Origin of the sequence: Flavivirga spongiicola, from assembly GCF_030540825.1 — a bacterium.
In the GTDB taxonomy this organism is placed as follows: domain Bacteria; phylum Bacteroidota; class Bacteroidia; order Flavobacteriales; family Flavobacteriaceae; genus Flavivirga; species Flavivirga spongiicola.
The window spans coordinates 3,348,015-3,809,387 of record NZ_JAUOEO010000001.1 but is presented as its reverse complement, the minus strand read 5'-3'; the positions used below and the strand labels follow the sequence as shown (position 1 = coordinate 3,809,387).

334 protein-coding genes, 12 tRNA genes, 1 other RNA gene and 1 pseudogene (2 of these 348 running past the window's edge) are annotated in these 461,373 nt (G+C 33.0%); 150 read left to right on the top strand and 198 right to left on the bottom strand.

All coding sequences use genetic code 11. The annotated features are described in order from the left end of the window. Window positions 1-427 carry the start of a nucleotidyltransferase family protein gene (locus tag Q4Q47_RS15155; RefSeq protein WP_303307479.1) on the bottom strand. It extends 476 nt beyond the left edge of the window, so 427 of the gene's 903 nt are visible here — the first part of the coding sequence; the start codon lies at window positions 425-427; the stop codon falls past the left edge of the window. 181 nt (window positions 428-608) lie between these two features. Here Q4Q47_RS15155 and Q4Q47_RS15150 point away from each other — a divergent pair, with 181 nt between their 5' ends. After that, window positions 609-1,652 carry a LacI family DNA-binding transcriptional regulator gene (locus Q4Q47_RS15150; protein WP_303307478.1) on the top strand — a complete coding sequence of 348 codons (1,044 nt, stop codon included), beginning with the start codon at window positions 609-611 and terminating at the stop codon, window positions 1,650-1,652. Between the two features lie 381 nt (window positions 1,653-2,033). On the opposite strand, the gene Q4Q47_RS15145 is transcribed toward Q4Q47_RS15150, so the two are convergent. The 13 genes from Q4Q47_RS15145 to Q4Q47_RS15085 form a co-directional block, all read right to left on the bottom strand. Next, window positions 2,034-2,675, bottom strand: coding sequence for a carbohydrate-binding family 9-like protein (locus Q4Q47_RS15145; RefSeq protein WP_303307477.1), 642 nt, complete (start codon window positions 2,673-2,675; stop codon window positions 2,034-2,036). Window positions 2,676-3,093: 418 nt separating this feature from the next. Further along, window positions 3,094-5,706, bottom strand: a complete 2,613-nt coding sequence (locus tag Q4Q47_RS15140) for an alkaline phosphatase D family protein (RefSeq protein WP_303307476.1) — start codon at window positions 5,704-5,706, stop codon at window positions 3,094-3,096. A gap of 139 nt (window positions 5,707-5,845) precedes the next feature. Further along, window positions 5,846-7,270: a sulfatase gene (locus tag Q4Q47_RS15135; protein WP_303307475.1), complete on the bottom strand. Its 1,425-nt coding sequence runs from the start codon at window positions 7,268-7,270 to the stop codon at window positions 5,846-5,848. A 21-nt stretch (window positions 7,271-7,291) separates the two neighbouring features. Further along, window positions 7,292-8,923: a discoidin domain-containing protein gene (locus Q4Q47_RS15130; protein ID WP_303307474.1), complete on the bottom strand. Its 1,632-nt coding sequence runs from the start codon at window positions 8,921-8,923 to the stop codon at window positions 7,292-7,294. 126 nt (window positions 8,924-9,049) lie between these two features. Beyond that, complete coding sequence (locus Q4Q47_RS15125; protein ID WP_303307473.1) at window positions 9,050-10,042, bottom strand: LamG-like jellyroll fold domain-containing protein; 993 nt, start codon at window positions 10,040-10,042, stop codon at window positions 9,050-9,052. Between the two features lie 97 nt (window positions 10,043-10,139). Next, window positions 10,140-10,838, bottom strand: a complete 699-nt coding sequence (locus Q4Q47_RS15120; protein ID WP_303307472.1) for a hypothetical protein — start codon at window positions 10,836-10,838, stop codon at window positions 10,140-10,142. Then, on the bottom strand, window positions 10,835-15,529 hold the full coding sequence (locus Q4Q47_RS15115) for a PKD domain-containing protein (protein WP_303307471.1): 4,695 nt from the start codon (window positions 15,527-15,529) through the stop codon (window positions 10,835-10,837). The genes Q4Q47_RS15120 and Q4Q47_RS15115 overlap by 4 nt, the downstream gene beginning before the upstream one ends. A 215-nt stretch (window positions 15,530-15,744) precedes the next feature. After that, a complete protein-coding gene (locus Q4Q47_RS15110) occupies window positions 15,745-18,390 on the bottom strand; it encodes a DUF3472 domain-containing protein (RefSeq protein ID WP_303307470.1) in 2,646 nt (881 codons plus the stop codon). A gap of 8 nt (window positions 18,391-18,398) precedes the next feature. After that, window positions 18,399-20,000 (bottom strand): arylsulfatase, encoded by a 1,602-nt coding sequence (locus Q4Q47_RS15105; RefSeq protein ID WP_303307469.1) that lies wholly within the window; start codon window positions 19,998-20,000, stop codon window positions 18,399-18,401. A 139-nt stretch (window positions 20,001-20,139) separates the two neighbouring features. Next, the gene (locus Q4Q47_RS15100; RefSeq protein ID WP_303307468.1) at window positions 20,140-21,141 is read right to left on the bottom strand and encodes a LamG-like jellyroll fold domain-containing protein; all 1,002 of its coding nucleotides are present in this window, start codon (window positions 21,139-21,141) and stop codon (window positions 20,140-20,142) included. Between the two features lie 28 nt (window positions 21,142-21,169). Next, window positions 21,170-22,999 (bottom strand): RagB/SusD family nutrient uptake outer membrane protein, encoded by a 1,830-nt coding sequence (locus tag Q4Q47_RS15095; RefSeq protein WP_303307467.1) that lies wholly within the window; start codon window positions 22,997-22,999, stop codon window positions 21,170-21,172. Between the two features lie 16 nt (window positions 23,000-23,015). Next, entirely contained in the window at window positions 23,016-26,168 is a 3,153-nt protein-coding gene (locus tag Q4Q47_RS15090; protein ID WP_303307466.1) for a SusC/RagA family TonB-linked outer membrane protein, read from the bottom strand. A 145-nt stretch (window positions 26,169-26,313) separates the two neighbouring features. Beyond that, window positions 26,314-27,678 (bottom strand): Gfo/Idh/MocA family protein, encoded by a 1,365-nt coding sequence (locus Q4Q47_RS15085; protein ID WP_303307465.1) that lies wholly within the window; start codon window positions 27,676-27,678, stop codon window positions 26,314-26,316. A 433-nt stretch (window positions 27,679-28,111) separates the two neighbouring features. Here Q4Q47_RS15085 and Q4Q47_RS15080 point away from each other — a divergent pair, with 433 nt between their 5' ends. Then, window positions 28,112-32,218 (top strand): two-component regulator propeller domain-containing protein, encoded by a 4,107-nt coding sequence (locus Q4Q47_RS15080; RefSeq protein ID WP_303307464.1) that lies wholly within the window; start codon window positions 28,112-28,114, stop codon window positions 32,216-32,218. Here the strand turns inward: Q4Q47_RS15080 and Q4Q47_RS15075 are convergent. The 3 genes from Q4Q47_RS15075 to Q4Q47_RS15065 form a co-directional block, all read right to left on the bottom strand. Further along, on the bottom strand, window positions 32,213-32,803 hold the full coding sequence (locus Q4Q47_RS15075) for a gluconate 2-dehydrogenase subunit 3 family protein (protein WP_303307463.1): 591 nt from the start codon (window positions 32,801-32,803) through the stop codon (window positions 32,213-32,215). The two genes, Q4Q47_RS15080 and Q4Q47_RS15075, sit on opposite strands and share 6 nt — an antisense overlap. Window positions 32,804-32,805: 2 nt before the next feature. Further along, window positions 32,806-34,512 (bottom strand): GMC oxidoreductase, encoded by a 1,707-nt coding sequence (locus Q4Q47_RS15070; RefSeq protein ID WP_303307462.1) that lies wholly within the window; start codon window positions 34,510-34,512, stop codon window positions 32,806-32,808. Window positions 34,513-34,671: 159 nt separating this feature from the next. Continuing rightward, window positions 34,672-35,010 carry a hypothetical protein gene (locus Q4Q47_RS15065; protein ID WP_303307461.1) on the bottom strand — a complete coding sequence of 113 codons (339 nt, stop codon included), beginning with the start codon at window positions 35,008-35,010 and terminating at the stop codon, window positions 34,672-34,674. A gap of 900 nt (window positions 35,011-35,910) precedes the next feature. Between Q4Q47_RS15065 and Q4Q47_RS15060 the strand changes: the two genes are divergently transcribed. The 15 genes from Q4Q47_RS15060 to Q4Q47_RS14990 all read left to right on the top strand — a co-directional run bounded on the left by Q4Q47_RS15060 (window position 35,911) and on the right by Q4Q47_RS14990 (window position 66,663). After that, window positions 35,911-36,462: a DUF4347 domain-containing protein gene (locus tag Q4Q47_RS15060; protein ID WP_303307460.1), complete on the top strand. Its 552-nt coding sequence runs from the start codon at window positions 35,911-35,913 to the stop codon at window positions 36,460-36,462. Window positions 36,463-36,474: 12 nt separating this feature from the next. Next, on the top strand, window positions 36,475-42,126 hold the full coding sequence (locus tag Q4Q47_RS15055) for a T9SS type B sorting domain-containing protein (protein WP_303307459.1): 5,652 nt from the start codon (window positions 36,475-36,477) through the stop codon (window positions 42,124-42,126). A 20-nt stretch (window positions 42,127-42,146) separates the two neighbouring features. Then, window positions 42,147-43,031 carry a PorP/SprF family type IX secretion system membrane protein gene (locus tag Q4Q47_RS15050; RefSeq protein ID WP_303307458.1) on the top strand — a complete coding sequence of 295 codons (885 nt, stop codon included), beginning with the start codon at window positions 42,147-42,149 and terminating at the stop codon, window positions 43,029-43,031. A 489-nt stretch (window positions 43,032-43,520) separates the two neighbouring features. Further along, window positions 43,521-44,081, top strand: coding sequence for an RNA polymerase sigma factor (locus Q4Q47_RS15045; protein ID WP_303307457.1), 561 nt, complete (start codon window positions 43,521-43,523; stop codon window positions 44,079-44,081). A 125-nt stretch (window positions 44,082-44,206) separates the two neighbouring features. After that, window positions 44,207-45,412 (top strand): FecR family protein, encoded by a 1,206-nt coding sequence (locus tag Q4Q47_RS15040; RefSeq protein ID WP_303307456.1) that lies wholly within the window; start codon window positions 44,207-44,209, stop codon window positions 45,410-45,412. Between the two features lie 230 nt (window positions 45,413-45,642). Next, a complete protein-coding gene (locus Q4Q47_RS15035) occupies window positions 45,643-49,083 on the top strand; it encodes a TonB-dependent receptor (protein ID WP_303307455.1) in 3,441 nt (1,146 codons plus the stop codon). A gap of 10 nt (window positions 49,084-49,093) precedes the next feature. Beyond that, entirely contained in the window at window positions 49,094-50,989 is a 1,896-nt protein-coding gene (locus tag Q4Q47_RS15030) for a RagB/SusD family nutrient uptake outer membrane protein (protein WP_303307454.1), read from the top strand. Between the two features lie 24 nt (window positions 50,990-51,013). Next, window positions 51,014-52,210 carry a DUF5000 domain-containing lipoprotein gene (locus Q4Q47_RS15025; RefSeq protein WP_303307453.1) on the top strand — a complete coding sequence of 399 codons (1,197 nt, stop codon included), beginning with the start codon at window positions 51,014-51,016 and terminating at the stop codon, window positions 52,208-52,210. A gap of 10 nt (window positions 52,211-52,220) precedes the next feature. Beyond that, window positions 52,221-53,720 (top strand): DUF4998 domain-containing protein, encoded by a 1,500-nt coding sequence (locus Q4Q47_RS15020; protein ID WP_303307452.1) that lies wholly within the window; start codon window positions 52,221-52,223, stop codon window positions 53,718-53,720. A 213-nt stretch (window positions 53,721-53,933) separates the two neighbouring features. Continuing rightward, a complete protein-coding gene (locus Q4Q47_RS15015; RefSeq protein ID WP_303307451.1) occupies window positions 53,934-57,218 on the top strand; it encodes a VCBS repeat-containing protein in 3,285 nt (1,094 codons plus the stop codon). Window positions 57,219-57,323: 105 nt separating this feature from the next. Then, the gene (locus Q4Q47_RS15010) at window positions 57,324-61,313 is read left to right on the top strand and encodes a DUF1592 domain-containing protein (RefSeq protein ID WP_303307450.1); all 3,990 of its coding nucleotides are present in this window, start codon (window positions 57,324-57,326) and stop codon (window positions 61,311-61,313) included. 2 nt (window positions 61,314-61,315) lie between these two features. Continuing rightward, a complete protein-coding gene (locus tag Q4Q47_RS15005; RefSeq protein ID WP_303307449.1) occupies window positions 61,316-62,659 on the top strand; it encodes a DUF1552 domain-containing protein in 1,344 nt (447 codons plus the stop codon). A 35-nt stretch (window positions 62,660-62,694) separates the two neighbouring features. After that, window positions 62,695-64,020: an L-fucose:H+ symporter permease gene (fucP, locus tag Q4Q47_RS15000; protein WP_303307448.1), complete on the top strand. Its 1,326-nt coding sequence runs from the start codon at window positions 62,695-62,697 to the stop codon at window positions 64,018-64,020. Between the two features lie 84 nt (window positions 64,021-64,104). Further along, window positions 64,105-65,049 carry a cytochrome-c peroxidase gene (locus Q4Q47_RS14995; protein ID WP_303307447.1) on the top strand — a complete coding sequence of 315 codons (945 nt, stop codon included), beginning with the start codon at window positions 64,105-64,107 and terminating at the stop codon, window positions 65,047-65,049. 12 nt (window positions 65,050-65,061) lie between these two features. Further along, on the top strand, window positions 65,062-66,663 hold the full coding sequence (locus tag Q4Q47_RS14990) for an outer membrane protein assembly factor BamB family protein (protein ID WP_303307446.1): 1,602 nt from the start codon (window positions 65,062-65,064) through the stop codon (window positions 66,661-66,663). A gap of 118 nt (window positions 66,664-66,781) precedes the next feature. On the opposite strand, the gene Q4Q47_RS14985 is transcribed toward Q4Q47_RS14990, so the two are convergent. The 49 genes from Q4Q47_RS14985 to Q4Q47_RS14745 all read right to left on the bottom strand — a co-directional run bounded on the left by Q4Q47_RS14985 (window position 66,782) and on the right by Q4Q47_RS14745 (window position 154,512). Beyond that, window positions 66,782-68,335 carry a xylulokinase gene (locus Q4Q47_RS14985; RefSeq protein ID WP_303307445.1) on the bottom strand — a complete coding sequence of 518 codons (1,554 nt, stop codon included), beginning with the start codon at window positions 68,333-68,335 and terminating at the stop codon, window positions 66,782-66,784. A gap of 6 nt (window positions 68,336-68,341) precedes the next feature. Continuing rightward, window positions 68,342-69,679 (bottom strand): xylose isomerase, encoded by a 1,338-nt coding sequence (gene xylA, locus Q4Q47_RS14980; protein ID WP_303307444.1) that lies wholly within the window; start codon window positions 69,677-69,679, stop codon window positions 68,342-68,344. 123 nt (window positions 69,680-69,802) lie between these two features. After that, a complete protein-coding gene (locus tag Q4Q47_RS14975; protein WP_303307443.1) occupies window positions 69,803-72,382 on the bottom strand; it encodes a sialate O-acetylesterase in 2,580 nt (859 codons plus the stop codon). A gap of 44 nt (window positions 72,383-72,426) precedes the next feature. Continuing rightward, on the bottom strand, window positions 72,427-73,767 hold the full coding sequence (locus Q4Q47_RS14970) for an amidohydrolase (protein ID WP_303307442.1): 1,341 nt from the start codon (window positions 73,765-73,767) through the stop codon (window positions 72,427-72,429). 9 nt (window positions 73,768-73,776) lie between these two features. Then, window positions 73,777-75,096, bottom strand: coding sequence for an APC family permease (locus Q4Q47_RS14965; protein WP_303307441.1), 1,320 nt, complete (start codon window positions 75,094-75,096; stop codon window positions 73,777-73,779). Then, on the bottom strand, window positions 75,093-77,348 hold the full coding sequence (locus Q4Q47_RS14960) for a glycoside hydrolase family 3 N-terminal domain-containing protein (protein WP_303307440.1): 2,256 nt from the start codon (window positions 77,346-77,348) through the stop codon (window positions 75,093-75,095). Before Q4Q47_RS14960 ends, Q4Q47_RS14965 begins: the two co-directional genes overlap by 4 nt. A gap of 57 nt (window positions 77,349-77,405) precedes the next feature. After that, window positions 77,406-80,561: a glycoside hydrolase family 2 TIM barrel-domain containing protein gene (locus Q4Q47_RS14955; protein WP_303307439.1), complete on the bottom strand. Its 3,156-nt coding sequence runs from the start codon at window positions 80,559-80,561 to the stop codon at window positions 77,406-77,408. A gap of 12 nt (window positions 80,562-80,573) precedes the next feature. Further along, on the bottom strand, window positions 80,574-83,189 hold the full coding sequence (locus Q4Q47_RS14950) for a glycoside hydrolase family 2 TIM barrel-domain containing protein (protein WP_303307438.1): 2,616 nt from the start codon (window positions 83,187-83,189) through the stop codon (window positions 80,574-80,576). Window positions 83,190-83,195: 6 nt separating this feature from the next. Continuing rightward, window positions 83,196-84,779: an arylsulfatase gene (locus Q4Q47_RS14945; protein ID WP_303307437.1), complete on the bottom strand. Its 1,584-nt coding sequence runs from the start codon at window positions 84,777-84,779 to the stop codon at window positions 83,196-83,198. Window positions 84,780-84,974: 195 nt separating this feature from the next. Beyond that, complete coding sequence (locus Q4Q47_RS14940) at window positions 84,975-86,615, bottom strand: RagB/SusD family nutrient uptake outer membrane protein (RefSeq protein ID WP_303307436.1); 1,641 nt, start codon at window positions 86,613-86,615, stop codon at window positions 84,975-84,977. A 21-nt stretch (window positions 86,616-86,636) separates the two neighbouring features. After that, a complete protein-coding gene (locus Q4Q47_RS14935) occupies window positions 86,637-89,549 on the bottom strand; it encodes a SusC/RagA family TonB-linked outer membrane protein (RefSeq protein ID WP_303307435.1) in 2,913 nt (970 codons plus the stop codon). A gap of 193 nt (window positions 89,550-89,742) precedes the next feature. Continuing rightward, window positions 89,743-93,921, bottom strand: coding sequence for a hybrid sensor histidine kinase/response regulator (locus Q4Q47_RS14930; protein ID WP_303307434.1), 4,179 nt, complete (start codon window positions 93,919-93,921; stop codon window positions 89,743-89,745). Window positions 93,922-94,025: 104 nt separating this feature from the next. Next, a complete protein-coding gene (locus Q4Q47_RS14925) occupies window positions 94,026-94,892 on the bottom strand; it encodes an alpha/beta hydrolase (RefSeq protein ID WP_303307433.1) in 867 nt (288 codons plus the stop codon). 622 nt (window positions 94,893-95,514) lie between these two features. After that, window positions 95,515-97,140 (bottom strand): beta-N-acetylhexosaminidase, encoded by a 1,626-nt coding sequence (locus tag Q4Q47_RS14920; RefSeq protein WP_303307432.1) that lies wholly within the window; start codon window positions 97,138-97,140, stop codon window positions 95,515-95,517. A gap of 93 nt (window positions 97,141-97,233) precedes the next feature. After that, a complete protein-coding gene (locus Q4Q47_RS14915) occupies window positions 97,234-98,505 on the bottom strand; it encodes a glycoside hydrolase family 172 protein (RefSeq protein ID WP_303307431.1) in 1,272 nt (423 codons plus the stop codon). 163 nt (window positions 98,506-98,668) lie between these two features. Continuing rightward, window positions 98,669-100,759: a glycoside hydrolase family 172 protein gene (locus Q4Q47_RS14910; protein ID WP_303307430.1), complete on the bottom strand. Its 2,091-nt coding sequence runs from the start codon at window positions 100,757-100,759 to the stop codon at window positions 98,669-98,671. Between the two features lie 34 nt (window positions 100,760-100,793). Then, entirely contained in the window at window positions 100,794-103,805 is a 3,012-nt protein-coding gene (locus Q4Q47_RS14905; protein ID WP_303307429.1) for a hypothetical protein, read from the bottom strand. Between the two features lie 218 nt (window positions 103,806-104,023). After that, window positions 104,024-105,376 carry an alpha-L-fucosidase gene (locus tag Q4Q47_RS14900; protein WP_303307428.1) on the bottom strand — a complete coding sequence of 451 codons (1,353 nt, stop codon included), beginning with the start codon at window positions 105,374-105,376 and terminating at the stop codon, window positions 104,024-104,026. 134 nt (window positions 105,377-105,510) lie between these two features. After that, window positions 105,511-106,830: an alpha-L-fucosidase gene (locus Q4Q47_RS14895; protein ID WP_303307427.1), complete on the bottom strand. Its 1,320-nt coding sequence runs from the start codon at window positions 106,828-106,830 to the stop codon at window positions 105,511-105,513. Window positions 106,831-107,182: 352 nt separating this feature from the next. After that, on the bottom strand, window positions 107,183-107,545 hold the full coding sequence (locus Q4Q47_RS14890; protein WP_303307426.1) for a hypothetical protein: 363 nt from the start codon (window positions 107,543-107,545) through the stop codon (window positions 107,183-107,185). Between the two features lie 23 nt (window positions 107,546-107,568). After that, complete coding sequence (locus Q4Q47_RS14885) at window positions 107,569-109,182, bottom strand: RagB/SusD family nutrient uptake outer membrane protein (protein ID WP_303307425.1); 1,614 nt, start codon at window positions 109,180-109,182, stop codon at window positions 107,569-107,571. Between the two features lie 12 nt (window positions 109,183-109,194). Then, complete coding sequence (locus tag Q4Q47_RS14880; RefSeq protein ID WP_303307424.1) at window positions 109,195-112,518, bottom strand: SusC/RagA family TonB-linked outer membrane protein; 3,324 nt, start codon at window positions 112,516-112,518, stop codon at window positions 109,195-109,197. A gap of 287 nt (window positions 112,519-112,805) precedes the next feature. After that, window positions 112,806-113,966 carry a FecR family protein gene (locus Q4Q47_RS14875; RefSeq protein WP_303307423.1) on the bottom strand — a complete coding sequence of 387 codons (1,161 nt, stop codon included), beginning with the start codon at window positions 113,964-113,966 and terminating at the stop codon, window positions 112,806-112,808. 89 nt (window positions 113,967-114,055) lie between these two features. Continuing rightward, a complete protein-coding gene (locus Q4Q47_RS14870; RefSeq protein ID WP_303307422.1) occupies window positions 114,056-114,643 on the bottom strand; it encodes an RNA polymerase sigma factor in 588 nt (195 codons plus the stop codon). A 722-nt stretch (window positions 114,644-115,365) separates the two neighbouring features. Beyond that, entirely contained in the window at window positions 115,366-116,661 is a 1,296-nt protein-coding gene (locus tag Q4Q47_RS14865; protein WP_303307421.1) for a TRAP transporter large permease, read from the bottom strand. Continuing rightward, window positions 116,661-117,125, bottom strand: a complete 465-nt coding sequence (locus tag Q4Q47_RS14860; protein ID WP_303307420.1) for a TRAP transporter small permease — start codon at window positions 117,123-117,125, stop codon at window positions 116,661-116,663. Before Q4Q47_RS14860 ends, Q4Q47_RS14865 begins: the two co-directional genes overlap by 1 nt. A gap of 2 nt (window positions 117,126-117,127) precedes the next feature. Next, on the bottom strand, window positions 117,128-118,108 hold the full coding sequence (locus tag Q4Q47_RS14855; protein ID WP_303307419.1) for a TRAP transporter substrate-binding protein: 981 nt from the start codon (window positions 118,106-118,108) through the stop codon (window positions 117,128-117,130). 252 nt (window positions 118,109-118,360) lie between these two features. After that, the gene (locus Q4Q47_RS14850) at window positions 118,361-119,956 is read right to left on the bottom strand and encodes a sulfatase family protein (RefSeq protein ID WP_303307418.1); all 1,596 of its coding nucleotides are present in this window, start codon (window positions 119,954-119,956) and stop codon (window positions 118,361-118,363) included. A gap of 26 nt (window positions 119,957-119,982) precedes the next feature. Further along, on the bottom strand, window positions 119,983-121,611 hold the full coding sequence (locus Q4Q47_RS14845; RefSeq protein ID WP_303307417.1) for a DUF4955 domain-containing protein: 1,629 nt from the start codon (window positions 121,609-121,611) through the stop codon (window positions 119,983-119,985). Between the two features lie 69 nt (window positions 121,612-121,680). Continuing rightward, window positions 121,681-121,851: a hypothetical protein gene (locus Q4Q47_RS14840; RefSeq protein ID WP_303307416.1), complete on the bottom strand. Its 171-nt coding sequence runs from the start codon at window positions 121,849-121,851 to the stop codon at window positions 121,681-121,683. A gap of 55 nt (window positions 121,852-121,906) precedes the next feature. After that, window positions 121,907-124,984 (bottom strand): chondroitinase family polysaccharide lyase, encoded by a 3,078-nt coding sequence (locus Q4Q47_RS14835; protein WP_303307415.1) that lies wholly within the window; start codon window positions 124,982-124,984, stop codon window positions 121,907-121,909. Between the two features lie 76 nt (window positions 124,985-125,060). Beyond that, window positions 125,061-125,780 carry a hypothetical protein gene (locus Q4Q47_RS14830; protein ID WP_303307414.1) on the bottom strand — a complete coding sequence of 240 codons (720 nt, stop codon included), beginning with the start codon at window positions 125,778-125,780 and terminating at the stop codon, window positions 125,061-125,063. An 82-nt stretch (window positions 125,781-125,862) separates the two neighbouring features. Then, complete coding sequence (locus Q4Q47_RS14825; protein WP_303307413.1) at window positions 125,863-127,374, bottom strand: sulfatase family protein; 1,512 nt, start codon at window positions 127,372-127,374, stop codon at window positions 125,863-125,865. Window positions 127,375-127,388: 14 nt separating this feature from the next. After that, entirely contained in the window at window positions 127,389-128,615 is a 1,227-nt protein-coding gene (locus Q4Q47_RS14820; RefSeq protein ID WP_303307412.1) for a glycoside hydrolase family 88 protein, read from the bottom strand. Window positions 128,616-128,863: 248 nt separating this feature from the next. Continuing rightward, a complete protein-coding gene (locus Q4Q47_RS14815; RefSeq protein ID WP_303307411.1) occupies window positions 128,864-130,111 on the bottom strand; it encodes a T9SS type A sorting domain-containing protein in 1,248 nt (415 codons plus the stop codon). Between the two features lie 218 nt (window positions 130,112-130,329). Then, window positions 130,330-133,473, bottom strand: a complete 3,144-nt coding sequence (locus Q4Q47_RS14810; RefSeq protein WP_303307410.1) for a polysaccharide lyase family 8 super-sandwich domain-containing protein — start codon at window positions 133,471-133,473, stop codon at window positions 130,330-130,332. A 102-nt stretch (window positions 133,474-133,575) separates the two neighbouring features. Next, window positions 133,576-134,514 carry a DUF5017 domain-containing protein gene (locus Q4Q47_RS14805; protein WP_303307409.1) on the bottom strand — a complete coding sequence of 313 codons (939 nt, stop codon included), beginning with the start codon at window positions 134,512-134,514 and terminating at the stop codon, window positions 133,576-133,578. A gap of 36 nt (window positions 134,515-134,550) precedes the next feature. After that, window positions 134,551-136,206 carry a RagB/SusD family nutrient uptake outer membrane protein gene (locus Q4Q47_RS14800; RefSeq protein ID WP_303307408.1) on the bottom strand — a complete coding sequence of 552 codons (1,656 nt, stop codon included), beginning with the start codon at window positions 136,204-136,206 and terminating at the stop codon, window positions 134,551-134,553. A 12-nt stretch (window positions 136,207-136,218) separates the two neighbouring features. Then, the gene (locus tag Q4Q47_RS14795) at window positions 136,219-139,398 is read right to left on the bottom strand and encodes a SusC/RagA family TonB-linked outer membrane protein (protein ID WP_303307407.1); all 3,180 of its coding nucleotides are present in this window, start codon (window positions 139,396-139,398) and stop codon (window positions 136,219-136,221) included. A gap of 185 nt (window positions 139,399-139,583) precedes the next feature. Beyond that, window positions 139,584-143,705 carry a hybrid sensor histidine kinase/response regulator transcription factor gene (locus Q4Q47_RS14790; protein ID WP_303307406.1) on the bottom strand — a complete coding sequence of 1,374 codons (4,122 nt, stop codon included), beginning with the start codon at window positions 143,703-143,705 and terminating at the stop codon, window positions 139,584-139,586. Between the two features lie 18 nt (window positions 143,706-143,723). Continuing rightward, on the bottom strand, window positions 143,724-143,963 hold the full coding sequence (locus tag Q4Q47_RS14785) for a LacI family DNA-binding transcriptional regulator (protein WP_303307405.1): 240 nt from the start codon (window positions 143,961-143,963) through the stop codon (window positions 143,724-143,726). A gap of 28 nt (window positions 143,964-143,991) precedes the next feature. Further along, window positions 143,992-145,197: a DUF2264 domain-containing protein gene (locus Q4Q47_RS14780; protein ID WP_303307404.1), complete on the bottom strand. Its 1,206-nt coding sequence runs from the start codon at window positions 145,195-145,197 to the stop codon at window positions 143,992-143,994. Between the two features lie 9 nt (window positions 145,198-145,206). Continuing rightward, complete coding sequence (locus Q4Q47_RS14775) at window positions 145,207-146,391, bottom strand: glycoside hydrolase family 88 protein (RefSeq protein ID WP_303307403.1); 1,185 nt, start codon at window positions 146,389-146,391, stop codon at window positions 145,207-145,209. 198 nt (window positions 146,392-146,589) lie between these two features. Further along, window positions 146,590-147,816 (bottom strand): right-handed parallel beta-helix repeat-containing protein, encoded by a 1,227-nt coding sequence (locus tag Q4Q47_RS14770; RefSeq protein ID WP_303307402.1) that lies wholly within the window; start codon window positions 147,814-147,816, stop codon window positions 146,590-146,592. Between the two features lie 147 nt (window positions 147,817-147,963). Continuing rightward, window positions 147,964-148,263 carry an alkaline phosphatase family protein gene (locus Q4Q47_RS14765; RefSeq protein ID WP_303308482.1) on the bottom strand — a complete coding sequence of 100 codons (300 nt, stop codon included), beginning with the start codon at window positions 148,261-148,263 and terminating at the stop codon, window positions 147,964-147,966. Continuing rightward, window positions 148,214-148,345: a hypothetical protein gene (locus Q4Q47_RS23855; RefSeq protein WP_303307401.1), complete on the bottom strand. Its 132-nt coding sequence runs from the start codon at window positions 148,343-148,345 to the stop codon at window positions 148,214-148,216. Before Q4Q47_RS23855 ends, Q4Q47_RS14765 begins: the two co-directional genes overlap by 50 nt. Window positions 148,346-148,617: 272 nt before the next feature. After that, entirely contained in the window at window positions 148,618-150,165 is a 1,548-nt protein-coding gene (locus Q4Q47_RS14755; protein ID WP_303307400.1) for a SusD/RagB family nutrient-binding outer membrane lipoprotein, read from the bottom strand. A gap of 10 nt (window positions 150,166-150,175) precedes the next feature. Continuing rightward, window positions 150,176-154,036: a hypothetical protein gene (locus Q4Q47_RS14750; protein WP_303307399.1), complete on the bottom strand. Its 3,861-nt coding sequence runs from the start codon at window positions 154,034-154,036 to the stop codon at window positions 150,176-150,178. Window positions 154,037-154,377: 341 nt separating this feature from the next. Beyond that, window positions 154,378-154,512, bottom strand: a complete 135-nt coding sequence (locus tag Q4Q47_RS14745; RefSeq protein ID WP_303307398.1) for a hypothetical protein — start codon at window positions 154,510-154,512, stop codon at window positions 154,378-154,380. 945 nt (window positions 154,513-155,457) lie between these two features. On the opposite strand from Q4Q47_RS14745, the gene Q4Q47_RS14740 reads away from it, so the two are divergent. Together Q4Q47_RS14740 and Q4Q47_RS14735 are read left to right on the top strand one after the other, a co-directional pair. Beyond that, complete coding sequence (locus tag Q4Q47_RS14740; protein ID WP_303307397.1) at window positions 155,458-157,047, top strand: peptide chain release factor 3; 1,590 nt, start codon at window positions 155,458-155,460, stop codon at window positions 157,045-157,047. 130 nt (window positions 157,048-157,177) lie between these two features. Continuing rightward, the gene (locus Q4Q47_RS14735) at window positions 157,178-157,414 is read left to right on the top strand and encodes a (4Fe-4S)-binding protein (RefSeq protein WP_303307396.1); all 237 of its coding nucleotides are present in this window, start codon (window positions 157,178-157,180) and stop codon (window positions 157,412-157,414) included. A 345-nt stretch (window positions 157,415-157,759) separates the two neighbouring features. Here the strand turns inward: Q4Q47_RS14735 and Q4Q47_RS14730 are convergent, their stop codons facing one another. From Q4Q47_RS14730 to Q4Q47_RS14585, 30 genes are all read right to left on the bottom strand, one after another. Then, complete coding sequence (locus Q4Q47_RS14730; protein WP_135877069.1) at window positions 157,760-158,077, bottom strand: DUF3467 domain-containing protein; 318 nt, start codon at window positions 158,075-158,077, stop codon at window positions 157,760-157,762. Between the two features lie 132 nt (window positions 158,078-158,209). Continuing rightward, window positions 158,210-162,511 (bottom strand): DNA-directed RNA polymerase subunit beta', encoded by a 4,302-nt coding sequence (rpoC, locus tag Q4Q47_RS14725; RefSeq protein ID WP_303307395.1) that lies wholly within the window; start codon window positions 162,509-162,511, stop codon window positions 158,210-158,212. Window positions 162,512-162,585: 74 nt separating this feature from the next. Then, on the bottom strand, window positions 162,586-166,398 hold the full coding sequence (rpoB, locus tag Q4Q47_RS14720) for a DNA-directed RNA polymerase subunit beta (RefSeq protein ID WP_303307394.1): 3,813 nt from the start codon (window positions 166,396-166,398) through the stop codon (window positions 162,586-162,588). A gap of 129 nt (window positions 166,399-166,527) precedes the next feature. Beyond that, on the bottom strand, window positions 166,528-166,905 hold the full coding sequence (gene rplL / locus Q4Q47_RS14715) for a 50S ribosomal protein L7/L12 (protein ID WP_303307393.1): 378 nt from the start codon (window positions 166,903-166,905) through the stop codon (window positions 166,528-166,530). Between the two features lie 64 nt (window positions 166,906-166,969). Further along, window positions 166,970-167,491: a 50S ribosomal protein L10 gene (gene rplJ, locus Q4Q47_RS14710; protein ID WP_303307392.1), complete on the bottom strand. Its 522-nt coding sequence runs from the start codon at window positions 167,489-167,491 to the stop codon at window positions 166,970-166,972. Window positions 167,492-167,510: 19 nt separating this feature from the next. Beyond that, window positions 167,511-168,200 (bottom strand): 50S ribosomal protein L1, encoded by a 690-nt coding sequence (gene rplA / locus Q4Q47_RS14705; protein ID WP_303307391.1) that lies wholly within the window; start codon window positions 168,198-168,200, stop codon window positions 167,511-167,513. A 19-nt stretch (window positions 168,201-168,219) separates the two neighbouring features. Then, window positions 168,220-168,657: a 50S ribosomal protein L11 gene (gene rplK / locus Q4Q47_RS14700; protein WP_274183683.1), complete on the bottom strand. Its 438-nt coding sequence runs from the start codon at window positions 168,655-168,657 to the stop codon at window positions 168,220-168,222. A 73-nt stretch (window positions 168,658-168,730) separates the two neighbouring features. After that, window positions 168,731-169,285 carry a transcription termination/antitermination protein NusG gene (gene nusG / locus Q4Q47_RS14695; RefSeq protein ID WP_102754918.1) on the bottom strand — a complete coding sequence of 185 codons (555 nt, stop codon included), beginning with the start codon at window positions 169,283-169,285 and terminating at the stop codon, window positions 168,731-168,733. 17 nt (window positions 169,286-169,302) lie between these two features. Then, entirely contained in the window at window positions 169,303-169,497 is a 195-nt protein-coding gene (gene secE / locus Q4Q47_RS14690) for a preprotein translocase subunit SecE (protein WP_274183685.1), read from the bottom strand. A 168-nt stretch (window positions 169,498-169,665) separates the two neighbouring features. Continuing rightward, window positions 169,666-169,738 (bottom strand) — tRNA-Trp (locus tag Q4Q47_RS14685). A 64-nt stretch (window positions 169,739-169,802) separates the two neighbouring features. Further along, a complete protein-coding gene (tuf, locus tag Q4Q47_RS14680; RefSeq protein ID WP_303307390.1) occupies window positions 169,803-170,990 on the bottom strand; it encodes an elongation factor Tu in 1,188 nt (395 codons plus the stop codon). A gap of 77 nt (window positions 170,991-171,067) precedes the next feature. Further along, window positions 171,068-171,139: transfer RNA gene (locus Q4Q47_RS14675), tRNA-Thr, on the bottom strand. A 133-nt stretch (window positions 171,140-171,272) separates the two neighbouring features. Next, window positions 171,273-171,345: transfer RNA gene (locus Q4Q47_RS14670), tRNA-Gly, on the bottom strand. A gap of 55 nt (window positions 171,346-171,400) precedes the next feature. Then, window positions 171,401-171,475 (bottom strand) — tRNA-Gly (locus tag Q4Q47_RS14665). Window positions 171,476-171,532: 57 nt separating this feature from the next. Then, window positions 171,533-171,607: transfer RNA gene (locus tag Q4Q47_RS14660), tRNA-Gly, on the bottom strand. Window positions 171,608-171,662: 55 nt separating this feature from the next. Beyond that, a tRNA-Gly gene (locus tag Q4Q47_RS14655) sits at window positions 171,663-171,737 on the bottom strand. 56 nt (window positions 171,738-171,793) lie between these two features. After that, a tRNA-Gly gene (locus tag Q4Q47_RS14650) sits at window positions 171,794-171,868 on the bottom strand. Window positions 171,869-171,924: 56 nt separating this feature from the next. After that, window positions 171,925-171,999 (bottom strand) — tRNA-Gly (locus Q4Q47_RS14645). A gap of 225 nt (window positions 172,000-172,224) precedes the next feature. Further along, a tRNA-Tyr gene (locus Q4Q47_RS14640) sits at window positions 172,225-172,306 on the bottom strand. 203 nt (window positions 172,307-172,509) lie between these two features. Beyond that, window positions 172,510-172,583: transfer RNA gene (locus Q4Q47_RS14635), tRNA-Thr, on the bottom strand. Between the two features lie 101 nt (window positions 172,584-172,684). Beyond that, on the bottom strand, window positions 172,685-172,987 hold the full coding sequence (hpf, locus tag Q4Q47_RS14630) for a ribosome hibernation-promoting factor, HPF/YfiA family (protein ID WP_135877079.1): 303 nt from the start codon (window positions 172,985-172,987) through the stop codon (window positions 172,685-172,687). A gap of 34 nt (window positions 172,988-173,021) precedes the next feature. Further along, the gene (locus tag Q4Q47_RS14625) at window positions 173,022-173,912 is read right to left on the bottom strand and encodes a tyrosine-type recombinase/integrase (RefSeq protein ID WP_303307389.1); all 891 of its coding nucleotides are present in this window, start codon (window positions 173,910-173,912) and stop codon (window positions 173,022-173,024) included. Between the two features lie 130 nt (window positions 173,913-174,042). Continuing rightward, window positions 174,043-174,237 carry a 30S ribosomal protein S21 gene (gene rpsU, locus Q4Q47_RS14620; RefSeq protein WP_303307388.1) on the bottom strand — a complete coding sequence of 65 codons (195 nt, stop codon included), beginning with the start codon at window positions 174,235-174,237 and terminating at the stop codon, window positions 174,043-174,045. Between the two features lie 84 nt (window positions 174,238-174,321). Next, window positions 174,322-175,728 carry an alpha-amylase gene (locus tag Q4Q47_RS14615; RefSeq protein ID WP_303307387.1) on the bottom strand — a complete coding sequence of 469 codons (1,407 nt, stop codon included), beginning with the start codon at window positions 175,726-175,728 and terminating at the stop codon, window positions 174,322-174,324. 384 nt (window positions 175,729-176,112) lie between these two features. Continuing rightward, the gene (locus Q4Q47_RS14610; protein WP_303307386.1) at window positions 176,113-177,282 is read right to left on the bottom strand and encodes an acyl-CoA dehydrogenase family protein; all 1,170 of its coding nucleotides are present in this window, start codon (window positions 177,280-177,282) and stop codon (window positions 176,113-176,115) included. A gap of 108 nt (window positions 177,283-177,390) precedes the next feature. Next, window positions 177,391-178,275 (bottom strand): ComEA family DNA-binding protein, encoded by an 885-nt coding sequence (locus tag Q4Q47_RS14605; RefSeq protein ID WP_303307385.1) that lies wholly within the window; start codon window positions 178,273-178,275, stop codon window positions 177,391-177,393. Between the two features lie 9 nt (window positions 178,276-178,284). After that, on the bottom strand, window positions 178,285-179,895 hold the full coding sequence (locus Q4Q47_RS14600; protein ID WP_303307384.1) for an alanine/glycine:cation symporter family protein: 1,611 nt from the start codon (window positions 179,893-179,895) through the stop codon (window positions 178,285-178,287). A gap of 108 nt (window positions 179,896-180,003) precedes the next feature. Then, window positions 180,004-181,038: a potassium channel family protein gene (locus Q4Q47_RS14595; protein WP_303307383.1), complete on the bottom strand. Its 1,035-nt coding sequence runs from the start codon at window positions 181,036-181,038 to the stop codon at window positions 180,004-180,006. Window positions 181,039-181,050: 12 nt separating this feature from the next. Then, window positions 181,051-181,278 (bottom strand): PspC domain-containing protein, encoded by a 228-nt coding sequence (locus Q4Q47_RS14590; protein ID WP_303307382.1) that lies wholly within the window; start codon window positions 181,276-181,278, stop codon window positions 181,051-181,053. A 136-nt stretch (window positions 181,279-181,414) separates the two neighbouring features. Beyond that, window positions 181,415-182,686: a DUF2851 family protein gene (locus Q4Q47_RS14585; RefSeq protein WP_303307381.1), complete on the bottom strand. Its 1,272-nt coding sequence runs from the start codon at window positions 182,684-182,686 to the stop codon at window positions 181,415-181,417. A gap of 153 nt (window positions 182,687-182,839) precedes the next feature. On the opposite strand from Q4Q47_RS14585, the gene Q4Q47_RS14580 reads away from it, so the two are divergent. Both Q4Q47_RS14580 and Q4Q47_RS14575 read left to right on the top strand, forming a co-directional pair. Continuing rightward, the gene (locus Q4Q47_RS14580; RefSeq protein WP_303307380.1) at window positions 182,840-183,406 is read left to right on the top strand and encodes a Crp/Fnr family transcriptional regulator; all 567 of its coding nucleotides are present in this window, start codon (window positions 182,840-182,842) and stop codon (window positions 183,404-183,406) included. A 15-nt stretch (window positions 183,407-183,421) separates the two neighbouring features. Then, complete coding sequence (locus Q4Q47_RS14575) at window positions 183,422-183,913, top strand: DoxX family protein (RefSeq protein ID WP_331497735.1); 492 nt, start codon at window positions 183,422-183,424, stop codon at window positions 183,911-183,913. Between the two features lie 86 nt (window positions 183,914-183,999). Here Q4Q47_RS14575 and Q4Q47_RS14570 read toward each other — a convergent pair whose 3' ends face one another. The 4 genes from Q4Q47_RS14570 to Q4Q47_RS14555 form a co-directional block, all read right to left on the bottom strand. Continuing rightward, the gene (locus Q4Q47_RS14570) at window positions 184,000-185,739 is read right to left on the bottom strand and encodes a PAS domain-containing sensor histidine kinase (RefSeq protein ID WP_303307379.1); all 1,740 of its coding nucleotides are present in this window, start codon (window positions 185,737-185,739) and stop codon (window positions 184,000-184,002) included. Continuing rightward, window positions 185,733-186,860: an FIST signal transduction protein gene (locus Q4Q47_RS14565; RefSeq protein ID WP_303307378.1), complete on the bottom strand. Its 1,128-nt coding sequence runs from the start codon at window positions 186,858-186,860 to the stop codon at window positions 185,733-185,735. The genes Q4Q47_RS14570 and Q4Q47_RS14565 overlap by 7 nt, the downstream gene beginning before the upstream one ends. 376 nt (window positions 186,861-187,236) lie before the next feature. Continuing rightward, window positions 187,237-188,595, bottom strand: coding sequence for a pyridoxal-phosphate dependent enzyme (locus Q4Q47_RS14560; protein ID WP_303307377.1), 1,359 nt, complete (start codon window positions 188,593-188,595; stop codon window positions 187,237-187,239). A 123-nt stretch (window positions 188,596-188,718) separates the two neighbouring features. Further along, window positions 188,719-189,954, bottom strand: coding sequence for an ABC transporter permease (locus Q4Q47_RS14555; protein WP_303308480.1), 1,236 nt, complete (start codon window positions 189,952-189,954; stop codon window positions 188,719-188,721). An 8-nt stretch (window positions 189,955-189,962) separates the two neighbouring features. Here Q4Q47_RS14555 and Q4Q47_RS14550 point away from each other — a divergent pair, with 8 nt between their 5' ends. Further along, window positions 189,963-191,261: an exo-beta-N-acetylmuramidase NamZ family protein gene (locus tag Q4Q47_RS14550; RefSeq protein ID WP_303307376.1), complete on the top strand. Its 1,299-nt coding sequence runs from the start codon at window positions 189,963-189,965 to the stop codon at window positions 191,259-191,261. 47 nt (window positions 191,262-191,308) lie between these two features. Here Q4Q47_RS14550 and Q4Q47_RS14545 read toward each other — a convergent pair whose 3' ends face one another. The 4 genes from Q4Q47_RS14545 to Q4Q47_RS14530 form a co-directional block, all read right to left on the bottom strand. Next, window positions 191,309-192,145, bottom strand: a complete 837-nt coding sequence (locus Q4Q47_RS14545) for a sterol desaturase family protein (RefSeq protein WP_303308479.1) — start codon at window positions 192,143-192,145, stop codon at window positions 191,309-191,311. A 233-nt stretch (window positions 192,146-192,378) separates the two neighbouring features. Continuing rightward, on the bottom strand, window positions 192,379-192,870 hold the full coding sequence (locus Q4Q47_RS14540) for a YkgJ family cysteine cluster protein (protein WP_303307375.1): 492 nt from the start codon (window positions 192,868-192,870) through the stop codon (window positions 192,379-192,381). Window positions 192,871-192,897: 27 nt separating this feature from the next. Beyond that, a complete protein-coding gene (locus Q4Q47_RS14535) occupies window positions 192,898-194,370 on the bottom strand; it encodes a DUF6770 family protein (protein ID WP_303307374.1) in 1,473 nt (490 codons plus the stop codon). An 11-nt stretch (window positions 194,371-194,381) separates the two neighbouring features. Next, window positions 194,382-195,731, bottom strand: a complete 1,350-nt coding sequence (locus tag Q4Q47_RS14530) for a M48 family metallopeptidase (protein ID WP_303307373.1) — start codon at window positions 195,729-195,731, stop codon at window positions 194,382-194,384. A 53-nt stretch (window positions 195,732-195,784) separates the two neighbouring features. Between Q4Q47_RS14530 and Q4Q47_RS14525 the strand changes: the two genes are divergently transcribed. Further along, window positions 195,785-196,480 (top strand): class I SAM-dependent methyltransferase, encoded by a 696-nt coding sequence (locus Q4Q47_RS14525; protein ID WP_303307372.1) that lies wholly within the window; start codon window positions 195,785-195,787, stop codon window positions 196,478-196,480. Here Q4Q47_RS14525 and Q4Q47_RS14520 read toward each other — a convergent pair. From Q4Q47_RS14520 to Q4Q47_RS14500, 5 genes are all read right to left on the bottom strand, one after another. Continuing rightward, window positions 196,459-196,908 (bottom strand): hypothetical protein, encoded by a 450-nt coding sequence (locus Q4Q47_RS14520; protein ID WP_303307371.1) that lies wholly within the window; start codon window positions 196,906-196,908, stop codon window positions 196,459-196,461. The two genes, Q4Q47_RS14525 and Q4Q47_RS14520, sit on opposite strands and share 22 nt — an antisense overlap. After that, window positions 196,892-198,505, bottom strand: coding sequence for an amidohydrolase (locus Q4Q47_RS14515; RefSeq protein ID WP_303307370.1), 1,614 nt, complete (start codon window positions 198,503-198,505; stop codon window positions 196,892-196,894). The genes Q4Q47_RS14520 and Q4Q47_RS14515 overlap by 17 nt, the downstream gene beginning before the upstream one ends. 103 nt (window positions 198,506-198,608) lie before the next feature. Beyond that, window positions 198,609-199,451: a hypothetical protein gene (locus tag Q4Q47_RS14510; protein WP_303307369.1), complete on the bottom strand. Its 843-nt coding sequence runs from the start codon at window positions 199,449-199,451 to the stop codon at window positions 198,609-198,611. 94 nt (window positions 199,452-199,545) lie between these two features. Next, window positions 199,546-201,282, bottom strand: coding sequence for a TonB-dependent receptor (locus Q4Q47_RS14505; protein ID WP_303307368.1), 1,737 nt, complete (start codon window positions 201,280-201,282; stop codon window positions 199,546-199,548). Between the two features lie 134 nt (window positions 201,283-201,416). Beyond that, window positions 201,417-204,440: a tetratricopeptide repeat protein gene (locus tag Q4Q47_RS14500; protein ID WP_303307367.1), complete on the bottom strand. Its 3,024-nt coding sequence runs from the start codon at window positions 204,438-204,440 to the stop codon at window positions 201,417-201,419. A 363-nt stretch (window positions 204,441-204,803) separates the two neighbouring features. Between Q4Q47_RS14500 and Q4Q47_RS14495 the strand changes: the two genes are divergently transcribed. From Q4Q47_RS14495 to Q4Q47_RS14485, 3 genes are read left to right on the top strand one after another with little or no spacing between them, the layout of a single operon-like run. Beyond that, window positions 204,804-206,135, top strand: coding sequence for a hypothetical protein (locus Q4Q47_RS14495; protein WP_303307366.1), 1,332 nt, complete (start codon window positions 204,804-204,806; stop codon window positions 206,133-206,135). Window positions 206,136-206,138: 3 nt separating this feature from the next. Beyond that, entirely contained in the window at window positions 206,139-206,822 is a 684-nt protein-coding gene (locus Q4Q47_RS14490) for a cell division ATP-binding protein FtsE (RefSeq protein WP_303307365.1), read from the top strand. 2 nt (window positions 206,823-206,824) lie between these two features. Continuing rightward, window positions 206,825-207,724 (top strand): glycosyltransferase family 2 protein, encoded by a 900-nt coding sequence (locus Q4Q47_RS14485; RefSeq protein WP_303307364.1) that lies wholly within the window; start codon window positions 206,825-206,827, stop codon window positions 207,722-207,724. Here Q4Q47_RS14485 and Q4Q47_RS14480 read toward each other — a convergent pair. Together Q4Q47_RS14480 and Q4Q47_RS14475 are read right to left on the bottom strand one after the other, a co-directional pair. After that, complete coding sequence (locus tag Q4Q47_RS14480; protein WP_303307363.1) at window positions 207,685-208,791, bottom strand: glycosyltransferase; 1,107 nt, start codon at window positions 208,789-208,791, stop codon at window positions 207,685-207,687. The two genes, Q4Q47_RS14485 and Q4Q47_RS14480, sit on opposite strands and share 40 nt — an antisense overlap. Then, a complete protein-coding gene (locus Q4Q47_RS14475) occupies window positions 208,785-209,882 on the bottom strand; it encodes a glycosyltransferase (RefSeq protein ID WP_303307362.1) in 1,098 nt (365 codons plus the stop codon). The genes Q4Q47_RS14480 and Q4Q47_RS14475 overlap by 7 nt, the downstream gene beginning before the upstream one ends. Window positions 209,883-209,993: 111 nt before the next feature. On the opposite strand from Q4Q47_RS14475, the gene Q4Q47_RS14470 reads away from it, so the two are divergent. Continuing rightward, on the top strand, window positions 209,994-210,923 hold the full coding sequence (locus tag Q4Q47_RS14470) for a glycosyltransferase family 2 protein (RefSeq protein ID WP_303307361.1): 930 nt from the start codon (window positions 209,994-209,996) through the stop codon (window positions 210,921-210,923). 5 nt (window positions 210,924-210,928) lie between these two features. Here Q4Q47_RS14470 and Q4Q47_RS14465 read toward each other — a convergent pair whose 3' ends face one another. After that, a complete protein-coding gene (locus Q4Q47_RS14465; protein WP_303307360.1) occupies window positions 210,929-211,339 on the bottom strand; it encodes a sugar 3,4-ketoisomerase in 411 nt (136 codons plus the stop codon). Window positions 211,340-211,540: 201 nt separating this feature from the next. Here Q4Q47_RS14465 and Q4Q47_RS14460 point away from each other — a divergent pair, with 201 nt between their 5' ends. Together Q4Q47_RS14460 and Q4Q47_RS14455 are read left to right on the top strand one after the other, a co-directional pair. Further along, window positions 211,541-212,431 carry a sulfotransferase domain-containing protein gene (locus Q4Q47_RS14460; protein ID WP_303307359.1) on the top strand — a complete coding sequence of 297 codons (891 nt, stop codon included), beginning with the start codon at window positions 211,541-211,543 and terminating at the stop codon, window positions 212,429-212,431. Between the two features lie 4 nt (window positions 212,432-212,435). Beyond that, the gene (locus Q4Q47_RS14455) at window positions 212,436-213,701 is read left to right on the top strand and encodes an O-antigen translocase (protein WP_303307358.1); all 1,266 of its coding nucleotides are present in this window, start codon (window positions 212,436-212,438) and stop codon (window positions 213,699-213,701) included. On the opposite strand, the gene Q4Q47_RS14450 is transcribed toward Q4Q47_RS14455, so the two are convergent. The 5 genes from Q4Q47_RS14450 to typA all read right to left on the bottom strand — a co-directional run bounded on the left by Q4Q47_RS14450 (window position 213,698) and on the right by typA (window position 219,359). After that, window positions 213,698-214,804 carry a DegT/DnrJ/EryC1/StrS family aminotransferase gene (locus Q4Q47_RS14450; protein WP_303307357.1) on the bottom strand — a complete coding sequence of 369 codons (1,107 nt, stop codon included), beginning with the start codon at window positions 214,802-214,804 and terminating at the stop codon, window positions 213,698-213,700. The two genes, Q4Q47_RS14455 and Q4Q47_RS14450, sit on opposite strands and share 4 nt — an antisense overlap. Further along, window positions 214,801-215,772, bottom strand: coding sequence for a GNAT family N-acetyltransferase (locus Q4Q47_RS14445; RefSeq protein WP_303307356.1), 972 nt, complete (start codon window positions 215,770-215,772; stop codon window positions 214,801-214,803). The genes Q4Q47_RS14450 and Q4Q47_RS14445 overlap by 4 nt, the downstream gene beginning before the upstream one ends. A 60-nt stretch (window positions 215,773-215,832) precedes the next feature. Beyond that, window positions 215,833-217,137, bottom strand: coding sequence for an O-antigen translocase (locus tag Q4Q47_RS14440; RefSeq protein WP_303307355.1), 1,305 nt, complete (start codon window positions 217,135-217,137; stop codon window positions 215,833-215,835). Between the two features lie 184 nt (window positions 217,138-217,321). Continuing rightward, entirely contained in the window at window positions 217,322-217,558 is a 237-nt protein-coding gene (locus Q4Q47_RS14435; protein ID WP_303307354.1) for a uroporphyrinogen decarboxylase, read from the bottom strand. Window position 217,559: 1 nt separating this feature from the next. Further along, window positions 217,560-219,359 (bottom strand): translational GTPase TypA, encoded by a 1,800-nt coding sequence (typA, locus tag Q4Q47_RS14430; RefSeq protein WP_303307353.1) that lies wholly within the window; start codon window positions 219,357-219,359, stop codon window positions 217,560-217,562. A 274-nt stretch (window positions 219,360-219,633) separates the two neighbouring features. Between typA and kdsA the strand changes: the two genes are divergently transcribed. Further along, the gene (gene kdsA, locus Q4Q47_RS14425) at window positions 219,634-220,452 is read left to right on the top strand and encodes a 3-deoxy-8-phosphooctulonate synthase (protein WP_303307352.1); all 819 of its coding nucleotides are present in this window, start codon (window positions 219,634-219,636) and stop codon (window positions 220,450-220,452) included. A gap of 11 nt (window positions 220,453-220,463) precedes the next feature. Here the strand turns inward: kdsA and Q4Q47_RS14420 are convergent, their stop codons facing one another. After that, window positions 220,464-220,844, bottom strand: coding sequence for a DUF1801 domain-containing protein (locus tag Q4Q47_RS14420; protein ID WP_303307351.1), 381 nt, complete (start codon window positions 220,842-220,844; stop codon window positions 220,464-220,466). Window positions 220,845-220,943: 99 nt separating this feature from the next. Here Q4Q47_RS14420 and Q4Q47_RS14415 point away from each other — a divergent pair, with 99 nt between their 5' ends. The 9 genes from Q4Q47_RS14415 to Q4Q47_RS14375 all read left to right on the top strand — a co-directional run bounded on the left by Q4Q47_RS14415 (window position 220,944) and on the right by Q4Q47_RS14375 (window position 226,247). Then, on the top strand, window positions 220,944-221,555 hold the full coding sequence (locus Q4Q47_RS14415) for a hypothetical protein (protein ID WP_303307350.1): 612 nt from the start codon (window positions 220,944-220,946) through the stop codon (window positions 221,553-221,555). Window positions 221,556-221,657: 102 nt separating this feature from the next. Beyond that, on the top strand, window positions 221,658-221,951 hold the full coding sequence (locus Q4Q47_RS14410; protein ID WP_303307349.1) for a winged helix-turn-helix domain-containing protein: 294 nt from the start codon (window positions 221,658-221,660) through the stop codon (window positions 221,949-221,951). A gap of 72 nt (window positions 221,952-222,023) precedes the next feature. After that, window positions 222,024-222,512: a Coq4 family protein gene (locus Q4Q47_RS14405; protein ID WP_303307348.1), complete on the top strand. Its 489-nt coding sequence runs from the start codon at window positions 222,024-222,026 to the stop codon at window positions 222,510-222,512. A gap of 1 nt (window position 222,513) precedes the next feature. Beyond that, a complete protein-coding gene (locus Q4Q47_RS14400) occupies window positions 222,514-222,801 on the top strand; it encodes a hypothetical protein (RefSeq protein ID WP_303307347.1) in 288 nt (95 codons plus the stop codon). Window position 222,802: 1 nt separating this feature from the next. Then, window positions 222,803-224,188 carry a DUF4153 domain-containing protein gene (locus tag Q4Q47_RS14395; RefSeq protein WP_303307346.1) on the top strand — a complete coding sequence of 462 codons (1,386 nt, stop codon included), beginning with the start codon at window positions 222,803-222,805 and terminating at the stop codon, window positions 224,186-224,188. Then, window positions 224,188-224,559, top strand: coding sequence for a hypothetical protein (locus Q4Q47_RS14390; RefSeq protein ID WP_303307345.1), 372 nt, complete (start codon window positions 224,188-224,190; stop codon window positions 224,557-224,559). Before Q4Q47_RS14395 ends, Q4Q47_RS14390 begins: the two co-directional genes overlap by 1 nt. Window position 224,560: 1 nt before the next feature. Continuing rightward, complete coding sequence (locus tag Q4Q47_RS14385; RefSeq protein ID WP_303307344.1) at window positions 224,561-225,190, top strand: SanA/YdcF family protein; 630 nt, start codon at window positions 224,561-224,563, stop codon at window positions 225,188-225,190. After that, window positions 225,187-225,585 carry a ribosomal maturation YjgA family protein gene (locus tag Q4Q47_RS14380; RefSeq protein ID WP_303307343.1) on the top strand — a complete coding sequence of 133 codons (399 nt, stop codon included), beginning with the start codon at window positions 225,187-225,189 and terminating at the stop codon, window positions 225,583-225,585. The genes Q4Q47_RS14385 and Q4Q47_RS14380 overlap by 4 nt, the downstream gene beginning before the upstream one ends. 5 nt (window positions 225,586-225,590) lie before the next feature. After that, on the top strand, window positions 225,591-226,247 hold the full coding sequence (locus Q4Q47_RS14375; RefSeq protein WP_303307342.1) for a DUF1361 domain-containing protein: 657 nt from the start codon (window positions 225,591-225,593) through the stop codon (window positions 226,245-226,247). An 8-nt stretch (window positions 226,248-226,255) separates the two neighbouring features. Here the strand turns inward: Q4Q47_RS14375 and Q4Q47_RS14370 are convergent, their stop codons facing one another. Further along, window positions 226,256-227,041 carry an SDR family NAD(P)-dependent oxidoreductase gene (locus Q4Q47_RS14370; RefSeq protein WP_303307341.1) on the bottom strand — a complete coding sequence of 262 codons (786 nt, stop codon included), beginning with the start codon at window positions 227,039-227,041 and terminating at the stop codon, window positions 226,256-226,258. Between the two features lie 43 nt (window positions 227,042-227,084). Beyond that, window positions 227,085-228,290: an NAD(P)-dependent oxidoreductase gene (locus tag Q4Q47_RS14365; RefSeq protein WP_303308478.1), complete on the bottom strand. Its 1,206-nt coding sequence runs from the start codon at window positions 228,288-228,290 to the stop codon at window positions 227,085-227,087. Window positions 228,291-228,572: 282 nt separating this feature from the next. Here Q4Q47_RS14365 and ssrA point away from each other — a divergent pair. The 4 genes from ssrA to Q4Q47_RS23850 all read left to right on the top strand — a co-directional run bounded on the left by ssrA (window position 228,573) and on the right by Q4Q47_RS23850 (window position 231,014). Further along, window positions 228,573-228,967: a transfer-messenger RNA gene (gene ssrA, locus Q4Q47_RS14360) on the top strand. Between the two features lie 650 nt (window positions 228,968-229,617). Next, window positions 229,618-230,544 carry a hypothetical protein gene (locus Q4Q47_RS14355; RefSeq protein WP_303307340.1) on the top strand — a complete coding sequence of 309 codons (927 nt, stop codon included), beginning with the start codon at window positions 229,618-229,620 and terminating at the stop codon, window positions 230,542-230,544. A gap of 177 nt (window positions 230,545-230,721) precedes the next feature. Continuing rightward, entirely contained in the window at window positions 230,722-230,910 is a 189-nt protein-coding gene (locus Q4Q47_RS14350) for a hypothetical protein (protein ID WP_303307339.1), read from the top strand. Then, entirely contained in the window at window positions 230,886-231,014 is a 129-nt protein-coding gene (locus Q4Q47_RS23850) for a DDE-type integrase/transposase/recombinase (RefSeq protein ID WP_408612141.1), read from the top strand. The genes Q4Q47_RS14350 and Q4Q47_RS23850 overlap by 25 nt, the downstream gene beginning before the upstream one ends. 366 nt (window positions 231,015-231,380) lie before the next feature. Here Q4Q47_RS23850 and Q4Q47_RS14345 read toward each other — a convergent pair whose 3' ends face one another. From Q4Q47_RS14345 to Q4Q47_RS14305, 9 genes are all read right to left on the bottom strand, one after another. Further along, window positions 231,381-232,154 carry a T9SS type A sorting domain-containing protein gene (locus tag Q4Q47_RS14345; RefSeq protein WP_303307338.1) on the bottom strand — a complete coding sequence of 258 codons (774 nt, stop codon included), beginning with the start codon at window positions 232,152-232,154 and terminating at the stop codon, window positions 231,381-231,383. Window positions 232,155-232,628: 474 nt separating this feature from the next. Beyond that, the gene (locus tag Q4Q47_RS14340) at window positions 232,629-234,272 is read right to left on the bottom strand and encodes a sodium:solute symporter (RefSeq protein WP_303307337.1); all 1,644 of its coding nucleotides are present in this window, start codon (window positions 234,270-234,272) and stop codon (window positions 232,629-232,631) included. Between the two features lie 48 nt (window positions 234,273-234,320). Next, a complete protein-coding gene (locus tag Q4Q47_RS14335) occupies window positions 234,321-235,856 on the bottom strand; it encodes a cellulase family glycosylhydrolase (RefSeq protein WP_303307336.1) in 1,536 nt (511 codons plus the stop codon). Window position 235,857: 1 nt separating this feature from the next. Continuing rightward, window positions 235,858-236,874, bottom strand: coding sequence for a glycoside hydrolase family 130 protein (locus tag Q4Q47_RS14330; RefSeq protein ID WP_303307335.1), 1,017 nt, complete (start codon window positions 236,872-236,874; stop codon window positions 235,858-235,860). Between the two features lie 16 nt (window positions 236,875-236,890). Next, window positions 236,891-239,494: a beta-mannosidase gene (locus Q4Q47_RS14325; RefSeq protein WP_303307334.1), complete on the bottom strand. Its 2,604-nt coding sequence runs from the start codon at window positions 239,492-239,494 to the stop codon at window positions 236,891-236,893. Window positions 239,495-239,548: 54 nt separating this feature from the next. Next, a complete protein-coding gene (locus Q4Q47_RS14320; RefSeq protein WP_303307333.1) occupies window positions 239,549-241,063 on the bottom strand; it encodes a hypothetical protein in 1,515 nt (504 codons plus the stop codon). Window positions 241,064-241,136: 73 nt separating this feature from the next. Continuing rightward, window positions 241,137-242,009 (bottom strand): hypothetical protein, encoded by an 873-nt coding sequence (locus Q4Q47_RS14315; RefSeq protein ID WP_303307332.1) that lies wholly within the window; start codon window positions 242,007-242,009, stop codon window positions 241,137-241,139. 16 nt (window positions 242,010-242,025) lie between these two features. After that, window positions 242,026-243,513, bottom strand: coding sequence for a RagB/SusD family nutrient uptake outer membrane protein (locus tag Q4Q47_RS14310; protein WP_303307331.1), 1,488 nt, complete (start codon window positions 243,511-243,513; stop codon window positions 242,026-242,028). Between the two features lie 19 nt (window positions 243,514-243,532). After that, window positions 243,533-246,550, bottom strand: coding sequence for a SusC/RagA family TonB-linked outer membrane protein (locus tag Q4Q47_RS14305; RefSeq protein WP_303307330.1), 3,018 nt, complete (start codon window positions 246,548-246,550; stop codon window positions 243,533-243,535). 274 nt (window positions 246,551-246,824) lie between these two features. On the opposite strand from Q4Q47_RS14305, the gene Q4Q47_RS14300 reads away from it, so the two are divergent. After that, on the top strand, window positions 246,825-247,694 hold the full coding sequence (locus tag Q4Q47_RS14300) for an AraC family transcriptional regulator (RefSeq protein WP_303307329.1): 870 nt from the start codon (window positions 246,825-246,827) through the stop codon (window positions 247,692-247,694). A 278-nt stretch (window positions 247,695-247,972) separates the two neighbouring features. Here the strand turns inward: Q4Q47_RS14300 and Q4Q47_RS14295 are convergent, their stop codons facing one another. The 6 genes from Q4Q47_RS14295 to Q4Q47_RS23845 form a co-directional block, all read right to left on the bottom strand. After that, a complete protein-coding gene (locus Q4Q47_RS14295) occupies window positions 247,973-249,334 on the bottom strand; it encodes an exonuclease domain-containing protein (RefSeq protein ID WP_303307328.1) in 1,362 nt (453 codons plus the stop codon). After that, entirely contained in the window at window positions 249,334-250,110 is a 777-nt protein-coding gene (locus tag Q4Q47_RS14290) for an XRE family transcriptional regulator (protein ID WP_303307327.1), read from the bottom strand. The genes Q4Q47_RS14295 and Q4Q47_RS14290 overlap by 1 nt, the downstream gene beginning before the upstream one ends. 76 nt (window positions 250,111-250,186) lie before the next feature. After that, window positions 250,187-251,089: a universal stress protein gene (locus Q4Q47_RS14285; protein ID WP_303307326.1), complete on the bottom strand. Its 903-nt coding sequence runs from the start codon at window positions 251,087-251,089 to the stop codon at window positions 250,187-250,189. 94 nt (window positions 251,090-251,183) lie between these two features. After that, window positions 251,184-252,107, bottom strand: a complete 924-nt coding sequence (locus Q4Q47_RS14280; protein ID WP_303307325.1) for a hypothetical protein — start codon at window positions 252,105-252,107, stop codon at window positions 251,184-251,186. A 19-nt stretch (window positions 252,108-252,126) separates the two neighbouring features. Then, complete coding sequence (locus tag Q4Q47_RS14275; RefSeq protein ID WP_303307324.1) at window positions 252,127-252,882, bottom strand: GNAT family N-acetyltransferase; 756 nt, start codon at window positions 252,880-252,882, stop codon at window positions 252,127-252,129. 82 nt (window positions 252,883-252,964) lie between these two features. Next, window positions 252,965-253,111, bottom strand: a complete 147-nt coding sequence (locus tag Q4Q47_RS23845) for a zinc ribbon domain-containing protein (RefSeq protein ID WP_408612154.1) — start codon at window positions 253,109-253,111, stop codon at window positions 252,965-252,967. Window positions 253,112-253,720: 609 nt separating this feature from the next. On the opposite strand from Q4Q47_RS23845, the gene Q4Q47_RS14270 reads away from it, so the two are divergent. The 16 genes from Q4Q47_RS14270 to Q4Q47_RS14195 all read left to right on the top strand — a co-directional run bounded on the left by Q4Q47_RS14270 (window position 253,721) and on the right by Q4Q47_RS14195 (window position 281,032). Then, window positions 253,721-254,659, top strand: coding sequence for a hypothetical protein (locus tag Q4Q47_RS14270; RefSeq protein ID WP_303307323.1), 939 nt, complete (start codon window positions 253,721-253,723; stop codon window positions 254,657-254,659). 175 nt (window positions 254,660-254,834) lie between these two features. Then, window positions 254,835-257,618 carry a helix-turn-helix and ligand-binding sensor domain-containing protein gene (locus Q4Q47_RS14265; RefSeq protein WP_303307322.1) on the top strand — a complete coding sequence of 928 codons (2,784 nt, stop codon included), beginning with the start codon at window positions 254,835-254,837 and terminating at the stop codon, window positions 257,616-257,618. 224 nt (window positions 257,619-257,842) lie between these two features. After that, window positions 257,843-260,872, top strand: a complete 3,030-nt coding sequence (locus Q4Q47_RS14260; protein WP_303307321.1) for a SusC/RagA family TonB-linked outer membrane protein — start codon at window positions 257,843-257,845, stop codon at window positions 260,870-260,872. Window positions 260,873-260,882: 10 nt separating this feature from the next. Then, window positions 260,883-262,370 carry a RagB/SusD family nutrient uptake outer membrane protein gene (locus Q4Q47_RS14255; RefSeq protein WP_303307320.1) on the top strand — a complete coding sequence of 496 codons (1,488 nt, stop codon included), beginning with the start codon at window positions 260,883-260,885 and terminating at the stop codon, window positions 262,368-262,370. A 34-nt stretch (window positions 262,371-262,404) separates the two neighbouring features. After that, window positions 262,405-264,162, top strand: a complete 1,758-nt coding sequence (locus Q4Q47_RS14250; RefSeq protein ID WP_303307319.1) for a LamG-like jellyroll fold domain-containing protein — start codon at window positions 262,405-262,407, stop codon at window positions 264,160-264,162. A 90-nt stretch (window positions 264,163-264,252) separates the two neighbouring features. Beyond that, entirely contained in the window at window positions 264,253-265,626 is a 1,374-nt protein-coding gene (locus Q4Q47_RS14245; protein ID WP_303307318.1) for a glucoamylase family protein, read from the top strand. A gap of 4 nt (window positions 265,627-265,630) precedes the next feature. Next, a complete protein-coding gene (locus tag Q4Q47_RS14240) occupies window positions 265,631-267,004 on the top strand; it encodes a glucoamylase family protein (protein WP_303307317.1) in 1,374 nt (457 codons plus the stop codon). A gap of 3 nt (window positions 267,005-267,007) precedes the next feature. After that, the gene (locus Q4Q47_RS14235) at window positions 267,008-268,000 is read left to right on the top strand and encodes a metallophosphoesterase (RefSeq protein WP_303307316.1); all 993 of its coding nucleotides are present in this window, start codon (window positions 267,008-267,010) and stop codon (window positions 267,998-268,000) included. Window positions 268,001-268,009: 9 nt separating this feature from the next. Continuing rightward, window positions 268,010-268,807, top strand: coding sequence for a carboxylesterase family protein (locus Q4Q47_RS14230; protein WP_303307315.1), 798 nt, complete (start codon window positions 268,010-268,012; stop codon window positions 268,805-268,807). 6 nt (window positions 268,808-268,813) lie between these two features. Beyond that, the gene (locus Q4Q47_RS14225; RefSeq protein WP_303307314.1) at window positions 268,814-271,069 is read left to right on the top strand and encodes a glycoside hydrolase family 3 N-terminal domain-containing protein; all 2,256 of its coding nucleotides are present in this window, start codon (window positions 268,814-268,816) and stop codon (window positions 271,067-271,069) included. Between the two features lie 451 nt (window positions 271,070-271,520). Continuing rightward, window positions 271,521-274,145: a glycoside hydrolase family 2 TIM barrel-domain containing protein gene (locus Q4Q47_RS14220; RefSeq protein WP_303307313.1), complete on the top strand. Its 2,625-nt coding sequence runs from the start codon at window positions 271,521-271,523 to the stop codon at window positions 274,143-274,145. A gap of 2 nt (window positions 274,146-274,147) precedes the next feature. Beyond that, window positions 274,148-275,032 carry an alpha/beta hydrolase gene (locus tag Q4Q47_RS14215; protein ID WP_303307312.1) on the top strand — a complete coding sequence of 295 codons (885 nt, stop codon included), beginning with the start codon at window positions 274,148-274,150 and terminating at the stop codon, window positions 275,030-275,032. After that, entirely contained in the window at window positions 275,032-276,699 is a 1,668-nt protein-coding gene (locus tag Q4Q47_RS14210) for a sulfatase family protein (RefSeq protein ID WP_303307311.1), read from the top strand. The genes Q4Q47_RS14215 and Q4Q47_RS14210 overlap by 1 nt, the downstream gene beginning before the upstream one ends. A gap of 11 nt (window positions 276,700-276,710) precedes the next feature. Beyond that, window positions 276,711-278,783 (top strand): glycoside hydrolase family 97 protein, encoded by a 2,073-nt coding sequence (locus Q4Q47_RS14205; protein ID WP_303307310.1) that lies wholly within the window; start codon window positions 276,711-276,713, stop codon window positions 278,781-278,783. 10 nt (window positions 278,784-278,793) lie between these two features. After that, a complete protein-coding gene (locus Q4Q47_RS14200; RefSeq protein ID WP_303307309.1) occupies window positions 278,794-279,642 on the top strand; it encodes an endonuclease/exonuclease/phosphatase family protein in 849 nt (282 codons plus the stop codon). A 10-nt stretch (window positions 279,643-279,652) separates the two neighbouring features. Continuing rightward, entirely contained in the window at window positions 279,653-281,032 is a 1,380-nt protein-coding gene (locus tag Q4Q47_RS14195; protein ID WP_303307308.1) for a sugar porter family MFS transporter, read from the top strand. Window positions 281,033-281,309: 277 nt separating this feature from the next. On the opposite strand, the gene Q4Q47_RS14190 is transcribed toward Q4Q47_RS14195, so the two are convergent. Continuing rightward, window positions 281,310-283,562 (bottom strand): tetratricopeptide repeat protein, encoded by a 2,253-nt coding sequence (locus tag Q4Q47_RS14190; protein WP_303307307.1) that lies wholly within the window; start codon window positions 283,560-283,562, stop codon window positions 281,310-281,312. A gap of 360 nt (window positions 283,563-283,922) precedes the next feature. Between Q4Q47_RS14190 and Q4Q47_RS14185 the strand changes: the two genes are divergently transcribed. After that, on the top strand, window positions 283,923-285,641 hold the full coding sequence (locus Q4Q47_RS14185) for a sulfatase family protein (protein ID WP_303307306.1): 1,719 nt from the start codon (window positions 283,923-283,925) through the stop codon (window positions 285,639-285,641). 44 nt (window positions 285,642-285,685) lie between these two features. On the opposite strand, the gene Q4Q47_RS14180 is transcribed toward Q4Q47_RS14185, so the two are convergent. The 6 genes from Q4Q47_RS14180 to Q4Q47_RS14155 all read right to left on the bottom strand — a co-directional run bounded on the left by Q4Q47_RS14180 (window position 285,686) and on the right by Q4Q47_RS14155 (window position 296,183). Then, a complete protein-coding gene (locus Q4Q47_RS14180; RefSeq protein WP_303307305.1) occupies window positions 285,686-286,681 on the bottom strand; it encodes a metallophosphoesterase family protein in 996 nt (331 codons plus the stop codon). Between the two features lie 246 nt (window positions 286,682-286,927). Then, window positions 286,928-288,850, bottom strand: coding sequence for a glucosamine-6-phosphate deaminase (gene nagB, locus Q4Q47_RS14175; RefSeq protein ID WP_303307304.1), 1,923 nt, complete (start codon window positions 288,848-288,850; stop codon window positions 286,928-286,930). 94 nt (window positions 288,851-288,944) lie between these two features. Continuing rightward, on the bottom strand, window positions 288,945-290,240 hold the full coding sequence (locus Q4Q47_RS14170; protein ID WP_303307303.1) for a TRAP transporter large permease: 1,296 nt from the start codon (window positions 290,238-290,240) through the stop codon (window positions 288,945-288,947). Window positions 290,241-290,243: 3 nt separating this feature from the next. After that, window positions 290,244-290,675, bottom strand: a complete 432-nt coding sequence (locus Q4Q47_RS14165; protein WP_331497731.1) for a TRAP transporter small permease — start codon at window positions 290,673-290,675, stop codon at window positions 290,244-290,246. A 32-nt stretch (window positions 290,676-290,707) separates the two neighbouring features. Further along, window positions 290,708-291,688: a TRAP transporter substrate-binding protein gene (locus Q4Q47_RS14160; RefSeq protein ID WP_303307301.1), complete on the bottom strand. Its 981-nt coding sequence runs from the start codon at window positions 291,686-291,688 to the stop codon at window positions 290,708-290,710. Between the two features lie 379 nt (window positions 291,689-292,067). After that, window positions 292,068-296,183 (bottom strand): hybrid sensor histidine kinase/response regulator transcription factor, encoded by a 4,116-nt coding sequence (locus Q4Q47_RS14155; RefSeq protein WP_303307300.1) that lies wholly within the window; start codon window positions 296,181-296,183, stop codon window positions 292,068-292,070. A 211-nt stretch (window positions 296,184-296,394) separates the two neighbouring features. On the opposite strand from Q4Q47_RS14155, the gene Q4Q47_RS14150 reads away from it, so the two are divergent. The 7 genes from Q4Q47_RS14150 (at window position 296,395) to Q4Q47_RS14120 (ending at window position 307,941) form a co-directional block, all read left to right on the top strand. Further along, window positions 296,395-297,747 (top strand): sulfatase family protein, encoded by a 1,353-nt coding sequence (locus tag Q4Q47_RS14150; protein ID WP_303307299.1) that lies wholly within the window; start codon window positions 296,395-296,397, stop codon window positions 297,745-297,747. Window positions 297,748-297,750: 3 nt separating this feature from the next. After that, window positions 297,751-298,677, top strand: a complete 927-nt coding sequence (locus tag Q4Q47_RS14145; protein WP_303307298.1) for an ROK family protein — start codon at window positions 297,751-297,753, stop codon at window positions 298,675-298,677. 11 nt (window positions 298,678-298,688) lie between these two features. Continuing rightward, window positions 298,689-299,981 (top strand): MFS transporter, encoded by a 1,293-nt coding sequence (locus tag Q4Q47_RS14140; RefSeq protein WP_303307297.1) that lies wholly within the window; start codon window positions 298,689-298,691, stop codon window positions 299,979-299,981. A gap of 32 nt (window positions 299,982-300,013) precedes the next feature. After that, window positions 300,014-301,540, top strand: a complete 1,527-nt coding sequence (locus tag Q4Q47_RS14135; protein WP_303307296.1) for a sulfatase family protein — start codon at window positions 300,014-300,016, stop codon at window positions 301,538-301,540. Window positions 301,541-301,861: 321 nt separating this feature from the next. Continuing rightward, a complete protein-coding gene (locus tag Q4Q47_RS14130; protein WP_303307295.1) occupies window positions 301,862-302,587 on the top strand; it encodes a carbohydrate-binding family 9-like protein in 726 nt (241 codons plus the stop codon). A 6-nt stretch (window positions 302,588-302,593) separates the two neighbouring features. Further along, window positions 302,594-305,356 carry an MGH1-like glycoside hydrolase domain-containing protein gene (locus tag Q4Q47_RS14125; protein ID WP_303307294.1) on the top strand — a complete coding sequence of 921 codons (2,763 nt, stop codon included), beginning with the start codon at window positions 302,594-302,596 and terminating at the stop codon, window positions 305,354-305,356. 80 nt (window positions 305,357-305,436) lie between these two features. After that, window positions 305,437-307,941, top strand: coding sequence for a chondroitinase family polysaccharide lyase (locus Q4Q47_RS14120; RefSeq protein WP_303307293.1), 2,505 nt, complete (start codon window positions 305,437-305,439; stop codon window positions 307,939-307,941). Window positions 307,942-308,299: 358 nt separating this feature from the next. Here the strand turns inward: Q4Q47_RS14120 and Q4Q47_RS14115 are convergent, their stop codons facing one another. The 8 genes from Q4Q47_RS14115 to Q4Q47_RS14080 all read right to left on the bottom strand — a co-directional run bounded on the left by Q4Q47_RS14115 (window position 308,300) and on the right by Q4Q47_RS14080 (window position 325,798). Continuing rightward, on the bottom strand, window positions 308,300-311,554 hold the full coding sequence (locus Q4Q47_RS14115) for a polysaccharide lyase family 8 super-sandwich domain-containing protein (protein ID WP_303307292.1): 3,255 nt from the start codon (window positions 311,552-311,554) through the stop codon (window positions 308,300-308,302). A gap of 269 nt (window positions 311,555-311,823) precedes the next feature. Next, a complete protein-coding gene (locus Q4Q47_RS14110; protein ID WP_303307291.1) occupies window positions 311,824-313,413 on the bottom strand; it encodes a sulfatase family protein in 1,590 nt (529 codons plus the stop codon). 228 nt (window positions 313,414-313,641) lie between these two features. Beyond that, window positions 313,642-315,036: a sulfatase family protein gene (locus tag Q4Q47_RS14105; protein WP_303307290.1), complete on the bottom strand. Its 1,395-nt coding sequence runs from the start codon at window positions 315,034-315,036 to the stop codon at window positions 313,642-313,644. Between the two features lie 161 nt (window positions 315,037-315,197). Then, window positions 315,198-316,442 (bottom strand): glycoside hydrolase family 88 protein, encoded by a 1,245-nt coding sequence (locus Q4Q47_RS14100; RefSeq protein WP_303307289.1) that lies wholly within the window; start codon window positions 316,440-316,442, stop codon window positions 315,198-315,200. Between the two features lie 72 nt (window positions 316,443-316,514). Beyond that, window positions 316,515-317,957: a DNRLRE domain-containing protein gene (locus tag Q4Q47_RS14095; RefSeq protein WP_303307288.1), complete on the bottom strand. Its 1,443-nt coding sequence runs from the start codon at window positions 317,955-317,957 to the stop codon at window positions 316,515-316,517. Between the two features lie 32 nt (window positions 317,958-317,989). Next, window positions 317,990-319,708 (bottom strand): RagB/SusD family nutrient uptake outer membrane protein, encoded by a 1,719-nt coding sequence (locus Q4Q47_RS14090; RefSeq protein ID WP_303307287.1) that lies wholly within the window; start codon window positions 319,706-319,708, stop codon window positions 317,990-317,992. A gap of 33 nt (window positions 319,709-319,741) precedes the next feature. Then, window positions 319,742-322,912 (bottom strand): SusC/RagA family TonB-linked outer membrane protein, encoded by a 3,171-nt coding sequence (locus Q4Q47_RS14085; protein WP_303307286.1) that lies wholly within the window; start codon window positions 322,910-322,912, stop codon window positions 319,742-319,744. A gap of 198 nt (window positions 322,913-323,110) precedes the next feature. Then, on the bottom strand, window positions 323,111-325,798 hold the full coding sequence (locus tag Q4Q47_RS14080; protein WP_303307285.1) for a DUF4962 domain-containing protein: 2,688 nt from the start codon (window positions 325,796-325,798) through the stop codon (window positions 323,111-323,113). A 199-nt stretch (window positions 325,799-325,997) separates the two neighbouring features. Here Q4Q47_RS14080 and Q4Q47_RS14075 point away from each other — a divergent pair, with 199 nt between their 5' ends. From Q4Q47_RS14075 to Q4Q47_RS14065, 3 genes are all read left to right on the top strand, one after another. Continuing rightward, window positions 325,998-326,822, top strand: a complete 825-nt coding sequence (locus tag Q4Q47_RS14075) for a DUF1961 family protein (RefSeq protein WP_303307284.1) — start codon at window positions 325,998-326,000, stop codon at window positions 326,820-326,822. 430 nt (window positions 326,823-327,252) lie between these two features. Then, window positions 327,253-329,565 carry a heparin/heparin-sulfate lyase HepB gene (gene hepB / locus Q4Q47_RS14070; RefSeq protein ID WP_303307283.1) on the top strand — a complete coding sequence of 771 codons (2,313 nt, stop codon included), beginning with the start codon at window positions 327,253-327,255 and terminating at the stop codon, window positions 329,563-329,565. A gap of 16 nt (window positions 329,566-329,581) precedes the next feature. Continuing rightward, the gene (locus tag Q4Q47_RS14065; protein ID WP_303307282.1) at window positions 329,582-330,787 is read left to right on the top strand and encodes a glycoside hydrolase family 88 protein; all 1,206 of its coding nucleotides are present in this window, start codon (window positions 329,582-329,584) and stop codon (window positions 330,785-330,787) included. 476 nt (window positions 330,788-331,263) lie between these two features. On the opposite strand, the gene Q4Q47_RS14060 is transcribed toward Q4Q47_RS14065, so the two are convergent. From Q4Q47_RS14060 to Q4Q47_RS14020, 9 genes are all read right to left on the bottom strand, one after another. Continuing rightward, window positions 331,264-331,605 carry a hypothetical protein gene (locus Q4Q47_RS14060; RefSeq protein WP_303307281.1) on the bottom strand — a complete coding sequence of 114 codons (342 nt, stop codon included), beginning with the start codon at window positions 331,603-331,605 and terminating at the stop codon, window positions 331,264-331,266. Between the two features lie 295 nt (window positions 331,606-331,900). Beyond that, a complete protein-coding gene (locus Q4Q47_RS14055) occupies window positions 331,901-334,864 on the bottom strand; it encodes a polysaccharide lyase family 8 super-sandwich domain-containing protein (RefSeq protein ID WP_303307280.1) in 2,964 nt (987 codons plus the stop codon). A gap of 74 nt (window positions 334,865-334,938) precedes the next feature. Then, the gene (locus Q4Q47_RS14050) at window positions 334,939-335,994 is read right to left on the bottom strand and encodes a heparin lyase I family protein (RefSeq protein ID WP_303307279.1); all 1,056 of its coding nucleotides are present in this window, start codon (window positions 335,992-335,994) and stop codon (window positions 334,939-334,941) included. A gap of 272 nt (window positions 335,995-336,266) precedes the next feature. Continuing rightward, entirely contained in the window at window positions 336,267-337,031 is a 765-nt protein-coding gene (locus Q4Q47_RS14045) for a T9SS type A sorting domain-containing protein (RefSeq protein WP_303307278.1), read from the bottom strand. Between the two features lie 132 nt (window positions 337,032-337,163). After that, window positions 337,164-339,320: an alginate lyase family protein gene (locus Q4Q47_RS14040; RefSeq protein WP_303307277.1), complete on the bottom strand. Its 2,157-nt coding sequence runs from the start codon at window positions 339,318-339,320 to the stop codon at window positions 337,164-337,166. Between the two features lie 63 nt (window positions 339,321-339,383). Next, complete coding sequence (locus Q4Q47_RS14035; protein ID WP_303307276.1) at window positions 339,384-340,955, bottom strand: sulfatase; 1,572 nt, start codon at window positions 340,953-340,955, stop codon at window positions 339,384-339,386. A gap of 18 nt (window positions 340,956-340,973) precedes the next feature. Further along, window positions 340,974-342,968: a sulfatase family protein gene (locus Q4Q47_RS14030; RefSeq protein ID WP_303307275.1), complete on the bottom strand. Its 1,995-nt coding sequence runs from the start codon at window positions 342,966-342,968 to the stop codon at window positions 340,974-340,976. Window positions 342,969-343,043: 75 nt separating this feature from the next. Beyond that, window positions 343,044-344,957, bottom strand: coding sequence for a prenyltransferase/squalene oxidase repeat-containing protein (locus Q4Q47_RS14025; protein ID WP_303307274.1), 1,914 nt, complete (start codon window positions 344,955-344,957; stop codon window positions 343,044-343,046). Between the two features lie 341 nt (window positions 344,958-345,298). Beyond that, the gene (locus tag Q4Q47_RS14020; protein WP_303307273.1) at window positions 345,299-346,318 is read right to left on the bottom strand and encodes a LacI family DNA-binding transcriptional regulator; all 1,020 of its coding nucleotides are present in this window, start codon (window positions 346,316-346,318) and stop codon (window positions 345,299-345,301) included. Window positions 346,319-346,446: 128 nt separating this feature from the next. Between Q4Q47_RS14020 and kduI the strand changes: the two genes are divergently transcribed. From kduI to Q4Q47_RS14005, 3 genes are read left to right on the top strand one after another with little or no spacing between them, the layout of a single operon-like run. After that, window positions 346,447-347,289 carry a 5-dehydro-4-deoxy-D-glucuronate isomerase gene (kduI, locus tag Q4Q47_RS14015; RefSeq protein WP_303307272.1) on the top strand — a complete coding sequence of 281 codons (843 nt, stop codon included), beginning with the start codon at window positions 346,447-346,449 and terminating at the stop codon, window positions 347,287-347,289. 17 nt (window positions 347,290-347,306) lie between these two features. Further along, window positions 347,307-348,098, top strand: coding sequence for a gluconate 5-dehydrogenase (locus Q4Q47_RS14010; protein ID WP_303307271.1), 792 nt, complete (start codon window positions 347,307-347,309; stop codon window positions 348,096-348,098). A 21-nt stretch (window positions 348,099-348,119) separates the two neighbouring features. Then, window positions 348,120-349,295, top strand: a complete 1,176-nt coding sequence (locus tag Q4Q47_RS14005; protein ID WP_303307270.1) for a DUF4861 family protein — start codon at window positions 348,120-348,122, stop codon at window positions 349,293-349,295. Between the two features lie 109 nt (window positions 349,296-349,404). Here the strand turns inward: Q4Q47_RS14005 and Q4Q47_RS14000 are convergent, their stop codons facing one another. The 5 genes from Q4Q47_RS14000 to Q4Q47_RS13980 form a co-directional block, all read right to left on the bottom strand. Beyond that, window positions 349,405-349,674 (bottom strand): hypothetical protein, encoded by a 270-nt coding sequence (locus Q4Q47_RS14000; RefSeq protein ID WP_303307269.1) that lies wholly within the window; start codon window positions 349,672-349,674, stop codon window positions 349,405-349,407. Between the two features lie 209 nt (window positions 349,675-349,883). Beyond that, the gene (locus Q4Q47_RS13995) at window positions 349,884-350,279 is read right to left on the bottom strand and encodes a rhodanese-like domain-containing protein (protein WP_303307268.1); all 396 of its coding nucleotides are present in this window, start codon (window positions 350,277-350,279) and stop codon (window positions 349,884-349,886) included. A gap of 10 nt (window positions 350,280-350,289) precedes the next feature. Next, window positions 350,290-350,607: a rhodanese-like domain-containing protein gene (locus Q4Q47_RS13990; RefSeq protein ID WP_303307267.1), complete on the bottom strand. Its 318-nt coding sequence runs from the start codon at window positions 350,605-350,607 to the stop codon at window positions 350,290-350,292. Between the two features lie 225 nt (window positions 350,608-350,832). Next, entirely contained in the window at window positions 350,833-351,456 is a 624-nt protein-coding gene (locus tag Q4Q47_RS13985; protein ID WP_303307266.1) for a thioredoxin family protein, read from the bottom strand. Window positions 351,457-351,553: 97 nt separating this feature from the next. After that, window positions 351,554-352,099, bottom strand: a complete 546-nt coding sequence (locus Q4Q47_RS13980) for a TlpA disulfide reductase family protein (RefSeq protein ID WP_303307265.1) — start codon at window positions 352,097-352,099, stop codon at window positions 351,554-351,556. Between the two features lie 282 nt (window positions 352,100-352,381). Here Q4Q47_RS13980 and Q4Q47_RS13975 point away from each other — a divergent pair, with 282 nt between their 5' ends. From Q4Q47_RS13975 to Q4Q47_RS13910, 14 genes are all read left to right on the top strand, one after another. Then, a complete protein-coding gene (locus Q4Q47_RS13975; protein ID WP_303307264.1) occupies window positions 352,382-353,785 on the top strand; it encodes an anthranilate synthase component I family protein in 1,404 nt (467 codons plus the stop codon). 284 nt (window positions 353,786-354,069) lie between these two features. Beyond that, window positions 354,070-354,636 (top strand): anthranilate synthase component II, encoded by a 567-nt coding sequence (locus tag Q4Q47_RS13970; RefSeq protein WP_303307263.1) that lies wholly within the window; start codon window positions 354,070-354,072, stop codon window positions 354,634-354,636. Window positions 354,637-354,757: 121 nt separating this feature from the next. Then, window positions 354,758-355,750 carry an anthranilate phosphoribosyltransferase gene (trpD, locus tag Q4Q47_RS13965; protein ID WP_303307262.1) on the top strand — a complete coding sequence of 331 codons (993 nt, stop codon included), beginning with the start codon at window positions 354,758-354,760 and terminating at the stop codon, window positions 355,748-355,750. A gap of 67 nt (window positions 355,751-355,817) precedes the next feature. After that, the gene (trpC, locus tag Q4Q47_RS13960) at window positions 355,818-356,600 is read left to right on the top strand and encodes an indole-3-glycerol phosphate synthase TrpC (RefSeq protein WP_303307261.1); all 783 of its coding nucleotides are present in this window, start codon (window positions 355,818-355,820) and stop codon (window positions 356,598-356,600) included. A gap of 96 nt (window positions 356,601-356,696) precedes the next feature. Then, entirely contained in the window at window positions 356,697-357,419 is a 723-nt protein-coding gene (locus Q4Q47_RS13955) for a phosphoribosylanthranilate isomerase (RefSeq protein ID WP_303308477.1), read from the top strand. Between the two features lie 69 nt (window positions 357,420-357,488). Then, on the top strand, window positions 357,489-358,670 hold the full coding sequence (trpB, locus tag Q4Q47_RS13950) for a tryptophan synthase subunit beta (protein ID WP_303307260.1): 1,182 nt from the start codon (window positions 357,489-357,491) through the stop codon (window positions 358,668-358,670). A gap of 42 nt (window positions 358,671-358,712) precedes the next feature. Then, complete coding sequence (locus tag Q4Q47_RS13945; protein ID WP_303307259.1) at window positions 358,713-358,997, top strand: GIY-YIG nuclease family protein; 285 nt, start codon at window positions 358,713-358,715, stop codon at window positions 358,995-358,997. Window positions 358,998-359,054: 57 nt separating this feature from the next. Continuing rightward, window positions 359,055-359,819 carry a tryptophan synthase subunit alpha gene (gene trpA, locus Q4Q47_RS13940; protein WP_303307258.1) on the top strand — a complete coding sequence of 255 codons (765 nt, stop codon included), beginning with the start codon at window positions 359,055-359,057 and terminating at the stop codon, window positions 359,817-359,819. 115 nt (window positions 359,820-359,934) lie between these two features. Beyond that, window positions 359,935-362,001, top strand: coding sequence for a beta-N-acetylhexosaminidase (locus Q4Q47_RS13935; protein ID WP_303307257.1), 2,067 nt, complete (start codon window positions 359,935-359,937; stop codon window positions 361,999-362,001). 54 nt (window positions 362,002-362,055) lie between these two features. Next, window positions 362,056-362,724, top strand: a complete 669-nt coding sequence (locus tag Q4Q47_RS13930) for a leucine-rich repeat domain-containing protein (protein WP_303307256.1) — start codon at window positions 362,056-362,058, stop codon at window positions 362,722-362,724. Between the two features lie 347 nt (window positions 362,725-363,071). After that, window positions 363,072-363,530, top strand: a complete 459-nt coding sequence (locus Q4Q47_RS13925) for a tRNA (cytidine(34)-2'-O)-methyltransferase (RefSeq protein ID WP_303307255.1) — start codon at window positions 363,072-363,074, stop codon at window positions 363,528-363,530. An 11-nt stretch (window positions 363,531-363,541) separates the two neighbouring features. After that, window positions 363,542-363,865 carry a hypothetical protein gene (locus tag Q4Q47_RS13920; RefSeq protein WP_303307254.1) on the top strand — a complete coding sequence of 108 codons (324 nt, stop codon included), beginning with the start codon at window positions 363,542-363,544 and terminating at the stop codon, window positions 363,863-363,865. Further along, window positions 363,862-364,020: a hypothetical protein gene (locus Q4Q47_RS13915; RefSeq protein ID WP_303307253.1), complete on the top strand. Its 159-nt coding sequence runs from the start codon at window positions 363,862-363,864 to the stop codon at window positions 364,018-364,020. Before Q4Q47_RS13920 ends, Q4Q47_RS13915 begins: the two co-directional genes overlap by 4 nt. Window positions 364,021-364,102: 82 nt before the next feature. Continuing rightward, window positions 364,103-365,614: an MGH1-like glycoside hydrolase domain-containing protein gene (locus Q4Q47_RS13910; RefSeq protein ID WP_303307252.1), complete on the top strand. Its 1,512-nt coding sequence runs from the start codon at window positions 364,103-364,105 to the stop codon at window positions 365,612-365,614. A 66-nt stretch (window positions 365,615-365,680) separates the two neighbouring features. Here Q4Q47_RS13910 and Q4Q47_RS13905 read toward each other — a convergent pair whose 3' ends face one another. From Q4Q47_RS13905 to Q4Q47_RS13895, 3 genes are read right to left on the bottom strand one after another with little or no spacing between them, the layout of a single operon-like run. Continuing rightward, window positions 365,681-365,905 (bottom strand): VF530 family protein, encoded by a 225-nt coding sequence (locus Q4Q47_RS13905; protein WP_303307251.1) that lies wholly within the window; start codon window positions 365,903-365,905, stop codon window positions 365,681-365,683. Between the two features lie 5 nt (window positions 365,906-365,910). After that, the gene (locus Q4Q47_RS13900; RefSeq protein ID WP_303307250.1) at window positions 365,911-366,120 is read right to left on the bottom strand and encodes a DUF6500 family protein; all 210 of its coding nucleotides are present in this window, start codon (window positions 366,118-366,120) and stop codon (window positions 365,911-365,913) included. A 5-nt stretch (window positions 366,121-366,125) separates the two neighbouring features. Beyond that, window positions 366,126-367,421: a DEAD/DEAH box helicase gene (locus Q4Q47_RS13895; protein ID WP_303307249.1), complete on the bottom strand. Its 1,296-nt coding sequence runs from the start codon at window positions 367,419-367,421 to the stop codon at window positions 366,126-366,128. A 179-nt stretch (window positions 367,422-367,600) separates the two neighbouring features. Between Q4Q47_RS13895 and Q4Q47_RS13890 the strand changes: the two genes are divergently transcribed. Then, on the top strand, window positions 367,601-369,457 hold the full coding sequence (locus Q4Q47_RS13890; RefSeq protein ID WP_303307248.1) for a hydrolase/aminopeptidase: 1,857 nt from the start codon (window positions 367,601-367,603) through the stop codon (window positions 369,455-369,457). 146 nt (window positions 369,458-369,603) lie between these two features. On the opposite strand, the gene Q4Q47_RS13885 is transcribed toward Q4Q47_RS13890, so the two are convergent. Then, on the bottom strand, window positions 369,604-370,305 hold the full coding sequence (locus tag Q4Q47_RS13885) for a uracil-DNA glycosylase family protein (protein WP_303307247.1): 702 nt from the start codon (window positions 370,303-370,305) through the stop codon (window positions 369,604-369,606). A 281-nt stretch (window positions 370,306-370,586) separates the two neighbouring features. Between Q4Q47_RS13885 and Q4Q47_RS13880 the strand changes: the two genes are divergently transcribed. Beyond that, entirely contained in the window at window positions 370,587-371,360 is a 774-nt protein-coding gene (locus tag Q4Q47_RS13880) for an FRG domain-containing protein (RefSeq protein WP_303307246.1), read from the top strand. A gap of 359 nt (window positions 371,361-371,719) precedes the next feature. Here Q4Q47_RS13880 and Q4Q47_RS13875 read toward each other — a convergent pair whose 3' ends face one another. Then, window positions 371,720-372,076, bottom strand: coding sequence for a nuclear transport factor 2 family protein (locus Q4Q47_RS13875; protein ID WP_303307245.1), 357 nt, complete (start codon window positions 372,074-372,076; stop codon window positions 371,720-371,722). A gap of 87 nt (window positions 372,077-372,163) precedes the next feature. Here Q4Q47_RS13875 and Q4Q47_RS13870 point away from each other — a divergent pair, with 87 nt between their 5' ends. From Q4Q47_RS13870 to Q4Q47_RS13860, 3 genes are all read left to right on the top strand, one after another. After that, window positions 372,164-372,604, top strand: coding sequence for a winged helix-turn-helix transcriptional regulator (locus tag Q4Q47_RS13870; protein ID WP_303307244.1), 441 nt, complete (start codon window positions 372,164-372,166; stop codon window positions 372,602-372,604). A 721-nt stretch (window positions 372,605-373,325) separates the two neighbouring features. Beyond that, on the top strand, window positions 373,326-374,582 hold the full coding sequence (locus Q4Q47_RS13865; protein ID WP_303307243.1) for a S8 family peptidase: 1,257 nt from the start codon (window positions 373,326-373,328) through the stop codon (window positions 374,580-374,582). Window positions 374,583-374,597: 15 nt separating this feature from the next. Beyond that, on the top strand, window positions 374,598-374,831 hold the full coding sequence (locus tag Q4Q47_RS13860) for a hypothetical protein (protein ID WP_303307242.1): 234 nt from the start codon (window positions 374,598-374,600) through the stop codon (window positions 374,829-374,831). A gap of 553 nt (window positions 374,832-375,384) precedes the next feature. Here the strand turns inward: Q4Q47_RS13860 and Q4Q47_RS13855 are convergent. Both Q4Q47_RS13855 and Q4Q47_RS13850 read right to left on the bottom strand, forming a co-directional pair. Next, window positions 375,385-375,459, bottom strand: a tRNA-Pro gene (locus tag Q4Q47_RS13855). Beyond that, window positions 375,450-375,689 carry a GIY-YIG nuclease family protein gene (locus Q4Q47_RS13850; RefSeq protein WP_303307241.1) on the bottom strand — a complete coding sequence of 80 codons (240 nt, stop codon included), beginning with the start codon at window positions 375,687-375,689 and terminating at the stop codon, window positions 375,450-375,452. The genes Q4Q47_RS13855 and Q4Q47_RS13850 overlap by 10 nt, the downstream gene beginning before the upstream one ends. A gap of 232 nt (window positions 375,690-375,921) precedes the next feature. On the opposite strand from Q4Q47_RS13850, the gene Q4Q47_RS13845 reads away from it, so the two are divergent. The 16 genes and pseudogenes from Q4Q47_RS13845 to Q4Q47_RS13770 all read left to right on the top strand — a co-directional run bounded on the left by Q4Q47_RS13845 (window position 375,922) and on the right by Q4Q47_RS13770 (window position 392,612). Continuing rightward, window positions 375,922-378,222, top strand: coding sequence for a TonB-dependent receptor domain-containing protein (locus Q4Q47_RS13845; RefSeq protein ID WP_303307240.1), 2,301 nt, complete (start codon window positions 375,922-375,924; stop codon window positions 378,220-378,222). A gap of 23 nt (window positions 378,223-378,245) precedes the next feature. Continuing rightward, complete coding sequence (locus Q4Q47_RS13840) at window positions 378,246-379,370, top strand: PQQ-dependent sugar dehydrogenase (RefSeq protein WP_303307239.1); 1,125 nt, start codon at window positions 378,246-378,248, stop codon at window positions 379,368-379,370. A gap of 126 nt (window positions 379,371-379,496) precedes the next feature. After that, entirely contained in the window at window positions 379,497-379,913 is a 417-nt protein-coding gene (locus Q4Q47_RS13835) for a c-type cytochrome (protein ID WP_303307238.1), read from the top strand. Between the two features lie 65 nt (window positions 379,914-379,978). Further along, window positions 379,979-380,584 carry a uridine kinase gene (udk, locus tag Q4Q47_RS13830; RefSeq protein WP_303307237.1) on the top strand — a complete coding sequence of 202 codons (606 nt, stop codon included), beginning with the start codon at window positions 379,979-379,981 and terminating at the stop codon, window positions 380,582-380,584. Beyond that, window positions 380,585-380,908, top strand: coding sequence for an FtsB family cell division protein (locus Q4Q47_RS13825; protein ID WP_303307236.1), 324 nt, complete (start codon window positions 380,585-380,587; stop codon window positions 380,906-380,908). Continuing rightward, window positions 380,901-382,268 (top strand): methylmalonyl-CoA mutase subunit beta, encoded by a 1,368-nt coding sequence (locus tag Q4Q47_RS13820; RefSeq protein WP_303307235.1) that lies wholly within the window; start codon window positions 380,901-380,903, stop codon window positions 382,266-382,268. The genes Q4Q47_RS13825 and Q4Q47_RS13820 overlap by 8 nt, the downstream gene beginning before the upstream one ends. After that, window positions 382,258-382,911: a hypothetical protein gene (locus Q4Q47_RS13815; protein ID WP_303307234.1), complete on the top strand. Its 654-nt coding sequence runs from the start codon at window positions 382,258-382,260 to the stop codon at window positions 382,909-382,911. Before Q4Q47_RS13820 ends, Q4Q47_RS13815 begins: the two co-directional genes overlap by 11 nt. Next, the gene (scpA, locus tag Q4Q47_RS13810; RefSeq protein WP_303308476.1) at window positions 382,911-385,103 is read left to right on the top strand and encodes a methylmalonyl-CoA mutase; all 2,193 of its coding nucleotides are present in this window, start codon (window positions 382,911-382,913) and stop codon (window positions 385,101-385,103) included. The genes Q4Q47_RS13815 and scpA overlap by 1 nt, the downstream gene beginning before the upstream one ends. 579 nt (window positions 385,104-385,682) lie before the next feature. Further along, window positions 385,683-386,441, top strand: a pseudogene (locus Q4Q47_RS13805) (ParA family protein); the annotation flags it as partial. A gap of 508 nt (window positions 386,442-386,949) precedes the next feature. After that, the gene (locus Q4Q47_RS13800; protein ID WP_303307233.1) at window positions 386,950-387,714 is read left to right on the top strand and encodes a ParA family protein; all 765 of its coding nucleotides are present in this window, start codon (window positions 386,950-386,952) and stop codon (window positions 387,712-387,714) included. Window positions 387,715-387,719: 5 nt separating this feature from the next. Further along, window positions 387,720-388,631 (top strand): ParB/RepB/Spo0J family partition protein, encoded by a 912-nt coding sequence (locus Q4Q47_RS13795; protein WP_303307232.1) that lies wholly within the window; start codon window positions 387,720-387,722, stop codon window positions 388,629-388,631. Beyond that, window positions 388,621-389,235, top strand: coding sequence for a DUF5683 domain-containing protein (locus tag Q4Q47_RS13790; RefSeq protein ID WP_303307231.1), 615 nt, complete (start codon window positions 388,621-388,623; stop codon window positions 389,233-389,235). The genes Q4Q47_RS13795 and Q4Q47_RS13790 overlap by 11 nt, the downstream gene beginning before the upstream one ends. Further along, window positions 389,236-389,940: a 4-hydroxy-tetrahydrodipicolinate reductase gene (gene dapB / locus Q4Q47_RS13785; RefSeq protein ID WP_303307230.1), complete on the top strand. Its 705-nt coding sequence runs from the start codon at window positions 389,236-389,238 to the stop codon at window positions 389,938-389,940. Window positions 389,941-390,006: 66 nt separating this feature from the next. Beyond that, window positions 390,007-391,587, top strand: coding sequence for a signal peptidase I (lepB, locus tag Q4Q47_RS23840; protein WP_303307229.1), 1,581 nt, complete (start codon window positions 390,007-390,009; stop codon window positions 391,585-391,587). 93 nt (window positions 391,588-391,680) lie between these two features. After that, window positions 391,681-392,304 (top strand): WbqC family protein, encoded by a 624-nt coding sequence (locus Q4Q47_RS13775; RefSeq protein WP_303307228.1) that lies wholly within the window; start codon window positions 391,681-391,683, stop codon window positions 392,302-392,304. After that, window positions 392,304-392,612, top strand: a complete 309-nt coding sequence (locus Q4Q47_RS13770) for a DUF6122 family protein (RefSeq protein WP_303307227.1) — start codon at window positions 392,304-392,306, stop codon at window positions 392,610-392,612. The genes Q4Q47_RS13775 and Q4Q47_RS13770 overlap by 1 nt, the downstream gene beginning before the upstream one ends. 190 nt (window positions 392,613-392,802) lie before the next feature. On the opposite strand, the gene Q4Q47_RS13765 is transcribed toward Q4Q47_RS13770, so the two are convergent. Beyond that, a complete protein-coding gene (locus Q4Q47_RS13765; protein ID WP_331497727.1) occupies window positions 392,803-393,522 on the bottom strand; it encodes an endonuclease/exonuclease/phosphatase family protein in 720 nt (239 codons plus the stop codon). A 13-nt stretch (window positions 393,523-393,535) separates the two neighbouring features. Between Q4Q47_RS13765 and Q4Q47_RS13760 the strand changes: the two genes are divergently transcribed. Next, a complete protein-coding gene (locus tag Q4Q47_RS13760) occupies window positions 393,536-393,796 on the top strand; it encodes a hypothetical protein (protein WP_303308502.1) in 261 nt (86 codons plus the stop codon). Between the two features lie 502 nt (window positions 393,797-394,298). Here the strand turns inward: Q4Q47_RS13760 and Q4Q47_RS13755 are convergent. The 6 genes from Q4Q47_RS13755 to Q4Q47_RS13730 all read right to left on the bottom strand — a co-directional run bounded on the left by Q4Q47_RS13755 (window position 394,299) and on the right by Q4Q47_RS13730 (window position 399,919). After that, entirely contained in the window at window positions 394,299-395,168 is an 870-nt protein-coding gene (locus Q4Q47_RS13755) for a rhomboid family protein (RefSeq protein WP_303307226.1), read from the bottom strand. Further along, a complete protein-coding gene (locus tag Q4Q47_RS13750) occupies window positions 395,168-396,004 on the bottom strand; it encodes a rhomboid family intramembrane serine protease (protein ID WP_303307225.1) in 837 nt (278 codons plus the stop codon). Before Q4Q47_RS13750 ends, Q4Q47_RS13755 begins: the two co-directional genes overlap by 1 nt. 3 nt (window positions 396,005-396,007) lie before the next feature. Continuing rightward, on the bottom strand, window positions 396,008-397,852 hold the full coding sequence (gene mutL, locus Q4Q47_RS13745; RefSeq protein WP_303307224.1) for a DNA mismatch repair endonuclease MutL: 1,845 nt from the start codon (window positions 397,850-397,852) through the stop codon (window positions 396,008-396,010). A 3-nt stretch (window positions 397,853-397,855) separates the two neighbouring features. Beyond that, complete coding sequence (locus tag Q4Q47_RS13740; protein WP_303307223.1) at window positions 397,856-398,143, bottom strand: riboflavin synthase subunit beta; 288 nt, start codon at window positions 398,141-398,143, stop codon at window positions 397,856-397,858. A 518-nt stretch (window positions 398,144-398,661) separates the two neighbouring features. Continuing rightward, window positions 398,662-399,147, bottom strand: coding sequence for a 6,7-dimethyl-8-ribityllumazine synthase (ribH, locus tag Q4Q47_RS13735; RefSeq protein ID WP_303307222.1), 486 nt, complete (start codon window positions 399,145-399,147; stop codon window positions 398,662-398,664). A gap of 1 nt (window position 399,148) precedes the next feature. Continuing rightward, entirely contained in the window at window positions 399,149-399,919 is a 771-nt protein-coding gene (locus Q4Q47_RS13730; RefSeq protein ID WP_303307221.1) for a tetratricopeptide repeat protein, read from the bottom strand. A 301-nt stretch (window positions 399,920-400,220) separates the two neighbouring features. Between Q4Q47_RS13730 and recF the strand changes: the two genes are divergently transcribed. The 4 genes from recF (at window position 400,221) to Q4Q47_RS13710 (ending at window position 402,236) form a co-directional block, all read left to right on the top strand. Further along, entirely contained in the window at window positions 400,221-401,300 is a 1,080-nt protein-coding gene (gene recF / locus Q4Q47_RS13725; protein ID WP_303307220.1) for a DNA replication/repair protein RecF, read from the top strand. Between the two features lie 32 nt (window positions 401,301-401,332). Continuing rightward, window positions 401,333-401,629 (top strand): DUF721 domain-containing protein, encoded by a 297-nt coding sequence (locus Q4Q47_RS13720; protein ID WP_303307219.1) that lies wholly within the window; start codon window positions 401,333-401,335, stop codon window positions 401,627-401,629. Between the two features lie 96 nt (window positions 401,630-401,725). Beyond that, the gene (locus tag Q4Q47_RS13715) at window positions 401,726-401,917 is read left to right on the top strand and encodes a cold-shock protein (protein ID WP_042242688.1); all 192 of its coding nucleotides are present in this window, start codon (window positions 401,726-401,728) and stop codon (window positions 401,915-401,917) included. A gap of 127 nt (window positions 401,918-402,044) precedes the next feature. Beyond that, the gene (locus Q4Q47_RS13710; RefSeq protein WP_303307218.1) at window positions 402,045-402,236 is read left to right on the top strand and encodes a cold-shock protein; all 192 of its coding nucleotides are present in this window, start codon (window positions 402,045-402,047) and stop codon (window positions 402,234-402,236) included. Window positions 402,237-402,418: 182 nt separating this feature from the next. Here Q4Q47_RS13710 and Q4Q47_RS13705 read toward each other — a convergent pair whose 3' ends face one another. Next, window positions 402,419-402,838 (bottom strand): nucleoside-diphosphate kinase, encoded by a 420-nt coding sequence (locus tag Q4Q47_RS13705; protein WP_034044445.1) that lies wholly within the window; start codon window positions 402,836-402,838, stop codon window positions 402,419-402,421. A 283-nt stretch (window positions 402,839-403,121) separates the two neighbouring features. On the opposite strand from Q4Q47_RS13705, the gene Q4Q47_RS13700 reads away from it, so the two are divergent. The 5 genes from Q4Q47_RS13700 to Q4Q47_RS13680 are packed head-to-tail and all read left to right on the top strand — an operon-like array spanning window position 403,122 to window position 407,244. Further along, window positions 403,122-404,141 (top strand): DHH family phosphoesterase, encoded by a 1,020-nt coding sequence (locus Q4Q47_RS13700; protein ID WP_303307217.1) that lies wholly within the window; start codon window positions 403,122-403,124, stop codon window positions 404,139-404,141. After that, complete coding sequence (gene gldI / locus Q4Q47_RS13695) at window positions 404,134-404,676, top strand: gliding motility-associated peptidyl-prolyl isomerase GldI (RefSeq protein ID WP_303307216.1); 543 nt, start codon at window positions 404,134-404,136, stop codon at window positions 404,674-404,676. Before Q4Q47_RS13700 ends, gldI begins: the two co-directional genes overlap by 8 nt. A 2-nt stretch (window positions 404,677-404,678) precedes the next feature. Next, entirely contained in the window at window positions 404,679-405,806 is a 1,128-nt protein-coding gene (locus tag Q4Q47_RS13690) for a peptidylprolyl isomerase (RefSeq protein ID WP_303307215.1), read from the top strand. 12 nt (window positions 405,807-405,818) lie between these two features. Beyond that, window positions 405,819-406,748, top strand: coding sequence for a prolipoprotein diacylglyceryl transferase (gene lgt / locus Q4Q47_RS13685; RefSeq protein WP_303307214.1), 930 nt, complete (start codon window positions 405,819-405,821; stop codon window positions 406,746-406,748). A 1-nt stretch (window position 406,749) separates the two neighbouring features. Beyond that, on the top strand, window positions 406,750-407,244 hold the full coding sequence (locus Q4Q47_RS13680; protein WP_303307213.1) for a DUF192 domain-containing protein: 495 nt from the start codon (window positions 406,750-406,752) through the stop codon (window positions 407,242-407,244). A gap of 28 nt (window positions 407,245-407,272) precedes the next feature. On the opposite strand, the gene Q4Q47_RS13675 is transcribed toward Q4Q47_RS13680, so the two are convergent. Then, window positions 407,273-409,909 (bottom strand): valine--tRNA ligase, encoded by a 2,637-nt coding sequence (locus Q4Q47_RS13675; protein WP_303307212.1) that lies wholly within the window; start codon window positions 409,907-409,909, stop codon window positions 407,273-407,275. Between the two features lie 426 nt (window positions 409,910-410,335). On the opposite strand from Q4Q47_RS13675, the gene Q4Q47_RS13670 reads away from it, so the two are divergent. Continuing rightward, a complete protein-coding gene (locus tag Q4Q47_RS13670) occupies window positions 410,336-410,761 on the top strand; it encodes a DUF1573 domain-containing protein (protein ID WP_303307211.1) in 426 nt (141 codons plus the stop codon). 426 nt (window positions 410,762-411,187) lie between these two features. Here the strand turns inward: Q4Q47_RS13670 and Q4Q47_RS13665 are convergent, their stop codons facing one another. Then, entirely contained in the window at window positions 411,188-412,543 is a 1,356-nt protein-coding gene (locus tag Q4Q47_RS13665; RefSeq protein ID WP_303307210.1) for a retropepsin-like aspartic protease, read from the bottom strand. A 103-nt stretch (window positions 412,544-412,646) separates the two neighbouring features. On the opposite strand from Q4Q47_RS13665, the gene Q4Q47_RS13660 reads away from it, so the two are divergent. The 4 genes from Q4Q47_RS13660 to Q4Q47_RS13645 all read left to right on the top strand — a co-directional run bounded on the left by Q4Q47_RS13660 (window position 412,647) and on the right by Q4Q47_RS13645 (window position 416,253). Beyond that, entirely contained in the window at window positions 412,647-413,837 is a 1,191-nt protein-coding gene (locus tag Q4Q47_RS13660; RefSeq protein ID WP_303307209.1) for a pyridoxal phosphate-dependent aminotransferase, read from the top strand. Next, window positions 413,837-414,850 (top strand): UDP-N-acetylmuramate dehydrogenase, encoded by a 1,014-nt coding sequence (murB, locus tag Q4Q47_RS13655; RefSeq protein WP_303307208.1) that lies wholly within the window; start codon window positions 413,837-413,839, stop codon window positions 414,848-414,850. The genes Q4Q47_RS13660 and murB overlap by 1 nt, the downstream gene beginning before the upstream one ends. A 68-nt stretch (window positions 414,851-414,918) precedes the next feature. Continuing rightward, a complete protein-coding gene (locus Q4Q47_RS13650) occupies window positions 414,919-415,449 on the top strand; it encodes an RNA polymerase sigma factor (RefSeq protein WP_303307207.1) in 531 nt (176 codons plus the stop codon). 12 nt (window positions 415,450-415,461) lie between these two features. Further along, complete coding sequence (locus Q4Q47_RS13645) at window positions 415,462-416,253, top strand: anti-sigma factor (RefSeq protein ID WP_303307206.1); 792 nt, start codon at window positions 415,462-415,464, stop codon at window positions 416,251-416,253. Between the two features lie 86 nt (window positions 416,254-416,339). Here Q4Q47_RS13645 and aqpZ read toward each other — a convergent pair whose 3' ends face one another. Then, window positions 416,340-417,026: an aquaporin Z gene (gene aqpZ, locus Q4Q47_RS13640; RefSeq protein ID WP_303307205.1), complete on the bottom strand. Its 687-nt coding sequence runs from the start codon at window positions 417,024-417,026 to the stop codon at window positions 416,340-416,342. Between the two features lie 131 nt (window positions 417,027-417,157). On the opposite strand from aqpZ, the gene Q4Q47_RS13635 reads away from it, so the two are divergent. From Q4Q47_RS13635 to Q4Q47_RS13605, 7 genes are all read left to right on the top strand, one after another. Next, window positions 417,158-417,361, top strand: a complete 204-nt coding sequence (locus tag Q4Q47_RS13635; protein WP_303307204.1) for a membrane or secreted protein — start codon at window positions 417,158-417,160, stop codon at window positions 417,359-417,361. A 6-nt stretch (window positions 417,362-417,367) separates the two neighbouring features. Continuing rightward, window positions 417,368-418,480 carry a glycosyltransferase gene (locus tag Q4Q47_RS13630; protein ID WP_303307203.1) on the top strand — a complete coding sequence of 371 codons (1,113 nt, stop codon included), beginning with the start codon at window positions 417,368-417,370 and terminating at the stop codon, window positions 418,478-418,480. Beyond that, complete coding sequence (locus Q4Q47_RS13625) at window positions 418,471-419,016, top strand: RNA polymerase sigma factor (RefSeq protein WP_303307202.1); 546 nt, start codon at window positions 418,471-418,473, stop codon at window positions 419,014-419,016. The genes Q4Q47_RS13630 and Q4Q47_RS13625 overlap by 10 nt, the downstream gene beginning before the upstream one ends. Further along, complete coding sequence (locus Q4Q47_RS13620) at window positions 419,017-420,261, top strand: Nramp family divalent metal transporter (protein WP_303307201.1); 1,245 nt, start codon at window positions 419,017-419,019, stop codon at window positions 420,259-420,261. Window positions 420,262-420,309: 48 nt separating this feature from the next. After that, window positions 420,310-421,188 carry a lipoyl synthase gene (gene lipA, locus Q4Q47_RS13615; protein ID WP_303307200.1) on the top strand — a complete coding sequence of 293 codons (879 nt, stop codon included), beginning with the start codon at window positions 420,310-420,312 and terminating at the stop codon, window positions 421,186-421,188. 2 nt (window positions 421,189-421,190) lie between these two features. Further along, entirely contained in the window at window positions 421,191-422,207 is a 1,017-nt protein-coding gene (gene gap, locus Q4Q47_RS13610; RefSeq protein WP_303307199.1) for a type I glyceraldehyde-3-phosphate dehydrogenase, read from the top strand. 63 nt (window positions 422,208-422,270) lie between these two features. Then, window positions 422,271-424,478: an ATP-binding protein gene (locus Q4Q47_RS13605; RefSeq protein WP_303307198.1), complete on the top strand. Its 2,208-nt coding sequence runs from the start codon at window positions 422,271-422,273 to the stop codon at window positions 424,476-424,478. Between the two features lie 102 nt (window positions 424,479-424,580). Here Q4Q47_RS13605 and lpxK read toward each other — a convergent pair whose 3' ends face one another. Beyond that, window positions 424,581-425,594 (bottom strand): tetraacyldisaccharide 4'-kinase, encoded by a 1,014-nt coding sequence (gene lpxK / locus Q4Q47_RS13600; protein WP_303307197.1) that lies wholly within the window; start codon window positions 425,592-425,594, stop codon window positions 424,581-424,583. 46 nt (window positions 425,595-425,640) lie between these two features. Here lpxK and Q4Q47_RS13595 point away from each other — a divergent pair, with 46 nt between their 5' ends. Continuing rightward, the gene (locus Q4Q47_RS13595) at window positions 425,641-426,735 is read left to right on the top strand and encodes a Nif3-like dinuclear metal center hexameric protein (protein WP_303307196.1); all 1,095 of its coding nucleotides are present in this window, start codon (window positions 425,641-425,643) and stop codon (window positions 426,733-426,735) included. A gap of 3 nt (window positions 426,736-426,738) precedes the next feature. Further along, window positions 426,739-427,518, top strand: coding sequence for a zinc ribbon domain-containing protein (locus Q4Q47_RS13590; protein ID WP_303307195.1), 780 nt, complete (start codon window positions 426,739-426,741; stop codon window positions 427,516-427,518). Window positions 427,519-427,581: 63 nt separating this feature from the next. Here the strand turns inward: Q4Q47_RS13590 and Q4Q47_RS13585 are convergent, their stop codons facing one another. Next, on the bottom strand, window positions 427,582-429,402 hold the full coding sequence (locus tag Q4Q47_RS13585; RefSeq protein WP_303307194.1) for a zinc-dependent metalloprotease: 1,821 nt from the start codon (window positions 429,400-429,402) through the stop codon (window positions 427,582-427,584). Between the two features lie 205 nt (window positions 429,403-429,607). On the opposite strand from Q4Q47_RS13585, the gene msrA reads away from it, so the two are divergent. Beyond that, entirely contained in the window at window positions 429,608-430,264 is a 657-nt protein-coding gene (gene msrA, locus Q4Q47_RS13580) for a peptide-methionine (S)-S-oxide reductase MsrA (protein ID WP_303307193.1), read from the top strand. Window positions 430,265-430,461: 197 nt separating this feature from the next. Here the strand turns inward: msrA and Q4Q47_RS13575 are convergent, their stop codons facing one another. Next, complete coding sequence (locus Q4Q47_RS13575; protein ID WP_303307192.1) at window positions 430,462-431,262, bottom strand: class I SAM-dependent methyltransferase; 801 nt, start codon at window positions 431,260-431,262, stop codon at window positions 430,462-430,464. 70 nt (window positions 431,263-431,332) lie between these two features. On the opposite strand from Q4Q47_RS13575, the gene Q4Q47_RS13570 reads away from it, so the two are divergent. Further along, window positions 431,333-432,007 (top strand): hypothetical protein, encoded by a 675-nt coding sequence (locus tag Q4Q47_RS13570; protein ID WP_303307191.1) that lies wholly within the window; start codon window positions 431,333-431,335, stop codon window positions 432,005-432,007. Window positions 432,008-432,185: 178 nt separating this feature from the next. Here Q4Q47_RS13570 and Q4Q47_RS13565 read toward each other — a convergent pair whose 3' ends face one another. Together Q4Q47_RS13565 and Q4Q47_RS13560 are read right to left on the bottom strand one after the other, a co-directional pair. Beyond that, window positions 432,186-432,605, bottom strand: a complete 420-nt coding sequence (locus tag Q4Q47_RS13565) for a (4Fe-4S)-binding protein (protein WP_303307190.1) — start codon at window positions 432,603-432,605, stop codon at window positions 432,186-432,188. Between the two features lie 98 nt (window positions 432,606-432,703). Next, complete coding sequence (locus tag Q4Q47_RS13560) at window positions 432,704-433,474, bottom strand: IclR family transcriptional regulator (protein ID WP_303307189.1); 771 nt, start codon at window positions 433,472-433,474, stop codon at window positions 432,704-432,706. 184 nt (window positions 433,475-433,658) lie between these two features. Here Q4Q47_RS13560 and kynU point away from each other — a divergent pair, with 184 nt between their 5' ends. The 12 genes from kynU to Q4Q47_RS13500 all read left to right on the top strand — a co-directional run bounded on the left by kynU (window position 433,659) and on the right by Q4Q47_RS13500 (window position 445,742). Next, window positions 433,659-434,930 carry a kynureninase gene (gene kynU, locus Q4Q47_RS13555; protein WP_303307188.1) on the top strand — a complete coding sequence of 424 codons (1,272 nt, stop codon included), beginning with the start codon at window positions 433,659-433,661 and terminating at the stop codon, window positions 434,928-434,930. Window positions 434,931-434,967: 37 nt separating this feature from the next. Continuing rightward, the gene (locus tag Q4Q47_RS13550) at window positions 434,968-435,282 is read left to right on the top strand and encodes a hypothetical protein (RefSeq protein WP_303307187.1); all 315 of its coding nucleotides are present in this window, start codon (window positions 434,968-434,970) and stop codon (window positions 435,280-435,282) included. Window positions 435,283-435,378: 96 nt separating this feature from the next. Continuing rightward, window positions 435,379-436,797 (top strand): FAD-dependent oxidoreductase, encoded by a 1,419-nt coding sequence (locus Q4Q47_RS13545; protein ID WP_303307186.1) that lies wholly within the window; start codon window positions 435,379-435,381, stop codon window positions 436,795-436,797. Between the two features lie 374 nt (window positions 436,798-437,171). Further along, window positions 437,172-437,579: a RidA family protein gene (locus Q4Q47_RS13540; RefSeq protein ID WP_303307185.1), complete on the top strand. Its 408-nt coding sequence runs from the start codon at window positions 437,172-437,174 to the stop codon at window positions 437,577-437,579. A 79-nt stretch (window positions 437,580-437,658) separates the two neighbouring features. Next, entirely contained in the window at window positions 437,659-439,101 is a 1,443-nt protein-coding gene (locus Q4Q47_RS13535; RefSeq protein ID WP_303307184.1) for an aldehyde dehydrogenase, read from the top strand. Continuing rightward, the gene (locus Q4Q47_RS13530) at window positions 439,086-439,595 is read left to right on the top strand and encodes a GNAT family N-acetyltransferase (protein WP_303307183.1); all 510 of its coding nucleotides are present in this window, start codon (window positions 439,086-439,088) and stop codon (window positions 439,593-439,595) included. The genes Q4Q47_RS13535 and Q4Q47_RS13530 overlap by 16 nt, the downstream gene beginning before the upstream one ends. A 1-nt stretch (window position 439,596) precedes the next feature. Beyond that, window positions 439,597-440,379: an SDR family oxidoreductase gene (locus tag Q4Q47_RS13525; protein ID WP_303307182.1), complete on the top strand. Its 783-nt coding sequence runs from the start codon at window positions 439,597-439,599 to the stop codon at window positions 440,377-440,379. 134 nt (window positions 440,380-440,513) lie between these two features. Further along, window positions 440,514-441,038 carry a 3-hydroxyanthranilate 3,4-dioxygenase gene (locus Q4Q47_RS13520; protein ID WP_303307181.1) on the top strand — a complete coding sequence of 175 codons (525 nt, stop codon included), beginning with the start codon at window positions 440,514-440,516 and terminating at the stop codon, window positions 441,036-441,038. Window positions 441,039-441,047: 9 nt separating this feature from the next. Continuing rightward, the gene (locus Q4Q47_RS13515) at window positions 441,048-442,133 is read left to right on the top strand and encodes an amidohydrolase family protein (protein WP_303307180.1); all 1,086 of its coding nucleotides are present in this window, start codon (window positions 441,048-441,050) and stop codon (window positions 442,131-442,133) included. Between the two features lies 1 nt (window position 442,134). Next, window positions 442,135-443,277, top strand: coding sequence for a hypothetical protein (locus Q4Q47_RS13510; protein ID WP_303307179.1), 1,143 nt, complete (start codon window positions 442,135-442,137; stop codon window positions 443,275-443,277). Window positions 443,278-443,544: 267 nt separating this feature from the next. Continuing rightward, window positions 443,545-445,089, top strand: coding sequence for a peptide MFS transporter (locus Q4Q47_RS13505; RefSeq protein ID WP_303307178.1), 1,545 nt, complete (start codon window positions 443,545-443,547; stop codon window positions 445,087-445,089). Window positions 445,090-445,097: 8 nt separating this feature from the next. Then, entirely contained in the window at window positions 445,098-445,742 is a 645-nt protein-coding gene (locus Q4Q47_RS13500) for an O-methyltransferase (protein ID WP_303307177.1), read from the top strand. Between the two features lie 349 nt (window positions 445,743-446,091). Here Q4Q47_RS13500 and Q4Q47_RS13495 read toward each other — a convergent pair whose 3' ends face one another. From Q4Q47_RS13495 to Q4Q47_RS13460, 8 genes are all read right to left on the bottom strand, one after another. Beyond that, window positions 446,092-448,368: a response regulator gene (locus Q4Q47_RS13495; RefSeq protein WP_303307176.1), complete on the bottom strand. Its 2,277-nt coding sequence runs from the start codon at window positions 448,366-448,368 to the stop codon at window positions 446,092-446,094. 128 nt (window positions 448,369-448,496) lie between these two features. After that, complete coding sequence (locus Q4Q47_RS13490; RefSeq protein ID WP_303307175.1) at window positions 448,497-448,784, bottom strand: Sec-independent protein translocase subunit TatA/TatB; 288 nt, start codon at window positions 448,782-448,784, stop codon at window positions 448,497-448,499. A 240-nt stretch (window positions 448,785-449,024) separates the two neighbouring features. Further along, entirely contained in the window at window positions 449,025-451,331 is a 2,307-nt protein-coding gene (locus Q4Q47_RS13485) for a M1 family metallopeptidase (RefSeq protein WP_303307174.1), read from the bottom strand. A gap of 42 nt (window positions 451,332-451,373) precedes the next feature. After that, window positions 451,374-453,635, bottom strand: a complete 2,262-nt coding sequence (locus Q4Q47_RS13480) for a M1 family metallopeptidase (RefSeq protein ID WP_303307173.1) — start codon at window positions 453,633-453,635, stop codon at window positions 451,374-451,376. Window positions 453,636-453,746: 111 nt separating this feature from the next. After that, entirely contained in the window at window positions 453,747-454,250 is a 504-nt protein-coding gene (locus Q4Q47_RS13475) for a DUF6702 family protein (protein ID WP_303307172.1), read from the bottom strand. An 83-nt stretch (window positions 454,251-454,333) separates the two neighbouring features. Further along, window positions 454,334-455,134, bottom strand: a complete 801-nt coding sequence (locus Q4Q47_RS13470; RefSeq protein ID WP_303307171.1) for a hypothetical protein — start codon at window positions 455,132-455,134, stop codon at window positions 454,334-454,336. Further along, window positions 455,121-455,927 carry a carboxypeptidase-like regulatory domain-containing protein gene (locus Q4Q47_RS13465; RefSeq protein WP_303307170.1) on the bottom strand — a complete coding sequence of 269 codons (807 nt, stop codon included), beginning with the start codon at window positions 455,925-455,927 and terminating at the stop codon, window positions 455,121-455,123. The genes Q4Q47_RS13470 and Q4Q47_RS13465 overlap by 14 nt, the downstream gene beginning before the upstream one ends. A gap of 122 nt (window positions 455,928-456,049) precedes the next feature. After that, window positions 456,050-456,847: a carboxypeptidase-like regulatory domain-containing protein gene (locus tag Q4Q47_RS13460; RefSeq protein WP_303307169.1), complete on the bottom strand. Its 798-nt coding sequence runs from the start codon at window positions 456,845-456,847 to the stop codon at window positions 456,050-456,052. Window positions 456,848-456,957: 110 nt separating this feature from the next. Between Q4Q47_RS13460 and pepE the strand changes: the two genes are divergently transcribed. Beyond that, window positions 456,958-457,665 carry a dipeptidase PepE gene (gene pepE / locus Q4Q47_RS13455; protein WP_303307168.1) on the top strand — a complete coding sequence of 236 codons (708 nt, stop codon included), beginning with the start codon at window positions 456,958-456,960 and terminating at the stop codon, window positions 457,663-457,665. Window positions 457,666-457,925: 260 nt separating this feature from the next. Here the strand turns inward: pepE and Q4Q47_RS13450 are convergent. After that, window positions 457,926-457,998, bottom strand: a tRNA-Gly gene (locus tag Q4Q47_RS13450). Window positions 457,999-458,049: 51 nt separating this feature from the next. Next, the gene (locus tag Q4Q47_RS13445) at window positions 458,050-458,475 is read right to left on the bottom strand and encodes a GNAT family N-acetyltransferase (RefSeq protein ID WP_303307167.1); all 426 of its coding nucleotides are present in this window, start codon (window positions 458,473-458,475) and stop codon (window positions 458,050-458,052) included. A 180-nt stretch (window positions 458,476-458,655) separates the two neighbouring features. On the opposite strand from Q4Q47_RS13445, the gene Q4Q47_RS13440 reads away from it, so the two are divergent. Continuing rightward, window positions 458,656-459,423: a M48 family metalloprotease gene (locus Q4Q47_RS13440; protein WP_303307166.1), complete on the top strand. Its 768-nt coding sequence runs from the start codon at window positions 458,656-458,658 to the stop codon at window positions 459,421-459,423. 68 nt (window positions 459,424-459,491) lie between these two features. Here the strand turns inward: Q4Q47_RS13440 and Q4Q47_RS13435 are convergent, their stop codons facing one another. Further along, window positions 459,492-459,902, bottom strand: a complete 411-nt coding sequence (locus Q4Q47_RS13435) for an ankyrin repeat domain-containing protein (protein ID WP_303307165.1) — start codon at window positions 459,900-459,902, stop codon at window positions 459,492-459,494. A gap of 248 nt (window positions 459,903-460,150) precedes the next feature. Here Q4Q47_RS13435 and gpmI point away from each other — a divergent pair, with 248 nt between their 5' ends. Next, on the top strand, window positions 460,151-461,373 hold the 5' portion of the coding sequence (gene gpmI / locus Q4Q47_RS13430; protein WP_303307164.1) for a 2,3-bisphosphoglycerate-independent phosphoglycerate mutase. It continues 295 nt past the right edge of the window; only the first 1,223 of its 1,518 coding nucleotides appear in the window; its start codon is at window positions 460,151-460,153; the stop codon falls past the right edge of the window.

Below are 461,373 nucleotides of genomic sequence, written 5' to 3'. Positions count from 1 at the left end.
ACTCTTTATTTTTTGTCGTTAAAGATTTTGCCATGACTTCAAAAGCTTCCTTACCATAAAAATCATCAGCATTTATAACTGCAAAATTTTCCTGAACCACATCTTTTGCCATTAAAAGGGCATGCCCTGTCCCCCAAGGCTTCTTCCTTTCTGGGTTTATATATTTTTTAGGAACATAATCTAATTCCTGATATACATAAACTACTTCTGCTTTTCCTTCTAATTTTTTATTGAAAATTTCTTTAAATTCTTTTTCAAAACTTTTTCGAATAATGAATACAAACTTTCCAAATCCTGCCTGAAGTGCATCATAAATTGAAAAGTCAATGATTGTATCTCCTTCTGGAGTAAATGCATCCATTTGCTTTAAACCGCCATATCTGCTACCCATTCCTGCTGCTAAAATGACAAGTGCTGGTTTCCCCATCTCTTTTTTTTCTTTTAAATGTTCTTAAACTAGGTTAATTTTTACGATTCTTTTTTAGTTAACATTTAGAATATTTTGTCAAAAATAAGTAAAAAAAATTAAAAATGTGCTCGAACACACAAAAATAATGTTATCGTGCACATTTTTAGATCTTAATTTAATGTTTTATATATTTGTATACATGAAGAAATATACTATTAAAGATATTGCTGATTTGGCCGGAGTATCGAAAGGGACTGTAGACAGAGTTATTCATAAACGAGGTAAGGTATCTAAAAAAGCTCTTGAAAGTGTAACAAAATTACTTGAAGAAATAAATTACCAACCTAATCTTATTGCAAGAAATTTAAAAAACAATAAGGTCTATCGTATTTGTATTTTGATTCCAGACCCAGAAGTTGATGACTATTGGAGCCCTTGCATCCATGGTATTAATAGTGTTATTAATGAATTAAATGCCTTTGGAATACATATAGAAACTGTACTATTCAATTCAAAAAGTACCAAATCGTTTTTAAATGCAAACGAAAATGTTCAAAAGTTATCTCCTGATGCTGTTTTAATGGTGCCATTTTTTTATAAAGAAACTCTAATCGCATTAGAAGATTATCATAAACTAGGTATTATTGTTTCTACTATTAATAACCGTATTGAATCGGAAGTTGTTAAAGGGTTTGTTGGTCAAGACTTACATCAAAGTGGACGAGTAGCAGCTAAATTAATGCAAAGTACCACACAGAAAAAAGGAGATATCGTCATTATTCATATTGATGAAAAGTATAAAAATGCGATACATATGCAAGAAAAGGAAAGAGGGTTTAGGGAGTATTATAAGCAGTTTAACCATTTTGAGAACACCATTATTACACTAAAGTTAAAACGTACTGATTTTGAAATTTCTCTCATTAATTTCTTAAACGAACATGAAAATCTTGCTGGCTTATGTGTAACAACATCAAAAGGCTATCAGGTTGCAGATGTTTTGAGTAAAATAAACGCTGCCAAAGTATCTCTTATTGGGTATGATCTTGTTAATGAAAATGTTACGCACTTAAAAAACGGTGTTATTGATTTTTTAATTCATCAGAACCCTAAGCAACAAGCATATCTTGGATTAAAATCCTTGGCAGAACATTTACTTTTTGAAAAAGAACTGCCTAATGAAATTCTTTTACCAATTGACATTATTAATTCTGAAAATGTTAAGCCTTTTATGAGGGACTAATAGCCTTCTAATTTTAACGTGAGTAAGTATAAATAACGTGAGTTTGATATAAAATCCAATAAATAACTGCATTTATATCACTGATAAACAGTATTTTATCATATAAAAACCTGTTTATCGGCCAACTAAGGTGTATCCCAAATTAACGACATTAAAAATTATATGATGTTCTTTTTGCCATTGCCGCAAAAAGGATCAAAAAGGTCTAGGCTTACCAGAGTTCTGCTGAAAATGCTACGGAGACCCCAGCGCTGGCAGAGAGCAAAACATGAATCTTTCGTTAAGCTTCGCTAGGTATCTTCAATATAAAAAGCATTTTATATTTCGATAATGCTCAAGATAAACTTATGCTAAATAAATTACTCGCTATTAAATCAAAACTCAGGTTAATTTAAATAGTCCAAAAGAAGATGCTATATGAAAATTGGGGGTTTCTGTATTTGGGTTTACCCAGGTTATCCATGTAGGTTCATAACTTCCGTCCTGTTGTTGGTGGTATTTTGCACGATATACTCCAGTTTCAATCTTCCCATCTTTTAATAAGCCATAATCAGTCAGTGATCTAAGACTAATGGCACCCTCAACAGTAAAACCTTTTTCATTTATAGATGATTTAATTTGAATGTCTTTAACCGGCCAATCCCAGTTAAAATCAAATTGTTTGTTTGGATGCGCTTTAAAATCCATAAGTCTTGGTGTAGGGTCTATCTCTAAACAATAATAAGGGGTTAATGACGCATCTGTTCTAAAAAAAAGCTCTACCCTATCAGAATTATTAATACTATTAATACTATCATCATTTTTATTGATATGAACTTGAGGGTCATAAACTTTAAATAAAAAAAACAAATTCACGTTATCATGAACTGCTTTAAATTCAATTTTGTCAATTGGTTTTGTTTCCCAAGGTGATACAAAGTCTGTTAATGTAACAGCTTTATCCCATGTAGCATTATTTCCTTGTCCATTTATAATAATACGATTTGTCTCAACACAATTTACATGGTATATCTTGGTATTCATTTTCATTTAACTATTTAATAAATTAGTAGTAATAATATTTACCTAAGTAGTGTCTGATTGAAACATAGCAAAATTAAAAAAGTTTCTTTTTATAAAATCAGTCTGTTTCCGACCTGCCAATAAGTAGAATACTCAAAATAACAAAAATGAAATCTAAATACAAAAGATAAAAAAACCTTTGCTCTAAAAAAGTAATAAAAGAATTTCGGTTTTTGACCATTAAGTCAAAAACCGAAATTCTTTTATTTAGATTACTCATGCATTTTATTTCATTAAACAGGAAATCGTGAATGCTTTGCATTTCCCATTTTATTCATAGATACTAATTTCAAATTTTTGTATTCATGAATCTTCGATTTCGCGAGAATGACAATTTCAATGGAAACCCCGAGGCAAGCCTACGGAGAATTCTTTGCGATTAAAAATTAAAAATTGCAGAATCACTTTCTGTTGTCATACTGTTTTTTTCTTGCCATATATTTAAATCTGGTTCTCCTACTTTAATTGTATATTTAAAAGAGGTGTTAAATATTTTAGGCTTGTAAACATTCTTATTTAATCTTAAAGAATAAAGAATTTCATTGTTCGATTCTTCAATAATTTGAATCACTGGATTTTTTAACCCTTTAATCTTTATTTCTGGTAAATATGCAATGGCTTTACGTCCATAATTAGCTTCTTGAGAAATAGTTTGTGGCCATCCAGGATATAGTGCTTTTTCTTCTTCAGGATCTTTAAATCTTTGAAAACATTCTGTTTTAATTGTTCTTTCCTTTTTATTAAAAGTCACTATGCCATAACCAACAGCTCTATTATGCAATATTTTTGGTTCTTTATGCATATTATGCGGATTAGCTACCGCTTTTACAGTCATTTTATTACCAAAACCATCCAAATGATTTCCGGTATATGCTGGGTTTTCATAAGTATGTTTAGAACTATCTACAGGCGGCCAAAACCTACGAGGCCATATATTATTTAAAGCTGGCCCTGCAAATGCATAACCACTATCGCCAAATTCGTCTAATCCATATTGAATAAATGACGCCAAATGTTGATCGCCAGCAATATGAAAAGCAAAAGCTTTACGAATAATTTCTACTGCTTTATCTCTTTTATTAGAGGGCCACCCATTTGAATCCATATCCACAGTAGCCTTATCGCCTTTTATATATTCGTTAATCTCTGGCACATATAATTTAGGTATCACAGCACCTGTTTTTGCTTCCTTAGGAAGTGTTGCTACTGTTGCAAAATTAGTTTGAGATAAAACAACTTTCATTTGTGCCTTATTAGACCAATCCTGTACCCAATTTTCTAAAAAGTCTTCTTGTCTTTTTCCTAATAATTCTGCATCTAAATCTCTATATTGCTTGATATCAAAATCATCAGCCATGATCCAACCATTATTCACTTTTGCTTCTTCTGGTAAAACATGAGCTGGGGCCGATTTAAATTTTCTGTCTTCTAAAATTGCAAAACTGATGCCTCCATAGTTCCAATGCGTATAATAAACACCTATACTATTTTTAACTGGCGTTGCATCATAAGGATCTGGTAAATGACTCGTTTGTGTAAACTGTACCATATTCACCCATTCTGGACTCATTTTATAACCTCCACTATCTTGTGAGGAAGCTCCAAAGCCTTTACTATTATCGGCTAATTTACCAGATTCCCCCCAAATATTTCCATGATATACATCATGATCATCTGGAATGATCGCGCAAGGCCTATGTCTAAATATCTCACGGTAAGACCAACCGAACATCATCCATTTTCTTAAATAATCTAGACAAATTTTATCGGAATCACCTGTAAACTGTGCACCAAACCCTCCAGATCCTTCATAAAACTGATCACCAAGAAACAAACAAATATCTGGGTTTAACTTTGAAATACTAGTATTTACATCTGCATCTGGAAAACCATAATCACAATTACAACTAAAAACTGCAGCCTTTACAATATCAACATGCGTTGGTTCTACTTGAATAGTTCCTTCAAAATCATAATGATGCCAACCTTCTTTTAAGGGAAGTTTTAAACGAATTCTGTATGTAACGTTATCATCTTCGTTCCAGTTAGTAATCGAAAAATTAACTGCTCGACCAGCATTTGTTATTTCTTTTTCTTCTTGAGTAACCCAGTCATTTCCTTTTTTAAATTGTAAAAGCACTTTATGTCCTTTAATTTCCTCTACAGGAGCTAATTGTGCTGTAATTTTCAATTTGTTTCTGTGCAGCGTATATTGTGCAAAACAAATAGGCCCGAAAATATTGTTTTCATTAAAATACAGTGATTCTGAATTTATGCTCCAATTTTCAAAACCAATAAATGGTTCATGCTTGTTTTTGTTGTTACTATCAATATGAGATAACAAGGCAAAATTTCCTTTGAGATTAACGTGAGGTACTTCTAAATTTTTAACTGTATAAAGTACTGCGTCAGAAATTGGATTTAATACATTTACTTTTATTTTTTGGTTTTTATTGTCTTTATTTTCAACGATAACTTGAAGTGTAAAATGTTTTGGCAATTCAACAAACCCAGTTTTAAAAACTTGATCACCAAATATTAAATCACCATTTAAATCAAGCCCTATGTCAAGTCCTTTTCCAAAAACAGCAGCAGATCGATAATCATCATAACGTCCTTTAGCGCCAAGCCTAATACCAAAGCACCCCTTTTTATGGTTGACTATTTTAGCATCAATTATTGATATGGTTACTTTGGTCTCAAATTGCGCCTCTCCGTTAAGGTTTTGTGTTGTTAGTAAATGTAAGTTTCTATTTTTTCCTTGAAGTGCGCATCTAACTTGTCCGTTTTTTAAAACCCAATCTTGCAACCTATTACCCCAATATTGTGGTCCAACCCATTTCATGTCATTCCATAAATGCCACTCACTCTTAAACTTTACAGGTTTAGAATTTGTAAAATAGTTGCCTGTAATTTTAGGAAATCCATAACCAGATGTTATGGGCAATACAGATCCAATTAAAAATGTTTTAATATAATTTCTACGATTCATGATTTACATCTCTTTTATTCAAACAAAGTTTCTGTTTTTTTTAAGTTACATCATTTAAATTTCAAAATGACGCATAAATAATTTGAATTACTTTTTAAAGAAACGAATTAGATGCGTCATTTTAGGTTAGAGTAATACCTTATTTAGGTTGATAAGCTGGATTTAATTCAGTTGGTATAGGTGCATTAGTTTTTATTCGCCATGCTTCTAATTCATCATATAGTGCTTTTGCCTTATCTGGATTTTCTTCAAACAGGTTTGTTCTTTCTCCTATATCTGTTTCCAAATTATAAAGTTCCATATCACCATCTTCAAAGTATTCATGAAGTTTCCATTTTCCTTTTCTAATAACACTACCAGGACGTGTTCTAAACAATGAATCTCTGGCTTCTTCTTCCTTTGGGTTAACACTTTCTAAATAGATTGGAAAATGCCAAAACAAAGAGCGTTCTTCTATACTTTTATTTTCAGCCAAAAGTGGTAATAATGACATCCCGTCCAAACTATTATCTGTTGAATCACCAACAATATCTCTTAATGTTGGAAAAATATCTAAACCCGTTATTGGGGTGTCTGTTTTTTTTGCTTCTTTAATTTTATTTGGCCATTTAATAATACAAGGCACCCGTATCCCGCCTTCATAATAAGAACCTTTACCACCTCTTAAAGGAAATTGGGAAGAAACCGAAGCCAGTCCCCCATTATCAGACATAAAAATAACCATGGTGTTTTCTTCTATTTTAAATTCTTTTAACGCATGCATTAATCTGCCAACGTTTTCATCCATACTCTCGACCATAGCACCATACCTAGCGCTAAACCTTTTGTCTCCATTAATTTTAGTTTTATATTTCTCAACTAAATTTTGCTTTCCTTGTAAAGGCGTATGTACCGTAAAATATGGTAAGTAAAGGAAAAATGGTTTTTTCTTGTTCTTTTTTATAAAACCAATAGCTTCATTAGTCAATCTATCTGTTAAATACTCCCCTTTTATGCCGTCCTCTAAATTCTTATTTCTATATGGACTAAAATAGGACTTTGGATGCCCTGCATGCGATCCGCCAATATTAATATCGAATCCTTGAGTTTTTGGGTCTTCACTTAAATGCCATTTTCCCATGGACGCATTTGTATATCCACTGTTTTTTAAGACTTCCGCAAGTGTTATAAAATTATCTCTTAACGTTTTTATATTTGGTGTCGGAACTATCTTTCTATCTTTTGACTTACCTCTTTTGGAAGAACCGACCGTATAAATACCGTGCCTTGGTGTGTTTTTTCCAGACATAATACAAGCTCTGCTAGGCGCACAATTTGCCGCAGGAGCATACGCATTTGTAAACATGACACCTTCATTCGATAATTTATCTAAATTAGGCGTTTCATAAACCGGGTTACCCATAAAGCTTAAATCGCTCCAACCTAAATCATCAACCAAAACAAATATGATGTTTGGCTTATTCTCTATTTTTGATTGACGGTTATGAAAAAGGTTACAAGAAACCAAACTAATGCCAATGCTTATAATAAATATATATTTTATCCTTAAATTTTTGTAAATCATATTCTGTATTTTATTTTAATATTAAAATATATCAACCTCACTAAATATTAAATTTTCTTCTGCATTACCAGCATGAACTTCGCTTACAATTAGTTTAATATACCGTGCATTAACTTGATTGTCAAAATTTATAAAGACTTCTCTTGCAGAACCGATTGTTGCTATATCCATTTCCTTTGTAACAACCCAGTTAATTTTATCGCTACTCGTTTCTACAATTATATGCTTTGGCCTATATTGGGTTCCGGGTCTATCTGAATGAAGATAAATTCCATTAATATCTTTTGGTGTATTTATGTCTATATTTACTTGATGATTGCCATTGGTACCTATGACGTACTGCCATGATGAGTGCCAATATGTTGAATATTGTCCATCAATCATATCTATAGCTGCTCTATTTGGTCCTGTTGAATTCGCCGATATTGTCCAACTAGATCTATTTGAAAAAACAAATGGTGTGTAATCCTTAAGAATATCATCATTAGGCTCTGGAGATAAAACATCTATAGTGTAATCATATTTTACAGGAATATTTTTATTACCATTTTCTGTAACGACAACCATAGATAATTCTAAAAGGTCTTTAGCTTGATATCCATTAAAAATATCGGAATAAGGCATTTCTAAATAAAAAGAGTATTCATTTGTGTTACTTGTTTCTGCTACTGTTGTTGTAAAAGTAATATTATCATAACCTCCTTCAAGAGGGTATCCATTGTGACCTACATATATGTGATTTGCTTTTACATCAGAAGTAAACAATCCCTGTACAATAGTGGCTTGTTTTGTAGCATCTTTTTTAACTGAATATTCTTCCATGGTTACGGTGGGTTCTGTATTATAATATTGCTTGTCTTTTGTGTTAAAAACTTCGCTAACATTTAAAATGGCACAATCTGATTTTGTTAAAAAAACCAAGTCTTCCTTACCTTCTTGATAAGTGTGGTTTCCAAATGACATTAATGACACTTTTGGCAAATCTGATGCTTTATGTGCACAATGTGGTAAATTAAGACCATGCCCCAACTCATGCATGATGCCTCCAAGGAGGTGGCAATTTTTTAATTCAAGATCGCCTACAGATTTTCCAGTAGTAGTAAGACTAAAATTTTCTGATGTTGCAAAAGCTGTTTTCCCTATACCATAAAAAGGAACACCACTATCTCTTTGTCCTAAAACAAAGATATGTTTACCTGACTTATAGCCTGGATTACTGACAAAATATTGGTCTATTTCATTTACAATTTCAGAATGTCCATCATAAAAACTACTTGGTTGTTTTCCTTCTACTAAGTGAACTCTTACTTTATCATGTTGGTTTGTTATTAATCCAAATGTTTTTTTACCAAAACCTTGTAGTTCCATCTGCTTTTCATACCATTTTTGAATAAAGAGCATCACATCACTTACTTGGTTTATTAGCGTTGCATCGGCATTAAAATCTGCTGGTTTAAAAAACACGACATTTAAAGCGTACTGATTTGTTTTATTTACTGTCCATACATCGACTTCTGGTGTAGGGTCAGGTTCTTCAACAACCGGATCTGTCACATCATTATCCTTTGAGCATGAAACCGTTAAAAGCGTACTAACCACTAGTAACCATGTCATTTTCTTTATCCCAACTATAATACTATGTTTTAAATTCATTTATGTATTAATTTGTTATTTATACCTCAGCAATATATTTAATTAATTTTGACATTTAAGCATTCTTTTAAAATCATACAAAAAGAATTCTTCTCTTTAACCCGGATTATTTGGTATTGAACCCATCTAATTTTTTACAATTTTTAAACCTGAACGATTCCCTTCAGCTTCAACAATAATATGATATAATCCAGACGATAAATGATTCATGTCTACCTTCGCTTGACCATTATTATTATCTGAAACCGTTACCTTAACTAAAGCTCCTAACATATTATAAACAGAAACATTCAATTTATTTGTTAAAGATGATTTAATAGTTAACACATCAGTGACAGCATTAGGGTATGCTTTAAATGTTTTTGTTACTCTATTATCTGATATATTCAGTGTACTTCCAGACATCACTGTAGCTACTTGAGCAATCGTGAGTTCACCAGAATAAACACGAACATCGTTTAGTTCTCCTCTAAAAAAATGTGTCGTACTATAAACCGCTTCTCCTATTCGAACATCATTCGTAGCAGCATCTGTATTTAAAACAGTTCCAGGGTTAAAAGATGAGTTAATTGTTTGTAACGCACCATCAATATACATTTTACAAGACGATAATTTAGCCCCATCTGTAGTTGGGTTAAAAGTTACGGCTACATGATGCCAACTTCCATTAGGAACAATTCCTTCACTTAAAATACTTGAACTTCCTCCTTCAACTCGAATTCTTCCGCTATGTATCATGACATTAAACATTTGTCCTCCTGAGTTTTGCCCCCAAGAAACAATGGTTCTTCTATTTCCTCCTGCTCTTAATTTAATCCAAGCCGTAACTGTTCTTTCTCCATTTCCAGAGATGCCTTTGTAACCCGTTGCTACTAAATATTCTCCGGTGGCATCATAAGCATCAAAAGCACTTATAGTATTTGCGTAGTTATCGGTAGTAAATGTTTTTAAAGCACTACCTGTCTTTGTTAAATTTCTACCATTTATTGAGGAATCATCTAAATTATTCGAAAAGTTGTAATGTGCTTCTAAAGTTTGGGAAAATACCCCAGTACTTATAAGAGCAAACATTATGGTCAATGTAAGTGTCTGTTTAAAAAAAGTAGTTTTTAAAATCATAGTTTTATATTTTTAATTGATTATTAATAGCCACTATTTATAAGTAAGGGTTTGTGTTTATACATATACTTTTCAAAGAGAAATGGGCGTGTTCTTTTTAATTTATTGTGAATTTAAAAGTTTCAGATTGCGAGTTATTTCCTTGTTCGTCTTTAGTAATTATATACCAATAATACGTAGTTGCCGACGTTACCGAGACATCTTCTAACAAACTCTCCAACTGATTTGTTTTAAAAGATGGCGGAGATGCTGTGGTTCCAAAATAAACATCATAAGCAGCAATATCATTATCAACATCGCTTCCGTTCCAATCTAAAGTCACTTTATCTGTAGTTGCGATATTGGCATCATTAACAGGAGCAATAACCTCTGCAGGAAAGGGAGCATAAGAAATAACGCCATCACCGGCATTATAAAATTTCCATGTTTGGCTTTGTGCAGTATTGGTTACACTGTTCGATTTAGAAATTATATACCAGGAATAAGGGGTCGCTTTTAATAATTCAAGACTTATTTTATTTGTAGAAGACGTATGTTTTGTTTCGTCTGTTGTTACTAAGTTTTTAAGTGTTAGCTCGTAAGTGTCTGTATTCGTACTTGTATCCCATTCAAACTCTACTGTGCTATTTGTAGCAGTAACGTTTGTTCCCGTTGTACATTCAGAATTTTGCTCAGGGTATACTAAACTTGCAGCTTCTGGGTTCTTTGGAGTTGGAGTTGGTTCTGGATCATCAGAACCACCACCGCAGTTAAATACTATGGCTCCTAAATATATATATAATAAATACTTTCTCATAACTTAATCATTTTATGAATTTTAGATAGACCCTTACTTGAAACATTAATAAAATAAGCGCCCTTAGACAGTTCATCTAATGGAATTTCTAATAATTTAGATTGTTCTTTAATTTCCTCTTTATAAACTATTTTACCTGTAATGGTAGAAATTGAAATATCTAATGATTTACTTTTTTGAAAAGCTTCACTTAAAATAATATTTACTTTATGCTTCGTAGGGTTTGGAAAAAAGTAAGTTTCTCCTCTAAAATCAAATATTTCTTCATGAATCCCTTGGCAAGTTTTGTCTGTGAATACCTTTAAAACATTGAATTTACCCACTTCTAAATCTAAGCTAATGTTACTTTGTTTAGTAGATGTTATTTTACCGTTTAAATAAATATTATATGATTTGGCCCCAGACAAATCTAATGATACAGAATCTTTTGTATCTGATACTTTAGAGTAGACACTCAAATTTTCTGGTTCGCTCACTTGTATAGTAAAACATTGTTCATAATTTGGAGCGTCAGCAATAGTTATACAAATAGTGTAAACTCCAGCAGCTAAATTGTCTATTGATAAAGGCAAGCTTATGCTGAATTCTTGAGAGCTATTTACACTATTCCCAGTTATGTTTGCAGTATATGGATAGTCGGCTATTGGTGTTATATTAATTTTTCCATTATTACTACTTCTACAGGTCTCACTTGTTACGGCTACAGTATAATTATCTTGGCTTACATTAACTTCTATTGGTTTTTTAACTAAGATATAATCTACAGTTTCCTTAGTGTTAGAGCCTTGTGCATTTATAGCTGTTAAAGTCACTTTATAAAGCCCTTCTGTACTGTACGTTATAACCGGGTTTTGTTCTGTACTTGTAGATGGTGTTCCTCCTTCAAAAGTCCAATCCCATTCTGTAGGGTTATCCGTAGACTGATCTGTAAAATTGACCTGAGCGCCTTCCCAGATCTCAGTGACATCTGCAGTAAAATTAGCTGTAGGTGGTGGTGGTATCGTTACGGTGATATAATCTGTTATCGTTTTAGTATCATTTCCAAAGGCATTAGTTACAGATAATGATACCTCATAAGTACCTTCAGTATCATATGTAACCGTTGGAGATTGCTCAATAGAAACAGCAGGAATGGCTCCTGTAAATACCCATGACCAGCTTGTTGGTGATCCTGATGATATATCATTAAATAAAACATCTTCACCTATAAAAACGGCCGTTTTATTTGTTGTAAAGTCAGCTATAGGAGGCGTATTAGGAGCTTCATTCATAACTGTGTTAATCTGTTCTTGCGAGAGTGCCGTTGAATAAATCCTGACATCGTCTAATTCTCCTAACCAATCATAATTTGCATTATATGCAGCACTACCAATTCTAATAGTTGTAGCTGTACTAGTGTTTATAGTTGTATTTTCTGAATTGAATGAATCTCCACTATCTGGTTGATTAGCATAAAATTGACCATCAATATATAATTTTATGGTGTTCATTATCGTGCCATCAGATGAATCGTATGTCACTGCTATGTGTCTCCAAGTATTATTATCAAGACGTTCTACTGTAGAATCATCATTTTGAACATTACAGCCTCCCCCTTCCATACGAATATTTCCATTTTCAACCATGACATTCCACATTTGCCCTGGTTGATTTTCTCCCCAAGACACTACTGTTTTTCTACTTCCTGCTGTTGTTGTTTTAATCCATGCTGTTATGGTACGTGCTCCGGTACCTCCAATACCTGTATATGAATTTTCAAGATATTGTCCACTTAGTATTTGATAAGCACTTTCTGGGTTTCCGAAATGATCATCAACGTAAGTGATCCCATTGGTCCCTTGAACAATTAAATCTCTCTTATAGGTTGAAGCATCTTTTAAATCACTTTGGAAATTAAAATGTGCTTGCAATGGTCCGGAACCTTGATTTTCTGTTACTGTAACATAGTCAACAACTTCTTTGGTATTAGAACCAAACTGATTGGTGGCTGTTAAACTAACTTTATAAGTTCCAATAGTACTATAGTTAACTATCGGGTTTTGTTCTGTACTAGTACTGGGAGTACCGCCCTCAAAAGTCCAACTCCAAGACGTAGGGATATTTTGAGATGTATCACTAAAGTTTATAAAATTGCCATCGAAAACGGTTTGTACATCAGAGGTAAAATCGGCCACAGGCGGAAGTTTTTCATTAACCGTTATATACCCCACTTCTTCTTTGGTATCTGTACCATAATCATTAGTAACCGTTAATGTTACTTTATATACTCCGGCAGTATTGTATACAATACTTGGATTTTGTTCTGTACTCGTATTTGGAGTACCACCTTCGAAGGTCCAGCTCCAAGAGGATGGAAACCCAATGGATTTATCTATAAAATTTAAAGTATCTCCCTCGTAAACGTCTTGAAAATCAACTCCAAAACGACTTGTTGGCGGTTCTTCTTCCCCTACAAGTTCTGCACTCCATACGCCACGTCCCCATGTAGCGGCATATAGACGCTGGCTACTATGCTGTATTTCAAGATCATTTACAACGACGTTTGGTAAACCTAACCCAAATGCTTTCCATTCGGATAAAGAATCATCGGTGTAATAAACCCCAATATCCGTAGCAATATAAAGGGCATTGTTTGAAGAATTCCCATAAACAATATCAGATGTTGTTAGGTTTGGAAGTCCTGTTGAATTGTTAGACCATGTTGTTCCTCCATCTGTCGTTTCATAAGATTTTGTATTAGCACCATACCCTGTAAAGCAAACCGATACATGGTTTGGATCATCATAATCAATGGCAATACCCTTAATGACAAAACTAGGCAATGTACCAGTTATTTCAGACCAATTAGTGCCACCATCGGTCGTTCTCCAAATTCTGTTTTTTACAGATGTGTAGATATAATTTGGGTCTGACGGCGAGATAGCCATTTCGTCAATAACATCAGACACTCCAAGATCTCCAATAACGTCCCATGTTCCGCCTTTATTTATAGATTTCCAGATTTGACCACTACCTTCTCCCAGAAAAATGGTTTCAGATTCGGTTGGATGCTGAATTAAAGGTGGTAATGTCCCTGGCTTTGTATCACCCAAGTCAACTCTTCCGCTTGTTAATCCTCCCGTATCAGTACGTTTAAAATCACCATTAAATAAAGAACCATAAATGATGTTTTTATCTGAATGGTCAATCATACTGGTACCACCATCTCCACCTTTCCAATGGTTCCATTTCCCATCATACCAAATGCTAGTTCCATTGTCTTGAACACCAATTACAAGGGTGTTATCATCAGATTGCGAAACCCCCATACCATGTTGATAAATTTCATGGTTGCCTACTCCATAGGTTAAAATTTCATAGTTAAGTCCGCCATCGGTGCTTTTTACCAACCAGCCATCGGTTCCCATATAAATGTTACCATTAACAACTTCTATTTCCCTGTTATCTGCATGTACAAAATTACCTCCCACTCCAGTTGATTGGTTATATATCCAATTGGTGACTTTTGTAAAACTTGTACCTCCATTGGTAGATCTATAGGTATCTAAACTTCCATTAATTATTAAGTTAGAATTCGTGTCAGACACAGCAAAACCACCATATTGGCCTTTTCCTTCGTCAGGTATACCGCCTTGTACAAAAGAAACGCCATTATCTGTAGATTTATAAGTTGTATTATCTCCAGCAAAGTATACATTATTAGGTGCATTAGCAGATACCGCTACCTGCGGATCAGACCCTACAGCCGTTGTCGTAGAAAATGTTTCTCCGCCATCTGTAGATCTATACAGTGTATTATTTGATTTGTTTGTAGCATAAACAATACTAGGGTCTCCCGGTTTAAATTCAATGTCTGTTATATTCCCTGTAAGTACGGTTGTATAAGTTTGAAATCCATCAGTAGATTTTAAAAGCCCTGTTGATGTTCCTGCAAACAGCACATCTGTATTATTTGGATTGATAATTAATTTGTGAACTCGGGTATAAGTAGATGTAATATCTAAAGCATACCCCGTTGGCAACCAGGTATTTCCTCCATCAGAAGTTTTAAAAATACCTATACTATAATTACCACTTCCTCCAACATTTGTAGATATATATATATTATTAAAATCATTAGGATTCACAGCCATACTCCATATACCTGTAATTCCCAGATCATCTGTTTTTGGCGTCCAGTTTTGACCACCGTTGGTAGTCACCCATAATCCACCTCCGCGACAACCTATATAAATACGATTTTCATTGCTAGGGTCAACCCAAATGGCATCAACTCTACCATTACCATTTCGTTTTTCACTAAATGGTTCTTTTAATTCAACAAAGGGACCTATTTCTACCCATTCACTTTCTTGAATAGGGTCTATTAGTATTTTGCTTTTAGATGATTTTAAACTGGCTTCTAAATCATGTTTAGATTTTCCTAAATAATAAATCAATCTGGGATCGGCTTGTGTTCTATCTCCTGATGGAAAGTAAACATCTTCATTGGCTATAATCCATCTTTGAAATTGTTTATACCCGGATCCTTTGCCTTTGTCTTTATCTTTAAAGTATGCATGACCCTTTTTTATAACATCGTAAACATTATACTGCGGGTCATCCATCATTTTTTTATACTCTTGAGCTTGGTATATTATTGGGCATAGAGTTAAAAAAAGAGTAGTTATTTTTAACAAGAATCTATTCATAATGTATTATTTAATTGCATTAATGATATTGAAGTGATTTAAACTTTTTCCATTTGCTAAAAAATTGCTCTTTTTCGCTCCTTTTTTGTCTTTTTTCACTTCCGTAGCTCTACTATGCAACTTAAAAAAGCCTTCAAATGAACAAAAAATGTCTAATTTTCACTGAAACACAAAAAGTTTAAATCACTTCATTCAATACTAGTTTTTAACTTTTACTAATTATTTTTAATATCTAAAATCTGTGATTCGGTAAGAGTTTCAGAGTAAATCCGAACATCATCAATAGCCCCCTGCCAGAAATAACTATCATTATATTCTGCCGATCCTATACGTATATTATTTGTTGAAATGTCTGTATTTATAACAACGATTTCTGAACGGTATGAATTTCCTGTTCCATCAGGAGTATTAGTATCTAAGGCTCCGTCTATATATACTTTAACATCTTTCAACTTGTCACCATCGGCTGAATTGTATGTAACTGCTACATGGTGCCATGCATCATCGTCTAACCCTGTAGTCGTAGATCTTAAAGAACAAGATCCTGCTTCAATTCTAACTCTACCCTCATGAATCATGACATTAAACATTTTACCTTCTGAATTTTGCCCCCATGAAACGATTGTTTTTCTTGAGCCTGCTGTTGTTGTTTTAAACCACGCCGTAACTGTACGTGCTTCATTAGTTCCAATACCTTTATAGTTGTTATTTGTTAAATACTTGGTGCCTTCTCCAGGCGCTTCATAAGCATTATTAGCATTCGAATCTTTATCAGCAGTATAGGATGCTGTATAGCCTCCTTCTTCAGATAAATCTCTATGATAAGACGTTTCATCTGTTAAATTTCCTGCGAAATTATAATGAGCTTGTAATGTGCCTGTACCTCCTTCTGAAACTGTAATGTACCCCATTTCTGTTTTAGTATCCGACCCTGCACTATTAGTAACCTCTAGTGTAACAGCATAATTTCCTGCTGTACTATAAGTAATTACGGGGTTCTCATCTGTACTTGTACCTGGTGTCCCACCTTCAAAAGTCCACAAGCGACTGTCTGGGTAATTTGATGACGTATCTGAAAAAGTAACTGACTGATTGGCTGTTATATTTGTGCTACTTGCACTAAAATTGGCTACAGGTATTACTGCAGGACCATCAACATTAGTTGTTTTAAATTTTTGTGTATCGTATGACCATGTTATGCCTTGATCATTTTTGATTTTGATTCTATAATAATAATCAGTGTTTCGCTCTAGATTATCTAATATAAACTCATTTACCCCGTTATTAACTGCTATAGGCATTTTGTTAGTCCATTTGTCTTCTTTGGTAAGACCTTCTTCTGTGTCCCAAAATATTTCGGCAGAAGCACCAGTTCCCATATCTAATACATTAAAGCTTAATTTTGCCGATCTGTTTAAAACTTCTACAGGAGCATTATCCGTAAAGGTAGCAGGCATTTTGTATAACTCATCGATGTATGCTCCTTTTAGGTAATCAGGCGTTGCATCTGGGTTGCTTAATGTGAGCGTTTTCTTTTCAATTCCAGGTTCACCCCAGCCTCCCATTTGCATAGAGAATTTATTATTTACAATATTCCAATCTCTAAAACTCAAATTATTTTGGGCTGTGCCACCAACCATGGTATTAATTGGATGCCAATTTCCCGAAGTATCCATTTGCCAGCCTCTATATTGAGTTTCACTTATTACATTTCCGTTTCTAACTTTATGAGCGCCTCCAGGTACTTCTACAAATGCTCCGGTTGTTAAATATTCTATTTCTCCATCGGCATTATATTTTTTACCACAACCATATAATTTCCAATGTCCATCATTGGGGTCTAAATAATAGCTCCAATAGGTGTCGTAGGTTTCTCCAGGAACTTTACGTACTGCTATGGTTTGAACATTGGTATCAACTCCAACATAAGGGTGATCCCCCCGTGGTTTTACTCCTGTACCTTCATGACCGTAAGAACCAAATTCAAGGCCAGGTCCCACTGCTATTAAGTGACTTTCCTGATAAAATGGAGGAACGGGATCATTTTGACCATAAGACCAAAGTGAAAAATTATAACCTCCAAATGTTTGGGTATCTTTATCCCATGTTGAACCTGTATATCCGAAAGGTGTTGTTATTGGTTGATAAAAATCTTGCGATTTACTAATAATAGTAAGTTCGTGTACACTAATTTCAATAGGTTTTGTACTTTCTGTTTCCCATTTGCAGTGTACTGCTTTGGCCCGATAACGGCGCATCACATTTTCTGAATTTTTTGCGGCAGGCCCCGTTAAATGCAAATTATTTAAGTTTCCTACACCTATACTAGTATCTTCAAGTGATTTTAACTGCAACTTAACGGTATGAAAACCTACAGAAACGTCTTCAAAAGTTACCTCATTTTGAATAACATAAGTATCTAACGCACCCGTTGCTGATAAAGTAATTTCTTTACTGTTATTATCTAAATAAATAAGTAGCTTCGATCCTTCCTGACTTGCCAGAATTCCCATTTCTGGTTTAATAATTAAGTCTCCTTCTGTTTTTATATCTATACCAAAAATGATCGTATCTGTAAGTACTTTCCAATCAGTTATATAATCATAATATTCATTTTTATTATACTCATTACCTGTTGTTTTGTCTCTTAAATGTGCCAACAAGTTACCTGTAGGGCTGAAAAAACTTTCATTTGGAGTAAACGTTAATGTTTCAAAGTCCGTATTATCTTTAGGATCTTCTTTAGGGTCTTCTACCTTAGGATCTACAGGGTCGTCATCTTTTTTAGAACATGCCGATAATGTTAAGCTTGTAAATACTAAGAATAAACTTAAGGTGAATATATATTGTTTTAGTTTCATAGCTTTCTTTATTTTGTATTATAGATTGCTTCTAATTCTTTTATTATAAAAGTTTCGTTTTCCGGGGTTTTGTGCTCTCTTTTTATAATTTCAAATAAATTTTCAACTATTTCCGGATGTTTATCTGCTATATTATTTGTTTCTGCCAAATCATTGTCTAAATCATAGAGTTCAATGGCTTTATTACCTTTCTTTATGTTTTTCCAAAGGATCTTCCATTTACCCATTCTCACCGCAACCTGACCGCTATATTCAGGATATTCCCAGTATAGATACTCATGTTCCCTTTGGCTGTTCTCTTCATTTCCTGTTATAAGTGTATTCTTAAAACTGATTCCATCTGTATCCTTAGGAGATTCTATTTTTGCAATGTCACATAAGGTTGGCATAACATCCCAAAAGGCTGAAATATGACTGGTAGTTGTACCAGCTTTTATTTTCCCAGGCCATGAAGCTATCATTGGAACTCTTATTCCTCCTTCATGTAAAAAGCCTTTTCCTCTACCATATTCACTATTAAACGGGCCTCCGCTATTAAACCAAGGGGAATCTGTACCTCCGTTGTATGTTGGTCCGTTATCTGATGTAAACATGATTATTGTATTATCATACTTACCTATCTTTTTTAAATGTGCTACTAGTTTTCCCACATTCTCATCTAAATAAGATATCATGGCCGCATAGGTGGCATGTGGATATCTGTTAGGAAAGTAGCCTCCATTTCTTGATCCTTTTTTATACTTTGCTGAGTATGGTTCTTCGCCTCCAAACTTTTCTACATAATGATCCACCCACTTTTTTGGTGCTTGAAGTGGTGCATGTGGTATAGGGCTTGCCCAGTACAAAAAGAATGGGGCTTCTTTCGTGCTGTCTACAAATGAAATTAATTTTTCAAATGAAATTTCCGGAGCATAAACAGGCTGGTTATATTTTTCATAACTTTCAAGAGCATAAGGGTCTTCATCTTTACCTAGTTTTGTAGAAGGTGCAATGGTATCATTGGCTGTTAAATGATATCTAAGGTCATTTTCATATAGATGTACAGGATTGTACGTATGTGCTTGTCTTTGACAATTGTATCCGAAAAAATAATCAAAACCCATCTTTGTTGGAATAGATTCAGTATGTGGAGCTCCTAAGCCCCATTTTCCAAACATACCTGTCTTATACCCTGAGTTCTTTAATAGGCTTGCAATAGTAATCGTTTCTTTTGGGAATGGTCTTTGGCCTTCAAGCGTAGAATCTTTAACTACTTTTTTATAATTCCATACATCTCCCTTTTCTCCACGTGTATTCCATTCATCATTACCTCTAATGTAAGAATGCCCCATATGTTTGCCTGTCATTAAAACAGATCTTGCCGGTGCGCAAACCGGAGCTCCAGAATAATGTTGGGTAAATAGCATACCCCTTGAGGCTAATTCGTCAATGTTTGGTGTTTCAATTTTTGTTTGTCCGTATGCTCCCAATTCACCATACCCTAAGTCGTCTGCCAAAATATAAATGATGTTAGGCTTTTCTGCATTTTTAGCAGGCTCTTTTTCTTTAGTAATGCATGAACAAAAGGCAGCACATATTATTACAAGACATATTTTGTATTTTAAATCCATTATGCGGTATTTTAAAAGGTTATGATAAGCTGACGAAACGAACTAAATCATTTAAATTTTAGATAAAAGAGGGTATTTAAAGTTTTAAATACCCTCAAAAATTATAATCAAACTAACTCAAAAAATTCGATTATGTCTATTAATCAATTTCGCTTAAAGTTAAAACTTCTGCAGGCGTTAATACGGTGTCAAATATCCTAACATCATCCATAGTTCCTTGCCATACAGAACCTCCCAATTGGGAACCTATATTTACATCGGTCTCTCCTGTATTACCAGTATTAATAACTGTTATACCAGAAACAGAAAAATCTTCAGTACCGTCTACATATATCTTTATAGTATCGCCATCATAGGTATAAGCTACGTGATGCCATGTTCCATCATTAACAACCGTTGAAGCATTGTGTCCGCCCCCTTGGTACTCATAACGTAAAACACCAGTATTTTGCATCTTAAATGAAGAACGACTAAATGTACCAGCATTACCCCAATGTACTAAACCTGATGTTCCTGCATGGGTTGTTTTTATCCATAACGCTACAGATCTTGACCCAGCACCATTTACTCCGGTATAGCCGGGAATGGTTAACGGATTAGATCCACTACATACATAAGCACCACCACCGCCAGGTCTAATGGCATATTGAGTTGCACCACCAGCGGTTGCCGTGATATCTTGTATACCTTTATCAAGATCACTATCTAAATTATCATCATCAAATGTGTATCTCACTTGTGCCTTAGTGTCAATATCTACAATTGGTGGTGCTGTTACTTCAATATAATCTACTAATACCGTTTCATCGGCACCATGTTCGTTACGCACGGTTAGAGTCACATCATATACTCCAGCACTTTGATAAAGAACAGTGGGGTTAGCTTCATTACTGTAACTTGGTGTTGCTCCCGGCATGTTCCAGGTCCATAAACTTGGTGTGCCCGTTGAAGTATCAGTAAATGTTACTGAACTTCCGAAAAATACAGAAGTCTCAGATGCGGTAAAAGATACTACCGGAGCAAGATCTGATTTTACAATGTCTCCTTTAAAATAGCCATCATCGTTCGTACAAGAAAAAAGGAGCATGACCATTGCCAAACTCAATGAGGCACTTTTTATATATTTTTTTATATGATTCATCTTCTTATAATTTTTGTTGTTAATTCTATTACCATCCTGGGTTTTGTTCTAACTGCGGGTTAATCACTAATTGATCGGTTGGTAATGGAAACAAATAGTAATGATCTGAAAAAGCTGGAGGAGTTCCAGGTACAGTCTGTACATACCCTTCGGATGCATCATTTTGGATAGGGACTCTATTGTTCTGACTAGCTGCTGTAATCCATCTGCCTAGTTTAACTTCTGAAGCATAGTCCATTTTTTTCCAACGTCTTAAATCTTCTCTTCTGAATCCTTCTGCCATGAGCTCTATAGCACGTTCACGTCTTATTTCAAATAATACAGGATCTACACCTGGGTCTCCTGTCGGATCAAAACTTGCATCTATATTTCCTATCACTATGGGTGCTACTTCTCCCCTAACTCTCAACTTGTTTATCGTTTGATCTGCTATAGATTGGTTAAATTGACCTAGTTCAAATGTAGCCTCCGCATAATTTACCAATATTTCACCCATTCTATATATAGGAGCATCGGCAAAATCAGCTGAAGAAGTTCCTGTATTGTGTTGGTTATAATGCCTCCAAACTCTATATCCAGAAAACGTTCTATTAAAACCAGCAACTCTATTTTGATTGAAGTTAGGTACTCTTGAAACTAAGTTTCCTCTCCAGTTTAAGTCCGGAAGGCTCTTGTGAAGATTATCACTAATGCTTTCGTAAACCGAAAAATATTCTTCGTCTGCTGGGTTCCCTGTTGATGTCCATGTGGTATTAGTAACTCTGGTTACAAAATATGGTGCTGGTGTCATATAAAGTAATCGGTTATCCCTGTTTCTAAATTCAGCAAACATATCCCTATCTGCCTGATATTCTGGCGTAGTAGGATTGGTTACACTTAGACCATCTTTAGTTAAAAATTTATCGATACCTTTTCTCGTAATATCCCAGGTTGAGTTTGATGCCCTAAATGTTGTAGACATATTAGACCAGTTTTCTTCTTCATTATATTCTTTATATAATATAATGCCATTTACTCCATTTAAAGATTCACTATTATGAAGTTCATCAAATTTTGGATGAAGGTTAGGAAATTCATTTATCAATTTTTCTGAGGCCGTAACACTTGCTTCCAAATATGTAGTAGCATTGCTTAAATTATGGTATTTTCTCCAAGTGCCCTCAAATAATCCGAATTGAGAGATTAGTGCGTTAACCACACTTTTATCTACTTCCTTTTTCTCTAAGGTCACATTATCTTTAATATGCGCTTCTGCCCATAACAAGTCTCTCAAAATATTTGCCGCTACCTCATCTCTGGGTGTTCTTGGTCCGAATAATTCCTCAGATTCATTGGTTGCTAATTCTTCCAACCATGGCACATCGCCATACGTTTTCATTAAATTGAAATAATTGAATGCCTTAAAAAATAGACCAACACTTAACCAATGATCTTTGTCAATTTGTTCTAAGTTAGAATCTGGCACATTTTTAAGTAACAGATTGGCTGCTCTTATTTGGCGGTAAGGTACATTCCATTGATCTGATGCCCCGGATAGCGTCACTCTACCCCAAATATAATCTCTACCTGTACCATTGGTGTTTATTTGAATTAAATCAGCATCTGCTTCTCTATTTAACCCAAAGCCTGTACCTGGCCTTCTAGTTAGATCACCATCGATTCTGATTTCTGTTCTTTCATTGTGTGCTTCAAACATTTCATAAAATTGCCATGCATAGGCTTGTATGGCACTGTTTGTACTAAACGTATTCGTTTCCGCAAGTGAATCCTGTGGTAATTTTTCTAAAAAATCATCATTACACGCCGTTATAAAAAGTAGGAGTAATGAAAATGTTATTAAGGTTTTTATATTTTTCATTGTTATAAGTTTTTAATTAAAATGATAATTGGGCTCCTATTGCTATATTTTTCATAACGGGATAAGCTCCATCTGCATTTACATCAGGATCTATACCTTTTGGTAGTTGATGAAACGTATGCAAATTTTCACCACTTACAAACAATCTGATTTTAGTAAATTTAATTTTTTCTAAAATATCTCTTGGTAAAGAATACCCCAACGTAATGTTGTTTATTCTTATATACGAAGCGTCTCTTAAATATTTAGTTTGAGTTCTTCTACTATGTCCATAATTTCCTCTATCTCCTGAGAAGTTAGCATTATTACCATATATTCTAGGATAAAAAGCATCTTGATTATCTGGTGTCCATATATCTAATTGATGCTTAAACATATCATCAAACTGTCCTATATAAGGCCAAGCTTTTGCTCCTGTTAGATTTCTGTCTCTTTTACCTACACCACTTAAAGCGAATGAAAAATCGAAACCTTTATAAGAAGCATTTCCATTTAAACCAAATATGTAACCTCTTCTACTATTACCAATTATTTTTCTATCACCTGGGTTTTCTAAAGTATTTTCGCCGTCAGTTACAATACCATCACCATCTAAATCCACATATTTAACATCTCCAGGATAAGGAATAGCTCCAGATTCAAAAGCTACCACACCATCTTTAAGTTGTCTGTTATCACCATTTAAATTGGCATCTAAAGTCCCATCTACAAAATCATCTATCGTATAGTAACCATCTGTAACATAACCCCAAATTTCTCCAATGGTTTGCCCCTCATAAAAGTTGGTCAATAATCCTGCAGGGTTATCGAACTTTGTGATTTTAGTTTCGTTATTAGACATGTTAAAATTTAGTCCATATTTAAAATCACCTTTACCTGCTCTCCAGGCTATATCTGCTTCCCAACCTTTCGTTTCTAAATCGCCGGCATTGGTTACCGGAGCATCGGTACCTAAAACTGCTGGGAGTTCTGCACCGGGAATAAGCATATCTAAGGTTCTATTCTGATAAACCTCAAAAGTTGTAGATAATCTATTACTTAAAAATGCTGCATCTAAAGCTAAATTAGTTTTTTGTGCTGTCTCCCAAGTTAGTGATGGACTTACTAATTGTCCTGGCTGTATAGTCGTGTAACGTACTCCAGATTCATTTAACAACCAAGTGTCTCTTGGACTCCACTGCGAAATGTAAGGATAAGGATTTCCTGGAATATCTTGATTGCCAATCTCCCCGTAAGACCCTCTAAACTTTAATAGAGAAACCCAATCTGCATCTGCCAAGAAAGATTCTTTTTTAACATTCCATGCTCCTGAAAACGATATAAATGTACCGTAACGATCACTTCTAGGAAATTTAGAGGAGCCATCATGTCTTATGTTTCCCTCTATAAAATACTTTTCCTTAAAATTATATTGAAGTCTTCCAAAATAGCCAACAACCGCTGTTTCTGTAAAAAAATCACCACCATCGATAGTTCCAATAGCTGCGTCAATAGCCGGTACATCTGTTGATAGTAAATTTAACCTATTAATATTAAATCCATTCGAGAAACTGGTTTCCTTATTATAACCAGCCATAGCATCAATATTATGTATCTCATTAAAGCTTAAACCATAGTTGATATAAAAATTAAAAGCGTTTTGCTCATACTCGCTAAAATTTTTGCTTACACTGGTTAAGTCTGGATTAGAATTGTTAGGTACATACTGTGCTCTATTCACTGTTCGTAATTGAATATTTGATCCTTTAGTGGTTGTGTTACCACGTTCGAAAGTAAATTCTCCAGAAAATTTCAATCTATCTATAGGCTCATAAGTTACCTTTTGAAACATACGTATGACATCTGTTTTAACTTTAGTATGTGGTAAAAGGCGCTCTAAATTATCTGGAGAATCGAAAGGTAATACAGAACCATCTTCTAAAGTATAATTTCCGGTAGGCAACCATACAGGCTCATTGATAGCTTGATTATATCTCCCGATAGGATTAGATCTTTCACTTTTTCTATAAAATATATTTGTAGTTGATTTTATCTTTTTTCCTAAATCCGTATCTAAAAAAGCATTAATATTATATTTATCGAAACTATCGTTATCGGTCACGATAATACCATCCTCTTCACTGTAACTAGTTGAAACTCTATAAGACGATTTTGCACTTCCTCCACTAAAAGAGAAATCATGTTTAATTACAGTACCTTGACTATCTAAAAGTTGCTCTATAGGATACGTTTCTTTTAATGGGTAGTTAAAACCATCAGCATCTAAAACGGTTCCTGTAGGGTAGTTACCTGGGTTTACTTTATAATCTTCTAAGTAACCTAGCCAAGTGTCTACACTTTGATTTGACCAATAGTTAGTAATTCCAGCTGTCTTTAATACGTTAATAAACTCGTAAATTGATGGCTTTTCTGGTAATTGTACCGGAGAAGAAAAACTTACTGTACTTCTATAATCAAATTTTATTTTTTGATCTCTCTCTGGTTTTTTAGTCGTGATTAAAATAACTCCCCAAGCACCTCTAGCACCATAAATAGAAGACGCTGCGGCATCTTTTAATATGGAAACATTTTCAATATCATTAGGGTTTATATCCTGTAACGACATTTCAACATTATCTACAAGAATTAATGGGGGTGTTGCATTATTAATTGATCCAAACCCTCTTAATTCAATAGAAGTATTATTTCTTCCTGGTTGTCCTGAAGAATTTACAACGAGTAAACCTGCTGCTACACCTTGTAGCGCCGTACTTACCGTTGTAACAGGTCTATCTCCCAATACTTCATCCATTTTCACCGTAGTTACTGCCCCACTAATGTTCGATTTTTTTTGGGTACCAAAACCTACAACGACAATTTCATCTAGTTTTGAAGCGTCTTCGGTTAGTGTTACATCGATAGTTGTTTTACCACTAACAACCTGTTCTTGGGTAATATAACCCAGAAAAGACATTACGAGGATGTCATTCTCACTAACAGTAATTGTATAACGTCCATCAAAATCTGCAGCTGTTCCTTTTGACGTTCCTTTTACAATAACCGAAGCTCCGGATAAGGGCAAACCGTCCCCATCTGTTATAGTTCCTTTAACGGTTTTCTGCTGTGCTTGCATCGAACTGGTAGTGACCAGAAAAAGCAGTAGTAATCCATTAGTTATTAATTTTTTCATAAGTGTAGTTTAAATTAGCATTAATTTGTTTTGTTAGTTTTTTTTTGATTTTTTTATTAGTAATTATTTTATCATACATATTGGTTTTTAGTTAATTATGTTACTTTATCATTCTCGTTTACTAAGAATTATTTCTTTAATATTTTTAATACGTGTCTTTTATCCAATTATATGGCTTACGATTTATCCACCTACCTCGAGTAAAATCTGGGAAATCTTGTGGTTCACCGTTATTTTCAATTGACAACTCTGATAGTGGTGTTACTGCGCTCCATGCAGCGGCATCATAAGCATCCATTGGTGGTGCTATATTCTGTTTAGCAGATTCTACAAAGGCATTCATAACAAAGAAATCGATGCCTCCATGACCGGCTTTTTTTGCTCCTTTTCCATATTTCTTCCATAAAGGGTGATCATATTTTTCAAACCACGCATCCATGGCTTCCCATCCATGTCCTTTTGTTACACCTTCAACATGAATACGTTGGGTATGGTAATCAAAATCTGTTAACCCCTGCACACCTTGTACTTTAAATCCTAAAGAATATGGATGTGGCGTGTTTACATTATGAGTTACTATAATGGTCTCACCATTAGATGTCTCTATAGTTGAGGTTATAATATCTCCCTGCTTCCATTTTAGTTTTGCATTCGGATGATCCTTACCTCCATTATCAACAATATATTTATTTAGACCTATTGCTTTGGTTGCATGCGAGGTTAACGACAAGAAGCGATTGCCTCTATTTATATCTGCCATAGTAGCTACTGGTCCTAAGCCATGAGTTGGATATACATCCGCATTTCTTAATAGTGAATGTTGGGTTCTCCAAGCGGATTCAGAAATACCTTTGCTACCAAACTCTACGCCTTTACCATAAGCTGTTTTACCATCATTTAATTTTACACCCCTTAAATCATGTTGGTATCCGCATGTAAAATGCAATAACTCTCCAAATACATTTTGCTTAACCATATTTAAAACTGCCAGTACATCTCGCCTGTAATTTACATTCTCAAGAATCATTAAATGTGCTCCCGTTTCTTCATGGGTATTCACCAAATCCCAACATTCTTCTAATGTGTTTGCTGCCGACACCTCTAATCCAGTGTACTTACCTGCTTTCATAGAGTCTACAGCCATTTTTGTATGCCACAACCACGGGGTAGCTATAATGACAGCATCCACCTCTTTTAATGCTAGCAGATTTTTGTAATCATAATCACTTTTGCCAAAAACCTGTGGTTTTTCTTTATCTGCTTTTGAAACTTTATCTAAGGCTATCTCTATTCGTCTTGGATCTATATCGCAAATAGCAGTCACCAAAACATCATCCCTACGTAGCATATTTGCAAGATGGTTTGTCCCTCGTAGCCCTACTCCTATCATCCCTACTTTTAGTTTATCAGTCTTTATACCACTATTTATTGCAAAGGATATATTTGGTGCCAAAGCCATTCCTGCTCCAACTATGGCCGAGTTCCTTATAAAGTTTCTTCTTTTATTCATTATATTTTATTTTGCGTTAATCTTATATGCTTTTAATAGACTTGTCAGCACATTACAAATATGTCGATATTTTAGACTAATTAGAGTAGGCTTATTTAGCTAAAACTTCTTGTATTTTGTTCAAATTACACTTTTGATTAATTTGCCTACCATTTTTGATTAATATGTCATTTACAGTCATTTAACCACTGTATTACTATAAAATATACGATATTTTGATCATTAAACCTTTCTTTAATAAATCTAAACATGTAAATTTGAATAACACCATTCATAATAATGAATATCCGTTTTGTGTTACATCGTAGGTTTACATGTTATATCGAACTTGATTAGATATGAAACGAGTGAAATACCCCAATGGCGCTGCCTCGAGGATAACTCGTTTCAAAAAATTCTTTATTAAAATTAATGGCTTATACTCTCAATTAAGATGAATTATTACTCAAAAATTATAATATCATTTAGATTCATGCTTTTTGTTAGCATGTTAAGTTTTGGACAAGAAAAGTCGAACTTTATAAAATTGAATCGAGGTTTTACTGCTACCTCGAATGTTGTAGAAGATAAATTTGGATTTATCAGGATATCCAGTAGTGATGGAATTTATAAATATGATGGATATGATTTTTCTTTAACTACCTATAAAACACTTTTTGGTACCAATTTCAAAAGAGACCGGGATTACTTAATGACTAGGGGCAATCATGATAATATTTGGATATCTACATTTAATGGAGAATTAACAAAGTTGGGGGCAAATGGCGTTAAGGTTTCTTATAAAGAGAAATTAACTCATAATAAAGAGCCATTGCAAATTACAGCCATTAAGCCAGATAATGATAATGTATGGTTTGGAGCAGTTAACGGGACCCTTTTTAAGCACCGTTCCAATACGACTAAAATAGATAGTATTGTTTCACTGCCTAAGATAAATGGATTGAATCAAACCGTAAAAAGTATTGCCATTACAAATCCGGATGATATATGGGTGAGTACTTTTATCGGGAAAATTTACAAATATTCTTTGTCGACCAAGGTTTTACAACGATTAGATACGCATCTAAATAATGTAACACAAAATGTAAGAATAACTAATGACGAACATGGGAAGCTATGGATAGCTACAGAGTTGCAGGGGTTATATAGTTATGACACAAAAAATGGAGGGGCTATTAAACAGTATGATAACCTTGATTCCTCAAGTGTTGATTCAAAACACCATATGTTTATTTCCATTTTTTGTGATAGTTCAGGTATTATTTGGGCGGGAACAGACGGTGATGGATTGTATAGTATTGACCCTCGAACAGATAAAATTAATGTTTTTAAGCAAGAAGAAACTAATAAATTTTCAATTAGCAATAATACAGTTACTCATATTAGTGAAGATGCAAAAGGAAATATATGGATCGTGGCAAAAAAAGGAAAAATTAATATTCTTCCTAAGAGCAATAACAAAATAAGTTACTATAGTGGTTTGGAAAGTAACGCTCCGGAATCTGTTCTTTCAATTTTAAAATCTTCAGACGGGTCACTCTGGTTTGGAACAGATGGAAAGGGATTAAACAGGGTATTTCCAAATAACACCAAAGTACAATATGATTTAAACAAACGAGGAAAGTACTTTTTTGAAGGCAGGTACATTCAAAGCCTTCTTGAGGATGCCAAAGGAAATATATGGATAGGGACTTATCAAAAAGGATTATGGGTTTTTAACCCAGATTCAAGCTTATTTACCAAAATAAATACTGTAAACTCATCGGGGAATTACTCATCAGACGTGAGGTCTTTATTCAAAGATTCAAAAAACAGGATATGGGTCACATCTGGAGCCGCAATTAATGTTTTTTCAGATCAACGAGAATTATTAGCGATTTTTGATTATGATGCAAATGGGTTATTTGGAAATATGTCCATGAGTATTTGTGAAGATGAAAATGGCGCGATTTGGCTTGGAATAAACCCGGGGAGTTTGTTTAAATTCAATGAAGATTTGAACGCTATTAGCAAGTCTTATTTTACAAAGCATAACTACTACGTGAAGCAGCCTGGAGATTCACGTAATTATAACATTCACTCATTAGTACCTGATTATAAAGGGTTTTTATGGATTTCTTGTGCTTCCGGGATGCTTATAAAATATAATTTGATCAATAATACTTTTGAGTCTTTTGCGGATAGAGATCATTTTGACGGTATTGTGATTAGTAGTGTTTTAATTGAAAACCCGAACAATTTATGGTTTAGTAGTATTAATGGCATTCACCATTATAATTTGAAATTTGATGTGTTTAAATCGTATTACCAAATGGATGGATTTCAAAGTAACAATTTTGTGAGGAGAAGTTCATTTAAAGATTCTGATGGGACTCTATATTTTGGAAACGAAAATGGTGTGAACTCTTTTTTACCTACAGAGATAGACAAAGAAGATACCACTGCAAAATTGTACATAAATAATATAGAAATATTAAATAAGCCTGCAAGTTTGATAGTTGCCGATCAGGTGAAAAAAGATGTAGAGTATGTGAGAGATTTGAAATTGGATTCAGATCAATCTTCTTTTTCATTTCAATTTTCTGCAGTTGATAATATACTAAATACTAATTATCATTATGCATATAAACTCCACGGATTTGATACCGAATGGATCGTACCAAAAAAAGAGCGTATAGCAAGTTATACAAATATCCCTTACGGGAATTATACTTTTGAAGTAAAAGCTGGTTCAAGAAAAGGTGCATGGAATATAGACCCAATAGCTATAGATCTCTATATTAAGCCACCTTGGTGGTACAGTACACCTGCATATATAGCTTATCTTATAGGTAGTCTGTTATTAATTTACGGCATTGTATTATGGATACGGTTAAAAAATAAATTAGTAAAAGAAACCTGGCATAATAATAAAGAAAAGGAACTGTATGCGCTTAAAATGAATTTCTTTGCTAAAATGTCTCACGAAATTCAAACTCCATTAACATTAATCCTTGGTCCCATAAGAGATATGTTAGAGCGTGCTGGAACGAATGGGAATCAATTATTAAAACAGCGCTTAATAATGATAAACAATAATGCCAATCGTTTGTCTAGAATTGCGATGGAATTAATGACCGTAAGAAATAAGGAGCTGGGTAAGTTACGTTTGTTCGCTTCTAAAAATAATTTAATTGATGATTTAAAAAGAATCGCCGTATCCTTTAGTGAACAGGCAAGATTTAAAAATATAGATTTTATTCAAAAATACCCTGAAGCCCCTATTAATATATGGTACGACAAAGATAAAATTGAACATGTTATTTACAATCTGTTATCCAATGCATTTAAATTTACTCCTAAAGAAGGTAAAGTAAGTCTTAAAGTTACTTTAAATAGAGAGGATCAATTTGTTAAAATTTCTGTAGTTGATTCTGGACCAGGTATTCCAAAAGAAGAACTTGAAAACATTTTTAAACTCTTTTATCAAACCGATTTAGGCAAACACAATAAAGGTATTGGTATTGGACTTGCTCTTACAAAAGAATTAATATCTCTGCACCATGGTGAAATTAATGTGGATTCTTCTCCCGAGGCTGGCACCTGTTTTTCTGTTAAACTGTCTACTCAAGAGACTATCTTTTCTGAAGATGAGAAAATTTATATTGAAAACTCCAACCACATATCTAACACTTTAGAAAAAGACTTTAATTTATTAGAAAAAAACCTCAACTTAAAAACTGTTGAAAACCCTGAAAAACAGTATACGCTGCTCATTGTTGAAGATAATATTGAAATGCAAATATTTTTAAAGGATGTTTTAGATAACACTTATAATTTACTTATAGCTAACAATGGCAAAGAAGGTATAGCTATGGCTGAAAATAACATTCCTGATTTAATAATAAGTGACATTATGATGCCTCTTATCGATGGTCTTGAAATGTGTAAGATTTTGCAAAAAAAGAAAGTAACATCGCATATCCCAATCATACTTCTAACTGCTAAAAATACGACTACAACAAAAATAAAAGGGTTGAAATATGGCGCTATTGAATACATAAAAAAACCTTTTAATTTTTATGAGCTATTATTAAAAATACATAATATCCTATCATCTAAGGAAAAAGCATTATCAAAATACAAAACAGATTTAATAAGTTCTCCCGAAGATATTTCTACGCCTTCTAAGGATGATACTTTTATGGTACGTCTCGTTGAAGAATTGAATGAGCAAATAGAAAACCCCGATTTTAAACTAGAAGAACTATCCAAATCGCTTAACATGAGTTATTCTGTTATTTATAGAAAATGTCAGGATATTACTGGAAAAACGCTGATTGAGTTTGTAAGATCTCTCAAATTAAAGAAAGCGGCCTTATTAATTATTCAACATGGTTATAACATTTCTGAAGCGGCATACATGGTTGGTTATAAAGATTCAAAATACTTTACAAAGTGTTTTAAAGAAGAATTTGGTATCCCTCCTGCTGCAATAAAAAGAGAAACAAAAAAAACAAATGTAGAAGATGTCATAAAAAAGTACAAAATACAATTATAAATCTACACAACTTTCATAATACCCCATATTAGCGTTATAATTTAACTGACCTTCCATTATTTCTTGGGACGTGTAAAACCCCAGCAAACTATAATACCTAATTGTAGTGAGGAATTTATATATAAAAAGCTTCGGTTTTTTTTCTAAATCTAGAACATTTGATTCCAATTGCTTAAAGATTAACTGTTGTTTTTCTTCAGATATATTAAAATACATCTCCAATAGGGTCTTATAGTCTTCCTTTGTCCCCTTTAAGGATACTTTTTTATAAATATTGTGAAACGTATTATCGAACTCCAAATAGCCTTGATTAAATAATTGCTGATCTTTTTTAGTCATCGTATGTGCGATCATTTTATCTATAAACTGAACAATATTTAACTCTACCCCTCCAGGGGTTTCTGATTTTGGCAGCATAATATCAACTAAATGTCTTATCATATATTCTTGTGTCCTATTCAAATAATCAGGAACCCATTCCTGTTCATTATTGCTACAAGCATTAAGAATACTTAACAAAGTTGGTGTCGCTATGGTAACTCCAAAAGTCAGTGAAAGGTTTTTAATAGCATCTCTTCTATTCATAACTATAAAGCGTTTTCTTTTAATTGCTTAACAGCGTGGTTTACAGCTCTAGCAGTTAATGCCATATAAGTGAGGGAAGGGTTTTGGTTTCCAGACGATGTCATACAAGCACCATCTGTAACATAAACATTAGAAACCGCATGTATTTGATTGTATTTATTTAGTACTGAAGTGCTAGAGTCATTCCCCATTCGGGCGGTGCCCATTTCATGAATGGCATGACCGGGGTAACAAGGTTCATCAAAACCTTTAACATTAGAAAACCCAGCAGCAGTTAACATATTAATAGCTTCTTGCTGCATGTCCTTTCTCATTTTTATTTCATTTTCCCTAAACGCTGCATCAAACGTTATGGTTGGCAAGCCCCACTCATCTAATTTATCATAATCTAATGTCATTTTATTTTCGTGATAAGGTAAACATTCCCCAAACCCGGACATCCCTATACGCCATGGACCGGGTTTTAATAAATCTTCTTTTAGGGTTTTCCCAAAGCTCAATTCTTTTATAGCCCTTCTCCAATTTGTTCTGCTTGCACTTCCTTGAAAAGAATAGCCTCTAAGAAAATTTTGTTTAGAGTCTTTATCATTCAAATTTCTAAACCTAGGTATGTGAAAACTTGCAGGGCGGCTTCCTATATAACTTTTATTTGAAAAATTAGTTGTCGTTCCAGAGGCTCCAACTCTAAAATGATGATCCATTAAATTATGTCCCAACTCACCACTGTCATTTCCTAAACCATTAGGGAATCGTTTAGACCTGGATTGTAATAAAATACTAGTTGTAGCTACAGTTGAAGCACAACAAAAAATAATTTTTGCAGAAAATTCGATCTTCTTTTTGGTAATAGCATCAATAATTTTAACGCCTTTGGCCTTTTGTGAGTCTTCATCGTAAACAATTTCATAGACAATAGCATTAGGCCTTAAAGTCATGTTTCCAGTTCTTTCAGCAGCAGGTAATGTTGAAGCATTACTACTAAAATAGCCTCCAAGGGGACATCCTCGCATACACCGATTCCTGTAAATACAATTTGACCTGCCTTGATGATGTGCTTCTCCTGTTAAATTAGCAAACCTCCCTATAGTTAAATACCTATTTTTATAGTGCTTTGAAATTTGATCTTTAAATAATTCTTCTACGCAATTCAGCGCCATTGGTGGAGAAAAATGGCCATCGGGCAACTGCGGTATGCCTAAGTTTTCGCCACAAACGCCTATAAATTTTTCAACTTTGGTGTACCAAGGTTCAATATCTTTATATCTTATTGGCCAATCTACAGCTATTCCTTCCTTTTTATTGGCTTTAAAATCAAGGTCACACATTCTTAAAGCTTGCCTCCCCCATGTTAATGAACGCCCTCCTACATGATAACCTCTTATCCAATCAAAACGCTTTGTTTCGTTATATGGATGTTTTAAATCATTAACAAACCAATGTTTTGTACTTTCTGCAGTTACAAACCCTGTCCTATCTTGCTTATATTGCTGCTTTACATCATTATTATCAGGCGTTCCTCTGTATTTAAAATCCCATACATCTGTATGGGCAGTATGGTAGTCTTTTATATGTTCTATGGCTCTTCCTCTTTCAAGCACCAAGGTCTTTAAACCACTTTCACACAATTCTTTAGCTGCCCATCCCCCAGATACTCCTGTTCCAATAACTATAGCATCATATGCTTCTATTTTGTTAACCTTTTCATCCATATTAATAATTCCTTATCTAATGAGAGTATTTTGTTAGCAAATAAAAGAAATTATTGATCATATATATGAGGAAATTTTTTGAAAAAAAGGTAGGTATATTAATAAATCTTATATAAACTAATAAACTCTTAAAGAACAATTCATTTGAAATTATTTCTCTCATTCTGAGCCATCACTTACTATTTTATTAGCCTTTATACACAATTGTATATTATCAATAATCATATTAACAGGAATCAATTCTCGATTGTTAAAATATATGCTAGGAAATAATTTAAAGAAAGGATCATATTCTTTTTTTGATAAGAGATTCGTTCCCGTGTCATAGCCTAAATCGGCATAAATAATTCCAATAATTTTCAGGGCTTTTTTACAGTGCTTTTTAACATCATCTGATAGATAGTTGGGTCTATCAAGCAAAAGATTCAATGTGTCCATAAAGGCATATTGTGGTCTTATCAAGGTGTAGGGCAGTTTACTGACTTCGGTTTTTATCATGACTAGGCTTTTAGGTTTTCCTTTATGTTGGCGATTATACTATTTCTACCATAATTGCTAGGCATTCTTCTGTATTTAAAATCCCATACACTTATATTTGTGGTAAGCAGTCTTTTATATGCTCTATTGCTCTACCTATTTTAAGTACTAAAATTTTAAACCACTTTCAAACACCTCTTTAACGCAGCCCCCTGATATTTCTGTGTCAATAACTATAGCATCATAGCATAGCTTCTATTTTTTTAATATTTTCATCCATATTAATAATTTCCTTACTAATAAAAATTTTATACTAACAAATAAAAGAAATTATTGCCTATATATATGAGGAATTTTTTTGAAAAAAGGGTAGGTATATTGATGAATTTTATAAAAGCTAGTAAATCTTCAAAGAATAAATAAAGAATTTCTTGAAACCAACTATCCTCAGGACAGAGTCACAGCGGTATTTTGCTGATTTCACACCCAATCAAATTGAGTACAGGCTTTGATCTCAAGGTAAAAATCGAAATCCTGTATTTTACCTCACCCAGGATTGCCAAAAAAGCTATAAAAAACATGTTTTCACCTGCTTATTATACAAAAAACACTTTATTAAAAAATAAATATTCACCTACATAAATCATTCTTAAAAACCATCTTCCTGTCAATAAATACAACATTTTCAGTAATTTATTGAAATTCCATGAAATGCATTTTTTTTCGATGAAATACACTTTTTTCATCATTTTTATTGTTTTTCATCGATTAAACAATATATTTGTACGACAAAACACATAAATAAAGTAATACAAAACGTATTACAACTATAAGATAAAACAATTATTAAACATAAGTTTTTTCATATTAAAAGAATAAGTAAACATCAAATAAATAAAGACAACCATTAAAATCAATTTCATGAAATCAAAACCTAACCAAATCACGTTTGCAATAATGCTTCTGTTCATGCTAACAGGAACAGCCATGTTTTCGCAACAGAAAAATCTGATAGTTATTGACAAAAACTATCCAAATAAGCAATCTCTAATAGCATCAGTTCCAAAATCTGATGTTATTTTACAAATTAGTTTAGCCGATAATTTATGGGGTGATATTTACGCTTCGTTAATAAAGGATACAAAAATAAATAACATACATCTCTTTCTAAAAACTGTTGAGAACAAATATCTAATTGGCAATACCGAAATTGGTGTTGAAGCACTTAAAAATAATCTGGATTTAGGAAAACTTGGAACTATAAAATCATCAGGCCAAGAAAAGAACCTTTATGTTTATAGCTGTTCATTAGCGAATAATACAGAAGGCATTAAACTATTGGAAACCCTTGGTATGAAAGCAAAATTCAATGTTATAAGTGCTAAAGGTTGTACATCAATTTTTGATGGCAATTTTAATTTTAACTACAGTTCCAAAGGTCGTATAACGCATACAGACCTTATTCTTGATTAAAAACTCTAAATTATGAAAAGCATATTTTTCCGTATCTCCCTAACTTTATTAGGGGTATTTACCATGTACAATGCAAAAGCACAAACTGTAGACATGGAAGTAAAGCAAGGTCCGAATATAGACGTTGTTTTAACAGTAGGTTTAACAAATCAAAATATAGATACATTTGAACCCGATTTAGATGCTGCTTTACAAAGCAAAGGTATTCCTGCTGGAAAACTAAAAGTTCAAGGATTTGAACGTACTACAATATCTTCTAATTCAGAAGAAGCAGCTGCCATTTTTAACAACTGGACAAGATGGGGATATAATCCTCAAACATGGGAGTTTGTAGATGCAGATAAAGTTATCAGAAGAATCAACAATGATCTTATGGCTGGCTTCTATGATCCTAATTTTGATTCATCTAATTATACCTTAGAAGTAGATGTCACGACTTCAGGTGGAGACAATGACGACATAGGTATAACATTTGGAATGGAGAATGGTCCTGTTGGCTCATATCTTTTTAATTTTTCAGGTGCAGTTAGAACTTTTAATACAACCGAATTTATCCCTAGTCATGGTTTTCCGACTGGTTTATATAAGATTACTCGTAATGATGGAACAGCGAACCCTAGGCATTACGTTCAAGGGGTACAAGGGGCAGAGTCAACTATATTTAACCCCAGTAGCAATACGACCTGGTACCACTTAAAACTTGAAGTGAAAGGTGCAAAAATAAAAATTTGGTTAGACGATAATTTGATCATTGATTATACAGCTCCAGAAGATTTAGGAGGAAGTTATGGATTCTTTTCCAACAGTCAGCCAAATGCAACGTTTAAAAATATTGAAGCAACAACGCTTAGTTTAAAAAAATTCAAGGATGTTCTAAGAGAACCACAATGGAGAAACAGCGCTATGCGTTTTAATGTAAACTTAGACGATATAGAAGTTGCCGATTTTGATATAGATTCGGATCTGTCTGAAATTTTAATGCGAACCATTAATGAAGATATACACTACCTCGGTTGGGGAACAAACGCAAACCAGGTACAATTTGAACGCTTTATAGCTCAGAATAATACTCAAGGAACCTTTATTAATAGAGATTCAAGTAATTATGCGGCATGGATTGATGACATAGCACAGTACATTTATGAACAATACCAATTTGGTACGGTAACTGCCGGAGACTTTTTTATTGCTGGTACTACTGTCGAAATAGTTGTAGATCCAGCTGAATTAAAAACGAATACAGCTAATGCTGGCTATCCTAATGGTCGTTGGAAAATAGAACATGACGAAACGTTTTATCCTAATAATACAGGTAAAGTATCTTGGAATAACTTATATCTAGAAGATGTGCCAGAGTTTTACGAGAAAACAGGAAAATATACATTTTCATTTGAAGATTTGCCAACAGCTCCTTCGACGCTTTACTTTCATAGAAAACCAATAGCAAGTTTTACATATAATCCCGGTACAGGGACCTTGAATAATACCTCTTATGATTTAGACGGAGGAGCTAACAACGGTTTAGCACAATCTGAATGGAAGTGGAAGTCTGTGGATGCCTCAAGTACCAACGATTGGACTATCGGTCAGTTTAACCCGGCAGGACAGCCTGATGGACAGTATTTAATTATGCTTAAAGTTCAGGATCATCAAGGAGTTTGGAGTAAACCAACGAGTATCTATGTTGAAAAAACAACAGACACTGGTGGTAATGATGATTTGCCTATAGCCCAATTTAATATTATGCCCGATGTTTTAACTACCTATTCTGGAGGTATGACTATAGCTATAGGAAATAATTCTGCAGATCCTTATGGTAGAACATTAACAGCAGAAGAGTGGATCGTAGTAAAGAGAGTTTATGATGTGGATGACAACCCAGTAGATACTGAAATATATAATGCTGGAACACCATTGACGGATTTCTCTGCTTATAATACAGAAAGTGCAGAATATATAATAAGTCTTAGAACACAAACAGATACAGGTGTATGGTCCTTACCATTTTACAGGACCTTAACAATTATCCATGATGCTACAAATCCAACCATGACAGCTTCACCTGCCAATGGTAATATTACCACTGATGATACCATTCAATTAGCCTTTCAAGATGAAAGTAATGGAAGTGGGTTTGATGTACAGCGCTATGTTTTAAGTCAGAGTACAACACCACCGGCAACAGATGATGCCAGTTGGAAGTCCTGGAGTAATAGCCAATCTAAAGATGTATCCTTTTCATCAGGAGGAACTTGGTATATTCATGCAGAGGCTAAAGATAAGGCAGGAAATGTAGGAACCGATACTTTTGGACCATATAATTTAACTTTGATTTTAAGTGCAGAAGATGATTTGGCTTTAACAGATGAAGACACAGATTCCTCTCCAATAAATGTTTTATATAATGATAGTTATAATGCAGGAGGCACGATAACTATAACAATAGATACTCAAGGAACAAAAGGAGTAGCTACAGTAGATGGAGATAATAATATTGTTTATGCCCCTAATGAAAATGAAAATGGTACAGATACCGTGGTTTATCAATTGGACAATGATGGGACACTAGCAACTGGAACTATAACAATTTCTATTCGAGCTGTAGATGATTTACCAGTGGCTAATGATGATAATTTTAATGTTGACGAAAACGCAACAATAAATGACGATGTATCTACTAATGATGAAGAAGTAGATGGAGACACACTTACTTATTATTTAGTGGATAGCCCATCACATGCAGCATCATTTACATTTAATACGGATGGTACATTTACCTATGAAAATAATGGAGATGAAGTTGATACTGATACTTTTACCTATAGATATGAAGATGCTAATAATTTTTCAGCGACAGTAACAGCAACATTAAATATTGCTTTGCAGAATGACTCGCCGGAAGGTGGAGATATCTCATTAGAAGTTATCGAAGATGTTGCTTATAGCTTTAAAGCAACAGATTTTACATTTACTGATGTCGATTCTGGAGATGGATTTAACGGAATTCAAATAACAGGAATACCAACGCCTGGAACATTAACATACAATGGAAACCCAGTTCAGATTAATGATTTTATAGATGATGTTACAAAATTAGTATATACAACAGCACAAGATGGATATGGAACGAATTATACCTCTTTTAGCTTTAAAGTAAAAGATCAATCGGATGCTTTAAGTGTCAATGGTTATACGATGACTTTGGATGCTTTACAGGATACAGATGGAGATGGTGAGCCAAATGATACAGATACGGATGACGATAATGATGGAACGCCCGATACAGATGATGACTTCCCATTGGATGATTCAGAAGATACCGATACAGACGGAGACGGAACGGGAGACAATACCGATACGGACGATGATAATGATGGAACGCCCGATACAGACGATGACTTCCCATTGGATGATTCAGAAGATACCGATACAGACGGAGACGGAACGGGAGACAATACCGATACGGACGATGATAATGATGGAACGCCCGATACAGACGATGACTTCCCATTGGATGATTCAGAAGATACCGATACAGACGGAGACGGAACGGGAGACAATGCGGATACGGATGATGATAATGATGGAACGCCTGATACAGATGATGACTTCCCATTGGATGATTCAGAAGATACCGATACAGATGGTGATGGCACAGGAGACAATGCGGATACGGATGACGATAATGATGGAACGCCTGATACAGATGATGACTTCCCTTTAGATGATTCAGAAGATACCGATACAGATGGTGATGGCACAGGAGACAATGCCGATACGGATGACGATAATGATGGAACGCCTGATACAGATGATGACTTCCCATTGGATGATTCAGAAGATACCGATACAGACGGAGACGGAACGGGAGACAATGCCGATACGGATGACGATAATGATGGAACGCCCGATACAGACGATGACTTCCCATTGGATGATTCCGAAGATACCGATACAGACGGAGACGGAACGGGAGACAATGCGGATACGGATGATGATAATGATGGAACGCCTGATACAGATGATGACTTCCCATTGGATGATTCAGAAGATACCGATACCGATGGTGATGGAACGGGAGATAACGCGGATACGGATGACGATAATGATGGAACGCCTGATACAGATGATGACTTCCCTTTAGATGATTCAGAAGATACCGATACAGACGGAGACGGAACGGGAGACAATGCCGATACGGATGATGATAATGATGGAACGCCCGATACAGACGATGACTTCCCATTGGATGATTCAGAAGATACCGATACAGACGGAGACGGAACGGGAGACAATGCGGATACGGATGACGATAATGATGGAACGCCCGATACAGATGATGACTTCCCATTGGATGATTCCGAAGATACCGATACCGATGGTGATGGAACGGGAGATAACGCGGATACGGATGACGATAATGATGGAACGCCTGATACAGATGATGCCTTTCCATTGGATGATTCAGAAGATACCGATACAGATGGTGATGGCACAGGAGACAATGCCGATACGGATGACGATAATGATGGAACGCCTGATACAGATGATGACTTCCCGTTAGATGATTCAGAAGATACCGATACCGATGGTGATGGAACGGGAGATAACGCGGATACGGATGACGATAATGATGGAACGCCTGATACAGATGATGACTTCCCATTGGATGATTCAGAAGATACCGATACAGACGGTGATGGCACAGGAGACAATGCGGATACGGATGACGATAATGATGGAACACCTGATACAGATGATGACTTCCCATTGGATGATTCTGAAGATACAGATACAGACGGTGATGGTACCGGAGACAATGCGGATACGGATGATGATAACGATGGAACACCTGATACAGACGATGAATTCCCATTGGATGATTCCGAAGATACAGATACTGACGGTGATGGAACGGGAGACAATGCGGATACGGATGATGATAATGATGGAACACCTGATACAGATGATGCCTTCCCATTGGATGATTCCGAAGATACAGACACAGACGGTGATGGTACCGGAGACAATGCAGATACGGATGATGATAATGATGGTGAAGAAGATATAGATACGGATGGTGATAATATTGGAGATAACGCAGATACGGATGATGATAATGACGGAACACCAGATACAGACGATGCCTTCCCATTGGATGCTTCTGAAGATACGGATACTGATGGTGATGGCATTGGAGATAATGCAGATACTGACGATGACGGAGATGGATATTCAGATGAAATAGAAAATGATGAAGAAACAGATAGTAAGGATAAAAATAGTGCGCCAGACGACAATGATGGAGATGGTATACCAGATAGTATGGATGACGATGACGACAATGATGGTGTTTTAGACTCCAATGATCATTTTCCTAACAGTAATGAACCTTCATTAATTCCTGCCGAAGCATTCACGCCAAATGGAGATGGTATAAACGATAATTGGATAATTCCAGGAATCGATAATTATGCTAATTCAGTTGTAAAAGTATATAATCGTTGGGGGCATGAGGTTTTTGTTACCAAAAGTTATAAAAACAATTGGAATGGAACTTATAAGTCTAATTCAGAAAAATTACCTCCTGGTTCTTACTTATATGTGATCGACTTAGGGAATGGTTCGGAGCTATTAAAAGGTTGGATATTTATCAATTATTAATAAAAACAAAGTCAAAGAAAATGAAATTATTATATAAAATCACTTTGCTGTTCGTGTTATTTACAACAACTCTAGTAAAGGCTCAACAAGACCCTAATTATACGATGTACATGTATAATATGAATTTAATAAACCCTGCATATGCTGGAGCAAATGAAACCACAGACTTAGGTATCAACATTCGTAGCCAATGGTCTAACGTTAAGGGAGCTCCACAAACGCAAAGCTTTATTTTTGGTACGCCTGTAGGGAAAAATGTGGGTTTAGGTTTATCGGTAATTAGCGACAAAACCTTTATAGAAAAGCAGACTTCAATAGCAATTGACTTTTCGTATCATTTAAAATTGAATGAAACTCATGATTTATATTTAGGAGTTAAAGCAGGTTTTAATTCTTATGATGCAAATACCGATGGATTGGTAACTTATGGGGTCATGCCAGACCCAAAATTGATGAATCTAAATGGTAGGTTCAATCCAAACTTTGGTACAGGTGTATATTTAAAACATGAAGATTATTTTGTATCGCTCTCCATTCCTAAAATTCTAAGCCCAGACAGGTTAGAGGAAGATAATGGAGTTGCCACTGTTGGTGCAGACAGAAAGCATTTATATTTAGCAGGTGGATATCATTTTATTTTAAGTGAAAATACAATCCTAAAACCTAGTGTTTTATTCCGTTATGTTAATGCTTCTCCCCTTTCTGTTGATTTAACTGCTATATTAGAGTTAAATAGTAATTTTAATTTAGGTGCAGCATACAGAGTTAATGAAAGTATAAGCGGTTTAGTAATATTCAAAGCATCAAAAACAATGCAAATAGGATATGCTTATGAAGTTTCTGAAAATGACGTAAGATATGTAGACAACGGAACTCATGAAATAATGTTCAATTTAAAACTCTAATTTAGTAATATCTCATAAATTGTATAAGTTTTAAAAACTCAGGATTGAATTGAATCCTGAGTTTTTTTATTTTATTAATTTTAGTATTGGGCTGAATTTGCAACAAAAAGCTGGCAATTGGTTAAGAGATTTATGCAGCTATATTTTGACTATATATTTCTAAATTAAATTCATTAAAAGTTTATAAGTATAAAAGCTTTATTTTATGTATAAGAATCTATTTGAAAAGGGTATTTAGCATACTTCTTTCATCTATTTCAGCCCTACTTTAATACTCAAAAAAGCTAACTTTCTTCCCTTTTTATCTTTTAAGCAAAAAAAATATTATAAAGAGGCAATTAATCATCATTATGCTTTATTTTTTATCAATACTTTTGAAATATTAACATTCCTAACAGGAATAAATAAGATCCATTTTTATTCTAGATATAATTTATTATTAAAAACTGGATAGACTAAAAGATCACAAAAAAATAACAAAAACAACTTTTGAGTATATTAAAATCATATGATGAATCAACACTTTTGTCTCTTAAAAATGGAGAGATAAGTGCTTTTGAAATAATTTTTAATATCTATAAAAAAAAATTAAATGTTTTTATATTTTCTATTACAAAATCAAAATATAGTACAGATGAAATTCTTCAAAATGTATTTATAATTGTATGGAATACAAAAAGCAATATCAATGTTTCAAAATCATTTGATTCTTTCATTTATACAATTGCTAGAAATTTAGCTTATAGTCATATAAGAGCCATCGCAACTAAAGATTCTTTAAAACAAGAATTATGGAAGCATATGTCACACCCTACTTGTTCTATTGAAGACGAAATTATTTATGAAGAATATCGTGATGTTTTAGATGATATTTTAGCTGGGCTACCAAAACAAAAAAGAGCTATTTTTATACTTTCTAGAGAAGAAGGTAAAAGTAATCAAGAAATAGCTGATTTATTAGGAATATCCAATAAGACTGTTAAAAACCATTTATGGAAAACATTACAGCTTATTAGAGAGCAACTTGAGCCTCATATAAAAAACTTATAGTCCCTTTATTCAATTTCTTTTTTTTTGTTTTTTTTAAAAATTTTAAAAAAAATCACTTTTTACTTGGGACTTTTACTCTTTTCGTTCGTAATATATATAGCGCACCCTAAACAGTGCCGAATGAAATGAATACATATTCTTATATAGAAAAACTCTTCCAAAAATATATTGAGGAATCTTTGACACAAGAAGAGTTTATAACTCTCATGGAGTTTATTAGAAACCCGGAATCTCAAAATGATGTAAAAGATTTATTTGGTGATTATTGGAAAAGCATAGAACTAGAAGGTCAAGAAGTTCTTGATGAAGCTGCGAATAAAGAATTCGGGATTCTTTTTAATCAAATAACTAGCCAAATTAAAACTGAAAGTTTATCAATTACAGAAAAAAAGCCGTCTTTTTTTGCAAAGCATGCCTCCCTTAGTACGTTTTCTAAAATTGCAGCATCAATAATTTTTATGCTTGGCATTGCTTATTTATATAATCATTACAATAGTATACAAAAACATCCTGACAATTCTAACGAAGTGACCCTTACCTTAGATAATGGAAAAGTAGAAATTGTCTCTGAAGAAGACGAAAAAAGCATCATTGATGAATCAGGTACAGTTATAGGAGAGCAAAGTGGAACAAAAATAAACTATACGGGTTCCCAAAAAAGTAAAATAGAAAAACTTGTTTATAACGAACTAACAATTCCTAACGGAAAACGTTTCTATTTAGTTTTATCTGATGGCACCAAGGTTACATTAAATGCAGGAACTTCTTTAAAGTACCCAGTAAAATTTTTAAAAGGTCAAAGCCGAAAAGTGTTTTTAAAAGGCGAAGCATATTTTGATGTTGCGGTAGACAAATCGCACCCTTTTATTGTAAATGCTAATGACATAAACGTAGAAGTGTTAGGAACAGAATTTAATCTATCTTATTATCCTGAAGATGCCAATATTAATACTGTTTTAATAGAAGGCTCAGTTAAATTATATACACATAGCAAAAAGAATGATGAAGAAACGTTACTAACTCCAGGTCACTTAGCATCTTGGGATAAGTCTACAAAAGAAATAACCATCAAAAAAGTTGACACGCAAATGTATACAGCTTGGAAAGATGGGTCCTTAGTATTTAATAAAACACCATATCCAAACATTTTAAAAAAATTAGAGCGCCATTTTGATGTTGTAATTGAAAACGAATATTCACTTTTAGATGAGCAAATTTACACAACCTCTTTTGACAAAGATGAAACTATTGAAAATGTTTTAAATGTTTTTAGACAAGACATCTATTTTAATTATAGGAAAACCAAAAAATTAATAAAAATAACTAACTAAAATTAATCCATTAAAACTAATAATGCCTATGTAACATAAAAACCATACCACAATTATTTTAGGACAAAAAAATCACTTTGAAAAAAAAATCGGAAAATGCTCGAACATTTCCCGATTAACTTCTTAGTGACTTAAAAACATGTTAAATCACAAACCAAAACAAAAGTATGAAAAAATTCAACTTGAGTAAGTTTTTACTATGTAAAAAGTTATTTAAATTCGATTTAAAGATGAAGCTAACTACACTTTTTCTCATCGTTTCTTTATTTCAAATACAAGCTAATAACTCATATTCTCAAAATACTAAAGTCTCATTAAAACTAGATAATGTAAGTTTAGAAGACGTTTTCAAAAAAATTGAGTCGTTATCAGAGTTTAAGTTTTTATATAATAATAAAAAAATAGATGTAACTAAAATTGTTTCTGTAAACGCAAAAAAAGAAAAGATTTCAGACATTCTAAAATCTTTACTGACTAATACAAATATTGCATTTACAGTAAATAATAAACATATTATTCTCAAACATCGTTTAAAAGAAATTGGCGTCCAGCCATTAACAGTTAAAATTGAAAAGTTCTCTTTACAAAAAATAACAGTTAAAGGAATAATTACAGACGAGTTAGGTGCTCCTCTTCCAGGAGCCAACATTCTTGAAAAAGGGACATCCAATGGAACACTGTCTGATTTTGACGGTAACTATACACTTAATGTTTCAAACAGTAATGCTGTATTAGTTATTTCTTATGTAGGTTTTAAAAAACAAGAAATTGTTGTTGGAAATAAGACAAACATAAATGTTAAATTAATAGAAGATGCAGCAGGCTTGGATGAAGTCGTTGTAGTCAGTTTTGGAAAACAAAAGAAGGCAAGTGTCGTAGCCTCAATTACAACTATAAAACCATCCGAATTAAACATTCCTTCCAGTAACTTAACAACCGCGCTTGCTGGTAGAGTATCTGGTTTAATTTCTTATCAACGTAGTGGTGAACCAGGCGCTGATAACGCAGAATTTTTTATTCGTGGTATTACATCTTTCGGGGCTGGTGGAAATAGTCCGCTTATTTTAATTGATGGTATTGAGTTAGATGTAGAAGATTTGGCTCGTTTAAACCCAGACGATATTGCTTCCTTTTCTATCTTAAAAGATGCTTCGGCGGCTGCTTTATATGGTGCTAGAGGTGCTAATGGTGTTGTATACGTTACAACTAAGGAAGGGGTCGAAGGTCCCGTTCAGGTTAACTTTAGAGCTGAAACAAAAATATCCAGTTCCACAAGTGACATTGAACTTGCAGACCCAATTACCTATATGAAACTATTTAATGAAGCCATTAGAACAAGAGATCCTTTAGAGGCCATTCCTTTCTCTCAAGGGAAAATAGAAAATACCATTGCAGGAACAAACCCTTTATTATACCCAACAGTAGATTGGCAGGAAGAATTATTCAAAGAAATAGCCGTAAACAAAAGCTATAATTTTAGTGTAAAAGGTGGTGGTAAAACAGCTCGCTATTTTGTTTCTGCAGCATATACTCAAGATACTGGAATTTTAAATGTACCCGAAGTAAGTAATTTTAATAGTAATATTGACCTTAAAAAGTTCCAGCTACGCTCAAATACTAACATTAACTTAACATCTACAAGTAAGCTAAAGTTAGCTTTTAATGCAGCTTTTGACGATTATAATGGACCAAGACAAGGAGGGTCGCAAATTTATGCCAGGTCATTAACAACCAGCCCAGTATTATTTCAACCGTTCTATCAACCAGATGAAGGCACCCAATATGCTAATCACATTTTGTTTGGTAATGCTTTAGCTCCAAGTGGTACTGGATTTTATTTTAATCCCTACGCAGATTTGGTAACGGGGTATAAAGAAGACACAAACTCAACCTTGATTGCTCAAATGGAGTTTAATCAAGATTTGAAATTCATTACTGAAGGTTTATCGCTTAAAGGCATTGTAAGTTCTACAAGAAAAGCCAATTACTCTATTTCAAGAGGCTATCGTCCTTTTTATTATACACCGTCTCAGAATAGAGAAACAAAAGAAGTTTCGCTATTTGCCTTAAATCCAGATTCTGGAACAACAACTTTAGATTTTGAAGCTTCACCATCAACTGTTGATGCAGCAACTTATGCAGAATTAAGATTTAGCTACGCCAGGGAATTCAATGAAAAACATGCGGTAAGTGGTTTATTGGTACACACTATAAACAATAGAGTGTTATCGGCCACTTCGGGTGATCTACAGGCATCCTTACCTTTCCGTAATCAAGGTATATCCGGCCGTTTTACTTATGGTTATAATGATAAATATTTTACAGAACTTAACTTTGGGTATAATGGGTCTGAACGTTTTGCTAGAAGCGAACGTTGGGGATTCTTCCCATCTGCTGCTGTTGGCTGGATAGTATCCAACGAAAAGTTTTTAAATAATGTAGACTTTCTGGACAATTTAAAATTTAAAGCCAGTTATGGATTGGTAGGAAATGATAAAATTGGTCGTAACGAAGACAGGTTCTTTTATATTTCTAATGTATTGCTTAATGATGAAGGAAAAGGGTTTCGTACTGGTTCTGATTACCAGGAATTTATTCCCGGAGTTAGTATTACAAGATATGGCAATGATGAAATTACTTGGGAAACCGGTCATAAATTAAATCTAGGTATGGAACTGGGATTATTTAACTCCTTAACCTTAGAGTTAGATGTATTCAGCGAAACACGAACTAACATTCTTTCAGACCGTTTAATACCTGCTAGTTTAGGATTACAAGCTCCTGTAAGAGCTAATATTGGTGAAGCCAAAAGTAATGGTGTGGATGCCACTTTGGTGTACAATAAGAGTTTTTCACAAGATTTGTGGTTAGAGGGTAGAGTTAACTTTACCTATGCTAAAAACAAAATTACTAAAACCGAAGAACCTGATTATTCAACTACCCCATGGAGATCCAGAATAGGACAGTCAATAACACAGCCCTTTGGTTATATTGCTGAAAGATTATTTATTGATCAAGAAGAAGTAAATAACTCACCTACACAATTTGGAGAATATTCTGGTGGAGATATTAAATATAAGGACATTGACGGCAATGGCGTCATAAACACTTTAGACCAAGTTCCAATTGGTAACCCTACTGATCCTGAAATCGTTTACGGATTTGGATTCTCTGTAGGCTATAAAGGCGTAGATTTTTCTTGCTTTTTCCAGGGATCTGCCAATTCATCATTCTTTATAGATACTCGAAGAGCAAATCCTTTTGTTTCATACAGAGATCCTGATGATGTAACTGGCGGCACAACAGGAGCCGTAAATAATCAATTATTAAAAGTTTGGGCAGATAGTCACTGGTCTGAAACTAATAGAGATATTTATGCGAAATGGCCTCGACTATCTGGAAATGACAATTTTATAGAGAACAATTTACAACCAAGTACCTGGTTTTTACAAGACGGATCTTTTTTAAGACTTAAAAGTATAGAGATGGGATATAATCTTCCAAAAGATATTACAACCAAACTAGGTCTTCAAAAATTAAGAATCTATACAAGCGCTACAAACTTATTGTACTTCAGTAAGTTTAAACTTTGGGATCCGGAATTAGCTGGAAATGGATTCAAATATCCATTACAAAGAGTTGTGAATTTAGGTCTAAACATTTCAATTTAAAGCTATGAAAATGAAAAAAATCAAATATTTAATAGTAATGTTGTTTGCGATTACCTATTCGTGCCAAGATTACTTAGACGTTATTCCAGACAATTTGGCAACTATAGATGATGTATTCGCTAATAGAGCTGCTGCAGAAAAACAATTATATACATGTTACTCTTACCTTCCTGTTCCAGGAAGCGATGTTACGGCAGAATCTGGAGACGAATTGGCACGTCCTCAAGTTTTTGATAATAATCCGGGGGTTCGTATAGCTAAAGGTTTTCAGAATACCAACAATCCATATTTTAATTTTTGGAATGGTAATAATGGTGGTACAAGAATGTATGAAGGCATACGAAACTGTAATCTTTTTATAAGCCGAATTGGAGAGGTTCAGGATATTCAGGAGTTTGAAAGAGAAAATTGGATTGCTGAAGCTAAATTCTTAAAAGCTTATTATCACTTCTATCTGTCAAGAATGTATGGTCCCATCATAATAAATGATGAAAACATACCTGTATCTGCAGCTACTGATGCTATTGCCCCTGAAAGAAGTACGGTAGAGGACGTGTTCAATTATGTATTAAACTTAATGGATGAGGCTATTCCCGATTTACCAGTTAGTTTAGAAGCTACTAAGTTTGGTAAAATAACAAAAGCTATTGGGACATCTGTTAAGGCTCGTGTAGCTATAACCTATGCAAGCCCATTATTTAACGGAAACCCAATCTATACAGGTTTTGTTAATTCTGAGGGCGCGCCTTTTTTCCCTTTAACGTATGATGAATCTAAATGGGCAGATGCAGTAACGGCGTGTGAAGAAGCTATAGAAGCTTGTGATGAAATAGGGTTAAGCTTATATTTACCATCCGAATATGTGTCTCCCAAACCACAATCGGATATTACCCTATTAAAAGCAGGCTTAAGGGGTCGTGTTACAGAACCTTGGAATTCAGAACTTATTTGGGGTTCTGCAGAAGCTGCGCAATCGAACGCCGTACAAACAGAGTCTATGCCCAAACTATTTCCGCATTTGCGTAACCCTGTAAGGTCCAATCGTGGTTTAACCATGCGTATTGCAGAACAGTTCTATACTAAAAATGGCGTCCCTATTGATGAAGACCCAACTTGGGATTTTAACAATCGATTTAAATTAAGAACGGCTACTACAGAAGATCAATATTTTGTACAACCGGGACAAGAAACTGCTAATTTACATTATGATAGAGAGCCGCGTTTCTATGCAGACATTTCTTTCGATAGAGGTACATGGTATGGAAATGGGCGTGAAGAAACTGATGATGCATGGTATGTAAATGGTAGATTTAATGAATATGGTAGCAGATCTGAAGCAGCTTTATGGTCTAGAACCGGATATTTCCCTAAAAAGTTTGTACATATTAAAAGTAAAGTAAATTCTGACGGATCAAGCTTTGCTCCTATTAGATATCCTTTTCCATATATGCGTTTAGCAGATTTGTATTTATTATATGCTGAAGCCTTAAATGAAAGTAATGCAACTCCAACGAGCCAAGTATATGAATATGTAGACAAAATACGATCTCGTGCCGGTTTAGATGGTGTCATTAATAGTTGGACAAATCATTCAATTAGACCTGATAAACCTACTACTAAAGAAGGCATGCGAGAAATTATACAACGAGAACGTTTAATTGAACTAACTGGAGAAGGGCCACGCTTTTGGGACTTAAGACGTTGGTTACTTGCCAAAGAGTTTTTAAATAAACCCATTAGAGGTTGGAACGTTTCTACTCAAGTAGCAGGCGCAGAAACGTATTATCAAGTAAAAGTTTTAAATAATGATAAGTTCGGAAACTTTGAGGAAAAAGATTATTTGTGGCCATTAGCTACAAATGAAATTATAAATACACCGACCTTGAATCAAAACCCTGGATGGTAATTGTCTAATAAAAAATTAAAGATTATGAAACATATTTCAAAAATTTTGATGTTTTTTTCTCTAGTTGCTTTTTTTAGTTGTGATGAGATAGAGCATGGACCAAATGTTACAAATAATACACCTCCTAATGATATAACAAATCTGGAATTTGTACCAACAAATGGAGGGTTCGATATATCTTACGATTTGCCAGCAGGTAAAAATGTATTATATGTAAAAGCCATATATACTAATAACAAAGGTGTAGAATCTGAAGTAAGAGCTTCAGCTTTTAATAATAGTCTTAAAATATTAGGCTATGGTGATGTTAATGAAAAACAAGTTAAAGTTGTCACTGTAAATGAATCTGAAATAAGCTCTGAAGGGGTTTCCTTTTCCGGTATTCCATTAACACCAGTGGTAGATGTAGTTGCAGAAAGTGTTGAGATGAGAGTCGCATTTGGTGGGATTAAAATTTCATGGGTAAACGAAACCGAAGTACCCATAGCTATAGATATCTATGCAGAAAATGAATTTGGAGAACTGGAAATTGTTGAAACTGTTTATACTGAAAGTCTGGAAGAAACTTATTCGCTTCGTGGTAGAGATCCTGTAGAACAAGCATTCAAATTAGTGATACGCGATCGTTATGAAAATATCTCTGGAACTGTATATCCAGACACACCCAATCAAAAGTTGACACCGCTTTTAGAAACACGTTTGGACAAGAGTTTGTTTCAGCAAGTTGCTTTAGATAATGATGATAATTGGGAGAATTGGGGTGCTGTATTTGAAAATTTATGGGACGAAAACCCAAGTCCTGAAAACTGGGTACATACCCAAGGAGATATTCCTAGGCCATCTATTTTAACAATAGATTTAGGTGTGAACGTAAAATTAAGCCGATTTATAATGCATCAAAGAGGAGGCACTTGGGGCTTTAGACATGCAAACCCAAGAACGTTTACGGCTTATGGCTCTTTAACTTTACCTGGCCAAGATGGTAATTTAGATGATTGGATAAATTTAGGAGATTTTGAATCTATCAAACCTTCTGGTTTACCAGTAGGAACTTTATCTAATGAAGACCGTCAGCGTGTACTTGATGGTGACGAGCATGAATTCGATGATCAAAATCTAGTTGAAATCAGGTATGTTCGTATTGCAGTTCATACAGCATGGGGAGGTAACAATGCAACCCATATTAGAGAGCTTACCTTTTATGGCCAATTAACCAATTAAAAACACCAATATGAAAAAATATAAATTTTGTTTTCAAGTCCTTGTATTAATTTTGGTTGCAAACCTTAATTCGTGTACAGAGATCGATGAAAATTATAAAGGCTACCTGGAAGAAGGTGCTACGCGTTACACAACTAAAGCCGATTCTATTGATGTTTTTGCTGGACATAACAGAATACAGTTATCGCCTTATGTTACCAATGCCTTTAGTGTAAATGAATTTGTTGTGTCTTGGAACGATGGAGCAGACAGCCAAACCTTTCCCTTTACCAAATCAGGAAATGGAAATATAGATAATCCAGCATTAATTATATCGGGACTAGATGAAAAAACCTATGCATTTGTCCTTTATTCTAGAGATGATGCTGGAAATGAATCCATTAAAAAGAATGTATTTGCAACGGCTTATGGCGATACTTTTATAGCAAACCTTGTAGCTAGATCTGCTGTGTCTTATAATTTTGATGGAATAGATGGTACTATTAATTGGTTAGCCAGTGATGATTTAGAAAGAGGCTCAGAAATCAAATACACAGATAATGGTGGAACTGAAGTCGTCGTCGTAGCACCCAAAGGAGAAGCGACAACCATACTCCCTAATCTTGATGTCAATGAAGCTGTTTCTATAAGATCATTTTATGTGCCTACAGCTTATAATGAAGAAAAGGGGTTTGAAACATCTATAGATGAATTTCCTAGTGCTTGGGTGTCTTTAAGTATTCCAGAAGAGTTAAAAACTATTTTGGGTACGATTACTACTACCCCCATAGTTGAAGGCATCCAAGTTAACTGGACAAATGCGACTAATTTGAGTATCAACATTGAAGTAGAATATACCGTTGGAGGCGAATTGACAAGTAAGACTATTAATCGTTCTGAAGATACCGATGGTATTTTCCTTGTAAGAGGACTTGAAAGCGGAGCGCAAGATGTTAAAATATCAGTATTTAACCAGGGAGGTAGTGGTATTGCTGGTACTTTTTCGGTAGACCCTAGCCCTATATTGCCTTTTGATACTAGTGCTATTAGTATTGTCTCATTACCAACAGATGCTTTAGGAGATGCCTATGGAGGATCTTTAACAAATCTATTTGATGGAGGTTCAGCCTGGTATCATACAACTGGAAGTGGTACTGACAAATTAAAACATCATTTCACCATGGATTTAGGGTCTGAAGTGGTTTTAAAGAAATTTAGACTTTGGCCAAGACAGGATTGTTGCCAAGACCGTAACCCAAGTAGGTTCCAATTATGGGGTAGAGTAGATTTAAGCGGAGACCATGAAACAACATTAGAATCTGGAGATGCCGGCTGGGATGCAGAAGCAGAAAGTAAAGGTTGGGTTTTAATTTTAGACGAAAGTCCGGACTCAAGCTTCCAGTCTTCGGATCCATGGGATTCATATATTCCAGATCATACAGCAATTAGATATTTAAGGTTTAGATTTATAAGTGCTTTTGGATCTAATCCTAATGAAACTGCATTAGCAGAATTTGAATTCTGGGAATAGTTTTGAAAATTTAGTTTATTAAATAGTGACTTAAAGAGCCACTACATTTATAAATATTAGTGGCTCTTTTTTATTAAAATTAATGCTCTGAATCAATTTAATAAAAGAAATGTTATTAAATAGTTTTTAATACTGTTAACTTTAATAAACGAATTTAAAGATATTATATATATCAAATTGATTATTTAAGAAAGTTTACAAAACAGAAATATAATGATGTATATGTATAAAAACATATCATATTTAATCTTGGCTTTTATATTATTAGCTTCTTGCAATAAAGGAAGAAGTTTACATCCAAATGAATTAATAGGTGGTTTTGATCAGCATTTCGAAGACAAAACAGGGATAGGTTTTAATAATGCCATTAAAGAAAATGATTCTTTAAATCATTTTTTTATGATGCAAGTTTATAATGGTGCAGGCGTGGCTATTGGTGATATAAATAATGATGGCCTATCTGATATTTATTTTTGTGGTAACCAAGTTAATGACAGGTTATATTTAAATAAAGGAAATTTTGAATTTAAAGATATCACAGAAACCTCTGGAATTGCTAAAGTTCCTGGCTGGTCTACTGGCGTCACTATGGCAGATATAAATGCAGACGGACTATTAGATATCTATATAAGTAGATCTGGACCTTCTATGCGTTTAAAAGATCGCCAAAACTTGTTATACATCAATAAGGGTAATAATACGTTTGTAGAATCCTCAAAAAAGTTTGGATTAGCAGATTATGGTTTTTCTTCACAAGCATTATTCTTTGACATGGATAATGATAATGATTTAGATATGTTTCAAGTTAATCAACCTCCAGACCCAAGATTAATTGAACGAAATGGTGTTTCTAAAAAACGAAAAAAATACTATACAGATAGACTTTATCGTAACGATAATGGGAGATTTAGAAATATTTCTGAAGAAGCAGGAATAAATAAATTAGCTTATGGATTAAGTGTTAGTGCTTCCGATTTTAATAACGATGGTTATATAGATTTATATGTAGCAAACGATTATGACACCCCAGATTATTTATATTTTAATAATGGAGATGGCACTTTTAAAAATGTTATAAATAAAAGTTTAAGGCATATTTCAAGATTTAGCATGGGGTCTGACGCTGGTGATATTAATAATGATGGGTGGATAGATATATCTACACTAGATATGGCTTCTGAAGATCATTACAGATCAAAAACGAATATGGGCTCTATGAGTACAGAAGCCTTTAATAAAATTGTAGCACAGGGAGAACACTATCAATATATGCACAATACACTTCAATTAAATCATGGTAATGGTCAATTTTCAGATGTTGGAGCATTAGCTGGCGTTGGAAAAACAGACTGGAGCTGGGCTACATTAATAGCCGATTTAGATAATGATGGTTGGAAAGATATTGTAGTTAGCAATGGTATTAAAAGAGATATACGAAATAACGATTTCACAGCGCAAGTCATTGCCAATTTAAAACAAGGAAATACAGATTACTTGAGTATGTCCAAAACGGCACCCTCTGTCCCCATGTCTAATTATATTTTTAAAAATGATAAAGCACTTGGTTTTAAAAATACTTCTAAAGATTGGGGCTTTGATAAACCAGGGTTTTCAAACGGAATGGCTTATGGTGATTTAGATAACGATGGTGATTTGGATATTGTAACCAATAACATGGGAAGTTCGGCATTTGTATATGAAAATAAAGCAACAGGGAATTATTTGAAATTTAAATTTGAAGGTCCTAAGAAAAACAAATTTGGGTATGGTACTAAAGTTGTTTTAAAGCAAGATGACATCACCCAAACCAATGAAAATATTGTAACTAAAGGCTACTTGTCTTCAGTAGAATCTGGAGTGTTTTTTGGGCTGGGAAAAGATACTGATGTTAAAGAAATTGAAATTATTTGGCCAGATGGAAAAACGCAACTACTGGAAAATGTTCCAGCAAATCAAACCATCACACTTAAGTATAACGATCCAGAAGTTGAATTAGCTCTGAATACAGATGTTAAGCCTATTTTTAAGTCTATAGCCGCATCTTATATTGGCATTAATTTTATTCATAAAGAGGCTATTTATAATGATTTTGAAAAACAAACATTACTCCCACATAAACTTTCTCAAAATGGTCCTTTTATTACTGTTGGAGATATTAATAATGATGGCATAGAAGATTTTTTCATAGGTGGTGCCTCAGGTCAGAGCGGAGTACTATATACCCAAAACAAAAACGGCACATTTATAGAAGGCAAATCTCAACCATGGCAAAAGGACAAAGACATGGAAGATTTGGGTGGCGTATTTATAGATATTGATAATGACAATGATTTAGATTTATATGTATGTAGTGGCAGTAATGAATTTGAAGTGAACTCAAAACTTTTAGAAGATAGATTATATGTCAATACAGGAAACGGGTCTTTTATTAAGAGTAACAACCACATACCTAAAATATATGAAAGTACAGAAACTGTAAAAGTTATGGATATTGATGGTGATGGAGATAAAGATCTATTTGTCGGCGGCAGATTAATTCCCGGAAGATATCCTTTTCCTGCTAAAAGTTATTTTTTAATTAATGAAAACGGATATTTTAAAGATAAAACCAATGATATAGCTCCTGCTTTAAATAATTGTGGATTAATTACTGATGCCACTTTTACCGATTTTGATAAAGATGGAGATCACGATTTAATTCTTGTTGGAGAGTGGATGCCAATTACTGTTTTAGAAAACACTAAAGGTAAATTTAATGATATAACAACAAAATTGGGCTTAGATAAATCGCAAGGCATGTGGTGGTCTATAACATCAGGCGATATAGATAATGATGGTGATGATGATTACATTATTGGGAATTTGGGTAAAAACACAAAGTATAAAGCGACTTTAGAAAAACCTTTTAAGATTTACGCAAATGATTTTGATGGAAATGGGACTAACGATGTTATTCTGGCAAAGCCCTATAAAAACGATTACGTACCATTAAGAGGGCGAGAATGTACAAGTCAGCAAATGCCTTACGTAGCAAATAAATTTAAAGATTACCATAGTTTTGCATCTTCAAAATTAATGGATATTCTACCAAAAGACAAGCTTGAAGGAGCTGCAAAATATATAATAAATAGTTTTGAAAGCATCTTATTACTAAATAATAATGACCATTTTATTCAAAAGACACTTCCAATCGAAGCTCAGGTTTCTCCAATTAAATCCTCAATTATTACGGATGCAAACAACGATGGATTTCAAGATGTATTCGTTTTTGGGAATCACTATCCTGTAGAAGTTGAAACAGTTAGATATGATGCAGCCATAGGATTATTAATGTTAGGAAATGGTACTGGGAATTTAAAATCTGTTTCCGCATTAAAAAGCGGGATTAATATTCCTTACGATAGTAGAGATGCACAAATGATACAAACTCAAAACAATAAAAGTTTATTACTTGTTACGAACAACAATTATAAACCTATTTTATTAATTAACAATTAGATAGCAATTTTCAAAGCTGCAAAAATAATATTACTTCTTGTATTATAAGTACTTGTGACGCATACGCTTTAGTACTAATTTTATAACATAAATTTTTAGATCTATATGAAAAAAACATTACTGTCTGTGGTTAGTTTAACTTTAGTTTTATTCGGACTTATTTTAGTTCCAATAAATACTGATGAGACTAATGAGGTATTTACATTTTTTGGAAACTTCCATCCTATAATTCTTCACTTACCAATTGGCGCCCTAATTGGTGTCTTTGTTTTAGAAATAGTTAACTTTATTAAACCACAGTTAAAATTGGATAATGCTAATAAAATATTGCTTTGGTTTAGTGCAATTAGCTTAATTCCGGCAGTAGTTTTTGGTTTTTTTCTAGCTTCCAGTGGTGGCTATAATGAAGATGTACTGTCTTTTCATAAATGGTTAGGTTGGGTTACTGCTTTACTATGCATTTGGCTATTGGTTTTTCGACTTTGGGCTTATACTAAATCTGATAAGCATATTAGAGCTTACCAAGGCATATTGTTTATAAATGTTATTCTACTCTCTTTTGCAGGACATTATGGGGGTACATTAACTCATGGATCCAATTACTTAACTAAAGACATGCCATCCAAACTAAAAGATTTTTTTGGCATAGAAAAAACAGAAGCTGAGTCTATACTTTCTTCAATTAAAGAATTAAAAGAAACAAATGGAGGTCATGAAATAAATGAAGCATTTGTATTTGCAGATACTATTCATCCTATAATGGATAAGAATTGTTTTGAATGTCACAATGCTAATAAACAGAAAGGCGATTTACGTCTTGACAATGTTGGTTGGGAAATGATAAGTGCAAAAAATGTAAAAAAATGGAAAAGCGTTTTTGAAGAAATAAAAGCAGGCAATATGCCTCCGGAGGAAGAGGAACCATTAACAGATAATGAACGACATAGTATTTTAAATTGGATTACGCGTTCATTAGATAGCGTGAAACCAGAATTAAAAAAGCAAATTGCCGAGATAGAAAAGCAGGAAGCCAAAGCTGAAGCGGAAAAGCAAGAATTAGCCCTAGCATTAAAAGAAAATATGCTGATGGCAGAACCAACAGAAGCATCTTTAAAATATGTTAATGAAATTCAACCCATACTAGATAAGTATTGTTATCAATGTCATGGACCAACAAAACAAAAAGGAAGTATGCGCCTTGATGTTTTAAATTGGGATATGGTACATGGTGGCGATGCCGAAAAATGGGATTCTGCACTAGATGAAATTAATGCGGGCAATATGCCTCCAAAGAAAAAAGCTCAGTTAACAGATGAGGAACGAAGAATGGTTGTCGATTGGATCACTAATTCTTTAGAGCATGCTGCAGATAAAAAAAGCGTAACGAACAAAAATGTTACAAGACGATTAACGAAATCTCAATATACTAACACACTAAATCAGTTATTAGAATTACCAATAAATTTCGGTAACGTATTACCAGATGATGGAAAATCTAAAATGGGATTTTCTAATAATGGGGATGTGCTTCAAATATCATCATTACATATTGATTATTACCAGAAAATTGCTCGTGAAGCTTTAGATAAAGCTATTGTTCATGGACCTAAACCAAAATCCAAAAAATATAAAATCACCTTTGGTAAAGGAATAGGTGAAGATAAGGTTGCTGCCGAATTTGGAGGCTATCAATCAGCTGCCATTAAACATGAAGATTTTAAGGTAGATCTTTATGATGACAAAGGCGTAAATTTTGATGTGACAGATACCATTAAAAAAAGGATCGGTGTAGATATGAGAGGTTCTGCAAGTGACCGATACGCTGTTGAAAATGATGGTATGATTTTATATTCTGCACTTCCTCACAAAGATGTACCACCTCGTTCCTGGCAAGGGCCATCACCTAATGTGAAAATGCTGATAAAGAATAATTATCCGAGATCAGGAAACTTTGTACTTAGAGTAGATGCTTCAAAGGGTTATGGGATATCTATGCGTGAAGGTTTAATAGATCTAAGAGAAAATAAACCAGCAAAAGTAACATCCGGTACTATTAATCTTTTGGCTATAAAGAGTGTAAATAAAACGAATTTAGTTCTTAAGGATAGTTTGCTAGTTCCCGTTAGAATTGACGCTATGACATCCTCGTACTCAGTAATTGAAATTCCAAACGATAGTTTTTATCAGGTAGATTTAGTTCACCCATATGTTTCCCAAGAAAATATGCCCTCTTTTCTTTTAAAAATAGGGGAATTTAATAAAATTGAAGAACGTTTACAATTACCAACAACATTAGAAAATGAAAAGGATATAGTAACACCGGTTACTCTGGCATATTTAAGAAAAGGTAAGTATAGAATTAAAGTTGGAGGCGATTTCTTTGTTGGCTATAAAAATATAAGGTTTACCCCATTACCTGAAGATAGTGAGATACCTAAAGCACTGAAATTAGAAATAGAAAAGAATCAAAGTCAATATAAAGATTTGATACCATCCATAAAGGCATTTGTTGCTACCAGAACAGATGATGGGATGGATTACAATACGTTTGATGTAAGCAAAGAGGTTGATTCTAAAGCTGGAGATTTTAAAACCTTCGAATTTATCGGGCAACTGGAAAACTTACCGGTTCCAGTTTACGATCCTATTGAGACCGAACCATTTTCAAATACCATGATAGTTGGTTTGTGGAACAACCATTTAGTTAAAAAGAGAGGTGAAAATGGACCAGCGCTATTGGTTAAGTCGATGGAGTTAGAAGCGCCTTATCATCCCATTTGGCCTCCAAAGAGCCACTCCACTATATTTTTCGATTCCCCTAACAAGAACAACTACCAGGTATATACTGCCGAAGTACTTAAGAAATTTATGGAAAAAGCTTTTAGGCGACCATTGGTAGAAGGAGAATTAGAACGTTATTTTAATTTTTGGAATAGTATCAAGGGTGATTTTAAAGTATATGAAGATAGTGTCAAAGAAGTACTAGTTGCCATTTTGTGTTCACCTAACTTTCTATATTTATTAGAATCTGAAAAATCCGCTCCTAAGATGTTTAACGAAGATTATTATCTGGCATCAAAAATGGCTTATTTTTTATGGAATTCACCACCAGACGAAAAATTGACCGAATTGGCTTCAATAGGTATGCTTAAGAATGAATTACCAGAACAAATCGGAAGGATGATCGAGAGTCCTAAAACTTTGAAAATGATTGAAGCTTTTGCATACGAGTGGCTGCGTGTAGACCGATTAAAAGGCATGAGTATCAATGTTAATTTATATCCGGATTTTACGCGTTTTGTTAAAGAAGACATGGCTCAAGAAACCTATAGCTTTATTCATTATATATTAAAGGAGAATAAGAGTATTTTAAATTTTATCGATTCGGATTTTGCTATGCTGAATCAAAATTTAGCAGAGTTTTATGGTATTGATGGCGTTATTGGAAATTATTTTCGTCCGGTCTCTATTCCAAAAGAAAAAAACAGAGGCGGTCTATTATCTCAAGGCGCATTTTTAACCGGACATTCAGATGGTGTGCATGCGCATCCCATAAAAAGAGCTGTATGGTTAAAAGAAAAAATTCTTGGTGACGCTCCTCCTCCACCGCCGCCTAATGTTCCTGAATTAGATCCTGAAACACCAGGTTTTGAAAACTTGACCTTAAAAGAACAATTAGAATTACACAGAAATAAAGTGTCTTGTATTGATTGCCATTTAAAAATAGACCCTTATGGTGTCGCTTTTGAAAATTATGACGCCGTTGGAAGGTTTCAAAAGAAGTACAAAGGAAATCCTATTGATTCAAAATCTAAATTACCAGATGGTACTGTAGTAGAAGGTATTAAAGGGATTAAAAACTATCTTTTAACTAAAAAGAAAGATGCTTTTACAAAATCGTTGGTAGAACACTTGTTCGCATATGCTTTGGGAAGAGATGTTAGTTTTTCAGACGATAAAGAATTAAACGCCATAGTTGAGAAAGTTAAAACTGATGGTTATAAGTTTAAAACTGTTTTAGAGGAAATTATTAAAAGTGATTCATTTTTAAAAAAAATAAATAACAAGGGTAATACTATAGCCAAAAACGAATAGATATGGGTAGAAAATCATGGCATTTAGATCGTAGAACATTTATAAAAGGTTTAGGAGCAGCTTGTATGCTACCTTATTTAGAATGTATGGGCATGGGAACTCTAACAAGTTTCTCTGCGCCTAAAGCTCCCAAAAGGCTTTGCTTTTTGTATTTTCCGAATGGCGTAAGTATGTCTCCAGGAGCAGACTCCAAACATCAAGAATGGAATTGGTTTCCACATAAAACAGGTGCAGATTATAAGTTTACAAATTCATTAGCTCCATTAGAATCACATCGAAAAAACATATCTGTTCTGGGGGGGTTAAGTCACCCAAATAGTCGAAACGTTTTAGGCCATATGGCTGGAGACACCTGGCTTACAGGAGGAGACTTAAGAGGAGATAAGTATTTAAATACTATTTCTATCGATCAAATTGCCGCACAAAAATTTGCTAAGTATACTAGAATTCCGTCGTTAACATTATCTACAGATGGTGGCGTTGGTTATAAATCAAGGGCTTCTACTTTATCATTTGACTCTACAGGAAAAGCCATTCCTTCAGAACACCGTCAAAGAGAAATTTTTGAACGCTATTTTTCCCCAACCGGTGGTGCTACATCTGCAGAAAGACGTAAAAGTTTACAACAAGATAAAAAAATTGTTGATTTAGTTTTAGAAGATAGTAAGCGACTTAAAAAACAATTGGGTTATAACGATAATATTAAGTTAGACGAATATATGTCTTCTTTAAACTCGATAGAAGAGCAGGTAAAAAGAAACGAAAAATGGTTAGATATTCCCATGAAAGATTTTGATGCTTCTTATATTAACCTAAATGTAGATGCTACCGTAAATCCTGAAGCTTATCTCCGCTCAACAATGGATTTAATGATTCTTGGTATGCAAACTGATTTATCGCGTGTCATGACATTCATGATGGGACGGGAAGACGGTATGGGACTTTTTGATGCTTTTCCTAAACTAACCCTAAACTTAACCGGGCACCATAGCATGACACATGATAGAGCAACTGGTTATCAAGAACGATTAGGAAAGTATGATCAATGGATGACTAAGCAATTTGCTTATTTCTTAGATCGCATGGAAAACACCCATGACGAACATGGTTCTTTATTGGAGAATACTTTAGTTTTATATGGTAGTGCTTGTTGCTCCACACACAATGCAAACAACTACCCACTAGTTCTTGCTGGTGGTTCAAAACTTGGAGTCAAACATGGTTCTTATGAAGTCTTTGATCCTAAAAAAGTCCATATGGCCGATTTGTTTGTAAGTATGTTAAACAAAATTGGTATTGAAACAGAAACCTTTGCTGATAGTACAGGAGAATTACCTTCAATTTAAATAAAATTAATCTATAATTTATCTTTAAAATTTTTATGACCAACCCAAAAAGTGCGCCACTAGTAAGTAAGAAACTGTTATTTCCTTTCATCATTATAACCTCCTTATTTGCTTTATGGGGAATCGCTAATGACTTAACCAACCCTATGGTTTCCGCATTTAAAAAAGTAATGCCCGAACTTTCCAATTTGCAAGCATCCTTAGTACAATCCGCCTTTTATTTTGGTTATTTTTTCATGGCATTGCCTGCAGCCTTATTCATTCGAAAGTTTAGTTACAAATCGGGAATCCTTTTAGGGTTGACACTTTATGCTATAGGAGCTTTTATGTTTTATCCTGCTGCTGCTTTCGAAAATTTCAATTTTTTCTTAATATCATTATGGGTTATTACTTGTGGGTTGTCATTTTTAGAAACAACAGCAAATCCATTAATATTAGCATTAGGAGATAAAAGAACAGCGACACAACGATTAAACCTTGCTCAGGCCTTTAACCCTGTGGGATCGTTAACAGGAATGGTTATTGCTCAGGTTTTTGTTTTAGGTGCCATTCGTTCTGACGATTATACTGCCGAAGCTTATGATGCATTATCGTCTGGCGAATTGGCTGTCATTAGAGAAAACGACTTAGGAGTTATTAGTGTCCCTTATATTAGTTTAGGCGTTCTGGTTTTGGTAATTATGGCCATTATTATTTTTACTAGAATACCAAAAACACCACAAGAAGATAAAATGGGGTTGTCTGCCTCTTTTTCCAGGTTATTTTCTAATAGAAATTATTTAGGAGGCGTCGTGGCACAAGCGGCCTGTGTGGGTTCTCAAATTATGTGCTGGACTTTTATCTTTCAATATGTAGATAATTTAAATGAAGTTCATGGATTGAATATTACTGCGACTAATTATAATATTGCAGCTATGATTTTATTCTTATCTGGAAGGTGGATTGGAACTGGACTAATGAGAAAAATAAATCCCTCCAAAGTCTTAGCCATTTTTGGTTTCTCAGGCGCTTTATGTGCTATTGGTGCTGTTTTATTGCCAGGTATTCCAGGGTTAATTTCGTTAGTAGCCATATCTGTTTTTATGTCTATTATGTTCCCAACTATTTATGGTATTGCACTTAAAGATATGGGAGATGAGGCTAAAATTGGTTCAGCAGGTTTGGTTATGGCTATTGTTGGAGGTGCTTTTATGCCGCCAATTCAAGCGGCCATTTTAGATTTGGGCGGAGATGGTTTTAACGATGTTACTTTTTTAGGGTATATCCCAGAAGTTAACTTTTCTTTTATATTGCCAATGATTTGTTTATCCGTAGTTGGTTATTACGGATATAGGACCATACATAAATTAAAGACTACATAAATATTTTAAATGTGTTTTTCTAAGCTTTTTGTTTTTTTACTTTTTGTGATTTGTTTTTCTTTTCAAACGTTTGGTCAATCTAATATGAATCAAGAGGCACAAAGTTTAAGAGACATATTAATGCCATATTTTGTTCCAGTTGAAAGAGACAATCAACGTTTAATTGATAATAAAAAAAAGATTGATTTGGGACGTCATTTATATTATGATCAAAGACTTTCTTCAAACGGAACCATCTCATGTAATAGTTGTCACGATTTAAAAAAGCAGGGAACGAATGGGGCTTTCTATTTAGAATCGAAAAATAAAGGAGCGACGTTTAGAGACGTCCCCACCATATATAACGTAGCAACGCTTTCTATGTATAATGCAGATGGAGGTATTACTAATTTTAAACAGAAGCTAAAACATGCATTCACAAACCCCTACGAAATGAATGTGACAGACGAAAGTTTAATTGTGCAACGACTTGGGAAAATAGCAAGTTATAAGACGCTGTTTAAATCTGCCTTTCCAAATAGCAGTGAAGCAGTTTCAATGGATCATATCATGGATGCTTTACAGGCTTTCATCGAAGGATTGTCTACACCAGCTCCTATTGACTCATTTATTCAGGGCAATGATAAAGCATTGTCTAAGGAGGAAATTGAAGGCGGCCATATTTTTAATTCTAAAAGCTGTTATTCTTGTCATACAGGTTCAAATTTTGGAGGGCAAATGATTCAAAAATTAGGAATAGCCGAAGCATGGCCAAATAAAAAAGATTTGGGTTATTATCATTTGAAAAAAGTATCCGCCTATAAAATGTTTTTTAGAGTGGCATCCTTGAGAAATGTTGAAAAAACGGGACCGTATTTTCATGATGCTTCCTCTAGTAAATTATGGAGAGCCATAAAGCTTATGGGGAGACATGAAAGAGGTTTGAATATTAGTGAAGAAGAGGCCTTGAAAATTGAAATATTCTTAAAGTCACTCTCAGGTGAAATTCCTATAGATTATATAAAAAAGCCAAAATACCTATTAAACTAAAAAATATATAAAATGAAGTTACCTTTTAGATTATTGTTTTGTTATTTGTTAATCAGCCTGGTCTTAATATCCTGTAGCAGTACAAAAAAGAATGTTGTTACTGTAACGGGTAGTGAAAACCAATGGCCAATGTCTGGTGGTCCGGACGGTAGCTGGAAAATCGAAACATCTTTAAAAGTTCCAACGAAATGGTCTGTTAGAACAGGAGAAAATATAAAATGGAAGAAAACTCTACCTGAAGGTGGTCAAAGTGGTATTGCGGTTTGGGGAGATAAAATATTTCTTACTATCAATCCGCCAAATGATGATCCCACATATTCTGAAGCTTCAGATGTTAAGGGAGGAGCCACTAACAAAGACATCGTTTTATTTTGTCTAAATTCAAATAATGGAGACATCGTATGGAATAAAACTATAAAAGGAACCATTGAAAGTGAGTACAATTATGGTTTTAGCGACGCCACTACCCCTACTCCTATGACTGATGGAAAACACGTATGGGCTATTAATGCCAGTGGTGGTATGGCTTGTTTTTCTATGGAAGGTCATCTTGTATGGGAACGTACATGGCAACCAATTCCAGTTACACCAAATCGTCCGTTTAACAAACAGTTTGATTCTATTATTTTTGAAGACTTCATTTTAAATGTAGAACCTGCTGTGGAAAATGATTCTATTAGAACAACTGCCTGGAATTATTTACATGCCTTTGATAAAAATACAGGAAACCGATTGTGGGTAACTAAAGCGGCGGTGACTAATTATAATACACCCGTTTTAGGTGAAACCAAAGACGGCAAACCTGCCATATTAATGGGAAGAGGTGGACCTCATAGCGTGCCTGAACGACCTGTCGGATTAAGTCTGATTAGTTTGCATGATAAAACTCAGGGAGAGGCCTTATGGCATTGGGAACCAAAAGAAAAAAATAATGTTTCTGGCTGGGGAGCATTAAGTACACAACATTGGAATGGCGAAAAAGCATCATGGTTTTATGAGGGTAAATCGCATTTAACAATAGATACTAAAACAGGAAAATTAGTAAGTCAAAAAGACATGCGTATCGTTGATCTAAATAAATATGATACCATATCAAAAAAATACAATCTTCAAAAAGATGTAGAGATTAAAGATTTTGGTGGTGCATACCACTACCATTACCATTGTAATATCCCTGTTGGTGAATATGTTTATTTTATGGGGCTTTACAAACCATTTATTAAAAGGCATCATACCACTACCGGAAAGACAGAATATCTTGAAGTTCCAGAAGAAATGAGTGAAGATGGAGGCTACATATGGAAAAAGCAATCAAATGATGGATTGAATTCTCAGGGTCAACTACATTCTTCAGATAATAGAACCAGAGGGGGTGGCTTTCAAAAGTGCTTTTTAGGATCTCCAACCGTAATTAATGATTATATCTATTTTACAAGTGCTATAGGTATTGTTTATGTTATTGATGCTAATGCGGAAAAACTTGATGAATCAGCCATTATTGCTATAAATGATTTAGGTGAAAGAGGAAAAACATGGACTGTAAATTCACTAAGTTTTGCTAGCGGCAATATTTACCATAGAACTATGAAAGAAATTGTTTGTATTGGGAAATAATAAGGATCTGTCGCATCTGTCAAAATTTACAATAATTTGGTCATGACAAGAAAAATTACAGATGCGACAGAACCCAATCGATTACTTTTAGAACGATTATCGGATAGTTCTTTTTCTTCTACAATAATTCTCCCCTAATTTTAAATATATCTCCATTATCGGCTTTTCTTAGATTTTCACTTAATGCGTTAAACAATTTTTTCTGATGCTTGTAAATAAGTACGTTTTCAGGAATTGGCTTTGCTCTTTCATCCTCATTTAATTGAATAAAAGGACTTGCAGTTTCTATAATACCTGTCGTTTTGCCTTTTTCCTTATTCCAAACCCAAGCGGCGTGTATTGCTGCTCCAAGAGCAGCACCTTCCCCTTCAACAGGTAGGACATCTAAATTAAAAATATCAGCTATTATTTGTCTCCAAACAGGTGATTTTGACAAGCCTCCTGTCAGTCTAATTTCTTTAGCCTTAATCGGCATACGCTTAAATCCCTGGTATAAGTTTAATACAGCTCCTTCAATAATGGCTCTGCTTAAATGTATTTTATTAAACTCATGTAACTTGAATCCAAAATATGTTGGAGTTGCCAAAGGAACATCTGGTGTTCTCTCTCCTTCAAACCAAGGGATTATTATCTTTCCATTATTTCCCGCTTTGGTTTTATAAACCAATTGATTAAACGCATCATGAGTTAAATTTTCTTGTTCTAAAAATTGATTATAGCCATTTGCTAAATTTGAAACACATAAAAGTGGCATAAAACTACCTAGGCTATTACAAAACAATGAGATTTCTCCTGTCTTATCTACATAAGGTTGATCCATAAATGTATAGACCGTTCCACTGGTTCCTAAACTCATAGTGATTACTCCTTCTTCAAGGTTTCCTGTTCCTATAGCGCCATACATATTATCTCCACAGCCTGCATCAATTTTACATTGAGGATCGAAATTATATTTTTGAACAAGATGCTTTGAGATAAACCCTATACTCTTATCTGAGGCTTGAATTGGAGGGAGCTTGCTTTTTAATTCTGGATCGATAGCTTGTATTATTTTTTCTGACCATGTATTTTTCTCAGGATGACTTAATGCCATACCAGATACATCGCCAGGCTCCATAGTCGCAACACCTCCTGTTAAATAAAAATTAATATAATTATGTACTAATAAAAATGTTGTTGTATTCTCATAGTGTTGTGGATAATTATTTTTTAAATGCAAGATTTTTGATGCGGTATACCCCGTACGTTGCGTATTCCCAATTTCCTTAATCATGTTTTCTTTACCTCCAATAGCTTGCGTAAGGTAATCGCATTCTTTTTGAGTAGAAAAATCATTCCAAAGTTTACTCACCGGATGTGAAAGTTCACCATTTTTTTGGAGGCTTACTAAGCCATGCTGTTGCCCAGAAACTGAAATGCATTTTATTTTATCTTGAGGTATATTAGATGTTACAAGTCTTACAAAAACCTTTTCTATCGCTTCAATCCACATTAAAGGGTTTGATTCTGACACACCTTCTTCAGTATTTTTTATAACGCCATTTAAAGTGTTATACTCAGGTAGTTCTGCATCGTAATTTACTTGTGTTATAAATACCACTTTATTTGATTGTGTATCGATAACAATCAATTTACAGCTTTGGGTTGATACATCAAGTCCAGCAAACAGCATATACTCTTATTTTATAAATCTATTGATTATTGATTGGTACAACTCTTGTTTTCCACTTATTTGTTCTGGTTCTCCTATCTTACTTGCTAATAACGATAATTCTTCTAAGCTAAGATCTCCTTTTTCAAATTTTAAGCCGTCTCCAGAATCGAAACTCTTATAGCGGTCTTTTTTTAGCTTTAAATATTCTGAGTTTTCCAAAATATCATCAGCAATAAGTAAGGCTCTCGCCATAATATCCATACCGTGAATATGTGCAATAAAAATATCTTCTAAATCGGTTGAACTTCTTCTCGTTTTAGCATCAAAATTTAACCCTCCTTTTCCTAAACCTCCTTCTGACAAAATAACGAGCATAATTTCTACAGCATCGTACAAATTAAATAAAAACTCATCAGTATCCCAGCCGTTATGTGGGTCTCCCTGATTAATATCGAGGCTTCCAAAAGCTCCTGAATCATACGCCGTTTGTACTTCGTGCGCATAAGTATGTTGAGCTAAGGTAGCATGATTGTTTTCTATGTTCACCTTAAAATCGTCTGCTAAATTGTATTTTTCTAAAAACCCTATGACGGTTGCTGTATCAAAATCGTATTGGTGTTTTGTAGGCTCCATAGGCTTAGGCTCAATTAAGAAAGTACCTTTAAACCCAATACTTCTTCCATAATCTCTAGCCTTAGATAAAAACATTGCTAAATGTTCAATCTCACGCTTCATATTGGTGTTTAACAGCGAAAAATAACCTTCTCTACCACCCCAAAACACGTAGTTTTCACCGCCTAATTCAACCGTAGCATCTAATGCGGATTTTACCTGAGCGGCTGCCTGTGCAACAACTTCAAAGTTTGGATTTGTTGCTGCCCCATTCATATACCGTGGATGTGAAAATACGTTGGTTGTTCCCCAGAGTAACTTAACTCCGGATTCTTCTTGTTTTTGTTTTGCTAACCTGACTAAAGTTTTAAGGTTTTCTTTTGATTCTTTAACTGTTTTTCCTTCTGGAGCCATATCTCTATCATGAAAACAGTAATATGGTACTCCCAGTTTAGTAAAAAATTCAAATGCAGCATCTAATTTATCTTTAGCACGTTGCATAGGGTCTTCATTTTCTAACCATGGAAAGTGTTGTGTTCCCGGTCCGAAAGGATCTTCCCCTGTTCCACAAAACGTATGCCAATAGGCTACTGAAAAGCGCAAATGCTCTTTCATTGTTTTTCCTGCAACAACTCTATTTTCATCATAATATTGAAAGGCCATAGGATTATTGCTCTGTATGCCTTCAAAAGAAATCTTTTTAATGTTTGGAAAATATTCTTTATCCCCCATTATAAGTTTTGTTTTCATTTTTTGTATTGTAATAATCCTTAAGAGCATAAACATTATTGTTTAGCTCGGACATATAATTAATTAACGGTTCATAAGGCTCATAGGCCGCTGTTACTATCCCTTTATTTGAATTAAGATTACTTATTTCAAACTAATCTTTTCAAAAGCCGATGAAATATGGAAATCTGGAAACTTTGAATCCGGTATCGTTTTGGTATACCAGTTGACTTTATCCTTATTTAGATAATCTGCCCTAAAAATGCCTAAATAGATTTCATTTACAAGTCCCAAAGATTTTAATTCTTTTAAACTTATTCTGCCTTCCACAATATATTCCTTATCTAAAATTAATGTCGAAACTTGAAGCGAATTAAAATTCCATTTATCATTAAATTTACGATAGTGTTTAGCATTATAATCTAACACTTCACCTTTTGGATTAATTTCGGCACAATAATAATTGGATATATCTTTTTTTGAGGAAAAAAATAACTCTACTCTGTCTCCTTCTGCCACTGACAACTCTTTCTTAAAGTCTGATATTGTAAGTGTACTATCCTTGGTTTTAAAATAAAAATAAAAATGTTTATCTGTTATTATATAATCAAAAATCGTACTGTCCTTATTTTTTAAACGCCATGGTTCATTTAGTCCTTTTACAAAATAACTATCATCCCAATCTTGCAAATTGGCATCAACCTTCAAATTGTATAGCGTTTGCTCATTATTAATTAAGGCTTGTTTTGCATCATCCCAATCATCTGTTCTAAAAGGTATAGCCGGAAGTCCTTCCTTATTATAAAGATTAGCCTCTAATGGATTATCAGACCAGGCATATCTTACTGCAACCGGATTTGAAACGTCTTCATTAAAAACAATAATTTTATTCCCTTCAACAAAGGCTTTTGCCCAAACAAACTTCTTATCGTTTCCGGCAATTGCAAACTCTTTGAGATAACCGAATTTATCCTTTGCAATAAGACCACTACCAGTATTTTCAAAATGGATTACTATTTTATTATCGATTATTTCCATCGATTTATAGGTAGGCCCCGAATGAACAACATTTTTATTATAGGCAACTTTCAAGGAAGATAACATTAAACGATGCCCTACATCTTGCTTATTCGTTGGATGAATATCCATTGTATTTCCTATATCTATAGTAACCGCCAGACCTGTATTTGGCGTTTTGAGTGTACTGAATTGTGCTTCTCTTTGATCTGCCCAATTACTTTCTACAGGACTATCAGCTAGAGGTCCATAATTAGCCAATTGCACTATTAAAAAAGGGAAATTGGCCTGATTCCATTTGCTTCTCCAACCATCTATCATGGCAGGTAACAGTTTTGAATATTCATTGGCATTGCCGGCATTACTTTCTCCCTGATACCATATAGCGCCTTTTATTCCATATTTAGTTAATGGAGAAATCATGGCATTATAAAGAAATGTTGGCGTACTTCTTTTAGTGGGTTGTTTATTCCAATTTAAACCATCTGTATTGAAATCTTTATTATCCAGTCCTAGTTTATAATCCCATAGACCTTGTAAATCAACATTTAAAAATGTTTTATCATCTTTTATTTTAAGATTAGATTTTCTCGGTCCCCAAAACCCTCCTTTCCAATCAAGGTCATAAACACAAACCAAAATCTCATTCTCTCCGGTCTTTACAATATCTTTCGAAATAGTGTATTTACGTCCAGAACCTTTGTAAGTTCTTGAGCCGATTCTTTTACCATTAAAAAAGGTAAAATCGTAATCGTCTATCCATCCCAAATCAAGTATAAGGTCATTGTCAGCATAGGTTTCTGGTAGTTCAAACCGTTTTCTATACCATATGGATCCATTAAAATCTTTGACTCCCAGATCTTCCCAGTAACCAGGAACTTGAATCTTGCTCCAATCTGTTCTGCTAAAAAAATCAAGATCCAATGTTTCTCCATCATCCTTAAAACCAGGATCTTTTTTAAATAACTTGTTTATAAGTAGACTTCCTCCATTTTTTTTGTAAGTGCTGAACAATTGATCAAAATAATCTGGCGTTTTTTCTATTTTATTAACTTCTTCCGTATAGTCAGAGAACTTTTTGATAGTGGCTCCGTCCATCCAAGCCTGAATACCGGAACCACCCCACGATGCATGTATCAAACCTATCGGAACTCCAATTTCCTTATGTAAATCTCTGCCAAAAAAGTATGCTACTGCAGAAAATGATTTTACTGTTTCCGGGTTACATTCCAGCCATTTTCCTGTTGTTATATCTTTTTTTGGTTGATAATGTGCATCCTTTTCAATTTGAAAAAGACGTATATTTTTATTCGTAGCATTATTAATATCTCTATAGGAATTTTTAGCTGCAGCAGTTCTGAAATACATATTTGACTGTCCGCTACAAATCCAAACATCTCCAATCAAAATATTTTGTAGTTTTATAGTATTCTTCCCGCTCACTTCTAATTTAAAAGGGCCACCTGCTTTTTGAGGAGGTAATACAACTTCCCATATTCCTTTTCTATTAGCACGCGTAGTATATTGTTCTCCTAGAAACGAAATGGTAATTTTCTCTTTAGAATCTGCCCATCCCCAAATTTTAATGTCTTGATTTCGCTGAAGTACCATATCGTTTCCAAATAATCTTGGCAATGTAATATCTGCATGAGCAAAAACGGTGTTAAATAAGATAAGTCCAATTATTAATTTTAAGTATGTATTCATAAAAAACATTTATAATGTTAAATAAATTCCGTTTAGCAATGTTGCTATTTTTTTAATTTATTGTTAAAATCTTCCATTAGCTTAATGATTGAAAATGACATTCCAACAATACCTGTTTTAATGGTTAGTTCTGGATCGGGAGCATAAAATGATGAGTGTAGAGAAGGCAAAGGCTCCTCCTTAGCCTTAAAATTAAGGATTTTATTTGCAGAAACACTTCCTAATCGTAACATTGTTAAGGGTATGTGCTCTGGAGTATTACCAAAACGATAGAAGTCTTCAGAACTCATTACTGGAGCTTCTTTAATAATATTATCGTCCATTTTACTTTTTAATAAATCTGCTACTCGTGCTGTTAATTCCGGATCATTAATCCCTGGGGGCAAACTTTCATCTACCTCAATAATAATAGGATATTTATCTTCTGGTAATCCTGCCGATTCGGCTACGCCATTACAAATTCGTTGTATTGAATTTATCATGTGTAAAGCGACATCTTCTGAACAAGAACGTAATGTTAGCATAAGGTGAACCTCTTCTGGAATTATATTATGTTTGCTTCCTCCATGAATGGCCCCAACGGTTATAACGGCCGGTTCAATTGCAGAAATCTCCCTACTTGTAATTGTTTGTATGGCTAATATGATTCTTGACGATAATACAATAGGGTCTATAGCTTTATGAGGTTTCGCTCCATGGCCACCTAAACCTCTAACCGTTATTTCTAAAGTGTTAACTTTTGCCCATGCAGGGCCAGAGGTGTAACCAATTTTACCTGCTTGTATTGTAGGACTTACATGATATGCTAAGGCATAATCTGGTGTTGAAAATTTTTCAAAGAGCCCGTCATTTAATACCAATTTTGCTCCTCCTCGTTCTTCAGCCGGCTGTGCAAGCATAAATAATGTACCACTCCAGTATGCCTTTAACTTAATTAAGGTTTTTGCTGTTCCTATAAACGAAACCATGTGTATATCATGTCCACAAGCATGCATTACAGAAACTTCTTTTTTCTCTAACATAGCCTTTTCTGTACTTGCATAAGAGAGCCCTGTTTTTTCTTTAAGTGGTAAGGCATCTAAATCTGTTCGCAGCATAATGGTAGGTCCGCTTCCATTTTTAAAAACGCCTACAACACCATAGCCTCCAATACCTTCTGTTACATCAAAACCAAGAGTTTTTAATTCTAATGCCATCCGTTTTGAAGTTTCTTTTTCTTGAAATGATAATTCTGGATTTTGATGTAAATGCTTATAAAGTTTTAAGTTTAATTGTTGCTCCTTTTCTACCACCTTTTCTATGAGTTTAAAAACATCTCTTTCTTGAGAAAACCCATTTTGGAGTACTAAAAAAATAATGATATAAAATAGTCCTTTTGTCTTCATAAAGAGTTTTCAGTTTAGCTTTTGTTTTTTAAAATAATAATAAACTGGCAAACCCAACCCAAGAAAAAGTAAACCTACCCCTGCATATAATGGGTTATTAATTAATGTGTTTCCAACAAAAATTGTAGCCGTAGCTATAAATATGATTGGGATTATTGGATATCCAATAGTTTTATATGGTCGAATAGCATCTTTTCTTGTGAATCTAAATAATATGACGATACATGCTACTAAAACAAAAAAGATCCAATCGATAAAAACAACATAGGTAATCACCGCTTCAAAGGTTCCCCATATAATTACAATGATTATAGACCATAAGGCTTGAGCTATAATGGCATTTGCCGGTGTCTTATATTTAGCATGTATTTTTGCCAAGCCTTTAAAAAATACACCATCTTCTGCCATGACATAATAAATTCGAGGTGCTGCCATCGTATTTATGAGTGCTGTACCAAATGTTGAGATAACAATAAGAACTGCAATAATGACACCTCCTGATGCCATGATACTACTAATGGCATCGGCAGCTACACTATCTGAGTTAGCAATCTCTGATATTGGTAATAATGCCATAAAGCTTAAATTGGTTAATAAATAGACCACAGAAACGATAAGCGTTCCAATAATCATAGCAAGTGGTATGTTTCTTTTCGCATTTTTTGCTTCTCCAGATAAATAAGAAACATGATGCCACCCACTAAATGACCATAATACGCCTATTAGTGCTAAGCCAAAAGAGCTCCATGTATTCGTTTCTAAAACACTTTTCTGTACTTCTGCTGTAGATCCGTCCATTATGGAATAAGTCCCCCAAATGAACCCTATGCTAATAATGGCAATAATTCCTAGTAATTTCAAACCTGTAAAAATATTGGTAAACATTTCTACCAACTTTACCCTAAAAATATTAATTACTGAAACCATAATAATTGCGGCTATAGTAACTATTAATTCCCCAGAGGCGCTCATAGGAAATAAAAAATCAAAATAGTTTGTAAAAGCAATAGCCAATGCAGCTATAGTTCCGGTATTAATAACTGTAAAATAGGCCCATCCAAATAAAAACCCTGCCATGGTACCATAGGCTTCTTTTAAATACACATATACCCCTCCGGCTTTGGGAAACATGCCTCCTAATTCGCCATAAGTCAATGCACCTGTTAAAGATAAAACACCTCCAACAATCCAGACTAAAATAATAAGTGATGGTAATGTAAGGTGGCCTGCTATTTGAGAAGGTGTCAAGAAAATTCCAGACCCTATACAGGCACCAATTACTATCATTGTTAATCCATAAAGCGAAAGTGATTTACTTAATTTTGTCATGATATTACGGTTAAGGTTATCGTTTTTAAATCATTAGCCTTTGAAGACGTCCCAACCATGATATTAAAAGTACCTGGATCTACTACAAAATTCATACCTGCATCCCAATAAGCCAATTCTTTTGGTGTAATATCTAAAGTAATGGTTTTTGTTTCTCCTGGTTTTAAATATACTTTTTCAAACCCTTTTAGTTCTTTTACAGGACGTGTTACGGATGATACGCAATCATGAATATACATTTGTACAACTTCATGCCCAGAAACGTTTCCTGTATTTTCTACATTAACCGAAAGTCTTGTAGATTCATTTTTATCAATATGAGTCTTTTCCAGATTTAAATTTGAATATTTAAAAGTGGTATAACTCAAGCCAAATCCAAAGGCATAAAGCGGGCTTACCTCATCAAACAAATAACCACGACGGTCATTCGGTTTATGGTTATAATAAGATGGTATATGCCCTACAGAGCGAGGAAATGATATGGGTAATTTTCCACTAGGGTTAAAATCTCCAAATAACACATCGGCAACGGCTTTACCTGTTTCTTGTCCTAGGTACCAACATTCCAATATTGCAGGGATGTTGTTATGTACGTAATTTATACTTAAAGGTTTCCCATTAAACAGTAATGAAACTATAGGTTTTCCTGTTTCAACCATGGCTTTAGCTAAATCATTTTGGCTGCCTACAAGTTCTAAACTAGGACGGTCTCCTAAATGATCTTCATTCCAGGCCTCACGTGAGGTCAATGCATTTCCTCCTATAGCAAGAATAACCACATCTGCTCTTTCGGCTATTTTAATGGCTTCGGCAATGCCTTTTTTATCGTTTTCGGAGTTACTTGCTATAACTTCATCCGTTTCCTCCCAATCACCAGGCTCTGTAATTTTACATCCTTCGGCATAAAGTATGTCTATAGTGTCCCCAACTTTTTCTTTGATCCCATCTAATACAGTAGTATAAAATTTTGGTTTGCCGCTATAACCTCCTAATAAAACTTCGTTAGCATTTGGTCCTATAACTGCAATGGTTTTTATTTTTGATGTGTTTAATGGCAATATCTCATTGTCATTTTTCAATAGGGTTATAGCTTCACAAGCCGCTTTAAGTGCTAAAGATCTTTGTTGTTCACTACCACAAATTGAATCTGCATATTCGGGATCTACGTAAGGATCATCAAACAACCCCATTCTAAATTTATATGCTAATAACCTGCTAACTACTTTATCTAAATAGGCTTCCGAGATGCGTCCTTCTTTAACTAAATCTGTTAGGTGGTGATAGCATTCATCAAAAGGCATTTCTACATCGATTCCTGCCGAAAATGCCTGAAATGCGGCTTCTTTTTCATCGATTGCTACATTATGACGCTGTTTCAGTTGATAAACTGCATAATAATCGGAAACCGTGAATCCTTCAAATCCCCATTCTTTTCTTAATACATCATCTAAAAGCCATTTGTTTTTATGTGATGGTAATCCGTCTACCTCATTATAAGATGCCATAACAGACATAGCTCCGGCTTCATTAATAGCATCTTGAAAGGGCGGAAAAAAGACTTCTCTTAAAACTCTTTCTGAGACATTTACCGGCGCACAGTTAGAACCTCCTTCTGGTTGTGCATGTGCAACAAAGTGTTTTAGTGTTGCTATAACATTCTTTTTTGTATTGAAATTTCCTTTTTCTCCTTGAAAGCCCTTGGTAGCAGCAACTGTCATTTTACTTACCAAATAAGTGTCTTCTCCAAAAGTTTCTTCTACACGGCCCCAGCGCGGTTCTCTTGCCACATCGGCAACTGGTGTTAATGCATGATGTCCACCGCGACTTCTGGTTTCTTCTGCAACCAACGCATAGACATCTTGTATTAATTGAGGGTTCCAACTTCCTGCTAGCGCAATTGGTTGTGGAAAACTAGTCGCTTCTTTTACCATCTGCCCATGTAAACACTCTTCATGGAATATAACAGGAATTCCTAATCGGGATTCTTCTAAATAAAATGCTTGAAGTTTATTGGTCAATTCTGCCATTTTCTTAGGAGTGTCTTCAACAAAACCAACCTCAGCAATTCTTCCTGCGCCACTTAAAAGAAGTTTTTTTACCTTATTTTCATCAAAATGGCCTTGCTCGTCTTGAAAATTCCCTTTTTTAGCATAAATACATAGTGTTTGGGCTACTTTTTCTTCAATAGTCATTCTTGAGAGTAAATCTTTTACTCTTACTTCTATTGGCTCAGACTTATCTTTATATGTCATTTTCCTCAATCCCTTTAAGAGCATATCGTGCTGCTTTTAATTTCAATCGTCAATCTTTTATTGTTTTCTTTTAGGTAAAATCTCCTTTGCTGATTGTTGCACCGAATCATTTTTATCATAAAGGTGTAACCTGAAGCTATAGCTATATGTTTTATCGTTCAGCATGTATTTTTCATGGGCTTTAGCTCCCCAGCTATTATCGCCTCCTACACCCATTTGTTTATAGTCTATATTTAAAGTTGTTGTATTTCGACTAGGTATTTCATAAGGATGATTGGCATTTTCTAGATCTATTTGTTTATACGGCCATGCACTAATATTCAATAATGGTTTACCAACAATCAATAAACCAAGACCTTCTCTATTTTGAAATGATGCCCAACGAACACCGGCTCTATTTCCATGTTCTTGTGGTCGCAAATAGTTATAATCTAACTCATTAACCATACTAGAAAACACATCTACATTAGCTGCTGTTTTTCTATCCCAGTAAGACTCATGGGGTCCTCGACCATACCATTGTACTTTATTAAAACTAGAATCTATTTCTGTTTGCATACCAAATCGCGGCATTTCTGAAAGCTTCTTATCTCCTACTGTAAATTTATTCGCTACCAATATATCTCCACTGCCATAAATAGTATAAGTAGTTTGATATGAGGCATCCAGATTATTAATTGTTGATGTCACATTAATTTGAACAGATTTTGAATTAAATTGCTGTATCTCAAAATCCTTTACATGCATATTAAATGAAGCCATTTTCCAATCCCACAAACGTTCAGGCATTTTATTACCACGATCATTATCTGTTGGTGCTCTCCAAAAATTAGGAACCAGCGGTTGTTTAAGCAATACGTCGTTCTTGTATTGTATGGCTACTATAGCTCCCGTTTTCCGACTCAGATCAATCTTAAAATCGGAGCCTGAAACAGATATCATATCGATATGCTCTTGAACCGCTAAATCTGAAATCTCATTGAAATCTAATGGAATCACTTTTGGAGTTTGATAAGGAACTAAAAATTGGTCTTGAGCCAAAATATGTCCTTTTTTTGCCCAAAGCATATTTTCATCCAGACTGAAAGTAACCTTCAACCAATATTCTGTCCCTGCTTTTAATTTTGGGGTCTTGATATTTAATTTGAAGGGTTTCTTTTCTTTAGCTTTCAGGTTTAATTTTTTTATGTCTCCTTCTTGTAATGTTTTACCGTCTGCTTTTAGTTCCCAACGTCCTTGAACAGCATTTAAATCTTGAAAATCAAATTTATTTTCAATGGTTATCCTTCCTTTTAATAAGTCTACAGGCGTTACTTTTATATTTTGATATACTTTTTTGACTTCGTACAATGATGGATTCGGAGTCCTATCTGGTCGCACCAATCCATTTAAACAAAAGTTATTGTCGTTAGGAGCATCGCCATAATCACCGCCATAAGCCCAAAATTGTTCTCCATATTCGTTCTTTTTTAGTAATCCTTGATCCATCCAATCCCAAATGCATCCACCTTGTAAAACATCGTATTTTTCAATAGCATCCCAGTAATCTTGTAGGTTACCAACACTATTTCCCATGGCATGTGCATATTCACACATAATTAAAGGACGGTTTTGTTCTTTTGAAGCATATTCAATTAACTGTGGTATACGTGTATACATGGGTGCCACAATATCTGTATGCGGATTTTCGAACGCTCGCTCATATTGAACTGTACGTGTATTATCTCTTTGTTTTATCCATTTATATCCTTCTTGAAAATTAATACCATCTCCAGATTCGTTTCCTAATGACCAGCTAATAATACATGGATGGTTTTTATCACGTTCTACCATACGTTTAATACGATCTAAATGTGACTCTAGCCAAAATGTATCTTTAGCTATCATATTTAGTTCTACTTCCCACCCCATACCATGAGTCTCAATATTAGCCTCATCTATAACGTATAGACCATAGATATTGCAGAGTTCATACCAACGCGGATCATTAGGGTAATGACTTGTTCGAACCGTATTTATATTATTCTGCTTCATTAATTTTATGTCTTCAATCATAGAAGCTTCAGATACGACATGCCCTGTTTTTTCATCGTGTTCATGCCTATTAACGCCTTTAACATAGATGGGTTTTCCATTAACCAATAGCTGTCCGGACTTTACTTCAACTTGTCTGAATCCTGTTTTTGAACTTAATATTTCAGCTGTTTGCCCTAATGAATTGGTTAAATATAATATAGCTGTGTACAGGTTTGGTGTTTCTGCTGTCCATGTCTTAATATTTGGGATTATTTTTTCAAAAGTCAACAACCCATTTTTATCTTCTGCCTCTATTTGTACATCTAGTAAGCTCTTATGTGATTCATCGATTAATTCTAACCGAACTTGATAATCTTTAAGGTTTACCTTTTCTACAGACTCTAATTTTACAGCAACATTTAATATACCATTTTGGTAATTCTTGGTAAGTCCAGATCGTATAAAATAATCTTTTATATAGGTTTTAGGTGTGGCATATAAGTATACATCTCTATCGATACCACTTAGTCTCCAAAAATCCTGATCTTCCAGATAACTACCATCCGACCAACGATAAACCTCTACAGCCAAGGTATTGTCACCCTTTTTTATAAATTCTGTAACATCAAACTCTGCTGGTGTTTTGCTACCTTGGCTATACCCCACTTTTTTTCCATTTATCCAACAATAAAAAGCAGAACGTACCGCTCCAAAATGTAAAATAACACGTCGTCCATCCCAAGATTCTGGAATTGTAAATGTTTTAAGGTAACTCCCAACAGGGTTGTAATTATGTGGGATTTTTGGAGGATCTGCCGGAAAAGGATAATTAATATTAGTGTAAATAGGTATTCCATAACCTTGCAATTCCCAATTGGAAGGTACTGGAATTTTATCCCAATTAGAATCATCAAAATCAGTTTTATAAAAGTCTTTGGGCCTTGATTCTGGTTTTCTTACCCAATTAAACTTCCATAATCCGTTAAGGCTTTGTCGCCATGGAGATTCAGAACGTATATTGTTAATTGCAGATGTTCTATTTGCAAATGGCATGAGTGTACAATGTGCATCCTGCTTGTTTCTACTTATTACTTTTGGGTTTTCCCAATCGTATAGAGATTGTGCATGCATACTCCCAACAATCAACGTACATACAACTAATAAACTTTTAGTTTTTAAAAGGAATTTATTTCGCATTAGGATCGTTATTTATAATGATTTTAGTTTTTTTATGTAAAGTCCATTGAGTATGGTTTTGCCTCTTTTTGCTTTTAAGCTTATTGTTATGCCTTCTCCTCCATCTACAGAAACTTTAAACTTTCTACTTACGGCTGTTTGTTTTCCATATGTTTTAGCAAGATCCAAATTCTTCCAAACTCTTTTATTATTAATACTAATATCCATTTTTCGCTTACCCGATTCTGAATATTCCAATTCGGCAAGACAAATATCGACCTCATAAAGGCCTGCTTCAACGTTTACAGTATATGATGAAATATCTTTTCTATAGTATTGGTATATGGGCTCATTTTTAGTTCCAATAATTCCTTTTGAAAATTTTAATGGCACTGAATTATTACTATTATAGCCCCAGATATTATTGTAGGGTTGATCTTTAAACCAAACTTTTTGGTTTTCATCTGTAAACTGAAACGTAGCTCCTACATTTATTGCTATTTCTTTAGATGATCCATTAGAAAGATTTTGATCGGTATAAGACACGATGATATCATCTGAATAATAATGCTCGTCTTGTTTTCCTTTAACTTCAATTTTATGTTGCTCTTTTGATGGCATAAAACTAAAATATGCCACGTTGGATTGGTCTACTTGTAGGGTTTGATGCTTAATGCCATCAACCGATATATCCAAAGTTTTTAAATTGGTGTATATTTTTATAGTATCTGCTATTTGACCTTCTCCAAAAGCGGAAGTTCTTTTAAGCCAGTCATGACTGGCGATATGTATAACTGGTTTTGAACCTAAAACAGATTGATAATAATAATAGATGTCTTTAGGCTTGCGATTAAAATATTGCAATCCTTTTTGATTAACTTGAGGTTTTGAGTCGCCTCTGGTATTAGACCCGAAATCACTCTGTGCCCAAACAGCTGTTACTCCAACAAAAGGACGTTCTTTAATCTGTTTTAAATAACTCTCATGAAAGGCCTGCTGATATTCGGTTGAAAAATCAAAACGCTTAGGTTTAGAAGCATGTATTCGCTCGTCACTTCCTGCTCCATATTCACTAATTACAATTTTTCGCTTAGGGTATTTAAGATGTGTTCTATCTAGGAAATTTCCGAAATCTGTAAAATAATTTGAATACCAACCTTGGTAAAGATTATAACCGAGAGCATCCGGAATTTTAGAGATCCCTACCTCATCATACTTATCGTTTTGATGGATAGCCATTACTGTAATTCTACTAGAGTCCTCTTTTTTTACTAAGGTGTTTAATTGTTTTGCTAAATCTTTTGTCCATTCTAAATATGTGTCAGGAAAGTTCATGTTTTTATTTCGATCTCCATTAGCATCATAAAGAAATACCTCATTCATATAACCCCAAAAGAATATGGATGGGTGATTATAACTCTGGCGAATCATTTCTGTTAGCATATACTTGCTATTATTAAGAAAAGCATCTGAGGTTGTAACATAATTAACTATGGGTATCTCTTCCCAAATAATAATACCCAACTTATCAGCGGCATGTAATACTTCCGGATCTTGGGGATAGTGTGCTAGTCTTAAAAAATTGAAGCCTGCATCTTTAATCATTTCTAAATCTTTTACATGGAGCTTATTTGATAAAGCATTGCCATAAGTTTCATGATCTTGATGTCTGTTTGTACCTATCAATTTTATAGGCTTTCCGTTTAGAAAAACACCTTTATCTGCGTGGAAATTAAAAAAACGAAACCCTAAAGGGCTTATAACCTCATCTTTAAGATGACCCTTTTCAAAAAGTTCTGTTCTTACCGTATATAAATTTGGTTGGTCTGGAGACCACAACTCTGGCTTATTAACTAAAATGCTATCTAAAGAGAAATCTACTTGGTGGTTTGCTGTTATTTTTAAGTTTTTTTCAATAGTGTGTAGAACACTATCCTTTTTATTAAATAGCTTACTTCTAATAAGAATTTCTTTTTCAACGTTTGATTGATTATGAATCTTTCCGTGTATTTTAACCGTAGCTTCATTTTTTGTTACTTTAGGTGTCGCGATATAAACCCCTTTAGACCCATAGTCATTTAAAGAAAAATGTACCGGGTTTGTTGCAATTAACCAAACATCACGATAAATACCACCATAAAAAGTAAAATCTGCTGATAACGGCGGTATATCCTTATTAAAACGATTATCTATCTTAACAGATATTTCATTGCTATTACTTTCATCATCAAAATGTATATAATTGGTAATATCAAATGAAAATGCAGTATATCCACCTAAATGTTTTCCAACATAAGTTCCGTTTACAAAAAGTTCAGCGATTTGATTCGCACCTTCAAAGTGCAAATACACTCTTTTATTTTTCAAGCTATTTGAAAGGCGAAGTGTTTTTTTGTACCAACCAATACCTCTTTTATAAGTGGTTGTATCATTAGGCGTATCATTTATATTCCATGTATGCGGAATATTAATATGCTTCCATTCTGTATCTAATACATTTGTAACTTTAATATCTTTTCCTGTATAGCAAAACTTCCAATCGTTATTTACAGTAATACTAGAACGAGAATTTACCTCTTGCGCAAAGACCGAAATATTAACAAATAAGTAGAATAGTGATATTATTATATATGTTCTATGAAAAATCATTCTTTTTTAATTTTGAGGATTAATGCCAATTTCATTGGCCCAATGATTATATTTTTCTACTAATACATCGAGCGTATCTTGATAAACTTCTGCTAGATTATTAATCTCTGACGGGTCATTATACATGTCATATAACTCCCATTCACTAGCACTATTGGTTACCCCTTTCCATTTTCCTTGCCGGACCGCTTTGCTTCCCTCATGCTCCCAGAACAATGCTTCTCGATTTGTAGATATATTAGATTTTAGCGCTGGCAATAAGCTAATACCGTTTGTCGGTTTAATATTATGTCCATTATATTTTAGTGGATATGTTGTATTAGCAATATCTAAAAAGGTAGGTAACAAATCTGTTACAGATCCCAGTTGATTAATAATACTGCCTTTATTTTTTATTTCGTTTGGCCAATGTGCTATAAAAGGGGATGCAATACCTCCTTCATAAGTACTTTTTTTAAAAAATCTAAATGGTGTATTAGACAGGTTTGCCCAAGGTGCACAATATGCTGCATAGGAACCCTGATCGCCAATAGAAATTTCAGGATCATTTAACCCTCTACTCTCAATATTTTCATCACTGCCGCCGTTGTCTGATAAAAATAGAATTAATGTGTTTTCTAACTGGCCTTGAGATTTTAAAGTTTCAATTATCTTTCCAACGCCCTGATCCATTCGGTCTACCATGGCTGCATAAACTTCCATTCTTCTTACCCAATCTTCTTTATTATCTACATCTTCCCAAGCGGGGATAGAATTTGGTCTTTTAGAAAGTTGTGCGTGGGCATCAATGAGGTGCAAATCTTTAAGCTTTTTGAACCTTCTAAGGCGTAGGCTATCCCAACCTATATTATACGTCCCTTTATATTTAGCAATATCTTCTGGTAATGCATGTAACGGCCAATGTGGTGCTGTGTAAGCCACATATAGAAAGAAAGGGGTTTCTTTGGTTTTATCTGCATCATGCATCCACTCTATGGCATAATCGGTTATAGCATCAGTCATATAAAACCCCTTTGCAGGAGGCTCCCAAGGGAGACTATCTAATACCATTTGCCTTTTGCGTTCCTGATTTTTAATAACTTCAAAATAACTACTAGCTCCACTTATTAATCCGAAATATCGTTTAAAACCACGCTTTAAAGGCCAATTTTCAATGCCTTCACCTACATGCCATTTTCCTGATAGGTAACTATTGTACCCTGATGCACTTAAAGCTTCTGCTATTGTTACACTTTTGCGGCTTAAATAGCCTTGGTATGGACCTTCAGGCCCTTCTTTTCCAGCTGCCACGGTCATACCTCCAATTCCTGCATTATGTGGGTACAATCCTGTAAGTAAAGAAGCTCTGGTAGGGCAACATCTTGAACTATTATAAATTTTATTAAAACGAATACCATTCTTAGCTAGAAGATCTAAATTTGGCGTTGCAATCTCGCCACCATAGCAACCAAGATCAGAATACCCAATGTCGTCTGCCATGATTACGATAATATTAGGTTTATCCTTCTCTATTTTTTCTTTTTTTTCACAGTTATTAAAAAAGAAAAATGTAAAACTAAAAATTAATAACAGCCTATGTTTAAGATGCATTCGTCTATGTTTTATTTTATAATTTAAAGGAGAAATAAACAAATCAATAATTAAAAGATGTACTACATTGTTAACTATTCTGATACATTCTATAAGGAACATAATTAACCTCCTCTTGATGTTCTTGATGTTCTTCAAGAGGAGGAAATAACTAACTCAAACTCTACTATGAATAAACTTATTTAAAATTAGTTTTTAGTATCCTGGATTTTGTTCGAATGCACCACCGATATTAGCATCTATAACCGTTTGAGGAATAGGAGACAGTTTATCTTTTTCTCCTGCTTTAGGTCCTCCAACTTTGTTATATAACTGCATTCTGTCTAACCATCTTCCTAAGCGGGTTAGAGTATATTTTCTATGTTCTTCGGAATAAAGCTCTCTTGACCTTTCATCTAATATAAAATCAATACTAACATCCCCTCCTGTTATCTCACTTGCATTTGCACGCCTTCTTAAATGATTAATGGTTTCTGCACTACCACTTGGATCTCCTAGTTTAAATTGTGCTTCAGCTAAAAGTAAATAGGTTTCAGCCAACCTCAAATACACTTGGTCGTTATAGTTTTCTTCGTCTGATAAATTATTTGGATTTGCATAATCCCATTTTCTAGTACTTGGCCAATCTGCAACAAATAATGCTTCATCTTTTCCCTGCCAGTTAAACCATATGGTATCTCCAATAGCACGACCAGGAGGCACTACGTTTGGATTATTTAATACTTCGTATGTTCTCCATGCAAAAATACCGCCTCTATCATCATTTGGTTCATACAATTCCATAGCATAACGTGTTGGTCCAATTCTTCCAATTCCACGTCCTCCATTTTCAACGGAAAAGATAATTGCTCCCGTTATACCATCAACTCTCACAGAATTTGACCTATTTCTATGCCAACGACGCATAATATTCTTTCCCCCTCCAGTTGTTTCCAACTCCTGTTGCATAACCCAAAGGGCTTCGGTATTACCTTCTGATTTATTGGAATTTCCATCTAGGAACATGTCTGAATAAGGCGTACCTGGCTGGTTCGCTTTTACACCATATCTTTCTGTAACTAAACTATAAATCCCACTATTTATTAAACTTTCTGCTTTAGCTTTGGCATTTTCATTATCTCCTATAGTTAAATACAATTCAGAAAGATAGTGAGTTGCTACTCCTTTTACTGCTTTCCCCGGGTTTGATGAGGTCTCAGGAAGGTTTGCTTCAGCAAAAAGTAAATCTTCTAACATTTGATTTCTAACCTCTGCCACAGGGTTTCTTGTCCAATCTGTACGAATAGTTGATCCTGAACTTTCTTCTAAAGACAGTGGAACATCTCCCCATAAATACGTGGCATGACGATACGCCCAAGCTCTAATAAGTCGAGCTTCTGCAACAACTCTACTTTTATCCTCTTGCGTCCAATCAACATCTGGGTTTTCTGCTCTAGTTATAATGGTATTGGCTGCATTTATCGTTGTATATATCCATTCGAAAAAACGACGATTGTGAACTTCTGATGGGTTATTACGTGTATCTAAATTATTACCTACAAATGCCCATCCCGCTCTAAAGTTTCCATAAGCATTATCGACAGCAGAAGTTGCCATGTCAATAAAAAGATTATTTCCAGATCCAAGCACACTACCAGCTCTTTCTCGAGCATATTGTGCATAAAGACCATTAAGCCCAGCTTCAAACCCTGCAAGATCTTTATATAAATTATCAGCTCCAATTATGTGTGGAGGATTTTCAGTTAATTCGCTGTCTGAACAGCCAGCAAAGACAACAAACAAAATAAGTACTGCTATAATTAACTTTAGACTTTTAAATTTTATAATTTTATTCATAATTAAAAATATTTTCATTGATTAAAGACCTATATTAATTCCTAACGTGTATGTTTTTTGTAAAGGAATATTGCGGTTATTGGTTAACTCTGGATCTAGCCCATTAAATTTGGTGATTGTAAATAAATTACGTCCAGTAAAATATAATCTAACACGATCTAGCCCTATTTTATCCATGATGTTTGTAGGAAGGTTATATGAAAGTGTTATATCTTTTAGCCTCCAATAATCTGCCTTTTCAAAAATCGTTACGCCATTAATATTAGCATCAATATGGTTAGCCCAATAACTATTTGTAGGGTTATCTGGTGTCCACCAATTTTTATTAGTGGTATTTCTACGAACTTCTCCCCAAACCAGATCTGAAAGTAATGTATTGGCCTTAGTAACCCCAAAAGCACCCTGTGAAACAATATTTAAAGTAATATTTTTATAAGAAAATGTCATGTTTAATCCCGCTATGTACTTAGGATCCAACTGTCCAATGACTACTCTATCTTTATCTGTATCTATAGCTCCATCACCGTTCTGATCTACAATTTTTGCGTATCCTGGTTGAGCACTTGGTTGAGCCGAATTTGCAATATCATCTCCAACTTGATACACGCCGTCAAATTGATAGCCATAATTTACGCGTATAGGTTTACCTATAAACCATTCATTCAAAACATCATCTTCTCCATTTCCATAAAGATCCACAATTTCATTTTTATTATAAGTAAGATTACTACCAATATTCCATCTAAAATTATCAGTCTTTACTACATCGGCAAATAAAGAAAAATCTATTCCAAAATTTTCGGTTTTACCTATATTCTGCGTTATCGTATTAATTCCATGAATTGGAGAGATTTGTCTTTCCAATAAAAGATCTTCTGTTTCAGATTTATATACATCTATACTACCGCGAAATCTATTATTAAATAAACCATAATCTACAGCTATGTTATATGATGTTGTCGATTCCCAACCTAAAGATGGGTTACCAAGCTTTGAAGGCGTATATCCAGGAGCCGTATTGCTACCATTAAGATATGATAATTCTGAAAGTCTTGATAACGTCTCATAAGGCCCTACTGCCTGGTTTCCATTCTTCCCATAAGACAGCCTAAGCTTTAAAGTATTAAATTTAGAATCTTCCATAAAGGCTTCATTATGGATATTCCATCCTATTGCCGCTGAATAAAAATTACCCCATTTGGTATCACTACCAAATCCGGAAAAACCGTCTCGCCTTCCTGTTAAGGTTAATAAATAACGGCTATCAAAACTATAGTTTAACCTTAACATAGAAGAAATAATACTAAACTCTTCTGCATCTCTTGTCGAAACTGCTAAACTTGCTATATTAGGCTGATACCAAGTAAGTACATCATTTGGAAACCCTTGTGACTCAACCTGATCTCTCTCTATTTCATTATTTTGATAACTGTATAATGCCGTTGCGAACAAGTTATGTTTTCCAATTTCGCGGTTGTAATTTATAATATTTTCTATAAGAACATTGGTTGTTAATATGTCTTGAGTTTCTGCAGACCCTTGACTTTCCAATCCAATTTTAGTGTTTCTACCATAATAAGTCGCTCTATTGCGATTGGTATATTCTACCCCAGAATTAAATTTATATGACAAGCCTGGAATAAAAGGAAAATCAATATTAATATAATTACTGGTAAATACTTTAGAAGTTACATCATTATTCGCTGCAAGTGTAGGTTGTAAAGGATTCCCAAAGAATACTTCTTCAGGCCATGGATATATGGTGAAATCGCCATTTTCGTCACGTAAAGATGTTAATGGGTTCATATAAAATGCTCCAGCATCACCTCCCCAGTTGCTAGGAAGACCACTTCTATCTCCATGTGAAAGTTGTGTATTTGTACCAAGTGTTAACCAATCTGTTATGTCTGATTCCAGATTGACACGAAGAGATGACCGTTTATAAGAGTCATTAACTGCAACACCTTCTACGTTCAAATAACTTCCTGACACATAATAGTTCATGTTTTCTCCACCACCAGAAACGGATAATGTATGCTGTTGCTTATACCCCGTTCCAAGAGCTTCATTTAACCAATTTGTACCACCTCCACTTTGAAAAAGCGCTTCTTCGGAATCTGATATTGTACCTGGCTCTCTAATGTTTTTAAAGGCATAGAATTCTGATGGTGTTAAAAGATCAGGTAGATTAGCTACCTCTTCAATACCATAAAAGCCATCATAACTAATCTTTGTTTTTCCTTTTTTTCCTTTCTTAGACGTAATTAATATGACCCCATTAGCACCTCGTGATCCATAAATTGCAGCAGATGAGGCATCTTTTAATATCTCAATAGACTGAATATCTGTTGGGTTTATATCAGATATACTTCCACTATATGGCACACCATCTAAAACCACTAAAGGAGAATTACTGGCAGAAATAGAATTCCTCCCCCGAATAATAATACTAACATCATTTCCTTCAGCATTTGCTGAATTATTTACTATGGAAACACCCGGAACAGATCCTTGTAAAGCTTGTGTAAAATTGGTATTGGGCACCTGCTCTAATCGATCTTTTGATACTGACGCCACAGAACCGGTAACATCACTTTTCTTTTGCGTTCCATATCCTACAACTACTATCTCATCTAAAGCAGCTGCATTTTGTTGTAGTTGAATTTCAATCCGTGTTTGAGTTCCAATAGCAATTTCTAACGTTGTATATCCAATATATGATACCACCAAAATAGCATCGGAATTAGCAACATTAAGAGAAAAATTTCCGTCAAAATCTGAACTTGCCCCATTACTAGTCCCCTTCTCTATGATACTTGCCCCCGGTAAAGGCTGTCCGTCTTCTGCCGATTTAACTACACCAGTAATATTTACTTGCGCAAACACTGTTACTGTAGTTAATAATAGCAAAATTAAAATTGTAAATTTTTTCATAAAATTGATTTTTGTTTGTATTAAAATTAGTTTTTAGAGTTAATTGTATTCCAAAGTTATTCTAATACTAAAAAAACAGTAAAGGCTTATGTTACGATAAAGAGGGTAAATGTTACATGCCTAGTATTTAAAGGGGTTAATAGCCCTTTTTAGTAACCTATAACACTTATTATTGAAAGAAAATTTCTCTAAACTATTTGTTACCTGATTTAGATTCTTTAATATATTGAGAAGGGTTTACGCCAAATAATTTTTTAAAAGACGTTCTAAAATATGTAGCATCATTAAATCCTGTAAGATATCTTACTTCCTTAATACTATAGCTATCAGATTCTAATAATTGTATTGCTTTTTTTAATCTTACGTTTTTAATAAAATCTACAGCTGTAACATTTGCAATGCTTTTTATTTTTCTGTAAAAATGTACTCTACTTAATCCTAAATGATTGCTCAGGTTCTCAACAGAAAGTTCAGGATTATCTAGATTCTCTTCTATATATTTTACAGCTTTCGTTAATAAAACCTCATCTGTTGAGTTTAAGCCTAGTTCTTTTGGCTGTATAACACTATTTCTAAATAAATGCTCTTGTACTAACTTACGCTGGTGTAATAAACTTTTAACCCGCATTGAAAGGTATTTTGTGCTAAAAGGTTTTTTAACATAATCATCGGCACCGGTTTCCATACCTTCGTACTTAAATGTAACCGATGTTCTGGCAGTTAACAATATAACTGGAATATGACAGGTTCTTTTATCTGTTTTTAGCATCCTACATAATTCCAGACCATCCATTTCCGGCATCATGATATCACTAATTACAATATCTGGAATATTTTCTAAAATTTTATTCCACCCTTCTTTTCCATTGTAAGCCGTTCTAACTTTAAAATCATCTTTAAATAAATCACATATTAAATTAGAAATAGACTTGTTATCCTCTACAACTAACAAAGCAGGTGTATCTTTTCCCAAGCTTAAGATCTCATCAAATTTTCTGCTTTCAGATTCAACTTGGTAGTCATATAATTCAGATTTTAGCAACTCCGTTTTATACAATGATTGTTCATTACCTTTAGCATGCTCTCTTTTTATTGGCTTACTTTCTAGATCTATATTGCCTTGTGGTATTTCTATAGTAAAAATCGTTTTTCCTGCTGTTGTGTCTGTAGGCATTTTACTAAACACCGTAATAGTTCCTTGATGTAGTTTTACCATTCTTTTAGTCAACTCAAGCCCTATACCGCTACTATTAACTCCTAATTGTGTATCGTTTTCCGATTGGTAAAATCGATCAAAAATACTTTTAGTATATTTTTCAGGAATACCTTTACCATTATCTTCTACTTCAATTTTAACAAAAGGCCTAACATCACCTAACTCATCTTTTTTGCTTAATTCTTCTAGTCTCACCTCCACGCTTCCATGGGATGAAATTGCTTTAAATGCATTAGATAATAAGTTATAAATAATTATTTCCATCTTTACCCTGTCAAAGCAAAAACTAATATGAGGTTTTGAAGGTTTATAACTAAAATCCATTCCTTTAATTTTCGCCATTTCTCTAAAAGGAAGTGTTGTTTCTTTTATGAATTTAGAAATATTGCCTTCGGCAATTTCTAATTTTACATGACCCGTTTCAAATTTTCGAAGATCTAAAAGCTGATTAATAAGCAATAACATCTTTCTACTATTATTTTGAATAATTCTAATTTTTTTATTAAACTTTAAATTATTCTTAGTCTCATCCATTAACTTTTCCAGAGGCGTCAGTATTAAAGTAAGTGGTGTACGCAATTCATGTGAAACATCTGTAAAAAACTTAACTTTTCTTTCATGAAGTTCGTGCTCCTTTTCTTTACTAAGTTTTTCTAATGCCAATATGTTTTTTAATTGAAACCACTTATTTGTATAATATATAGCAAAGATTAAAGCCAAAATACTTACAAATACATATAATAAATATGCCCACCAGGAGCGCCAAGGTGGAGGTAAAATAGTAATTGCAATTTTAGTATAATCATCTCCCCATTGATTTAGATTGTCTGAGGCCTTTATTCTAAGCTCATAACTCCCCTCGTGCAAACGTGTATAAGTTAACGTACGTTCTTTTCCAGCTATAACCCAATCATCATCAATACCTTCTAATTGATACGAATAGTATAAATTATTGGGATTAATAAATTGCAACCCAGCATAGGTAAACGAAAACGGTTGCTGATCATATTTTAGTGTGATATTTGATGCTTTAGTAATATCTGTTACTAGTGGTGATTTTTTATCACCAGGCTTAATGGTCTCATAGTTTATTTTAAAATCGGTAAAAATAACTGAAGGCCTCGAAGATGTATCAAGAATTTGACTGGGGTAAAACGTGTTATATCCCTTTACCCCTCCAAAATACATCATTCCAAAACGATCTTTAAATGAAGACCTGTATGAAAACAGATTTCCTTGTAATCCATCTTTTTTATTAAAATTATTTACTTTAACAAGCTCAATGGAATCTTTAAGATAATTTAAAGTGAGTTTAGACAACCCTTTATTTGTACTTATCCAAATATTAGATTTTTTATCTTGCTCTATAGCATAAACAATGTTTCCTGGTAATCCATCCGCTCGTGTATAAAATTGAATGCTGTGTTTATCTTTGTTAATACTTATCAATCCGTCTCCTTCTGTGCCTATCCATAAATAGTTATGATCGTCACTAAATAGCACATTATTAATACTAGGGTTTAGTTTTCTCTGTAATTGTTTAAAGGCATCAGAACGATTAAAATTTAATTTATCCGGAAGTAAAAAGTCTATTCCTGCTTCAGTACCGATCCATAGTCCTCCATTTTTTTCTTGTAACAAATGATTTATATTATCTGAAATAATACCAGATTCAGAATCATTAGATTTAAAAACTTGAAATGTATTTTTAGAAATATCAAACTTATTTAAACCACCTCCGTTGGTTCCAATCCATAAAATTCCAGAATCATGTAAAATAGAATGAATTTGATCATAAGAAAGAGAATTAGGATCTAAAGGGTTATTAGTAAAATTAGTAAATGTATGTGTTTCTTTATCAAACTTACTAAGCCCGCCATTGGTTCCTAGCCATAGGTATTGATTATTGGACTCTGCAATCGCTTTGATATTATCTAAAGCCTCATAATGATCTGGAAAATTGGAGTAAGACTTTATAACACCATTTCCTTCATTATACCTGTTAATACCACTACCTTCTGTACCAATCCATAAAACACCTCCTTTATCTTTATACAAAAAAGAAATCTTATCTGATGATAGGCTATTAGAATTTATAAAATCCCTTTTAATATGCTTAAATTTTGAATTTTCGGGATGATAATAATTAACTCCACCTGCATAGGTAGCCAACCAAATCCCTCCAGCATTATCTTCAAAAATATCTTTTATTGAATTATCACTAATCGAATTTTGATCTATTGATTTATGCAAAAAGTTTGTAACACGATTCTTTTCATGATTTAAGACACTTAAACCATCTCGAGTTCCAAGCCATATATCTCCCTTCTTTGATTCAAAAATCGATCTTACCCTATCATTAACCAAAGAGTTTTCATTATTGTTATCATTCCGTAAATAATTAATGATTCTTTGGCTTTTTATATTTAATACCTGCAAGCCTGCATTTTCGGTTGCAAGTGCTAGCTCTCCATTATCTAATTCATAAATTTTATTAATTGAGATTATTGTTTCTGTATGTTTTGTATTAATTAATTTATAAGGAGAGAGGCGTTTGTTTTTTATAATAAAAAGCCCTTCTTCCGCTCCTATCCAAATAGTGTTTTCTTTATCGACATATAAGCATTTAGGCTTAATAGTAGAAAGATCGTGGTAAGATTCTAATTTTGGATTCGCATTTTTGATATCAAAAGTTCTACACTTAACCAAAGATGCTAAGCTTAAAAGCCAAATACTCTTATTGGAATCTTCAATAATATCTATAAAATAGTCATTTGTAAAATCCAATGCATTGTTTTTAATTTCTAGCCTAGTGAAACTATCAAAATTTTTGTTATAGCGGTTTACACCACTTTTAGTAGCTACCCATAAATTATGATTACTATCTTTAAAAACTTTATTAATATGATTATTGCTTATAGAATTTTCATCTTCTGTGTTGCGATAATATGTTTTTACTTCGTAGCCATCATAACGATTTAGCCCATACCGAGTAGCAAACCACATAAAACCTAAAGAATCTTGGCTTATAGATAAAACAGAATTACTGGAAAGTCCATTATTATCATCAATATAATCAAACTTAATATCACTATTTTGAGAATATACCGATATGGATAGTAAATAAAATAATACGTATTTTAAGACTTTTAACATTTAATCTAATTAAAATATCTGCTATGTAAATATAAGGTTGTATATCCATATATAATAACACATAACAAGTTTTATATTAGATGCGCTATACCTTGATTTAGTATTTAATCTGTAATTATTTTTCTTAACCATTTTTCGGCCAAGACTGGCCAGGTTTCGGCTGCAATATTCCCAGAGCGCAGCCCATATCCATGTCCACCGGCAGGAAGTACGTGTAGTTCTACCGAAGCTTTAGCATCCCTTAATGCCCGTGCCATGACTAAGGCACTATTTCCATAGGGATCATCTATTGTTCCAAAAATAAACATTGGCGGTGTATTATTATCTACCAATAATTCTGAAGTGAGTGTTCTATCTTCTCCTTCATCTAAATATGCAGGGTAAATTAATAGCGAAAAATCTGGACGGGAAGATATGTTATCAAAGCTGTCGATATTGGGATACATGTTTTTAGAATATAATGTACTGGCTCTTGCCGTTAAACTTCCTCCCGCAGAAAATCCAATAACTCCAATTTTATTAGTGCTCAAATGCCATGTTTTGGCTTTGCCTCTTATTATTCTAATCGCTCTTTGAATATCGTATAAAGCGGCTTCTCGCTTATCTGGAACACTATATTGTAATACAAAAGCGGTAAACCCTAATGTATTTAGCCATTCTGCAACTTCATACCCTTCTTTATCTATTGCTAATATCTTATATCCGCCACCTGGGCACACAATGACTCCAATCCCATTACTAATAGAATCTTTTGGTTTAAATACAGTTAAAGTAGGATTTGTTACATCTGTTAACCTAACAACATGACCTGTTGTATCCGGAGTTTGAACCGCGTCATGTTTTATTTTATTTTTCCCTGATACTTTATCCGGCCATAAATAAACAATCTCATTGGTTTGCGAACTAGCTATTAAAGAAAACAAAAATATTAACATAAACGTGTTTACAAATTTTATAGTTCTATTATTCATCTTTTAATAATTAATTTAAAATACTTTCTAGATAGTTCTTTCTTTTTAAATATTTAATGCACACTCTTCGTAGAATTTGTAATACCGCTTCCCACAAAAAAATGATATCAAGCGAATTAAATCGAAATTATATGAAAACAAAAACCCCACAGTTCCTATCGAACTGTGGGGTAATGAATTGAATTGAAAATATTCAAGTGAGCCCTGAAGGATTCGAACTATTTTCTTTATCTCTCTTATCTATTGACCTATAATTCTTTTCAAAAGAATTGGTGACATAATAGTGAAATATCAATTTTTCATTACCAATATCTAATATAAATTATTTTTAAATATTATCTACAATTAGAAATCTCAAAAATAGAAAAGAGAAATAAGTCTCGTTTAGTAGAGCGTACAGAAAAAATGTCGAATCAATTATTAATTTCAGAGTTGGGTAAATTTGATTCATTAAGACAAAACCTAACAATTGGTTTAGATGTCAAAACTAAATAATTTTAAGAATTCAAGTCCGCATCGAGTAGAGCATAATAGTAGACAATAAAAAACCCACAACCTCAGAAGGTCATGAATTCGACTTGTGGTTCTGTCCTTTAATCTTAGTTCGTTACTATTTTGAAATCTAAAATTTAATCACTTGATAATTAATACCTAATGAACTCCAATATTTTTGCAATTTTTTCAAAGCTATTTTAAAACTTTCAAAATCCTTTTTTTCCAGCTTTGTCCACCCCACTTCTGCGTATGCGGCTATTCTTGGGAATGTTTGACGTTCAACATCAGGATTTGTAGGTGTCCATTCACTCCACATTTGGCAACCAGATCCGTATATGTTTTTATGATATTGCTCGTCCAATCCTTTAGGGATTGGATTAAATTTATAAGCTTTCTCTAAACTTATATCATTATAATTATAATCTAAATACGTATGGGTATGAATAGAATTAACGATACCGTATCCTTTTTCAGCAGCTTCAGTAGCGAGTTTCAAATTACCTTTCCAAAAGTGTACCACTACATTTTTAGCCAATTCGGTTTCGGCTGCTTTATCATGTTTCTTTTCTTTAAATCCTTCATGAATGTTAACCCCCATAATTTCATTCCACCCCATCATTCTACGTCCATTTCGTTCTATAAATTTAGAAATTTTATTAGTAAAATCTATCTGCAAATCTGCTGGTGTTTTTATACCATTTTCTTTCATGTATTTTTGAACAGGTTTTGATTCCTCCCAAACTTTATAACCCACTTCATCACCTCCAATATGAATCACTTCGGAAGGAAATATTTCAAAAATTTCTAATAATACATCCTTAATAAATTGGATAACTTCTGGTTTGGTCACATCATAATTATCATATAATCTTCCAAATTTCACGGGTACATCTATATCAACACCTGCGGTACCTAACCAGGTATAAGCGGCTATGGCAGCACTGGAGTGACCAGGCATTTCAAATTCTGGAACTACCGTAATATTTCTTTCAGATGCATAGGCAACAATATCTTTAATCTGCTGTTGAGTATAAAAACCTCCATGTGGTTCTCCAGAAGTTTTACCACTACCCCACCATTCAATTTCTGTATCCTTACGGAATGCTCCAATTTCTGTTAACAACGGATATTTTTTTATTTCTATTCGCCACCCAGCATCATCAACTAAATGCCAATGAAATACGTTCATCTTTAGCAATGCCATTTGATCCAACATTTGCTTTACAAATTCCTCGCCATGAAAATAACGTGACTCATCCAACATATATGCTCGCCATTTAAATCGTGGTGCATCCGTAATTGACAGCGATGGGACTAACCATTTTGTTTTTTTAGTTTCATCTGAAACTTCTTTTGACAATAACTGATGAATCGATTGTACTCCGTAAAAGTACCCTGCTGCATCACTTGCTTTAACAGTTATTTGTTTAGGTGTGACATCCAATTGATAGGCTTCTGGCTGTAGTCCATCCATTTTTTCGAAGACTATAGAAGCACCTTGATTTTCTTTTAATTCTAACTGGTAGCCCGCTGTTTTATTAATAAGACCTATAAGGTAATTAGCTGCTGTTTTTTGTTCTTCAGAGTTTATGTGAATCTGAAGACCTTCTTTAAAAGCAAAAGATTCCTCGGCTAAAACAAGTTTAACAGGCCTGGGAATTATTGAAATTTCCGATTCTACAAATGTTTTATTTTTTTCTGAGCAACTACTTAATAATAAGATTAGAATAAACGAATATAAATAATAACGCATAGTAAATTGATTTTGAAAGTATAATGCTTGTACTGGATGCAAATCAATAAGTGATCTTAAACTAAGATTACATAATTAGCATTTAATATCTTTTTATTTTAATTTATCAAATACTTTTTCCTTAATATGCTTAACTCTTAAATCTACAGAAGGTAAAGTAGGAAGATTAGATGATGGCTTGTCTAAATAAAAATAAGCGGTAGCTGATACATCATCACTTCTATAAAAATTTGTAGATGATGCACCAGGGAATTCCTCACTCTCTAATGCGGGAGGATTTTCCATATCTAAATACCGCTTAGCAGCATCATAACCATCCTTTTCGACATAAGACCACACAGGTGTTATGTCTGCACCATTTTTATTTAATCTTATAATTCCTCCTTTTCTTGAATTCCCAATTTGTTGAATAGTTACACGACAATCATTATGAAAGTAAACAGGGTCGTAGGTATGAAAACGATAAAAGGTATATATATCATGTTTTCTATTAGATACTGTACTTCCTTGAATTCTATTGGCATATTCTCCTTGTCCCCAACCAGTGCCAATATAATCTTCGGTTCCTGTGCCCACTAACGTAGGATACTTAGTATCGCCGTCTAGAAAGATTTTTGCTTCTCCTTCTCCAAACCAAGTTCCTTTATATTTTTCACTGCCAATAACACCAATATTAGTTCCTAAATATCGTCCTCTTCCCTCTATTTTAGGTAAGATTGCATAATCAACCCCCTTAACAGTGGCTGTATCTCTATTCCAATAGGCGTGAAAATATAAAGCGTTATCATCCAATTTTGGAATTTTAACCATATTGATCTTATAATAGAACATGATAAACTTGTCAGACTCATTTACAATTTCAACCTTAGCGGCTTTACGAAATGGCATAGGTATTGCACAGTTAAATGAACGTCCTTCTGGCATGGCAAAGAATTTATTTTCAAAAGTGCTTGTTAAGCCTAAGCCGACACCAAAAAAATCAGTAAATGGGACAGACACAGCTGGTTTTTCCTCACCATCCCAATACATATTAATGCTTAATTTTCGTCGATCTTCTTCTACCCATTGTATTGAGTTTGCCGACCATATTTTTGTAATAATACCAGCACCATTATAATCCAAAATTACCGTTTTATCACCTGGCCCAATCATTGTAAATGCATCTCCCTTAGCACCTTTATTGGTCATTCCTCCTTTGCCTTTTTCTCCCTTTTTGTTTTCTGAACTATACCAACGAGTTTCCACACCATCTGGTGCAGCTTTATAATATTCTTGAATGTCTGAAAGTAAAAAAGTATTGTCCTTCTTCGAGCTATTACAACTCATTATCAATACAGTTACTAATAATATTAAATTGTTTTTCATCTGTTTATATTTATTGTTTTTTTAATTGCCATGCATCGTTTACATAATTAACTTTCTGCATGATTAACGTTTTTAGTTATGAATGTTTCAAATGAAAACAGAACGATAAATGATAAAACACCTTTATAAAATCTCATCTATATTTAAATTTATTTTATTATGTCTAATTTCTATTCATAAAATTATTATCAATTAAAAAGAAATCAAGACCCAAGGCATGTTTGTTTTTAGTTGATCTAGATTTCAAATGGTTCCCTTTATATTCAAATCGAACTATAAAAGCATTGTTTAAAGGTTCACAATCTCCCAAATCTAAATACGGATTTGTAATGCCTTCATGATGGGTATAAAAATCTTGGGTGATTTTTTTGATTCCATTAACATAGACATCAAAACTACCACTGTTTGGTCCTACAGCTGCGCAGATACTAATTTTAGATTTTTCAAACTGTTCTGTAATTTTTAACTCTGCAAAATCTCCTGGCTGTTCAAACCATATGTTTTTCATGGATCCAGAGCTTATTTCCCCCCACATTGGAATTTCACTGAAATTCTCCTTGACCTTATCACTTTTTTCAATAATTGGAAGTAATTCTGCTTCCAAAGCCCCTTCAACAATATATTGTGACCCTTTGGCTTTTTCTATTTCCTTTTCTAAATCTTCAATAGATGGTAACTTTGCCGACGCAAATTCTGGCAAAGGTTCTCTATTGTGCTTTACTCCGGGTATACCATACCAAAATGTAGTTTGAGCATATTGTAAAAAATGAGATTTACTACGCTTACCGCACGATGATTCAATATCAAATTGTATTTGCTTATTAAAAGGAATTGCATCCAAAACACGTGTTCTTGTGCAAACATTATATCCTTTAGATTTTTGTTCTCCTACAATAATATTTCCCAAAAATGGTTTGGCAAACTCATCTGTCGGAGTAGGTACTACACCTCCTGCCCATCCATAATAATCTTCCGTGCCTGTTCCAAAATGAGATGGGAAGTTTTTTTCTATATCATTGTCAATATATATTTTTTCATCACCTTCTCCCCACCAACCTTCAATAGGGTTCAATACAGACCACTCATCACCGACAATCACCCCTTTACCTTGAGCTTCTAAAAAATTGTAATCAAATAATGGAAATGTAGGCACGGGATCATCCATTTGCCAGGTCGCGTAAAAATGCATGGAATTTTCTGTCCATTTATATTCGTCTGTGGTCACTGTTAACTTTGCTTTTACACTTAGGTCTCCCATATTTTCAAGATATAATTGGGCTTCTTTTTCAAAAGGCATCACCCAACGACAAACCATAGTGCCATTTGCTTTTACAGAACGTTCCCACATATCGTATGCCCTTACTTTACCTACATTGTTAAAAAAATCACCCACAGGAACCCATACTGTTTGCTCTCCATCAAAAGTAGCTTTCAATGCCACCGAACGAAGTGCTTGAGCCATATCTTCGGTTTTATCCAGTTTGATTTCCAGTTGCTTAATAGCAAGCCCCCTATCCAGGCTCATAGCTATTTGATCTCCTTTTTCTAGGGTTCTCACTATAGTGGTTTTCTCTCCTTTTGGTTCTGGTCTGGTATCTAAAACATGTGCTACTTTTTTTTGTAGTTCAGATGTTTGCTTAAACGCTTCCATTGAAAAAGTCTTAACCTTTGTTCCTGTTGGATATTTTCTGTAATTAATGATGTTATAAGAAGCCTTGTTATCCATCGTAATCTTACAACTCTTAGCATACGGTATAGGAAAATATAAGTTTCCTGCTCTGGCTGACTCATCTGCAAGTGGTGCTTTTACAAAATCCAGTCCCTTTATTAGTTTGAAAAAATTTGTAGAAATGGTTGGTGTAATTTCACCATCTAGGTAAATGTTAATGTTAGGTCCCGTCTTATTATTAAAACCATAGTAAAAACATACAGCCCAAATCTTAGTAATAACACCTGGTCCATCATCTTCCATGATAACCCATTCTTTTTTTCCATTGTTTTCCTCTGTTCGGATAAAACCTATGCCATCACTATCTGCAAACCAACCGGGTTTATCTGATGAAACTGATTCTCTATTGTAACTGCTAGCTTGCAAGGATTTATAGTTATTTGTAGGGAATTCTGCTATTTGCTCACGGTCTACAATTTCGTTAAGTAAGGTAGAAATGGTAATTTCTTTTTCTACTGAAATATTAGAACAGGAGGTTACAAAAAAAACTACTAACATTAAAAGCGATGAATTGATTTTTTTCATGATTGCTATAATTATCAAATTAAAAATTTTATAGTTATTCCATTACATACCACGTATAACTATTAGCTGGTACTTTTACTTCGATTTCTATTGAATAATCCCTATTTAAAGTATAAGTTTTTAACAAGCCTTCTTTTGATTTAATTACGGTCCTGTCTTTCAATCCTGTATAATAAAGAGGCACTTTTATTTTCTTTACAACAGCTTCTTTTAAAGGATTATAGACCATTAACATGCCTTTTTCTTTACTTTGTGGGTTTACGCTTAGCCAATAATCCAAATCTTGACCATCCGGTCTTCTAAGGTGAATGATATCGCCCTCTAAAACTTCGCGATGTTCCTTAAACCAATTAACCACATTAGTAACCATGGTTTTGGTTTTGTTAGTATCATAAAGTCTTGGGCCACGGTAAAATGCTTGTACACCAGCACCCAGAGTACTTACCATCATAGACTCGTAATGGTCTAAGTGTTCATTTAAAGGCTCGATAGTAGCCGCCGCACCACCACCATGATATTCTGTTAATGGTACAAACATCCAGCCCATACTAGGCATTTTTTGCCATGTGCCATCGTATATATTTTGACGAGCATGAATCAGTTGTTGATTTCTGGGGAGGCTCCAGTTAACCTCGCGATATCCCATACCACACTTATTCCCTCCTGCTAAATAATAGTAATCGGGTATGTTAAGAACTATACCTTGTTCTCTACACCATTGATAGAATTTTGAAATCTTTTCGTATTGTTTCCACCTAGAATCTTCCAAACCATTATGACCAGGATGTTCTGTAGAAGCACATATATCTCCTGGGTATGAACCATCGTGTTCTAGCAACTTAAAACCTGTTTGTTTATAAAAATTGTATAGTTTTCTAAAATAATCTTGTCCCCATGAGCTTTCTAAGCAAGGGGAGTTACCAAAATTAGGTCGCCTTCCGGGAGGCATGACCACATCATTACCGCCCCCAACTTTACGTGAAGCCAACAACGAATATCCCCCAATTTCGATCCCTTTACTTTTGGCATAGTCGGCATATTTTTTCATTTTAACCAAATATTCAGGGCTATCATCTTCCATATTAAAACTACTACCGAACGTAAGAATAACCATCTCAAAACCTACCTCTGAAGCTTGGTCTATTGCAAGCTTGACCCGATCCCAATCTGAAAAACGTGCGTGCATCATTAATGGATTTTCTGTCGTCCAAGGTGCTAACGTTCGATACATTTTTCTAATGGAGAGACCTTGGCGCTCCCTATCGAAACTATCATGTGGTAAAACAAATGTTCTAAATGTTTTAAATGTTTCATTAGGCTTAACCTTTCGATCTGGCCCTAATTCTGGACCGACATTAAGCAAACAAGGTGTTACCCTGAGGTAATTGACTTGTGTTGCATAATCTGGATCTGTTAACCATTTTACCACATGCCTATTAGCACCTTCTACATTCATACTAGCAAAGGCATAATCGGTTTCTACATGAATATTGGGATAAGCATCTGGCATACCATCAATATTAACTGTAGAAGTATATTCGATAGCTGCGATGATTTCACTTGTAAATTTATCTACAGTAATTTCCTTATCACTATTGTTTTTAAGTGTTAACCATTTGCCCATAACCGGAATACCATCATAAAGTTCGTAATGAACTGAAACAGTTAGATCACCTGATTTTAAAGCAGACTTATTATTAGATTTTAGTACACCGTAAAGTGAAAAATCCATTACTTGAAGGCGTGCTAATTCTCCCTGAGATTCTTTTAAATCCTCCCCAATACCTTTTGCATTGGTTTTTCCTATACGTACTTCTGAAGGCATGGTCTTAAAAGTGGGTAATTTTTGCAATGTTCGCCACTCTCCATCTTTAGATTTAGCTTCACAATATACACCATCATCTGCTATCCTTAAGCGTAACGTCCATGGCTGGTTTATATCGAAAGGTTTTTGTCCCCCAACAGCATAATTATGACGCTTACCATCCCAAAGTCCAAATGTTGGTATACCTTCTATGTTGGGTCCTGGGCGTAAATAAAATTTTAACGTTTTGTCTGGCCATACAAGCGCAATACCTGGTCCATAATCTTTGGTTTTATCTGTTCCGGCATTAAATGTTGCTTCAATAATTCTAGTATCAGCATTTAGCACTCGCTCTACATAAACTGTAGTATTTTGAGGTGTATAGATTTCTCCAATTTTTCCTTCATTCTCAAAAGAAGAACGCTCATGAGAGGAAGAGTAATGTGTTCTCCAACCATCATCTAAAGTATTAAAATTTGTTTTATAAAGCTGTTGCCTTCCGTAACTGCTTGGTAAAATACTAGTGCCTTTTATAAGATCTTCATCGCTTGGCAGAGCATAATCCATTTGCAAGTGAACCCCTTTAGGAGGCCACTCTGCATCTGTATTATGAGCCCCAAAACGTTTCCATCCAAATGGTTTTTTTGGCTTACTAATTTTAAAACCTACAAATTTCATGGCAGAAGCATCAGAAGTCATCCCATCTAACCATTCTTCCTTTAGAAAGGCGTAATTAGGTTGCCCTTTAAGACCTCCAATCTCATAGTTTATACCATTAATTTTCACAATAGCCTCAGGCTTCACGCCCCTAAGCAACGACTCTCCCGTTACAAGATTATCCAATCTTACGGTCGCGGCGTTGGGTTTTATTCTAAAAACTCTTCTTAGCAACCCGTTAGACATTATGATTTCGTCACTACGCTTCCCTTTATACACATTGGCTTTGTATGACGTACCATCTAACAACCAATCCGGTTTGTTACTTGGCTTAGGCTCATCATTCTTATTTAATGTTTTATAAGCTGTCGTATAACGCTTACCGAAAGTAATCAGAGAATTTCTATCAAAATGTGCGTTTTCGAGAATTATGGGGAGGATATTATCTGTAATTCTATTAGTGTCCAATTCTAATTGCTCTACCAAGATCCTTTCTTCTGAGGCAACCAATGAACTTTTCTCATTATTATACATCTCCTGTGCCTGTGCATTTATTATTAAAATTACAGTTAGAATTACTATCATATATTTTCTATACATTATGTCTGTTTTAATAAGTATTCTTAAGATAAAGTTTCATTTTTTTATTATTTCGTTTCTTGTAATTAACGGTTTGAATATGGGACGTTGGCATTTCAACACTCAAGTCCTTCAATTTACTACGATGTTTATTGAGTTATCTCTAACTTTTGTACTACCTGCCAAATGCATTATATTTTTTGTTAGCAAATGTTTACCAGTCTCTAATACAATGCGATTTTTTTCATTAGAGGTTTAGCTATAGATTTATTGATAGAAATTCTAATTTTTGAAACCGAAATGTTTTCGATACGCTCTAATCTCTTGTGTCCTATTAATTCTCCTTTACAAAGGGTAATCCATTGATCATTTTTAAACGCTTCTACAGTGTATTCTCTTACACGTTCTCCTTTATTTATATCCTCCATTAAGAGTACATTGTTTATGCTAGTTGGTTTTTTCAGATCAAGAATAAATTCGGTTCCTTCGCCTGATGTTTCTGCCAGTGTTTTTGAGAATATGCCGTTAATTGACTTTCCAAATTCTTTCAATAAAGAGGCATCTGCTTCTGGAACCAGACCTCTATCATCTACCACTATTCCTAATAGAACATTTGTATTTCTTCCAACACTTTTATAATAGATATCTATCATTTCTTCCAGGGGTCTTAGTGAAGATTCCTGCTCTTTTTCCCAAAACCATCCACCTTGTAAAGTAGAAGAATTTCTAATCGGTAGATCCGCCTCTCCAGGAATCCAACTTTTCCCATTAGGATTACCACTATATTCTGAAACATCAATAACTCCTGAAGGTCTCGTTTTAAAATTCACAGTAGACCAACACGGATATGGTGCTAAACCTTCTTCATTTCCGACCCATCTAATTAGATTATTAAAATCACTAGGACCTTGAAAAACAATAGCGTTAGGTTGATGTTTTTTTAAGATAGGAATAACATTAGGGCCTCCTTTATCAGGAGGTAGAAGTCCTCCATCGAACCATATTTCAAATAAATCACCGTAATTTGACCAAAGTTCTGTTAGTTGTAATTCAACAATTCTATTATATTCTTCCTGAGAAATTGAACTCTCTGGAACTGGCACCCCAGGGCCTTTGACTTTCAAATACCCATTTGCAGCCGCGCTATAATACAGCCCAGGTTTAACATCGTATTTTTTGCAAGAGTTTATAAAGTCTCTTACTAGATCGCCATTACCATTTTTCCAAGGTGTGCTTGCTACGCTATAATCATGTGCTTTGGTAGGCCACAAAGAAAATCCTACACAATGTTTTGCTACTAACAGAGCATATTTAGCACCAGCTGCTTTTGCTGCTAAAACCCATTGATCTGTATCTAGAGAAGTGGGATTAAAAATTGATGGATCTGGATCATAATCCCATTGTTTAAACCATACATAATCTTGATCATAAGTCACCAAGTCATAATGTATTATCACTCCTATTTCAGCATCTGCCCATTCCATCTGCTTTGCAGTTGGGGTAACAATTAATTCCTGTGCACCACTGAATGTATATTCAAATAGCAATAAGGTAAGTATGCAAAAAAATCGTTTCATTTTGTTTTATTATTTGTTAATGGTTTGAATATAGGGCGTTAGTATATCGAAGTACTTTCGTGGCAAATCCTTATAACTTGCTTAAATTTGACACTATCCGCTAATGATCTATATTCATTGTTGTGCACTGGTATTTATTCATTTATATCCAATTCTGTTAATTTTACTACGATTGGATTATTCCATTTATGATCGTTATAAATTCTTTGAGATCGTGTAACAGATATTTCAATGCCCTCAGATGTATGTTTAACAGAAGGAGCAGGGTTTACATTTTTCTGGTACTCGAGTACTTTTCCATTGTGACCCAAAACAGAAATTTGGCTTTTTTTAGTTGCACTAAATCCTTCAATGTTAAATACCTTTCGTTCGCCAAACCTCCATTGATCTTCATTAATAAATATGTATACCGTTTTTCTGTCTTTTGATGTTAAAAACCACATATTATCATCCTTTATCTTTTTTTGATTAGGAATTGTTTGATGAAACGCTTCTTGATTGATAAACTTCCATAAAGAAACTTCATTCAATACTTTCATTTGTTCAGTAGGAAAATCACCTAAGGCATCAGGGCCAAAATTTAAGAGAAAATTGCCTCCTTTTGCCTTTATATCGATTAACTTAAGGATAACGTCTTTAGCAGTTTTATAGGTTTCATTTGTTGGTCGATATTGCCACTGATGACCTAAGGTAATGCATGCTTCCCAAGGGGGTGGGATGGGATTATTAGGAGATCCTTGCTCGGGAGTATTAATTGCACCACGAGTGACCATTACATCCGGATCTATTTCCCAACATAATTTGGCTAACTCGGTTTTACTAAATTGATCTGTACCATCGAGAAATACAATATCAATTTTACCATACTGTGTCATTAACTCTTTTATTTGCTTTTTAGCATATTCATTTAATTCAGGATTACCACTTGCAAGAGCCTCCTTTCGTGTTCTTGAAATTGGCGTTCCTTGTGTATAAAGGAAATAAAAATCATCAGGAGAAAAGTATATCCCTACAGCTAAACCAGCCTCTCGACATGCATCGATAATCATTTTTGTGACGTCTTTACCATAGGGACTATTCATTATTCCAAAATCGGTTGTCTTGGTCTCAAACATGCAATAACCATTGTGATGTTTTGTAGTAAAAATAATGTACTTCATTCCAGCTAACTTAGCCGCATTAACCCATTGTTTAGCATCAAAATTTTCAGGATTAAAGGTTTTTGGAAGTTCATTTATATACCTGTTAAGGTAATCTTCCGATGCACCAACCATACTATGACTTATAACCATACCTAGCTGAACATCCATACTCCAGTGGATAAACATTCCAAATCCGAGGTCTGTAAACCATTGTTCTATTTCTGGTTTATTAAGATTTAATGGTTTTACTTCCTGTGCACTAATTTTGTTGTTAACTATATTAATTAACAACAAAATAAGTGCTGATTTCATACATAAAACTCTAAGTATAGATAAACTTTTATTCATCTTTCTATTTTTAAATTAAACAACACTGTATTTTCCTTGAATGACGCTTGTGCACTAAACTGTATATGGATTCATGGCTTACTCTCGGTCAATTGGTTGCGTCTGTTATTTTTAAAGTCACTTTCTTGTTGCAATCTCACCCTTTAGAATATTGGTGATTTTAAGGAATTCTCGTTTTTAAACTGATTGTATTTACCAACGAGATAAGCCTCGGAGTATTACCTCATAAAGAATAAAATAAGCAAGACCATCTGTTTTTAGATGGCCTCGCTTTGACATATTCAAAAAATCATTAACGAGTTTATTATACAAATCATTAATTGACCGTCACTTCTCTAGTTCCCACAACACCATTGGAAGCCGTAACAGTAACTGTTATCGTTTTTCCTGCTGCACTGGGTTTAAAGAAGAATGTTGCACCTGTAGAATCTTCAGGTATTTGAGTAATTGTAACATCTGTTGGAGAAGAAGACGTCCAAGTTAACGTAACCGAAGACCCTAAATAATAGGTATAATAATCTGTGGTAAATCCAGCTGCTCCAACTGTTATATTGTTACTTCCCGCAATTGTTAGTATTGTAGGGTATTCATATTCCAAGTCATGCTCTTCTGCTTTTGAACAGGATAATACCCCTAAAGAACAAACCAAAATAAAAGCTACTATTATATATTTTTTCATAATATTAAAATTTATAAATTTAATTATTTATACGCTTCGTTTTGAACCATATTTGGATTAGCATCCAATTCTCCTTGTGAAATAGGAAAAAGTTCATGTCCTGGAGCAATTGTCACACTACCTTGTTGTCTTCCGTTATTAATTCCTCTATTCTCAATAGCTTGCTTCCATAGTCCCCAACGTCTTAAATCTTCATGACGGTGATTTTCACCTGCTAGCTCCACTCTACGCTCATGACGAATAGCTTCGCGCATTTGATCTTGGTTTAAACCTGTAGCTAACTCTGGCATATTAACTCTTTGACGAACTTGGTTTATAGCACTATATACAGATGCATCTGGACCAGAAACTTCATTCTTGGATTCGGCAAAACCTAAAAGGACATATGCATAACGATAAATAATTGTATTATACTCAGGTCTACCATTTGGAAAATCTGCTGCTGGCGAAGCGTTTCCTTTTTTCCAGTGATAGCCACTATTTTGGGTAGCAAAGTCAGGATCATATGGTACTCCAAAATAGTCAGCTCCATTATACCAAATTGAAGCTGCCAAACGTGGATCTCTGTTTACATATTGATTTGTATCAAACAAACTACCTATACTCGATGAGTCAAATGGCGTCGCTATATCTATAACACCATCATTATCATTATCTATAGCTGTTTCAAACTCATTAACCAACTGTTGTTGAGGGGTGGAAAATCCTCCCCAGCCAGTAAAACCTCCACCTCCTCCAGCAGTTGAAGGAAAATCACTAACACCAAAAAACGCAAGATTTCCACCAGTATCTGAACCAAAATGAACTTCCCAAATAGATTCTACGGTCTCCTCATTACCATGTATCCATAAATCGGAGAAATCTGGCAATAATTGATATACACCCAGACTCATAACTTCTTCTGCGGCTGTCGTAGCTTCTGCCCAATTTTCTGTATACATATTGGCCTGCATTAAGGCTGTTAAAGCAGCTCCTTTTGTTATTCTACCTAAATCAGCATTGCCATAAGAAACTGGCAAATCTACACTAGCTTCAGTAAGGTCTTTTATTATTTGCGCTCTAACCTCGGTGTAAGGGTCCCTTGCTGGCACAGGGTTTTCTTCTTCAAAAGGCAAAAGTAACAAGGGTACATCTCCATAATAAATAGATAATCTATGGTAAGCATGGGCTCTAAAAAATTTAGCTTCTGCAATCAGTCTTTTCTTAAGGTCTGTATCCATATCAATGCCTTCAATTTTTGTTATGGCATTATTGGCCCTACTTATCATTTTATAAAATGAAGTCCATGTTCTATTAGAATAACTACCAAAATCTCCCGCCAGATCAATTCCGTTAGCCATATTACCCCAAGCTCCTGAAGCAGTAGCCGTGGCATTTGATGTCCACATAGCATCATCCGATAAAACATCTATCCATCTCAAAGTTCCTCCATATGTACCAAATAGCGGAAAAGAACCTTCTGCTAGTGTTAGGTAGATACTATTTACACCAAAAACAGCGTCATTGGAAGTTTTCCAAAATTCATCATTCGGTAAATTTGTGTTTGGCGGCACTTCTAAAAAATCGTCATGACAAGAAGTTACTGCCATGACAATTATTGCCATGAGAGTAAATAAAATATATTTATTATTTTTCATAATTATTCTTTTTTAAAAATTGAGATTAATACCAAAATTAATGGTTCTATATATAGGGGATTCTGCACCACGTTGATTAGAACGCCCCGATTCTGGATCCCACCCATACAATTTAGTAAATGTAAAAGGGTTGGTTGTGTTTCCATAAATCCTCAAAGATTTAACACCAAGTTTATCCAATACATAATCGGGTAAATTATATCCCAATTCGATTTGCCTAATTCTCATAAAATCTGAGTCTGAAACAAAATTTGAAGCTGGTGCTCTAGATCCACTAACGTTATAAAAATTACCTGCTTGTACTCTCGAAATGTTAGTACTTGTTCCTGGTCCACGCCATCTACCAACTATGTATCTTAAATTATTTCTATTTAAGAATGATAACTGAAATTTTCCTTCACCCCATTGTGATGTCTGTGCTCCATAGTCTACTGTAAGATGAACTCCCAAATCGAAATTCTTATATGCTATTTTATTAGTCCATGAAAAAGAACCTTTAGGAACAGCATCTCCCAAAACTTGATAATCTTTTTGAGTAATTGTACCATCACCATCTTTATCCTCATAAATAAAATCACCAGGTCCTGGATTACCAAAATGAGGAGAAGCGTCTACCTCTGCTTGACTTTCATAAATCCCCAGTACTTTTAATCCAAATATTGAAGTTACCGATTTGCCAACAACAATGGCAGTTTGACGCCCATCAATTCGCTCCCTTCCGTTAAATAATTCTTTAACTACATTTTTGTTTTTAGAAAATATTACTCGAGATGAGATATCTAAATCCTTATTGAATGTTTTATTAAAGCCTAATGATATTTCAATACCCTTATTTGAAAGTTTTCCAATATTTTGCCATTGTGACGAGAATGCTGTTGTTGAAGATACTGGGACTCTATACAATAAATCTTCTGTAGTTTTATCATACCAATCAAAACTTAAATTCCAGTTTTTCAAAAAAGAAACATCCATTCCAATATTAAGGGATTTTAATGTTTCCCATTTAACGCTTTCATTTGGAAGCACATCATCATCTTGATATGCACCAGCAGAAGCTGCCAAAGGAGGATTCCCAAATGGATAAGCATTACCGTTAATATTTATCTTTGAATAATATAAAAATTGACCAATTCTGTCATTCCCTACAACCCCGTAATTAGCACGAAATTTCATTTGCGATATGTTGTCGCCGACTAATTCTTTAAAAAAATCTTCTTCAGAAATACGCCAAGAAGCCCCTACGCCTCCAAATAATCCAAATTTATTTTTTGGACCAAACCTATCAGAACCATCTCTACTCAGTGATCCTTCAAATGAATATTTATTATCATAGCTATAAGCAATTTTTCCAAAATAAGAGAAACTGGTCGTTGGATTATAGTCAAATCCACCACCAGATTGTCCAACACCACTACCTTGTCCTACATTTTGCACAACATTGTTTGCGAAGTCTCTTCTAGATGCAGTAATTCTGGCTCCTTGGTTACTTTCAGAAGAACGAAAACCAACAATTGCAGATACATCGTGAACATCATTAAATATTTTATTAAATGAAAAAAAACTTTGTTGACCCCAATTATGTGCATAATCAAATCCAGCACTTGCTCTTCTATTTTCGGGTGTTCTCTCAAAAATCAAATTTCCACCTGCTTCTCCTCCAGCATCATATATTTTATAATCTGGGGAAAATGATTTTCTATATTGAAAATTATACCCATAATTAACAATTGTATTGAATTTTAAAAACTCGGTGAATTTTAATTCTGCGGTAAGTATGGTATTTAGGTTATATGATGGATCGAAATTAGATGTCCCTCTAAATTTATCATCAAGCGCTGCCTGTACTGGGTTTACTCCTCCAGATTGACCTCCAGATGTACCTCCTCCTATAGTTGGGTCTATAATTCCATATCTTCCATCTGGCAAAAATTCTGGTATAATAGAAGAATATTCCACCGCGCTCCAAAAATTAGCGCCTCCTCTTCCTCTTTGATGTTGCCCAAAAACATTAAGTCCTAATTTAAACCAACTTGTCAAGTCAAAATCTACTTTAAGTCGCGTATTAAATCGCTCTACCCAATTACCTATAAGTGCGCCTTCTTCTTTTACATAATTAGACGCTAACAAAAATCTAGAAGTATCATTTCCCCCGGATATTTGTAAATTAGCTTCATTCACCATTCCAGATCGTGTAACAGCTTTTATCCAATTAGTACCTGCTCCTAAACCTTCAATTTGTTGAGGAGTCCAAGCAGGAGAAAGACCAGCGTTAATTCTAGATTCATTTACTAACAGTCCTTGTTCTCTAGCTGTTAAAGGCTCTAAAAGGTTTACAAAATCATTAATTCCATGTCTAATTTTAACATCAACATTTATTTTCCCACTTTTTCCGCTCTTGGTTGTGATTAAAATGATTCCCCCTGCAGCCGAAGCTCCATAAATTGCTGTAGTGGCAGCATCTTTTAAGATTGAAATATTTTCAATTTGCTCAGGATTAATTGAATTAATATCACCAGGTACTCCATCAACTAATACCAATGGAGAACTATCAACACCTAAAGAGCCAATTCCCCTTAATTGGAAATATCTAGGGCCAGCTAATGGGCCAGGTCTACTAAGTATCTGTAAACCAGGCACACGACCTTGTAGGGCAATTGCAGCATTTGGAGCAGAAACAGTTTTTAATTCCTTAGCGTTAATTGTAGTAATAGCTCCAGTTACTGTAGTTCTTTTTTGAGTACCATACCCAACAACTACCACTTCTTCTAAATTGCTAACACTTTCCTGCATAGCAAAATCGTAAACTGCTTGAGGCCCAACAGTAATATCTACACTTTTATACCCAATAAATGTAAAACGTAATACGTCACCATCATTAGCACTGATCTTGTATTTTCCATCAAAATCTGTTTGAGTTCCTTTATTTGTTCCAACAAGCAGAATATTAACGCCAGGAATAGGGACACCATTTGAGTCTGTAATCATACCTGAGACTTGATTCTCCTGTTCTTTCTTTACAATTTTTAAAGATTTTTTCTTTATAACAATTCCTCTATTATCAGTAACAGTAATGTCTAAATTTCCTTTAGCCAAACTCCTGCTTAATAATCTATTTGTTCTTATTGTCCCCTTCTTTAAACTTAATTTTGGAAAATCTTTAAATAATCCTTCTTCGTAAAAGAATATATAATCCGTTTGGTTCATAATTAAATCAAAAACCTCGTCTACAGTTAACGTTTTATCCTCCTCAATTTTAATTTTAGAATTCTGGGATACAATATTATTAGGGGTTAGTGCAAAGAAAGTTGCACAACATAAGAAAATGAATGTCCTCATAATAAATAATAAGAGCCGCTTTCTGTATATAAGAAAGTCTGTGTTAGTTAATTTATTTTCCATAAATTTGCTTGTTATTTGTTAGTTAAATTTTTTTAATTAATAATAATCGTAGGGAGATAGAGTCTTTTACTTTGTCGAGTTGAGCTTTATCTTCCTTTTTTTGATCGTTTTTTTACTTCATAGGCTAATAAATATTTAAATGTTTATTTTTTTTCTGTATTTCTAGGTTATCAAGACAACTGTTCTTCAATAAATATTGCAATTCAGTAGGTATAGTTTAGGTTTTATTTAAGTATTATCGTTCTATTATTTATATCGTAACTATTTATCGAACTGGACTTCATAATAGTCAAAATCTCTTCTATGCTCACCTGTTTCTTTATAACTCCTCTAAATTTTACAGATTCCAAGTCTTTATTAACAAAAACAATATCAACATCATACCACCTTTCTATAACTCTCATAATTTCTTTTAGAGATTTGTTCCTGAAAATAAATAATCCGTTTTTCCAAGAAATCTCGGGAATTACATCAACATCTGCTATTGTCACATTTTTATTCTCAATATCCAGGTTTGATTGTTGATTAGGCAATAATTTTTGCTTACTCCCAATCGCATTAATTATCACCTCACCTTCCACTAAAGTGGTATAGATATTCATCTCATTTTTATTCGCTTTAATATTAAATTCAGTGCCCAAAACCTCAATCTTCTGAGATTGATTATTTACTATAAATTTGGTCCCGTTATGATCTATGTTGGAGGACACATCAAAATATGCCTCTCCATAAACAAGTTCAACCTGTCTAACTTCTCCTTCAATAAAACTAACTGGGTATTTTAATTGCGATTCAGAGTTAAGCCAGACTTGGGTTCCATCTGATAAGATTATGTGATACTCCCCCCCTCTTGGAATGGTTAAGTAATTGTATACTATCTCGTTCGTTGCTTCATCATTAGTTTCATAAACAATTTGACTCCCATTACTCCTTACATTTTTATTTTGGTACATCTGTGATTTATCCAATTCTATTACAGAACCATCTTCCAAAGTTAAGGTCGCTTTATCAGTACCAGGTTTAATGTTTTCCTCAACGATAGTCGGGCTAACTATAGATGGCGTACTATTATTTCTATTGAAAAAATACGTTAGTGAAATTAAAAAAACAACGGACGCCGCAACGGAATATTTAAAAATCGCTTTTTTATAAAGTGGGATTACCCGAATCTCTTTAGATGATTCTTTGTGTATATCAGATTGTAGCCTGCTGAAGATTCTTTCTTCTATTTCAGTTTTTGAGCCAAAATGTTCAGGCCAACTTTTAAGTTCCTGATTATTGTGAAAAAAATATGATAGCTTTTCAAGTTCTTTTTTAGTAATTGAACCATCATAAAGTTTATTCAATAATTCTATAAAGTATTGTTTAGGTTTTAATCTCATCATTTATTACGCCCCTTTATATACATGTCGTAAAAAGAATGATGCACACCTACTCTGTGCTTATTTTTTTTGAGTTTAAAAAATAATATCGTTCAGGGATTGGAAATTAAGGATAGAAATTCAATACTTATATGAACCCCAAGTGAGCTTCTTAAAAATATCAACGCCTTTGTTATGTGTCCTTCGACAGTTCGCTTCGAAATACCTAATCGTTTCGCTATCTCTTGATTAGATAACTGCTCTTCTCTACTTAATTTAAATACTTCCAGACGTTTTGGAGGCAATTGAGTTATTAACGAATCGATATAATCAACTAATTCTTTATGGATAAGTTTAGTTTCTGGAGTTAGAGCTTGAACTTTCTCATCAAAATGCTGAAAAAGCTCCTCTTTTATCATTTTTTTGTTTTTTCTAAAATAGTCGTAGACCTTATAAGTGACACTCGTATAAAGATAACTTCTAATAGATACTTTAATTTCTAATGTACTTCGTTTTTGCCAAAAAGAAAAAAATACTTCCTGAACAACATCTTCACTAACAGCCCTGTTTTTCAATAGATTATAAGCTGACAAATACATTATTTCCCAATATTCCTTGTAAATAATAGATAAAGCCTCTTCATCGTTATTACGAAGCCTTTCTACCAAATCTTCATCTATTCTTTTCCTGGTGAGAGTCATTAATTTCTATCAAATATTGCCCAAATGTAAAGATAATTAGTAAATAAATATATGAAATCTATCTACTTAGATTTAAACCTTCAAAAATTTAGAAAGTTCTTTCCCACAACATGCTAATACTCTTGAGAGTAATTTCTTAAACTATAAAAATTATATGTATTAACCCCAGCGAATTCTATAAGTCTTTAAATTATAACGATAAACGGGTGTTCCAAAATATTGTATTTCCTGAGGGTTTTAAATTTTCATTGAAAAATAAGGAATGTCGAACCAGTAAAGTCAACATGATTTTTGAATTAACTAACTCATTTAAAGATCATTACAAAAGGAAAAACCCAAATACAAAATGTATTTGAGTCTCGTTTAGTAGAGCGTACAGAAAAAATGTCGAACCCCTTAATTTTTATAGAACTAAAAAAGTTTAATATTCTAAAATAATGTGCTACATAAATCTTACAATTAATTGCTTGTTTTTTTGTTGCAGGTCCACAAAACAATTCCACTCTTTTTAGCTCAATCAATAGTTCATCATTTTCTTTGACTTTAATTATTGACTGGTACACACCAATAAGGTAAACATTTAATTTCTATCTACGTTTTAAATTTGGTCTTAGAACTATTTAAAACACCAATATAACGCTATAAAAATTAGGCAATATAAGATTAGTAAAGAAATTTCAAGCCTAGATTTTTTAAAAAAACTCATCATGCCAGTATTATTTTTAGAACCCAAATACTTTTGGCAACCATAGACTTAAGCCTGGAAAATAAGTCACTAAAAATAAAGATATAATCATTGCAACAAAAAGTGGTAAAAGCGGTTTAACAACTTTCTCTATAGTAGTATTAGCAACACCAACTCCAACAAATAGCACGGAGCCTACAGGTGGCGTACAGAGGCCAATACATAAATTTAGAATCATAACAATACCAAAATGCACTGGGTCCATTCCAAGTTTTTCAACAATTGGTAAAAAAATTGGGGTAAAAATTAATACTGCTGGTGTCATATCCATAAATACACCTACAAACAATAATATTAAATTAATGATTAGGAGTATAATTATTGGGCTTTCACTTGCGCCAAGAAGAGCTGTACTAATATCTTGCGGAATATTTTCATAAGACATGACCCAGGACATACTCATGGAAGCACCAATTAATAACATTACAATAGCTGTGGTACCACAAGAGTCTAAGGATATTTTAGGTAGATCCTTTAAGCTAATTTCCTTATACCAAAACCCTAATAACAATGTGTATAAAACAGCAATGGCTGAAGCCTCGGTAGCTGTAAAAATACCAGCGACAATACCTCCTATAACAACAACAAGTAACATTAAACTTGGAAAAGCGCTTACGAAGCTCCTTGCAACTTCCTTTAAAGAACTTCTTTTTCCTATTTTATAACCTTTCTTTTTAGCCCAAAATGAGGCTACTATCATAAGAAATAAACCTGTTAGTATCCCTGGAATATAACCTGCTAAAAATAATGCTGCTATAGAAACACCACCGCTTGCCAATGAATACACAATAAGCACATTACTTGGGGGAATGATCAAACCAGTTGTTGATGATGTTATGTTTACAGCCGCTCCAAATTCTTTTGAATAGCCTTCTTTTTCCATTTCTGGTCCTAAAATACTTCCCATTGCTGAAGCTGATGCCATTGCAGAACCAGCAATGGCCCCCATTAACATGGCTGCAATAACATTTATAAGTGCTAAGCCTCCTGGAAGCGAACCTACCAAGGTTTTAGCAAAATCGATAAGGCGATGTGCAATACCTCCCTTATTCATGAGCTGTCCAGAAAGCACAAAAAATGGAATAGCCAGTAGTGCAAAACTATCCAAGCCTGTTGCCATACGCTGAGATACCGTAGTAAGCGCTGGAAGCATCGAAATACTTGTCATCATTGTTAATAACGATGAAATAGCAATACTCCATGCCACTGGAACACCTATAAACAATAATCCTATAAAACTAATAACTAAAACGAGTATTGGTAAGTATTCCATTATAATTGCTTGTTTATAATATCAGAGAGTTTGTAATAAATAATTAACATACCACTTATAGGAATAACAGAATAAACTATAGCAAGAGGTATTTGTAAGGCGGGAGAATACTGTCCTAAAATAAATGTTATATATACTAAACGAAGTCCACCAATTACCAATGCAGTAAAGCAAAAAACAATTATAATCCAATTTACAAATGTTTTCAATTTTGTTTGACCTTCTTTATTTAACCTAGTAGGCAATAGATCTATAGCAACATGCATCCTTCTACCAGAAATATATGCAGCTCCAAGAACACCAACCCAAATCATGAGATATCTTGCAAACTCATCTGTAAACGAGCTTGGAGTACCAACTACAAATCTGGTAAATACTTGCCACAATACATTAACGACCATAACAGCCATAATTGTAGAGAGAATCATACCTAAAATTCGATCAACTTTTCTTCTTACTTCCATAATTATTGATTTTCTTGAATTCTTTTGATCAAATTGTACACGGGTATATCGTCTTTATATTCCTCATATATAGACTTTACTTTATTTTTAAAAGATGATTTATCTGGTCTTGCCACTTCAACACCAGCTTTCTTTACAGCCTCTAATGCTTCTAATTCTGAGGTTGCCCATAGTTCTCTTTGATATTGAACAGAGGTATCAACTGCCGACTGCAACCAACCTTGCTCTTCATCAGATAGATCCTCCCATAAATGAGTGCTAATAATCAAAACGTCCGGTATCGTTGTATGCTCATCTAATGTATAATATTTGCATACTTCATAATGCCTTGAAAGGTAGAAACTGGGAGGGTTATTTTCTGCCCCATCTACGACGCCTTGCTGCAAGGACGTGTATAGTTCGCCCCATGAAATAGGTGTTGGTGAACCCCCTAATTTGTTAACCATATTCATAGCTGTGACACTCTCCATGACCCTAATTTTAAGCCCTTCCAAATCTTTTGGTGTTTGTATTGGCTTTTCTTTAGTATAAAAGCTTCGACTTCCTGAATCATAATACCCTAAACCCTTCAGCCAGTATTTTTGCCCCCCATCCAACAGTTCTTTACCAATATCTCCATCTAGTACATTAAACGTATGGGCACGGTCTTTGAACAAAAATGGCAGCCCAAATACTTTCATATTTGGTGAGAAATTCTCCATGACTGCTGCAGATACTTTGGTCATCCCCAAACTACCAATCTGTAATAGTTCTAGGCATTGCCGTTCTGATCCAAGCTGTTGGTTTGGATAAATTTCTAATTTCAATGCTCCTTTAGAATTTTTATCCAATTCCTCGCCCATAAGCATCATAGCTTTATGGACAGGATGGCTCATGTCTAATCCGTGTGCTAATTTGATTGTCTTTTCTTTTTGCGAAATTTCACAAGAAGTAAAAGTAAAAATGAGTAAGAAGAGAATAAATACTGGAGTTAATTTTTTCATTTTAACTAGATTCGATAATTGTAATCAAAAGATATAACTGTTAATTTTGAATCAACTGAGATTATTTTATTCTATGCAAGTTCTATAATATATAGAATAATCCTAAGGGGTAAATTGTTCAAAAAGAAGGGGTATTTGAATATTTTGAAACCTTTTTAAGGCTTACCTCCTTACCTTTCTAAATTACTAAGTAAATTTCTTATGATATACACAAGATTATGTTTCTTAATCTTTGTTACTAGGAGTCGTAAACTAATTAAGATTTACTTCATGCTGATTTGCAAAACCACCCTTTTTCAAATTAATAAGCTTTTCTTTAAAATCCTTTACTCTTTCAGGAAATCTTGAAGCTAGATTTTCTTGCTCATTCGGATCGTTCTTGATGTTATATAATTGTGGTTCTTTTTGAAAACCAGTTTCAATTATTGGTCCCCAAGGCACTAGTTTTGGACCATCAATAGGTTCAATGTATTTCCAATCCCCTTCCAAATAAGACACTGGACCCATAAAACTTTCTTGGACAATTGCTGTTCTTCCTGTGGTGTTATCTCCTAAAAAAACATCTAAGCTGTTCTGGCTATCTATAACATCTTCTTTTACTTTCTTAACACCAGTTAAAGCTGCAAAAGAACTTAAAAAATCAACCTGGCTTACAAGCGCGTTAGAAATAGTTCCTTTTCCTTTTCCATCTGGCCAACGAATAATTAATGGTATTTTACTACCACCATTATAAGCACTATATTTTCCACCTCTCAAACCTCCTGTTGGATTATGATCTCCTAATAATTCTCTCGCTTGATCTTGGTAGCCATCATCTATAACTGGTCCATTATCACTAGAAAAAACAATAATGGTATTATTTAATAAATTTTGCATTTTGAGTGTTTTTACAATTTCATTTACTGTCCAATCTAATTGTAAAATAACATCTCCCCTTGCCCCCATACCACTTTTACCTTGAAACATTTTATTGGCAATTCTTGGCACATGTATATCATGTGTAGAAAGCAATAAAAAGAAAGGTTGATTTTTATTTGAATTGATGAATTTATTAGATTTATCGACCAATTCCATTGGGATAGTTTCATCATCCCATAAGGCAGCTTTTCCGCCTGTCATATATCCAATTCTGCTAATGCCGTTTACAATGGTGTTGTTATGCCCTTGTGAAGGTTTCATGGTTAATAAATCAGGGTTTTCTTTACCTGTTGGCCAATTCCCGACTTTTTCTTTGTAATTTACAGTCACAGGATCGTTAGGATCTAGGTTTACAATATGATGATTTTCTACAAACACACAAGGCACTCTATCACCAGTTGCAGGAATTAGATACGAATAGTCAAAACCAATTTCTAAAGGCCCTGGACTAATTTTTCCGTTCCAATCTGGGCCACTTTTATCACCTAAACCTAAATGCCATTTTCCAACAATTCCCGTTTTATATCCTGCTGTTTTTAAAATACTTGGTAAAGTTGTTCTTTTGGTATCAATTAAAAGTGCTTCATCTCCTTTTGCAACACCAGTTCCTTTTTTTCTCCATGCATAATTTCCTGTTAACAAAGAATACCTTGATGGTGTGCAGGTTGCTGCTGTAGCATAAGCGTTATGAAAAGCTATGCCTTCATCAGCCAAGGCATCAATAGCTGGCGTTTTAATTTCTGTTGCTCCATAGGCACTAATATCTCCATAACCTAAATCGTCCGTATAAATGAAAACAATATTTGGTTTTTGAGTTTCTTTGGTAGTTGTTTCTGAATCAGCTTTATGGTTTGAAGTTTTGTTTTTACAACTTACTAATACAAAAGTGAGTAAAACGTAAGCTAAAAATGAATGTTTTTTAAAAGTCATAATTTTGGATATTATAGTATAGTTTGTCATATTTTATTTTGAAGCCAATTCGTTTCTAGTGTTTGCCAAGTTTTTAAACTTTCGGTAATCCATTTTGGTGTTTTTTTTAATCGGAATTTTAATTGTGCTTCATATAAAGAATTTGGTAAAACTGTTTTTCCCAAACTTTCAATATATCCGATATTTGCTCGATTAAAAGTAGTAGATGTACCATGCAAGCCAACTATAATTGGATCTACAACTGAAAAACCCCAATACATCCCTTTGCCTGATAATTTCCAGAAATCATAATTGCTTACTGAATCTCCAACGCGTTTGTAATTCCAAAGTGTTAAACCTTTTAAATGATGTGGTTCGTTTTTATAAAACCCGCCATGATTGCTCATTTTAAAGCCTTCATATAAATCTACCAAATTGTTTTTTGGGATATCGGCATGCGAATCCCAACCTTGTTTTGGGGTTTTTACACGCCAAATTACAGAACCTGAAGTTTTATGAGACATTGATGCTCCATGAAATTGACCATAATTTGAAGCATCATTAATTAAACCTGTCAAAACCCTTGTTGATTGTGTCACATTAGTTAGTTTATGACCACTATTCCCTTCTACTAGCAACATCAAAATAGAAGAAGCGTAACTGTTACTCATTGAAACGGCGCCAGTAACATTACTAAACCTACATTTTCTAACCCAAGAATTTGCAACCCTTTGCATAGAAATTATAGACCAGGCATTATCATGCACAAAATCTTTATGATGTACAAATGTATCTTTAAAATTTGCTTTAAAAAAAATGCCTTCTACACCCACATTCTCTAAAGGGTAAAAAGGTTTAGCTCGCCAATTGTAATTGGTATTTATTGAATTTACTATCGGGTCTTTAAAAGTGATTTTATTGCCAGATATACTCTTTATCTCATGGTTTTCTATAAAAGTCACCCCTTTTCCTTTTACCTTTTCCCAATGTGGACGTGCTTCTTTTCCTCCTAAGGATTCTGAAACAGCATCTAGGCTAAAAGGCATTTCTAATTGAATGTATTTGGTATTTTTAAAAACATTAGCATTTTCCACTTCTATTGTAAAATCGCCTTCTTCTGCATTTTTAGTGATGTTTGCTTGTGCTTTACTTCCTTTTTCAGAGAAGAAATTGAACATGTAACTCACTTTCCATTCTGGTTCATTTGGAGTTCTTTGCAACATGTGGTTTTTCATGTTGATTACTGTCCCATCTTTACCCCAACCACTTCCTTTTAAAATAATATTAGAAGATTTTATAGTAATCGGATTCGTTTTTTTTGGCTTTACATTTACTAAAAATTCTCCTTTAGGGAAGAAAACAATGCCTCCTTTATTTTTTTCTGCGGCATTTATTGCAGCTTGAATTGCGTCTTGATCTGAAATAGCATCATTAGGAATAGCACCAAAATGGGTTATATTAAAAACTTTTAAATATTTGAATTTTTCAGGAATTCCTACTTCACCCAATTGATAGCCTGCATATGAATAATCAAAAAGCATTGGAATTTCAGAATTTGAAATTTCACCTGTAAATTTTTTCCAAATAAGTGATTCTTGAGCTTTTACATTATAAATGCTACTCATAGCTACCATCAAACAACTAATAAAAATAGATATGCTTTTATTTTTTATCATACTACTAATTATTTACAAACTGTTTTATTTCTTATTTAACTAAAAATTTACTATTTCTTTTGAAACATTTTAATCTGGGTTTAAAAGAATCACCATATTCCAAGAATTCTTAGCATTTGCAAATCCTCTAGGACCATCCCAAATGTATGGATCTCCAACGACACCAAAATTAGTTTTACAAAAAAGAGAAGTGTTAGTAATTACTTTATAGGTTCCACTATAGCGATTTGCTCTTGCCAAACCAATATTCGCAACAATATGATTTTTTAAAATCTATCTTTTTTCTATGCATCCGTTACAGCTTTATCAATTTTAATTCTACTGGAAACCCATCTTTACACTCTAAAGTAATGCGTGTTATGCCATTAGATGAATTATCAACAGAAAGTACTTGAGGTGTTATAGAAGTTGTCCATTCTCCATTTAAAGTTATGAAAAATTGTATATGTCTACTGTAGTTTCTATATCTTCCCTTTTTGTATTCAGGGAAATTTAGATCTGGTTGTACAACACTTAATGTTATATTATTAATACCATCCTCTCTTAACATTACCAAAGCTGGTTTAGAAACTTCTTTTAAAAGTCCTTTTTCTAAACTATTTTTAGCTTCAAAAACAACATAACCCGTTGTATTTGTTTTTAAATCTTTTACAATATGAGCGATACTGTCTGCTCTTAAAATAGTATAAGACTTAGCATTATTTACCTTTTTATCAAAATTATTTATTTCTGCTTCATTATTAAAAGGATAGATAACATATTGATAATTAGCCTTTTTAGGGGCTAAACCATGATTAATCCATGCCGAAGCGTAATTACCTTCGGTTTCTTTTGCTCCTTTACCTTTCGGATTCATTTTACCTGTATTTACAGAATATTTATTGTGATACGAGTGTTGCTTTTCCTTTTTAAAATTAATAGTATGATTTGATAAAATGTGATACGCATTACCATAAGGATCAATAATCCAGTTTTTTGCTTCAGTATTTTTAGGCAATTCACCTTCAAAAGGAAGCTTTGTTATTTTTTTTGATGATGTGTAAATGGGATCTTTATTATCTTGTAAAAATGTTTGAAATAAGTTGGTTTGCGTAGGATTTTTTTCGTCGATACTAGAAATATCTGTACCAATACAAATAAGTTTATCACCAAAAGAAAACACCGATTTTTTTGCTTTTAGCCTACCTGGAAAACCTACTTTGCTTTTAGCTCCATCAGCATTAGATCCTTTTCCTTCATTTAAAATCATACCAAAAACACCATTATTTTCTAATTCAACAGCCCCAGCAAAAGTTTCATCAGACCTAAACATCAATAGTGGCTTTTTAGTCTCTAATTCTTCTAATGGTAAATAAATAATGGTTGCCCCAGGATATCTATTCCAATCCCAACCTTCTTGCTTAAAACCGCTCCCCTTTTCTCCTTGATTATTTAATAGCTGAATGGTGCCATTGGCTGGATAACGCCCATATCTATTAGAAGCTACATAAATCTCTGATGCCCAAACATACTTGCTATAACCTTTAATAATTGCGGCCCAACCTTTATCTCTATGAATTGCTGTTGCAGCATATGGCAAAGTATGGTACCCTTTTAAAACTTCGCTTTTAATACCATGCATACCTGTAAATAAAGTGGTATTTATAATATCATCTTTACCCCAAAGTCTTAAATAAGCTGCGGCAACATCTCTATCGATTTTTTCTCTTCCACTCGGGTTTCCAGAATTTGCCATTAAGAGATATTGCTTTTTTAATGTTGATATATTGTTACCATCTAAAGGATGTCGTCCAGCATTACCAAAGCCAAAATCATATAATTGACTATATGCCCTCGTTGTTAAAAAGGCTTTTTTGAAATTTTCATGTCCTTGACGACGAATACGAAATCGAGTACCAGATAAGGTTCTAATTATTTTAGGAACCGATTTGAAAGCTCCCATACCATAAGCAGGATAATGTCCATTATGATGCCAAGAAGTACCATCAATTTTAAATCCCCATTCTTCTTTTTGTTGTGCCAAAATAATAGATATATATTTAGAGTAAGCTCCCAACAAAACAGCTTGCTTTTCTTGGCTTTCAACCAAAAAGATGAGTATTAAGTGATAATACGATTGTGTGTTTAAATAATCTATATTAACATGAAAGTTTTTTTCATCATCTAAAATCATTCCGAGATTAAATAACCAATGTAAACTGGCTCCAACATCATTTAAAAGACCTTCTTCCTTTAATAAACCTCTCATTATGTAGCAGGCCTCTGTAATTTCTCTTACATTATAACCTATGTGGTGACGCGTCCCTCCTGAACTTCCAGCTTGCCAACCTTGATCTAAGAAATACTTTATTCCAATTAAAAACATATTCTCAAGCGTTTCTTTATCGGAACCATCTACTCTATCGTGATAAATAGCCAATTTTTTTAATGCTTTACCTAAATCTTGAATTTTATTAAACTTATTATTTCCTTGTTGCTTCTTATCAAAATACTCTTGTTCTCTTTTAAAAGTAAGGGGGGGACCCGTTACTGTTTTACCATTATCTTTAAGGTTTAGGTTTTGAAAGCCCTCTTTTAGTGAATTAACATAAGCTTTGTATTTTTTTGGAATTACAAATTCATTATCAATTAGTTTTTCAAACTTTTCTAGATCTGCTATTACCGATGTTGAAATCGGTATTCCTTCTATATTTTGAATACGTTTATAATTCTCAATTAAAGGCATCCAATGGTCATCTCCTAAATTTAAATCTGACTTGACAAACGGTACAATTTCATCTGGATATTGATGTCTATCATCTTGATATTGAGAAAAAATAATATCATCAAAAAATAAAGTACCACTTTTAGAAGTCGTAGAGATTTTAAAATAATCGTAATTAACAACTGCTTCTTTTTTTGGTGCGTTTCCTTGCATTTCGTAAAAAGGCACCCAAATTGTTCGCCAACCTTTAAAATTTAATGGTATATCAAACCATACTTCTTTCTGCCCTCCTTTTTCATAAGCAATTGTAATTTTTTCATTTTGGGGCGTTTCATTGTATATTGACATTTGTAATGTAGGGCTTGCAGGGAAAAAATCACCGTAAGCTAGTGGGCTTTCTTCTTGGGTTAAAAATTTAAAATTTGAAGTACCAAAAGAAGCTTCGCCTGTCCATTCCCATTGTAAGGATTTTTTTCCGAATCTATAATGATCTTCGCTTAGCATTAATGTTCCGTTTGACTCGTCATATTTAGACAACACAAACTCTGACTCAAAAGATTCTACTGCTGGTTTTTCACTATTTTGGGTATAGCCAAAGGCTACTATTAAAAGTAAAAAACTAATACATAGATTATTTTTTTTATGTACTTTAGATAAATTTACAGTCATAATTCATTCTGTTTTGAAACTATTTGACATACTATTAAAAACAAATACCTTTCCTATTATTTTGTAATACTAAAATCTAATTGTTATTCACACTTTTTTTAGATCTTGTTATTATTTTAGAACCACTAATCCCCCAATTTTTGAACCATACACTTTTCGTATTGTTGTCTTTATCGTCTTTAAGGTTTTCAAAATTACTCACGAGAACCAAATCGCCAATTAACTGATCCGAAGTCACTTCTTTTTTAGATATTTTTGAGAGTAATATCCTTGTTTCAATATCATAAATTGAAACATATAAAGTATAAGTGTTTCCTATTGGTATCACTGTTAAAACTAAATCTACACCTTTTGATAGTTTCTCGATTACTTTTTCATTTTTGTGATTCGGACTTGGCGCTCCAATAAACAACGCTCCGTTTGTACAAACACCTATATTTAAGCTTTTAGCAAAAATGACATTATCTCTATGATCGTTAAACTGTTCTTTTAAGCCTATACTAAAACCAGCCCAGTTTTTATTTAGAGTTGAAATTTTATCGTTAAAAAAGCCCAAACGAACTCGCATTTCTAAATCGCCTTTTTGTTCTGAAAGTTGCCTTGTTAGCAAACGTATGTTTCGGTTTTCTTTACTAACCAAACACTCCATTCTATTATTAGAAATTTGCCATTCTTGTATAGAGTTTGCTTCATATTTCGAACCGATAACCGCATGTTTTTTGATGTTTGCGAAATCACTTTTAAAATTAGTATCTGCTTCACCTTTGCAACTAATAACGAGTAATAAGCACCCCATTAGAAGCAGTAATTTAACAGTCGTAAATTTTGTTTTTAATATGTAAGAAAGATTGAAAATGCATGATTTCATAGTCAATGTTCTATTCTAAATTTTGATATTTTTCTAACCAAGGATCTTTCTTTTCTCTTAAGTTTTTAAGTAATTCTGCATGTAATCTTTTTTCTGTATTATCAGCTTTTCCTATTAGGTTTGTTTTTTGATATGGATCTTTTTTATTATCATACAAAAACTTACGTTCTACATTTTTCTTATCAATAGTTATAACATAAGTATGCCTATGGGTTCTTATACCTCTGTGACCAGATTCTGGTTTACCTTCTAAAATAAAATAGTATAATGCCGATGTTGGTTTGTCGCCTTTATCTACTAAAATTATTGATGACAAATCTTTACCATCTATATTGGTTGGTATACCTTCTGTAGCTTCTACCATATTTAAAAGTGTTGGCATAATATCGGTAGCACTAACTATCAAATCACTTTTTTGATTGCCCTTTATTTTCTTTGGCCATTTGATTATAAAAGGTACATTTATGGCTTCTTCAAACCATACATTTTTAGACATTAAACCATGACTTCCCATCATTTCTCCATGATCTGAAGTAATTACGACTATAGTATTTTCTTCTAAACCTTCATCCTTTAACGCTTTTAAAACACGACCTATTTGCTCATCTACACCAGTAATCATTGCAAAATGATTTTTTACATGTTCTTTGGCTAAATATGTTCTTTTTCTTGTCGCTCCAGAATGAAACGTCAAATCTTTGGCATCAGTATTTAAATCTACATTTTGCCTTACTAGTAACTCATCTAATGATTTATCTTTATAATGCTTTAAATATTTTTCTGGTACATATTGGTAAGGCGGATGTGGTGGGTTTACAGACCAAAATAATGCAAACGGCTTATCTTTACTTCTAGTTTTTGTTGAAGGATGTTTAATATAGTCTATAATTACATCAGCTTCGTGTTTTGGAGACCATTCGTTTACATAAGTAATTTCTTCTTCATTGGCATCATTTATCCAATAATGAGGATTGTTATGTTGATCGAAAGTACCATAAGCATACCAAAAATTAAATCCGTGACGTAATTCTTTTGGTTGATATGCATCCCAAAGTACAGTATCTTTTCCTTTAATTGGTGGTGGAGACATTAAGTGTAATTTACCAACATAACCAGCATCATACCCATTGTTTACTAAAACATCAGAAATACTTATATCGTCTTTTTGCCAAGAATTATTGTATTTATAACGTTTGGAATTACTATTACTTAATATCGAATTATTGTATGGCAATTTCCCCGTCATTAACATCCCGCGATAAGGGCTACATAATGGATAATTACTTATAGCGTTAGAAATTACCATGCCTTCTTTTGCTAATTTATCTAAATTAGGAGTATAAACAGGGTCTTGATTATTTATACCAACAGCTGCATTTCTGAATTGATCTGGGAAAATAAATAATATATTAGGTTGTGTTTGTTCGTTTTTATTTACGGTTTCTTTTTGTATGAAATTTACACAATAAATTAATACTATTAAACTAAGGGTAATTAATATGTATTTAAAAATAATTTTCATAAAGAGTTAAGAAGTTAATGTTTCCCTTTCATTTTTTTTAATCTGGAAAGTGCTTCAATATAGTAGTAATCTGCATAAATTAAAGCCACATCAATTTCGTGTCCTAAAGATTTAGCTCCAGTAGAATGTAACAAGAAAGAATCTGCTTTACCCACTGCAGAATAATTTTCTGAACCTAAAGATTTTAGAGTTTTTAAAGCAGCGTTGTAGTAACGCTCTTGATCTTCTTTACTTTCAACAAAAGTGCTTAAATCTAATAATGCAGAAGCAACTACTGCGGCTGCAGAGGCGTCTTTTTCTTCTTTTGGATTGTCTTGAACATCAAAATCCCAACAAGGTACCATATCTTCAGGAAGCAACGACAAATATTTATCTGTTATTTTTTGTGCAAACTCTAAAAACTTTTTGTCTTTGGTTTCTTTGTACACCATCGTATATCCATAAACACCCCATGCTTGTCCGCGAGACCATCTACTATCGTCTGCATAACCTTGTTTTGTGTGTCTGTTTATTACACTACCGTTATTAGAATCATACTCTAAAACATGCCATGAGGTATAATCCTCTCTAAAATGATTTTTCATAGTAGTTTCCGCATGTTTAACAGCTATATCATAAAACTTTGAATCTCCTCCATTTTTAGCAGCCCAAAACAGTAATTCCAAATTTAACATATTGTCGATAATTGTAATATGTTCCTTCCAACGCGGGTGCATTTTGTTTGACCAAGATTTAATAGTTCCTACATTTGGATTAAATCGACTTGCAAGTGAATTTGCTGATGTTAAAAGAATATCTTTATATACTCCTTTATTACCTATTTCGTATCCTTTCCCATAAGCAGGAAACATCATAAAGCCTATATCGTGATGCTCTGTAATGGTTTTAAAATCTTCAAAAACTTCGGTCCGCTTAATAGCCTCTTCCTTCCATTTTTCTTTTCCAGTTACATCATATGCATACCATAAAACTCCTGGGTAAAAACCAGAAGTCCAAACCAATTTATCGTTTGGCACTTGTTTCCATTCGGTTGAGCCCGTATCTATTAAACGTGGATGTTTTGTAAGATCGATTAGTTTAGGTATAGCAATTTCTAATTGATTTTCGCAATCATCAATCTGTTTTTTTAAATCTACTTCAATCTTATTTTCTGAAATAGTACTAGTATTATCTATTTTATTAGAGTCTTTACAACTTGCAAAACTTACAAGACAGATTAATAAAAGAATTTTAAAGCGCATAGTTTTATTAATTTTAAAATTATATTACAATTAAAGTGCTTATAATTATTTATTGAGTAATAATTAAATATACCACAAAACAAAGATTGCCTTTATAACAAAAAAAGGTGTGGGTATAGTTGTTCATTATAGTGGTCATACCTGTTCATTTAAGCTATATTTAAGCAATTATAGCCAATAAATAAAAACCTCAACCGCAATATTACTTAGCAGTTGAGGTTTTTTTAATATTAATTGTTTCTATTATACTACTCTACAAGAACTTTTTTTGTTAAAACGCCACCTTCTTGAGATTCTAGTTTTAAAATATATAACCCCTTAGAGAAATTTGAAACATCAATAGAGCTTGTATTAATGGCTGTATATACCTCTTTACCAATTATATTATAAAGTGAAGCATTCTTAATTGTAATACCATTATCTATTTTTTTTATGTTCAAAATATGACTAACTGGGTTAGGATATGTTGCAATACCTTGCTTTAATATATTATCTTCAATACCCAAAACTGTGGTAGACAATACTGCTCCATTTATTTTAGCAATATCTATACTAAAGTTACGTGCCGTATTACCATCATCATCTCTTATAAATCTAAGAACCAAAACATCTCCATTGTCGGTTGCTAAGGCATCATATGTAATACTAGTGGTTTCTATAGCACCTCCAACAAGAACAACCGAACTGCTTGTAGCCAACACAACATCATCTGTAGCATTATAGAGTGATAATTGTAGGCGTGAAAAAGATGCATCTGAATTATAAATTGTTGCCTCTGCTGTATATCTGTTTCCATTAACTATGGCTTCATCAAAAGTAAATGCTACCCCTTGGCCTACAACGGCAGATAAACCATCTACATATATTGCTCCATCATTTAAACCATCACCATTATCATCATCATTGGTAGTATTTGTTATTGCAGTATCACCAATAGCAGACCATACTCCAGATGATGAAACAGCGGGAAGGGCTTCAGTTATAAAAGTTCCTCCTAAGCTTGCATTATCTATTTTAAAATCTCGTGCTGTATTACCATCATCGTTTCTAACATATCTTAATTCTAATTGGTCACCAACATCTGATGCAATTGCAGTATAATTAAATACCACATTTTCAAGTTGATTTGAACCATTCAAAACGGTGCCTGCATCAACATAAACTGCCAATTCAACATCATCAGTAATATTATGTAGAGATACTCTTACTCTAGAGAAGGAGCCACTAAAGTTATAAATATAACTATCTATTGCATAGTTTGTTCCGCTCTCCATAGTTCCGTTAAATTTGAAGCGAGCTCCTTGACCAACAACAGATGATTGACCATTAATAAACAATGCTCCGTCACCAGCACCATCGCCGTTATCTCCATCATCTGTGACGGTAGAAATAGTCACGTCTCCAATTGGATACCACAGACCTGTAGGTATAATTTGAGCAGAGATGACCATTGTATTCAAAACAATAATTGATAATAATAAAGTAATTTTTCTCATAATAAGTTAGATTTTAGTATTTGTTGTCTGAAATTTTCAGACTTAAAAATATTTAAAGAATAAGGGTTTATAGAGGGAGCAACTGATCAAAAGAGGTGTGTAATATGCTCAAAACATCATTATGACAGGCCATTTAATCGACTGCTTGCTATAATGATGTTTTGAGCATATTTTTGGATTGGATTTACATTATTATTTTGACCACCGTAGAATTTCAATTATTTTACTATAACTTTTTTAACGATTTTATTATTTTCTTTAGTTGTTATCCTTAAAAAATAAAGTCCTTTTGCAAAATCGTTTACACGAATAGGTTTCTTGCTTTTATTATTATAAATAATTTTTCCAGAGATATCAATTAACTGCACATTTTTAGTTTGAACTGATGCATCTGATATACCTATATTCAAGACACTATTCGTTGGATTTGGATAAATTTTAACTGGTGATTTTACAAACTCTTGACTACTCAAAGTAGCTGAATTCAATAAAACTTCTTTAGCCAATCCATCTACTAACATAAATTCTATGACGGTTTCGGTCGCGTTGGCAGACACTATTTGCACACCTGGATATAAGGTACTCAAATCCCATTCGCCCTGAAGCACAAGTCGCTTAATACTTTGAATGGATGGCGTATAGGCTCTACTGTTAAACCCAATATCTGGATCGGTAATGGATAATAATAAGGTTTTATTGCCTTCGTTATATTCTGTCATAACAAGGCAAGATGCATCTACATCCGTAACATAATCATAACTTAAATTAGTTGCGCTATTAAAAAAAGCGTAACTCCAAATATTTTTTGAAATATGCTCCACAATGTGTGCATTATTATCCTGTTGATGTACTGTATAGGGTTTGTTTGTGTTCTGTATACCTGTGTCTAACGCCTGCATTTCTGCTATATTACTATTAGGTTTTAATATGTATTCGTAATTCTTGTTGGATGGGCTTGAGCCATGATTAATATAACCAACATAATAGGTATCTGTGGGATTACTGCTGAAATCGACTGGCCATATTTGGTTTTGATTTGGGGTTTGCTGTAATTCTTTTTTAACTACAAGATCATCATTACCAGAAACCAAATAGAAACCTGTGCCATAATTGCTCAACAACCAGTTATTTATTATACCACTGTAAGTCACTGCTCCTGTTGACGATTGGTTTGTTCCATTTACATTTACACTGTTTCCAGAATTGTCCAATCGTTGAAACAAAGTTGTAATGGTTTCATTTGAAGTATCATCATTCGTGATTCCTGAGCCTAAACAAACTATAATATCATCAAAATAAAAATTGGATTTTTTAAAAGTGAATGTATTATTGTGATTTTCAGAAGCATGTGTTACACCAAATCCTTGACCTTCTTTTTGTTGAAAGTTCATGGCAAACATACCATAGTCACCATGATTGCTAGACAATACCTCGCTATTTTTGTTCTTTAAATTTAAGGCTCCTACAAACCTTTCTTGCTGCACTTCATCCAAACGCCCACGCTCAGCATGCAAATTGGCCCATGGTAATCTAATTACAGTTGTTCCTGGGTTGTAGTTCCAGTCCCATGTATTAACATCATAACCATTTCCTGCATCCTTATTCCCCGAATAAATAACTTCTTGAGCACCATAACTTTGGTAACGTCCATATCTGTTTTGAGATGTATAGATCTCACTGCCCCACATATTGTTGGAGAAGCCTTTATTGAATATAACCCAATTATCTTTTCTAAAAGCACCTGCAGACGCGTGGTTAAATTGAAAAAAACCTTCTTCAAACGGAGCAATAGTGCTATAATTAAATTCAGCGTCTACGCCATAAATCCTGTTGTATATGCCTGCAAAAACAGGGTCGGCTGTTGATAATCCAAGAATATCTCCTCCAGCAATTGCTATTTTTTTAAGTGCGGATTGAGAAAATGGTCTAGTTCTAGTTTGAGGATTCCGACCTGAGGTCGATAATGCTTGGACTCCTGCATCATTTGCCTGTATAAACTGTGTGTAAAACGCATTACGAAACACCTCATAATTAGCCTGGTCAACTTGAAAACCTGTTCCACTTAAATATGACAATAAACTAGCCGCTGTACTATAAGCATACATATAGTTATTATACGCTGTCCAATGGTGAAAACCAGTTCCATCTACTTTTATACCATCTGTTGTGCCAACTGTGTAAGAGAAAAAACGATCTAAATAGCGTTTAAATCCACGCATGTACCTGTAGCGTTCATCTGCCGTATCGTGCCATAAACTATAGGCTAACATAACATCTGAAATATTATAAATTAAATCGGTATTGATAGCGCCATATATTTCTTGATAAGATGCATCATAGGTGGGTTCCCAAAAATGTTCAAATTCAACTGAATGTTTATATAACGTATAGGCAAAAAGGTCTTTTACAATAGGGTCTAAAAAGTTTTCAAGCAAGGAAGTGGGTCTTGCAAAATCTTCATAGGCATACATTTGGGAATCTAAAGCTAAATCACCTGAACAAAATTGTTTAGAAATCCACCAAACCGTATTGTTTGCCTTGGTTTGAATATTGGTGTCTCCAGGATTGAATTTTAAGTGTTTCGCAAATGTTTTTAAAAAAGATGCCGTACTAAAAGAGGATATTGGATTACCGGTAATAGTTCCACCTGAAACATTTATGTTTAAGGCGGCGTAATTACTTTCGGCAGATGACAACTGTCCTGCGGATGGTGGACTTGTGCCTAAATAACTGTCCGAAAACTTGATAACTGCACTATTGATTTCAGATTCTATAGTCGCGTTTGAAGGTATTAATGGCAAATCAGGAGTTACTGTAAATGGGCAAGGACCTACTAAAAATATATTATCAATAGCAAAGTTTCTTGAGGTATTGCCATCATCTGTTCTAATATAACGTGCTTGCAATACATCTCCAACATCACTAGCTACTGCGGTATAGTTTAATACTGTATTTTTTGGTGTCGTATTATTTCCTAAATGAGTGATTATTGATAACGTTTTTAACAATGTATTGTCAGTATTGTTATATAATTGAATTCTAAAATTTACATACGAACTATTTCGATTATAAGTATAGGTACTAATAGTTATTGATTCACCTAACTGCATACTGCCCCCAAATGTGTATGCAGCACCTTGACCTGTAGCTACTGATTGACCATCAACAGATGTAGCGCCATCGCCAATACCATCTCCATTATTGGCATCATCAAATACGCTACTTAAATTAACATCTCCTATGGGGGTCCATATCCCAGAAGAACTATTTACTTGAGAAAATGCCATATTGACGACTAATAAAAGTAGTATAGTATATGTTTTAGTATGCATCATTAAATAAGTACAAAAATTTGATATCATGATAAAAAGTTAAATATGTGCGACATAAAATAAAATTTCCCAATATCAATACGTATTTACTACTATACTGAATTGGGAAAGGTGCTACTAATGACGAGGTAATTAATCTGTTACAGTAATAGTATACTCTTGGATTTTTTCTTGTTGCCCATGTATAGTTTCGTTATTAGCAATAAATGTTATTGTATAAGTTCCTGCTTTTGTATAAGTATATTCAAAAGTTTCGAGTTTTTCAGAATATGTTTTTAAAGGCGTGCCTTTATCAGGTGCAACTTTTGTTAAATTAATAGCATTAGTAATTAACCAATCTTCATTCACTATCCATTCTCCACCTACTTTAACTTGTCCTCTCATTCTCCAAAGCTTTTTACCAGAATCCCAATACCATTTATTTGCATTCCAACCACTTACTATTCCTTGTACATCAACTCCTTTGAACCCTGGAACATCTTCTGAAGCTACAGTAAGTGGTGCTGGTGCATCTGCTACATCCATTTGAATATTTAAATTGTCCAAATACCATTCTGAAGGTCTTGTAGTTGTATCATCGCAAAAATATTTAAACCCAAAATAAATAGGTTTTCCATCAGCTAAATCAGTAATATCTACAATTCCTGATTCCTGCAATGTAAAATCGTACAACGTTGAAATATTAAATCTATCAGTTATTTCTGTCCAAGTGGCAATGTTAACACTAGCTGCTGAACCAGAACCATCATAGTCTTTTGAATACCATACTGAAAGATTACCAGTAGCATTAGCTCCTAATCCCCACTTTTGAGAATTTAAAAAGGACATGGTTACTGTACCTTCAGCATTAGTTCTATCTCTAAATTTGTATTGATGTTCAAAATCTCCTGCAAAGAAATACAAGAAATTTGGTGCATTCTTTATTTTAAATTCTACTGGCTCCCCCACTTTTGCATTTGTATTAAAAGCAATTTCAAAACTTGGAGCATCAACTTCTTCTAGATCTTCACAACTCTGAAACCCTAAGGTTACGAGAAGCAACATTGTTAATGAATAAACTATTTTTTTCATTCTTAATTTTTTTAAATTATTATATTTTATTGTCAATTACCACCCTGCGGTTTGCTTTAAATTAGTATTTACACCCAATTCTTGTTCCGGAATAGGTAGTATATAATGTTTGTTTGAATCAAAATCATTATAGCCATCAAAAAAGTCAAATGAAGCATTCATCACATTTCTCCTTGGAATATTATTAACAGGTACATTGCCATAAACTGGAATATCGTTTGAATCTAAGTCAAACGTGCCCATAGTAACCCAATCTTCATTATAAAAATTAGTATCATCTCTTAAGGTTTCCATCGCAGTTTTAGTTTCATTTACTTTTTGCTCTAATAATCCCCACCTTACCAAGTCATATTTACGCTGTCCTTCAAAGCATAATTCTAATAGACGCTCTTCTTGAATGGCTCCATCTGAAATCTCAGTTATTGGTGTAGCTTTTGCTCTATTTCTCACACTATTAATGGCATTTAATGCATCCGTAGAACCAGGAGTTATTTTATTTATGGCTTCGGCATATATTAAATACATTTCGGATAAGCGTAAAATAGGCCAATGGTGTGAACCATAACTTGTATTCGTAGTATTAGGTTCTAAATACCTGCGGTATTTTGACCCTGGAATCATAAACTGGCTATTGATAATTCCTAATTGACAATTATCATTTCTTCTATTAAAATATGGTAGTGTGTTCCATAAGCCTCTTTCATCACTAGGATCTTCTCTGTATTTTAAAACCAAGGAAACGGTCGCATACGTTAAGCCAAAACCTTTACCTTTAAAATCATCACCTCCACCGCATGATTCATCGTCAAATTTTATTCCAAAAGCAGAACCTAGTTTAGAGGATTGATTTGAATCTAAATCAGCAAATGAAAACCCTATTTGAAATAAGGTTTCCTTTGTTTCATAGTTTCCTCTGGCCAATTCATTAAATATATCTGCATAACTTGGATTTAATTCATGATACGAATCATCAATAACTTTCTTACTCCATTCTCTTGCTTTCTCATAAGCTCCAGACTCGTTAAAAGGCTCACTTGCCATATATAAGTATGCTCTAGCTAACAAACCTCTTGCAGCACTTTTACTTGCTCTTCCTCCAACAGCTTCAGCTGCAGTAGGCAAATACACTTCTGCAAACTCTAAATCAGCAACAATTTGCTTGAATACATCAATTCCAGACGTTCTTGGTAATAATTGTTTGTTGGTTTCTTCTAAAGGCATTGGAATCCCTTCAATACCACCAAACGCTTTTTGTAAATCAAAATACAGAAATGCTCTTAAAAAACGCCCTTCAGCTATAAACTCTTGTTTCACATTAGCTTCTAGAGATGAATTTTCTAGACCAACTATTAGCGTGTTTGTCGCAGATATACCTTCATAATACGTGCCCCATATACTTCTTAATACTGGCTCTGAAGCAGTAAAATTATTTTTACGTATATCTCGCGCTCCTTTTCTATTGTAGAAACCTTCATCTGTCCAGTTTGTTGGATATTGTGCATTAATTATAGATTCTCTGTATACAGAAACCACACGACTATATGCTCCTGCCAAACCTGCTAAGGCACCTGCTGGCGTGTTGTATAAAGTTTCAGAGGTTATGTTATCTTCTTGTGCTATTTCTAATTGTTCATCACAGCCTTGTATTATAAAAGCGGTTAGAATTGTTATTAAAATGAATTTTATTTTCATAATCTATTTTTTTTAAAATGAAACATTTAAACCTAAACTGAATGTTCTATGCTTTGGGTAAGCTGAATAATCAATACCTGGAGTAATTAATGAATTTGCTACCGACACTTCTGGGTCAAAACCAGAATAGTCAGTCCAAGTAATTAGGTTTTGCCCCGACAGGTACAGTTCTAAACTGTTTAACTTTAATTTTTCCAAAACATCTTTAGAAAAGTTATAAGAAAAATTAACGGTTTTTAATCGTAAATATGAGCCATCTTCTACAATTCGAGATGATACGTCTTGAAAACCTTGTCCTCCAGCTCTATGTAAATCTGTATTTTGATTTTCTGGAGTCCATCTATTAAGCGTAGTAGCTAATTGGTTTTGACCTCCATTAATCATGCCTTCAAGTACCAGTCGGTTTGCATTTAATACATCATTCCCATAAGACCATTGTAAAAAAGTGCTCAGTTGGAAATTTTTATAAGTAAAAGTATTTCCAAAACCTCCAAAGTGTTTAGGCAATGCGTTACCTATGATGGTCTTGTCTGCTCCTGTTATTTCTCCATCACCATTCAAATCTTTATATTTTTCATCTCCAGGTTGGTGGCTTCTGTAACTTGGTTGCCCAGGAAGTAAAGTATGCGTAGATGCATCTGGATCATAATTTTCAAAATCGGTTGGTTGATATACGCCATCAGAGATATACCCAAACATATTTCCTAATGCTTGACCTTCTTCAACAAGAAATTGATTAGTACTTAGCAATCTGTAATAATTTGGTTTTCCAAAAATGGGTTTCCCATCTGGTAAAGACACAATGGTATTTTGATTGAAAGAGATATTAAAATCTGAAGTCCATTTAAAATTTTTGTTAGAAATATTTACTGTATTCAAACTAATTTCCAAACCTTTATTTCTCACTTGCCCTGTGTTTGTCCAAACAGACTGGAATCCTTGAGATAAAGCAGTATCAGCATTTATAAGAAGGTCATTAGTATCTTTCTGATAAACTTCTACTAATAAAGATAACCTATCGTTAAAAAAGCCCATATCTAAACCAACATTATATTGCTCAGTAGTCTCCCAAAATAAGTTTGGATTGGCACCAAAACTTGTAGGTCTCTGTCCTTGAACAGTTTGCCCACCAAAAAAGTATGAAGCATCGCTATCAGTTAAAAATTCAAACCTTGCTGTACTAGGAATTCTATCGTTACCCGTTTTACCATAACCTGCTTTAAATTTTAATTGAGAAAATACATTTAGGTTTTCAATAAAAGACTCTTTGTGAGCGTTCCATGATATAGCTGCTGATGGAAAGTACCCAATCCTATTCTTTTTAGGAAAATTTGAAGACCCATCACGTCTTAATGATGCTGTAAATAAATACTTCCCTTTATAGCCATAATTAAATCTCCCTAGTACAGAAAATATTCTTGATTCTGCAGTACCGCTAACATCATCAGAACTATCTAAAGTTCCTCCATCTAAAGAATTGATACCCAGGTTTTCAAGATATTGAGGAATATCTATAGATCTGAAACGTGTTCTTGAAGTTTTTCTAATATTCAAAGTAACCCCTAGCAATCCGTCAAAAGAATGATCATTAATTTTCTTTTTAAAATTTAAAGTATTTACCGAAGCAAAGTTTCTCCATTTTTGCTCATCTAAAGAGCCATTTATACCATCTATTTTACTTAATAATCGACCATAAACGGTATGACTATTATTAAAAATACCTGTATTTCTAAACTGACGGTTAAAACTTGCTCTAGTTTCGAATCTGAACGCTGGAGAAATTTTATATTTTAACCTTAGGTTTCCTATAAACTGATCGTTCTCTCGTTTTCTATACTCATTATTTAAAGATACTATAGGATGCCAAACCACAATGTTAAAGGCATCAAAATCTTCGCTTACTTGATCTAATGGGTCAAAACCCTCTGGGTAATCTATAAATTTATTTGCAACATTACTATAAGTTACTAAGCTCCTCAAAAAGGAATATGATGAGTTCCCCTTGGTATTAAGCCCCTCTTGTGTATAGTTAGTATAAAGTACATCAACAGTAGCATCTAGTTTATCGCTAACTTTGTGGTTAACGGTTATTCTTCCGTTTAGCCTATTATATTCTGATTTTAATAAAGACCCTTGATCTTCAACCGCATTTATTGAAGCATTTAGTCTTGTTTTTTCACCACCACTTGATATGTTAAGTTTATGAGTTTTTGAATAGGCTGTTCTAAAAGCTTCATCTTGCCAATCTCTACCTGTTGCTCCTCTATAATCCTCAAGATCACCAACTTGAACACTTTGCCCTAAATCTTCATCAAAAATAGAAAACCACCGTGCTGTAGTACTATTTTCATTAATTTCCGATGAAAGCTTTATATATTCATAAGGCTCCAATACATCTAATGTTTTTGAAACGTTTTTTATATCTAATCGGGTTTCATAACTAATCTTAGTTTTTCCAGCCTTAGCCCTTTTAGTCGTAATAATAATAACACCATTGGCACCACGAACACCATATATAGCTGTTGCTGAGGCGTCTTTTAAAACGGTCATGCTTTCAATATCCGAAGGATCTACAAGACCAGGATTAAAGTTTTCAATAATAAACCCATCCATGACATACAAAGGAGAGTTATCACCATTCACCGTGTTACCTCCTCTAATAACAATATCCATACCAGCTCCAGGTTCACCACCACCAGCACTTACTTGTACTCCAGCCACTCTACCAGCTAAGGCTTGATCGAAATTAGCTACTGGTGCTTCTGTTAGTTTATCCATTTTTACTGTAGCAACAGATCCTGTTACGTCTTTCTTCTGAACAGAACCATAACCTATTACAACAACATCGTCTAATTGCTGTAAATCTGGATTTAATTTAATATCAATATTCTCTTGATCGGTTATTGTTACCACTACTGTTTTATATCCTACATAGCTAAAAGTTAAAGAGGACTTTTGATTTATCTGTATAGAATATTTTCCATCAAAATCTGTAGTTATACCATTTAGTGTTCCTGTTTCTATAACATTTGCACCAGGAAGTGGTATACCAATTTCATCAGTAATTGTACCTGTAATGGTTTTTACTTGTGCATAAGTAGAAAAGCTACATAATGCTACGCATAAAATCATAAGAAACATGATTTTATTACTTTTCGGTTTAGTTAAAAACAGCTTAAAGTGATTCTTCATTAATTTGTTATTTAGATTTGATTATACTATTCAGTTATAAGATGTAAATTTAAAATCTAATTATATTAAATTAGGGGGAGAAAAAGCTCTTTTAGAAGCGGCTAGCTGTTCATATTTATATTAATCAAGCTATACCCTATATAGCAGAAGAGATTTATATGTAAATGCAGAATATTTTTGATTATTTAGTTTGAGTTTTCTTCTCTGTACTCTGAAGGCAGTACTTTAAAAACTTTTTTAAACGATTTTCTGAAATGTTTTAAGTCGTTAAAACCTAAGTCGAAAGCAATTTCAGAAATATTCATATCTGATTTGCTTATTAATTGAGCAGCTCTTTTTAGTTTAATTGTTTTTATAAACTCTGAAATAGATTGATCTGTTAATGCTTTTAATTTTCTGTATAACACGGAACGGCTTGTTCCCATTTCATCAATAAAATTCACTATTGAAAATTCTGGATTAGATAAGTTTTGTTCTACAATATCTATTGCCTTTTTTAAGAACATCTCATCTGATGAGGTTACAGTGAGTTCTTTGGGTTGCAAAATAATATCCTTCTTAAATTTATCTATTAAGTTTTTTCTAGATTTCAATAAATTAATCACTCTTACTTCTAAAATATTAGCATCAAATGGTTTTGTAATATAGGCATCAGCACCAATTTGATAACCTGATTTTTGAGCTTCTTGAGAGGTTTTTGCAGTAAGTAAAATTACAGGAATATGGCTTGTTTTTATGTTGGTTTTAATTTCATTACACATTTTCATACCATCCATGATTGGCATCATTACATCGCTAATTATTAAATCTATATCTTGGGTTTTAGCAATTTCGATGGCATTTTCACCATTTTCAGCATCAAAAACATTGTATTTATTTAAGAAAATTGATTTAATAAATGTTCTTACTTCTGCATTGTCTTCAACAATTAAAATAGAAGCTAAAGATTTATCTGTTCGTTTATCTTCTGTTCGTTTTTGTTCTTTTTGTGCAATAACTCCTTTATCAACATAAGCAACCTTTTCAAGATTAAACATATTATTCTCTTCTTCAGGCACTATATTTTCAACCATTTGTTCACTACTCAAATGTGTATTTCCTAAAGGTAATTTTACTGTAAAAGACGTGCCTTTGTCTTCGTTACTCTTAACTTTAATAGTACCTTTATGCAACTCAATAAGGTTTTTTGTTAATGATAAACCAATACCAGTCCCAGAGCGTTCTCCTAATTGATAAAATCTATCAAAAATAAATTTTTTATTTGCTTTAGAAATGCCTCTACCATTATCTGTAACTTTTAACTTAACACAATTATTAGCTTTCCCTTTTTTAAGTTTTTCAGCAACTGAAATTTCTAATATTATTTTGCCACCTACTGGAGTAAATTTAAAGGCATTTGACAGTAGATTAAATATGATTTTTTTAAGTTTTGTTTGATCGAACCAAACTAAAATATTATCACTAGTAGATGTTAATGAAAAATCAATGCTTTTAGCTCTTGCCAATTCATCAAATGCCAATTTAATCTCTTTTAAAAATGGCACAATATTGCTTTGAGATGCTGATAAAAGCAGCTTCCCAGATTCACTTTTTCTAAAATCTAGCAATTGGTTTATCAATTCCATTAAATTACTTGCATTTCTGTACATAACCTCATGCTGACTCCTAACAAAGCTATCCTTGTTTTCTGTTTTTAACAAACGTTCTAACGGTCCTAAAATTAAGGTTAATGGTGTTCTAAAATCATGTGAAATATTTGTAAACAATTCTAATTTTAATTTATTTACTTCCTCTATTCTTTCTTTTTCAAGGCGCTCCTCTTTTAATTCGTTTCTTTCCTTTATTCTTATTAAACTATATTTTATAATAAGTAAAGTTACACCTGCAAACACTAAGCTGTATAATAAATATGCCCACCATGTTAACCAAGGTGCAGGTAGGACAGTTATAGGTATTGATGCTCCTTTTTCGTTCCATAACGCATCATTGTTAGAGGCTTTAACTCTAAAAATATAGTCGCCTTCGTCTAAATTGGTATAGGTTGCAGATTTTTTATTTCCAATGTAATTCCAATCAGTATCAAAACCTTCTAACTTATAAGCATATTGATTTTTATTTGGTTGAGAATAACTTAACGCCACAAAATCGAAATTAAAATCATTTTGCTTATGCTTTAGCGTTATACGGTCTGTTGAATCGGTTATGTTTAAATAGGGTTTATTATTAACTTTAAATGCTGTAATAGTAACTGGCGGGACAAAAGAATTCTCGACAATATCATTAGGATTAAAAATGTTAAAACCATTGGCGCCACCGAATAGTAATTCGCCTTTTTTATTTTTTAAATAAGCTCCATAATTAAATTCGTTACTCTGTAAACCATCAGACTCATTAAAGTTTTTAATTTTAAAGGATTGCAAATTAATCCTGCTTAATCCATAATTTGTACTTAACCAAATATGGTTGTCATTATCTGGAACGATACCATAAATAACGTCATTGGGCAAACCCTTTTTTGTGTCAAATTTAATAGTCTCAAAGGTGGTTTTATTATAATAATACACCCCTTCACCTTCGGTACCTATCCAAAGATTTCTATTACCATCTTCATAAACAGAAAGAATAGCAACAGATACTTGCAAATCATTTTTCTTTAAATAATCAACTTTAGAAAGTTGTTTGGTTTCAATGTTAATTTTCGCCAATCCGTTGCTGCCACCTATTAAAAGCTCATTTTTATTAGAGGTTTTAGCTATCTTATATATTAAATTTCCAGCAAAAAATAAGGGATCTTCTATTCTAGTAATCGTATTTGTTTTATTGTTTAAAACATTTAATCCGCCTCCAGAAGTTCCTATCCATATATTATTTTCATAATCTTCAAATAAAGAAATGATTCTGTTATTACTTAAACTATTGTCATTGTCAGAATCATTTTTAAATTTTTTAAATTTAAAAGGGCGCTTTTTGGGGTTTAAAAAATTGAGTCCTTCATCATGTGTGCCAATCCAGAAATTACCAGCATGATCTTGGATCATTGCTTTTACATTATTTGCACTTAAGCTATTTGAATTATTAGGATTATTTGTATAATATTTAAAAATACCTGCTTTTTTATTATAAACATTAATGCCTCCGCCTTCAGTACCTATCCACAAATTGTCATTTTTATCTTCAATAATTGAACTTACTACCTTATAATTAAGTTTTGTATTATTTGTACCTGAATGAAAATGCTTAAATATATCGTAGCTTCTATCATAATAACTAATTCCTCCTGCATAAGTACCTATCCAAATATCACCTTTAATATCCTGGTAAATTTTATAAATAGAGTTTTGGGTTAAGCTATTTGGGTTATTTTCGTCATGTGTAAAATGCGATATTGAATTTTTATTTTGATTTAAAACATAAAGTCCATTGTATGTTCCAATCCAAAGATTTCCTAAATAATCTTCACATATACTACGAACATGATCTTTAATCGCTTTATTTTTTTTAGATTTCAAACTAAAAAACTCAAACGAATCTATTTCCTTATTTAAAAGCGCCAGTCCGTTTTTAAAACCTAACCAAATGTTGTTTTTCTTATCTTGGTAAAGTGCTGAAACATTACTTTTATTAAGTTCTGTTACAGAATTATCCGGGTAAGGATAATACTTGGCTACCTGTGTTTTTAAATTGTATGCTCCAATATGTTCTGTAGTTTTTATCCATAATTCATTGTTGTGAGTAATTAATAGAGATCTCGTTGGCGTGGTAAACAATTTTTTATCAGATTCATCATAAACAGCTTTAACAAAGACACCCTCTTTAGTATCAATTTTTTTTATTCCTAAGCTAGTGCCTAACCACAAATACGCTTCTTTATCTTCAACAATGCTCCAAACCTCAAAATTATCTAAGCCTTTTTTTTCTGTTTTAATTACATAGCGTTCAAATGAATTTGTTTCTGGATTAAACTTGTTAAGACCATCAATAGTACCGACCCATAAATTCCCTTTTATATCCTCATACAATGCCTTAATAAAATTATGACTTAAACTTGTGCTGTCTTGAGAATTGTGCCTAAAAACCTTAAACTCATTTCCATCGTATTTATTTAAACCATCACGTGTTCCAAACCACAAAAACCCTTTTTTATCTTGTAAAATACAAAGCACAGAACTTTGAGACAATCCTTCTTTTAAAGAAAAGTTCTTAAATTTTAAGGCTTTATAGTTAATTCCCTGCTCTTGATCTTGGCTAAAAACAAAACCAATAAATAAACAAAAAAGCATTAAAGCTATATATTTTTTTAATTTCATTTTTTTGATGATTGGCGTTCAATTAAAAAAGAAATGACGTGATATTCCAGGAACAACACCTATAGTATTTGTAACTCTTTTACGTAGGTTTGATGCTAACAAATTACGTTGATATCCCATTTCAGACGTTGTATTTAAAATCAGAGTCTTTGTTTTTTTTGAAACGCGCACACTATCATTTAAGGCTCTTGACGTTGCGGAACTATCAACTCTTATGTGTTTAGAAATATCGTGAATTGTTATTTTATTTTTCTTCATCTATAACAAAGTCAATTGAAAACTTTCACTAGTTTGAATATTTATCTCGCTTAACTGAAGGGTTTCCTCCCCATATTTTAACACTAGTCCAATCCTCAGGAGCTGCAGTCCAAAACGAATGATGCTCCGGAAGTCCCAAAGATAAAAAACCTAATGACGTTAAATATAAACTTCCTGTGGAAATATAAGGTTCTGCCATATCTGGTTGATGACCAAAAACTCCAATTTGCAACCAACCGTTTTTATCATATAGTCCTTTTGCATTTTGCAACTTTTTTAAAACAGCCGTTAAACCCGATCTCACTTGCCCTTCTGATAGTTTAACAGGAAGTTTTTCTAATAAAACTAATTGAGATAAGGCTTGGAATACTCCAAATCTATACACTGTTGATCTTCCTACTATAGGAAATGTTCCTATTGGGGATATTTGTCTTTCCAATATTTCACCATAACGTTGCGCCCTTTTCAAAACTGTTTCGTTTAACGATTTAAGCCTATACTTTGTTCCTTGAAGTACACTTAAAATATCAATCAGCATTGGATGAATAACAAACGAATTGTAATAATCCCAATGATAATATTTACCATCTGCGTATAATCCATCACCAACATACCATTCCATATGTTTTTGTAGTGCGTATTCTATTCTTACGTAATCTGCATCATCTGTAAATTTTATCATAAATGCTTCTACTGATGCCGCAAACAATAACCAATTATTATACGGAATATCTGAAATTGTTCTGGATTTTTTGAATGCCTCAATCACCATCCTTTTGGTATCATCATCCAATGGTTCCCACATTTCATTTGGAGCCCTTATAAAGGCTTGTGCTAAAAAAGCAACATCAACTAAAGGCTGATTTCCATTAGAAAAATTCATATAATCACTAGACTCTGGATCTACGGCATTACGAATTGCTTTATGTGTTAACTCAATATATTTCTTTCTTAATTGGCCTTCATCTGTAGAATCTTTGCCTAACTCCAACCATGGTGCCATACCCGCCATTAATCTACCAAAAGCTTCTAAATGCGCAAAAGAACTCCGGTCTCCATATTCAAAACTAGACTGTTCGGTAGGCATGTTTTCTTTAAGTTTTCCTTCACTTAATGAAACTAAAACAGGATCTGCCATTTTCACCATTTCATTAACCCAAATGGCTCTATCATTCTGAGCAAAATTTAGAAAAGGAATCATAGACAGTAAAACTAAAACAAGTTTCTTTTTCATAATAATAAATTAATTTAAAGTTTTACTTCTATATAATGCTTCCAAATAATAATAATCTGCATAGTTTAAGGGGACATCAATTTCTACTCCATGCGGTATGCTCCCTACAGAGTGCTTAAGTAAAAATCCTTTATTTGTTTCCTTTTCGGCAAAATAATCAGAAGAGCTCAAACTACTCATAATTGTATCAGCAAAATCTAAATACATTTCTCTGTCTTCTTTCACAAAAGTGCTTAGCTCATATAAAGCAGAAGCTGTAATTGCTGCTGCAGAAGCATCCCTAGGTGTGTCCTTTGTTTTTGGTGCATCATAATCCCAATAAGGGATCTTATCTTTAGGAAGTTGAGGATGGTTTTTTATAAAATTAGCTATTTTAATGGCTTGCTCAAGGTATTTTTCATCCTTTGTTTCTCTGTAACATACCATAAAACCATAAAATCCCCATGCTTGTCCTCTTGCCCATGCCGATTCATCTGCATAGCCTTGCGCTGTATTTCGGGCTTCAATCTCCCCTGTTTGTTTATTGTAATCTAATACGTGATACGAACTAAAGTCATCTCTATAATGATTTTTTATTGTATTATTTGCATGTGATATGGCAATATCATAATATTTTGAATCTCCACTAATCTTACTTGCATGAAAAAGTAATTCTAAATTCATCATATTATCTATAATCACAGGACAATCCCATTTTTTATTAGAATCCCAAGACTGGATAATCCCTGCTCCTATATGGAAACGGGAAGATAGCGATTTAGCTGTTTGTACTATTACTTTATTAAAATCTTCAGACGGTGCTACTTTCAAGGCATTTCCATAACTGCATTCTATTATAAATCCCACATCATGATTTCCTTTCCAATATTGAATCGTATCTAATTTTTTTGTGTATTGCAATGCTCTTTTTTCCCATTTAGAATCACCTGTAAGTGCATGTAAATACCACAAAGACCCTGGATAAAACCCACTAGTCCAATCATAATTATGAACCAATCTAATTTTCCTGTTGTCAATCGTTCTTGGAAACCTGTTCTTATTACCTATTTGCGAATTTGTTGTATTATATAAATAATTATATTGGTCGTTTGCTTTTACAACCATAGCCTCTCTTATATCTGAAAAGGAAGAGTTCTCTGTACAGCTACTACAAAGCATCATGAAAAGAAATAGAATTGAATAAAGATTTCTCATAAATTATATTATTTATTTGATTTCCAACAAAGTTAAGAAATAAAAAATCAAAATACAATCGATTGTATTTTGATTTTTTATTTACTTTTACCGAAATTATTATAAGTACTCAATATTAAGCTAGATATGCATCTTCACTCCGAGACGTTAAAAGTTATTATAACAATAGGTTTTGTAGTAAAAGGCAAATAAATCACATTAGTAGTTTCCTGAGTTATTTATTCCTGATGGTAAAGTCATAGCGCCCTTGTCATTATTAAACACACCGCCATTATTTGCATTAAAATTAGAAGCCACTACTGGTGTTCCTATTTTAATTCTTCCATTAGGGAGGCTGTTATTAGCGATTCTTATTGAGTATTCTGAAAAGCTAGAACTTGGTGTGTTTCTCCAATACCCAATACCATGATATATATCATTAGCTGAACTGGATACATTAATGGTATTTCCTTCAATAACTACATTTTTTAAAAATGGGTGAGCAGGCGTATTGCTATATACATATAATAATATACCAGATGTGCTTAGTGTATTATTTGAAATTGTAAGGTTCTGTCCATTTCTAGCTTTTATTGCTCCTCCTGAAGCATTTGTTGGCCACCCAGATATGGTATTATCTGTTATATTTAATCCATCAAAGCTATGCGCATAAATACCATGATCTGTTTCGCTAGTGCTTACCCACGATGCTTTTCTTTCTATAGTATTTCCACTTATTGTAGTTCCGTCACTGTTATCATTAATAGCTGTTACAAAATACCCTGTATTACCACCATTACCAAATGTATTGTTAGTAATGCTAGTATTTGTACTTCCCGAAGTATAAATACCTCGCCCACTTTTTCCGCTTCGCCTTTTAAAAACACAACCTCGAACTTGTATATTTGTACAGTTATTTAACTGAATATAAGCATCACTTGTATAGCTTTTATCAGTACTTGATTTACGTTTACCATAATCGAATATGCAATAACGAAATTTGGTGTTATTAGCATTTACAAACTTTAATCTAACATTACGAAACTGTATACCAAATATATCAATATTGTCATTATTTACTGCTATATACTGCTCGAATATTTCAGAAGGCGAAGTGGTTTGAGCATCAAAAATAGGTGTTGTTGAAGTCTTCTTCTTAATAGAAACACCATCTCTAAAATTTAATCTTCCACTAATAGTATAAGTACCAGCTTCAACTTCAACTATATCTCCACTACTTGCTGATGCTAGTACAGTATTTAATTGTGAAAACGTCATGCCGTTAGTAATAGTGTAAGTAGTTCCTGGTGGTGGTCCTGATGGTGGTATCCGTGGTTCATCATTATTAATTAATTCATTTTGTAATTCTTCAGAATTAGAATCGCATGAAAAAATTGTAAAAAAACTAGATAAAATAATTAGTAAAAACCCTTTGGAATTTTTCATAATACCTGATTGTTAATTAGTTAATAATTTATTACTACAATTTAAATATCATTAATTAAAATAGTAAGCACCTAGCTAATCAAATTAGGGTGTAATATTGACCAAAAACACTAAAACTATAAATCCGTATAAATAACTACGCTTGAATCATTTAAAATGATGATAAAAAAGATTGAAAACTCGTAGTTTTCCTGTCCAGAAAAAATGCCTGTTAGTTGTTGTTCCTACAAGCGCTGAAGAAAAATGCTGATCGAATACGGTAAAGACATCGGCCAAATTGTAATAAAAAAGAATATCTTCACGAGAATAATATTCCATGGTTAAGTGCATATGTTTGTAATTGCCACGGGCTTTTTTGGCTTCAAGCCATTGGTCGTGTTTTCCTTTATTAAGAGCATCAACTTGGTTTCTCCTTGTTTTGTTTCTCTGTAACCATACAGGATTTATTAGGTAATGAAATGGCACGCGGATCCCCCCTAACTCCTTGTAAAGCTCCAAAGCAGTGATCGAAAGCCCCATTTTCCTGCATTAACAATACAACATGTTCGGCTCCTCGAAGGTACTACCATCTTCAGGATCCATTTTGTCAAGACATGTTGAATAGAAGCGGGTAAAACACACAACATCCAGACTTCCTGCCAACATTCCCGCATGTTTAAAAAAATCTCTATAAAATGTTATATCCTCTATGCACTTCTATTTGTAACTAATAAAAAACAAAAGGTGGTAAGTTTAAACTTACCACCTTTCAAAAACCAACTTAAACAAAAATCTTGAAATCAATCTTGATTTTTAATTTTATTATTGCAATATCCACATAACGCCATTAGTGTCGTCATTACCACTATATTGACTACTAATAGCTGCAAGAACATTGGCCGTATTACTTTCTAATTCTGATGTTGGATACATCCAACGTACCGGAAACTTATCGGACGGAATATTTAAATTGGTAACTGGATTAACTTCAAAATCTGGGTACCCCGTACGTCTATTATCAAAAAACGCAGTATTTGGAGATTGTAGATAGCCACTCAAAAATTTCTGAGTAATAATTTGTTCTATCTGCTCTTCAGTAGTTCCTCCCAGTTGAACTAGAGGGGTGGTTGAGTAATAGTTATCTATATAAGTTGCATCCATTATTCTTCCATGGTGATAAGTCGCATTGTCTGGAGTATTTTCTGCCACCAACGACATAGATGCTTTAATCCCGTTTTCATAGTTAGTTTCAGCAGTATTGGAAATCCATCCACGAACAGCTGCTTCAGCAAGGATAAACTGTACTTGAGCATAGCTTAACAAATAAACTGGCTCACCCTGAGGTAATTCAAGGTAACGATCATTAATAGCAGAAAAATCATTGGACGAAAAAATATCTAAAGTTTGGCCGTATTCCATCGCAGGATTTACACCTACATAAGCTTCATAATCCGATTCTGTATAACCATTGCCTATCTGTACAGAAGAGGGAGCCGCATAATAAAACAACCGGTAATCACCTAAATTTTTTAACCTATCGGTCAATTCAGAAGACACCATAGGGTAAATACTATGGGGGTTTCCTTCTTCATTAAATGGATAATATTGACCTGCGGCATTTTTGTATACCAAACTAAAATTATCTGCATTTGATGAAAAAATTGGACGGCTAGTAACTATTTGGTTAAACCTCTCTACAACTCTTACATCTGTATCTCCTGTTTTTTTATGTAAATTAATTAACACTTTTAACTGAAAAGAATTAACCATTTTTCGCCACTTAACAGGATCGCCACCATAAATCATATCGCCATCAAATGATGCACCGTTGCTAAATAATTGATCTGCCATATCGAGCTCATCTAAAACACCCATAATTACCGTTTTTTGCGTATCATATACAGGAGTAAAGAGCCCTTCATCTTCTCCTTTTAATGCCTCATTATATGGAACATCACCTACTTTCATAGTAAGCTTAAAATAATTGTATGCCCTTATAAAATGCGCCAGTGCCTTATATGAATTTGCAGTGCCTTCAGGAAACCCCTCTAACCCTTCCACCATCTTTTTTGCTTCAATAAGCCTTGTTAATTCGCTAAAATCTGTTCGACCAATGTTATTATATTGCAAGTCTTGGGCAAACTCTGACCAAGCAATATATTTATCATGCATAAAAGGCTGCATAAATCCTTTCGTTCTGCCTATATCATCTCTTGTAATGTCCAAAATTAGTTTTGTAGCCAATACATTAGGCGTAGCAGATGTAATACCATCTGGGTTCGTATTCAGTTCTTCCATATCTACACCACACCCAAATACGAAAAAGAGTAATGCAACTATAACGAATGTTTTTTTTAGAATATTTTTCATAACTAATTATTTATCGTTTAGAATTTTTATTATTAGTAGATGTACTTAATGTAATATTCAACCCTACAAATCTTTGAGATGGAGAAGTTAGATCAGAATCGCTGTTCCAATCAGGATCAGCAAATCTATATTCTTTAGTCCATAATAAAACATTTTGCGCTGTAAGTGCTATGGTAGCACTATCTAAGCCTATTTTTTCAGTAATTTTTTTAGGCATTGAATAGCCAATAGCTATTTCCCTTAACTTCAAGTAAGTTGGGTTTGTTGCACCAAATGATCCTCCCCCAAATCGCCTTGCATAGACTTGATAAGATATAGGAATATCATTTGTTGCATATGTACGGTCATCTGCTGTAATATTCCCGTATTGATCATAGGTGGCAGTACCTGACACTAATTTAACACCTTCTCCAATATACGATGTATTACCATTAACCACCTCATCGTAGCGCCATTCATTATCAGAATCGGGATGTGATCCTGTATCCCACATTTTTTCATTAGTTCTATTATTGGACAACCCACCAACACGTCCATCAAAACTTAAATGGAAATTAAAGTTTTTCCATGTAATGGTATTTGTAAGCCCCCAAATAAAATCTGGATCGCTATAACCAATTACTTCCTCAAAATTGCTTCGTATCGTTCTTCCTCCAGCATCATGAATGAGATTTCCTTGTGGGTCTCTAAGCCAAGGTCTGATTCTATAGGTATCTAATCGAGCACCTGCATAAGTCCATAAGTTATCAGCAGAATAGATGGGATCTAATTCTTTTAAATACCTATGTGATTTAGCCCAGTTGGCAGATACAGACCAAGTAAAATCTTCTTTCCTTATAATATCTGCATTTACAGAAATTTCAAGCCCTCTCCTTTCTATAGTTTCATCAATATTCACAAGTGTACTTGTAAAACCTGATGCTGATGAAATGGTAGCAGACCTTTGGCGGTCATAATTTAAACTTTGATAATAGGCTACATCTAAATTTAATCGGTTTTTAAAAAAATAAGCTGCAGTACCAATCTCCCAAGTTCTATTTACTTCTGGCTTAACTACTGCATTTTTAATTGTAGATGTGTAGGAGGCCTCAGAATAACCTTCACCCCAAGTACCTACATTAACATCATAATTTACGTTGGTTTCGTAAACGCCTAAATCTTTTTTACTAAGTGTCCAAGATCCTCTTACTTTCCATAAATCTAACCAAGAAGGCTTTAACCACTTACTGATAAGAATACTTCCTGCAGCCGATGGATAAAAATAAGAATTCTCGGTAGTTGCCAAGGTCGAAGACCAATCATTACGCCCGGTAACATCTAAAAAGACAGCATCAGCATAAGAAAGTGAAGCAATCCCTAACCAACTATTCACTTGTTTTCTACGAGTCCAAGCATCAGCATCTGGACGTTCTACAGAGTTATTTAAAGAATAAATACCCGGTACTACTATACCTCCTCTTGTAGAAGCAAACAACTCCTGATCCTCGTATTTATACATTGAAAATCCTGTATTGACATCTATATCAAACCCTTTTATTAAGAGATCTTTCTTTTTGTAGTTTAATAAAAGGTCCGTGTTTATACTATAACCTCTATTTTGTTTATTCCAATACATTCCTCTAGAGTTAAACCCTCTAGTTGAGTTAATATTAGGAGGGTTTCTTCTAGTTTCTTTCGATAAACTTGTCCATGCACCTACTCCTATTCTTTCCTGCCACTGATACACCAAATCATCACCAGTATCAACAACTGTAAATGTAGCGTTACTTCCTAAACAAATTGAACTAGCTGTTGGTTGGGTTGTAATCGTTCCCATTGCTGATGCTGTAGTCACAAATGAATTGGTACCTTGAGGGCTTCCTGTGTTTGTAGGGACTCCATTACTATCTACACTACCTTCATCATTATCTGCTAAATTATTACTACTTGTTAAATCACCAGCAACAAAGCTTCCTGACCCTTCAATAGCGTCATAACAACCATCTCCATCACTATCTACATCTAATAAATCTGGAATTGAATCTGCATCAGATTGTATTAATATTAATGGGGTACCTCCATTAGTTGAATCAGCTATATCTGACCAACCGTTATTATTTGTATCAACCAATGCACCTGTACCAATGAGTCCATCGCCATCACCATCAACACCTCCTGCTTCAATAACATCATATATGCCATCATTATCACTATCTAAATCCAGAAAATCTGGAACGCCATCATCGTCATTATCGTATAAATCATTTACACCATCACCATTAGCATCATTAAATGCTGGAAAACCTGGCGTCACATCACTACCATCTAAATAATTATCTATGCCATCCCCATCTGAATCTTTACTTGGATCAAATGTAGAACCTCCAGCCTCTTCTGTATCTAAAATACCATCACCATCACTATCTAAATCACAGAAATTTGCAATGCCATCATCATCTCCGTCTGGAGTTTCTACGATGGTATAATAGGATATAATACCTCCTATAGCTCCATCCTGAGCGCCATTTGTATTTGTATTTTGCGGTGCTTGGTGTACACCTGCTATACCTCCCTGTAAATCAATAATAATGTTTGCAGGAGCCGCCGATAAGTTGTGAAGAAATACACCACCGCCGCCGCCGCCGCCAGGACCGTGTAATACTGTTGTTCCTAAATCTTGACCATCTCCTCCAGAGATATCAACATTTACAGTACCTGAATATGATTCTATATCAAAAGCAACAGAACCGCCGCCGCCGCCGCCGCCGCCGCCATCGATGCCAGTACCTGTTGCTGCTGAATCAGCTCCTTGCGCAAGAATAGTATGACCATTACCTACTATATGTCTGGCACGTATTACAACAATACCGCCTCCATTGGTAGCTATCGCCGAATTTAAATTAGTGATATACCCTGCACCTCCTGCACCACCTAAAAAAACTCTTCTTTGTGCCAAATAAGTTAATAAAGAGTAGCCTCCCTCTCCTCCTGCATCTGCTCCTCCAGGGTTTGTATCACACCACCTTTTACCTCCTATACCTCCAGCCCCATAGTTAGAACCTCCTCCTCCTCCAGAGTCACCAGCCATTCCACCACCTCCACCATTTGCTCTAGGTGCTCTACCTCTATTAAAGTTTGGATCATCTACAACGATTCCTTGACCTTTAGGGGAAGATTCTGTATTTGTAGAAGGAAGAACCATATATGTATCAGGATCAACTCCAAAGCAACTATCTAAAGTACCATTCGCGCTTACCGTAACACCATTATACCCCATTTCTCCTGCATCAATATCGGCGTTAAGCGTTAGAGTATCTTCAACAAAAATGGCTACAACTCCTCCAACACCTAGAACCGGATCCCAGGGAGTACCAGATACTAAACCATTTACATTTACATTAGCGTCAAAATTTGGAACCCTAACTAATTGTACAAGTCCAGGCACATCATAAGCATTTACTAATGGGCCATTTGGATAAACATCATTACCAATAATATTTGAAATAGTAAAAAATTCATAATTACCCGCATTACCTATATCAGTAACATTACCTGCTGTTGGTATATTTGTATTATCTATAGTAGCTCCTTTCATTTGAATAATTAAAACTCTATCCCCAATTGAAAAGGCAGAAGCATTCCCAACCGTAATAGCATTTAAGCATGCTGCTGAAGTGTCGCATGGACCGCATCCAGGGAATGTTATCCCAGAAACAGATTGATAGTCATTTATTACTCCACTAATATTAGTTTGAGAGGTTGCAGAAAATGAAAATAACAAACTCGCACATATCAACAAATACGAATACTTTAATTGTTCTGTTTTTGGTTCAAAACTTTTAAAAAACAAAATAGATTTATTTTTTAATAAAAAATAGATAGAGGTTCTCATTTTGGGGAGTTATAATTAATAAATAGGGCAATAGATACTAATATTATCTTATCGATAAATAAGTGAAACTTTAAAAGCAAAAATTGGGTCAAAAAAAGTTTGGTAATTTAAAAGGTTGCTTTTCCTTTCATTCGAAGTTTGAGTAGAAAAATCCATATGTTAGAGAGTGTATTAGTAGATGTGTTACAATAAGTGACTATTTTTTTATTTATTAAAATTTAATTTTTATCGATTAAATGCATTTTTAATCGATAAAGTGCAAATATATATTTTTTATACACTTTTGCAAACAAAACCAAATCTTTTTTAAACATTTGTTAATAGATGTAGTCTAATACTTTCTAAGTAATGTAGTCAATACTTTCATAATACATAATATCGCGTATAAAACTATCTGATTTACTACCATATAACATAATTGGTTTAAAGAAGAAATTAGTAACAAATAGTTTTAAAAAAGTAAGTTTTAGATTCATATCTGATTTTTTTAGGGGCTTGAAAATCATAGTTTGAAGTTATTTTAATACCACCTTCCATTATTCAGATTAATTGTTACTTCTATTTTTATTACTTCATAAATCCTTAGATTTAATTGAAATTTTGGTAAAAGTATCATACTTAAGGTAGTACTAACAGAACTTGCTATAATAGCAATTGTTCTTTTATTGATAAAAATTTAAATTATACCGATTAAAAACATTTTTAAACGATTAAGTGCAAATATATGTTTTTTATATGCTCCAGCTAATAAAATCATAAAAAAATTAACATTTGTTAATTAAGTGGTTTACTACAACGAACTAATTATAATATAAACTGATGTTTCCATTTAATAAATTAACTCCTATTTAATATTCATAGAGCAATTTATGATAGAAAACAAGCTATCTTCGAGTCTGAGTCATAGAAGTATTTTGCTTGTTTCATACTCAATCAAATTAAGCACAGGTTTTCCCCTTTTGATCAAAAATCGAAATTCTGTTATTAAGATTCCCATTTTATTCATTGTTTTTTATTTTATAATAAAGACTTCATAAATCTTTTAGATTTCACGGGAATGACAAACCTGCCTGCCGGTAGGTTTAACGAAAATCCCGAGGTAAAGCCTCGGATAATTTTTTTCGATTAAAATATAGTAATGCGTATTATCATTCATAGCTGTTTTTAAAAACCTTACGGCAAATATGTTTTCTTTAATTGATTTCTATAAAAAACAATTGAACTCATCTTGACTTTTTGTTTTTAACCGAAAATGAGATAAAATTTGTTCAAATGAGATATTTTTTTAAAAATATAGTATCGCTAAGTGAAAAAAATTGACAAAATATGAACTATTTTTATCCGTTTTTTAGGAAATAGAAAAAGTCAAGATGAGTTCATCATATAAATATTATATTTGCAACCCATTTGCATAAACATTTATGAGTTTTTTAGAGGAAATACAACGCAGACGTACCTTTGGTATCATTTCACACCCAGATGCTGGTAAGACTACTTTAACTGAAAAGTTATTACTTTTTGGTGGTGCAATTCAGGAAGCTGGTGCTGTAAAAAGTAACAAAATAAAGAAAGGTGCAACCAGTGATTTTATGGAAATAGAACGCCAACGTGGTATATCTGTGGCTACTTCTGTTTTAGCTTTTGAATATAATGGTATTAAGATTAATATTCTTGATACTCCTGGACACAAAGATTTTGCTGAAGATACTTTTAGAACGCTTACTGCAGTTGATAGTGTTATTGTAGTAATTGATGTCGCAAAAGGTGTAGAAGAGCAAACTGAAAAACTAGTTGAAGTTTGTAGAATGCGAAACATTCCAATGATTGTTTTCATTAATAAAATGGATAGAGAGGGTAAAGATGCTTTCGATCTTCTAGATGAAATTGAACAAAAATTAGGGTTAAAAGTGGCGCCTTTAAGTTTTCCTATTGGTATGGGTTACGATTTTAAAGGTATTTATAATATTTGGGAAAAGAATATTAATTTATTTAGTGGTGATAGCAGAAAAGATATTGAAGAAACTATCGAGATTAAAGATTTAGCCTCTTCAGAGTTAGATACACTAATTGGTGACAATGCTGCTCAAACTTTAAGAGATGAAATTGAGCTTGTTGAAGGCATATATCCTGAATTTAAAAAAGAGGATTACCTTAATGGCCATTTACAACCTGTATTTTTTGGTTCTGCTTTAAATAATTTTGGGGTTAGAGAATTATTAGATTGTTTTGTTGACATTGCTCCAAAACCAAGAGCTAAGCAAAGCGAAGAACGTTTAGTAAAACCTGATGAAGATAAATTCTCTGGATTTGTCTTTAAAATACACGCAAATATGGATCCTAATCACAGAAATCGATTAGCATTCATAAAAATTGTTTCTGGTGAATTTAAACGAAATACACCGTATTTACATGTAAGAAATAATAAAAAATTAAAGTTCTCTAGTCCAAATGCCTTTTTTGCAGAAAAGAAAGAAATTGTAGATATATCGTTTCCTGGTGATATAGTCGGTCTACAAGACACAGGCAGTTTTAAAATTGGAGATACATTAACCGAAGGAGAAATACTTAATTATAAAGGAGTGCCTAGTTTTTCTCCTGAGCATTTTAGATATATTAATAACGCAGATCCTTTAAAATCTAAGCAGCTTTTTAAAGGTATAGACCAGTTAATGGATGAAGGTGTTGCTCAGCTATTTACGCTAGAGCTTAATGGTAGAAAAGTAATTGGAACTGTTGGTGCACTACAATACGAAGTTATTCAATATAGATTAGAGCACGAATATGGAGCAAAATGTTCTTACGAAAATTTAAATGTTCACAAGGCGTGTTGGGTAGACCCGGAAGATTCTAAAAGTGAAGAATACAAAGAATTCGTTAGAGTGAAACAACGCTTTCTAGCCAAAGACAAACAAAATCAATTAGTATTTTTAGCAGATTCTTCTTTTTCATTACAGATGACACAGCAAAAATATCCTAGTATAACGTTTCATTTTACCTCAGAATTCAACTAATTACCACGTGCATTTCATCGATTTTTTTGTTATTTAACGATAATTTCATACATTTAGTCGATTATTTCAGTATTTAGATTAATCAACATATACATTTAAAATAGAATTACAGCCAAAAAATAACCTACTTATGAAAACCAAAGACAATGTTTTCAGTAATTCAGATATTACTGTAACTTTTAACCCCTGTGCTTGCATACATTCTGATCATTGTGCAAAAGAACTTTCAAGTGTATTTCAAGATTCTGTCATTCCCTGGATTGACCTTGAAGGTTCCTCTGACAAAAAAATAATACAACAAGTAAAAAAATGTCCATCTGGAGCCTTACAGTTTCATTACAATAAAGAGGATAGAGAGGTTGCATAGAGCTCTATGTTTTTGCTTATTATGATAAGCAAAAATATCAATTAAACTAAAATAAGCCTTTTTAAGCTCTTTTCTAGCCTTGCAAATAAATCTCTTTATAAGACTTCAAAAAAAGTGCTTAAACTAATTCGTTTAAACTCAATTTTTAGTTGGTATAATTAAAATTAATGAAATGCTATTTTATTATAGCTATCAGTTATAAAAATAAAAGCTCTTGAAAATTTCAAGAGCTTTTATTTTTATGCTTGACCAGTTGGCCCAAAATTTAAAGGTATCGGTGGTTGCTCAAGAGAAGTATTTCGAGCAACCTAAAACTAGTATTATTTTAAAGTTTTACCTCAAACATTATGCTTGACCTGTTGGCCCGAAATTTAAAGGTATCGGTGGTTGCTCGTAATCTTTAATTTCACCGTGAGCATTTTCAAACCTAGCTACATTTTCACCTAAAGCTTTTAACAAGCGTTTAGCATGTTGTGGCGTTAATATTATCCTAGATTTCACTTTACTCTTTGGAATACCAGGCATAATATTCACAAAATCTACAACAAACTCTGAAACTGAATGATTAATAATAGCCAAGTTAGAATAGGTTCCTTCTGCTACTTTTTCATCCAATTCAATGTTTATTTGACCTTGCTTTTGATTATCTTTTTCGTTTGCCATTGAAAATTTTATTTTTCACTTCCATAAGTGGAAGTCTTATTATACACCTATCTATTAGTCTAAAAAAAGCCTTCAAGTTATTATACATGAAGGCTTTTATTTTTCAGATTCCTGCCTTCGCAGGAATGACAATTAATTATAATTTAACTCTTGTTTTACCTGCATCATTTCATCAAACTCTTCTTTAGAGCCAACAATGATATCTGTATAACTTCGCATACCTGTACCTGCTGGAATTCTATGACCAACAATTACATTTTCTTTCAATCCTTCTAAACTATCTACTTTACCGGCAACAGCTGCTTCATTAAGAACCTTCGTTGTTTCCTGGAACGATGCTGCAGAAATAAATGATTTAGTTTGAAGTGAAGCTCTTGTTATACCTTGCAATATTGGCGTAGCAGTTGCTGGTTTAGCATCTCTTGCCACAACAAGTTGTTTATCTTCTCTACGTAAAATAGAATTTTCATCTCTTAATTCACGAGGTGAGATAATTTGTCCTGCCTTAAGGTTAGTTGAATCTCCAGCTTCTTCTATCACTTTCATTCCAAAAATATCATCATTTTCTTTAATAAAATCAGCTTTATGAGCTAATTGATCCTCTAAGAAGATAGTATCACCAGAATCGATAATGCGAACTTTACGCATCATTTGTCTTACAACCACTTCAAAGTGCTTATCGTTAATCTTCACACCTTGTAAACGATATACTTCTTGTACTTCATTTACTAAATATTGTTGAACCGCAGATGGGCCTTTTATATTTAGGATATCGTTTGGCGTAATAGAACCATCAGAAAGTGGCATACCTGCTTTTACATAATCATTTTCTTGAACAAGAATTTGATTCGATAATTTAACAAGATACTTTTTAATTTCTCCTAATTTAGATTCTACAATAATCTCACGATTACCTCTTTTTATCTTACCAAAAGAAACGACACCATCAATTTCACTTACTACAGCTGGGTTTGAAGGATTACGCGCTTCGAATAACTCAGTTACACGAGGTAAACCTCCAGTAATATCACCTGCCTTAGCTGATTTACGAGGTATTTTAACTAAAATCTTTCCAACTTTAATTTTATCTCCATCGTCAATCATTAGGTGAGCTCCAACTGGTAAATTATAAGAACGTATTGTTTCTCCTTTAGCATCTTCAATATGAAGTGTTGGAATCAATTTCTTATTTCTAGATTCAGAAATTACCTTTTCCTGGAAACCAGTTTGTTCATCAATCTCAACTTGATAAGTAATACCCTGTTCTATATTTTCATATTTTACTTTACCAGCAAATTCTGAAATAATAACACCATTATATGGATCCCAAGAACAAACGACATCTCCCTTGCTTAAATTATCACCATTTTTAACATATATGTTAGAACCATAAGGAATATTGTTTGTACTTAAAACGATTCCAGTTTTCTTATCTGTAAGTTTAAGTTCAGACGTTCTGGAAATCACAATATCAACCACATTTCCTTCACCATCTTCACCTTTAACTGTTTTTAAATCTTCAATTTCGGCAACACCATCAAATTTAACAGCTAATTTATTGTCTTCAGAAATGTTACCAGCAATACCTCCTACGTGGAATGTACGAAGTGTTAACTGCGTTCCTGGTTCTCCAATAGACTGTGCTGCAACAACACCAACGGCTTCACCTCTTTGTACCATCTTACCTGTCGCTAAATTACGACCGTAACATTTAGCACAAATTCCTTGTAGAGCTTCACATGTTAAAGCAGAACGCACTTCAACACTATCAATTGGAGAAGCTTCTACTGCCTTCGCAATATCATCTTCTATTAACTGACCAGATGCCACTAACAATTCTTCTGTTAAAGGATTATAAACATCATTTAAAGAAACACGTCCAACGATTCTTTCTTCAAGTGTTTCTACAACTTCATCGTTTTTCTTTAATGGTGCAACTTCTACACCTCTTAACGTACCACAATCTTCTGTATTAATAATAACATCTTGAGATACATCAACTAAACGACGTGTTAAGTAACCAGCATCTGCCGTTTTAAGGGCCGTATCCGCAAGACCTTTACGTGCACCGTGTGTAGAGATAAAGTATTCTAAAATTGAAAGTCCTTCTTTAAAGTTAGAAAGAATTGGATTTTCAATAATCTCTCCTCCACCTGCATTAGATTTTTTAGGTTTTGCCATTAATCCACGCATACCTGTAAGCTGACGAATCTGTTCTTTAGATCCACGAGCTCCAGAATCAAGCATCATAAACACAGAGTTAAATCCTTGCTGATCTTCACGAATACGTTTCATTGACAACTCAGTCAATTCAGCATTTGTAGATGTCCAGATATCAATAACCTGATTATAACGTTCGTTGTTAGTTATAAGTCCCATATTATAGTTACCCATAATACCATCAACTAAACCATTGGCTTTATCGATCATTCCTTGTTTTTCTGGCGGAATAATAATATCACCTAAACTAAATGATAAACCACCTTGGAATGCAAATTTGAATCCTAATGTTCTAATAGCATCTAAAAAATCTGCCGTTTCAGGAACCGAAGTAAACTTCAAAATGCTTCCGATAATATCTCTTAATGATTTTTTAGTAAGTACTTCATTAATATAACCTGCTGCTTGTGGTACATGTTGGTTAAATAATACACGACCAACAGTAGTTTCTACAATTGCAGGTGCAAGCTTACCATCTTCATTAATATCAATGGTTCTTACTTTAATACCCGCATTTAAATCTACTTGCTTCTCATTAAAAGCTATAACAACTTCTTCTGAAGAATAGAATGTTAAACCTTCTCCTTTAATTGGTAATTCTGGAGTAGACTTACGTAACTTGGTCATATAGTATAAACCAAGTACCATATCTTGAGAAGGTACCGTTACCGGAGATCCATTAGCTGGATTTAAAATATTATGAGACGCCAACATTAATAATTGACATTCTAAAATAGCTTCTGGCCCTAATGGTAAATGTACTGCCATTTGATCACCATCAAAATCCGCATTAAATGCTGTACATACTAACGGGTGTAATTGGATGGCTTTACCTTCAATTAGCTTGGGTTGAAAAGCTTGGATACCCAATCTATGCAAAGTAGGCGCACGGTTAAGTAATACTGGATGTCCTTTAAGAACGTTCTCCAAGATATCCCAAACCACAGGCTCTCTTTTATCAATAATTTTCTTAGCCGATTTTACCGTCTTAACAATACCTCTTTCAATTAATTTTCTAATGACGAAAGGCTTGTAAAGCTCTGCAGCCATATTTTTTGGTAAACCACATTCGAACAATTTCAATTCTGGTCCAACAACAATAACTGAACGTGCAGAATAATCAACACGTTTTCCAAGTAAGTTTTGACGGAAACGCCCTTGCTTACCTTTTAATGAATCCGATAATGATTTTAACGGTCTGTTAGAATCTGTTTTAACAGCTGACGATTTACGTGTGTTATCAAACAATGAATCTACAGATTCCTGAAGCATACGTTTTTCGTTACGTAAAATAACTTCTGGCGCTTTAATTTCAACTAATCTTTTTAGACGGTTATTACGGATAATAACACGACGGTATAAATCATTTAAATCAGACGTAGCAAAACGACCTCCATCTAGTGGTACTAGTGGACGCAATTCTGGTGGAATGATTGGAATCACTTTCATAATCATCCATTCTGGACGGTTTTCTCTGTTTAGATTAGATTCACGTAAAGACTCTACTACTTGTAAACGTTTTAAAGCTTCTGTTTTACGTTGTTTAGACGTTTCTGTATTTGCTTTATGACGTAATTCGTATGATAAACTCTCTAAATCAATTCTAGCTAACAATTCAATAAGACATTCAGCTCCCATTTTCGCAAGAAATTTATTAGGATCTGTATCGTCTAAATACTGATTGTCTTGAGGTAGTTCTTCAAGGATATTTAAATATTCTTCTTCTGTTAAGAAGTCCATTTTTTGTAATGGTTCACCTTCCTCATTTTTGGCATTTCCAGGCTGTATTACTACATAGCGCTCGTAGTAAATAATCATATCTAATTTCTTAGATGGTAAACCTAATAAATAACCTATTTTGTTTGGTAACGAACGGAAATACCAGATATGAGCCACAGGTACCACTAAATTAATGTGTCCTACACGATCACGACGTACTTTCTTTTCTGTTACTTCTACACCACAACGATCACATACGATTCCTTTGTAGCGAATTCTTTTATATTTACCACAAGCACATTCGTAATCCTTTACAGGACCAAAAATACGCTCACAGAACAAACCATCTCGTTCTGGTTTGTGAGTTCGATAATTGATAGTTTCTGGTTTTAAGACTTCACCTCTAGATTCTGCTAAAATAGACTCTGGTGATGCTAAACCAATTGAGATTTTATTAAACCTCTTTACTGTATTCTTATCTTGTTTTCTTGCCATTTCTTTATAGTATTCAGTGTTCAGTGTTCAGTGCGCAGTGCCTACTGCTAACTTGATTACTGCAAACTATTTTATTATTCCTCTAATCTAATATCTAATCCTAATCCTTTCAATTCGTGCATAAGTACATTGAAAGATTCAGGTAGTCCTGGATCTGGCATTGGTTCTCCTTTAACAATACTTTCGTAAGTTTTGGCTCTACCAATTACATCATCAGATTTTACCGTTAAGATTTCACGTAGCGTACTTGATGCTCCATAAGCTTCAAGTGCCCAAACTTCCATCTCTCCAAAACGCTGACCACCAAACTGTGCTTTACCACCTAATGGCTGCTGCGTAATTAATGAGTAAGGCCCTATAGAACGTGCGTGCATTTTATCATCTACCATGTGTCCTAGTTTCAACATGTAAATCACGCCAACTGTTGCTGGTTGATCGAAACGTTGTCCAGTTCCGCCGTCATATAAATATGTATGTCCGTATCTAGGAATTCCAGCTTCATCTGTAAATCCATTGATTTGATCTATAGTTGCTCCATCAAAAATAGGAGTTGCATACTTACGATCTAGTTTTTGTCCAGCCCAGCCTAATACTGTTTCGTATATCTGACCGATGTTCATACGAGATGGTACACCAAGTGGATTTAATACAATATCAACTGGCGTTCCGTCTTCTAAGAAAGGCATATCTTCTTGACGAACGATTCTTGCAACAATACCTTTGTTACCGTGACGTCCTGCCATTTTATCACCTACTTTAAGCTTACGTTTTTTAGCGATGTATACTTTAGCTAGCTTGATAATACCTGCTGGTAATTCATCTCCTACAGAAATTGTAAATTTCTCACGTCTTAAAGCTCCTTGTAAATCGTTTTCTTTAATCTTATAATTGTGAATTAAATCTGCAACTAGTTGATTCGTGTGCTCATCTGTTGTCCATTTACCTGATACTAAGTGTGCATAATCATCAACAGCATTTAACATCTTAAGTGTGAATTTTTTACCTTTTGGTAATACTTCTTCACCTAAATCATTAAAGATACCTTGGGCAGTTTTGCCATTTACTATGGTGAAAAGTTTTTCGATTAAAACATTCTTTAAATCATCAAACTTAGAATCATAAATACCTTCTAATTGTAAGATATCATCTTTATCTTGAGCTCTCTTACGCTTATCTTTTACTGCTCTAGCAAATAATTTCTTTTCGATGACAACACCATTTAAAGATGGCGATGCTTTTAAAGAAGCATCTTTTACATCACCTGCTTTATCACCAAAGATAGCACGTAATAATTTTTCTTCCGGAGTTGGATCAGATTCACCTTTTGGCGTAATCTTACCAATAAGAATATCACCAGGTTTCACTTCTGCACCTACGCGAATCATTCCGTTTTCATCTAAATCTTTAGTAGCTTCTTCTGAAACGTTAGGGATATCATTAGTTAACTCTTCGTTACCCAATTTTGTATCTCTAACTTCTAATGAATACTCATCAATATGAATAGATGTAAAGATATCTTCACGTACTACTTTTTCTGAAATTACAATCGCATCCTCAAAGTTATACCCTTTCCAAGGCATAAAGGCTACTTTCATATTTCTACCTAATGCTAACTCTCCTTTTTGAGTCGCATAACCTTCACATAAAACCTGACCTTTAGTTACAATATCTCCTTTAACCACAATTGGTTTTAGGTTGATAGAGGTTCCTTGATTTGTCTTTCTGAATTTTACTAATTGGTAAACTTTAATATCGCTATCAAAACTTACTTTAGCTTCATCTTCAGTACGATCGTATTTAATTTTTATTTCGTTTGCATCGACATAAAGCACTTCTCCATTTCCTTCCGCATTAATTAATACACGAGAATCTGAAGCTACTTGACGCTCTAATCCAGTACCAACAATAGGTGCATCTACTCTCAATAATGGAACTGCTTGACGCATCATGTTAGATCCCATCAAGGCTCTATTCGCATCATCATGTTCTAAGAAAGGAATTAGAGATGCTGAAATTGATGAAATTTGATTTGGTGCTACGTCTGTATAATGTAATTCATTAGGATCAATTACAGGAAAGTCTCCTTCCATTCTAGCAATTACCTTATCGTGTAAAATCTTACCATCATCATCAACTTCTACAGTTGCTTGTGCAATTAATTTCTCTTCTTCTTCTTCAGCACTTAAATACGTTGGTTCATTTCCAATATCAACAACACCTTCTGTTACTTTTCTATAAGGTGTTTCAATGAACCCCATAGAATTCACTTTAGCATATACTGAAAGTGAAGAAATTAAACCAATGTTTGGTCCCTCTGGTGTTTCAATAGGACATAAACGTCCATAATGTGTATAGTGTACATCACGAACCTCGAAACCTGCTCTCTCACGAGATAAACCTCCTGGCCCTAATGCAGATAAACGACGTTTGTGCGTTATTTCAGCTAATGGATTTGTTTGATCCATAAACTGAGATAATTGGTTTGTACCAAAGAATGAATTAATTACAGACGATAAAGTCTTAGCATTAATTAAATCTATTGGTGTAAAAACCTCGTTATCACGAACGTTCATACGCTCACGAATAGTACGTGCCATACGCGCTAAACCAACACCAAATTGTTGTGATAATTGTTCACCAACTGTACGTACACGACGGTTAGATAAGTGATCAATATCATCAATCTCTGCTTTAGAGTTGATAAGCTCGATTAAATATTTTATAATAGTAATGATATCTTCTTTAGTAAGCACTTGCTTATCCATTCCAATATCTAACTGTAATTTCTTATTCATTCTGTAACGTCCAACTTCTCCTAAAGAGTAACGTTGGTCGCTAAAGAATAATTTATCTATAATTCCACGTGCTGTTTCCTCATCTGGCGGTTCAGCATTACGTAATTGTCTATAGATATGCTCAACAGCCTCTTTTTCTGAGTTTGTTGGATCTTTTTGAAGCGTGTTGTGAATAATAGCATAATCGCCTTGTTCAGCACTTTCTTTATGTAAAAGAATCGTTTTTACATCTGCTCCAATAATTTCTTCAACATTTTCTTTATCTAAAATAGTATCACGATCAAGCACAATTTCATTACGCTCAATAGATACTACTTCTCCTGTATCTTCATCAACAAAATCCTCATGCCATGTGTTTAGTACACGTGCTGCTAATTTTCTTCCTAAATACTTCTTTAATCCAGATTTAGATACTTTTACTTCTTCTGCAAGATCAAAAATCTCTAAGATATCTTTATCTCGTTCAAAACCAATAGCTCTAAACAATGTTGTAACAGGTAACTTTTTCTTTCTGTCAATGTAAGCATACATTACCTGGTTAATATCTGTAGCAAATTCAATCCAAGAACCTTTGAAAGGTATAACCCTAGCTGAATATAATTTTGTTCCATTTGCATGGAAAGATTGACCAAAGAATACGCCTGGTGAACGGTGTAATTGAGAGACTACTACACGTTCTGCACCATTAATACAAAATGTACCACTAGGTGTCATGTAAGGTATAGTTCCTAAATACACATCTTGAACAATGGTCTCGAAATCCTCATGTTCAGGGTCTGTACAATATAACTTTAACCTTGCTTTTAGCGGAACGCTGTATGTAAGCCCTCTTTCAATACACTCATCAATAGCATATCTTGGTGGATCTACGAAGTAATCTAAAAATTCTAAAACAAATTGATTACGAGAATCTGTAATAGGGAAGTTTTCCATGAAGGTGTTATAAAGACCTTCATCACCTCTTTCTTCAGATTTTGTTTCTAATTGGAAAAAATCCTGGAAGGATTTAATCTGAATATCCAAGAAATCTGGATATTCTGTTCTATTTACAATAGACGAGAAATTTAATCTTTCAGCTTGTGTTGATAACATCAATGGACGAATTATGATTAAAAAAATAGTTATTAACGTACGTAATAATTATATACGCAAAATGGTCTAGGTCTTGTCACGCTTTTTGACGTGACAGACCTAAACCTTTATGTTTTTGAAATGGTAAGCTTACTTAAGCTCAACCTCAGCTCCTGCTTCTTCTAATGATGCTTTTAAACCTTCTGCTTCATCTTTAGATACGCCTTCTTTGATAGCACTTGGTGCTTCATCAACTAAACCTTTAGCTTCTTTTAATCCTAAACCAGTTAATTCTTTAACCAATTTAACAACAGCTAATTTAGAACCACCAGCTGCTTTTAAAATAACATCAAATTCAGTTTGCTCTTCTGCGGCGTCTCCACCTGCAGCAGCACCTCCAGCAGCAACAGCAACAGCTGCAGCAGCAGGCTCGATACCATACTCATCTTTTAATATAGTAGCTAACTCATTTACTTCTTTTACTGTTAAGTTAACTAATTGTTCTGCGAAATCTTTTAAATCTGCCATTTTTCTATCGTTTTAATAATTTTTTAATAATAATATAATTGTAATAAGTGCGTACTGTTTAATTCTATCCTTCTTTTTCAGATAGTGTTTTAATGATACCAGCAATAGTTCCTCCACCTGATTTAAGTGCAGAAATAACGTTTTTAGCAGGCGATTGTAATAATCCAACAATCTCTCCTATCAACTCTTCTTTAGACTTGATATCTACTAACATGTCTAATTGATCATCACCAATATAAACTGCTTCCTCAATGAATGCTCCTTTTAATAAAGGCTTTTCTGATTTTTTTCTAAAGGTTTTAATTACTTTAGCTGGAGCGTTTCCAGTTTCAGAATACATGACTGAAGTATTACCTTTTAAAACTGTAGGAAGCTCTCCAAATTCTTTATCTGAAGCTTCCATTGCTTTTTCAAGTAATGTGTTTTTTACTACTGCTAACTTAACGCCTGCTTTAAAACAAGCGCGACGTAAATCTGAAGTATTACCTGCATTTAATCCTGATATATCTGCTAAATAAATGTTAGCATTATCGGCTAATTGTACAGTTAATTCTTCGATTACTTGTGATTTTTCTTGTCTTGTCATAATAAAAGTTTTTAACTAATTAACCAATCTTAGGATCAACAGCAACACTAGGACTCATTGTAGAAGACATAAAAATGCTTTTTACATAAATTCCTTTTGCTGAAGTTGGCTTAAGTTTCATTAACATTTGTAATAATTCATTTGCGTTCCCTGCAATTTTATCAGCACTAAATGATGCTTTTCCTATCGCAGCGTGTACAATACCAGTTTTATCAACTTTAAAATCAATTTTACCAGCTTTTACTTCTGTTACAGCTTTAGCAACATCCATAGTTACTGTACCTGTCTTTGGGTTAGGCATTAAACCGCGAGGACCTAATACACGTCCTAAAGGACCTAATTTACCCATAACACTTGGCATAGTAATAATAACATCTACATCTGTCCAACCACTCTTGATTTTATCAAGGTACTCATCTAAACCAACGTAATCTGCACCAGCTTCTTTAGCTTCTGCTTCTTTATCTGGTGTTACTAATGCTAATACTTTTACATCTTTACCAGTACCATGAGGAAGAGATACAACACCTCTTACCATTTGGTTCGCTTTTCTTGGATCTACTCCTAAACGTACAGCTAAATCTACTGACGCATCAAACTTTGTATTGGTAATTTCCTTTATTAATGCTGATGCTTCTTCAACAGAATAAATTTTTCCTTTTTCTATTTTCGCTGCAGCTTCTTTTTGCTTTTTTGTTAATCTTGCCATTTTAAATGTCTTTTATAGATTAATTAGGGAATTGCCCTGTTACGGTTATACCCATTGATCTTGCAGTACCAGCTACCATTTTCATTGCAGATTGGATAGTAAATGCATTTAAATCTACCATTTTGTCTTCAGCGATGGTTTTAACCTGATCCCACGAAACTTTAGCTACTTTTTTTCGGTTTGGCTCTCCAGAACCTTTCTTCACCTTAGCCGCTTCTAATAATTGAACTGCTGCTGGTGGAGTTTTTATTACAAAGTCAAACGATTTGTCTTTGTAAACAGATATAACCACTGGTAATACTTTACCTGGTTTATCTTGGGTTCTAGCATTGAATTGCTTACAGAACTCCATGATGTTAACACCTGCAGCTCCTAAAGCGGGTCCAACCGGTGGCGACGGATTCGCAGCACCTCCCCGAACTTGTAACTTAACTACTTTACCTAATTCTTTTGCCATTTTTAATAATTTAATTTGATGCTATCTTTCTAATTGGAAGCGAAAGAGAACAACCTATCTTTATGTAACATTATTATACTTTTTCTACTTGCATATAGCTTAATTCTAACGGTGTTTTTCTTCCAAAAATCTTCACCATTACTTCTAGCTTACGCTTTTCTTCATTTATCTTTTCAATGGTACCATCAAATCCATTAAATGGCCCATCTATAACTTTTACTGTTTCTCCTTTAGTAAATGGTATGGCTACATTTGCAGTTTCTTCTACAGATAACTCATCAACCTTACCTAACATTCTGTTTACTTCAGATTGTCTAAGTGGAACAGGATCCCCTCCTTTAGTTTCACCTAAAAATCCAATGACGTTAGTAACCGAACGTATTATATGAGGTACTTCTCCAGTTAAATTAGCTTGAACCATTATATACCCAGGGAAAAACACTTTTTCCTTATGGATTTTTTTTCCATTTCTAATTTGGATCACTCGTTCTGTAGGAACTAGCACTTGATCAACATAATCTTGAAGACCTAATCGAGCTATTTCATTCTCGATATAAGTTTTAATCTTATTTTCCTGACCACTTACGGCTCTAACAACGTACCATTTTTTTTCGCTTACTTCTGACATAAAATCAACATTAATCATTAATTAATTAACTCAAAGTAATAGCTAACAACTTTACTAAATACTGTATCTACTCCCCAAATTGCTAAGGAAAATATAATTGAAAACACAGCAACTAAAACTGTTAAACTTTGCGCTTCAGCCCACGATGGCCAACTCACATTATTTTTAAGTTCTCCAAATGATTCTTTTACGTAATTTACAATTCCAGCCATTTATTATTTTTTTAAACACTTTACTTCAACTGCACTCAGTACAGGCTACGCTTTGTGTAAACTTATTTAGAAACTTTCTGTCTCTTATTTGAGAAACTTACTTCCCTTAGTCTACGCTGAGGATAAACTCACTCAACATAAACTTCTCGCTCACAATCCTTTGCTTTGCACGGGTTGAGAGACTCGAACTCCCGACACCTGGTTTTGGAGACCAGTGCTCTACCAACTGAGCTAAACCCGTAAATATAAGTCAAGGTATTCCGAAAACGGAATACCTTAACTTATTTATTTATTTTAAAACTGTATTAGTCTAAAATCTCAGTTACCTGACCTGCTCCAACTGTTCTACCACCTTCACGAATCGCGAAACGCAGACCAACATTCATTGCAATAGTGTTAATCAACTCAACAGTAATTGTTAAGTTATCTCCAGGCATTACCATTTCTACTCCATCAGGAAGCGCTATGTTTCCAGTTACATCAGTTGTACGAACGTAGAACTGTGGACGGTAGTTATTATGGAATGGTGTGTGACGTCCACCTTCTTCTTTTTTAAGAATATAAACCTCAGCTTTAAATTTAGCATGTGGCGTTACAGAACCTGGCTTACAGATTACCATACCTCTAGAGATTTGAGATTTCTCAATACCTCTTAATAAGATACCTGCATTATCACCAGCTTCACCTCTATCTAATATTTGACGGAACATTTCGATACCTGTAATAGTAGATGTTAATTTCTCAGCACCCATACCAATGATCTCTACAGGATCTCCAGTGTTAGCTATACCAGTTTCGATACGACCAGTTGCAACAGTTCCACGACCAGTAATTGAGAATACATCTTCAATTGGCATTAAGAAATCTTTATCAACCTCTCTTAATGGCTCTTCAATCCAAGAATCACAAGCCTCCATTAACTCCATTACTGTATCAACCCATTTTTGCTCACCGTTAAGTGCACCTAAAGCAGAACCAGCAATTACAGGACCATTATCTCCATCGTACTCATAGAAAGATAATAAATCTCTGATTTCCATATCTACTAATTCAAGTAATTCTTCATCATCAACCATATCCACTTTATTCATGAATACAACGATACGAGGAATACCTACCTGACGTCCTAATAAGATGTGCTCACGTGTTTGTGGCATTGGACCATCTGTTGCTGCAACAACTAATATAGCACCATCCATTTGAGCTGCACCAGTTACCATGTTCTTTACGTAATCGGCGTGACCTGGACAGTCAACGTGAGCGTAATGACGATTTTTTGTTGCGTATTCTACGTGTGATGTATTAATTGTTATACCTCTTTCTTTTTCTTCAGGAGCGTTATCGATTTGATCGAAATCTTTTGCTTCTGATAAACCTGCATCAGCTAATACTTTAGTAATAGCAGCAGTTAAAGTTGTTTTACCGTGATCTACGTGTCCAATTGTACCTATATTTAAGTGCGGTTTTGAACGATCGAAAGTTGCCTTTGCCATGTTTTTTAAATAATTTAATCTTAGTTATATAATAATATTAGTGTATTCTATTTTTTTAATCTCTAGTTCTAATATAGAGCCAATGACGAGATTTGAACTCGTGACCTCTTCCTTACCAAGGAAACGCTCTACCCCTGAGCTACACCGGCGTAAAGTTTTTATTTCCTATCCTTTCAAACAACCTATCATTATAAGGTTATGTAAATTGAAAGAAGAGATTCCTGCCTTCGCAGGAATTTTAGAGCGAGAGATCACGCTTTTGGCGTAACGACACTCACTTTGAGCGAGAGACCGGGTTCGAACCGGCGACATTCAGCTTGGAAGGCTGACGCTCTACCAACTGAGCTACTCTCGCATTATTTTTTTAGATCCTTTTCAGAATCTCTGGTCTTCAATATGTAATGAACTTTAACGAGAGATCACGCCCAAAGCGTGACGGCATTCAGCTTGGAAGGCTGGCGCTCTACCAACTGAGCTACTCTCGCATTATTTTTTTTTAGATCCTTTTCAGAATCTCTGGTCTTCAATATGTAATGAACTTTAACGAGAGATCACGCCCAAAGCGTGACGACATTCAGCTTGGAAGGCTGACGCTCTACCAACTGAGCTACTCTCGCATTATTTTTTTAGATCCTTTTCAGAATCTCTGGTCTTCAATATGTAATGAACTTTAACGAGAGATCACGCCCAAAGCGTGACGGCATTCAGCTTGGAAGGCTGACGCTCTACCAACTGAGCTACTCTCGCATTATTTTTTTTAGATCCTTTTCAGAATCTCTGGTCTTCAATATGTAATGAACTTTAACGAGAGAGCACGCCCAAAGCGTGACGACATTCAGCTTGGAAGGCTGACGCTCTACCAACTGAGCTACTCTCGCATTATTTTTTTTAGATCCTTTTCAGAATCTCTGGTCTTCAATACGTAATGAACTTTAACGAGAGATCACGCCCAAAGCGTGACGACATTCAGCTTGGAAGGCTGACGCTCTACCAACTGAGCTACTCTCGCAATTTTTCAAAAAATTCCAAATACAAAATTCCAAATTCCAATCATTAAAGGAAAGAGCAATTTTAAAGACTTGAAAATCTTCAAAAGGTGTTTTCAATATTTCAATTCAAAAAAGGACTAACTCCCTCTGGTCGTTAATCCTGGATTGGTAAACCAATCCAAATAATTTTAAAACACAGTTTTACAAAAACAAGTTTTTGATAACTATCTATTTAAAATCACTTGTGGGGAGAGCAGGATTCGAACCTGCGAAGACGTAGTCAGCAGATTTACAGTCTGCCCTCGTTGGCCGCTTGAGTATCTCCCCAATTATACTTATTTCATTTTCTATAAGAACTTCCTCAAAATAGTTATTGTTTTTTCTACTTTGATATCCCTGCTTCTACAGGAATTTAAAGAGCCGATGGAGGGACTCCCTTCGACTACGCTCAGGATAAACTTCTCGTCCCAAGTCAAAAAAACAGCTTTAAAACCATTTATTAACTTCCTTTGCGTTATTCACTTTTTTAGAGCCGATGGAGGGACTCGAACCCACGACCTGCTGATTACAAATCAGCTGCTCTAGCCAGCTGAGCTACATCGGCGTTTTTTATACTTTTTTCGCATAAAAAAAGCCCGCTATTTCTAACGGACTGCAAATGTATAGATTTATTTTTTTAATCAAAACATTTTTTAAGAAATTTTACTATAAATGTGATCTTAATTTTTCTTTTCTCTTTTTTAGTTGCCTTTCTAACGATGATACTGCGACATCTGCACCTTCTTCAAAACTTTTACATTGCTTCTTTACTACAAAACTATCTCCAGGAACACTTACTCTCGCTTCAAAAATTTTATTTTCTTTTTCACTTGTATTTTCTACTTTTAAATAGACATCTGATTTAATAACTTTATCATAAAACATATCTAATTTATCCATCCGCTTTTGAATAAAATCTATTAACTTTTGGTCAGCATTAAAATTAACTGATTGGGTGTTTACTTTCATCCTTCTGTTTTTTGGTTAATAATCTTCTACTATACTATTTTTTACTTCTAGGGTGTGCTTGTACATGCACTTTTTTTAATTCAGCTATACTATTATGTGTATAAACTTGTGTGGCAGCTAAACTTGAATGTCCTAAAAGTTCTTTAACAGCATTTAAATCAGCACCTTGGTTTAACAAATGTGTTGCAAAAGAATGACGCAAAATATGCGGACTCTTTTTCACCTTTGAAGATGCCTCACTAAAATACTCATTTATTATTCTGTAAACAAGTGTTTCATAAATTTTAAATCCCTTTTTCGTTAAAAACAAGCTATTAACATCTATAATACCTTCTAATTTATTTCTTGAAATTAAATACTTACTTATTGTTTTAACTACAGAATCTAATAACGGAACGACACGTTCTTTATTTCTCTTTCCTAAAACCTTTAACATTTTATTATCAATATCTACACTTGCCAGAGATAATTCCACTAATTCTATTCTTCTAATACCTGTTGAATAGAAAAGCTCTATGATTAATTTATTACGAATACTTTCGAAATCATCATCAAAATTTAAATCATCTAAAACTGTTGTTATTTCTAATTCCGAAAACGGTACCTGAACTTTTTTACTCGTTTTTAAGGCTTTATGTTTTGATAAAGGATTCTGATTTATATCTCCTGTTTTTAAAAGAAACTTATAATACGTATTTAATGCAGATACTTTTCTATTGATACTTCTATTTGATAATCCTTTTTCCACCATATAGACTATCCAACTTCTAATCTCTGAATAATTTACATCCTTTATAATCTCTGTATTATATGTTACTTTAACAAATTCTGAAAATGCTTCTAAATCTTTTTGATATGCGTTGACTGTTAATGTTGAATAGTTTTTTTCTAGTAATAAATAGTCTATGAATGGTTCTAACGGCATCTTTAATGTTACTTGTGTCAAGTTAAAAGTACGAAGTTTTTACTGTTATACCATTTTATATAAGTTAAAAGCAAAAAAAATCCCACTTTTAGTGGGATTTTAATATGGTATTTATAGATTAAATTTATCTTTAAATATCTTCTGCATCTCTTAATCCTTGTATGTACTGAGCTTTTTGAATCTGCGCTCTACGTAATACGGAAGGTTTGTTAAACTGTTTACGAGTTTGTAACTGACGTTTAGTTCCAGTTTTATCAAACTTTCTTTTAAAACGCTTTAACGCTCTATCTATATTTTCTCCTTCTTTAATCGGTATTATTAACATAGTGTCTTAACCTCCTCTCTTTTAGATTTTCAGGGTGCAAATATAAGTTTAAATTGAGAATTGACAACTAATTTATTTAAATTTTTATTTTGGTGCCCAAACTGAGTAACTCTTTGGAGGCACTTGTATTTTTACCCATCGCCCTGCTTGGGTTATAGGCTCCCAATTTGAATGCCCAGTATAATCCTTAATTTTTGTATTAGACCAATTAGTCTCTATCCAACGTTCTTGCCAAGAATCAGCATTATTTAAATAAACTACAATACCTGAATTATTATGTCCGTTTCTTTTAGATATATATTCATCATTATCTGTATATAATATATTAGTACTTCCTCCTGCTAAATTATTATGAATCCATATTAAATTATTTAATCGTTCTTTATTTAACCACTCTTCATAATCTCTATAAAAAATAGTTGGATAACCTTCATGTGTTAATATATAAGCATAAGCCAACATTTTACCATGATAAATTTCGTTAGTATCATGGTTAGAAACAAAAGTGACAGCTCTTGTTGAGTTACGCTTCCATAGCATATCATCATTTAATTTGTTTAAATTGTTGCCATCAAATGCATCTTTCATTCTGTAATAGCATGCAAAATCAAATGCACTAACCTCAGCTTGTCCAGTCCACCAATCTAAAGTTCCCGCATTTCCATCCCAATACTCGCCTACAGCAAAACCTCCTACTTCATTTTTCCAATCTTTTACAACCCAAGGTTCAAATCCCTTTACATAGTCAAATCTCCAACCATCAAAACCCATAGTGTTTTTGTAATACTTTGCTACTGATTCTGGATTTTTCCACAATTCATTTTGCACTCTAACTTGGTGATGGCATAAATCTGGAAAACCACCAAAAACTCCAGTATCATTTCCGTGATTGTGATTAGGATGAAAATCATTGTAATCTCTATTAAATTTTCCAGATAGTGGCGTAAACTTAGTCCAGTTGCTCTGATTATTCACAGGGTTTATTTCGCTCTGTCCTCCACTATTATGATTAATCACTATATCTGCAATAACACTTAACTTAGCATTATGAGCAGAGGCTATCAGCGTTTTCAACTCATCTTCAGACCCAAAGCGTGTTTCTATACTCCCCATTTGGTTGTATTGACCAAAATCAAAATAATCAAATGGATCGTATCCCATAGAAAAGGCTCCATTTTGTGCTTTTGATGCAGGTGGTAACCAAATAGCATCAATACCTGCATTACTCCAGTCTTGAACTTTTCCTTCTATTGTATTCCACCAGTTTCCACCGGCGGGAACATCCCAATAAAATGCTTGCATCATAACACCAGAACCTATTGGTTTTAAATTACTAGCTGTAACAGCCTTAGACGATACAGATTTTAAGAGTTGTACATCTGGTGATTGTTCTTTAGATAGTTGATCATCTAATAGTTTTTCTGTAGAACACCCAATAAGCAATAAGCATATTGGTAAGATAAATTTCAATAATCTTTCACGAATTTTCATGTTATTTGGTTTTTAAATTTCATTCAAATTACCAAATACCCCCCTGTGAAAAACCACACTTTTAACACGAAAACGTTTTCGTGTTAATAACTTTTTAAATAAATACAATTTTCGCTAAAAAACAATAATTTATTTAGTTGCAGCCTTGTACTCTTTTTTATCTATTATGATTTTAGCGAATTGTGATACAATTTTCGCTAAAACAATAATTAAGTTAGTTTGTTGCTGCCTTGTATTCTTTTTTGTCTATTATGATTTTAGCAAATTGTGATACAATTTTCGCTAAAACAATAATTAAGTTAGTTTGTTGCTGCCTTGTATTCTTTTTTGTCTATTATGATTTTAGCAAATTGTGATACAATTTTCGCTAAAACAATAATTAAGTTAGTTAGTTGCTGCCTTGTATTCTTTTTTATCTATTATGATTTTAGCGATAATTTCACGAAGAATTTCAGAAGTTCCTCCTCCAATTGGACCTAGTCTGCTATCTCTTAAGAGCCTTGCCATTGGATAGTCTTCCATATAACCATAGCCACCTAAAAACTGAAGACATTGATATATAACATCGTCTGCCATTTTTGTTGACTTTAATTTTGACATAGATGCCTCTTTAACTATATACTCACCTTTATTCAATCTATAAGCAACCGAATAATTAAACTCTTTACAGATTTCCATATCGGTATATAAGTCTGAAACATTATGTCTTAATGCCTGAAATGTATCAATTGATTTACCAAAAGCTTGACGTTCTGACATATATTGCAAAGCATACTCTAATGCATATTCTGCACGCGCATGGGCATTGATTCCCATAACTAAACGCTCTAAAGAAAAATGCTGCACGATATAAGCAAACCCTTTATTTTCTTCTCCCATTAAATTGGTTGCTGGTATTTTAACATTATCAAATGCTATTTCTCCAGTGTCTGATGCTCTCCAACCTAACTTATCTAATTTAGTTGCCGAGACTCCCTCAGTTTCTCTATCTACGACAAATATACTAACACCTTTATTGCCTAATTCCGGGCTTGTTTTTGCTGCTATTACTAAATAATCACTATATACACCATTAGTAATAAATGTTTTTGATCCGTTAATAATATAATGATCTCCTTCTTTCACAGCAGTTGTTCGCATACCTGCCACATCACTACCTCCAAAAGGTTCTGTAACACATAGACATCCTATTTTATCTCCAGAAATGCTTGGTGTCAAATATTTTTGCTTAATGGCTTCATCTCCTTCTGCATTTAAATGCGTCATTGCTAAATAAGCGTGTGCCCAAATTGCTGCTGCAAAACCGCCTGAATTTATTTTCTGAAGCTCTTCAAGAAGTATAACCGTATAAAATAAATCTAAATTCATTCCACCATAAGCTTCTGGGTAGTTTATACCAAAAAACCCCATGTCTCCAAACTTTTTCCAAATAAATCTATCTATAGTTCCTGTTTTTTCCCATTTTTCAATATTAGGAACTACTTCCTTCTTTAAAAAATCCTGAAGACTTGTTCTAAAAAGATTATGCTCTTCTGTGAAGTACATACTATTCATTTATTAAAATTTATTATTCTTTATCGGTAAATGCCATTTGTAATTAACTTTATCTTTATGCAGGACTAGTTTCAAGTTAATACTCATTTCATAAACACTGCTGTTTTTTTAATCGAGGAACAAATATAATTTAATTATATCGATTTTATTTACTGGAAAGTCTTTAACTTTTTTTAATTCATCTAGAGATTTATATCCATTTTTTAATTTACGCTGCTCAATTATATTATACGCCAAATCATAATCTATATGTTGAACAGTAACCAAGTTATCTATAGTCGCTTTATTTATGTTTATCTTTTCAATTTGTCTTGGTGTCTTTACCGTAAAATTGTTTGTTATTCTTTCTATGACTTCTGGGGTTAAACCATATACATCTTGAAGCTGCACATCATCAATAAAACCACCAACAAATTTATTTCTAAATCTTATAATACGTTCTGAAAAAACTACTCCAATACCATTTACTTTTTGTAGTTGTTGAGCTGTTGCTTTGTTTAAGTCTTGCTTTTTAGCAATAGTTTTTGAAGCGTTATTATAACTAAAAACTAGTCTTTGTTTTGGCTTCGAATTAGATACCGATACCCATTCTGGAAATTTAAAATATGGAGATATTTGACTTAAAAGTGAGTCTGACACTTTAGTAACTTTTTGAAATTCTTTTGTTGAATTAATCCAATTATTCTGTTTTCTAAAAGCTAATAGTCTATCAATTTCTTTATTAGACATTCCTAATGAAGCGCCTTTAAAATCTGTTATGTAATTTGGATTGAAAGGGTATATTTTTGGTTTACTTTTTTCAAGTTTCACTAATTTAAGCGAGTCAATTTCTTTATTAAACTTGACAAGTGCTGCTTTATTAACTAGAATGTTTTCAGATGAAAAATCTACAAAAAAACAAACACATTGTAGTCCTACTATAAGTATTATTAATAAAAAAATCCCATTTCGTTGTTCTTTAGAAAACACAAAATGGGATTTAAAATTTTTCATTTAAGTTATTTATGCTTTTGCTGCTTTTATAGCATCTAAATATCTTTTTAATTGCTTTTTAACTACTGGGAATAGGAAATACAACCCAATCATATTAGGGAATACCATAGCAAAAATCATAGCATCTGAAAATGCCCAAATAGAATTCATACTTGCTGCTGCACCAATAACAACAAACAATAAGAATAAAAGCTTATATGTTAAATCTGCTGCTTTACCTCTACCAAATAAAAATTTCCATGATTGTAAACCGTAGTATGACCATGAAATCATTGTAGAAACTGCAAATAGTACAACTGCAATTGTTAAAAACACGTTAGAATAAGGTATATATTGTGCAAATGCCTGCGATGTTATACCTGCTCCTTCATAACGCATACCATCAATCATTACACCTCCAACTCCATCACCTCCGTATTCAAATATTCCGCCAGTATTAAAGATCACAATTACTAAGGCTGTCATTGTACAAATTACAACCGTATCAATAAATGGTTCTAATAAAGCCACTAAACCTTCTGATGCCGAATATTTAGTTTTTACTGCTGAATGCGCAATAGATGCTGAACCTGCCCCAGCTTCATTAGAGAAAGCTGCTCGTTTAAAACCAACAAGTAATACACCAATAACACCTCCAACACCTATAGCTCTAGGATTGAATGCTTCACTAAAAATCAATCCGAAAGCATCGTCAATTAATGAAAAATTACTTAAAATTATATACAAACATGCTACTATATATAGTACCGCCATAAAAGGTACTACCTTTTCTGTAACCGAAGCAATTCTTTTAATACCTCCTATTATAATAACACCTACTAATATGGCCATAATAACACCAATTATTGCTCCTGCACTAGCACTTTCTAGTCCCATAAGTTCTTTAAGCACAACTGTAGCTTGGTTAGATTGAGCTGCATTACCACCACCAAATGAACCACCAATACAAAAAATAGCAAAAAGGACTGCGGCTATTTTTCCTAACATAGAAAACCCTCTTTCTTTAAGTCCTTTAGTAATATAATACATTGGCCCGCCATATACAGTCCCATCTTCTCCTACATCTCTGTATTGAACTCCTAAAGTACACTCCACAAACTTAGTAGACATACCTAATAAACCACATATAATCATCCAGAATGTTGCACCAGGACCTCCTAGTGCAATTGCTAAAGCTACACCTGCTATGTTTCCATTACCTACTGTACCGGATACTGCAGTAGCTAAGGCTTGAAAATGACTTACTTCTCCTTCTTGACTCTCATCACGAATTGTATCACGAATATCCCCATCAATAGTCATAGGCGTATCAGAAGCTTCATGCCCTCCTTCAATCTCATCATATTTCCCTCTTACTGTATTAATAGCTTTTCCAAAATATTTTATATTAGGAAACCCAAAATAAATGGTAAAAAAAGCAGCACTTCCAACTAAAAGCAATAATACAAACGGAATATCTGGATCTGTCCAAACTTTAAAAAATATTACTTTACTAAAAAAGTCTGAAACTGGTTTGAACCCTTCGTCTATTTGTTGATCTAATCCTTTTTCGGTAGCTTCTTGCGCAAATGTTAAAAATGGTAATATTAAGGTGAATATTGAAAGAAGATATTTCTTCATAAGAAAGTTATATTAATTTAGTTTTATTGAAAAATTCGTATTAAAAGCCAGCAAGATGCTAAAAAAAAATGATTTTTTAAAAGAATGATTGTTAAAATCAAGTATTCATTAATTTATATTGTATTCAGAATTGAGCGCATCTATTTGTTCGGGTCTACCTAAAACAATGATTTTAGAATTTAATGCTAATTCCAGTTCTGCCTCTGGATTAACTAAATATTCGCCATTTTCATTTTTATAACCAATAACGGTACAACCTGTTTTTTTACGAAGGTCTAAATCTTTTATCGTTCTGACTTCTTTAGTTCTGACTTCTTTAGTCTTGTAAAGTTTTTCTACAGCGACTTCTTCAATATTAATGTTCGATTTGCCTACAATTGATAAATTATCAATAAATTCCATTAAACCAGGAACTACCACTAAAGATGCCATATGGTCACCCCCTATTTTATCAGGTAAAATAACATTATTTGCTCCTGCTAGTTTTAATTTTTTATATGATGTTTCTAACGAAGCCCGGCTTATAATGTTTATAGATTTATTTAATTGCCTAGTTGAAAGCACAACAAATAAATTATCAGCATCATTGGGTAAAGCAGATATTAAACAAGAAGCTTTACCAATCCCTGCTTGAATAAGCGTTTCATCTTCATTGGCATTGCCTATAACATAAGAAACTCCATCAATTTGTAAGCGCTCTTCCATTTCCTTATCTTTTTCTATAACTACAAATTGCTTTTTATATGCCAAAAGTTTTCTAGCTGCCTGCTTCCCGTTTCTGCCATAACCACAAATAACAATATGTCCTCTAAGATTATCTATCCTTTTTTGCATTTTTTTTTGTATTAATTCTTCAACATCGTTTTTGCTTAAAATATACTCCGTAATTATTGAAAGTGCATAACCCACAATAACCACACTTGCTAAAATTAAAAATATGGTAAAAATTTTCGATGGGTCGTCAAGCGGAGTCACCTCACCAAAACCAACAGTTGTCATGGTAATAACGGTCATATAAAACGCATTAACCCATGAGTAACCAGATATCATTTTATATCCTGTTACACCTATTAGCATAAGAACAACTAGTAATAATACTGCTGTATATATTTTTGTTCTAAAAAACTTTATAAGTGGATTCATAGGTTATACCAATTATAAATCGAAAACAGATGAGCGTTTGGTATAAACCAAATCTTTAATTCTTATCCAAAAAGCAAGAAACAAATATAGCGCAAAGCCAAAACCAACGGTTACAAATGTTAGGTACATAAATGATGTTCTTACCACCTTAGCTCTAATTCCTAATCTGTCTGCTATACGCTGACAAACATAATAGCCATGTTTTTGAAAAAACAATAATGGTTTATAAATATTGTTCATGCCGCAATTTAAATATAAAATTTAACAAAATTATATATTTTAGATTCCTACTGAAATTTATCTTGAGCGAAGCCAAAAGATAAGAATGGCAAATTAGTTAAAACATTAAAGAAAACTTCAAGGAAGTAAGTTATTGTTATTTAATGATTAAAGTATTACCAACTGCACATTGTAAACATTTATTTTTATCGCAATATTCTGTTTTAAGTTGAATAAACCCTTGTGAATCTAACGCCGATTTTGATATCTTTTTTAAGCTATTAAACGCTTCAATAATGCTATTCTTTTCTGAAGCAATTGAAGTAGCTGTTTTTACAATATCTGAATTAACGTCTTCTCCTATTTGTTTCGCATAACAGAATTTAAGAGGAAGAATCGTATTGATAAGTAATAAATCTATAAATGATTTTGTAAGCATTTTTTTAGATGATTTTGATTCTTTTTGAAAGGTATAATGTGTATCCCAAAACATTGATGTTGATACTTTAAATAATTTATAAAAATCATCTAAATGATTCGTTTCTATAATCTTTGAAAATAAATTTTGATGCTCATAATACAAACTTGCAAATTGAGACAATCTAATAGTTGGAAAGTTAGATGGTCGTAATCTAAAAAAGTGGCATGGCAATACGTGACCATTTTCTAATTTAAACTTTTGTTTTAAAAATTGATACTCCCGAATCAAATTTAAATAGTAAACATCTTCTATATCTTGATTTAACAAACCAGATTGCCCAAACAATAGAGCTTCTAAGGTTTGCCGATTATATCGTGATTTTCTAAGTATTGAAAAATCAATAGATTTCGCCAAGCTAAAAAACGAATCTCCGTTTACTTTAAGTCCGAAATTTTTAGCCAGCATTTGAAACAATACAGCTTCCCAATCATTTTTTGATTCTTTTAAAAGTAATTCTATCGTTTTAGCTTTTCGTTCTAAACGTTCTAAATATAAACGTTCTAACCAATTGTTTAAAATAAAATCATCAATGCCTGCAAAATCATGCTCACAATTAATCCATTTGTTTTGTTTAGCAAATAAATTTTTATAATTATTTAAAACATCTTTGCTAATAAAATCTTTTAACTCTAAAGTAGGTATAACGGTATGATCTTTTCTATAAACGTCTGTATCATGTTCCCAAACTATATGTAAAATAACATTATCATATGCTTTGTCTTTTTCGTGATGGTGTAAAAACCAATCGGATGATTTTACATGAATCTCTACATTACCTGCCCAAAGCTGATCATTAATGCTGAGTTGTGCATTAAAAAAATCTGGGCCAGAGTTTAAGTTATGCTGTCCAACAGTATTTATTATAATTGATTCTCCTGTTATTGTTTTAAGATGATTTATTTGAAATTTTTTATGTTTCCAGATATAGTGTAAAAAATCTTCTTGCATGCAACTAAAATAAAACCGATGTACGTAAATTCCAAATTAAATTAAGAAATTACATACAAATTATTATTAAGCATTTTAACAAAAAACAACTAACTTCGTTTAGCGTTTTTTGCCGAGTCACTAATGTCAAACAAAAACAATCTAAATAAATTAATGAATAAAATAAAAGAACACTTTGAACAAATTGCAAAATTAAGTGACTTGGATTGGCACATATTTTCTTCTAAACTAAAAAAAAGTGTTTACAGTAAAAAAGCAACTATTTTAAAGGTTGGAGATATAGAAAACCATCTTTCTTTTATTGAAAAGGGAAGGCTTCGGTTCTTTACTCCAAAACAAGAAAATGATATTACTTTTGGTTTTTGTTTTGAAAATGAATTCATGAGTGCATATGACTCTTTTTTAACAAGGAAGCCCAGCACGTACCAAATTGAGACTCTTACAGACACTACACTTTGGAGACTAACATATAAAGATTTACAGGATATTTATAACGAAACTGAAGTTGGCAATGCTATTGGTCGAATAACAACAGAAAACATTTTTTTGATGAAATCTAAAAGAGAGCAATCTTTTCTAAACGAAACGGCAGAAAAAAGGTATTTAAATTTATTTGCTGAGCGTCCTAATTTAATTAAAGAAATACCTTTAAAATATATAGCTTCATATATTGGAATAACTCCTCAAGCATTAAGTCGAATTCGAAAGCGCATTTCTTAACCTGGGTTCATTGTTTTGAATGCAAACTTTAAAGAAGTTTGTAAAAAAAAGATGAAACCTCTTATTATCCTTATTATCGTTTCGACAATTTCATTATTTACTATAAAAATCATTAATGGAGAATATGACTTTGTTCTTTCTGCACGTATCGCAATGTCGGCCATGCTACTTTTTACTGCATTAGGACATTTTCTATTTCCTAGCGGTTTGATTTTGATGGTTCCTGAATTAATTCCTTTTAAAAAAGAAATGGTTTATTTTACTGCCATTATCGAAATTCTTGGAGCCGTGGGACTTCACATAACACAGCTCAAGGTATTAACTTCTTGGCTTCTAATTTTATTCTTCATACTTATCCTTCCCGCAAACATTAAGGCTGCAATTAATCATTTGGATTATCAAAAAGCTACTTACAATGGAAATGGATTAATGTATTTATGGTTTAGGATTCCCTTACAGATTCTATTTATAGTCTGGGTATATATTAGCTCGATCCAATATAAATAATCAAAACCTGTTATTAGCAACGTTTATGTTTAAACAAAAATAATAGTTGTTTTATTGATCACCAAAGTAACGTGCTAAAGCCCTTATTAAATGGCTTTTTTATTATAAGCTTTACTGTAAGATTTTAGCAATTTGTACAATTTTTCAGGGTTAAAAGGTTTCCCCATAAACCCATTCATTTTATATTGTTCTGTTTTCTTTTTGATATCGATCTGAGCAAAAGCTGTTAAAGCAATTATTGGTATACTGGCTTTATTTTCATTCTTACTTTTTCTAATTATTTTGGTCGCTTGATAGCCATTTATCTTTGGCATTTGCAAGTCCATAAGTATTAGATCGTAATCAAATTTTTCAAATAGTTTTAATACTTCTTCTCCATTTTCTGCAACTGTGTATTTAACACCCCATTTATTGAAAAAACGTTTAAGTATTAGCACATTCATTTTATTATCTTCTGCAACTAGCACGTTTATTTCTAAAGGTTCATAATCCGGTTGCATTTTAATCATATCTGGTTCATAAACATTAAGTCTATTACTTACTTTATAAGTAATTTCAAAGAAAAATGTTGAACCTTTGCCTAGTTCGCTTTCAACAATCAAATCACTACCCTGAAGATTTAATAACTTTTTACTTATTGACAATCCAAGGCCTGTTCCCCCATATTTTATTGAAGTTTCAGAATTAGCTTGCATAAAACTTTCGAAAATAGACTTCTGTTTACTTTTAGATATCCCTATTCCTGTATCTATGATTTTAAAAACAAGTCTTACTTTATTTTCTTTTACACCTAAATTTTTAATAGTAAGATTAATACACCCATTTTCAGTAAACTTCAAAGAATTACTCAATAAATTCTTAATTATTTGGGTCAATTTTAATTTGTCTCCAATAATATTATCAGGCACATCATTTTCCTTAATAACATTGAAGATTAGACCTTTTTTTTCTGTTCTTAAACTAAAATGGGAATTTATACTTTCTAAAAAATAATTTAAACTAAAATCCTTCTCTACAAGTTTTAATTTACCTGATTTTATTTTATCAAAATCTAGTAAATCATTAATTAGTCCTAATAGATGTTCTCCCGAATATTTTAGTGCTTTTAGATTTTCTAACTGATCTGGCAAATGGTCTTCCATTAATAATATATTAGCTAATCCGGTAACTGCATTTAGAGGTGTTCTAATTTCGTGAGACATTGTAGATAAAAATTCGTCTTTAGATTTACTCGCTTTCTGTAATTCTATTTCTGTCTCTTTTAGGTTTGTCACATCTGTAATGGTTCCAATAAAACCTGTTGAGACCCCATTACGATCTTTAATAAGTTTTGACTTCACCTCAAACCACATGACTTCATTCCCCCTTTTATTCTTAAATATAAACTTAATATGCTCTTTTTCTCTAGAAAACAGGTCATCAAATCGTTTAAAACCATCTATATTCTCTCCTTGTAAAAAGGTCCTAAAGCTTTTTCCTATAGCATAATTAACAGGAATTCCTGAATATTCTGTCCAAGCATTATTTAAAAAGGTAAAATTCCCATCTAGATCTGTCTTAAAAAGAACACCTCCAATATTATCAACAATATGTTCTAATCTTTTGTTGGTATTATCCCTTTCCTTTATTAACCTTTGATTAGTCACAAATAATTCCTTAGAACTTTCTTCAAGAATATTTTCAATATGTTTTACATCATTGTCAAAACTTTTATAAGCATCGTTAACCATATTAAAAAACCTGACAAAATCTGGGTTCTCAGTAATGTCTAATCCTGTTTTTTTTAGCTGACGCCTTAACAACCTATGGTAGCCTTTGTTTAACATTCTGAAAGTGTTGTAATAGTCATCGTTTGATTATGCAATTCGCAAGGTGAAAACTCTCCAAAAGGCGCAATTTCTCCATATGAATAAAAACCTGTAATACTAGGTTTCTCTCCTATTATATCTCTTACCGCTTCTACTTCTTCTTCGACCATTTGTTTTAAGACTAAGCGACGTCCTACACAACTAATAAGAATTGCCAATTCGGATTTTTCTTCCTGTTCTTTATTGGCATCAACTGCAGAATCAGCAGCACCAGTTATTAATCTATCAATATTTGCCTTCATTAAACGCGCATAGGCACCTTCTGGAATATTACCTGCAAATGTTAAGCTTTGATCTTCCTCATTTACAGCCAAAATGGTTCTAACTACTGGTAAGGAATCTTTATCAATCCTCATACTTAAGGGGAATAATAGCCCAGAACTCGGTAGTTTGTCTGCCTGTTTCCCTAAAAAAGATTTATATAATTCTAACGCTGGTAAACCATCTAATTCGTAAAGAACATTTTTATTTGATTTTGTTACCAAACGCTCTATACCAAAACTATCCCATCCTCCTTTTGAACTAAAGCCTACTTTTAAATGCTCTCCATAAAAACCTAAAGCAATAATGGTTTTATCAACTACCTTATTATCATCAATAACAAATGTTTTGTTAAAGTTAGAACCATCTGCAGCCAATCCTCCTGTGATACTAACATCAGGAATTATCGATTTTAAACCTAAAACTAAATCTGCTCCATTAACATTAAGTCCATCACTCAAGACCAGTACATGTCGTAAATCTTTATTATAAAGATCTTTTGCCAAATATTGTCCTGATTTATAACTACAATCCATATCGATGATTTTAATGGATGATTTTTTGGAAGTAACTTTCTGTAATTGTATCGCTGTTAAAGATATGGTCTCGTCTTTTACAGTAATATCTGATATTTCTCCAGCAGTTGAACATCCAATTATGGTTGCATCTGGATATTTATTATTTACGAAATCTAGTACCTCTTTTTTAGGGTTAAAATCAGGAGACACAAAAAGTAGAAATATATTGGCATTGATATTTAAAATAGAAATATCTTCTTGCCAATTATCCTGCTGTAGGGATATTTGTTGAACGTTCATACCTAATATTTTAGTTAGTAGTTTTGGGCAAATACACTTAATCGTAAAAAAGTGCACTTCGTCGAAAATATAACAAAATTTGATATAAACAAAATTTTTATTAAAGTTTTTGATTACAAACAGTTACAGAAAAAACACAAGCATAAAGTTAATTTGTACTCAAAAACCTACTTAAAATTGAGCAAAGCATAAAAAAATCCTAAATATTTTATTCAGGATTTTTTTTGTAATCTGTTTCTGTAACATCAATTGGATTTCAAAATGATGGATAAATTATTTAAAATCGAAGATTCACGAACTCCTATTTTTAAAATAAAAGATAGAGAACTAAACTAATTATATGCATTATTTTGAGGTTTAATTGGTATAATATCATTTACAGCGCACTAATAATATCATATTTAGTAATAATTTGATATGCGCCATCATTTAACTTTACCAATACTGCATTATTATCTCTATCTATTAATTTAGAAATAGCTTCAATAGGTGTATTTTTACTAACTATTGGAAACGGTTTGTGCATAACTTCTTTAATGGGTAAATTAGAAATATCTTTGTTTTCTATATATTTTCGTAGCAAATCTGCTTCATCAACAGCTCCTACAAATCCTGATGAGTCTTCAACTGGTATTTGGGAAATTTTATATTTCTTCATACGTTCAATAGCATGAGATACCAATTCTTCAGTCTTTACTGTTATTAGAGGTTTGTCTGAATGACTATTAATAATGTCTTGTGCACTGGTTAGTTCATCTTCAATAAACCCACGATCACGCATCCACTCATCATTAAACATCTTACCAACATAACGACTTCCATGATCATGAAATAAAACCACTACGACATCTTCTTTTTTAAAATGGTCTTTTAATTGAAGGAGTCCTTTTATAGCAGCACCGGCAGAATTACCAAGAAACATCCCTTCTTCTTTTGCTAATTTTTGCGTATAAATGGCTGCGTCTTTATCGGTGACTTTGGTAAAACCATCTATAACACTAAAATCGACATTTTTTGGCAAAATATCTTCTCCTATACCCTCTGTAATATATGGATAGATTTCATTTTCATCAAACACACCAGTTTCATGATATTTTTTAAAAACAGAACCATAGGTATCTACGCCCCAGATTTTCACATTAGGGTTTAGCTCCTTTAGGTATTTACCAACTCCGGATATAGTTCCTCCTGTTCCAACTCCCACCAAGAAATGCGTTATTTTACCATCCGTTTGTTTCCATATCTCTGGCCCTGTACTTTCGTAATGTGCTGCCGTATTACTTGGATTATCATATTGATTTACATACCAAGAGTTTGGTGTTTCTTCGGCAAGTCGTTTTGAAGTTGAATAATATGATTTTGGATCTTCTGGTTCTACATTAGTTGGACACACGACTACTTTACTTCCTACGGCTCTTAAAATGTCCATTTTTTCCTTACTCTGTTTATCACTTATAACACAGATCATTTTGTAGCCTTTTACTATGGCTGCTAATGCCAATCCCATACCCGTATTTCCAGATGTACCTTCAATAATGGTTCCACCTGGTTTTAATCGTCCATCCACTTCTGCATCTTCAATCATTTTTACAGCCATTCTATCCTTAACAGAATTACCAGGGTTAAATGTTTCGTATTTTGCTAAAACTAAGCACGGTAATTCTTCAACAAGCTTATTTAATTTCACCAATGGCGTATTTCCAATAGTACCTAGTATGTTTTCAGCGTATTCCATAATATAAATTTACTAAAAAGTTAGTTATCTGTTGTGTTATAGATTGTAATGATATCCTTAATTATAAAGCGTAAGTCACGAATAAAAATAGTTCCTAACAGGAAGCGACCAAAATATTAGAAATTATTCGAACCTAATAGCTTTTACTGGAGATATTTTTGTAATTATATAAGATGGTATCAAAAGCATAAGTAAACAGAGTACAAACGTACCTATATTTAGCGCTAAAACGTAACTAAGACTGACATAGACAGGTGCTTCTGCGACATAATATGTTTCCTCAGGCAGTGTAATAATTTTAAAATATTTTTGAGTAAAGAGAAGTCCTAATCCAATAATATTCCCCCATAATAATCCACGAAAAATTAAGTAAGTTGCATTATATAAAAATAGTTTTCGGATGCTCCAATTGTTGCTTCCTATGGCCTTTAATATCCCTATCATTTGAGTACGCTCCAATATTAAAACAAGTAACGCGGTTATCATGTTAATACCCGCTACGAGTATCATGATACCTATAATTCCATAAATATTTGTATCAAAAATTTTAATCCAATCAAAAATTGAAGCATATTTGTTTGTAATGGTTTCTGCATTAAGTACTGAGGGTATGCTTTTATATATTTCTACACCTTTTCTATCAATTTCATCATAATCATCAATAAACACTTCAAAATTCCCAATTTGGTCTTCCTCCCATCTATTAATACGCTGTATATGACGAATATTGCCTATTATATACTGCTTATCCAGATCTTGAAATCCTGAATTATAAATACCAACAATGTTAAAGGTTATAATATTTGGCAATTTTTCTGGGTCATCTTTTGCAAATACCATTTGAAAATCTTCATCCACTCTAAAGCCTAATCTTTTAGCTAAATATTGAGAAATTAAAACTTCTTCGCTCCATTTCTTAGTAAAGGTTGGCAATCTACCTTCTATTAAAAATTCTTCAAAATACTTCCAATCATAATCTCCTCCAACACCTTTTAAAATAGCACCTTCAAAATCGGTTTCGGTACGTATAATACCAAATTTAGTAGCTACTGCTTGAATATGACTGATACCTTCTACTTGCTTAAACTCTGGATAAAAGTCTTGTTCTTTTGAAATTGGAAAGACACTTTCTTGCGAATTATTGCTATCATAATTCATAATAATTACATGTCCGTTAAATGCTACTACTTTATCGCGTATTTTTTGCTGTAAACCAATGCCTGTTGCAATGGCAACCATCATTACGACAATACCAATAACAATTGCAGCGATACCAATTTTTATTATTGGTGCCGATATACTACTTTTATACGCTTTACTACCAATAATGCGTTTAGCTATAAAAAACTCGTAATTCAAATTATTCAATGAGGTTTAATGTTTTCAAAAATACAGTTTTATTATTTGTTTTTGTAATGATTTCTTGTGCTTCTAAAGCAAAAAGCAAAATAATCATTAAAGATAAGATACATCTTACTGCAAAAAACAATCCTATTATTATTGTTGGCGCCAATCAAACTGATACTTATTTATCACTATTAAAAGGGAAACGCGTTGGTATTGTTGCGAATCAAACCTCAGTAATTTTTAAGAAAAAAAAAATTAGAGCTATAAGTATTGATTTAGAGACCAATGAACAATCTCTGGATCATATAGTCGAAAAAGATACAACAACTCATTTAGTTGATTCTTTATTATCCTTAAAGATTGACATAAAAAAGGTGTTTTCTCCAGAACATGGTTTTCGAGGTCGTATAGATGCCGGCGAATTAGTTAAAGACGGTATTGATACTAAAACGAACTTACCGCTTGTATCTCTTTACGGAAAAAACAAAAAGCCCACTAAAGAACAACTTGAAGGTTTAGATATTATTGTTTTTGATATTCAGGATGTAGGTGTTCGGTTTTACACTTACATTTCTACGTTACATTACATTATGGAAGCTTGTTCTGAACAGGGGATCCCTGTTTTAATATTAGACAGACCAAATCCAAATGGTCATTATATAGATGGCCCCACTTTAGAAATTAAAAATAAAAGTTTCTTAGGTATGCATCCTATACCGTTGGTGCATGGGATGACTATTGGTGAATATGCACAAATGATTAACGGTGAAAAATGGTTAAAAAATGGTTCTCAATGCGAAATAACCGTTATTACTATAAAAAATTACACACACGACACTTTTTATAGTTTACCTATTAGACCTTCTCCAAACTTGCCTAACGACCAAGCTATAAAATTGTATCCCAGTCTTGGACTTTTTGAAGGTACTAACGTAAATGCCGGTCGTGGTACTGAATTTCAATTTCAACGGTATGGGGCTCCTTTTTTAAATAAAAAGACGCATACTTTTAGCTATACGCCTGTTGCAAATTTTGGTGCCAAACACCCTAAACATAAAAATGAATTATGTTATGGTGAAGATTTAAAAAATGAAGAGCTTAGTGGTGTCATGACTTTAAAATGGGTGATTAGAGCATATCAAAATTCAACAGATAAATCATTGTTTTTCAATACAAACAATTTCACAAAGCATGCTGGAACTGACAAGTTACAACAGCAGATTGTAACAGGTTTAAGTGAAACTGAAATTAAAGCTTCATGGCTAGATGATTTGGAGGCATTTAAAAATACTCGAAATAAATACTTGTTATACGATTAATTAGGTTTTAGCTTTAAAAGATTATAGATTGGCTTACCCAGTAGATATTATTCTTTTATAGAAGATGTCGGTTTTCTATACTTTTGAAACGGTTGTTTTAATAAGTCTTTAACATTGCTATTCTCTTTTTCGTTTGGAAAAACATCAACACCATAAATAATTTTATCGGTATCCAATTTCATATACGTTCCAAAAAGTCTATCCCAGACTGAGAATATGTTTCCATAGTTAGAATCGGTGTATGGCAATTTATAATGATGGTGCACTTTATGCATATCTGGCGAGACAATAATATAACTCAACAAATTGTCTACCTTCTTAGGTAACTTAATATTCGCATGATTAAATTGAGTAGCTATAATAGACAACGATTGATATAACATAACTAAAGCAATTGGTGTACCGATAATAAATATTCCCATTAAAGTAAAAACGTAACGAATTAAACTTTCTAAAGGATGATGTCTATTAGCAGTGGTTGTATCTACATGATGGTCCGAATGGTGTACCAAATGTACCATCCATAGTGGTTTTACTTTATGTTCTATTAAATGTGGTAAATAGGCGCCTATAAAGTCTATCAAAAAGATTCCCAAAATTACATATAACCATATTGGCATTTCAGGAAGCCAATTAATAATTCCGAAATTATTAGCCATGACCCAATCTGATGATTTTAAAAATAAAAAGGCCAAAGGAAGGTTTACAAGTATGGTTGTTATTGTAAAGAATATATTCGGTATAGCATGTTTCCATTTTTTGTAGTTAGATCCAAATAAAGGCACCATACCTTCAATAATCCAAAAGAAGGTTAATCCTCCTACTATGATAATACCTCGATGCAATGGAGGAATGGTTTCAAAATAATTTAAAATAGTTTCCAATAGAATATTTTTACTAAATATACTTAATGAATTCATCTAAATTTTTATAATTGGCTAAAAAATGGTCTTTTTTCACCTGTTTTTTTGTCTTTTTTTATTCCATAGCGATACTTCGGCTTCGCTTAGCACAAGTGCTATACTACTCAAAAAAGTCTTCAACTGGTTACATAATGACTAATTTTTACTTCAATTCAAAAACATGTGCTCAGTTTGACTGGGTAGTATAAATGAGTTCATTTTATTCTTTTTTTCATGTTCTCAACAATGTTAAAAGCTGCAGGACACATAGCAACATTTTTTAATGTTAGATTAGATATTTGCTGAAACTTTTTTCTGTCGGTATGTGGAAATTCTCGGCAAGCTTTTGGTCTTACCTCATAAATGGAGCAATAATTATCTGTACCTAAAAATGTACAGGGTACACTTTGCAATACATAATCATTATCTTCATCGATACGCAAATACTGATTTATAAACTGCTGTGGTTTTTGTTTAAAGTACTTCGAAATGCGTTCAATATCTTTATCTGTAAATAGCGGTCCAGTCGTTTTACAGCAATTAGCACATTCTAAACAATCGGTACGCTCAAACTCGTCTTCATGCAATTCCTGCATGATATAATCCAAATTCTTTGGCGGTTTCTTTTTTAACTTAGCAAAGAATTTTTTGTTTTCGTTATGCTTATCTTTGGCGAGCTTTGGAAGATTTTTTAGGATATCTTGCATAAGTTTATACTCAAAAAAATAAGGTAGTTATTCTATATTTAATTTTTCTAAATGAAGCTTTACCTCCTTCTTTTTCTTATCATGATCTACTAATAGTACATAGCCTGCCTTTGCTGCTTTTACTTGTGTTTTTACTAAATCATTTTCTAAGTATATTTTATCCTCTGTCAATTTACCATCATTATAAATTATGGCTTTGAAAGCTATTTTATTCTTTTCGCCTTTTAACCGTTCATAGTCAAGAAACAAAGAATAAAAACGATCTTTTTTCTTATCCGTTTGTGTAAATTCATAATCAAATCCACCCTCCCTACTCAACAACATAGCCAACAAATGTCTATTAGCAGCAACTACAGATGACTTGATCCTAGATTTTCCTTTATCAAATTTTATTACATCAACTAAATTAAATTCTTTATCAAAATCTAAGACATAAGCATCTGTAATTGTTAATTGAGCACCAAGTCCAACTCGTAAAGTTTTTCTATATTGCTCTGCTAAAGCATAAATGTGACCATTTTCAGTTGTCATGAAATCATGGAAAAACAAATAATTTCTTCCACTTTCATCATTTAACTCATTAAATGTCTGTTCAAAATTATCCTGCCAACTTACTCGTTTATTAAAAGTTTTGTTTCCTTCAAAATTATACTTATTTATAAACAACCCTTTGCTGTCATCTTTAAAAACCCTTTCTTTTTCTGCCCAGTATTCACCAATAATTATGACTTCTTCATTCGATATAAAAACATTATTCCAAGCTTCAGGTATCTCTGCTTCCTGCGGATATTCTTTTTTAAAGAAGGCTTCTCCTGTTTCTGGGTCCAAAATTTTAATAAAAGCACTATACTCTCCAGATAGCAATCTCTTTTTTTTAACTTCCTGAAGGATAATCCCTTTCTCATCTACATTAAGAATTTGGAGAATTTCATGTTGTTCTTTACCAGAAGTGTAATCCCAACTCTCTCCTCCGTTTGTAGAGATATATTTAAGCTTATATCCATGTTTTTTATTCTTATACAGCATAAAAAGTAAAAAACCTTTATTTGCTATTGGGTAAAATGAGAAAGTTGGAACTGTACTCTTTGACCTATATACATAATTTTTGATTCCTTCTTCATATTCAGAAACTTTATTCAAATTACCATCTTTATCCAAGCTATAAAAAATAAACTTGAAGTCTTTACTATTATACATTACAAACATTAACTGTTGCTTATTATACTTAACTTGCATCAGGTACGAGTTCCTATCTTCAACAAACGATTTATTTATAACCTCATTTAAATTTTGATCTAAAATTTTAATTGCAAATTCTCTTTCCCTTTTATTCACTTTATCAACTTCATAGAAAAAATAATATCCATTTGCAGAATTATCGGTATCTATCATGACTCCAGAATTCACAAGTGACGCCCCCTCGGTAGTCTTTAAAATCTTTGACTGAGAATAACTGAAAAAGGTTAGAAAAAAAATGAAAAATACTATTGGTTGTTTCATGTATTATAAATTTAATCTTTATTAAAAATTTCGTGTACCGATACTAAATCTTTATTATCGTTTATTATTTTAATGTGATAACTGGTATAGTTTTTAATTAATTTCTTGAGTTCATACATATCAATATTATGAATGAATCGTCTAATCATATTCAAATAAATTTCATCCGACAAATTATTTTCATTCGGAACGTATTTCCCTATACTGTGATTTTTTTTTAATATATATAGTTTCTTCAATATTAACGCCATTTTCCCAACAAAAAAAGATTTATCGTTATCTTTTTTCTCTAAATTCACTGCCACCTTATAAATAGCCAAATCCAGGTTCCCTTGATCAAATGCAGACATCACTGATAATTTTTCAGACACCCTTTTAACTTCTTTATTACCATCTTCAATTTCTATTTTATCATTGTTTAGTAGATCAAATTCACTTGTAATCAATTTATTAATTCTGATGTTAATGTCTGGGTGTGATTTTAAAGAATCTATATCCCAAGCATTATCATCAATAAGAATATTTGAGTTGAACATAGACTCTTCTTTTATCAAGAGGTTTTTATTAAAACGATAATCATTTAAATTAAATATTGCTTCCCAATCAATCTCATACCTGAAAACAAGCTTTTCTATATTTCCAAGTTTTTTAAGTGCACTTATAGCAGCGTTCTTATCATATTTTGTTTTTGAGAAATAATCAAACCCTTTTATATCAGCTTCTATTTCAGATTCTCTGGAATGCTCGGAAAAATCAAAATTCAAATCTTTTAACAACTCCATTCTCGCAGAATTCTGACCATACCTTTTTCTTTTAATTTTACTTATTTTATACTTTAACTCTTTTGAATTAGTTTTAGATATATAATTGTCTATTTTCTTCTTAATATGTAATAAACTATGATGAGCCAGTTCATGACAAATTACGAATGCAATCTCGTCTTCTGAATCAAGTAAAGTGAATAGGCCTAGATTAATTACAAACACCCCATTTCCGTAGGCAGATGCATTAGGATATAATGATCTATCAATAAAAAAACAAAAATCATCATTTTTTAATTCTAAGTTAGCAAGACAAATCTCACGGTAAATGTTTTCAATTTTAGTAGACAAATCATCATTAAATATAAATGTGCTGTCACTTAATTGGCTTTTTAAACTTTTTAATTGTTTTTGATAAAATCCTTTTCTTTGCTTTTTGTAAGCTCCATTTATCTTACTTAATTGCTTTTTTGTTATTGTTTCCAAATAAGTTTCAATATCAAATTCGGCATCACTTTTATAAGAATACTTTAGCTCCTGAGTCCATATACTTTGGCTAATAAGTAATTTAAAAAGTAGTAAAAAAAAAGTTTGTTTCATATGCCTAAAATAAACAAACTATCTAAATACATTTACAAAATCAAATTTTAATTATGAAAGACCTTTTCGGACAAGCTTTATTAGAGTATCAAAACGGAAACCATACAGAAGATATTATTACTTCTACAAGTATTTCGGGAGAAGATACATTACCTCTTCCCTATTTATTTCGTGATTTTAAAGACATGCCTAGCTTAGAAAAAAAAGCTTTAAAACTAGCTGAAGGTTCTGTTTTAGATGTTGGTTGTGGTACGGGCAGTCACAGTTTATATTTACAAGAAAAAGGGTTAAAAGTAAAAGCGATTGACATTTCTAAAGGTGCTATTGATGTCGCAAAACAACGTGGTGTTATGAATGCTGAAGAAAAGAACATTTTAGATGAAACTGAATCTTTCGATACTATCTTACTTTTAATGAATGGTACTGGAATTTTTCAAGAGTTATCTCAAGTTTCAAAATACTTATCTCATTTAAAAAGTCTTTTAAAGGATGATGGACAAATTTTAATTGACTCTTCGGATATTAAATATATGTACGAAGATGAAGATGGTGGTCTTTGGGTAGACACCAACTCTAGTTATTATGGCGAACTTGATTATTTTTTAAGCTATAAGAGTGAAAAAGAAGTTCCGATGAAATGGCTCTATTTAGATTTTGAAACCTTAAAACTGGCTTGTGAAACTGTAGGTCTTAAATGCGAACGGGTTTGTGAAGGTGAACACTTTGATTATTTGGCTCGTTTGGTGTAATCTTGGTCTTTAACAAACACGCGCTTGGATTCTCCTTGACCAAAAACAAAGTTTTCTTTATCTAATACTAAAATTTTCTCTGAGGTCTTTCCAAAAGGATATATTAACTCGATAAAAAAGGCTTCGTTCTCTAGTTTTATATTAACAATAGTATAATTTTTGCTTTGAGGTCCTTGAGCTTTTGGAGGTAGGTTTAATTCTTTCAATACTTCTAAAAAATCTTTAGCCCCCGTATCAAAAGAAAATCTATATATGCCATTTTTTGCTTCTCCTTTCAATTTCCAATCTCCTTTAATTATTTTTTTAACATCCACAACATCTTTGCAATATTTAAGACTTTGCGAAAAACTAAATGACGATACTCCTAATATTATAATAAATACTATGTATTTAAAAACTAAACATGATAAACTATTGTAATTCTCCATCAATAAACGTGCTCAATACTTTAATATTTGGTATTTCAGATACATCAACTTTCATAATATCTTTATCTAGAATTATAAAATCGGCAAATTTCCCCGCTTCAATACTTCCTTTTTCTGCTTCTTCAAAATTAGAATAAGCTGCCCAAATGGTCATCCCTTTTAAAGTTTCTTCTCGACTTAAAGCATTTTCCATTTGATAACCTCTTTCTGGGTGGCCCTTTAAGTCTTTTCTTGCTACCGCAGCGTAAAATGTATAAAATGGACTTACATATTCCACTGGAAAATCGGTTCCTAAAGCGACTTTTCCATAGGTTTTCAATAAATCTTTATACGCATATCCTCCTTTAATACGTTCTGCTCCAACTCTATCTTCTGCCCAATACATATCACTTGTTGCATGTGTTGGTTGAATTGATGGGATGATATCATTAAACAAATTAAAATCTTCTGGTGAAATTATTTGTGCATGTTCTACACGCCACCGTCTATCGGGTTTATCTTGCAATACTTTTTTATAGGTATGCAAAACCACATGATTAGCAGAATCTCCAATAGCATGGGTATTCATTTGATATTCAGAATTTGAAATTCGTGTTGCTGTTTCTTCAAGGTCTTCAATACTATTAACCAACAACCCCAAATGCCCAGGTTTATCAGTATAGGGTTTGCGTAGCATTGCACCTCGCGAACCTAAAGCACCATCAGCATAAAATTTAAAAGATCTTATATTAAGTTTATCAGTTTTTATAATACCTTTATCTAAATAATAATCTAAATTCTTTTTGGTAGCAGACACCATCGCATAAACTCTTATATTTAAGTCGCCTGAATTCTGCAAACTATCAATAATCTCAATACTATCTATTTCCAAACCAGCATCGTCAACTGTTGTTAATCCTTGAGAAACACATAATTTTTGTGCTTCTAACAAAGCGCTTTCTATTTCTCTTCTTGATGGCTCTGGCCAGTGCTTAAGCACTAATCTTTGGGCTTTATCTATTAAAACTCCTGTTAGTTTTCCTTCTTCAATCACCACTTCACCTCCGTCAATTTCACTATCAATAGTAATATTTCCTAAATCTAAAGCTGCTTGATTAACCAATAAAGCATGTCCATCAACTCGAGTTAATGCAACAGGCGTATCTGGAAATAAACTATCTAGTAAAGTATTATTTGGAAATTCCTTAAGTTTCCAATCGTTTTGATCCCAGCCTCTACCAAAAATAAAATCCTGCTGATACTTATTTTGAAAACCTAAAACACGGTTTACCACCTCATCAAAACTCGTTGTTCCTACTAAATTGGCATTTAATTGATTTAAACCTAAACCTAAAAAATGACAATGCGCATCAATGAATCCAGGAACTATAGTCTGTCCTTTGGCATCAATGATATTATTTGTTGAGAATTTATTTTTCAGTACTTCTGAATTTCCTACTTCTATAAATTTGCCATCTTTAACAGCAAATGCTTCAGCTTTCTCAAAATTATCATTTACAGTATAAACATTGGCATTTATTACAATAGAATCTACAGGTTCTTTTGTTTTACAACATACTAGTCCCATTAATAGGATAAATGCAAAAAACTTTTTCATAATTTATCTGATTTAAATTTTATAAAATCGTCCTGAATACAAATATAGGGTAACATGAAACCTTAAAACAAATCCAAGTAACCTGCAAAAAACACCTTAAAAGCTATTTAACTTTTTCTTTAATATATTTTCTTAAAAGCTTTCTATAATATTTTCTGAGTTCATTTTTAACATCTTTCTCCTTGATGTTTTTAGAAATATTCATTGAGTTAAGAAAGACCTTTGTTCTACCCTCCTTAAAGGATATCATGGAAAACTTTACATCCCGTATAGTATCAGTATCTATTATTATTTGATCTATTTGATAAAAACCTAATTCTTTAACATAACTATCTCTATGAAAATCGTTCCCAAAAGTTGTATCGACAACAGCTTCAATTTTATAATCTCTCATCTTTTCCAGCACTTCTTCCTGATTCATTTTTACCTTAATAGTGTTTTTATAAAATTTGATATCTCCTTCAGAATGCGTAAAGCGATGCCAATACGGTGGCGAGGTTGCCATAAATATAATTATAGACGGGAATAATATAATTACTGGATGAATATTTATTTTATCTATGCGTAATTTATCTATAATAAAAATTTGCTTCAAAAAATAGTATGATAGTGGCAATATAGATAAAGCTACTAAATCGGAATAGTCTACAACTCTTGTAATTTCTATAAATGCTATTGAATTATAAACATCAATAAATCCTTGTGAAAATGGAGACTTCCAAAACACAAAAAACAAACCTGTTAAGATAACATGCCACTTCATTGTTTTTGGAAAGAAAAAAGTTAAGAAGAAAGGCAAAATCAACAATCCTATAAAATCAGAAAGCTTTCCTGTTATCCAATTTGAAAATTCCCATTTAAAATAATGATCATTTAGAAACAGTAAAATTATTCCAAAAACGACAATATAATTTAGTAGATAGTATTTTCTTTCAAACTTCTTCATTTAAAACAAAATGGATTCCCGCGCAGACGAAAATGACAAAGGATTCTGAAACAAGTTCAAGATATCATCATGAGATTCCTGCCTTCGCAGGAATTTAGAAATCAAACTTATAAGTAGCTCCAGCTAAAAACTGAATACTTTGTACTGGAAAACTTTGCCAACGTTGATACGCCTGATTATTAATATTATTAGCTTTTGCAAATACCGATAATTGGTCGTTAACATGATATCCCAAATGTGCATTCGCATCAAAATAACTATCTAAAACAATAGTTGTAGATAGAGGATCTGGAAGTAAAGAACCTTCCAAGACAAGTTCATCTTTTCGCTCACCAATATAAAATAAATTAGCACCAGCAAACCAATGTTCATTTATTTGATAATCTAAAAACAGAGACCCTTTAATATCTGGTAAATTCCAAGCCTCTACCTCATCTTCTGTTGAATAACTAAAATATTCTGCTTTTAATCCTAATTTAAAGTTTCTATTTACATCCACATTTATTTCTCCTGCAACTCCAAAAGTATCAACATCATCATACACAATTCCAAACGAGTTCCCATAATCATAGTTATTCTGAGGCGTTAGGTTTCTTATAACATTCGTTTTATAGAGTGCTTTATTTCTATCGGCCAAATAATGTCCGCTAATATTATAACTCATATTACTAGACAGCTTTCCTTTTAAACCTATATAAGCATTATATAATTGGTCTGTTGGCATTATAAATAAGGTTGGAGATACAAAGGGATTTTCGGTAGCAAAATCATAATATGAATTCTGAATTAAATCGCCTTCAATACCCCCATAGGCAATCAATACATCATTAACCAATCTGTACGTTGCTGTAACATTAGGGTAAACATAAAATTTACTTTCTCCAGATTCTTTATCATTTAAATAAAAAGCTGAAAATCCAAGATTTACAGTTAAATCGTCCTGTTTCATTTCATAAGTCGGCGAAATGCCAACTTGAAAATTCCCATAGTTGAACTCTGTGTTTGTCGTATAACTTCTATCAAATGTTCCTCCTAAATAATCAAACTTAATATCCGTAGAAATCTCTATATCATTAATTGGCACATCAATCTTTGCTTTAGCCGTAAACCTGTTTTCTCCTGAACCTTGATTATCTCCAAAACGTCTAAAAAAGAAACTTCCTGAATTAATATAGGTATCTTCAAAAGTAATATCACCTCCAAAATGAGCACTAAAAAAAGAATGTTCTACATCGATACCATTGGCACTTGCCACTGCAATTTGAGACTGAGGTACGCCATACCAATTATAAGTTTGGTGCTTAAAACCACCTTCAACATTCCATGCTAAATATCTTAATCGACTGGAATAATTCACATTGATTTTAGAGTTAGAAAAATTATCGTTGAAAGACAAATCTTCAATACCGCCTTGAGATGAGTGGTGGCTTATATAACCACCTACACTTTCATTTCTATTAATAGCATGATTTAAATATACTTCTCCTAAAATTGTCGTATAAGTACCCACCCCTAAAGTTGCATAATTATCAAATAATCTTATTGGTTTTCTTTTTTCTACAATCGCTGCTTTTCCTTTTGCCGGGGTGAATGTTGATGCCACCGGAAATGAAAAAATATTGTATTTAATGTTCTTTTTAGTTTCGGTAGTTTCATCTTCTAAAGACGGAATTTCTTTTACCTTAAATGCATCGGATATTGTTGGTGTATATGGTTTTACAACATCGATAACTCCTGTATTAATCGTATCATTTATTTTATCTTGTGAAAATGAAATTGTGGTACTTAATGAGATTACCACAATTAATATATTTTTTATGTGCTTTCGCATACTTATTAGATTTACGATTGTTGATTTATGATTGACGATTTTTTTATTAATTTTTATAGTCGCGTATTCATTAATATTTATATGAGTTTCAATAGAAACAAAACTGAATACTGCCACTGATTACTGCAAATTTTTCAATTCTCTTCCGGTTGAATGGATGAATTGGTTTTTGCTTCTTCTATTTTTATTTTTCTTAGCTCATCTTTTGCTTCGGAAACCACATCATTAAATTCGGCAAAGTTTTCAATAACACTTTCTAGAATATATGTAGCTTGAAACGCATCATCTAAAGCATAAAAATTCTTAGCCATAAGCACTAAGCCCTTTGCACTATAATATTTATAACCTGAAAAGTCTTTAGCCAGTTTTTGAACTGATTTATTAGATGATTTATGCTTGCCTTCTTTATTTTTAAAATAAGCGTTATAATACAAGGCCTCTGCTGCTGTTTCTCCTGTAGCTACTTTTTCTACTTTAGCATAAGCAATTTTAGCTTTATCTTCATCACCTGTTTTTATGGCTGAACGCGCTATAATAATATGAGCATCACTTTTTATTTTATTATCAATTTTTGAGTTTTTCAATACTTTTTCTGCATAGGAAACAGCTTCATCATAATTTTCTAATTGATAATGTGCTTTCATTAAATTAGACTGTGCAAATATGACGTTTTGTGGAAAATCAGCTTCTTCTTCAAGTCTTAATAATAACGGCATGGCTTTATTCCAATTTTTGGCTTCTAAAAAGTGCTGAGACAAACGAGATAGTGCTTCTTCTGTATACTCATTCCGCGATACTTCTACAATATATTTATAATGAGGCGCTGCATTGGCTGTTAAATCCTTTTTGTAATATAACTGGGCCACATAAAAATGTGCTTGTAAGGCATGTAAACCATTAGGAAACTCATTTAAATATCCATTAAATTGTTTAATCGCCTTATCTGTATTACTATCTAAGTATTGTTTTTCGGCTGCTTCGTATGTTGCATTATCTAAATCTGTATCTGTAACCTCAACATAATCCAAAGTTCGAACCCAAGCCGCATAATCATCAACACGCCCTAAATCTATATAAATTAATTTGGCAGTCGCTACAGATTGAACCGCTTCTGGTGTACCTGGGTAATCACCTGCTACTTTTTTAAATTTAGCTAAAGCACGTTCGTTTTCACTCCCATTGTAATAAACCAACCCTTGACGAAGCAAAGACCTTGGTACAAACGAACTCATTCTATATTCTGAATTTAAACGGTTGTAAATCGCCATTGCTTTATCCGTTTCATTAGCTTTAACATACGAATTACCAAGTTCGTACATAGCATCATCTCGCAATTTTGACTTGGGATATTCTGAAATAAACTGCTCCAGTTCTTTAATTTTTTTTGAAGTTTGTCCACTATAACCAGTACTAATTGCTTTTTGAAAAAATGGATAATCAGAATCTATTTCATTTATCTTAATGGCATTGTTATAGGCATTAATGGCACTTTTATATTGACTAGAAACGAAATGCCCATCTCCTAATCTTAAGTAAGCATCATTCAATCTTACTTTGTCTTCTTTTTTATTAGAAATGAATTGACCGAAATAGGTCGTCGACTGGTCATAGTTTTTCAGTTTAAAATAAGTATAAGCTAAATTATAATCTATATTTTCAATTTCTGGTGTTGATGAAGATGATGATTCTTGTTGAAATTGTTTAAAGCCAACCAAAGCATCATCATAATTAGTTAAATTATAATCGGCTTCTGCTTTCCAAAATGTTGCGCGAGCAGTATATTTAGGATCTCTTGGTTCCTTTAGGGACTGATCAAAAAGCGATTCTGCTTCTAAATAATTATTCTCATTATAAAGTTCTAAACCTCTATAAAATGCTACTTTTTGGTATGCCACTTTATTTTCGAAACTCTTTTTTCCTTCTAATAATTTAAGTGCTTCTTTATAGTTTTTTGATGTAATATAAGAATCGATTAAGAGTGTCTCAATTTCTTCCCTATAGCTTGTATCTGGGTATTTATCTAAATAACCTGCTAAAACCTGAGGAGCTGATTGATACGGGTTTCCGATCTCGTAACTAATCTTAGCATAATTTAACCACGCATCTTCTTGAATTTTTAAATCAAAATTCATTTGAGAAGCATACCTAAAAGCGTTTAATGCTTCTTGTTTTTTATCCAGGTTAATATAACTTTCTCCTAAATGATAATAGGCATTCTGGGCAATAGAATTATTCCCGCCAACTATTTTATTAAACTCAGAAATGGCGTTTTCATAATCTTTTTGCTTGTAGTATGCATATCCTAACTGGTAAAAATCTGTATTGTTCCATTTACCTCTTTTTCCTTTATACGCGGTTAAATAAGGAATGGCTTTCGCATACTTTTCTAAATTAAAATAACTCTCCCCTATTATTTTTGATAATTCTGACACTTCACTCTCATCACTATTGTCTAATCTATCTTTAGCAAGCGTTATCGCTTTTTCAAAATTACCTAGTTTAAAATTTAAGTCTGCCTGATAATATGATAGCTTTTCTTTGTAACGTTCTTGATCGCTTACTTGATCAAAATACTCGTTAGCTTGATCATAATCATCTCCCTCATAAGCCATAAAACCAATATAGTATTTGGCTTGCGATCCAAATTCCTGAGAATCTTCTACACGCGTTAAATATTTTTTTGCTTCTTTATATTGTTTGGTTGAAAATGCTGAATAGCCATTATTGAAATTGTATTTTTCCTTCTCTTTTCTCCCTAAAGCATCTTCATCAACTTTATCATACCACTTTCTCGCGTGGGCATATTTAGAATTCTCGAAGTAATAATCTGCTACATCAACAAAAGCTGTATTTCGCTTTGTACTCGTTGGATAATCTTTCACAAAATCTTCTACCAACTGATCAGCATTTTGTTGATTTAAACGGACTGCAGAATTAGCAATATAGTATTCACAATCGGACTGCAGAATTTCTTCCTTAGCTGTTTTCTTTACATTAGCAAATAAAGATTGAGCAGCAAGGTACTGCTGGTTGTTGTAAAGAGATAATGCTTTTTGATAATCAACTAAATTGCTAGTATATGCGGCCGATTGTTGTGCTATAATGTGTAAACTAAAACTAATAGCCACCAAGAGGGAAACAATGTTCTTTTTAGTCATTAACGATTCGTTTTTTAATTTATGATCAAAGATAAATAAAGGATTTTGTTTTTTAATTTAAAGATGAAAAAACAAAATCTTTTATTTTAGATTCCCATTTTTTAACGGGAAAGACAAATTCAATGGAAATCTTGGTGCCAAGACATCAATAAATTATTTTCTATTGAATATGAAACTTATAACGTAATAATCGTGCCATAATTATAAACCGAGTTATTAAATGTTAAATTTTCACTTTAAAACTAAGGGAAGTTAATCTTTCCTCTTTAAGTTTCAAGTTTAAAGTAATACATTTACGACACCTCTAATTAACAATAAACGTATATAAAATAAATTGCCTTTATATAGGGTTTTCTTTTTAAAATGTTAAAAAAAACCGTCTTTTACCTTAATAATTATACTTTTTTCATATTAGTAATATGCTTGATTTCTATAAGGTTAATTTTTATTGTTTTATATGGTAATGTAACCATAATGCCCGATAGTGAAAAATATATTTTATTGGGTGAAATCATTTCCGAACTAAATTTTGAAAACTATTCGGGTGGTAGAACGCCTGGTTTTTCTTTTTTAATAGCTATTAGTAATCAAAACCTTAATATCACTATCGCTATACAAATAATACTTGGTATTTTAGGCTCTTTATTGTTTTATGACTTTGTTAAGTTGAGATTAACATCTAAAATAGTCGCATTTTGGAATACTCTTTTTATAAATGGCTTTGTTCACTTTATTTTGTATGAATTTGCTATATTAACCGAATCGCTTACTATCTTTTTAATGACCTTGGCTTTCTGGTATCTTGAAAAGTTTAAACTTTTAACACTTAGAGCTTCTTTAAAACATTATTTTGTCTTGTCTTTAATATTAAGTTGGTTGTTTTTTACACGACCCGTTTATTTATTTATCCCTATTGGTCTGTTTATTTTCGTGCTCTCAAAATGCATTATTCTAAAACAAAATACAGGTTTAAATTTTATTAAAATTTTTATCATTGCAATCATTCCTTTAGCCAGCTTTTACTGTATAGGCTCGATCAACAAAAGAAACTCTGGATACTTTACGAGTACAACATATTCCGGACTTTATCTTTCACAAATTGCAACTTCTTTTATTGAAAAAGCTCCTGACGAGGATAAAATAATACGGGACATTATCATTAAACACCGAGACTCTATCAAGCCCTCAAATTCAGATAATAGAGCCATGTCCGTTTGGTTTGCTCAAGAAGAACTTAAGGAAAGTACAAAACTAAGCGAGCAAGACTTAAACTATGAATTAGGACGAATTTCTAAGAATTTATTTCTTAAATACCCCCATTTATATCTATCTCGGGTATTTAAATCTTTGATATCGTTTTGGGGGTATAAAGGTTCATTAATGTTAGATCATAATACATTTAATAATATATATTTTAAATATTTAATCTTAATAATATGGAAAATTCAACGTTACTTACTTGTTGTAATTCATATTCTATTTTTATTTTTTTCATTTAAAAAGCTAAAATGGTTTTTTAAAGACAAACCCAATAATTACGATTTTGATTTATTTTTAATTTGCATTGTGTATTCTGGAGCTATTTCTCAAGCACTTTTAGTTTATGGACCAAATAGTCGATTTGCCTTTCCTTTTTTACCATTAATTGCTTACTTTGTACTTTCAAATTTAAGATCCTTAGAAATAAAAAAATAATTTATGTTAAAACCTATTCTACAATTAAAAGACGCTTCTATTTTTCAAGGGGATAGTCTTGTTCTTTCAAACGTTAATGTTGAAATTAACAAAGGAGATTTTGTATACTTAATAGGAAAAACAGGTACAGGTAAAAGTAGTTTTATGAAAACGCTCTATGGTGATTTACCTTTAACTAAAGGTGAAGGCCATATTGTAGATTATGATTTAAAAGACCTTAAAGAAAAAGATATTCCTTTTTTAAGACGCAAATTAGGCGTTGTTTTTCAAGACTTTAAATTACTAACCGATAGAACTATTAATGACAATTTATTATTTGTTTTAAAAGCTACCGGTTGGAAAGACAAAACAGAAATGGATACGAGAGTTGAAGAAGTTTTAGCAAAAGTAGATATGAAAACAAAAGGGTTTAAATATCCTCATGAATTATCTGGTGGTGAACAGCAGCGTGTTGCCATTGCCAGGGCTTTACTTAACAATCCTGAGCTTATACTTGCTGATGAGCCCACAGGAAATCTAGACCCTCAAACTAGTGTGGAGGTCATGGAAGTACTGCAAGACATTAATAAAAATGGTAATACCATTTTAATGGCGACTCACGATTATGCTTTATTACTTAAGTACCCAAGTAAAACACTTAAATGTGATGAGAATGCGGTTTATGAGGTGGTACAGCGGAAAAATTAATTATGCTTTCAATATTAATACCCGTATATAATTATGATATTACTAATCTTATTTATGAGATTCATGAACAAGCGACTCTTGCTAAAATTGAATTTGAAATAATTTGCTTAGATGATAAGTCGAATGAAGATATTTTAAAAGCCAACTTAGTAGTTAATGAGCTTGATAATGTTTTATATAAAACATCAGAGAGAAATAATGGTATAGCAATAACTAGACAGCATTTGTGTGATTCTGCAAAATATGATTGGATTTTACTTATAGATGCTGATACAGAATTAAAAGATAAGACATTTATTCCTAATTATTTAGATGTCATAAATTCGGGTTTCAATGTTATTTTTGGAGGCATAAGCTATAAAAACAATAAACCAGATAAAAAAAGCTTACTTCGCTGGAAATACGGTAAACAGTTTGAGGAAGTTACTGCAAAGAAACGTAATAGAAGACCCTACAAAAGAACTTCGGCGGCCAACATATTAATCAAAAAAAAATTATACCAACGTTTTAGTTTAGATTCTATCGGAAACTCATATGGGATGGATATTTTTTTTGGCCCCCAGCTAAAACTAAATAATATTCCTGTATTGCATATAAATAATGGTGTTTATCATTTAGGACTTGAAAAAAGTGCTACTTATATAAAAAAGACACAACGAGCTGTTGAAACACTTTTAAACTTACATTACCAAAAAAAAATAAAATTACACGAAAATGGTTTATTAAAGAGTTTTCTTTTTTTTAAAAAGATAAAACTTAATTTTATTTTTTCATTGTGGTATAAGCTGTTTAAAAATTTAATGACACTAAATCTACTAAGTTCAAATCCTTCAACTAAAACGCTTCAGGCTTACAAAATATCTTATATGTGCTTTTTTGATTTATCTAATAGTACAGATTGAAATAATTCATGCCATATTTTCATAATTTTAGTTAGTTCATAAGCTTTCATACTTTCTTTCGCGGATTTTGAAACTCTTCCCATCTCATTTTCATTTTCGATTAGCATATTCACTTTATTTGCATAGTCTTCAAAATTATCCTTTTGAATCAAAAAACCATTCTTTCCATCATGAATATAACTTTTAGGGCCTAAAGTATTTTCAAAAGCAATCACAGGTAATCCACAAGCCATAGCTTCAGTTACAGCTAATCCAAAAGGTTCATACCTAGATGTGTTAAGTAGTATGGATGCTCTTAAATAAACACTTTTTATATTTTTTACGGGCTTAAGGAATTGCACTTTTGATAAAACATTTAGCTTTTGAGCAAGTTTTATTAAATCATCATGATTACCTTCTCCATATATGTTTAAAATCCAATCCGGATGCTTCTTAGAAACTAAACGCCATATTTTAATTAATTTATCGTAGCCCTTTTGATATGAAAATCTTCCAACTGCTATAACCTCCTTGTTTTCTAATGAATGCTTCTTATCAGGTATTTCGAATCCTATAGGGTTTGGAATAACCTTAAAATTCTTGGCTCTTTTATTCCTATTCGGATATTGATATACTATTATCCATTTATACCTACTTATCCCTAAATAAAAAATGAAAAACGACAACTTAAGCTTTAAATTATCTTTTATAGTGGGTGCCTTGGCATTCTTGCTATTATGATTTTCATAAATCAGTGGTATTCTATTTTTTAATAAGAAAGGTAATAGAGCACCTTTTAATCCATTATCACAATTAATAATAATATCCGGATTAATTTTTTCTATTTTTTTATTAAGCTTAGTTCTATAACTAAATAAGTTTTGCGCTTTTTGATTTTTTCTATCGAGGGCATGGATTTGAATCTTTTCATCAAAAGAGAAAAATAAATTATTGGTATCTCCATGGGTATTTATTATATGAATTTCATAAGGATATACTTCTACCAAATAGTTTAATTTTACGGAAAGTACTCTTGCTACACCACCAGAAGTATTTAAATTAGTTGCGATATACAGTAGTCTTAGCACGTTTTATCAATATTCATTAATTCTAACCATTGTTTTCCTATTCGTTCCAATGAAAATCTTTCAACACTAGATAAAGCTTGAGATTTACATCTTTTATACAATTCATTATCGGAAATAAACAAATTCATAGAATTTGTTAAGCTATCGATATTTTGATCTTCAACCAATAATCCATTTTCTTTATCAATAATAATTTCATTTGGTCCCGTTTTACAGTTAAAGGATACAGCAGGTGTTCCGCAAGCCAATGCTTCTAACATAACCATAGGCATCCCTTCATGCGAGCTTGATAAGACAAAAAACTTTGCTCTTTTTATATACTTATATGGGTTATTTTTGAAGCCTAAAAAATGAACTAAGTTAGCGACTCCGTTTTGTTGAGCTATATTTATTAATGCCTCTTTTTTAGATCCTTCTCCAAGAATAACTAAAGCGATATTTTTATTGGGAAGTATCGATTTAGAGTAAGCATATATAAGCTTATCAAATTGCTTAACATCTGTATCATACTGTCCTACACCAATTATATACTCAAAATCTAAAGAAATTTCCGTAGATGCTTTTTCTTTTACTTCCTGAATATTTATTGGGTTATAAATAGTTATGACATTTTCCAAACCGTGCTTTTTTTCAATCATTCTCTGCATGTCTTGTGTTATGGAGACCACTTTAAATGAATTTGCATACATCCATTTTGTTAAAAATGTCTGGTCCGGCATATAGCTGTCCAATTTAGCACTATGCACTGTAAAAATAGTTTTAGCTTTATACACAAATCTAGCAACTAATAATTCTTGAATAGGCTTGATTCGAAATCTAAAATCAATTATAAAATCAAAATTATGTTCATTCAAATACTTTCTTAGAGCTACTAAACGCTTAATTTTATTAAAAACGCCATTCGATTTGTTTTTTAACTTTCCTAAGTTTGCAACCGTTCCGGAATAAGGGTAAGCAATATCATCAATCACTATAATATGATGAACATCTAAACCTTTTTTATGAAAAAAAACAGATAAAATAGCAGCAACACGTTCGGCCCCTCCTCTATTTAACCTATACCCTACTAAAGCTATCTTTTTTTTATTCAATTATACTTTCTTATAAGAACTATCAAAAATAGCTGTTTATTTTTATTAACTTAAAATATTTTTTTCTAAATATAAAAATTACATTTATGCCCATATAATATCATCTTGTATATGATCCTTTTATCTGTTCACTTAATAACTTTTAATAATGAAAAGCATATTGAAGAAACGCTACAATCTATCTTAAAACAAAAAGTCAGTTTTGATTATGAAATTATTATTGGGGATGATTGCTCTACAGATAAAACTTTAAACATTATTAATCGATACAAATCAAATTATCCACATCTTTTCAATATAAAGCGTAACGAAGCACAACTTGGTATTTTAAAAAACTTTAAAACAACACTTGATAGATGTAAAGGACAATTTGTTTTTGATATTGCAGGTGACGATGTATTAAAACATGAGGATGCTCTTCAAAAAATGGTAGACACCCTGAAAAAGAACTCTAAACTTGGCTTTGTTGATGCTGGATATGACAGGTTAAATGATAAGAATAAACGTATTACTCCTTTTATAAACAAAAAACTAATTAACGTATCTAAAAATGAATATAAAGAAGCTATTTTATTAGGGCAAATAGTACCCATAAGTCATTGTTACAATAAAAAACTTCTTTATAAACATGTGAGTTTTGAATCTTATATAGACATGAACTTAACTATTGATGACTACCCTATACTTGTAGATATGATTATGCATACCGACTTTCAACGAATCAATGAAGCCTTAGTAACTTATAGAGTTCATGATGATTCGTATTCACATAAAAAGACTTTCGAAAGTCACTTTTTTCTAAACAATCAAATGAAGATTTTATTTGATTACTTCTCAAAAAAATATAATTATTCAGAAAATATTATAAAAAAATTTCATATCAATTCTTATAAAGAGCTTCTATTTTTTGCAGGCTATTTTGAAAAAAAAGAACTTGGGAAAGAGGTATTCAAAAAGTTAAAATCAAAAAGTGTTAAAGATTATGTACACTATTACGCTAGTCAAAATTCATTTTTCAGAAGGCTAATTTCAATTTTATAAATACATTATTTATTATAATCAACAAATTCTTTAAAATCTCGAATATAATCTTCTTCTTTATAAATATCTGAGGCCACGACTAAACAGACTGCACCTGATGAAAAGTTTTCAAGTTCCCTCCAAATACCAGGTGTAATTAACAACCCTTTGGTAGGACTATTAAGTATTACTCTTTTTGTTTTCTCTCTATCTTTTAAAACCACTTCAAAACTTCCACTCAATGCAATAACAAATTGACTTAATTCCTTATGTGCATGCCCCCCCCTGTATGATCCACTAGGTATATCAAAAAGATAATATACTCGTTTAATCTTAAAAGGAACAATATCTTTTTCTATTACTGCAAGGTTTCCTCTGGGGTCTTTAATCTTAGGAATAATTAAAACTTTTATATTATCTACACATGCTTTTGTCATCTAAAAACAATTTTCAATTTATTAATTCCTATTCATAACTCTAAATTTTGGATATCTCATCTTGGATAGTAAATATAAAATTTATATTATCATTGCTCAAACTATTATTGTAAATTCACCTCGTACCAATTTAATTCTGAAACTATTTATTTAACCTAGCCTATATATAATTATATAAACTTCAAAAATATTTTATTATTAATGAACCATTTTTGTCCAAACTTATTTATTCCTGGAGCTGCTAAATCTGGCACATCTACATTACATAGTCTGCTAGATCTGCACCCCGATATATGCATGTCTAAACAAAAAGAGCCGGTTTATTGGGATAGCCCAGAATTTAACAATTTTAATTTGAAGAAAAAAAAATGGTATTCAAATCAATTTTACAATAAAAAAGCTATTTTTTTTGGAGAATCCACTACATCATATATGTTTTTCCCTAACTATATAATTAATCTTAAAGCACATTATAAAGCTCCTCCTAAATTCATTTTTATATTAAGAAACCCTATAGACAGATGTTACTCACATTATTGGTGGATTGTTGGATTAGGTTTAGAAAAGCGAAAATTAGCACAGGCTATCGATCAAGATTTAAGCCGTACCCTTAAACCTTATAATTATTTTCCAGATTATTATTATCACTTTAGCTTATACGGGAAATGGTTAATTCCTTTTTTTGAGAATTTTGATAAAAAAAACATTAAAATTATCACTTTAGAAAATTTAAAGCATAGACGTCTTGAAACACTTAACGAATGTTTCATGTTTTTAGGACTGAAAGAATTAGATGAAATTCCAAAAATTATTCTGAATAAGACATCTAAACTAAAATACCCAAGGTTATATCATTTTAACTTGAAAATATTAAAGGGTAAATTCACTAACATTATTAAATTTTTTATTCCCAATCAAATTAAAGACAAACTTAAAAGCTTAGAGTTTTTAAAAAATAAGAAGCCTTTTAATTATCCAAAAATATCAAAAGAAGAAAGATTAACACTTCAATTACTTTTTCAGGAAGATGTTAAAGCTCTTAAAAAGCTTACTGGATTAAACTTTGAAGAATGGACTGACTTTAAAAACTAAGGTAATGAATCTTTATAAGACTTCTATTTTTTCAGGAATTAGTACTATAATATCTTTAGTTACTAGATTAATAACTAATAAAATTATTGCCGTTTATTTAGGGACTAATGGCCTATTTTTGCTAGGGCAGCTTAAAGATTTTTTAAGAATAGCTCAAGAAATTAGTATTTTAGGTATAAGCAACGGTATAGTAAAATATACGGCCAATCATAAAAATAATGAAACTTTATTAAAAGAATTTTTAAGTACCGGGTTTAAAACACATGTATACTTTTCCGTCTTAGTGCTATTTTTAACTATCATTTTCAATAAAAGTTTATCATATTATTTATTTAATGATTATCAATATTCAACATTCTTAATTATAACAGCATTTTCAGTAGCTAGTATTTCTATTCATACTTTTTTAATGTCTGTATTAAATGGTTTAGGAAACATTAAATTATATGTTGCAATCAATATCATTGCAACGCTAAGTTCTGCAGTTATCTTAATTATTTTAACTCTAAATTTTAAACTATTAGGTGCTTTTTATGCAGTTACAATTAGTCAATTCCTAACTTTTTTTATATCATTATTATTAATTATCATTATAAAACCATTCAACTTTAAATTAATTACACACTCTTTTGAAAAAGAAAAATTCAAAAAATTATCACGGTTTTCCGTTATGTCTATCGTTGGTACTACAAGTTTAATTTCTGCCACTTTATTTGTACGTCATTTTTTATCGATAGAAATAGATGAAAATCATGCCGGAGCTTGGGAAGGTATGTGGCGAATTTCGGCAGTTTATCTCTTGTTTTTCACTACTACTTTCAGTTTTTATTTATTGCCTACTTTTTCAAACCTAAATGGTAAAGCACTAAAAAAAGAAGTGTTTAAAATTTGGCTTTCTATCTTACCAATACTATTAGTATCAGCATTTGTAATTTTTTTGGTAAAAGATTGGCTTATTATTCTGTTGTTTAGCAAAAAATTCTTGTTAATTAATTCTTTAATTATTTTTCAATTATTAGGAGACACCATAAAAATTAATTGTTGGGTATTAGGAAATATTTTAATTTCCAAAGCTAGAACTAAGACGTTTATATTTTTTCAGATAGAATGGGCTTTAATTTTTAGTATACTCACCTATATTTTAGTGAAATATTATGGGTTTAGCGGTGTAGCCATAGCATATTTTCTAGCTTACCTAATTCATTTTATTTTATTAAACTTATTCTTTAAAAACTTATTATGGAAAAAGACAAACTTGTCTACCTTTTAACCCTTAAAACAATTAATCAAATGAGCAATTTCCATAACTTGTTTTTTAACCATGGTAGAGTATAGAGGTAAACTTAAAACTTCATTATGAATTTGATCTGTAATTGGCATCTTTAAATCTACCCATTCTTTATAAGCTGGTTGTCTGTGTACAGCTATTGGGTAATGAATCAACGTTTCCACGCCATTTTCATATAAATAATTTTTGAGCTGATCTCTTTTTTTACTTCTAATAACAAAAAGATGAAAAACATGCTGATTTATATTCTCTATAAATGGTAGTATAACATGGTCTGAATTGATATTGCCAAGGTAACATTTAGCAATGTCTCTTCTTTTATCATTATCTGAATCTAAATATTTTAACTTTATTCTTAAAAAAGTAGCTTGTAACTCATCTAACCTACAATTATACCCTTTTAAATCATTTTTATAAGTAGATATTCTCCCATAATTTCTTAATTTAAAAATAGCATCGGCCAGCTCTTCATTATTAGTTGTTATAGCTCCGGCATCTCCTAAAGCTCCCAGATTTTTTGTTGGATAGAAACTAAATGCTGCCACATTGGAAAGATTTCCTGCTAAACGACCATCCGAACATACAGCTCCATGTGCTTGTGCAGCATCTTCAACCAATAATAAATTATACTGTTTAGAAATATTTTCCAGCCTTGTAACATCATATAAATGTCCATATAAATGTACTCCCAAAATGGCTTTTGTTTTAGAGTTAATAGAAGCTTCTATTTTTGTAATATCTATATTATATGTTTTAGGACATGGTTCTATCAAAACAGGTTTTAAACCAGTATTACTAATTGCCAAAACAGACGCTATATATGTATTTGCAGGAACAAGAACCTCGTCTCCAATTGATAATAGTCCTATTACTTTATATGCCTCAAAAATTAATTGAAGGGCATCAAGACCACTACTTACACCAATACAATATTTTGTACCGCAATATGAAGAAAATTCATTTTCAAATAAAGAAACCTGTTCTCCTAAAATATAATGTCCTGAATTCAAAAAACCTTCAAAAGCCTTTTTTAATTCGATTTCATAATCCTTATTGACCAACTTTAAATCTAGAAATTTGATCATATCAATATTTCTTTTAGCAGTGTATAATTAGCTACATCTATTTGATAAAAATCGTGAATCACTGATGAAGCTCCAAAACTTTGTTTCCATTGCAACAAACCTTCATTAATATTCATACCTTGATTTTCATTTGACATTCCAAAATCAAAATAGTCTTTATCTTTATATACGTTAGAAATTAGTTGATTTATTAGATAATCTAAAGCTCCTTTGTTGTTATTTCTTGTTGACATATATTGAGCATGAGCTACACATTTGGTCTCAAAAACAGTGCATCCAGCCAGTAACTCATCCTTATAATATACATTATATTGTTTAATGTTATTTGGAAACATTTCACGCAATTTCATAATCTCAGATAGTGTATGAACAGGTTTCACACCATGCTTTTCCTTTAAATTAGGGGTTAAAATTTCGTTCCAAAAAGAAGTCATATCTCCATTTAACACAAAATTCAATCCTGAGTTCATTGCTAATTTTAATTGCCGTTTACGTAAACTTGAAAACTCTAATTTATTCGCTAATGGTATCGTCATAGAAACATCTTTTCTAAATAACTTCGCTTTTAAAATGAATAGAAAATATTCCATCTCGTCAGATGGCCTAAGATTATAAATTTTAGGTATTTGTTTAAAAACAAATACATTGATATTGTTATTGGAAAGGAATTTTAAAAGCGCATGAACACCTTCTAAAACATTTTGAAAAGCAATCTTATTTGGCAACACTAAACTTCCATAACTTAATCCTTGATGAGAATATAAAACTTGACCTTCTATGTTAGCAGGAAGAATAAGCATTAATTTTTTATTGCTATATACCATTAACGAATAGTCTTCAAATCTATCCTGATGATATTCTATAAAATTCCTATGAAATAAAAAAGTGGCATTTTTTGCGTTCAATACAAAAGCATTCCATTCCTTATAGTGCAAAGAAGAATATTTAACTACCTTATAATTTCTCATTTGAATCCATTTTTTCAAGTGATAAATTTATTTGAAAAGTTATAAAAAGTAATTGTACACCTATACGTTCTTCTCTGTCTCAACTCTAAAAAGAGAGCTCCCAAATATCAGCAAAATAATACCATAATACATAACATAACTTACAAAATGCGCAACGACTGCACCTTTAACACCATCAAATAAATCTATAAAATAAATACTGGTAGTGTACAAAGTTATTATTAAAAAAGCTTCAGTTAAAATATAGTGCCAAAACATTTTTTTTGCTAAAAACTGGTAAGCAATAACAATAGACAAAATTTTAACAAAATCCCCTAATAGTTGCCATAAAAACAAGTCTTCAACAGGTTCAAACTCACTAGAAAAGATGGTAGAGACTATGTATGGTTTCAATAAATATACAATAAACAAACCAATAGCTAAAATAGGTATGACGGTTTTGTAAAAGCTAAACACCTCCTTTTTAAATTCTTTAGCATCATCAATCTCTGAAAATCGAGGTAAAATATATAATGCTACTAGTGAACTAACCAGCATTAAATAATACTTAGATATTCTTGTCATAGCTTCCCAAAAACCCGCATCTTTATAACCAATATTGTCTATAATATAGGATCTAATAGCAATAGCAACTAAAGGTAGAAAAACAGCTGTAAAAAGAGCCATTAATGAGTAAGAGCTCATTTTTTTTATAATCCCATAATCTATCCTATCAACTCTTATAAGCGGTGTTAAACTACGTCTGTTAATGATACCAACCAAAGTGATTAAAAATATTAGAGCCTCGGCAATAACTACTGACACTAAAGCGCCATCAATGTTTTTTTGATAAATTAAAAGTAAAGCGACAGAAACACTTAGTATCTGTCCAATTATATTAATAATAATTAGTATTTTATACTTGGAAAAACCATTCATTATAGAAAATGAAAACATGTTTAAAGCATAAAAAGGGAGTGCTATAGCAAATATTTGAATGACATAAGTATAGTTATTATAATCAGGGAAAATGAGATCGTTTATTAGTCCTGCATTAAAATAACAGAAAAGCGACACTAAAATAGTAGACACAAAAGCCACATAAAATATGGTCGATATCACTTTACTAAGAGCTATAACATCGTCTTTAAAGTCTGAAATATATTTTACTGCACCATTATAAAAACCAAGTATAGCAACCGTTTGGAAAGAGCTAACAAAATTTTGTAAATTTCCAATTAGTGCTAGCCCTCCAGGGCCAATAAAAACAGCGATAGCTTTTGAAGTTAATAATCCTGCTATTATTCGTGTTAATACTGAAGCTGTTTGCAACGAAGTAACCTTAACTAAAACCTTACTATTTATATAATCAATTAATTTTTTCAATTAAGCATGAGTTTTTTACTAAAATAAAAATTACTTTAAATTGAGTACATGAACTGTAAACGTCAAAAAAAACATATTATTCTATATGTTTTTAGAAAGGATCAAATATACAAAATCATTTAACTTTTCTGTCTTAGATGCTTGATAATGTAAGAAATTATACGTTACTGTAAAACTAATAAGTCTACAGCTTTTTCTTTTGCAATAAATAATATAAATTAATACAAAGTATAGCTGTATTTGTTATTATAATTGGCATTGAAAAAGGATCTAACAAAATGCCATAAAACACAAATAGTAAACATCCAAAGGAGTTTACTATTCGTAATTTATTAACCGATTTCATTAAGAATGAAATTAAAACAGTCGCCATAGCAACATATCCAACCCATTCAACACTAGAAATTCCAAAGAATTCCATCTTATATCGTTTTATTTCGTTTACGTTCTACTTCTGTTAAATAGACTTTACGCAATCTTAAATGGTTTGGTGTCACCTCAACGTATTCATCCTTTTGAATATATTCTAAAGCCTCTTCTAATGAAAACTTAATTGCAGGTACAATTTTAGCTTTATCATCTGCTCCAGAAGAACGCACATTACTAAGTTTTTTCGTTTTTGTTACGTTTACCGTCATATCATCACCACGAGAATTTTCTCCAATAACCTGACCCTCGTAAATATCTTCACCTGGGTCAACAAAAAATTTACCTCTATCCTGTAGTTTATCAATAGAATACGGAATAGCTTGTCCTTTTTCCATAGATACCAAAGAACCATTTTGACGCTCTGGAATCCCCCCCTTTAATGGTTGATATTCTTTAAAACGGTGTGCCATAATCGCTTCACCAGCAGTAGCTGTTAACAATTGGTTTCTTAAGCCTATGATACCTCTGGAAGGTACTATAAATTCACAAACCATACGATCTCCTTTTGCTTCCATACTAAGCATTTCACCTTTTCTTAAAGAAACCATTTCAATAGCTTTTCCAGAAACTTCTTCTGGTAAATCAATAGTCATCTCTTCTACTGGTTCACATTTTACACCATCAACTTCTTTTATGATTACTTGTGGTTGACCAATTTGTAATTCGTAACCTTCACGACGCATCGTTTCTATTAAAACCGATAAGTGTAATACACCACGACCAAATACCATAAATTTATCTGCACTATCAGTTTCTTCAACACGTAATGCTAAATTCTTTTCAAGCTCTTTTGTTAAACGATCTTTTATATGACGAGATGTAACATATTTTCCATCTTTACCAAAGAAAGGCGAATCGTTAATAGTAAACAACATGCTCATGGTTGGCTCATCAATAGCAATGGTTTTTAAACCTTCAGGTGTTTCCCAATCTGCAACCGTATCGCCAATCTCAAAACCTTCTAACCCAACAATAGCACAAATATCTCCTGCCTGTACTTCTTCTACCTTTTTACGCCCCAAACCTTCAAAAGTATGTAGCTCTTTTATTTTAGACTTAACAATACTTCCATCACGTTTTACTAAAGATATATTTTGTCCAACTTTTAATTCACCACGAGTTAAACGACCTATAGCAATTCTTCCTGTAAAAGATGAAAAATCTAAAGATGTGATTAACATTTGAGTGCTACCTTCTTCAATTTTTGGTTCAGGAATATGATTTATAACCATATCCAATAATGGCTCTATATTTTCAGTCTCATTTTGCCAATCATCACTCATCCAGTTGTTCTTTGCAGAACCATAAACTGTAGGAAAATCTAATTGCCATTCTTCTGCTCCCAATTCAAACATCAAGTCAAAAACTTTTTCATGTACCTCATCAGGCGTACAATTTTCTTTATCAACTTTATTCACAACCACACAAGGCTTTAAACCTAAATCAATGGCTTTTTGTAATACAAAACGTGTTTGTGGCATGGGGCCTTCAAAAGCATCAACTAATAGTAAAACGCCATCAGCCATATTTAATACACGCTCTACTTCACCTCCAAAATCGGCGTGACCAGGTGTATCAATAATATTAATCTTTGTGTCTTTATAAATTACAGAAACGTTTTTAGAAGTAATTGTAATACCTCTTTCTCGCTCCAAATCATTATTATCAAGAATTAAATCACCTGTATTTTCATTCTCACGAAATAACTGACAGTGGTACATAATCTTATCAACCAAAGTAGTTTTACCATGATCTACGTGAGCAATAATTGCAATGTTTTTAATATTAGCCATAATGGTCTCTATATTTTAAGCGTGCAAAGGTAATTATAAATAACGGATAAACTATGTAATAATATTTTTTTAGATATTCCTTCTTTGTAAAATACAAAAAAGCAGTCTTACCCACTATACCTTTCTCGTTTTTAACAAATTAAAAACAGGGAATAGTACTGTTATAATTGCTAATACAAACACTTAAAAATGTTTTTATTTCAATTTAAAAGATATGCTCGTTAATTCAGCATTAATAGTATCTTTGCATCATATTTTTTTGAAATAAAAGCTTATGACTCTTCAAAGTATACCTAAAATAAAACATACTAATTCAAACAATTTTTTCTTGCTTTGTGGTCCATGTGCTATCGAAGGAGAAGATATGGCACTTCGTATTGCCGAAAAAGTAGTTACTATTACCAATAAATTGGAAATCCCTTATGTTTTTAAAGGCAGTTTTAAAAAGGCAAACCGTAGTAGAATTGACAGTTTTACAGGAATTGGCGATGAGAAAGCTTTAAAAATTTTAAAGAAGGTTTCAGATACTTTTGATGTTCCAACGGTTACAGATATTCATGAGATTTCAGATGCTACATTAGCGGCACAGTATGTTGATGTGTTACAAATCCCTGCGTTTTTAGTACGTCAAACAGATTTGGTAGTTGCTGCAGCAAAAACTGGTAAAGTTGTCAACTTAAAAAAAGGACAATTTATGAGTCCTGAAGCCATGAAGCATGCCGTACAAAAAGTTAAGGACTCTGGTAGTGATAAAGCATGGATAACAGACAGAGGCACGATGTTTGGATATCAAGACATGATAGTAGATTTTCGTGGCATTCCAACAATGCGCCAATACGCTCCAACCGTTTTAGATGTAACACATTCGTTGCAACAACCTAATCAAAATGCTGGTGTAACAGGTGGCAGACCAGATATGATTGAAACTGTAGCCAGAGCTGGTGTTGTTAATAACGTAGATGGTTTATTTATTGAAACCCATTTCGATCCTGCTAATGCAAAAAGCGATGGTGCCAATATGTTACATTTAGATAATTTAGAAAAATTACTTACCAATTTAGTTGCTATAAGAAAAACAGTCAATGGATTATAAATTCGAAACTATTAATCGATAAACCAAGCCTTTTTGCTTTTACTTAGTAAGTTTGAAGCTTCATGCAATAACTCAATAAAATTTTCGTGATCTAAATCTTCGATGGTTCTTAGCTGAATAGAACGTACTTGTTTACGTTTATTGTCGTTCTTTAAAATAGAAAACTGTTTTTCTAATAAAACACCTTGTACAAAAGCAACATCAACGTAATCTTTACCTTTTAAAATATTTAGATAAATCATAGGCTTTTTTCCAATATTATAAAACGGGATTTTATAACTATATCTCTCCTCTACTTCGGGTAGTGTATTTAGGATAACACTTCTAACATAAAGCATGATGGATTGATAAGGTTCCTTTTGATCAAAAAAATACTCGTCTACAGGTTTCAATATTCAAACAGATTTATATTACAAAATTCAAACTTAACAAAAATTTATGATGCTCGATTGAAAATAATTTATTTACTTTGTGTTTCAAAGTACTTTTATATGGATTCAAAAGATTATTTAAAAGACATAAGTGAGATTAAAGATTTAATGAATAAATCTTCTCGTTTTATATCGCTTAGTGGCTTATCGGGAATATTAGCAGGTATATATGCGCTTATTGGAGCCGCAGTAGCATACTGGTTAGTAATAGAATACAGTAACGGCACCTTAATACTTGATGGTAAAATATTTAATTTGGTCATGCTGGACTTGTTCTTAATTGCTTTTTTTAGTGTGGTTACAGGAATCATTTTAACTACAAGAAAAGCAAAAAAAAATGGTGCCAATATATGGGATACATCATCGAAGCGCTTAGTAATAAATTTTTTGGTTCCATTAATTGCTGGGGGTATTTATATATTGATTATACTAGGTAGACAAAAATATGGTCAAACCGGTGCTTTAATGCTTTTGTTTTATGGATTAGCCTTAGTAAATGCTTCAAAATATAGTATTGGAGATATTCGTTATTTAGGTTTTATACAAATTATTTTAGGTTTAATTTGTGCATGGTTTCCAGGGTATGGGTTTTGGCTTTGGGTCTTAGGCTTTGGCGTCATGCATATTATTTATGGGACTTGGATGCATTTTAAGTATGATGTTAAAAAGTAAACAGTATATCAGTCACAGTTTTCAGTAACTTATAATTTTAAAAAATAATAGTTGACTATAATATTAGTTTTATATAAACGCATCAACAAATAAACATTTAGTTTGAGTATAATAACCAACATAAATAAAGTATTTGATCATAGAATTAGATTAGGCATTATGTCTATTTTAATGGTAAATGAATATGCTGATTTTAATATGTTGAAAGAATTGCTTGGGGCTACTGACGGTAATTTAGCAAGTCATACAAAAGCGCTAGAAAAAGCCGAGTATATAAAAGTTGAAAAGCAGTTTATTGGCAGAAAACCAAATACACGATACAGCACTACTAAATTAGGAGAAGCTGAATTTAAAAAACACATTAACGCACTCGAAAAGTTAATTAATAAACAATAATTTCCCTCGAAGGAGGGAATGAAAAAATAAAAAATTTTATTTTTTTACTTTGAAAAACAAAGTACTTTTAATATGAATTTAAGAAAAAAACTTATAGAATGGCTATTTGAAAAATCTAAAGAGATTTACACGAATCTTTTCAAGAATGACAAACCATGGGGTATATATAAAGAACAACTTCTAACCTATCCTGATGATTCTTTCGGAAAAAATCTTGGGTTATTTCTGCACAAAAACAACTTCGAATTAATTTCTAAAGTTGAAAGACATGATGCTTATCACACTTTAACTGGCTATGGGACTAAAGTTGAAGACGAAATTGCGTTACAATATCTATGCTTTGGAAATGGTAAAAGAAGCCTTTATCTCTATGGATCGATTATTCTGGGTACAATAATTTTACCTGACTATTACAAATATTACCATAAATCATACTGTATTGGAAAAAAAGCTAATTCATTTCATCATTTTGATTACAAAGAATTATTAATGATTTCAATACATGATTTTAGGCAAATTATATTCTCAAAATCACAAATTAACACACTTATAAAAGTTTAAAATGGACATATATAAAGTTTCTTCCAAGATTGCATTGGTATCATTTAGTATTGGAACTATTCTATTCGTATTGCAAGTATTTATTAAAGGTATAAATGCCGTGACAATGATCGGCTATTATTATGTTGGATTAGCTATAATAATCAATTCTTTAGTATTTATTATGCTATTATCCTTATTGTTCATAAATAAAAACAAAAGAGAGACCATACAATCAATAGGTATTATACTTTTTAATATTCCTATTGCATTTTTATACTACTCAATAGTAATTCATAAATTAATATAAAATGAAAAACATCCCTTTAATAATCGGAGCTTTATTGTTTAGCACACTTTTTTACCAACATGCTATAGGTTTAAACCTAAGTTTATTTTCTCTGCTAACAATTATTATACTTATAATTTATAATAAAGATACATTTAAGAAAAAAAACACTATTGTATTTAGTCTTGTACTTGTAATAACTGCTATCACGACATTTTTTTATAGATCGAACTTATCAATAATTGCATACGTTGTTGCTTTTTTAACACTAATAGGGAATGTCTCTGAACAAAATTCATCTATTTATATAAATTGGCTCAATGGGTTTTACTCATCAATAGCGGCGTTCTTTAATCGTAATTTTAACACTATTGAGAAAGATGAAAAAGTGGTACCTAAACAAAAAACTGATTACCTGCATTTGCTTAAAATAATTGGTATTCCTTTAACTGTGGTTATCATTTTTATAAGCTTATATAAAAATGGGAACCCTGTCTTTAGTGAATTAATTTCTAAAATTGATTTTAGCTTTATTAATATTCAGTGGTTGTTAGTTGCTGTTCTTGGCTATTATTTATTAAGTAATATTTCTAAACCAGTACGAATTGACCTAGCAACTACTTATGATTTAAATACTGGAAACTTATTAGATATAAAAGGAGAAATAAAAATAGAACGTCTCAAAAAAGAAAATCAATTGGGGTTTATTCTAATCGCACTTCTAAATATACTCATCACATTCTTTCTCATCACCGATGTTACTTATTTAATTTCGACCAATGATTTAAGAGCTTCTGCCTTTTCAAATCAGGTTCATAATGGTATTAATACCTTAATTGCTTCCATCATTATAGCAATAATAATTATACTATACTTTTTCAGAGGAAACTTAAACTTCTACAAAGACAATAAAAACCTCAAATATGTTACTTATACCTGGATAATACTTAATATCATTTTAATAATAAACATTGCAATAAAGGATTGCCAATACATCTATTATTTTGGCTTTACATATAAACGAATAGGTGTTTTAATTTACTTATTACTTACAGTAATAGGCTTACTTACCACTTCAATTAAAATAAAACAAATAAAAAACTTCTGGTACTTATTCAGAGTAAACACATTAACTGCTTTTACAATTTTAATCATATCAAGCTCTATTAATTGGGATAACTACATGACACATTACAACCTTAATCATGCTCAATTTATGGATTTTAATTACCTGTTAGACTTATCTAATAACAACACCTTACTTCTTAAGAACTATGCAGATCAAAATAACTTAAATGAGGAAAAGAAATCTTTAATTGAAAAAAAATACAATGCCTACCTAATTGAATTGGAAAATAAAAAATGGCAGGAAATACAATATGATAATTTAAGATTAAATAAAGACTAATGAATACGCCATCTGTCATTTTAAAATCAACCATTTTGGCTACTTGTATATTTTGGATCATTCTAATTTCGGAAAACTTTCAAAATGATATGATACCTTTTGTTTTTCTGTCTATAATTCCAATTTCAATTTGTTGTACTGTCACCATCCTATTTACAATTATGCCTTTCTTTTTGCTTAAAAAAGATGGATCAAGTAATAAAAGTGTTTTTAAAAAGTATTTTCCATTTTATGCTATAGTAAGTTTTAGTTTATGCTGTTATGGAGTAATTGAATTAACATTTGCTATAAGCTTTTTCATTTCAGCATTCTTTACAACAATGCAATCATGGATTTGGTTAGCAAAAGACAATCAACAACGAAATAATTAATATGACATATTTAAAAAAATTCATACTCATAATAACGCTATTAATTATTTATATAATAATTATAAATGTTTGGATAGTATACCAAGCTAAAAATTCCACTTATGATAATATGTCACTTATTCCAAAAAACAGAGTAGGTCTTGTTCTAGGCGCCAGTAAATTTACTTTAAACGGAAACATAAATCTATACTACAAATACCGATTAGAAGCCGCATATCAGCTCTATAAATCAGGAAAAATAGAATTTATTTTAATAAGTGGTGATAACGGAAGAAAAAGTTATGATGAACCCACCGATTTTAAAAATGATTTAGTAAAAATGGGAGTTCCTGAAAATAAAATATTCTTGGATTATGCTGGATTCAGGACACTAGATTCGATAGTAAGAGCTAAAGAAATATTTGGGTTAAATTCTATAACAGTTGTGTCTCAAAAGTTTCATAATGAGCGTGCTATTTACCTATCCAAAAGCTTTAAAATTAATGTTATTGGATATAATGCTCAAGATATAAATGGACGCTATGGTATAAAAACTAAATTAAGAGAATATCTAGCTAGAGCAAAAGCATCAATCGATATTCTTTTCAATGTAAAGCCTAAATTTTTAGGTAAAAAAATAGAAATAAAATGAAACTACAACTCAACAAAAAGTATTTAATAATTGCATTAATCATATTTGCAATTGAAGTTTTAATAGCCATCTATTTAAAATACGGTTTTATACGTCACACCTTTGGTGATTATTTAGTTGTTATACTACTTTATTGCTTTATTAAAAGCTTTATCAAAACTCCCTCTATTATTGTCGCGATTCCTGTTTTAATATTTTCTTATATCATAGAATTATTACAATTAATAAACATATTAGATAGGTTAAATCTAAATAATAACAACTTATTGAAACTTATTTTTGGTAACACATTTCAAATTTCTGACTTAGTAGCTTATACTTTAGGAGTTCTTACTGTTTTAATTACTGAATATAGTATTACTCAATTTAGTCTTAAAAAAACAAATAACATATGAACTCTATGAAAACAATTATATTCGATCGATTTAAGATCTTTTCTTTATTAAGCGTTTCTATTACCTTAAGTATAGTATTACTTATGGTTAGAATGAAACTAACACATTCCTTTTTCTACTTGTTTTTAATCTGGAATTTATTTTTAGCAGTCATTCCCTTTGCCATTACAACCTATTTAGTAAGTACCCCAAAGCTTAATAAAATAGGTTTTGCAATATGGTGTAGTGTATGGCTGCTTTTTTTACCCAATGCGCCTTATATTATTACTGATTTACTGCATTTAAAAATAGGTTCAAATCATTTATTATGGCTGGATGTGCTTGTTGTTATCTCTTTTGCATTAAACGGATTATTAATGTTTTCGTTATCCCTACTAGATATGGAAACATTATTAAATCAATATTTGAAAAGAAAAACAACAAACTTTATTATGATTTTCATTCTTTTTCTTAGTGGATTTGGTGTTTATTTAGGTCGGTTTTTACGCTATAATTCTTGGGAAATTCTTCAACATCCTTCGGATTTGTTTAACGATATTTTCAATATCATTATACAACCAAATCAACATTTAGAAGCTTGGTTGTTCACTTTTATATTTGGTCTTTTTTTAAGTATTGGGTTTTGGGTATTTAAAGTATTATATACCCTTAAAAACTCATAAAATGATTACTATGCTCGATTTTTTTCTTGAATATTTCTAACAATTTTTGTTGCCATATTTCTTGAAATAAAGCGAGGTATCGTAGATAAAAATTTATTAAATGCACCTGGAATGGCAACTGTTTTCCCCTTTATCATAGCATTATAACCATACAATGCAACATCAGTTGGACAAGCCATATTAAAGCTAATTTTATTTTCCGAACAATCGTTAGAAACGGTTTCTTGAAATAATGTTTTAGTTGGTCCCGGACACAAAGCTGTAACAGTAACTCCAGTACCTTTCAACTCATTAGCAATAGCCTCCGAAAAAGATAAAATATAAGATTTAGAAGCATAATACATCGACATCAACGGTCCTGGCTGAAATGCAGCTAAAGATGAAATATTTAAAATTTTACCAGATTTTCTGGCTATCATTGTAGGCAAAATAAGTTTTGTTAAATGCGTAGTTGTTAAAACATGAAGATGAAGCATATCAGACTCGCGTTTCCAATCTGTGTTTGCAAATGTGCCGAATAACCCAAAACCTGCATTATTTACTAATACATCTATTATGGGCAAGTGTTTAACTTCATTATAAATATCTTGGGCGGCATCTGGTTTACTTAAATCTTTAACCAATAAATTGACCTTACTTTTAAACTTTTTATTAAAAAGCTGCTTTACTTCTTTTAATTTAGGTGCATCAATATCAACTAAAACAAGATTATAACCATCTTTTATTAGTAAAAACGCTAATTCATATCCTAGTCCCGAAGCAGCTCCTGTTACTAACGCTGTTTTAGTCATCATATCATTTTAGTAATTGAAGTGGTTTAAACTACTTCATTCAAAATTACTCCTTACCATCCACATAATCTTGTAAATAAAAGAAACGCTCTGTTAGCTTTCCGTTTTTTGTTATTCTGGCACGTTCTAAAACACCATCTGCATCGTTATTAAAAAACGCTGGAATAACATGTTGAAGAAATTGTTCACCAAAACCTTCGCTCGCATCTTTTGGAAGTTCGCATGGTAAATTATCGACTGCCATAACTGTAATTGCACCTTTAGCATTAAATGCAACCTCTTTTTCAGATTGCGGGTCGTAACCATAAAATGGTTCCGAAATGGTTGACGCTCTTAATGTAGAAGCCACAGGACCGTCTACATCACAGCTAATATCTGCCACTAAATTTATATTAAAATTTGGTGATTTAGCATCGTCTCTCGTAAATAAATAAGGAGCTCCTGTACCATAAAAATGTCCAGCTATAAAAAAATCTGTTTCTTTAGCATAGGGCATAAAATTACTTTCATAACCTGTTGCATCTTTATAAAAAGCTTCTGTATTACCAACTTTGCCATCTTTACGCTTACTATATTCCATGACATCTACTAAACAGTAAACGGGTTCGGTAAATTTAGCCGTTAAATACAAGGCATCACTAACTTGTTTTATTTTTAAATGATCTAGAATTTCTTTAGCTCCGCGTGCTACCTTTCCTGTACCAGAGAGTAATATTTTAATATTCGGTAATTGTATTTTATCTAACGCTGCTTTAGCTGCATTTAAATCTGCAAGGCTTTCTACTTTCGGCAAATCAAACAATCCATCTCTTAAGCCTAATGCCCTAAATCCGTTATATGCACCTACCAATCCTGCATAATAACCAAAGCCTATTAAACGAAATTCATTACTACCTATGATGGTTTCATGGTCGTACAGTTCGATATTTTTTTCTAAAATGGCTTTTAAGAGTTTTCTATTATAAGGTTGTTTTTTTATAGTATGCGAAAAGAAAAAGTATTTTTTATTTGGAATTAAATTTTCAATTGGCACTTCCTTTACACCAATCATCACATCACAATCGTCTATATTATTTACAGTTTCAAACCCTTCCTTCTTATATTGCTCATCAGAAAACACACGAATATCACTAGATTCTACTTTAAAAGTTGCTTCTGGAAATTCTTTTTGTGCTTCGGCTAACTTTAATGGAGAAAATACCACACGCCTATCTGGTGGGGTTTTGCGTTCTTTTATAATTGCAAACTGGATATTCATTTGTTTGATCGTTTAAGTGTTCTATAAATGCTAACAACAACTATAGCAAACTGTTGTCTAAATACTGGAATAATTTTTGCACGAAAATAAGAGGATTTGTATGGTTATACAAACTTTTTGATACCTTTGCTGTCCGCGTTAAGGGTTAAAACTTGTTATGAATGACTATGCTTAACCTAAAACGATTGGGTAATACCCAAATTATCGTTGATGAATTCCTGAAACAAGTTCAGGATTAATTCAATAACGGTACGCTAAGCGTACCTATTTCATTAAGGGGTCGACTGGTTTTGACAGCGAGATTAATTGAACGGTAAGCACGTCGTGTAATGACATTGAAACACGTTAAAGGCTAGATCAAATTTTAAACGGCGAGAATAACTACGCTTTAGCTGCATAATCCGAATTATAGTAGGATTAGCCTAGGTACACAAGGTGTACAAGCTTTATGTCTCCGGAAAGCCTTTGTTAACGGCGTTCCATTTTGAGGCATCGTAAATGTTAACATAGATTAGGTAGCGCTTTGATGCCTTTTTGAAACTAAAAAAGATAAGTTATAAGTGGGTTGTCTTTAACTAGCTTATAATCGAAAAACCAAGAAAAGAATAAACGTGTAGAAAGCTCTTTGATTACTTGTTTGGACGAGAGTTCGATTCTCTCCGACTCCACAAATATTTTATTAAAACGCCTTATTTGCATATTATTAGCAGATACGGCGTTTTTATTTTCCCCACATTTTCCCCACGTTTAGAAAAATAATCTAATTTATAGTTATACTTGATCATCTTTCAAAAGACTATCAAGAGTATTATTATTGGCTATATGAATTTGCCATGAGTAATAATTAAAAATAGATATAGCAATTCCGTACTATACAACCCTATTCACACTTTCAGTTATCTGTTTATCTTGATCATCATAAAAAGTGTTATTCCATAATTGTATTCTACTTTCGGATCATGCCTAAATGTTGTGTTTAAGCAAAAATTCTGGGGTCATGCTCAAAAGTTTCTAGGGCACCTAGACATACACCAATTAATACAACCTCACCTCTGAACCTCATTAATAATGGACTACCACACATTCCTTGAGGAAATGGCGAATCTAAAATATAAGACGATGAAATGAACCAGTAATAACCAAACATTAGAATCCAACTTTTTCCTTTAGTCAGAATGGTATCCTTTTAGATTGAAATACTGGCACACCTTTAATCTAAAACAAACAAAATCAGATATTTACAGAATTATTATTTGTTCCAAAAAAGTATTTATTGTATTATTACCATACAAACATATTAAATACTATTAAAACCCTACTTATGAAAGCCTTGATTAACCTTCTTGTTCCATTCTTTTTAACAATTGCTATAGCTTTAAACGCCCAAGATGTAAAATTAAAAAAGAAAGTAGTTTACTATAATAATATTGCCTCTTGTAAAATGGAAGGTACCGCAAGCACCAATAAAGGAGTTGATTTGATTTTTACAGATATGAACGGAAAAGAAATGTTTAATTTGAAATATGTAGAATTGGATACAAAAATTCCAATACTACCCGTATTTAACTGGCAAGAAATAAAATTTAAGGGTTCAGGAAAAATCATAAAACTTCCAGTAAAAATGACCTCTTTTAATAAGAAAAAGGTTTTTAAGGAATTGGTAACAAGAACCTCACCCCAGTTTTTTGACGCTGGTCAACCTGCTGTAGTCCGAGAATCCCTGTTGATAGAAAATGATTCCACCACAACGAAAATTGAGGAACAGGCTTTAAGAATTGAAAATAGTAAAGCTGGTATTTTGGAGGTGTTAAAAGGAGAGAACCGTGTGCCGAGAAATGTGAAAGCGCCAATACTGATGAAACGTACTGATTTTAATCCAACCACACTTCCTAGTGGTCTTTTAAAAATTTATAAAATAGTAGACAAACAATCAATTACTCAGGATGGTGTGGTCATTGGATCGATTACAAAAGAAAAAGATATAAAATTTCCCAATTCTGCAGACAGACGATATATTGTTTACAAAAAAGTAACAAAACCCATTGAGATTAATGGGGAGAAAACTACAGATATTATTGCTGCTATCTTAGAAGTCCGTGTTGGTAGTGAAAATCCAGGTCGGAGCATTTATGTTATAAAAGACGACAAAAAATTGGGTATAAATGGAGCCAACCAAGTAGTGATCATCAATTATGAAGCTCCGTACCAAAACTTGGTGGAATATTTGGTAAAACTAGGGTACCTTTAGTCATTGGATAATTTTGAATCTGGTTAGAACCGGTCATTCGACTATCATTATTGTTAGTCGAATGACAAGGTTCTGTCGCATATAAGTTGGCAAAAAGCTAAACATATATCTATACCTTAAAAAAACATGTTGAAAGATCATTGTTTTTCCAAATCAATCATATTAAATGTTGTTTACTTGAAATTAAGATTTAGTCTCATTTATCGAGATATTGAAGAACTCTTAGCCATAAGAGGAATTAAAGTTAATCATGCGACCATTCAACGTTGGGTATTTAAGTTTACACCACTTGTAGGATTGCAGTTCAGAAAAACAAAAAAATTGGTTGGAAAAGGTAGAGAATGGATGAGACCTATATCAAAGTAAAAGGTGTCTGGCGATATTTATACAGAACTGTTGATAAAGAAGGTAATACGGTAGACTTCCTTTTAACAAAAGAAGACAACGCATATCGGCTCATAAATTCTTAATCAAAGCTATTACAAATAATGGCAAGCCAGAACTTATAAATATTGCTAAGAGTGGTGCTAATAGATCAGCAATAAAACTAATTAACAGGAGAAATTAAACAATAGCATATATTATCAAATAAAAAGGGGCTAATTCGGAGTCACTTATTTTTAGTTCTCAACTGCCCCGAATGGCTTGAAGTCGATCAATTTTAAAAGACTCTTTGTCTTTTTTGTTTTAAACTTCTGCTAATTTTTAAAAGCCCAGCAAGGAATCGAAGCTATCGTTAGACATTTTACTTTTTTAGGCTGTCGTCATTACACAAAAATTTTAAATTTTAAACCAATATTGGCATTCAATTTGTACTAAGGTTTGAAACTGTAGAGCTATTTCTTTATTATTTTAATGTTTTTAAAAGCATTATTTGCATTAACATTTACAAAATAAATCCCAGTTTTTAAAGGGCCTACATCTAATTTATAAGTAGTAGCGTTAAAAACCTCTGTGTTGAGAATGGTCTTTCCAAAAATATCAATAACATTAATTTTTTGTATTCCAAAGTTTGAACGTATTGTTAAAACACCTTTCACAGGATTAGGAAATGCAAAAAGCTGAATCGAGGTTGAAACATCCTCGGTAGATAAAGCTCCCGGCGATGTCCATTCAATATCGTCAAAATAATAAATATTATTTCCCGCTCCTACGTAAGGGTCAAAAAATAAAACAACCTTTTGTAATGAATTTGAGTTGGCTGCTTCAGAGCTATAATCATATATAAATTCTTGCCAAATACCTATTTGACTAGCAGCACTTCCTCTGGAGGCACTATTTGCATTAGTAGTATCTTCAAGCTTAGAAAGGACTTCAATGGCTCTTGTTGGACTATATATTTTAATTTTTAATTGATTATTTACTGACAAATCAATTGGCGCTCCGTAATCAATAACAAGGGCATCCCATTGATTCCCAGCATCATCTGTATATTCGCCTATGTTAGCGCTCGTGTTGATCCCGCCACTAAGGGTATTTGCTATACTGTTGTAAGATCCAGTAACAGTACGAATTGGTATGCATTCAAGATTTAAAACAATAGGATCTACACAGTCTTGTGAAAATACTGAGGTTGAAATGATTCCGATAAAAAGTAATAGTTTTTTCATAATTAATAATTTAAAAAATTAATCATTTGACTGTTAAGTTTTACAATTTGAGGTATAGTGATCTCTCTAGATAAGACTCTATTTTGAAGTATTTTTTTTGAATATTTTTTTTCTAAATTAGAATGGCATTATTTTAATTCGTGGTATTTAAAAACTCTTAGTCCATACAAAAGTAGCCTCCGTAAAATACCATTTACACCTAGGCAGCTTGAGAATTAGACAACTCTAATATTTTTTTAAAAGCCTGTACCATAGGACCTGTCAAGGCATTAGCAAACTCCATAACGCAAATAATGAGATCACTAAAATAAAAGGGAGCAAAACCTATTTTGATACAACTGGTATTTTTTTAGTCTTTCCATATTTCTATTCTAAAGAAAGAAGAACTAGATATTCTCATTCTAGCTCTTCTTAAAAACTAGTTCAAAACATTCGGAAATGAACGAACACTACTAAAACAACTCTAAAACTTTATTAATAATACAATGCATACATAATGATACAACTAGCTACTAAAAGCATAGAAAGCACTCTGAAGTTTTTATACCACACCACTCCTTTTAATGCCTTAGTTTCTTCTCTCCATATATCTATGGTCCATGAATTCTCTTTTACTTTTTCGTCACTTGGAGGCGCGGACAGGTAACTTGTCACAATATTCACAGCAATGCTTAAAATCATGATAATGGGAGCCATAATAAGAAAGTGCATGCCAGGATCAAAGCCAGCACCATATTTGACAATCATCATTCCTGCCGCCATAACCAAGCCAGACATGAGTCCCATAAAAGCACCTTGGGAATTGCATCTTTTCCAAAAAAGTCCTAAAAAGAAGGTCCCTACTATTGGCGGTGCTATATAAGACACTATTTCCTGATAATAAGATACCAGAGAATCAAATTTGGCTATAAACGGTGCCCAAGCAATAGCAACTATTAACATGACAATCGCAGTTATACGTCCAACCCAAACTAATTTTTTACTGTCGGCTTTAGGATTTATTTTAGAGTAAAAATCCATAGTAAATAAAGTGGATACCGAACTAAGTGTTGCACTCAATGTAGACGTTAAAGCAGATACCATAGCTGCTAGTATTATACCTATTAATCCTACTGGTAAAAGCCTTGTGATCAATCGTGGGTAGACTTCATCTGTATTAATATTAAAGTTCTCTTTTAAGTCTAAACCTGTTATCATTTCTGTTGGAAGGTTTTCTACCCCAAACAAGCTTATTCCTCTTCCTATTAAACCTGGAATAATAAAAATGAATAGTGTTAAAAGGTATAGGAATCCAACTAAAAGTACTCCTTTTCGACCATGGTCTATTGACTTTGCCGATAAGACACGCTGTACCATCACTTGGTTATTACCCCAAAAATAAAATCCTAATATGGGTATCCCTATAATCATTCCTAACCATGGTACTGTTGGGTCGTCTAAAGGTCTGGTAAGTTTTAACCAGACACCTTCACCAAATCGATCATGGAACTCACTCCACCCTCCTATTTCATTAAAAGCATATATGGACAGAATGCACGAACCAATTATAAGTATGATGGCTTGAATCATGTCTGCATTGATTGCAGATGCTAACCCGCCAATAATAGTATAACTACCAGCTACCAATGCCATAATAACAATAATTGTAAACAAATCTGCCTCCGGGAAAATCAACTTCACTATTAAGGCTCCTGTATATAATGTAGCTGAAGCGTCAAGAAACACATTTCCAATAATGGTTATGAATGAGAAGTATGTTCTGGATCTACCATCAAATCGCCGTTCCAAAAATTCCGGAATGGTAAATATTTTTGATTTGATATAAAATGGAAGAAAAAACATACCAAAGAATACCATAACTAAAATGGATACTATATTGTAATTAAAAACGGCAATGCCGCTAATAAAACCTTCTCCTGAATGCCCCATTAAGGTAGAACTGGAAACACTGGCAGCAAATAAAGATAGGCCCACTATTGGCCATTTCATATTACGTCCCGCTAAAAAATAGGAGTCAGAATCTTTACTTTTACCATGTTTTAGTGCCCACCAGATTATAAGCGCGAAATAACACAGCAAAATAACAATATCTGTGATGCTTAAATTAATTGAATTCATGTTTCTTAATTAGTTAAACTTGTTATTTATACTGCTTACTTAAGTTTATTAATGGTTAAATGACGTTAGTAAAACAAAGCTATTTGCTGGTACTTCTATTTTTTTTGGTATCGTTATAAAAAAACCAATATCCTCTTCTACAGGTACGGGAAAATCATTTTCATCTACAGGCCTTAACATATCTGAGTAGATATACTTTTTAAACTTCATTCGCTTTTCTGAACCTTCAATAACGTATTCAATTTTTTGATTGGTTGTTGAATTATTAATAATAGCTATTGAAATATGGTCATCTTTTAGACCTGTCACTATGCGTAACCCTTCAACCTTGACTTCATCTGTTTTTATAATTTTCGTACCTTCAGGAAAATATCTGCTCATAAGCGACCATGGGTAAAACCATGGACGGATGTTTTCATCATCAGGGTTGTTACAAATCTCTGTTCCCAGAATATTCCACATACCCCATCGCTTCAATTTTGTCTTCTCACCCTTATCACCAACGGTGTGCATCGCATCATCCAAATCCCAAACAATGATACCGTCAATACCAACATTTAAGCTTTGAATTAAGGCATCGACTACATCGATACCATAAAAGAAATCATACACAAACATATTGGAATCGTCTTCACCAGCATAAGGATCTGCCTTTCCAAGTGCTTTATTCTTCTCACCAAGATCACCTTTATATTTTAAGCCTAATTCGCCTAGGATAAAAGGAAATCCAAATTGGTCTGCCTCCTTAACTAGAGGTCTATATAGATTTGAAAACTCGCCAGAACGCACAATTTTTCCTGAAGGGTATGAGTGAATATCATAACAAGTAAGAATATCATTAAGCTGTTCTGTTGATTCATAAAGCCAAGCTTCTCCATTTAAATACTTTGATTTTGGGTTTTCATAACCCTGTACTGTATCTGGACCGGCCACTTGTATTTTACCCCAAAGGCCATTTTCTTTTAAAGATTCGGTAAGCATTAATACGCCACGCTTCCATTGATCCCAATCTCCATCAGTTGATGCCCAATACCCGTCTGGCTCATTTACTAGATTATAATATTTTAGGCAGGTATATTTTTTATCAATGATAAGATGTTTTAAATATTTAGTAATCATATTAATCCATCTAGGATCATCAGCCTTGTGAATCTCTCCTTCGACTCCCCATAATCCAGGTGCTCCCCACTCTCCAAAAACTACCGTTATATTATTATTCTCACAATAATCCAGCACTTTATATAGCGATTTCACTTCTTGTGTGTTAAAATCAATTATTGGCGTTCCCTCTTCTTCTACACCTACAAAGTACCTCCAACTAGCCTGATCCATGACACGAATAATATTTGGTTTCATATAATCCAACCTTTCGAATACTTTATTCCATTTTTTCGGTGTCATTAAGTGTCCCCATTCTGCGTTATCTGAATCTGCGTGTGGATATGCAGACCATTGCACGCCTGCACCTATAATACTTTCTGAAATGACTGTATTAGGATGACTAGCAATACTTATGTATTTTTCTGATGTACAACTATTGACAAAGAAAATAAGTACGCTTAATGAGAAAGTTATTTTTTTCATTTTATGTTTGTTTCTTTAAAAATTCAAGTAATTCCGTTATTGAACAGGTTGCTAGACCAACATATTTATCAGCACCTCCATAGTATATATACAGGGTATCGTCTACAATTACATTTCCTGTTGGAAAAACACAACCCTTGTAATACCCTTCAATTTCATAATCATGTTCCGGCTCCATAATCCAGTCTTGCGCGCGGGCAATCACTTTAGTTGGGTCTTCTAAATCAAGTAAAGCTACTCCAACACGATAATATCCTAATCCTCCTTTTTCAACACCGTGATATATAATTAACCAACCGTCCTTTGTTTTTAACGGTGGGGTGCTTCCTCCAATTTTTTCTTCCCAGCTATTGTCTCTTCCAGATAGCAGGAGTTGGCTTCCTCCATTCCAAACCATCATATCCTCTGAGAAGTTAATCCAAATAGACGGATGTTTGCATCCATACTCAGGGCCAATCCATTCTTTAGGACGATGTAACATCACAAATTTTCCGTTTATTTTTTCTGGAAAAAGAATCACATCTCTATCATCCAAATTACTCTGAGTAATTCGTCCAAGCCTTCTCCATGTTTTAAAATCTTTTGTTACGGCCAGTCCCGAATTTGCTATATTATTTCTAAATACTGCTGGTGAATCTTGTCCTGTTTCTGGCAGAACAATTTCGTCATGTCCAAATTTCCAATACTGCCCTGGAGGGCTTGGTCTATAGGCATAAGTTACAAAAAACTCATCTCCAAATTTGACAATTCTTGGATCTTCTACGCCTCCCATATCGGGACCATTAATACTTGGCCCAAATACCGGTTCGTTTAATTCGCGCTTAAAGTTTATACCATCTGTACTTGTTGCTAAACCAAAACGAATATAATGTTCTTCATCATCACCGGCAGCTCGATATATCATATAAAACTTTCCGTCTTCATACCAAACTCCTGGATTGCAAACAACAATATTCTCCCAATGATTTTTTGGGTTTGGTTTTAAAACAGGATTCTTTATATGTTTAGTTAATTTCATGTATTTATTTTTAAAATTATTTTTTGTTGTAGGTATTCCAAACACTCATAGCCGAAAACTTAGCCACTACAGTATCATCTTCATTTCCGTAAGGAATAAATTCAATCTCTTTAGTTTCATTTGGCATCATATCAAAAAAATTGTCGCTGAATCGTCCGTTTAGATTTTCAGATAAAACACCCACATTTTTTGCGAAATGTTTTGTGGTTATGGAAATATAATGGCGGTCATTTTCCTTTTTCCAGGACATTTTTAATTCTGGTTCTTCTAGATTTAAATCTTTAGTTGGGACAAAACAGTAGGTGTCTTCAAAAATAATTGCTCCAGCTTCTTGTATTTTAATACCTATAACCAGATTCTTAGGATTGCTATCTATGTTTTGCGATGCTAAAAAATCTGTAATTGATTGAGGTTCTATAATACTTTTTGAACGATCTGATCGTACAACAACTGTATTATTAATTTCTGACAGCATCTGACCTTCTAAATTTTTAACAGCTATAGTTACCGCCATTTCATCAGAAGACAAACGGTCTGAAACAAGATGTAAACTAAAATTATCTCCTTGTTGTAAAGGAACCGCAATGACATCTTTATTTGCTTTCTTAACAAAATACTGTAAGGCTTTCCAGTTTCCGAAATAGTCTATGGATGACCACGACATGGTTGGCCATACATCATTCATTTGCCAATATATAGTCCCCATGTTCATAGGTTTCGATTTACGATGAAAATTGATTGCTTTTTTAATCCCTTCGGCTTGATTCAATTGGCTCAAATACACAAAGCTTTTAAAATCTTTAGGACGTTTGAAATAAAAGTCCATAACTTCTTGCATCCGTTGGTTTCCAGGAAATGATCGTTGCCGATGATTCATTAATAAGGAATTGAATGCCATATCCTCTTGATCAGCAATTTTTTGTAATGTTTTTATTTCAGGGAAAGATTGAAACCCATATTCACTCATAAACCGTCCTGTATTTTCATAAAATGTTTCGAAAGGAATATTGCCAAACCAAACCCCCCAATAATGGCGATCGCCTGATTTATTATTTTGAATATAGCGCACTCCAGACTTCCCAGGTCGCGCACTGGGTGATGAAGCCCAAAAATGTCTTGAGGCATCATATTTCTCTACAACTTTGGGTAGTATCTCATAAAATATCTTTTCGTAATCATTGTAAATTGATATAGAATCTTCGCTAGAGTACTTATATTTCTCCGACCATTTCCATGGTTCCCAGCCTTCTTCAATTTCATTGTTTCCACACCACATGGCAATACTTGGATGATTTCTAAGGCGCTTCACATTGTAAATAGCTTCTTTTTCTATATTATTTAAAAAATCTTTTGTGCCGGGATAATGCATACAGGCAAACATAAAATCTTGCCAAATCATAATACCATTTTTATCACAAAGTCTATAGAATTCATCATTCTCATAGATAGCTCCTCCCCATACCCGAAGCAAATTCATGTTCGCTTCTTTAGCAGATTCTACCAGCCATTTATATTGATTGTTTGATACATTTGGAATAAACACGTCTCCAGGAACCCAGTTAGAACCTTTAATAAATACATCCTTGCCATTTAATTGAAACTTAAATGATTTGCCAAACTCATCCTCTTCTTGTATAAGTTCAATCGTCCTGATACCATAGTCTATAGTACGTTCTTCATTTTTTTTGTTAGAGGTAATTCGTCCTGTTAAATTATATAAATAGGCTTCACCAAGCCCGTTAGACCACCAAAGTTTTGGTTTGTTAATTGTAAAGTCAACGATATAAGTATGTATACCTTTTTTTACGAGGATGTTTTTTGTTGCTAGTTCTGAATTGTCATTGTTATTAAAAATTAAAAGCTCCACTTCTTTATCTACTTCGGCTTCAATTTCAAATTCTGCAGACAGTTTAGCCTTTTCTGTTTCTAAACTAATAAGAGCGTATGAAAGGTCTCTTAATTTATAACTATTCCATGCTTCTAAGTAGACAGGTCTCCAAACACCCATTGTGACTAACCTTGGAGCCCAATCCCATCCATAGTGAAAACTAGCTTTTCGTGTAAAAGGCGCCGTCTGTTTTCCTATTTCTGCTCTCTCTGCTATAGTAGGTAATAAGTAGGGTGATTTTGATATTTTTTCTTCTCCTTCAACTGAAGGTGATTTAAAAACAACTTTTAGTTCATTGCTTCCTTCTTTAAGATAAGGTTTACTGTTTATACGATACAAACGGTGCATATTATCAACTTCTTCTATATGCTTATTATTGATAAAAATACTTGCGTAGGTATCTAAGCCTTCAAAAACCAATTCTATATTCTGATTTTCGAGATATTCTTTTGAACAATTAATCGTTTTACGGTACTCCCAATTTTTTCTTTCTATCCAATATATACTATCTTCGGTAAATCGGTAATAAGGGTCTTGAATAATGCCATTTTGCTTTAAATCTGTATGAACAGTTCCGGGCACTTTAGCAGGTAACCAATCTGTTTTGGTTTCTGCTTGTTTAAATGTCCAATCGGTATTCAAATCTATTTTTAGATGATCTTCAGACCTGCTTTTTTGCTTACATGCTATTAACACACCAAACACTAAAATCAATAATAATGTCTTTTTCAAAGGAATTAATATTTTAACCTGATTATTGGTCATAAAGAATATGGTACTTATTTATTAATAATTAAAATTTGTAAAAAGCGTAAATGATTGTCCCTTTATATCTACCCTATGCCCGGCACTTAAATCTAATGAAAGCCCTGTACTAGTAGGAACTGGAAATCCATTACCATCTATGGGTCTGTTATCATCTTCGTAAATAAATTGTTTAATATTATTTAGGGTTGTTCCTGCATCAAACTTAACATCTACTGTATAGGTTAAAAAGCCACTGTTAACAATAGCAATAGCGTACTCATTACCGTTCGTTATAGCTATGGCATTTAATCCTCTTTTGTTAGGAATATCTACTTTTAATACTTTCACGCCGTCTTGCATATATCTGGTTAGCAATGCATAGGTGTAGAACCAAGGTCTAATCTCTTCTTCGGCAGCTCCTCCAAAAAGTTCTTCACCAAGAATATTCCAAAAACCCCATGTCTTAAGGTCTTTACCATTTCCTCCTCCTGTGTTATGCATAGCATCGTCTAACATCCAAACTACAATTCCGGAATAACCAGCATTAACAATTTGCATGGAAGCATCCGCCATATCTACTCCATAGAAAAAGTCTTTTACGTACATATTACTATCTGTATTTGATGCAAAAGGATCGGCTTCTGCGCGTTCAATATTTCCTCGATGCAATGATGCATCAACATTAGGGTCATACTTGAAACCTAATTCTCCCATCACCATTTTTTTTCCTGGTGGTACTTTTTCTATATAAGATTCCAATATGCTTGAATAGTCTTTACTATTAACATGAATTTGACCTGGATAAGTATGTATATCATAAAGTCCAATTTTTTCGTCCCCAATATCTCTGGCGGCGTTTTGAATCCATGGAACCTCATTGGTTGTCCATATTGCAATATCTGGCCCAACAATCTTAACCTTATCTGTAACTCCTAAGGTTTCCATTTGTTGATAAAAATAATTAACGGCATTAACCCACAAGTCGTAATTGCCATTATTAGAAGACCAACTCCCATTGGGTTCATTTATCATATTATAATATTTAATACAACTAAAGCCCTTTGTATTTACAAGATAGTCTACAAATTTGGCAGCATTTGTAAGATTGATTTCATTGATAGTATTAGTATTGGGATCCACCAAATTCCCTCCCCAATCTCCAAACATAACCGTTATATTATTATTGGTGCAATATTGAAGGATTCTTGCTAATGGCTCTAAATTAAGCTCAGGTTCATACCCTCCATTTCCAGCATAATTGGCCCCTGCATCAATGATTACACGCATTAATTTAGGTTTCATGTAGTCAAGGCGAAGTGCCAATTTTGCCCAATCGGCTTCCGAAAGTGGCGAATTCCAGTTCTTATATGCATTAGGATAGGCATCCCATTGTGCCCCGTTGCCAATATAACTTTCATTAATTATTTGTGAAGGATATATTGTTATAACATCATTCTGTCCTCCTGGATTTGGGTTTGGATTGGGTGATTCTGATGAATCACTTGAACATCCCAAAAAGAGTCCTACTATTAATATAAAAAGCTTTTTAACCATGACTAAAAATTTAATTTAAAATCTGGACTGTATATATAGTATGCAGTCTAAAAAATATGATATACTCAAATAATTATTGCCTTTTCAAAGTGTACAAAAGATCCCAAGCAAAATTTAAGGCATTTTCTGGATTACCAAAATAATCTCCCCAATCAATCTCCCATGTTTGTGGACCTGGATCTAGTTTTATTAGAATGGTATTTGCGTCTATTACTTCAATACTTTTCCCTGTAGTTACAAGTCCATTTGCATCAGTAAAAGTCATGGTGCCATCAGCATTTATTTGCCAATTTCCTGAGGCACCCGTAATGCGATCAAACTTATCGCTATAATCTTTACCTGTTAAGTCGTTTGTATAATTTGCAGACTGTCCATCAGCTCCCGTACTGCGCATGTAACTTCCGTATACTATACCTGCATCATCAACAAGTTCGATTGCTGAGAACGTTATAATATCATCTACTCCAGAGGCACTCAATGGAAGTTTGTCTGTAAGCGGAACAAGTCCACTGTTTCCCCAACCAAACCAGTCGTCCCAATAAAATTCGAGCTTATCAATACCCCATGTTCCTCCTACTGGATTCACAAATTGATCTACTGCAATAACCCAATCTTTTGAAATACCAGATTCTGATGTTATGGTATAGGTATACTGATTACCATTGGAGGCAAAATCTACGGCCTGCCCAGATTCCGGAAATACGGTTGCTCCAGGAGACACTACAATTTCAAGCGCTAAATTCGAAAAATCCAATTCTTTATAGGTCGTAATTGTGGTTGTATTACCTTCATCTAATGAACCCGGAATATTAGGATTTCCTACTTGTCCATCTATTGCAACGGCTAAAAGCTGTCGTTGATGATTATTAGTAATCTGCTCTTCATTACAGCTAAACAACAATGTAATAGTTAAGCTTATTGCCAATATATTGTATATCGTTTTCATGCTATTATATTTTAAATTATAAGTTTGGATTTCTATCTATCTCATTAAATGGGATATCAAAGAAGTAGACCCCATTTGTCAACGTCTTATTGTAAGGTGCATTTCCTAAAACCTGCCCCATTTTACCTGATCTTCTTAGGTCAAATAATCTGTTAAACTCAAAAGCAAGTTCCCATGCACGTTCTTGTATAACAGCATCTCTAAAGGCCGTATCACTTGCAAAATCACCTACAGTATACGTGCTTAAATTAGCCCTTTGTCTTACCTGATTTAAAGCATCAACACCATCTGCAGTATTTCCACAGGCTTCGGCATAAGTAAGCAGAACTTCAGAATACCTCACAATAGAAATACGGTTTCCAGATTCTTCTCCTCCAGAACGATTGGCATCTAAATACTTTAAAGTATAGGGTCTATCATTATTTGTATTAATAAGATTCCCTGAGGCATCGATATATGACGTCATAAAAAGCAGTTCCTTTCTACGGTCCGTGGCATCAAAAGAATCATAGAAAGGGGTTTCTACAATAACATGGTCCCAACCAAAGTCTATAGTATGTCCACCTTGCTCTGGTATTAGTGTAAACCCTGTTTGCACAAAAGGTGTAGACAGCAGACTCATAAGATTTGTAGGTCCTATTTCGCTTCTTGAAGCTACGATACTAAATATGTTTTCCGGGCTGGATGTTGGGCTTAAATTTTGTACGGGATCAAAAATATTTTGAATATCCGGATCCAATCTAAATTGTGTTTGATTATTTACAACCTCTCCAGCATATTGTTTCGCCAGACTATAGTTTCCTGATACGTCTGCAAATCCATAGCCTGTTAATCCCGATTCTGAAGCTGATGCCAAAAACAAATGAACATTTGCCAGTAATCCTTGTGCAGCAGTTTTATTTGCTCTTCCATATCGGTATTGAATATCCATTAATGTTATTGCTGCTTGAAGATCTTCGAGGATATAAGCATATATATCTTCTATAGACGATAAATCTAATCCCGCACTATTAAAATCAGTCATCGTTTTTTTTCGAAGTGGAACTTCGCCAAACAGACGTACCAAATTGTAATAATTATAGGCTCTTAAAAAATGTGCTTCTCCGATGATATGATTTTTATAACCTTCATCCATAGAAATGGCAGGCACATTTTCTATAATTGGAAATGTTCTATTAATAGTTAAATAGCAATGGCGAAATACATTTGCTAGATCAGCTGTAGTATTTGTTGTTAAATAATTATCCAGTTCGTGCTGACCTGCCTCTGCATCCGATTTTTGAGTAAATTCTTCGGTAGCACAATGTGCCACATAATAGTAGTATCTTGAGAAATACCCCAATTCTGGAAACACCGCATAGGCATACAACACTGCAGATTCTGCATCGCCAGCTGTTTTATAAAAATTCTCCTCGTTTAGGAATCCATTTGGCTTCTCTTCCAAAGAACAAGCAAAAAACGATACGCCAGTAATAATTAGAATTAAATATTTGAATGTTTTCATATGTAATGATTTTGTTTTTTTAAAAAGTCAAGTTTAAACCTAAGGTGAATGTCTTATATTTTGGATATGTTCCATAATCTACGCCTCCTTCAATTTCTGGATCTGCTCCTGAAAAATCTGTAAATGTGTGCAAATTTGTTCCAGTCACATAGATTCGTAAATTTTCTATTCCAGATATTGCTCGAGATGGTAAATTATAACCCAGTGTTACATTTGATATACGAAGAAACGAACCGTCTTCAACCCACCAATCTGATATTTTATTTAATCGACCTCCTCTTAAACTCGGCCATTCATTTGTCCTATTATCAACCGTCCATCGGTTTAAAGAACGTTGTCCTTCAAACTTTTTAATGGCCACGATATCATTACCAATAGAACCGTAAAATTGAGCACTCAGGTCGAAATTTTTATATTCAAACTCTGTATTAAAGCCTATTGTAAAATCAGGTTGAGTGTTTCCTATAATAGTTCTATCCAATTCATTTACAACACCATCTGGCACGCCATCCGGTCCGCTTATATCAACATATTTAAATTCACCCGGCATGGCCTCATCTCCTACCAAACCTGCTTCTTGTCCTTCTGCCAGTGTTTGAATAATACCATCAACTTTATAGCCAACAATAATATTCATAGGCTCTCCATTTCTCCAACGTGTTGGATAATCACGAAAAGATTCAATCTCACTACCAGTCCTTAATCCGTCACCAGTACCTTCTTCCCCTATATCAACAACTTCATTCTCATTGTGCGAAAATGTTCCTGAAACATTCCATTTAAATTCTCCCGTAAGTACTGCAGCATCAATAGACGCTTCATAACCCGTATTCAAAATTTCTCCTCCATTAATCCATACATCATCAAAGCCTGATGAATATGGTAAATTCTTCTTTCTTAAAAGATCGGTAGACTCTTTACGGTAGTAATCGGCCGTTAATGTGATTCTATTATTTAAAAACCCAAGGTCTAAACCGAAATCTAGTTGCGATGTGGTTTCCCATTTCAATGCCGGATTTCCATTTTGGTACGGTCCATATCCACTAACAAGCACCTCTCCAACAAAATACTTTCTTTGTCCATATTGATTCAAGGTTGCATAAGCATCAATCGCCTGGTTACCAGAATATCCAAAACTGGTTCTTAATTTTAAAGTAGACACAATATTTTGATCTGCCATAAAATTCTCATTATGTACTTTCCAGGCTATGGCTCCTGAAGGGAAGAATCCATACTTATCCAGTGCACCAAACTTTGAAGAACCATCATATCTTCCAGAAAGGGTCAATAAATACCTGTCATCAAAACCATAAGTTATTCTTGATATAAAGGATTGTAAAACTTGCTTTACTAAACTATTTTCAAAAATTCGTGTTGTTGCAGAATTTAAATTTTCATTTCCTAAAGCATCGTTAACAAAACCTTCACCTCTTAATTTTGACTTTCTCACCTGTCTTTGCTCACTAGAATAACCTCCCATTACAGAAACAGCATGTTTGTCGTTAAATGTTTTTTTATAAGTTAAATAGGTCTCGTTTAAAAACGTATACCCTGTGTAATTATTAATTTCTCCAAGACCGTTAAAAATATTTCCAGACGAGGTAGTTCTAGGCTCATAATAATCACCAATAGCATGCCCTAAATTAATCCCTGATTGGGCTCTTAATTTTAAGTTTTCCATAATATCCCAATCTATATATGCCAAAGCATTTAAATCGTATTCATTACTTATATCGGTTACTTCATTGGCCAACATTACCGGGTTATAAAAATCGCCTGCTCCATTTGTATAATAGGTTCCATCTTCATTATAAACAGGAATTAACGGTGAACGGCCGATACCGGCACCAGACAAGGTTTTATTTCTTTTTATATAGCTAAGCGCCAAATTTGTTCCATACTTAAACTTACCACTTACTTTTTGGTCCAGTTTCCCTCTAAAGGTGAAGTTTTGATAATCATTACCTATTAAGACTCCTTTTTGATCAAAAATATTTCCTGAAACTGAATATGCCGTATTTTCATCACCACCTGCTATAGACAGATTTACATTTTGAGTTACGGACTCTCTTAAAATAACGTCTGGCCAGTAGGTATTAATTCCCCAAGATCCATTAGCAATTTCAACTAAAGACGGATAGTAGACTCCTGTTGATTGATCAACTGCACCAATATAAAGTGGTGTTACATTTCGTGTATCGTTTATACGAACTTCATTGCTAATAGATGCAAAGGTTAAGGGGTCTGAAATAAGGTTTAACCTATCATGATCTACAATTTGAACTCCTGTTTGTGATGTAATTTTAAATTTTGCTTTTTGGTTATTTTTACCACTTTTGGTTGTAATGATAATAACACCATTGGCACCTCTAGATCCATAAATAGCCGCAGCAGATGCATCTTTTAAAACTTCCATAGAAGCAATATCGTTAGGATTTAACTGTTTTAAATTACCTGCATCTCCATAGGGAAAACCATCAACGACATACAACGGGCTGTTACTTCCTTCTCTAGAGCTCAAACCTCTAATACGCACCGCAACGCCTTCACCAGGTTCTCCGGATGTTTGAGTTACTTGAACCCCTGCTATTTTACCCTGAAGTAATGCATCTACAGACGACGCGGGCGTTTCTTCCAGATTATCCGCCTTTAAAGATGCTACAGATCCTGTGAGATCACTTTTCTTAACCGCCCCATAACCTATAACTACAACTTCATTAAGTAATTGTTGGTCTTCCTCCAAAATCACACTAATAGTGGCATTACCATTTATTTGGATTTCTTGGTTTACATATCCTATATAGGAAAACACTAGTACGCCTTGGGCATCATTTACTGAAATGGAATAATTACCATCAAAATCTGATGCTACCCCATTGGTTGTTCCCTTCAATACGACATTAACGCCTGGAAGAATTTCACCATTCTCGCCCCTAACTTCTCCTGCCACCTGATGATTTTGCGCCATTGCACTACTTGTTCCTATAAAAAATAAGGTGAATAGTGATAATTTGAATATTACTTTAATTTTATTCATAAGTCAAAACTTAAGTTTTTAAATAGTTTAGTTTTAAAATAGTTTTTGATTAGATGACAAATCTATACAATGATGCTGTATAATAACTAATGCTTTAAAGTTTAATATCGATACATTTATGATAAAAAATTAAATTATTAGACACTAAATTATCATAAATAATTAATTATCAATATTTTATATATTTTTATAATAATAATATTTTTATGAATAATTAAGTCATATATTTGTAAACAATATTTAAATATCTATAAATATTAAATTAAGACGAATCATGGGTATTATAGAAAGAGAGATTACTCCAATTAAAGTTGAAGACTTTTTTATAGTCTTAAATAACTATCACGCCAAATTTGATTTTCCGGTTCATTACCATCCGGAATTCGAACTAAACTTTGTATTTAATTCTAATGGAAAACGAATTATAGGAGATTCTATATTAGAGTATAATAATTCTGATCTTGTATTAGTTGGCCCCAACACACCACATGCTTGGATGGGAAATAATAATCATGATGACGCCCGGGTTATTACCATTCAATTTCAACAGAGTTTATTTTCTGAAGAAACCTTAAATCGAAAACTCATGACTCCTATTCGAGAAATGATTGACAAATCATATCGGGGTATATTATTTTCTTTAGAAACTCAAGAGGCCATCTCCGATCGCATCATGCACCTTTGTGATAAATCTGGCTTCGACTCTTTCCTTGAATTTTTGTCTATTTTATACGACCTTTCTATTTCGAGAAATCAAACACTTTTAAGTAGCGCTTCTTTTGTAAATAAATTTGAAAGCAGTAAAAGCAAGCGCATTAAAGTAGTCTCTGATTTTATACAGCAAAACTTTAAACGAAATATTAAGCTAAAAGAAGCTGCTGATTTAGTAAATATGTCTGAAACCGCATTTAGCCATTACTTTAAAAGACATACACATAGATCGTTCACCGAATACATTCATGATATTAGAGTTGGGAATGCGGCACGTCTCCTTATTGAGTCTGAGGATTCCATTGCCGAAATTGGTTATGAATGTGGCTTTAATAATCTATCAAATTTTAATCGCATCTTTAGAAAGAAAAAAGGATGCACTCCTAGAGAGTTTAAAAATAATCAAGAATTAATTTCAAAATATAAAGTGTAACGGTTATTTCTTTTCTTTAATAGGCTACCAATTTATATGGTTCTCAATAAACGAAATTAAACTGTTTGCTAGTTCCTGTTGCTCTTTACTATTTGGGTACCCTGGAGTATTTATTAGTATACTTAATAGCAGAATAAAGCGGATACACCACAAATATTTATAGCTTATTAATTCTATCCAAATCTCTATAAAAAAGTTTGACTTTTGTCCCGTTGACTCCACTTATTAAACATAAAACTCTTGTTTTTACAAGGATTTCATGTCTTTAGTTGACCATTTTAATTAAGATAGTTTATAGTATTTGTCCCCTTGTTTAGATAACTATTTAAAATGCGCTGTATATCTGCATTATCTTGTTTAAGTTGAATAGCTTTTTCAACCTCTATAAGGGAATCATTTTTTATTGATTTTGAAGTATAGCCAAACCCTTGATATGTGCCATTTTTTATTAATATAAGTGCTACTTCATTCGCTTTTCTTCCAGCTTCTTTAATGACATAAGAGTTCTTATTAAGTAATAATTCCAAAGCCTTTTGTACTCTCTTATTATAGGATTGAATATCCTCAGTATTCCTGCAAACACCTCTACATTTTTTGATTTGATAATGAAAACATCCACCTGTAATATTTTGTAAGTTGCAATATCTGGGGCAGAGCTCATGCTTTTCGCATAATGCTTCTAAAAATGCTATACAATCCCTTTTATTATAAAATTTTAAAATAGGGTTTTTAAGCACTTTAAGACTATTATAAATGACATGTATCACCCCTTGCCTATCTTGATACGTACCTATACCATAACTAAGGTTATTACGCTTTTGAGCATGATTGTATTTCGGGTATAACCGTTTTATATCATCCGACTCCTGTAATAAGGCTACAAATTCGTTGCCCGTAAGTTGATAAGTAATATTGGCTGTATCGTTACATAGTTTTAATTCCTTATTCGCTTTACTATATAAATGACTTAATACACGTTGCTTGATATCTATGGCTTTACCAACATAAATCACTTTACCATTTACATCTTTAAAATAATATACACCCGTCTTATTAGGCAACTCATCTATTACTTTTTTTGGTAAAAGCGGTGGCAAGGTTGCTTGGCGCGATCGCTTATTTAAAAAGGAATCAAAAACATCGTCATTATCTAATGCCAGTAATTTTTCGAAGAGTATGACGGTCGCTTCGGCATCGCCTCTTGCTCTGTGACGCCCATTTATTTTGATACCTAAGGTCGTACAAAGATTTCCTAAACTATAAGACCGTTGCCCCGGCATAAGTTTTCTGGACAAACGTACTGTACATAGTTTTTTACGTTTATACTCAGACCCTAGTTCTTGTAATTCATGTTTAATAACATTAAAATCGAAGTTGACACTATGGGCTACAAAAATGCAATCTTGGGTATACTCGAGAACATCTTTTGCTATTTCGTGAAACTTGGGCGCTTTACGAACCATATCATCAGTAATACCTGTCAATCTTGTTATACCATAACTGATGGGCACTTCGGGGTTTACTAAAGTGGTAAATTCGTTAATAACCTTTGTACCGTCATGTACAAAAATGGAAATTTCGGTAATTTTATTACCTCTGGCACCAAGTCCTGTAGTTTCTATATCGACAATGGCATACACTAAATAATCGCCTTTTTATCAATTGCTTTTAACTCGATCTTTAATTCTTGAAACATACTAACAATGCTACTTAATTTTAGTTCTTCCTTATCATATTCTTGCGTATTAATACAGCAGGTAAACTCCCAAAGTTCTAAGACAGTTGTTATATTAACTTCGTAGGGTTGATATGCCCTATTATCAGAATGCAACAATAGGCTATTGCTCTCTTTAATTCTGTTGTAAACTCGTTTATATACCAGTCCATCTTCTTTAGTTAATACAATATAGGTCTTACCGTCTTGTACATCTTGCAAATCTTCAACAAACTTCGCAACTATAAAAGCGCCATCTTTTACAGGTAACATAGAATCTCCCTTTATAGGAAATGCACGATGGGTGCCAGTGGGTAAAAAAGGCAGCTTGATTTTTTGTAGCTGCTCGATATATTCGGGATCTGCATAACCTTGTAAATAACCAGCAGAAGCATGAGTTGGAATGATTTCTATAAGATCTTCGTTATCTTCATTTACTGAAATCGGAAATAGCACTCTCTTGCTTCCTATATCAATAAAAGACATATCTTTTGTTTTGCTTAAATCAACTTTAATCAACGTATCGATTGGGATTCCTGTATAATCAGACAATTCTATCAATTTAACGATAGATGGTTCTGTTCTCTTTTCTTCATAAGAACTTACCATGGAACGTGTCCACTTCAACTCTTCCGCAAAAAATTCTTGAGAAACCCCTTTTAAAGTCCTTAAATGACGAATATTTGATTGTATATGATTCATAATGCTTCAAAATTAAGCAATGATTGCTTAAAAACAAAGCTGATTTTGCATAAAATTTATTAAGCAGTATCTGTATTTAAACCATTACATTCAAACCATTATTTCCATTACTATTGAGTGTATCTACATTTTTAAGTTTAGTGTTACGCTTATTAAAGGCAAGTATCGGTATAGCAACCGTGGCTTCCATCTCTTTTACTAAATCTTTATGAAACAAGTTATTAAGCTCCCAATTGTGTTTACGTTCTAACATAACCAACATATTTACATCTTCATTTCTTAAAACACTCAACAAACCAGATTTAACTTTGCCAGAAGCAATCGTTTTAAATGTAATCTCCGGATATGAAACTTCCTTTAAAAGAGCCTTTTTGAATCTTTCCATATGTTCTTTTGCTGTATATTCAATCGCTTCAAAAACATGTACAACCTCTATAAGCGCTTTAAATGGTCTTGCAATTTCTATAAGTTTTTGAATGGATATAAGATCTTCTTTTTCAAAATCGGTAGCATATAATATAGTAGAAAACATGCTATAATCAACACCATTTGGCACAATTAATAAGGGAATTTCAATTTTATCTAATAATGCATCAGCAATGTTACCAGATAAGTATCCACGGGTAGTATAAGAATCTTTCATACCTATAATAATCAAATCAGAAAATAGTTTTTTGGAAAGATCCAGAATACTTTTGGCAATTGAAACATTTTCAAGGGCATGTATAGTAATTGGTTTTGGACAAAATTCATTTTTAAGATGTGTATCACAATATTGAGTTACAAGCTCTTTTTTCTCTTTCTGAAAACGTTTTCTTAGTGTGTCCGTAGATTTAATGGTTGAAAAAATAATTGGAGGAAACTGATATACATGTAAAATGTGTAAATCTGCTTTCATAATACAACTAAAACGATAGGCATATCGCAAAGATGAAACATCATTGATAGTACAATCTGTGGCATATATTATTGTTTTCATAAGTATGTATTTTACTAGTAAATTTAACCTAATCTATCATTTCTTAAAATGACATTTATCACTTTAAAAGGTTTCTTTGTTTTTATAATACAATTCATATATCTATTCTAAAATGCTTTAGTACTCTTAAAACTCTTAACGTATTCCATCTGCTAGGCTGTCCTGCTTTTTCCATATCAAAATGTGTTTCTCCAGAATGTTTGGCTTGAACATTCCAGACACCATTTTTGTTTCGTTTTTTTAACATAATTTCAATGGCTGATTGCATCCGCTCATCCCATGCTGTTTTCGAATATTGAAAATAATCCAAGGCACTCAAAACATCGTACCTCCAGCGCCTTGGATAGGATAATTGCAAAAAACGTTTGTCAATAATTTTTCCTGTCATGTCTGAAAGAAAAAGTTGATGTATAAGTATAAATTCTTTTGCTAACTGGATGGCCTTTTTCACATCTTCTAATCGATATCTGTAACCATTGTTTTCATATTCAGAGCAACCTTCCAATACCGAAAGTGTCGAATGTAAAGAACTGTGTATAGCTCCAGATCTATTTAATCTGCAATTAAAACCACCATCCGCCATAATTTCTAGCAACAAAGAATCTATAACCGATTTAAGTTGGCTTTCTTCAGCTTTAAAATAACTAGCATAATTTAGGAACATGCCATTAACACAAACATCACTTTTCTTTGAGTTAGGATAAATACCACCGTCTCCTGATTTGCACTCATTTAAAATTTTATCAATAGATTCTTTTATGGGTTTATTCTTAGGTGAAATACAAAGATTACGTAAATCAAGAAGTGTATAGTGAGTTGATGCCCATTTAGGTTGATAAAATCCTCTTCCCCAATATCCGTTTTTATGACGTTTCGATAAAAACGCTAATCCAAAACCTTCTTTCTCAATTCTGTTTTGAAGACTTTTATGATCTTTAGATAACAAGTCGCGATAGGTTTGATATTGAATAGAAACATCACCTTCTAAAAGCCATGTTATGATTTGTTTTGTGATCATTTTTGGGCTAAATAATCTATTATTTTTTAAGTTCTTTTTTGAGAATATTCCTAAAACGTGTCGCACTTATATAGTGATCTTCTAGAAGCTTACCATCTCGCAAAAGACTGAATACACCAAAACCTGAAGGCCCATTTTTAGCTTCTTCTGCCGTATTTATTTTGGTCACTTTTAAATCAATATCATAATCCATTGCAGTATTTAAAAGATTAAATACCGATTTTTCATTCCAGGGACATTGATCTGCATATAATAAATGCCATCCTTTATATTTTTTCTGTTGCGTCGTCCAATCAATTAGTTTTGGGTTTAAAGCGTCTTGATCCCATTTTTTTGATAACAATTCAAACCGACCTCTTTTATCGACTTCTGCAAAACCATATTTTTCAAAAATGGTTTTATTAGTTAACCAGGAACCTTTACTGGTCATAACACACAGACCAGCCATTTTATTTTTTTTAGCTTCTTTTTCTGCTTCATTAATCAGCATAGAACCATATCCCTTGCTTCTATCTTTTTTTGAGTACACATACATACAATGAATGAACATAAAATTATTGGCATCAATAGGTCTCCAAGCTTTTGGAGCTGGAATAAATTCTATAAAACCAATCATTTTATCATTCCCATCTTTTAAGATTCTCAAGTTCAGCCCTTCTTTATATTGCTTCTCGAACCACTTGAGTTTATCTTCAAAACCTTGTCTTTTTATGTCTTTAATACAAAAGAATGTTTCTTCTTGAGCATTTTGTGGTGTGACGTTTACTATTTGCATAATTCTATTTTTTTCCAGCGTTTTAGTCTTGGAATACCTCTTGTAAACAACCAAGCTTTAAATCTTGACACACCAATTTCCATCATTTTATCTTTACAAAATGTTTGCATTTCTTTAGCCGTTCCTTTAAATAAAAAACCCCTTTTTGGTAACAGTAACTACAATAGATTATATTCTTAGAGCCATCTGCATGAGTACCTCCGTTTTGTGGATCGCTTTTAATGGGCATACCACAACTTTGACAAAACTTATTGGTTTTAATCTTTTCCATAACATCAGTTTTTAATTTATGACACTCTGCTACTGAGTGCTTCAAGATACTAAATCACTAAAATTTCAAATATGATTAAAATCAGTTCTCTTAATAAATATCCTAAATTCTAAAAAAGATTAAAGCGAATAAAAAACAATCGGCAATATTGAAGTTTTTAAATGCTTAGAATGTTAAGAGAAAAGTGAATACATCTCAATTTTTTATTGAATCCAATACAAGCTAGAAGACTACAAATAAACATGTTAACTTTTTGTTAAAAAATAAATCGTACGAAAAAACACTCAATATAATGGTTTAAATTTATAAGAATTCCATATTAAAAACCTCTAGGGGGAGGGTGAAATTAGAATTAAAAAAATTACAACAAATTTGTAACTCTAATAAGCCTATGAAATAAGTCCCCAATTTAAACATCCAGAGGAAGGGTTTATACTGTTTCTTCGTACAGTTTTATTGCTCTTATAATTGCTTAACACTTTAAGCAATTATCACGTTCCAAAAGTAGTTTGCCTCTTAAGACTTTGTAAAAAATAATAATTAAAAAATATTTTAAAATTTATAAAAATGAAAAAACTAATTTTTATTAGCATCTGTTTGCTTAGCCTAACAGCATGTGAAAAAGAACAAAACGATTTGCTCGAGAACAGTTTTGAAGGTGCTAGTTTTGAAAACTGGGATAGTTTTCATAGCTATCATGTAAACCTCGAAGGACTGGAAGACGAATATGATGTATTGAATGCTGTTTCAGGGAAAAATTACACACCATTTTTAGAGACTGGAATGGTTACTGAAGATGAAAAGCTATTAGAAGTAGTCGACCAATTGACCTATGGGTTGATGGCTATTCTAAATAATGACTTGGAATTTATGGTGGGAGGCAATATTATAAGGTATAAAGAAGGTTCGTTTTATGAGTTTAATAAACAAAAATCCTCTTCTAAAAAAGTCAAAAACTTAGAGGTTTCCATTGTTGAACTTGACAGTTATGGAAAAGAAGAAAATAACTACTCAAAAATTTATATTTCTGGTAATAATACTGGAGGTTATTCGCATAGAGATTTTTGGAGGAATGCGTATCGAAGGTGTTCTGATAATGTTAAAATCCTTGGGCCTTCCAGTCGTCAAATGAGGTATACGCAACAGCTAAAATCTTTACGATCAGGTAGCACGGCTTTTTTGTTCATTGAGACCAAGCTTTATTGGAGAAACAGTAGGAATAAATTAAGATATGCAGAAAAAGAGGAAAGAAATTATACATACAATATCAGTGGCTCGGTAAATATAGGTGTATTTACATCTTCAGGTTGGCGAACACGATTTTTTCCAATAAATTTTCAAAGAACAGTTAATTGTACCAAATCAAGATGGAACAGGCAGCAATTAGCAAATGCGTTTCCAACTGATGGCAGGGCTTGGGCGATTGATTTAACCGGAACAATTACCCATCATATCAATGGAGATCTTAATTCTAATAAATGGCATGCACCTGTTAACTGGAGATAAGAACTAAGGTTATTTTATTTAATACTTTTTAGCCCTTGCAGCCTTTGTTGTAAGGGTTATTTGATTGAAAAACTGAATTAATGAAAGTTTATTTGATATTAAATCATTATTTTAAAATTGATTAGATTTGTTTGAATCTACGTTCGCTTATTTATGTTAACAATTGCATATGTTAATGAATTTTAAAAATATCCTTGTTTTAATTTCTATATTTTGCTTTTATAGTAAGCTACATGCCCAATATACCCCGTTTTTCCAAAACTATTCATTAACCGAATTTAATGCTGGTAACCAAAACTGGGGAGTTTCCGTTGCAGAAAACGGAAAATTATATGTTGCTAATGACAAAGGGCTTGTGGAATTCGACGGATTAAAATGGCATTTTTTTCAGCTACCAAACAAAACCATTATACGTTCTGTATTGGCACACAAAGACCTTATTTATACAGGGTCTTATGAAGAGTTTGGTTATTGGAAGAAGAATCAAAAGGGAGAATTAATGTACACTTCATTAAGTAACTTCCAAGAACAAAAGGAATCTCTAAATGAAGAATTTTGGCAAATCTTACATCATAATGGTAACATTTATTTTAGGTCGTTTTTAAATCTATATATATACAAAGAGAATAAAATCACAAAAATAGAACCTAAATCTACCATCATTTCATGTAATACAATAGATAATAAAGTTTATGTGTCCACATTAAAAGATGGCATCTTTATTTTACAAAATAAAACTTTGATTCCTTTAATAAATATAGATAAATCAAATAATGTCAAAGTTATTTCTATAACAAAGTTCAAGAATAGATTACTTATTACCACCTCATTAAAAGGGTGCTATTTATATGATGGTAAAGTATTAGAATCATGGCAACCCGAAATTAATGAAGTCATTAAAGAGCAGCAACTGAATAGTTTTCTGGAGTTGAATAATGGCAACATGGTTTTTGGTACTATAAAAAACGGGGTATACATAACCAATAATTTAGGTGAAATATTATTTCATATTAATAAAGAAAATGGCTTGTTAAATAACACCGTTTTAAGTCAGGGGTTAGGAAAAAACAATAAATTATGGATCGGTTTAGATAATGGTATTGCATTAATAGATTTAAACTACAGTCATACGTTTTATAATGATAATTCTGGTGAGCTAGGTGCTGTCTATGACATAATTAATTATAAAAACACACTATATATAGGTAGTAATACCGGACTATTTTATTTAGACAATAACGATAATAAGTTAAAATTTGTTGAAGATTCTCAAGGTCAGGTTTGGGAATTAAAAGAAATAAATGGCGATTTATTTTGTGGACATAATAACGGTACTTTTTTAGTTGAAAATAAGAAATTAGAAAAAGTTTCAAGCTCTACAGGCGGATGGGTTATCAAAAAAATACCAGAGTCAAAAAACATGTTCATCCAAGGAACCTATGCTGGTTTAGTTAGATATAGTTATCAAAATGGAAATTGGGAAACAAAACATTTAAGCGGAACCACTATTCCTATTAAATATTTAGTCTTTGAAGATCAATATACAGCATGGGCTGCCCATGCATACAAAGGACTTTTTAGAGTAAAGTTTGATAAAGATTATGAAAATATTCAAGTTAAAGATTATAAAAATAAAGGACTTTATTCAGACTTTAACGTACGCGTACATAATATAAAAAATGATATTTGCTTTAAAACCAATCAAGGGTGGCAAAAATATGAAGCTTTAATAGATAGCATTGTTCCCAACACCTTATTAAATGAGACCTTCGGAATAGATACAAATATAATTTCAGAACCAGATACAGACTTATTAGTCACTAAAAGTAAAAAAGATAAAATAAGTTTTATTTCGTTAATTGATGGAAAAACCAATTTAGAACTACCAAATGAACTTTTTCAAAAAAACCTTGTTGTACATAGCGAAGGTATTTCACAAATAAAAGATTCTATTTACGCCTTAAACCTATATGATGGTTTTATGTTAATAAACAAGGTTAGCCATACTAAAAGTGATTCGCTTCAAGAACCGATCATCGAGCGTATAGAAATTGATAAAAACTTAGTGTCTATAAATGATTCTGATGTTTATGAGTTTCCTTTTAATAAAAACATAAGTATATCAATATCCTCCTCTTATTCTAATAACCATTTTTTTGAGTACGCGCTGTCTAATTCAGATACTTTGAATTGGTATAAAATGGATAATGAAAAATTAGAATTATCCAGTTTAAGCAGTGACGATTATAAAATACACTTTAGGACAACAAATATATCTGGAGCATTATCCTCTGTAAAAACGCTCCAATTAAAAATATCCCCACCATGGTATAAAAGGCGCCTCTTTTATCTGATAGCTGTATTATTCATTAGCTTAATTATATATTGGCTACATAAACGAAAAATTGACAAAGAACAAGAGGCTTTGCATAAAAAACTTATAAAAGAACAAGAAGAATTATTAAAAGAAAAAGCTATTGAAAACGATAAGAAAATTGTACAATTAAAAAATGATTCATTAAAAAATGAAGTCAAATTAAAAAGTAAGCAGCTTGCTAACACTGCCATGGCATTGGTTAAAAAGAATGAATCTATGCTCGAAATCAAAAATGAGCTTATAAAAAACAAAACTGGTTTCGAAAACGCATTGATGTATAAACGCTTACTGAGAAAGATTGATAATTCGATTGGGCATGAAGATGAATGGCAATTATTTGAATATAATTTTAATCAGGTACATGAGGAATTTTTCAACCAGTTAAAAAGTAAACATCCACAGCTTACACATAAAGATTTAAAGATATGTGCCTACATCAAAATGAATTTATTGACAAAAGAAATTGCGCCATTAATGAATGTATCCATCAGAGGGCTTGAAACACATAGATATAGATTAAAACGTAAATTAAACTTAAAAAATGATAAATCTCTGGGCGATTATCTACGTAATTTTAAATAAAAGATCTCAAGGATAATAAATTTTTATATTTATTACTACGTCAAAACTACGTCATACACTTCTTAAAGCCCCTTATAGTCATTAAAAATCACCATCAAAACATACGTCAATAAGTGTTTTTTGGCATATAACTATTTATGACGTATTTTATGTGTAAGTCATTTTTTGATCTGCCTCCAAATAGTTTATAATTTAGTAGAAACTAACATTCTAAATAAAACTATATGAAAACAAGATTTTCTTTATTGTTAATTTTTCTATTTTCTATTCATGCTTTTGCACAGGACATACCAATAAGCGGTACAGTAGTTAATGCTGAGGATAATATACCAGTGCCAGGTGTAAATGTTATAGTAAAAGGAACAAACAGAGGTATAAGTACCGATTTTGATGGTAATTATTCTATCAATGTTAACCAGGGAGAAGTCTTAGAATTTAGCTTTCTGGGATTTAAAACAGTAGAAGTACAAATTCAAGATCAAATATCCGTAAATATTTCACTTGAGCCAGATATTGCGTCATTAGACGAGGTAGTTGTTGTTGGTTATGGTACAGCTAAGAAACGTGATTTAACAGGTTCAATTGTTAGTGTTAAAGGAGATGAAGTTGCTGATAAGCCAGCGACTAACCCTATTGCATCCATTCAAGGTAAAGTGTCTGGGCTGTCAGTTGTAAACTCTGGAAGAGTAGGTCAAAACCCAGATATTAGAATTAGAGGTACAAGCAGTAGGTATAATTCAAGTCCATTATTTGTTATTGATGGGATATTTGCAGACAATATCGACTTTGTAAATCCTAATGATATTCAATCCATTGAAGTGTTAAAAGATGCTTCGTCGTTGGCCATTTTTGGGGTAAGAGGCGCAAATGGTGTTATTATTGTAACTACCAAGCAAGCAAAAGAAGGGAAGTTAACTGTGAATTTTAATTCTTCAATTGGGATTAAAAATATAGTAGGAGAACCAAACCTTGCCAATGCAGCTCTTTTTAGAGAGCTATATGACGAACAACTGGTAAATGAAGGTTTAACTCCATTTGGTTTCTACGACGTGTTTAATGGAGATACAAATTGGGTTGATCGCATCGCAAATGAATCAGCCCTCATTCAAACCAGCAATATAAGCATCCAAACTGCAACAGAAAAAAATAAAATTTCTTTTGGCTTAGGATACCGTTTAGAAGATGGATTGGTAGAAAAAGAGAAGCTACAACGATTAACAGTTAATTTGAACAATGAATTTAAAGTTGCTGATGGCTTTAAAATGGGCCTTACTCTGAATGGTTTACAAGACAAACTCCCAAATAATGGCGGTTTTGGGGCAGCATTGAATGCAACACCTATTGTACACCCCATTCACTTGGACGTGAGACCCGAGTTTAATGGTCTATATAATCAGTTACCTATTGAAATTGGAGGACCGCAAATAGGAAATCCTGCTTTGGTTGCTGAGGTAACTAAAAATAAAAACATTTCAGAGCGTTACCGTTTTGTAGGCAGTATGTTCGCGGAAGTAGATTTTTTAAAGCATTTTAAATTTAAAGCTACAGTTTATGGCGACTTTAACAGTTTTAGATCAAGATCTTATGTGCCCATAGTTGGAATATATGTATCAGAAACAGATGACATTGAAAACTTTAATGGAAATCAAATAACAAGAGTCAATCAATCAAGTGCAACGGTATTTAATTTTCAGCAAGATTACATACTTTCATTTGACAAAGATTTTGGAAGACATGGGGTTAATGCTACTGCAGGTTTTACAACAACGCAATTTAAATTCGAAAACGTTTCTGGAAGTGTTGAACACGATCCAAATTCAACAGTTGGCATTATTCCAGATAATGAAAGGTTTTGGTATTTGAATGTGTTTCCTTACGGAGACCCTTCTACCAGAATTTCTAATTCAAGCCAATCTGAAAGAGCAACCTCTTCTTTCTTGGCAAGGGTGTTGTACAACTATGATGGAAAATACCTGTTAAACATGTCTTATCGTAGAGATGCTACATCACAATTGGCACCTGATAATAGAGCTCAGGATTTTTGGTCACTTGGAGCTGGTTGGGTTGTTACAAAAGAAGATTATATGGATAATGTTGAAAGTTTAGATTATTTAAAGTTAAAGGGGTCTATAGGGTCATTAGGTAACCAAGCCTTGCCAGGTGGTACTAACTACCCATATTACCCTGGGGTAAGTCAAGACGCCACAGCAGTATTCGGAAGTGAGGTTATTGCAGGTTTTATTCAAAAGTTTGAAGAGAATCCAAATTTAAAATGGGAAACTGTAAAAATGTGGGAGGTTGGTCTTGAGTCAAGATGGTTTGATAATAGATTGACATTTAATGCCAACTACTACAATAGAAAGACTGAGGATTTATTGGTATTTGTTGACACTGGAGTACAGACGTTTTTTGATAATTTTGGGGAGATTGAAAATAAAGGTTTTGAGTTTGAAGCTTCATGGGATGGCAATTTTAATGATAATTTCAGTTATTCCGTAGGAGGCAATATAACCACTATCAATAATGAAGTTTTATCAACTTTTGAAGATGCACCAATATTTGCCAATGGCACAGCTTCAAGAACTATTACTGGCGAGCCCATTGGGCACTTCTACGGCTATATCGTAGATGGCGTATACCAATCAAATGCTGATATTGCTGCACTACCGCCTAGTACTTTAGGTAATTATGCCCCAGGCGATCTCAAATACAGGGATTTTAATGGCGATGGTGAAATAACTCCAGATGATAGAACAGTAATTGGTAATCCAACACCTGACTTTACGTATGGGTTTTATACAAATTTAAAATACAAGAACTTTTATTTGAATATGGATTTTCAAGGCGTTTACGGCAATGAGATATACCGTAATTGGGGTAACGGAAATTCGTTTGCACAATTTAATTTTAGAGCAGACAGAGCGGGCAGGTGGGACGGTTCTGGATCATCAAATTGGGAACCTAGACTGTTTTCAACAGATTATAACAGACAGCCTTCTACCTATATGATTGAAGACGGGAGTTACTTTAGAGTACGAAACCTTCAATTTGGTTACAATCTTGATAAGAAAATCCTGGAAAGGTTGAATATACAGCAATTAAAAGTATTTGCTAACATTCAGAATTTATATACTTGGAAGGACACCTCTGGTTTTACGCCAGAAGCAGGTGGTTCTCCAACTTCTTTTGGGGTTGATAATGGAGGCTATCCGGTTCCTGTAATATCCACACTTGGACTTAGTTTAACATTTTAAAAAAAAGCATATGAATAATATAAAATTTATTAAATTAAAAGTATGGTCCTTGGCAGTTTTATTAGTAATATCAATAATATCCTTTTCTTGCCATGACGACTTTTTAGACAGATTACCGCTAGGAGAAGTGGCAAATAATGAAGAATTGGGTGTTGGTGGTCAAGAAGCCGCTGTATTTGGAATTTATTCATTATTAAGAACTACAAATGTAGGAAGTTGGAACAGGCATTGGTTTGGGAGTATAAGATCTGACGACGCACAAAAAGGAAGCACAACTGGTGATTCCGCAGCCAATGGCACTGCATTTAATGATTTTGAATATATTGCTACCAATGGGTTGAGTACGCAATGGTGGAATTCGCATTACGAAGTTATTTTTGCGTGTAATGAAGTAATAAACAATATAGAAGAGTCTGGAGTTACAGATGAAGGAAGTTTAATCAACGATGCTGAAGCTAGAGTAGTTAGAGCATTAATGTATTTTGAGTTGCGCAGGGATTATGGAGAGGTGCCAATAATTACAGTTACAATTGATGTCCCATCCGATGCTTTTGCGCCAAAATCTTCTATTGCCGATATAGATAAATTTATTGAGGATGACTTGCTGATCGCTGAAAAAAACTTACCGCAAACTTGGGCAAGTTTTCCTGGAAGATCTACTTCTGGGTTTGCTAAATCACTATTGGCCAAATTGTATCTCTATCAAGAGCAATGGACAAGTGCCTATAATAAATCTAAAGAAGTTATTGACTCTCAATCTTATAGCCTAGACCCTAATTTGGTTAATCTGTTCGAAATTGGTGGTAATAATGGTGTAGAGTCTATTTTTGAAATTCAACAAACCATAACTGAAAGTGGAGAGAGATTTGCTAGTATTTATTTTGTTTCGCAAGGTGTTAGAGGAACAGGGGTTTGGAATTTAGGCTGGGGCTTTAATACACCTACACAAAACCTAGTTGATGCTTTTGAAGCTGGAGACTCAAGAAAAGCTAACACTTTATTGGAATCTGGGCAGGATGACGGTGGTTTTGGAAGTGGAACTTTACCCGATTCACCACCTCTAGCACAAAAGTATTGGAATAAAAAAGCTTATACTATGGATAGTGCTCGTGATGATTTTGGAACAAATGCCAACAGATGGGAGAACATTAAAATTATCAGATATGCAGATGTTATTCTTATGGCGGCCGAAGCTGGCAATGAGTCAGGTGCAGCCCCTCAATCAGAAGTAATTAGTTTAATAAACTTAATCCGCTCAAGAGCTGGTCTTCCTAATACAAGTGCTTCTTCTCAAAGTACACTTAGGGATGCAATAAAACAGGAGAGACGTGTTGAATTTGCTCTAGAAGAATCGAGATTTTACGATTTAGTGCGTTGGGGCGATGCTCCTTCGGTATTGGGAGGTTTGGGCTATCAACCTAAGCATGCATTATACCCAATTCCTCAGGAGGCAATTGACCAATCAGGAGGGATTATTGTTCAAAATCCTGATTATTAATCAGTTGTTATTAAAAAATAAAATAAGTATAAAAATGATGAAAAGTAAAGATTTAAAATATTTAAGTATTCTATTGATAGGCATTTTATTTTTTGGTTGTCAAGATTTAGAACGCCTCGAATTTAGTGATTTTCCTTATGATGGACCTATAATTACACTTCTAACTCCTAGTGCAAGTGGCTCTACTGTTATTCGATCAACAGAACCAACTGCATCTATCACAATTGAGTTTCAAGTTGAAGATGATCTAGGATTAGCAAATATCACTGTAGAGATTGATGATTCTGAAATTGCAAATATTAGTGATTTTCCAAACAGTACACTATTTAATGTTGATGATTTAACCTATGATGGACTAACCACTGGTAGTCATACATTAGTGATTACTGCCACCGATACTAATGGTGTAGTCGTTACAGTAACAACACTATTTGAAAAAGCAGATGTACCACCATATATTCCCTTATTTGATGGAGAGATATTTTATATGCCCTTTGATGGTAATTACACTGAATTTGTAAGTGGTAGCGACGCTACAGAAGTAGGCAGTCCTAGTTTTGCAGGAGAGTCAAAATCAGGTAGTGATGCTTATGCTGGAGCGGTAGATTCGTATTTAACGTTTCCAACAACAGGTTTGTTAGGTGATGAATTTAGTGCGGCTTTTTGGTATAAAGTTAATGCAGACCCAAATCGAGCAGGAATATTTGTTATAGGTCCACCGGATGTAGACAACCCAGATAGTCAAAACAACAGAACTTCAGGGTTTAGGTTATTTAGGGAAGATGCTTCAGGAATGCAACGTATTAAATTGAATGTTGGTACAGGTGGTGGAGATTCATGGTTTGATGGAGGTGCACTAGCAGATATAGATCCGTCAGCAAATGAATGGGTGCATATTGCCTTTTCAATATCTGGGTCTCAAGCGTCTGTTTACATAGATGGAGAGGTAGTAAGAGAAGGTGATTTTGCAGGTGTAGATTGGACAGGTTGTGATATTATGTCTATAATGTCAGGAGCACCTCGTTTTACAGGATGGGGCCATAATTATGATTCAAGCTATATGGATGAACTGCGCTTGTTTAACAAATCAATATCACAAAGTGATGTTATAGGATTAATTGCCCAAAGTAGTCAAATCTTAAAAATGTCTTTTGATGGTAATTACACTGAATTTGTAAGTGGTAGCGACGCTACAGAAGTAGGCAGTCCTAGTTTTGCAGGAGAGTCAAAATCAGGTAGTGATGCTTATGCTGGAGCGGTAGATTCGTATTTAACGTTTCCAACAACAGGTTTGTTAGGTGATGAATTTAGTGCGGCTTTTTGGTATAAAGTTAATGCAGACCCAAATCGAGCAGGAATATTTGTTATAGGTCCACCGGATGTAGACAACCCAGATAGTCAAAACAACAGAACTTCAGGGTTTAGGTTATTTAGGGAAGATGCTTCAGGAATGCAACGTATTAAATTGAATGTTGGTACAGGTGGTGGAGATTCATGGTTTGATGGAGGTGCACTAGCAGATATAGATCCGTCAGCAAATGAATGGGTGCATATTGCCTTTTCAATATCTGGGTCTCAAGCGTCTGTTTACATAGATGGAGAGGTAGTAAGAGAAGGTGATTTTGCAGGTGTAGATTGGACAGGTTGCGATATTATGTCTATAATGTCAGGAGCGCCTCGTTTTACAGGATGGGGTCATAATTATGATTCAAGCTATATGGATGAATTGACATTGTATAGTAAAGCTTTGTCTCAAATTGAAATTCAAGCTATAATGGCAATGACTGATTAGTAAATATTTATTTGAGTAGTTTTTTAATTTAGTTGAATTTTCATCTGCATTTTCTTAGAAAATGCAGATGAAATTAATTAGCGCATTTCTATGAAGTTTTTTCAAAAAAATAAATCATTTTTATTATTACTACTAATAATGTTTTTCAGCTTTAGTTGTAAAAACAATAAGGATGTTGCAATAAATAATGAATTAGTAAGTAACAATGTATTACCAGATGATGAGGTTTTGTTGGATTCAATCCAAAAACAAACTTTCAATTATTTTTGGGAAGGCGCAGAGCCTACTTCTGGTCTTGCGCGCGAGCGTTTGCATATGGATGATATTTATCCGACATCACCTAAACACACCGTTACGACAGGAGGAAGTGGTTTTGGCTTAATGGCTATTTTGGTTGGTGTGAAAAGGGGTTTTATTACTAAAAATCAGGCGTTTTCTCGATTTGTTAAAATAGTAGATTTCCTTGAAAAAGCGGATAGATATCATGGCGTATGGCCACATTGGCTTAACGGTGAAACGGGTAAGATGATGCCCTTTAGCAAAAAAGATAATGGAGGAGATTTGGTCGAAACTGCATTTTTAGTTCAAGGCTTGTTAACCGTAGCCGAATATTTTAAAGATGGTAATGATAAAGAGCAAGCACTTGTTGATAAAATAGACAAACTTTGGAGAGAAGTAGAATGGGATTGGTATACAAAAAATGGCGAAGACGTATTATACTGGCATTGGTCTCCAGAATATGGATGGGACATGAATTTTCCTGTTGGTGGTTATAACGAATGTTTAATTATGTATGTTTTAGCAGCTGCATCACCAACGCATCCAATTAATGCTTCAGTTTATCATAAAGGGTGGGCAAGAAATGGTGCTATTGTTTCTTCTGAAAAATATTATGATGAAGATGTCATTCTTGACTATTATGAACATGATAAATCACCTATAGGCCCTATGTTTTGGGGTCACTATTCTTATGTTGGTTTAAATCCAAATAGTTTATCAGATAAGTATGCAGATTATTGGAAATTAGTTCAAAATCAAGCTAAAATTCACCATAAGCACGCTGTAGAAAACCCAAAAAATCATGAAGGTTATGGTGATAGCATTTGGGGTTTAACATCTAGTTATTCTATAAAAGGGTACAAAGGCCATAGACCAGATAAAGATATAGGTGTCATAGCACCAACCGCTGCACTAGCTTCATTTCCTTATACACCTAAGGAAAGTATGAAAATGTTAAAGAAACTATATAAAAATCATGATTCATTAATAGGGGAATATGGCCCTTACGATGCTTTTAGTTTTCAAGATAACTGGTATTTACCACGTTATTTAGCAATAGACCAAGGGCCTATTCCTTTAATGATTGAAAATTATCGCTCTGGAATGCTGTGGAAATTGTTTATGGCAAATAAAGATGTTCAAACTGGACTAGACAAATTAGGTTTTAAGTATTTAAAAAAATAATTAAATGGTAAGACAATTTTACATACTCTTTCTTGGCTTTATAATTTTTTCATGCTCAAAAGATAATGGTTCAGGGTATCAAGAACCTTACATTCCAGGCTCAGATGACGAGCCTGAAGTTATTGTACCTCTTAGCGATGAAGAAATGATGGATTTAACCCAAAAAGAAACCTTTAAATATTTTTGGGATTTTGCTAACACCAATTCTGGAGCAGCGAAGGAAAGATACCATCCAAATAATCCTACTTTAAATCAAAATGTAGTGACATCTGGCGGAACAGGTTTTGGGTTAATGAGTATCATCGTTGCTGTTGAACGCGGTTTTATTACTAGAGAACAAGGCGTCTCAAGACTGAGTAAAATCTTGACTTTTTTAGAAAATGCAGATCGTTTTCATGGGGCATGGTCCCACTGGATTGATGGTAATTCAGGCCATACGATTCCCTTTAGTACTAAAGATGATGGTGGCGATTTAGTGGAGACCGCATTTTTGGTTCAAGGATTAATTTGCGTTAAAGAGTATTTAAAAAATGGCACCGATACCGAAAAATCACTGGCAGAAAAAGCTGATGAACTTTGGAAAGGTGTTGAATGGAATTGGTACACACAAAACCAAGAGACTTTATATTGGCATTGGAGCCCTAATCATGGTTTCGATATAAATTTAAAGCTCGCAGGATATAATGAAGTTTTAATCACATATATTTTGGCTGCTGCCTCACCAGATTATAGCATTACAAAAACAACTTACGAAAAAGGTTGGGCAGGCAGTGGAAATATAGTGTCTTCTAGCTCACAATATGGTTTTCCTTTAGTTTTAAAACATGCTGGCGGTTCAAACTTAGGAGGACCTCTGTTTTTTAGCCATTATTCCTTTCTAGGATTAAACCCTAAAAACTTAACCGATCAATATGGAAATTATTGGAATCTAGCTGTTAATCATACAAAAATCAATCGTCAATATTGCATTATTAACCCCCAAAATTATATTGATTATGGTGAGGACTGTTGGGGGTTAACAGCTAGTTATTCAAGAAATGCCGATGGCTCTATTGGATATTCGGCTCATAGTCCATCAAACGATAAAGGCGTTGTATCTCCAACGGCTGCAATAAGCTCTATACCTTATACACCTAATGAATCTCTAAAAGTAATGCATTATATGTATCAAAATAAAGAGAAATTATTAGGTCCTGCTGGGTTTTACGATGCGTTTAGCCCTCATCATAATTTTTGGGTTGCAGAAGCCTATTTAGCTATAGATCAAGGCCCTCAAATAGTGATGATTGAAAACCATAGAACAGGTTTACTATGGAATTTATTTATGGAAAATGAGGATATAAAAAAAGGGTTGGATAAACTAGGGTTCAACTACTAATATATGATGAAGTTAAAAAAAACATATATATTAAACTTAATACTAGCAATTGGTTGTGTGCTAAATATCTCTTCATGCACACAAAACAGTTTTGAGTTCGTCGTACTTCCTGATACACAAACCTATGTTGAAGAATTCCCTAAAGTTTACATGAAACAAATGGAATGGATTGCAAATCAAAATGACAGATTTTCTTTTGTCTTGCATGTAGGAGATGTTACTCAAAACAACTCTGAAAAAGAATGGGCAATTGCAGAAGCGGGTTTTTCTCTTTTAAATGGAAAAACACCTTACAATATAGCGCTTGGTAATCATGATATGGGAAGCGGACCAGGCAAATTTGCTGATACAAGAAATACAGTATTCGCAAATACTTTTTTTCCTGTAAAAGAATATGTTCAACACTCTAAAACAATAGCCACATTTCCAGAAAACACTATAGATAATTCATGTGCGGAGTATAGCATTATAGGAGAAAAATGGTTGATTTTTTCATTAGAGTTTGGACCTCAAAACAAAACAATCGAATGGGCAAATAATCTAATTGAAAAGCATCCCAACCACAAAATAATTATAAATACGCATGCTTACATGTATAACGACAATACATTGCTTGATGGTGAAGATTGGTACTTACCACAAAAATATGGTGTTGGAAAAGAGACAGGCAAAAATGCTGTAAATGATGGCGGTCAACTTTGGAATAAATTAATAAATCCAAATAAAAACACAATCATGGTATTTTCTGGACATGTTTTGGGTTCTGGTGTTGGTACATTGGTTTCTAAAAACAGTCATGGAAATAATGTTTATCAAATGCTTGCCAACTATCAAAAAAATGTAAAAGGCGTTGAAAAAGGGGATTCGGGTTATTTGCGAATCATTAAAGTAGATAAAAAAGCAAAAATCATTTCTGTAAAAACATATTCCCCATGGTTAGATGCTTATAAAAAAGAACCTGAGCATGAATTCATTTTTGAAAACGTTAATATTTAATTCAAGGATATGGCTATTTGTAAAAATTATATAAAATTAATTACAGGATTATTACTTGCTTTTTATGTTAGCATATCTTTTGCTCAGCATAAAGAATTATATAATTCTAAGCTATTTATAAATAATGCTGATACGTTGAAGTACCGCATGATGCTACCTAAAAACTTCGATGAAGCAAAACAATATCCTATGGTGTTATTTCTTCACGGCGCAGGAGAACGTGGTGATGACAACAAAGCACAATTGGTTCATGGTAGTAAATTGTTTGCCTCTAAAGAAAATCGAGATGATTTTCCTGCCATCGTCATTTTTCCGCAATGTCCTCGAAATTCCTTTTGGGCAAGTGCTGAGGTAGATAGAACTTCAAAACCCATAAAAATTGAGTTTCCGTTAAATATTCAACCAACAAAACCTATGGAATTGGTTATGCAGTTAATGGACGACATGGTTTCAAAACATTATGTGAACAAACAACAAATCTATGTCGGCGGTTTATCTATGGGGGGGATGGGTACTTTTGAAATTGTTTACCGTAAGCCAGGGTTATTTGCTGCCGCTTTTTCTATTTGTGGTGCAGGAAACCCTAAAGCAACAAAAGTATATGCCCAAACCACCCCATTTTGGGTATTTCACGGAGCCAATGATCATGTTGTTAACCCCCAATCATCAGTTAAAATGGTTGATGGTATTTTAGAACATGGTGGTAAACCCAATTTCACACTATATGCCAAAGACAATCACAATAGTTGGGATTCTGCATTTGCAGAACCTGAGCTTTTATCCTGGCTATTTTCTAATAAAAAGTAACAAAAGATGAGTAAAACACTAACCAAATTCAGCATTTTTTTAATAATTATCATTGTTTTTAGCTGTCATTCGAATACAGAAAAAAATCCAACTAAATTATCAGAACCTACGCCTTATGATGTGAAAGTAGATTCGTTAATGGGCTTAATGACTCTAAGGGAAAAAATTGGTCAAACTATAATGTATAGTGGTGGCTGGACGGTTACAGGGCCAACGGTAAGTTCAAATAACAAAAAATATATCAAAGAGGGAAATGTAGGTGCCATGCTCAATGTATATTCCGTAAAAGGCACAAGAGATTTGCAAAAAATGGCAGTTGAAGAAACCCGTTTGGGTATTCCATTGTTATTTGGGTACGATGTGATTCATGGATTTAGAACCATTTTTCCAATTAATTTAGGATTGGCAGCAAGTTGGGATTTAGAAGATATTGAAAAAGGATCCCGTATTGCAGCAGAGGAAGCATCAGCTGAAGGTATACATTGGACATTTGCGCCAATGGTTGATATAGGAAGAGATCCGCGTTGGGGTCGTATTTCTGAAGGTGCAGGTGAAGATGTCTATTTAGGAAGCGAAATTGCAAAAGCTTATGTAAAAGGTTTTCAAGGAGACGATTTATCAAAGCACAATACTATTCTAGCATGTGCAAAACACTTCGTAGGCTATGGTGCCGCTCAGGCAGGACGCGATTATCACACTGTAAATATGGGAGAAGATGAATTAAGAAATGTGTACCTCCCTCCTTTTGAAGCTGCAGTAGATGTTGGTGTTGAAACTTTTATGACCGCTTTTAATGAGCTTAATGGTGTCCCTGCAACAGGTAATAAATTCATTTTTAGAGATATTTTGAGAGACGAATGGGACTTCAATGGCTTTGTCGTAACAGATTATACAGCTATTAATGAATTGGTACCCCATGGATTTGCCAAAGACGAAAAGGAAGCAACCAAATTAGCCATCGATGCAGGAATTGATATGGATATGATGAGTGATGCGAATCGTTTATATCTAGAAGCATTAGTGAATGAAGGTAAAGTAGATATAGCGCTTATCGATGATGCATGTCGACGAATTCTCTTAACCAAATACAAATTAGGATTATTTGATGATCCTTATAGGTACTGCAATGAGCAACGCGAAAAGGAAGTGATTTACAAACCAGAATTTTTAGAAGCAGCACGAAAGTCTGCAGCTATGTCTTCTGTATTATTAAAAAATGACGACAAGGCACTTCCGTTAGATAAAAATCAAACCATTGCATTGATAGGGCCATTAGTAAAAGACAAAGAAAATATTATTGGTAATTGGGCAGCAGCAGGAGATAGAAAAGGAAAAGCCATAAGTGTATATCAAGGTGTTCAGGAGTACTTAAACAAGGCAAAAGTTATTTACGCTAAAGGTTGTGAGATTGAAGGTGATGATGATAGCGGGTTTCAGTCCGCCATTAAAGCTGCTAGACATGCAGATAAAGTACTTATGGTCGTTGGAGAAGATTACGATATGAGTGGTGAAGCAGCTAGTAGAACCAATATTAAACTACCCGGACGCCAAACAGATTTGATAAAAGCAATAAGAAAAGCGGTACCTAACAAAAAAATTGTTTTGATTTTAATGAACGGTCGCCCGTTAGATTTATCTGAAGAAGTTACACTAGCGGATGCTATTTTAGAAACCTGGTTTCCAGGCACCAGTGGAGGGCATGGAGTTGCTGATGTCCTTTTTGGTAGCTATAACCCCTCAGGAAAGTTACCAGTTACCTTTCCAAGGACTTTAGGGCAAGTACCTATTTATTACAACATGAAAAATACGGGACGTCCTATTCCACCTAATAATCCAAAGGAGGATTATAAATCCAATTATATTGATATACAAAACACACCTTTATTCTCTTTTGGACACGGTTTGAGTTATACTAATTATGACTATTCTGATTTTAAATTATCGACAACCACTATGGGGTTTTCAGATACGTTAACAGCGTCAATTTCTATTACAAATACTGGTGATTATGATGGATACGAAGTGGTACAGTTGTATGTGCATGATAAAGTCGGTAGCATTACACGACCGGTGAAAGAACTTAAAGGCTTCAAAAAAGTTTTTCTTAAAAAAGGGGAAAGTCAGACCCTGAGTTTTAATTTAACTGCTGAAGATCTAAAGTATTATAATAATGAGATATTTACCGTTGAACCAGGTGAATTTGAAATAGCTATTAAAGGCTCTTCAGAGTTTGATTTTGAGCACACTTTTACTTTAGAGTAGTTAATGTGAGTTCAATATAAAACCTGTTTGATTTTAATTAATTATTAAATAGTTGTCATTTCGACAGAGTGGAAAATAAACGAAGAGAAGTCTTATAATTATGAGATTCTTCGCTATAGCCTGTACTGAGCGTAGTCGAAGTACTCTGAATGACACGACACCTTAACAAAAGAAATCGTAATGTCATTCAGAAGGAGGAACGACTGAAGAATCTAAATTCGTTTTATTGAACTTATTTAAACTTTTTGGATTGTAGCGAAAATTAGCAATTTTATTTCCACTTGAAGGCTTTTTTGAGTTGCATAGTAGGGTTACGGAAGGAAAAAAAGATAAAAAATGGACATAAAAGGGTATTTTTTTAGCCAATTGAAAAAGTTTAAATGAGTTCATTGTAAAAAAACAATGTAGACATTCCATGCAGGTATTTAAATTTAACCGCTTACGTTTGAAAATGAATCACAAATTCAAAATTAGTTTTACTTTTTTTATTTTAATTTTGGGGTTTTCTCCTTTTAAAATAGAGGCTCAAAATATCACTATAAACTCAGGATGGCAGTTTGTTTTAGATGATAAAACGTCTCAAAATTGGGAAACAGTAAATATTCCACATACTTGGAATAAAGAGGATGCTTTTGATGATGAAAAAGGATATCACAGAGGTGTTGGCTGGTATAAAAAAAAACTTTATTTTTCTGCTGAAAGCAAAAACTTAATCCATTATATTCATTTTAAAGGTGTAAACCAAGAAACTCATGTCTATGTAAATGGCCAACTAATTGGTAATCACAAAGGTGGTTATACAGCATTTAATTTCAACATTACCAAATGGTTAAAATTTGATGCTTACAACTTAGTTGAAGTAAAAGTTGATAATAGCCATAACCCAAACATTCCACCACTTGATGCAGATTTTACATTTTATGGAGGCATATATCGCGATGTTGAATTAATCTCTAAACCCAAACAACACATCTCGCTTTCAGACTTTGCATCTGATGGGTTTTATGTGAATTATTATAGTATTTCAGAAGAAAAAGCAGGTGTAGAAGTAAAAATATTAATTGACAATTTTGAAAATAGACAAATAAACAATAAGCTTAAAGTAACTCTTTTAGATGCAAAAAACACAACGATTTTTGCTAAAGCTTTAGATTTTAAAAGCAGTGCCGAAGCTTCAGAATCGCTAAATATTAAATTTTCAGAAATATATAATCCTAAATTATGGTCACCAGAAAACCCATATTTATATAAATTGCATATTCTGCTTTTAGATGAAAAAGAAAACGTTTTAGATGAGAAGCACCAAAATATTGGTTTTAGATGGGTAAGTGTTGATGCCGATAAAGGCTTCTTTTTAAACGGAAAACCCATAAAACTAATTGGTGTAAATCGCCATCAAGATTATCAGGGTTATGGCAATGCAGCCCCCATAGAGTTTCAAAAGAAGGATATTCAACTTATAAAGAATATGGGATCTAATGTCCTTAGAAATGCACATTATCCGCAATCACAAGAGTTATACGATGTATGTGATGAACTTGGAGTTCTGATCTGGACAGAAATACCTGTAGTTAATAAAGTAACCAATACAAAAGAATTTTTTGATGTGAGTTTGAATATGCAAAAAGAGCATGTAAAACAGTACTACAATCACCCTTCGGTAGTGATGTTTGGTTATATGAATGAAATCTACCTAAGATTAGCTTTTGACGGTAAATCAACCAAATTAGAAAAGGAAAATCAAAAAAGAGCAGCTTTAGATTTAGCCAAACAATTAGAACAATTAACACGAGAGTTAGCCCCAAACCATATTACGGTTATGGCAGGTCATTTAAATGAATTGTATAATGAAACGGGAATAGCGGATGTGCCTATGCTGTTTGGTTGGAACCTATACTTTGGTTGGTACGACAAAGATATTCCAGATTTAGGTGTGTTTTTAGATGACCAACATAAACGCTATCCAAATCGTTCTTTATTGCTTTCTGAATATGGCCCTGGATCAGATATTAGGATTTTCACCAAAACACCTAAAAAGTTTGATTTTTCAATTGAGTATCAAGCAAAACTACATCAGTCCTATTACCAACAGATTATGGAAAGAGATTACATGACAGGAATGACTGCATGGAATTTTGCCGACTTTGGCTCCGAATTTCGTGGTGACGCCATTCCTCACATTAATCAAAAAGGGTTAATACAATTCGACCGAACACCAAAACCCATTTACTATTGGTATAAATCAATTTTAAATAAAGAACAACCTTTTGTTCACATTGCCACAAACTATTTTGATGGTTTAACATTGTTAGGCGATGATACTTATCCTGTTCAAATATATTCTAATCAACAAGCTGCTGAACTTTTTTTAAACGGCAAAAAAATAAAGGTAGTAATATTTGAAAACGGTGTGGCAAATATTGATTTACCTTTTATTAATGGCATAAATACGATTAAAGTTGTTTCAGCAACTGTTTCAGAAGAAAAAAGAGTAGAAGTCTTAAAAATTGAAACTTTAGATTTTCAAACATTTTCACGTTTTGGAATCAATATAGGGTCGCATTTTTACTTTACCGATAAAGAACACCAAATCACTTTTGTTCCAGATCAGCCTTATAAAGAAGGATTGTTTGGACATGTTGACGGGAAAACATATAACTTAAGCAAAGACAAGCACCAAGGCATTCCGTACGGTATAAAGAAAACAAATTCCGAGCCTTTATTTCAAACCATGTTGGAAGGCTGTACCAACTATAAATTAAACATCCCAAACGGTAGATATAAAGTGAATCTATTCTTTGTAGAACCCAAAATAAAATCTACTGAGAATATTTACAATTTAAAAGTATCTACCCAAATATCTAAAAACAAAATAGAACAACGTGTTTTTAATATCCTTTTAAACCAGACATTAGTTGAAAGTCACTTTAATATGGCAGAGCAATATCCAGAAAAATATGGCATTATAAAATCGGCTATAATAGGTATTAAAAATAATGAAGGATTAACTATTTCCTTACAATCTATTGAAGGCAAACCACTGATAAGTGGTATTTTAATTGAAAAATTGAATTAAAGATGACGCATAAACTTTTAATGATCTTCTTTTGCATAAGTTCTTATGTGGTTTCGCAAAACAAAACAACATACACTTATGCCATAAAAGGCTCTGATACTTTAAAACTGGATGTATATAGTCCAAAAGAAATAAAAGCCAATGACAGCTTACCTGTTTTACTTTGGATGCACGGAGGAGGGTTTGCTGGCGGCACAAGAGATCATCCACAAGAGCAAAAACTAGTAGAATATGTTACCACCAAAGGCTATATTGGTATATCAATCTCTTACAGGCTGTTACTAAAAAACTCAAAAACAGGTTCGGGTTGTGATTGTCCAAAAGCTTTCAAGCTGGAAATATTTAAACAAGCCGCCATTGACTATTTAGATGCTACCAAATTTATAATTGATAATAAATCAATGTTACAAATAAACCCAGAGAAAATCATTGCTGGCGGTAGTAGTGCTGGTGCCGAGAGTATTTTAAATGCTGTTTATATGAAAGCGTATTTTGTAGATGATTTAAAAAGATTTAAAGATGTAAAGTATGCCGGTGTTATCTCTTTGGCAGGTGCTTTAGTGAATGCAGAATATATTTCTAAAAGTAATGCCTTACCAACGGTTTTGTTTCATGGAACAGATGATCCTTTAGTTCCATTTGCAAGCGCACCTCATCATTATTGCTCAGCTGAAAAACCAGGGTATTTATTACTGGATGGTTCTGAAACCATTGTTAAAAAATTTGATGATTTAGGAACCCCTTACTATTTCAATAAAGTTATTGGTGGAAAGCATGAATTATGTGCCATTCCTTTTGACCAATTAGATACGATCATGCAGTTTTTTGAAAAAACAGTATTTAATTCTGAAATCATTCAAACAAAAAAAATAATAACAAAGAATTAATGAAAAAACTACTAGTCTTCATTTTAATTGCAAGTATATTTCATTCCTGTAAGCATGAAAAAAAAGAAACTATTGTTGATGCACCTAAAAAAAGACCCAACATTATTTTCATCATGGCAGATGACCATGCAACACAAGCCATTAGTGCATATGCACATCCAATTAGTCAGTTGGCACCGACACCAAACATTGATAGAATAGCTACAGAAGGTACTATTTTTAGAAATAATTTTTGCACAAACTCTATCTGTGGCCCCAGTCGTGCGGTTATTTTAACAGGAAAACATAGCCACATTAATGGCTTTAGAATGAACGGAAATCGTTTTGATGGCAGCCAACAAACCTACCCAAAACTTTTACAAAAAGCGGGATATAAAACGGCGATGTTTGGGAAATGGCATTTGCATGGTCATCCGGAAGGTTTCGATTATTGGAAGATACTTCAAGATCAGGGTAATTATTACAATCCGGATTTTATATCGTTAAACCAACAAACAAAAAAAATAGATACCACTAGAGTTATTGGTTATGCAACAGATATTGTAACCGAAGACGCCATACAGTATTTAGAGGAAATCAAAGGTAGTGACCAACCATTTATGCTTATGGTGCAACACAAAGCACCTCATAGAAACTGGATGCCTGCTTTACGGCATTTAAATTTATATGACACCATTCAGTTTCCAATACCAGATACCTATTTTACAAATCATGAAGGTTCTTCTGCATCAAAAGAACAATATCAAACTATTTACAGAGATATGTATGAAGGCCATGATTTAAAGATGGCCAAGAAAAAAGGAAATCCAGAATTAGCACACAATCCCTGGAAAACAGATTTTGATCGTATGACACCAGAGCAACGAACAACTTGGAATGAAGCCTATCAGCCTAAAAATGATGCATTTCATGATGCTAATCTATCTGGAAAGGATTTGGATTTATGGAAATTGCAACGCTATTTACAAGATTATTTGGCAACCATAAAGGCTGTTGATGAAGGTGTTGGTAAAATTCTGGATTATTTGGAAGCTAATCATTTGGCAAAAAACACCATGGTAGTTTACACCACAGACCAAGGATTTTATCTGGGCGAAAAAGGGTGGTTTGATAAACGTTTTATGTACGAAGAATCCTTAGCAATGCCTATGTTGATAAAATACCCCGGCGTTATAAAACCAGAGTCTGAGATTACGGCCTTAACACAAAATCTTGATTTTGCAGAAACTTTTCTTGATTTTGCTCAAGTAGAAATTCCAAAAGATATGCAAGGAAAATCTTTAAAGCCTTTGCTCGTAAACACTATTGAAGATGATGATTTTAGAGATGCCATATATTATCATTATTATGACTTTCCTGCGTTTCACATGGTTAAAAAAATGTATGGCGTAAGAACTAAGCGTTATAAGTTAATTCATGTATATGATGATATCGACGAATGGGAGTTGTATGATTTAAAAAAGGATCCCAATGAGATTCATAATTTGATAAATGATGTTGATTATAATAATATTGAACAAAACCTTAGAGTAAAATTAAAAACGTTACAAACTCAATATCATGTAACAAACAAAGAATTTGAGCGTGCTAATCCTGAACAAATAAAAAAAAGCTATAAAGGTTTTGAACGCTTAAGAGGTCAACCGATGGAAGCTTATGAACATTAATATTTAAAACCATGTACAAATTTATAAGTCTATTTATAACAATATGTGTATTCTTTTCCTGTTCTGAAAAAGTAATTGAAACTACAGTAGTCTCTCCAGATGAACAAATAAAAGTTTCCTTCTTTCTTTCTAAAAAAAACGAGCCATCATATAGAGTCAACTTTAAAAATAAAACTATTATTGATTCGTCTAAAATGGGATTTGAATTAAAAGAGGCCTTACCATTAAATTCAAATTTTAAAATAGTAAATGTTCAGGAATCAACAACTGATGAAACTTGGGATATGGTTTGGGGTGAAGATGCACAAGTACGTAATCATTATAACGAACTTAAAATTGAGCTAGAAGAAACCTCAGAACTTAAAAGGCAGTTAAATATCATCTTTAAGGTGTATAACGATGGAATAGGCTTTAGATACGAATTTCCAAAACAAGACCATTTAAATAACGCCGTTATTACGGATGAAAATACCGAGTTTAATCTCACGGAAGACCATAAAGTATGGTGGATTCCCGGAGATTGGGATATTTACGAGTATTTATACAATACCACCAAGTTTTCAGAAATAGATGCTTTAAAATATTACGAACCTGGAACACATTTAGGGCAGACTTATGTTCCCGAAAATGCTGTAAATACGCCCGTAACAATGAAAACAAATTCTGGGGTTTATTTAAGTTTTCACGAAGCAGATTTAACCAATTATGCAGGTATGACTTTAGCAGTTAATACGGCAGACTTAAAAATGAAAAGCGAATTGGTTGGCAATAATGAAAATATAAAAGTCAAGCGTCAAACACCTTTTAAAACACCTTGGCGCACCATTCAAATTTCAGATAGAGCTGGCGGTTTAATAGAGTCTAAACTCATTGTAAATCTTAACGATCCAAATACGATCGGTGATATGCCATATTTTAAACCCACAAAGTATGTTGGTATTTGGTGGGATATGCATATTGGTACAGGAAATTGGGATTACTCCGGTAAATATCATGCTGCCAACACCAAATATGCCAAAGAAATGATTGATTTTGCATCAGAACATAATATACATGGTATGTTGGTAGAAGGCTGGAATATTGGTTGGGAAAAATGGTGGGATAAAAAGAATAAAAAAGTACCTTTCGATTTTGTAACACCTTATCCGGATTATAATTTGGAAGCTATCGTAAACTACGGAAAATCTAAAGGTGTTGAGTTGATCATGCATCATGAAACCTCAGCAGATATTACGCGTTACGAAACTCAATTAGATACCGCTTTTGCATTAATGAAAAAACTTGATATCCATTCGGTTAAAACAGGTTACGTAGGTAGCATTATTCCTAAAGGCGAATATCATCACGGGCAGTATATGGTAAATCATTATCAAAAAGTTTTAGAAAAAGGCGTAGAAACCCATGTAGCAATAAACGCTCACGAACCTATTAAAGCGACAGGAAAAAGACGCACTTATCCAGTTGCTATTTCTCGTGAAGGCGTTCGCGGTCAAGAATATAATGCTTGGTCTAAAGATGGAGGCAATCCACCAGAGCATTTAACTATTGTGCCTTTTACAAGAATGTTGGGGGGCCCCATAGATTATACACCAGGGATTTTTAACACCTCCTTGAGCCCTTATAAAACAGATAATCAAATTAATACAACATTAGCCCATCAGTTGGCTTTGTACGTTATTTTATACAGCCCAGTACAAATGGTTCCGGATTTAATAGTACACTACAAAAACCACTCGGCTTTTCAATTTATCAAAGATGTTGGTGTGGATTGGAACGCTTCTAAAGTTTTGAATGCCGAAATAGGTGATTTTATTACTGTTGCGCGACAAGAAAAAGGAACAAAAAACTGGTTTGTTGGATGTATTACAGATGAAAATGCCAGAGTAATCAAAGTAGGTCTGAATTTTTTAGATGAAGACCAAGTATACGTTGCTAAGCTATACAAAGACACTCAGGATTCACACTATATGAACAACCCTGAAGTTTATGACATTTCAGAACAGGAAGTAAGCAATAAAACAGTTTTAGAACTTAAACTAGCTCCTGGAGGAGGATGCGCCATATCATTAATACCTAAAGAATAAATTAAACACTATGAAAAAAATGAGTTTTTTAATGATTCTATTTTGCTACTTCGGAGTGCTTTTTGCCCAAGAAGAAACCAAAATAATGACCTACAATATTAAGTTAGATCACCCCAAAGAAGGTAAAAACAGCTGGGACAACCGCAAAAGTTTTATGATGAAGCAAATTAATTTTTATGAACCGGATGTTTTTGGCGTACAAGAAGCTTTACCAAATCAGATGACATATATGGACAGCACACTCATAGATTATAATTATGTGGGCGTAGGTCGTGATGATGGTAAAAATGCCGGCGAGTATTCAGCCATTTTTTATAAAAAAGAAACATTTAGGATAGTAAAAGGCGCTACGTTTTGGTTGTCTGAAACTCCAGAAAAGGTATCTATGGGTTGGGATGCTGTTTGCAACCGTGTTTGTACATACTCGCTTTTAGAAAATAAAAAGACGCATACCCGTTTTTGGGTATTCAATACTCATTTTGATCATGTTGGGAAGTTAGCGCGTACTGAAAGCCCTAAACTCATTCTTCAAAAAATAAACGAATTGAACACTGAAAATTGGCCTGTAATATTAATGGGCGATTTTAATTTGGAGCCCAAAACGGAACAAATACAATTTATCAAGAAACACTTAAAGGATTCAAAAGAAGCTTCAAAAACGACTTCTTTTGGGCCGTCTGGAACTTTTAATGGTTTTCATTTCAATGAACCTGTAACAAGACGCATTGATTACATTTTTGTAAGTGATAATAGCATCAGGGTAAACAAATATGCAGTATTAAGTGATTCTAAAGATTGTAAATATCCTTCAGATCATTTACCTGTTTATATAGAAATACAGCTAATAAAAACTAACTAAGATTTAAATTATGAATAAAAAAACTTTTCTATTACTAATAACAGCAGTATCTGCATTAGGTGGATTACTATTTGGCTATGACACAGGTGTTATTAATGGCGCTCAATTTTATTTAAGTAAACATTTCGATTTAGATTCAGCAATGAAAGGTTGGGTTGTAGGAAGTGCACTTCTGGGTTGTTTGATTGGTGCTATTGCCGCTGGTCCACTAAGTATAAAATTTGGCCGGAAACATTCTTTAATAGTTTCTGCTGTATTATTTTCAGTTTCAGCCTATGGTTCTGGTTTACCATCCATTTTTCCTGAGTCGGTTTCTTTACTCGTCGTTTTTAGAATCATTGGAGGTCTTGGTATTGGTATTGCCTCTATGAATGCTCCTATGTACATTGCTGAAATTGCACCGAGTAACATACGAGGAAAAATGGTTACCTATTACCAATTGGCAATAGTTATTGGTTTTTTTGTAGTGTTTTTGGCAACTTATTTTATTGGAAATAGTTTATCAGAAACACAAAATATTGCGTTTGGATGGAAGCGTATGTTTTGGTCAGAATTAATTCCCAGCTGTTTATTTTTAATACTGTTATTCTTTGTACCTAAAAGTCCACGATGGTTAACTCTTAAAGGAAAAGATGACGATGCTTTAATAATTTTAACTAAGATACATGGTGCATATCAAGCAAATAAAGAAATTATAGAAATAAAAGACTCTCTTAAAGTAGATGATAAGCATATTAAGGTAAATTATTTTTCAAAAATAATACTAGGAATCATTGCTATAGGTACCACATTATCTGTATTGCAACAGTTTACTGGAATAAATGCCGTATTGTACTATGGTGCAGATATTTTTGAAAAAGCACTAGGTTTTGGTAAAGAAGACATTTTAGCACAACAAATACTTCTAGCTTTTGTTAATCTGATATTCACTTTTGTGGCGATGTTTACTGTAGATAAATTTGGTAGAAAACCATTAATATATATTGGATCTATAGGTATGATCGTTGGTTTCTTATTATTAGGAATCACGTTGCAACAACAATCTGTAGGTATTCTATCGTTGCTTGGTGTGTTAATTTTTATAGCTTCATTCGCGCTTTCTATGGGGCCTGTTGTTTGGGTTTTACTTTCAGAAATGTTTCCAAATAAAATACGTAGTGTAGCCATGTCTGTTGCAGTGGCAGCACAATGGGCAGCAAACTATGTGGTTTCACAGTCTTTTCCAATAGTTATGGATAGTGACACAAATAATAGCGCCATCTGGAATGGTTCTTTACCATATTTTATATTTATCGCATTTATTATGATTATTATGGTTGTAACTTACAAATACATTCCCGAAACAAAAGGAAAATCCCTTGAAGAAATTGAAGGATTCTGGCAAGAATAAACCACTATGGATTGGAAATCCATAGTTTTAAGTAAAGAATAAAATTCTTTTTTTGCGATTACTTGTCATTCCTGCGAAAGCAGGAATCCATACTAGAAAAGAGTGGATTCCGCATCAAGTGCGGAATGACAAAACTATCTTTAAAATTTATAGAAACTAAAGTAACTGCAATAAAATTGCAGGGTTTTAACCTTTAACTGGAAAATAAAAAAAGAAACTCAGGATCATTTGTGATACCAAATGGTTAAAAAATCATTTCCTTAAAACCTTCTTTATATCATAAATCAGTATTGCCTAATTGCTTATAAAAATTAATATATTGGGTATTTTGAGGGTTAATTTCTAATAATCTTGAAGCGATATTTTTCGCCTTCTCTATATCTTTATTCTTTGAATATAAATATGCTAGCGTGTATAACAAACTTTCATTTCGATGATCTATTTTTAAACCATTAACCAATGCTTTTTCTGCCTCTTTAAAATTATTCATTTTGTCATATAACAAACTTAAATTATAGTAACATCTAATGTTTTGGGGCATATATCGTATAGCTTTTTTAATGTTCTCAATAGCGTCCTCAGTTCTATTTAATTCTGCCAGCAATAAAGCATAAGAATAATAGGTCGGACCGTATTCCGGCTCTTGTTCAATAATCATTTTAAAAGCATTTTCGGCTTCTGTATACTGTTGATTCGTGTAATAAAGGTTCGCTAAATTGATTCTTACATTATTATTGATGTTATCTATAGCTAAAGCACTTTCATAACCTTGAATAGCTTTTTGTAAATCACCCTTTTTAAGAAAATGATTGGCCCGTTTTATACGTCCTCCAACAAAATCAGCGTTGATATTCAAATAGGCTTCAAATTCACTTTTAACACTATGATAAACACCTTTATATTCAGCAGGGATTTGAAGTGCATCCAACGCACTTATAGCGAAAAAAGCCTTCACTCTAACCGATCGTTTACTGTCCTTTAATAAAGGTAAAAAGTAATTCACATAATCGGTCGTGTTGATTTCACTCAATACATCAATGGAAGCACCTTTAACTAATGAAGACTCATCATTTAAAAAACTTAGAAGGGCATCAATAGACTCTGAAGTTAAATAATTACTCATAGCTCTTACCGCTGAAGCTCTTGCTATTTCAGGATAAATAGTGTCTTTGGCCAACGTTTGTAAAGCGGTCATTCCATTCTCTGCTCCAGTGAGACCCGGAGCTAATAACTCTGAAAAATGGGTATAGTCGGGCACACCATATTGGATTTTAAAATTTTCCCAAGCCCAATCGTCACTTTTATCTTGATGACATTGAGTACATGCATTTGGTACATTATATTTAAGGCTTAAATCTGGTCGTGGAATTCTAAAACTATGATCGCGTCTAAAATCATTACCCATATAGTACTTCCCTGTCATATGGCAATTAATACATTGTGACCCTTCCGAATTTTGACTATGAAAGTGGTGCTTTGGTGTATCATAATCCTCTGGAACGTGACATTGAGCGCACAAATTATTACCTTTAAATTTAAGTTCAAGCGAATGTGCATCATGACAATTTGTACAGGTGACATCATTGTGATACATCTTACTTTGCACGAATGATCCATAAACATAATCCTCATCCAAGATTTGACCGTCAGGATGATAGATTCCTTCGGTGATTAATTGCGGATAATAGTGATCGAGCATAGTCCCTTCGAAGTTGTAATTCCCAGAAATCTGCTCTCTTCTCATATGACATCTAGCACATTGATCAACCAATTCCTTTGGACTAGTATCCAAAGTCATTTTCATTTTCCCAGAATTTTTGTAAGCATCTCCTAGCCTACTAACATCAGCTACATGATTCTTTCCTGGTCCATGACAGGCTTCACAATTCACATTGATTATTGCAAACTTAGTATCGTAGCTATGTGTTGTTTCGTTATAATTCTCTCTGACATTAGTCGAATGGCAATCGGAACACATATTATTCCAATTTAATCCGCCTCGAGACCAATGCAGCCATTCAGAATGTACCACTTTAAAGTCCGGGTATAAGTCGAACCATTTATTTTTTTCAGAATCCCAAGCAGTTCTTAAACACTGGTAATGTCCATCGGGAAATTTAACAATGTACTGTTGTAGCGGTGTTATTCCAAAGGTATATTCAATTTTATAATCGTGATTTTTCCCATCAGGCCCTTCTGTATTAACATAGTAATCCCCATCTTTTTTAAAGAATTTCGATAGGACGCCCTGACTTTTAAATGTGGTATTAAAATTAGCTAGAACTGTAGAATCAGAAATGGTTTGCATCGCTTTATCATGGTGAGACCCTTCCCATGATTTAAACTGATCCTCATGACATTTTTTACACGCAACATCTCCTAAAAAATGTTCATCTGGGATGACATTGGCAGATATAAAAACAGTATCCTTTTGGTTGATATACTCAGACTTTAGCTTATCCTTACATGAAAGGATAATTATCATATAAGTCAATAACAGACCAATTGTTTTAGGACTGATGTTTTTCATATTTTTTATTTCTTAATTCCACAAAAAGCCTTTTACACTTTGAAGTAGATATAGGATTTCAAAAGTAAACAAAAATTGACCATCACTTTTTTATCTACATGGTAATTTTAATGCATATTCGATTATTTCAACAAATATCTTTTTAAAATAGCAAATGTATCTGAATTAATAATACTATCATGAGTGGCAAATGTTACAGAATATATGTAGAGCTCATTTAAGAAACTGCTTCAAAAACTCTAAAAGTATCAAATGTCTATATAAATGGTAACTGATTTTTTATAACTATTTATAGTGTTAAGGTAATTTTGTATGTATAGGTGTCATACCAGTTCTATTAACTACTAGCATATAAAATAAATGAACTTAAAAAAGAGTTACAAATTGAGTATTATAGGATTAAACAGATTTTATCTTGTGGGGATATGTCTACTATTTATATCTCCTATCGCATGTGTTGGTAAACACACGAAAGAATCTAAAGTAGTTGATATTGCAAAACAACCCAATATACTGTTTATACTAACAGATGATCATGCTTCTAAGGCCATTAGCGCTTATGGTGGTGGATTAAATGAAACCCCAAATATAGATCGATTAGCAAATGAAGGTATCCGTTTTGATAGATGTTTTGTCAATAATTCTATTTGTGGTCCAAGTAGAGCAGCCATACTTACTGGCAAATTTAGTCATATCAATGGATTAACAGATAATGGGATAAAATTTGATAATACTCAGGTAACTTTTCCAAAACTTTTACAACAAGCCGGATATTCAACAGCCGTTGTTGGTAAATGGCATTTGGGATCTCAACCTTCTGGTTTTGACTATTGGAATGTCCTGCCTGGGCAAGGTGATTATTATAATCCTGAGTTTATTGAAATGGGGGACACAACTGTTGTAAAAGGCTATGTAACAGATGTCATTACAGATATATCTCTTAAATGGTTAAAGAAAAGAGATGCCAATAAACCATTCTGCCTACTCTATCATCACAAAGCACCTCACAGAAATTGGATGCCAGCTCCCAGACATTTAAATCTTTATGACTCTATAAATTTCCCTGTTCCAGAATCTTTATTCGACGATTATAAAAATAGAGGTACAGCAGCTAGGACACAAGAAATGGAAATTGATAGACACATGTATCCTATTTGGGATTTTAAACTAGCTACACTTGCGGAAATGGATGCATATATTGCATCCAACAGATATAAAAACAAAAACGATAACGGTCTGGATTCCAAAAGCAAAAACATGCTGGAAGCTAATGATAAAAGTGCAGATTTGGCCAAGTTTTTAAGAGTTTACGAAAAAATGACCGTGGAACAGAGGAAAGCGTGGCATAAAGCATACGACCCAAAAACAAAAGCCTATAGAGAAGCTAATTTGAATGAAAAAGAAAGGCTTGAATGGAAATATCAACGTTATGTTAAAGATTATCTACGCTCTGTAGCCGCAGTAGATGAAAACATAGGAAAAATGATTAAACATCTTGAAGAAACAGGTGAATTAGACAATACTATTATTGTATACACATCCGATCAAGGGTTTTATTTGGGCGAACATGGATGGTTTGACAAACGATTTATGTACGAACAAAGTTATGGTACCCCATTAATTATCAGGTATCCCAAAAAGATAAAAAAAGAAACTGTTAGTAAAGCGCTTGCCATGAATATTGATTTGTCCCCTACTCTACTGGATTTAGCAGGCATTGAAATCCCTGAAGATATTCAAGGAGCATCTCTGACACCTATTTTAGAAAACAATGGAACCGTAAATAGCAATTGGAGAAAAGCGACTTATTATCATTATTATGAATATCCATCATGGCATTCTGTAAAAAGACATTACGGTATTAGAACAGAACGGTATAAACTCATCCATTTTTATAATGATGTTGATGAATGGGAATTATATGATTTGGAAAATGATTCTCAAGAACTCGATAATATTTACCATCAACCAGAAAATAAGGCTTTAATAGATGCTCTCAAAGATCAGTTAAAAGAACTTCAAATAGAATATAAAGATTTAGATCCCACAGAGCAGAAAATAAAGTTTTTTCAAAAATGATACAATGCTTAAAGCCTATTTAAGCAACTAATAAAATATTTAGATTAATAGTTTACTTGATAATTGGATATTTGTGGTGAATTAATTTCTCCTTCTTTTTTTCGTGGCATTCCTAAATCATACGGAGAAGGAGGCATCCACTCACTTTTTACGCCTTCAATTTTCATAGTTCCCTTTGGCTTTAAAGTTGCAAACGCATATAGGGGATCTTTATAGCCAGCAATATGATGAAGATTACCATACTGTTTGTACAACTCCTTTGGAAATCGTTCGGTCGTTGTATAATTCTGTGACCATTGGTAAGACATGCTATTTATACCAATATAGTTTATATCATTTTTCTGATGGTGGAAATCTATATGACTATGGCCACTTATGCAGCTAATTACTTTTTCTTTTTGTTTTTCTATTATTCTTTGTAAGATCAAACGGTTATTTACACTATGCCATAAACTTTGATGTGAAAATACAATAGTCGGTAATCTTGTAGCCTCTAAATCGGCTTTAAACCATTCTATTTGTTCATTGTCTATATAAGTTCTAAATTTCGAATCTACATAAAAATTAGCCCTTTCATAATCAATAAACTTGCCGTCTTGAAATAAAAAATTGGCATCTAAAACTATAAAGTGATAACCACCTAAATCATACGAATAATAAGCTTTTGGCATGCCCCAAAAATTCATTATTTCTTGTTTAGACTGTCTATCCATATCATGATTTCCCAAAATATGATATTTAGTACCTTCAAATGTTTCCCATATTTTCAAAAACGCTTTATTCTTTGTTTCTCCAAAACAAAAATCTCCCATCTGAATAATAAAATCAACTTTTCGCTTTTGAGCTTCATCAATAAACGTCTCAAGGCGTTGGTCTGCGTCTGGCATCAAATCTTTATGAACATCACTAACAATCCCAAAACTTAACTTTTCAGTTTTTTTGTCTGATGAAATACCTGGCGTAAAAGATAATAAAGTTGATGGCAACATGGTTGCTGCCATTCCAGCACTTATCTGACTAATGAATTTTCTTCTTTTCATACTTTATTCGCCATTTAACTCCAAATTTAGTAATTATAAGTACATGATTCAAACAGTTAAACACTAAATCGGTATAAACTTCGGTTCTGCAATTATTAAGAAATTGATGAGTTCATTGTCTACTTTAAAATGATTCTTTAAATAGATTTTTTTATTGTTAGATAAAACAACGAAAATGAGACGGTCTAAAAAGTGTTAGGAACTAAAAATTGTCCCACCGAGTGCAGCGTTAAGATTTATATGCGCCTAAAAATGATAACGAACAAAGGCTTCCATAGCTGCATAATTAGCTAAACCAAGTTTGTTATATTTTTCTGCTGTATCTTTATTTATATCTTCTGCTCGTACCCAAAATTCTCTTGAATCTTCTCCTTGAAACATCACATCATCTTTTTGTGTTTGATGGAAAAAAATGGCTTTTCTTTTTCTCAATATTTGTGTAGGGCTCATAGGGACTGCCATTTCTATTTCGTGGGTACTCCAAGAGTTCCAAGCGCCTCTATATAGCCATACCCAGCAATCTTTCATATAGTCCTTCGATTTAAGCTGACTTAGTGACTGAAACAAAACATTTAAACACATTCTACGTGTTCCGTGTGGGTCATCTAAATCTCCGGCAGCATAAATCTGATGGGGCTTAATTTTATCAATAATAGCATTCATTATTGAGATATCATGCTTATCTATTGGGTTTTTCTTAATGATACCCGTTTCATAAAATGGTAAATCGAGGAAATGAACATTTTCGTCTGGTAATCCCAAAAACCTAGTAGCTCCAAAACTTTCACTTCTTCTAATATTAGCCTTTAATTTTCTAATCTCTAAAGAATCGTAATCATTCGTCGTTTTCTCTTTTAAGGAACTGATTATATCTTTAAAAGCCTCTTCGCCAGAGATACTATCGGCTATTTCTGCAACCTTTAAAGCTTCATAATCTGGTACAGCAATATTTCCGGAAGTCTGATAAGCTATGTGCACATCATGTCCTTGAGAAATTAAGCGGTCTATTGTACCTCCCATCGAAATGACATCATCATCAGGGTGAGGGCTAAAAATAATAACTCGTTTTTTTATTGGTTTTTCTCTTTCAGGTCTATGACTATCATCTGCATTAGGCTTACCTCCCGGCCACCCTGTAATAGTATGTTGTAATTTATTAAAGGCCTGTATATTAAGATCGTAAGATGTCGTTTCTTGGTTTAAAAGTTCAGACATCCCTGAATCATTATAATCTTTATCCGTAAGTTGCAATATGGGTTTGTTTTTTCGATCACATAACCATATAATGGCCTTATGCATGAGTGTTGGGTTCCATTTTACAGAACCTACTAGCCAAGGTGTACCAATTCTTATTAAGTTAGTAGCAGCTTCATTATCTAGTACAAATGTTGTATTAGAATGTTCCTGTAAATAAGTTGCTGGAATATGAGAAAGTATGTCTCCTTCTATAGCCTTTTTAACAATTTCAGCTTTATTTTGTCCCCAAGCAAGTAAAACTATACGTTTGGCTTTTTTAATAGTACCAATACCCATGGTTATTGCTTTCCTTGGAACATTCTCTATGCCTTGAAATGCAGGTCCGGCATCTACTCTTGTTATGTGATCAAGCGTAATACTTCTTGTACCGGAATTAATATGTGAACCTGGTTCATTAAATCCTATATGCCCTGTTCTACCAATACCTAACAGCTGAAAATCTAGTCCTCCAGACGATAAAATTTTATCATCATAGGCTTGACAATAAGCATTAAGATCTTTTGAAGCAACCATACCATTAGGAATGTTAATATGCTTTGGATCTATATCAACGTGATCAAAAAGGTGTTGATGCATGAAGTAGTAATAACTCTGGATGTTTTCTTTTTCCATTGGAAAATATTCATCCAGATTAAAAGTAATTACGTTAGAAAAACTCAACCCTTCTTCTTTATGCATTCTTACCAGTTCTTCATAAACTTTAATTGGCGATGAACCCGTAGCCAGCCCCAAAACACACATCTCATTTTTTTCAGCTTTTGCTTGTATCAAGCTAGCAATCTCTTCTGCTATAACTATTGAAGCCACTTTTGAATCATTAAAAATCACATTATGAATTTTTTCAAAACGCGTCTCTTCAAATTGACCAACAGGTTTGTGTTTTATGTCCTTTACATCTAGAATTGTTTTCATACTAAACTTTAATTTTAATGTATCTCATTACTATTATAATGGTTATATGATACTTTTATAATGTGATTATTTTTTCCAATGTATTCAAATAAAATTATAAATCAAACAAACTAGGTAACCACAAACTCAATTGCGGGAAATAGGTCACTAAAAACAAAGCAACTATCATAGCAATGAACAAAGGTAATAAGGGTTTAATTACTTTTTCAATAGTTGTGTTTGCAATACCTACTCCTACAAACAGCACGGAGCCTACCGGAGGTGTACAGAGTCCTACACTTAAATTCATGACCATAATAATTCCGAATTGCACAGGATCCATACCTAGTTTAGTAATAATTGGTAAAAATATAGGTGTAAAAATTAATACGGCTGGTGTCATATCCATAAAGATACCAACAAACAATAATAATAAATTGATAATTAAAAGAATAACAATTGGATTATCACTAGCTCCTAATAATAAATTACTAATATCTTGTGGGATGTTTTCATAAGACATGACCCAAGACATACTCATGGAAGCACCAATTAATAGCATTACAATAGCTGTAGTACCACAAGATTCTAATAATATTTGAGGTAGATCTTTACTTTTAATTTCTTTATACCAAAACCCTAATATTAGTGTATATAATACCGCTATAGCTGAAGCTTCTGTGGCCGTAAAAATACCGACAACTATTCCCCCTATTACGACAACAAGTAACATTAAACTAGGAAATGCACTTACAAAAGTTCTAGCTACATCCTTTAATGAGCTTCTTTTTCCTATTTTATAACCTTTCTTTTTAGCCCAAAATGAGGCCACTATCATAAGAAATAAACCTGTTAGAATCCCTGGAATATAACCAGCTAAAAATAACGCTGCTATAGAAACGCCACCACTTGCCAATGAATACACAATAAGCACATTACTTGGGGGAATGATCAAACCAGTTGTTGATGATGTTATGTTTACGGCCGCTCCAAATTCTTTTGAATAGCCTTCTTTTTCCATTTCTGGTCCTAAAATACTTCCCATTGCTGAAGCTGATGCCATTGCAGAACCAGCAATGGCTCCCATTAACATGGCTGCAATAACATTTATAAGTGCTAAGCCTCCTGGAAGTGAACCTACTAGGGTTTTAGCAAAATCAATAAGGCGATGCGCAATACCTCCTTTGTTCATGAGTTGTCCAGAAAGCACAAAAAATGGAATAGCCAGTAGTGCAAAACTATCTAATCCCGTAGCTATTCTTTGAGACACGGTTGTTAGCGCTGGAAGCATCGAAATGCTTGTCATCATTGTTAATAACGATGAAATAGCAATACTCCATGCCACTGGAACACCTATAAACAATAATCCTATAAAACTAATAACTAAAACGAGTATTGGTAAGTATTCCATTCTTTATTGCTTGTTTAATATGTCCGAAATTTTGTAATAGATAATTAATAAACCACTAATAGGGATTACCAAATAAACGACTGCTAAAGGAATTTGCAGTGCAGGGGAATATTGTTCTAATGTAAAAGTTATATACACTAATCTTACCCCACCAATAACCATAGCAAAAAAACAAAACAATATAATAATGCTATTTGAAATTATTTTAAGCTTTTGCTGTCCTTCTTTGTTTAATCTAGTAGGCAGTAAATCTATAGCAACATGCATTCTTCTACCAGAAATATATGCAGCCCCAAGAACACCAACCCAAATCATGAGATATCTTGCAAGCTCATCTGTAAATGAGCTTGGAGTACCAATCACAAACCTTGTAAAAACTTGCCACAATACATTAACGACCATAACAGCCATAATAATGACTAGTACAGTACTCAAAATCCGATCTATTTTATTTCTTAATATCATATTTATTGAACTTCTTGAATTCTTTTAATCAAATTGTACACGGGTATATCGTCTTTATATTCCTCATATATAGACTTTACTTTATTTTTAAAAGATGATTTATCTGGCCTTACCACTTCAACACCAGCTTTCTTTACAGCCTCTAATGCTTCTAGCTCCGAGGTTGCCCATAGTTCTCTTTGATATTGAACAGAGGTATCAACTGCCGACTGCAACCAACCTTGCTCTTCATCAGATAGATCCTTCCATAAATGAGTGCTAATAATCAAAACGTCCGGTATCGTTGTGTGCTCATCTAATGTATAATATTTGCATACTTCATAATGCCTTGAAAGGTAGAAACTGGGAGGGTTATTTTCTGCCCCATCTACGACGCCTTGCTGCAAGGACGTGTATAGTTCGCCCCATGAAATAGGTGTTGGTGAACCCCCTAATTTGTTAACCATATTCATAGCTGTGACACTCTCCATGACCCTAATTTTAAGTCCTTCCAAATCTTTTGGTGTTTGTATTGGCTTTTCTTTAGTATAAAAGCTTCGACTTCCTGAATCATAATACCCTAAACCCTTCAGCCAGTATTTTTGCCCCCCATCCAACAGTTCTTTACCAATATCTCCATCTAGTACATTAAACGTATGGGCACGGTCTTTGAACAAAAATGGTAACCCAAATACTTTCATATTTGGTGAGAAATTCTCCATGACTGCTGCCGATACTTTGGTCATCCCCAAACTACCAATCTGTAATAGTTCTAGGCATTGCCGTTCTGATCCGAGTTGTTGGTTTGGATAAATTTCTAATTTCAATGCTCCTTTAGAATTTTTATCCAATTCCTCGCCCATAAGCATCATAGCTTTATGGACAGGATGGCTCATGTCTAATCCGTGTGCTAATTTGATTGTCTTTTGTTTCTGTAAAGTATCACAAGAACTAAACAAGAGTAAAAAAAGTAAAAAGCTAAGGACTATTGGAAGTCTCTTCATAAATGGTTGAATTCTTTAATTATTTTCTAACAGACTTAATAATTTCTAAAGCAGATTGTACACCTTACTCTAATTTATTATAATCTTTAATTATCAATAATATCTTTTGGTACAAGTTTAGATCCCATACCTACTCAAGTTACATCGGCATATTTCCATAACTTGGCTCATCTATATTATGTGATTTTAGCTATGTTTTAAATAATCCAATAAATTTATGTACAATCAAGTTTATAGAAATTTCAGTACTTCAAAGTTAGCTAGAAGCCACATTAAACCACTTTGTATATGTTTCATTTTATAGGTCTAAATGTTACTTTCTAGATAAACAATTGAGTGCATAACATGTAGTGTATTCTATTTTACAGGAAAAGTGCTATTAATTAATCTCTTCTGTCTTTATTTTTTCTAAATATGCCGAAGGTGAAACTTTATACTTTTTCTTAAAACATTTCCTAAAATAACTTGCATCTTGAAATCCGATTTTATAACAAATCTCATTAATATTATAGTTTTCCTTTTCTATTAACTTAGTTGCTACGGATAATCTAAAATCTCTAATAAATGTTACAGGACTTTTCCCCGTTATCTCTTTGGTTTTCCTATATAAATGCACTCTACTTAGCCCCAATTCTTTACTAACAGAATTAACATTAAGATTTGGATCACTGATATGATCTCTTATATAATCAGAAAGTTTTTTTAAGAACTTTTCATTTGCTGGAGAATTATTTATTTCAGAATCTTCCAGAAAAATTTCCTGTCTGGCATGACTATCAATATCAATTTTCGATTTAATATTATTTCTAACTTTAGATTTTAAAACGTCAATGTTAAAAGGTTTCGAAATAAAATCATCAGCACCAGTGTCATAACTTTCTAATTCCAATGTTGACGCCGTTCTGGCGGTTAACAAAATAACTGGAATATGCTTTGTTCTAGGATTTGATTTAATCTTTTTACACATTTCAATACCAGAGAGTTTGGGCATCATGATATCAGAAATAATGATGTCTATATGATCCTCACTAGCTATCTGTAAACCTAACTCTCCATTTTCAGCAACTTTAATATTATAATCAGCTGAAAAGCTTTGTGCCAAAAAGTTTCTTAAATCATGACTATCTTCTACAATTAGCAAAGTAAATTCCTTATCAAGAGGGGTATCTTCAACATTTACAGAAGAACTAGACGAGCTACTTTTTTCACTTTCCATACTTAAACTAGCACTTTCCTTCTCTTCTTTTGAATAGACATCTTCCATAGGGATTCCGATGGTGAACTCCGCATATTGGTTTACTTTGCTGTTTACATGAATATATCCTTTATGCAATTCAATTAAATTCTTTGCCATAGTAAGTCCAACACCTGATCCTAATTTATCATTTTCGTGCGAATGAGTTGTTTGGTAAAACCTATCAAATATGCGTTCTATATCCTTTTTTTCTATACCCACACCAGAGTTATAAATACTTACTTCAATAAAGTTTATGTCGGACGTTGAAATGTTTTTTGATATTTTCACAGATACTTTCCCTTTTTCCGGAGTATTTTTAAATGCATTAGAAAGTAAATTATATAATACTTTTTCAATTTTATTTTTATCAAATAAAAAATTGTCATTCGAAACACTAGAAGTAAAAGAAAAACGAATATCACTAGACTTAGCATATTCTTTAAATGACGACACCACCTCTTTAACAAAAGGCACGAATGGTTTTTTTGACACTTTTAAGGAAACTTGACCACTTTCAATACTTCTAAAATCCATTAATTGGTTTATAAGTCGCAACATTAAATCAGCATTTTTTTTGATTAGTAAAAGCTGATTATGGTATTTAGATTCTTTTAGCGTACTAATAAGTTCTTGTAAAGGAGCATGAATAAGTGTAAGAGGGGTTCTGAACTCATGTGAAATATTTGTAAAAAACTTTAGCTTAAGTTTTGTTAATTTTTCTATTTGATTTTTTTCTAGCTTTTCTAGCTTTAAATTATTTTCTAGACCAAGTTTTATTAAAAAGTATTTTCGTATTATAAAAAATAAAATAAAAGCAAAAGTTAAATAAATGAGGTAAGCCCAAATTGTTTTCCAAAAAGGAGGGCGCTTGATAATATTTAAGCTGATAACTTTATCATTCCAAATGCCATCAATATTTGCAGCTTTTACTTTAAAAGTATAGTCTCCTGGGCTTAAATTCGTATAGGTAGCTGATGTTCTATTTCCAACATAATTCCAATCAGACTCTAATCCTTCCAATTTATAGGCATATTGGTTTTGCCCTGGCTGAAAATAATTTAAAGCAATATAGTCTATTGAAAATATATTTTGCTCATGAGAAAAAGTTATTGATTTAGTTTCATCAAGAGGAGTTTTTAAAAGACCACTTTTATCGTTTGGTTTAACCGTTTTATTAAATAATTTTAATTGTAGTAAAGTAATGTCCGGAACATTTGGGTTGTCTTTAATATGATCTGGTATAAACCCCATAAAACCGTTAAATCCTCCAAAAAAAAGTAATCCACTGGAATGGTGTAATGACGAATTATTGTTAAGCTCATCTATAGGGATACCGTTTGAATATGTATAGTTTTTAAAACTATTCTCTTCTGGGTTCATTTTTGATATTCCTGTAGGAGTAGCAACCCATAGTTTTTTTTCACTGTCTTCTTCAATACTGTATATAATATCGTTTACTAAACCATCTTTTAAAGTATAGTGTTTAAAAGTTTCTTCTTCTGGATTGATTAAATCGAGCCCAGCACCATAAGTTCCTATCCAGATACGGTTTTTAGAGTCTTCAAAAATTTCATTAATATAATTATGACTAATACTATTGTCATTATTTATTGTATGTGTATATTGTTTTATAGTATCACCATCAAAAGCAAGCAACCCATTAGTTTTAGTTCCTATCCAAACAATATTATTAGAATCTTCACAAATACAAGTAATGCTAATATTTTTTGCTGCACTCTTTATTTTTGGGAGTTGAATATTACCTATTTCTTTTGTCTTGGGGTTATACACACACAGCCCATTATCTGTACCTATCCAAATTTTACCTATATGGTCTTCTAGTAATGACAAAATGGAATTACTTTTTAAACCGCTTTGAGCACCAATGTCATAAGTAAATTTCTCAAGTTTATTATTATCTAAATTTACTACTAATAATCCTTCTTGAAATGTTCCAATCCACAAATTCCCTTTTCCATCTACTAAAAGGGATTTTATTGTTTTGTCTATAATTGGTTTATTATTAAAAAAAGTAATTCTTGAAACAGTTTGCTTTGAATGATCAAAAAAGTTAAGCCCACCTCCTTCAGTCCCTATCCAAATATCTTTATTTTGATCTTCTACCATGGGACCAACAACATTATAGCTTAAACTATTTTTATTAGTATTACTATGCTGAAAATGTATAAATTCATTTGAAGTTAGATTAATAATATTGACGCCTCCAAAATATGTTCCTGCCCATAAAAGCCCCGAGTTGTCTAAAAACAAAGAGCGTATTGAGTTATGACTAATACTATTTGAGTCATCAGTAACATTTTTATATACTGTAAAGTTGCCTGTACTGGTATTATAATGGCTAAGCCCATTATACGTTGCAATCCACACATTCGAATCTTCATCAAAAACCAAAGATCGAATTCTATTATGTGATAACGTATTAGAAGCCCCAACATCTGCTACAATGTGCGTAAAAGTATCATTCTTATCTAAAATACTAATGCCATTATCCTTTGTACCTATCCATAATTTTCCATCTTCACTTTCTGCAATTGACGTGATTTGATCATCTCTAATACTCATAGGATTTGAAGGTTCATTAAGAAACCTTCTAAACTTTTGACTTTCACCCAAAAACTTATTCAATCCATTGTATCTAGTACCTACCCAAATATTATTTTTAGAGTCCTCGAATAAAGCAAATACTTCATTACCACTTATAGAATTTGGATCTTCTTCAAGATTGTAAAATGTTGTAAAAGTATTTTCGTGCCTCTTTTTTACATTAAGTCCATTTTCGGTTCCAACCCAAAGATCCCCATTGTCGCTAATTAAAATAGAGAGGATTTTATTATCAGATATAGATTTATCATTAGTTGGTATATTTTTGTAACACTTAAAAGTTTGGTCTTTTTGATTAAAGGCATTTAGACCATTTTGAGTTCCAACCCATAAAACACCATCTTTATCTTCGACAATTGTATTAATATAATTATTACTTAAAGAGTTAAAATCATGTGGGTTATGCCTAAAAACTTTGAAATTATAACCATCATATCTATTAAGACCATCTCTTGTTCCTAACCAAACATAGCCTTTGCTGTCTTTAAAAATAGACATAACACCGTTTTGTGATAAACCATCTTTAACAGAGAGGCGAGTAAAAGATATATCTTGGTTTTGAGAAAAAACGCCTATACAGCAAAACCATAGTAAAAGGAAAAAACGCTTATGGTTTAATATATAAATATGTTTCATGCTTAGGGTTTTCATTTTTAATTATTCTTATATACTCGCGTATTAATTGATAGAAATTAAATTTAAGTCATTAGAATCAATTTTTAAATACAATTTTCAAGCTTTTTTCTCAAATGTATCATCTAACCTTTAAAAAAGTAACATGCTAATCTCTTGCTATGACGCCACCTTCATATATTTGGGTTACAATAATAATTTTAAAGATTTCAATATGAAAATATTTTATAAGATAGTCTTTTTCCTTATTTGCACCTCAGCTTTATCACAAGTAGAGCGTCCAAATATTTTACTAATTATAACTGACCAGCACACTTCTTCAGCTTTAAGTTGTATGGGAAATACAGATTTAAAAACTCCTAATATTGATAGAATTGCCGAGCAAGGTACGTTATTCAAAAAAACATATGTTTCGTATCCTATATGCTCACCTTCGCGAGCAAGTATGTTTTTAGGTAAAATGCCTCACGAATTAGGGGTTTACTCCAACTTCAAAATTAATATCCCAAAAGGAAGCTTTAAGGAGGGATTAGGACAATTGATGTCTGACAGTGGATATGATTGTGTTTATGGAGGGAAATGGCATATTCCAGAGATTAATATCCCCGATAATGTTGGATTTAAAAAAATCGCAGACTCTAGAGATCATGGTTTAGCTGAAAGTTGTGTAGCCTATTTAGATGGTAAAAAAGATAAGAGTCCCTTTTTTATGGTTGCATCGTATGTGAACCCACATGATATTTGCGAATATGCCAGAGGTCAGAGACTGCCGAATGGAGCGATAGAAGTTAAATCTCCAGAAGAAGCTCCTATGTTACCTATTAATCATGCCATTGGCGCTTATGATGCTGAGGTTTTACGTATAGAACAAAAATTAAATTCTAAAGTATATCCAACTGTTTCTTATAATGATAACGATTGGAGACAATATTTATCCGCCTACTATAAATTAATCGAAAAAGTTGATCTGGAAATAGGAAAAATATTGGACGGTCTAGAAAAAAATGGTTTGGATAAAAATACCATAGTCATTTTCACTTCAGATCATGGAGATGGAATGTCTGCTCATCATTGGAATCAAAAAACAGTCCTTTTTGAAGAGTCTGTTAATGTGCCATTAATCGTAAAGTATCCACAAAAAAACACCAAGTCAAAAAAATCTAACATTTTGGTTTCTAATGGCCTTGATTTAATGCCAACTATACTAGAAATGGGTTCGGTAAAAGTTCCTAGTAACTTAAAAGGCCATTCCATATTACCCGTTTTACAAGGTAAAGAACAAAAAAGAGAAAGAGAATATGTTGTTATTGAAACTATGTTTGATGGCGGAAACTCTATTCAAACAAAGGGAAGAGCTTTGGTAACCAAAAAATATAAATATGTTATTTATGAACAAGGCAAAAATAGAGAACAACTTTTTGATCTTGAAAACGATCCTTTTGAAATATCAAATCTAGCAGCAAGCTCTAAATATAAAAATCAAATAAAAACGATGCGAAAACAACTCTATAATTGGTGTGTTGAAAACAATGACAAAGCAGCGTTTAAAAGACTACTAATCTATTAAAATATGAATGAAAATATAGGCATTGGAATTGATTTAGGAGGCACCTCAATAAAATCAGGACTTGTTAGTTCTACAGGAAAAATTTTATGGGAATCAAAAAGGCCAACAAAAGCAAATACCTCTCAAAACGAAGTTATTCAAAATATTCTTGATGTATGTGATGAAGCCATGAGTGCTGCCAGTCAAAAAAATATCCATGTTGCAACTATTGGTTTAGGAACTCCAGGGCTAGTCGATAATGAAGATGTCATTGTAGGTGGTGCCGAAAACATTATAGACTGGATTAATGTTCCTATGGGGCAATTGATTAAAAGCAACACAAAGCTTTCGGCTTACGTTGCTAATGATGCTGATATGATGGCCATGGGTGAGCTTTATTTTTCAAATAGCGATGCTATTGGAACAGCACTATTTCTAACATTAGGAACTGGTATTGGAGGTGCTTTATTTGTTGATGGAAAGCTATTTCAAGGACATTACGGATTTGGAGGAGAGTATGGCTTGTTTCCTATGATTATTAATAATGACGTATTGTATTGGGAAGAAGTGGCATCAACCGCAGCTATGGTAAAAAAGTATAAAGATTCTTGCAAAAACAAACCTTCAAATATAAAAATGAATGGTGAATACATTGTAAAAAAATATTTTGAAAATGAAGCACTAGCACAAAAAGTTGTGAATGATACCTCAAAACTAGTTGGACTAGGCATATCTGGCTATATCAATGTTTTCAATCCAAAAAAAATCATTATTGGTGGTGGAATATCTATGGCAGGAGGTTTTTTTATAGAAAAGATAAAAGAATCAGCACAACAATATGCCATTAAAGAGAGCTTCGAAAATGTACAGATTTTATCCGCAAAATTAGGCAATAAAGCAGGTTTTATAGGCGCAGGAATTTATGCCCTTAATAGAAAAAATAATTTATAAATATAATTAACGTGAATAGCAAACATTTAATAGTTGGGTTAGTATTACTAGTATTCTTCGTAATATCTTTATTAACAAATATTCTTGGAGCACTAAATCCTGGAATTAAAGAAAGTTTTAATTTAGAATTTTCTTCTCTAGGCTTTATGACCCTAGCATTTTTTTCTGCATATGGCATCATGTCCATACCCTCCGGTATACTTTTAGAAAAGTATAAGGAAAAAAAAATGATGCTATTGGCATTCTCCTTAGCTACAATTGGTGCTTTTTCATTTGCTGTTTTCCCAACTTTCCCGGTCTTTCTTTTTTCTTTATTTCTAATTGGTACTGGTATGGCCATGTTACAAGTTGCTATTAACCCATTATTGAGAGAAGCTGGTGGTGAAGAACATTTTGCTTTTTACTCTGTTATGGGGCAATTATTTTTTGGAGCTGCAGGTGTCGTTGGTCCCTTTCTATTTACCTATTTAGTACAAAACATTGGAAAGAATAATGCATCAGATAAGTTTATAAGTTTTATTAGCTCTTTGATTCCTTCCGATATGTCTTGGGTTTCTATTTATTGGGTGTTTGGAGCTATTGCCCTTTTGATGGTCATTGTTATCACTTTATTTAAATTTCCAAAAGTAGAATTAAAAGAAGATGAAAAGCCTGCAGACTTGTCATTACTTAAATCATTATTCAAAAACAAAACTGTTTTAGCATTTTTCATTGGAATTTTTTGCTACGTTGGGTTCGAACAAGGTGTCTCTTTTTGGATATCACAATTTTTAGAAACATATCATGGTGTAGATCCAAATACGGAAGGAGCAGCTTCTGTTGGTCATTTCTGGGGGCTTTTAACACTGGGGTGCCTTTTAGGATTGGTATTACTTAAGTTTATAGATAGTAAAAAAGTGTTGCTTATATTTTCTAGCCTAGCATTTATTTCCCTCTCTTTAGCATTGTTTGGATCTAAAAACATGGCGTTGCTTGCATTTCCAGCAGTAGGTTTCTTTGCTTCCGTGATGTGGTCTATAATCTTTTCTTTAGCTCTAAATTCGGTAAAAGCGCATCATGGTTCGATAGCAGGTATTCTTTGTACAGGCATTGTTGGTGGAGCCATTGCTCCATTTATTGTTGGCGGATTAAGTGACCTTTTTGGTCTCAAAGCCGGCATGTTCTTTAACTATATCATGCTAGCTTATATATTAAGTATTGGTATTTGGGCAAACCCTTTGGTTAAAAACAAAACATTAAAAACAAAAAAAGACACAATGAAAAGTACAAGTGATGACATTATTGAATTCAAATCTTTAAATTAAAAATAAACAACTATATAAATAAAAAGAAAGTAATGAATATTCTTAAAAATTATTGGATCATCCTTCTTGTCATAGCCATTTCAAACGTAAGCTGTGGTAATGATAAAGGCACTAAACAGAAAGATACTACGCAAAAAAAGAAGCCTAATATTTTAATACTTATGTCTGATAATCATTCTTGGAATCATCTGGGTAGTTATGGAGATAAAGTAGTTAAAACACCTAATATAGATCGTGTAGCCAAAGAAGGTATACAATTTAATAACGCTTTTTGTGCATCTCCTTCTTGTTCTCCTGCCAGAGCAGCTATGCTAACTGGTCAAGATATTTGGAGGTTAGGAGAAGGAGCAAATCTGTGGGGCGGCTTTCCAAAAGAAAAAGTGTATACAGAACTTATGGCTAATGCCGGGTATCATGTTGGCATAGAAGGTAAAGGTTGGGGACCGGGAAATGCAGAAGCAAATGGCTGGGAAAATAATCCGGGTGGCGAACGTTACGATTCTTTTGAGGAATTTTATAATGAAATAGAAAAGGGAAAGCCATGGATGTATTGGTATAGTAGTAGAGATCCTCACAGGCCTTTTAGAAAAGATGGCTGGAAAAAATCTAACATCAAACTTGAAGACATTGTAGTACCTTCTTATTTACCAGACACCGAAGAAGTTAGAAAAGATATTGCCGATTATTATAACGAAATACAATTGTTCGACAGAGAAGTTTCTTCATATATGGCGCTTATAGGAGAAATGGGGCAATTAGAAAATACTATCATTGTAATTTGCAGTGATAATGGATGGCAAATGCCTCGAGGTTTAGCTAATTTATATGATTTTGGCACCAAAATTCCATTAATTATCTCTTGGCCAAAGCACTTTAAAGGAGATAGAAAAATTGAAGATTTTGTGACTCTAAATGATTTTGCTCCCACCTTTCTTGAGCTTGCTGGTATAGATATTCCCGAGGAAATGAATGCAAAAAGTTTAGTCAATATTTTAAAATCTAAAGAAAGTGGAAAGATTGAAGCAGGAAGAGATTTTGTAGTAACAGGTAGAGAACGCCATGCCTTTGTAAGACAAAATGGAGCTGGATATCCTGGTAGAGCCATTCGTACAAAAGACTATTTGTATATAAGAAATTACGAACCAAGTAGATGGCCGGCTGGAGACCCTCCATTATATGGAGATGTAGATGCACACATGCTGCAGTACCCGGCTCCAAGTAAGTTCTATATGCTAACTCATAGAAACGATGAGAAAGTAAAACCTCTTTTTAGTATGGCTTTTGGAAAAAGACCTGCAGAAGAATTGTTTGATTTATCTAAAGATCCAGATCAATTGAATAACATAGCGCAATCTCCAGACTATGCAGAGATTAAATCCGAACTCTCTAAACAACTTACAGATTATTTAGTAAGCTCAGGAGATCCTAGAGAAACAGATGCCTCTTTTGATTGGGATGCTGCAACATATTATATGGAAGGGGATAAAAGACCAAGACCAGGGCAAAAAGCCATTGAAGCCCTTGGTTTAGAAGAAGAATATGATTATTTGAGCCATTAATTTGTTTTAGTGTTATATGGCGAGGCTTGATAAAGTCAGAGTATAAAACTGGCTTTATCTTTCCCTTAATAATGCTACTCTTAAATCATAGAATTATACTAATTGAATTTAACACTACACAAGATTGGGTAAAAATAAAAGGTACTGCCCTTTTTTAAGGCATATTGCTCTTAAAAATTAGAAATACTGTATATAGTATGAACAATTAAAGACCTTCTATAATAAGGGAACGCACATTCTTTATATACCTATTAACAAATCATTTAAGGTTCTTATACCTGTTCTGGTATTAAAAGTTTAAAAATATTAAAATTAAATGTGATGAAAACTAAATTTATTTATTTTTTTCTTACTCAAATGATTATTAATAGTTGCGCTGTGGGTCAGGAACGACAACAGAGTTATACTTGTATTTTTACAGATGTAGCCATCAAAATTGATGGAAAGCAGCATGAAAGCATTTGGAAAAGCATTGACCCTATTTGGTTTATTCCAAATGAAAAAGAAAAACTAAAAGCAAAATCATGGTTTAAAATTACTTGGAATAGTGAGTATTTACTATTTTACTTTTGGTTAGAAGATAAGGACATACAAGCCCAAATGACTAATCGTGATGACCACTTATGGTTAGAAGAAGTGATGGAAATTTTTATTGATGCTGATTCTAACCCCAAAACTTATTATGAATTTGAATGGAACGCCCTTAATACCATACTAGATTTATATGTACTCAACCCAAATTTAAATAGAGATGTTATCCGTCAGTGGTGGAATTGGGATTGTGAAGGTCTTTTATCTGCTGTAAGCGTTCAAGGTACGATAAACAATTCTAAAGACAATGATAAAGGCTGGTTCCTTGAAGTGGCTATACCCTTTTCCGAAATCCAATCTGCAGAGAATATTCCACCAAAAAATGGAGATATCTGGCGTTTCGATTTAACAAGAAGAGAAGGCACTGAGGAAAATGGCACTCTACAAAAATCTTCTTGGTTACCACCATCAACACATTTTCCTATGTCATACGGTAAATTGATTTTTAATAAATAACTTATTATGCAAAATCTATTAATATTAGTTTTCTTATTACCCATATCACTTATAGCTCAAAAAGCCTCACTAGATTTAAGTTTAATTAAGAAATATGAATATTCTCATGATCTTGAATTATCAGATTGGGGACCTTATTCAAAAAAATATAATGGCATATCGCATATTACCAATAAAGAAAAAGGTTATCGGTTTGACCTTAGCCTGGCCGTTGGTTTTTTTCATCGTTCAAAAATGATTATTCCAGATGTCATTCAAGAACGTGATTATTTCGTATGGGATGTAGATCCCAGTCTAAAATATCTGGGTTATAATTACCAACTAGAATGGAAAGATAAAGTAACGTGCGACGTTGTTTTTTCTGAAATCGATAAAAATAAAAGATTAATATCTATTACTTATTCCAATAATACAGTATCCAGACAAGATGTTGTGTACAATTTATTGGCTTCCATAAATTATCCAATAAAGCAAGTTAAAAAAGAAAAAAAGCCAGTTTTACCTGTTAAAGTGGAGCTTCCTAATTATGGAACTTGGATTGACGGCATGGATTATAAAACTTTAAATTATGCACATCCACGATATGATGATAATTTAATATACAACGCTTTTTCTAAAGGAGAAATATATGGATCTGGCATGGTTAACTCACGTGCTTTAGGAGCATCTTTTGCCAAAGATAAAGGAGATAAGGTTACTTACGATCTTAATCATGTTGTTAATAAAGACGAAATCGTTTTTCGCTATAAAACAAAAGGAAATACCGTTGTAAGATTGGATGCCAGAGGTATTATTGATGGAGAACTTACTTTTGAACCTACAAGCGATTTTGGTATAAAACGCGTAAAAATAAACCCATCTAAAAGACATGTTTCTGAACTCATACTAACATCTAAAGGTAATGAAGTATTTATTTTAGATGGATTTGCTCTTGTTCCTGATACTACATACGACGAGTTAAAATTTGTTCAGGAAAAATTTCAACCTATCCCTATATTGGAGAACGGTCCCGTTCACAATAGTAAAATTATAAAATATAATAATACAGACTTATTTTATGGAATTCTGTGGGAAGGTGCAGAGCATTATCAAGTAGAAATTCATTCAGACGGGCTTGAAAACTTACCTGCTTATAACAATCGTAATATTGATGTTTCCTCACATTTTGAAAACAATAGAGGCCATTTTACCGATATTTTAGTGTATGGGATTGAAGTGATGCCTTTTTCAAAAAAAGAACTCAATGGATTGGTATGCGTTGGCACAAAAGCAGAAGTAACAGAACAATTGCAATCGTTTTCAGAAAATAAAAAAGTATACAATAATCATAAAAACGATCTTTACAAAGCACTACATTCTAATACTTTAGATTCAGAATATGACTTTGCTATGAACAGAATGAAATCTGTTATGGCAAATAATCTGGTTTTTCCAATTATTTGTGATAATGAATATATTAAACATTATACTCCGGGAAGAAGGTGGAACAGCCTTTATACTTGGGATGTAGGAATGATAGGAATCGGAATGCTGGAAATGGATTTGAATAAATCTATAAATATTTTAAATACGTATACTTTTCCTGCCGAAGCGCCTAATGCTTTTGTCCATCATGGTACTCCAGCACCAACACAAATTTATCAATATCTTGAAATCTGGAACAAAACAAACAACAAAACATTTTTAAAACATTTTTATCCGCGACTTAAAAAATATTATCAATTTTTAGCAGGAACGTATGGAAGTTCAATTACCAGAATGCCTTCGAATTTAATTAAAACATGGGACTATTTTTATAATTCTGCTGGTTGGGATGACTATCCACCACAAAGATGGGTAGAACATCATGATCCTGAAAACCTTATTGCCCCGGCCATAAGTTCTACGCATGTTATTAGAAGTGCCAAAATATTAAAAGGGGCGGCTATTGAGTTGGGATTATCAAAAGACATAAAAATGTATGATTCGGATATAAGAGCGGTCAGTGCAGCACTTCAAAAATACTCTTGGGATGAACCTTCAGGTTATTTCTCTTATGTGAAACACAATAAAGCAGGCGATGTAACTGGTATATTACGTTCAAAAGACGGAAATAATATGAATATGGGTATGGATGGAGCCAGTCCCATTATTGCGGGTGCCTGTAATGACAAACAGCGAGATGTTATTATAGACAAGCTACTTGATAAGAATAGACTATGGACTAAATTAGGGATATCCGTCGATAAAAAAGCGCCATTTTTTAATACGAATGCTTACGATAATGAGACCGTCTGGATATCACATCAATGGTTTTTTTGGAAAACCCTGCTTGATCTTGGCTATGGCCAAGAGGCATGGGATTTGGCTAATACAGCCTTAAAAGTCTTTAGCGATGAAACAAATCGCACCTATCATTGTTGGGAGCACTACACACAAGAAAGTCTTTTAGGATCTGGTTGGCATCAGTTTTCTGGATTGAATGCGCCTTTGGTTAATTGGTATGCTGCTTACTTTAAGCCCGGCAGTATTTATGCTGGTTTTGATTTTTGGATAAAATCCACTCATATGGAGAATGATTTTTCGGGTGCTGAAATAAGCTTCAAACTAGAAGATTTACATCGTAGTAAAAATAAAGACTTCCTAGTGTCCTTAAATAAGAACTACAGCTATGTAGTGTATTTAAATGGCAAAGAAATAAACCATAAAAGAATAACAGAAACGGCTTTATTAATTTCCGTTCCGTCTATTGACAAAAACAATACAATAAGAATTTTAAAAAGAGGCTAAACATGTATCAGACGAACTTCGAAGACTAACAAAAAAATGAATAAAGACCATTGTCACAATAAAATTAAAAGATAGCAACTATGAAGAAAGTACATTATAAAACCATTGTTAAAAAGAAATGCTTCTATATTTTGTTACTATTATGTTTGGCCTGTAATACAAGTAGGGTTCCGCATAATGATAAAGTAAATGACAAAGTAGATGAAATCGAAGTGAAATATTATAATTGGTTGCTGGGAAGTTCTTCTATGGATTACACTAATAAATATATAAATCAGCGCTACAAAAGTATATTAAAACTCGCCAAAATTGCCCGTAGACAATTTGCAAAATCATTGAAAAACACATCAACTCTAAGTAGTAGAAGTAGAATATGGCGTAATGTTCTATTTCCAATGACATTAAGTTATAACCTAGAAGGTCCAAAAAACGATCCCAATCCAGATTACAAATCACCTACCCTCAAAAAAGACATTTTAAATATTTTCAATCAATTAAATAAAACTGGGTGGAATGCATCTACAGACATGGGGTGGAAAGACCTAAAACATTATAAAACAACAGGTGTGATAGGTTTAGGCGGCACTTATGGTAATAGATTAGGCCCCTATGGAGTTGCTGTATTTATGCTTCGTGACGTATTGGCCGAAGCAGGGATTTTAGAGAGAGAGTTAAGTACTTTAGATCATGCCACTGAAGTTCTCGGTCCAAAGTTCGATACGCCCGCTTTATGGGAAGTTGGAGGTTTAAATTCAGATATGGTCATTGGGCTTTTACAAAGTAGACTTTGTTATGTACTGTCTTTACCATCTGGACCAAAGCGTGAAAAGGAAATGGATTATATATTAAAGCTTGTTAATAAAGCCTTGACTATTGCAGACGGCTTTGCTGATTTCATAAAATCTGACTTTACAACCAACCATCATAAAAACCCCTATGTATCCAGTTATGGCAATGAAGCCTTACAAGGAGCTTCAGCGATGGTATATGCCTTGGCTGGAACACATTACAGCCCAAATAAAATGAGTATTAAAAACATTTCCAAAGCATTATTAGCAGCTAGAATTTACACCAATAAGTATGATTGTCACAGAGGTGTTTCCGGTAGAGCAGCACATTTTGATAAAGCTTTATTTTTAACGTCTTCTTTTGCACAAATGGCTAAAATTAAAAGCCCTTATAGTGATGAATTACAGGGGGCTTTTTTAAGATATTGGGATCCTTCTTATTATAAGTTTAATGAATTAATAGAGCGATCAAGTCCTGCCAAAGGTTATATGCACACAATGGGAGCTTTAGAACATATGGTAAATCAATTACAGGCGGGTGGTCAGGCCGAACCCGCTCCTAATGGGCACTGGTATTTTAATTATGCAGGAATGTCGGTTCATAGAAAAGGTGAATGGGCTGTCATATGGAAAGGCTTAGGTAAATATTTATGGGATTATGAAGGTCCTGTGGATAAACATGAAAATATCTATGGTAAATATTCCGGAGCTGGAGCATTAACCATTTTAAATGGTGGCACTCCTGTAAGTGAAGAATCAAGTGGAATTTCAAAAAAAGGATGGGATTGGCGACGTGTACCAGGCACCACAGCCTTAAATGAGCCGATAGCAGACGTGCCTTCAAAACAACAAAGGATATTTTCCAAAAACGTGTTTGTAGGTGGCGTTAATATAGATGAGAGCCACGCTTTATCCTCCATGCAATATAGAGATAACAGAAATTCTATGGAAGCTGATAAATCGGTGTTCTATTTTGAGAATTATATTGTAGGAATAGGTTCTGGAATAAGATCAAGTGGGGAAAACTATGATATGCACACGACTGTTTTTCAAACAGCTATGGAAAGTGAATCGACTGTAACATATCTAAATGGGCAAACTATTACGAGGGTAGATCGAACTATCATTAAAAAAGGAGAACCAGTTTCAGTAACCGATGCTGTTGGTAATGCTTTTTACACACCTAATAATGGCCGTTTTAGTATAGAAAGAAAAGAACAAACAATGCCCGACCACACAGGTCTAAAGGAATTTAGTAAAAACTATATTTCGGCCAGATTTTTGCATGGTAAAAACCCATCTGATGAGAAATACGAATACTATATTGAAGTGAATGGCGGACAGGAAGGCGCTAACAATTTAAAAAAGAACTCGACAACATTATTCAACATTCATAAACATGATGGTAAAGCTCATATTGTAGAATACACACCTAATAAAGTGACTGGCTATGCAATGATGAGCGCTAATACTTCTACTGGGCAGTTAATAGATAAAACAGATGTGCCTTGTATGGCCATGGTAAAGAAACTGAGTGAAAATAAAATAAATCTGACTGTGATGAATCCAGAATTAGGTAAAATTGAGGGATCATTTAAGTATAGAGATCTTTCTACTAAAGAAACCTTACATGCTAAATCCACAGTACAACCTGTAGTATTAACATTGGTTGGTAAATGGGAAATCGTTTCAGGAAAAGGAGCGACTGTTGTTTCGTCTTCGACCGAAGAAACTAAAATTCGTTTTGAGTGCTTTGATGGAAAAGGATTAAAAATAAGCCTTTCCAGTATGCTTTAAAACTTGATTGATTCAGGAATGGTTTCTATTTTTTATCAGGATATATATCAAATCCATGACACGAAAAAGTGTCTGATACCCTAACGTCTTATCCCTGTTCTGTTATAAAATACGATATAAATAATTTGAATTAGTTTCTACTAGTTCAAAGCATAAAAATGAGGCTGCCTAAAAAGTGTCATTCAGAATGCAATGAAGAATCTCTTAAAAATATAATGTGTTTATTTATACGAATATAAGATTCTTCGCTATGCTCTGAATGACAAAATATATTACTTTTTTATACAGCCTCATTTTTCAATGAATTAATAGAATTATATACCTCATTCTTATGATAGAGATGGCATTATGTGTTGACTCAAAACGTTTTTATAAATACCGTTGCTTTTGTTGTTTCAATGCAATGAATAAGCATTTGGTTTTGATGTAACAACTGATTATTATGTACTAATTTAACTTTAGAGCTCTGACCATCATACGTTTTAGAAAACAACTGCTTTCCTAATACATCATAGGTATCAATTTTTTGAATAAAACTGCCATCATTTGTTTCAACTACACTATAGTCCTTTATTGGAATGGGGTAAATTTTAACTTTTGAATTTGTCACCTCATCTGGGCTATTTACCGAAAGGGAATCATTCTTCTTTAAAGTCAATACAATTGGTGAACCAGCATACATTTGCTCTTGGTAATTATACAAAAGACCGTCGCCTGTATCAGGAAGGGAAATTACAATAGTAGATTCAGTTGTTCCATTTGAAGTCACTACAACAGATTCTCCAGCTACGGGTGCTATTCCCGCCAAATTATAGCTATAAGTATCTTCTTCAAGTATTTCAGAAATCTTCACTGTTATCTCAGAAGTATTTAAATCATGTAGAGGATCTACTATAGTTAAACGAATATCATCTGTCAGCTCTTTAATCATTACCAAAGCAGGTTTATCTACTTCTATGAATTCACCTCCATCCAAATTAGCACGTGTAGCCTGATAAAAAGAAACCTGCTTAACATTTTCGCTAGTATTGGTTATGGCATGATAATTTCCTTCGGAAATATAGCTTTTAGTATTTACCATATAGGATGATAAAATATTAGGCATATCTGCTAAGTCTGCATTAGCAACCATCACATATTCATAACCATCTTTAGCTTCTAAAGCCGGATTTACTCCATGATCTAGAGCCAAAATATAATTTATACTTTGAGAAAGCCCTAAATCAGTTGCTGTGATATTAATATGGCTTCCTGTTTTTATTAATAAATTCTGACCAGTTTTAGGAATTATTAAATACCCCTTATTGTTATGATGAATCCACGTTGAGCCCGTTAAAGGTTCCACTAAATTAACACTTGTACCATCGGTAATCGTCTTTGTTGTTCCGTTAATATTATAGGTAATTGTTCCTAATTGTTCAGATTGGTCTATAGTGGTTACAATTTCGTTAGTTCCGGATGATGTGCTTTTTCTCTTTATAACACTCCCTAAGGCCGTACCTGAATTCCCTATTAAATGATAGGATTTTAGTGCTTCGGCAGTAGTATAAGTATCTATGGGCTTATGATGATAACCTGACATGCCATAGCTTCCATCTGCTAAAACACCAGAGAAATCATTCCCCCCTGGTTTTGCATCAGATGCCGCACCAGTTGGCATAGCATCAGTACGCCAAGCTTCAGTAACACCTGGTACAACATGCCAATCAAAATTCTTCAGGACATTTACATCATATTCATCGCCATCCACACGCAATAAAAAAGGGCCACTTCCTGCATGCCATGATTTTCGTATTTTACTAAAATCTTCAGCTCCTGAAGTTCTTATTGATTTATGTTTTACAGAAAAATAATAATTATTTGCACCTGTTTCGTTTCGGTGTACTAAATAATCGGCATTCCAAAATGAAGTCGTTTCGGTATGGGTATGTGACCCATTGTTTAAATTCGTTTCTAAACTTAAAAGTTCCGATTCATTAGTAATAACTGTTGACGATCCTTTTTCTGCAATCATATTTGAAATTGCTTTTTTTACATGCTTAGTTCCAAAATTGGATAAATCTGAAAAGAAACTACGCCCTGTAACTAAAAAGTCCAAGGAGTTTTTATACAGCATTCTTCTATAAGAATAATCCAGACGATCAGACACAAATTGATAGTTTTTATCCGCTATTGGAAAAGGTGTATTTTTAAAATATTTGAAGGCTTCATTATTAGTAGTAAGCCATTCAAAACCATAAGCAAACATAGCAACATCAGAAGCATCATGACCTAAGTGATGGGTGACTGTACCATCTGGATGAAAGCCTGATTGATTATAATCATGAGTTGGTGTGGACAGTCTATTACACCAATGCCTTACATCTGCAAGCACGCCATTAGGCGACCAATCATGTCCAAAGGTCTTTCCATCAAATGCAGTGCCATCATAATAATCATCATACCAATAAGGTACATATGTTATAGGTCTGTTATAATCTGCCCAAAGTATTGGCATGGTCATTAAAGTACGCATACGGTGCCCTATATTGGCATCAGAAAATGCGCCTTCAGAATAGTTTAAATCAGAAATCGTTCTCCATCTTCCAAAGTCGTTATTCATGTCTCTTAAATCATGAACAATAGAGAAAAATAATTGATGAAAGCGCATGACACCATCAAACACGTTTTGTGCTTCGGTATCACTATTCTCTATATCTTGCAACAATTCTGGCCAAACATGTAATAAAGGAGCTCCCAAAGCATCAATAGCACGCCATTGATGGGTTAAAAAACTATGACTTACATATCCATATTCGTTCATTCTACTAAAGCCATCTCCTAATTCCGTTCCTATTGGATTTCCTCCAACAAGCACATCATCACCATAAACAGGCACATTACTCATATATTGTAATAATGCTTTATAGATAACGCGCTTTAAACGCTCCATATTAGTGCTATTCCCACTCGGAATACCATAAACGGTAGATTTGGCATAAGCGTATCCTAATCCGCCAATTAATTCTGAGGCATCTTGCCATTCTTTTTCTAAATCTTTACCACTAAAAGATGATGGATGGGCTCCATAAAAAGAGAAAACTGTAAACTGCCCATTATTATTCTCGAGCTCTGTAATGTAAGTAGTCAACTCGCTTTCTGAAAACTTTGTTCGTCCATACAATCTGGATTCCGAAATTGTAATTGGAGTATAGTGTTCTACCAATTCTGTCCATAAGGTCTTAGACACCACATGAACAATGATGCTTTTTGTAGCCTTAGTAGTCGTTCCATCTTTTAGCACAATGGTCAAATTATAATCTTGTGCGCTTCCTGAATTTTTACCAGTAGCCACTTTTAATACTCCAAAAACCCTTCCTTTATTATCAAAATGGGTTTCTATTTCAAAAATATCTGTATCTCCAGTATCGATAGAAAATTGATAGGTACCAGGAATTGGACTAATATCAACATCTTTATTACTTTTTAAATTGATTTTTCCAGTTACAGTAGTACCTTCGCTTTGATTGGTTTCAATATCAAAATAATTGGCAAATAAGACTTCTTGGGCTTGTATTAAATTTAAGCTGACCAAACATATTACGAGTAATATTATTTTTTTTATTGCTTCCATTTTATATTGTGTAGGTTAGTTATTTGTAGGTTCAATAATTATTTTAGCATGAGTTTTATTTATCTTAATAGGTTAAACTCATAACATGCGCTTTAAAGAGAAACCTATAGGTTGTCTAAAAAGTAATATATTTTGTCATTCAGAGCGTAGCGAAGAATCTCTTAAAAATATAATGATGTATAGGGATATAAGATTCTTCCCTTTTACAAACATAGGATGACACTTTTTAGACAGCTTCGTTTTCTTTTACTCTCTAATTCATTGACAATTTAATAGTCTTTTATCAACTCTTCAGTAACTTCTGGAAACTTGCTGTCAACATCACCAATGGCTTCTCTTTTTTTAAGCATTTGTTTTTTCAAATCAGAAATTACCGAAGCGTATGTTTTATCTCCATATACATTATTCATTTCCAAAGGATCTTTTTTTAAATCGTAAAGTTCCCAAGTAGGTTGCGAATTGGCATGGTTATAACTATTGGTATCTAAATTCATTCCGTAGTAAAAAATAAGCTTATAATCATTTGTTCTAATACCAAAATGAGCTGGAGTCATATCTCTATGCATCCAATATCTATAATAAATAGATGCTTGCCAATGCTCCACTTTTTCATCTTTCAGAATAGGTAAAAAACTACTTCCCTGCATATTCTCTGGTATTTTCTGATTGATAGCATCTAATAAGGTTGGTGCAAAATCGACATTACTAACTAATTCGTCAACCTTATTGTTTGGTGTTATTTTACCTGGCCAACGTACTAAAAATGGCATGCGTAAAGATTCTTCAAAAATCCAACGTTTATCAAGATATTGGTGTTCCCCAAGAAACATTCCCTGATCTGAAGTATAGATTACAATCGTGTTTTCTGCCAGACCATTTTTATCTAAATACTCTAATACACGTCCAATACTTTCATCTACTGATGCTATGACTCTTAAATAGTCCTTTAAATACTTTTGGTAGGTTGCTTTTATAATGTCTTCTTTGCTCAACCCTTCTACATCCAATTTACCTGTAGGCCATTCTTTATAATCGTGTACTGAAGATATTTTTATCTGGCCACTCATACGTTGACCTAACCTTACTAAGGTATTCTCTTTCTTAACAGTCTCTTGTGCCCGATGGGATTTATCTTCAAACAGACTCTCTGGTTCAGGTATAATCTGCCCATCAAACAAATGTTCGTATTTTGGATGATATTCCCATAGTGCATGTGGTGCTTTATGGTGCATCATTAACATGAAAGGTTTATCATCATTTCTATTTTTCATCCAATCAAGAGAGAGGTCAGTAATAACATCGGTTACATAACCTTCATATTTTTTTTTCTCTCTCTGATTATAATGACGCTTCTCGTCAAGCCCTTTCAACTTAAATTCCGGATTAAAATATAAGCCCTGACGCGGTAAAACTTGCCAATGATCAAATCCCTGAGGTTCTGTATGCAAATGCCATTTACCTATGACAGCGGTATGATAACCTGCTTCCTGAAAATAGTGCGCTAAATGCTTTTTATTGGGATCTAAATCGTCATTTAAAGTTTTAACACCATTATTATGGCTATATTCTCCCGTAAGGATCGATGCTCTACTTGGTGTACAGATTGAATTTGACGTAAAACAATTATTAAGAATAGCGCCTTCTTTTGCTAAACGATCTATATTTGGTGTTTGTGATACTGATGCCAATCTAGAACCATATGCTGAAATAGCATTTGTAGCATGGTCATCTGACATGATAAATATAATGTTAGGTTTTTTTTCAATGGCCGTTTTTACTTCTTTTTTAACTGAAGTACAAGACCATTGAAAAACAACAAGGGCAAATAAAATGTAAAATTTAAAAAAGGGGCTTTCCATATGTTTACTTTTATTTTTTATAACGATTTTATATAATTGGCTTTCTTAATATTAACCTGAGCTCGAATTATGACACATTCATAATAGATAAATTAAGTATTATTCTTGTCATTCCGAACGAGGAACGAGGAGGGATCTCATCTTTCTGAGATGTCTCGTCGCTCATACTTCGCTCTGTCGACATGACAAAAAACTTATTATCATAGTAATAACTACTATTTAATTTATTTAAAGTTTCTTTTTCACAATACCCGCTGGTCGGCTATTCTGTTCTAGATCTTCTTTAAATGCCTCTATTAAACCTCTTAATCGCTTTACTATTTTAGGATTTTTTCCTGCCAGATTTCTAGATTCAGCAGGATCTTTTTCTATGTTATAAAGTGACAATTCTATAGTCCCTCCAAAATTATCCTGTTTGCCTACCAGCCCATTATTGCCTTTAACTAGTGTAACACGATATTTGTGTGGTAGGTGCAATTTCCACTTTCCATCTCTTACTGCCTGTACTTCATTACCTTTTACAAAGAAAAAAGGCTTGCTTGTTATCTTATCTTTTTTTGTTAATAATGGCCATATATCCTGTCCATCCATAGGATTCATTCTTGGCATTGAAGTATTGGTTATTCCTAATACTGTTGGCAAAATATCCATAGCCGTAGCCATTTGATTTTCCACTCTACCTGCAGGAATGCTTCCTGGCATTCTTGCCAAAAATGGTACTTTTTGTCCGCCACCAAATACAGTCCCTTTACCTTCTCGTAATCCTCCTGAAGATCCAGCATGATTTCCGTAGGTAAGCCATGGTCCATTGTCTGACGTAAATAAAATAAGCGTGTTTTCAGAAATTCCAGCAGCATCAACCGCTTTAATAATTTCTCCAACAGACCAATCTATTTCCATAATAACATCCCCGTAAAGTCCTCCATCAGATTTTCCTTTAAATTTATCAGAAACCCCTAATGGTACATGTGGTTGAGAGTAGGGAAGGTATAACATAAAGGGCTGGTTACTATTTCTCTTTATAAAATCAACTGATTTTTCTGTAAAAACTGTTGTCATTTGATTGACATTTGGATTATATTCCACCACAGTTTCATTAGAATACACAGGAACTTGGGGATATTGATGGCTTGGTTTGGGATGAAATGGCCACATATCCATAGAATAAGGGATACCATAAAACTCGGTAAAACCGTGTCTTGTTGGCATAAATTCTGGATGATGTCCTAAGTGCCATTTGCCAAACATACCTGTTGCATAGCCATTCTGTTTAAGATAATCGGCTATAGTAAACTCTGCAGAACTAAGGCCTTTATTAGACAAGTCGTCGACAACAGCCGGTAATCCAACTCGTTGAGGATAACACCCTGTAAGCAATGCTGCTCTAGATGGTGTACAGGATGAAGCTGCTACATAAAAGTTAGTAAATCTTACACCTTCAGCAGCCATCTTGTCTAGATTAGGTGTTTTAATGTCTTTCGCTCCATAACTTCCTACATCTCCATACCCTTGATCATCTGTGAATAATATAATGATATTGGGTTTCGATTGTTTTAACGTATTTTGGGCATATAAATAAGTACATGCCAGCAAGCATGAAAGTAAAACTATTGATTTTCTCATATTTCCACTTTTGTGAATAGTATAATGATATTCGGTTTCGATTGTTTTAAAATACTTTGAACACATATATAAGTACATGCAAGCAAGCATGGAAGTAAAACTATTGATTTTCTCATATGTCTACTTTGATTTAATAATTGGTTATCTGCATTCACCAGTAATTACATTAACTGATTCTTAATTTTGGTGTATCTCATGAGTCCCTCAAGAAAATAGTAATCAGCATAAATTAATGTTCCATCTCTTTCCGATTTTCTTATATAATTACCTGTAGCATGTTTAAGAACAAAGTCTCCATTTGTACCAGGTTCTGCAAAATATTCCGGCGAAGCAAGGCTATTAAGGATTTTTTCTCCTGCTTCAAAATACTTTTCCCCATCTTCTGATAATTGTGATAACTCTATCAATCCAGAAGCTAAAATAGCAGCTGCAGATGCATCTCTAAGAGTAGGTATTTCAGGTGCATTATAATCCCAATAGGGTATCATATCTTTAGGCATGTTAGGATGGTTCAAAATAAACCCTGCAATTTTTTCGGCTTGCTCTAAAAATTGTTTATCCTTTGTTTCTCTATAAACCATAGTAAACCCATATAATCCCCAACTTTGTCCTCTACTCCATGCTGCAGTACTCGGATCGTTGTTCCCATTATTCCAGTCTCTTTTTCGAAATTCACCAGTTTGCGCATCAAAATCAACGACATGCGAGCAACTAAAATCTTCTCTATACTGATGCTCCATCGTTTTAATGGCATGATTTACAGCAATGTCATAAAACTTAGAATCTCCAGTAAATTTTGTAGCAGCAAATAGCAGCTCTAAATTCATCATATTGTCAATAATTACCGGATACTGCCAATCTCTATCTGGTCTGGGTTCCCAAGACATGATTGCCTTTACTTTTGGATTGTATCGCTGTATAGCCGATTTGGCTGCCTGAACGATAACGTCTTTGTATTCAGGCTTTTTTGTCAACTCATAGCCTCTTCCATAACTACAATAAATCCTGAAACCGATATCATGGTCACGAATATTGTACTTTTCTTCATCAAGTAGTTCTGTTGCAAATTTTGCCTTTTCTAACAGATTTTGATTTCCAGTTTTCTCATAGGCTATCCAAAGATTACCAGGATAAAATCCGCTCGTCCAGTCTCCAATATGTCTAAAACCTCTTTCGATGGATCGAGGCAATCTTTTGGTTTGCTCTATAGAATCCCAAGCGTTATTTAGGTGTAAAACTGTTTTTTTAAAAAGATTGTCAACGTCTGTTTTTGACAAACTTCTTGTTATATCAGGCTTTTCTAGTGATGCTTCTTTAGCTCCTGATGAGGTTTTCTTGCAAGACCATAGGAAGATGGTGCATAATAAAATACATACTAAATTAGCACGGTTGTTGTTTTTCATCATAAAATTAATGAATTATTTAAAAATCCAAACAGCCTCAAAAATTCTCGTTATTTGAGGCCGTGGATCATATTTTTATAACGTTGACACTATTATCAACTTAGGAAGGTTTTCTGGAGTCCCTGTATCTTTAGAACTATACCTAATTCTTTTTCCTGACGTATCAGCAGAAACCGTCATACGAATGGAAAATTTACCATCGCTATCATTTTTCAATGTATCAGTTACATCATATTCATGTATAGTAGCACTTGGTGGTGCAGGTGCAGCACCAACAGCAGCGAAAGTACCAGTAACGAATGGTGTAGCATCAAAAACCGGAGCATTATCCCATGTAAGTACAGTTTCATCCCAACTATCATCTCCTGTGATGTGATGTATATTTTGCGTTGTTGTACCACCAGCATTTGTTTCTGCATCTGTCCAATCGTCAGTAGCTGTAAAAACAAGCTTAGCAGAAATTACTTTTGAAAGATCCACACCACTTATATCCCAACGAGATAAACTATGACGATTATTTTTATCGCCATTATCTAATGGATCGCTTCCTGAGCTCATCTGGGTAGAACTACCAATTCCTCCTCCTATTATATCTCCGCTACCACTTCCTGCTCTAATAATACCATCAGCTTCAGCAATCAACTCTACTGTTGGTAAATCATCTTCAGTAATAGTCAGAGTATATTCGGTAATTGCTCCAGATAAAATATCTGTACCAAGATTAGTCATGGTTAAAATTACAGTTTTATCAGTTTCTGCTACCGCATCATCTACAGGCATAATATTTACTATAATTTCTTCTACGCCTACGCCAAAACTTATTGGAATAATTCCAGCTACAGCATCAGAGGTAAAATCATCTCCTGCTACTGCCGTTCCTGATAAAGCTAAATCAAAGGTTCCTGCATAAGGGGTTGGCTCAGCAAATTGAAGTGTAATAGTATGCATTGTATTTGCATTTTCACTTATTGAAGCTGAAGCTACATCAAAGCTAACTGTTGGGGGTGCTTGTTCATCATCAAGTACAGAAAGTGCAAACTCAGCATATACTTTATCACTTCCCGACCCTATTTCTTCTTCAGCCAGAAATACACCATCTCCTACTAAATTAGTTAAACCATATTTAACCTCTCTATCTCCTGTGAAGTCAGAATTATTACTAATTACAAAGCTTAAATTAGTTTGCTTAGTACCTTTAGAGATCTTAAAACTAGTTCCAGAATTACCGTCAGAATCTGTTATAGTAACTTCACTCCCATCTCCTTCCAAAACGACAATATCAAAAGATACATCATTAAAAACATTTTTGGTAGCAATTATTTCTAACACACCTGCCGCTCCACCTTCTGTAGCTTCTGTGTCTGTATTGAGAAATCCTACTGCTGCACTTGGCTCATGATCTATCCCCAAATTAGTTTCATCTTCTTCACATGAAATTAAAAAAAATGTTATCAGAATACCTAAAAAAACACTAAAATTAGCCCTCTTTTTATTAAACTTAAAATATTTATTTTTCATTTTATTTCGATTTAAAATAATAATAATTTTGTCTACCTATACCCGTTATTAGTAGGATCTGTATTAAGAATAGCTGGGTTTTGACTAATTTCAGCCGCAAAAGGAATAGGAAATAATACGTGTTTTGACTGAACCTCAGCTGCTGGAAAATAATCAGCAGCGACATCAACACCATCAGCTGCTAAATCTACACCTGCCTGTCTAACAGTTTCTTCTAATATTCCCCATCGAACTAGGTCCGGACGTCTTTGGTTTTCAAAGCATAACTCCCAGCTTCTTTCGTTACGTATTTGCTGTCTAAAAGTCTCACCTGCTCCTCCTGTTAAATCCACAGATACATCTGGAGAATTCGGATCAAGCATTCTAGCTCTACGTCTTACCTGATTTATAGCATCATAAGCTGAGGATAAAGAGATTCCTCCTGGTAACGCCCCTCCGTTTTCTAAAGTTTCATTAACACTTTCTGCCAACATTAAGAGAACATCTGCATAACGAACAATAGGCCAGTTCATAACATCATAATTATTATTGGGAGATAAAGTAGGAATCAAATATCTTCTAAATTTTCCTACACCATAAGTTAATTCATTCGTTTCTGCTATAAAGTTATCGCTACTATTTATTTCAAATTGTGCAATAGACCAATCCCTTCTTGCCGTATCATCAGCTTCAAAAGAAGCCAAAAACGTAGGTAAGGGGTGTCTTCTTGGTGCTCCTCGTTTAAAGGTTGATCTTGTATGCTGGGTTATTCCATGCCAAACACCTACCGTACTGGCATCAAATCTATCATCACCTATATAAGAAAAGTGAATTTCCCACATACTCTCTTTAAGGTCATATACATTTTCTGATAAGTTTTTGAATACTTCTGGAAACGGATGATCGAATGGAGCTCCAACTGCAGGATTTTCAATGACCGAGTTTAGTTCATGTTCACCACTACTAATCACTGCCCACGCTTGTTCTGCTGCTTTTTCATATTTAGATGTATCTTGTATAGGGTGTCCTGCCCATGTAAGATAAATTCTTGCTAGTATTGCCTGAGCTGCTCCCTTATTTATTCTACCTGGTGTACTTACTTGTGAAGCGTTTGGTAAAAGCGGAATAGCTTTTAACATATCTGATTCTATTTGTTGGTAAACATTTACTTTTGGAGACCGCTCAATTTGCAAATCTGCTAAAGTAATATCTGATTCTAGCCTCAATGGAACATCTCCCCAATTTTTTACGAGTTGAAAATACATGAATGCTCTTAAAAAATAGGCATCTCCTAATACCGTGTTATAGGCATCTAAATCTGAAGTAATCTGATTTTCTTCTGCTTGATCACGCAGCGGTATCACTCTATCAATAAGTAAGTTTACTCGATTAATACCATCATAAAACCTGCTCCATACACGCCCTACCCAAGCATTAGATTCTTGGATCTGATAATTTGATAATAAATCATCGTCTTGACCACGACCTTGTCTCCAATAGCGTTCTTGATCTGTACTCGTATGATAATATAGGAGGTAACCACGTCCATAAAGATCTTCAGTCCCTAGAACATCATATACTCCAAATAGACCAAGTTCTGCAGATGCAACATCTGTATAAAAATTATCACCAGTAAAGGCAGAAAAGACTTCTTCTTCCAGTTCTTTTTCACAGGATACTGATAGCAATCCTAGTATTATAGCGCAAAGCACAAACTTGTATTGTTGATTTATTTGCGTCAACCAATATGTGTTTTTAAATTTGGTTTTCATATTATATATTTTTTTAAGTGAACAGATGTTTTATTAAAATGAAACAGATAAGCCTCCAATAATAGTTCTACTTCTTGGGTAGGCTCCAAAATCAACTCCTGAAGTAAGTCCACTACCTCTTGTACTCACTTCCGGATCGTATCCTGTATAGTCCGTCCAGGTCACCAAATTTTGACCCGTAGCATATATTCTAAGCTTCTGAATCTTCAATTTTTCAACTAACTGCTTAGGAAAAGTGTATCCTAGAGAAACTGTTTTTAGTCTTATATATGAACCATCTTCAATATACTGACTTGTAAGCACCTCTGTATTATCATTGATACTACGGAAAGTCGCAGCAGCATTTTGTTCGTCTGTATTAGTATCTCTCCAACGGTTTATTATTTCAGGAACAAAATTTCTATGAGAGTTTAGTCCTGATGTCCATAATGCTCTATTGGCATTGTAAATATCATTGCCATAAGACCATTGTAGAAAAACACTTAAATCAAATCCTTTATAAGAAAAATTATTTGTAAGTCCTCCAAAAAATTTAGGATTAGGATTACCAAGTACTGCTTTATCGTCTTCATCAATAATATTATCACCATTTAGATCAACATATTTTCTGTAACCGAGTTCTTCATCTCCAAATGAAACATTTATTAATGCATCTCCATTGGTATCAAAATCTTCAGCTCTATACAAACCATCATCAATATAGCCATACATTAATCCAAAAGGCTGACCTACTTGAGTTATAAAATCATTTGCATAAGGATCCTGACTTACAGTCGATGTTGACCATGATGAACTACTAAATAAAATATCGTCTTCAACTAGGGATAATGTTTTATTACTTGGAAACGTTATATTAAAATCGGTGGTCCATTTAACGCCTTTGTCAACATTTACAGTATTTAAGCCTAACTCGATACCCTCGTTGCGAATCTTTCCAATGTTTCTAAATACAGTAGTAAACCCTGTATTCGCTGGCGTTGGTGCTTGAAGTAGTAAATCGTCAGATTCTTTTCTGTAAACATCTGCAGTAATTGACACATTACCATTAAACAATCCTAAATCTAAACCTAAATTAATTTGTCTTTGAGTTTCCCATTTTATATCCGGGTTTGCTAAATTAGCCGGAAAGACACCTGCAGCTATAGCATTTTCTAATCCATAAGTAGTTGTATTTAAGAGTGCGGTAGAAACGAAAGCTGGAATTCTATTATTTCCAACTTCTCCCCACTCGAACCTTAGTTTCCCATTAGAAATGACATTAGAATCATTCAAAAAAGATTCATCAGAAAATCGCCATGCTGCCGAAACAGAAGGGAATACTCCAAATTTATTATTGGCACCAAACCTAGAAGATCCATCTCTTCTTATCGTACCTGTTAAAAAATATTTACCGGCATAGTCATAGTTAATTCTATAAAACAGTGATATTAACCTGTTTGTTGGCACACGTACTGAAAATGGAAAACCAGCCTCGGTAGCAGCTCCTAAGTTGTCTATACCCAGATTTGGTTCTGGAAAAACACTACCTGATGCAGCACTTGTTTCGTCGGTTATATCTTGATAATCAAAACCAAGTAAGGTTGTAAAATTATGATTGTCTAAAATTGTTTTTTTAAAGGTCAATGTAGACGTAAACAATTTATTAATTCTTTCTCTGTTTCTAATCTCTCCACGAGTAAATCCATTCCTTCTTTCAAAAGCACTATTTACCTTATCAAAAGATTCTCTTCTTTGGTTCAATTTTTGAATACCTCCGCTAACTTTTAGTTTAAGATCATCAATAATTTCATATTCTAAAAATCCATTAAATAACAATGTACTTCTTTCATCTTCTCTAATTTGCGTCCTTGCATTTACTAAAGGATTGGTTATTGGCGCACCTTCTTCTGTATCTGGATCTTCAGGAAGTCCTAATAATTCTTCATTAGATATAAATAGCCCGCCTGTTGGTCTACCTTGCACTATATCTTTTAACAAATTAAATCTGGCTGAACTCGTGCTTCCACCATCTGTATCAGGATTCAAAATATTTGATGATGTACTTGTTCCCGAAATTCTAGAAGTGGTATATGATATGTTTACACCCACTTTTAACTTATCAGAAATTTTTTGGTTGAGTTTTACTTTCGCATAAGTCCGGTTAAATGCACTATTCTCTAAAAGCCCCTCACCATCATATTTAGATAATGACAAATTGTATTTAGTTTCTTTAGAACCACCAGTTACAGATAAGCTATGACTTTGTACTTCTGTTTCTCTATATGCTTCTTCTTGCCAATCAATACCTTCAATACTCGAACCATCTGGTCTTTGATATGCGCTTAATGGCCCATACCTATTCGCTGCTTCATCTGGATCTACTTCATATCTTAAATCTACAAAATCATACGGTGAGAGCACATCTATCTTAGTTGTAATTTTCTCATAACCAATAAAGCCATTATATTTAACTTCTGTTTTTCCAGAAGTTCCATCTTTGGTAGTAATTAATACAACACCATTCCCCCCTCTAGCTCCATAAATTGCAACAGCCGAAGGTCCTTTTAATATTTGAAATGATCCAATATCTGATTGGTCTATAGATGACAAATCGAAATCTTCAATTGGAAATCCATCTATAACATACAATGGATCACTAGATTGGGTTAAAGATCCTGTTCCTCTAATTTTAATACTTGTAGGCGCTCCTGGTCTACCTTGCGATGAAGTAACTTGCACACCAGAAATACGACCTGCTAAAGCACCATCTACCGATCCTACAGGAGCCACATTTAAATCTCCAACATCAACCGAGCTAACAGAACCTGTAAGGTCTCTTCGCTTTTGAGTACCATATCCTATAACAACAATCTCATCAAGTTTCTGTGAATCTTCAGACATAACAATATTGACGACTGATTTAGTGTCAATAGTCACCTTTTGAGTTAAAAAACCAATATAACTAAACGTTAAAACACTACCCTTTTTGACATTTATATTATAATTCCCGTCAAAATCTGTTGTACCCCCATTAGATGTACTTCCTTCTTCAATAACATTCACACCTAAAAGGGGTGCTCCACTAGTGTCCGTTACAGTTCCAGTTACTTTTATTATTTGCCCTATTTCCTGTGCATAGGATGAAAATCCCAGAAACAAAATAAAAAAAGCTAAAGTCCACTTTTCTTTTAAGGGTTTAAACAAGTTTTTGTACTTCTTTTGCATAAAATTTATATTTAAAAGTTTATTCTGTAAATTTAAGAGCGGGCTTAAAAAAACGTGCTAACAAATGTTTCTTTATAAAGGTTTAAATGTTACTTTTTCGCGATGAAATGTTAGTGTTAATCAATATAATACTTAAATATCATTAAAAAGAGCTTTAATTATTTGAGGCTTGTAACAAAAAAGGAAACCTATGCTTCTTTAATAATAAATAACTTCATCGGGTAATGTATCAATAACCTCCTGCTTTTCAATCTTATCATTTATTATTTCAATTAACATCGTACTCCCAGGAGTTTGGTGCACATACTTTTTAGCATTCATTTCAATACTTCTATTATTAAAGCTTATCGCCCCAGCACCTTCCTTTTTGCATATAAAGCTAGCTGGTTTGTTTTCATCTAGCTCAACACTAATTTGCCAACCATCAATCTGTAACTTACCACCCCCTAAATAACTCATAGGCATAAATTCATTTTCTTTTGCTGTAACTTGTAAGATGGCTAAAAAGCGTGTTTTGGGCAATTTCTCTGTATCTGTTTTTCCGTGCCAATGATTCTTATATGTTATTCCTCTCTTCCAACCGTTACCTAACCAATCCACAGCTGGCGCATGAAACTTATTGGTAACTGTATTTTTCAAATCATTATTACTATTATATAAATGAAGTGTTCCTTTACCTTTTTTGTTTTCCGTATAATATGAATTTTCACTTCCGGCCAATGTATCTTTACTATGTATTAACCATGACCATGTTACTGGTTTATTAGCTTCAAGTTCATCATAAATTACAATAATATGATCTTCCAACATCATAGTATGTCTTCTAAAACGCGTTACTCCCGGGTTACCAAATCCATTTTCAGGCGTATGATGTACATCCCATTTTTTAAACATCTTAATAAGCTGGTCTCTCATCGTACCATTATATGCATTACTGGCATCACCTAAGGCGTAGCTTATCTTTTCACCAGTGGCAAACCTAGCAACCCATCCATATCCTTCTGTTGTATAGGCTTGCCCTATACCATCAGCCAATACACCGTTATGGGCACGTGTATGCTTATAACTTTGTAATGAATGATGATCTGCCCAGCTTGAATAATATCCCGTTCGAAAAAACAAGGGCTCTCCCCCATATTGGATATTAAACGTATTCTGACTCGCTTGTGAATGACCTACCATACCAAATGGAGACGATCTAAAGGAAAACATCAAGTTACGATCAGGATTTAATAAATCAGTGTGTGTTGTCACTGTTCCCACATCTGCAAAAACTTTGCTACGTGAAAAATCTGTCTGATGATTCCTTTTAGCATTTAGAGGCAATGGTTGGTACATATACCAAAACAGGTTCCCGTTCTCATCCAATCCCATAGGTAATCTACTTTCTTCATCGGATGCCTTTCGAATCCCTCTTGTTTCTGGAGTTCCTAATTTTTTTCCTAAATCAATATATTGCCTTGCATAAGGATCTCCTGTAATGTGAGCATAGGCCATTACAAAATCCATGGTATTCTCTTTTTTTACATCTGCATTGTCACCATAACTACCGGCAATATGCCCTACTGGTGCTGTATAAGCTAAATAAGCGCCAACATTTTGATACCAGGGATGATCAAAATAATTGACTCCAGTCATACGAGTCATTATTATTGGCATAATAAGAAGCGACCCTTTGTTTGCATCAAAATAGCCATTTCCAGTAAACCACCCGCCATCATTTCTACTACCTACTGGTGCTTTCATCGTCCAAACTTCATAAATATACTCTACCCATTTTTTAGCTTCTGGTACATCGTGCACTAAAGACAACGCCGTCCCCAAAAAGGTACGTAAGTGAAATTGCCACATGTGGCTATCTAAAATGTAATGCTCTGCTCTGTGAAGAAAGTGATGGTATGTTTTTTTCTGTGATACTATCAATGTTTTCTTGATATATTCTTTTTCATCATCTTCAAGGTAATCATAGCATACATCATAAATACCAGCCAATATATTAAGATAGAAACCATCTGTAAAATCATTGGAAACGCCTTTTTTTACAATATCAAAATATTGTTTCTTCAGGTAAAAATACCTTCTTAAAGACTCTTCTACATACTTCGCATCTCCAGTCACTAAATAAGCTTTAAGCATACTCTCCAATCTAAATTTATGTCCTCTATAAATTTCCTTGGTTCGTTTATCAATAAATCTATTGTAATCTACCTTATTTATGCTCGTTCTTTTTTCTGACAAGACAGCTTCATCATGGTATATCAGCGACTTGGGAAAGGTTTTTCCCAAAAAACCATCCATCTTATTAATAAATATAGTCACAGCCTTCTTAGGAAATGGTAATTTACCTATTTGATCTTTGGTAGCAAGTACACGTGGATGGTTTCGTGGTATATTTTTGATCACCTGACCAATAGGAGGAGAAACGAATTTTCGTTCTTCACCCGTGACTTCAAATGTCATGACTTCAGACCAAGTTTCTATATTAGTCTTTTTGTCAATAACGGCATGTTGCCAATACCATGTCCCCAAATTCAGTTCTTGGTGAGGATTAAAAAAACTCCATTCTCTTGCTTCTGAAGTCATCGTGGTTGCATCTTTAAATTCTGGATCTTTTGAAACCCTTCCTCTATATAAAAATCCTTCTTTAAACTCATAAGTATTATACCCCTTCTTTTCTTTAACGACTGGAGACCATAACATCCATGGTGAGTTCACTTCTATTTTGCCGCTTTTCGGAAATGATTCTAATTTAACCATGGCATGAATGAATTTTTTATCAATATGCTTTTCGGCTTCTAACGAAGTCACAACATTAGTATCCTTATTAATACACGATTGCATTATAAAAATAAGGGCAAGACTGAGTCTGAGGTAGTGTTTTTTCATAACTTTCATTTCCCCGATATTACAGATGGGTTATTTATATAAATATTCAGCTTACTAATTTATATAGATTCATAGCAGTTTTAACAGTTCCATGTTACATATAAAGGGTATCAATGTTCCATTTAAAATAATATCTCCATTTGACCCAACAAAGAATAGTACAAAACTTTATTTTTAAAACCTCAAAACTTATCATATTATGAATCAGATAACCTTGACACTTCTATGTCTTATCAGTTTTTTAGGGTGTAAAACTCATAAGGAGCATCAAACAAAACTGATCTATTCCTGTAATTTTAACGCCCCTTCAGACTTATCCAATTGGGTTATGGAAGGGCCTGGAATAGCTACAATTCAAGACGGTAAGTTGTTATTGCATTCCAAATACTACGATGTTACTTCAGCATACTACACTCAAAACGGAGGTCACTTCTCAGGGTTAGGAGCAAATTTTTATGAAGCGGTGGAACCTGCCATGAAAAAGGATTTAGGTTCGGAAATTGAAAAGTATTATGTCGATGGGGTTTTCAGAGGAGGTCACTTAGTTTATTGGAATAAATTCAAAACCCCCGAAAACTATATTATCGAGTGTGAATTTCAAAGTTTGTCTGAAAACGCATTACATATGCTTATGTTCAGTTGTACTGGAAATCAAGGACAGGATGTATTTGACAACGCTTTAAAAAAACGTTTTGGGGTTGCCGCACAATACACCAAAAGTGATTTACATAACTACAGAATCTCATTTTTTGCTCCAGGCAGAGGTACTACTAACATGCGTAAATGTCCAGGTCGCATACTTACTATCAAAGGAGAAGATCTAACTCTCAAAGATTTACAAGGGAAGCATCATTTGAAGATTATTAAGTATAAAAACACTGTTGAATGGTACATTAACAATACGCTTAGTTTTCGATATCAAGATACAAACAAACACCTCAAAGGCGGTCAAACTGCCATTCGACTTATGGTTCCTGCTAAAGGACTTTATGATAATTATAATATTTATGAGATTATAGATTAATCAGAAGTACGAAACTCTTTGATCAGAGCTTAACTCTATCTCTCAGCTAATAAAACGTCAGGTCTCTTTCTTAAAACATTATAACTTTACTATGAAGGTTAAAGCTGCAAAAACTGTGACTTTTTATTAAGTTTCAGCATACATAGCATCGAGTAGCCTCTCCTCTAGAAGCTATAATGTGTCCACAAATATTGATGAATAGAATATAATAGTTAAAAAGATGTAGGCACTTCTTAAACTCGTGAAGAGGGAGAGCTAAACTAAAAAAGTAAAGAAGCTCTATAGTTTACTACAGTTTTAAGTTATAATAGGTTTTCTAATATAGAATCTGGGATAATGAAACATATCTACTTGTTTTATGACACAAATGATTCTCTGTAAGAATTACTTTAAGAATTAATTTAGCAGAAAACATTCAAGTTTAGACACAATGATATATAAAGTCCTAATTCGTACTATTTTGATCGGTACATTTTTCCAGATATGTGGGCCAGTTATAGCTCAGAATGAGAATAGCCTTAAATGGGAATCCATTGATGGTATTTCAATTCCTATACCTCCATCTGAACATCCAAGGCTCTACTTAAGAGCTAAGGATATTCCAGATTTAAAAAAGCGAATCTCCAACCCCAAACTCCAGTCTATTTGGAATGAGCTGGTAAAAATGAGCGAAGAAGAAAGCGTAGATGATGGTAAGGTAAAAGGTTGGAGAGATTATGTTAAACAGCAAGGAGTAACGGTTCGTTCTGAATTGAATGCCATACGTTATTTAACCACAGGTAAAAAGGTATTCGGGCGTCAAGCCATTAAAGATATACTCACTAAAATGCAAAAAAGCGATTGGCCGCACGTACAAGACATTGCCAGGGCTTTTGGTCGCATGATGGTGTCTGGAGCCATTGTTTATGATTGGTGTCATGATCTTTTGACCGAAAACGAAAAACAAGCCTTTATAGCTGAATTTCTGCGCATGGCCAAAAGACTTGAATGCGGATATCCTCCCGTAAAACAAAGTTCGGTTACTGGACATTCTTCAGAATGGATGATTATGAGAGATCTGTTATCTGCGTCCATAGCAATTTATGATGAATTTCCCGAAATGTACCATCTGGCAGCCGGACGTTTTTTTCGTGAGCACCTTCCCGTCAGAAATTGGTTTTACCCTGGAGAAGCTTATCATCAAGGTGCTGGCTATAGCAAGGTAAGACAGGCAGCAGACTTATATCCGCTTTGGATATTTGATCGTATGGGAGCTGGTAATGTGTATAATCCATCTCAACAATATATTCCGTATCATCATATTTATAGTAGACGTCCTGATGGGCAATTTCTTGCCAGTGGTGATGTTAATTATTCACAAGGTAAACCAACATCCATGGCATTGGTAGGGTTATTATCCGGAAGCTATTATAAAGATGAATATGTTAACAATGAATATTTAAAAAGACCCAATATTGATAGTAGGGATAAGCTATTTGAGTTTTTATGGAAAGACACTGAACTTGGAAAAAAGACACCTTCAGATTTACCTTTAACTAAATATTTCGGAGCTCCTTATGGATGGATGATTGCGCGTACAGGCTGGAACAAAAAAAGTGTTATAGCCGAAATGAAAATAAACGAATATCAATTTAACAACCATCAACATCTGGATGCAGGTGCATTTCAAATTTACTACAAAGGCCCACTTGCCATTGATTCTGGTATTTATTCCGGATCATCTGGCGGGTACAATAGTGATCACAACAAAAACTATTTTAAGCGCTCCATAGCACACAATAGTTTGCTGATTTATGACCCCAATGAAACATTTAAATCGTCAAGCTATGGCGGATCCCGAAGAACACCTTTTGCAGCTAATGATGGCGGACAAAGAATGCCTGGTGATGGATGGAGTCCTCCGGTAACATTAAAGGATTTGTTGACCAAAGGCTATAAGACTGGTGAGATTTTGGCACGAGAGTTTGGTCCTGACCTTCTTAGTCCAGATTATTCCTATTTAAAGGGTGATATTACAAAAGCGTATAGCAAAAAGGTCAAAGAAGTTAAAAGGTCGTTCACTTTTTTAAATTTAAAAAATGATACTATTCCTGCTGTATTTATTGTTTTTGATAAAGTGGTTTCATCTAACCCTTCTTTTCAAAAAACCTGGCTTTTACACAGTATAGAAAAACCAAAAATCAGTAATAATGAAACAACGTTATCACTTACCGAAAATGGTTATACCGGAAAATTAGTCAATACGACTTTAATTCCAGAATTGGATGATCTTGAAATAAAATCGGTAGGGGGTCCTGGTAAAGATTTTTGGGTACGTGGTACAAACTATAACAACACTCCTACCAAACGACCAGACATTGCTAATGAGAGAGGTGCCTGGAGAATAGAAGTCACACCCAAAACCGATACGCAGGAAAACTATTTTCTTAATGTCATGCAGATAATGGATAATGATAACAATACTCATTTATCTGTCAAAAAAATAGACGGAGAGCACATTCTGGGAATCCAGATACAAGATAGAATTGTATGCTTCAATAAATGGTTTCAATCAATGGATCAACCATTTAGTTTTAGCATTCAAGAAAATAAATCATACAAGATTCTATTGACCGATTTAAAACCAGGGCATTGGCAAATTATAAAAGACAATGAGATGTTCAAAACTTCTAATACTGTAAATGAAGACGGAACCTTGTATTTTGAAGGTACTGGTGGAAATTATAAACTGATTAAAAAATAACTTAAAACAAAAAAGAATGCTTAAATACTATAGATCAATCGCTGCACTTATATTAATTGGCTTACTGATGGCATGCCAGAGCAAAAAACAAACAAATTACAGTGAAACTGACTGGCTAACCAAAAGTGTTACCACAGCAAAAGAACAACTAAAACTGGCAACAGCCGCATACGAACCAGGTAAAAACCCACGTTCCATATGGCCCAGTGGAGAAACTAGGATTGCGCCAACGAGAGATTGGACCACGGGGTTCTTTCCGGGCTCATTGTGGTACATGTTTGAAATAAGTAAAGATGATTTTTTCAAGGAACAGGCTAATAAATTTACAACAGCATTGGATACAATACAATATTTCACTCATACACACGACTTGGGGTTTATGCTCTACACCTCGTTTGGGAATGGGTATCGACTTACAGGGAACAATGATTATAAGACTGTTTTATTAAATGGTGCAAAAACGCTTTCTGGTAGATTTTCTAAAACCGTTGGTTGTATAAAATCTTGGGATTTTGCACCATATAACTTTCCAGTAATCGTGGATAACATGATGAACTTAGAATTATTAATGTGGGCATCAAAAAACGCAAATAACAACACATACAAGCAAATGGCTCTTTCGCATAGCGATACAACGTTAGCTAATCATTTTAGAGCTGATAATAGCTCTTATCATGTAGTGAATTATAACTCAGAAACAGGAGAAATAATCAAAAAAATGACCCATCAAGGCTATGCTGATGAATCGTCATGGGCAAGAGGTCAGGCTTGGGGATTGTATGGCTATACTATGATGTATAGAGAAACTCAAAAAAAGGAGTATCTGGAACAGGCAAAAAAAATAGCGGCCTTTATAATGAATCATCCAAGGCTTCCTAAGGACAAAATTCCTTATTGGGATTTTGACAGTCCACGAATTCCACATGCTTATCGTGATGTTTCTGCTTCAACTATTATGGCCAGTGCCTTATTAAAACTAAGCACCATTGTTGATGATGGTGATAAATATTTCTCACATGCTGAAGCTATTCTTAAAAATCTATCAAACGAGCAATATCTTGCTAAAATTGGAGAAAATGCAAATTTTATTCTAAAGCATAGCACAGGACACCTTCCTAATTACTCTGAAATTGATACCCCTATCAATTATGCCGATTATTATTTTTTGGAAGCACTAATTAGATATGCTGATATTACCAATCGTGATTTATCTAAGATTTAATTCTCATTGGACTTTATAAAGTACATTTATTTACTCTAACCCTAATTTTTAAATGAGGCTGTCTAAAAAGTGTCATTCTGAATATTACCGAGAAACAAAATATATTTTGTTTCGAAGGTAGTAGCGAAGCTGTGAAGAATCTCTAAAAGCATAAGATTCTTCGCTATAGCTTGTACTGAGCGTAGTCGAAGTGCTCTGAATGACAAAATTTATTACTTTTTAGATAGTCTCATTTTTCTTTTTTTATTTATAATCGTATGTTAGAACGAAACCTTATTTCTTTTCCAATTTAATACTATTGGAATCTCTGCATACATTTACTCTAGATAGTTATAATTTTTTGACAATCCCAAGATTCCCCATACCTACTGTGGTATTTCTGCTGCAATCATGATAGCTAGTGCTTTAATAGCTATGTCTTATACACCGCTTAAGTTTGTTTTTTAACTCAGTTCTTTGTTGTTGGTAGTTTTTTATCAAAAAGGAGGTATATAGTAAAGAAAAGGATAAATGAAAGTTACAGCACAATAAAGAAGAGATCCAAATATGTAAAATCCAAACCTAAATTTAAAAAACTTTACTTTATCATTAAAATAATAAAAATTAAAAATTTCAATCAAAATTCCGCTTGAATAAAGAATGTTCGCTAATATTCCCCAAGTTAATATTCCTATGATTTCCGTAATTCCAAAATAGTTAGGAGATAATACCATAAATGATATCAATCCAGATATGCCGACAACAACATTAAAGGTAATTCGTTTTTTTTCCCACCAAACAATTGTTTCGTTTAGAAGATTCCAATCAATTTTTTTCATATAATTTTAGTAGAAGTATTTTAAATTACCTACAACAAAGATATATAGTTAATGTTAACTATATATCTATTATATGCTCACTAATATAATAAACCTTTAATCTATGTAAAGGAATTTGTAGCAATATGCGTATAAATTTCTGTTGTTTTACTAGAATTAAGAATTGCTTAAAAAATTGCAAAAAAAAGACTATCTTTTTAGACAGTCTCAAAAACTAAATAACAGCCCCTTTTGAAGCTATTTTTTTAGTTTTTTATCTATAAATGAAAGAGAGATTTCATGTTATAAAGTAACCTTATTTCTTTTCCAACATTAATACTATAGGAGCCCCTGCATACATCTGCTCTTGATAGTTATAATAAACACCATCTGCTTTGTCGGGCAAAGAAATGGTAATTACCGAACCTTCAGTAGTGGATGTCACTATGGCTTTCTCACCTTTTCTTGGTTTTATCCCTGGCATGGTATAATGGTATGTTCCAGCCTTAAGTGATTGTGATATTTTAAGTATTAATACTTCATTATCCAAGCTATGCATAGGGTCAACCACTGATAACCTAAGTTGAGTACCCAGATCTTTTAGCATTACTAAAGCGGGTTTATCGGTTTCAACCCATTGATCATCCAAGATCGCTTTTCCAGCTTCATAAAACACAACTTGGGTTAAACTTTCTAATGAATGACATAAAGCATGGTATATGCCATCAGAAGCATACGTAGCCGTATTCCCTGTATATTCAGTAAGTATTTCCGGCATGTCTTCTACAGAAACATTAGCAACTAGGACATAGTGATATTTATCTTTTTCAGTAGTCTCCGGGTTTACACCATGATCTATAGCAATAATGTAGTTATCATTTTTTTCAATATTGAGATCTGTTTCTGTAACGTTAATCTCAGTTCCCGTTTTAATGAATAATTTCTGTCCTTGTTTTGGATAAATAAGGTATCCTTTATTATTGTGATGAATCCAAACAGGATTTTTTATTTCCTTCTCGATACTAACACTTTCCCCTGCTTGAATAGAAGTTATCTTGCCATCTATACCATAGGTAATAGCAGATGTAAACCTGGATTGATCAACACAGGTAACTATAAGATCCTCTCCTTTTGCCTGTTCTTTTCTTTTTATATGACTACCTATAGCTGTCCCAAAACCATCAATAAGGTGATATGATTTCAATGCCTCAGCTGCTGTGTACTTGTCAATTGGTTTGTGGTGATACCCAGTAAGACCATAAGTTCCATCTGATAATATTCCTGAAAAGGCATTCCCTCCTGGCATAGAAGCAGAAGCAGGACCTTTAGGCATTGGGTTCGTTTTCCATGCTTCAGTAACGCCAGGCAATACATGCCAATCCATATGTGATAAGACATCTGGAGAATATTCATTTCCATTTACTCGCAGTTGAAATACTCCACTACCTGCATGCCATGATTTTCTTACCTTAGTAAAATCCTCAGCACCAGATGTTCTTACTGACTTATGCTTCACTGAAAAATAATAATTGATGTCATCTTCCTCTTTTCTGTGTACCAAATAATCTGCATTCCAAAATGAGGTAGTTCCCGAAAATTTATGTGTTTTATTTTTAAATGCTTTTTTTAGCTCTTTAAGCTCTTTTTCTCCCTCTATTTTAGTCGTTGGGGATTTACCTGCTAAAACCTGTTTAATTTCCCTTGCTACATGACCAGAACCAAAATCGGAGACATCTGAAGAAAAACTTCTTCCCGCTACAACAAAATCCAAATGATCTTTATAAATCATCCTTCTATATGTATAGCCTATGCGATCAGCAAGAAATTGATAATTTTCATCCTTTAAAGGGTAAGGTGTATTCTTATAATATTCGATAGCATCATTAACTGTAACAAGCCATTCGAAACCATAGGCAAACATGGCCGAATCGGAAGAGTTATGACCTGTATGATGAGATATGGTTCCATCAGGATGAAAACCCGATTGATCATAAAGATGGGTAGGTAATGATAATTTATCACACCAGTTTCTTAAATCCAAAACGACGCCTCGTGGCGACCAGTTGTCGGCAAATGTCATCCCTTCAAATTTTGTCCCATTATAGTAGTCATCGTACCAATAAGGCACATAGGTAATAGGTCTGTTATAATCTGCCCAAAGAATAGGCATCATCATTAATGAACGCATTCTATGACTAATATTGGCATCAGACCAGGCTCCTTCAGAATAATTCACATCAGATATGTTTTTCCATCGTTCTGTAGGATCATCCATAGATCTTCTACCTGGGACTACTGCAAAGAAAAGTTGGTAGAACCGGATTATAGAATTATATACCTCTTGGGCTTCTTCATCCCCATTTTCAATTCCTTTTAAAACTTCTGGCCAAATATGTATTAATGGAGCTGCCAAGGCATCAGTAGTTCTCCAATGATGCGTTACAAAACCATGACCTGCAAATTTATATTCTCCTAACATACTAAAGCCATCTCCTAGTTCGGTTCCTATGGGTTTCCCTTCTATCATCACGTCATTAGGTTCTACAGGTACGCTATTTGTATATTGAATGATTGCCTTATAGATAACACGTTTTAAACGCTCAATCTTCTCAGGGTCACCACTAGGCAAACCAAACTTCTTTGACTTAGCATAAGCATAACCTAATCCTCCTATATGATCGGCTACGTTTCGCCAATCATTTTCCAGTTCCTTTCCACTTTTATATTCTGAAGGATGTTTCCCGTACATAGTAGTAAACGAAAATTGACCATTAGTCCTTTCTAAAAGTGTTATCAGGTTTGAAAGCTTATCATTCTTAAATTTTTTACCATAAAGTCTTTTGTTAGAAAGTGTCTTGGGCGTATAATACGTTACAAAATCTTCCCACATGGTTTTTTCAACAACATGAATAGTTATCTTTTTTGAAGTCAACACCTTTTTTCCTTCCTTTAGTGATATGACGAGATGATGATCTACCGGTATCTTTCCCGTCTTTTTTCTCTTGGCTACTTTTATTACGCCAAAAATTCTTCCCTGACTATCAAAACTAGTTTGGATTTCAAATTTATCTGTATCTGTTTCTGTAATATAAAATTGGTAGTCTTTGGGTATTTTTTCAGTATAGATGTCTTTATTCTTTTTTAAATGTACTTTCCCTAAAACAATGGCTCCTGATTTCTCGCCTACTTTTATATCAAAATAATCGGCGAAAAGCGTTTCTTGGGCAGAAAGGGTGCTTGTTATAAAAAAACTTAATAATATAATTATTGTTTTATTCATTCTATAAAATTTAATTTCTAATTTCTTTTTTACCATGTTATGTCTTTACAATAAACCGTTGTCAATGTATTACATTACCTATTAATTGTTTGTATAAGTTTTTTACAATCTACTTTAAAACCAAGTTTTCCCGGTTTGTAAATTCCATATTTAAAATAAGGGCCATGTAGATCGTTTTTACCAATATTACCTTTCCAATCAGCTACTTTTTCACCATTCATCCATACCTGAATTCCTCCTGATTTTAATACCTCATCAGCTATTTTGCTATACTTACTATATTTAATTTTGACCTTGAACTTGATCCATTCATTAATAGGCACTTCTGATGAAGGTTTTTCAAATACGATGGTGCCATACTTGCCATCTTTTCCTATTAATTGATTGAGATGTATTCCTGGTTTTGGTTTTACCTTAAATGTTGGATTTGAAATTCGATTTGCTTCTGTACGCACCATTAGGTACATATAATCTGGACGAAAATGGAAAGCTGCAATGGGACCTCCTGCAGAATTATCAACAAACCACCCATTTGGTTTATTATCTTTTATACTCATACCTACATTTTTTTCAAAATATACAGTATCCAACATAGCTACAAATTTCTCTTTTGGCAGGTATTGTAAATTTCCTTTTGGATCTTTAACCAACGTACGGTCTGGCCTGCCATGCCATTGAGCAAATATACCCCCTTTTCCTTCAATCATTTTTTCAGGAAATCGTGCTTCCCACTCATAGGTCACCGTTTCTCCATATTGTCCTTCATCATCATATTCATAAGCACTTTTTATTTTTTTCAATAGCTCTATTTCTTCTTGAGAAATATCCTTAAGGTTTTCTTTAGAGCCAAAACAAGGGCTAAATTCTATACGATTTGCATCTCCTGTTGCTTTAAAATGATATATAGGCCCCTTTTTTGTTTCTTCTCTGGTAACTATGCCACTTGGGCTCCTATTCCCGATTACTATAAATCGACCATCAACAATATCACTAGCACTCGCAACATCTTTTTGAGCACTTGACCTGGATGTAATTTCTTTTTCAACATTTAGCTTTTTTGATTGCTTTTTAGTTTGTGCACAAGAAAGCAATGCTATAAGCATAAAAAAACACAGGTAAACTCTTTTCATATATTGATTTTATTTAAAACTGTAATTTCAAAACGTGACAGTTATTTTTGTAAATTTAACTAGATATTAAATTACAGTCATATGATAAATGTTTCTTTGTAAAGGTGTGGATGTTACTTTTTCTATAGTTATTTATTATATACTTTATAAAATAAAATTAGGGTTATGCTTTATTTGTGCTCACAAATATTCATAACCCTAACCTTTTTCTAAAATCTTAAAAACTGGCTTATCTATAAAACCGTTCTTTAACTAATTAGTATTGATTTGTTCTATTTTTTAACAACCTTTACGACTCCAACTGAATCGCCAATGCTAACTTTCATATTATAAATTCCAACACTTAAGCTAGAGATATCCACGTTTGGGTTAGATATGTCGCCTAAGTCTAAATTTAAAACTTCTTTACCTAATAAGGTATATACTTGAACTTGGTTAATAGGCTCATTAGCTTTTAAGTTTATCTTATCTTGGGTTGGGTTAGGAAAGAATGAGAAATCGAATCTTTCTAATGACACGATGTTCAATGTTGGATTGTTGTCAAAAATTATGGCATCAATTGAAACGTTTTCTACAGATGCTGTTGTACTATTATTTGATTGAAAACGAATGGTTATATCACTTATAGATGTTCCCGTCCAGCCTGGATTACTACTGAGATCAAAATTATATGTTTGGGGGTTAGCAGAAATTATAATATTTTGAGTTGTCCATGTACCATCACTATCAACTCTAAATCGAATTCGTCTATCAATTTCCGGACCAGGAGTTGTGCATAATACATGTAAGTATTGTCCATTAGCAGGGTTTAGAGCATTTGGATACTTAGCACCTGGGCTAGTTGTTCCTACATTTGGTGTTAAGGTCATAATACCTCCAGCAACAGCCAGTGTTCCATTAGATGATGTCCAACCTTCTGTGTCAGTATCAGTATCAAAATTAAAGGTCTGAGCATTTACAGACACTTCAAAACCTAATAAAAGACTTAACACAAATATAAAAGTCAAATGTGTCTTAATTGAGTATTTTTTCTTCATAATTATTATAAGTTAAATTAATACTACAATTTAGGAAGTCCTTTAAAAATACGATCCAACTGATGTTACCTATTTAAATGCTATATGTTACATCTATTTATAAGGAGCCTGACTGTTAGTTTAAGCTCTATGTTATTCCTTAATAACTAAAATTTTATTTCCATTTATACCTTTCTCAATCAATACGACTTCCCCATATATCAATTGATTATTTACTTTAAAAAAGTGAGTCTTAGGTGAGGGAGAATTGTGGACTATGAAGAGCGTATATTGTTTATCTTCATAAAAAATACTTACCGCCTCAGCATCTGTGTCTGAAATCAATTCATCTTCACGGTTATATACAGGTGTTTTTTCGAATCGCAATACCGTGGTTTCCGGGAAGTACAACAATGAAATAAAAGAACTGAAACCTTTAGCCCTTTTAGATAATTCAGCACGTTTACTTTTCTTTTTCAGATTGTATTCCGGCGACCACCAGGCATCAACCAACTCGATACGGGTTTCATTTATGGGTTGTATCCTTAGATTATCTTTTGGGTATGTCGTAGACAGTCCATTGTTTTTTATTTCAATAAGGTTGTTTGGAAAATTAAAATATTGCGAATATTTATGGCTCCCGTTGGCAGAAAAGCTATCAAACACCAACCAAATATTTGGTTTCAAAAACAGCATTCTTCTCTTCATTGAAACGGGATCTTTCAATCTTTTATAGGCTGTATTTTCTGCTTCTGCATAATCAAAATCGCTAGTCGATTTTGTATATATCCCTTGCGAACGTGCTTCATATTCATTGGTCCATGAGTTTTTATAAATACTATTAGGCAGATCATCTACTCCCAAAGTATTGTGACTCTTACTGCTCTTGAATAGTCTCCTCCATTCATTATTCACATAGGTATAGCGCCCTCCATCTACCAAATAATCTCTTTGATTGGCAAAAAGTGTAAAATGTAAAATATTATCATGCCCGTGCCCATTCCCTAATTTTTTTAAATGCAGACTGGTATATGTAGCATCTTCTTTCCATGAAGAACGCATATAATAATCTCCCGAACTTTTCTGGTAAGCAGATAAAAAATCTGGCTGAGAGGATGTCATATTTTGGTATGTTCTGTAATTTTCTCTCCCAAGTGTAAAAAAGGTCTCGTAATCTAAGGTCTTTAATGCTCTTGATTTTATAACCTCATCATTAAATATAAAAGAAGCCTGCGTAAGTAACCCTCGTAAATCCGTATCATCACTATCTCCTAACATGGGTTGATGGAAATTTGGTTTTTGCCATTTTATGTTAGCGTATGCCATAGCCTTAGTTTTTTGAACTAAAATTTCTGGAAGTACGATATTTTTTCGCTGTGCAATTAAATTCACATTCATAAAACAATGAAAAAGCTCATTGTGGTACATGGGAGATTGCTCCCATTGACTGCCATCTTCCAGAATTTGTAATTGTATATTATTTGCTAAATGATCAATAGCGTCATGCTGCCATTGAGGGGCCAGCTTAAATTCCGTGAAATAATGGGATAAATTAAACAATCCGTGGAATTCTAAAACACCCCAATTGCTTGTTTTTGAAAAATAGTTATACGAGCTGTTTATATACATGCCATGTTCATACATGGCATTCAGGAATTTCACCAAAAACTCTGGAGTCACATATTTTGATTCTTTAATATATTCAAAAGATTTAATCCAATTTTCACAACGAATACCAGCCTCTATTCTTCTCCACGATAATTTTTTGAGCCTATCTTCTATTGGGTTATTATCAATCCAATGCGCTATTTGGTTAACAAGACCTTTTGCATATTTTTCCTTTCCTGTTAAAAAATAAGTCTTTCCAAGATCAATCCAAAAACGATGTCTGTTAATCATATAACACCACTCAGGATCACCATTGGGAGACGCTGTCCAATTTATCTCTCCCTTAAATTGGTATGGTATATTTGTTTTTTCCATATCCCATTCGTATCGAAACATAAAAGACTTTTTCAATACTTCATTGGCGGTTTTCACCGTTCTATCTACCGCTTCACGGTATTGGGTTTTAATAAAATCAATATCACTCTTAAAAGCCTTTAAATACATATCATCTTTTTTTCGATAATATGTCAATAATGACTCTAATGCAGCCTTCTCATTTCCTTTTTGATAAGCCTCTTTGGTTTCCAATAATTGTGGATTATTCAAATCGAGTCTTTCTAAAACTTGACTCTTTTGAGCTTTAACAGTCTTGAATCCAATTAAGAGAAAAAGAATTACAAAATGATTTATTCTTAAGATCATATTTAGTTATCTATAATTTAATGTCAATTCAACTACAAGCATAATAGTTATCATTCACACCATCTATTTTTGTTTTACTTCTCTTGTAAAAAATGCCTCTGCCATTGCGAGCAATTCTTGCTCAATGGATTTATACTCTTTTTCTCCAAAAAAGTTGGATGTTTCCAAAGGGTCAACACTATAATCATATAGTTCCTGAGCCACAATGTCATCAAGGGTTATGACATCTGTGCTTTTTTTATTATTTCCTATCCAAACGGTATATCTATAGCTTCCGGTTCTAAAGCTATACCCTGTGTTATCTCCTCTAGGATACTGACTAACCGCATATTTCTTTACTTCTTTCTTTGCACCATTCATTATTGGAAATAAACTTTTTCCGTCTAATTCCTCTGGAATATCCACCCCAGATAGTTCGCATAGGGTCGGAAAAATATCCAAAAATTCGGTGGGAGAACTTACTTTTAAAGTTGCATTATTTAAATAGGGTGCGCTTATTATTAAAGGGGAGCGTGTAGCTTGTTCAAAATTAGAATGTTTGTTCCACATACTATGATCTCCCAAATGCCAACCGTGATCTCCCCAAAGCACGATGATCGTATTTTTGTCTAATCCTAATTGTTTTAGCTTTTTTACAATCTTTCCTATCTGAACATCTACAAATGACACGGAGGCGTAATAGCCATGTATTAGTTTTTTTTGCGCATCTGAACTTAATTCCAACAAACCATCTTTTACAATGTAATCTATCTCTGGAGTTTTGTATTTTAACAATTCAAAAGAGTTGTGGTATGCCAAATCTGTGCTCTTTTTCGCTTTTTTCTGGTAAGCACTTAATACCACGTCTTCTCTATTGTACAAGTCCCAATATTTTTTTGGTGCTACAAAGGGTAAATGCGGCCTTTTAAACCCAACAGCTAAAAAGAAGGGTTTTGAACGGTCCTTTGTAACGGTATCTAATAATTTCAAAGCATGAACCGCGATGGCGCCATCTGTATAGGCTTCATCGGGTGCATTACTCGATTCAAAAGGAGGTTTAAATCTATCCTTTGCATATTGAATTACATCCTTAATACCTTTAGATCTGGCTTCTTCTTTAAGTTGGGTATATTTCGCTTTGATCTCTTTATTTTGATAATAGTTTATCTCGGGTTTGCCATATTTCTCTGGATAATCTATATCATATTCTCTTATATATGGAATAGTCCAAGAAACTTTATCTCCAAATTTATCTATGCATCTAAAATCAAAAATTTTACCCGTTATAGCAGTCGTATACCCACTTTCTTTAAAATATTGAGGGATTGTCAAAATATCAGGGTTAACATCTCGCATTCTAGTCTTCAGGTCTCTAACCTTTGTATAATCAGGACGCTTTCCTGTCATTAAACTTGCCCTAGACGGACCACAAATAGCTTGTTGTGTGTGATTATTCAAAAAAATTGTAGCCTTTTCAGATAACTTATCTATGTTTGGTGTAATAGCATAACTATCTCCAAAACTTCCAATAGTCGGTTTTAAATCATCAACAGCAATAAAAAGAATATTTGGTCTTACAGCATCACTGTTTTCCTGTGAACATGCTTGAAATACACAGGAGAAAATGATAAACGAAAACAGATATATATTTTTCATAAAAGTGAGTTTATATCATTATTCATATAATATGACGCCTTCAGGATACTGAAATTGTCTAGATTTTATATTAAGCAATCGTCCTTTTTCTTTATGACTTTCAGGATATAAATCTTTAACGGGTAACTTACCTATGTTTACCATTAAGGAACGAATCTTCAAATAGATACTCATTCTATCATCTTTATTTTTTTCATTTTCAGCCAATAGGTTTTCCAATTTACCCGCTAAAGTTGCCACCCTCTTTTTTTGCTTAGGATACCAGGTCAACGTTTCCAATGCCGAATAGGCGGTATTATCATTATTCTTAAACCTTTCAAATAAAAGAGAAAGTGCTTTGTCATCCTCCGAAATATAACAAAGTGCTTCGGCAGCCATTGTTGAAACTTGAATAACAGAATCTTTTACTACATTTTTCAAAACCAAAGGAACTTCTTTAATGTCTCCTCTTGAAGCAAGGGTATTAAAACCTACCGCTCCCCAATATCTAATATCTGCATGTTTGTTAGATAACAATTTTGTTAGATAAGGTATATCCCTCAAGGTTGGCATACTTGCTTTTTCCGCCGCATCGTACATCTCTTCCAATGGAAAATTAGTTTTTCTAACCCATTTATATAAGCCTTCTTCTTTCTTTCGACCTCCTCTAAAGAAAAAACCTAAATCTTTTGTTTCACGAATATGTTTTGATACCGCTGTTCTTAGCTCTATTAATTTATTCGAATAAATAGGGTTGTCTGCCAGATTATTTAACTCGTTAGGATCTTTATCTAAATCGAATAACATCTCTGACGTTTTTGGTTTAAATGGTTGTAACCAGGTCTCATTGTTACAAGCTCCAGATAAAACATAATTATCCCATGCTAAATTTGCAGGCATCCCCCACTGATACAAATTTCTTAAAGCAAATGGTTTGTGGGGAATATAATTTCTGATGTATTTATATTTACCATCTCTAACTGTTCTTGAAGGATCATAATGATAATTTTCCTGATTGGTTCTAAAACCAAACTGGTACTGTTTTTCTTTATCAGATTCTGGTCCTAAAAAAGGGTGTCCTTGCATAAATCCAGGAATCTCTATACCTGCCAAATTAAGAACTGTAGGAGCAAAATCTTCGAAACCTATTAACCTATCTTCTATGATGCTTTGCTTGATTCCGTATATCTTTTGCCATTTTTCTGGGACATGGACTATATAGGGAACTTTTAAGCCAGATTCAAACGGAAACCCCTTCCCTCTAGGTAAGCAACCTCCGTGATCGCTATAAAAGAAAATGATGGTATTTTCTGCCAACCCTCTTTGTTTTAAATCGTTTAAAAAAGTACGTAACCAAAGATCTACGCCTTTATAGGACTCCAAATGAACAGCCAAATCTGAACGTACGTCTGGTAAATCTGGAACATAATTAGGTAATTGTATTGTCTCCGGATTTATCCCCATTTTCTTGTATCTCCCTCTGTCTTTTGTAATTATAGTGCGCATCCTTCCCATGTGGGTCGCACTTGCATTAAATACAGCAAAAAAAGGCTGGTTTGGTTTTCTTTGTTTACTCCAATAAGTTGCATTGACTCCACATTCATCCCAAAAACTCTTATCATTTAGGATCGTATTGTAATCTGTTTTTGTGTTATTAGTACAAAAATAGCCATGCTTTCTTAGAATCTCTGAGTAAAAGATATGCTGAGGTGTTTCATAATCTTCCCGATGCACATCCATACCATAAGTAGTCGCAAATGAACCTGTTATCAATGTAGATCTTGCAGGTGAACAATGTGGAGCAGTAGAAAATGCATTGGTATATAAAATTCCTCTTTTTGCTAAACTATCGATTGTATGTGTTTTAAAATCGGGATTACCATAACAACTAAGCCCATAAGGGCTTGCATCTTCAAATGTAATACATAGAAAATTTGGTCTCTCTACTATTTGTTTTTCAATAATCTTTTTACCACAAGATACTATGGCCACGATTCCTGTTAAAAGTAGTAAGCGATTTATTAATTTTATCAACACTATTCTTTTAGTTTTAATGATATTCATATTCTTTTAAACACTTGTTTACATAACTATTAATGTTCATCAATCTTAGTTCTCCTGTAACTCTACTACCACATGATTTCCTTTTAAGACCAATGGGATGGCCTCCATGCCAGGTACGTGGTTAAAAATCCGGCCTTTCTCCTTTAAGGTTGGCAAAATTTTGATTGGTTTATTTGTTTTTATGAGCAATGCAGTGCCTTCTTTTTGCACGGTTAATAACGTTCTGGAGGTCTGTTGAAAAGGCTCCTTAGACGATGAAATAATGGGTATTACAAAATGCACCTTATCTTCATTTATGCTATCATGTTGAGCACTTATTTTCACCGAATGTTCTGAAAAAGTATATTGTAGCTTAGCATTTATCTCTCCGCTTTCTGGAGATTTCTGATTTTCATCTACCAATTTTGACTCAATAGTAAATTCAATCTTTTCTTCAGACTCTCGATATTCAATATTAGATTTTAGATCACTTATATTCATAAATTCACCATCCACTGTTTGAAATCTTGCCGTGAGTGAGGTTGAATTTGGATCATAATTGTGCTGCATATTCGGTGTTTCAAACAGTCGATATTTATTCATACTGGAAGCAAGAACGGGCCCCATCTTTTTATGCCATAACATGGACAATGCGCCTCCTGTAGGATGACCATTCTTGAATGAATACTCTTTATCATAGCCCGTTATCGTAGCTTTCCAATGCTCTCCAGAAATCAACCAGGTACCTATATCTGACATTTCTTTTACGCCATATGGGTTTTCCCTTGGCAGCTTCATGTTATCAGGGATATTATCATATTTAACAGGAAGTCCTTTATCCAAAATAGTTGCCAACGCTTTAGCATGGCAAAATGTATGATGAATACAAGGTGAAACGCCATGGGTTTTATAATGTGGCCCTCCATAAAGTATACCATCATGAGTACATGCCTTAAGTAGCTGGGTGTTTTGCAGTGCCGTTTTATAAAATCTAGGATCTTTATCTGCTAATAACCCATAAGCAGTTTGACAGCCATCACTTGTGCGGCTACCCCAATACGACCATTTAAAACTTCGGGTTCCCCAACTATTATCCCACGCTCCATCTGGAAGCATAAACTCCATGTGTGCAGCTAAAAGTTTGTTTACAGCATCTAACACCAAAGTATCTTTGGTTCGCAAACCATACATCACCAACATGGGAAGGGACTCCTCTACATTATAGCCCAAATCAACTGGGTAACAACCTTTGGAGCTGGCTTGATCATTTCCTTTTCCTCTTTCTCCTAATAATAAATTATTCTTAGGAGTTATATAATCAAGTGCCTGATGTGCTAATTTTTTTGAGTGTTCTTTGTATGCTTCATTATTATACAAATCTCCTGATAATGATAATGCGTACGCAGCACTGATTGGATAATTGATATTGGAATACCCGATATGAAAGTTGCTATTAATAAAATCTGCTGCTTTTTTTAACCTTTGCAACCACTGTTGTTTTACGGTTTCCCCTAATAGTTCACCATGGTTCATCAAAGCTTCTCCTAAGGCAATAGCCATAAAAACAGTTGTACCTACCCAATTGGAAACATTAACATCATTAACCCAGGATCCATCTGGTTGACTAACGTTTTTTTCCATCCATTCATACAACGCCATTGCAGACTCTAAATACACTTTCTCTCCAGTATCACTGGCAAGATACATCAATGGATATATAGCCTCTGGGCAGCGTCCGTGAATTCTTGCGCAAGCAGGGCACATTAATCCTCCATAGAGCACTTCTAGATTTTTATTGTTTATTTGATACTTTAGTAAAGTATCTCCCCATTGTTTAAGTAATTCGCTACTCGTCTTCAACAGTAAATCATCATTAAAGGTTACTATCCCAGAATTATATGGCCCCATCGATGGTAACGACATGAACAATAGCCCTCCCATTCCAGCTGTTCTCAAAAATTCTCTACGTTTATTTTCCAATATTTTATTTTTAGAGTAGCTCGCTTACAAACCAAACAAAAAAGCGATGATTTTATATGACCTCCATACTCTTTATCATACTAATATGCTTGGTCAAAGAGGCTTCTACTTTCCATTAATTTCATTTTGTACAAACTATAAGTAAATAGCCTTGTTGACAAGGATTAAAACTTAGCTGAAAATAAGTAAAATCAGTTTTGTAAATTTAGAAATCCCAAAAATTACAATGAAGTATAAATGTTTCTTTATATAGGTCTTAATGTTTCATTTTCTGAGTCTTCCTAAATTTTCAGTTTGAGACAAAATGTTTTTATATCATTTCCCAGTAGACTTGAATGTCTTTATTTTTTAGAAGAATCACGTTCAATCAAATTTGAATCTAATATGATCGTTTGCGTTTTTAGTAACGTCGTTTTATTTTTTACTTGTTTTAGCAATAAATCGGTTGCTATTTTTCCCATTTCAAATCCCGGTTGGTTAATAGTTGTTAAAGCAGGATTAATAACTGTTGAAATTGGTTCATTACTAAAACCTACGATGGCAACATCATCAGGAATTTTAATACCTTCATTTAATAAATATTTCATGGCTCCAATAGCTGCAACATCGTTAGCTGAAAAAATACCATCAAAATCCAGAACATTTTCCAAAAGGCTTTTGGCATTTTCAAAACCATCTTGTTCCATCAATCTAGAGCTTAAAACATAAGCATCCTTGAATGGCAAATTGTTTTTCTTTAAAGCTGCCTTATAGCCATCAAAACGATTCTTATAGATCCCTAATTCTTGTGGTCCGGAAAAATGAACAATATTTTTACATCCTTTGTCTATTAAATGCTGAGTAGCATCAAAACCTCCTTTAAAATCATCAATAAGGACATTATTATTTTCAGGTATACTACAATGTCTATCAAAAAACACAAACGGTATACCACCTTGTTTTAGTCCATTCATATGATCATAATTCATAGTTTCCATAGAGATTGAAATTAATACACCCGCAACTCTATTTGCTGCAAGGCTTTCTAATATATTTTTTTCTCTTTCAAGTTGCTCTAAAGATTGACAAATAATAACATTATAACCAGATTGATAAGCCGCTTCTTCAATCCCCTGAATTGCTGAAGAAAAGAAATGACGTGAAATTCGGGGGACAACAACCCCGATTGTATTTGTAACATTTTTTCGAAGGTTAGAAGCTAAAAGATTACGCTGATACCCTAGTTCTTCTGCTTTTTTAAGAATTTTATCTTTTGTTTTTTTTGTTACTCTCGAACTGTCGTTTAAAGCTCTTGAAACAGTTGAACTATCTATACCTAATGCCTTAGCAATATCATGTATAGTAACCTTGTTTATTTCCATTAAAAATGAGTCTTTTCTTTTCAATATAAAACAAATATAGTAAAAGTTCAAAATACAATCGATTGTATTTTCATGTAAATTGTATATATTTGTAAAAATATATTTCACATAACTTCTAAAATATTACAATGAAAACACAATATAACGTAAGATATGCTGCATCACCTCAAGATGTTAAGTCATATGATACTTCAAGACTAAGAGATGAATTCTTAATTCAGAATTTGTTGGAGCCTAATAAAATAAATTTAGTCTATTCTCATTACGATAGATTTATAACCGGAGGTGTTGTTCCAACTGAGTCAGCTTTAAAGTTGGAAGCGATAGACCCTTTAAAAGCCGATTACTTTCTTGAAAGAAGAGAGCTCGGGATTATAAATGTTGGAGAGACAGGAACAGTAACGGTTGATGGAACTTCTTATGTTTTAGAACACAAAGAAGCACTTTATGTAGGTAAAGGGAATAAGGTTATTGAGTTTTCAAGTAAATCTGAAAATAATCCTGCTCTTTTTTATATGAACTCTACACCAGCTCATATGTCATATCCTAACAAAAAAATTGGTACTGAAGATGTAGAAGTTATCCAATTAGGGGCTCCAGAAACAGCAAATGCAAGAACACTAAGAAAATACATAGTGAATAGCGTTGTTGATGTTTGTCAATTACAAATGGGAATGACTACACTAAAGCCTGGAAGCTCCTGGAATACTATGCCAGCACATGTACATGACAGAAGAATGGAAGTGTATTTTTATTTTGAAGTTCCAGAAGATCAAGCTGTTTGTCACTTTATGGGACAACCCCAGGAAACAAGACATCTATGGATGGGAAATAACGAAGCTGTCATTTCTCCACCCTGGTCAATTCACTCAGGTTCTGGAACTAGTAGCTATAGCTTTATTTGGGGAATGGCCGGTGAGAATCTAGATTACGGCGATATGGATCATTGTAAAATAAACGAATTAAAATAAAATTAAAAAGTAAATATATGTCAATTAACTTATTCGATTTAACAGGAAAAGTAGCATTAGTTACTGGTGCCGTACATGGTTTAGGAATGGCTATGGCAAAAGGACTAGGAAATGCAGGAGCTACATTGGTAGTAAACAATAATACAAGTGGTCCATTAGAAGATGCACTTAAAGAATATAAAGCATCAGGATTGGATGTTCATGGTTATGTGTTTGATGTCACTGATGATGCAGCCGTTGAAGACGCTATAGCAAAAATTGAATCAGAAGTTGGTCCAATCGATATCTTAGTAAACAACGCTGGTATTATTAAAAGAACGCCAATTGTTGAAATGGAAACTAAAGATTTCGAACTGGTAATTAAAGTCGATTTGGTTGGTCCTTTTATTGTCTCAAAATATGTAGCTAAAGGCATGATTGCAAGAGGTGGTGGCAAAATCATTAACATTTGTTCAATGATGAGTGAATTAGGTAGAACTTCAGTAAGTGCCTATGCAGCTGCAAAAGGTGGTTTAAAAATGTTAACTCGTAGTATGGCTACAGAGTGGGCAAGGTTTAATATTCAAACAAACGGAATCGGACCAGGCTATTTTGCAACTAGCCAAACCGCTCCCATTAGAGTAGATGGTCACCCTTTTAATGAATTTATCATGGGTCGTACACCTGCAGGGCGTTGGGGAAATCCAGAAGATTTACAAGGAGCAGCAATATTTTTAAGCTCTAAAGCAAGTGACTTTGTAAATGGTCATGTCGTTTATGTAGACGGAGGCATTTTGGCCACCATAGGTAAACCATCAAACGAAGCATAATAATCTTTAAAATCATTTTCCATGAATACTTATAAATTAGTTACTTGTTTATTGGTAGCGGTATTGTTTTCTTCTTGTTCTAATAAAGAAAAAACACCATCAATTTTGGTAAAAAATACACTAGACACAGAACGGTCATTTGAAACCGTAGAATTAACTAAAAGTCTTTTAAACGCTGAAGACTTAGCTATGATAGGTATTCGAGATAAAGAAACAGGGCAGTTGCAAATTACTCAAACTGTAGATAATGATGGTGATGGTATACTAGATGTCATTTTGTTTCAACCAAATATTGCAGCAAATTCAGAAAAAAAATTTGAACTAATTACGGTTACTGAAACTGAAAAACAAATAGCTCCAGAATATTGTTATTCAAGATTTGTACCAGAACGTACTGATGATTATGCCTGGGAAAATGACCGCGTAGCCTTTAGAGTTTTTGGACCAACAGCCCAAAGACTAAAAGAAGAAAACCAAAAGGGTGGAACACTTTCTAGTGGCGTTGATGCCTGGTTAAAAAAAGTGGATTACCCTATAATTAATAAATGGTATAAAAAGACCACAGAGGGTACGGGAACTTACCATGAAGACACTGGTGAAGGCCTAGACAATTTTCATGTGGGTGTAAGTCGTGGTGTTGGTGGTATAGCTGTTAAAGTTGATAGTACTTATTACTTTTCTAAAAACTATACGCATTGGAAAACGATAACAACAGGTCCATTACGCACCAGTTTTTATTTAGAATATGAAGATTGGAATGCAGATGGCAAATTGGTAAAAGAATCAAGAGTCATAAGTTTGGATTTTGGTAATAATTTTTCAAAGTTTACTATTACATTAGAAGGTATCAATACCATTTCTGCTGGTTTAACATTACATGAAAAAGATGGAGAAGTAATAGGAGACAAATCTGCTGGTTGGGTAAGCTATTGGCAGCCGCATGGTGAATCTGAACTTGGAACTGCCATTATAGCATCAAAAAATACATTTCTTGGATTTGAAAAATATGATATAGATTCAAAAGATTTAAGTAATGCTTATGCGCATCTTAAAGTAGCAAACAATAAAGTAGTTTATTACGCTGGTTTTGGTTGGAAAGAAAGCGGGCAATTTGATACAAAACAAGCATGGGAAAACCATTTAAATCTATTCTCTAAAAAACTACAGAACCCGTTAAGAATTGAAATTATTAAATAAATACTATACAAATAAAAAACCTGAGCAATAATATTATTGCTCAGGTTTAAATAATTATTTCGGTACTAAATAATTAGCTTATTTAGTATTAGTTATGCATCATTTTCAATTAACTTACTTTCTGCTTTTCCTTCATTTTTTCTAACAACATAAGCTCATGCTTAATTTCTTCTTTTCGTTTATTAAACTTTCGAAATTTCTCATCTCTAGCTTCTTGATTTTTAATCCGTTCCTGACGTCTTAATTCATCTTTCCGAGCTTCTCTTTTCTTTTCTTTATTAAGCTTAATTTTTTCCATAGCTACTGACAAATATGAGTAACCATACATACTTAAAAACAATAATGCAACTATGCCTAATATTATATAACCGTTTTCCATCTTTTTTTAAATAAATAATAAAACCTTATTAAATAGTTGAAACCTTAAAAAAAAAGCTACTTTTCTAATAAAACAGCAAACTTTTATATAAAGATAGCTAAAATGACTTCTCTCTTAAAAATAAAAAAGGTAAAGTACTCAAAAAGTAGTTGAATGATCTAATTGGCTAAAAACAGTATATGCAGTTGTTACAAATTAGCTGTTTTTTACTAAAATTTTATTTCAAAGCCTGCTTTTTTCCATCTCGTAATGCCTCCTTCTAAATCATATATTTCTGTAAAACCAGCACGAAGTAATTTTTTACCACTTTTTGCACTACGTCCTCCCGATTTGCAATACAGAATAACAGGTTTTGTTTTATCTAAATTTTTGATATCTGAATCAAAAGTAGTAGAAAACCAATCTATATTCTGTGCTCCATCTATATGCCCTTCTTTAAACTCTTTTGGCGTCCTAACATCTAAAAGCTGTATAGAGTTTTCAATTAAAAGTGTTTGAACCATTTTGGGAGAAACGACTTTTACCACACCTTTAGATGATGATTCTTTACAGCTAGTTGCACTTATGCTAAAAATGGAGCATAAAAATATTATTAACCGCTTCATTTATGCATTATTAATTTAAATCAACCAAATCACCTTCCCACTCCAAAATACCACCTTCTAGATTATAAGCATTCTCAAAACCCAACTCTTCCATGATGGCACATGCTTGTCCACTTCTGTTACCAGAACGGCAGTAAACATAATAATTTTTGCTTTTATCCAGATCTTCGATTTCTGAAATAAACTCTTGTCCTTGGTATATATCAATATGTATAGCATTTGGTATAATACCATCGGCAACTTCAGCATCAGTTCTTACATCTAATACTATGGCGTTATTATCATCAGCCAATTGTGATGCCCATTCTTCTTGTGTTAAATCTTCCATTTTTGTATAATATAATATGTATGTGCAAAATTAATACATCTAAAATTATAGACGAAAAAAAACTGAAGTATTACACTTCAGTTTTTCTATAAATAGTTAATTATACTAAAATTCCTGTTTTGTTCTTAACTTTTATATGATTATTAAGGCTGTATTCGTAAATCTATGATTTCGCTAGGATGCCAATTTCAACAGAAACCTTATTACCATAATGATAAGTTAATACTATGCTTTAATAGAACAACCAATAGCTTTGGTTTCAGTTTGTTTAACTTTCTTTCCTGCTAAAAGAGCATCAACAGCATGCTCAACGTACTTCGTCTTTACTGCTGAAGCATCTTTATAATTATCATCTATGGCTCCAATGTATTTTACAACCTTACCTGCATCTGTTTTTTGCAATAAAAATACATGCGGTGTTTTGGTAGCGCCATATTTAGGATACACTTTTTGCCCTTCATCAATTAAATAAGGGAAAGTAAATCCTTTACTTTTTGCTCGTGCTTTCATAGCTTCCATATTATCTCCAGGTTTAATATCCGGGTTATTAGGCATAATAGCTATTACAGGGTAACCTTTTGAAGCGTACTTTTCGTTTAAAGCAATAATCCTATCTTCATACATAACAGCATATGGACATGTGTTACACGTAAATATTACGATAAAACCTTTTGCATCTTTATAATCTGATAACGACACCATCTTACCGTCTATATTTTTAAGTGAAAAGCCTTCAGCTACATCACCTATTTTGTAACCTTTTCCTGTAGTAGTTGTTTCATACATTGTGAATGCACTTATAAAAAGTACAACGAGTGCCGCCGAAATTATTTGAACTGCTTTTTTCATCTATTTAAAATTTTTAATTAATTCTTAGTAACCTTTTAATTATATCGATTATACTAACCGTTGCTCGTCAAATGCTTATTATGGGATTCCATAATATTTAATTTAAAAAATGTTTAACTTCTGTCTCTAATGCTTCATAAGTAAATGATTGCTCAAAAAATTTATTGTCATCATTTTTATATATAATAGTTGCTGGTATAGATCCAGACCAATCTTTATTTACTTTTGGGATCCATGAATTCATATCCACATCATCTAAGGCAATTACTTTAGATTTTAATTTTCTTTTTTTTATAAATGGTTTTAGCTTAGATTCATATAAATGTGGAAAATCTAAACTCACCAAAATAACTTCAACATTTTTATCATTGTATTGCGAATTTAGCTTTTCAAAATATGGCAACTCTTTAACACATGGCGCACACCAGGTAGCCCAAAAATTAATGACATATATTTTATCATCTTTCTTATTCAAGAATTTTTCAAAACCATTATAATCATAAACCTCTAATACAACATCACTCAAATTCATTTCATCGCTAACTTCCTGCTTAGTGATATCTCGACTATCTGCAACCCTTTTTTTCTCATGCTTGCAACTTGTTATTATCAATATTGCAACAATTAGTAATTTTAATTTCATAACCTTAAATTTAATTAATACTTCAATGTCTATATTATAGTTTAACAAACTTTTATATAAAAAATGTTTCAAACTATTGCGTATTTATATTTTCATTTCTATATTTGAACCAACAAAAAGTAAAAATGAATACAATTTTAAATAATGCTTGGTGGTGGAACTTCAGAAACTTACGTTCGTGAAGGAAACCTAGTATATTTAAAACTTAAAATATCAAAAAAGGCTTGTCATTCACGACAAGCCTTTTTTTAATTAAAAAATTACTGAAATAAATTCAGACTAATGACAAAATATAGTTTATACACACACTACAAAAAAATACTAGCAGACACTATTACGCCTGTAAGTATATATCTTAAAATTAGAGATAAATACCCTAATAGCATATTACTTGAGAGTAGTGACTACCATGCTAACGATAACAGTTTTTCTTATATCTGTTTTAACCCAATAGCTTCTATTAAGGTTGAAAATGACTTCATTAGTCAAATGTTTCCTGACGGAAGTTCATTAGAAAGCAAAATAACGGATCGTATGGATGTCTCTGAAGAAATACATCAATTCACAAAACGATTTGAGGTTAATTCAGACACCGATTTTAAGTTTATAAACAACGGTATTTTTGGTTATTTAGCTTATGATGCTGTACGTTATTTTGAAGATGTTGAGATTTCAAAAAAAGATAATTCAATAAATATCCCTGATGTTTATTATGCGGTTTATCAGAACATCATTGCTATAAATCATCATAAAAACGAAGCCTACATTTTTGCACATTGTCATAATACAGAAAGTAATATTGATGAAATAGATCACCTTATCAAGGTTAAAAATTTTGCTTCATACAATTTTTATTCAAAAGGAGACATCACGTCTAATTTAGCAGATGATGAATATAAAACACATGTAGAGCTAGCAAAAAAACACTGTGCGCGAGGTGATGTATTTCAATTAGTATTATCTAAAAACTTTACACAAGAATTTAAAGGTGATGAGTTTAATGTATATCGCGCATTAAGAAGTATAAACCCTTCACCATACCTGTTCTATTTTGATTACGGAAACTTTAAGATTTTTGGTAGCTCGCCGGAAGCACAACTTATTGTGAGTGATGATAAAGCTGAGATTCATCCCATAGCTGGAACATTCAAAAGAACTGGAAATGATTCTCAAGATGCCGAATTAGCAAAACAATTGGTAAAAGATGATAAAGAAAATGCGGAGCATGTTATGCTAGTGGACTTAGCAAGAAATGATTTAAGCAGACACGGAAGCCATGTTACCGTAGATACTTATAGAGAAGTTCAGTTTTTCTCACACGTTATTCATCTAGTAAGCAAAGTTACTGGCCAAAAACACAAAGACACATCAACTATGCAAGTCGTTGCCGATACATTTCCTGCAGGTACGTTAAGTGGTGCACCAAAGCACAGAGCGATGCAACTTATTGAACAATACGAAAAAACAAGCCGCTCTTTTTATGGTGGGGCTATTGGTTTTATGGACTTTGAAGGTAATTTTAATCACGCCATTATGATTAGAACCTTTTTAAGTAAAAATCACAAATTACATTGGCAAGCTGGTGCAGGGTTAGTTTCAAAATCTAATCCAGAAAACGAATTACAAGAGGTATATAATAAATTAGGAGCATTAACAAAGGCTATTAAATTAGCTGAAGAGATATGAGACGATTGACGTAAATTAAAGAATAAAATATATAAATAGAAACTTAAAATATAAATCAATCTTGAAATTCCGACACAGTCGGAAAAGTCAAAATCAAGAAATAATGAGTGAAGGAATGGAGATGCAAAGCGAAGCTTTAAGCACGTAATTCCGAAAACGAATGATGCTTTAGCAATTTCCTAATTTTGATATGATTTTTTGGTTCGTTTTGTATCAAGACAAAATGAACAAAGAAAAAAGTTTAACTAAAAAGCAGATTCCTGCCTTCGCAGGAATGAAAAAAAATGACGAAAGTATTAGTTATAGATAATTACGACAGTTTTACATACAATCTAGTTCATTATCTAGAAGATTTAAATTGTGATGTCACTGTTGTTAGAAACGATAAATTGGTTTTAGATGATGTAGAACCTTACGATAAAATTCTATTATCTCCAGGACCTGGTATTCCAGATGAGGCTGGTCTATTAAAACCAATTATTAAAAGGTATGCTCCTACTAAAAGTATTTTAGGAGTTTGTTTAGGGCAGCAAGCTATTGGTGAAGTATTTGGAGGGTCACTAATAAACTTAGACGAGGTATATCATGGAGTTTCAACAAATGTGACCATTAGTGTTGATGATGAACCTATTTTTAACGGTTTAGGAAAAAACATAGAAGTTGGTAGGTATCATTCCTGGGTTGTCAACCCTAATTTACCGGATAGTTTGGAAGCCACTTCATTTGATGAAAACGGACAAGTGATGTCTTTGCGCCATAAAGCCTACGATGTAAAAGGCGTACAATACCACCCAGAATCGGTATTAACACCAGACGGAAAAAAAATATTAGAAAACTGGTTGAATAGTTAGCTATCGGTACTAAACAGTATGCAGTGAGCAGTGAGCAGTGCTTACTCAAACGAAAAACACAAATTAATCAAAACATTTCTCTCCTTTTGGGAGAGGTATCGTAAAATGACAGAGAGAGCTTATGAAAAACTTATTAAACAGACTTATTAATCACGAAAGCATCTCAAGTGAAGAAGCAAAACAAGTACTGGTAAACATATCTAATGGTATGTACAACCAAAGTCAGATTGCATCTTTCCTGACGGTCTTTATGATGCGAAGCATCACCCTTGAAGAATTACGTGGTTTTAGAGATGCTTTGTTAGAGTTATGTATTGCCATAGATTTAAAAGACTTTAATGCTATTGATTTATGTGGCACTGGTGGCGATGGAAAAGACACCTTTAACATCTCAACCTTATCATCATTTGTATCTGCCGGAGCTGGCATTAACGTAGCTAAACACGGTAATTATGGAGTATCTTCTGCTTGTGGATCTTCAAACGTTATGGAGTATTTAGGTATTAAATTTTCTAATGATGAAGATTTCTTAAAACGATCTATTGATAAAGCCGGTATCTGTGTTTTACATGCGCCATTGTTCCATCCAGCTATGAAAAACGTAGCGCCTATTCGTCGCGAATTAGGCGTCAAAACATTTTTTAATATGTTGGGGCCTATGGTAAACCCATCATTTCCTAAAAACCAAATGGTAGGTGTCTTCAATTTAGAATTGTTACGTTTATACGGCTATTTATATCAAAATACAGACAAAAATTATAGTATCGTTCATGCATTAGATGGTTATGATGAAATTTCTTTAACTGGAAACACCAAAGTAATTTCTAATAATTCTGAAACGATGTTTTCGCCTGAAGATTTAGGAATATCTGCCATCACTCAAGAATCTATTTTTGGAGGAAATACTGTAGAAGATGCCGCTAAAATATTCATAAATGTTATTCAGGGGAAAGGGACCGAACCTCAGAATAATGTCGTTTGTGCTAATGCTGGTTTAGCCATAGCAACCACGAAACAAATTAGTCATAAAGAAGGGTTTGAGCAAGCAAAAGAGTCGTTGCTTTCAGGGAAAGCAAAAGCGAGTTTAGATACATTAATAGAAATGAGTAAATAATAGTATGCAGAAGTAGTAAGCAGTTTTTCCCACTGCCAACTGAACACTGATTACTGAACACTGAACAATGACAATATTAGATAAAATAGTAAAAGATAAACGTGAGGAAGTTACACTTCGTAAAGGCCTCATTCCAGTAACTCAATTAGAGCAATCTATTTTGTTTGAAAGAGAAACAATTTCTCTTGCTAACAATTTACGACATAGCGACTCAGGGATTATTGCAGAACATAAAAGGCGTTCGCCATCAAAATCAGTAATAAATCAAAGTCTAAACGTTCAAGATGTCGCAAAAGGTTATGAAGATGCTGGTGTTTGTGGTATGTCAGTCTTAACTGATGGAAAATATTTTGGAGGTTCTTTAGACGATTTATTAACTGCCAGGGCAAGTTGTCATTTACCTTTACTCCGTAAAGAATTTATCATAGATGAATATCAATTATTAGAAGCAAAAGCCTATGGTGCAGATGTTATTTTATTGATAGCAGCCATTTTAACCAGAGAAGAAATAAAGCAATTTTCAGAATTTGCAAAACGTTTGAATTTAGATGTTTTGTTAGAAGTTCATAACGAAGAAGAATTACATAAATCTGTGATGCCTTCGTTGGATATGTTAGGTGTGAATAATAGAAATTTAAAAACATTTGAAGTTAGTTTAGAAACTAGCAAAACATTAAGTGCTCTTATTCCAAATGATTTTGTAAAAGTTTCAGAAAGTGGTATTAGCAATATTGAAGCTATTAAAGAATTAAAGCCTTATGGCTATCAGGGTTTTCTAATAGGAGAAAACTTTATGAAAACAGATAATGCAGGTGAAAGTGCAAAACAATTTATAGAGAGTCTCCTCTAACTCCTCCTTTGGAGGAGAACACTTACTCTAATGAAAAAAGAAAGAAGAAACATATCTCAAACAAAAAAAGCCTCCTCTCCTTCGGAGAGGGTTGGGGTGAGGCTAAAAGTTTGTGGAATGAAATATAAAGATAATATAAGTCAAGTTGCAGATTTGCAACCAGATTATCTTGGGTTTATATTTTATAAAAAATCTGCAAGACATTTTGATGGCAACATTCCAGAATTACTAGAATCTATTAAAAAAGTGGGCGTTTTTGTAAATGAAAATTTAGAAGACGTTATCGAACAAATAAATACGCATCAACTTCAGGCAGTTCAATTACATGGGAAAGAATCACCAGAATACTGTTTAAAATTGAGATGTCATTACGAGGAGCAGAGCGACGTGGTAATTTCATCCAAAGAGACAGATCATCATGCTGAACTCATTTCAGCATCTCACAAAAATAACCTGAAGCCAGTTCAAGTTGAGATAATCAAAGTATTCTCAATCAAAGACGAATTCAATTTTGAAGTTTTAAAACCTTATGAAGACGTTTGCGATTATTTTTTATTCGATACGAAAGGAAAATTACCTGGAGGCAATGGTTATACTTTCGATTGGAACGTATTAAATAATTACCCATCAACCAAACCTTTCTTTTTAAGTGGTGGTATTGGTTTAGATCAAATTGAAGATATCAAGAAATTCAAACAAAGTGAGGCTTCAAAGTATTGCTATGCCTTAGATATAAACAGTAAATTCGAAATAGAACCTGGATTGAAAAATATTGAGAAATTAAAAGAGTTTAAAAAACATTTGTCATTCCGCACTTGATGCGGAATCCATTATAAATTATAACTAAAATTAAACAGATTCCCTCCTTCGAGGGAATGACAAAAAATTATGAATTATAACGTAAATGAAAAAGGGTATTACGGTGAATTTGGAGGGGCATACATTCCTGAAATGCTATATCCAAATGTAGAAGAATTACGCCAAAACTACCTTAAAGTGATGGCCGAACCTGAGTTTCAAAAAGAGTTTGATCAACTTTTAAAAGATTATGTGGGACGCCCTTCCCCTCTCTACTTTGCAGCACGCCTTTCAGAAAAATATAAAACTAAAATTTATTTAAAACGAGAGGATTTAAACCATACAGGAGCGCATAAAATAAACAATACTATTGGTCAAATACTCATGGCTAAACGCTTAGGTAAGCATCGTATTATTGCTGAAACCGGGGCAGGGCAACATGGTGTTGCAACGGCTACCGTTTGTGCTTTAATGGGATTGGAATGTATTGTTTACATGGGTGAAATCGATATTAAAAGACAAGCTCCAAATGTAGCCAGAATGAAAATGTTAGGAGCTACTGTGGTACCTGCACTTTCTGGAAGCCGTACCTTAAAAGACGCCACCAACGAAGCTATTCGAGATTGGATCAACAATCCTGTAGACACTCATTATATTATAGGTTCTGCTATCGGACCTCATCCCTATCCGGACATGGTAACCAAATTTCAATCAGTTATTTCAGAAGAGATTAAATGGCAGTTAAAAGAACATGAAGGCAGAGAGAATCCTAATTATGTAGTTGCTTGTATTGGAGGAGGAAGTAATGCAGCTGGAACATATTATCATTATTTACATGAAGACGATGTTAATATTATTGCTGTAGAAGCTGCTGGTTTAGGCATTGATTCCGGTGAAAGTGCTGCAACATCTGTTTTAGGAAAAGAAGGTATTATACATGGTTGTAAAACCTTATTAATGCAAACTAATGATGGTCAAATAACAGAACCCTACTCTATTTCGGCAGGTTTAGATTATCCTGGTGTTGGCCCTATGCATGCACATTTATGCAAAACAGGGCGCGCAGAATTTATGGCAATCACAGATGATGAAGCAATGAAATCCGGATTAGAGCTATGTAAATTAGAAGGTATTATTCCTGCTATAGAAAGCTCTCATGCACTAGCTATTTTCGAACAAAAAACATTTAAACCCGATGATATTGTTGTGGTAAGCTTGTCTGGCCGTGGTGATAAAGATTTAGAAAACTATATAGATTATTTTAATTTTTGATTTTTTGTATTTCCGTGAAGATGGAAATCTTATCATCAAACCATGGACATCCATTATATTTACATATTAACTAATAAAAATCATACGACATTATATATCGGTAGATCAAAACAATTAAAACAACGTTTAATACAACATAAAAATAATAGTTTAAAAAGTTTTACCGGAAAATACAATCTAGACAAGTTAGTTTATTTTGAGACAACCAAATATGTGAATAATTCTATAAAAAGAGAAAGACAAATAAAAAAGTGGAATCGAGAATGGAAAATCAATCTAATAAACAGTATAAACCCTGATTGGAAAGACCTTTCAGAATATATTTAAAAATAAATATTAAACAGATTTCCGCCTTCGCGGAAATGAAAAAACTATTCATTTATAATGAACAGAATAAATCAAAAACTACAAGAAGATAAAAAGTTACTTTCTATATACTTTACAGCAGGTTATCCAGGTATTAATGACACCGTTTCCATCATTCAAGATTTAGAAAAAAATGGGGTTGATATGATCGAAATAGGATTACCTTTTAGTGATCCCTTAGCAGATGGTCCAACCATTCAAGCAAGTTCCACACAAGCTTTAAAAAATGGTATGACAACCGAAGTGCTGTTCGATCAATTAAAAGACATTAGAAAATCGGTTAATATTCCTTTAATTATTATGGGATACTTTAACCCTATGTTCCAATATGGTGTTGAAGCTTTTTGTAAAAAATGTCAAGAGATTGGTATTGATGGTTTAATAATCCCCGATTTACCTGTAGATGTATATCATGAAAAATATCAGACTGTTTTTGAAAAGTATGGCTTAACAAACGTGTTTTTAATAACACCGCAAACCAGTGATGAACGTATTCGCTATATAGATTCCATTTCAAATGGTTTTATTTATATGGTTAGTAGTGCCAGTACAACGGGAGCTAAAGTTGGTTTTGGAAACCAGCAGACCCAGTACTTTGAACGTATTGCAAAAATGAATCTTGACAACCCTCAAATTGTTGGATTTGGCATTAGTAATAATCAAACCTTTACACAAGCGACACAATATGCTAAAGGCGCCATTATTGGAAGTGCATTTGTAAAGTATGTCACCAATGAAAGTATAGACAGTATTGACAAATTTGTCAAGTCTATTTTAAATTAATACCATTTACAAGAGTTAAAGACCGTCAAACCTTTAACTTAATTTTATAATAATAATTACTGCAATTATTTAGCTTAGCAGACAAAATTTTTATAAAATTAAGTAACAAGGCAAAATGGCACAAATAAAAAACCTGAAAAACTATTTCATTTTAGTAATTACTATAAGTATTTGTTTTGGAGTCTCCTCCTGTAATAAAGACTTAAGTAAGAAGTATAAAGAGACAATATTAGATGTCAATATTATTCCAAAACCTGAAAAACTAGTTTCTAAAAAAGGCGCTTTTTTTATTCATGAAAATACTGGTTTGCAAATCAAATCTCAAGATGATAGAATAGCATCAATTGCAGGTTTATTTATTTCTAAGATTAATCAAACTAGCGGATTTAATGTAAAGGTCAATACTGGCGATAATAGCATTAAACTAATTCTTAATAAAGATTTAAAAGAATTAGGAACAGAAGGTTACAAACTAAATGTTTCTAATAAAGAAATTGTACTAGAAGCGTTTGAATCTGCAGGTCTTTTTAATGGTACGCAAACCATCTTACAAATGTTACCTAGTGCCGCACAAAGCTCTACTATTGTTAAAAATGTAGAATGGAAAATGCCTTGTGTTTCAATTGAGGATAAACCCCGTTTTTCTTGGAGAGGTTATATGAAAGATGTTAGTAGAACATTTTACAATATAGATGTTCTAAAAAAATATCTTGATGTGATGGCACTTTATAAAATGAATGTTTTTCATTTACACCTTACCGACGATCAAGGTTGGAGAGTCGAGATTAAGAAATATCCTAAGCTAACAAGCCCTCAATCTACAATTTTCCCAGAAAGGTTTAACCAACCCAAAGAAAGAAGTGGTTATTACACTCAAGAGCAACTAAAAGATTTAGTCGCCTATGCCGCTGTTAGAAATATAACTATTGTACCAGAAATTGATTTACCCGGTCACTGCTGGCCTGCAATGCTTTCTTACCCAGAATTAAGTGTTAATCAAGATACAAACCCTTCTTTTGTTTTTCCTTTTTTAGCATCATGGCGCATGTGGAAAAATCAACGCACACCTAATACTTTCGATCCAACTAACGAAAAAGTATACTCCTTTTTAAATGATGTTTTCGAGGAGTTAACCGCTATATTCCCTTCTAAATACATTCATTTTGGTGGAGATGAAGTACAGTTTAGTGTTTGGGAAGCGTCAAAGCATGTTCAACAATTTATTAAAGAGAAAGGCTTAAAATCTAACAAAGGATTACAATCTTATTTTGTTGCTAGAGTTTGCGATATTATTAAATCCAAAGGAAGACAACCTATTGGATGGAACGATATTTTAGAAGGCGATCACGACCCAATAAGAGGAACAGCTATTATGTCTTGGTTAGGTAGTCATGCCATTAAAGAGGCTGCCGAAAACGGTTTTTATACTGTAGGGACACCTACGGGATATTTATACTTCGATATTACACAAGCCAATAGAAATGATGGTACCATGTCGGACTTAGCTTACCGTAATATTAATTCGTTAGAAAAAATCTATTCTTATGAACCCTCCAAAGGATTAAACGAAACTAACGAACATTATCTTCTAGGGATTCAAGCGAATATGTGGACAGCCATCCCTCAAGAAGTTAAAGATGTGAATGTTCAAAACTTCCCTAGACTTCTTGCTGTTGCAGAAATTGGGTGGATACAAAAAGGAGAAAGAAATTTTAATGATTTTAAAAACCGTTTAGAATCGCACTACTCTAGATTAGATGAACTAAAAGTTGATTATTATAAAGAAGGTGGATACATTTCAGGAAACTGGTCGCCAGAGAAACTTACAACAGAGTTCTCTAATATAGAATGGGATGTGACTAAAAAAGTTTATGCAAATGGAAGAATAATTGCTGGTTTTTTCTACACCAGAGGTGAAAACTTTATGGATATAGAAAAAGTAGAGTTATTAGAAAATGATAAAATAATTTCTACAGACCAACATGAAGGTTTAGCAAATAAATATAGAGGAACAAGTAGAACTAAAACCTTTTTATACCATTTGAAAGTAGACAATTACAACCCTAATTCTAAATATAAAGTAAGAGCATCTGTTAAAGGAAAAGATGGCACAGATTCTCACGGTAATTTCACTTTTAATTTAAGCCCATATAAACCTTTTAGTGCAGTGGAACCTAAATAAAAAAGAAACGAATAAGTTTCATTTTACATTCACACATTAAACTTAAAATAATATATGAGAAAACTATTTTTCCTTTACGCTTTTTTACTTGTTGCACTCTCTTCTATAGGACAAAATGTGAATATCCCAGATAATCAATTTAAAAAAGCCTTATTAAGTTCTAATTGTATAGATAGCGATGGAGATGGAAAACCAGACAGTGATGTAGATATAAACAACGATAATAAAATACAAATTAATGAGATTAAAAACATAGAATTTTTAAATGTTAGTTTTAAAGATATAACTTCTCTAGAAGGAATTCAAGAGTTTGAAAACCTAAAAAAACTATATTGTCATGATAATCAATTAAAAAACTTAGATGTTTCTAAAAACAAAAATCTTGAAGTTTTATATTGTTATGATAATCAAATAACTCATTTAAACCTAAAGAAGAACAAGAATCTTAAAAAGCTAGGGGTTAGAGATAATAAATTAACAAAATTAGACCTTAGTAAAAATAAGAAGCTTGAAGTTTTATATTGCTACAAAAACCTACTTACTAGTTTAAATATTAAAAATGGGAATAATGTAAACATGGGATCTATGTGGTCATACGATAACCCAAATTTGACTTCCATTAAAGTAGACAATGAAAATAACACCTATCCAATCTGTGATAAATCAAATTACAAAGGGTGGTGCAAAGACCCTAATACATCTTATAATAATAAAACCAAATAGACATTTCTTAATTCACTAGTTATAAAAGCAGTAAAGAGGTCTAAAAAGTAAGTTAGATGTCATATTGAGCACTTCGATAAACTCAGTACAGGCTTTGTCGAAATATTTTTAACTTATTGATAATCAATATCGGTTTCGACTGGCTCAACCTGACAAATCAAATTATAAAGACTTTTTAGACCTCTAATATTAAATATAAAGTAAATCATCTATTCATTAACCTCATTGATTTTCGACTAAACATAGTGTACAACTTCTTAATAATTATACCACTAAAAACTTAGGTTTTCTCTAAGTAATACCAAACCTAAAACGTATCTTACAAAAGATAACACAAAATAATATAAATGCCTTTAAACATAGTATTGGTAGAACCTGAAATACCTAATAACACAGGAAACATTGGACGATTAGCTTTAGCTTCTGGCTCACATTTACACCTTGTTAAACCTTTTGGTTTTGAAATTGACGATACGCGATTGAAAAGAGCCGGACTTGACTATTGGCAACATTTATCGGTGACTTATTATGATAGTCTAGATCATTTCTTCCAGAAAAATAAAAATCAAAAAATGGTTTTTCTTTCCAGTCACGGAAATAAAAGCCATTGGGACATTCCTTTTGAAGACCATCTGTTTTTAATCTTTGGAAAAGAATCCGTTGGTTTATCTAAGCCCATTATTGAAGCGAATCAAAATAAGCTCTTTAAAATTCCCTTGTATAGTAAACATGTTAGAAGTTTAAATATAGCAAATGCCGTTAGTATTGTAGTTTATGAGGGGTTAAAACAATTGCAACAGTCCTAGATTAATAAAAAATGAAGTCATACGAAATAAACAATAATCAATTAATATTAAAGGTTAGAAAATCACCTGTTTTTATAAGGTCAGTTATGTTTCTGTTTTCTTTTCTTTTCTTTTTTTCTCCATTGATGGGAATAGCTTTATCGATTTCGATGGGATATCAATTTCATTTTGGTTTTTTAATTTGGATAGGACTATTTGGTCTTATGGGGTTTTACATGCTAAGAATCTCCTTATGGAATACTTATGGCTATGAAACAATTGTTTTTGACAAACAAAAAGTAACTTACCAAGCCAACTACGGTTGGTTTAAAGATGGAAAAAAACTAAAGACATGAACCCTCTAACTTTTTCAATAAAACAAGCTGGTTATGAGGAAGACAAAAAGGGAACTTTAATAATCGGAACTGATGACTCATGTATTCAATGTGTAACAAAAATGTCCATCCTTGAAATTGAAGAATTAATCGAAAAATTAAAAAATGGTTATTAACAATATAACCGATATAGTTCATTAAAACGAAACCATATCTAAGCATTGTACTTAATATCACAATAAAAGTATCAATAAACAAATGACAAAATTCCTGTACTCCTTCTTAACTATTTTATGTCTAATTGGTTGCAACAATAAACATAAAACTGTCGCCTCTCCTGCCAAACCTAATAATATACCTACAATTGTATATAGCTTAAATCCAGATTATGTAACTCTATATAACAAAGCGTGGGACTTGGCAAAGGAACATGTTAAAAGTTTTGATGGGCTTGCCCAGAGCCCATATATAGATGAGGCTTTTGATGAAAACACAATATGGATTTGGGATACTGCATTTATGCTTCATTTCTTTAAATATGCCTCACATAATTTTCCAGCGATAGAGTCTTTAAGTAATTTCTATGCGCCTATACATGATAATTTAGAAATTCCGTTAAGAATAGAAATTCCGGACAATCCTCCTTTATTTGCTTGGACAGAATATGATTTTTATAAGTTTTCTAGTGATACAAAACATGTTAAAAAACTACTCTATGAAAAAGAATACCTGCAAAAACATTTTGAGTGGTTTGATACTGTGTCAAAAGGAACTATAATCGCTAATAGCGCCAAAACATGGATTAAAAAAGACCCTAACGGTTACCTATGGGAAGGAGGTCGTAGTGGTATGGATAACACTCCTAGAGGAAGAAAAGGGGTATCTGCAAAAAAAAATCGTCCCAATAATCCTGATATGCTTTGGGTTGATGCCATTGCGCAACAAGGTCTTAGTGCTTTAAATATTTATAAATTATTTACAAGTTTGGGAGATAATGTGCAGGCAAATATATGGAAATCAAAATATGATGTGATTAAACAAAAAGTTAATAAGCTTTATTGGGATGAAGAGGATGGCATTTATTACGACATAAATAAAAATACATTGGAGCCAATGAAATTAATTACTCCAGCGTCTTATTGGCCAATGCTTGCTGAAATGTGCGACAGCACACAAGCCGAAAGAATGGTAAAGCATATTAAAAATCCTGAAACCTTAGGAGGAAGAGTCCCTTGGACTACAGTTCCTCGAAACGATATAGATTTTGATCCTAGAGGAGGGTATTGGAGAGGTTCAGTATGGCTGCCAACTGCTTATATGGGAATAAAAGCAATTCAAAAATACGGCTATTTTGAATTAGCACATGCTAATTCCCTAGCTATAATTGATCATATGTCAAAGACATACCAACAATATACACCACATACGATATGGGAATGCTACAGTCCAACTGAACCAAAACCAGCACAAACAATTCATGATAATGATGTAAGACCTGACTTTTGTGGTTGGTCTGCATTAGGCCCCATTTCTCTAATGATTGAAAACGTTATTGGTTTTTACGACATCAATGCTCAAAATAAAACGGTAAAATGGAATCTACATAAAGAAGGCATTCAAGGAATAAAAAACCTTGTTTTTGGAGAAGTAATTGCCGACATAATCTATGAAAATGGTATCGTAAAAGTAAAAGCAAACAATAAATTCACTCTAATAGTTAATGAGATCAATTACACTGTAAATGAAGGGATAAATAGTTTTAAATTATAAAAGAACATGATGTCTTCAGAGTATAACAATAAATAATAATTGCGCAAATATCTAAAAATCAACTATTTATTTTTTCTTTCGTAGCATGTCCAAATACATAGCTTCTACTTTTGTCCTTGCCCAAGGTGTACGCCTCAAAAACTTTAAACTCGATTTTACCGAAGGGTTATCAGTGAAGCATCTAATTTTAACGGTGTACCCCATATATTCCCAACCATAATGCGCCACCAAATCGTTAATGATCTGTTCCAGTTTTATACCATGTAACGGGTTATTGGGTTGTACCTCCATAAAGCTTATTCTACCAAACTCTTAATCTTTACAGCTTTCTCAAAATGATCTAGCTTATGCTCCATAATCCACCAGCTTGCAGCCTCCATAAGTAACTCTGGGTTATCATTTTTATTGGCGAAAAAAGCATAAAAAGACAAACCAACATTTGGACCTTTCTGTGCTATTTTTTTATCGCAAACCTCAATAATTTTATCTTTTAGAATTTTCTTCATGATAACTAATTTCTTCTATCGTTATTGCGCCTGTCATTAGGTCTCTTGGAACGTCTGGAATTATTACTTTTTTGGCCACTTCCCTTTGAATTTCTAGAACCAGAATGGCTTCTGGATCTGTTTCTACCACCACCTTGTTGTCTTTTTTCTGGAACTGTTGAAGCATTAGGATCGGGTTCAAAACCTTCAATAATTTCTACAGGAAGTTTCATGTCTATCAATTTTTCAATATCCCGCAAGTAAGTTGTTTCATCGGCACTTACTAACGACAAAGCTTCTCCCTTAGCTCCTGCTCGACCTGTTCTTCCTATTCTATGCACATAATCTTCAGAAATATTAGGCAGTTCAAAATTTATCACATGTGGTAACAATGGAATATCCAATCCCCTAGCTGCAATATCTGTTGCTACTAAAACACGAATGCTACCATTTTTAAAACCTGCCAATGCTTTTGTTCTGGCACCTTGACTTTTGTTTCCATGTATAGCGGCTGCACTAATATTAGCACTTATCATCTTTTTACAAAGCTTATTTGCGCCATGTTTAGTACGTGTAAAAACAAGCACTTGTTTCCAATTACCGTCAGAAATTAATTTAATAATTAACCCTGTCTTTAAACCTTTGGCAACACGATATACTTTCTGATTAATAGCCTCAACAGTGGTGTTCTCCGGTGTGGCTTCCACCTGCACCGGATGCTGTAAAATACCATGTGCTAATTTCTTTATATCTTTTGAAAATGTTGCAGAAAACATCAAATTTTGTCTTCTCGTTGGTATCATTTTTATAACACGCTCAATATCACGTAAAAACCCCATGTCTAACATGCGATCAGCTTCATCTAAAACAAAAATCTCGATCCTTTTTAGGGATAACAAGCCTTGATTTTCTAAATCTAATAAACGTCCCGGGGTTGCCACCAAAATATCAACACCCTGACGAATCCTTGCTACCTGTGGTTTTTGATTTACACCTCCAAAAATAACGGCACTTCTTAGGTTTAAAAACTCACTATACTCTCTAACATTAGCATACACTTGTGCTGCCAATTCTCTTGTTGGCGTTAAAATTAAAGCACGTATTGGTCTATATTTTTGCTTCGGGTTTTCAGAAAGTAAATGTAAAAGTGGTAATGTAAAGCCAGCCGTTTTTCCTGTGCCGGTTTGAGCAGATGCCAAAACATCTTTTCCTTCTAAAATAGGTGGAATCGCTTTTTGTTGTATAGGTGATGGTGTTGTATATCCCTTTTTGCTAATCGCTTTTAGCAAGGCTTGAGATAAGCCTAATGAGTTAAATGACATATAAATTGTTTGGCTAGCCCTATTTATAGGGAATGTGAGATGACCATATAATAAATTAATACACCATCCCTTTAATTAAAGCGCAAATGTACAGCTAATTTTTGCCATCTCCCTTTAATTATTGATTTTAAAAGAAAAACGACTAACTTCGTGCTCCGTTTAAAATATTAAAATTTAATATGAAAAAAATCACATTACTATTAGGATGCTTAATCCTCTTAACTTCAAGTTGTTCTAACAAAAAAAATGCATCTATGTTAAGTTATATTGAAGAACCTCATTCTTTTTCTCAACCAAACAAAGCTGCTATTACACACCTCGATTTAGATATTAGTGTAGATTTTGATAATGAAATAATACATGGTAAAGCATCCTATTCAATTAAAAATAATAAGGCATCACAAATTATTCTGGATTCAAAATTTTTAACCATTGAACATGTGCAAGCAGATGGTAAAGACACTTCATTTTCTTTAGGTGATTTTGATGAGCAATTGGGAAGTCCTTTAAAAATTGATATCAACAGTGATACGAAACATATTACTATTTTTTATAAAACCACTCATAAAACAGAAGCGTTGCAATGGTTAAAACCTCAGCAAACAGCTGATAAAAGACATCCTTTTTTATTCACACAGGGACAAGCTATTTTAACACGAACCTGGATTCCTATTCAAGACAGTCCACAAATTAGAATTACTTATAACGCAAAAGTGCAAGTCCCTTCTCAATTAATGGCGGTTATGAGTGCCGAAAACCCCAAAACAAAAACACCAGACGGCCATTACACCTTTAAAATGGCACAACCAATTTCTCCTTACTTAATTGCACTTGCTGTTGGAGATATTGAATATAAAGCCATTAGTAACCGAACTGGGATTTATGCTGAAAAATCTATGGTAGAAAAAGCACATTATGAATTTTCGGACATGGAAAACATGGTGGTTTCTGCCGAAGCGTTATATGGGACCTATGCCTGGGAACAATTTGATGTGATTATTTTACCTCCTAGTTTCCCTTTTGGGGGTATGGAAAATCCACGATTAACCTTTGCAACGCCTACAGTCATTGCAGGAGATAAAAGCTTAACATCACTTATTGCGCATGAATTAGCACACTCCTGGTCCGGAAATTTGGTAACCAATGCCACCTGGGATGATTTTTGGCTTAACGAAGGTTTTACTGTATACTTTGAAATGCGCATTATGGAAGCGCTTTACGGTAAAGATAGAGCCAATATGCTAGCTCGTATTGGGAGACAAGATTTAGAAGAAGAAATAGAGGGCTTTAAAGAGTCTCCCGATGATACAAAGCTGAAACTAAATTTAAAAGGCCGTAACCCTGATGATGGTATGAATAGTATTGCCTACGATAAAGGGTATCTCTTTTTAAGAACATTAGAAGAAAGAGCTGGTCGCGAAAAATTTGATGTTTTCTTAAAAAGTTATTTTCAAAAACATGCATTTTCAACAATCAATACCGAAAAATTCATTACGTTTTTAAATGAAAACTTATTAGAAAAGCATAATATAACCTTTAATACAGACGAGTGGGTTTATACTGCGGGCATCCCTGATAATCAAGCTATCATTTCTTCTGATAAATTCGAAACGGTTGAAAAAACAATTCAGCAGTTTGTTAAAACAAATATGATAGATAAAACACTTACTAAAGATTGGACAACTCAAGAGTGGGTGCACTTTGTTCGAAATTTCCCTGATGATATTAAAACAGAACATTTAGCTATGATTGATGAAGTTTTCAATTTAACCAACTCTAATAATTCATACATCGCCATGGTTTGGTATGAACAAGCTATTAATCATAATTATCACGGAAATAATGTTGATACTAAAATTGAAGATTTTTTAATTAAAGTGGGTAGACGTTGGTATGTTTCTACCATTTACAAAGCCTTTAAAAGGAATGGCAAAACAGATGTTGCTTTAGCTATTTATAATAAAGCCAGACCGAATTATCATTCAGTAACAACTAATACCATTGATAATTTATTGGGTTTTATACAGGGTAAATAATAATTGATATTATATGCTAGTTGTCAGCTCTTTGTCATTTCGAACACAGTAAGAAATTCCATAATCCATAATAGTCAAACTTGGGTAATGCAATACCTCAATCGTACCTCATTCGACATGACGGCTGACTAGTAAATAAGTGTTGTTCAAAGAAATTCACGATACTGCATAACCCTAAAATCAAACGTATTGAATTTCGGGTTTTTGGCTTTTAATTGCTTGTACAAAGGAATTCTGCTTATTGAAATATTAGCAGCACCAGAACCCGAAGTTAAAGACACTGTTTTGATAATTCTTAATGAAGTTTCAACTGCCTGCCCATCCGGCAGGCGGGCGCTCAACCTAACAGGTAGTTCAAATTGGTGAATTCTAGGAATCTCGTTATTCACCAATTCTAATTTTATTTTATAATCTCTTATATGCTTTCTAAAAAAGTATTCTGGGCCATTTTTACTGTTTCCGCCTGTAAATAACACGGTATCTATAGTTGGGTATTGCTTTAAATATCCAACAACATCTCGAAGTTTTATGTTTTGCATTCCTAAATCGGACGCATCAATTTTTTCACGTTCTGCACTTTCAACAATATCGCAAACGCCTATTTTATTTTTAATTAAAAACTGTTTACGTTGTTCAATAGCTTCTTGCGAGTTATCGTAACGTAAATTTAAATCATGAATTTTATCAATAAATAACCACAACGAATTGTAATAACTACCATAACAAAAATCAACGTCCTTTTCTAAAAGCTCTCCCGTTGAAAATCGTGGAGGTGGTAAGGTTCCAACGATGAGCTTAGTCGTATCGCTTTGTATAAATGGTTTGTATGGGTGTCTGTGTTTAAACATCTTCATTCCCGCCTTTCGTCTCCGCTCAAGATAAACTGCGGCGGGAATCTTTTAAATTTTTATTCAATTCATAATCGATTCGCATCACACCCTGACTTCTTTTTAAGCTCTAATAAGAAGTCTCTAAATATTTATTACAAGGGATTCAGTCAAATGATTTCTTAAAAGTAATAAAATCGGTATAATATCAAATCAATTTTATAAGAATACAGCTACATTTGTATATATAATATAAATAAACGCAATATTGTGTTTATATAATTGGCAATAATTAGAGGGCAATGATAAACCAAGAGATTTTCAAAAATTTAGATGCTTGTAAAAAGCAAATAGAAATCGATTTTAATAGTGATTTGAGTAAGAATCTAGAGGACAAAAAATTAATGCTAAGAGGAGAAAGCAAATGGTACTCTAAAACTGAACCTTCGATGAAACGTTTTTTAACGGCTGAAGATGGAAAGTCTATGAATCCATTCTATTACGTTTCACCTTTCTTAGATTTTCAAGATATTTTTTCAGAATATCATTCTAAGGCAAGCAATATGGACAGAGATATTGCAGAAGGATTTCTTCAACATTACGGATTTCCAACTGATATTTTTGACATCTCCCCTTCTTTTGATACTGCTGTAATATTTTCGCATCTTGGTAATTATGATGAAGAAATTGGAACAATTTGTGTTGCTGACACTATTGGACTTTCAAAATATTATAAAGTTATTGACTTATCCGTACACCCCTTTGCAAAAAGACCGAAAAATCAAATTGCTTTTGGTGCAAAACATGAGAGAGGAATTAGCGATTTAAAAGATTCAGGATTAGACAATCATTTCAAAATCAAGTGGTATAAATTTATAAAATCTAAGAAGGATATTGTATACGCAAAAAACCAATCGGATAAGATTTATCCAAGTGAGAAGGAAATAGGATTTTTCTTTTCTAACGAACTTGAAAGTTTTGTAAAAAACCACTTCGCATACGGAAAAATAAGTAAAGAAAATAAAGAAAAGATTTTGGAGATGCTGAATAAAATATGGAATGATAACTCAAAATAACTATTGTCAACAACGTGCCCTATAATTTATTGCTAGTTATAGCCTTCTTACGAAAATCCTCGCGGATTTTCTATTTGGTTTGTATTTGTTTAAGACACGCAACAAACCATAAACAAACGTGTTGTTGATAATTAAAGTACTGCTTGGGCTAAAGGTCATTGAAAAAGAAACCCATAGAGTTAGCCGTATCAAAAAACACTTGAATGTATTGAATTTTATTGTCTACTATTTTTATAATTTCGGAAAAGTCAATGATGAAGATCTTCGCATTTACTGATTCCATTTTATAGCGTACAATCGATGATGATCAATTACTTTCTGTTATGATTTGAATAATCTAAGTTTCAAAGAAATTAGTTTTAATTGCTTGGAAATAAATTCGTGTCAAAATAAAAACGCTGTCGAGTAATTTTCCCTTCTTCTACATTAAATACTTCACAACAGGGAATTGTAGCTTGCACTGGGTTTACTATTTTGAGAAGAGATAAATGCGTAATCGCATTTTTCGCTACAACCATATCCTGAGTTTCTACTGCAAACTCCATTTCAAAAGCCATCAATTTTTCAAAATACTCATCAGGGTTGTTTGTTGAAAACATAGGTCCGGTGTATTGATGGTTATCTGCCATATAGTTTTTAGCTTGTTCAAAATTTCCTTCGTTTATCGCACTAAAAAAAGATTCTACTACTTCAATTGAGTTTTTTATACTGTTCATTTTTATTTTGTTTTAAAATGCTTAATTTTGATACTTGCAAAAAGCAAGTTAAACAAATATAATAATTAACTTGCAAAAAACAAGTAAATGAAAAAAAATATTAAAAAGCGGTCAGAATGTCCTATAAGTAGCTCATTAGATTTATTTGGAGATAAATGGTCACTACTAATCATTAGGGATTTAGTTTTTAGCGGACTTCATTTCTACAATGAATTTTTGGAATCTGGAGAAGGCATTGCCACAAATATTTTGTCTGATAGATTGAAAAAATTAGAAGAAAATGGCTTTATAACTAGTGAAAAGTACGAACATCAAAAAACCAAAAAATTGTATCAACTTACTGAAAAGGGAATTGGCTTAATTCCAATTCTTATTGAAATGATAGCTTGGGGGTTTCAAAATGATGAAACTTTACTTATTCCAGAAGAAAGGATTAGTATTTTGGATAGAATATGGAATGATAAAGATACTCTGATAAAAGATATAGCAGAATCGGTAAGGAGTTTTAATAATAAAAATTTTTGCTAGCGGAATATAAACTCCCCACAACAATGATAATCTTTGTACAAGGCACTAAAAAGCATAAATTTTAATCCAAAAGCTCCAATTTAAGAAGCTTTTGTTTTTAGATTTAATATCGTTTTTACAAAATTAACAGAGCGCTATGGGCTTTATTTAAAGACTAATTAAGGCTTTTATACAAAACTAAATGACACATCGCTTTAGCATAACCTCTATCGGCTACATAATTACGCCATATAAAGCCTTGGGGTTTCCCATGTAATTGGGCTTGGCTTTTCTTGTTAATTTTTTTTATCCACCGCACTAATATGACGAAGTCTTTCTAAATGAGCGTACAGATCTTTTTTTCATAGTCTAAAGAAAACCACGGAACCAATACTCTTTTGTCCGCCTTCTCCATAATAAGGTTTGGTTAATACATACGGGAAACCAAAATCTAATACTGACCTTAATCGTCGATAAAGTTTCTCTTGGTAGTCTTTTTTGCCTTGTATAACTAAAGATATTAGTCTTGTACAACAGGCACAACGTGTCCTAAATTGCATGTTCTGTGTTTACTCTGAAATCCTACGGTTTTTCCTTTGACTCCTTTTCTTTTGCTAACTTAGTTCTTACCAACACAATTAACCACACTCACTCACGTTAGCAATAATTATAAATACCCTTTAATGGGTATTGAAATGAATCAAATTGACTAGTACTTTGGTCATAAACCAATACAGATATTATGAAAAAGCCAATATTAGGAAAACAAACGTTTCTCAAAGAAAATAATGAGCGAATCTCTTCTTATGAAAAATTCGTCAAAGAAGTTTATGAAAATACAAATGATCAGAAACCTCTCTACACGGGCAGATATTTAGTAACCCTAGATGAAGGAAAAAGTTTCTCTAAAATTCGAAAAACTTTTAAAAACAAATTAGGTTTCAAAATGGCATCAACAAATGATTTTAAGGATGAAGCTATTAATGAGTCAAAACTTAAAAATGCAGATGCACTTATTTATGAACACTTAGGAATAGCTCTAATAGATGGAGATGAAGATCAAATTCAAATACTTGAATCCGAATCAAATGATTTTATTATTGAGCCTGAAAAAATTGTATATGTGCCAGATGATATTCCTTCTATTATGAATATTTCTTCTACTTGGGGTATAAGCGCAACGGAGACAATGAATTCAAGTTATACAGGGAAGGATATTAAAGTTGCCGTTTTAGATACCGGATTTGATTTACAGCATCCAGATTTTATCGGAAGAAATATAAACTCAAACTCTTTTGTAAATAATCAAACTGTGCAAGACAGACATGGACATGGCACACATTGTATAGGAACAGCATGTGGTGATTCAGACATGCATGGTCAACGATATGGTGTAGCTAAAGATTCGATTATATATGCAGGAAAAGTATTAAGTAATCAAGGAAGTGGCGCTCAATCTTGGATTCTGAATGGAATTAATTGGGCTGTAAATAATGGCTGTAAAGTAGTTTCTATGTCTTTAGGCTCAAATGTATTCCCTGGTCAAGGATATGATCAAGCATACGAACGAATTGCTAAGCATGCTTTATCCAAAGGTAGTATATTAGTAGCGGCCGCGGGAAATGATAGTAGACGTTCAAGGAATATCTTTAATCCAGTAAACAGTCCAGCAAATTGTCCTTCCATTTTATCTGTTGCAGCAATTGACATGAACTTTAATGTAGCAGACTTTTCAAATAGATCAATTAACCCTAATCAGCAAATAGATATTGCATCTGCTGGAGTAATGGTGTACTCTTCGTGGCCTGTCCCAATGAGATATAGAACTATCTCAGGTACAAGTATGGCTACACCACATGTTGCTGGAATATTGGCTTTACTTTGGGAAAAAACACCAAATGCAACACCTTATCAAATTATAAATGAGTTAAGGATTTTAGCAAAAAGATTACCTTTGTTAAACATCGACGTTGGGTCAGGGTTATCAATTGCCCCATAAAAACAACTATTATTTATGAAAAAAAATGTCATCATAACTATTTCTGAGGATCACCTAGATAGAATTAATTCGGTTGTTAATTTATTAAGTCAAGATGGTTTAGTTATCGAAAATGTTTTTGAATTTGGTATAATTACGGGAGTAGTCGATGAAAATAAAATTGAAAAACTCAAAAAACATCAAGAAATATTGACATTAACAGACGATGTATCTCAAAAAATAAGTCCACCAGAAAATGAAATACAGTAGAAAAAGTTACTCTCAAATAATCATCTAACTCTCAGAAAAAATTAACTATTGCTAACAAACAAACTCCTATAAAAAACACTAGCATAGTTCTTCAAAATTAATATTTTAATTATCTCATAGTGTTGCTTTTGGAGTGTTGAAATGTTGGTCACGCTGCGGCGTGATCAATAATTCAACATTATATAACTTTCTTGTACTCCTTATATGTAATCCCGCTCAACAAAGCTTCCTAACTTAGCGAAATATTAGCCAACCAAGAGTATAAAATTTGAAAGAAGGTTACATTATAATTCTTTTAAGGTTTTTACTATTATCGTCTTCTTCAAGATATCTGGACTTGATGGTATCTGAGGATATGATTTTACCTTCTTCTATAAGTTGTTTATGGCATTAGAGCAGTTTGATATACTTGGTCTAAATAATTGTAGAGCCCTTATTTTGGGATGGATTCGTTTTAAATGCTTTTATTTGGCATCAAAAAAATGCATAAAAACAAAAAACACTGAAAATCATACGATTAACAGTGTTTTGTTGTGACCTATTACTAGGTTCGTCGGGGTGGCAGGATTCGAACCTGCGACCTCCGCGTCCCAAACGCGGCGCGATAACCGGGCTACGCTACACCCCGAATTGGTTATCTATAAATCGTTTTGCTCCTCTCTTTTTTATTTTACGTTCTAAAATCATTGCTTCTGAACGTGATAAAACTTCAATTTGCAAAACTAATTCCCAAGGCACACCATACTTTGTAGATGGCACTATACCTAAGTTATGTCTTTTCAACCTTTTTTCAATATCCGTAGTTTGACCTACGTAATATCTTGAACTTTTCTCGCTATATAATATATAAACGATCATCTTTTCTCGTTTTGGGTGGTCACGCCTCAAGCGTGACGACCTCCGCGTCCCAAACGCGGCGCGATAACCGGCTACGCTACACCCCCAAATTGGTTATCATTTTAGGATTGCAAATATAGTTTTTTTATTCGTTACACCATTTTTTATATTAAAAACTTTCACTTCTAAATATCATAAAAATATATTCTCAAAAAACTATAATTTAGCACACTTAAATACATACTATTAACTTGTGCATTTTATAAAAAAAAGAATTCTTGTTTTACTAACTCTTGGCTTTGCTTTTAGTGCTTTTGGGCAATCAAAAATTAAAGGAAAAATTATTGATAAAGACAATGGGGCTATATTAACAAACGTACTAATAACAAACCTTGATACCAAAAGTACAACGGTTTCAAATTTAAGCGGAACCTTCGAAACCTCTGAAGCTAGTATTTATTCATTTAAAAAAGAAGGTTATCTTGAAAAGGTCCTTGAACTAAAAAAAGATTCATACTACATTATTCAACTAAATATTAATCCGTCTGAATTAAATGAAGTTATTATCAACTCAAACCATATTCCCAAAAAACTAAAAAAGGCTACAACCTCAATTAGTATGATTCCATTAAAGGCTATTGAACTAGGTAATGACATCAATATAGCTGCTATTTTAAACAGAACACCCGGAGTATTTATGCAAAGTGGAGCACTTAACACTAACCGAGTTACAATTAGAGGTATAGGCTCAAGGAATTTATTCGGAACTGCAAAAATTAGAGCTTACTTTAAAGATATTCCTTTAACAACTGGTAGTGGAGAAACCACTATTGAGGATTTTGAATTAAATACTATTTCACGTTTTGAAATTATTAAAGGCGCTACTTCCAGCATTTATGGGGCTGGTCTTGGAGGTACTATTCATATAACACCCAAAAATGCCTTTTTAAATCAGTCTAGTATAAATAGTAGACTATCCGTAGGATCTTTTGGATTATCAAAAGGTACGATAAATATAAATCATGGCACTACTACAAATAGTTTTAGAGCTGTTTACAGTAATACCCATAGTGATGGATATCGTGAAAACAACGAATATGACAGGCAAACTTTTACCCTAAATTCGAATCATTATTTAAATGAAAATAATGACTTATATTTTTTAGCTAGTTTTGTTGACTTGAAAGCATTTATCCCTAGCTCAATTAATGAAGAAACCTATCTAAACAATCCAAAATCTGCTGCATTTACCTGGAAACAATCACAAGGCTTTGAAGATTCTAAACGAGGGATTTTCGGCCTGTCTTGGAATCATCAATATAACAACCATACAAAACAAGTCACTAGTATTTTTACTTCTTTTTTAGATGCATACGAGCCCAGACCCTTTAATATATTAAAAGAAAACACTTTGGCAATAGGTATTCGAAGTCGAATTTTAGGCAACTATAAACTTTTAGATAAAACTTTTAATTGGACACTTGGTGGCGAACTTTTTAGAGATACCTATAAATCTGGAACGTTTGAAAATTTATACCGCGATTTCCCAAATGGTACCGGAAGTGTTGAAGGGAATCAATTATCAAACTTCAGAGAAAAAAGAAATTATTATAACGCATTTTTTGAAACTGTTTATGAGCTTTCAGAAAAAACGACACTTTCAATAGGTTTAAATTTAAATCAAACATCATATAGTTTAAATGACAGATTTCCAGTTTCTGAAAATAATCCGGATCAATCAGGTAACTTTAAATTTAAGCATATCCTATCTCCAAAATTTGGTATATCTCATCTGCTTTCCAAAGCTGTTAGTCTTTATTCAAATATTAGCCACGGCTTCTCTCCTATCACATTAAATGAAACCTTGCTACCTGACGGACAAATAAATACTAATCTTAAACCTGAAACGGGGTGGAATTTTGAAATTGGTACCCGAGGTGCTTTAATAAATAATCGTTTACAATTTAATTTGGCAATTTATCGTTTAGCGATTAAAAATCTTTTGGTATCTCGTAGGACGACTCAAGATGAGTTTATTGGAATAAACGCTGGAAGCACACAACATGATGGATTAGAATTATCATTAAATTATGAATGGCTCCAGACTGAAGCACTATCTATAAACTCGTTTGTAAACTACACACTCAATAATTTTAAATTCAAAGAATTTATTGATGGTGATAATAATTTTTCAGGAAATGATTTAACAGGAGTTCCTTCAGATGTTTTTAACACAGGAATCCATGTAGAATCATCATTTGGAATTTACGGAAATATCAACTTTCAATATGTAGGTGACATGCCTATTACTGATAATAACAGCCTATATTCAGATAGTTATAGTTTAACAAATTTTAAAATCGGGTATAAAACATCTCTTAATAAAAAGCTAAACTTAAATATTTTCTTAGGTATAAATAATATCTTTGACAAAGCCTATGCTTCACAAGTTTTAATAAATGCATCTGGTTTTAACGGTAATCCACCAAGGTATTATTATCCTGGGAACCCCGTAAATTATTATACGGGAGTACATATAAATTATATGTTTTAGAGTATCTTTAAATAAAAAAAGCCATGAGAAATATTTATTCATTTTTATCAATAATCCTCATTTCATGCATGTCATGTGCACAACAAACAGAATCTGAAGTCAAAGCAGAAACGCCCACTAATATTAATTATACAACCGAAGTCATTGTTCCTGATTTAAATATTCCCTGGGGTATGGTCCTTTTACCCGACGAAAGCATGCTTATTACTGAAAAAGCCGGGGAGCTTATTCATTTTAAAGACGGTGTAAAAACAAGTATTGAAGGATTGCCGGAAATATACGTACGTGGTCAGGGCGGTTTAATGGATTTAGAATTACATCCTGATTATAAAAACAACGGATGGCTCTATATATCTTATGCATCTCCCGAAGGCGATGAAGATGGAGGAAATACTGCCATTTTAAGAGCTAAACTAGACAATAACACTTTAGTTGAGAAACAATTACTTTATAAAGCCGGTCCAAATACAAAAAAAGGGCAACATTGGGGGGCACGCATTGAGTTTGATAACGAAGGGTACTTGTATTTTTCTATAGGAGATCGAGGCAACAGAGATGTAAATCCACAAGATATTACCCGGGATGGTGGCAAAATTTACAGACTAAATGATGATGGAAGTATTCCGGAAGACAACCCTTTTATAAATACTGCCAATGCAAAAACTGCTATTTATAGCTATGGCCATAGAAATCCACAAGGCATGATAAAAAATCCAATTACAGGAGCTATTTGGACTCATGAACATGGCCCACGAGGTGGAGACGAAATTAATATCATCCAAAAAGGGAAAAACTTCGGATGGCCAGTTATATCATATGGTATTAATTATAGTGGCACAACGTTCACAGATATTACTGAAAAAGAAGGCATGGAACAACCTTTATTCTATTGGGTGCCTTCTATTGCTCCCAGTGGTATGACTTTTGTTTCTTCGGACATATATCCAAATTGGAAAGGTAATGTTCTGGTTGGTTCTTTAAAATTTGAATACACTGAAAGACTAGTTTTAGAAAACAATATAGTAGTAAAACGTGAAAAACTGTTTGAAGGTTTAGGTCGCGTTAGAAATCTATTAGAGGCACCAGATGGTTATATTTATGCTGCCATTGAAGGTTTAGGTATTGTAAAGATTATTCCTGAAAATTAAGAATCAAAACAACCATCACTGAAAATTTAATAGTACATGAAACTTCCATAACGAACAGTCGATACCCAATGGAATGATTATAATGGAAGCTACATGTGATAAATAAAAAACAATAGATATAAACACATGAAATTAATTATAGTAAGCTTAATAACACTATCTTCTGTAGTCATTATTTATACAAATCAAAATAACAAATCGCAAACAGATCCTTTAAAAGAAAGTATACAAAGAGGGCATGAAATTTATACGGACTTTTGTGTATCCTGCCATTTACCCAATGGCAAAGGCGTAGAAAAGGTATATCCGCCACTAGCTAATTCAGATTATCTTATAAAAAATCGAGAAGCTAGCATTAGAGGTATTAAATATGGTCAAAAAAGTGAAATCGTTGTTAATGGACAAACATATAACGGTTATATGGCCCCCATGGGTTTAAGTAATGATGAAGTTGCTGATGTTATGAACTATATTACAAATAGCTGGGGAAATAAAAATGATAAAATAGTCACAGAAGTAGAGGTTTCAAAAATAAAAAAATAGGCAGTTTCTCATTTAAATAACTACATTTAACTAACTTTGTAAAAGCTAATTAAACTAGATTAATAATGCTTATAATTGGAATTGCAGGAGGCACCGGCTGTGGCAAAACCACTGTTGTAAATCAGATATTGAATGAGCTTCCCGAAGGTGAAGTTGGAGTGATTTCGCAAGATTCCTATTATAAAGACACCACGCATTTATCTTATGAAGAACGTGTAAAAATAAATTTTGATCACCCACGTTCTATCGATTTTAATCTTTTAGCAGATCATTTAGAAGCACTTAAAAACAATAAACCCATACACCAACCTGTATATTCTTTCGTTAAACATAATAGAACTGGTGATACTATTTTAACACACCCTAGGAAGGTCATGATTATTGAAGGGATTTTAATTTTAACAAATCCAAAATTACGGGATATGTTTGATATTAAAATATTTGTACATGCAGATACAGACGAACGCTTAATAAGACGTTTAAAACGTGATATTTCCGAACGTGGTAGAGATTTAGATGAAGTTTTAGCGCGTTATCAAACAACGTTAAAGCCAATGCACGATCAATTTATTGAACCCATGAAAGAGTATGCAGACATTATAATACCAAACAATAAATATAATACTGTGGCTATTGATATTGTTAAAACCATAATAAACGAAAAACTATAAATGGCGTTATTTAAACATAAATTTTTCAAACCTTTTAAAAATTGGTTTATCTTGATTTTAGCCTCTTTTATAGTTTGGATGTTGTTTTTTGATGACAATTCGTGGATTTTACACCATGAATTAAACACAGATGTAGAAGCCTTAGAAAATGAAAAAGAGTATTATAAAAAAGAGATAGAAAAAGATAATAAAGCTATAAAAAAACTCAGTACACAAGATGGTTTAGAAAAATTTGCTCGCGAAGAATATTATATGAAACGTGACAACGAAGAAATCTATCTGATTGAATACGAAGACAGTTTAAAAACTAAAAAGAATGAATAATTGGTTGTTTAATGAATTTGAATCGGTTTCAGCTAAACAATGGAAACAAAAAATACAGTTCGATTTAAAAGGAGCTGATTACAATGACACATTAGTTTGGAAAACTAATGAAGATATTTCTGTAAAACCGTTTTATCATGCTGACGATTTTAAAGAACAACCTAAAGTTTCTAACCCAAAGTCAACAGGATGGAACATTTCTCAATCTATTTTTGTAGCTGATGTTAAAAAGTCCAATCAAAAAGCAATTGATGCTATTGAAAGAGGAGCTGAAAGTATTAAGTTTATTATTCCTTCGGAAACCATTTTAATTAACGATTTATTAGAAAACATTAATCCTGAGTCTACACCACTCTATTTCGAGTTACAATTTCTTTCCGAAACGTTTGTAAAACAATTAATCACCATTTCGTCAGGCACAAGAATCCGCATCCATACAGATATCATAGGTAATCTAGCAAAAAGTGGAAATTGGTATCATAACTTAAAAGATGATTTCTCTAAATTTAAAGCGATAGTAACAAACACAAAATCATTTTCGATTGATGTTTCGTTATACCAAAATGCAGGAGCAAATATTGTGCAACAATTGGCATATGCTTTAGCGCATGCCAATGAATATTTAAATTACTTTGAAAATAGTGAAGAAACCTTACCAACTCTAGAAGTAAACTTTAGGGTTTCTATTGGCACAAACTATTTTTTTGAAATTGCAAAATTACGAGCATTAAGAATGCTTTGGGATACATTGGCAACGGCATATAATGCAAACCCTAATTGTTACATTCTGGCAACGCCAACAAAACGCAACAAAACACTATACGATTATAACACCAATATGTTACGCACAACTACCGAATGTATGAGTGCTATTCTTGGAGGCGCAAATAGTATCTACAATTTACCTTACGATGCTATTTATCACAAAGACAATGAATTTGGCGAGCGTATTGCCAGAAACCAACTATTAGTTTTAAAGCATGAAAGTTATTTTAATGTCGTTAACAATCCATCAGATGGCGCTTATTATATAGAATCCTTAACCAATCAACTAACCGAAAAAGCTTTAGATTTATTTAAAGATATTGAAAAAAATGGCGGTTTTTTAAAGCAGTTAAAAGATGGTACTATTCAACGAAAAATTAAAGAAAGTGCTATCAAAGAAGACATACAATTTCATGCAGGAGAAGAAATATTGTTAGGTACTAACAAGCACCCTAATGCGGAAAATAAAATGAAGCAAGAGCTAGACCTTTACCCTTTTGTAAAAATAAATCAAAGAAAAACATTAATTGAACCAATAATTGAAAAGCGATTAGCAGAAAAAACAGAAAAAGAACGATTAAAAAATGAAGATTAAAATGAACCTAAATCCTAAGTTTTTTACACTTGTATTAGTACTTACTTTATTTAACTGTAAAAATGAAAATACATTTTCAGAATACCAATATACTGATCATCCTGTTGTACTAACATGTGGTGATTTCAATTCAAAATTGTATCATGAAGCTTTATATTCTTTTGAAAATGATATTTTGGTTTTTTATAGCAAAACCAACAAAAATGTATCTCAAACTCAAGCTTATAATCAATTTGTAAGAGATGCCGTTTACGGAAGAGGAAGATTAAAGTATGAAGATGTAGTCTCTGCCCATTCTCTTAACGTTTTTAAAGCTTTAAAAAACGAAAGCACTTTATGGGATGCTAATAACGCCAAGAGTCACTTAAATTATAATGGCTCTATTATAGGTTGTATAGCAAATAATATACAAGATACCGCATTAAAAACAACCTTTAATTCACTTGTAACAACTAACAGTATGAGTCCAAAACTATTTGGTACGCCTTTAATTAGTAAATATAGAAACGCTATTAGAGACAAATATTTGGCAACATATATTGCTTTAGATTTGTTTTATGCTAAACTTTTTGATGTGGATTTTTCTAAAGTTAATTTAGAAAAACCTGAATCTAAAGTAGATTTTAATAAGAAACCTGAATAATCTTGAGAAAGGACCTTCAACATATCGCAATAAATAGCAAACAAAAAAATTCAAAAAACGAAAGCTTAGATCTTTTTTCGACTGCCGAGGGCATAGATGTTAAATCATCCTATTCCAAAGATGACATAAAAGATTTAGAACACCTTGGATTTGTTGCTGGAATGGCACCAAACTTACGAGGTCCTTATAGCACCATGTATGTTAGAAGACCTTGGACTATTAGGCAATATGCTGGTTTTAGTACTGCTGAAGAAAGTAATGCTTTTTACAGGCGCAATTTAGCTGCTGGACAAAAAGGGCTCTCTGTTGCATTTGATTTAGCAACTCATAGAGGTTACGATAGTGACCATGAACGTGTTGTTGGTGATGTTGGAAAAGCTGGTGTTGCTATTGATTCGGTTGAAGATATGAAAACACTGTTCGATCAAATTCCTCTAGATAAAATGTCGGTTTCCATGACAATGAATGGCGCCGTATTACCCATCATGGCATTTTATATTGTAGCGGCTGAAGAACAAGGCGTTAAACCAGAACAACTTGCCGGTACGATTCAAAATGATATTTTAAAGGAATTTATGGTGCGTAACACATATATCTACCCGCCTACGCCTTCTATGAAAATCATTTCAGATATTTTTGAATATACTAGTAAAAACATGCCTAAGTTTAATAGCATTAGTATTTCAGGATATCATATGCAAGAAGCTGGAGCAACCTGTGATATTGAATTGGCTTACACGCTCGCCGATGGTTTAGAATATATTAGAAAAGGGCTTGCTGCCGGCATGGATATAGATACTTTTGCGCCTCGCCTATCTTTTTTTTGGGCCATTGGTATGAATCATTTTATGGAGATTGCTAAAATGCGTGCAGCACGTATGCTCTGGGCAAAATTGGTTAAACAATTTAATCCAAAAAATGAAAAATCTTTAGCATTACGTACACATTGCCAAACTAGCGGTTGGAGTTTAACAGAACAAGACCCATTCAACAATGTAGCAAGAACAACTATAGAAGCTGCTGCTGCTGCTTTTGGTGGCACTCAAAGTTTACATACGAATGCACTGGATGAAGCGATTGCCTTACCAACCGATTTCTCAGCACGTATAGCCAGAAACACACAAATATATTTACAAGAAGAAACAAAAATCACAAAAACTGTCGATCCATGGGCTGGAAGCTATTATGTTGAAAAACTAACTCATGATATGGCTCAAAAAGCATGGTCTTTAATTGAAGAAGTCGAAACCTTAGGAGGTATGACTAAAGCTATTGAAGCCGGGATTCCAAAAATTCGAATAGAAGAAGCTGCTGCTAAAAAACAAGCGCGTATAGATTCCGGTCAAGACATTATTGTTGGAGTAAATAAATACAAACTTGAAGAAGAAGCGGCAATTTCAACACTTGAAGTTGATAATCAAACCGTTAGAAACCAACAAATAGAACGCCTAAACAAAATTAAATCTGAACGAAATTCCGAAAAAGTCAAGTCGGCGTTATTAAAATTAACCGAAGCTGCTAAATTTTCCTTAAATTCGGATAAACCAAATTCAAAAGCTAATCAAGAGATTGACTCAAAAGATTCCCACCTTCGCGAGGATTATAATTTATTAGCCTTAGCAGTAGAAGCTGCTCGTGAACGCGCTACTCTTGGAGAAATCAGTGATGCTTTAGAAGTTGAATTTGGACGTTATAAAGCACAAATAAAATCATTTTCTGGTGTGTACAGTAAAGAAATAAAAGACGATAAATCCTTTAAAAAAGCGCAACAACTTGCCGATGTTTTTGCAGAACAAGATGGTAGAAGGCCTCGTATTATGATTGCAAAAATGGGACAAGATGGTCATGACCGGGGTGCCAAAGTAGTAGCCACAGGCTACGCAGATGTTGGTTTCGATGTAGATATTGGCCCATTATTTCAAACACCACAAGAAGCTGCAAAACAGGCTGTTGAAAATGATGTACACGTTTTAGGTGTTTCGTCATTAGCCGCAGGACATAAAACCTTAGTACCACAAGTTATTGAAGCCTTAAAAGCTTATGGCCGTGATGATATTATGGTCATTGTAGGTGGTGTTATACCAAAACAAGATTACCAATACTTATTTGATACTGGTGCTATAGCTGTATTTGGCCCTGGCACCAAAATCAGTGATGCAGCTATTAAGATTTTAGAGATCCTGATTGATTAAAGTACCTGTTCTTTAATTTTGAGCAAAATTTGTTTGCCTGTTTTCCTATTGGCTTGCTTTAATTATGCGAATGAAAACCCATAAAATCAGTAATTCGACAAATAGTAGAACTATCGAAAATAAAATTTTATAGCTTATACTGTTCTTCACTTAAGATAACCGTAGTAAAACGTTCCTTTTCACTTTCTACTTCAATACTTCTGCTTTAGTATGTCTTGAGTATTTCGATTGCGCGGAGCATGAACTAAAGACTAAAAGGTCATATAATCATCTCCATTATTTCGATACTGTCAAAATGACTATCAGCTTCTATTTTTTCTCTTAAATCTTTGTTCATGATTACTACAGTTATCAATTTATTGGTACACTTATGGTTTTTGATTCGTTAATAAATATCGACATACTTATTTTTTGAACTGTCTTTTCAAAAGAAACCATAATTCAAACTCAAAAGAGTTAAAACATCAACAAAAAGACAACTAGCAAGGTAACACGCTTGTTTCAAATGAATTATCGTTGAATTCTGTTTATTATACTCCAAAATAGTTGTATTTTTATTTTCCCTTATCTAAAGAACTAATGAACAAAATAATTGCAATCGCTAGTCAAAAAGGAGGCGTTGGTAAAACGACTACGTCCATAAATCTGGCAGATGCACTTGGTCTTCTTGATAAAAAAGTACTTTTAATAGACTTAGACCCTCAAGCCAATGCTACTTCTGGTGTTGGCCTTGTTCCTTTTGAAATTAAATATAGTAGTTTAGGTTTTTTTAACAACACGTTTAAAGCTGAAAATAGTATTGTAAAACCTGAATTTGCACATTTTGATTTTATACCTTCTAACATCCGTTTAGCCTCAATAGAAATAAATAAATCTAAAACCATTGATTTATTTATGCTAAAAAGGGCACTTTCTAATATTATAGAAAATTATGAATATATTCTCATTGACTGTCCCCCTTCTTTTGGATTATTGGCACTTAATGCATTAACAGCATGCCATTCAGTAATTATACCTGTACAGTGTGAATTCTTTGCTTTAGAAGGCTTAAGCAAACTATTGACAACTATTAAAAGTATCAAAAAATCATCTAATCCAAATATTGATATTGAAGGGTTGTTAATTACCATGTTTGATTCAAAAACAAGCTTATCAAACCAATTACAAATAGAATTAGTTAAACATTTTAAATCTATGGTTTTTAATACAACTATACGGCGAAATGTTAAACTAAGAGAAGCACCCAGTTATGGCTTAAGCATTATAAAGTACCATCCTGATAGTGTTGGCGCTGAAAATTATTTAAATTTAGGAGCAGAATTAATCAGTAAAAACAAAAAGGTAGTAACAACTTCGGAAAAAGGAAACGATTTATCTAAAATATTGACAGATGACACGGAAGATGTAGACTATATAATAAATAGACATACAACTACCAATACCAATAAAAAGGAAGAAGATTACAGCCACTTAATTGGGTTAAAAAGAGATGAAGTAAATAAGGTTTTAGGGTTTTCTTATAATGATATTCATTCAAATACGTGGATGTACAGAATTAGTAAATCTTTCAGTCTAATGAAAAAAAACTATTTGTATCTATATTTTGAAAACGAAAAAATAGTGGATTATAAACTCACAACATTTAAAGTAAACAAGATTCAATAGCTAATATTAAAATTCGTTTAATACTGAACTTATTACATCTTTAATCGTTTTTTCTTACAAAAAAATTATAATAATTACTTTTAACTCACTTCTAGGTTGATTTTAGACGACTGTTAACAATTTCGGTTTTTATTCCTCATAAATAATTGTATTTTTACCGTTAACAAAACCAAATCATTTAATGGGTAAAATCATCGCAATTGCTAATCAAAAAGGCGGTGTTGGTAAAACAACAACGTCTATAAATTTAGCCGCTTCGCTTGGCGTTCTGGAAAAAAAAATACTGCTTATTGATGCTGACCCTCAGGCAAACGCAACTTCTGGAATCGGAATAGACATAGAGTCTATTGAAATAGGAACCTACCAACTTTTAGAGCACTCTAATTCGGTTAGAGAAGCTATTATGAAAACTGAATCGCCTAATTTAGACCTTATTCCTGCACATATAGACTTAGTTGCTATTGAAATAGAACTTGTTGATAAAGATGCACGTGAATACATGTTAAAAAAGGCTTTAGTAGATATTAAAAACGATTACGATTATATTTTAATTGATTGTGCGCCGTCTTTAGGCTTACTGACATTAAACGCTTTAACGGCTGCTGATGCAGTCGTCATACCAATACAATGTGAGTATTTTGCGTTGGAAGGTTTAGGTAAATTATTGAACACCATAAAAAGTGTTCAAAAAATTCATAATCCAGAATTAGATATTGAAGGCTTATTGCTTACTATGTACGATGCTCGATTAAGATTGTCTAACCAGGTCGTTGAAGAAGTTCAAAAACATTTTAACAACATGGTTTTTAATACCATCATTCAGCGTAATGTACGTCTAAGTGAAGCACCTAGTTATGGAGAAACTATAATTAATTATGATGCCAGTAGTAAAGGTGCTAACAATTACTTAAGTTTGGCAAAAGAAATCATCAATAAAAACTCTTAAATATTATGGCTAAGGCAACAAAAAAACAAGCTTTAGGTAGAGGTTTATCTGCATTATTAAAAGACCCTGATAACGATATTCAGTCGGTTCAAGATAAAAACGCCGATAAAGTTATTGGAAATATAGTAGAATTAGATATTGATTTTATTGAGGTTAACCCTTTTCAACCACGTACTAATTTTAGTGAAGAATCATTACGCGAATTAGCATCATCTATCAAAGAATTAGGGATCATTCAACCTATCACTGTTAGAAAATTAGGATTTAACAGCTATCAATTAGTTTCTGGAGAGCGTCGTTATAGAGCTTCAAAATTAAATGGTTTAGAAACTATTCCGGCGTATATTAGAATTGCTAACGATCAGGAATCGCTAGAAATGGCATTGGTTGAAAATATTCAGCGTCAAGATTTAGATCCGATTGAAATTGCCTTATCATATCAACGTTTAATTGATGAAATCAATTTAACACAAGAACAAATGAGCGAGCGTGTTGGAAAAAAACGCTCTACTATTGCAAATTACTTGCGCCTATTAAAACTAGATCCAATCATTCAGACTGGGATGCGTGATGGTTTTATTTCAATGGGTCATGGACGTGCCATGATTAATATTGAAGACACAACCATTCAACTTGATATTTACGAAAAAATAATATCTAATAAGCTTTCTGTTAGAGAAACTGAAAATTTGGTTCGTGACTTTAATGACACCAAAGTAGTAAAAGTCGCATCTAAAAAAGAGAAAGATGAAGACGCTCCAAAATATATTAAAAAAGGTATTACTACATTTTCTGAATACTTTGGACATAAAATTGACGTTAAAGTCTCTAAAAACGGAAAAGGAAAAATCACAATTCCGTTTCATTCAGAAGAAGACTTTAATCGTATTAAAAAACTAGTTGACGGTGCCAAATAAATTTCTAATAGCAAGTGTCTTTGCCTTTTTATTTTGTTTTTCAACCATAGCACAAGAAAAAGAAAGGAAAAGAAAAAAACTCCCAAAAGAAATCGTTATAGATTCTATCATAGAAATTAAAGAACCCATCAACCCCCTATCTCCAGCCAAAGCAGCATTTTATTCAGCGATATTACCAGGACTGGGGCAAGCCTACAATAAAAAATATTGGAAAATCCCAATAGTTTATGGTGCTATTGGTACAGGTATATATTTTTATGTGACAAATAATAAAGAATACAACAGGTATAGAGATGCTTACAAAAGAAGATTAGCTGGTTTTACAGATGATGAGTTTTATAAAGATTCTAATGGCAACCAATTAACAACACCCAGAGTCACTACGGAAAGTTTAGAAAGGGGTCAGAAGTTTTTTAGGAAAAACAAAGAAATTTCACTTCTCGTAACCTTTGGACTTTATGCATTAAATATAATTGATGCCAATGTTGATGCCCACTTATTGCAGTATAATGTAGATGAAAATTTATCACTGGCACCACATTACAAATTCAACGAGTTGGATGCAACCAGCAATCTCGGATTAACTTTAAACTTTAAATTTTAAATGAATATAGCTTTACTTGGTTACGGAAAAATGGGAAAAACCATTGAACAAATTGCTATCAAGCGGGGACATAAGATTGTACTAACTGTTGACAAAGATGATAAAGATTATGACATTACGAAAGCAGACGTAGCCATAGATTTTAGTATTCCAACGGTAGCATTTAGTAACATATCTAAGTGTATAAACAATCAAGTACCTGTTATTTCTGGAACAACAGGTTGGTTAGACAATTACGATAATGCTGTCGCTTTATGTAAAGAGAAAAAAGGCGCATTTATTTATGCTTCTAATTATAGTTTAGGTGTTAACATATTTTTTGAACTTAATAAAACACTTGCTAAAATGATGAGTACGCTTAAACAATACAATGTTAGTATGGAAGAAATTCACCATACACAAAAGCTAGATGCTCCAAGTGGAACGGCCATTTCTTTAGCAAACGATATTATTTCGCAACATACTGGTTACAACAACTGGAAATTAGATGAAAGTGGCGAAACTATAATTCCAATAGTTGCTAAACGCATTGAAGATGTTCCCGGAACGCATACTATTAATTACGAAAGTGAAGTAGATACTATCTCTATAGAACATATAGCGCATACAAGGCAAGGATTTGCATTGGGTGCAGTCATTGCTGCCGAATGGATTGCAGGAAAAACAGGAGTCTTTACAATGAACGATGTGTTAAATATTGGTTAATACTTAATAAATCTGTAACAGCGTTACTAAGTTTAACTACTAACAAAAAATTAAAATTTTAAGATTATGACACTTACGCAATGGTTTATATTTATATTAATTATTCAAGTAATTCATGGTTTAGGAACCTGGAAGCTATACATAAAAGCTGGTAGACAAGCATGGGAAGCTTTTGTACCTGTTTATAATGGCATTATTTTAATAAAAATCTTAAGCCGACCTTGGTGGTGGATTATCTTATTATTTTTACCGATAGTAAACCTTATTATGTTTCCTGTTGTTTGGGTTGAAACCGCCAGAAGTTTTGATAAAAACATGCCTATAGATACCTTTCTAGCTATTGCTACACTTGGTTTCTACAATTATTATTTAAATTACGCGACAGATGTTAGTTATGTTGAGAATAGAAGCCTGCAACCAAAAACATCGGGAGGAGATTGGGTAAGCTCCATTTTGTTTGCAATCGTTGCTGCAACTATAGTTCATACATATTTTATACAACCTTTTACTATACCTTCATCATCATTAGAAAAATCTTTGCTAGTTGGTGATTTCCTTTTTGTAAGCAAATTTCATTATGGAGCCAGGATCCCTATGACAACTGTTGGAGCTCCTATGGTACATGATACTATTCCAAAATTGGGAACAAAATCATACCTCTTTAATGATCATTTTGAAGAAAGAAAAACCTCTTGGGTAAATAAATTACAATTACCTTATTTAAGACTTCCTGGTTTTGAAAAAATAGACAGAAATGAAATAGTCGTTTTTAATCAACCAGCAGATACATTGCTGAATATGAATGATTTTCATCCAGATCGAAACTATTATAAACCTATTGACAAGAAAACCAATTTGGTAAAACGATGTGTTGCCATTGCCGGTGATTCATTAGAAGTTCGAAATGGCTATGTATATATAAACGGAAAACAAAATGTGTTACCAGATAGAGCACATTTGCAGTTTAGCTATCATGTACAACCTAAAACGAATCAATTTAACCCAAAATATCTCAAAGAACGTTATGATATAACGGATGGTTTTGGCATAGTAAACCAACAAAACACCTACTACTTTTCGGCCATTTCAGATGAAGCCTTAGCGAAGTTCAAAAACCACCCAAATGTTGCCAGTATAACTCCCGTTAAGAAGGAAAAGGGTGTAAGAGATCCAAGTATTTTTCCACATGATCCAAATTATAAATGGAACGTTGATTTCTTTGGTCCTCTATATATACCCGAAGAAGGAAAAACGATTGACATAAATTTAGAAGTTTTACCATTATACAAACGCGTCATTACCGAATACGAGGGTAATGAGTTACAAGTAAACGGAAATCAGATTTTAATTAACGGAGAAGTTGCTACCACATATACTTTCAAACAAAATTATTATTGGATGATGGGTGACAATCGTCATAACTCTATTGATGCTCGCGCCTGGGGCTTTGTACCTTTTGACCATGTTGTCGGTAAGCCAGTATTCATTTGGATGAGTTGGGATGGTATAAAAAACCCACGCTGGGAACGTTTCTTTACAACTGTAAGTGGAAGTGGTAAGGCAACCTCTTATTTTATTCCATTTCTTATTTTATTATTTGGATGGATTGGGCTTAATAAATGGCGAGCACGTAAGAAAAATGGTTAATTTGTTTTTTGTCATTCCTGCGAAGGCAGGAATCCACTAATAAAATAAAGTTTCAATTTATAAGATTCCTGCCTTCGCAGGAATGACATAGCAATGAACATTATCATACATCCAACATACTTCCCCAACATAGCTTATTTTGTTGCTATGGCAAAAGCTGAGGAGGTTATCTTTGAAGTTGATGACAATTTCCTAAAGCAAACCTACAGAAACCGTACCTATATATATGGAGCTAATGGTAAACTTGCTTTAAATATCCCGGTAATTCATTCGCAAAAGAACCGTCAAAAATATCGTGATGTAAAAATTTTTAATGAAGAAAAATGGCAAAATCTACATTGGAAGTCGCTACTTTCTGCATATAGAACATCACCTTTTTTTGAATATTACGAAGATGAACTTCAACCTTTATTTAACACAAAGGTAGACTATATTTTAGACTATAACTTTAAATGTCTTGAAGCCATTTATAGTTGTTTACAATTAGAATTGAATACTTCAAAATCTGAAACTTATCAAAAAACGGTAGAAGACAAAACGGACTTCAGGCATTTAGTAAATGCAAAAAAAGAGCCCTTTCAGCATTTTGACACCTACACTCAGGTGTTTAGTAACAAACATGGTTTTATATCTAACTTAAGTATTTTAGATCTGCTCTTTAATGAAGGCCCTAATGCGCTAAATTATTTAGAGTCTCAAACCATAATAACACAGTAATGCTACAAACTATTGTTCATTATGGGTGCCATTTTTTAATGCCCTTGTTAGTTGCTTTAATTTGGTACAAACCCCATTGGAAACTAGCTTTTATAATTATGCTTTCCGGTATGTGGATAGATTTAGATCATCTACTCGCAAACCCAATCTTTGACCCTAACAGGTGTAGTATTAATTTTCATCCACTTCATTCCTATTACGCCATAGCATTGTACCTTATCCTTCTATTTCCAAAAAAAACACGTTTAATTGGCTTAGGGCTGGTAATTCATATTATGGCTGATGTAGCGGATTGTTCGTTTATGTAATACCAAATAAACTTTCAAATAACGTTAATAATTTTGTGGCAATCGCATACTGTAGACTAAATACCTTTTTCTCGCAAAGGCTCAAAGACGCCAAGCTTTTGAAACAGTTAAATAATAGATAGCTCCTGACTTCCTTAAACTGACTGCATACTGAGACTGAACACTGCAACTGAATACTGAACACTAAATACTAAGGAGTCAAACCCAAAGTTGTCATAATGGGGTAATGGTCAGAATAGTGCTCATTATAAGCTTTAAAATCGTTTATAGCAAATGCTTCATCGGCAAAAATAAAATCAATTTGCACAGGAAAAAATTTAAAATCGTAAGTACGTCCAAATCCGTTTCCAGCTTCTTTAAACGTATCATTTAAATCACCTTTAATTTTTCTATATACATACGAGAATGCGGTATTATTAAAATCACCGCAAATAATCATTTTATATGTACATTGTTTTTTATGCATTAAAAATAACTCCGTTTGAAACTGTTGCATCTTAAATGTCGCCCCAATACGCTTAAAAAGACGTTCAGAATCTTCTTTTTTAAGAGTTTCAACATTGGCACCTATATGTAACGATTCTAAATGGATATTATAAACCCTAATCGTATCACTCCCTTTTAAAATATCAGCAAAAATGGCATTATTACCTGTATCAGGAAATTCGATAGATCCAGAATTTACAATGGGATACTGTGAAAAAATAGCTTGTCCGTATTTTGTTTTCCCCCCTGAAAGCTTCTCATATTTATACTTAAAAAAAGAAAGATCGATATTTTTATGAGGGTGATATTCTTGAATACTTAAAATTTCCGGAGCCTCTGTCTTGATAAAATCGACAATTTTGTTTTCTATATTTTTTTCAGGAATCCAATCATAGAGATTAAACAATCTGACATTGTAATTCATAATCTTGATATTATTGGGGCTATCAATATTTTTTGAGGAAGAAAATTTATATAAAGAACCAAAAGAAATGTATCCAATAAAAAGCACAAATAATGATAATATTAACTGTTTTTTGAGCCTCACCAGCCAATATAAAAAGAACAATACGTTAATAACTATTAAAAACGAGACTCCTAGATTAAGTACCGATAATAAGGAAAATGTTTTTGGCGGCAAAAATGGTAAAGCAAATGAAAACAGTAGCAAAAGTGCCACAATGACATTTATGATATAGATAATTTTATTTATAAAACTTAATTTTTTCATATTATTGCTTGAAGAGCATCCATCGATAAACAGAATTCTATTTCGAATTTTCGATTAGTTTCATGTAAACATGTTACAGGCTCTAGTAGAAAATTTGAAATAGAATATCTGATGATTAATTTTGTTCTGGATTAAGCTGATCCATGCCCCCAAAATATTTAAAACCTCCAAACCAGAAGTTTTTAATAATAGCTGAGAAGATAAATTATAAATTTCAATTTGTAAGAATTTTTCGATTAACGAGTGAATTTCTTCTCCCAAATACGCGATTATTCATTACTATCTTCTCTCATCCCTTTTGATAATACCATTTCTCATGTGATATTACCGTAATAAAACGCCCTTTTCTCCTCTCTACTTCAGCATAAAAAGGAGCCGTAACTATAGCTATGGCTTATTTTCATGTTTCGTATAAAGCAAAAAATCATCATTTTATTTTACGATAATATCAAACAAGAACTGGTATAAAACTATTTTCCCGCTCTAAATAAAAATTCTTTTTCCTCAGCAGTTAAGCTATCATAGCCACTTTTACTAATCTTATCTAGAATAATGTCTATTTTCTTTTGATTATTAAACTCTTTAAAATCTGATTTAGTGTATCCTCCAACTTTCGATTTGTTCTTGTGTACTGTTTTTAACGGCCCTTTTTTTGTTGCTTTAAACATGTTAAAAACAGCATCCATAATACTTTCAAAACCTCTGCCTATATCTTGCCCTTTTAATAATTGTTTTGCATAAAAATAGCCTAATAGCACACCTCCAAGATGCGCTAAATAACCACCGGAATTACCACCTGTTGGGTTATTAATTCCAGAAAACACGCCAATGATATCTATTATTACAATGGCAACACCCACATACCACAGTTTTAAATTAAATGTAAAAAAACGCAGCTCTTGATTTGGCATGTAAGCACAAAGAAAAATTAATAAAGCCCTCACAGCAGCCGAAGCTCCTAACAATCTTGAGTTTGATTGAAATACATTAGGAAACGCTGTGTAACATAACATATATAATAAACCTCCAGCCATAGCACCTAAAAAATAAATATTCAGTGCCATTTTAGGGCTAAATAAGTTTAAAAACATACGCCCTATAAAATACAGCCAAAGCATATTAAAAAATAGATGCCAAAAATCGTAATGCAAAAAAGCATAGGTTATAATGGCCCATGGCTTTATTATAAAATCAGAAAAATCACTTGGTAATTCAAACCAACCTAAGCTAGATTTTAAAAGTAAACCTAACACAAAAACAATGACATTAATGGCTATAATTTTTTCTAGCACATTAAGTCTGGACAATTTATCTTTTATGTCTTGAGAGAGCGAAGTCATTAATTCCAACGGTTTCTATTAAACTGTGTTTTTTTCCAATACCACATAATTAAAAAACCAATTAATGCGCCTCCAACATGCGCCATGTAAGCAGTATTACTAGGGCTAAAAAAGGATTGTCCTGTTAAACCAGAAATTAAATCTAAAATAATAATTCCTGGAATAAAATACTTTGCTTTAATAGGAATTGGTAAAAATATCAGCATGAGTTCAGCATTGGGGTTCATCATACCAAATGCTGCTAGAATCCCCATAATACAACCTGACGCCCCTACCATTGTACTGTTATTAGTAATAACATTCATTTCATACAAGCTATTAAAAGAATTTTGATTTAATAAACTTTTATCTATATTATTCTCAACAAAAAGCGGAAGAAGCTTATCTTCAAATATTTTTTGACTAAAAAAACCTTTACCGTTAACATTATAATCAACAATATCAAAGTTAACTATGCTATTAATAATATCCGATGAGAATCCCAACTCGGAAATGCTATTCAATAAAGGATAAAAATCATAATAATAATACGCTATTTGTAATCCAACCGCTCCCAGTCCAGCAGAAATATAGATAAACAAAAACCGCTTGGAGCCTAAAACCTGTTCTACAGGTGTACCAAACATCCAAAGGGCAAACATATTAAATAAAATATGTGTTATGCCACCATGCATAAACATGTGTGTAATGATTTGCCAAGATTGAAAAGCATCACTTTTCGGGAAATGCATCGCAAACCAATCAAAAAACAAATCTTGACCAACTGCTAAGGTACCAATAAACATAATCACATTAATGATTAATAGGTGTTTAACAGTTTCTGAAATCCTCATCATAATCTATATAAATTTTTTATCTAACTCATCAACACTTAGCGTAATAAATGTTGACCTATTAGTAGGTGAAATATTTGGTTCTTTACAAGCAAACAGCTTATTTACCAAATGTTCTTGTTCATCTTTCTGTAATGATTGCCCTGTTTTAATAGCTAAACTTTTCGCCATCGATTTTGCCAATAAATCGGTAGCACTAAAATGACTATCTGGCACTTCATTTTCTACATCACTAATTAATTGCTCTAAAATAATAGATACTTCACTTTCAGGAACCGATACCGGAACACCTGTAATCTCAAGAGACTCATCATTAAAACTTGAAAAAACAAATCCAGTATTCTCTAAATCATCTTTCAACTGCTTTACAATAGTAATTTCTTGTGTTGAAAAATGTAACTGAAGCGGAAATAACAATTGCTGGCTTACCGCTTCTTTTATCGTCATATTTTTAAGAAGCTCTTCATATAAAATACGTTGATGTGCTCGATGTTGATCTATAACCAACATACCCGATTTGATAGTACTGACAATATATTTATTATGGAGCTGATACGTTGTATTTACATTTTCCATTTGTTTTTCATCATCAAAAATGGAAGGTGTAGATTCCTCGCTTTCAAAATGCACTTCACTAAAATCTTGCTGTGTTTTAGTTCCTTTAGATTCTAATCCAACATATAAACTTTCCCAATTTGCAACAGGTTCTTTTTTATAAGATGTCATTCTGGCTTTTGTTTCCTCTTGGAATGGATTAAAACTTTTATCTACTTCTACTTTAGGAACACTTGTATCATTATTTTTATAACTATATGGTGTATCAAGACTTGGGTCTCGCTCAAAATCTAAAACAGGCGCAATATTAAATTGGCCTAAACTATGTTTTACTGCAGAACGTAACAAAGCGTACAGCGTATGCTCGTCATCAAACTTAATTTCTGTTTTTGTTGGATGTATATTAATATCGATAGTTTGCGGATCTACCGTTAAATTTAAAAAATAGCTTGGATGCGTACCACTTTTCAATAAACCATCAAATGCAGAGGCTATAGCATGATTTAAATAGGCACTTTTAATAAAGCGATTGTTTACAAAAAAATACTGCTCGCCTCTCGTTTTCTTAGCAAATTCCGGCTTACCAACAAATCCCGAAATTTCAAGAACCTCTGTATTTTCTTCAACAGGCACCAGTTTTTCATTGGTTTTATTCCCGAAAACATTTACAATACGCTGCCTATATTTACTAATTGGTAAATTAAAAGATTCGCTTCCATTGTTATACAAAGCAAAACTAATATTAGGATGCGCTAATGCCACGCGATGAAATTCATCAATAACATGTCTCAATTCAACCGTATTTGACTTTAAAAAATTGCGTCGCGCAGGAATATTAAAAAAAAGGTTTTTTACAGAAATTGATGTGCCTTTAGGTGTGACTACCACTTCTTGGGATACCACATTACTACCCTCAATTACAATAGTAGTACCAACATCTTCTTGTTCTTGCTTCGTTTTCAATTCAACATGCGCAATGGCCGCTATGCTTGCTAAAGCTTCTCCACGGAATCCTTTTGTATCCAATTGAAATAAATCATCGGCAGTGCGAATTTTAGAAGTGGCATGACGCTCAAAGCTTAAACGAGCATCGGTAGCACTCATCCCCTTTCCATCATCAATAACTTGAACTAATGTTTTTCCAGCGTCTTTTATAATAAGTTTAATGGTTGATGCTCCTGCATCAATCGCATTTTCAAGCAACTCCTTTACAACAGATGCTGGACGTTGTACAACTTCTCCTGCAGCTATTTGATTAGCTACATGATCTGGTAAAAGCTGGATAATGTCTGCCATGTATTACTTAGAAAAGAATATAGATAAATCGAAATCGATGATAAAAAGAAATATTAAAACAAGAATAGCAACAATTATTAAAACACGTTTGTTAACCTCTTTGTCTGGATTATTTTTTAAATCATCTAAAGCATTATTAAGTTTTGTTTTTAAACCTTTATTACTACCAACCGTTGTTCTGTGCTCGTCAAATTTATGCTTAATTTCAAAAGGGTTTCCTTCACCTTTATCATCAAAATAACGAGGTGTGTAGCTAAACTTTTTGTTTTTCCGTAGTTTTAAAATTCCCATAATTTCTAAGCTTTTAGGTTACATGTATTTCTTTTCTAACAAATACATACAAAGCAATAATAATACCAAAGCCAAAATTAAAGTTTTTACCGGTAAAGCTCCCTTAACTTTTATCTTATTCTCACTTTGTCGTCGCCATTTGGAAATAAAATCTCTAGTGTCAGATTTATTATCTGAATCCAAATCGGTTTGATTCTCCTTGAAAAATCTAGGTCGATATTGAAAGGTTCTATTTTTACGTTGTTTAAACAAAATCTATAATGCTCTTAATAATCAACTAATCTTAACCTTAATGGTTTAAGACAAGTTTATCAAAAATACTTAAAAATAGGGAGAAAACAGAAGTTGAGATGTCAAAAATTGTTAACAAAAACAAATCGATTTTAGAATAACGATTGACGATTAACGATTTTTGAATTTGCTTTATACTGAGAATTAATTACTGAATACTGTTTACTGAATACTGCGACCAAATACTGTTTACCGAACACTGCTTACTGTTTACTGCTTACTGAAAACTAGCTGTTCTTACGCAATTCAGCCATTTTAATAGCGGCAATAGCTGCTTCTGTACCTTTATTCCCATGTTTACCGCCAGAACGATCTATAGCTTGTTGCATATTGTTATCTGTTAGTACGCAAAATATCACAGGTGTTTCTCGTGTTACATTTAAGTCCTTTATACCTTGGGACACTGCTTCACAGACAAAATCGAAATGCTTTGTTTCGCCTTGAATGACACTACCAATAGCAATAACGGCATTTACCATTTGCTCCTGCATTTTTTTACAACCATAGATAAGTTCATAACTACCGGGCACATCCCATCTAATGATGCTATTTGGCAACACCCCATTTTCTATCAAAGTATTATAAGCACCTTCATAAAGCCCTTCGGTAACAGTCTCGTTCCACTCAGAAACAACAATCCCAAACCGAAATTTATTCGCGTTTGGGATTGTCGTTTTATCGTAATCGGATAAATTTTTATTTGCCGTAGCCATATTACTTGCTTGCCAATACTTGAGCTTTACCTATAAACACATCTACTTTAGACGCCTCTGTTGAATTTGGGTATTCTTCTTTAACTCTTTTAAAATTAGCCAATGCTTTATCCGCCTTTCCTAAATCTAAGGCAACAGTTCCCGCTTTAAATAAATACATGGGTGTCGTATATTCGTTATTGCGCATTTCAGCAGCTTGCTCATAATACCCTAAAGCTTCATTTGGCTGATTTAATTGTACAAAAGCATCACCAATATTTCCTTTTGCTATAGGTGCTAATATTTCGTCATCGCTTTTGAAATTTTCTAAATGCTCAACTGCTTTTTTATAATCTTTTAATCTTAAATATGCAGTTCCAGCGTAATAACTAGCTAAGTTAGCCGACGGTGTACCACTATACTCTTCAATAACGTCTAGCATACCAAACTTTCCTTCTCCGCCATTTAAAGCCAAATTGTACAATGAGTCTTTTTCAACACCAGTAACTGCTTGATCAAAATATTTTTGTGCTTGAAACATATCGTTCATAGCAGACATTTGCTTAGGTTTTGCTATAAACTCCTTGTATGCTAAAGAGCCTAAAACAATTAATGCAACAAGTCCTATGATTACAAAAATATATTTCTGGTTCTTTTCAACAAACGCTTCTGTTTTTGAAGCAGTCTCATCGAGTGTATTAAAAACTTCTGCTGTAGTAGAGTCTGTTTCGATGTTTTGTTCTTTCTCTACTTTATTTTTTGGTTTGTATCCTCTTTTATTATAAGTCGCCATGTATTCTATCTATATTAATGCGCCGCAAAAATATAATTTTTCTTCATAACTAAAAGGGTATTTATTTGATATTTTTCAATAATTTGCACTTCTTTTTAAAGAGTTTAGCAACAAATACCAATTGAATTTCAAAATAACACATAAATAATTTGAATTATTTTTTGCTTAAATAAGTCAAAAACCTTAAGCATAGCTGAAGTTATGGTTCTGTTTTTGAAGAAATTTAAGTAAAAAAGAAATGAATTATATTCGTCATTTTGAAGTTTAATTGGTATAATATAGCCTTTAAGTCGCTTATTATATGATTTTAAAATCCCTTTCGTTACTTAATTATAAAAACTTTGATAGTAAATCATTTGCCTTCAATGATAAAATAAATTGCATTGTTGGTAATAACGGTATTGGAAAAACCAATGTACTCGATGCTATTTATCATTTATCCTTCGGAAAAAGTTACTTTAACCCCGTGGCAACACAAAATATTAAGCATGACGAAGATTTTTTTGTGATTAATGGTGATTATGAAAAGGATAATAAAACTGAAAAAATAATTATTAGCTTAAAACGAGGTAAAAAAAAAGTTATTAAACGCAATGCTAAAGCTTATGAAAAGTTTAGCGAACATATTGGTTTTTTACCTTTAGTGATTATTTCGCCAGCCGATAGAGATTTGATTATTGAAGGTAGCGATACCAGACGAAAATTTATAGACAGTGTCATTTCACAAAGCGATAAAACCTATTTAAACCATTTAATAAACTATAATAAGATACTGGCTCAACGTAATGCGTTACTAAAATATTTTGCTTTAAACCACACCTTTAATAATGATACTTTAGAAGTTTACAACAATCAATTAACAGACTTTGGAACTCGTATTTTCGAAAAACGAGATACTTTTTTAAAGGAATTTATTCCCATCTTTAAGTCGCGTTACGAAGCTATTAGTAATGGTAGTGAAATAGTTGACTTAAAATATCACAGCGATTTATTTGAAGCTGATTTAAACACACTGTTAAAAAATATCATCAATAAAGACAAAGCGTTACAATACACGAGCGTTGGTATTCATAAAGATGATTTACATTTTAATATTGAAGGGCATCCTATTAAAAAATTCGGGAGTCAAGGTCAACAAAAATCGTTTTTAATTGCACTAAAACTAGCTCAATTCGATTTTATAAAAGCGCAAAGTGGTGTCAATCCGATTTTATTACTAGATGATATTTTTGATAAGTTGGACGAACATCGTGTCGCTCAAATTATTAAATTAGTAGATGATGAAAATTTTGGACAGCTATTTATAAGCGACACTCATGCAGAACGTACAGAAGCAGCTGTAAAGCAGGTGCATCAATCTTATGAAATTTTTAGGCTTTAAATTTCAAGCAGCTTAATATATAACAAGATCTAATGGCAAAACGTAACAACGAACATATTAGCATTCAAGATGCTTTAAAAGAATTTGTAGAAACCAATAAATTAGAAAAAGGTTTAAATAAAGTTAATGTAGCTGATGCATGGGCAAACCTTATGGGTAATGGTGTAAATAATTACACGGCATCGGTAAACTTAGAACGGGACACACTTTATATACAGCTGACCTCTAGTGTTCTTAGGGAAGAATTAAGTTATGGTAAACAAAAAATAATTAACATGCTTAACGAGGAATTAGGGAAAGAAATCATTAAAAAACTGGTACTCCGATAATTATAAAAACAAACTTTATACAAAATTTTTGTATTAAACCAAAAAGCTATTATTATTTATATTATATTTGTGACCTAATTTTTTATAAAACATAACATGAGTAAAGGTACCGTAAAATTTTTCAATGATTCTAAAGGTTTTGGATTCATCGTAGAAGACGACAACAACAAAGAACATTTTGTACACATTTCAGGACTTATCGATGAAATTCGTGAAGGTGACGCAGTAGAATTCGATCTACAAGAAGGTAGAAAAGGATTAAACGCCGTAAACGTAAAAGTAATCTAATAAATATACTTTAACAATTACAATTAAAGGTCTATCAATCAATTTGATAGACTTTTTTTGTTTTTAGTGATTAATAAATTATTTGGCACTATCTTTACAAAAACAAATTAACTTAATAGTATAAACAATGAGTAAAGGTACCGTAAAATTTTTCAATGATTCTAAAGGTTTTGGATTTATCGTTGAAGACGACAACAACAAAGAACATTTCGTACACATTTCAGGACTTATCGATGAAATTCGTGAAGGTGATGCTGTAGAATTCGATCTACAAGAAGGCAAAAAAGGATTAAACGCCGTAAACGTAAAAGTAATCTAACAATATACTTTTAACAATTTACAATTAAAAGTCTATCATTTATTCGATAGGCTTTTTTTTATGGAATGCCCCGTCCTGAAATAAGTTGACACAAAATCGACTTATTTCAAGACGGGGCATCTTAAATAAAAAAGCCCGCAACGATGTTGCGAGCTTTCTGTTTGTTTATAATTTTTAACGACTTAAAACATCTCTCTACCAGAAAAATGAAAAGCTCCCTCTATAGCCGCATTATCATCACTATCACTTCCATGTACTGCATTTTCACCAATAGAAGCTGCATAAAGTTTACGAATAGTTCCTTCGGCAGCATCAGCAGGGTTAGTTGCCCCTATTAAAGTTCTAAAGTCTTCAACAGCATTGTCTTTTTCTAAAATAGCTGCAACAATAGGACCGCGAGTCATATATTCGACTAATTCCCCAAAAAATGGACGTTCATTATGTATAGCATAAAATGCTTCAGCGTCAGCTTTTGTCATTTGTGTTAATTTCATTGCTACGATTCTAAATCCTGAAGCTGAAATTTTTTCTAATATTGCGCCAATGTGTCCCTTTTCAACAGCATCTGGCTTAAGCATTGTAAATGTTCTATTTGTTGCCATTTTATTGTTTTAATTTTGCAGCAAAAGTAATGTATTTCTAATTAAAAACAACCATTAAATCATAAACTAGTATAACGCATTAAAAAACCTATTCTTATCTTAAAATTATTGCAAAATATATCGCTTTACTTTTTTTAAGTTTAATTTCTCACTTCCGTGAGGACAAGCCTCTCAGATACCATACTGAAACTTATAAAAAGCCAATATTTTATTATAGTTTTAAGCTTTACAACATCCTTTTAAAGCATCATTCAGGTTAAAAAAAATTGTATCTTCGTCAACTATGAATAAACAAGATATTATAAGTATAAAACGGCTATTGTCTTCTAAAAAAAAGATTGTAATCGTACCCCATAAAAATCCAGATGGCGATGCCATTGGCTCTACACTTGGGCTTTATCATTATCTTATAAAAGGCAATCACCAGGTAAATGTTATAGTACCTAATGATTATCCTACTTTTCTGAAATGGATTCCAGGTAATGACATCATATTAAAACATGATTCTCAGACTAAAAAATGTGATGCATTAATTGAAGCCGCAGATATTATATTTACCTTAGATTTTAATGCTTTTCATAGAACTGGTAATATGGAAACTGTATTAGCTAAAAGTAATGCCTTAAAAATTATGATTGATCATCATCAAGCACCTGATGATTACGCTACTTACATGTTTAGTGATGTTAGTATGAGTTCGACCTGCGAAATGGTATACCATTTTATTAATATGTTAGGCGATACAAATCTGATAGACACAAACATTTCAACCTGCTTATATGTTGGCATAATGACCGACACAGGTTCTTTTAGGTTTTTATCCACAACTAGTAAAACCCACCAAATAATAGCTCAACTTATTGAAAAAGGAGCTAATAATACGGAAATTCATAACAATGTTTACGACACTAATAGCTACGAACGTTTACAGCTTCTGGGATGTGCGTTAAGCAACTTAAAAGTTATTCCAGAATCAAGAACAGCTTATATTACACTTACACAAGAAGAATTATATAAACATGATTATAAAAAAGGCGATACAGAAGGTGTTGTGAATTATGCTTTGTCATTAAACAATACGATACTAGCTGCTATTTTCATTGAAGATAAACAAGAAGGCATTATAAAGATCTCGTTACGCTCTAAAGGGAATTTTTCTGTCAACGAATTATCCAGAGCGCATTTTGGTGGTGGTGGTCATACCAACGCTGCTGGAGGAAAAAGCTATTTATCGCTAGAAGATACAGTTGCTAAATTTATTAGTATATTGCCTAGTTATAATAAAGCCCTAAATAATGAATAAATTACTAACATTGGCCATTGTTTTACTGGCATTAAACTGTAAAACCCCCGATGCTCGACGTCCCATATCGGTAAAAACTGGCTCTTTTATAGATGCCTCCGTAGAGCGCAATAAAAAACTGATTGCTCAAGAACAAGTTTCCATAGAAAAAATCATGCAAGCGCAAGACATAGACTATATAGCTTCAGAGAGTGGTTTCTGGTATTACTACAATAATAAAATAGAAATAGATACTTTAAAAACACCTCTCTTCGGAGATATTATAAACTATAATTACAATATAAAAGCATTAAATGGCAGCCTAATATATTCAAAAGAAGATATTAAAACGCAAAACTATGCTATGGATAAAGAAGAGTTATTTACCGGTTTACGTGAAGGTTTAAAACTAATGAAAACTGGCGAAACTGTTACCTTTCTTTTCCCTTCACAAAAAGCATATGGTTATTATGGCGATGAAAACAAAATAGGTAGCAACACACCAATAGTATGTGAAGTTACAGTAAATTCAATTACCCAAAATCAAACTAATTAATAATGAATTTTTTAAAAAACGCAGTCAAAATATTATTAACTACTTCTTTAATAACTTTAGCTTCATGTAAAGCTCAATATCCAGATCTTGAAGATGGATTATATGCAGAATTTATTACCTCAGAAGGTATTATGGTTGCTAAATTAGCACATAAAAAAGCACCTATAACTGTTGCTAATTTTGTCTCACTAGCAGAAGGTACTAATACTATGGTAGACAGTGCTTATATAGGAAAAAAATTCTATAACGGACTTATTTTTCATCGTGTTATCAATGAATTTATGATTCAAGGTGGTGACCCTACAGGTACAGGTGGAGGAAGTCCCGGTTATAAATTTACGGATGAATTTCATCCAGATCTAAAACATGATAAACCAGGTATTTTATCTATGGCAAACTCTGGACGCAATACAAACGGAAGTCAATTTTTTATTACAGAAATCCCAAAACCTCATTTAGATAATGGGTATAATATATTTGGTGAGCTCGTTATTGGAATAGATATCCAGGACAGTATTTCTAATGTAAAAACGGCATCTGGAGACAGACCTGTGGAAGACGTTGTCATTAAAGAATTAAATATTATTAGAAAAGGTAAAGATGCAAAATCCTTTGATGCTCCAAACACATTTAATAATCATTTTGCTGAAGCAGAACGTAAAGAAAAAGAAAAGCTAGCCAAAATAGAAGCAATTATAAAAGCTTCTAAAGAAAAATTTGAAAAACAACGAGCTAAAGCTATGACGTTGTCTTCTGGTTTACAATTTTTTGTTACCGAAAAAGGCACTGGAAAAAAATTACCAGAAAACGCTGAAGTGCTTACCCATTATGCTGTATATTTTGAAAGCGGAAAACTACTTCAAACCAGTAAATTAGAAATTGCTGAAGCTCTTGATGCCGTAAACGAAAAGCGTAAAGCCGCAGACCAATACCAACCTATTACTGCTGATATCAGTCCAGATGCCAAAATGATTTCAGGCTTTAAGGAAGGGTTACAACAATTAAATGTTGGAGATAAAGCAACCCTATTTATTCCGTATCATTTAGCTTATGGTGAAGCAGGAGGTAGAGGGATTCCTCCAAAATCTAACATCATTTTCGAAGTTGAAATTTTAGAAATTTTAAAGTAAAAAATAAAACATATGCAAGCATTAAAATTCGATTGGAACCCTGTAACTGGAATTGACATTTTCGGAAATTTCAAATTACACTTCTACAGTCTTATGTGGGTCATTGCCTTTATAATAGGCTGGTATATTATGAAACGTATTTTCACTAAAGAAAAAATATCTTTAGACTATCTGGATCCTTTATTTATTTACACCGTATTAGCAACTATGTTAGGTGCGCGTTTAGGGCATGTTTTGTTTTATCAATCAGAATTAATCTCACAAGACTTTTTTAGTATTTTTCTACCATTCAAATTTAAAGGTGGTTTTGAATTTACCGGTTTTCAAGGATTAGCGAGTCATGGTGCTGCTATTGGTATTATAATAGGCATGTATTTGTATCGTAAAAAATACAAATACAAATCATTATTATGGGTTTTAGACCGTGTTGTTATATCGGTTGCTTCAGGAGCCGTTTTTATCAGAATTGGAAATTTTATCAATTCTGAAATTATTGGAAAAGTTACAGAATCTAGTTTGGGGGTTCGTTTTATTCAAGATGAATACTACAAGAGTCAAATCACACAACTTACGGGTATTAAAGATGTTCAGGAAGCGTATAATGCTGTCACCGATAACCCCCAATTTGTAGAATTACTAGAAAAAGTCCCCTATAGACATCCTGCTCAGCTATACGAATCTTTCTGTTATATTTTTGTGTTTTTAATTTTATGGTATTTCTATTCAAAAACTAAAAAAAGAGATCAAACCGGTTTTCTATTTGGATTGTTTTTAGTCCTATTGTGGACTATTCGCTTCTTTGTCGAGTTTACCAAAGAGCCTCAAGGTGATGAATATATTAATTGGGCTAATTTAAATACAGGGCAATGGCTAAGTATTCCATTTATTCTAATTGGTTTATATTTTATGTTTGTTTATAAACCAAAAACAGTCGTTAAATAAGATGTTTTCTAAACGTTTCCTTTTATTAACTTTTATAATTTCGAATGGTTTTATTTTAAGCCTATCGTCTTGTAAAGAAAACAAAAAAGTCATAAAGCAAACCGAAGTCACTTTTAAAAAGGAAGGAGAGCTTACAATTTTCAAGTCCATTGACTCTACACAAGTAAACCTGGATATTGAAATAGCCGATACTGATTTTGATATTCAGACAGGATTAATGTACAGAAATTCTATGGATAAAAAACAGGGGATGTTATTTGTGTTTGATGATGTTAGAGAGCGTTTCTTTTACATGAAGAACACAAAAATACCTTTAGACTTAATTTATATAAACGAAAATAAAAGCATCGTAAGCTTTCAGAAAAATGCTAAACCATTTGATGAAAGCTCTTTGCCTTCAAATTTTCCCGCAAAATATGTGCTCGAAATTAATGCTGGTCTGGTAGATATCTGGTCCCTTTCTGTTGGTGATAGCATTAGTTACACTAAACACTAAGCAAATAAACTACAAGCTAAATAAACACTTAATGCAAACTTGACAAACTTGCCTTAAGTGTTTCTATTTTTGCTAAGGCATCTGCTTCTTTTTTCTTCTCACTAGCAACCACCTGTTCCGGCGCCCCTAAGACAAAACGCTCATTAGAGAGTTTCTTTTGTACCGATTTTAAGAAACCTTCTGTATAGCTTAATTCTTCTGTTAATTTTTTAATTTCTGCCTCAACATCAATACTACCTACCATAGGTATAAAATACTCATTAGATTTTACTCTAAAAGTTAAAGCACCATCAACAGCATCAGAAACATAATCGATGTTTTCTAAATTGCCTAATTTAGAAATAATACTATCGAATGTTTTATGGTTTTTTTCATTATTAATTATCGAAAGTCCAATAGCATCTTTAAAAGCTATATTTTTTTGTTTTCTAACGTTTCTAATCCCTGAAATAACTTCTGAAGCAAATTCAAACTCATTAATTAAAGCTTCATTAACTGGCTTAGATTCTGGCCATTTAGCAACAATCAAAGCTTCTTCCGGGGTTCTATCAGCTATATAATGCCAAATATCTTCCGTTAAAAATGGCATAAATGGGTGTACAATTTTTAAATTATCTTCAAAAATGGTAATGGTGCTTTTTAAAGTTTTAGCATCAATTGGTTGTAAATATCCAGGCTTGATCATTTCTAAGTACCATCCGCAAAAATCATCAAAAATAAGTTTGTAGATAGCCATTAATGCATCACTCAATCTATACTTGCTAAAATGGTCTTCAATCTCAATTAAAGCTTTCTGAAATTTAGATTCGTACCAATCTATAGCCATTTTACTTGACTCCGGTTGCTCTATATTTTCATCAACTTTCCATCCATCAACTAAACGATAAGCATTCCAAATTTTGTTTCCAAAACCTTTTCCTTGTTGACAAAGTGCCTCATCAAACATTAAATCGTTTCCTGCAGCAGAACTTAATAACAACCCAACACGAACGCCTCCAGCTCCATATTCTTCTATAAGCTTTAAAGCATCTGGCGAATTACCAAGTTGTTTAGACATTTTTCGTCTTTGCTTATCACGAACTAAGCCCGTTAAATATACATTATTAAACGGTTTCTCGTCTTTATACTCATATCCTGAGATTATCATACGAGCTACCCAAAAGAATAAAATATCCGGGCCCGTTACCAAATCGTTTGTTGGATAATAGTATTTAATATCCTTATTTTCAGGATTTCTTATTCCATCAAAAACACTTATTGGCCATAACCATGAGCTAAACCAAGTATCCAAAGCATCAGTGTCTTGAGTTAAATTGCTGATTGTTAGTTGCTGGTTTTTGGTTTTATCCTTAGCTAACTTTAAAGCGTCTTCTTTATTTTCTGCTACTACAAAATCTTCTTTTCCATCACCGTAGTAATAAGCTGGAATTTGTTGTCCCCAAAGTAATTGACGTGAAATATTCCAATCACGGATATTCTCCATCCAATGACGGTAGGTGTTTTCAAATTTCTTAGGAAATAAATTAATCTCAGAATCTTCGCCTAAAACCGCTTTTATAGCTGGTTTTGCTAAATCTTCCATTTTTAGAAACCACTGATCACTCAAACGTGGTTCAATAACAGCTTTGGTTCTTTCGGAAGTTCCTACTTTGTTAATATGAGTTTCAGTTTTTACTAAAACACCTGTTGCTTCTAATTCTTTAACGACTGCTTTTCTGGCTACAAAACGATCCTGACCTTCAAAATGTAATCCAAAGCTATTTAAAGAAGCATCTTCATTAAAAATATCTATAACCTCTAACTTATGCTTATCTCCTAAATTTTTATCATTTTCATCATGTGCTGGTGTTACTTTAAGGCAACCTGTACCGAACTCAACATCTACATAATCATCCTCAATAATAGGAATAACTCGGTTACATATGGGTACAATAGCCTTTTTTCCACGTAAGTGTAGAAATCTTTCATCATTTGGATTAATACAAATAGCTGTATCTCCAAAAATAGTTTCAGGACGCGTCGTAGCTATCGTTAAAGTATCTTCACTACCTTCAATTTTATATTGAAGATAATATAAATTCCCCTGACGTTCTTCATGAATAACTTCTTCATCAGATAAGGTTGTTTTTGCTTCAGGATCCCAGTTTACCATACGGTAACCACGATAAATCAAACCTTTATTAAACAAATCTACAAACACCTTGATGACCGCTTCACTCATGTCATCATCCATCGTAAATTTAGTCCGTTCCCAATCGCAAGAACACCCCAGTTTTTTAAGTTGCTCTAAAATAACACCCCCATATTCGTGAGTCCAATCCCAAGCATGTTTTAAAAACTCCTCACGAGACAAATCATTTTTATCAATACCTTGCTCTTTTAATTTGGCAACTACTTTCGCTTCAGTAGCAATAGATGCATGATCTGTACCAGGTACCCAACAGGCATTTTTACCTTGTAAACGCGCACGACGAATTAATACATCTTGAATCGTATTATTAAGCATATGCCCCATGTGTAAAACCCCTGTTACATTTGGTGGAGGTATCACAATAGTATATGGTTCTCTTTCATCTGGCTCTGAATGAAAATAATTGTGTTTCATCCAGTAATCATACCACTTACTTTCTACCTGACTTGCCTCATATTTTGAAGGTATTTGCATACTTTGGAATAGTTTTTGAACATTGATGTGCAAAAGTACTTATATTTCTTTTTCTGTGAAATGAGCATAGCTATTAATTTCATTAATAAATGAGATTTTAATATGCAAATGACACCTGTTTGGTTGGTTTGGTCTGACTACAGTAAAAATAAATATTAACAAATGAAAACTATAATATCAATCATAAAACAATGATTATTGGATATTTTAACAAAAATATAGACTTATTTCAGAAAAGTTGTACGTACTTTTAACTCAGTTGAATATGTTAACATACCTGCATTATATCTAATATTTTTGCAGATTGTATAAAAAGTAAGTATGTTTGACATGAAATTAAAAGTAATAAAATGAGCATTACAAAGCTTTAATAATATTAGAAGTGTTCATTATTCGACCTTAAAAAAACAATTAAAAAATAGACAAATGAAACAGTTAATTACAATTTTATTTATCGGATTAATTAGTTTATCTGTAAATGCGCAAGATAAAGTAGCAAAAATAGAATTTAAGTCTGATACTATCGATTACGGAACTATTGAAAAAGGATCAAATGGTGTACGTGTTTTTAAATTCACAAACACTGGTGATGCACCTCTTATAATTTCTAAAGTTTCATCTAGTTGTGGTTGTACTATTCCCAAAAAACCAAAAGATCCTATTTTACCAGGAAAAACTGGAGAAATTGAGGTTAAGTATGACACAAATAGAGTAAATCCTATTAGAAAAACAATAACTGTTATCTCTAATGCTGAAACACCTACAGTAGCCTTAAAAATAAAAGGCTTGGTTATTGACCCTAATAAAAAGAGTGTTTTAGAAAAGAAAAATAAAAGTATTGTTCAGCAATAAACGCTTTACAAAAATAAATCGTCCTATTAAAGGTTGACAAATTTTTAAAAATCAAAAAAAGCCAGAGAAATTAATTTCTCTGGCTTTTTTTATTGAACTCGTCTTGACTTTTTCTATTTCCTAAAACCTTCTGGCAGGTCAATCTCATTAAATTAAGGCACCAAAGTGCAGTTTGAGCGTCCGCCGGACGAACGGCAGTAGAAAACAATAAAACCTTGTTTTTCAATAGCATTTCGACTGCGTTCAATGTGACAATACAAAATAAATCTCCTTAACTTAATGAAAATGTCCAACAGGTGTAGGAATGGCAGAAATTCGCCCTTATTTTGTCTGTTTTCTTATGCCTACAATACATGCTTTACAAAAATAGTTTCATCTGAATAAATTTCATCTCATTTTAGGTTAAAAACAAAAGTCAGGATGAATTTATTGAAAAAGGTTTTCTAATTGAAATTGAAAAGTAAAAGTGCTTTTATCTCTTTCTATTTTTAATTTTATGCGTTTACCCGCTTCACCATAAAACATATGGATCAACTCTTGTAACGTAAATTGATAACTATTCCTATTATTTATACTCAAGATTATATCTCCTTTAAGTAAACCTGCCTTTTCTGCCGGAGAATTTTTTCTCAATTCTACTATGGCATAGGCTGGTTTTAATGACAACTTATACTGGGGGTCTATTATAATTTTTGTGCCCTTTTCTTGAGAATCCCCAAGACCATTATCATTACTAACCAAGTTATCTTTCTCTCTTACTAATCTAAATCCATCATGTGCCAACTCTATACCGCTTTTATTATACTGAAACTTTTCATTAAAATAATGGTTTTTTGTTAGCGTAATTATCGCGTTCCGATAATCAAAAATAACATTAAAACGCTTTAAAATGTTACCTGATAAACTACCATTACGACTCTTATGTTTTCTTGCAAATAATATAAATGTTGAATCTGGAAATGACACATTAACCTTATTTAGTTGAAAACTTTTTAAAGAAAAACTTCTGACTTTTGAACGTTTACCATAAACACTTCCACTCAAACCATGACCAAGAAAATCATAAAAATATTTATTACTGGATTCAATTCCTAAAGAGTCATCTTCAAACAACCATAAAGAATCACTTCCTCCAGAATCTATTAATAATTTAACAGGTATCTTTCTTCTATTCATGGTTACTTCAGCATTTATATAAGGCTTACTATTGTAAAACTCCAAATTTAGTCTTTCGCATTTTTTGCATTTTTTATACCTATATTTTTCTGGTGCAGTTAGTTTTATAACCTTTTTAGAGTAATTTATTTCAACTACTAAATCCCTAAATAAATCGAAGCCAATGATGCCATGAACTGGAAAACCTAATCTGGGAGCAAAATTGAGATTAGAATCGTAAACCGCATATAAATCCTGATTTAACTTAATGGCTTCTCCAATTTTAAAAACATTATTCTTAGATTTTAATGCTTCTACAGATTCTCCTTCTCCTAAACCTCTTAAAAAAATAGTCTCGGTATCTTTTATTTTTAGTGTATCAGATACATTTAAAAAATTAAAAATAATGGGCTTACTTACTCCTGTATCCAATAAAAAAGATAAACTTACGCCGTTAACTTCAACAGGAATTATAATTAAATTATTTATTAATTTGAACTTAACTCTATCTGACTGGTTCTTGTTTTGAATAACAAATTTATTTTGAGAAAAACTAAGATTACTGAAGCAAAAAAACACTAAAATCAGAGTTAAAAGCTTCTTAATTGAGAAGAATACAATTTTCATAGAATGAATTTACGAATCTTTTAGATTAACTCAATTATTTAGTACTGTTTTTTAAAAAAAATTTAAGATAATTTTCTCAACTTTGCAGCATAATTTATAATCAATGCCAACAATATCTAAAAAAGGGCAACAAATGCCTGCATCACCCATACGTAAGTTAGTTCCTTATGCTGAAGAAGCTGTGAAAAAAGGGAAAAGCATATATTATTTAAATATTGGACAACCTGATATTAAAACTCCTAAAATTGCTTTACAAGCGGTAAAAGAGAGTAACATAGACGTATTAGCGTATTCAAGATCGGAAGGATCTGAAGTATATAGACAAAAAATTTCAACGTATTATTCTAAACACAATATTCATGTTGCTCATGATGATATTGTAGTAACAACCGGAGGTAGTGAAGCGCTTCTTTTTGCCTTTGGAAGTATTATGGATACAGATGATGAAATTATTATCCCTGAACCATTTTATGCTAACTACAACGGATTTTCGACAGCATCCGGAGTCAAAGTCGTTCCGGTAATTTCTAAGATTGAAAATAATTTTGCTTTACCTCCAATTGAAGCATTTGAAAAGTTAATTACGCCTAAAACTAAGGCCATTTTAATTTGTAATCCTGGAAATCCTACAGGTTACTTATATTCTAAAGAAGAAATACAAAAATTGGCGGCCATTGTTAAAAAGCATGATTTATTTTTAATTGCTGATGAAGTTTATCGGGAATTCGCATATGATGGTAACACGCATTATTCTGTCATGCAAGAAACCGGACTCGAAGATCATGCCATTATGATCGATTCTGTTTCAAAGCGATACAGCATGTGTGGAGCACGAGTTGGATGTCTCGTATCGAAAAACAAAACACTTATACAAACTGTTTTAAAGTTTGCTCAAGCACGCTTAAGCCCACCAACACTAGCCCAAATTGCTAGTGAGGCTGCATTGGAAACGCCTCAAAGTTATTTTGATGCTGTTATTGAAGAATATGTAGATAGAAGAAATACTTTAATTTCAGAATTACAAAAAATAGATGGTGTTAAAGTTGCAAAGCCAAAAGGTGCCTTTTACTGTATTGCAGAACTTCCTGTAAAAAACTCTGATGATTTTGCACAGTGGCTTTTAGAGCATTTTCATGTTGATGGTGAAACGATAATGGTTGCTCCTGCTGGTGGTTTTTACTCCACACCAGGGGTTGGTCTAAACCAAATACGTATTGCATACGTACTTAAAAAAGAAAGTCTGATAAAAGCAGTTAATATTTTAAAAGAAGCCTTAAAAACTTATAATAATTAGTGCATATAAAACGGAACATATCTTTAAAGCCATACAATACTTTCGGTATTGATGTATTGGCAAATTTTTTTATTTCTGTTTCCAGTATAAATGAATTAAAGCAAGTTTTAGCCCTCAATGAACATCCTAACAAACTTATATTAGGTGGTGGTAGTAATATGTTGCTCACTAAAGATTTTGAAGGTCTTGTTATACATATCAATTTAAAAGGTATTGAAATCATTTCTAAAAATGATGATTTCGTTACTATTAAAGCGAGTGCAGGCGAAAATTGGCACGAATTTGTACTGTGGTGTATTAATAACGATTTTGGAGGTATAGAAAATTTATCACTAATTCCTGGCAATGTGGGCACAGCACCTATCCAAAATATTGGAGCTTATGGCATTGAATTAAAAGACACCTTTGTATCATGTGAAGCGATTTCATTAGAAACGAAAACTTTAGAAACGTTTACAAAAACTGATTGTGACTTTGGCTATAGAAATTCCATTTTTAAGCAACGTGCTAAAGGAAAATATATTTTAACCAGTGTTACATTTATTCTTAGCAAAAACAATCACAAACTTCATATAGACTATGGAGCTATCGCTTCTCAACTTGAAACAATGCATATTACGCATCCAACTATTCAAGATGTTTCAAAAGCAGTTATAGCTATTAGACAAAGTAAACTACCTAATCCTAAAGAGATAGGGAATAGTGGTAGTTTTTTTAAAAACCCAGTGATCTCAAAATCTAACTTCAATACACTATTGCAAAATTTCTCAGATATTCCAAGTTACCCAATTTCTGAAGATGAAGTAAAAGTTCCAGCAGGTTGGCTTATTGAAAAAGCCGGGTTTAAAGGGAAACAATTTGGTGATTATGGTGTCCATAAAAATCAAGCTCTAGTACTTGTAAATTATGGTAACGCGAAAGGTTCAGACATTTTAAATCTTTCAAAATTAATACAAAAAACTGTTAAGAGACTTTTTGACATTTCTATTGAAGTTGAAGTAAATATCTTGTAATCTAAAAGAAATTTCTAACTTTGGCATAATTACGACCAAATCGATTTATAGTTAAAACCAAATTCACTTTGATTTCATCTACAGAAAAAGAAATAATTCACTTCCTAGAAAATGGCGATAAAAAAGCCATTACTCTACTTTATGAAAGCTACTCAGATTCGCTGTTTGGTGTCATCAAAAAAATAATACCAGATGATGATACAGCACAAGATGTACTGCAAGAAAGCTTTGTGAAAATATGGAGATATGCAAAAAAATACGATTCTAACAAAGCTAAATTATTTACCTGGCTATATAGAATTGCTTACAATACTGCTATAGACAAAGTTAGATCTCAAAAAAACAAAAGTGGTAAAGAAGTCCAAATAGAGACTTCATCCGTATATAAAATAACATCGAACGAATTAAATCAAGATGTTTTAGATATAAAAACCCATCTAAATACACTTGATAAAAAATATCAAATAGTCATTAATGCACTCTTTTTTGAGGGTATGACACAACAAGAAGCCAGTGATGAATTAGATATTCCGCTGGGAACTATAAAATCAAGATTAAAAATTGGATTACGTGAATTGAAAAAAATTTATAATCCTTAACTAAACAAAGTCATGAATGAGAAAATAACTACTTTTTTAAATTCTGGCCTTTTAGAAAAATATCTATTAGGTGAAACTACTACTGTGGAAACAGAAATGGTTGAATCTTATATTTCAAAATATCCAGAAGTACAGAACGCATACAACACATTACAATACAATTTAGAAATTGTAGCTAAAAGTAATGCAGTTGAAGCCCCTAAAAATATTTTAAATAATATTTTAGAGGAACTTGATGAAAAACCAGTTGTTAATTTAAATACGCGAAAGAAATACAAATCGTGGTATAAATTTAGTGTAGCAGCTAGTATTGCTGCTTTAATTTTTGCTGGTACTTCTTATCATTTCTATTCTCAAAAACGAAAACTATCTCAAGAAAACCAAATAGTGGTTGATGAAATTTTTGATTTACGAAGTGATATTGCAAAAAACAATTTGATGCTTGATAATGTCATGAGACAATTATTAAAGCTTAATAATCCAGAAACCGAAAAATACATCATCAAAGGAAATGAAAGAGCTAAAGACTTAAAAACGGTTGCTTACATAAATCCAAAAGAAAAAACATCGATGATTGATGTGGTTTCATTACCTCAATTACCAGAGGAGCAATGCTACCAAATATGGGCTGATTTGCAAGGTAAAATGGTCAGTTTAGGTATTTTAAGTGAATCTGACAGACAACTTATGTCTATTCCGTACGCTGAAAATGCGCTTGCTTTAAATATTACTATTGAACCAAAAGGAGGAAACACGATAGCTTCTATGGAAAATACAGTAGCAGCGATTAGCTTACAACAATAATATTAACACCATATAAAAAGCCTCGTTTTAGTAATTAAAACGAGGCTTTTTTGTTATGGTTAATTTACTCATTTAAAATGATATAATTATTCTTTATCAAATAATGTCTTATGTATAAGACCTGCTACAATAGCGCCTGCAATTGGGGCTAACCAAAATAACCAAAGTTGAGAAGTAAAGGCACCTTCTGCAAATAAAGCCTGACTCGTAGAACGCGCTGGGTTAACAGATGTATTTGTTATTGGAATGCTTATTAAATGTATTAATGTTAAGCCTAAACCAATAGCAATCGGAGCGAACCCTTTAGGAGCTCTAACGTGAGTACTTCCTAAAATAATTAATAAGAAAAAAGCCGTTAATAAAAACTCTGCTATTAATGCAGCCGTCATAGAATAGCCATCTGGTGATAAATCACCATAACCATTAGCTGCAAAACCTCCAATAGTAACAAAATCAGATTTGTTTGTTACTATTAAATACAATGCTCCTGCAGCTGCCACAGCACCTATTAATTGTGCTATAATATAGCCTAACAAATCTTTAGCTTCAAACTTCCCTCCTGCCCATAAACCAAGAGATACCGCAGGGTTAAAATGTCCGCCAGAAATATGCCCCACAGCATAAGCCATCGTTAATACGGTAAGTCCAAACGCTAGTGCCACACCAACAAAACCTATTCCTAACCCTGGATAACCCGCTGCAAAAACAGCGCTACCACAGCCTCCAAAAACAAGCCAAAATGTTCCAAAAAATTCTGCAAATAATTTTTTCATAAATATTAATTTAATTAGTTAGTACCCTACATTAGACACGAAATAATGGAATTCGTCACTCCATACATATCCTCACTATATTCAGCATCATTTTTAATGAAAAGCATTATCTTTGTAAAAAATAATTCATAATGGAACTTTTTTTAATAACTATCATTTTATTAGGGTTAGGAATTGCTGGAATTGCTATTAAAATTTGGGCAAAAAAAGACGGCAAGTTTGCTGGTACTTGTGCAAGTCAGAACCCAGTCCTTAACAAAGAAGGTGAAGCTTGTGGTTTCTGTGGAAAAACTCCAGACCAATTTGCTGATTGTAATGAACCTCAACATTCATAGTCATTTATGATATTTCTTGATTTTATTTTCTACGCATTTATTGCTGTAGTTGTTATTCAAGCAATCTTTTATATTTTTTTCTTCATAAAGTTTACGCTTCTTAAGCAAGAAAAAAAATCCCGGAAAAACATCGACATTTCAGTTATTATTTGTGCTAAAAATGAAGCTGAAAATTTACAGAACTTTTTACCCTTGATTATAAATCAAGACTATCCAGATTTCGAAATTGTTCTAATTAATGATGCTTCTCATGATGATACATTAAAAGTCATGGAACAATTTGCGAGTCAACATGAAAATATCAAAATTGTAAACGTTAAAAACAACGAAACTTTTTGGGGAAATAAAAAATACGCTTTAACACTTGGCATTAAGGCTTCAAAAAATGAGTTTCTTTTATTTACTGATGCCGACTGCAAACCTGTTTCTAAATATTGGATTAGACATATGAGTAGCCATTTTAGCAAAAAGAAACAACTTGTTTTAGGCTATGGTGGGTATTCAAAAATTAAAAACTCCTTGCTAAACAAACTCATCCGTTTTGAAACATTAGTGACTGCAATGCATTATTTCTCTTTTGCAAAACTAGGGATACCTTATATGGGTGTTGGAAGAAATTTAGCCTACACAAAAAATGAGTTTTTCAAAAATAATGGTTTTATTAATCATATAAAAGTTCAGTCTGGTGATGATGACCTATTTGTTAACCAAGTAGCAAACAAAAAGAACACCGCTATCTGTTTTTTAAAAAATGGCTTTACAGAATCCATTCCAAAAACGACTTTTAAAGATTGGTTCAAACAAAAAAGACGTCACGTTTCAACAGCAAAGTACTATAAATTAAAGCATAAAATTTTGCTAACCTTAATTTACAGTTCTCAATTATTATTTTGGGTTTTTGCAATCGCTTTATTTATAACAACATATAATTGGCAAATTGTTTTAGCTTTATTTTTATTTAGAATTATTATTCAATATACTATTTTTGGAATACCTTCAAAGAAATTAAAAGAAAATGATCTGTTAGTATTACTTCCTTTCCTTGAAGTTTTTTTAATTATTGTACAATTAACTATCTTTATAAATAATCTTATATCAAAACCTAATTATTGGAAATAAGCGAAGCCATTAAACGTGCAAAAGAAAACGACCAAAAAGCGTTTAATTATTTATTAGATCTCTTTTGGGATGATGTGTATGGTTTTCAATTAAAACGCGTTCAAAATGAAAATGATGCAGAAGATATTACTATTCAAACATTTTCTAAAGCATTCGATAAAATTGGGACTTTTGATGATAATTATAAATTTAAAACATGGTTAATTACCATTTCCAAAAACATTCACATAGATTTATTACGGAAAGAAAAGAACTCCATTTCTCAAATTGTTTCTAACGATGATAAATCCGTTTATCAAATTTTAGATGAGTCGCCCTCTCCTGAAGATATACTAATAACCGATCAGCATTTAGCAAAGCTTCTACGAGACATTAAGAAGTTAAAACCACGTTATCAGGAAGTTATAAATTTACGTTATTTTCAAGAATTAAGCTATAAAGAAATCTGCCAGAAATTGGGGGAACCTATAAATAATGTCAAAGTAAAACTACTACGCGCAAAAAAATTACTTGCTGAAATTATTCGAAAAAGATAAATGATTACTAAACTTAAAAATTTAGGTCCTGGTTTATTATTTGCCGGCGCAGCTATTGGTGTATCACACTTGGTGCAATCTACCCGTGCAGGTGCAGATTTTGGTTTAGGATTACTTTGGGCATTACTTTTAGTAAATCTATTTAAGTATCCATTTTTTCAGTTTGGACCTCGTTATGCCTCTGCCACTGGTGAAAGCTTATTAGATGGCTACAACAAATTAGGAAAGGGTGTTTTAGCGGTTTATTTCTTGCTAAATTTAGCAACGATGTTTACCATTCAAACCGCAGTAACTATCGTAACTGCAGGTTTAGCATCTTCTCTTTTTGGTAATTTTCCAACTTTTGAAATTGGAAATAGAGTGATAACCAGTACTGAAATCTGGACCGTTATTATTACATCCATTTGCTTATTATTACTAATGGTTGGTAAGTATAAACTATTAGATAAATTAATGAAGATTATTATTATCACATTAACCATTAGTACCATAATTGCTGTAAGTATGGCTTTATCTGATAATTCTAACACGATCTCTTTTACTCAAATATTACCAAATAACACTTTAGAAATAACCTTCTTAATTGCCTTTATGGGTTGGATGCCAGCTCCTTTAGATATTTCTGTATGGCAATCACTCTGGTGTATCGAAAAAAAGAAGGGTACGAAAAAATACAATACTAAATCAGCATTATTCGATTTTAATGTTGGATATATAAGTACGATTATTTTAGGTATTGGGTTTCTTTTATTAGGTGCTTTAGTGATGTTTAATAACGGTGAAACATTTAGTAATTCTGCCGGTGTATTTTCTAATCAGTTAATAAAAATGTACACAAATAGCCTGGGAGATTGGGCGTATATAATCATTGGCATTGCAGCTTTTACAACCATGTTTAGCACTACACTAACAACCTTAGATGCTTCACCAAGAGCCATGACTAAAACCACACAATTACTTTTTAATACATCTTCAAAATTCAACTATACCTTTTGGATAGTCTTATTAGCCATTGGAACCATTTGCATCTTTTTCTTTTTTGCTTCAGAAATGGGTTTCCTTATTAAAGTAGCTACCATTTTATCCTTTATAACAGCTCCTTTTTATGCCATTATTAATTACCGTCTAATTTCCAGCAAGCACACTCCTAAAAATTGGAGGCCATCAAAACAACTTCATATTTTAAGCTGGCTTGGAATTGCTTTTTTAATAGGATTTAGTATCTGGTACCTCACTACTTTATAAGGTACTTTTAAAAGCATTATTTGTATCTTTGCTCTTTATTTTTAATGTATGAATTCGGAAACTGCTTCAAATATATTACCAGAGCGACAAGCAAAACCAAAATGGTTACGTGTTAAGCTTCCAACAGGTAAAAAGTATACTGAACTTAGAGGTTTAGTTGATAAATATAAACTAAATACTATTTGTACTTCTGGTAGTTGCCCAAATATGGGAGAATGCTGGGGAGAAGGGACTGCAACGTTTATGATATTAGGAAATATTTGTACGCGTTCTTGCGGTTTTTGCGGTGTAAAAACCGGAAGACCAGAAACTGTAGATTGGGATGAACCTGAAAAAGTAGCACGGTCTATAAAAATCATGAAAATTAAACATGCTGTTTTAACAAGTGTTGATAGAGATGATTTAAAAGATATGGGAAGTATTATGTGGTCTGAAACCGTTAAAGCGGTACGTAGAATGAATCCTGAAACGACTCTTGAAACTTTAATTCCTGATTTTCAAGGCATTGAACAACATGTAGACAGAATTATTGATGTAGCCCCAGAAGTTGTGTCTCATAATATTGAAACTGTTAGGCGTTTAACCCGTCAAGTTCGTATACAAGCTCAATACGATAGAAGTCTTGGTGTTTTAAAATATTTGAAACAGCAAGGTCAAAGACGTACAAAATCTGGTATTATGCTTGGCTTGGGAGAAGCTAGAGAAGAGGTTATCGCTACGCTTCATGACCTCAGAGAAAATGACGTAGACATAGTAACTATTGGACAATATCTACAACCTAGCAAAAAACATTTACCGGTAAAACAGTTTATAAATCCTGATCAATTTAAAGAGTATGAAGACATTGGTCTTGAATTAGGTTTCCGCCATGTTGAAAGTAGTGCTTTAGTAAGATCTTCTTACCGAGCACAAAAACACATCAATTAATTATGATTACTGTTTCAATCAATGGGTTTGGTAGAATAGGTAGGCGTGTTTTTAGATTACTTCAAGATTATAAAAACATAAGAGTTGTCGCTATTAATGATTTAGCAGATACTAAAACTTTGAGCCATCTTCTTAAATATGATAGTGTTCATGGATTATTTAAAGGTACAGTATCATACGACGATAATAACATTATTGTAAATGAAGAAAAAATTCCTTTACTAAATAATAATCATCCTAAAACAACCAATTGGAGACCATATAATATAGATTTTGTTATTGAAGCTACTGGAAAATTCAAAACAACTTCAGAACTACAAAATCACATAAACAATGGTGCTAAATCAGTTATTTTAAGTGTTCCTCCTTCAGAAGACAGTATAAAAACAATTGTTCGGGGCGTTAACGACTGTAGTATAGATGGCTCTGAAGCTATAATTTCTAATGCATCATGTACTACTAATAATGCAGCTCCTATGATTGATATCGTCAATAAGCTTTGTGGTATTAATCAGGCTTATATTACTACAGTTCATTCCTATACCACCGATCAAAGTTTACATGATCAACCACATCGCGATTTACGCCGTGCAAGAGCTGCTAGTCAATCTATTGTACCTACTACAACAGGAGCAGCAAAAGCACTTACCAAAATATTTCCCGATTTATCAGATGTTATAGGGGGATGTGGTATAAGAGTACCAGTAATAAATGGTTCTTTAACTGATATTACTTTTAATGTAAAAAAAGATGTCTCAATAGCCGATATAAATAATGCTTTTAAAGAAGCTTCTAAAAATCATTATAAAGGTATTTTAGAATATACTGAAGATCCTATTGTTTCAATTGATATTGTTGGGAATACACATTCTTGTATTTTTGATTCAGGCATGACATCCGTCATTGGAAACATGGTAAAAATAATAGGTTGGTATGATAATGAAACTGGTTATTCCAAACGAATAATTGATTTGATATGCAATTTGTCGGAAAAAAAGTGTATTTTGTCGATAAAATAATTATATTTGCTAGTAATATTTAATAAAATGTCCCAAGTTAAAAACTACATATACATTATAGTAATGTTATTTAGCCTGAGTGCTTCGTCGCAAAAAACAATCGATGACGACCCTGAGATTCGGCAAAATGAAATTAACTATCGTATGGAGCAAGCCCAAGTTGAGTTGGAGAAATACAACTATTACGATGCTCAAAAAAATCTAGATGAAGCCTTAAAATTGGCTGAAAAATCGGATAATAAAAAAAGTATTGGGATTATTTATGCTATCAAAGGAAAACTTCAACTCATAATTGAAAAGGAAGATAACGCTATAAAATATCTTAATAAAGCAATTGAAGTACAAAGAATTATTAACGATAACAAAAATCTAGGTAAATCTTATAAAATTTTTGGAGACGTTTATTTAACAAAAAAGAATTATAAACAAGCACTTGACTCTTATACCGCAGCGAAATCAAAATTTCAAGAAGAAGGTTTAAATGAAAATTTGGCCGAAGTTCTTTTATGTGAAGGTAAAACTTATATGTTTTTAAAAGATTATGAAAAAGCAAGGGACATTATTGAACAATCTGTGGCACAGGCAAAAAAAGGTGAATACAAAAAAACTCTAAGTAATGCCTTAATTAATCATGGTATCATTTATAGAAAATTAAATGATTACGAAAAAGCTTTAACCTTAGCCAATGAAGGTCTGGAGATTGCTAAAAAAAACGACCTGAAAAGTATACTCAATGAGGGCTACTTCGTTATTAGTGATATTTATCAAGATAAAGAAGATTTCGAGCTCTCTAGAATATATTTATCCAAGCATATAAAGCTTTCTGATTCCATAAGAGCCTTAATACGTTTAAATTCTTCAAAAGATCAAGATCAAGCAACAAAAGACTTATTAAAACAAGCCAAAGAAAAGAATGATGAGATCGAAGAACAATTAGAAAAATTCGAAGATGATAAAAATTTAGGTACTTTAATTTCTATTTTAAGTGTTGCTTTAATTACCATTTTATCACTACTAACTTTATCGCTTTACAAAAACAATAACATTAGACTTAAAACCAATAATATGCTTCATAAAAAAAATGGAGAACTTATTATTGCTAAAGAGAAAGCGGAATTAGCATCAAAAACCAAAGCCAATTTCTTATCTACAGTAACTCATGAATTACGCACACCTCTTTATGCGGTTACCGGGTTGAGCAACATGCTACTAGATGAAAACCCAAAACCTGAACAAGTTCAGCATTTAAAATCATTAAAATTTTCTGGAGATTATCTCTTAACGTTTATTAACGATATTCTTCAAATAAATAAAATTGAAGCAAATAAAGTTGATATTGAACCCGAATCATTTAACTTAAAAAAGAAAATAAACAATATTGTTTTAGCACTTAACAATTCAGCGTTAGATAACAATATTAAAATTCATTTTGAGTACGATTCTGATTTACCGGAAAACTTCATTGCTGATCAATTAAAAATTTCTCAAATTCTTATTAATTTAATTGGTAACTCTATCAAGTTTACTAAAGATGGTGATATTTGGATTAGAGTTTATAAAATAGAAGAAAAAGAAAGTGTTTATTCCTTGCGTTTTGAAGTAGAAGATAATGGTATTGGTATTAGCCAAGAAAAACAGGACAATATGTTTGAGAGCTTTTCACAGGGCTCTATTCAAATAAATCGTAAATATGGTGGTACAGGTTTAGGGCTATCCATAGTAAAAGGGTTAATCGATATTTTAAAAGGAAAAATTTACGTAAAAAGTGAATTAGAAAAAGGCACAACATTCTACTTTGAAATACCTCTTGAATACACGTCTGTAGAAGAAGCGAAAGAAAATACAGTGGCCTATTTTGATGGAGATACAAGTGAATTAGATTTGACTAATGTTAAGATTTTAGTTGTAGAAGACAATAAAATCAATCAAATGATCACCAAAAAGATTCTTACTAAAATGAGTCTTAAATGTGATATTATAGATAATGGTGAGGAAGCTGTCGAAATGATTAAAGCTAACAAGTACGACATTATTTTAATGGATATTCATATGCCTGGCATCAGTGGTATGGAAGCTACCAAAAGAGTTCGATCTTTTGATAAGGAGTTAACTATTTTTGCTCTAACTGCAGTTACCATTGAAGATAAAATGCACGAATTTGAAGAAGCTGGTTTTACGGATATTATTCCAAAACCATTTAAACAAGAAGAATTCGAGAAAAAACTTTACAATGCTTTAGCAGCAAATAATGATCGCTCTGCTACAGCTTAGTTATAACCCACATTATTCATTAGAAAATCTATTACAGATTAAAATTACTGCAAAATCTATCGCTTTACTGTATTTTTAAATTTTAACCTTCATTTCGAAGTTCTAATGAATAATGCGAGTTAAAAAATCTTTTATCAACTTATTTATTTTAACTTCATCATTAATGACAACGCTAATTGGTAGATAGAACAATTTGTGTCTTAAAGATTCGTATTGTTTTAAACGCATAAAATCCTTTTCTGTAGTCACTATCAATTCTTTTTTATTTAGATCAAGAATATCTTGTTTTAAAAATTCATGATGATCTTTAAAATTTAAATGTTCAAACTTTAAACCTTTCTCATTTAAAAAATTAACTAAAGGAGATGCATTAGCAATACCAGTAACCAAAGTAAAATTTCCCAAATCTTCAATAGGCTTCGTAGTATTATTTGAAACAACATTATTTGAATAGCAAATTGAACTAAAAAACACATGCTGGTTACTTTCTGGATTCACTTGTTGCAAGATGGCATTCTTTTCGGCATCACCTAAATCTTTTGGACATTTAGTCACAATAATAATATGAGCTCGTTTTGCACCGTTTCTAGGCTCACGTAAATTACCAGTGGGCAAAACAATATCTTTAAAATACGGGTTGTTATAAGTAGTTAGTAAAATATTAAATCCAGCTTTTACCTTTCTGTGCTGAAAAGCATCATCAAGTAAAATAATTTCCGGTTGATTATCAATGGATTGTAATTGCTTAATCCCATTATTTCTGTCTGCATCAACCGCTACCAGAATATTCTTTTTAAACTTATTATAAAACTGAAAAGGCTCATCCCCTATGGATTCAGCAGTAGAATCCTTATTTGCCAATTGAAACCCTTCTGTTTTCCGCTTATAACCACGGCTTAAGGTAGCTATCAGATAATCATGTTTTAAAAGATCTACTAAATACTCAATCATAGGGGTTTTTCCAGTACCTCCAACACTTAAATTACCAACACAAACCACAGGAAAATTATAAGATACAGACTTTTTAATTCCTAAATCATATAACTTGTTCCTTAGCCATGTTACTAAATAGTAAATAGGAACAATGGGGAACAAAATGTAACGTAAAAAATTCATCACAACGAATGTAATTATTTTATCTTTGAATTTAAACACAAATACTATGATTGTTCAAGACGTTATTAACCACTTAGAAGAATTAGCGCCATTAGCTTACGCTGAAGATTTTGACAATGTTGGGCTTTTAGTTGGTAACAAAAATGAAAAAATAACAGGTGTACTTATTACATTAGATACACTCGAGGCTGTTATAGATGAAGCTATAAAAGAAAACTGTAATCTTATAGTTAGTTTTCATCCCATTATTTTTAAAGGCTTAAAAAAACTAACGGGCAAGAATTATGTGGAGCGTGTTGTTATGAAAGCTATAAAACATGACATTGCTATTTACAGCATGCATACAGCTCTTGATAATGCGTTGCAAGGTGTAAACGATATCATTTGTAATCAATTAGAACTAACTAATAAGCATATTTTAATTCCACAATCTGAAACGATTAAAAAACTAACTACTTATGTGCCAAAAGATGAAGCTGAAAAATTACGAACTGCTATATTTAATGTAGGAGCAGGAAGCATTGGCAATTATAACGATTGTAGTTTTAATGTAGAAGGTTATGGTACCTTTAATGGTAATGAAAGCTCCAACCCAACAAAAGGAGAAAAAGGAAAAACACATACCGAAATAGAAACTAAAATTACGATTACATACGCTAAACATTTAGAATCAAAAGTTATCAAAACTCTTTTTGATTCACATAGCTATGAAGAAGTTGCTTATGAAATAACCACTATTGAAAATAAAAACCAAAGCATTGGTATGGGTATGATTGGTGAATTAAAAGAACCCATGGACGAATCTAGTTTCTTAAATTATTTAAAAACAAAAATGAATACAGCATGTATTAGACATTCTTCATTTTTAAACAAACCAATAAAAAGAATAGCCGTTTTGGGAGGGTCTGGTAGTTTTGCCATTGAATCAGCTAAAGCATCTGGTGCTGATGTCTTTATAACTTCAGATTTAAAATATCATGACTTTTTTACTGCAGAAAACCGCATTCTTTTGGCAGATATAGGGCATTATGAAAGCGAACAGTTCACAAAAAACTTTTTAGTAGTATATCTTACAAAAAAAATCACTAATTTTGCAGTCGTTTTATCAAAGATAACTACCAATCCTGTTAAGTATTTTTAAAGTATGGCTAAAAAGAAAGAAGTAACTGTAGAAGAGCGCTTAAGAGCTTTATACGATTTACAACTAATCGATTCTCGTATAGATGAAATCAGAAATGTTCGTGGAGAACTTCCTTTAGAAGTTCGTGATTTAGAAGATGAAGTTGCTGGACTAAACATAAGATTAGAAAAACTTGTTGCAAGTTTAGAAGTAATCGATAATGATATTACTTCAAAGAAAAACCTTATTGAAGAATCTAAAGCTTTAATAAAGAAGTACAGTGAGCAACAAAAAAATGTTAGAAATAACAGAGAATATAATTCTTTAACTAAAGAAGTTGAATTTCAAGAATTAGAAATTGAACTAGCTGAAAAACATATTAAAGAATTTAAGGTTCAAATTGAGCAGAAAAAAGAAGTCATTGCTGAGACGAAAGGCCGTTTAAAAGAGCGTGAAACGCATTTAAAGCACAAAAAAGGTGAGTTAGATGCCATTTTATCTGAAACTGAAAAAGAAGAGCAAGCTTTAATCGAAAAATCGGAAGCTTACAAAACTCAAATTGAAGAGCGTTTAGTAGCTGCTTATAATAGAATTCGTGTAAATGTTAAAAACGGTTTAGCTGTTGTGCCAATTGAAAGAGGTGCTTCAGGAGGGTCTTTCTTTACAATACCACCGCAAGTACAGGTAGAAATTGCTTCTCGTAAAAAAGTAATTACAGATGAGCATAGTGGTAGAATTTTGGTAGATGCCGCTTTAGCTGAAGAACAAAAAGCAAAAATGGAAAAAATGTTTTCAAAACTATAATCCATTATAAATTTAAATAAAAAAACCTTCAATATTGAAGGTTTTTTTATTTAATAACTTTTTTTATTTTATAATAATCTTTTTAGTCACTTTTAATTCTCTTGATTTAATTGTAACAAAATATACACCAGCCTCAATATTTGACAAATCAATCTTTTTACTCTTGGCAAACCCCTTTAACGATACTGAAGTTACTTCCTTACCTATAATATTATAAACACTTAACTGTTCTAAATTTAAGCCTCCGTTATAATTTAAAATAAACTCACCATAAGTTGGATTAGGGAATATTTTTAATAAATCATTGAATAATTCATTTTCATTTACACTTAAAGAACTAGAAATTACTACTGGGAAATCTTCAACCTGTCCAAGGTTAGGAGAATAATCTGGTCCTGTTATAACATTCGTTGACAAAGGCGCATAATCACTAATTACCCTTACCCATAATGGCGTATTTGCAATTACATTTGACGATATAGCAGGCACTGTAAAAGTACCTGTATGCGTTTCATCTATAGATACACTACTAAATATTTCTTCCTCTGCATCAACAAAATCACCATCATTATTATAATCAATATAAACTTTTACATTTTCAACATTAACTCCCCCAGTTCTCACAGTAATATCATATGTATTGCTACTACTTATATCAAAATGACTACATGCATTTTCATGATAGCCTCCATCGTAAGCAGCACTACCAGAACTATAAGTTGTAGTATCTAAGGTCAGTCCATGTATGCCTACACCAGAACCAAAAGCTAGGTTTTGAGTTACAGGTGTGGAAGATAATGTAGTTGTAGGTATTGAAGTAGTAGGTGTTTCACCTCCAGAAGAATTTATTAAAGACCATCTTGTAGTTTCCAAAGCAGTTCTTGCTCTTTCTCTTTGATCATTAGAAAACTTAACCTGACAACTTTCATTAGAATAGGCCATAAAATTGGTTACCACATCTCCTAAATCTGTTCCTGCTCCTGCACATGTTTCTCCTGAGCTGCCACAATTCCCATCATTTCTCCTATGTGGATCTGTATCCGCACAAGCATCACCATCACTACTAGGATCTGTGTTTACAGGACATTGATCTGCTGTATCATCATTATTTGAATCATCACCTTTAAAAGTATGGTATAATCTAAAAGCATGCCCCATTTCATGTATTGCAATAGCGTTACTATCTGTGTATGATTTTAATTCATAACCTAGAACCCCACTAGGGTCATAACCAAAAGCATTATATAATATTACTGCTCCATCAAGATTATAACTTGATCCTGGAAAATAAGCAAATCCCTGTAAACCAGAACCAGCTCCGTTATTATTAATTTCACTAACAATCCATATATTATAAAATTCGTCTCTAGGGTATCTACTAAGATCTTTTATTAACAGCTCATTATCACTACCTACACCATTATAGGTGAGTCCCTGTGTAGCATAATCTGATGTGCCAGAGCCATCAACTCTAATAATACCAGTTGAAGGATTACAATCTCCATCTCTTTTCGCTAATACAAAATCAATGTTCATATCGGTTATGTAACTTCCTGATCCAGAATAAGCAGTATTCAAATTATCAATGGCGCTTTGAATTTGAGCGTCGCTAATATTTGTTCCTGTTCCAACCGATTCTCCTAAATGAATAACATGTACAACCACTGGAATTGTATATTGAGTTGTACTTAATTTTTTGTTAGCCTTATTGGTTAATATTTTATTTCTGACTTTTTTCTCATTGTCTTCAAACCTTGCTTTGTAAGAAGCATCTATTTTCATTAACTTTTTATGTATACCATCTATTCCACATAATACATCATTTTGGGCAAACATTGAGGTTGAACACCCCAGAATAACTAAGATAGATAAAAGTTTCTTCATACTTTGTTTAAATAATTTTATTATGATTAGTAATAGTTATATATAGCTTTTGTTTTCTGACTATTAACATAGTTAATATAAAAAATTTGTTTGTACAATATAAGAAATTATGCATAGTACTTTTAATGCTATTTTATAAATAAAAACAAAACTATTTAAGGTTTCGTATTTTTATACGTCTATTAAAAAAAGAAAAATTATCGCTATGAAAAAATGGATCGTCTTTTTTGCTTTTGTACTATTATTTAATTGTCACAATACAGCACAAGTCAACTCAAAACAACAAGCAGTCATTAATGCAGAACCTATTGAAGTTTCATTACAAAATGGAAAAGCCAGAGCTTATTTTGCCAGTGGTTGTTTTTGGTGTGTAGAAGCGATTTATGAAAGTGTAAAAGGCGTTGAAGAATCCATTTCTGGATATTCTGGCGGACATACAAAAAACCCAACTTATGCAGGAAGTAACACAGGAAGAACAGGACATGCTGAAGCTGTTGAAATTATTTACGACCCCAAAATTGTCAATTTTGAAACTTTGGTTGATGTGTATTTTGGGTCACAAAACGTAACACAAGTAAACGGACAAGGTAATGATAGAGGCTCTCAATACCGTTCTATTATTTTTTATCAAAATGAGGTACAAAAACAAATTATTTTAAAGAAAAAAGAAGCTTTAGCAAAAAAATTGGGTGCTAAAATTGCCGCTGAAGTCTATCCGTTTCAAAAATTTTGGATTGCCGAAGATTATCATCAAAATTATGAAAGATTACACCCTAACAATAGCTATATAAGAAATGTATCTATCCCCAGATTAAATAGGTTTAAAGCTAAATTCCCTGAACTATTAAAAGATAATCATTAAACACAACATTATAAATCTGAATCTTATTGCTATTTGTCTCCTCTAACATTATTGCAATATAAAATGAAGCTACAAGTGAAAGGTTGTTAGCTTACAATTTCATAAAATAGGTATATCGATCTAGCCTGTCTTGAGCGGAGTCAAAAGGCTCGACCAGACATAAACTTAATTAAACGTTGAATTTAGGTAAAGTAATCTTATCTTTTAGTTGCTTTCAATGTAAAAATCAATGGATATAATTTATCCTTAGTAACATACATACCTGATTCGGTTTTCTCTAAATCCGGCAAAACATCATAGGGGCTTTCATCATATTCCTTTAAATACTCTATATGCAAACCCGCTTCAGTTAAAGCAGAAATCACTTCACCCAAACCATGATTCCATCCATATTCTTTACTCACCATCTTTGATTCTTGATTTGCATAAGTCCCTTCATATTCCTCATAAATGACATCGGTTTGCATATAACCATATTTCATAAACGGTTTATCTTCTAAATAATCAAACATCCAAACTATAGGGTGAAATTCTGCCATAAAAAATGTACCACCTTTTTTTAAACGTTCAGCAATCATTTGTCCCCAGGGTTTTAAATCGGGTAACCATCCAATCACCCCATAACTTGTAAAAACAATATCAAATGTATCTTTTATAAAATCTGACGTATTTAAAACATTACAGCAAACAAATTCAGCATCTAAGTTTAATTCCGTATTTAAACTTTGTGCTAACTTAATACCTTCATCGCTTAAATCGACACCAGTAGATTTGGCTCCTAACCTGCTCCAACTTAATGTATCCTGCCCAAAATGACATTGTAAATGTAGAAGCGATTTACCTTTTACATTTCCTAAAGCTTCTAACTCATAAGGCATTAAAGAAGATTTACCTTTCTTAAAAGCATCTAAATCATACATATCGCTTTTAGCATGTACTTTTACTTTATCATTCCAGGTCGCTTTATTGGCATTAAAATAAACAGCATTAGTATCCATAATAAAAATTTAATCCTCCAAGATAAAACATCTTATTGAATGTTCAATATCTTTGTTTAAAATTTAGATTATGAAAAAATATATTCGCATTGTTCTCATCACGTCATTAAGTTTTTCGTGCAAACAAAAACAAGAAAAAGTACCTGAAGTTAAACCACTTACTATTGCCGAAAAAATAGCTAATGCCCACGGTTTTGAAAACTGGAAACATGTAGCCAGTATTAATTTCACTTTTAATGTTGATAGAGACAGTAGTCATTTTGAAAGAACCTGGACTTGGGAACCTAAAACAAATAATGTTATTGCCATAAGTAAAAATGATACCATTAGTTATAATAGAACTAAAATGGATTCAACTTTAACCAAAACAGATAGTGGTTTTATAAACGACAAATACTGGTTATTAGTACCATTTCAACTCATTTGGGATGAAGGCCTAAGTATTTCTGAATCTAAAAAAGAAATCGCTCCAATTAGCAAAATAGAAATGAACAAAATAACCTTAACCTATTCTAAAAAAGGCGGTTACACCCCAGGGGATGCTTACGACATCTATTATGGAGACGACTTCTTAATTAAAGAATGGATTTTCAGAGAAGGCAATTCTAACAAACCTTCTATGATTACAACCTTTGAAAACTATCAGGATTTTAGTGGTATTAAGATTGCTCTAGATCATAAAAAAACAGAAGCCAACTGGAATCTTAACTTTACCAATATAAAAATAAGCCTTGATCAAAACTAATATTGGCACAAATTTTGAAATATAAATTATTGTGTAATGAAAACATCTAACCTACGACTAAAACCGTATATAAAGTATAGATAGAATTTTCCGCATTTTGCGTCTATATATATAAAAGCACTTCAATCTTAGATTGGAGTGCTTTTTCTTTTATTTATAATGATTTATCTATCTGGGTTTACCCTTTAAACTCATTAGCAACATGGGCACCATCGCAAAAAGGCTTATTAGCTGAAGCACCACATCTACAAAACGCTGTGGTTTTATTTTTAGTTTCCTGAGTACCATCTTTATGAGTTACCTTGAGCGTACCATAAACCAACAATGGACCATTCTTTAAAACCTCAACTTTTGTCTCTAAAACCTCGGCAGTTTTATCACCTTCTGCATTCATATAATAACGTAACGCACCAGAAGGACATTGCTTGACTTGATTTATAATAGCATCCGTAGAAGCCGCATCTATTTTAATCCATGGCCGTTCTTTTGGCTTAAAAACTTCTGATAAACCTTTAGCACAAATTGCTGAATGTATACATTTTTCAGCTTCCCAAACTACTGTAGTTTCCCCGTTTGAATATTCTTTGATTTTACTCATAACACCTAGTTTTCACTAAAGATACTAAATAATGATTATACAAAATACCTACGTTTAGCTAAACCATCTAATATCAACTATGGTATAAAGAATAAAATTTAACTATAATCATGTACATGATTCTCAATTTCCAAAGCGCCTTTTCTTATAATAGCCAAGTAGGATTGTACATTTTCAGGTTTAAATCTACTTGATGGTCCTGAAACACTAATGCCAGCAACCACATCTTTGTTTTTATTAAATACAGGTATAGCGATACAAATAAGACCTACTTCTAGTTCTTCCATATCTAATGCATATTCTTTTTTTCTTATTTGTTCTAATTCGATTAATAAAGCTTCAGGCCTAGTTATAGTATTCGAGGTATAAGCATCTAGCTTTACGTTTTTTAAATAATCTGAAATTTGTTTTTTGGATGAAAATGCCAAAAGCACTTTCCCTAAAGCTGAGCAATATGCCTGTTGATAAGATCCTATTTGTGTGCTTACTTTCAAACCTAGTTCACTCTCAGCTTTATTTAAATACAATACTTTGTTATTTCTTAATACTCCAAAATGTACTGTTTCTTTAATTTCTTTAGCTATATTCTCTAAAGGAATTCTAGAAAAGTTCCTTAGCGATTTATGTACAGATACTAAATTCCCTAATTCGAATAATTTAAGCCCCAAAATATACTTATCGTCATCGTTCTTTTGCACAATATCTAAAGACTCTAATGTACTTAGTAAGCGATAAGTAGTCGTTTTATTATAACCCGTTTTCTTCGCTAATTCACGCACACCCCATGCTTCTTTATTATTTAAATACACATCTAAAAGCTTAAAAGCTTTGACTACGGATAAATTTAAATTTTTATTAACTTCTTTCATTGTAGGATATTTTTTTAACCCTGCCTTTACATGGAGAGACAAAATAATTTTTCTTATTCAAAAATAAGTATTAATTTTGAAACAGTGTTTCATATAGTGAAACGTTTTTTGAATTTTTAATAAAATCAGGTAACCTTTCATTAGCATAATCATAAAATTTCAACATAAAACTACTGGCTTTAAAATGCATAAAGTAACTTTAGATTACGCAAAGCGGCAAGATGAGTTAGATGAACTTTCTAATTACCGTAATCAATTTCATATTCCCAAAGACAAAAATGGAAATGAACTGATTTATATGACAGGGAACTCGCTCGGGCTACAACCAAAACAAACAAAAACATATATAGATCAAGAACTAGAAGATTGGGCTAATTTAGGTGTAGAAGGGCATACCGAGGCAAAAAACCCTTGGTTACCATATCATGAGTCTTTAACCGAAAGCATGGCTAATGTTGTCGGCGCTAAACCTGTTGAAGTAGTTACCATGAATACATTGACTGCTAATCTGCATTTTATGATGGTTTCCTTTTATAAACCAACAAAAACACGCTACAAAATAATCATTGAAAGCGACGCCTTTCCATCCGATAAGTATGCTGTAGAATCGCAATTACGACATCATGGTTTTGATGATAAAGAAGGATTAATTCTTTGGAAACCTAGAAAAAATGAAGAGCTATTACATCATGAAGATTTAGAAGCTATTCTGAAAAAACATGGGAGCGAAGTGGCATTGGTTATGATTGGTGGCGTTAACTATTACACAGGACAATATTTCGATTTAAAACGCATTACTAAACTTGGACATAAACATGGTTGCATCGTTGGGTTTGATTGTGCACATGGCGCCGGAAATGTAGAACTAAATTTACATGATTCTGGTGCTGACTTTGCTGTTTGGTGCACCTACAAATATTTAAATTCCGGCCCAGGTAGTTTAGCAGGTTGTTTTGTACACGAAAGACATGCGTATAATAAAGACTTAAATCGTTTTACAGGTTGGTGGAGTCATAATAAGCAGACCCGTTTTAATATGCGTCACGAGTTTGATGTACTTCCTGGTGCCGAGGGATGGCAACTTAGTAATCCTCCAATATTATCAATGGCAGCTATTAAAGCATCTTTAGATATTTTTAATGAAGTAGGTATAAAAAGACTAACAGATAAATCTAAAAAACTAACTGGTTACTTTGAGTTGTTGTTAAAACAATTAGGAGAAGATACCATTAAAATAATAACCCCAGAAAATCCGGAAAATCGTGGCTGCCAGCTATCCATTCAGGTTTTAAATGCTGATAAAGTGTTGCATGATAAATTAACAGAAACGGGCGTGATAAGTGATTGGAGAGAACCCGATGTCATTCGTTGTGCTCCTACACCGCTTTATAATTCATTTCAAGATGTATATCACATGGTTGATAAATTGAAAAAAATATTAAACGAGAAAAACTGAAATAGAGCAAACCTTGTCTAAAAAGCACAAAATATTAATGTTTAAAAAAGAATCCAAGCATCATTTTTTTGAACCGTTAATATCGTCAGACACATCGCTTTTAGGTATTTTGTTTTTATTAAAACGTAAAAAATTTGATTATCTAATAATTACAAAAAAAAGAATATTATACATCATCAGAAATAAAGTCATAAAGAATATTTCATATAATTATGACCTTAAGATTGATTTTAATTCTGTAAAAAACAGCATAGAATTTTATAGTGGTGAACAAAAAAAAGAATATATTGAGTTAAATGATTTTAGAATTACCACAGAAGAAATTCAACAAATAAAAAGAGCATTAAACTAATTTTTTAGTATGGGATTCATTTATAAATAGCAGTTAATTCAATAAGATTCTCACTGATGTTTATCTTGAGTGAATCCAAAAAGCGAGAATAAAAATATGAATAAACAACAAAACATACTCATTATAGGTGCAGGTCTTTGCGGTTCTCTCTTAGCCTTACGTTTAGGCCAAAGAGGTTATAATGTTTCGGTTTACGAAATGCGTCCGGATCTGCGTAAAGTAGACATTAGTGCAGGTCGTTCTATAAATTTAGCGTTCTCAGATCGTGGCAACAAAGCCATGAAACTGGTTGGTATTGAAGATAAAGTAAAAGCACTTTGCATTCCTATGAACGGTCGTATGATTCATGATAAAGAAGGTCATACTTTTCTATCAAATTATAGCGGACGTGACCATGAGTATATCAACTCCATCTCTCGTGGTGGACTCAATGCTTTACTTTTGGACGAAGCAGAAAAACATAAAAATGTTTCCATTTATTTCAATAAAAAATGCAAATCGGTCGATTTTAAGAAAACGACTGCATTATTTAAAGATTACGAAACAAAATCAGAATTTATAGAAGATGCCGATGTTATTATCGCTACAGATGGTGCTGGTTCTGCAATGCGCAAAAGTTACTATTTAGCCAAAAAATTCTTATTCAGTTTTTCTCAAGACTATTTAACACATGGTTATAAAGAGTTAAGTATTCTTCCAACCAAAACCGGCGATTATAAAACCTATAAAAATGCATTACATATATGGCCTCGAGGTCGTTTTATGCTTATTGCCCTACCAAATTTAGATGGCAGCTTTACAGTCACATTATTTTTAAGTTATAACGAAGGGGCCTACAATTTCAATAATTTAACAACTCCGGAAATCGTTTCAGAATTCTTTCAAAAAGAGTTCCCAGATGCTTTACAGTTAATGCCAAATCTCATTGAAGATTTTTTTAACAATCCAACAGCTGCATTGGGCACTGTAAAATGCTCGCCTTGGCATTATAAAGGCAATACTTTGTTAATGGGTGATTCTGCCCATGCCATTGTCCCTTTTTATGGTCAAGGGATGAATGCTTCTTTTGAAGATGTTGTTGAGTTCGATGCTGTTTTAGATCAAGGTTTAGAAAACTGGGAAGCCGTGTTTAAAACCTACGAGGCTACCCGCAAAAGAGACACCGATGCAATTGCAGATTTAGCCATAGATAACTTTCATGAAATGAAAGACCATGTAGCCAATCCTATTTTTCAAAAAAAGCGTAAATTAGAAATGGCTTTAGAAGAAAATTTTCCAGATGAGTACTCATCGAAGTACTCTTTGGTCACATTTAATGAAGACATTAATTACCATGAAGCCATGACAAGAGGGCGCGCACAAGATAAAGCCATTTTAAATATGATAGCAGATAGGGATATTTCGTCAACGTTTGATATGACCAAAGAAGAATTAAAAATAATATTAGAAAAAGTAAAAACTGAAACTCAAGAGATTTTAGAAGAAGGTAAAATTATTGGATTGAAAAACTGTTAGCTGTTAGCTGTTAGCTGTTAGCTGTTAGCTGTTAGCTGTTAGCAAAAAAAGAAAATAAAATGGGATTAAAATTAGATATAATAAAAGTGAAAGTCCTAAATCAATTCTACGAATTGATCGCCAAGGCGAAGAATAGATGAAGAAAAGCTCCGAAAACAGGAGAACAAAGTTCGACGCGGAGTTTTCGAATCGGTTTTCAGTTTGCAAAACTGAAAAATTCCTTGACTTGGATGTCTTTTTTTGGTTCGTTTTTTGGACAAGCAAAAAATGAATATAGAAATATAGAGTTCACTTTTTTGGAACTGAAGACAGAAGGGTGAAATTAAAATAGAAAATAAAATTATGAGATTCCTGCCTTCGCAGGAATGAAAAATATGGAAAAAACAAACAACGTAACACCAAGAGGCGCCTACCCACACACCAAACGTGTAGGTGATTTTATATTTGTATCAGGAACCAGTTCGCGTAGAGCAGATAATACTATTGCTGGAGTCGATATTATTGACGAAATGGGCACCAAACGTTTAAATATTGAAGTACAAACCCGTGAGGTATTAAAAAACATAGAAAAGAATTTAGCTAAAGAAGGAGCCACTTTAGATGATATCGCTGATGTCACATCTTTTTTAGTAAACATGAATGATTTTGCAGACTATAACAAAGCGTATGCAGAATTCTTTGACACAGAAACTGGGCCAACGCGTACAACAGTAGCTGTTCATCAATTACCACATCCAGATTTGGTTGTGGAGATTAAAGTAATGGCTTATAAGAAGCTGTAGGCTATGAATTCAAATATTATGATAAAAATAAAGTAAACGAATGCGAAATGAGGTTCCTACTTCCGCAGGAATAAAAAAAATGAATAAAATTAAAAACTACATAAACGGTAAATTTTTGCCTCCCGTCAATGACGAGTGGATTGACAACTATTGCCCAGCTAATGGTCAGGTCTATGGACACATACCAAACTCATCAAAAGAAGATGTAGAAAAAGCATATAGTGCTGCAAAATCTGCTTTTCCTCTCTGGTCTCAAACCACTTTAGAAGCCCGCAGCAGAATTTTAATCAAGATTTCAGAATTACTAGAAGCCAATTTACAACGTTTCGCTGAAGCCGAAAGCAAAGACAATGGCAAACCTATTGGTTTAGCAAAAACTGTTGATATTCCAAGAGCAGCAAGTAACTTTCGCTTTTTCGGGAACGCCATTACACAATTTGCCAGTGAAAGCCATGAAAGTGTTGGCCATGATGCCATAAATTATACATTACGTCAACCTATTGGCGTGGTAGGCTGTATTTCACCTTGGAACCTCCCACTCTATCTCTTTACCTGGAAAATTGCTCCAGCTATTGCTGCAGGAAATTGTGTGGTTGCCAAACCAAGTGAAATAACACCTATGACGGCTTATTTGTTAGGAAAAATCTGTACAGAAGCAGGATTACCCACAGGCGTTTTAAATATTGTTCATGGTTTGGGCTCCACAACAGGGCAAGCTATTATAGAACATCCAGACATTAAAGCTATTTCTTTTACAGGTGGTACTGAAACAGGTGCACATATTGCAAAAATAGCAGCACCCATGTTTAAAAAATTGTCATTAGAGCTTGGTGGTAAAAACCCAAATATCATTTTTGCCGATTGCGATTATGATGATATGTTAAAAACAACAGTACGTTCGTCTTTTGCCAATCAAGGTCAAATTTGTTTATGTGGAAGTCGTATTTTTGTAGAAGCTACCATTTATAAAAAATTTAAAACTGATTTTGTTGAAAAAGTCAAACAACTTAAAATTGGTCATCCTTCAAAAGAAGGCACAAATATCGGAGCTCTAGTTTCTAAGTCTCATCTAGAAAAAGTAATACGCTACATTGATATTGCAAAAGAAGAAAACGGTACCATTATTTGTGGAGGCAACAAAGTTATTGTTCCCGGTTATGAGGGTGGGTATTATTTAGAACCTACAGTTATTGAAGTAGTAACTGATGAATGTAGAGTCAATCAAGAAGAAATTTTTGGACCAGTGGTAACCATTATGCCTTTTAACACTGAAAATGATGTCTTACAAATGGCTAACAAAGTTAAATATGGATTATCAGCAACATTGTGGACAAATAATTTAAAACGTACCATGAGAATGAGTAACCAATTACAATCTGGCATAATTTGGGTAAACACATGGATGCTCCGCGATTTACGAACACCGTTTGGTGGGGTTAAGGAATCTGGTGTTGGCAGAGAAGGTGGTTTTGAAGCGTTACGTTTTTTCACTGAAGCTAAAAACGTATGTATAAAATATTGACAACCGGTTGTCATGCTGAACTTGTTTCAGCATCTCATAATAAGAGACAAGCAATGATTGAAATAAAAAAGGGTATATTTTTTTCGTCTGAAACGAATGATATGGATTTAGATGTTATTTATACATTTATTAAAAACTCTTATTGGGGTGAATCAAGAACGTTAGAAGAGCAAAAAAAAGCTTTAGAAAATACAATCAATTTTGGTCTCTTTCATAATGGAAATCAAATTGCTTATGCCAGAGTTATGACCGACAAAGTATTTTTCGCATACCTACTAGATGTTTTTGTTATTGAGGCATATCAAGGTAAAGAATATTCGAAGTTATTAATAGACAAAATCTTAAATTTCCCTGAGTTAAAAAATATTGACAAATGGATGCTTGCAACAAAAGATGCCCATAAACTTTATGAGAAATTTGGATTTAACATCGTGAAAAGTCCTGAAAAATTAATGGAAAAATTAAGCCAGCGTGCTAAATTAATATACGAATAATATGAATTTAAACTTAAACAATAAAAACGCTTTGGTATGTGGAAGCACACAAGGCATTGGTAAAGCAACGGCTATAGCTTTAGCCCAAGAAGGTGTTAATGTTACTTTAGTTGCTAGAAATAGAGATAAACTTAAAGCTGTTTTAGAAGAATTACCTAAACACAGAAACCATAGTTTTATTGTGGCAGATTTTTCAGATCCCAGAGATTTACAAGAAAAGGTCATCAAGTTTATAGATAGAAATCATGGATTTCATATCCTTGTTAATAATACCGGCGGTCCAAAAAGTGGCAATATTTTAACGGCTAGTTTAGAAGAGTTTGAAAATGCTTTTATACAGCACCTTAAATGCAATCACGTACTAGCTCAAGCTACTATTCCGTTTATGAAGGAAGAAGGGTTTGGAAGAATTATAAATGTTATTTCTACCTCTGTTAAAGAACCCATTCCAGGTCTAGGTGTTAGTAATACTACCAGAGGTGCTGTTGGTAATTGGAGTAAAACCTTATCTAATGAAGTAGCACCTTTTGGCATTACCGTAAACAATGTACTACCGGGTTTCACAGAAACAGAACGTTTAACGGAAATTATTGAAATTAAAGCAAAAAGTGTTGATACTTCAATTGAAGAAATGACCAAAATCATGAAAAGTCATACCCCAGCTAATCGTTTTGCTAAACCTGAAGAAATGGCAAGTGTTATTACTTTTTTGACAAGTGAAGCTGCTAGCTATGTTAATGGAATTAACGTTCCTGTTGATGGTGGACGAACGAAAAGTTTGTAAAAACCCACCCTAATCCTCCCGAGGAAGGGAAAATTATATGAATATATTATCTTTATATAAAATACTATGTTTAACAAAAACTCAAATACCCGATTTGAGTTTCTCCCCTCAAGGGAGATTAAGAGGGGCTTTCTATGAATAAATTAGTTTCTCCCTTAAATTTTAAAGCCTGGATCGAAGAAAATAGACATCTTTTAAAACCACCTGTTGGTAATAAATGTGTTTGGAAAGATGGTGATTTTATCGTCATGGTTGTTGGTGGTCCCAATAATAGAAAAGATTATCATTATAACGAGACTCCAGAATTTTTCTATCAAGTTGAAGGCGATATGATTTTAAAAATTATAGACGGCGATACGCCTAAAGATGTACATATTAAGGAAGGTGATATTTATTTATTACCACCAAAAGTACCGCATTCGCCACAACGTAAAGCTAATACTGTTGGCTTAGTTATTGAGTATCCACGCTCAAAAAAAATGAAAGATGCCTTAGAGTGGTATTGTGAAAATTGCAATAATTTATTATATAGAAAGAAGTTTAAGCTCGATAATATAGAAACAGATATGCCCAAGATTTTCGACAAATACTACTCAAGTGAAAAAAAATGTACTTGTAATGAGTGTGGTACAAAAATGGAAGCTCCTAAAAAAGTTTAAATAAGAAATATGGCACGTAAACTTCGCATTAATGGGCATTCGCATTTACTTCCTTATCCTGAGGATATTCCACAATTCATGAAAGAAAAAGAAATTTTTTGGGTAGATGATGAACGCAAATACATGCTTCAAAAAGGATGGAGAAGACCTGTAACTGATTCTAGTTTCTTTTTAAATGAAAAATTAGAATGGATGGAACGCAACAAATTAGATCATGCGGTTGTTTTAAACCTATCACAACTTTATGGCAATGGATTACGTTTAGAAGAAATGAAAAAAGCACTCCGTTTTCAAAACGACTTCAATGCAAAAGTACAGCATGACCACCCTAATAAGTTTACCTGTGGTTTTGTTGTCCATCCAGGGTTTATACATGGTGCTCTATATGAAATTGAACGTTGTGTTGAGCAATTAGATATGAAAGTGCTTTGTTTACCAACACATTTTATGGATTCTATTGGCCAATGGCGCTCTGTTTTTGATAAAGAAAATGATGCTATTTTTGAATTGGCTAATAAGTATAAATTAGCCATTGAAATACATCCTTACGACGGTGACAAAATGATAAATTTAGAAAATTCCTCATGGCGATTTCATTTAATATGGATGCTGGCACAATGTGGGGATGCTTATCATTTTTACACATTAAATGGCATGCAAGAACGTTTTCCTAATATAAGAACTTGTTTTGCTCATGGTGGGCAATTAGCTCAAATGAATTTAGGAAGGCGTATTCAAGGTTTTGATGGTAGACCGGACTTATTTAAAGGAAAACACCACCCGAGAAAAGCTGTTGGACATCCTAATATTTATTTTGACACCTTAGTGCATGATACCGATTCGTTAAAACTCATGATAGATCGTCAAGGTAGCAATCAAGTTATTATGGGATTAGATGACCCCTACCCTTTAGGTGAAATGGAAAGCGATGCGCAATCTTCTTATCCCGGAAAGCTATTAGACTTAGCCATAGAGAAACATGTAATCAATGAAAAACAATATGATGACATATGGGAGGATAATGTATTACGTTGGTTATTTGGTGATAATGATACTGCGAAACAAGAATTAGTAAATAGAATTCTAGCTAATTAAAATGACCGAAGTCTCAGAGTTTTTTATCCTTTCCCATATATTTATTTCGTTTGTAGGTGCTATTTTATTAATTGCAATTTGGTTCAATATAAGACAACGTTTTAAACAAATTCTCGAAGAAAATGACTCACAAAAACGTGTAGATAAGGGATTGCTCTATCTAAGTCTTGCGACGTTTATTTGGGTATTTTCTGGAATCTGGTCTTATGCCACACACAGGCTCTCTTTGGAACATACTAATGGTTATCGATTAGGAATTGATATTTTCTCAATTGTGAATAATATGTTTCTGTTATTGGCATTATTCTATTTTTATTATGCCCCTCAATTTATTTATAATAACAAAAAAAATATTAATGTCATTTTAATAGTAATCATCATTACTTCAATTATTACTTTTTTTCTATCCTATTTTCTTGGAAAAAATGATATCATGAATGGGGTAAAACTAAGTGGTATACCCGACTTATTGTTAACAGGTTTTTTATGTTACCTATTGAGCATTTCCTTTTACAGGACATTTTCACATAGAGGTTTAAAAATTGTAGGTGGCATCTCAATTCTTGTAATTATATTAATTTTCATTTCTCAAATCTCTAATGTATTCGTTAATTACGGAAATGATTTTAGCAACAACTTCATTAAAATCATTTCAAAAACCTCGCTTATCTCTATATTTCTAGTATTAGCAACTACCTGGGTGATCCGTTTGGCGAATATGCCAAAACCAAATGAAATGACTATTAACTTTATGGATTGGAGTTTAGTAAAAATAAGTATCCCTACTAAAGGTGTTTTTGACCAAACCATTGATTTTCGTTCTAAAACAACGCAATATAAAAACCTATTAAAGTTTGCTCTTAGGAGAAAATATGGAGAAGGTCATTCACAAAGTATGGTAGTTAATTTAGGTGGAGAAATTAAAAACCAAACTTACTTAACACGAATTTTTGAAAATATTAATACTATTTTACAATTAGACACCACACAATTATTAGAACGGCGAGATTTATTCACCTTCATTGGGGAAGGGAAATACAGATTAAGAGTTATTCCTGATAATATTACCATAGACGCAACACTTTGTGAAGAATTCTGTAAAACTCCTGAAAATGCCTATTACAAAGCACTTTGCAACTTATAAATTGGTTGTTGATTTTTAGCCCTGAACCCTTAACTTCTAACCATTTAACTTCTAGCCTTTGGCTCTATTCTCTTTGTTTTTTCGTTCTTCCGTCTTCGTCCCTCAATTACCAATCGCCAATCGTAAATCATCAATCATCAATCGTAATTGGTATAAAAGTTCAATTACAATTAAGCACAATCAATTATAATTTGCTATAAATTATAACATCATACTGTATTAAGGCTTCTAATAAATAATTTGCCAATCAATCAAAATACAGAATAGGTGAATACTCTAAAATCTAATGAAGCATTTGGGCATCCAAAAGGATTAATCTACTTATTTTTTGCAGAACTATGGGAACGTTTTTCGTTTTATGGAATGCGTGCACTTTTAGTTCTTTATATGACCAAACAATTATTATTCACAGATGATATGGCTTTTGGTGTGTATGCAGCATATATGTCTTTAGTTTATGTCACCCCCATGATTGGAGGAATTTTAGCAGATAAAATTCTTGGTTTTAGAAAGGCTATTTTACTAGGAGGTGTTTTAATGGCTTTGGGCCATTTCTTTTTAACTTTTGAACATCCTTTTTTCTTTTATGGTTCACTGGGTCTCATTATAGTTGGAAATGGCTTTTTCAAACCAAACATTTCATCTTTTGTTGGTGATTTGTATGAACAAGAAGATACCAGAAGAGATTCTGGGTTTACTATTTTTTATTTAGGCATCAATTTAGGAGCTGCCCTTGCTCCCCTTATGTGCGCATGGGTAGCCGCAGCATACGGGTGGCATTATGGTTTTGTATTAGCTGGAATAGGAATGGTTACTGGTCTATTTTTTTTTAATAGAGGTCTTAAAAATAATGTATTTGGAGATAAAGGCCTAGTTCCTAATGAAAACACATATAATAAAAAGCATTTTGGTATCTCTAAGGGAACTCTAATAACCTTAAGTGCTTTTTTAGCTGTTCCCTTTTTTGCATTGATTATTAATTATCATGAATTTGAACACTATCTTGTTTGGATTGTCACTGCCTTCTTAATGATCTACGTTATTTATATTTTGTCCAGAGTAAGTATTAAAGAAAAAAAACGCTTGCTAATAGCCATATATTTTACCCTATTATATGCTTTATTCTCAGCCATTTTTGAACAAGCTGGAAGTTCTTTAACGCTCTTTGCAGATAGAAATGTAAACTTGGTTGGAATGGATGCAGCCGGTACAAATAGTATTAATGCTGGATTTATAATACTATTTGCTATTCCATTTTCAATATTATGGACGTATTTAAACAAACGTAAAAAGAATCCTAATTCGGCTATTAAGTTTGGATTAGGACTCGTTTTTTTAGGTTTAGGTTTTATTATATTTGCTTTATCTGCACATAGTGTTGATGAATTTGCTAAAACATCTATGCTATATTTAATCATGGGCTATATGGTATTAACCATAGGTGAATTATTCTTATCTCCTATCGGGCTTTCAAAAATGACCGAATTGTCTCCTTTAAAATATGTAGCCTTTATTATGGGGGTTTGGTTTTCAGCCAATTTTTACGGCCACTTTTTCGCTGGGAAAATTGCAAAACTTACTACAATAACCCAAGGAGAAACTAATGTTTTTACAAAAGGAATATTAGGAGAGATTGTAGAGTTTACTACAGGTATTACATCAGAAATCGCTATACAGAATAGTGAAGATTTCCAACAATTGTATTCATATGTATCCGTATACACAAGCTTTGGTTTCATTAGCGTGATTGTTGGTATATTTGCACTACTAATTTCACCAGTAATTAAAAATATGATGTCTGGTGTTCATTAATGAATATTATGCATTTTATACCTGAAGAATTAGATGATTATGTTGTAAAACATTCTGAAAACGAACCAGAATTATTACAGCAACTTAGCAGAGAAACCTATCAAAAAATATTGCAGCCACGTATGCTTAGTGGGCACTATCAAGGACGTGTTTTAAGCATGATTTCTAAACTAATGAATCCAAAAAATATTTTGGAAATAGGGACTTATACTGGCTATTCAGCGTTATGCTTAGCAGAAGGCTTACAAGATTCTGGAGCATTGCACACTATTGATATAAATGAAGAATTAACAGACTTTCAACGAAAGTATTTTAATAAATCAAATTATGGAAATCAAATTTTTCAGCATACGGGAAATGCTTTAGAAATTATTCCAAACCTAGATACAACTTTCGATTTGATTTTTATTGATGCCGATAAAGAAAACTATCCCAATTATTTTAATATTGCTATTGATAAATTAAATCCCGGAGGCATTATTTTATCTGATAATGTCCTTTGGAGTGGTAAAATACTTGTAGAATTAGAACCCGATGATACCGCTACAAAAGCATTGTTAGAATATAACATACTTTTAAAAAACGATGATAGAGTTGAAACTGTTGTCTTACCTATTAGAGATGGGTTGACTATTAGCAGAAAGGTCAAATAACAATCAATAATATATCAACCAAACCACTCCTATCTTTATTTGACAGACTGAAAATCTGCTTCGTGAAATGTGGAACATTATTTGAGAATTCACGATAATGAATTTGTGACAATTTGTAAAATTCGTAGTAGAAAAATTTTTAGAAGCTAAAAGCGAAAAGAACTAAAGCACATGGTTTTAACCAAATTTGAGACCAATAAATTTTAAAACAAACCTTAAAGAATTTGAATTATATCATACTCAGATAAATATATAAAACCCAAACATAGCCGTTAACTACGGTTTTATTTTATTGTGAAAAATGAACAAGAAACAAATTAAAAAGGCTTGTTTTAATGTTTATTTGGTATTATACAGCTAGTAGAGGTTTTATAGTTTTAGACAACTTTAATTTACTAAATTGAATATTAGTTTCAATGATTTGGTAAAACTCGTAAGTATCAAATGGTTTGTAAATAATATCATTAAAACCAATACCATTACAATCTCTTTTTACACTATCAACATCAGACGCTGTTAAGGCTATAATAGGAATATTAACATCAAATTTCCTGATGTTATTGGTTGCCTCTTTACCATTCATTATCGGCATATTAATATCCATTAGAATAAGATCAAACTTATTATTTTTAGCTGCATTTAATGCCTCTAAACCATTACTAACAACGAAAGATTCGTAATTAGCCTTTTTTAATAAGTTTTGTGTAACAACCTGATTTATCTTATTATCTTCTACAACAAGAATCTTATACCTTTTATTTAACAATTTGTCTTCAACTTCATTTTTTGATTCTAGCTTATTTTTTTCTACTTCATCTATTTCAAAAGTGATGTTGAAACTAAACTTACTACCAACTCCTACTTCACTTTCTAGTTCAATTTCGCTCTTAAATAACTCAACCAAATTTTTGGTAATAGAAAGCCCTAAGCCTGTACCTTGGTAGTTAATATTATTATTTTCATCTAATTGAGAAAAATTATCAAAAACTGTGTCAAATTTATGCTTCGGAATTCCACAACCATTATCTTCAATTTCAAAGCGTACACTAACATCTTTTGTATTATTATCTATCATTATTACTCGAAGGTTAATATGTCCACTTTCGGTAAATTTTATACTATTTCCGATTAAATTAATTAAAATTTGGGACAGTCTTACATTATCACATTTTATATATTGTGGAAGTCCTTCATCTATTAATACATTAATTTTGTTATTGGTTTCTTTTAATCTAAAGTCAAAAGAATCAACAATATTCTTTAATAATGTTTTTAAATTAACCGTAGTATTTTTTAATTCTATTTTATGTGATTCAATTTTACTTACTTGTAAAATATCATTAATAAGGTTTAACAAATAATCTCCAGAGTACTTTAGTGAATTTATAAGTTTAGTCTCACTTTTGCTTAAATCACTATTTTCAAGAAGCAATGAGGTCACACCAACAACACCATAAAGAGGTGTCCTTAATTCGTGTGTTACATTTGATATAAATTTCGATTTCAACTCTGATGATTTCACAGCTTCATTTCGAGCAATTTCTAATTGTTCATTCTGATCTTTTAAAATATTAGTCAACTTTCTTTTAGAAATATAACTCCTATAAACTGTGATTAGCGATACAAGAAATAGAACCAAAGCTATCGTAATGATAATATTTAAGTTTTTTACCTTATTAGTAATTTCAACTTGGTGTATTCGTTCTGTATTTGCTATTTGAGCATCTTTTTTATAATCTTCAATAAGAAATTCTGATTTTGCAATAGATTTTCGTTCAGATTGCGCTTCGTCTCTATATTGACGCATATAGTTATTATATTTCAATAGTGCATTATATGCCTGCTTATCTAAATCTTGTTTCTCAAAAGACAAGGCTAATTTTTCATAGACATTGAGTAAAAGTAAGTTATGATGTTGCCTTTTACCTTGATTATTTCCTTCTAACAATGCCAATGCCTCATTGAATTTTTTATTCGCATTATTAAACAACTCTTTTTTAATGAAATATAATCCCTGAGTATACTTTAAATATGCATAAGCATTTGAATCTGCCACATAATCATTCAAATTTTCCTCTGCTCTTAAAAGATATATTAATGCTTTTTCCGTTAAGTTATCCTCTAAATATATTTGACACAAACTAATTTGAATATCAAACAGAACATCTTGTTGTTTATCATGGTTATTATGATCCTTAACATTACCAATTGAAACATACTTTAAAGCATGGTCAAAGTAAGTATGCACCAGTTTAATGGGTTTCTTTCTTTTACATAACTTTCCTAAATTTAAATATGATCTTGCTATTAAGTAATTATCTTCAATTTTTAATGAATTTTTAAGTGAAGTAACAAATCTATTCTCGGCAGCATCATACTCTTCCATAGAACTATAAATTTGGCCTTGAATAAAATTAGCTAGTGCACTGCCGTAAATATCATTAATGGACTCTGACAGCCTTTTAGATTTATTAATAGTAGATAGCGCATTTACTATCTCATTATTATCATAGAATCGTAAAGCATCGGAATTCAAACTGTCTATCTGAAATATCGTGTGCTTATCATCCTGAGAAAAAGACGGATTTATAGTGCACAGAAAACATATAAGTAGGATTGTTTTCATTTTTGGTTAGCATTTTAGATTTGGTTTAGTAAATATATTTTTCAATAAATGAGAAATTGAAAATACTCGTTGAAAACCCAAATTAAAACGTTGAGAGGTAAATAATGAAGATAATGCCTACAGAGGGATTAGAATTTACGTTTTACTGAACCTGTAAAATCGTCTAAATCATCTTTAACCTTGTTAAGTTCTTTCTTAACATCATCGGTAATACTTATATCAATATCATTTTTTTCAGCTGTTTTGGTAATTTCATGCTTAATATCATTAGTAGCATCTTTAAGAGTGCGCATTCCTTTACCTAATCCACGAGCTATTTCTGGCAACTTATCTGCGCCAAAAACCATAATAACAATAAATAGTATAAATGCTATTTCTGCACCACTAATAAATAAAAATGTAGCTTGTTGTATCACAACGCAAATATAGTGAGTTGTTTTAATACATTAAAGAAATATTACCGACTTTACCAGATTACTATAATAAAAATTCATTATTAAATAAAAGAGGGTGTCTAAAAAGTAAGTTAGATGTCATATTGAGCTTGTCGAAATATTTTTAACTTACTGATAGTCAATATCGGTTTCGACAGGCTCTACCTGACAAATCAAATTATAAAGACTTTTTAGACAGCCTCTAACACTTTTATTATCTGATTACCCTTTAATTTTATTTTTAAATTGGTCAAATTCATTTTGCTTAACCTTTTTTGGCCAAGAATTATTTGATGTATCAACATCGGCCGTTTCTAAATCTGGATCAATAATAATATTAACAATCTCTTTTTCTGAAGCAATGGCTTTACTTACTTCTTTATCATTAAGTCTCCATATTTGTGCTGGATAAGTTTCTCGCTTTTTTGTACCATCGGCATAAGTATACTCAACTATAATGGGCATAACCAAACCTCCTGGTTTTTCAAAAGTAATATTATAGAAATACTTAGGTGCTTTTATGTTTTTGCGTTCTTCAACAGTAAAGTTATCCATGACATATTCTTTAAGCGATTTAGTATCTTCTAAAACGACATTAGATTTCATCTCTTCTTTATAGTCTTCACTACCCTCTTCAACCATATAAACTAATGGTGGTAAATCTTTTAACTTCGCTCCTCTTTCTCTTGCCATGTCTCTAATAAACTTATTAGGTTCTGAAGACACATAGTATTTTTTCACTTCTTTTAGCCCTATATCAGTCCAATCTGTCGTATAAAACCAACCTCTCCAATACCAATCTAAATCGAATGCTGAAGCATCCTCCATAGTTCTAAAGAAATCTTCTGGTGTTGGGTGTTTAAACATCCAACGTTGCGCATACTCTCTAAATGCATAATCAAATAAATCGCGTCCCATAACAGTTTCTCTTAAAATGTTTAAGGCTGTAGCAGGTTTACCGTATGCGTTATTACCAAACTGATACGTATTAAGGCCTTTAGTCATAATTGGTGCAATAAAATCTTGGTTCCCTCCCATATAAGGTACAATCATACGTGCTGGTCCACGATCAGAAGGAAAATGTTTATCTTTTGGAGATAATGCTTCAGGATAAGCTTCACCAAAATCTTGCTCAGCAACATACTGAACAAATGTATTTAAACCTTCGTCCATCCATGTCCATTGACGTTCATCACTGTTAACAATCATAGGGAAGAAATTATGCCCTACTTCATGAATAATGACTCCCATCATACCATACTTTACACGATCGCTATATGTACCATCTTCATTCGGTCGACCAAAATTCCAGCAAATCATAGGATACTCCATACCTTGACTCTTAGCATGAACCGAAATAGCTTTATGGTATGGATAATCAAAAGTCATTCTTGAATACGATTTTAAGGTACTTGCTACTGCTTTTGTAGACCATTCTTCCCAAAGTGGATTACCTTCTTTTGGGTACATCGATACAGCCATAACATCTTTACCACCAATTTTAACCGCCATCATATCCCAAATAAACTTTCTTGACGTTGCAAAACCAAAATCACGAACATTCTCTGCATGCAATTTCCATGTTTTAGTCTCATTAGAAAAACCTTTTTCTGCAGCTTCAGCTTCAGCTTGAGAAACAATGATTACAGGTTTATCGTAAGATTTTTTAGCTTGCTCGTAACGTTGCATCATAGTTTTAGAGAAAACTTCTTTTCTATTTGTAAGTCTCCCTGTACCATCTAAAATATGATCTGCAGGCACTGTAATATTTACTTCAAAATCTCCAAATGGTAAGGCAAACTCGTCACGTCCCCAAAATTGTGAATTCTGCCACCCTTCAACATCACTGTAAACTGCCATTCTTGGATAAAACTGTGCAATTACATAAGCATTATTTCCATCTTTTTCAAAATACTCATATCCAGAACGACCATCTACAACAAGGTGATTATTTATATTGTACCACCATTTAATTGAAAATGAGAATTTCTCGCCAGATTTTAAAGCTTTAGGTAACTCAACACGCATCATCGTCCTATTAATCATGTGCGGCAGTGGCTTACCATTAGTGTCTTTAACTTCTTGAATGTTAAACCCACCGTCAAAAGGTTCTTTTGTATACTCATTAATAAACTGTTCAGGTCTCATTACTGGTGCTACACCACTTCCTTCTATTAATGGCGATTTAGAATCTTTAGCTCTTTTATTCTGGTCTAATTGAACCCAAAGATATTTTAACACATCTGGCGAATTATTCGTATATGTAATGGTTTCAAACCCAGATAATTTTGTGTTTTTATCATCTAAAACCAGATCCATTTTATAATCTGCCTGTTGCTGATAATATGCTACTCCAGGTGCACCAGATGCAGCTCTATACATATTAGGTGTAGAAAACTCATCATACAATTGTTTAAATTTATTATTGTTTTGATGACCAGGTTTAATCTCTGATTTTTCCTGCTCTTGTGCAAAAACACTAGTAGAAATAAATACTACTGAAAGCAGGTAATAGGTAAACTTTTTCATTTTATTTTTTTATAATTTATAATCGGTTTGGTTAATCAATTCTTAGCTTTTTACTTTATTTTTAAATTGGTCAAAAGCATTTGGTTTTACTTCCCTTGGCCATGAATTATTTGATGTATCTACATCTGCGGTTTCTAGATCTGGATCAATAACAAAACCTGTTATAGCTTTTTCTGATCTAAAAACTTTCTTAACTTCATTTTCATTATATCTCCATATTTGAGCTGGATACTTTTTTCTTTCTTTAGAACCATCCTCATAAGTTAACTCTAAAATTATTGGCATTACTAATCCTCCTGGTTTTTCGAAAGTGACCTCATAAAAATAATTTGGTGCTTGATTTAGTTCTGCTTTTTCTTCTTTTGATAAACTTCCCAAATGATTCTTTAAAAATTCAAAATCAGAAGCTTTTTTAGAATTTTCAGAACTAGTACCTTCTTTAACTTCTGCAAAATAAACTAGCTTGTCTTTATAGTCATCAAGATTCATATTATTCCTTTCGGCTAGTTTTTTAGCTTTTTCAGTTGGCTTATCTGTTAAATAATATGACTTAACATCTTTAACTCCTATATCAGTATAATCTGTAGTATAAAACCATCCTCTCCAAAACCAATCCAAATCCATAGCTGAAGCATCTTCCATGGTTCTAAAAAAGTCTGCAGGCGTAGGGTGCTTAAACATCCATCGTTTTGAATATGTTCTAAACGCATGATCAAATAGTTCTGGTCCCATAATGGTCTGTCTTAATAAGTATAAAGCTGCCGCCGGCTTTGTATACGCATTAGGTCCAAATTGATGTACATAATCACCTTGAGACATAATTGGTGAAATAAAATCTTGATTTCCGCCCATATAGTGTACAATATCTTTTGGTAAATTTCCTGTTATAAAGTTAGGATCATAATCTAATTCTGCTAAAATTTCAACAAATGAATTTAAACCCTCATCCATCCAGGTCCATTGGCGCTCATCACTATTAACAATCATGGGGAAAAAGTTATGGCCTACTTCATGAGTTATCACCCCAATCATACCCCTTTTAAGTCTTTCCGAATAGGTGCCATCTGGGTTTGGTCTTCCAAAATTAAAACAAATCATAGGGTATTCCATTCCCATTTGTGCGTGTACGGAAACTGCTTTATTATATGGATAATCAAAAGTAAGCTTAGAATATTCTTCTAACGTATTAGCTACAACTCTTGTTGAATGTTCTTCCCAAAGCGGGTTTCCTTCTTTAGAATATAATGAAATTGCCATTACAGTCCTACCGTTTATATCTACTGCCATAGCGTCCCACAAAAATTTTCTCGACGTTGCAAAAGCAAAATCTCTTACGTTATTTGCTTTAAAATGCCATGTTTTAGTTTTCTTGCTTTTTTGGGTTTCAGCTTTTTCAGCTTCTTCTTGAGTTACAATAAAAACCGGATCTTTAAACGATTTTTTTGCTATTTCGAAACGTTTAAGCTGTTCTTTTGTTAAAACTTCCTTTTCATTTTGCAATACGCCTGTTGCTTCTAATTTATGATCGGCTGGTACTGTTAATTTCACATCATAATCGCCAAACTCCAAAGCAAATTCGCTACGTCCCCAAAATTGCATATTTTGCCAACCTTCAACATTATTATAAACACAAAGTCTTGGAAAAAACTGCGCTATTACATATGTGCTGTTCCCGTCCTTTGGGAAATACTCATATCCTGAACGACCTCCTTCAACAATATGGTTATTTACATTATACCACCAGTCTATTTGAAACTTAAATACTTCTCCGGGTGCTAACGGCTTCTCCAAATTAATTCGCATCATGGTTTGATTAATCGTAAACGACAAATTTGAACCATTATCATTTTTCACTGATTCTATATTAAACCCTCCATCAAACCTCTTTTTTAAATTTGATTTAGTAAATGTTTTAGCATTATTAAAGGTAGCTTTAAAACTTTCAGAATTAATATCTGGAGTTTTAGAATCTCTTGCCCGCATATTTTGGTCTAACTGAACCCATAAATATTCCAAATGGTCTTTAGAACTATTATGATACGTTATTTTCTCTTTTCCGTGAATTTGATTTTTAGACTCATCTAAACGAATATCCATAACATAATCAACCTTTTGCTGAGTGTATTGGTATCCAGGAGCTCCAGATGCCGTTCTAGACTCATTAGGTGTAGGCAAAAGATCTTTCATTTGTCTAAACTTATTCTGATCTGTATGCCCTACTACTCTCTGTTTTTCTGTATTCTGTGAAAATACGCTTGTTGACATAAAAACAATGGCGAGTAAAAAATAGATGATTTTTTTCATTTTATTTTTTTAAGTTTTGTTTAAAGAATGATGAGCTTTAGATAAAAAAAATGTATTATCCTTATAAAAAGCGTTCGAAAATAATGATTTTGAAAGTTTATTAACTTTATTTTAATTAAAATTTAACACAGCTTTATCATTTTGAGAGATTAAAATAAAGCTCTTTTGTTTGGAGTTAATTTTAGTTTTTACAATATTTTGCTGATCTTCATATAAATCAAACAAAACTTTGTTTTTTATTTCTATGGATTCAATACTACTAACGCCTTCAATTTCCAAATAGCATTTCATAATATCTATATCATATTCTTTACCAATAAAAATAAGATTAGCATCTTTATCATTAATCTTTATTTTTAGTTTTTCTTTTAAATACCTTTCAATATATACATCAGTTATTTTTGGTTCATCTTTGCCTGCTAACGTTATAGATTCATCATAGCGTTCACGTAGCAAACTTTCAAAATCGTCAATAAAAATTCTTGTTGTTATTTGTACAGATTGTTTCTCTTCAATAAAATTAATTTGAGTAACGCTTATATAATATTTATGTAAGCTAGTAAATGCTAAAAGCGGTATAATTATAAAAAACAAAAATGGTTTAATAAATTTCATCTAGATATTTTTTGCTAAAGTAATTATTTTGCTATTCAAAAAGCATTCCAAAAGTGTAATACCTTTTCTATCATAAAATGGTATTAGTCATTCCCTGTTTCTAAATTTTCCAAATACTGTTTATACTTACGCCTCAAAAAAGCTAATATTTCAAAGTCGGTTTTATTTTTACAAGATCTAATAAAATTTTCATCGTCTGCACAGAAATAGAAAAAATCCATTCGTAAGCCTTTATCTAATGGATTTGAAACAAAAAAGTCCTTCGACAATCTTGCTTTTATAGTATTCATTAGTGTTTCTTTTGTTTCAATTTTTACACGATTTTTTAGCATTTTAGTTCTTCCTGAAATACCATTTAATATAGGGTTTAAAGGTACTCCTCCTCCTAGTAATCCTAATAGCATTTTTGGTTTAAATTCTCCTGCTTCACTCAAACGACGTTCACTTTGTGTCGCTATTTTACCAGTGTAGCCAGGTATACCTACATCAAAAAAATTAATAGGTGGGTTGCCATCTATATTGGCAATATCTTCAAGTAAATTCCCTGTTAAAACCTTACCCACTATAACCTCATCAAGCTCATTAATTTGTTCATCTAATTTTACTAGAATTGCTTTATTAGAAATATCATCTTTAGAAATCACAATTTCTTTTAATTTATGTTGAATAGATGAAAACACTAAAGAATCATTTATACTAACATTAATTGTAAACTCACCTTTTTCATTCGTTATGGTAAAAACTTGAGCCGTTTTATTAATTACATGAATACTCTCAACGCCTAACTTACTTTGAACTTTTCCAAACACCTCAATTGACTGAGCCATAAATGTTTGAAAAGAGAGCAAAACAAATATGATTAGAAAGTCCTTAATTTTTAGCATTCTGAAGTTTTAAGAACAACTCCTTTTGTTTTATTAAAAAGGCAATAAGCTGTATTTCATTTTCACGTTTATAAAACTCTGGGTCTATACCTTTCTCTTCTACAAATGCAACAAAAGCTGAAAGATGTTCAGGTGACATATCAAAAGTTCTACCTATATGTTTATAACTATAAACATCTAACAAGTCTTTTGGCTTTTCTTCTACGCCCCTTTTAGATAGATTCATTTTGATAGATAGATTTGTTTTAAATATTGATTCAAGAATTTTTACTGCGTCGGGAAGATAATTACGTGCTTCCGGATTAATTATAGCCTTTAAATGATTCCCAATAGCCTCATTGTCAAACGCCTTAACATCATTGTATTCAAAAGCCCTGTTTATATTACCCATATCAACACGTATTGGTTCAACAGTTTTAACATCGCCTACATCTGCTAATATATTTCCTGTAAGTCCAGATGAAAGCGTAACAGCATCTAGTTGATTAATTTGCTCAACTAATTGTATTTTTAATTGTTTTGTTTTGATAACGTCAGCATCAACTGTAATAGAAACGGTTTGAAATTGTAATGCCGAAATTTCAATAACATCACGTAATGCTACTTTAATGACAAATTCCCCCTTCTCATTGGTGATGGTACCTTTATTTGACGACGTATTAAAAATAGTGACTGCTTCAACATCATTGGTAGCCGAAAGAAGCACGCCTTTCATTTCTATTCTATTTATTGATTGACCACTTAGGTAAAGTGACAAGAAAATAAATATAGAAGAAGTTAACGTTTGTTTCAAGTTGCTAAAATTAAAGTATAAAGAACGTCTTTCAATTCTTAAATAAATTGAAAAATCATTTTAAACTTTTGTTAAAACATAACTTAAAACTTAAAAAAGCTCATGAAATGGTTTAAGTTTTTCTAATTTAAACTTAAAAACTCTACGCTTTTTTTATTTAATAATTCAAGAAACTCCATTTCTTTTCCATAGTTAAGCAGCGAAAAGTTAAAATCTTTGCTTTCAACAAATCTTATAAACTCTTCAACTCGGTGGTCTGGAATATTAAAATTATCAACTAAAAACTCAGATCCAAAATAGTATTTTATCGATTCTACCGGGACATCTGGAATACCGGATTCCTTTTTGTTAGAAACTTTCGATCTAAATAAAGGTAACAATAATTGATCTACTACATTAACTATGTTAAGTCCGTTAATCATTGTTTGACGCTGAGAATTCATTCCAATGTTTTTTACTTTAGATTTGTAATCATCCTTAAAATCGAAATCATCACTGTGCTTAATTCCGAAATACAAGGCATCTAATTTGGGTTTAAAAATATTGGTTTTCTTTATATCTGTATTTAAGTTTCCTGATAACCCTTTTGTCGATACTACAATCTCCTCTAATTTATAAACTTCTTCAATTAAAAAAAGTTTCATTGATTTTGACTCAGTAATAGCCTCGTTGACTTTAAAATTAATATTTTGATATTGTAATGCACTTACCTCAATTAAATCGTTTGCTGCTACACGCAATTTAAACTCTCCATTTTCATCAGTAATGACTCCTTTGTTTGATGATATATTAAAAATAGTAATACCAGAAATATCATTGCTTTCAACAATTATCTTCCCGCTAACCTGAACGCGTTTAACGTTTTGAGACAAAATATGCATTGTAGATAATAATGCAAAAAAGAAAATGATTTTTTTCATATTATTTTTTTATTGAAAATAAGATTTTTATTAGACTTTTCAGCACCTAAACCCATAAAAATTTTCTTAAACATAATATTTCATTTAGTTTTACCGTGAAAATTTTTATTATGAAAAATATAATTATTGCTAGTACGTCAACAATTCATGGAAGTGGTTATTTGGATTATATTTTAGATGAGCTAACTGTTTTTTTTAAAGATGTTAAAGAGATTTTGTTTCTTCCGTACGCCAGGCCAAGTGGTATATCTCATGATGAATACACCAAAACTGTTCATGCTGCTTTTTCTAAGATTAATAAAAATGTAAAAGGCATTCATACCTATGAAAACCCTATTGAAGCTATTAAAAAGGCTAAGGCCATTTTTATTGGCGGTGGCAATACATTTGTTTTAACAAACCAGCTTCATAAAAATAATTTAATAAATACTTTACAGGCAGTTGTGAAAAACGGCATACCATATTTAGGTACAAGTGCTGGCAGTAATATTTGTGGGCTAACAATAAAAACGACTAACGATATGCCCATCGTGTACCCACCAAGCTTTAATGCATTAGCTTTTGTTCCTTTTAACATTAATCCACATTATTTAGACCCAAATAAAAGCAGTAAACATATGGGTGAAACCAGAGAGACCAGAATAAAAGAATTTCACAATTTTAATAACCAACCTGTTATAGGTTTACGAGAAGGTAGTTGGTTACATGTAAAAGATGATTCTATTATTCTAAAAGGGAATTTAACTGCTCGTATTTTTGAATACAACAAAATACCTTATGAGATATCATCTGGAACAGAATTAAACCACTTAAAATAAAAAAAACTCCATATTTCTATGAAGCTTTTAGAGCGGGAGACCAGGTTCCTTTCGACTACGCTCAAGATAAACTTCTCACCTTAAAGTGAAATTTTAAATAAAATATTCGGTATAAAAAAACTCCATATTTCTATGGAGTCTTTAGAGCGGGAGACCAGGTTCCTTTCGGCTATGCTCAAGATAAACTTCTCACCTTAGAGCGAAACTATAAATAAAATATTCGTCATAAAAAAAGCTCCATATTTCTATGAAGCCTTTAGAGCGGGAGACCAGGTTCGAACTGGCGACATTCAGCTTGGAAGGCTGACGCTCTACCAACTGAGCTACTCCCGCATTATTGTGCTGCAAATATATATAAACTGTTAAGTCATTTGCAAGAAAAAACTATAACTTTTTAAAAAAATGATATCCTAAAATATTAAAACCCTCATTATAATAAAATTTATGGGAAGGATAATTGCTTACATAAGTATTTAACTCTACTGATTCACAACCTTTTTCTAAAGCATAATTATATATCCATTCAAAAAACTGCTTGCCTAAACCTTTTCCCCTATAGGTTTCATCTATATAAACATGATCAACTTCCACACTCTTTCCAGAATAATGTCTAGTGCAAAACCATAAACCTGTAACACCTATTAAATCTTCATTATCATATATTACAGCGCATTCATAATTTTGAGTAACCATCTCTGAAAAACGTTGCTCTAGAACAGCATAAGAAGTTTTATTATCATTTAGTTTTTGCACTAATGGAATAACAGAATTTATATTTTCTTTTTCTATAATTTTAAACACAAAAGACATAGAATATTTTTTATAAATGAATACCCAAAATTAATTCTATTTTCCATAATTATCCTAGTGACTTTTAATAAAATATGGGTCTAACAAATAACTGGTTTTTATCCAGACTTGTATTAATTCCAAATGAACCAACTTAGTGCTTAAAAATTTTATATTTTTAATTGCATTAAAATATAAAAAATGAGAGGAAAAAATCTTAAAGTCCGTTTATTAATAGGTGCAGCTATCGCATTGTTCTTTGTTTTTAAAAGATGTAGTCAACAAGAAGTGAACCCTTATACAGGAAGAACACAAACCATATCTATGACTGCTGATAAAGAAATCGCCATTGGATTGCAAAGTGCACCACAAATGGCACAGCAACATGGAGGTCTGCATTCTAATAATCAATATCAAGCTTTGGTTGACAATGTTGGAAACAAATTAGTTAACAATAGTATCGCTAAAGACACTCCTTACCAATATGAATTTCATTTATTGGCAGACCCTAACACTATAAATGCATTTGCATTACCCGGAGGGCAGGTATTTATAACCTATGCTTTATTTTCTAAGTTAGAAAACGAAGACCAACTAGCAGGGGTTTTGGGTCATGAAATTGGACATGTTCTAGGTCGTCATAGTGCGGAAAGAATAGCAGAAAGTGAATATTGGCAAGGGCTAACAACTGCTGGTTCTGTTGGAGCAGACATGGGTGGGCTCATAAATAATATTGGTCAGAACACACTGCTTACTAATGGAAGGGACGATGAATTAGAAAGTGATGATCTCGGCGTTCTTTTTATGCTTAAGGCTGGTTATAATCCCGAAGAAATGATTGGTGTCATGGAAATTTTAAAAGCGGCAGCCGGTCCTAATCGGGTTCCGGAATTTCAAAGTACACACCCAGATCCAGATAACAGAATTGAAAAAATTCAAGAAGCCATAGAAAAACACAAAAATCAATAAAACAAAAAAGCCTTGAAAATCAAGGCTTTTTACGAGTGACTAACTCAAAATAACTATTTATTTTATAATTATTTTCTCTTTTTTGCTGCTTTAGCTTCTGCTATGGCCTCTTTTAGAATTGCTGCTGCATCATTTGCTCCATGCAATTCAGCATATTTTAATGCGGTCATTTTTTTAGCAGATTTGGCTTTTAAATTGGCGCCTTTGGCAATTAAAAGTTTTAAAATATCTGTTCTGTTAAATTTAGCAGCATACATCACTGGGGTCATTCCGTTAGACATTTCATTAACATCTGCTCCTCTATCAATAAGTTTTTTCACGGTTTCTATATCTCCTTTAGCGATTGAAACGCAAAATGAATTCACTTTAAATACAAACTCAACATTAGTATTATTAGTGTTATCTGTGATCGTTTTAGCATTAGCTGTCACAATAGAGAAACATAATGCAATGGCGGTAATAATGACTGATTTTTTCATGATGAAAGATTTAATTTGATTTATAATTTCGTTTGTTGATATACTAAAGAGACGATATTAATTTCAATCTGTTACATAAAAAACAATAAATAACACATTTTTAACTTTTTTTTCACAAATAATTAACTGAACGATTCTTTTTTTAAAAACCTCAAAAAAGCTCTAAAAATGCCAGCATTTGCGAGACTATTTCTGCATTATTTTATGCAACTTCTTTATCTTTGTTTCTTATTAAATTTTTAACAAAAATGAACAAAAAAGTTATCTTAATGATACTTGACGGTTGGGGTAATTCTCCAGATCCTAAAGTTTCTGCTATCGATCATGCAAACACATCTTTTATAGACTCTCTTTATAAAAAATATCCATTCGCAACCTTAAGAACCGATGGGTTACATGTTGGATTACCAGAAGGGCAAATGGGAAATAGCGAAGTCGGCCACATGAACCTTGGTGCCGGACGTATTGTCTATCAAGACTTAGTAAAAGTCAATTTAGCTGTAAAGAACAAAACATTAAATAACGAAAAAGTATTGGTAGATGCATTCAACTATGCAAAAACCAATGACAAGGATGTTCATTTTTTAGGATTATTAAGTGATGGTGGCGTACATTCTCATATTAACCATTTATTTGGATTATTAGATGCCGCTAATGATTTTGGTTTAACCAAAACTTTTGTTCATGCATTTACAGATGGTCGCGATGTAGACCCAAAATCTGGTTATGGTTTTCTTACTGAATTAGAAAGTCATTTAGAAAAAACAAATAGCAAATTAGCTACTGTAACTGGTCGTTACTATGCTATGGATAGAGACAAACGTTGGGAGCGTATAAAATTAGCCTATGATGCTTTGGTTAATGGTCATGGAGAAAAGTCTACTAATATCACAGAGACCATTCAAAAAAGTTATAAAAATGATATTACTGACGAGTTTATTAAACCAATTATCATGACTGATGAATCTGGTAATCCTCAAGCAAGCATAAAGGAAGGTGATGTCGTTATCTTTTTTAACTTTAGAACAGATCGTGGTAGGGAATTAACAGAAGCTTTATCTCAAACTGATTTCCATGAGCAAAACATGCACAAATTGAATTTGCATTATGTCACGCTTACAAATTATGATGAAACTTACAAAAATGTAAACGTTATTTTCAATAAAGATAATTTAACTGAAACATTAGGTGAAGTTTTAGAAAAACATAACAAAAAACAAATTCGTATTGCTGAAACAGAAAAATATCCACATGTTACATTCTTTTTCTCGGGCGGACGTGAAGAACCTTTTAATGGTGAAATGCGTATTCTAAGAAACTCACCAAAAGTAGCTACTTACGATTTGAAACCGGAAATGAGCGCTTACGAATTACGTGATGCATTGATTCCTGAGCTTCAAAAAGGTGATGTTGATTTTGTTTGTTTAAATTTTGCTAATGGTGATATGGTAGGTCATACCGGTGTTATGGA

Coding starts and splice junctions, on each gene's coding strand:
- Q4Q47_RS14735 (WP_303307396.1), top strand. CDS start 157,178: ATGAAAACCAAAGACAATGTTTTCAGTAATTCAGATATTACTGTAACT.
- rpsU (WP_303307388.1), bottom strand. CDS start 174,237: ATGTTAATAATACCGATTAAAGAAGGAGAAAATATAGATAGAGCGTTA.
- Q4Q47_RS14595 (WP_303307383.1), bottom strand. CDS start 181,038: ATGAATCCACTTATAAAGTTTTTTAGAACAAAAATATATACAGCAGTA.
- Q4Q47_RS13795 (WP_303307232.1), top strand. CDS start 387,720: ATGGCTAAGGCAACAAAAAAACAAGCTTTAGGTAGAGGTTTATCTGCA.
- Q4Q47_RS15125 (WP_303307473.1), bottom strand. CDS start 10,042: ATGATTTTAAAAACTACTTTTTTTAAACAGACACTTACATTGACCATA.
- Q4Q47_RS14270 (WP_303307323.1), top strand. CDS start 253,721: ATGAAAAAACTAATTTTTATTAGCATCTGTTTGCTTAGCCTAACAGCA.
- Q4Q47_RS13915 (WP_303307253.1), top strand. CDS start 363,862: ATGAACCCTCTAACTTTTTCAATAAAACAAGCTGGTTATGAGGAAGAC.
- lgt (WP_303307214.1), top strand. CDS start 405,819: ATGCAAGCATTAAAATTCGATTGGAACCCTGTAACTGGAATTGACATT.
- Q4Q47_RS14090 (WP_303307287.1), bottom strand. CDS start 319,708: ATGAAAACCAAATTTAAAAACACATATTGGTTGACGCAAATAAATCAA.
- Q4Q47_RS14960 (WP_303307440.1), bottom strand. CDS start 77,348: ATGACATATAAAGATAAGTCTGAGCCAATAGAAGTAAGAGTAAAAGAT.
- Q4Q47_RS14280 (WP_303307325.1), bottom strand. CDS start 252,107: ATGATCACAAAACAAATCATAACATGGCTTTTAGAAGGTGATGTTTCT.
- Q4Q47_RS13990 (WP_303307267.1), bottom strand. CDS start 350,607: ATGGAAGATTTAACACAAGAAGAATGGGCATCACAATTGGCTGATGAT.
- ribH (WP_303307222.1), bottom strand. CDS start 399,147: ATGGCTACGGCAAATAAAAATTTATCCGATTACGATAAAACGACAATC.
- fucP (WP_303307448.1), top strand. CDS start 62,695: ATGACCAACCCAAAAAGTGCGCCACTAGTAAGTAAGAAACTGTTATTT.
- Q4Q47_RS14415 (WP_303307350.1), top strand. CDS start 220,944: ATGGATTCAAAAGATTATTTAAAAGACATAAGTGAGATTAAAGATTTA.
- rplK (WP_274183683.1), bottom strand. CDS start 168,657: ATGGCAAAAGAATTAGGTAAAGTAGTTAAGTTACAAGTTCGGGGAGGT.
- Q4Q47_RS14160 (WP_303307301.1), bottom strand. CDS start 291,688: ATGAAGAGACTTCCAATAGTCCTTAGCTTTTTACTTTTTTTACTCTTG.
- Q4Q47_RS14335 (WP_303307336.1), bottom strand. CDS start 235,856: ATGAAAAAAATAACTTTCTCATTAAGCGTACTTATTTTCTTTGTCAAT.
- Q4Q47_RS14610 (WP_303307386.1), bottom strand. CDS start 177,282: ATGAATAGTATGTACTTCACAGAAGAGCATAATCTTTTTAGAACAAGT.
- Q4Q47_RS14010 (WP_303307271.1), top strand. CDS start 347,307: ATGTCAATTAACTTATTCGATTTAACAGGAAAAGTAGCATTAGTTACT.
- Q4Q47_RS13820 (WP_303307235.1), top strand. CDS start 380,901: ATGAATAATTGGTTGTTTAATGAATTTGAATCGGTTTCAGCTAAACAA.
- Q4Q47_RS13895 (WP_303307249.1), bottom strand. CDS start 367,421: ATGTCATTTAACTCATTAGGCTTATCTCAAGCCTTGCTAAAAGCGATT.
- Q4Q47_RS14910 (WP_303307430.1), bottom strand. CDS start 100,759: ATGAAAAAAATCAATTCATCGCTTTTAATGTTAGTAGTTTTTTTTGTA.
- Q4Q47_RS14775 (WP_303307403.1), bottom strand. CDS start 146,391: ATGAGAAATCTTTATTCAATTCTATTTCTTTTCATGATGCTTTGTAGT.
- Q4Q47_RS14500 (WP_303307367.1), bottom strand. CDS start 204,440: ATGACTAAAAAGAACATTGTTTCCCTCTTGGTGGCTATTAGTTTTAGT.
- Q4Q47_RS13975 (WP_303307264.1), top strand. CDS start 352,382: ATGACAAAATATAGTTTATACACACACTACAAAAAAATACTAGCAGAC.
- Q4Q47_RS13470 (WP_303307171.1), bottom strand. CDS start 455,134: ATGCTAAAAATTAAGGACTTTCTAATCATATTTGTTTTGCTCTCTTTT.
- trpB (WP_303307260.1), top strand. CDS start 357,489: ATGAATTATAACGTAAATGAAAAAGGGTATTACGGTGAATTTGGAGGG.
- Q4Q47_RS14995 (WP_303307447.1), top strand. CDS start 64,105: ATGAATCAAGAGGCACAAAGTTTAAGAGACATATTAATGCCATATTTT.
- Q4Q47_RS14845 (WP_303307417.1), bottom strand. CDS start 121,611: ATGATAAAAAATAAAAGCATATCTATTTTTATTAGTTGTTTGATGGTA.
- Q4Q47_RS14510 (WP_303307369.1), bottom strand. CDS start 199,451: ATGAAGAAGTTTGAAAGAAAATACTATCTACTAAATTATATTGTCGTT.
- Q4Q47_RS13460 (WP_303307169.1), bottom strand. CDS start 456,847: ATGAAAAAAATCATTTTCTTTTTTGCATTATTATCTACAATGCATATT.
- Q4Q47_RS14400 (WP_303307347.1), top strand. CDS start 222,514: ATGGACATATATAAAGTTTCTTCCAAGATTGCATTGGTATCATTTAGT.
- Q4Q47_RS14850 (WP_303307418.1), bottom strand. CDS start 119,956: ATGACTTTTAAAAAACATTCATTTTTAGCTTACGTTTTACTCACTTTT.
- Q4Q47_RS14035 (WP_303307276.1), bottom strand. CDS start 340,955: ATGAAAAATATATATCTGTTTTCGTTTATCATTTTCTCCTGTGTATTT.
- kduI (WP_303307272.1), top strand. CDS start 346,447: ATGAAAACACAATATAACGTAAGATATGCTGCATCACCTCAAGATGTT.
- Q4Q47_RS14080 (WP_303307285.1), bottom strand. CDS start 325,798: ATGAAAAAACACTACCTCAGACTCAGTCTTGCCCTTATTTTTATAATG.
- aqpZ (WP_303307205.1), bottom strand. CDS start 417,026: ATGAAAAAATTATTTGCAGAATTTTTTGGAACATTTTGGCTTGTTTTT.
- Q4Q47_RS14730 (WP_135877069.1), bottom strand. CDS start 158,077: ATGGCAAACGAAAAAGATAATCAAAAGCAAGGTCAAATAAACATTGAA.
- Q4Q47_RS13880 (WP_303307246.1), top strand. CDS start 370,587: ATGATAAACCAAGAGATTTTCAAAAATTTAGATGCTTGTAAAAAGCAA.
- Q4Q47_RS14450 (WP_303307357.1), bottom strand. CDS start 214,804: ATGATCAAATTTCTAGATTTAAAGTTGGTCAATAAGGATTATGAAATC.
- Q4Q47_RS14870 (WP_303307422.1), bottom strand. CDS start 114,643: ATGACTCTCACCAGGAAAAGAATAGATGAAGATTTGGTAGAAAGGCTT.
- Q4Q47_RS14195 (WP_303307308.1), top strand. CDS start 279,653: ATGAATAAAAAAACTTTTCTATTACTAATAACAGCAGTATCTGCATTA.
- Q4Q47_RS13945 (WP_303307259.1), top strand. CDS start 358,713: ATGGACATCCATTATATTTACATATTAACTAATAAAAATCATACGACA.
- Q4Q47_RS14390 (WP_303307345.1), top strand. CDS start 224,188: ATGAATACGCCATCTGTCATTTTAAAATCAACCATTTTGGCTACTTGT.
- Q4Q47_RS14920 (WP_303307432.1), bottom strand. CDS start 97,140: ATGCGTTATTATTTATATTCGTTTATTCTAATCTTATTATTAAGTAGT.
- pepE (WP_303307168.1), top strand. CDS start 456,958: ATGAAAAATATAATTATTGCTAGTACGTCAACAATTCATGGAAGTGGT.
- Q4Q47_RS15135 (WP_303307475.1), bottom strand. CDS start 7,270: ATGATTTACAAAAATTTAAGGATAAAATATATATTTATTATAAGCATT.
- Q4Q47_RS13590 (WP_303307195.1), top strand. CDS start 426,739: ATGGCTAAAAAGAAAGAAGTAACTGTAGAAGAGCGCTTAAGAGCTTTA.
- Q4Q47_RS14950 (WP_303307438.1), bottom strand. CDS start 83,189: ATGATTTTTCATAGAACATATATAATAATATCACTATTCTACTTATTT.
- Q4Q47_RS13545 (WP_303307186.1), top strand. CDS start 435,379: ATGAATAAACAACAAAACATACTCATTATAGGTGCAGGTCTTTGCGGT.
- Q4Q47_RS14570 (WP_303307379.1), bottom strand. CDS start 185,739: ATGTTAAACAAAGGCTACCATAGGTTGTTAAGGCGTCAGCTAAAAAAA.
- Q4Q47_RS14875 (WP_303307423.1), bottom strand. CDS start 113,966: ATGATGAGATTAAAACCTAAACAATACTTTATAGAATTATTGAATAAA.
- Q4Q47_RS13530 (WP_303307183.1), top strand. CDS start 439,086: ATGTATAAAATATTGACAACCGGTTGTCATGCTGAACTTGTTTCAGCA.
- Q4Q47_RS15050 (WP_303307458.1), top strand. CDS start 42,147: ATGAAATTATTATATAAAATCACTTTGCTGTTCGTGTTATTTACAACA.
- Q4Q47_RS13495 (WP_303307176.1), bottom strand. CDS start 448,368: ATGAAAACAATCCTACTTATATGTTTTCTGTGCACTATAAATCCGTCT.
- lepB (WP_303307229.1), top strand. CDS start 390,007: ATGACACTTACGCAATGGTTTATATTTATATTAATTATTCAAGTAATT.
- Q4Q47_RS14190 (WP_303307307.1), bottom strand. CDS start 283,562: ATGAAAAACATCAGTCCTAAAACAATTGGTCTGTTATTGACTTATATG.
- Q4Q47_RS13910 (WP_303307252.1), top strand. CDS start 364,103: ATGACAAAATTCCTGTACTCCTTCTTAACTATTTTATGTCTAATTGGT.
- Q4Q47_RS14820 (WP_303307412.1), bottom strand. CDS start 128,615: ATGCGCTTTAAAATTCTTTTATTAATCTGTCTTGTAAGTTTTGCAAGT.
- Q4Q47_RS14315 (WP_303307332.1), bottom strand. CDS start 242,009: ATGAAAACGATATACAATATATTGGCAATAAGCTTAACTATTACATTG.
- trpA (WP_303307258.1), top strand. CDS start 359,055: ATGAACAGAATAAATCAAAAACTACAAGAAGATAAAAAGTTACTTTCT.
- Q4Q47_RS13775 (WP_303307228.1), top strand. CDS start 391,681: ATGAACATTATCATACATCCAACATACTTCCCCAACATAGCTTATTTT.
- Q4Q47_RS14320 (WP_303307333.1), bottom strand. CDS start 241,063: ATGGTTAAAAAGCTTTTTATATTAATAGTAGGACTCTTTTTGGGATGT.
- Q4Q47_RS13660 (WP_303307209.1), top strand. CDS start 412,647: ATGCCAACAATATCTAAAAAAGGGCAACAAATGCCTGCATCACCCATA.
- Q4Q47_RS13710 (WP_303307218.1), top strand. CDS start 402,045: ATGAGTAAAGGTACCGTAAAATTTTTCAATGATTCTAAAGGTTTTGGA.
- Q4Q47_RS13935 (WP_303307257.1), top strand. CDS start 359,935: ATGGCACAAATAAAAAACCTGAAAAACTATTTCATTTTAGTAATTACT.
- Q4Q47_RS14485 (WP_303307364.1), top strand. CDS start 206,825: ATGCTTTCAATATTAATACCCGTATATAATTATGATATTACTAATCTT.
- gldI (WP_303307216.1), top strand. CDS start 404,134: ATGAATAAATTACTAACATTGGCCATTGTTTTACTGGCATTAAACTGT.
- trpC (WP_303307261.1), top strand. CDS start 355,818: ATGACAATATTAGATAAAATAGTAAAAGATAAACGTGAGGAAGTTACA.
- Q4Q47_RS14755 (WP_303307400.1), bottom strand. CDS start 150,165: ATGAAAAATATTCTAAAAAAAACATTCGTTATAGTTGCATTACTCTTT.
- Q4Q47_RS15010 (WP_303307450.1), top strand. CDS start 57,324: ATGAAAAAAACATTACTGTCTGTGGTTAGTTTAACTTTAGTTTTATTC.
- Q4Q47_RS14170 (WP_303307303.1), bottom strand. CDS start 290,240: ATGGAATACTTACCAATACTCGTTTTAGTTATTAGTTTTATAGGATTA.
- Q4Q47_RS14615 (WP_303307387.1), bottom strand. CDS start 175,728: ATGAAAATTCGTGAAAGATTATTGAAATTTATCTTACCAATATGCTTA.
- Q4Q47_RS13995 (WP_303307268.1), bottom strand. CDS start 350,279: ATGAAGCGGTTAATAATATTTTTATGCTCCATTTTTAGCATAAGTGCA.
- Q4Q47_RS13540 (WP_303307185.1), top strand. CDS start 437,172: ATGGAAAAAACAAACAACGTAACACCAAGAGGCGCCTACCCACACACC.
- Q4Q47_RS14530 (WP_303307373.1), bottom strand. CDS start 195,731: ATGAAACAAACTTTTTTTTTACTACTTTTTAAATTACTTATTAGCCAA.
- Q4Q47_RS13740 (WP_303307223.1), bottom strand. CDS start 398,143: ATGGGAATTTTAAAACTACGGAAAAACAAAAAGTTTAGCTACACACCT.
- Q4Q47_RS14835 (WP_303307415.1), bottom strand. CDS start 124,984: ATGACTGTAAATTTATCTAAAGTACATAAAAAAAATAATCTATGTATT.
- Q4Q47_RS14265 (WP_303307322.1), top strand. CDS start 254,835: ATGAATTTTAAAAATATCCTTGTTTTAATTTCTATATTTTGCTTTTAT.
- Q4Q47_RS13475 (WP_303307172.1), bottom strand. CDS start 454,250: ATGAAATTTATTAAACCATTTTTGTTTTTTATAATTATACCGCTTTTA.
- Q4Q47_RS13705 (WP_034044445.1), bottom strand. CDS start 402,838: ATGGCAACAAATAGAACATTTACAATGCTTAAGCCAGATGCTGTTGAA.
- Q4Q47_RS14405 (WP_303307348.1), top strand. CDS start 222,024: ATGAATTTAAGAAAAAAACTTATAGAATGGCTATTTGAAAAATCTAAA.
- Q4Q47_RS13435 (WP_303307165.1), bottom strand. CDS start 459,902: ATGAAAAAATCAGTCATTATTACCGCCATTGCATTATGTTTCTCTATT.
- rpoB (WP_303307394.1), bottom strand. CDS start 166,398: ATGTTATCAACACAAGCTGAAAGATTAAATTTCTCGTCTATTGTAAAT.
- Q4Q47_RS14940 (WP_303307436.1), bottom strand. CDS start 86,615: ATGAATAAAATTATAAAATTTAAAAGTCTAAAGTTAATTATAGCAGTA.
- rplA (WP_303307391.1), bottom strand. CDS start 168,200: ATGGCAAGATTAACAAAAAAGCAAAAAGAAGCTGCAGCGAAAATAGAA.
- Q4Q47_RS13510 (WP_303307179.1), top strand. CDS start 442,135: ATGACCGAAGTCTCAGAGTTTTTTATCCTTTCCCATATATTTATTTCG.
- Q4Q47_RS14495 (WP_303307366.1), top strand. CDS start 204,804: ATGTTAAAAAAAACCGTCTTTTACCTTAATAATTATACTTTTTTCATA.
- Q4Q47_RS13985 (WP_303307266.1), bottom strand. CDS start 351,456: ATGAAAAAAGCAGTTCAAATAATTTCGGCGGCACTCGTTGTACTTTTT.
- Q4Q47_RS14550 (WP_303307376.1), top strand. CDS start 189,963: ATGAGGTTTAATGTTTTCAAAAATACAGTTTTATTATTTGTTTTTGTA.
- Q4Q47_RS13620 (WP_303307201.1), top strand. CDS start 419,017: ATGATTACTAAACTTAAAAATTTAGGTCCTGGTTTATTATTTGCCGGC.
- Q4Q47_RS13680 (WP_303307213.1), top strand. CDS start 406,750: ATGTTTTCTAAACGTTTCCTTTTATTAACTTTTATAATTTCGAATGGT.
- hpf (WP_135877079.1), bottom strand. CDS start 172,987: ATGAAAGTAAACACCCAATCAGTTAATTTTAATGCTGACCAAAAGTTA.
- recF (WP_303307220.1), top strand. CDS start 400,221: ATGATTTTAAAATCCCTTTCGTTACTTAATTATAAAAACTTTGATAGT.
- Q4Q47_RS14235 (WP_303307316.1), top strand. CDS start 267,008: ATGATGAAGTTAAAAAAAACATATATATTAAACTTAATACTAGCAATT.
- Q4Q47_RS14115 (WP_303307292.1), bottom strand. CDS start 311,554: ATGGAAGCAATAAAAAAAATAATATTACTCGTAATATGTTTGGTCAGC.
- Q4Q47_RS13515 (WP_303307180.1), top strand. CDS start 441,048: ATGGCACGTAAACTTCGCATTAATGGGCATTCGCATTTACTTCCTTAT.
- Q4Q47_RS14605 (WP_303307385.1), bottom strand. CDS start 178,275: ATGAAAAATTTTAAATCCCATTTTGTGTTTTCTAAAGAACAACGAAAT.
- Q4Q47_RS14225 (WP_303307314.1), top strand. CDS start 268,814: ATGAGTAAAACACTAACCAAATTCAGCATTTTTTTAATAATTATCATT.
- Q4Q47_RS14465 (WP_303307360.1), bottom strand. CDS start 211,339: ATGACAAAAGCATGTGTAGATAATATAAAAGTTTTAATTATTCCTAAG.
- Q4Q47_RS14930 (WP_303307434.1), bottom strand. CDS start 93,921: ATGTTAAAAGTCTTAAAATACGTATTATTTTATTTACTATCCATATCG.
- Q4Q47_RS13525 (WP_303307182.1), top strand. CDS start 439,597: ATGAATTTAAACTTAAACAATAAAAACGCTTTGGTATGTGGAAGCACA.
- Q4Q47_RS14460 (WP_303307359.1), top strand. CDS start 211,541: ATGAACCATTTTTGTCCAAACTTATTTATTCCTGGAGCTGCTAAATCT.
- Q4Q47_RS14805 (WP_303307409.1), bottom strand. CDS start 134,514: ATGAAAAAAATAGTTTATTCATTAACAATGTTGCTTCTCGTAACCTTA.
- Q4Q47_RS14040 (WP_303307277.1), bottom strand. CDS start 339,320: ATGATCTTAAGAATAAATCATTTTGTAATTCTTTTTCTCTTAATTGGA.
- Q4Q47_RS14205 (WP_303307310.1), top strand. CDS start 276,711: ATGTACAAATTTATAAGTCTATTTATAACAATATGTGTATTCTTTTCC.
- Q4Q47_RS14075 (WP_303307284.1), top strand. CDS start 325,998: ATGAATCAGATAACCTTGACACTTCTATGTCTTATCAGTTTTTTAGGG.
- Q4Q47_RS14560 (WP_303307377.1), bottom strand. CDS start 188,595: ATGGAATACGCTGAAAACATACTAGGTACTATTGGAAATACGCCATTG.
- Q4Q47_RS13595 (WP_303307196.1), top strand. CDS start 425,641: ATGATTGTTCAAGACGTTATTAACCACTTAGAAGAATTAGCGCCATTA.
- Q4Q47_RS14380 (WP_303307343.1), top strand. CDS start 225,187: ATGAAACTACAACTCAACAAAAAGTATTTAATAATTGCATTAATCATA.
- Q4Q47_RS14310 (WP_303307331.1), bottom strand. CDS start 243,513: ATGAAAACATTCAAATATTTAATTCTAATTATTACTGGCGTATCGTTT.
- Q4Q47_RS13675 (WP_303307212.1), bottom strand. CDS start 409,909: ATGCAAATACCTTCAAAATATGAGGCAAGTCAGGTAGAAAGTAAGTGG.
- Q4Q47_RS13715 (WP_042242688.1), top strand. CDS start 401,726: ATGAGTAAAGGTACCGTAAAATTTTTCAATGATTCTAAAGGTTTTGGA.
- rplJ (WP_303307392.1), bottom strand. CDS start 167,491: ATGACAAGACAAGAAAAATCACAAGTAATCGAAGAATTAACTGTACAA.
- Q4Q47_RS14255 (WP_303307320.1), top strand. CDS start 260,883: ATGAATAATATAAAATTTATTAAATTAAAAGTATGGTCCTTGGCAGTT.
- Q4Q47_RS14370 (WP_303307341.1), bottom strand. CDS start 227,041: ATGATGACTAAAACAGCGTTAGTAACAGGAGCTGCTTCGGGACTAGGA.
- Q4Q47_RS14585 (WP_303307381.1), bottom strand. CDS start 182,686: ATGCAAGAAGATTTTTTACACTATATCTGGAAACATAAAAAATTTCAA.
- Q4Q47_RS15075 (WP_303307463.1), bottom strand. CDS start 32,803: ATGAATAGAAGAGATGCTATTAAAAACCTTTCACTGACTTTTGGAGTT.
- Q4Q47_RS14305 (WP_303307330.1), bottom strand. CDS start 246,550: ATGAATAAAATTAAAGTAATATTCAAATTATCACTATTCACCTTATTT.
- Q4Q47_RS14975 (WP_303307443.1), bottom strand. CDS start 72,382: ATGAATACATACTTAAAATTAATAATTGGACTTATCTTATTTAACACC.
- kdsA (WP_303307352.1), top strand. CDS start 219,634: ATGACTCTTCAAAGTATACCTAAAATAAAACATACTAATTCAAACAAT.
- Q4Q47_RS15110 (WP_303307470.1), bottom strand. CDS start 18,390: ATGAAACTAAAACAATATATATTCACCTTAAGTTTATTCTTAGTATTT.
- Q4Q47_RS15130 (WP_303307474.1), bottom strand. CDS start 8,923: ATGAATTTAAAACATAGTATTATAGTTGGGATAAAGAAAATGACATGG.
- Q4Q47_RS15020 (WP_303307452.1), top strand. CDS start 52,221: ATGAAAAAATATAAATTTTGTTTTCAAGTCCTTGTATTAATTTTGGTT.
- Q4Q47_RS14020 (WP_303307273.1), bottom strand. CDS start 346,318: ATGGAAATAAACAAGGTTACTATACATGATATTGCTAAGGCATTAGGT.
- Q4Q47_RS14130 (WP_303307295.1), top strand. CDS start 301,862: ATGAAAACTAAATTTATTTATTTTTTTCTTACTCAAATGATTATTAAT.
- Q4Q47_RS14810 (WP_303307410.1), bottom strand. CDS start 133,473: ATGATATCAAATTTTTGTACTTATTTAATGATGCATACTAAAACATAT.
- Q4Q47_RS15115 (WP_303307471.1), bottom strand. CDS start 15,529: ATGAATAGATTCTTGTTAAAAATAACTACTCTTTTTTTAACTCTATGC.
- udk (WP_303307237.1), top strand. CDS start 379,979: ATGCTTATAATTGGAATTGCAGGAGGCACCGGCTGTGGCAAAACCACT.
- Q4Q47_RS14895 (WP_303307427.1), bottom strand. CDS start 106,830: ATGAAATCAGCACTTATTTTGTTGTTAATTAATATAGTTAACAACAAA.
- Q4Q47_RS14900 (WP_303307428.1), bottom strand. CDS start 105,376: ATGAAACGATTTTTTTGCATACTTACCTTATTGCTATTTGAATATACA.
- Q4Q47_RS14565 (WP_303307378.1), bottom strand. CDS start 186,860: ATGAACGTTCAACAAATATCCCTACAGCAGGATAATTGGCAAGAAGAT.
- Q4Q47_RS13870 (WP_303307244.1), top strand. CDS start 372,164: ATGAAAAAAAATATTAAAAAGCGGTCAGAATGTCCTATAAGTAGCTCA.
- Q4Q47_RS14245 (WP_303307318.1), top strand. CDS start 264,253: ATGAAGTTTTTTCAAAAAAATAAATCATTTTTATTATTACTACTAATA.
- Q4Q47_RS13920 (WP_303307254.1), top strand. CDS start 363,542: ATGAAGTCATACGAAATAAACAATAATCAATTAATATTAAAGGTTAGA.
- Q4Q47_RS14790 (WP_303307406.1), bottom strand. CDS start 143,705: ATGAAATTAAAAAAATATATAGCTTTAATGCTTTTTTGTTTATTTATT.
- Q4Q47_RS15065 (WP_303307461.1), bottom strand. CDS start 35,010: ATGATAAAAACCGAAGTCAGTAAACTGCCCTACACCTTGATAAGACCA.
- Q4Q47_RS13865 (WP_303307243.1), top strand. CDS start 373,326: ATGAAAAAGCCAATATTAGGAAAACAAACGTTTCTCAAAGAAAATAAT.
- Q4Q47_RS13840 (WP_303307239.1), top strand. CDS start 378,246: ATGAGAAATATTTATTCATTTTTATCAATAATCCTCATTTCATGCATG.
- Q4Q47_RS14750 (WP_303307399.1), bottom strand. CDS start 154,036: ATGAGAACCTCTATCTATTTTTTATTAAAAAATAAATCTATTTTGTTT.
- Q4Q47_RS13485 (WP_303307174.1), bottom strand. CDS start 451,331: ATGAAAAAGTTTACCTATTACCTGCTTTCAGTAGTATTTATTTCTACT.
- Q4Q47_RS14580 (WP_303307380.1), top strand. CDS start 182,840: ATGAATAAAATAAAAGAACACTTTGAACAAATTGCAAAATTAAGTGAC.
- Q4Q47_RS15025 (WP_303307453.1), top strand. CDS start 51,014: ATGAAACATATTTCAAAAATTTTGATGTTTTTTTCTCTAGTTGCTTTT.
- Q4Q47_RS14375 (WP_303307342.1), top strand. CDS start 225,591: ATGAAAACAATTATATTCGATCGATTTAAGATCTTTTCTTTATTAAGC.
- Q4Q47_RS15145 (WP_303307477.1), bottom strand. CDS start 2,675: ATGAATACCAAGATATACCATGTAAATTGTGTTGAGACAAATCGTATT.
- Q4Q47_RS13445 (WP_303307167.1), bottom strand. CDS start 458,475: ATGTCTTTTGTGTTTAAAATTATAGAAAAAGAAAATATAAATTCTGTT.
- Q4Q47_RS14125 (WP_303307294.1), top strand. CDS start 302,594: ATGCAAAATCTATTAATATTAGTTTTCTTATTACCCATATCACTTATA.
- Q4Q47_RS13690 (WP_303307215.1), top strand. CDS start 404,679: ATGAATTTTTTAAAAAACGCAGTCAAAATATTATTAACTACTTCTTTA.
- rpoC (WP_303307395.1), bottom strand. CDS start 162,511: ATGGCAAGAAAACAAGATAAGAATACAGTAAAGAGGTTTAATAAAATC.
- Q4Q47_RS14800 (WP_303307408.1), bottom strand. CDS start 136,206: ATGAAAATAAAATTCATTTTAATAACAATTCTAACCGCTTTTATAATA.
- Q4Q47_RS13720 (WP_303307219.1), top strand. CDS start 401,333: ATGGCAAAACGTAACAACGAACATATTAGCATTCAAGATGCTTTAAAA.
- Q4Q47_RS14780 (WP_303307404.1), bottom strand. CDS start 145,197: ATGAAAAAGAAACTTGTTTTAGTTTTACTGTCTATGATTCCTTTTCTA.
- lpxK (WP_303307197.1), bottom strand. CDS start 425,594: ATGAATTTTTTACGTTACATTTTGTTCCCCATTGTTCCTATTTACTAT.
- Q4Q47_RS14525 (WP_303307372.1), top strand. CDS start 195,785: ATGAAAGACCTTTTCGGACAAGCTTTATTAGAGTATCAAAACGGAAAC.
- Q4Q47_RS13750 (WP_303307225.1), bottom strand. CDS start 396,004: ATGATGAGGATTTCAGAAACTGTTAAACACCTATTAATCATTAATGTG.
- Q4Q47_RS15030 (WP_303307454.1), top strand. CDS start 49,094: ATGAAAAAAATCAAATATTTAATAGTAATGTTGTTTGCGATTACCTAT.
- Q4Q47_RS23855 (WP_303307401.1), bottom strand. CDS start 148,345: ATGCAGGAAAATGGGGCTTTCGATCACTGCTTTGGAGCTTTACAAGGA.
- Q4Q47_RS13730 (WP_303307221.1), bottom strand. CDS start 399,919: ATGGCGACTTATAATAAAAGAGGATACAAACCAAAAAATAAAGTAGAG.
- Q4Q47_RS13700 (WP_303307217.1), top strand. CDS start 403,122: ATGAATAAACAAGATATTATAAGTATAAAACGGCTATTGTCTTCTAAA.
- Q4Q47_RS14955 (WP_303307439.1), bottom strand. CDS start 80,561: ATGCGAAATAAATTCCTTTTAAAAACTAAAAGTTTATTAGTTGTATGT.
- Q4Q47_RS14470 (WP_303307361.1), top strand. CDS start 209,994: ATGATCCTTTTATCTGTTCACTTAATAACTTTTAATAATGAAAAGCAT.
- msrA (WP_303307193.1), top strand. CDS start 429,608: ATGAAAAAATGGATCGTCTTTTTTGCTTTTGTACTATTATTTAATTGT.
- trpD (WP_303307262.1), top strand. CDS start 354,758: ATGAAAAACTTATTAAACAGACTTATTAATCACGAAAGCATCTCAAGT.
- Q4Q47_RS13665 (WP_303307210.1), bottom strand. CDS start 412,543: ATGAAAATTGTATTCTTCTCAATTAAGAAGCTTTTAACTCTGATTTTA.
- Q4Q47_RS14885 (WP_303307425.1), bottom strand. CDS start 109,182: ATGAAAAATAATAAATATATTTTATTTACTCTCATGGCAATAATTGTC.
- Q4Q47_RS14135 (WP_303307296.1), top strand. CDS start 300,014: ATGAATATTCTTAAAAATTATTGGATCATCCTTCTTGTCATAGCCATT.
- Q4Q47_RS14355 (WP_303307340.1), top strand. CDS start 229,618: ATGAAAGCCTTGATTAACCTTCTTGTTCCATTCTTTTTAACAATTGCT.
- Q4Q47_RS15060 (WP_303307460.1), top strand. CDS start 35,911: ATGAAATCAAAACCTAACCAAATCACGTTTGCAATAATGCTTCTGTTC.
- Q4Q47_RS13500 (WP_303307177.1), top strand. CDS start 445,098: ATGCATTTTATACCTGAAGAATTAGATGATTATGTTGTAAAACATTCT.
- nagB (WP_303307304.1), bottom strand. CDS start 288,850: ATGAAAACAATTCTAGATGTAAAGGACATAAAACACAAACCTGTTGGT.
- Q4Q47_RS15100 (WP_303307468.1), bottom strand. CDS start 21,141: ATGAATCATATAAAAAAATATATAAAAAGTGCCTCATTGAGTTTGGCA.
- Q4Q47_RS15005 (WP_303307449.1), top strand. CDS start 61,316: ATGGGTAGAAAATCATGGCATTTAGATCGTAGAACATTTATAAAAGGT.
- Q4Q47_RS14865 (WP_303307421.1), bottom strand. CDS start 116,661: ATGGAATACTTACCAATACTCGTTTTAGTTATTAGTTTTATAGGATTA.
- Q4Q47_RS14110 (WP_303307291.1), bottom strand. CDS start 313,413: ATGGAAAGCCCCTTTTTTAAATTTTACATTTTATTTGCCCTTGTTGTT.
- rplL (WP_303307393.1), bottom strand. CDS start 166,905: ATGGCAGATTTAAAAGATTTCGCAGAACAATTAGTTAACTTAACAGTA.
- Q4Q47_RS14455 (WP_303307358.1), top strand. CDS start 212,436: ATGAATCTTTATAAGACTTCTATTTTTTCAGGAATTAGTACTATAATA.
- Q4Q47_RS14915 (WP_303307431.1), bottom strand. CDS start 98,505: ATGAAAAACAATTTAATATTATTAGTAACTGTATTGATAATGAGTTGT.
- Q4Q47_RS14535 (WP_303307374.1), bottom strand. CDS start 194,370: ATGAAACAACCAATAGTATTTTTCATTTTTTTTCTAACCTTTTTCAGT.
- hepB (WP_303307283.1), top strand. CDS start 327,253: ATGATATATAAAGTCCTAATTCGTACTATTTTGATCGGTACATTTTTC.
- Q4Q47_RS14970 (WP_303307442.1), bottom strand. CDS start 73,767: ATGAAGACAAAAGGACTATTTTATATCATTATTTTTTTAGTACTCCAA.
- Q4Q47_RS13480 (WP_303307173.1), bottom strand. CDS start 453,635: ATGAAAAAAATCATCTATTTTTTACTCGCCATTGTTTTTATGTCAACA.
- dapB (WP_303307230.1), top strand. CDS start 389,236: ATGAATATAGCTTTACTTGGTTACGGAAAAATGGGAAAAACCATTGAA.
- Q4Q47_RS14770 (WP_303307402.1), bottom strand. CDS start 147,816: ATGAAAAATTCCAAAGGGTTTTTACTAATTATTTTATCTAGTTTTTTT.
- Q4Q47_RS13440 (WP_303307166.1), top strand. CDS start 458,656: ATGAGAGGAAAAAATCTTAAAGTCCGTTTATTAATAGGTGCAGCTATC.
- Q4Q47_RS14860 (WP_303307420.1), bottom strand. CDS start 117,125: ATGGAAGTAAGAAGAAAAGTTGATCGAATTTTAGGTATGATTCTCTCT.
- Q4Q47_RS14815 (WP_303307411.1), bottom strand. CDS start 130,111: ATGAGAAAAATTACTTTATTATTATCAATTATTGTTTTGAATACAATG.
- Q4Q47_RS14005 (WP_303307270.1), top strand. CDS start 348,120: ATGAATACTTATAAATTAGTTACTTGTTTATTGGTAGCGGTATTGTTT.
- Q4Q47_RS14515 (WP_303307370.1), bottom strand. CDS start 198,505: ATGAAAAAGTTTTTTGCATTTATCCTATTAATGGGACTAGTATGTTGT.
- Q4Q47_RS13970 (WP_303307263.1), top strand. CDS start 354,070: ATGACGAAAGTATTAGTTATAGATAATTACGACAGTTTTACATACAAT.
- Q4Q47_RS14220 (WP_303307313.1), top strand. CDS start 271,521: ATGAATCACAAATTCAAAATTAGTTTTACTTTTTTTATTTTAATTTTG.
- Q4Q47_RS14105 (WP_303307290.1), bottom strand. CDS start 315,036: ATGAGAAAATCAATAGTTTTACTTTCATGCTTGCTGGCATGTACTTAT.
- Q4Q47_RS13755 (WP_303307226.1), bottom strand. CDS start 395,168: ATGACTTCGCTCTCTCAAGACATAAAAGATAAATTGTCCAGACTTAAT.
- Q4Q47_RS14925 (WP_303307433.1), bottom strand. CDS start 94,892: ATGAATAATAGAACTATAAAATTTGTAAACACGTTTATGTTAATATTT.
- Q4Q47_RS14330 (WP_303307335.1), bottom strand. CDS start 236,874: ATGAAATTAACTAAACATATAAAGAATCCTGTTTTAAAACCAAACCCA.
- Q4Q47_RS15150 (WP_303307478.1), top strand. CDS start 609: ATGAAGAAATATACTATTAAAGATATTGCTGATTTGGCCGGAGTATCG.
- Q4Q47_RS14880 (WP_303307424.1), bottom strand. CDS start 112,518: ATGAGGACATTCATTTTCTTATGTTGTGCAACTTTCTTTGCACTAACC.
- Q4Q47_RS13835 (WP_303307238.1), top strand. CDS start 379,497: ATGAAATTAATTATAGTAAGCTTAATAACACTATCTTCTGTAGTCATT.
- Q4Q47_RS14590 (WP_303307382.1), bottom strand. CDS start 181,278: ATGAACAATATTTATAAACCATTATTGTTTTTTCAAAAACATGGCTAT.
- Q4Q47_RS23850 (WP_408612141.1), top strand. CDS start 230,886: ATGGATGAGACCTATATCAAAGTAAAAGGTGTCTGGCGATATTTATAC.
- Q4Q47_RS14965 (WP_303307441.1), bottom strand. CDS start 75,096: ATGACAAAATTAAGTAAATCACTTTCGCTTTATGGATTAACAATGATA.
- Q4Q47_RS14745 (WP_303307398.1), bottom strand. CDS start 154,512: ATGAATCTAAAACTTACTTTTTTAAAACTATTTGTTACTAATTTCTTC.
- Q4Q47_RS14240 (WP_303307317.1), top strand. CDS start 265,631: ATGGTAAGACAATTTTACATACTCTTTCTTGGCTTTATAATTTTTTCA.
- Q4Q47_RS14520 (WP_303307371.1), bottom strand. CDS start 196,908: ATGGAGAATTACAATAGTTTATCATGTTTAGTTTTTAAATACATAGTA.
- Q4Q47_RS14120 (WP_303307293.1), top strand. CDS start 305,437: ATGAAGAAAGTACATTATAAAACCATTGTTAAAAAGAAATGCTTCTAT.
- Q4Q47_RS14785 (WP_303307405.1), bottom strand. CDS start 143,963: ATGAAGAAAAATAAAATAACAATTCACGATATTTCTAAACACATAAGA.
- Q4Q47_RS15080 (WP_303307464.1), top strand. CDS start 28,112: ATGAATTATTACTCAAAAATTATAATATCATTTAGATTCATGCTTTTT.
- Q4Q47_RS14490 (WP_303307365.1), top strand. CDS start 206,139: ATGTTAAAACCTATTCTACAATTAAAAGACGCTTCTATTTTTCAAGGG.
- Q4Q47_RS13570 (WP_303307191.1), top strand. CDS start 431,333: ATGAAAAAATATATTCGCATTGTTCTCATCACGTCATTAAGTTTTTCG.
- Q4Q47_RS14300 (WP_303307329.1), top strand. CDS start 246,825: ATGGGTATTATAGAAAGAGAGATTACTCCAATTAAAGTTGAAGACTTT.
- Q4Q47_RS13900 (WP_303307250.1), bottom strand. CDS start 366,120: ATGAAGAAAATTCTAAAAGATAAAATTATTGAGGTTTGCGATAAAAAA.
- lipA (WP_303307200.1), top strand. CDS start 420,310: ATGAATTCGGAAACTGCTTCAAATATATTACCAGAGCGACAAGCAAAA.
- Q4Q47_RS23845 (WP_408612154.1), bottom strand. CDS start 253,111: ATGCCCATTAAAAGCGATCCACAAAACGGAGGTACTCATGCAGATGGC.
- Q4Q47_RS14905 (WP_303307429.1), bottom strand. CDS start 103,805: ATGATAGTAATTCTAACTGTAATTTTAATAATAAATGCACAGGCACAG.
- Q4Q47_RS14395 (WP_303307346.1), top strand. CDS start 222,803: ATGAAAAACATCCCTTTAATAATCGGAGCTTTATTGTTTAGCACACTT.
- Q4Q47_RS14795 (WP_303307407.1), bottom strand. CDS start 139,398: ATGAAGAATCACTTTAAGCTGTTTTTAACTAAACCGAAAAGTAATAAA.
- Q4Q47_RS14935 (WP_303307435.1), bottom strand. CDS start 89,549: ATGAAAAAATTTACAATTTTAATTTTGCTATTATTAACTACAGTAACA.
- nusG (WP_102754918.1), bottom strand. CDS start 169,285: ATGTCAGAAGTAAGCGAAAAAAAATGGTACGTTGTTAGAGCCGTAAGT.
- Q4Q47_RS13850 (WP_303307241.1), bottom strand. CDS start 375,689: ATGATCGTTTATATATTATATAGCGAGAAAAGTTCAAGATATTACGTA.
- Q4Q47_RS14250 (WP_303307319.1), top strand. CDS start 262,405: ATGATGAAAAGTAAAGATTTAAAATATTTAAGTATTCTATTGATAGGC.
- Q4Q47_RS15085 (WP_303307465.1), bottom strand. CDS start 27,678: ATGAATAAAAGAAGAAACTTTATAAGGAACTCGGCCATAGTTGGAGCA.
- Q4Q47_RS13670 (WP_303307211.1), top strand. CDS start 410,336: ATGAAACAGTTAATTACAATTTTATTTATCGGATTAATTAGTTTATCT.
- Q4Q47_RS13905 (WP_303307251.1), bottom strand. CDS start 365,905: ATGGAGGTACAACCCAATAACCCGTTACATGGTATAAAACTGGAACAG.
- Q4Q47_RS13605 (WP_303307198.1), top strand. CDS start 422,271: ATGTTATTTAGCCTGAGTGCTTCGTCGCAAAAAACAATCGATGACGAC.
- Q4Q47_RS14540 (WP_303307375.1), bottom strand. CDS start 192,870: ATGCAAGATATCCTAAAAAATCTTCCAAAGCTCGCCAAAGATAAGCAT.
- Q4Q47_RS15040 (WP_303307456.1), top strand. CDS start 44,207: ATGAATACATATTCTTATATAGAAAAACTCTTCCAAAAATATATTGAG.
- Q4Q47_RS13925 (WP_303307255.1), top strand. CDS start 363,072: ATGCCTTTAAACATAGTATTGGTAGAACCTGAAATACCTAATAACACA.
- Q4Q47_RS13575 (WP_303307192.1), bottom strand. CDS start 431,262: ATGGATACTAATGCTGTTTATTTTAATGCCAATAAAGCGACCTGGAAT.
- Q4Q47_RS13800 (WP_303307233.1), top strand. CDS start 386,950: ATGGGTAAAATCATCGCAATTGCTAATCAAAAAGGCGGTGTTGGTAAA.
- Q4Q47_RS14290 (WP_303307327.1), bottom strand. CDS start 250,110: ATGAATCATATACAATCAAATATTCGTCATTTAAGGACTTTAAAAGGG.
- Q4Q47_RS13550 (WP_303307187.1), top strand. CDS start 434,968: ATGTTTAAAAAAGAATCCAAGCATCATTTTTTTGAACCGTTAATATCG.
- Q4Q47_RS13535 (WP_303307184.1), top strand. CDS start 437,659: ATGAATAAAATTAAAAACTACATAAACGGTAAATTTTTGCCTCCCGTC.
- tuf (WP_303307390.1), bottom strand. CDS start 170,990: ATGGCAAAGGCAACTTTCGATCGTTCAAAACCGCACTTAAATATAGGT.
- Q4Q47_RS14445 (WP_303307356.1), bottom strand. CDS start 215,772: ATGAGAAATTATAAGGTAGTTAAATATTCTTCTTTGCACTATAAGGAA.
- Q4Q47_RS13890 (WP_303307248.1), top strand. CDS start 367,601: ATGAAAAAAATCACATTACTATTAGGATGCTTAATCCTCTTAACTTCA.
- Q4Q47_RS14145 (WP_303307298.1), top strand. CDS start 297,751: ATGAATGAAAATATAGGCATTGGAATTGATTTAGGAGGCACCTCAATA.
- Q4Q47_RS13825 (WP_303307236.1), top strand. CDS start 380,585: ATGGCGTTATTTAAACATAAATTTTTCAAACCTTTTAAAAATTGGTTT.
- Q4Q47_RS14050 (WP_303307279.1), bottom strand. CDS start 335,994: ATGAAAAGAGTTTACCTGTGTTTTTTTATGCTTATAGCATTGCTTTCT.
- mutL (WP_303307224.1), bottom strand. CDS start 397,852: ATGGCAGACATTATCCAGCTTTTACCAGATCATGTAGCTAATCAAATA.
- Q4Q47_RS13770 (WP_303307227.1), top strand. CDS start 392,304: ATGCTACAAACTATTGTTCATTATGGGTGCCATTTTTTAATGCCCTTG.
- Q4Q47_RS14435 (WP_303307354.1), bottom strand. CDS start 217,558: ATGGAATTCTTTGGAATTTCTAGTGTTGAATGGGTTGGATATGTTGCT.
- Q4Q47_RS14855 (WP_303307419.1), bottom strand. CDS start 118,108: ATGAAAAAATTAACTCCAGTATTTATTCTCTTCTTACTCATTTTTACT.
- Q4Q47_RS13875 (WP_303307245.1), bottom strand. CDS start 372,076: ATGAACAGTATAAAAAACTCAATTGAAGTAGTAGAATCTTTTTTTAGT.
- Q4Q47_RS14065 (WP_303307282.1), top strand. CDS start 329,582: ATGCTTAAATACTATAGATCAATCGCTGCACTTATATTAATTGGCTTA.
- Q4Q47_RS13630 (WP_303307203.1), top strand. CDS start 417,368: ATGATATTTCTTGATTTTATTTTCTACGCATTTATTGCTGTAGTTGTT.
- Q4Q47_RS13560 (WP_303307189.1), bottom strand. CDS start 433,474: ATGAAAGAAGTTAATAAAAATTTAAATTTATCCGTAGTCAAAGCTTTT.
- Q4Q47_RS14215 (WP_303307312.1), top strand. CDS start 274,148: ATGACGCATAAACTTTTAATGATCTTCTTTTGCATAAGTTCTTATGTG.
- Q4Q47_RS13980 (WP_303307265.1), bottom strand. CDS start 352,099: ATGAAATTAAAATTACTAATTGTTGCAATATTGATAATAACAAGTTGC.
- Q4Q47_RS14045 (WP_303307278.1), bottom strand. CDS start 337,031: ATGAAGAAAAAATACTCAATTAAGACACATTTGACTTTTATATTTGTG.
- Q4Q47_RS14600 (WP_303307384.1), bottom strand. CDS start 179,895: ATGAAGAAATATCTTCTTTCAATATTCACCTTAATATTACCATTTTTA.
- Q4Q47_RS14275 (WP_303307324.1), bottom strand. CDS start 252,882: ATGCAAATAGTAAACGTCACACCACAAAATGCTCAAGAAGAAACATTC.
- Q4Q47_RS15095 (WP_303307467.1), bottom strand. CDS start 22,999: ATGAAAAATATAAAAACCTTAATAACATTTTCATTACTCCTACTTTTT.
- Q4Q47_RS13765 (WP_331497727.1), bottom strand. CDS start 393,522: ATGAATTACAATGTCAGATTGTTTAATCTCTATGATTGGATTCCTGAA.
- Q4Q47_RS14260 (WP_303307321.1), top strand. CDS start 257,843: ATGAAAACAAGATTTTCTTTATTGTTAATTTTTCTATTTTCTATTCAT.
- Q4Q47_RS14095 (WP_303307288.1), bottom strand. CDS start 317,957: ATGAAAAATAAATATTTTAAGTTTAATAAAAAGAGGGCTAATTTTAGT.
- Q4Q47_RS14830 (WP_303307414.1), bottom strand. CDS start 125,780: ATGGGGTGCTTATTACTCGTTATTAGTTGCAAAGGTGAAGCAGATACT.
- Q4Q47_RS14000 (WP_303307269.1), bottom strand. CDS start 349,674: ATGGAAAACGGTTATATAATATTAGGCATAGTTGCATTATTGTTTTTA.
- Q4Q47_RS13815 (WP_303307234.1), top strand. CDS start 382,258: ATGAAGATTAAAATGAACCTAAATCCTAAGTTTTTTACACTTGTATTA.
- xylA (WP_303307444.1), bottom strand. CDS start 69,679: ATGAAAACAAAACTTATAATGGGGGATAAAGAATATTTTCCAAACATT.
- kynU (WP_303307188.1), top strand. CDS start 433,659: ATGCATAAAGTAACTTTAGATTACGCAAAGCGGCAAGATGAGTTAGAT.
- Q4Q47_RS14990 (WP_303307446.1), top strand. CDS start 65,062: ATGAAGTTACCTTTTAGATTATTGTTTTGTTATTTGTTAATCAGCCTG.
- Q4Q47_RS14200 (WP_303307309.1), top strand. CDS start 278,794: ATGAAAAAAATGAGTTTTTTAATGATTCTATTTTGCTACTTCGGAGTG.
- Q4Q47_RS14345 (WP_303307338.1), bottom strand. CDS start 232,154: ATGAAAAAACTATTACTTTTTATCGGAATCATTTCAACCTCAGTATTT.
- secE (WP_274183685.1), bottom strand. CDS start 169,497: ATGGCTGGAATTGTAAATTACGTAAAAGAATCATTTGGAGAACTTAAA.
- Q4Q47_RS15070 (WP_303307462.1), bottom strand. CDS start 34,512: ATGGATGAAAAGGTTAACAAAATAGAAGCATATGATGCTATAGTTATT.
- Q4Q47_RS14150 (WP_303307299.1), top strand. CDS start 296,395: ATGAAAATATTTTATAAGATAGTCTTTTTCCTTATTTGCACCTCAGCT.
- Q4Q47_RS13635 (WP_303307204.1), top strand. CDS start 417,158: ATGGAACTTTTTTTAATAACTATCATTTTATTAGGGTTAGGAATTGCT.
- Q4Q47_RS13520 (WP_303307181.1), top strand. CDS start 440,514: ATGAATAAATTAGTTTCTCCCTTAAATTTTAAAGCCTGGATCGAAGAA.
- Q4Q47_RS14945 (WP_303307437.1), bottom strand. CDS start 84,779: ATGCATCTTAAACATAGGCTGTTATTAATTTTTAGTTTTACATTTTTC.
- Q4Q47_RS13860 (WP_303307242.1), top strand. CDS start 374,598: ATGAAAAAAAATGTCATCATAACTATTTCTGAGGATCACCTAGATAGA.
- Q4Q47_RS13565 (WP_303307190.1), bottom strand. CDS start 432,605: ATGAGTAAAATCAAAGAATATTCAAACGGGGAAACTACAGTAGTTTGG.
- Q4Q47_RS15055 (WP_303307459.1), top strand. CDS start 36,475: ATGAAAAGCATATTTTTCCGTATCTCCCTAACTTTATTAGGGGTATTT.
- Q4Q47_RS14740 (WP_303307397.1), top strand. CDS start 155,458: ATGAGTTTTTTAGAGGAAATACAACGCAGACGTACCTTTGGTATCATT.
- Q4Q47_RS15090 (WP_303307466.1), bottom strand. CDS start 26,168: ATGAAAAAATTAATAACTAATGGATTACTACTGCTTTTTCTGGTCACT.
- Q4Q47_RS14890 (WP_303307426.1), bottom strand. CDS start 107,545: ATGAAAAAATATATAATAGTAGCTTTTATTTTGGTTTGTTCTTTAGGG.
- Q4Q47_RS14155 (WP_303307300.1), bottom strand. CDS start 296,183: ATGAAACATATTTATATATTAAACCATAAGCGTTTTTTCCTTTTACTA.
- Q4Q47_RS14185 (WP_303307306.1), top strand. CDS start 283,923: ATGAACTTAAAAAAGAGTTACAAATTGAGTATTATAGGATTAAACAGA.
- Q4Q47_RS15035 (WP_303307455.1), top strand. CDS start 45,643: ATGAAGCTAACTACACTTTTTCTCATCGTTTCTTTATTTCAAATACAA.
- Q4Q47_RS14060 (WP_303307281.1), bottom strand. CDS start 331,605: ATGAAAAAAATTGATTGGAATCTTCTAAACGAAACAATTGTTTGGTGG.
- typA (WP_303307353.1), bottom strand. CDS start 219,359: ATGGCTAATATTAAAAACATTGCAATTATTGCTCACGTAGATCATGGT.
- Q4Q47_RS14340 (WP_303307337.1), bottom strand. CDS start 234,272: ATGAATTCAATTAATTTAAGCATCACAGATATTGTTATTTTGCTGTGT.
- Q4Q47_RS15140 (WP_303307476.1), bottom strand. CDS start 5,706: ATGAATCGTAGAAATTATATTAAAACATTTTTAATTGGATCTGTATTG.
- Q4Q47_RS14625 (WP_303307389.1), bottom strand. CDS start 173,912: ATGCCGTTAGAACCATTCATAGACTATTTATTACTAGAAAAAAACTAT.
- Q4Q47_RS14825 (WP_303307413.1), bottom strand. CDS start 127,374: ATGAAAATTATTTTTAAATACATATTAATTACCCTTAGTTTAATAGTA.
- Q4Q47_RS14085 (WP_303307286.1), bottom strand. CDS start 322,912: ATGCAAAAGAAGTACAAAAACTTGTTTAAACCCTTAAAAGAAAAGTGG.
- Q4Q47_RS14100 (WP_303307289.1), bottom strand. CDS start 316,442: ATGATGAAAAACAACAACCGTGCTAATTTAGTATGTATTTTATTATGC.
- Q4Q47_RS14055 (WP_303307280.1), bottom strand. CDS start 334,864: ATGAATAAAACAATAATTATATTATTAAGTTTTTTTATAACAAGCACC.
- Q4Q47_RS13645 (WP_303307206.1), top strand. CDS start 415,462: ATGAATGAGAAAATAACTACTTTTTTAAATTCTGGCCTTTTAGAAAAA.
- Q4Q47_RS14180 (WP_303307305.1), bottom strand. CDS start 286,681: ATGAAAAGAAGAAAATTCATTAGTCAGATAAGTGCTGGAATGGCAGCA.
- Q4Q47_RS15120 (WP_303307472.1), bottom strand. CDS start 10,838: ATGAGAAAGTATTTATTATATATATATTTAGGAGCCATAGTATTTAAC.
- Q4Q47_RS13885 (WP_303307247.1), bottom strand. CDS start 370,305: ATGTTTAAACACAGACACCCATACAAACCATTTATACAAAGCGATACG.
- Q4Q47_RS13930 (WP_303307256.1), top strand. CDS start 362,056: ATGAGAAAACTATTTTTCCTTTACGCTTTTTTACTTGTTGCACTCTCT.
- Q4Q47_RS14985 (WP_303307445.1), bottom strand. CDS start 68,335: ATGCTGTTTGCTGGACTTGATGTATCAACCCAAAGCTGTAAATTGATT.
- gap (WP_303307199.1), top strand. CDS start 421,191: ATGATTACTGTTTCAATCAATGGGTTTGGTAGAATAGGTAGGCGTGTT.
- Q4Q47_RS13585 (WP_303307194.1), bottom strand. CDS start 429,402: ATGAAGAAACTTTTATCTATCTTAGTTATTCTGGGGTGTTCAACCTCA.
- Q4Q47_RS15105 (WP_303307469.1), bottom strand. CDS start 20,000: ATGGATTTAAAATACAAAATATGTCTTGTAATAATATGTGCTGCCTTT.
- Q4Q47_RS14285 (WP_303307326.1), bottom strand. CDS start 251,089: ATGAAAACAATAATATATGCCACAGATTGTACTATCAATGATGTTTCA.
- Q4Q47_RS15015 (WP_303307451.1), top strand. CDS start 53,934: ATGATGTATATGTATAAAAACATATCATATTTAATCTTGGCTTTTATA.
- Q4Q47_RS14385 (WP_303307344.1), top strand. CDS start 224,561: ATGACATATTTAAAAAAATTCATACTCATAATAACGCTATTAATTATT.
- Q4Q47_RS14210 (WP_303307311.1), top strand. CDS start 275,032: ATGAAAAAACTACTAGTCTTCATTTTAATTGCAAGTATATTTCATTCC.
- Q4Q47_RS14230 (WP_303307315.1), top strand. CDS start 268,010: ATGGCTATTTGTAAAAATTATATAAAATTAATTACAGGATTATTACTT.
- Q4Q47_RS14505 (WP_303307368.1), bottom strand. CDS start 201,282: ATGCGAAAGCACATAAAAAATATATTAATTGTGGTAATCTCATTAAGT.